Source organism: Enterobacter cloacae complex sp. 2015409 (assembly GCF_041365315.1).
Classification (GTDB): Bacteria; Pseudomonadota; Gammaproteobacteria; order Enterobacterales; family Enterobacteriaceae; genus Enterobacter; species Enterobacter pseudoroggenkampii.
The window spans coordinates 115,343-499,514 of record NZ_JBFTVM010000002.1 but is presented as its reverse complement, the minus strand read 5'-3'; the positions used below and the strand labels follow the sequence as shown (position 1 = coordinate 499,514).

Sequence of the window (384,172 nt, the reverse complement as noted above, 5' to 3'; positions counted from 1 at the left end):
TACCGCTCGACTTGCATGTGTTAGGCCTGCCGCCAGCGTTCAATCTGAGCCATGATCAAACTCTTCAATTTAAGTTTGATGCTCGTGAATTAAACTTCGTAATGAATTACGTATGTTCACTCAGAGACTTGGTATTCATTTATTGTCCGAAGACATTAAGAATCCATGTCACTTTGAGTGCCCACACAGATTGTCTGATAAATTGTTAAAGAGCAGTGCAACGCGGCTTTCGCTCACCGTTGCGAGGTGGCGTATATTACGCTTTCCTCTTTCAGAGTCAACCCGTTATTTCAGGATTTTTTCTCTTCAACCGACCGGGTTGTTTGTGAAGTGATTCACATCCGCCGTGTCGATGGAGGCGCATTATAGGGGGCCGCCGAGGAATGACAAGCGGAAAAATGCATTTTTATTTCAACCGCTCATCTTTTCGCCAAAAAGGCTATTTATGGTGCTTTTTAATCTCTTTTGGCAGATCGGCCAGACTATTAATCACCCAATCCGCTGCATTTTCTGCTTCTGGCGTTACTGGCTTACCGGTGCGGACTAATATTTTGGTCCCTACACCCGCTGCTGCTGCTGCCTGCATATCTTCCAGTTTATCGCCCACCATATAAGAAGCAGACATATCAATGTGCAGGAACTCCTGCGCAGAGATGAACATCCCCGGATGCGGCTTACGGCAGTCGCAGGTCTGGCGATACGCTTCTACCGTTCCCTGCGGGTGGTGCGGACAATAATAGATGCCGTCGAGATCCACGCCGCGGTCGGCCAGCGACCAGTCCATCCATTCCGTCAGCGTCTCGAACTGCGCTTCGGTGAATTTACCGCGTGCAATACCGGACTGGTTCGTTACAACTACCAGCGCATAGCCCATCTCTTTCAGCTGGCGCATGGCATCTATTACGCCCTCGATAAACTCGAACTCATCAATCTCATGGACATAACCGTGATCCACATTAATAGTGCCGTCACGATCGAGAAAAATTGCGGGTACTGATTTTGCCACCGGTTTGCTCCTGAAAAAGGCATGTTCGACTAGTATCTCATGAATCGCAGCGCAATAAAGTGCTCATCATACAGAGTTGGATTGATTTAGACGTCTGGATGCCTTAACATCCGTTTTGTTTACGGTCATCACCCGTATCTGGCAGAAGAAAATGCCACGGCTAACTTACATACGATAAAAATAATCTAATGATTAAACTTTCCAATATCACCAAAGTGTTCCAGCAGGGGAACCGAACCATTCAGGCGCTGAACAACGTCAGTCTGCATGTTCCTGCTGGTCAAATTTATGGCGTCATTGGCGCATCGGGTGCAGGTAAAAGCACGCTGATCCGTTGTGTTAACCTGCTTGAGCGCCCAACCCAGGGCAGCGTAGAAGTTGGCGGCCAGGAACTTACCGCCCTTTCAGAAAAAGAACTCACCAAAGCGCGTCGTCAGATTGGCATGATTTTCCAGCACTTTAACCTGCTGGCCTCCCGCACCGTGTTCGGCAATGTTGCCTTACCGCTTGAGCTGGATAACACGCCGAAAGAAGAAGTGAAGCGTCGCGTCACCGAGCTGCTCGACCTCGTGGGTCTGGGCGATAAACATGATAGCTACCCGGCAAATCTGTCCGGTGGGCAAAAACAGCGTGTGGCCATTGCCCGCGCGCTGGCAAGCAATCCTAAGGTACTGCTGTGTGATGAAGCCACCAGCGCACTGGATCCGGCCACCACGCGTTCGATTCTGGAACTGCTGAAAGACATTAACCGTCGCCTGGGCCTGACGATCCTCCTTATTACGCACGAGATGGACGTGGTGAAACGCATCTGCGACTGCGTGGCGGTCATCAGCAACGGTGAACTGATCGAGCAGGACACGGTAAGTGAAGTGTTCTCGCATCCGAAAACCCCGCTGGCACAGCAGTTCATCCAGTCCACCCTGCATCTCGATATTCCGGAAGACTATCTGGAGCGTTTGAAAACCGAATCCACCGCAGACAGCGTCCCGATGCTGCGCATGGAGTTCACCGGTCAGTCCGTTGACGCTCCCCTGCTTTCCGAAACCGCGCGTCGCTTTAACGTGAACAACAACATCATCAGCGCGCAGATGGATTACGCCGGTGGCGTGAAGTTCGGCATCATGCTGACAGAAATGCACGGCACACAAGAAGAAACCCAGGCCGCGATTGCCTGGCTGCAAGAACATCATGTAAAAGTAGAGGTACTGGGTTATGTCTGAGCCGATGATGTGGCTGCTGGTTCGCGGCGTTTGGGAAACGCTGGCAATGACCTTTGTCTCTGGCTTCTTTGGTTTTGTGATTGGCCTGCCGGTCGGCGTATTGCTGTACGTAACGCGTCCGGGTCAAATCATTGAGAACGCGAAACTGTACCGTACGCTCTCTGCGCTGGTGAACATCTTCCGTTCTATCCCCTTCATTATTCTGCTGGTGTGGATGATTCCGTTTACCCGCGTGATCGTCGGAACGTCTATCGGTCTGCAGGCAGCGATCGTTCCGCTGACCGTAGGGGCTGCGCCGTTTATCGCCCGTATGGTGGAAAACGCCCTGCTGGAAATTCCAACCGGTTTGATCGAAGCTTCCCGCGCGATGGGCGCAACACCGATGCAGATCGTGCGCAAAGTCCTGCTCCCGGAAGCACTGCCAGGCCTGGTGAATGCGGCAACCATCACGCTCATCACCCTGGTCGGTTATTCGGCAATGGGTGGTGCAGTTGGCGCGGGCGGTTTAGGTCAGATTGGTTACCAGTACGGCTATATTGGATATAACGCTACCGTGATGAATACCGTTCTGGTATTGCTGGTTGTTCTGGTTTACTTAATCCAGTTCTCTGGCGATCGCATCGTCCGGACCGTTACTCACAAATAACGTTACACACAACACAAACTCTACGAGTTAAGGATAAAACATGGCGTTTAAATTAAAGACCTTTGCAGCAGTAGGCGCGCTGATCGGCTCTCTGGCACTGGTGGGTTGCGGTCAGGACGAAAAGGATCCAAACCACATTAAAGTGGGTGTTATCGTGGGTGCAGAACAGCAGGTTGCGGAAGTTGCTCAGAAAGTGGCAAAAGAGAAGTATGGCCTGGACGTTGAGCTGGTGACCTTCAACGATTACGTTCTGCCGAACGAAGCGCTGAGCAAAGGCGATATCGACGCGAACGCCTTCCAGCATAAGCCATACCTGGACCAGCAGATCAAAGATCGTGGCTATAAACTGGTGGGTGTCGGTAACACCTTCGTTTATCCAATTGCCGGTTACTCTAAGAAAATTAAATCGCTGGACGAACTGCAGCCGGGCTCTCAGGTAGCCGTGCCTAACGACCCAACCAACCTTGGTCGTTCCCTGCTGCTGCTGCAGAAAGTGGGTCTGATCAAACTGAAAGACGGTGTTGGCCTGCTGCCAACCGTTCTGGATGTCACCGAGAACCCGAAAAATCTGAAAATTGTTGAACTGGAAGCGCCTCAGCTGCCACGTTCTCTGGACGATGCCCAAATTTCCCTGGCCGTTATCAACACCACTTACGCCAGCCAGATTGGCCTGACGCCAGCCAAAGACGGTATCTTCGTTGAAGATAAAGATTCCCCGTACGTTAACCTGATCGTGACTCGCGAAGACAATAAAGACGCGGAAAACGTGAAGAAATTCGTTCAGGCTTATCAGTCTGATGAAGTTTACCAGGAAGCCAACAAAGTGTTTAACGGTGGCGCTGTTAAAGGCTGGTAATCTCACCTCAGTGTAATATCATCAGGACGGGCTTATGCCCGTCTTGTCATTTGTGCAGTCAACTGATTCAATATCTGACGTTTTGATTATCCATTGAGGAAATATTATGCGTGCTTTACCGATCTGTCTTTTAGCACTCATGCTGAGCGGCTGTTCAATGCTAAGCAGATCTCCCGTTGAACCCGTTCAAAGCACGGCAACCCCGCCAAAAACAGAGCCTGCGAAACCAAAAGTGGTTCGCCCTGCGCCAGTTCGCATTATCACGAAAGCGGACGAACTCGTCGGTAAACCGTTCCGTGAACTGGGCGAAGTAAGCGGCGATTCCTGTCAGGCGTCCAATCAGGACTCACCACCGAATATTCCGACAGCGCGTAAACGCATGCAGATCAATGCCGCAAAAATGAAAGCTAACGCGGTCCTGCTGCACAGCTGCGAAGTCACCAGCGGCACTCCGGGTTGCTACCGTCAGGCGGTTTGCATCGGTTCTGCGTTGAACATCACGGCGAAATGAGTGCATTTCAGTTCGAGCAGATAGGCGTTATCCACTCTCCCTATAAAGAGAAGTTCGCCGTCCCCCGCCAGCCCGGTCTTGTCACCAGCGGACGCGGTGAGCTTCACCTGATTGCGCCTTACAATCAGGCCGATGCGGTACGCGGGCTCGAGGCTTTCAGCCATTTATGGGTGGTATTCGTGTTTCACCAGACGATGGAAGGCGGCTGGCGTCCTACCGTGCGCCCTCCTCGTCTTGGTGGAAATGCGAGAATGGGCGTGTTTGCAACGCGCTCGACCTTCCGCCCAAATCCGGTTGGCATGTCGCTGGTTGAACTGAAAGGCATACGCTGCCAGAAAGATCGGGTGATACTGGAGTTAGGTAGCCTGGATCTGGTCGACGGCACGCCGGTTATCGACATCAAACCCTATTTGCCCTTCGCCGAAGCCCTCCCGGACGCGCGTGCAAGTTATGCTCAGGACGCACCGCAGGCGGACATGCCTGTTTATTTTACGCCTGAGATAACCGCGCAGCTCGGTCAACTGGAGAAACGCTATCCTCGCTTACGGGATTTCATCACCGAAGTTCTGGCACAGGACCCGCGGCCGGCCTACCGTAAAGAAGAGGAAGCAGGAAAATCATACGCCGTCTGGCTGCTTGATTTTAACGTTCGCTGGCGCGTCACCGGGGCAGGTTTTGAAGTGTTTGCCCTTGAACCCAGGTAATTTTGTTCTCCTCTCTTTTGGCATCTTTGCCACACTGGTAAACTAAACCACTTTTTTTGTGTCAGGCTGGTGTTTCAGCCTGTTCCAATCGTCGAAATGGAACCGTAACAACATGCGTACTAGCCAATATCTGCTCTCCACTCTGAAGGAGACGCCTGCCGACGCCGAAGTGATCAGCCATCAGCTGATGCTGCGCGCCGGGATGATCCGCAAGCTGGCCTCCGGGTTATACACCTGGCTGCCGACCGGCGTGCGCGTCCTGAAAAAAGTCGAAAACATCGTGCGTGAAGAGATGAACAACGCCGGTGCTATCGAGGTGTCCATGCCTGTGGTTCAGCCCGCTGACCTGTGGCAGGAGAGTGGCCGTTGGGAACAATATGGCCCTGAACTGCTGCGCTTCGTCGATCGCGGCGAGCGTCCGTTCGTTCTCGGCCCAACGCATGAAGAAGTCATTACCGACCTGATTCGTAATGAGCTGAGCTCTTACAAACAGCTGCCGCTGAACTTCTTCCAGATCCAGACCAAGTTCCGTGACGAAGTTCGCCCACGTTTCGGCGTCATGCGCTCTCGCGAATTCCTGATGAAAGATGCCTACTCTTTCCATACCTCTCAGGAATCCCTGCAAGAGACGTACGACGCAATGTACGCGGCATACAGCAAAATCTTCTCCCGCATGGGTCTGGATTTCCGTGCTGTGCAGGCTGATACCGGCTCCATCGGCGGTAGCGCATCCCATGAGTTCCAGGTACTGGCGCAGAGCGGTGAAGACGATGTGATCTTCTCTGACTCTTCAGACTACGCGGCGAACATCGAATTTGCAGAGGCGCTGGCGCCAAAAGAACCACGTGCTGCTGCAACGCAAGAGATGACGCTGGTTGACACGCCAAACGCGAAAACCATCGCCGAGCTGGTTGAGCAGTTCAACCTGCCAGTTGAAAAAACCGTTAAGACCCTGCTGGTGAAATCCACCGAAGGGAGCGCTTACCCGCTGGTTGCCCTGCTGGTGCGTGGCGATCACGAGCTGAACGAAGTGAAAGCCGAGAAGCTGCCGCAGGTAGCCAGCCCGCTGACGTTCGCGACGGAAGCGGAAATCCGCGCCGTGGTGAATGCGGGTCCAGGTTCACTGGGTCCAGTCAATCTGCCGGTTCCGGTTGTTATTGACCGCACGGTAGCCGCGATGAGCGACTTCTCCGCCGGTGCGAACATCGACGGTAAACACTTCTTCGGCATCAACTGGGATCGCGATGTGGCGACGCCGGAAGTGGCTGACATCCGCAACGTGGTAGCAGGCGATCCAAGCCCGGACGGCCAGGGTACCCTGATGATCAAGCGCGGTATCGAAGTGGGTCACATCTTCCAGCTGGGCGATAAATACTCGCGCGCGCTGAACGCCGCCGTTCAGGGTGAAGATGGCCGTAACCAGATCCTGACCATGGGTTGCTACGGGATCGGGGTGACGCGCGTGGTAGCTGCCGCCATTGAGCAGAACTACGACGAGCGCGGCATCGTCTGGCCGGACAACATCGCGCCGTTCCAGGTTGCTATTCTGCCAATGAACATGCACAAGTCTTACCGCGTGCAGGAGCTGGCCGAGAAGCTGTATGCCGAGCTGCGCGCTCAGGGTATCGAAGTGCTGATGGATGACCGTAAAGAGCGTCCGGGCGTGATGTTTGCCGATATGGAACTGATCGGTATCCCACACACCGTCGTGATCGGCGACCGTAACCTCGACAGCGACGAGATTGAATACAAATACCGTCGCAGCGGCGAAAAACAGATGATCAAGACCGGCGACATTCTTGATTACCTGGTGAAAGCCATCAAAGGCTAAACAAAAAACCCCGCTCAGGCGGGGTTTTTTAATGGCGCTACGTCAGCTTACTTGCTGTTACAGTCTTTGCCCGCAATAAATTTCGCGTCTTTGTCCGCCACCAGCGTTTTCACCATCTCTCCGCTATCCGGGTTTGGCTCCAGCGTAAAGTGACCGTCCACCGTCAGCAATACCGGTTTGCTGTCATTGCCGCGCGCCACAGCGTAATCGCGTTCAAGCTGGGCATTGTTTGCCACGCTGACCTTCTTGCCGGTTGCGCAGTCGGTAAAGATCGCCGCATCCGCCATATAGAAGTACATCCCCCGCATTGCCATCGGCGTTGCAGGCAGGGCCGCTTTCACCGGCGCCAGCGTGTAGTTTAACTGGGATTGAATAGGGTTACCTTCGCGGTCGAGCATCTCCATGCTGTCACCTTTAGGACGGAACCAGGTTTTCTCACCGGTGGTATCGGTCAGGACCAGCTTCTCCGCCGTACGCGCCCATGTTCCATAAGTCGCAAAAGAAGAAGGCTCTTTCGCCCCCTGATAGCGCTGGTTCATTACCCAGGTGCCGTCTTTTTGCAGGAACAGGGACGTTTCAATGCCTTCACAGTCCGCGCAAGGCAATACGCCACGCCAGCTCTGCTGCATCGGTTTTAATTCTTCCGTTTGCGTGGGTTGTAAAACCTGCGTTTCGGAGCGGTTGTTACACCCGAAAAGCGCAAACAGCGTACTCACTGCCAGCGCTGACCATAATGCTTTTTTCACAATGAATTCCTTATGAAAAGTGTGTTCCCTTTCGTCACTCTGTCGGGCGACGAACTTTACCGCGTAGTGCTTTCACTGTGGATTTTTGGGCCTTCGAGGACAAACGACGCTCTTTCGATGCGCGGGTTGGCCGCGTTGCCCGGCGGCTTTTTTGTACTGCCGTTAACTCTTTGATGACCGCCACCAGCCTGGCTATCGCCGCTTCCCGGTTGAGCTCCTGGCTACGGTACTCCTGGGCTTTAATCACAATCACACCATCGCTGGTGATCAGGTGGTGGCTGGCGGCAAGCAGACTTTCTTTATAATACTCTGGCAGGCTTGAGGCCCGAATGTCAAAACGCAAATGGATAGCCGTCGACGCCTTGTTCACGTGCTGCCCACCGGCCCCCTGTGCACGGATAGCGGTGATCTCCAGCTCGTTGTCCGGAATGCTGACGTTTCGGGACAAGACGATCATGAGGCCGGTTGCCACGCCGTCAAATGAATTTCCAGATTATTCTGAGAATCAGAAAGCCAGATTGCACCGTCCTGAATCGTAGCCTGCAATACCATGGTCCGGCTGGCAAACTCGCTCAGCTGAGCCAGCTGCTCATCATCCAGATACCAGACCGTAAGATTTTTAAACTGTCCGCACTTGCTCTTGTTTTGCTGCCACCAGATCTCCGCAGCGCGCTGATTATACGCGAATAAGGCCACTTCAGCGGACTGGGTGCAGGCCTTCTTAATTCTGCGCTCGTCCGGCAGTCCGAGTTCGATCCACAAATCGATACCCAGATGATCGTTGCGCAGCCAGGCTTCAGGCTCGTCTTCTGCGCTTAAGCCACGGGTAAACTGCAGACGCTCGTCGGCATACTTTATCCACGCCAGCAGGCGCAGCATCATGCGCTCCTGGGTTTCGGAGGGGTGGCGTGCCAGCGTCAGCGAGGCGTCCAGGAACTGGTTGCGATCCAGATCGGCCACATTGACCACTGCTTTATAAATTGTCGCTTTCAGCGCCATGAGAGAACTCCATTCGAATCAGGCGCCCATTGTAGCGAAAACCGCGGCAAAAGGCTGTTATGGGGTGTTAAATACACCGCTATCAAGGCGCTGATATTGCTTAAATGAGTATGGTATAGTCACCTTGCTAAACCGAGTTTATCTTCGTAGGCTTAATGATATCTCACAGTAAGTCAGTGCGCTGGCGGGAGGGGATGTGAATAATTATTGTGAGTTAATTCGCAAACGGTATGCGGAAATCGCCAGCGGAGATCTGGGGTATGTCCCGGATGCGTTGGGCTGTGTATTGAAAGTGCTTAATGAAGTGGCCTCTGATGAGAGCCTTTCAGAGTCGGTCAGGGAAAAAGCAGCGTATGCTGCGGCGAATTTACTGGTGAGCGATTATGTCGATGAATGATACTTATCAACCCATCAATTGTGATGACTATGACAACCTCGAACTCGCCTGCCAGCATCATTTATTACTGACGCTGGAGCTAAAAGATGGCGAAGTGTTGAAAGCGAAAGCCAACGATCTGGTTTCACGTAAGAACGTGGAATACCTGATAGTGGAAGATGCCGGTGCGACGCGTGAGCTGCGTCTGGATAAAATAGCCAGCTTCAGCCACCCGCAAATCGGCACCGTCGTGGTGAGCGAATCCTGATGACATTAACGGGCAGCCAGGCTGCCCGTTACGCTTTCTGCCACTCAAACCTGGCACCCTCTTCTGACCACCCCTCTTCCGTGATGAAAACTCCTGCCGCAGCGATAAGCGTTTCACCGTAGAACAGCAGTGGCGTGGTGTCGCGCAGCCACGGCGGCACGTTACACTCCTGCCATATTTTCTTCAGCTTCCGCCCCCCGTTGCGCCCGACGATATGCAGCATTCCGCCAGCCTTAAAGCGCACGGTGACCGGTTCACCGGGCTTCGGCAACCTCACATGACCAGACGGCAGGAGAGAGACGTGTCCTGCCTCACAGGGCAATACCAGCGGTGCGTCAGGTGAAAGCCAGTCGAGCACCACATCGGTCAGTGAGGGCGTGGATTTTATCCACCAGAGTTCCCCTTTATAGCGTCTTACGTCAAAACCGTTCAGTTGGACGCACGGGGAAGCATCATCCCGCGCCAGCGCGACTTCGTCCCAGATGCGGCTCAGCATCGCCCGCGACGGCATCGCAGCGTGATGACAGGCCAGCCAGCGTCGTATCAGTGCGGCGCGACGCACCGGGCTCATCGCTGTCAGCGGTGCAATGGCCAGCGCTCCGGCCTCAGAAATCAGTTCAGCTAGCTCGTCGCTCAACAGCTCGTCCAGCAGCGATTCCTGTTCGGCGCACAGCATGGCGCTTCTTGCCGTCGCGTCGGCGAAATGCGGCCAGCGCTCGCTTAAAAGCGGGAGGACGCGCAGACGCAGAAAGTTACGGTCATAGCCGTCATCCTGGTTGCTCTCATCGTCAATCCAGCTCAGCTGATGTTCTCGCGCCCAGGCCTCAAGCGAGGCGCGCGTCTCGCCAAGCAGCGGACGCAGTAACGTTGTGCCGGCAAATGCAGAACGCGCCGGCATGGCTGACAGCCCCGCCGGTCCGCTGCCCCGCTTAAGCGCCAGCAGAAAGGTTTCACACTGATCGTCCAGATGCTGGGCCGTGACCAGCGCTTCTCCAGGACGTAACGCCCCGGCAAACGCGGAATATCGGGCTTTACGCGCCTGCGCCTCGATGCCAAGCCCTTCCTCCGCAAGCGTGACGCGCTCGACGATGAGCGGGATCGCCCAGGCCGCACATAAGGCTTCGCAGTGCGCCACCCACTCCTCTGCGTGAGGACTTAATCCGTGGTGAATATGCATCGCCCGAAGCTGGACGTCAGGCTCCCGGTCGCGCCAGCGTTTAAGACGATGGAGCAGAACGGTGGAATCCAGGCCACCGCTAAACCCCACCAGCAGCTGGCGGTACGGTGAAACGGCGTGTGCGATAGCGGGTAAGGTCATAGGGAATTACACATAAAAAATGCCCGAACTGAGCGGGCATTATCACACAGGACGAAGATTACTGCTGATAAAGCTCCAGCGGCAGGCCGTCCGGGTCGTTGAAAAAGGTAAAGCGCTTGTCGGTGAACGGATCGACGCGGATCGCTTCACACGTCACGCCGTGCGCTTCCAGATGTTTGACTGCGCAATCCAGATCATCGACGCTGAAGGCAAGGTGGCGCAGGCCGCATGCTTCCGGACGGGACGGACGCGCAGGCGGAAAAGGAAAAGAGAACAGCTCAATCACATACTGCCCGTTTAACGCCAGATCGCCCTTCCAGGAGTCGCGCTCTTCACGGTAGGCCTCGCTCATGAGCGTAAAGCCCAGGATGTCGCAGTAGAAGGCCTTACTTTTCGCGTAATCGGTCGCAATAATCGCAATATGATGAACAGCTTTTAAACCCAGCATAGCTTCTCCTTTTTATGATGCCTGAACGTTACAACCGAAAACCCGCACCTTGCAAGCGGTCACCCTTATTTTAGGACTCGCACCCAGTAAACGCCGTTCTCATCGCGCTTCGCACCGTGAATATCCGTCTCAAAACCGGGATAGTGACGCCCTACCGAACAGAGCATCAGCAGGAAATCGAGCACGGCCCGACTCTCCTCGGTAATCATCTCTCCTGGCATCAGGAGCGGAACGCCCGGCGGGTAAGGCAGGATCATGTTGGCCGATACGCGCCCGACCAGATTTTCCAGTTCGACGGTTTCGACCTCCCCTTTCACCTGGCGCTGCCAAGCCTTGTGCGGGGTTAATTTCATCTCCGGTAACACATCGAACGCCTGAAGCATCAGACGCGGCAGATCGTGCTGACGGATCAACCTATGGATCCCCTGGGCCAGATCCTGAATACGCATATTGCGATAGAAGTCAGGATCCTCCGCGTAGAGATCCGGCAGCATGTTCTTCACCCGCAGGTTAAGATCGTAGGCGCGCTTAAACTCCATCAGACCGCGCAACAACCCCATCGCCCGCGTTTTATCAATACCAATACTGAACAGGAACAGCAGGTTATAGGGGCCGGTTTTTTCCACCACCACACCCCGTTCATCAAGGAATTTCGCGACCAGCGCGGCCGGAATACCTTCTTCACTCATCTTGCCCTGCTCATCCATGCCCGGCGTCAGGATCGTCACTTTTACCGGGTCGAGGAACATATGGTCGCTATCTGCATCCCGGAAGCCATGCCAGTCTTCGCCGGGCGAGACGGGCCAGCATTCCGCCTCATCAATCTCTTCAGGCTGCCAGATATCAAAGAACCAGCCGTCGGCTTCATCTTTCAGCCGCTGAACCTCTTTGCGGAAATGCAGCGCGCGCTCCACCGAACGGTTGATGAGACGTTTGCCCGGGTTGCCGCGCAGCATCGCCGCGGCCGTTTCAATGGAGGCCACCAGCGGATAGCTCGGTGAGGTGGTAGTGTGCATCATAAAGGCTTCGTTGAACGTGTCTTCGTCGTACTCACCTTTAATGTGGATAAGCGAAGCCTGGGAAAATGCTGCCAGCATTTTGTGCGTCGACTGCGTTTCAAAGAATACTTTACCCGGCACGCGTTCACCGCTCATGCCGCTTTTACCTGCGTATATCGGGTGGAAGTTGGTATACGGTACCCATGCGGAATCAAAGTGGATCGACGGCACGTCCAGCGCCTTTTTGATCCAGTCTGTATTGTATAGCAGACCGTCATAGGTCGAGTTGGTGATCACCGCATGGACGGGCCAGCCTGCGCCTGGCACTGACGCGACCTTGCTTTCAATGGCTTCATGCGTGAACTCCCGGCGCGGAATGCCGCCAAGGATACCGAGCGCGTTACGCGTGGGTGACAGCCAGAGCGGTACGACGTCGCTCATCATCAGCAGGTGCGCCAGCGATTTATGGCAGTTACGGTCAATCAGCAGGGTGCTGCCCGCCGGCGCGGCGTACATACCGACGATTTTGTTCGAAGTCGAGGTGCCGTTGGTCACCATATAGCTCTGCTCTGCGCCAAAGGTGCGGGCGATATACTCTTCGGCTTCCAGATGCGGGCCGGAGTGATCCAGCAGAGAGCCTAATTCGGTGACTGAAATCGACACGTCCGCTTTCAGCGTGTTGCCACCAAAGAAATCATAGAACAGGCAGCCCACCGGGCTTTTTTGATAAGCCGTACCCGCCATATGACCCGGCGTACAGAAGGTATATTTCCCCTCCTTTACGTAGGTGAAAAGCGCCCGGGTAAACGGTGGCGTAATGTTATCGAGATATTCATTCGTGTATTGTTGAATGCGGGTCGCAATATCGTCCGCCACGCCGAGGGAATATTCAAAGAACCACAGCGCCATACGCATATCATTGGCGCTGACGTCCATGGTGGAGTGGGTATTAATAAACGCATACAGCGGGAGGTATTCGTTCAGCTTGTTGATGTCGCTGCACAGTTCGAGATCATATTCATCCCAGTCGAAGATCACGCCGCAGATACGCGGGTTATGCTCGATGAACTTCAGCAGGTCGGCGCTGTTGTGCGGCCAGATTAGCTGATACCCGCGTGACTGCAGGGCTTGCTCCAGCTCCTTAATCGGCTCATCTTTATAAAAGACGCCGTGCGGCCCCATAACGGCAATGATATTCATGGGCTTCCTCCTTAAAAAACATTAGCTAAGCATAGTCCGGCTAAACCGCAGGTATAAAAAAAGCCGCAACATTGTGCGGCTTTTAGGATAATTGTGAAGCTTACGCGTAGCCGTAAGTCATCAGACGCTGGTAACGGCGGTTGAGCAGATCTTCTTTGCTCAGCACGTCAAGGTCTGCCAGATCGGCCAGCAGCTGCGCTTTCAGGGACGCGGCCATCACTTCCGGCTTACGATGTGCACCACCCAGCGGTTCCGGGATGATGGAATCGATCAGCTTAAGCTCTTTCAGACGTGGCGCAATGATGCCCATTGCTTCTGCAGCCAGCGGCGCTTTGTCGGCGCTTTTCCACAGAATGGACGCGCAGCCTTCCGGGGAGATAACGGAATAGGTGCTGTACTGCAGCATATTCACTTTATCGCCCACGCCAATCGCCAGCGCACCGCCGGAACCACCCTCGCCGATAACGGTACAGATGACCGGCACCTTCAGACGAGACATCTCGCGCAGGTTGCGCGCGATGGCTTCAGACTGACCGCGCTCTTCCGCGCCCACGCCAGGGTATGCACCCGGGGTATCGATGAAGGTGATGATTGGCATGTTGAAACGCTCAGCCATCTCCATCAGACGCAGGGCTTTGCGGTAGCCTTCTGGTGCTGGCATACCAAAGTTACGACGGATTTTCTCTTTGGTTTCACGACCTTTCTGATGACCAATGATCATCACCGGGCGTCCGTCCAGACGCGCGATACCGCCAACGATAGCTTTATCGTCAGCGTATGCGCGATCGCCTGCCAGTTCGTCAAATTCGTCAAACGCCAGGCGGACATAATCCAGGGTGTACGGACGCTGTGGATGGCGAGCCAGCTGGGCCACCTGCCATGCGCCGAGATCGGCAAAGATTTTGCGCGTCAGCTCTACGCTTTTCTCGCGCAGACGATGCACTTCTTCGTCGATGTTAATATCCAGTTTTTCATCCTGACGGCTTACCGCTGTCAGAGAATCGATTTTCGCTTCCAGCTCAGCAATCGGCTGTTCGAAATCAAGGAAATTCAGACTCATAGTATTCCTGTATTAGTCAAACTCCAGTTCCACCTGCTCCGAACCAATGAGGCCACGGAGATCGTTCAGTAAACGATCGCTCGGAGAGACACGCCACGTTGCACCAAAGCGCAACCGCGCACGTGCATCCGCCCTCTGATAGTAGAGATGTACTGGAATTGTCCCCGAGCGGTGGGGTTCCAGAGACTGACGGAGTCGGTTTAAAAGCTGGTCATCAATTTGCCTGTCCGTCAGCGAGATAGCAAGCCCGCGAGCATATTTTTCCCGGGCTTCGTCAATGTCCATCACTTCGCGGGCGGTCATTTTAAGCCCCCCACTGAAGTCATCAAAGCTGACCTGTCCGCTGACGATAAGTATGCGGTCTTTTTCCAGCAATTGCTGGTATTTATCCAGCGCGTCGGTGAACAACATCACCTCCAGACGCCCGGAACGGTCATCCAACGTACAGATGCCGATACGATTGCCGCGCTTGGTGACCATAACCCTTGCAGCAATCACGAGCCCCGCAGCCGTGGTGATTTTACCACGTTCTGTCGGATGCATGTCTTTAAGCCTGTGGCCGCCGACATAGCGCTCAATTTCTTTGATGTACTGGTTGATCGGGTGCCCCGTCAGGTACAAGCCTAACGTCTCACGCTCCCCATCCAGTACCACCTGTTCAGGCCACGGCTGGCAGTTGGAGTAAGATTGCTCGATCTGCTCCGGCTCTTCCGCCAGCACCCCGAACATATCCGCCTGACCAATGGCTTCCGCTTTTGCATGCTGATCCGCCGCTTTCAGCGCATCGCCGAGGGAATTCATCAGCGCGGCGCGGTGCGGCCCCAGCCGGTCAAACGCGCCGGACATGATCAGTTTTTCCAGCACGCGACGGTTCAGTTTTTTGGTATCGGTGCGGGCGCAAAGATCGAACAGCTCGCGGAAATACCCGCCGTTGTTACGCGCTTCGATGATCGCCTCGATCGGACCTTCACCCACGCCTTTGATTGCGCCGATCCCGTAAACGATCTCTCCGTCGTCGTTGACGTGGAAGTGGTAGAGCCCTGAGTTAATGTCCGGCGGCAGGATCTTAAGCCCCATGCGCCAGCACTCGTCCACCAGGCCCACCACCTTCTCGGTGTTATCCATATCGGCCGTCATTACCGCCGCCATAAATTCAGCAGGATAGTGCGCTTTCAGCCACAGCGTTTGGTACGACACCAAAGCATAGGCGGCGGAGTGGGATTTGTTAAATCCGTACCCGGCGAATTTCTCAACCAGGTCAAAGATCTTAATCGCCAGTTCACCATCAACGCCGTTTTTTCTCGCGCCTTCTTCGAAAGTGCCTCGCTGCTTGGCCATCTCTTCCGGCTTTTTCTTACCCATCGCACGACGCAGCATGTCCGCGCCGCCGAGGGTATAGCCGGAAAGCACCTGGGCGATCTGCATAACCTGTTCCTGGTACAGGATGATGCCGTAGGTGGGCTCCAGCACCGGCTTCAGGCTTTCATGCTGCCACTGAACGTCCGGGTAGGAAATCTCTTCGCGCCCGTGCTTACGGTCGATAAAGTTATCTACCATCCCTGACTGCAGCGGGCCCGGACGGAACAGGGCAACCAGTGCGATCATATCTTCGAAGCAGTCGGGCTGCAGGCGCTTAATCAGATCTTTCATGCCGCGCGATTCCAGCTGGAAGACGGCGGTGGTCTCCGAGCGCTGCAGCATGTCGAAACTTTTCTTGTCATCCAGCGGGATGGCCGCGATATCCAACGGCGGCTCGCCGTTCTTCTCGCGGCGGGCGTTGATCATCTCCAGCGCCCAGTTAATGATGGTCAACGTACGCAGACCAAGGAAGTCGAACTTCACCAGCCCGGCGTATTCTACGTCGTTCTTATCGAACTGGGTAACCGGGTGCTGACCCGCTTCGTCGCAGTAGAGCGGCGCAAAGTCGGTAATTTTGGTCGGGGCGATAACTACGCCCCCCGCATGCTTACCGGCGTTACGCGTGACGCCTTCCAGCTTGCGCGCCATGTCGATCAGCGCTTTGACTTCTTCGTCCGCTTCGTAGATTTCCGGCAGCTGTGGTTCAGCCTCAAAGGCTTTTGCCAGCGTCATGCCCGGATCGGGCGGTACCAGTTTAGAGATGCGATCGACAAACCCGTACGGGTGGCCCAGCACGCGGCCGACGTCACGGATAACCGCTTTCGCCGCCATCGTACCGAACGTAATAATCTGCGATACCGCATCACGGCCGTACATATCGGCGACGTGCTCGATCACCTGGTCACGTTTCTCCATGCAGAAGTCGACGTCAAAGTCGGGCATGGAAACACGTTCCGGGTTAAGGAAACGTTCGAACAGCAGGTCGAATTCCAGCGGATCGAGGTCGGTAATTTTAAGCGCATAGGCCACAAGCGACCCAGCACCGGAGCCTCGGCCCGGTCCGACCGGTACGCCGTTATCCTTCGACCACTGGATAAACTCCATGACGATCAGGAAGTAGCCCGGGAAGCCCATCTGGTTGATCACCTGGAGTTCAATGTCCAGGCGTTCATCGTACGGCGGCCGCTTCTCTTTGCGAACGGCCTCATCCGGGAACAGAAACTCCAGACGCTCTTCCAGACCTTCTTTTGATTTTGCGACCAGGAAATCTTCCGTGGTCATGTCTCCTGTCGGGAACTGCGGCAGGAAGTACTCGCCAAGTCGGACGGTAACGTTACAGCGCTTGGCAATCTCTACGCTGTTTTCCAGCGCTTCCGGGATATCGGAGAAGAGCTCACACATCTCCTCTTCGCTGCGCATGTACTGCTGCGATGAGTAGTTGCGCGGTCGTTTAGGATCGTCCAGCGTGAAGCCATCGTGGATCGCCACGCGAATTTCGTGCGCGTCAAAATCCCCCGGCTCAAGGAACCGCACATCGTTGGTAGCCACCACAGGCAACCCACGCTCTTCTGCAAGTGCCACAGCGGCATGAAGATAGTTCTCTTCGTCCTGACGGCCGGTGCGGATCAGCTCCAGATAATAACGATCCGGGAAATACTCTTCATAGAACGAGAGGCATTGATCCACCAGCGCGCTATTGCCGCGCAGCAGGCATTTGCCGACATCGCCCATACGGCCGCCGGAGATCAGCAGCAGCCCTTCGTTCAGCTCAGCCAGCCAGTCACGGTCGATCCACGGCCCCAGCGCACCGTATCCACGCTGGTAGGCTTTTGAGATAAGCAGAGTGAGGTTTTGATAGCCCGTGTTGTTCATCGCCAGCACGGAGATTTGCGTCATTTCATCGCCGATGAGATCGCTCTGCACATGAAAATCTGCGCCAACGATAGGCTTCATCCCCGCGCCATGCGCCGTTCCGTAGAACTTCACCAGGCCACACAGGTTGGTAAAATCGGTTATCGCCAGCGCGGGCATGCCAAGGGAGGCCGCCTTTTTTACCAGCGGCCCGGTCTTCGCCAGCCCATCGATCATGGAGTAGTCGCTATGCACCCGCAGGTGTACGAAACGTGGTTCAGCCATCTTCAGATTCCGCGTTACTTAATTGCTTGCGTATTGATTCAGGACACCCGTCCCAGCGCGCGTTTCACCGGGCCAAAGCTGCGCCGGTGATGTTCGGTTGCGCCATGTTCAGCCAGCCTTTCGAGATGGAAAGGTGTGGGATACCCCTTATGCTGGGCGAAACCATACTGAGGGTAAGTGAGGTCCAGCGCGGCCATTTCAGCGTCGCGCGTCACTTTGGCAATAATAGAAGCTGCGCTGATTTCTGCGACCCGGCTATCGCCTTTGACAACCGCCATTGCAGGCATGGGTAGTGCCGGACAGCGGTTGCCGTCAATCAGGACATATTCCGGAGAAATGTTAAGACCCGCTACCGCACGCTGCATCGCCAGCATCGTGGCATGCAAAATATTCAGTTCGTCTATTTCATGCGGTTCAGCGCGCCCCAGGCTCCAGGCCAGCGCCTTCTCCTGAATCTCACTAAACAGCGCCAGCCGGCGCTTTTCAGACAATTTTTTTGAGTCGTTCAGCCCGATAATCGGGCGAGCCGGATCGAGGATCACCGCGGCGGTCACCACGGCCCCCACTAACGGACCACGACCCACTTCGTCCACGCCCGCCACAAGGTGAGTGTGAGGATAAACAAATTCCATCATTTTGCTAGCTCCAGCACCGCATCAGCCGCTTGCTCATCAGCACTACAGCGGATCAGTTGATGCAGTTCGCGGAAGGTATCGTGCATCTGGTGGCTGGTCTTGCCGTTTGCCAGCAGCGGCAGCAGTGCATCGGCAAGCGCCTGCGGCTGGCACTCATCCTGCAATAACTCTTTCACCAGTTCGCGCCCGGCAAGCAGGTTTGGCAGGGAGACATAATCCGTTTTCACCAGACGTTTTGCCAGCCAGAAGGTGAACGGCTTCATGCGGTAACCGACCACCATCGGGCATTTCGCCAGCATACATTCCAGCGCCGCCGTGCCGGAGGCCAACAGCGCGGCATCGCTCGCATACATCGCTTCTCGCCCTTTCCCGTCCAGAAGACGGACGTGGAGATCCGGGGCGACTTCCGCTTTGATGCGCTCAAACTGCTCGCGGCGTTTGGCATTCACCAGCGGAACAACCACTTCAAGGTCGGGATAGCTCTGGCGAAGAATTTGCGCTGTTTTGAGGAAATCGGCGCTCAGCATCTCCACTTCTGCACCACGGCTGCCTGGCAGCAGTGCCAGACAATGCACATCATGGGGGATGCCCAGCACGTCGCGCGCCGCGTTTTTATCCGGATCCAATGGCATCGCATCCGCCATGGTATGACCGATAAAACGGCACGGAACATTAAATCTGTCGTAAAACGCTTTTTCGAAAGGCAGAAAAGCCAGCACCAGGTTGGTGGACCGTCCAATTTTGAAAACGCGTTTCTGTCGCCACGCCCAGACGGACGGACTGACGTAGTGAATGGTTTTTATGCCCTGCTTTTTCAGATTCCCTTCGAGGGTAATGTTGAAATCAGGTGCATCGATACCGACAAACACATCGGGTTTGAGTTCGGTAAAACGGCGGGTGAGATCGGCACGAATGTGCAGCAAACGGCGGAGCCGTCCCAGCACCTCAACGATGCCCATCACGGCCAGCTCTTCCATTTCATACCAGGCTTCACAGCCTTCGGCCTGCATCAGCGGGCCAGCAACGCCGACAAAGCGAGCGTTGGGTACACGCGCCTTAAGCGCGCGGATGAGACCTGCACCAAGAATATCGCCGGAGGTTTCTCCGGCGACCAGGGCTATCGTAAGCGGACGACTGTCGACCATTAACGAATCAGACCCCTTGTTGAACGGTCAAAGAATTCCATGAACGCGTTCACTTCCGGGTGCTTATTCGCCAGCTCGGCAATTTCCGGCTTCGCCTCTTCCAGCGTTTTACCGCTACGGTACAGCAGTTTGTACGCGTTGCGAATGGCAGTAATCGCTTCGCGGCTAAAACCACGACGCTTGAGGCCTTCGATGTTCACGCCAAACGGCGTGGCATGGTTGCCCTGCGCAATCACATACGGTGGGACGTCCTGCGCCACACCGGAGCAGCCGCCAACCATCACGTGTGCACCAATGATGCAGAACTGATGGACTGCGGTCATGCCGCCAATAATTGCGAAGTCATCAACCGATACGTGTCCTGCCAGCGTTGCGTTGTTGGCAAGAATACAGCGGTCACCCACGGTACAGTCGTGCGCGATATGCGCATTAACCATAAACAGGTTATCGCTGCCCACCTTCGTCAACCCACCACCCTGTACTGTTCCACGATGAATGGTGACGCTTTCGCGAATACGGTTACGATCGCCAATTTCCAGACGGGTCGACTCACCAGCATATTTCAGATCCTGGTTAACTTCGCCGATGGAGGCGAACTGATAGATCTCGTTATTGCAGCCAATGGTCGTATGACCATTCACGACAACGTGAGATTTCAGTACTGTACCCTCACCAATTTCGACATGGGGTCCAACAATACAAAACGGGCCAATGTGGACGTTAGCACCAATGATGGCACCGGTTTCCACAATCGCGGTAGGATGAATAAAGGCGGATTTATCAATCACGTATCAGGACTCCCGGCTACGAGCACACATCATCGTCGCTTCGCAAACAACTTTGCCGTCAACCAGTGCTACGCCTTTGAAGCGAGTCAGGCCACGACGCGTTTTTTCAAAAGTGACTTCCATGATCATCTGATCACCAGGCACGACAGGGCGCTTAAAGCGCGCTTCATCAATACCCGCGAAGTAATACAGCTCACCTGGCTCCAGTTTACCGACGCTTTTAAACGCCAGAATACCGGTAGCCTGAGCCATCGCTTCCAGAATCAACACACCCGGGAAGATAGGCTTACCAGGGAAGTGCCCCTGGAAGAACGGCTCGTTCACGGAAACATTTTTCACTGCGCGCAGAAAACGACCTTCTTCAAAATCCAGCACGCGGTCTACCAGCAGAAACGGGTAGCGGTGCGGCAGAAGTTCTAAAATCTCTTCAATATGCAGAGTATGAGTGTCAGTAGTCAAAATACTCTTCCTGTCAAAATGTACTGATAACAATAATAACACGGCCTGCCGGTTTATTAGAAAGCCGACAGGCCGGGAAAAATAGCGTTAAACGGATGACGCTTAGTCTTGTTGATCGATCTTACGCTCAAGAGACTTGAGGCGCTTGCTCATATCATCAATGTTCATCACCAGAGCTGCTGTTTTACGCCATACCTTGTTGGGCTGTAGCGGAATGCCAGAGGAATAAACGCCAGGTTCAGTGATAGGACGCATTACCATGCCCATTCCCGTCACGGTCACCTTGTCGCAGATTTCCATATGGCCATTAATCACGCTCGCACCGCCAATCATGCAATAACGGCCAATTTTCAGGCTGCCCGCCATGATGACGCCACCCGCAACCGCGGTATTGTCGCCAATCACAACGTTATGCGCAATCTGGCACTGGTTATCGATGATAACACCATTGCCAATGATCGTGTCGTCAAGCGCGCCACGGTCAATGGTGGTACAGGCGCCGATCTCCACGCGATCGCCAATAATAACGCGACCAAGCTGTGGGATCTTCACCCAGTTACCGCGATCGTTAGCGTAACCAAAGCCATCAGAACCAATCACGGTGCTGGACTGGACGAGGCAGTTTTCGCCAATTTCAACGTCATGATAAACGGACACATTGGCCCACAAACGGGTCCCTGCGCCGATTTTCGTATTTTTCCCAACGAAGCAGCCTGGGCCAATGACGACGTTATCGCCCAGCACAACGCCGGATTCGATAACCGCATTCGCCCCAACGGCGACGTTGTTACCCAGCCTGGCCGTCGCATCAATCGCTGCGCTGGCAGCAATGTTCTGGGCCGGTTGCGGCGTGGTATCAAGAATTTGAGCCATGCGTGCATACGTCAGGTAGGGGTTTTTCACTACCAGCGCGCTTACAGTGGCAAATGGAAGATCGTCCTGCGTCAGTACAACAGCTGACGCCTGGCATTGAGCCAGTTGCTCACGGTACTTAGGGCTTACCATGAAGGTAATCGTGCCAGCTTTAGCAGATTGCATGGACGCAACAGCGGTGATGACGATATCGCCATCACCGTGTAATTCTGCATCCAACTGCTGAGCTAAATCAGCCAGTCGAATTGAAGGCATTACTTATTTAACCTGTTTCAGAACATCAGCAGTGATGTCTTTAACATCTTTGCTGTTGAAAGCGACGGCGTTCGCATCAACAACCAGATCGATGCTCTGATCGGCAGCCACTGCTTTAACAGCGGTCTGAATGCGAGTCACCAGCTTGCCGCGTTCTTCGTTAGAACGACGCTGACGATCCTGCTCGAAAGCCTGCGCTTTCTGAGAGAACGCCTGGCGCTGAGCCATTACGTCTTTTTCCAGCTTGCTGCGGTCGCTTGCCTTCATGGTAGAACCATCACGCTGCAGACGCTGCATTTTGGACTGAAGATCGTTTTCCATACCCTGCAGTTCGCTTGCACGGCCTTTGAATTCGTTTTCCAGAGTCGCAGAAACACCTGTTTTCTGTGCAACCTGCTGGAACAAATTACCCATGTTGACGATTGCAATTTTGTCTGCTGCCTGAGCAGAAGTTGCCATCGCTAAACCGAGACCTGCAGCTAATAACCACTTTTTCACAATTAACTCCTTACCATCCCATTGGCACCAGAAGGTACCGTTCTTTGCGTGGCAAGGCGACCGTGTTACCGATCGCCAGTTGTCAGCGCTACACTGCCAACGCATTCCTTTGCAGCGGATTATTACCAGGTTTTACCAATGTTAAACTGGAATTGCTCCGACTTATCTCCATCATATTTCTTAAACGGCTGGGCGTAAGAGAAGACCAACGGTCCCAGCGGTGACATCCATTGTAATGCGATACCGGCAGACATGCGAATATTGCTCGGATCGCTGTAGTCAGGAATGCCTTCTGCGCGCATCTGGGCAGTATTCTGCCAGTTGGTATCCCATACGGTACCGGCATCCCAGAAGAAGGACGTACGGACCGAGTTCGCATATTTATCGCTGATAAACGGCGTTGGCGTGATGAACTCCAGGCTGGCAACGGCCATGGCGTTACCGCCCACCGCATCATTAGAGCTACAGACTTCCGAAGAGGAAGACTTATCACAGTTATCTTTGTCGTTCCCGCCGTAGTAAACCGCTTTCGGACCAATGTTGTTGGACTGGAAGCCACGAACGGTACTGGAACCACCGGCATAGAAGTTTTCATAGAACGGCAGTTCTTTGCCGCCTAAACCGTCGCCGTAGCCCCAGCGGGTACGACCCAGAACCACCCACTTATGATCGTCATCGATCGGGAAGTAGGACGCGGTATCCAGCGTGACCTTATAGAACTCGTTATCGGAGCCCGGCACGGTCACTTTACCGTTCAGGTTGACGCGAGAACCTTCCGTTGGGAAGTAACCACGGTCAAGACGGTTGTAGGTCCAGCCGTAGTTAAAGGTGAAGTCATCCGCAGCGAAGCCATTGTCATGACCAGTTTTGCTGGTTGACTGACCAATGGAGTCCAGGTAACGCCACATCGCCACCTGCGGTTGCATATTGGACAGGTCGTTATGCACGTAACCTAAGCCCGCACGCAGGGTGTTGTATTCGTTAACCGGGAAGCCAAGCGTACCGTCCACACCGTAACTCTTGTTGGTGTAAGAAGACAGATCCGCATCGTCTGCTTTAAAGTCGTTATAGAAGATACGACCGCCCAGGCTCACACCGTCAACGGTGAAGTATGGGTTCGTTACAGAGAACTCAGAGTAGGTCTGGTAGTCGTTTTTGGTGCCGTTAATCCCGACAGAGTAACCCGTACCCAGCCAGTTATCCTGCTGCACGCCGACCTGGAAGCTGACGCCGCTCTCGGTACCGTAGCCCACACCGAAGTTGAAGCTACCGGTGTTGCGCTCTTTCACTTTATAAACGACATCAACCTGATCCGGGCTGCCCGGTACGCGCTGGGTATCGGTATCCACCGTTTCAAAATAGCCCAGACGGTTCAGACGCTCTTTACCCTGATCAACGAGGTCGCTACCCAACCATGCGCCTTCCATCTGACGCATTTCGCGACGCAGAACGGAATCTTTGGAGGTGTCGTTACCGACGAAGCGGATCTTACGCACGTAGAAACGGTTGCCCGCGTCAACATTCACGTGCAGCTTAACGGTTTTATCCGCGTCATTGATTTCAGGCTGAGTCTGTACGCGCGGATAGGCATAACCATAGCGGCCGAGCAGCTTCTTAATGCTGTCTTCCATTTTGGTTACCTTGGAACCGCTATACAGGTCGCCTGGCTGAATTTTGGTCAGCGATTCGATTTCAGCAGAATGCCCGGCCAGGTTACCACTCACCTCAACACCCGAAAGCTTGTACTGCTCGCCTTCAGTGATGTTGACCGTGATGTAGATCCCTTTCTTGTCCGGCGTCAGGCTTACCTGAGTCGAGTCGATGTTGAAACGCGCATAGCCACGATCGAGATAGTAGCTGCGCAGAGTTTCAAGGTCGCCCGCCAGTTTCTGTTTCTGGTATTTGCGATCGCCTACCACGTTCCACCATGGCACTTCATCGCGCAGCTGGAAGGTGGAGATCAGTTCGTCGGTGCTGAACGCGTGGTTGCCGACAATGTTGATCTGCTGGATCTTCGCAGAAACACCTTCCTGGAAGACCAGCTTCAGGTCAACACGGTTGCGCGGCAGCGGAGTGACAACCGCTTTCACGCTGGCACTGTATTTACCGACGCTGTAGTAGAAGTCTTCCAGACCTTTTTCAATATCTGAAAGGGTTGTGCGGTCCAGGGATTCCCCCACACGAACACCGGATGCTTCAAGGTTTTGCTTGAGCATGTCATCTTTCACCGACTTGTTACCGGAGAAAGTGATACTGGCGATCGTTGGACGTTCTTTTACCTGTACCAGCAGCGTATCACCATCGCGCAGGACGCGGACATCCTCAAAGTTGCCGGTGGCAAACAGAGCACGGATGGTGTTACTGATATCATCATCATTAACCGTATCGCCGGGGCGTACAGGCATACTGAGGAGGGCCGCACCAACGGCGACACGCTGGAGGCCTTCGAAATGAATGTCTTTCACTACGAACCCGTCAGCACCGTATACGGTGGCGCTGCTAAACAGCAGCGACGCTATGAGCAACTTTTTCATCGCCATCGTTATTATGCGTTCTTCCTAACACTCTCTTACAACCGAGAGAAATCATTGAAAAGTGCAAGCCCCATTAACAGCACCAGCAAAATCGAGCCAATGCGATAACTAAAGTCTTGAACTCGCTCGGATACCGGTGCGCCTTTTAGCTTTTCAATCGCTAAAAACAGCAGATGACCCCCGTCTAAAACGGGAAGCGGGAACAGGTTGATTATCCCAAGGTTCACGCTAATGAGCGCGAGGAACATGAGATAGTAAATCACCCCGAACTCCGCTGACATCCCAGCCCCCTGAGCAATTGAAATTGGCCCACTGAGGTTGTTCAGTTTCACATCACCGGTTATCAATTTCCCCAACATGTTGACCGTCAGCTTCATCAGTTGCCATGTTTTATCCGTGGCTTCAAGGATGGCGCTGAACGGCCCATACTGGCGTATTGTCTTGTACTCATCTGGCAGCGGGATCACTTTTGGCACAACGCCTGCAAACCCTTCTGCCTTTTTGCCGACCGACTTCGTGTCCGGGATCAGCGTCAGCGAAAGCGGACTGCCTTGCCTTTCAACTTCCAGCGCGAGAGACGTTCCCGGATTATCGCGCACCAGAGTAACAAAGGTCATCCACTCTGTTAATGGTTGACCATCGACTTTAACGATCCTGTCGCCCGCTTGCAAACCCGCTTTGCTCGCCGCCGAATTTGCCTGTACTTCGGCTAATACCGGCTCGATCTGCGCACCGCGTGGACGAATACCCAGCGCAGCGACGGGATCTTCTTTGTCTGGCTCGAAACGCCAGTGACGTAAATCGAGCACTTTGTCCTGACGCGCATCGGAACCAAACGGCGATACGCTGATGGTGGTCTGCGGATCGCCAATTTTGGCAACCAGCTGCAGTCGCACGGCATCCCAATCAGGGGTTTCGATGCCATCAATCGCTTTAAGTTCCATCCCGGATGTAATTTGCGCACTCGCCGCGATGGAGTTGGGAGCAATTTCCCCCACCACCGGACGCACGCCCGGGACGCCGATGATAAACACCAGCCAGTAAGCGAAAATCGCAAAGATGAAGTTGGCTACCGGTCCGGCAGCAATGATGGCGGCGCGTTGTCCAACGGTTTTATTGTTGAAAGCGCTGTGTCGCAGCTCAGGTGCGACAGGCTCGACGCGTTCGTCGAGCATTTTGACGTAGCCGCCCAGCGGGATAAGGGCGATGACAAATTCCGTGCCGTGGCGGTCGGTGCGCGTCCAGAGTGATTTGCCAAAACCGATGGAAAACCGCTCTACGCGCACGCCACAGCGGCGAGCAACCCAGAAATGGCCAAATTCATGCACGGTAATCAGTACACCCAGTGCAACAATGAACGCCGCCAGATTCCAGAGAATGCTCAGCATAAAACCTTCCGTTAAATCGTCCCGAATACCAGTAAAAGCAAACATGCAAACACTGGAACAGCCGCTGTCAGGCTATCAATGCGATCCAGTATACCGCCATGCCCTGGAATCAGGTGTCCGCTGTCCTTAATCCCTGCTTCACGCTTAAACATACTTTCGGTTAAATCACCGAGCACGGAGGCAAGCGCAGCAAAAATCGAGCACACCAGCAGTATTGACGGTGCCACTTCAAGATTCGCCCAGACGCCGTAGCCCCAGGAGATGATCGCTGCCGTAAACAGGCCGCCGATGAATCCTTGCCAGGTTTTACCCGGGGAGACCTTCGGTGCCAGCTTATGTTTGCCAAACAGTTTACCAAACATATAGGCCCCGGAGTCAGCCCCCCAGACCAGAATCATCACATAAAGCAGCCAGATCGCACCGCTGTAGTGGTTTTCGTCGTAGTGCCAGGCGCGCAGCGCAACCATACCCCAGAAAAAAGGAATAATGGTGAGCAAACCAAAAATCAGTCGTAGCACTTTTGAATTACGCCATAATGCCGCGGAACCTGGATAAAAAAGGACCAGCAACAGCGCGGCAACCCACCAGACCAACGATATCCACAAGGAGCCGGCAACCAGGGGCTGATGAATATCATGGTGATATTCAGGCAACGTAAACAGCATTATGGCCAGGATAAAGCCACAAAGTACCGCGAGCCATACCCGCTGAGTGCGCGAGGTAAAGCCGCTAAACTGTCCCCATTCCCACGCGGCGAGCATGCACACCACCAGCGTGACAATAGCGAATCCCACCGGGGGCAGTAAAAACAGCGCCGCAATGACAATGGGTATTAATACAAAAGCGGAAATCAGGCGATACTTCAGCAAAAGCTACCCCCATCAGGCTTTGTCGCCACCAGGCTCGGTGCCGCCGAAACGACGCTCTCGATTGGCAAAGGCATGCAGCGCACCTTCAAAGTCTTGTTCATCAAAATCGGGCCAAAGAACATCCGTAAAGTAAAGTTCGGCATAGGCAATTTGCCATATCAAAAAGTTACTTATGCGATGTTCCCCCCCTGTCCTAATTACCAAATCCACAGGCGCCTGTTCATTCATGCAGATTTGCTTGCTCAGCGCCTCTTCATCAATTTGGTCGGGTCTCAACAGCCCTTCCTGAACCTGTTCGGCCAGATGCCGAACGCCCTGGATAATATCCCAGCGTCCGCCGTAATTCGCCGCAATATTCAGCGTCAGACCGGTATTATTTTCCGTCAGCGCTTCTGCTTTACGAATCCGTTCCTGCAAACGTGAGTTAAAACGACTGGTATCGCCAATGATACGCAGGCGGACGTTGTGGCGGTGCAGGCTTTTTACTTCGCTGTCTAGCGCCCACACAAACAATTCCATCAACGCAGTCACTTCCTGCAGAGGTCGATTCCAGTTTTCACTGCTAAAAGCATAGAGCGTTAACGCATCAATGCCGTTGTTGGCGGCAAAAGAAACGGCGCGACGAACGGATTTCGCCCCCGCTTTATGCCCAAAGGCTCGTATCTTCCCTTGTCTTTTCGCCCAGCGGCCATTGCCATCCATAATGATTGCTACATGACGGCAGCCATGAGCTGGCAAATTTTCGCTTATTGGTTGATTCGCAGACAACATAACGCGTTTTTTGTCCCTGAAAAGGATTTAACGGTACTCAGGAATACTGAAGCCTATACATAAAAAAGCCGTGTCAAACCACGGCTCACCTGACCACATTAAGTCAAATACCTGCGATCAGGTGGCGCAGACTATATCACTGAAGCCCAACGCTAACAAATAGCACGACGACTAGTGGTTGCTTTATCACCAGCTTGCGAGACGTGTCACCTGTTGACGCGCAATATTACGCGCAGCTGCATCCACCGCCAGCACCTCTTCCACGCTTTGTGGTTCGCGCAAATCCATCATCTCCAGTACCGATAAATTTAACGACGCGATATCGGTAAAACGAATTTGCTGATTCAGAAATGCCTCAACGGTAATTTCATTGGCTGCATTAAGTGCCGTCGTCGCCGCCTGCCCCTGGTCAAAGGCAGTCATCGCAAGCTTCAGACAAGGATAGCGGTCATAGTCCGGTTCACTGAACGTCAGGGAACTTAGCTTGCAGAAATCAAGCGGCTTCACGCCGGATTTCACTCGATTTGGCCACGCCATGGAATGGGCAATCGGCGTACGCATGTCCGGCTCGCCCAGCTGTGCCAGCACGCTGCCATCCTGATAACGCACCATCGAGTGAATCACCGATTGCGGGTGAATCAGTACTTCCATCTGTTTCGCTGACGCATTAAACAGCCAGCGCGCTTCAATGTATTCCAGACCTTTGTTCATCATGGTGGCAGAGTCAACGGAGATTTTACGCCCCATCGACCAGTTCGGATGACGGCACGCCTGATCCGGCGTCATGGCGCGCAGTTCAGACAGTGGCGTTTCACGGAACGGGCCACCAGACCCGGTAAGCAGGATAGACACCACGCCATTCTGCTCCAGGTCAGCGTACCCCAGGTTCTGTTGAAAAGGTTGCGGTAAACTCTGAAAAATCGCGTTGTGCTCGCTGTCGACCGGCAAAAGACGCGCGCCGCGCTGCTTCACCGCATCCATAAACAGGCGTCCACAGGTGACCAGCGACTCTTTATTGGCCAGCAGAACGTCCTTGCCGGCATCAATCGCGGCAAGCGTAGGCAATAACCCTGCCGCCCCGACGATGGCCGCCATCACCTGATCCACCTCATCCAGCGCCGCCATCTCGCAGGCCGCCTGTTGGCCACTCAGCACCTCGGTTCGACAGCCCTGTTCAAGCAGCTGTGCTTTCAGCAGACGTGCGCTCTCTTCGTCATCCATCACCGCATAGCGGGGCGCAAACTCCAGGCACTGCTCGACCATTCGCTGCACATTCTTACCGGCCACCAGCGCTGTCACGGTGTAGAGTTCAGGATTATGGCGAACGACGTCGAGAGTGCTGCAACCGATAGAGCCGGTTGAGCCAAGGAGTGTTAAATGCTTCATGAGATGCCCGAAAAAAGTTAGACCAGATAAAAGCAAAACGCCGCCAGCAAGACCCGAAGTCCCTCTGAACGGCGTTTATCAGTGTACGACAGAAATCAGAACTGCATCAGTTCCGCTTCTTTATCTGCCAGCGCCGCATCAATTTTCTTGATGGCAGCGTCGGTCATTTTCTGAATGTCGTCCTGAGAACGACGATCGTCATCTTCACTGATCTCTTTTTCTTTCAGCAGCGCTTTTACTTTATCGTTCGCATCGCGACGGACGTTACGCACGGATACACGACCCTGCTCAGCTTCGCCACGAACCACTTTGATCAGATCTTTACGACGCTCTTCCGTCAGTGGAGGCAGTGGAACGCGGATGTCAGAACCCGCAGAGCTTGGGTTCAGTCCGAGGTCAGAGGCCATGATCGCTTTCTCAACGGCCGGGCTCATAGAACGATCGAACACGTTGATTTTCAGCGTACGGGTATCTTCTACCGTTACGCTCGCCAGCTGACGCAGAGGGGTTGGCGTACCGTAGTATTCTACGATGATGCCATCCAGCAGGCTTGGGGAAGCACGGCCAGTACGGATTTTGCTGATTTGGGTTTTGAACGCTTCTACGCATTTTTCCATGCGTACTTCAGCATCTTTTCTGATGTCGTTAATCACGTTACGAATCCTTGAAAACTTGTCTCAGGCAGACTATCCGCCAGCACAGCGCTACAGGTGTGCTAAGTATAGTCGCGTTTAATTCATGACAACGCCAAAGGCGCGCCCGGGTAAGATACCACTACAAAATAAAGCGGAATCTTACCTGTATTTATCGTCAACGGAAATTATTCCGTGATCAAAGTGCCTTCTTTTTCGCCCATGACCACGCGACGCAGTGCGCCAGGCTTGTTCATGTTGAAGACACGGATCGGCAGTTTGTGGTCGCGAGCCAGCGTGAAGGCGGCAAGATCCATCACTTTCAGCTCTTTATCCAGCACTTCGCTGTAGCTCAGCTGATCGTACATGGTGGCAGAAGGATCTTTTGCCGGGTCGGCAGTAAACACGCCGTCTACTTTGGTCGCTTTCAGTACCACATCGGCTTCGATCTCGATACCGCGCAGGCAGGCAGCGGAATCGGTTGTAAAGAACGGGTTACCCGTACCGGCGGAGAGGATCACCACGCGGTTATTGCGCAGCAGGCTGATAGCTTCTGCCCAGCTGTAATTATCGCAAACGCCATTCAGCGGAATCGCGGACATCAGGCGGGCATTCACATAGGCGCGATGGAGCGCATCACGCATTGCCAGGCCATTCATCACGGTTGCCAGCATACCCATGTGGTCGCCCACTACGCGGTTCATCCCCGCTTTCGCCAGACCAGCACCACGGAAAAGGTTGCCACCGCCAATGACCACGCCAACCTGGATACCCAGTTCGACCAGTTCTTTGATTTCCTGTGCCATGCGATCAAGGATGCTTGCGTCAATACCGAAGCCTTCCGATCCCTGCAGCGCTTCGCCACTCAGCTTAAGCAGAATGCGTTTGTACACGGGTTTTGCATTGGTAGCCATGTTTCTTTCCTGAGACTGTCAACGATTAAGATGGGGGTTAATTCTGGCGACATGATATGCCGCAAATCAGCACAGCGATACTGGAGCCTGTCTGATTTCCTGTGACGGGTGACAAAAAGAAGCCGCCCTCAGGCGGCTCCTTTTCAATCATTAAGACTGCTTGGACATTGCAGCAACTTCTGCTGCGAAGTCAGTCTCAACTTTCTCGATGCCTTCGCCCACTTCGAAGCGGATGAAGCCAGTTACGTCAGCGTTGTGCTCTTTCAGCAGCTGCGCAACAGACTTGCTTGGATCCATAACGAATGGCTGGCCAGTCAGAGAAACTTCGCCGGTGAATTTCTTCATGCGGCCTTCAACCATTTTCTCTGCGATTTCTTTTGGCTTACCAGACTGCATCGCGATGTCCAGCTGAACCTGGTACTCTTTTTCTACCACTTCAGCAGACACGTCTTCTGGCTTAACGAATTCTGGTTTGCTTGCAGCGATGTGCATAGCCAGCTGTTTAACCAGCTCTTCGTCAGCGCCTTTAGCCGCAACCAGAACACCGATACGTGCACCGTGCTGGTAAGAGCCCAGAACGTCGCCTTCCAGAGAAGCAACGCGACGGATGTTGATGTTCTCACCGATTTTAGCAACCAGCGCAACACGTTCTTCTTCGAACTGTGCTTTCAGAACTTCAACGTCAGTGATTTTGCCAGCAACAGCTGCGTCCAGAACTTTGTTAGCAAATGCCTGGAAACCACCATCTTTAGCAACGAAGTCAGTCTGGCAGTTAACTTCCAGAATGATGCCGTAGGTGCCGTCGATTTTAGTGATGATCACGCCGTCAGCAGCAACGTTGCCTGCTTTTTTAGCTGCTTTGATCGCACCGGATTTACGCATGTTTTCGATTGCCAGCTCGATGTCGCCGTTCGCTTCAGTCAGCGCTTTTTTGCAATCCATCATGCCTGCGCCAGTACGCTCGCGCAGCTCTTTTACCAGGGATGCGGTAATTTCAGCCATTCTTAAATCCTCGGGAGATGTGAACTGCCCGGCCGGGGGCCAAACAGTGTAAATTGAAAAAAGGGGCCGGTAATGGGCCCCTATTCATACACGGTACTAATAAGGGGTAAAACCTTATTATTCAGCTTCTACGAAGCTTTCTTCCGCCTGAGAAGCCAGATCCTGGGAACGGCCTTCACGAACGGTAGCAGCTACAGCGCTCAGGTACAGGCTAACAGCACGGATTGCGTCGTCGTTACCCGGGATAACGAAGTCAACACCGTCCGGATCGGAGTTGGTATCAACGATAGCGAATACCGGGATACCCAGGTTGTTAGCTTCTTTGATTGCGATGTGCTCGTGGTCTGCATCGATTACGAACAGCGCGTCTGGCAGGCCGCCCATATCTTTGATACCGCCCAGGCTGTTTTCCAGCTTGTCCAGTTCACGAGTGCGCATCAGCGCTTCTTTCTTAGTCAGCTTGTCGAAAGTACCGTCCTGAGACTGGGTTTCCAGATCTTTCAGGCGTTTGATGGACTGACGAACAGTTTTCCAGTTGGTCAGCATGCCGCCCAACCAGCGATGGTTCACGAAGAACTGGTCGCAGCTGTTAGCAGCATCTTTCACAGCTTCGCTTGCAGCGCGCTTAGTACCAACGAACAGAATCTTACCTTTACGGGAAGAGATCTTGTTCAGCTCAGCCAGGGCTTCGTTGAACATTGGTACAGTTTTCTCAAGGTTGATGATGTGAACTTTGTTACGCGCGCCGAAGATGAAAGGCTTCATTTTCGGGTTCCAGTAACGGGTCTGGTGACCAAAGTGAACACCAGCCTTGAGCATGTCGCGCATGGAAACAGTTGCCATGTTTAAAACCTCTATATTGAAAGTTGGGGTTATGCCTCCACGTATCCCATATTACCGACCCCAAAGGGCACCCCGGAATATGTGCCGATACGTGTGTGTTGTTACACAAAGTGAGATTTGTCGCTTCCGTCCAGCCTGTGTATCTGAGATGGATCGGAAGTCCGGCGCGCTTTATACCACAAAACACGACCAGAAACCAACAGTTGTTGGCGGAGTGTGCTGTTAATGATTCTCAATTTGGCACAGGGTGTGCCTGACTGATACCATTGACGACACTTAGACTAGTATTGTCGAAAAATCGACACCGATGGACAGATTACATGGCTATCTCTATTAAGACACCTGAAGAAATTGAAAAGATGCGCGTCGCCGGTCGTCTGGCCGCGGAAGTGCTGGAAATGATCGAGCCGTTCGTGAAGCCGGGCGTCAGCACCGGTGAACTGGACCGTATCTGTAACGACTATATCGTGAACGAGCAGCACGCGGTTTCCGCCTGCCTCGGCTACCACGGTTTCCCGAAATCCGTCTGCATCTCTATTAATGAAGTGGTATGTCACGGCATTCCTGACGATGAAAAACTGCTGAAAGATGGCGACATCGTCAACATTGACGTGACCGTCATTAAAGACGAGTACCACGGTGACACCTCAAAAATGTTCATCGTTGGCAAGCCGACTATTCTTGGCGAGCGTCTGTGCAAAGTGACGCAAGAGAGCCTCTACCTGGCGCTGAAAATGGTTAAACCGGGTATTCGCCTGCGTACCATCGGTGCGGCAATCCAGAAGTTTGTGGAAGCAGAAGGTTTCTCCGTGGTGCGCGAGTACTGCGGTCACGGCATTGGTCGCGTCTTCCATGAAGAACCGCAGGTTCTGCACTATGATGCAGATGACGGCGGCGTGGTGCTGCAAAAAGGCATGACCTTTACCATTGAGCCGATGGTCAACGCGGGTGACTACCGCATCCGTACCATGAAAGACGGCTGGACGGTGAAAACCAAAGACAGAAGCTTGTCTGCGCAGTACGAGCATACTATTGTGGTAACAGACAACGGCTGCGAAATTATGACGTTGCGCAAGGATGACACCATCCCGGCGATACTGACGCACGACGAATGATAAAAAAGCCGGCAAATGCCGGCTTTTTTAATGGCTATAGCTTTTTCTTATGGGTGGCGCACGATGAGTAATCTTTTACCCGAACAGTATGCTAACACAGCACTTCCCACCCTTCCCGACCAGCCCGATAACCCGGGCGTCTGGCCGTCGCACGAGCTGACCTGCGCGCATATTAAAGCCCATATGGATGTTTTCCATCGCTGGCTGGGCAGCGCGTTCGACGCAGGCGTGTCGGCCGAGCAGCTCATTGAAGCGCGCACCGAATTTATCGACCAGCTTCTGCAGCGCCTGTGGATCGATTACGGGTTTGGGCAAATCAGTGATGTTGCTCTGGTTGCCGTCGGGGGCTATGGCCGCGGTGAGCTGCATCCGCTTTCCGATATCGATCTCCTGATCTTAAGCCGCAAAAAGCTGCCGGACGAACAGGCGCAAAAAATTGGCGAACTGCTGACGCTCCTCTGGGACGTGAAGCTGGAAGTCGGCCACAGCGTGCGCACCCTGGAAGAGTGTCTGCTGGAAGGGTTATCGGACTTGACCGTCGCCACCAACCTGATTGAAACCCGCCTGCTGATTGGCGACGTCGCGCTGTTTCTGGAGCTGCAAAAGCACATCTTCAGCGACGGCTTCTGGCCGTCAGAAAAGTTCTTCGCCGCGAAGGTCGAGGAGCAAAACCAGCGCCACCAGCGCTACCACGGCACCAGCTATAATCTTGAGCCCGATATTAAAAGCAGCCCCGGCGGCCTGCGCGACATCCATACCCTGCAGTGGGTCGCTCGCCGCCATTTTGGCGCCACCTCGATGGACGAGATGGTCGGCTTCGGCTTCTTAACCGAGGCAGAGCGTAACGAGCTGAACGAGTGCCTGCACCTGCTGTGGCGCATTCGATTTGCCCTGCATCTGGAAGTCACCCGCTACGATAACCGTCTGCTGTTTGACCGCCAGCTCAGCGTGGCTCAGCGCCTGAATTATCAGGGCGAAGGCAACGAGCCGGTTGAGCACATGATGAAGGATTTCTTCCGCGTCACCCGCCGGGTGACCGAGCTGAACCAGATGCTGTTGCAGCTGTTCGACGAGGCCATTCTGGCCCTGACGGCGGATGAGAAACCGCGCCCGATTGATGACGAATTCCAGCTGCGCGGCACGCTTATCGATCTGCGCGACGAAACGCTGTTCATCCGCGAGCCGGAAGCGATTCTGCGGATGTTCTATACCATGGTGCGCAACAGCACCATCACCGGGATCTACTCCACCACCCTGCGCCATCTGCGCCATGCGCGCCGTCATCTGACGGAGCCGCTGTGCTATATCCCGGAAGCGCGCTCGCTGTTCCTGAGCATGCTCCGCCATCCGGGTGCCGTCAGCCGTGGGCTGCTGCCGATGCACCGCCACAGCGTGCTGTGGGCCTATATGCCGCAGTGGTCGCACATTGTCGGACAGATGCAGTTCGATCTGTTCCACGCCTACACGGTGGATGAACACACGATCCGCGTGATGCTCAAGCTGGAAAGCTTTGCAAAAGAAGAGACGCGCTCCCGCCATCCGCTGTGCGTGGAGCTATGGCCGCGCCTGACCCACCCGGAACTGATCCTGATTGCTGCCCTGTTCCACGATATCGCCAAAGGTCGCGGCGGCGATCATTCGGTGCTGGGTGCACAGGACGTACTGAAATTTGCCGAGCTGCACGGCCTGAACTCACGTGAAACACAGCTGGTGGCCTGGCTGGTACGCCATCATCTTCTGATGTCGGTTACTGCGCAGCGTCGTGACATTCAGGATCCTGAGGTGATCAAGCAGTTCGCGGAAGCGGTTCAGACGGAAAACCGTCTGCGCTATCTGGTCTGCCTGACGGTGGCCGATATCTGCGCCACCAACGAAACGCTGTGGAACAGCTGGAAGCAGAGCCTGCTGCGCGAGCTGTACTTCGCTACCGAAAAACAGCTGCGTCGCGGGATGCAAAACACCCCGGACATGCGCGAGCGCGTGCGTCATCACCAGCTGCAGGCGCTGGCGCTGCTGCGGATGGATAACATTGATGAAGAGGCGCTACACCAGATATGGGCCCGCTGCCGTGCCAACTATTTTGTCCGCCACAGCCCAAACCAGCTTGCGTGGCACGCGCGGCACCTGCTGAAGCACGACCTGTCCCAGCCAATGATTCTGCTGAGCCCTCAGGCCACCCGCGGCGGAACGGAGATTTTCATCTGGAGCCCGGACCGACCTTATCTGTTTGCTGCGGTCTGCGCCGAGCTGGACAGGCGAAACCTGAGCGTTCACGACGCGCAGATTTTCACCACCCGCGACGGCATGGCAATGGACACCTTTATCGTGCTGGAGCCGGACGGCAGCCCGCTGTCGTCGGACAGGCATGAAGGGATACGTTTTGGTCTGGAACAGGCGATTACCCAGCGCAGCTGGCAGCCCCCGCAGCCGCGTCGCCAGCCGGCGAAATTGCGCCACTTTACCGTCGATACCGAGGTCAACTTCCTGCCGACCCACACCGACCGTAAATCGTTCCTGGAGCTGATCGCGCTCGACCAGCCGGGGCTGCTCGCCCGCGTCGGCCAGGTTTTTGCCGATCTGGGAATTTCGCTCCATGGAGCCCGAATTACAACGATTGGCGAGCGAGTAGAAGATTTATTTATAATCGCGACAGCGGACCGGCGTGCCCTTAATAATGACCTGCAGCTTGAAGTGCAACAACGGTTGACAGCAGCCCTCAATCCAAACGATAAAGGGTGATATGTTTTTTAGTGAAATGGAAAGAGTAAACAATGCAGCAGTTACAGAACGTTATTGAGTCCGCTTTTGAGCGTCGCGCCGAGATTACCCCGGCAAATGTGGATACCGTGACCCGTGAAGCGGTAAACCAGGTGATTTCCCTGCTGGATTCCGGCGCGCTGCGCGTGGCAGAAAAAATCGACGGTCAGTGGGTCACTCATCAATGGCTGAAGAAAGCCGTGCTGCTCTCTTTCCGTATCAACGATAACCAGGTTATCGACGGAGCTGAAAGCCGCTACTTCGATAAAGTCCCTATGAAATTCGCTGACTACGACGAAGCGCGTTTCCAGAAAGAAGGCTTCCGCGTGGTGCCACCTGCGGCAGTGCGTCAGGGCGCCTTCATCGCACGCAACACCGTCCTGATGCCATCCTACGTGAACATCGGTGCCTACGTTGATGAAGGCACCATGGTTGACACCTGGGCGACCGTTGGCTCATGCGCGCAGATCGGTAAAAACGTTCACCTGTCCGGCGGCGTGGGCATCGGTGGTGTTCTGGAGCCACTGCAGGCTAACCCGACCATCATCGAAGACAACTGCTTCATCGGCGCGCGCTCTGAAGTGGTTGAAGGCGTGATCGTTGAAGAAGGCTCCGTGATCTCCATGGGCGTTTACATCGGTCAGAGCACCCGTATTTACGACCGTGAAACCGGCGAAGTTCACTACGGTCGCGTTCCGGCGGGCTCCGTGGTGGTTTCCGGCAACCTGCCGTCAAAAGATGGTAAATACAGCCTGTACTGTGCGGTTATCGTGAAGAAAGTGGATGCGAAAACGCGCGGTAAAGTGGGCATCAACGAGTTGCTGCGCACCATCGATTAATCGGGTATAACAAAAAGCGGGGGCAACCCCGCTTTTTTTGTATCTGAGAGTGGCGAAAATAGATTTTTTCGTTAATTATTCAAAGGTTATGTTGAGATCAAGGGTACCGCTATGTACGATAATCTGAAAAGTCTGGGCATTACCAATCCTGATGAAATTGATCGTTACAGCCTCCGTCAGGAAGCCAATAACGATATTCTGAAAATCTATTTTCACAAGGACAAAGGTGAGTTTTTCGCCAAAAGCGTGAAGTTTAAATATCCACGCCAGCGTAAGACCGTTGTTGCTGACGGTGTAGGACAGGGATACAAAGAAGTACAGGAAATCAGCCCTAACCTGCGCTATGTGATCGATGAACTCGATCAGATCTGCCAGCGCGACCGCACCGAAGTCGATCTCAAGCGTAAGATCCTTGACGATCTGCGTCACCTTGAAAGCGTTGTTACCAATAAGATCAGCGAGATTGAAGCGGATCTTGAGAAGTTAACCCGCAACAAATAAGTTGAGTGCGGCCTGATGCCCTCACCCCGACCCTCTCCCACAGGGAGAGGGTGAAACCCTTATCGCTGTTCATCCAGCTGCAGCGCCACATACAGCAGCAGCCTGTCGTCGAAATTCCCCAGATCCAGCCCCGTCAGCTCTGAAATTCGGTTCAACCGATACTCCAGGGTATTGCGGTGAATAAACAGCGCTTTTGACGTCGCCAGCGGCTGCACGTTATGACCGAACCACGCCTGCAGCGTCCGGCGCAGCAGACCGTTATTGTCCATGGCTTTCAGACGCGCTAATGGTCGCGCCAGCTCATTGGCCTGCCAGCCCCCGCGCAGGCTGTCGAGCAGCACCGGCAGCATCAGGTCCTGATAGAAATAACTGCGGCTCTCCGGCATCCGCTGCTTGCCCACCATCATGGTGGTGCGCGCGGTACGCCAGGAGCGGGCGATGCTGCCCGGCCCGGTAAAGTAGTTGCCCAGCGCAACGCGAAAACGCAGCTGACCATTCTCCTTCATCCGGGAGATCAGCAGCTCCACGCGACGACGATGATCTTCCGCATCCCAGCGGCCGAACGCATTGAGCGCCGGTTTGAGTACCACCATTTCCGTCAGAGAAACGATCGCCACCAGGTTATCGCGCTCCGGCGTGGCCAGCGCATTTTGCAGCTGCTGCAGCTCGGCCATCGCGCTGTCTACGCCCAGCTGGCCGCTATCGACCTCAATCACCGCCACCACGCGCGGCTGGTTCAGATCGATCCCCAGACGCTGCGCCCATTCGCTGAGCGCGGGCGTGTGCTCTTCCGCCTGAATAAGGTTCATCACCAGCTCTTCACGCAGGCGGCTGTCCTGGGCAAGCAGGTGCATCAGGCGCGACTGCTCCAGCATCATCTCTGCCGTCATACAGACCAGCTCACCGTATTTTCGCAGTGACTCGGGCTCGCCGGTCAGGCCGATGACCCCTACAATCTCTCCTTCAAGACGCAGCGGTAAATTGATGCCCTGACGGACGCCGTGCAGGTGTTTCGCTACCGCATCGTCGATATCCACGACCCGCCCCTGGGAAAGCACCAGCAGCGCGCCTTCGTGCAATTCCCCAATACGCTCGCGATCGCCGCTGCCAATAATGCGCCCGCGGGCATCCATCACGTTGATATTGGTATCAATGATGCGCATGGTGCGCGCCACGATATCCTGCGCCATTTTGGTATCAAGATGCCAGCCAGCCATAGAACCCTCCCGTGAGCAGAGCTCAAGCATAGGGAAGTTCAGCGGCGGCTGCATTGTGCGAATGCACAAAGAGAGAGGGAGATGTATGGAGTTGTGGCAAGAATCACAGAAACGAAAAAGCCCCTGCGAACAGGGGCTTCAGAGGATTACTGCATCAGCAGATAAAGCGAAGTATCACCACGCTGGATATTCAGCGCCAGCACGGAAGGCTTGCTGTCGAGGATCTTGCGCAGTTCAGCGATGTTTTTCACCGGCTGCTGGTTAGCGCCCATGATCACATCGCCTTTTTTCAGGCCGATACGGGCTGCCGGTGAATTCGCTTTCACGTTGTTCACCACCACGCCTTTGTCTGCGCCTTTATTGCTCATCTCGGCACCTTCAATGCCGCTGAAGATAGTGCTGGAATCTACCTGATTCTGGCTGCTCTGCTGCAGCTCCAGGCTCACGTTAACCGGCTTACCGTCGCGCAGCAGGCCGAGGGTCACTTTGCTGCCAATCGGCATTGAGCCCACTTCGGCACGCAGGGCGGCAAAGCTGCTGATCGGCTTACCGTTCAGGGAGGTGATCACATCCCCCGCTTTAATGCCCGCTTTCGCCGCGGAGGAGTTCGGCATCACCTGGCTGACAAATGCCCCGCGCTGGGCGTCAACTTTCATCGCCTTAGCCAGTTCGGAGTTCAGCTCGGTCCCGAGGATACCCAGCTCGCCGCGTTTCACCTGGCCATACTGCACCATCTGCGCGGTCAGGTTTTTCACCATGTTGCTTGGGATAGCAAAGCCGATCCCGATGTTGCCGCCGTCCGGTGCCAGAATCGCGGTGTTGATACCGATCAGCTCACCGTTCAGGTTCACCAGCGCACCGCCGGAGTTACCGCGGTTGATCGCCGCATCCGTCTGGATGAAGTTTTCGTAGTTTTCCGCGTTCAGGCCGCTACGACCCAGCGCAGAGACGATACCGGAGGTCACGGTTTCCCCCAGACCGAACGGGTTACCGATCGCCACGGTATAGTCGCCCACGCGCAGCGCGTCAGAGTCGGCAATTTTAATCGCCGTCAGGTTTTTCGGATCCTGGATCTGGATCAGCGCGATGTCGGAGCGCGGGTCTTTACCCACCACTTTCGCGTCGAACTTACGGCCATCGCTCAGCTGAACCTTAATGCTGTTCGCGTTATCGACAACGTGGTTGTTAGTGACGACATAGCCTTTCGCTGCATCAATGATTACCCCCGAGCCAAGCGCCATGAATTTCTGCTGCTGGGCGCCGCCCTGGCTGTCATCCCCTGCGCCACCGCCCTGGCAGAACGGAGAGCTCTGGAATGGCGAACCGTCCTGGCAGAACGGCGAGTTGTCGCCAAAGAACTGCTGGAAGTTACGCGGCATGCGCGGCGTATTGACGGTCGTACTGCCCTCAACGTTAATACTCACCACCGATGGCATCACTTTTTCGAGCATCGGTGCCAGGCTTGGCATCTGCTGCGCGGTTGCTGCCGACGACGCGGTCTCGGCTGCAGTAGCAGTCAGAGGAGACAGCGCTAAACCTAAACTCAGAGCCAGTGCACTCATTGCTAATGTGGTTTTTTTCATGTTTCTCAATCTCGATTTACAGGTAACGCAAAATTGCTGTGTAACTCAGATTCGTTTTATACCGCTTAGTTCCGGCGATAAGTTTATGGAAAAGGTAAAAATTTATTGGCCGTCTTTACAAAACTCCGGGGTTATTCCACCGCCATCAGCTTGCGGTATTCATCCCAGGCATACAAATCCGTCATGCCGCTGATATAGTCCTGGATAAGACGGCAGCGATAATAATATTCCATCACCTGCCATTGGGAAGAGTGGCGATCCAGCTTGCCTATTGCTTCGACATACGCCAGACGATGCCGGGTAGAAAGTTTCTGATAAAGACGCGATTCGATAGGTATTCTGCGCACGCGCTCGTGTTCCACCAGCTCGCTGAACTCGTCGACCGACAGCTGGAGCAACGGGGAATAAATTTCCAGTAACCCACTGATTACCCGATAACCCTGCAGCTCTAACTGCTCGACATCCGGATGGCTAAATACATGCCGCATCGCCACATGTTTATAAAGCTCAAGGAGTTGACTGAAACTGCTGTCATCTTCCAGCAGCGCGTGGTTGAATTCCCCGCTGAAGATGAGCGGTAAATTATCAATAAAGCGCGACGCCGCATACGGCACCAGTTTATTTAATGTATTGACCCGCAAATACATAAAGAACTGGTCTTCTGTACTACGGCTTAATGTATTTGAGCGCGATTTTTCCCAGGCATTTTCGACAACCTGCGCAAACAGCGAGCCTTTTTCATGAGTACCCCAGGCCGCATAAAGATGCTGATAAAGCTCCTCAACGCTGAAGATTCTTTTCTCAACGGCATCTTCCAGATCGGCCACGCAATAGGAAATATCATCGGCGGCTTCCATAATCCAGGTCAATGGAAAGCGGCCGTTTGGCGTCAATGAAAGTTCTTTACGTAGCCGTTCAATATAGGCCTCTTCGGAAAGATAATAGCCCGGTTTTTTCATTAAATAACTGTGGGACGCGGGCGTCTCCCCCATCCACCACGCGGGGCGCGTATATTTCAGAATGCAGCCGACCTGTGCCCAGGTCAGGTTCATACGCATCAGGGAGTGGACCAGCCGGATCCCCTGCGCGTTGCCCTCAAAGTGACACAAATCCTGGCGCACTTTGCGTCGCAGATCGTTCAGCCTCTCTTCGCCTTCACGCAGGCGTAAATCGCGTACGATGCAGCGGTCGTCGCTCAGCGGCTGGCTTACCGCATCCGAAGGGTAAAGCCGCTGCTTAAACCAGTCATTGATCGCCGCCTCACCAAAGTGGCCGAAAGGCGGGTTGCCGATGTCATGCATCAGGCAGGCCATCTCAACGATGCTCTCAAAAGGCCCCGTCAGCTCGTCCAGACCATAGGTTTCCAGTAAGCGCTGCTCTTTGAGACGGCTTAAAATCTCTTTGGCAATGTAGCGCCCGACCTGCTGCACCTCCATGGAGTGGGTTAAGCGCGTGCGCACCGCGGCGTTACGCTCAAGCGGAAAGACCTGGGTCTTTTGCTGCAGACGGCGGATAGCGGGCGAGTTAATGATCCGCCCGCGATCGCTTTCGAAGATACGCAGGATCTCATGTTCGCTCTTGTCGCCCTGCGGCGAACGGAAACGTCGGTGCCAGTTAATTTTGGTGCGAAAATCGATTGGTGCCATGTGCTCCCCCGCGTGAGAATGCGTTTCCCCTTAACCGCATGATAGACTATGCATCTTAACAAGGCACATCGCGAGTAAATCTATGAAAATCGGCATTATTGGTGCAATGGAAGAAGAAGTTACGCTGCTGCGTGACAAAATTGAGAACCGTCAGACCCTCTCTCTTGGTGGTTGTGAGATCTACACCGGCCAGCTGAACGGTGTTGACGTGGCTCTGCTGAAATCAGGCATCGGTAAAGTGGCAGCTGCGCTGGGTGCAACCCTGCTGCTTGAGCGCTGCAAGCCGGACGTGATCGTGAATACCGGCTCTGCGGGCGGCCTGGCGCCGACGCTGAAGGTGGGTGATATCGTTGTCTCCGACGAAGCGCGTTACCACGATGCCGACGTCACCGCGTTCGGTTACGAGTACGGTCAGCTCCCGGGCTGCCCTGCTGCTTTTAAAGCTGACGACAAACTGATTGCGGCGGCGGAGACCTGCATCGCAGAACTCAACCTCAACGCGGTACGCGGTCTGATTGTCAGCGGTGATGCGTTCATCAACGGCTCCGTTGGGCTGGCGAAAATCCGTCATAACTTTCCTCAGGCGGTTGCCGTTGAGATGGAAGCGACCGCGATTGCGCACGTTTGCCATAACTTCAGCGTACCGTTCGTGGTGGTTCGCGCCATCTCTGACGTGGCAGACCAGCAGTCCCACATCAGCTTCGACGAGTTCCTGACCGTTGCGGCAAAACAGTCCACCGTGATGGTGGAACGCCTGGTGCAGAATCTGGCACGTGGCTAAACATACCGTCAGGGCGCTGGCCGCCCTGCTTCTTCTCGCACCGCTGTGGCTCTATGCTGTACCGCGCGTGATTACACTCTCTCCCGCAAATACGGAACTGGCGTTTGCCGCCGGGATCACGCCCGTTGGCGTGAGTAGCTATTCGGATTATCCGCCGCAGGCCGCGGGAATTGAACAAGTCGCCACCTGGCAAGGGATGAACCTTGAGCGCATCGTGGCGCTTAAACCGGATCTCGTGCTGGCCTGGCGCGGCGGTAACGCCGAGCGGCAGGTCAACCAGCTCACCTCGCTTGGCATAAAAGTGATGTGGATTGATGCCGTCAGCATTGAGCAAGTCGCTCAGGCGCTACGCGCCCTGGCACCTTATAGCCCTACGCCCAAAAAAGCCGAGGTGGCGGCGAAACAGATGCTGAGCGACTATGCCGCGCTGAAATCCCGATACGATACCCCTGTTAAAAAGCGCATCTTCCTGCAGTTTGGCAGCCAGCCGCTGTTCACCACCGGAAAAGGGTCGATTCAGAACCAGGTGCTGGAAGTCTGTGGCGGTGAAAACATCTTTGCAGCCAGCCGGGTGCCGTGGCCCCAGGTTAGCCGTGAACAGGTCCTGGCGCGCCAGCCGCAGGCTATCGTCGTGGTCGGAAATGCGAGCGAAATTCCCAAAATTGAACAATTCTGGCAACGGCAGCTAAAAATACCGGTAATTCCCCTTAACAGCGACTGGTTTGAACGCGCCAGCCCGCGTATTATCCTCGCCGCAAAACAGCTCTGTGCCGCGCTGGCAGAGAGTCACTAACATAAGACCCTTTTCGAGGATTTAACGATGCTCGTTTATTGGCTGGATATTCTTGGCACAGCCGTTTTTGCTATCTCCGGCGTCCTGCTCGCCGGAAAACTACGCATGGATCCGTTTGGCGTGCTGGTGCTTGGGGTCGTGACCGCCGTCGGCGGCGGGACTATCCGCGATATGGCGCTGGCAAATGGCCCGGTGTTTTGGGTGAAAGATCCTACCGATCTGGTGGTCGCGATGGTCACCTGTCTGTTAACCATTATGCTGGTTCGCCAGCCCCGCAGATTACCCAAATGGATATTGCCGGTACTGGATGCCGTCGGTCTGGCCGTGTTTGTCGGTATTGGCGTCAATAAGGCGTTTAATGCGGGTACCGGTCCAATGGTGGCAATCTGTATGGGCGTATTAACCGGCGTGGGCGGTGGGATCATTCGCGACATTCTGGCGCGTGAAGTACCGATGATCCTGCGTACTGAAATTTACGCGACGGCCTGTATCGCGGGGGGCATTGTCCACGCGACCGCGTACTACACATTTGCACTTCCGCTGGAAAACGCCGCGATGCTGGGGATGGTCGTGACGCTGGTGATACGTTTAGCGGCGATACGCTGGCACCTGAAGCTGCCGACGTTTGCGCTGGATGACCGGTAAAAGCAAAACGGTAACCTGACGGTTACCGTTTTTAGTCTTTTCTCCCTCTCCCTGTGGGAGAGGGCCGGGGTGAGGGCAACAGCCCGCCCCCTCTTAAATACTGAACGAAGAACCACACCCGCAGGTGCTTGTTGCGTTCGGGTTGGTCACCACAAAGCGCGAACCTTCCAGACCTTCGGTGTAATCCACCGAACCGCCCACCAGATATTGCAGGCTCATCGGGTCAACCACCAGCGCAACGCCCTGTTTCTCGATAGTCATATCGCCATCGTTAACCTGATCGTCAAAGGTAAAACCATACTGGAAGCCGCTGCAGCCGCCACCGGTAATATAGACGCGCAGTTTCAGATCCGGATTGTCTTCGTCTGCAATCAGGGTTTTCACTTTGTTGGCTGCTGCTTCGGTAAATTCCAGCGGCAACGCTACATCATCACTCATCATATGCTCCCATGAATACTGCTACTGCGATTGGGTAAAATTCACCCAATTCTTTGTGTCATTATCTAATACCCTGGTAATTCATTCAAGTATTCTGCGCTGCGGCCCGTTCCGCCTCTTGTTTTGCCAGAGTACGCGCAAGGATGGTGGAGTATAGCGGCTTTCCACCCAGGAACTGGGCTAATAGTGTCGCGCCGAGACAGGTAATGATCATTGGCAAAATGAGCTGGTAATTGTCCGTCATCTCCAGCACCAGCACGATCCCGGTCAACGGCGCACGCAGGGATGCGGCCAGCAGCGCTCCCATTCCGGCGATGGCAAAGGTCCCGGCGTCAAGATGATAGGCGGGAAAACCCACTTCAGCCGCCATTCCAAACGCGGTGCCCAGCAAGGTCCCCAGCGCCAGCATCGGGGCAAATATCCCGCCGGGCGCGCCGGAGGAAAAACAGAGTACCGTCGTGATGACGCGGGAGATAAACATAAACAGCAGCAGACCCACGCTGAAATTCCCCGCCGCCGCAATGGGGATCAGCCCGAACCCGCCGCCAGCGGCATTCGGCTCGATAAACCCGAGCACGCCGCAGATTCCACCCAGCAGGCCGCCCATCAGCACCCATTTCGTGGTGTTCCCGCCGTGAATGCGCTGGAACATATCCTGAGCGCGCAGGATAAAGGTGTTAAACAGCGGCCCCACCACGCCAAAAATCATGCCGAGGATCAGGTAAAGCCACAGGGTGTTGACCGGCGCGTTGGTCAGTTTACCCACCTCAATGACCGCCCCTTCGCCGTTAAAGAGGCGAAAGACGATGCTCGACATAATGACGCCGGTAAACACCGCTTTAATGGAGATCAGGTTGTAGCGAAACTGCGCGCGCATCTCTTCTATAATGAACAAAATGCCCGCCAGCGGCGCGTTAAACGCCGCCGACAGTCCCGCCGCCGCACCGGTAGCCAGCAGCGTATGGCGCGCTTCGGCGCTTCGCATCCGAAACAGATCGCCCACCATGCGGCCGACGTTCCCCCCCAGCTGTACCGTGGGCCCTTCCCGGCCAAGTACCATGCCTGCGCCCAGCGTACCCATGCCGCCGATGAATTTAACCGGAATCACCCGCCACCAGCGCACCGGACGCAGCTCCTCCAGCGCACCTTCAATTTCCGGGATGCCCGACCCACCCGCCTCCGGCGCGAATTTACGCACCAGAAAATACCCCACCATGGCAAACAGCGCAGACAGCCCGAATGCCCAAACCCAGACCAGCCATTCGCTATCGGCGAAACCGGCCACGGTGCCCACTCGCCAGTTGAGTACGGCATTAACCGCTTTTTCAAACGCCACGCCAATCAACCCCGCGACAGTCCCCACCACGGCAGCGGCCAGCAGGATCGCCAGCGGCGTTTTATCGCGATTGAGCAGCCGCCTAATACTGACCCGGTGCCGGGCGCGCGTAAACTGTTGTTCTTCAAAAGACGGAGAATCTGATTTCATGTCCTGTTCTTATTCGTCATACAAAAAGCCGCGAGGATTTTACCAGAGACTGCCCCACCGTCTCCTGAAAATTACTTAACAAATCTTAAAGCATTACCCGGCTAAAAATTTCATAACCTTCCCCGAATCACTTAGAATAGTGGGCTTAATCATTTTATACGAACCAGGAACGACGCCATGAGCAAGTCTGAAAACCTCTACAGTGCAGCCCGCGAACTTATTCCGGGTGGCGTGAACTCACCTGTGCGCGCCTTCACCGGCGTGGGCGGTACGCCGCTGTTTATCGAACGTGCTGACGGCGCGTATCTGTATGATGTCGATGGCAAAGCCTATATCGATTATGTCGGCTCCTGGGGCCCGATGGTGCTGGGGCACAACCACCCGGCTATTCGTAATGCGGTGATTGAAGCTGCCCAGCGCGGCCTGAGCTTCGGCGCGCCAACCGAAATGGAAGTGAAAATGGCGGAGCTGGTGACCGAACTGGTGCCGACCATGGACATGGTGCGTATGGTGAACTCCGGTACCGAAGCCACTATGAGCGCCATCCGCCTGGCGCGCGGTTTTACCGGTCGCGATAAAATCATCAAGTTTGAAGGCTGCTACCACGGCCATGCGGACTGCCTGCTGGTGAAAGCCGGTTCCGGCGCGCTGACGCTCGGCCAGCCGAACTCGCCGGGCGTACCAGCAGATTTCGCGAAGCACACCCTCACCTGCACCTACAACGATCTGGACACCGTTCGCGCGGCGTTCGAGCAGTATCCGCAGGAGATCGCCTGCATCATCGTTGAGCCGGTTGCAGGCAACATGAACTGCATCCCACCGCAGCCTGAGTTCCTGCCGGGCCTGCGCGCCCTGTGCGACGAGTTCGGCGCGCTGCTCATCATCGATGAAGTGATGACCGGCTTCCGCGTAGCGCTGGCGGGTGCCCAGTCTTACTACGGCGTTGAGCCGGACCTCACCTGCCTCGGTAAAATCATCGGCGGCGGCATGCCGGTCGGCGCATTCGGTGGTCGTAAGGACGTGATGGAAGCCCTGGCGCCAACCGGCCCGGTTTACCAGGCGGGCACGCTCTCCGGTAACCCCATAGCCATGGCCGCGGGCTTTGCCTGCCTGACCGAAGTGGCCCAGCCAGGCATTCACGAAACCCTGACCGCCCTGACGACGCAGCTGGCAAACGGACTGCTTGAAGCGGCAGAGGAAGCCGGTATTCCGCTGGTGGTTAACCACGTGGGCGGCATGTTCGGGATCTTCTTCACCGATGCGAAAACCGTGACCTGCTATCAGGACGTGGTGAAGTGCGACGTTGAGCGCTTCAAGCGCTTCTTCCACCTGATGCTGGAAGAAGGCGTGTACCTGGCACCGTCAGCGTTCGAAGCGGGCTTTATGTCCGTGGCGCACAGCGAAGAAGATATCAATAACACCATCGACGCGGCGCGTAAGGTGTTTGCGAAGCTCTAAGGTCATTGCCGGGTGGCGCTAACGCTTACCCGGCCTACGATGTTCTCCCTCTCCCTGTGGGAGAGGGCTGGGGTGAGGGCATCAGGCCGCACCTGACTACCGACTCTGCTTTCTCAACAGATAAATAAAGTACGGCGCACCGATAAAGGTCGACAGCAGACCCGCCGGGATCTGGTACGGGAACAGCACCATTCTTCCGCACCAGTCCGCGAACACCAGCATCACCCCACCCGTCAGGGCCGACATGACGATATGCGGCATCGTCCTGCGGAAGCCCATCATTCTGGCAATGTGCGGCGCCATTAACCCCACAAAACTCAGCGGTCCAATCGTCAGGGTTGCCGTCGCCGTCAGGCACGCCGCCAGCAGCAGCAGCGCGACACGCGCTGGGGTCAGCGCCATTCCCACCGCACGCGCGGTTTCGCCGCCGAGCGGCAGAATGGTCATCCAGCGGCGGCACAGCGGCACCATCGCCAGCAGCACGAGCATCACCATCCCGGACCAGACCACCTGGCTGCCGGTGGCGTTGTAGGTCGAGCCGGAAATCCAGGTCAGTATCTTCGCCATACGCGGATCGCCGCTTGCCTGCAGCATCATCAGCAGCATCGTAAACGCGGTGCTGAGCGCCATCCCGGCCAGCAGCATGCGGTGCGGCGAAAAGCCGCCGCGACCGGCGGCTATCAGGATAATCATCAGCGTGGCTGCCGCGCCGATACTGCCGGCAGGCATCAGCCAGCCAAACGCATTGCCCGGCACGAAGAAGAGCATCAGCACCACGCCAAAGGCGGCGCCAGAGCTGATCCCAAGCACTTCCGGGCTCGCCATCGGGTTGCCGGTCAGACGCTGAATGATGCACCCCGCCACCGCCAGCATCACCCCGGCGATCAGCGCAGCGACGATACGCGGCCAGCGCCACTGCAGCAGTTCATTGAGCAAATCACCCGTTGCCCAGTGCCAGCCCGCGGCATCGCGTCCAAATGAGAGCGCCGCGAACGAGGCGATAATCAGCACCGCCAGACCGGCAAGGCTAAACCACAGCACCGACCGACGTTCAGCGTAGACTTTATCGCCCGCGTCCATCGCCGGTGCACTCATGCTGCGCAGCCGCGGGAGCAGCCACAGCAGCAGCGGCGCCCCGATAAGCGCGGTCACAGAGCCGGTGGAGACTTCCCGCCAGACCTGCGCCAGCCAGAGAATAAGCTGATCGGAAAGCCAGAGGATCAGCGCCCCAATCAGCGGCGCCAGCATCAGACGCGTCAATAAACGACGCGCCCCAAGCATTTTCGCCAGCAGCGGCGCAAACAGGCCGATAAACCCGATGATGCCGACCGCGTTCACCAGCAGGGCGCTCAATACAATTGCCAGCGTCAACGCCGCCAGGCGAACCAGCGACAGCGCCAGCCCCAGGTTGCGCGCCACGCCGTCATCCAGTCCCATCAGCGTAAGAGGACGCAGCAGCAGCAGCGTCAGCACAACACCGCCAGCCAGCTGCGGCCACAGGCGCTGCACCACGCTCCAGTCGGTCTGGGTCAGCGTGCCGGTGCTCCACAGGAACATGCTTTGCAGCTGATCGTGGTGGAACAGTACCAGCAGTTGGTTGATCGCCCCACAGTAGAGGCTCACCACCAGCCCGGCCAGGATAAGCGTTACCGGCGAAAGGCGCTTGCCCCAGGCCACGCCAAAAACCAGCGCACCCACTACGCACGCCCCCGCGAGTGCCGCAAACTGCGAGGTTAACGCACCCGGCAGCGCCCACAGCGTGGTAATGGTGATCCCAAGCTGTGCGCCGGTCGCGACGCCGAGCGTGGTTGGCTCTGCCAGCGGGTTACGCAAAACCTGCTGGAACAGCACGCCCACCAGCCCTAAACCGGCGCCGACTAACAGGGAGATCGCCAGACGCGGCAGCAGGCTGTAGTGGAACAGCATCTGCTGAATATTATCGATATCCGGCGAGGCCAGAGCGGCCCCCCACTGCGCGCGGGGTAACGCCGTCGAGAGGTTGAACCCGGTTAATACCAGCGCAACCAGAAAAAGCAGGGATAGCAGCAGCGCCGGGAAGCGGGCGATACGCGTACTCATGCTTTCCCTCCCAGCGCGTTATCCAGCACGCGGGCAAAATGCATGGCCGACAGCGTCGCGCCGTAGAACCAGACCGCCGGGGCGCGCTGGAAGCGCTGCTCACGCACAAACGGCATCGCCTGCCAGAGCGGCGTCGCCATCAGGGTCTGCATGGCGCGCTCGTTGCCGTGAACGAAGCACAGCACATCCACGTCGCGAAACGCCGCCAGACGATCGATACCCACGGCGGTACTGCCCCAGAACGTCATCTCCCCTTCCCAGGCATTACGAATGCCGAAGCTGTCGAGCACTTCCTGGAAGAGGCAGTTTTTACCGAAAACCAGCATATGGCGGGCATCCAGCAGCGTCACCATCAGCAGCGGACGATCGCCCCGGTGAGCAAATCGGGGCTTCAGGGAGTCGATCAGGGCATCAAATTCGTCGAGATGTTTTTTGGCCTCGACCTCGCGGTTGAGGAAACGCGCCATCTCGTTAATCGAATTTTTCGCCATGGCCAGCGGTTTTTTACCGTCACTGAAGGCGAATCCACGACCGGGCGCGATGCGCGCCATGGTCTCCTCTGACGGACCGTAGCCCGCTGACCAGAACATGAACGAGGGTTTCATCTGGGTGAGCAGCTCGAGGTTTGGCTCCGTCCGCAGGCCGATGTCGATCACCGAGTCCGGCAGCTTCGGCTCGTTCACCCAGAGGTTATAGTTAGGAATGTCCGCCACGCCGTAGGGCGTGACGCCGAGCGCCATCATCAGCTCGACCGGCAGCCACTCCAGAGCGACAATGCGGTGCGGATCGACGGCGGCAGCACGCGCCGTATTCATTTTTAACAGCAGCGGTGAGAGCGCCATCGCCGTCAGCAGGCGACGGCGGCTAATGCGTGTGTTATCGAGCATCAGTAGACAAAGCTCACCGGTGCAGCCCCGGCCGGGTGAGGCAGAATACCCATCGGAATACCGTAAATATGTTCCAGCGTTTCGCTGCGCATCAGCTCTGCGGATGTACCCTGGGCAATCATCTCGCCCCCGCGCAGCGCGACGAGGTAGTCACAATAACGCGCGGCCATGTTGATATCGTGCAGAACCGCAATGACCGTCAGACCGCGCTGCTGGCTCAAGCGATGCACCAGCGCCAGGACGTCGACCTGATGCGCAATATCCAGCGCAGAGGTCGGTTCATCCAGCAGCAGGCAGCGGCTGTCCTGCGCCACCAGCATCGCAATCCACGCGCGCTGACGTTCGCCTCCGGACAGGCTATCCACCAGACGGTGCGCCAGCGGTTTTAGCCCGACCAGCGCAATCGCCTCTTCCACCTTCTCTCTGTCGGCCACGCCAAATCGTCCAAGCGCCCCGTGCCACGGATAACGCCCAATCGCCACCAGCTCACGCACCGTCATTCCTTCCGCCTGCGGCAGCTGCTGCGGCAGATAGGCCACTTTGCGCGCAAAGGCTTTACTGCTCCAGATCTCCAGCGGTTGGTCATCCAGCAGAATATCGCCTTCTGAAGGCGGCTGATGGCGCCCCAGCATCTTGAGCAGCGTGGACTTACCGGAACCGTTGTGACCAATCAGGCCAGTGACTTTACCGGCGGGGAACGTCAGAGAGAGCGGATGCAGCAAGGTGCGCCCGGGTACGCGAAAGGAGAGATGGTTGAGCGTAAAGGTGGTGTCGGGTTGCGTTTGATTATCCTGCATATCAGCCAACTTAAATAAAAAGGGCACGGCGAACCGTGCCCAGACAGAGATTAGAAGCGGAAGGTCGCGGTAGCAACAACCTGACGTTCAGCACCCCAGAAGCAGCCGTAGGTGTTGAAGCAGCTGGCAACGTACTCACGATCGAACAGGTTGTTCACGTGCAGCGCCACGTTCGAGCCTGCCATGCCAACGCGTGCCAGATCGTATCTGACCAGCGCATCGACAACGGTGTAGCTGCCCACCTTGAAGGAGTTCGCCGGATCGCCATAGCTGGAGCCCGTGTAACGCACGCCGGTACCCAGCGTCAGGCCAGACAGTGGGCCATCAAACATCGTGTAATCACCCCAAACGGATGCCATGTGTTTTGGCACCTGAGCTGGCGTGTTGCCTTTGTAGTTCGTATCGGTGGTGTATTCCGCATCGGTATAGGTATAGGAGCCGACGACGTTCACGCTTGCAGAGAGGGCCGCTTTCGCTTCCAGCTCTACGCCACGCGCGCGGATTTCACCGCCTTCAACGGAGAAGAAGGAGCCCGCCGGGTCCGCCATCAGGTTGTTGGTTTTGGTCAGCTGGTATACCGCACCGGTAACAACGATCGGACGATCGTTCGGTACGTATTTCACGCCCGCTTCGTACTGTTTGCCTTTGGAAGGCGAGAACAGTTTACCCTGGGCATCGGTCTGCGAAGCCGGTTCAAACGATTCGCTGTAGCTAAAGTACGGGGTGATACCGTTATCAAACAGGTAGTTAACGCCGCCGCGCCAGGTGAACTGGGTGTCATCACGTTTGGAAGTGGTGTTCGTCACGCGGTTGTAGGATTCCTGATCGGCCCAGTCATAACGGCCGCCCAGGGTTACCAGGACCTTATCCCACTGCGCCTGATCCTGAACGTAGAGTCCCGTCTGTTTCTGACGGTTAAGGATCTGATACGGGCCGGAGTTTGCCGGGTCTTTTGCACCAAAATCAAAATCGCTGTTCACCGGATGGTAGAGATCCAGCAGCGGAACAGAGTCGTCATAGCCAAACCAGGAGTTGATGTCGTTACGCATACGCATAAAGTCAACGCCGGTCAGCAGGATGTGGTCCACCTCACCCGTAGCGAATTTGCTCTGCAGCTGAGTATCAACGGTAAAGTTCTGCAGTTTTTCATTATCGACAACGTATTTACGCGCCAGATAATGGCCTTTATCCGATGGCGCTAGTGCCGCGCACTGCTTGTTGCCGCTGTTCGCCGGGTCGGTACAGACACCATAGCCGTATACGCTGTTTTGCGAGGTTTTGTTCTCAGCAAAGCGCAGGTTCTGGCGCACGGTAAAGGTATCGTTGAATGCGTGGTCGAAGCTGTATCCCACCATTTTCTGGTTACGGGAGTAGGTGTTGTTCTTCGCGCCTTCGTTGAAGTTCGTCGGAAGACGATCGCCATTTGGCAGCGGATCAACCGTTCCCTCTTTTGGCAGCCAGCCGTAGTAGCCTGTCTCAGGCTCGTTCTGGAAGTATGAGAGGAACGTGAAGGTGGTTTTATCATCCGGACGCCAGGAGAAAGAAGGCGCGATGGCATAACGCTGCTCACCTTTGCCTTCCTGCTGCGAGTTGTTCGAACGTGCAACGCCCGTTAAGCGGTAAGAGTAAACGCCGTCATCGTCGATCGCATCGCTGAAGTCAAAGCCGGTCTGGAACAGGCTATCAGTGCCCATTTTGAACTGAACTTCTTTCAGCGGCTCGGTGGTTGGGCGCTTGCTGACCATGTTCAGCAAGCCGCCAGGGCTGCTTTTTCCGTAAAGAACGGAAACCGGGCCGCGCATGATCTCGGCGCGCTCCAGCATATAAGGGTCAATCACCGCGTCGTTATAGAAGTTGCCTTGCATCTTCATACCGTCGAGGTAGTTATTTTGGGTCTGACCGTCGGCCGCGAAACCGCGAATGACCAGGTAGTCATAGGTGTTAGACGCGCCACGCGTACCCACCGCAACACCCGGCGTGTAGCTCAGGGCTTCTTTCACCGAGCGTGGCTGGTGCAGCGCCATCTCTTCAGCGGTCACCACGGAAATAGACTGTGGAACCTTTTGAATCGGAGTATCCGTTTTGGTCCCGGTCGCCGATTGCCGTGCAGCGATGGTCGCCGCCGGTCCCCAGGCACTTTCCTGTGCCGCAGGTGCTGCTGTTACCGTGATAGTTTCTTCTTTTTTCGGGGTTTCGGCCGCATGAGCATACGCGGACACGCCGGCAACCGCTGTGGCGACGACGACCGCGAGTTTACGCAGCGACGTGTTCATTGGCTGAGCAGTATTGGAAAGCGCCATGATGTTTCTCTGATGGAAAAGTGAATGATAACGTAAACGAGAATTATTATTATGAGCGCCAGAATAATATGCGAAACGCGGGTTGCATAGCAAGCAGTAAGCAGCCCTACAAGATTTAAGGGTTTAAGAATTAACCAGATGAAAAGAGTGGGTTAATAAGGATAGCGAAATGATCGCTAAAGCCCGCCAAAACGGGCAGAGAGGGTTAACGGTAAAATACCTCGAACGTGGCGACGGAATCGACTTTGCCCGCTTTAACCTCCCCCGTTTTGACGTAGCGCGCCTTGAGAGGGATTTCAACTGGGATCTTGTCCTGCGTACTGGTTATCGCCGTGTAGTTCTGATCAAACTGCAGCACCGTATTATTCTTATCAAGAATTTGGATGCCGACACCCGCGGCGGCGGAATCTCCGGCAGCGATGCCGAGGATATTGCCGTTCTTCACGCCCGTTGAGCCTGCGCTGGTGAACTGATAATCGATCTTTGTCCCCGCAGAACAGTCGGTGATTTCAATCTTAAAGCTGCTGTCGGTAAGTATCTCTGAGTATTGCCCGTCAAAATCCTGAACGTTAACCGTTTTAAGAGGCACATAAATGTTACGGTCGACCAGGTTACAGGTGTTGGTCGTAATGCGAACGCTGGTGGGCGAAAACCGCATTTCACCGATCACCGCGTTCCCCAGGATATCCATTGAGGTTAATCGTGAGGTATCGAGATATCCTTCCTGAATATCGCCCGTTACCACCAGCTGCGCAGTGGCGCGAAAGGTAGATACTCCATGCGAATAGCCATGTGTTGAGCCGATATAGTGCATTGGCCTGACAAGATCCTCGTCATTATAGTTTGGTAACTGCTCATTCGAGGAAGCGGCCCGAATTCCAATCCCCGGGACATTAGTTTGATAAACGCCAGGCATAACATCTTCACGCGCATCGCTTTCCGTCAAGGAGAGATAGCCTCGCCGTATTTGCGCTTCACCGCTGCAGTCTATGGCCACTTCTTTACCTTCAACGCTGTCATCGTAAATGATTGTGCCTTTCGGGGTATCAGGAGCAACAATAATCACCGGCGGAAGTTGAAACGTCACCACAGCATCCACGCCAGAGCTGCCGTTAAAAGTACAGTCTGCTCGAGCTGAATGGAAAAAGGCGGTCGCCAGCAACATCAGCACGGGTAAGAAAAACGTTTTCATGGAACAGTGTAGATTCATGAAATTCCTCTTTTAATGACAGTTGACCGTGGCTTTCACGATCCCTGCTGAGCCCTGGGAGGGAAGATCCAGCTCCCCATGACACTGATGAACATGTTCTTCCCCCCACTGCACGCTAAACGTTGTTTTGCCGGACAGCCCCGTGAGGTAAACCTCACCGTCATCCCCGACGATGGCGGTGGTACTCTCCAGCGCTACCACAGCCCCAAACGGAACGGGCTTACCTGCGTAGAGCAAGGTCACCAGCGCGCGTCGTCCAACGCGAGCATCGAAGGTCGCGTGCAGAGCCGCCCCTTTCGTCGGCACGAGATCGAGCGTTGCCGCATCGATATCAATATCTTCCCGATCCTGGGTATTTACGGTGATGACATTGTGCCGATAGGCCGTCATAGAGGGCACTATGGCGTTACCAAAACGGTCTGTAGAGATGCCGCGCCCGTTTTGCACTTTGACGTTATCGCCATCCTTAATGTGCACAATGGCAAAAGCGTCGCGTACGGGTTGCCCCAGCGTCACGCCATGCTCGTGGGCAACGATCGACCCCTGCGCGCTGTAGTTCCACTGTCGATTATCACCGCTGTAGCTGTAGCCCATCCCGACCTCACCGGAAGCGCCACGGTAACGCCCGGACAGGCTGCCGCCGTAGCCGGTATTCTGATTGGCATAGCTCTGCTGGAGGTTGTAGCTCAGCTTATTGTCCTCCAGCGCGGTGCCGCCGAGCCCGACCTGATGCGAAACAAACCCACCGCTGGCGGTGTTAGCGCTGTAGGTTGCCCAGGAGTCAGGCAGCCACTTTGAGAACGGAATGTTGACCGTCAACGCCATCTGCCGGTCGGTATTGGCGTCCGGCGTGCGGGTCAGGTTGTAGCTTACCGACCAGGTGATATCGCGCCAGCTGGAGCTCAGCCCCGCGCTGACGCTGCGCTCATGGCCGTCCATATCCCAGTAATCCTGCTGATAGCCGTTGAGATAAGCCGAGCCCCAGTCTGAAATACGCTGGGAAAGGTTTAGCTGCATGCGGCTACGGCGGTTGTTGGTTCTGCGATAGGTATAAATGCCGTCATCGATCTCGCCGTCACGCCGATCGATAGCTTCCTGAAAGGTATAAAACCCCGAGGTAGAGTAGCGGTAGCTGGCAAGCGTGACGGTCGTATCCGTGTCAGGGATATCTTTGGAGTACTGGGCCCGCCACGATAAACCGCTAGCATCGTCAAGCTCGTCATCAAACGCGGTACGCGCGGCGGTGAAGTCGACAGATGCGGAGCCGAAGTGCCCCAGGTCGGCACCAAGCCCCAGCAGCAGCGCATGATACAGTGACGCCCCCAGCGCGCCGGTATAGGCCGTGACGCCGTAAGGCAGACCATAGATAGCCGTACCTTGCGCAAAGATGGGTTCATCTTCACCTTCATTACCGCGATAGCGCCCTGCTGCCAGCGAGTACTTAAAACCGCCTTCTCGCTGTAACACCGGCACCGACGCGCTGGCCTGAATGAAGCTATGCTCGCTGCCATCCGCCTCTTCGACGGTCACTTCCAGATCGGCTCCGGAAGTCACCTGGCTCAAGTCGCGGATCTCAAAAGGCCCTGGCGAGACGTTTGTCTGATAGATGGTATAGCCGTTTTGCTTGATGGTGACTTTCGCGTCGCTATTCGCAATACCTCGCACAACGGGCGCAAAGCCTTGCTGGCTGACGGGCAGCATAGCGGTGTCCGTTTCCAGCTTCACGCCGGTCATCTGGACGCTGTCAAAAAGCTCGCCATTGGTATACGTCTGCCCCATCTCAAGCTGGCTTTTCAACGCTTTGATGTCACGCTGTAAAGTGCTGGCGATAGCCTCCCAGCCGGAAGCATCGCTCCAGGTGCTGTTATTACGCAGTCGCCACGCGCCAAGATTCATCCCCGACTCCAGACCCAGCCAGGTTGAAGAGGCTTTGCCCGAGCTATAGTGTTGCTGAGAGCCGCTGAGCTGATAGCTTGTCCAGGCGGCAGGCGCGCCGTCATCCCAGAATTTCGGGTTAATCGCTCCGGCGGCGGCGCGATCGCGATAGATCTGCGGAATGACCAGCTTCAGGGTCTGGTTATCCTGATCGTAATCGTAGCGTGCATTTTCAATGAAATGAGAGATGTCCCGAACGTAAGCCTCGTCGTCCAGACCCTTTAAGTCAGGGATCGTGTCAACTTTCACGCCGTATTCGCGCAGGTCCGCTTTGGTCAGCTCCGGCAGCAGATGCTGTTTGTCGTCAGAAAGCACATAGGTGAGCGTACGTGTATCCAGCACGTCCCGATCCCACATAATCGTCGTGGGGTAGCTCCCCGCAAGTAAGCCATTATCATTGATGAATTTTTTGAGCGTGGAGGTATTTTCGAGAGGGGTATCCAGTTCAAGGATCCGCAGGTTGAATTCGTCATCCGCACTTGCAGGCTGGATCGCGGCGAGCAGCGCCAGCGCGATCCCGGACAGTACCTGTTTGTGAAGTAAAGATGACGACATAACTTACCAACATGATCGATTTAAAGAGCCTGCTTGCGTAGAGGAGTCTGGGCGCCGAAATCATTAATAGCCGTCCAGGTCACCGCGCCATTTGCCGCTTTTGGTAGCGCGAAACTCTGCTTGCTAAACGGTGCAACCATCATTGAAATGGCACCCGGCGTGGTTTTGGTCTCTTTCACCGGTACACTTTTCCCGCCAACGGCCAGTTCGCCAAAAGAGACGTAAAAAGGGGTAGGGTTGTTTGCAATTAGCGTCTCACCCTGACGATGGAACGTGATTTTTTCATAGGCTCCCAGGGCATCGGTTTCCTTCAGTTGAGCAGGACGCCAGAAAAGCTTCAGGCGCGTTTTCATCGCGAACTGCAGCGTGTTTTTCTCTTTCAGATCGGGCGAGAGTGCAGAGACGGATTTCACATTCGCCAGAAAAAGTGATTCGCGGTCTGCCGGCAGGCTGTTTTTATCGCCGGTAAAAATAACGTGTAATAGCGTCTGACGATTTTCCTGCAACTTATAGACAGGCGGCGTAATAATAAAGGGAGCCTTTGCATCATTGGGATAACTGACCCAGCTTTGCACCAGATAACGCGTATGAGGATCTTTATTTTTAAGTGCGATTTGTACTTCAGATTTATTCGATGGATAAATAATTCGCGTACCACCGAGAACAACGCTTGCCTGCACTGAAAAGCAAGAGATAATTAAACAACCACATAACAATTTAAATAACGTCTTCATACAGCGTTCCAGGAGGCAGCCGTTCAGGCTGCCAATAATTGCTTAGCGATAGACAACCTCAAATGTGGCTGAGGAGGAGTAATGACCCGCGGTTGGCGCGGCATCACCGACCTGAATCACTTTCGCGGTGTAGTTAAAGACAGAAGCCGCTGCGCCGGTCGGATCGTTAGCCACGTCGGTGCCCGCATCCGGTACTGAACCGTCGAAGACCACATCGCCTTTGGAGCCGTTGTCGTTGCTGACAATGATGCCAACGTTAGTGGCGTTGCCTGCGCCGGAGAGATCGTTCTTCAAACGCTTGTACGCGGCGTCTGTCGTTGTGCCGCTGAACTTGAGGTTCAGTTTGGCGACCAGCGGGTCACATTTTTTTACTTCAATCTTAAAAGCTTTAGACGTCCCGACCTGACCGTCGATGCCAAAATCTGAAGGATAAGTATCTGCGAATGTGACGGTGGATTCATTGGTCCCCGTACCATCAACATTGATCTCGCAGGTATCCGCCACAATTTTTCCGGCGAAATTTACCGTACCTGAATCATTCGCTGCAAAGACCGGCAGCGACAAAGCCGCCATAATGCTTCCGGCCAATAAAGAAGAAATAATTATCTTATTCATAACAACATCCTTATATATGTTTATAATGGAATCCATTCCTGGGAAAAATACTTTTCGCCAGAATGCCATTTAAAATTGGACGTCACTTAGCCCCGAAAAACCATTAATAAGAACATCCCATGAGGAAAGTGAAACTCACGAACTTAATTACATCAGATTAATCTTTACCGTGTCCAGCAGGATGGCGAATAAAATAGTTTAAAGTGATACCAACGCACTGATTAAAAAAAGAAAAATCACGCATTAATAATTCTTAATTAGACATTTACTAAAATTAAAATAAGAATAAATGTTAAGACAAAAAAAGCCGCTTATCACTAAGCGGCTTTTTTATTCAGGAAACTAATCAGTTTCCGCCAAACATGTCCTTAATCCAGCCGGCTACGCCATCGCTGTCTTTCTTCTCATTCTGCTGCTGCGGCTGTTGCTGCTGCGGCTGCTGTGGCTGAGAAGACTGATCGAACGGGTTGCCCGTCGGCTGTTCAGGCTGGCTCTGCTGGCACAGGGAATCCGGGTTGGTTGTCCAGACCGGCAGGGTACGCATTCCGCCACCGCAGACAAAGTTACCGGAGCTGTCCACGCCCATATCCACGATATCTTCCGGTGCAACGAGGTTCAGCGGCACCGGTGACTGATTGGCCAGATAGCGCTGGTAAATCGACATCGCCCCGCTCGCCCCGTACAGTTTGGTCGGCTGGTTGTTGTCGCGGCCTACCCAGGTGATCACCACTTCGCGGCCATCAATACCGGCAAACCAGGTATCAACGTTGTTGTTGGTGGTCCCGGTTTTACCCGCCAGATGCAGACCCGGATACTTCGCCCCCAGCTGACGCCCGGTACCACGCTGCACCACCTGCTGCATGGTCCACAGCGTCATGTAGGCGGCCTGAGCAGGAACGGCACGCTCTGCCTGCGGGAAGCTCTGATACAGCACGGAGCCATCTTCGGCAATCACCGAACGCAGGGCAGACAGCGGTGCGCGGTTACCCCCGCTGGCAATGGTCTGGAAAGCCTGGGCGACTTCGATCGGCGTCAGGTTAAGCGCGCCGAGGATCATTGCCGGCACCGGGTGCAGCTGATCTTTCGATACGCCCAGTTTTTGCCAGGTGTCGACAATCGCTGGCAGTCCCAGCGACATGCCCAGGTTAACGGTTGGTACGTTCATGGAACGCGTTAACGCATCCACCAGCATCACCTGACCGCTGAACTGTTTATCATCGTTCTGCGGTGACCACACCTGGCCGTTAGGCTGGCGCAGGGAGATAGGCGCATCCGCAATCCAGGTATTCAGACGATACTGGTTTGGCTGACTCAGGGCAGTGAGATAGGTCGCCGGTTTTGCCAGAGAACCGATCGAGCGACGCGCCTGCATGGCACGGTTGTAGCCTGCAAACTGCGGCTCGGCACCGCCCACCATCGCACGCACTTCGCCGGAGTTGCGATCAACCACTACCATCGCGGTTTCAAGATCGGAGAGCTTACGCTGTTTCTTCAGCGCCGGAATGCCTTCCACCGCCGCTTTTTCTGCCGCATCCTGCGCCACGGAGTCAAAGGTGGTGAAGATCTTCACGCCGGAGAGATCTTTGACCTTATCGCCAAGCTTGCTTTGCAGCTCCTGACGCACCAGCTGCATAAACGCAGGCTGAGGCGAAATCACACCGCCGCGCGGCTGAACGCCAAGCGGACGTGCGCTCAGCATGTCGTACAGCTCCTGATCAATCACCTGCTGTTGTTGCAGCAGACGCAGCACCAGGTTACGACGCTCCAGCGCCAGTTTCGGGTTACGCCACGGGTTATAGATGGACGCCCCTTTCACCATGCCCACCAGCAGCGCCTGCTGATCCAGGCTCAGCTCCTCCACCGGACGACCAAAGTAGTACAGGCTCGCCAGCGGGAAGCCGCGGATTTCGTTATCGCCGCTCTGACCGAGGTACACCTCGTTCATGTACAGCTCAAGGATGCGATCCTTGCTGTAGCGCGCATCCATCAGCACGGCCATGTAGGCTTCGTTCGCTTTACGCCAGTAAGAGCGTTCGCTGGAGAGGAACAGGTTCTTCACCAGCTGCTGGGTCAGCGTACTCGCGCCCTGTACGGTACGGCCGGCAGTCAGGTTAGCCAACACCGCACGACCAATCGAGTAGAGGCTGATGCCATCATGCTCGTAGAAGTGGCGGTCTTCAGTCGCCAGCAGGGTATCGACCAGCAGATCCGGGAAGCCGTTACGCGCCACGAACAGGCGCTGCTCGCCGTTTGCTGACGAAAGCATGGTGATCAGACGCGGATCGAGACGGAAGAAACCGAACTGACGGTTGTTATCCATGTTCTCGATGGTATCCAGACGATCGCCGTCAAAGGTCAGACGCGCGCGCACCTGCCCCTCTTTGCTGTCCGGGAAATCAAACGGACGACGGATCATCTCAATGCTGTTGGACTGCACGGTAAATTCGCCAGGCCGCGTCATTTTTGACACCTGACGATACTGGGTGGCTTCGAGCAGTTTAACCATCTCGTTCTTCGTGATGGACATATCTGGCTCAAGGTTCACCATACGGCCATATACTGCCGCAGGTAACTGCCAGACTTTACCGTCGATACGGCTGCGGATCTTCTGATCCAGATACACGCCGTAAATCGCCATCAGCACGACAAAAACAATGAACAGCTTCAGCAGCAGCCAGAACAAGCCGCGCTTGCCCCGAGGCTTACGCCCTTTGCCTTTTCCATTACGCGGCATCGGTTCTTCATCCTCATAATCGTCTTCATAGTCATCGTCATAGTCCTCATCTCTGAGGCGACGACGGCTTACCTTTTCTTTCGCCGGACGCGTTGGTTTTCCCTTACGTCCTATTGGCTCGCGGTCATTCCCCGCCATGCTTTTTCTCCGCAACTTTCAGGCGCAAAGGCCAGATTTTCTTTTCTTTCACAGGCCTGTGAAAGAAGAAATCTCTCAAAATTAGTTCTCCCTCTCCCTGTGGGAGAGAGCCGGGGTGAGGGCATCAGGCCGCACAACCCTTTCAGGAATATTTCTTCGTCCGCCTCGTCGGCGCCGTATTCGCCGGATCGTCCGGCCAGACATGTTTGGGGTATCGCCCCTTCATCTCTTTTTGCACTTCACGGTAGCTTCCCGCCCAGAACGCCCCCAAATCTCGGGTGATTTGTAATGGACGATGCGCAGGCGACAGCAGCTCAAGCACTAACGGCACACGCCCTTCCGCAATAGACGGCGTGGTGGCCTCACCAAACATCTCCTGCATCCGAACCGCCAGCGCCGGCGGATTATCCTCATGATAACGGATGGCAATCCGGCTTCCGGTCGGCACAGTGTAATGCCCTGGCAGTTCACTATCCAGACGTTGACGCAATGACCAGTCCAGTAAATTCTGTAACGCAGTCTTAACATCAAGCGCTTTAAGGGCGCGCAGAGAGTGCACGCCGCTCATCTGCGGCAGTAGCCAGCGTTCAAGCGTAGCCAGCAGCGTCTCGTCATCCACCGCTGGCCAGCCATGTTCCGGTAGCCACTTTGCGGCGCAGAGCAGGCGAATGCGGTACTGTTCAGCCTCCGGCGTCCAGTTCAGCACGCTCAGCCCTTTTTCCCGAATGCCGTTCAGCATAGCCTGATGAAGCTCGTCTTCCGACGGCTTCGCCAGCGGCTTCGTCCCGAGGGTCAGTTTACCAATCTGGCTACGCCGAAACGCCTTCAGCGTGCCCTGGGCATCATCCCACTCGACGATGTCCGATTGCTGAAGCAGATGCGGACAGGTACGGGTCAGGGCGTCAATATCTATGGCAATCGCCTGCAGGATACGCGCATCCGGGGAGTGACTCCCCTGCAGCAGGAGCGGCGCAATCAGCCACTCGTGACGTGTCAGGGCATCATCGCTGTCCAGCATCGCTCCCATGCCGTTTGCCAGCTGGTAGCGACCGTCCAGCCCGCGCCGACGCGCAATCCTGTCCGGGAAAGCCTGCGCCAGCAGCCGGGGAATACTCTCACTGTCTGGTACGCCGCCGCGGCTGTTAAGCCGTTTACCGAGCTGCTGCGCCCGCTGCTGCCAGTTCCCCTGACTGCGCGAAAACGCCTGTCCCAGATCGCTGCTGCCACCGCGAGGAGGCTCCTCAAGAATAGCCGCCAGTTTTGCCGCCGTGGCAATTTCATCGTCCCCCAGCGCGGCCACCAGCATTGCGGCCAGACGCGGATCGTTGCCCAGCGCCGCCATTTTCTGGCCGCGCGCCGTCAGACGCTCGCCTTCCAGCGCGCCAAGCTGGGTCAGCAGATTGCGCGCAGCGGCGAGATTCACGGCAGGCGGAGAATCAAGCCAGGTAAGCTGTCCAGGATCCGGGCAGCCCCACTGAAGCAGATCCATCACCAGGCCCGACAAATCACTTTGTAAAATTTCCGGCGTGCTTTGTTGTGCAGCGCGTTCAGCCTGTTCCGCGCTGGTCAAATGCAGGCAGATACCCGGCTCAAGACGCCCCGCGCGGCCCGCGCGCTGCACCATCGACGCCTGGCTAATGCGCTGCGTCAGAAGTTTAGTCAGCCCGGTGCGCGGGTCAAAGCTTGCCACCCTCTCCTGGGCGCTATCCACCACCAGGCGAATCCCTTCAATGGTCAAACTGGTTTCAGCAATGTTGGTTGCCAGCACCACCTTGCGCTGCCCCACCGGGGCCGGAAGGATGGCTTTACGCTGATCCTGGAGCGACAGCGCGCCGTAGAGCGGACAAAGCAGCACATCACCGCCTACGCGGGTAGAAAGCTGCTCCTGCACGCGCTGGATTTCACCGACACCCGGCAAAAACAGCAGCAGGGAACCGGGCTCCTGGCGCAGCAGCTCAGCGGTGGCAATGGCGACCGCCTCGTCAAAACGCTGGTGGGAGGGAAGCGGTTGATAGCGGCGTTCTACCGGAAACGCCCGCCCTTCAGAGCTGATGACCGGTGCATCGGGTAGCGCCTGCCGTAGCCGCTCGTTATCCAGCGTGGCCGACATAATCAGCAGCCGGAGATCGTCACGCAGTCCCTGCTGAACGTCCAGCAACAGCGCGAGGGCCAGATCCGCCTGCAGGCTACGCTCGTGGAATTCATCCAGGATCACCAGCCCGACGCCGGTGAGCTCCGGATCGTTTTGCAGCATGCGGGTGAGAATACCCTCGGTGACCACTTCGAGGCGCGTGCTCGGCCCCACGCAGGTCTCGGCGCGCATCCGGTAACCTACCGTTTCGCCCGGTTTTTCATTCAGCAGTTCCGCCAGACGCTGCGCCACGTTGCGCGCGGCCAGCCTGCGCGGCTCCAGCAGGATAATTTTCCCGCTGATGTTCCCGTCTTTCAGAATCTGCAGCGGCAGCCAGGTGGACTTCCCCGCACCCGTCGGGGCATTCAGCAAAACCTGCGGGGCATGATGTAAGGCAGCGAGAAGGTCAGGAAGAACGACGGCGACCGGCAATGAGGACACTAACAGCTCCAGAGGGTTAACATTAGTCGGCGTACATTGTAGCATCGGCGCATATCATTACCGAGTCCTCCGTATGCCTGAGTCGAAACGGCTGTTTTTTGCCATTGAATTGCCCAACGCGATACAGCGTCAAATTGTTCGCTGGCGCGCCGATCGCTTCCCGCCGGAAGCCGGCCGCCCTGTCGCGGCGGCTAACCTGCACCTGACGCTGGCCTTTTTGGGCGACGTCAGTGCCGAAAAGCAGCGGGCGTTAGCCGCAATGGCCGGGCGTATTGCCCAGCCGGAATTTACGCTGCACCTCGACGACGCGGGTCAGTGGCTGCGTTCGCGCGTGGTCTGGCTGGGCACGCGCCAGCCACCGCGCGGATTATTGCAGCTGGCGAACATGCTGCGCGCGCAGGCGGCGCGCAGCGGCTGTTATCAGAGCCCACAGCCGTTTCATCCACATATCACGCTGCTGCGCGATGCCGGTCAGGCCGTTGCTATCCCGCCGCCGGGTTTTCACTGGGCCTTTCCGGTCAACGGATTCGCGCTTTACGAATCCGTCTTTGCTCAGGGACGCACCCGCTATACGCCGCTACAGCGCTGGACGCTGGGCAACACCGAAAGGAATTCTGATGAAGTTTAGTCCCCCCCTGCAGCACGCTACGCTTATCCAACGCTACAAACGCTTCCTCGCCGACGTGATCACCCCCGAAGGGGTACAGCTCACCCTGCACTGCCCCAATACCGGAGCCATGACGGGCTGTGCGACGCCGGGTGACAGGGTCTGGTATTCCACATCAGAAAATACTAAACGCAAATATGCCCATACCTGGGAAATGACCGAAACCCAAAATGGGGCATTTATTTGCGTTAACACCCTGCGCGCAAATCAACTGGTTAAGGAAGCGCTGACCCATGGCACCATTCCTGAACTGGTCGGTTATGGCACGCATAAAAGTGAAGTGAAATATGGCGATGAAAGCAGCAGAATTGACTTCATGTTACAGGCGGAAGACAGGCCGGAGTGCTATATTGAAGTGAAATCAGTGACGTTAGCGGAGCAGGAAAATGGCTACTTCCCGGATGCGGTAACGCTACGTGGCCAGAAGCATCTGCGAGAGCTAATGAGTGTTGCGGCGGCGGGCAAACGCGCCGTATTGCTGTTTGCGGTGTTGCATTCAGCCATTGAGCGTTTCTCCCCTGCCCGCCATATTGATCCTAAATACGCGCAATTGTTGAATGAGGCACAAAAGCAGGGGGTAGAGGTTTTCGCTTATAAAGCGGAACTTTCTGCCGATAATATGACTCTGAGATCCTCTCTTCCCATTGTCTTATAAGGGATTAGACGATTGACGATTAAGTGTTCTGGCCGCGTGCGCAAATACGCTTTTCCTCACAGGCTTGTCAAGTGTTACGTTTAGATAATTGCCATCCGGAAAAGCATCTGCTATTTATAGCGACCTGATTTTTCCCCCAACACGGGGATCGATAGTGCGTGTTAAGGAGAAGCAACATGCAAGAAGGGCAAAACCGTAAAACATCGTCCCTGAGTATTCTCGCCATCGCTGGGGTGGAGCCGTATCAAGAGAAGCCGGGCGAAGAGTATATGAACGAAGCCCAGCTGTCGCACTTCAAGCGTATTCTTGAAGCATGGCGTAATCAACTCAGGGATGAAGTCGATCGCACCGTTACTCATATGCAGGATGAAGCTGCTAACTTCCCGGATCCGGTAGACCGTGCCGCTCAGGAAGAAGAGTTCAGCCTCGAACTGCGTAACCGTGACCGCGAACGCAAACTGATCAAAAAGATCGAGAAAACGCTGAAAAAAGTCGAAGACGAAGATTTTGGCTACTGCGAATCCTGCGGTGTTGAAATCGGTATTCGTCGCCTGGAAGCGCGTCCAACCGCCGATCTGTGCATCGACTGTAAAACGCTGGCCGAAATCCGCGAAAAACAGATGGCCGGTTAATACCAGCGCTGTTTACACACTCTAAAGGCGGGAGTCTCTCCCGCCTTGTTACTGTTGATATGTCTGAATCACACTATATTGGGCGCTTCGCGCCATCTCCTTCCGGTGAATTACACTTCGGCTCATTAATTGCCGCGCTCGGCAGCTACCTGCAGGCTCACGCCCGCCAGGGAAAATGGCTCGTCCGCATTGAAGATATTGACCCTCCGCGTGAAGTTCCCGGTGCTGCAGAGACGATTCTGCGTCAGCTGGAACATTACGGTCTTCACTGGGATGATGAGGTTCTGTGGCAGTCAAAACGTCACGAGGCGTATCGGGAACGTCTGGCCTGGCTTCGCGCACAGGGGCTTTCCTATAACTGCACCTGCACCCGCGCGCGTATCCAGAGCGCAGGCGGCGTCTATGACGGCCACTGCCGCACGCTTAATCTCCCTCCGGAAAATGCCGCCGTGCGTATCAATCAGCGCTCCCCGGTGACGCGCTTTACCGATTTACTCTCCGGTGAGATTCATGCCGATGAACGTCTGGCGCGTGAGGATTTTATTATTCACCGTCGCGATGGCCTGTTCGCCTATAACCTGGCCGTGGTGGTGGACGATCATTTCCAGGGCGTGACGGAAATTGTGCGCGGGGCGGATCTGGTCGAGCCGACCGTGCGACAAATCTCGCTGTATCACCAGTTTGGCTGGACGGCGCCGGACTACATTCATCTGCCGCTGGCGGTCAATGCGCAGGGCTTTAAATTGTCAAAGCAGAACCACGCCCCGGCCCTGCCAGACGGCGATCCGCGTCCTGTTTTGATCGACGCGCTGCGATTTCTCAACCAGAATGTAACCAACGAATGGCAGGATCTGCGTATTGACGAACTGCTGAAAATGGCCGTTGCCAACTGGACGCTCGCGGCAGTGCCAAAAATCCAGCATTCTCAAATGCGTTGCGCTGAGCTATGATTAGCCGCTTTTTTCATAACAAAACACACTACGAGGTGTACCATTTTTACCCGAGTCGCTAATTTTTGCCGTAAAGTGCTAAGCCGCGAAGAGAGCATGGCGAACGATGCTATTGCACAGCCACACATGTCGGTTATTCCGCGTGAGCAGCACACTATTTCCCGCAAAGATATCAGTGAAAATGCCCTCAAGGTGCTCTATCGACTGAATAAAGCGGGCTACGAGGCCTATCTCGTGGGCGGTGGAGTGCGTGATTTACTGCTGGGCAAAAAACCAAAAGATTTCGACGTGACGACCAGCGCCACGCCTGAGCAGGTGCGCAAATTATTCCGTAACTGTCGTCTCGTTGGCCGCCGTTTCCGTCTGGCTCACGTGATGTTTGGGCCGGAAATTATCGAAGTGGCGACCTTCCGCGGCCACCACGAAGCGGGCGCGTCCGATCGCACTACGTCACAGCGCGGCCAGAACGGTATGCTGCTGCGCGACAATATCTTCGGATCCATCGAAGAAGATGCCCAGCGTCGCGACTTCACCATCAATAGCCTTTATTACAGCGTGGCGGATTTCACCGTGCGCGATTACGTCGGCGGCATGCAGGACCTGAAAGAAGGTCTGATCCGTCTGATCGGCACGCCGGAAACGCGCTACCGTGAAGATCCCGTGCGTATGCTGCGCGCCGTGCGTTTCGCCGCCAAGCTTGATATGCGCATCAGCCCGGAAACGGCAGAGCCGATCCCGCGTCTGGCAACGCTGATTAACGACGTGCCGCCTGCTCGCCTGTTTGAAGAGGCGCTGAAGCTGCTGCAGGCCGGCCACGGCTTTGAAACCTATAATCTGCTGCGCGAATACAACCTGTTCCAGCCGCTGTTCCCGACCATTACCCGCTACTTCACCGAAAACGGTGACAGCCCAATGGAGCGGATGATTGCGCAGGTGCTGAAGAATACCGATACCCGCATTCGCAACGACATGCGCGTGAACCCGGCGTTCCTGTTTGCCGCGATGTTCTGGTATCCGCTGCTGGAAACGGCACAGCGTATTACCCAGGAGAGCGGGCTCGCCTATTACGATGCGTTCGCGCTGGCTGCCAACGACGTGCTGGACGAAGGCTGCCGCACGCTCGCCATTCCGAAACGTATTACCACCCTGGTGCGCGACATCTGGCAGCTTCAGCTGCGCATGTCCCGTCGTCAGGGCAAACGCGCCTGGAAGCTGATGGAGCATCCTAAATTCCGCGCCGCTTTCGATCTGCTGTCGCTGCGTGCAGAAATTGAACGCAATCAGGAGCTGCAGCGTCTGGCGCAGTGGTGGGCTGAATTCCAGGTCTCCGCCCCGCCGGAGCAGAAAGATATGCTTACCGGGCTGGATGAAGAGCCGGAACCGCGTCGCCGTCATCGTCGTCCGCGCAAACGCGCGCCGCGTCGTGAAGGGACAGCATGACCCTCGCGTATATCGCCATCGGCAGCAATTTAGCCTCTCCGCTGGAGCAGGTGAATGCTGCCGTACAGGCGCTGGGCGAGATTCCGCAAAGCAAGATCGTGGCGGTCTCCTCGTTCTACCGCACGCCGCCGCTGGGGCCGCAGGATCAGCCCGATTACCTCAACGCCGCCGTGGTACTGGAAACTGCCCTTGATGCCGAAACACTGCTGGACAATACCCAGCGCATCGAACTGCAGCAGGGCCGCGTACGCAAAGCCGAACGCTGGGGACCGCGCACGCTGGACCTCGACATTATGCTGTTTGGTCACGAGACGATTAACACTGAACGTCTCACCGTTCCGCATTACGATATGAAAAATCGCGGGTTTATGCTCTGGCCGCTGTTTGAAGTCGCCCCCAATCTCATCTTCCCGGATGGCACCTCACTTAAGTCCATTCTGGACAACCTCAACACGGAAAAACCCGCTCGCTGGTGATCGGGTTCCCCTGTCAGTTAGACTCAAAATAATTGTGGCTAATCGTTTACCTAAAATCATTGTTCCCTCGAATGTTACTGTTAGAATGCGCAAAGATTCGCTTTTGGGCTATCAGGAAACAGTATGAAACCAACCACCATCTCCTTACTGCAGAAATGCAAACAGGAAAAAAAACGCTTCGCCACCATCACCGCGTATGACTACAGCTTCGCCAAACTGTTTGCCGAAGAGGGGATCAACGTCATGCTGGTCGGAGATTCGTTAGGGATGACGGTACAAGGACATGATTCCACCCTGCCGGTGACGGTTGAGGATATCGCTTACCATACCCGCGCCGTGCGCCGTGGCGCCCCAGCCTGCCTGCTGCTTTCCGATCTGCCGTTTATGGCCTATGCCACGCCGGAACAGGCATTCGAAAACGCGGCGGCAGTGATGCGCGCCGGTGCCAATATGGTCAAAATTGAAGGCGGCGCCTGGCTGGTTGATACGGTGAAGATGCTCACCGAGCGCGCCGTGCCGGTCTGCGGCCATTTAGGCCTGACGCCGCAATCCGTGAATATCTTCGGCGGCTATAAGGTGCAGGGCCGCGGCGATGCAGCCCAGACGCTGCTGGATGATGCCCTGGCGCTGGAAGCCGCAGGCGCCCAGCTGCTGGTGCTGGAGTGCGTGCCGGTTGAGCTGGCGAAACGCATCACCGACGCGCTGTCCATTCCGGTGATTGGTATTGGTGCAGGCAACGTCACCGATGGTCAGATTCTGGTGATGCACGACGCCTTCGGTATCACCGGCGGACACATCCCGAAATTTGCTAAAAATTTCCTCGCCGAAGCGGGCGACATGCGCGCTGCGGTCAGGCAGTATATTGCCGACGTTGAATCCGGTGTTTACCCGGGTGAAGAACACAGTTTCCATTAAGGAGTCTCGTTGTGCTAATCATTGAAACCCTGCCGCTGCTGCGCCAGCATATCCGCCGCGCGCGTCAGGAAGGTAAACGTATCGCACTGGTCCCAACCATGGGCAATCTGCATGACGGCCACATGAAGCTCGTCGACGAAGCCCGCGCGCGGGCAGATATCGTGGTGGTCAGTATCTTCGTGAACCCCATGCAGTTTGACCGCGCCGACGATCTGGCGCGCTATCCGCGCACCCTGCAGGAAGATTGCGAGAAGCTCAAAAAACGCCATGCGGATATCGTCTTCTCACCTGCACCGGCGGATGTTTACCCGCAGGGTACTGAAGAGGCAACCTACGTTGACGTCCCGGGGATTTCCACCATGCTCGAAGGTGCCAGCCGCCCGGGCCATTTCCGTGGCGTTTCCACCATCGTCAGCAAGCTGTTCAACCTGGTACAGCCGGACGTTGCCTGCTTTGGCGAGAAAGACTTCCAGCAGCTGGCGCTGATCCGCAAAATGGTCGCGGATATGGGTTACGATATTGAGATTGTCGGCGTACCGATTGTACGTGCCAAAGACGGTCTGGCGCTCAGTTCGCGAAATGGCTACCTGACCGCTGAACAGCGTAAAATCGCGCCGGGCTTAAGCAAGGTCATGAACACCATGGCGGAGCAGGTTCTGGCAAAAGAGTTGACCGTCGAAGAGATCGTCGCCCTCGCCGAACAGGCGCTGAACGATAAAGGTCTTCGCGCTGACGACGTACAAATTCGTGATGCTGATACGCTGCTGGAATTTACGGAAACCAGCAAACGTGCGGTGATCCTGGTAGCGGCATGGCTTGGCCAGGCTCGTCTGATTGATAATAAAGTGGTTGAGCTGGCGTAGTTCTCGCCCTTGATAATTAAAGGTAAACGTAATGATTCGCAAAATGCTGCAAGGTAAGCTTCACCGTGTGAAAGTCACCCAGGCCGACCTGCACTATGAAGGCTCCTGCGCCATTGACCAGGATTTCCTCGATGCTGCGGGCATCCTTGAAAACGAAGCGATCGATATCTGGAACGTGAATAACGGTAAACGCTTCTCTACCTACGCGATTGCCGCCGAGCGCGGTTCTAAAATCATCTCCGTTAACGGCGCAGCCGCGCACTGTGCAGACGTGGGCGACATTGTGATTATCGCCAGCTTCGTGATGATGTCTGACGAAGAAGCCCGGCGCTGGCAGCCTAAAGTGGCCTACTTCGAAGGCGACAATGAAATGAAGCGCACCGCAAAGGCGATTCCGGTTCAGGTTGCCTGACCTATTCACAGGACTGTTATATTCAGGACAGTCCTGCTCTTTATTTCGCTGTTATCGCGTTTATAATGAAACAGATACATCACCCCCAGCAATAATAAGACTAAATAAACATGAAGAAATATAAGATTTATTATATACAAACATTCATTTTTGTTAGTATTCCTACTATTACGTTCTAATTTTTCTGCTTTTTGGTCATTCCTTTCCACAATATTCATCACCCCTCATCACTCACCTCCTTGATTTTCAATAAAAAACAGCTCAATTTAATTAACCTAAATTCACTCTAAAGTTCTTTTAAATACCAACCCTCAGAAAACAATATTATATTCATTTCGCTTTATGGGAGAAAACCATAATTATCTTGAATAACTTTATTTAATAAATGGATATTGTAAATATGTTTAAGAAAACTGTGTTGGCTGCATCTGTAGCTGTTATGGCAATGGGTTCTGTTTCCGCAATGGCTGCCGATGTTGGCCTGATCACTTTTGACGGTGCTGTTTCTGATACCACTTGCGTTATCACTACGAATAACGGTGTTGATGCAAACAACGTGACCATAACTCTGCCTGTTGTTAAAAAAGCTGACCTCGAAAAAACCACTGTTGATGCTGGCATCGGTTCCAAAGAGTTCGAACTGCATATGAGCCAGTGCCCGGATACACTAACCTCTGCATCCGCAATCTTTACCTCTCAGCAGTTCGCTGATCTGTCTAACGGCACCCTGAAAGCAGACCCAACTGTTGCGGGTCATGCTGACAACGTTGGTCTGGCTCTGTTTAACAACACCAGCGCAAACACCGATCGTATCATGATTGGCCAGCCTGCGAACAATACCCAGGTTGCGACGCTGACTGCTGGCGAAGGCACTCTGGCTTACCGTGTTGCATACGTTCCAGGCGCTGCATGGGTTAAAGGTACTAACGACATCACGTCTGGTAAGGTGAGCAGCAACGCAACCTTCACCATGAGCTACGAATAAGAGTTTATCTCTGATATATGCGCTCACGGATGAGGTGGGCGCATTTTTATTTTAAAGGATTAAAATTATGCGCCCGATTAAAACCTGTCTTACCGCACTGATGTTAAGTGCTGTTTTTTCAGTTTCACATTCAGCATTTGCCGATATTGTTATCTCTGGCACGCGAGTCATTTACCCTGAATCGGCCAAAGATGTGACCGTAAATATGGAAAACCGTGGTAATAAACCACTATTAGTTCAGTCCTGGCTTGATGATGGTCGCGATACTACTAACCCACAAGAGTTAAAGCTGCCGTTTATCGTCACTCCTCCTGTTTCACGTGTTGATCCCGCAAAGGGGCAGACCGTCCGTATTACATGGCTAGGACAGGCAATGGCAAAAGACAGAGAGACCATGTACTGGTTTAACGTACTGGAAGTGCCGCCCAAAGCGAAAGAGGCGGATAGTCAGAACATGCTGCAGTTGGCTTTCCGTACGCGTATCAAGATGTTTTTCCGCCCAGATGGTCTGAAAGGCGACCCGACAACGGCAGCTGCCCAGTTGCAATGGTCTCAGCAGTCTAATGCTTTAATCGCGCGCAATGATTCACCATTCTATGTATCTATTGCCAAAATTGAAACGACCGTGGGCGGTAAGAAAATTGAATTAGAACCTCACGTTGTTGCGCCATTTGCCAGCCAGTCTTATGACCTGAAAACCGCGGTTTCGGCAAAGATTAGTAAAATCACCTTTACGTCAATCAATGATTTTGGCGGTGCAGATAAGCGCGACGCAATCGTCAATTGAATAAAAATAATTATTTGTTCTTTATTATTAGCAGCTAACGGATTAGTAATAGCAATGTTATTTCGCCGCTCATTTCTTTGTATTGCCATATGCACAGCGTTCCAGTCAGCATCTTTTGCCGCTGACAAAACGCCTGCGCCATCTTCTGGTAGTGAAGAGGTCGAATTCAACGATCAGTTCCTGTTTAATACAGGAGCCAATATTGACGTTAGCCGCTTTTCTCGCGGGAATCCCGTTATTCCAGGAACATTTAAAACACAACTCGTTTTGAACGGGCAAAAAAAAATACTCACTGACTTCACGTTTAAAGAAAACGGAACCCCGCGAGCAACGCCTTGTTTTATACCTAAGTTATTGATGCAGATCGGTATTAAAGCCGACGCGCTCAAAAATGTGTTAGGTGATCAGGATTTCGAAGAGGGTAAAGAAGTCTGTATCAATATTAGTGAGGCCTTAACAGGGGCTTCCTGGGACTTCAATGCCGCGACGCAGGAATTAAGCCTGGTCGTACCGCAGGTTTTTGTTGAACGTCGCCCGAATGGTTATGTTGACCCGTCTCTGTGGGAAGATGGTATTACCGCCGGAATGCTCTCTTACGATCTCAACGCGTGGCATTCAGACAGCACCGACGGTGCACGTGATACCGCGTACGCCGGCCTCAAATATGGCCTCAACATGGGCCCGTGGCGTTTGCGCTCACGCGGTACGCTCAACTGGAGCCATGATGATGGTTCGGATTACTCCAGCCAGGATATTTACCTGCAACGTGATATTACGCCGTTACGCGCCCAGTTATTGTTAGGTGACTCTTTTACTCGCGGCGATACCTTTAACTCCTTCAGCCTGCGTGGCGTGAGAATGTATAACGACGATCGCATGCTGCCAGGGGGGATCTCCACCTACGCCCCGACCATCCGTGGCGTCGCAAAAAGTAACGCCAAAGTGACCGTGACACAAAGCGGGAACAAGATATTCGAATCAACCGTTCCACCGGGAGCATTTGAACTCAACGATCTCAGCACAACCGGTTACGGGAGTGATTTGGTTGTTACCATCGAAGAATCGGACGGAAGTACTCGCACATTTTCCGTGCCCTACTCTTCCGTAAGTCAAATGCTTCGCCCGGGCTATAGCCGCTGGGATATCGGCGTCGGCGAACTTAACGATGACAGTCTTCGCGATAAGCCGCGTCTGGGTTATGCCACAGGCTATTACGGGATAAACAACACCTTTACCGGCTACACTGGCTTCCAGTATATGGACACGGGTTACGTATCTGGATTGATCGGGATCGCCATGAACACCCCGATCGGAGCCTTTGCACTGGATGTCACCCATTCTGATGCCAATATCGACGGTCTCGATAACCTGAGCGGCCAGAGTTATCGCGTCTCCTGGAGCAAACTGCTTACCGATACCAACACCTCGTTTAACGTGGCGGCCTATCGCTTCTCAACGCAGAACTATCTGACGCTGAATGACGCGGCATCACTGGCGGATGACGTGAAATATCGCGATAAATCACGTAACCCCGACCATACGAACGAAGACGTGTACAACAGCTTCCAGCGTATGAAAAACCAGGTGCAGGTCAACATCAGCCAACCTTTGTCATCCGGCAAGGAGAACTACGGCTCGTTATATATCACCGGCAGCTGGCAGGATTACTGGACTGATTCCAGCTCAACTTCTCAGTATTCGATGGGTTACAACAGCTCATTCTGGCTGGGTAGTTATAGCGTCTCATTACAGCGCAGCTACGATGCATATGGCGCAAAAGATGACAGCGTCTACGTGAACCTCAGTATCCCTCTGGAAAACCTGTTTGGTCACGGCAAACATCCAGGCGGTTTCTCCAGCGTGAACATGAGCGTGAACTCAGATTTCAAAGACAGTTCGGCGTTTAACACCAGCGCAAATGGCAACTCCGACGATTACCGTTTCAGCTACAGCGTCAATACCAGTACCAGCCATGCCGACAGCGGCGATCTTAACCAAATAGGCGGCTATGGCAGTTACAGCAGCCCATATGGTCCCTTGAGCTTATCTGCCTCTGCCTCTGATGACAGCAGCCAGCAGTACTCTCTGAGCTACAGCGGAGGAATGCTGGTGCACTCAGGCGGCATTACATTGGCTCCAGGCAGCATTGGCGACACCGATACACTGGCGCTGGTAAGCGCGCCTGGGGCGAAAGGGGCCCAGCTGACGGTAGGGGACGGCGTTATTGGAAGTTCAGGTTACGCAATCATGCCTTATCTGTCGGCTTACCGTGAGAACACCGTCGGGATTGATATTTCCAGACTGGAATCAGACGTGGAAGTCAAAAACACCAGCACAGTTGCCGTGCCGCGCAGCGGCGCCATTGTTCGCGTGGATTTCGAAACCGACCAGGGACGCTCAATGCTGCTGGACCTGCATCGTTCTGACAACGGTTTTATTCCGCTGGGGGCGGATGTCCAGAACGATAAAGGCCAGTCCGTCGGTTCCGTTGGCCAGGCAGGCCAAGCATATGTGCGTGGTATCGACGATCGCGGCACGTTACGTGTTGTCTGGGGAAGCGAGGCAAACAGCACCTGTACTGTGACCTATAACACCACCTCATCTACCCGGAAAGTGGGTCTGACAACCATGCTGGATAACCAGTCCTGTCAGATGTAATCGTTTTATAACATGGAGTTATTTTTAATGAAGAAAACAAGCCTTTGCGCAGTAGTTCTGCTGGCCTTAAGCGCGCAAGCCATGGCTGGCAGCACCAGTCTGGACGTGACCTTCACCGCCACGCTGCGTGAAACGACCTGCGATATGGCCATTGAAGGCGGAACGGGTGATGGTCAAAAAAACACCATTCCGATTGGTGCCGCAGGTAAAACGTCGCTGGCTGATATTAGCAGCGGAGCAGATACAGCGAGCACCACATTCAAGCTGAAAATCATTGAATGTCCATCCAGCCTTGCAGGATTGAAAACCACCATTGCGGGCAGCCAGTCCGCCAATATGGTTACAGCGATTGCAAACACAGCGTCTGTAACACCTGCTGCCAACATGGGGGTTTCTATTGCTCGCGTCTCTGCACCAACAGCACCGTTTACCATCAACTCAACAGTAGATGCAGAACGTCTGGTATGGACAGGAGGAGAGATCAGCGGCCAGGAAGTTCCCCTGATAGCGCGTCTGGTTGAAACAAAAGCAGGCGAGGCAACAACCGGCAGCTTCAGTGCAATTGCCACATTTAACTTTGAATATCAATAAGCGGAAGGAAACGCGACAATGAACAAAAAATCTTCCACTCTGATTGCGCTGGCCGTTTCCACCGGTCTGTTTAGCGTTGCAGCAAGTGCAATCACCGGCACCACAAACGTGCAGGCGACGTTTACCTCTACCATTGAAGCCGGTACCTGTTCGGCACAAATCCAGAATGCTGGCGGTCAGCCGATCAGCACCCTGGCCTTTGGCGATGTCTTCAAGTCAGACCTTGTTGCCCAGACCCGCAGCGAGCCGTTTAAAATTGCCTTCAGCGGTTGCGCTGGTGTGAAATCGGCAACCATAACCGCGACGCCAGGTACAGGGGGAGGATGTTCCGGCGGAAATGCGGATGGCGATTCTTTCGCTGCCGGTCACTCCACTGGCTTTGAAGTCTGGAAAGGTAATGTAGATAACGGCACGTTGATGATCTGTGATAACGCTAGAAGGATGCCTCAGACGGTTACAATCAGCAGTTCAACGACGAATGTTGATATGACGGCTCGAATCGTCCTGGCCAAGGGCAAAACTATCAGCCAGGTAACGCCAGGTGAAGCCAGCGCACCCGTTACTTTTCTCGTGACCTATCAGTAATTAAGTACAGGGGCAGTACCGCGATGACCAAAATAACGAACAATCATGTCCTGGGAAGTCTCCTGGTGATAGCAGGACTCATGAGCGTAAGCTGGTCTGCCCCATGTCTGTCTGAAGAGACAGGCATGGACATTACGCTCAGTGCCAATATCATTGAAACCACCTGTCAGGTGTCGATTCCCGAGGATGGACAAGTCCATCTGCCAACGGTGGGCAAAAGCTGGTTTTACAACACAGATGGAAGTTCACGTCTGCAGCCAACAGATGCGGATTCCGGCACGGCATTCACGGTAAAAATTGACAGCTGTCTGGGTGCCGGAACCAGTGTGAATACCCTTAACTTCAGCTTTCAACCTCAGAGCAAGCAGTTTCCTGCCGGCAGCCGGCAGGTATTCATCAACGAAACCAGCCCTGCCGAAGGCGGCGCTGGCAACACCGGTATTGTTATCTTTTCAAAAGAGCTCAATACCAACGTGCTGAATTCTGATGGCAGTTCCAGCGTCGCGCTAACTGCCAAATCAGAGTGGGCAACAGAATATGATTTCTATGCCCGTTTGCAAAATACCGGTCCGGTAACCGCAGGGACAGTGGCCAGCCGAGTCGTCGTGAATGCGACATATAATTAAATGGAACAGGCAAAGTTATCTATATGAAATTAAATGGATTTTCAGCAAAAGCAATCCTGATAAAAATCGCTGTTATAGCCTTGCTGTTGGTACAGGGCTATGCGAGGGCCGAATGTCACTTTGGCGCGCGTGGCGAGGGAGGCTCATCCACTATCGTGAATACAATAGCCGGTTCACCAGTCTACTTTAGTCCTGTACCCCAGGGACAATTCCCCAGTGGTGGGTATGAAATAGGCGGCCCTTACAATGCCAGCCTCACCCCTGCACTATGGTCTGACTGTGACAGTGGTAATGATGGCGATCAGATGTCTAACATCGTCTATGATGCCATTGGTGGTGTAGACGGTGATATGTGGCCAACCAATGTTACGGGTATTTACTACGCGGTCAGGATCTACTCTGATAATAACCCGGGTTCCTATTTTCAGGCCACAATGAATGGCCAATGGCAAGATTTGCCCGTGCACGCTGGCGCGGCAAGTCACGACTGGAAAGCACAAATTAAGCTGATTCAAACCAGCGAGTATCTCGGTAACCCTACGGGCATAACCATGATTACACCTAAGGAAGCGAAAAGAATCGGCGGCATGTCAATTGGTGGCCATACAGACTCGGATAACCAACCCTGGTGGTTTGATGTCACTCCCGCAACGTTCAGTATCCCTATTGCCGCGTCAACGTGCCAAACGGCCGTCGTTAACAACGGTACAAATAATGTCGATTTCGGTGAAATCATGTTTTCAACAATGAGAGACGGGTACTACCCATCTCAGACTTTTAATTTACAGCTCAGGGGCTGTAATAATGTAGTCGCAATAAATTATCGGGTTTCATCTTCCAAAGTCACAGGTACTACCCCTGGACAGATCTTGATAAATACATTGTCAGGTCCAGATGTCGCTGCCGGGATTGGCGTATCTATTGCTCAGAAATTTTCTGCAAACCCAAGCGGTCATGGCGAACCCTTTATCAATGACCCAAACTATATTTACGTGCCGTTACCCGAAGTCGGCTCTAGTGCCAGTAACGATCTTCCTTTCCAGGCATCGTTAAGAAAAGACGGAGCAGAGCTTAGACCTGGTAACTTTGTTGCCCTCGCTACCTTTACGATTAATTATCTGTAAACTACCCCTGCGGCTGATTGCTGATCAGCCGCGACATCGTCTCCAGCGAATCCGTTCTTAAGATATACAGTCGCTTCAGTAAGAACGGATTATCCCCCGGTTTGACCTTCCCGCGTACCGTCGTCACCGCCAGATGAAACCCGGCGTCATTCGCGGCTTTAATCGCCTTATCGTCGTAGCCGCCGAACGGATACGAGAGGTAAAGCACGTGCGGGTTAAACTGCGCCAGATCCCGTCGCGAGCGCTTAAAATCAAATAAAATATTGTGGTAGCTGCGGCTCAGTAGAATGGGCTGATGGTTGTCGTCAACGCGGTGCAGGAAGTGCGTGTGGGACTGATAGTCGAAAACGTCATGCATCTGCTCCAGTTCCGACACGCTCATAAACTGCAGGGATTTCGGCGCCCATTTTTGCGGATGGCGCTTGATGCGCGAGGAGATAATAAACTCCGTCGCCTTAAAGCCATACGCTTTGAGGATCGGGTAAGCATAGCGGTTAACGGACTTCAGGCCGTCGTCGAAGGTAATCACCACCGATTTCGCCGGCAGGTTCATTTTGTTACGCACATACCCTTCCAGCTGGTACATCGTCAGTGTGGTGTAGCCCTGGTCGCGCAGCCAGGTCATCTGGTTGCTGAAGGCCCGCACGCTGGTGGTCGTGGAGGTATGGCGGAAACGGGTGTTCTCCTCGTCGCGCAAAATATGGTGATAGGTAATGACCGGAATACCATTATCTTCCTGCGCGTCCAGGCTGCTGATCCATGCCAGGCGGTTGCCGATGCGGATCTGGAACCAGGTCTGATTCAGTCGGTCTTTAAGCTTGTTCAGGATCGGATAGCGCAGATTGCTGCTCAGAGTGCCGAAGGGTGCGCTACCGTTGTTCGGGGCGTTATAAACGGGCGTGTCTTTCCACGTTATCAGGTTTTGATTGCTCAGCGGTTTATTTAGATCTCCCAGCCCATCCTCGACGCGCTGTTTACCCTGCACCGGCTCCAGGTGTCCCTTGTCGATAAATCCCGTGCCAAATCCGAAGCGGAATTCATAGTAGTCCGCCGCCGCAGGTACCACCGCAAGGATCTGCCCTGCCCGCACATTGCCGACGTTAATGACGCTGTTGCCGACCTGCGCCCAAATCGCCGCATCTTCGGTGGTTTGCATATATTGGGCAGGCAGTCTTTGCTGACTTAATAAACTGGCAGAACAAGTGCCGGACACGAACATCAACAACAGAAAAACAATACGCGTGAACATGAGGGTCTTATTCGAAGCGGAAATACTTATGCCATTGTAGCAAAAGCGACATCAATACCAACGTTTAATTCTTATACAGATCATGGAGCAGGACGAAAGGAGGATTTTTTTGCTGCTGATGCCACAAGCTGCTGACATCCGGTGTACCCTGCGCGACGATAGCGTTCCGGAACCCGGCGCTGGTTAACGTTTCACGCTGCGGATACATCGCTTCAAGTAATGGAAGGCTGATGCCCGAGATCACCTCACAGCAATCATGCTTATGGCTCAGCAAAGCGGCTGCGCGGTAAGGCGCCGCGCCCGATTTATCGGTCAAAAAAATGACGCCATCACCGGTGTCCGTTTCATGCAGGGCATCGCACATCATGCGGCTCAGCATATTGGTGCTCAACCCGCGCCAGTAATTTACCGCCCGGCATTGCGCCAGCGGGCCAAATCTGGCTTCAAGCTTGTCCAGCATGTCCTGCGCCCGTTCATCGTGGCAGGTGATAACCCATCCCAGCATAACTCTCTCCTTAGCAGGCAAGTAGTTTAGCGGAGTGAAGGTTAGCTTTCGGTGATAACTGTCAAAGAAAGTGCCCGGCAAACAGAATGTCGCCGGGCAAAAGATTAGCTACGCAGACCGCGTCCGCGCTGGATCAGATACCAGCACAGCAGGTAGAAGGCGATGATGAACACCACCAGCACCGCCACCGTGGTAAACAGCGGCACGTCAGTGATACCGAGGAAGCCAAAGCGGAAGCCGCTGATCATGTAGACAATCGGGTTCAGGTGCGACAGCGCCTGCCAGAACGGTGGCAGCAGCGTCAGGGAGTAGAACACCCCGCCAAGATAGGTCAGCGGCGTCAGCACGAAGGTCGGGATCAGGCTGATGTCGTCAAACGTTTTGGCGAACACGGCGTTCAGCAGACCGGCCAGCGAGAACAGGATCGCCGTCAGGAGCAGCGTCAGCGCGACGAACAGCCAGGAGTGCACCTGGAACGGCACGAAGAACAGCGAAATCGCCGTGACCAGGATCCCCACGCACAGCCCGCGCGCCACGCCGCCGCCGACATAGCCGGCGATAATGACGTGCGTCGGTACCGGCGCCACCAGCAGCTCTTCAATATTGCGCTGGAACTTGGCGCTGAAGAATGACGACGCCACGTTGGCATAGGCGTTGGTGATCACCGCCATCATAATCAGGCCCGGCACGATAAACTGCATATAGGTAAAGCCGTGCATCTCACCAATCCGGGAACCAATCAGGTTACCGAAGATGATGAAATAGAGCGTCATCGTGATGACCGGCGGCACCAGGGTTTGCACCCAGATGCGCATGAAGCGGTTAATCTCTTTCGCCCAGATGCTTTTCAGCGCGACCCAGTAAAGATGCGTCATGCCTTGTCTCCTTGTTTATCCTGCACCAGAGAGACAAACAGCTCTTCCAGTCGGTTCGCTTTGTTACGCATACTTAAGACCTGAATACCCTGCGCGCTCAGCTGCGAGAACACGCTGTTGATGCCCTGCTCGCGCAGCACTTCCACTTCCAGCGTCGAGGTATCGACAAGACGATACTGATACCCTTCCAGCTTCGGCAGCGGACTTTTTGCCGCCAGATCGAGAATGAAGGTTTCTGATTTCAGCTTGGAGAGCAGGTTTTTCATCGAGGTGTTTTCCACCAGCTCGCCGTGCTGAATGATGCCGATGTTACGGCACAGCATTTCAGCCTCTTCAAGGTAGTGGGTGGTCAGAATAATGGTGGTTCCCTTGTCGTTGAGATCTTTCAGGAAGCCCCACATAGAACGACGCAGTTCAATATCGACACCCGCCGTCGGCTCATCAAGGATCAGCAGCTTTGGCTCGTGCATCAGCGCGCGGGCAATCATCAGGCGGCGCTTCATCCCGCCGGACAACATCCGCGCGCGTTCGTTACGCTTTTCCCACAGATCGAGCTGCTTAAGGTATTTTTCGCTCCGCTCCAGGGCCTCTTTACGCTCGACGCCGTAATAACCCGCCTGGTTAACGACGATCTGCTGCACCGTTTCAAACGGATTGAAGTTGAACTCCTGCGGCACCAGACCCAGCTGGCGCTTGGCGTTCACCACATCTTTTTGCAGGTCATAACCAAAGACGCTCACCCGGCCGGAGGTTTTATTGACCAGCGAACTGATGATCCCAATGGTGGTCGATTTCCCCGCCCCGTTCGGCCCCAGAAGCGCATAAAAATCACCGGCCTCTACTTTTAGATCTATTCCGCGCAGCGCCTGAACGCCGCCCGGATAGGTTTTTTTAAGCTGCTCAAGCTCCAGTGCAATTGCCATGAAATTAACTTACCTTCCGTTCTGACACACGTTGTGTGGTTTCATTAAAAGTCGGGTTACCCTATAGTAGCGCAACGCAATTACTCGGTTACAGGTCGCTAACCTCCATGAACAACATAGATACACTCATCAGCAACAATGCACTATGGTCAAAAATGCTGGTGGAGGAAGACCCCGGATTTTTTGGAAAACTCGCGCAGGCGCAAAACCCACGCTTTCTCTGGATTGGATGCTCCGACAGCCGCGTACCGGCGGAGCGCCTGACCGGCCTCGAGCCCGGCGAACTGTTTGTTCACCGCAACGTGGCTAACCTGGTGATTCACACCGATCTCAACTGTCTTTCTGTTGTTCAGTATGCCGTGGATGTTCTGCAAGTCGAGCACATCATCATTTGCGGCCACTACGGCTGCGGCGGCGTGCAGGCGGCGGTTGAAAACACGGAACTGGGGCTCATTGATAACTGGCTGCTGCACATCCGCGACATCTGGTTCAAACATAGCTCACTGCTGGGCGAAATGCCGCAGGAGCGTCGCATGGATACCCTGTGCGAACTCAACGTGATGGAGCAGGTGTATAACCTGGGCCACTCAACGATCATGCAATCGGCGTGGAAACGCGGGCAGAAGGTCTCGATCCACGGCTGGGCGTACGGCATTCACGACGGTCTGCTGCGCAATCTGGAAGTGACCGCCACCAACCGGGAAACGCTGGAGCAGCGTTACCGTTCGGGAATTGCCAACCTTCAGCTTAAGCATGTGAACCATAAATAAAGCCGGGGATTTTCTCCCTCTCCCTGTGGGAGAGGGCCGGGGTGAGGGCATCAGCCCGCAATTACTCGTCCAGCAATACCACTTTCCCAACATACGGCAGATGGCGATAGCGCTGCGCGTAGTCAATGCCGTAACCGACGACGAACTCGTCCGGGATAGAGAAACCGACAAACTCTACCGGCACCTGCACTTCACGGCGGTCAGGCTTATCCAGCAGGGTGCAAATCGCCAGCGATTTTGGCTCACGCAGGCTCAGGATCTCGCGCACTTTTGACAGCGTGTTGCCGGAGTCGATGATATCCTCAACGATCAACACATCTTTGCCACGAATATCTTCATCCAGATCTTTCAGGATTTTCACATCACGGGTGGTGGACATGCCGCTGCCGTAGCTGGAGGCGGTCATAAAATCGACCTCATGGGGCACATGCACTTCACGGCACAGGTCCGCCATGAACATGAAAGAGCCGCGCAACAGACCGACCAGCACCATTTCACTGCCGCTGTCCTTGTAATGTTCGGTGATTTGACGACCCAGTTCGGCGATACGCGCTTTGATCTCGGCTTCCGGGATCATCACTTCAACAGTATGTTTCATATTACTAACCAAATGATTTTGATGAAAATCTCTCAATACGGATGAGTTAATATCCAGCACTGATACGCAAGCCAGCTATTATATCAGCAAATGGATAACCCTGGCGTATGAGTTATAAAAAGCAAATATTGTGATTCCGATCACACTTGTTAATACCTATAATTAGTTGCTAGCAAATTATTAACAAAAACTGACGAGTACACTTTCTATGGCTGAAACAAACTCTAAACAGCCGCGTCTACTGGTGACATTAACAGCGGCGTTCGCAGCCTTCTGCGCGCTGTATCTGTTAATCGGTGGCGTCTGGCTGGTCGCGATCGGCGGCTCCTGGTACTACCCGATTGCGGGCCTGGTTATGCTTGGCGTAACCGTCCTGCTCTGGCGTAGAAAACAATCTGCACTGTGGCTGTATGCCGCACTCCTTCTTGCCACCATGATCTGGGGCGTCTGGGAAGTTGGCTTTGACTTCTGGGCGCTGACGCCGCGCAGCGACATCCTGGTCTTCTTCGGTATCTGGCTGATCCTGCCGTTCGTGTGGCGTCGCCTGATTGTGCCTTCCAGCGGTGCTGTGGCGGGCCTGGTTGTTGCCCTGCTGATTACCGGCGGCATCCTGACATGGGCCGGCTTTAACGACCCGCAGGAGATCAACGGTACGCTGAACGCAGAATCGACGCCTGCGGCGGCTATCTCGCAGGTGGCGGACGGCGACTGGCCTGCCTATGGTCGTAATCAGGAAGGTCAACGCTACTCTCCGCTGAAGCAGATCAACGCGGACAACGTTAAGAACCTGAAAGAAGCCTGGGTATTCCGTACCGGCGACCTGAAGATGCCGAACGATCCGGGCGAGCTGACCAACGAAGTGACGCCAATTAAAGTCGGCGATATGCTTTATCTGTGTACGGCGCACCAGCGTCTGTTCGCGCTCGACGCGGCCACGGGTAAAGAGAAATGGCACTTCGATCCGCAGCTGAACTCCAACCCGTCCTTCCAGCACGTCACCTGCCGCGGCGTCTCTTACCACGAAGCGCGTGCCGACAATGCGAGCCCGGAAGTGGTTGCCGACTGTCCGCGCCGCATCATGCTGCCGGTCAACGATGGCCGTCTGTTCGCCATCAATGCCGAAACGGGCAAGCTGTGCGAAACCTTTGCCAACAAAGGTATCCTGAATTTGCAGACCAACATGCCGGACACCACGCCGGGTCTGTATGAGCCAACCTCGCCGCCGATCATCACCGATAAAACCATCGTGATTGCCGGTTCGGTAACGGATAACTTCTCCACGCGTGAAACCTCCGGCGTTATCCGCGGTTTCGACGTGAATACCGGTAAACTGCTGTGGGCCTTTGACCCGGGCGCGAAAGATCCAAACGCGATCCCGTCGGACGAGCACACCTTTACCTTTAACTCGCCAAACTCCTGGGCCCCGGCTGCGTATGACGCGAAGCTGGACCTGGTCTACCTGCCGATGGGCGTTACTACGCCAGATATCTGGGGCGGTAACCGCACGCCGGAGCAGGAACGTTATGCCAGCGCTATCGTGGCGCTGAACGCGACCACCGGTAAGCTGGCCTGGAGCTATCAGACCGTACACCACGATCTGTGGGATATGGATATGCCGTCCCAGCCGACGCTGGCGGACATTACCGTTGACGGCAAAACCGTTCCGGTGATTTACGCCCCGGCCAAGACCGGCAACATCTTCGTTCTGGATCGCAGCAACGGCAAGCTGGTTGTGCCGGCACCGGAAAAACCGGTTCCGCAGGGCGCGGCGAAAGGCGATTACGTTAGCAAAACCCAGCCGTTCTCCGATCTGAGCTTCCGTCCGAAGAAAGACCTCAGCGGGGCAGACATGTGGGGTGCCACCATGTTTGACCAGCTGGTGTGCCGCGTGATGTTCCATCAGCTGCGCTATGAAGGCATCTTCACGCCGCCTTCTGAGCAGGGCACGCTGGTCTTCCCGGGTAACCTGGGGATGTTCGAGTGGGGCGGGATCTCCGTTGACCCGAACCGTCAGGTCGCGATTGCCAACCCAATGGCGCTGCCGTTCGTTTCCCGTCTGATCCCACGCGGTCCGGGCAACCCAATGGAGCAGCCGAAAGACGCGAAAGGCAGCGGTACCGAAGCCGGTATTCAGCCGCAGTATGGCGTACCGTTCGGCGTAACGCTGAACCCGTTCCTGTCGCCGTTTGGCCTGCCGTGTAAACAGCCTGCCTGGGGTTATATCTCCGGCCTGGATCTGAAAACCAATCAGATCGTGTGGAAAAAACGTATTGGTACCCCGCAGGACAGCATGCCGTTCCCGATGCCGGTTCCGGTGCCGTTTAATATGGGTATGCCGATGCTGGGTGGCCCAATTTCCACCGCCGGTAACGTGCTGTTCATCGCGGCAACCGCAGATAACTACCTGCGCGCGTACAACATGACCAACGGTGAAAAACTGTGGCAAGGCCGTCTGCCGGCTGGCGGACAGGCTACGCCGATGACCTATGAAGTAAATGGCAAGCAGTACGTTGTCATCTCTGCAGGTGGTCACGGTTCGTTTGGCACGAAGATGGGCGACTATATCGTCGCGTATGCGCTGCCTGATGAAAGTAAGTAACTGAAAAGCCGGGTGGCGGCTACGCCTTACCCGGCCTACGGAAAAATGCAAAACGGCAACTTCGGTTGCCGTTTTTGTGTTTGTTCCCTCTCCAGGTGGGAGAGGGTCAGGGTGAGGGCATCAGGCCGCACCTGCGACCATCCGGCTTTTTTATACGGTAAAGCCCAGCATCATCCCCGTATCTTCATGCTCCAGCAGATGGCAGTGCGCCATATAGGCAAACTCCTTCGGCGCGTCGTGGTCAAACTTCACCAGCACCTCGCTGACGCCGCCTTCCACTCTCACCGTATCTTTCCAGCCCGCGCGATGCGCATCCGGCGCTTTACCGTTTTCTGAGAGAATGCGGAACTGCGTACCGTGAATGTGGAACGGATGCAGCATCATGTCCCCTTCGCCCGAAATCACCCAGCGCTCAAACTGACCCTTTGTCGCAGCAAACATCGGCGTGTTCATGTCGAACGCTTTGCCGTTAATCATATTGGCGTTGTGGAAATCAAAGCCATGGTCGCCGTGATCCATGTTCCCCATGCCGCCCATTTTGCCGTGGTCCATATTCATATGACCCATCATCTGCCCGTGATGCATCCCCGCCATCGCCTTATCGCCATATTTCGCCATCAGCGCCTGCATGCCCATCATATCGAGCATCGGGTTCATGGAGAGCTGCAGCTTACGCTGCGTAAGCCCATCAAGCGACGGGAGTGCTGGCAGAGTGGTTAACGTATCAGGCAGCGTGCCGGAAGCGGTCACCAGTAACGGCTGAATACGCAGCACCGGATGCGGCTTGTCAAACGGTGCGACCGCCATCCCCATCTGGCTAACCGGCAGGGTCACAAGATCAAACGCCTTGCCGTCGCTGATATCCACCAGCACCTCGAAGCGCTCGCCCATCAGCATCGGCAGTTCGCTTACTTTTGCCGGCTCCGGCAGAAGTCCACCGTCGCTTGCCACTACGTACAGCGGACGCTTATCGCTGGTGGCGAAGTTGAGTGAACGCGCGTTACAGCCGTTCAGCAGACGCAGGCGCAGCCAGCCTTTCGGCGCGGCATGCTGAGGATAAATGGCGCCGTTGGTCAACAGCGTGTCGCCAAACCAGCCTACCGCCGCGCTCATCACGTCCAGCTGGTAGTCAATTTGCCCGTCCGCGGTGAATTTCTTGTCCTGCACAATCACCGGTACGTCGTCGATGCCCCACTGTTTCGGCAGGCGCAGCAGGCGACTCTCGTCGTCTTCAATCAGCACCAGTCCCGCCAGCCCCATCGCCACCTGATGGCCCGTTTTGCCATGCTGATGCGGATGGAACCAGCAGGTTGCCGCGCGCTGGTCGGGCGTAAAGGTGACGCTGCGCGTGCCGCCCGCTTTGATGACGCCCTGCGGCCCGCCGTCTACCTCACCCGGCACTTCCAGCCCGTGCCAGTGCAGCGTCGTCTCTTCGGCAAGCGTGTTGTGGATATCCACCGTCACCGCTTTCCCTTTGCGCAGCTGTAGCGCCGGGCCGAGCAGATTGCCGTTATAGCCCCAGGTCGTCGCGTTGTCCGCACCGAACAGCGTGTTGCCGGACTGAACAACAAGCTTGATACGGCTACGGGCATCCGCGGTCAGCAAGTCAGGGATGGGTAAGGCAGGCCTGTCAGCCGCGAAAACCACGCGGCTCCAGAGGGGTAATGCGCTGGCAGCACCCAGCGCAACGGAATATTTTAAAAAATCACGACGTTGCATGTTCATTTCCTTATTTCCAGCAGGCGATCTTTTGAGCATAAACCCTCCCCTTACCGGAAGGTCAAGTCAAGCGGCAATAATAAAGATCGTCGCACTGGCATCAAGTATGCTAACGTTAATTTTCCGTGAAGAAGTGGTAGAAGCAATGAAGACGTTTTTCAGGACAATTTTGTTCGGTAGCCTGATGGCAATGTGTGCGAACAGCTATGCGCTAAGTGAAAATGAAGCGGAAGATATGGCCGATTTAACGGCGGTTTTTGTATTCCTGAAAAATGATTGCGGCTACCAGAATTTACCCAACGGGCAAATTCGCCGCGCGCTGGTCTTTTTTGCCCAGCAGAACCAGTGGGATCTCAGCAACTACGACAGCTTCGACATGAAGGCGCTCGGCGAAGACAGCTACCGCGACTTAAGCGGTATTGGTATTCCCACTGCCAAAAAATGCAAAGCGCTGGCTCGCGACTCACTCAGCCTGCTCGCCTACGTCAAATAACCTTCCCGACGCCCCCTGTTGAACCCTGACCGTGCAACCGCGGTTAGAGTTAGCTATCATGTTTCGCTCATTTTTTGTGAGCGTAACGGATGTTTACACAGGAGGAGTTCGCTATGGCCGACCACACGTTGTGGCATGAAACCTTGCATGACCAGTTTGGTCAGTACTTTGCCGTTGATAACGTGCTCTATCATGAGAAAACCGATCACCAGGATCTGATCATCTTCGAGAATGCTGCCTTTGGCCGCGTGATGGCGCTGGACGGCGTCGTGCAAACCACCGAGCGAGATGAGTTTATCTATCATGAGATGATGACCCACGTCCCGCTGCTGGCGCACGGCCACGCGAAGCATGTCCTGATTATCGGCGGTGGCGACGGCGCAATGCTGCGTGAAGTTTCCCGCCATCACGCCATTGAAACCATCACCATGGTGGAAATCGATGCGGGCGTCGTCTCTTTCTGCCGCCAGTACCTGCCCAACCACAATGCCGGCAGCTACGACGATCCGCGCTTTAGCCTGGTGATTGACGACGGCGTTAACTTCGTTAACCAGACCTCACAGACCTTTGACGTGATCATCTCCGACTGCACCGACCCTATCGGCCCCGGCGCGTCACTGTTTACCTCCTCCTTCTACGAGGGCTGCAAGCGCTGCCTGAACCCGGGCGGGATCTTCGTCGCCCAAAATGGCGTCTGCTTCCTGCAGCAGGATGAAGCGCTGGATAGCCATCGTAAGCTCAGCACCTATTTCGATGATGTCAGCTTCTATCAGGCCGCTATTCCGACGTACTACGGCGGGATCATGACCTTTGCCTGGGCGACGGATAACGATGTATTACGTCATCTTTCCACCGAAATTATTCAGGCCCGCTTCCATCAGGCCGGTCTTCAGTGCCGATACTACAATCCGGCTATTCATACCGCAGCGTTTGCTCTGCCGCAGTACCTGCAAGACGCATTATCCACTAAGGGGGTGAGCTAATTGAAAAAGCTTAAACTGCATGGCTTTAACAACCTGACGAAAAGCCTGAGTTTTTGTATTTACGATATCTGCTATGCCAAAACAGCGGAAGAACGCGATGGTTACATCGCCTATATCGACGAACTCTACAACGCCAACCGTCTGACCGAGATCCTGTCAGAAACCTGTTCCATTATCGGCGCCAACATCCTGAACATCGCCCGACAGGATTATGAACCCCAGGGCGCCAGCGTGACCATCCTGGTCAGCGAAGAGCCGGTCGATCCTAAGCTTATCGACAAAACGGAACATCCGGGCCCGCTGCCGGAAGTGGTTGTTGCCCACCTGGATAAAAGCCATATCTGCGTCCATACCTACCCGGAGAGTCACCCGGAAGGTGGGCTGTGTACGTTCCGCGCCGATATTGAAGTGTCGACCTGCGGCGTGATTTCCCCGCTGAACGCGCTGAACTATCTCATCCATCAGCTGGAATCGGATATCGTCACGATTGATTACCGCGTGCGCGGTTTTACTCGTGATATCAACGGCATGAAGCACTTCATCGACCACGAAATCAACTCTATTCAGAACTTCATGTCCGAAGACATGAAATCGCTGTATGACATGATGGACGTGAACGTGTACCAGGAAAACATCTTCCATACCAAGATGTTACTTAAGGAATTCGACCTTAAGCACTATATGTTCCACACGAAGCCGGAAGATTTGAGCGAAGAAGAGCGTAAGGCGATTACCGACCTGCTCTGGAAAGAAATGCGCGAGATCTACTACGGCCGTAATATTCCGGCCGTGTAAGTGTTACCCGGAGCAGGGACGCTTCGGGAAGTTACCGCTGTTTCATAAACTCGCGGTAGGCATTCACCACCTGAAGGAAGTCTTCTACGCCGCACATCGACAGGCTCTCTTCGTCGTAGTAGCTCATCCCCTCTTCCATCTCGTCACCTGAAAACTCGAGCTGGTTGGCGCGCACCATGACCTCTTCACCGTCCATCCACAGCGTGTATTCATGACCGGCGCGCTGCCAGGAGCGTTCACTGCCTTTCACCGTATTTGCCGCCTGTTCAACCTCATCAAGAAGTGCGAGATTTTCTTTCACCTCTTCGTTAAACCAGTGTCCAACGGCTTCGTGGCCCATCGACATACGCACTTTCACCACTCCGGTGATGTCGCGCAGAAATTCGTAATCCATAGTGTTTTCCTCTGCAAAGCCATTAAGGTAATTATCGCAGCAGCGAGGAAGAAAAAAAGCGTGAGAGGTGGGAGGAATGAAAATAAAAAGGTGAGAGCAAGACCCTGCGGCCTGATGCCCTCACCCCGTCCCTCTCCCACGGGAGAGGGTGCAAACACTAAAAACCGTCTCGTGGAGACGGTTTTGCTGCTTATACCGCCGTCTGGAAGATAACCCCGTCGGCCTTCTCGGTGTACTGAGAGAGCTGGTCGAAGTTCAGGTAGCGATAGGTATCCACCGCGGTCTTATCCACCTGAGCCACAAAGGTCTGGTACTCTTCCGGCGTTGGCAGTTTGCCAATCAGCGCCGCAACCGCCGCCAGCTCCGCAGAGGCCAGGAAGACGTTCGCACCGGTACCTAAACGGTTCGGGAAGTTACGGGTCGAGGTGGAAACCACCGTCGCGCCGTCGGCGACGCGCGCCTGGTTGCCCATACACAGGGAACAGCCAGGAATTTCAATACGCGCCCCGCTCTTACCAAACACGCTGTAGTAGCCCTCTTCGGTCAGCTGAGCCGCGTCCATACGGGTTGGCGGCGCCACCCACAGACGGGTTGGCAGCTGGCCTTTGTGGGTATCCAGCAGCTTGCCAGCCGCACGGAAGTGGCCGATGTTGGTCATGCAGGATCCGATGAACACTTCGTCGATCTTCTCGCCCTGAACTTCGGACAGCGGACGCGCGTCGTCCGGATCGTTCGGTGCACACAGGATTGGCTCTTTGATATCCGCCAGATCGATGTCGATCACCGCCGCGTACTCTGCGTCAGCATCAGCTTCCAGCAGTTGCGGATCGGCCAGCCATTTCTCCATGCCCTGGATACGACGCTCCAGCGTACGACGGTCGCCGTAGCCTTCTGCGATCATCCACTTCAGCAGCACGATGTTAGAGTTCAGATACTCAATAATCGGCTCTTTGTTCAGCTTGATGGTACAGCCCGCAGCTGAACGCTCAGCGGAGGCATCGGTCAGCTCGAACGCCTGCTCAACCTTCAGATCCGGCAGACCTTCGATTTCCAGGATACGGCCAGAGAAGATGTTTTTCTTCCCTTTCTTCTCAACGGTCAGCAGACCCTGTTTAATCGCATACAGCGGGATCGCGTGAACCAGGTCGCGCAGGGTGATACCCGGCTGCATTTTACCTTTGAAGCGCACCAGCACCGATTCCGGCATATCCAGCGGCATCACGCCCGTCGCCGCAGCAAACGCCACCAGACCGGAGCCCGCCGGGAAGGAGATACCGATTGGGAAACGGGTATGGGAGTCACCGCCGGTACCCACGGTATCCGGCAGCAGCATGCGGTTCAGCCAGGAGTGAATTACGCCGTCGCCCGGACGCAGGGAAACACCGCCGCGGTTCATGATGAAGTCTGGCAGCGTGTGGTGCGTGGTTACGTCAACCGGCTTCGGATACGCCGCAGTGTGGCAGAAGGACTGCATCACCAGATCGGAAGAGAAGCCCAGGCACGCCAGGTCTTTCAGTTCGTCACGGGTCATTGGGCCAGTGGTGTCCTGAGAGCCTACGGAGGTCATCTTCGGCTCGCAGTATGCGCCAGGACGAACACCGGCGACGCCGCAGGCGCGACCGACCATTTTCTGCGCCAGAGAGTAACCGCGATTGCTTTCCACCACGTCTTTCGCGTGACGGAATACATCACTGTGCGGCAGACCCAGCGCTTCACGCGCTTTGGTGGTCAGGCCACGGCCGATGATCAGCGGAATACGGCCACCGGCACGCACTTCGTCGATCAGCACGTCGGTTTTCAGCTCAAAGCTCGCCAACAGCTCGTTGGTTTCGTGGTTACGCACTTCACCTTTGTACGGGTAAACGTCAATCACGTCGCCCATGTTCAGGTTGGAGACGTCCACTTCGATCGGCAGGGCGCCCGCATCTTCCATGGTGTTGAAGAAGATCGGTGCAATTTTACCGCCGAGGCACAGGCCGCCGCCGCGTTTGTTTGGCACATGAGGGATGTCGTCACCCATGAACCACAGCACGGAGTTGGTGGCGGACTTACGGGAAGAACCGGTACCTACAACGTCACCCACGTAGGCCAGCGGGAACCCTTTTTTCTGCAGGGCTTCGATCTGTTTGATCGGGCCAACGCTGCCAGGCTGATCCGGCTCAATGCCTTCACGGGCGTTTTTCAGCATCGCCAGGGCGTGCAGAGGGATATCCGGGCGAGACCACGCGTCCGGTGCCGGAGAGAGGTCATCGGTGTTGGTTTCACCGGTCACTTTGAAGACGGTAACGGTGATTTTTTCAGCCAGCGCAGGACGGTTCAGGAACCATTCGGCATCCGCCCAGGACTGCATCACCTGCTTCGCATAGACGTTGCCTGCTTTGGCTTTTTCTTCTACATCGTAGAAGTTATCGAACATCAGCAGCGTGGAAGAGAGCGCTTTAGCGGCAATCGGCGCCAGCTTGTCGTTATCCAGCGCGTCAATCAGCGGATGAATGTTGTAACCACCCTGCATGGTGCCGAGCAGTTCAATGGCTTTTTCAGGAGTAACCAGTGGGGAGGTGGCTTCGCCTTTGGCGATAGCAGCAAGGAATCCGGCTTTTACGTAGGCAGCTTCATCTACGCCAGGCGGTACGCGGTTGATCAGCAGATCTAACAGGAATTCTTCTTCGCCCTTAGGCGGGTTCTTCAGCAGCTCGACGAGCGCGGCCATTTGGGTTGCATCTAAAGGTTTGGGTACAATTCCCTCGGCGGCACGTTCTGCTACGTGCTTACGGTATTCTTCTAGCACGACGGTTCTCCTCGCTCTCATTGTCATATGCGGCGGGCGTTCTCTTCACGCTCCTGTGAGACAGCAGTTTGTAGGGTAAATGCCCGATACCGCGTCGGGCAGCATAGCAGGATTTCTGCACAGTGTTAATCCGTTTACAAAAAAGCAACATTAAAAAATTTGCTGAATCGTTAAGCATGGTGTAGCGGGGAGACAAGACGAATTTTGGGTACAAAAAAACCGCCTGATAGCGGTTTATTTGTTGCCTTGCGATGGTAGCACACCGTGTTGGCAGATTTGCGGCAACCCCAACGCAATGAATTTTGCATCACGCCCCGCTGGCTTGCAAGCCATTATGTCAATTTTGCGTAGCGCCTTCCTGTTTCGAATGAAAATTCGTTTCACTTCATTTTTCGCCTTCAGAATGACTACTGAGTCGATTACTCTTCCTCTCGGCCTGCTTCGCTGGTGTAGCAACCAGTCACCGGGCCCGGGAGCAGTTCCGTAACCTACGCGGCAATCCCAACTTGCCTGGTTCTGCCTTTCCCGGTGAAGAATGAACCCGCGTAGCCTTTACAGGAACGCACGCAATGGAGATGCGAATCACTGCGCTGATCGTTGTGACCGGTTTACTGCTAACCGCGCTGCACGGTGGCTGGAACATATCCGACATCACGGTGCTGTTTGTCGTCAACCTCGGCAACTAGCTGCTGGCCGCTCGTAAGAGCGGCCTTCTGAATTCCCTTCGGTTTTTCCCGCATCGCATATAATTGTGTAATAAATACTCACAATCTTTATCCGGACGTACCGGACGCTTCCCAATAAAAGTCAAAACAGTAAAAGACGGGTGAATAATACTCACGCCAACCGTAACGCCTCACGGCACAGCGCTTGTCTCGTTGGAGTCATTTTATGAAGTTGCCCTTTAAGCCACATCTGCTCGTCCTTCTGTGCAGTGCCGGGCTGCTTGCCGCCTCAGGCGTCATGTTTGTCAAAAGTCGTGCAACGGAACCCGTTGCGCCGGCCCCCGTCGCACAACAACCAGCGGCACCGGCGGTACCGGTAGCACCAACGCCCGCCCCTGTCGCCGCACCAACCTATACTGCCGCGCAAATCGATCAGTGGGTTGCCCCCATCGCGCTCTACCCGGATGCCCTGCTGTCGCAAATCCTGATGGCCTCGACTTACCCGGCCAACGTGATCCAGGCGGCGCAGTGGTCAAAAGACAACCCTAAAATGGAAGGGGACGCCGCGATTCAGGCCGTTGCCAGCCAGCCCTGGGATCCCAGCGTAAAATCGCTGGTCGCGTTTCCTCAGCTCATGTCCCTGATGGGTGAAAACCCGCCGTGGGTACAAAATCTGGGCGATGCGTTTCTCGCGCAGCCGAAGGACGTAATGGATTCCGTTCAACGCCTGCGCGCGCTGGCACAGAAGACCGGCGCTTTACAATCCACGCCTCAGCAGACGGTCACCACCGTGACAAAACCGGCACCAGCGAAAACCAGCACCACCGAGACAACGACAACCACAGCAGCAACGCCCGCGCCGGCCCCAACGGTAATCAAAATTGAATCTGCCGATCCGCAGGTTGTTTACGTCCCCACCTATAACCCCAATACGGTTTACGGGACCTGGCCAAACACCGCCTATCCGCCTACCTATCTCCCGCCTACACCCGGGGAGCAGTTTGGCAACAGCTTCGTCAACGGCTTAGGCTTCAGCCTGGGCGTCGCCACAACCTATGCCATCTTCAGCAACATCGACTGGGATGATGACGATGACTGGGATCATCACCATGACGACTGGGATAATCACGGCGGCTATAACCGCAACGGTGATAACAACATCAATATCAACGTTGAGAACTTCAATAAAATCAGCGGGCAGCGTCTGACGGACGCCAACCGTACCTGGCAGCATAACCCGGCCTATCGGGAAGGCGTGCCCTATCCGACTAACCAGCTCAACACCCGTTTCCACTCCACCAGCACGGCTACCGGGCTCAGTTCAACGCAGCAAAAACCGGTTAACCGGGACAGCCAGCGTCAGGCTGCCCTGAGCCAGATGGAGAAATCCACGGGCAAAACTTTCCCCCAAACGGCGCGCAACGGAACGAAAGATGTGCAGCGTCAGGCCTCAAGTGAACAGCTGAAGCAGATTTCCCAGCGCAATAACTACCGTGGTTACGACACCAAACCGCAGACAACGAAGCGAACCACCACGCAGCAGCGAGAAAATCGCCAGACCACCGCGCAGAGACAAGAGAAACGGGGTTCGCAGCCGGCGCAGCAACGCGCTCTCCAGCAGCGAAACAGCCAGCCCCGGGCCAATGCGCTGAGCGGCAACGACAGCCGCTCCGCGAACTGGCAGGCGCAGCAGCAGCGCGGTGCGCAAAGCAGACAGCTTGCGGCTCGCCAGCAGCAGCCACGTCAGGCGTCTGGTGGACGCGCTGAACGCCGTGAAATTCGACATCGCTAAGGGAACCGACATGAAAAGTAAACTACTCAGTGGCATGGTGTTGTTCATGCTTTCGGCTTCGGTGATGGCGCAGCAATCCTTTAGCACCCCCGATCAGGCAACCGATGCGCTGACCAAAGCCATTAGTGAGCATAATGAGAGCGCGATGAGCAATCTGCTTGGAGAGAACTGGCGCGATTTTCTGCCCCCTGAAGGCGTTGACCCGGATGCCGTCGATCGTTTCCTGCGCGACTGGAAAGTCCGTCATAACACGGTTGTCGAAGGGGATACGGCGCATCTGGTTGTCGGTGACAACAGCTGGCAGCTTCCTATCCCGGTGATCAAAACCTCTGCCGGTTGGCAATTCGATATCAAAGAAGGGGCCGAAGAGATCCTGACCCGCGAAATCGGGCGTAACGAACTTGCCGCCATTGAAGCCTTACATGCCTATGTTGATGCGCAGCAAAGCTACTTTGCGATGAACCAGAAATTCGCGCAGAAGATTGTCAGCTCGAAAGGGAAAAAAGACGGTTTGTACTGGCCCGCCTCTCCCGGCGAAGCGCCCAGTCCGCTCGGACCGGCATTTAGCCCAAAAGAGCCGGGTACCGGTTATCACGGCTATCGTTTCCGCATCCTGCCGGATGAGAAAGGATTTGCAATGATCGCCTGGCCGGTCAGTTACGGCCAGTCAGGAGTGATGAGTTTTATAATTAATCAGGATGACAAGGTGTACCAGAGTAATCTCGGCAGTGAGTCAGCCAAGAAAGCCCAAGCATTGACCCTGTACAGACCCGATACATCATGGCAACCTGTTGCGCCTTAATAGCATGATTGCACTTCGCTTGCAGTGGCGAGAGAGTGAGGAAAACGCCTCCACAGAGGCGTTTACAGAGCTGAAGAGGCTTATTTCGTCTATGCTTTCAGGCAATTTCAGGTGAATTATTTAACAAAGCTATAGGTAACATTCCCCTGCAAATCTGCTGGCATCTTTGTGATATCTGTTCTTGCTTCCTCGCCCCATTCAAAGAGACGATCATCGTTGCGCAGGGCGCAAAAACGATAGCCGCAAGCATAGATGGCACGAATGTCATAAAGCTCGTTTGCGACGGGCGTGGTGTCACCGCCCTCATATTCATCACCCCAGGCAACAACGCTACCATCACGACGAAGTGCTGCAAAAGCATTCCAGGTTCCACCAGTGAGGGCGACCACATTAGATATATCATTGGGCATTGATTTAGCAATATGTCCCCAGCAGTACACCTTCCCCTCAGAAGTTAAAAAAGCATAGCTCCCATTAACTGCGGCCTGAACATCAATAATATCTGTCAGGCTGGCGATCTCCGCTGGCAGTTCGGTCAGGTAATAGGTTTCCCCCCAAAAAACCACGCTGCCATTTTGTCTTAACGCAATAAAAGTCGCATCGGTACAGTGTACGGAAACAATGTCCGTCAGGCTGGCAATATTATCAGGAATAACAGCGCCATGCTTGTCACTCCCCCATGCAATTAGACTGCCCGAGGCCTGGAGTGCCACAAACGCACCTTGATTACTGTAAAGGGTGACAATGTCATCGACTTTCTTTAGATGTTCCGGCAACTCGCCTCCGTATGTCGCATTTCCCCAGGCAAGTACATGGCCATTTTGGGTTATTCCCGCAAAGGCATATTCCGTGGTCTGGATGGCAATGAAGTCTTTACGCTCGGCAATGTCTGCTGGAAAATCATTATGTGAAGTACCATCTGTCCACTGCACCACTTGGTTATTAGCCCGCAACGCCAGATAGGTATAATTACCCCGATCGGTAAAATATTGGACCACTTTAATATCTAAAATATCATTCAACGCCGCCACGTTATCCGGTAAAGGGTTATCATCATCGACGGACCAGGTAAATACCTGACCATTGGCATTAACCGAAGCAGACGTATCCCAGCCACCGTAAACGGCTCTGACGTTATGATTTCGATCGCTTGTTGGTGATGTACCACCATTTTTAGGCATTCCCCACGCTTCAACAGTACCGTCATTTTTAATGGCCGCTAATGCGGAACCCGAACCACCACAATTACTGATATTAATGACGTCACCCAGCCGATAAACATCGGAATTTGCCAGCAAGCGTACATCTGGACGCGTGTCAGTAAATACGGGGCCGGTAAAGCGAGAGGTGGTCTCATCTTCATACCACCAGTCAATGCTAACGGGTTGCAAGGTTTCTTTATCAAGCGCGATAAGTCTATGGGTCGCGCTTGCCCAGCCACTTCCTGATTGCGTTCTGGCACCCATTACTTTTAAATCACGAATCTCAGAAGTTAATTCATAACTATTCATAATAATACCTTTAGTTGAATAAAGTAATTATGAGAATAGTAATACACCATTTAATCCTTAAGTCAAACCAACCAATCCATTATCAATAGAACATGATCCCCAATAATATTAAATATAGATCTGGGGAATTTCAAATAACAAACACATTCATTTGCTGTATGAAATTTTATTTACAATCTAAAATAAATTAATATTTACAGCTTAATATCTGAAATCAAAACCCAAAAAAAACGCCTCCTTCGGAGGCGTTTCGCAATCATGAAGAAACTTATTTCTTCTTCGCTTTCGCGTTCGGCAGGTCGGTGATGCTACCTTCAAACACTTCTGCCGCCAGGCCCACGGACTCGTGCAGAGTCGGGTGAGCGTGGATGGTCAGCGCGATGTCTTCAGCGTCACAGCCCATTTCGATAGCCAGACCGATTTCACCCAGCAGCTCGCCGCCGTTGGTACCGACAATCGCACCACCGATTACGCGGTGAGTCTCTTTGTCGAAGATCAGTTTGGTCATACCGTCTGCGCAGTCGGACGCGATAGCACGGCCAGAAGCAGCCCACGGGAAGGTGGCGGTTTCGTAGCTGATGCCTTTCTCTTTCGCTTCTTTCTCGGTCAGACCCACCCATGCCACTTCTGGCTCGGTGTACGCGATAGATGGGATGACTTTCGGATCGAAGTAGTGCTTCATGCCGGCGATAACTTCAGCGGCAACGTGACCTTCGTGAACACCTTTGTGCGCCAGCATTGGCTGACCGACGATATCGCCGATAGCAAAGATGTGCGGCACGTTGGTGCGCAGCTGTTTGTCAACGCGGATGAAGCCACGGTCGTCCACTTCCACGCCAGCTTTGCCCGCGTCGAGGTTTTTACCGTTCGGCACACGGCCGATAGCCACCAGCACGGCGTCGTAACGCTGTGGTTCGGATGGGGCTTTTTTGCCTTCCATGGAAACGTAAATACCGTCTTCTTTCGCTTCAACGGCAGTCACTTTGGTTTCCAGCATCAGGTTAAATTTCTTGCTGATGCGTTTGGTGAAGACCTTAACGATGTCTTTGTCGGCAGCAGGGATAACCTGGTCGAACATTTCAACCACGTCGATCTCTGAACCCAGCGCATGGTACACGGTACCCATTTCCAGACCGATGATACCGCCGCCCATAACCAGCAGACGCTTAGGAACGGTTTTCAGCTCCAGCGCATCGGTGGAATCCCACACGCGTGGATCTTCATGCGGAATGAATGGCAGTTCGATTGGGCGAGAGCCTGCCGCGATGATCGCGTTGTCGAAGTTGATCACGGTTTTGCCGTTTTCGCCTTCCACTTCCAGGGTGTTCGCACCGGTGAATTTACCCAGACCGTTTACCACTTTCACTTTACGGCCTTTGGCCATACCCGCCAGACCGCCGGTCAGCTGAGTGATAACTTTCTCTTTCCAGGTACGAATTTTGTCGATATCGGTTTTCGGCTCGCCGAAGACGATACCGTGTTCAGCCAGCGCTTTGGCTTCTTCGATAACTTTCGCTACGTGCAGCAGCGCTTTAGAAGGGATACAGCCGACGTTCAGACAAACACCGCCGAGGGTGCTGTAACGCTCTACGATGACGGTTTCCAGACCTAAATCCGCGGCGCGGAATGCTGCGGAGTAACCTGCCGGGCCTGCCCCAAGTACTACGACCTGAGTTTTGATTTCTGTGCTCATCATGACCTCTTAATTTATACCCGTCGTCCACCGGGTCGTTCTATCCGCCCGCAGTTTACAAAATTGTTAACAATTTTGAAACAACAAACGGCTCACGAATTGTCGCTTTCGCCAATAACCTCACAAACCCCATGAGATTATCAGAAAAAAGCCGGCCGACTGGCCGGCTTTTCGATTACATCACCAGGCGGCGAATGTCGCTCAGCATGTTGTTGATGATGGTGATGAAACGCGCACCATCAGCACCGTCGATCACGCGGTGGTCGAAGGACAGAGAGATTGGCATCATCAGACGCGGTACGAACTCTTTGCCATTCCACACCGGCTCCATCGCGGACTTGGACACACCGAGGATAGCCACTTCCGGCGCGTTCACAATCGGCGCGAAGTGGGTAGTACCCAGGCCGCCGATGCTGGAGATAGTGAAGCAGCCGCCCTGCATTTCGCCGGCAGTCAGCTTACCATCACGCGCTTTCTTGGAGATCACGGTCAGTTCACGGGACAGCTCGGTAATGCTCTTCTTGTTCACGTCTTTGAAGACTGGAACAACCAGACCATTTGGCGTATCAACCGCAACACCGATGTTGATGTATTTCTTCAGCGTCAGCTTCTGACCGTCTTCGGACAGGGAGCTGTTGAAGCGTGGCATCTGTTCCAGAGCCGCAGCAACCGCTTTCATAATGAAGACCACTGGGGTGAATTTCACGTCCAGTTTGCGCTTCTCGGCTTCGGCGTTCTGCTGTTTACGGAACGCTTCCAGATCGGTGATATCGGTCTTATCGAAGTGCGTAACGTGCGGGATCATCACCCAGTTACGGCTCAGGTTAGCACCAGAGATTTTCTGGATACGGCCCAGCTCCACTTCTTCGATTTCGCCGAACTTGCTGAAGTCCACTTTCGGCCATGGCAGCATGCCCGGGATACCGCCGCCAGCGGCTGCAGCTGGTGCAGCTTCGGCGCGTTTCACCGCGTCTTTCACGTAGGTCTGAACGTCTTCGCGCAGGATACGACCCTTACGGCCGGTCCCTTTCACTTTCGCCAGGTTCACACCGAATTCGCGCGCCAGGCGACGAATCAGCGGGGTAGCGTGGACGTAAGCGTCGTTTTCAGCGAACTCAGATTTTTCTGCTTTAGCAGCAGGAGCAGCGGCTGGTTTAGCAGCCTGAGCCGGTGCAGCAGCCGGTGCTGGAGCAGCCGCGGCAGCCGGAGCTGCGGCAGGCGCAGCGCCTTCCACTTCGAAGACCATGATCAGAGAGCCGGTAGACACTTTGTCGCCGGTGCTGATTTTGATCTCTTTAACCGTACCCGCGAACGGCGCAGGGACTTCCATAGAAGCCTTGTCGCCTTCAACGGTGATCAGTGACTGTTCAGCGGCAACTTTGTCGCCCACTTTCACCATCACTTCGGTGACTTCAACTTCGTCACCGCCGATGTCCGGTACGTTAACGTCTTTCGCGCCGCCAGCAGCGGCTGGTGCTGCGGCTGGAGCCGGAGCAGCGGCCTGTGCAGGCGCGGCAGCGCCTTCTGCACCCGCCACTTCGAAGACCATAATCAGGGAGCCAGTAGACACTTTGTCACCGGTGTTGATCTTGATCTCTTTAACGGTACCGGCGAACGGCGCTGGCACTTCCATAGAGGCTTTGTCGCCTTCTACGGTGATCAGTGACTGCTCGGCCGCAACGGTGTCGCCCACTTTCACCAGGATTTCAGTGACTTCAACTTCGTCACCGCCGATGTCAGGCACGTTCACTTCTTTCGCGCTCGCGGCAGCGGCTGGAGCAGCGGCGGCCGGAGCGGCTTTCTTCTCTTCCTGCGCAGGTGCAGCAGCTGCTGCACCGTCGGCGGAATCGAAAATCATGATCAGTTTGCCAGTCTCGGTTTTATCGCCAACAGAGACTTTGATCTCTTTAACGATGCCAGCCTGAGGAGACGGGACTTCCATAGAGGCTTTGTCGCCTTCTACGGTGATCAGCGACTGTTCAGCTTCAACTTTGTCGCCAACTTTGACCAGGATCTCGGTGATTTCAACTTCATCAGCCCCGATGTCCGGTACATTGATTTCGATAGCCATTATTCTTTTACCTCTTACGCCAGACGCGGGTTAACTTTTTCTGCATCGATGTTGAATTTGGTGATTGCGTCTGCAACCACTTTCTTATCGATTTCGCCACGTTTAGCCAGTTCGCCCAGTGCTGCTACAACCACGTAAGAAGCATCAACTTCGAAGTGGTGACGCAGGTTTTCGCGGCTGTCAGAACGACCGAAGCCGTCAGTACCCAGAACGCGATAATCATCAGCTGGAACGTAAGTACGAACCTGCTCAGCGAACAGTTTCATATAGTCAGTAGACGCCACCGCTGGCGCGTCGTTCATCACCTGAGCGATGTACGGAACGCGTGGGGTTTCCATTGGGTGCAGCATGTTCCAGCGCTCACAATCCTGGCCATCACGCGCCAGCTCAGTGAAGGAGGTAACAGAGTACACATCGGAACCGACACCGTAGTCTTTCGCCAGGATCTGCGCTGCTTCACGTACGTGACGCAGGATAGAACCGGAGCCCAGCAACTGAACTTTACCTTTGCTACCTTCAATGGTTTCGAGTTTGTAGATACCTTTACGGATACCTTCCTCGGCACCTGCTGGCATTGCCGGCATGTGGTAGTTTTCGTTCAGGGTGGTGATGTAGTAGTAAATGTTCTCCTGCGCTTCACCGTACATGCGCTGCAGACCGTCATGCATGATGACTGCCACTTCGTACGCGTAAGACGGGTCGTAAGAGATACAGTTAGGGATAGTCAGAGACTGAATATGGCTGTGGCCATCTTCGTGCTGCAGACCTTCACCGTTCAGGGTCGTACGACCGGAAGTACCGCCTACCAGGAAGCCGCGAGCCTGCTGGTCGCCTGCCTGCCAGCACAGGTCACCGATACGCTGGAACCCGAACATGGAGTAGTAAATGTAGAACGGGATCATCGGCAGGTTGTTGGTGCTGTAAGAAGTCGCAGCAGCCAGCCAGGATGCGCCTGCGCCCAGTTCGTTGATACCTTCCTGCAGGATCTGACCTTTCTCGTCTTCTTTGTAGTAGGCAACCTGCTCACGGTCCTGCGGGGTGTACTGCTGGCCGTTCGGGCTGTAGATACCGATCTGACGGAACAGACCTTCCATACCGAAAGTACGCGCTTCGTCGGCGATGATTGGAACCAGACGATCTTTGATCGACTTGTTCTTCAGCATCACGTTCAGGGCACGAACGAAAGCGATAGTGGTAGAGATCTCTTTGTTCTGCTCTTCCAGCAGCTGAGAGAAGTCTTCCAGCGCTGGCAGTTCCAGCTTCTCGGTGAAGTTTGGCTGACGAGCTGGCAGGTAGCCTTTCAGCGCCTGACGACGTTCGTGCAGGTACTTGTGCTCTTCAGAACCTTCCGGGAAGGTGATGTAAGACAGGTTTTCTACCTGCTCATCGGTCACTGGAACGTTGAAACGGTCGCGGATATAACGCACGCCGTCCATGTTCATTTTCTTAACCTGGTGAGCGATGTTTTTACCTTCTGCGGTATCACCCATGCCGTAACCTTTGATGGTGTGGGCCAGGATTACAGTCGCTTTACCTTTGGTTTCACGCGCTTTTTTCAGTGCAGCGTAGACTTTCTTCGGATCGTGACCACCGCGGTTCAGGGCCCAGATCTGCTCATCAGTCCAGTCTGCAACCAGGGCTGCGGTTTCAGGGTATTTGCCGAAGAAGTGCTCACGAACGTAGGCACCGTCTTTGGATTTGAAGGTCTGGTAGTCACCGTCAACGGTTTCGTTCATCAGCTGGATCAGTTTACCGCTGGTGTCTTTACGCAGCAGCTCATCCCAACGACCGCCCCACATGACTTTGATCACGTTCCAGCCAGCACCTGCGAAGATGCCTTCCAGTTCGTTGATGATCTTGCCGTTGCCGGTTACCGGACCATCCAGACGCTGCAGGTTACAGTTGATGATGAAGCACAGGTTGTCCAGCTTCTCACGGGTTGCGATGGTGATCGCACCTTTAGATTCTGGCTCATCCATTTCGCCGTCGCCCAGGAAGGCGTAAACGGTCTGCTCAGAGGTGTCTTTCAGACCACGGTGCTCCAGATACTTCAGGAATTTAGCCTGGTAGATCGCACCGATTGGGCCCAGACCCATAGATACGGTCGGGAACTGCCAGAATTCAGGCATCAGTTTAGGGTGCGGGTAAGAAGACAGACCTTTACCGTGAACTTCCTGACGGAAGTTGTTCATCTGCTCTTCAGTCAGACGACCTTCCAGGAAGGCACGTGCATAGATGCCCGGAGAGATGTGGCCCTGGAAGTACACCAGGTCGCCGCCGTCTTTCTCGTTCGCTGCACGGAAGAAGTGGTTGAAGCACACTTCGTAAACGGTCGCAGAAGACTGGAAGGACGCCATGTGGCCACCCAGCTCCAGGTCTTTCTTGGAGGCGCGCAGAACGGTCATGATGGCGTTCCAGCGGATTGCAGAACGGATACGACGTTCCAGATCCAGATTGCCCGGGTATTCCGGTTCGTCTTCGACGGCAATCGTGTTTACGTAGTTGCTAGCCCCTGCACCTGAAGCAACCTTCACACCGCCTTTGCGGGCTTCAGAAAGCAGCTGATCAATCAGATACTGAGCGCGCTCAACACCTTCTTCACGGATGACCGATTCGATCGCCTGTAGCCAGTCGCGAGTTTCGATCGGATCCACGTCATTTTGGAGACGTTCTGACATGGGGGTATTCCTTATCTATCTAATACGTTGATTTGTCTGGAACCTGTCCCATTGTGCTCTTGAGCAAGAACACAATAAGACAGGTTCTGCGTTTAGTTGCCGCGCTCTAAAAGTACCTGGCGCTTAATCCTTTCGTTGCTGTATGCGGCGTAATGAACGTTCGCGTCGCGATTGTTCACGGCTGCGGTCCAGCAAGATTTCCTCAATGAAAGCCAGATGGCGGTGCGACGCTTCACGCGCCTGCTCCGGTTCCCCGGCCATTATCGCCTCGAATATTCGGGTGCGATGGTTGCTTACCAGTGGGAGCATCTCCCGACGGGCATACAACAATTCAAAATTCTGACGAACGTTCTGGGCCAGCATCGGCTCCATGCAGCGTAGCAGATGGAGGAGCACCACATTGTGTGCCGCTTCGGTGACGGCGATTTGATACTGGACGACGGCGCTGGACTCGGCGTCTAAATCGCCGGACTGCTGTGCCCGTTCAATGGCCTGATGCAGTTCGCGGATGCGCACGCGATCTTCATCAGTGCTGCGAAGGGCGGCGTAATAGGCCGCAATCCCTTCAAGCGCGTGACGGGTCTCAAGCAGGTCAAACTGGGATTCTGGGTGGTCAGAGAGAAGTTCTACCAGCGGATCGCTGAAGCTCTGCCACAGGCTGTTTTGCACAAAGGTTCCGCCGCCCTGGCGACGAAGCAGCAAGCCCTTTGCTTCGAGACGTTGAATCGCCTCACGCAGAGAGGGACGTGAAACGTCGAACTGTTTTGCCAGCTCGCGTTCTGGTGGAAGTTTCTCACCCGGGCGCAGAGTCCCTTCGAGGATTAAAAACTCCAGCTGCTGCTCAATCACATCAGATAGTTTTGGTTGGCGAATTTTGCTGTAGGCCATATTCCCTGTCTTACGCCTTTTTGCCCGGAGTCAATTGGTCTTACCAATTTCTATTTCGTATCGCTAAAGTAACAAAGTATTCACCTTCTGTCCATATTGGTTTTGATTGAAATCAGTAAACCCTGCACATTTTAACAACCTTACAGAAATAACGTTTCAGAAATGTAACTTTGCACAAATGAGTTGATTACTCCTAAAGAGGGAGTTTTAACCATAATGAAACGAGGGTTTTTGCAATCTGAAGCGATTCAACAAGGCAAAAAATGAAAATTCGCCCACTTACGGCGCATTTCTATTCTATAGGTTGGGTTAGGAACAACGAGCGGACCGATTTACAAATGCTTTCTTTTTATTCAAGTCGTCATCACCCCTTCATAAAGCAGGTGCATTCGCAGGCGCTTACCACTATTCTTGCGCTTACGGAAGTCATCTCCGCTTTTTTCGGTCTCGTTAACCGTAAAGAAATAAATACAGAATATGGATTTTCATAATTACACACGCACAGCGTGAACATAACAACCACACACGAGGTTTCAAATGGAAGCTCAACAGCACGGCGATCAGCTAAAGCGCGGGCTTAAAAACCGCCATATTCAGCTCATCGCACTGGGCGGTGCGATAGGTACCGGCCTGTTTCTGGGCAGCGCATCCGTTATCCAGTCTGCCGGTCCGGGTATTATTTTGGGTTACGCGATTGCGGGTTTCATTGCTTTTCTGATCATGCGCCAGCTGGGCGAAATGGTCGTTGAAGAGCCGGTCGCAGGCTCCTTCAGCCACTTTGCCTATAAATACTGGGGCAGCTTTGCCGGTTTCGCCTCGGGCTGGAACTACTGGGTGCTGTACGTTCTGGTTGCCATGGCTGAGCTTACCGCCGTCGGGAAATACATTCAGTTCTGGTATCCCGAAATCCCAACCTGGGCTTCTGCTGCGGCCTTCTTTGTCATTATTAACGCCATTAACCTGACCAACGTAAAAGTGTTCGGTGAGATGGAGTTCTGGTTCGCCATCATCAAAGTCATTGCCGTGGTGGCGATGATTATCTTTGGCGGCTGGCTGCTGTTCAGCGGCAACGGCGGACCGCAGGCCACCGTGCGCAACCTCTGGGAACAGGGTGGCTTCCTGCCTCACGGCATGACCGGTCTGGTGATGATGATGGCCATCATTATGTTCTCCTTCGGCGGTCTGGAGCTGGTAGGGATCACTGCCGCTGAAGCCGACAACCCGGAGCAGAGCATCCCGAAAGCCACAAATCAGGTTATCTACCGTATTCTGATCTTCTATGTGGGCTCGCTGGCCGTGCTGCTCTCTCTGCTGCCGTGGACGCGCGTGACCGCCGACACCAGCCCGTTTGTACTGATCTTCCACGAGCTGGGCGACACCTTTGTCGCCAACGCCCTGAACATCGTGGTGCTGACCGCAGCGCTCTCCGTATACAACAGCTGCGTATACTGCAATAGCCGTATGCTGTTCGGCCTTGCCCAACAGGGCAACGCGCCGAAGATGCTGCTTAACGTTGATAAACGCGGCGTACCGGTGAATACCATCATTGTTTCCGCCATCGTGACCGCCCTGTGCGTGCTGATTAACTACATGGCCCCCGAGTCGGCGTTTGGCCTGCTGATGGCGCTGGTGGTCTCTGCCCTGGTCATCAACTGGGCGATGATCAGCCTGGCACACATCAAGTTCCGCCGCGCGAAACAGCAGCAGGGCGTCACCACGCGCTTCCCTGCCCTGCTCTATCCGCTGGGTAACTGGATCTGCCTGCTGTTTATGGCGGCCGTGCTGGTGATCATGCTGATCACTCCGGGTATGGCGATTTCCGTCTACCTGATCCCGGTCTGGATTGCGATCCTGGGCGTGGGCTATCTCTTCAGTCAGAAAAGCCGTAATGCCATGAAGGCGCACTAAGCCTCCCTCCGCGGTACCTGCTTTTACGGGTACCGCGCGTTGTTACCTCCCTCACACTTTCGCGCCCACAGCGCATTTATCCATATCACCGCCCTGATACTGCAACGCATATATCCCTTCGCCAGCGAATAATTCTCTCCATACCGTAAACCGGAGAGCTGTCGATGGATAACAACACACTGTCAGTAAAAGAAAAGATCGGCTATGGGATGGGCGACGCCGGATGCAACATTATCTTTGGCGCCATCATGCTGTTTGTTAACTATTTTTATACGGATATTTTTGGCCTCGCGCCTGCGCTGGTCGGCGTGCTGCTGCTGTCCGTCCGCGTAATTGACGCCGTAACGGACCCGATCATGGGCGCGATTGCCGACCGTACCCGCAGTAAATATGGCCGGTTTCGTCCATGGCTGCTGTGGATCGCCTTCCCCTACGCGCTGTTCAGCATCCTGATGTTCACCACGCCGGAGTGGAGCTATAACAGCAAAGTTATCTATGCGTTTGTCACCTACTTCCTGCTCTCTTTGACCTATACGGCAATCAACATCCCCTACTGCTCCTTAGGAGGGGTAATCACCAACGATCCAAAAGAACGCGTGGCCTGCCAGTCGTATCGCTTCGTGCTGGTCGGCATCGCCACGCTGCTGCTCTCATTAACGCTGCTGCCGATGGCCGACTGGTTTGGCGGGGACAACAAAGCCAAAGGCTACCAGATGGCGATGACCGTGCTGGCGCTGATTGGCACCTGCATGTTCCTGTTCTGCTTCGCCACCGTGCGCGAGCGCGTGCGCCCGGCGGTACAGACCAACGACGAGTTGAAAAACGATTTGAAAGACGTGTGGAAGAACGACCAGTGGGTACGCATTCTGCTGCTGACGCTCTGCAACGTCTGCCCGGGCTTCATCCGTATGGCGGCCACCATGTATTACGTCACCTGGGTGATGGGCCAGAGCACCCACTTCGCTACGCTGTTTATCAGCCTGGGCGTGGTCGGCATGATGCTCGGCAGCGTGCTGGCAAAAGTGCTGACCGACCGCTGGTGTAAGCTGAAGGTCTTCTTCTGGACCAATATCGTGCTGGCGATTTTCTCCTGCGCCTTCTACTTCTTCGACCCGAAAGCCACCGTCACCATTGTGGTGCTCTATGTCCTGCTGAACATCCTGCACCAGATCCCGTCTCCGCTGCACTGGTCGCTGATGGCCGACGTGGACGACTACGGCGAGTGGAAGACCGGGAAGCGCATCACGGGCATCAGCTTCTCCGGCAACATCTTCTTCCTGAAATTAGGGCTGGCGATTGCCGGGGCGATGGTCGGCTTCCTGCTCTCCTGGTACGGCTATGACGCGGGCGAAAAAGCGCAGAGCGCGGACGCCATCAACGGGATCGTCCTGCTGTTTACCGTCATTCCCGGCATTGGATACTTAATCACCGCGGGCGTAGTACGGCTGCTGAAGGTTGACCGTGAAACGATGAAACGCATTCAGGAAGACCTGGAAAAACGTCGCACCAATTACCGTGAACTGAGCGACTATCAGGAACTAAAAGCCGCAGAGACAAAATAAGGAGAGCCAAATGCATCAGTGGCCAAACCCGTTTATCGAACAACGTGCCGACCCGTACATTTTACGCCATGAGGGGCAGTACTATTTTATCGCCTCCGTGCCGCAGTACGACAGGCTGGCGATACGCCGCGCAGCGTCGCTGGAAGGCTTATGTAATGCTGAAGAAGTGGTGGTCTGGCGCAAACCCGAGACCGGCCCGATGAGCCAGCTCATTTGGGCACCTGAACTGCACCACATTGACGGGAAGTGGTACATCTACTTTGCCGCGACGCACACCCAGGCGCTCGACGCGCTCGGGATGTTCCAGCACCGAATGTTCGCCATTGAATGTGCTGACGACGATCCGCTTACCGGCGCGTGGGTGGAAAAAGGGCAGATAAAAACGCCTTTCGACACCTTCGCCCTGGACGCCACCACCTTTGTGCATCAGGGAAAACGCTGGTATCTGTGGGCGCAAAAAGCGCCGGATATCACCGGGAACTCCAACCTTTACCTGTGCGAAATGGCGAACCCGTGGACGCTAAAAGGCGAGCCGGTGATGCTCAGCAAGCCGGAGTATGACTGGGAGTGTCGCGGATTTTGGGTTAACGAAGGCCCGGCGGTGCTGGTTCACGGCGATAAGCTGTTTATCAGCTATTCCGCCAGCGCCACCGACGAGAACTACTGTATGGGGCTACTGTGGATAGACCTGAATGCCGATCCGCAAAATCCGACAAACTGGCACAAATCCCCGCGTCCGGTGTTCGTTACCAGCTATGAAAACCGCCAGTTCGGCCCGGGACACAACAGCTTTACGCAAACGCAGGAAGGGGAAGACGTGCTGGTGTATCACGCGCGTAATTACACCGAAATTGAGGGCGATCCGCTGTACGATCCGAACCGGCATACCCGCCTGAAGCTCGTCCGCTGGAATGAAAACGGGATGCCTGATTTCGGCATCCCGCCCGCGGATACGCTGTAGTCTTTGCGGCGCGCTGGCTTACACCAGCGTGCCGTAAATCGTCAGCAGTGCCACGATCACCACCACCACAAACGACGTTTTCTTCGCCATGGAGACAGCGGCTTTCGGTGTTTCAATCTTGTCGGTATGCGGCTCACGCGCCAGCGAGAACTGCGCCAGACGCGTTAGCACCTGGTACTGCGACGTATGGCGGTCGGCCAGCGAAGCAAACCACGCGGGCAGCGCTTTCTCACCGTGTCCAATTAACGCATACACCACGCCCACCAGACGAACCGGGAGCCAGTCGAGCACGTGCAGGATGGCATCGATGCCGGACAGCAAACGTTCATGCGGCGTCAGATAGCGGGCAAGCCAGGTCTGCCAGGCGCGCAGGAACGCATACCCCATCAGCAGTACCGGCCCCCACGGGCCGCCCACCACGAACCAGAACAGCGGTGCCAGGTAGTAGCGGAAGTTAATCCACAGCAGCGCGTTCTGCAGTTCGCGCAGAAATTCGCGCTCGTCGCAGTCCGGCGGCACGCCGTGGATCATCGTCAGCTCGCTCGCCATGGCACCGCGCGCATGGGCATCGTCACGGGAGGCGGCTTTCAGGTAGGCGTGATAGTGCAAACGCACCTTGCCCGCACCAATGCACAGCACCCCAAGCAGGATCCACACCACCAGCAGCGGCACGTTGAAAAAGAGTCCGTGCAGCGAGCGCAGGAGCAGGAACGTAATCACCATCACGCCCGCCATCATCAGCAGGGTGCGCAGCATGGAAAAGTGCTTAATCCGGCGGAAAAACACTTCCAGCCGGTGATCCAGATGCCAGTGCTCGCCGAGCTTGAACAGGCGTTCAGCGATGATAACCAGCAGCATGGTAAACAACGTCATGGTATCTCCTTATTCTGACGACGCGGTGAGCATGGCGCGAAACCGGGGCCAGTCAAAGGCCGGGCCGGGATCGGTTTTTCTCTCCGGGGCAATATCACTGTGCCCCGTGATATTGTCGGCGATAGCCGGGTAGAGTCCGATAAGCGTGCGGGTCACGGCCGCTAGCTGTTGATACTGTGAATCGGTATAAGGCGTCGTATCCGTGCCTTCCAGTTCGATCCCGATAGAAAAATCGTTGCACCGTTCGCGCCCGTGATACATCGACACCCCGGCATGCCAGGTGCGCTTATCAAAGGGAACATACTGAACCACTTCACCATCGCGACGAATCAGGCAGTGAGCCGATACGCGCAGATGCGCAATTTCAGCAAAAAAGGGATGAGCAGCGGGATCAATCGTTCCCGTGAATAACGCATCGATCCACGGGCCGCCAAATTCACCCGGCGGGAGACTAATATTATGAACCACCAGCAGTGTGGGCTTTTCATCCTCCGGGCGGCAATCGTGGTGCGGCGAGGGCACATGCCGCGCATCCACCAGCCATCCGTTTTCTAACAACATGCTGGAACTCCTTCTGTATGGTGCAAAGACTCGGTTCAGAGTAGCATGTTTCAATATTATGATTCGTTACCAATTTGGAGTTTTATCATGCCGCCTCGCCGCTATAACCCCGACCACCGACGTGAAGCGCTTCTGGAACGTATTAATATGGATATTCCGGCAAGCGTCTCCCATGCTTTGAAAGAAGATCTGGGCGGTGACGTTAATGCTGATAAGGATATTACCGCACAATTATTGCCAAAAGAGACGCGCTCCCACGCGGTCATCATCACCCGTGAAGACGGTGTTTTTTGCGGCAAGCGTTGGGTTGAAGAGGTCTTTACTCAACTGGCAGGCGACGATGTGCAGGTGACCTGGCACGTGGAAGACGGCGATGCAGTCAAGGCCAACCAGCCGCTGTTCGAACTGGACGGTCCTTCCCGCGTCTTGCTGACCGGCGAACGTACCGCGCTCAATTTTGTACAAACGCTCTCAGGCGTGGCCAGCGAAGTGCGTCGCTACGTTGACCTGCTGGCCGGTACCCGCACTCAGCTGCTGGATACCCGCAAAACGCTGCCGGGCCTGCGCACCGCGCTGAAATATGCGGTGCTCTGCGGCGGGGGCGCAAACCATCGTCTGGGCCTGTCCGACGCCTTCCTGATTAAAGAGAACCACATTATTGCCTCTGGCTCCGTGCGTCAGGCGGTGGAGAAAGCCTTCTGGCTGCACCCGGATGTACCGGTTGAGGTGGAAGTCGAAAACCTGGACGAGCTGGAGCAGGCGATTAAGGCCGGGGCCGATATCATCATGCTCGATAACTTCGAAACAGAGCAGATGCGCGAGGCGGTAAAACTGACAAACGGCCGGGCTCAGCTTGAAGTATCCGGGAACGTCACTTTCGAAACGATCCGTGAATTCGCCGAAACCGGCGTGGATTACATCTCCGTCGGTGCGCTAACCAAACACGTTCGCGCTCTCGACCTCTCAATGCGTTTTAAATAACGCATTCTCCCCTCTCCACCCGGAGAGGGGAATTTCTGCCCCGCTCGCAGATCCGCTGTTCTTCCCTGCAATACTGAATAAATTCTCTGAAGCCCCCTTCCCGTTCCCTTTTTTGCCCCTCGTTTCTGTTCTTTCCCGCTGACAAAGTAGCGCCACTTTGCATAAGGAGCAGATATGGACAGACAACAAGGCTTCACACTCATTGAGCTGATGGTGGTCATTGGCATTATTGCGATTCTGAGCGCCATCGGCGTCCCCGCCTATCAGAATTACCTGCGCAAGGCGGCGCTGACCGATATGCTGCAAACCTTCGTTCCCTACCGCACCGCCATCGAGCTTTGCGCGCTGGATCACGGTGGTGTGGAAAGCTGCGATGCCGGCAGCAACGGCATCCCTTCCCCCACCACGACACGATACGTTTCGGGAATGAGCGTAGCGAAAGGGGTCGTGACCTTAACAGGACAGGAAAGTCTTAACGGGCTGACGGTAACCATGACGCCACGGTGGAGCGACGGCAACGGTATGACGGGCTGGACGCGTGACTGCAGCATCAGTGCTGACAGCGCCCTGAAGCAGGCCTGCGAAGACGTTTTCCGCTTCGACAATAACTGAGGAGCGGAAAATGAATACCGATCAACTCGTGGCGCTTTGCCTGCGCCATCACGCTCTGCTGCTCAACAGCGACAGTGACATGGTCAGCATCGCCGTTGTAGGCAACCCCGCGGCTGAACTGATGGAGGCGCTGCGTTTCGCCACCCAGAAACGAATTGATATTGAGTGCTGGAGCGCTGAGCGCATGGAAAAACAACGACAGCTAACGTCACAATCCCATCTGCCCGTTGTTTCGCAAACGCACTCAACGGTAGATATCCTCAACCACACGCTGCAGCAGGCAATCAACCAGCGCGCCTCCGACATTCATATCGAACCGATGGAGCACGCGTGCCAGATCCGTTTACGCATCGACGGGGTTCTTTGCCCCCAGCCTCCGCTTTCCGCCTCGCTGGCAAGCCAGTTCAGCGCGCGTTTAAAAGTGCTGGGTAACCTGGATATTGCAGAGCGTCGTTTGCCACAGGACGGTCAGTTTACGATTGAGCTGGCGAACGCGCCGGTCTCGTTTCGGATCGCGACGCTTCCCTGCAGCGGCGGCGAGAAAATTGTGCTGCGTCTCCTGCATCAGGTTCAGCAGGCCCTTGAGCCAAAAGCGCTTGGCATGAGTGCTGAACAACTGGCCTGTTTTAATGAGGCCCTCCACCAGCCGCAGGGGCTAATTCTGGTTACCGGCCCTACCGGCAGCGGCAAAACCGTGACGCTGTATAGCGCGCTGCAGGCGCGTAACACCCCTGACGTCAACATCTGTAGCGTGGAGGATCCCATTGAGATCCCCCTTGCGGGATTAAACCAGACGCAGATTAATCCCCGGGCGGGTTTAACATTCCAGAGCGTGCTGCGGGCGCTGCTACGCCAGGATCCAGACATCATTATGGTCGGCGAAATTCGTGACGGTGAAACGGCAGGGATTGCCATTAATGCTGCCCAGACCGGGCACCTGGTGCTATCAACGCTGCACACCAACTCGACGACGGAAGCCTTGACTCGCCTGGAGCAGATGGGCGTGGCGCGCTGGATGATATCTTCCGCGCTGTCGATGGTGATTGCCCAGCGGCTGGTCCGGCGTCTGTGCCCGCACTGTCGCCGGGAAGCCAGCGAGCATGCTGAATTACCGCGCGCCGTATGGTCCAGACCGCTTCCACGCTGGCAGCCCATCGGCTGTGAGCGTTGTTATCACGGTTTTTATGGCCGTGTGGCCATTTTTGAAGTACTCGCGATCGACAATGCCCTGCGGCAGGCCATTGCCAGCGGGGCGGGAACAGAAGTGATAGAGGCGAGCGCCCGGCAGGCGGGAATGATTTCTCTTTTTGAGCACGGCTGCATGGCCGTCGAACAGGGAATGACCACGATCGAAGAGCTGGTGCGCGTCCTGGGCATGCCGGATGGCTGCTAATCAGCTCTGGCGCTGGCGAGCGCTCACCCAGGAAGGAGAACCCCGAAGCGGGACTCTCTGGGCCACAGACCGCAATGCCGCCTTCACCCGGCTGATGCACAGCGGCCTCCATCCTCTGACGCTGACCCGATGCGCTCAGCGACACCGCTGGCGGCCACACCACTGCTACGAGATGTTTCGCCAGCTCGCAACGCTTCTGCAGGCCGGGCTGACATTGTCCCACAGCCTGCAGATGCTGGCAGAACAACATCCGTTAAAACCGTGGCAGGCGCTGCTGCAAAGCATTGCCGATGAGCTTAGTGAGGGAGCCCCCTTTTCTGAGTCGCTAAAAAAGTGGCCAGCCGTTTTTAGCCCACTGCATGTCTCGATGGTGAAAACCGGTGAGCTCACAGGGAAGCTGGAGGAGTGCTGTCGCCAGCTCGCGCAGCAGCAAAAAGCGCAGCAGCAGCTCAGTGCGAAAGTGAAAAAGGCGCTGCGCTACCCGGCGATCGTCCTGACCCTGGCCGTACTCGTGGTGCTGGCGATGGTCATCCTGGTCTTGCCCGAGTTTGCCGCGATCTACAAAACGTTTAACACTCCGCTTCCGCTGCTGACGCAAATGGTCATGGGGATGGCCGCATTTATGCGGTCATATGCCCTTGCGTTGTTCGCCGCGTTACTCGCGCCCTTAGCCACCGCCTGGACTCTGCGGCAGAATCCTCGCTGGCAGCGCATCCTGATGCTAACTCCCGTGTTGGGCGCACTGGCAAAAGGTCAAAAACTGGGACATATCTTTACCGTGCTGTCACTCACGCAACAGGCGGGCATCCCCTTTTTACAGGGCCTGGCGAGTGCAGAGGAAACTGTTGAGAGCCGGTACTGGCAGGGAATACTTCGCGGCGTGCGAGAGGACATTGAAAAAGGCCTCCCCGTCTGGTCATCCTTTCAGAAAGCGGCCATCTTTACCCCGCTGTGCATTCAGCTTTTACGAACCGGCGAAATGTCAGGTGCGCTGGACATCATGCTGGCAAACCTCGCCCGACATCACACGGAACAGACCTTTCAACGGGCAGATAGCCTGGCGGCACTTCTCGAGCCAGTGCTTCTGATTGTGACGGGGGTCATTATCGGTACGCTGGTGGTGGCAATGTACCTGCCGATTTTCCATCTGGGGGATGCGATGAGCGCGGGTTAGCGTAAAACAGTGCTGGCGCATGGGCATGCGCCAGCGAAAACCATTACAGGCTATTGAATACGCGGTTTTCCTGTTCCTGAACGCGAATAAACGTTGTACGTTTCGTCAGCTCTTTCAGGCGGGATGCCCCAACGTAGGTGCAAGCCGAGCGCAGGCCGCCGAGGATATCGCGCGCGGTGTATTCAACCGGGCCGCGCAGAGGCAGCTTCACGGTTTTGCCTTCTGCCGCACGGTATTTTGCCACGCCACCGACGTGACGGGTCATCGCGGATTCAGAGCTCATGCCGTAGAACAGCATAAATTTCTCGCCGTTCTCTTCAACCACGGTACCACCGCTCTCTTCGTGACCTGCCAGCATACCGCCGAGCATCACGAAGTCCGCACCGCCACCGAATGCCTTTGCAACATCACCCGGCATGGTGCAACCGCCGTCGCTGATGATCTGGCCGCCGAGCCCGTGCGCCGCGTCGGCACATTCAATGACGGCGGAGAGCTGCGGATAACCGACGCCGGTTTTGACGCGCGTGGTGCATACGGAGCCCGGGCCAATACCTACTTTCACGATATCTGCACCGGAGAGGATCAGCTCTTCACACATTTCACCGGTCACCACGTTGCCCGCGATGATGGTTTTCGTCGGCCAGGCCTCACGCGCCTTGCTGACGAACTGCACGAAGTGCTCGGAGTAACCATTCGCCACATCAATACAAACGAAGTTCAGCGCCGGATTAGCATTCAGGATCTGTTTAGTCTTCTCGAAATCCGCATCGGAGGTACCGGTAGAGACCATCACATGCTTCACCACGTCAGCAGACGCGGACGCAACGAACGCATTCCACTCTTCAGGGCTGTAATGTTTGTGCACGGCGGTGAGAATGTCGAACTGTGCCAGGGCGGTTGCCATCTCAAAGGTTCCCACAGTATCCATGTTGGCAGCGATGATCGGCACGCCAGACCAGGTCTGACCGGAATGCTTAAAGGTGAATTGACGTTCGAGTTCAACGTCTGAGCGACTTTTCAGTGTAGAGCGTTTAGGGCGGATAAGAACGTCTTTGAAACCTAACTTCAGATCTTCTTCGATACGCATGTGCGGATTCCTGGGGTTAGAGGCAAATATGTTAAAAGCACAACTCCAGTGACGTTATCATACGCACTAATACCTGCTCCGCAAGACTGCGAAATTCTCTTTTTTTACGCTACAATCCTATAAATTTACCTGGTAAAAAGCCGGTAAACGGGGCTAAACAGTGGCTGGCGCACGCAAGAATTTTAATCAACTGATTTTAAAAATGAATAATTCCCAGGATTTGATTTAATGGGGTATATCGTCGCATTAACCGGCGGCATCGGTAGTGGCAAAAGTACCGTTGCTGACGCTTTCTCTCGTTTGGGTATCACGATTATCGATGCCGATATCATTGCCCGCCAGGTGGTAGAGCCCAATACACCCGCGCTAAAGGCCATCGCAGAACATTTTGGTCAGGCCATCATCAATGCCGATGGCACACTGAATCGCCGTCAGCTTCGTGAATGCATTTTTTCCGATTCCGCGGAAAAAGCCTGGCTTAATAGCCTTCTCCACCCCATCATCCACCTGGAAACTCAGCGTCAGATCGCCGCGGCCCGCTCGCCCTATGTCTTATGGGTGGTTCCGCTACTGGTTGAAAATCAGCTGCAGAAGAAAGCCGATCGGGTGCTGGTGATTGATGTCTCTCCCGAAACGCAAATCCAGAGAACCATGACGCGCGACCATGTCTCGCGGGAGCATGCTGAACACATTCTTGCCGCTCAGGCTACGCGCGCTCAGCGCCTTGCCGTGGCGGATGATGTCATTGATAATAACGGCGCACCAGATGCCATTGCATCGGATGTTGCCCGTCTGCACGCGCAGTATCTGACGTTTGCCGCGCAGGCCGTTGCACAGGAAAAACCATAATGTCGACACACATCCTTTTTGAGCATCCGCTCAACGAAAAAATGCGCACCTGGCTGCGCATCGAATTTCTCATTCAGCAGCTTTCACAACATCTGCCGGTTAACGATCACGCTACGGCGCTGCACTTCTTCCGCAACGTAGGCGATCTGCTGGATGTGATTGAACGCGGCGATGTCCGCACAGAATTACTCAAAGAGCTGGAGCGCCAGCAGCGTAAATTACAGGCATGGGCTGAGGTTCCGGGGGTGGATGTAAGCCGTATCGATTCCCTTCGTCAGCAGCTTAAAACCAGCAGCAGCATCCTGATGGCCGCGCCGCGCGTCGGGCAGTTTTTGCGTGAAGACCGCCTGATTGGCCTGGTCCGCCAGCGTCTGAGCATCCCTGGCGGCTGCTGTAGCTTCGACCTACCGACGCTGCATATGTGGCTACATATGCCACAGGCGCAGCGTGACGCGCAGGTGAACAGCTGGCTGGCAAGCCTGGAGCCGATGCACCAGACGCTGTCGCTGATCCTCGATCTGATTCGTAACTCTGCACCGTTCCGCAAGCAAACCAGCCTGAATGGTTTCTTCCAGGATAACGGTGATGATGCCGATCTTCTGCGTCTCAATCTGTCTCTTGGCGAACAGCTTTACCCGCAGATTTCCGGGCATAAGAGCCGCTTTGCGATTCGCTTTATGCCGCTGGATAGTGAAAATGGCACCGTGCCGGAACGTCTCGATTTTGAACTGGCCTGTTGTTAAGGAGTGCCGATGTCTGATGTCACCACCGTAAGCTGCCCTACCTGTGGCAAAACCGTTGTCTGGGGCGAAGTGAGTCCGTTCCGCCCATTCTGCTGCAAACGCTGCCAGCTTATTGACCTGGGCGAATGGGCGGCGGAAGAGAAACGCATTCCGAGTAAAGGCGATCTCTCGGACAGCGACGACTGGAGTGAAACCCAGCAGTAATCTGTAAAGCCTGCTGGCGCGTCGCTCAGCAGGCCTACGGTTGTGCGACTAACCGCAGGATCACAGGTTCATTAGCTGGCGGGAATTTTTCGGCATCACTTGCCTGAAGCTCTACCCAGTTACCCGGCTGTCCCTCTTTTCCCCAGGGGTCACCTTCCCAGTTTTCCACCAGCCAGAACCACAGCGTGATGTGCCTGTCCGGAAACTGGTAATCAAGCTTATCAAACAGCGTTGCACCAAGCGGAGTGATCCCCACCTCTTCCTGAAGTTCCCGAACCAGCGCCTCTTCCGGCGTTTCACCTGACTCGATTTTACCGCCCGGAAACTCCCACTTGTTCGCCATATGGGCGTCGGCAGCGCGCTGGGTGATGAAGATTTGGTTTTGCGGGTTGCGAATAATCCCGACGGCAATTTGCAGTATTTTCATATTGTTACTTCCATAAAAAAGGCGCAGATGTCTGCGCCTTTTTGTTTTTTTATGAACTTAGCTCAGACGGCCGTGGCACGCCTTGTACTTTTTACCGGAACCACACGGGCACGGATCGTTACGACCCACTTTACGATCGCCGGTCTGCGCGGCGATCGCCGCTGCGGCTTCGCTGTCGTCGGTCTGATGACTCAGCTGTTGCATTTGTGCCAGACGCTCGGCTTCTTCACGACGCTGCTGCTCCATCGCTTCCACTTCTTCCGGCATACGCACCTGAACCTTGCTCAGGGTGCTGATCACTTCGTACTTCAGTGACTCCAGCATAGATGCAAACATGGAGAAGGATTCACGCTTGTATTCCTGCTTCGGATCTTTCTGCGCATAGCCACGCAGGTGGATACCCTGACGCAGGTAGTCCATCGCCGCCAGGTGTTCTTTCCACAGGGAATCCAGGGTCTGCAGCATCACGCCTTTTTCGAAGTGACGCATCATTTCAGCGCCAACAACCTCTTCCTTACGCTTGTAAACGTCCAGCGCGGTTTCAAAGATACGTTCACGCAGGGTCTCTTCGTGCAGCTCAGGCTCTTTGTCCAGCCACTCTTTGATTGGCAGTTCGAGGTCAAAGTCATTTTTAAGACGTTCCTGCAGGCCTTCGATATCCCACATCTCTTCCAGAGACTGCGGTGGAATATGCGCGTCGATGGTGGCTTTGAACACATCTTCACGAATGCTGTTGATGGTTTCGCTCACGTCGGACACGTCCAGCAGTTCGTTACGCTGGGTGTAGATCGCACGGCGCTGATCGTTAGCCACGTCATCATATTCCAGCAGCTGCTTACGAATATCGAAGTTACGGCTTTCCACTTTACGCTGTGCGTTAGCGATCGCTTTGGTGACCCACGGGTGCTCAATAGCTTCGCCAGGTTTCATCCCCAGCTTACGCATCATGCCGGATACACGGTCGGAGGCAAAAATACGCATCAGCGCATCTTCCATAGACAGGTAGAACCGGGATGAACCGGCATCACCCTGACGACCCGCACGACCACGCAGCTGGTTATCGATACGACGGGATTCATGACGCTCTGTACCGATGATGTGCAGACCGCCGGAAGCCAGAACGGCGTCATGACGAACCTGCCAGTCGGCTTTGATCTGGGCAATCTGTTCTGGCGTTGGGTTTTCCAGCTCCGCCACTTCAGCCTGCCAGCTACCGCCCAGCATAATGTCGGTACCACGACCCGCCATGTTGGTGGCGATGGTTACGGCAGCCGGATAACCCGCCTGCGCAACAATGTCCGCTTCTTTGGCGTGGAATTTGGCGTTAAGAACGTTGTGTTGGATACCCGCTTTCGTCAGCTCGTGCGAAACCACTTCGGATTTCTCGATGGAGATGGTCCCCACCAGAACCGGCTGGCCATTGGCAGTACGGTCGCGAATATCTTCGATGATCGCCTGAATTTTTTCCGCTTCGGTCATGTACACCAGGTCCGGCATATCCTTACGGATCATCGGACGGTTGGTTGGAACGACCACGGTATCCAGCTTGTAGATAGAGCTGAATTCAAACGCTTCGGTATCGGCAGTACCGGTCATCCCCGCCAGCTTCTCGTACAGACGGAAGTAGTTCTGGAAGGTGATAGACGCCAGCGTCTGGTTTTCATTCTGAATATCCACGCCTTCTTTGGCTTCCACAGCCTGGTGCAGACCGTCAGACCAGCGACGTCCCTGCATGGTACGGCCGGTGTGCTCATCGACGATGATCACTTCGCCGTCTTTTACGATGTAGTCGACGTCGCGGGTGAACAGCGCGTGGGCACGCAGCGCGGCGGTCACGTGGTGCATCAGCATAATGTTGCTCGGGGAGTACAGAGACTCGCCCTCTTCCATAATGCCTTCAGCGACCAACAGCTCTTCAATTTTCACCAGACCGCGTTCGGTCAGGTTCACCTGGCGCGCTTTTTCATCAACGGAGAAGTGGCCTTCACCCTGGAAGGTATCCGAGTCTTCTTTCTCCTGACGCAGCAGGTGTGGAATGATTTTGTCGACCTTACGGTACATCTCGGAGCTGTCTTCAGCCGGGCCGGAGATGATAAGCGGAGTACGCGCTTCATCGATCAGGATGGAGTCCACCTCATCCACCAGCGCATAGTGCAGTTTACGCTGTACGCGCTCTTCCGGGCTGAACGCCATGTTGTCACGCAGGTAGTCGAAGCCGTATTCGTTGTTGGTACCGTAGGTAATGTCCGCGTTATACGCTTCACGCTTGGCTGGCGCAGGCAGGCCGGACATGTTGATGCCGACGGTCATACCGAGGAATTCGAACAGTGGACGGTTGTTTTCGGCGTCACGCTGCGCCAGATAGTCGTTGACGGTTACCACGTGAACGCCTTTACCGGTCAGCGCGTTCAGGTAAGCCGGCAGCGTTGCGGTCAGGGTTTTACCTTCACCGGTACGCATTTCCGCGATGCAGCGCTCGTTAAGCACCATACCGCCCAGCAGCTGAACGTCGAAGTGACGCATGCCGAATACGCGCTTACTCGCTTCACGCACAACAGCAAACGCTTCCGGGATCAGGCTTTCTAAGGTTTCGCCTTTTTCCAGACGCGCACGGAATTCCGCCGTTTTCGCTTTCAGCTCATCATCAGAGAGCTTCTCCATCGCCGGTTCCATACCGTTGATGACGGCAACAGCTTTGCGCATACGGCGCAGGGTACGATCGTTGCGACTACCAAAAACTTTAGTTAACAATTTGATTAGCATAATAAATTCTCAAACGCCCCATCGTGGGCAGATAAATTAAGGTATTGAAAAAGTTAATTTAGCTGAGGCGTTGCGGCCCGGCACGAATGCCGTGAGTCTGGCTAATCCAGGTTGAAACAGAGAATGAGACAGGCGGAACGAGCGCGAGCTGCGTCGTCTGGCGAACCATAACCGGCGGCTGGCTGTCCTGCGTGAGCAGCGCGTTGAGCGTGTCCAGCAGCGCAAGATGCTGTGCCTGCACCGGAAGCGTCTCTTCCGCAACAGGCATGGCCTGTGGTGCCATAGCGAAGGAGAGATGACGGATAACCGTGCGGATAGCGTGCTGGTGCCAGTAATCAACGGAGAAATTCGGGCGGCGGCTGGCTTCAAGCCACGCGAGGTTTGTAAAGTTAACCCGCGTGTTGAGATCGTGTTTGGTGGTAGAGGTTTTCGCGGGCGTCGCCGCTTCGGCACTGTTGCTGAGCGCAGGCAAGCCGAAACTCGCCGCGACCATCCCTAATAAGAGATGCGGCCAGAAGTAACGTCTGCCAAATTGTCGCCAGCGCGTCAGTATTCCGCTCACCTGCTCCACCCAATAAGCCAGCCTTGCAGAGGCTGAGTTCAGTTATTCTTTTTAGCGCCCAGATAGTACCACTAAAGCTAATGTACATCAGCAGGAATGAGGTGCCGCCGCGGGGAAAAACGGTCAAGAATGCAGCTAACGCACACATTTTCTGCGTAAGACAAACGAGAGATAACGCCGGGGCAAACGAAGAAGGGTAAAAATAAAAATGACTGGTCTTCCTGGTCGGAGAGAGTACCAGGTTAACCAGTCGATTTTTTTACGAAACGGTTTGAACCGTTACGCCAGAACCATGCTTGGTGCTTTGAAAGCCAGCGGCAGTTCAGCTTCGTCTTCGAAGGTCACATATTCCCAGGCTTCCTGTTTTGCCAGGACGGCCTGCAACAGTTTGTTGTTCAGCGCATGACCGGATTTGAACGCGGTAAATGCACCAATGATGTTGTGACCACACATGAACAGGTCGCCGATAGCATCCAGCATTTTGTGACGAACGAATTCATCTTCGAAACGCAGGCCGTCTTCGTTCAGTACGCGATAATCGTCAACAACGATGGCACAATCGAAGCTGCCGCCCAGGCACAGGCCGCGGGACTGCAGATATTCGATATCACGCATGAAGCCAAATGTACGGGCTCGGCTGATCTGGCGCATAAACGCATCAGCAGAGAAGTTCATCGCATAGCGTTGGGTGCTGGAGTCAATCGCCGGATGGTTAAAGTCGATGGTAAAGTCCAACGAGAAACCATTGTACGGTTTGAATTCAGCCCACTTGTCGCCATCTTCGACGCGAACGGTCTCTTTGATGCGTACAAATTTCTTCGCGCAGTTCAGTTCTTCGATGCCGGCATCCAGCAACAGATAGACGAACGGTGCAGCACTGCCATCCATAATCGGGATTTCTGGCGCATCGACTTCAACAATAATGTTGTCGATACCCAGACCCGCCAGGGCGGCGTTCAGGTGCTCTACGGTAGAAATCCGCACGTCATGCTCGTTCACCAGACAAGTACAGAGCATAGTATCACGCACAGATTTGGCATCGGCCGGAAAATCTACCGGTGGATTCAAGTCGGTGCGACGATAGATGACCCCGGTATTGGCCGGCGCAGGGCGTAACGTCAGCGTGACTTTCTTGCCGGTATGTAAACCGACACCTGTCGCCTGAACGATACGTTTAAGTGTCCTTTGTTTGATCATCGTATAATCTCGCCAAATTAACTATCCAACCGAGAGTGTATATCACTAACGGTGGGCCAGTTTAGCACAAAGAGCGCAAATCCCCTAATTCCAGCCAATTCTTAGTCAGCTTGCTTACGCAGGAACGCCGGGATATCCAGATAATCTGGCTCTTTCGCCGTTTGCGGCGTTGGGTCGTTCACCACTTTCGCGGCCGGTTTCTGCTCCTGAGTCAGAGGAGACATACCGTGCTGCTGGTAACGATCCATTACCGGTTGCTGAGTCTGCTTGTTGGTCACTAAGGTGATCTCAGGACGTTTGTCCATACCGATACCGGTCGCAACAACGGTAACACGCAGCTCGTCGTTCATTTCAGGGTCAAGGGAAGTACCGATTACCACGGTAGCGTTGTCAGAGGCGAACGCACGGATAGTGTTACCCACGGTTTCGAACTCATCCAGACGCAGGTCAAAGCCAGCGGTAATGTTGACCAGCACGCCGCGCGCACCAGACAGATCGATATCTTCCAAGAGTGGAGAAGAGATAGCCATTTCAGCCGCTTCTTCTGCACGGTCTTCACCGCTCGCCACGCCAGAGCCCATCATCGCGTAGCCCATTTCGGACATCACGGTGCGAACGTCTGCAAAGTCAACGTTCATCAGGCCAGGACGGGTAATCAGTTCAGCGATACCCTGAACCGCACCTTTCAGCACATCGTTTGCTGCACCGAATGCGTCCAGCAGGGAGATACCGCGACCCAGAACTTTCAACAGCTTATCGTTCGGAATGGTGATCAGCGAGTCCACATGCTTGGACAGCTCGGTGATACCCTGCTCCGCGAACGCCATACGCTTCTTGCCTTCAAAGTTGAAAGGCTTGGTCACGACAGCAACGGTCAGGATACCTAAATCTTTTGCCACTTCAGCCACAACAGGTGCTGCGCCGGTACCGGTACCGCCACCCATACCTGCTGCGATGAAGACCATGTCCGCACCTTCCAGTGCAGCGCGCAGGGCTTCACGATCTTCTTCAGCTGCATTGCGACCCACTTCCGGGTTAGCCCCTGCTCCCAGCCCTTTGGTGATACCACCGCCGATCTGGATAGTCTGGCCTACAGCCGTTTTACGCAGTGCCTGTGCATCGGTGTTAACTGCGAAGAACTCAACACCCTCAATGCGTTCACGCACCATATGCTCTACGGCGTTACCGCCGCCGCCACCGACGCCGATGACTTTAATCACCGCGTCGTTGGTCAGTTCCATAGGTTCAAACATAATTTCTCTCTCCGTTGTGCCTGTCGCCCGAGACCGCTAATTCTCTCCGGTCTCTTAAAAAAATTAAAACTCTTTTCGCAACCAGTTGTTCAGTCGTTTGACCCACGACCCCACTGAGACGCGTTTTTCCACTTCTGCTTCACCACTGAGATGAGATTCCTTCCCGTAGTGGAGCAGGCCCACAGCCGTTGAATAATACGGCTCCTGAGCATAATCCGTTAAACCGGTGATATTCAGCGGCGCACCAATACGCACCTGCGTATGGAACACGCGCTGTGCACAGGCCGCAAGACCTTCAATTTGCGCTGCGCCGCCGGTTAATACAATCCCCGCCGCAAGATGATGTTTAACGCCCTGCTGACGAAGCTGTTCCTGTAACTGTAAAATCTCTTCGTTGACCAGGTTGAGCAGCTCGGTATAGCGCGGCTCAATCACCTCTGCCAACGTCTGGCGCTGCAGGCTGCGCGGTGGACGACCACCAACGCTCGGCACTTCAACGCTCTCATCTTTGCCAACAATAGACCCCAGCGCACAGCCGTGGCGCACTTTAATCGCTTCTGCATCGCTCGGCGGCGTACCAAAAGCGTAAGCAATATCGCTGGTCACGACGTTCCCTGCGTACGGGATCACTTTGGTGTGGCGCAACGCACCGCCGGTATATACGGCGATATCCATTGTACCACCACCAATATCGACCACACAGACACCCAGTTCACGTTCATCTTCGGTCAGCACGGAATAACTTGCCGCCAGACCCGCGAAAATAAGTTGGTCAACTTTCAGGCCACAACGTTCAACGGCTTTTACAATGTTCTTCGCCATATCGTTGTGACATGTGATCAGGTGCACTTTTGCCTGCATACGTACGCCAGAAAGACCGACCGGGTTCTTGATCCCTTCCTGGTAGTCAATCGCATATTCCTGCGGGATGACATGCAGCACGCGATGCTCATCGCGGACGCGCACGGACTTCGCCGTGTGCACGACGTTTTCAACGTCTTCCTGCGTCACTTCTTCCTCAGAAATCGGCACCATACCAATTTCGTTCTGGCAGCTAATGTGCTTACCAGAAAGGGCCAGATAGACAGAAGAAATCTGGCAATCTGCCATCAATTCAGCCTGATCGATGGCGCGCTGAACGCATTTCACCACCGATTCAAGATCGTTTACCCCACCTTTATCCATACCACGGGACGGGCAACTGCCTACGCCAATGATATTGACCATACCGTCGGGCAGAACTTCCCCTACTAAAGCGGCAACCTTCGCGGTGCCAATCTCCAGTCCAACTACCAGTTTTCTGTCCGTCGCCTTGATCATTGTTGTTCTGCCTGTACCTGTGCCTGATTCTGTTGCTGATTAGGTTCCTCGACCGGAGCCGGTACCCAACCGACTGCTGCGCCTGAGTCATAGCGCAAATCAACGTAGCTTATCCGTTTGCCGTCAGTCTGTGCCTGCTGCTGTAAAACCGGGTAAAGTTCGACAAAACGCGCCAGACGCTTCATTGTGTCTCCGCGTCCCAGGTTGAGCTTAATGCCGTTCGTTAACGTCAGTTGCCAGGAACGGCGCGCCGTCATGGCAGCATCTTTTAACGTAAACCTGTCCTTCGCCAGCACCTGACCCATTTCGCGAAAACCCTGTAACACTTCGTTTTCGCTGCCTTCAGGGCCATACAACATCGGTAAATTTTGCTTGTTGACACGATCGGTCGGGACGCTGAAGGAATTTCCGTCTACGTCAACCATGTGCTGATCATTCCAACGCGCAATGGGCACATATTCAACCAGATGAATCTTCAATTCATCAGGCCATTGCTTTCTTACGCTCGCCTGTTTTATCCATGGCAGACGTTCTATCTGGCTCTGGATAATATTGACGTCCTGCGTCATAAAGGTGCCAGGCGAGCCCAGCGCCAGTATTGACTGACGAATATCGTCGTTACGCGTGTAGTGGCGCTCGCCGGTGACCACCAGCTTAGAGAGCGGCAACCGCTGCGCATCTTCCATCCAGCCCAGGACCATCCAGCCGCTGATAAACACAGTGCACAACACCCCGAGCAGGAAAATGATGCCTGCAAGACGCGTTCCATTACTGCGGCGTGAAGAGGTGTATTCGTCCTCGTCATCGCGGTTGCGCGTGTTCAATGCAGCCTGAGACATATCAGCCCGCCTGGTCCAGAATGCGTACGACTAACTGCGAGAAACTCATCCCCGCCTGACGCGCAGCCATCGGCACAAGGCTGTGACTGGTCATTCCCGGAGAGGTATTGGCTTCCAGCAAATAAAATTGCCCATCACTGTCCTGCATCACGTCGATGCGTCCCCAGCCGCGGCATCCCAGAACATGCCAGGCTTTAAGCACCAGGGACTGTAAATCTGCTTCACGCTCGGCTTCAAGACCACAAGGGCAGAAATATTGCGTCTCATCAGAGAGATACTTCGCCTCATAATCATAGAAGACTCCAGCGGGTTGGATGCGGATTGACGGTAAAATTTCTTCGCCAAGCATCGCGACGGTAAATTCTGGCCCGCTGAGCCATTTTTCAATCAGAACTTCTTCATCATGTTGAAATGCCAGTGCTAAAGCGGACGAAAGATCTTCAGCTTTGTCGACTTTGGACATTCCCACACTGGAGCCTTCCCGGCTGGGCTTTACAATAACCGGTAAGCCCAGTTCAGCAATGCGTGTATTAACGCTATCCGGCAGGCCCAATTCAAATTCGCGACGCGTCAGTGCAACCCATGGCGCAACGGGTAACCCAGCGCCCTGCCACAGGAGTTTGCTGCGCAGTTTATCCATAGAGATAGCGGAGGCCATCACGCCGCTGCCGGTGTACGGCATGCCGATCAAATCCAGAAGCCCCTGCAGGGTGCCATCTTCACCGCCGCGACCATGCAAAGCGATAAAGACTTTATCGAAACCCATGGCTTTTAATTGCGTCACGTCGACCTCTTTTGGGTCGACCAGGTGCGCATTGACGCCCCCTTCACGCAGGCCCGCGAGCACAGCCGCGCCGGAATTCAGGGAAACCTCACGCTCGGCGGAGGTGCCGCCAGACAGGACAGCAATCTTATCAGCCATGATGCTCATCCTCCTGAGTTTGCGGCTTCAGTTTGATTTCAGCTAAGGTACGGGCGATTTTGCCGATATTTCCCGCGCCCTGAATCAGAATCAAATCGTTACCTGTCAGGACCGGAGCCAGAATTTCCGCCACCTGTGCAGGGTCAGAAACCAGAATAGGGTCAACTTTACCGCGTCCACGGATGGTGCGACATAAAGAACGACTGTCTGCGCCCGGAATCGGAGTTTCGCCCGCTGAATAAACATCCAGCATTAACAGTGTATCTACCTGTGAAAGGACGCTGGCGAAATCGTCGTACAGATCGCGCGTACGCGTGAAGCGGTGCGGCTGGAAGATCATCACCAGATTCTTGTCAGGCCAGCCTGCACGTGCGGCTTTGATGGTGGCGTCCACTTCGGTCGGATGGTGGCCGTAGTCGTCCACCAGCATCGCTGTGCCGACTTTACCGTTCACGGCGTCCAGCGGGAATTCACCGAGGAAGTCGAAGCGACGGCCGGTGCCCTGGAAGCTTTCCAGCGCGCGCAGAATCGCATCATCATCAATGCCTTCTTCCGTCGCGACGGCCACTGCCGCTGCGGCATTGAGGGCGTTATGACGACCTGGCGCATTCAGCATGACGTGCAGCAGTTCTTTGTCCTGACGCGCCAGCGTGAAATGCCCCTGCGCACCAATCTGTTTGTACTCTTCCACGCGAACGTCAGCGTCTTCGCTGAAGCCGTAAGTGGTGATTTGACGACCCACGCGCGGCAGCAGCTCGCGGATCACCGGATCGTCTACGCACATCACCGCGCGTCCATAGAACGGCAGGTTGTGCAGGAAGTTGATGAAGGTCTGCTTTAGGTTTTCGAAGTCGCCCTGGTAGGTATCCATATGGTCAGCTTCGATGTTGGTGACAATCGCCACCATTGGCTGCAGGTGCAGGAACGACGCGTCGCTCTCATCCGCTTCGGCAATCAGATAACGGCTGTGGCCCAGACGCGCATGTACGCCTGCGGCTTTGACCAGACCGCCGTTGACGAAGGTCGGATCGAGACCCGCTTCCGCATAAATACTGGAGACCATCGCCGTGGTCGTGGTTTTACCGTGGGTCCCGGCAATAGCGATGCCGTGACGGAAACGCATCAGTTCCGCCAGCATTTCTGCACGGCGGATCACCGGAATGCGCGCTTCATGCGCGGCAACGATTTCCGGATTGTCAGAGGAGATGGCGCTTGAGACCACCACCACGCTCGCATCGCGCACGTTTTCCGGACGATGGTTGAAATAGATAGTCGCCCCAAGCGACGCCAGCTGCTGCGTAACAGGGTTTGGCGCCAGGTCAGACCCGCTGATCTGATAGCCTTCGTTAGCTAACACTTCGGCAATACCGCCCATGCCAGCACCACCGATGCCAACAAAGTGAATGTGCCGGACGCGACGCATCTCGGGCACGATTGAACGCAGTTTTGCCAGTTGTTGTGTATTCATTCTCTAAACGCCATCGACTACTTAAAATTCGTGCAGCGCAACACGCGCTGCGAGGGTTAAGCCTGGGCTGCCAGGCTCACTTCTTTTGCCACCCGTTCCGTCGCATCAGGGATAGCGGCCGCGCGCGCGCGTTGCGCCATCTCCAGCAGTGCGTCTCTGTTCCAGCCCGCCAGGGTGGTGGCGACCGCGTCGGCGGTAAATTGTGGCTGTTCAAAAATTTTCGCCGCGCCAGCTTTCTCAAGCGGCAACGCATTCCAGTACTGCTGTCGGTCTTTGTGCTGGAACGGCACAAACAGGGCAGGCAGACCGGCGGCGGCGATCTCGCTCACCGTCAGGGCGCCTGAACGACAGACCACGACATCGGCCCAGGCATACGCTGCCGCCATGTCGTCGATAAACTCGGTGACTTTATGCTGCGGCTGACCTTCGTCTGCATAAGCCTGCTCAACGGTCTGCTGAGCACCTTTTCCGCTCTGGTGCCAGATCGTCACGGCATCCCCCAGCTTTGCGGCAACCTGCGGCATCGTCTGGTTTAAGATACGCGCGCCCTGAGAGCCGCCGACGACCAGTACACGCACCGGCCCTTCACGGCCCGTCAGGCGAGCGTCCGGCAGCGGCAGCGCCAGCACGTCCACACGCACCGGGTTACCTACCACCTCCGCTTTCGGGAACGCGCCGGGAAACGCCTGCATAACTTTGGTGGCGATTTTCGCCAGCCACTTGTTGGTCAGACCGGCAATACCGTTCTGCTCATGCAGCACGACGGGAATACCTAACGACCACGCCGCCAGCCCGCCAGGACCCGAGACATAGCCGCCCATGCCCAGCACCACATCCGGCTTAAAGCGCTTCATGATGGTGCGCGCCTGACGCCAGGCGTTAAAAATACGCACCGGTGCCAGCAGCATTGCCTTAAGGCCTTTGCCCCGAAGGCCGGAAATACGAATAAAGTCGATCTCGATACCGTGCTTCGGTACCAGATCGGCTTCCATGCGGTCTGCGGTTCCCAGCCAGCGTACCTGCCAGCCCTGATCCATTAAATGGTGCGCAACCGCCAGCCCCGGGAACACGTGTCCGCCGGTACCGCCTGCCATCACCATTAACCGCTTCGGTTGATTCATCGTGAACCTCGTGTAAACGCCTGGGCTTTTTCCAGACGCGTCTCATAATCTATACGCAACAAAAACATGATGGCCGTCGACATAATCAACAGACTGGAACCACCATAACTGATCAACGGCAACGTCAGACCTTTGGTCGGCAGCATACCCGCTGCGGCCCCGACGTTAACCAATGCCTGGAAGCTAAACCAGATACCAATTGAACAGGCTAAGAATCCTGAGAAGCGGTGATCGATCTCCAGCGCTTTCCGGCCGATGGACATGGCGCGGAAAGCGACGAAGAATACCATTAATAGCGCTAATACCACACCGATATAACCCAGTTCTTCCGCAATAATGGAGAAGATGAAGTCAGTGTGCGCTTCCGGTAAATACTCCAGTTTCTGTACCGAGTTACCCAGACCCTGTCCCCAGACTTCGCCGCGACCAAAGGCCATCAGCGACTGAGTCAGCTGATAACCGCTGCCGAACGGATCTTCCCACGGGTTCCAGAACGAGGTTACACGGCGAATACGGTAAGGCTCGGCGAGGATAAGCAGCACAACCGCCGAAATCCCCATTCCGATGATAGCGATGAACTGCCACAGCTTCGCGCCCGCCAGGAACAGCATCGCCAGAGTGGTAACGAACAGCACGACAACGGTACCGAGGTCAGGCTGCGCCAGCAGTAATACCGCCAGCACCAGAATCACGCCCATCGGTTTTAAGAAGCCGCGCAGGTTATTACGCACTTCATCTACCTTACGCACCAGGTAGTTAGCCAGGTAGCAGAACAGGGAGAGCTTGGTAAATTCCGCAGGCTGAATACGCAGCGGGCCAAAGGCGATCCAGCGCGATGCCCCATTAACAGAGCTCCCCACCACCAGTACGATCAGCAGCATAATAATCGAGGCGATCAGCATCGCCGTACTGTGCCGCTGCCAGAACTCCATTGGCAGACGCAAGGTCACCAGCGCCAGGCAAAACGCCAGGATGATGTACAGACCATCACGCTTGGCAAACAGGAAAGGATCGTTCGCCAGACGCTGCCCGACGGGCATTGAGGCTGACGTCACCATAATAAAGCCGACCGCTGCCAGCCCCATCGTGAGCCAGAACAGCGTGCGATCGTACATGACCAGGCTATCGTTATCTTTTTGACGAGAGCCCATCACCCAGCCTTTGAGTGCCGCAAACAACCACACCAGGATCCCAAATCCTGGCAGGCGCGGCATTTTCAGGCGAGGGAGAGATAAACGCATCAGCCTAACTCCTTCGCCAGGCGGGTAAAGACATCACCACGCTGTTCGAAATTCTTGAATTGATCGAGGCTGGCGCAGGCCGGAGAGAGCAGCACCATATCGCCTGGCTTCACGCGAGGAGCAATCAGCCGCATCGCCTGTTCCATGGTTTCGGTTTGCTCGGCGACCTCAGGGCGCAGTGCAGCCAGCTCGCTGCCGTCACGGCCGAAGCAGTACAGACGGACGTTATCACCGGAAAGATACGGTTTCAGGGAGGAGAAATCCGCTGATTTACCGTCGCCGCCCAGCAGCAAATGCAGCGTGCCGTCAACGTGCAGGCCGTTCAGCGCGGCCTCCGTGCTGCCCACGTTGGTGGCTTTAGAGTCGTTGATCCAGCGTACGCCGTTGTGCTCCAGCGCCAGCTGGAAACGGTGTGCCAGCCCAGAAAACGTGGTTAATGCTTTCAGGCTGGAGGAGCGTGGCAACCCTACTGCATCTGCCAGCGCCAGCGCCGCCAGGGCATTGGTATAGTTGTGCTGACCAGTGAGCTTCATCTCTTTCACGTTCAGCACTTTCTCACCCTTCACGCGCAGCCAGGTTTCGCCCAGCTGGCGGTTCAGGTGGTAATCCCCCATCGTAATACCGAAGCTGATGCAGCGATCGTCTGCGCCACGCACCGGCATGGTCAGCGCATCATCGGCATTCACTACGCAGACTTTGGCATTCTCATAAACGCGCAGCTTGGCGGCACGGTACTGCTGCAGACCAAATGGATATCTGTCCATGTGATCTTCAGTCACGTTGAGGATTGTCGCAGCCGCAGCGTGCAGGCTGGAGGTTGTTTCCAGCTGGAAGCTGGAAAGCTCGAGAACATACAGCTCACAGCCTTTGTCCAGCAGCATCAGAGCGGGTAAACCAATGTTACCGCCAACGCCGACGTTCATGCCCGCCGCTTTCGCCATTTCACCCACCAGGGTAGTGACGGTGCTTTTACCGTTAGAACCGGTAATGGCGATAACGGGCGCCTGCGCTTCGCGGCAGAACAGCTCAATATCGCCGATAATCTCAACGCCCGCATCCGCGGCAGCGCTCAGTGAAGGATGCGCCAGCGCCATTCCCGGGCTGGCGACAATCAGATCGGCTGCCAGCAGCCAGTCATCATTCAGACCACCAAGGTGGCGTTCAACCTGTTCAGGCAGTTTGTCCAGACCCGGCGGAGAGACACGCGTATCCATCACGCGCGGCGTCACGCCACGCGCGAGGAAAAAGTCCACGCAGGAGAGCCCCGTAAGGCCCAACCCGATGATAACGACTTTTTTGCCCTGGTAATCTGCCATGATTAACGTACCTTCAGCGTTGCCAGGCCAATCAGCACCAGCATCAGCGAAATAATCCAGAAGCGCACAATCACGCGCGGCTCCGGCCAGCCTTTCAGTTCATAGTGGTGGTGAATCGGCGCCATACGGAAGATGCGCTGACCGCGCAGCTTGAAGGAACCGACCTGCAAAATCACCGACAGGGTTTCAACCACAAACACACCGCCCATGATCACCAGCAGGAACTCCTGACGCAGCAGTACGGCGATAATGCCGAGCGCACCGCCCAAAGCCAGAGAACCGACGTCCCCCATAAAGACCTGCGCCGGATAGGTGTTGAACCACAGGAAGCCCAGCCCCGCGCCGACAATCGCCGTACAGACGATCACCAGCTCACCCGCGTGGCGCAGATAAGGGATGTGCAGGTAGTTCGCAAAGTTCATGTTACCGGTCGCCCATGCCACCAGCGCAAAACCGGCGGCCACAAAGACGGTTGGCATAATGGCCAGGCCATCCAGACCGTCGGTCAGGTTTACGGCGTTGCCGGTACCGACAATCACAAAGTAGGCCAGCAGGATGTAGAACAGCCCCAGCTGTGGCATCACGTCCTTAAAGAACGGCACGACCAGCTCGGTGGCTGGCGTATCTTTCCCGGCCAGATACAGCGCGAAGGCCACGCCCAGCGCAATCACCGACATCCAGAAATATTTCCAGCGGGCAATCAGGCCTTTGGTGTCTTTACGAACAACTTTGCGGTAATCATCAACAAAACCGATGATCCCGTAACCCACCAGTACCGTCAGAACGCACCAGACGTACGGGTTGGAGGGATAGGCCCACAGCAGCACGGAAACGACGATGGCGGTCAGGATCATGATCCCGCCCATGGTCGGCGTGCCGCGTTTGCTGAAGTGCGATTCCGGACCGTCGTTACGTACAACCTGACCGAAAGAGAGTTTTTGCAGACGGGCAATCATGCGCGGGCCCATCCACAACGAGATGAACAGCGCAGTCAGCAGGCTGACGATGGCGCGAAACGTCAGATATGAAAAGACGTTAAAGCCTGAATAATATTTGACCAAATGTTCGGCCAGCCAAACTAACATGTCCCGTTCTCCTGTAATGCGTGCACAACCTCTTCCATGGCGGCACTACGTGAACCTTTCACTAACACAGTCACAATTTGTTTTTCTGCAATCAACGCTTTAAGGCGCTCTATCAACGCGGCTTTGTCAGCAAAATGCTCGCCAACGCCGCTGGCATAGCTAATCGCCTGGCTCAGTTTTCCTGCGCTCAGCACACGGTTCAGCCCCGCCGCTTTCGCCGCTTCACCGACCTGGATATGACAGGCTTCGCTTTCGTCGCCCAGCTCTGCCATATCGCCAACTACCATGATGCGATAGCCCGGCATTTCAGCTAACACCTGCACCGCCGCCGTCATCGAGCCAACGTTCGCGTTGTAGGAGTCATCCAGCAGCAGCTTATTTTCCGAAAGCTGAATCGGGAACAGACGTCCCGGCACGGCTTTCAGGTTCGCCAGCCCGGTTTTAATCGCTTCATGCGACGCGCCCACCGCCGTCGACAACGCCGCCGCCGCAAGCGCATTGGCGATGTTATGGCGACCCGGCAGCGGCAGCAGCACATCGACGCCACCCGTTGGGGTGGTGAGGGTGAATTCTGTGCCGTGCGACGTGACATGGATATTGGTCGCGGTAAAATCACTGTTGACCGCATTCGGCGAGAAGCGCCAGGTTTTACGCGAACCAATAATGCTCTGCCAGTTCAGCCAGTCGTTGTTATCGGCGTTCAGGATGGCGATACCGTCATCCGGCAGGCCGGTGTAAATCTCACCTTTGGCTTTTGCTACGCCTTCCAGCGAGCCAAAGCCTTCCAGATGCGCAGCCGCGAGGTTATTCACCAGTGCGGCTTCCGGGCGAGTCAGGCTCACGGTCCAGGCGATTTCGCCCTGGTGGTTTGCCCCTAACTCGATCACCGCAAATTCATGTTCTTTGGTCAGGCGGAGTAATGTCATCGGCACGCCGATGTCATTATTGAGGTTGCCCGCGGTATAAAGCGTATTCCCACACTGGCTGAGGATCGCCGCCGTCATCTCTTTCACCGACGTCTTGCCTGATGATCCGGTCAAGGCGACAACGCGCGCAGGGACCTGCTGACGAACCCAGGCGGCCAGCTCACCGAACGCGAGACGCGTATCTTTCACCACAATTTGCGGCAGATCGATATCCAGCTTGCGGCTGACCAGCAGCGCACCGGCGCCGTTCTCTTTGGCCTGTTCAGCAAAATCATGCGCGTCAAAACGCTCGCCTTTCAGCGCCACAAACAGACAGCCTGCGGTGATTTTGCGGGTGTCCGTCGTGACGGCATCAATCGTCAGGTCTTGTCCGTGCAGGTCGCCCTGCAGAATGGCAGCGGCCTGGCTTAACGTGATGCTAATCATGCCACGACTCCCAGCAGACGTGCTGCCGTTACGCGGTCCGAGTAGTCCAGACGGCGATTGCCAACGATCTGATAATCTTCATGGCCTTTACCCGCCAGCAGGACAACATCATTCTCCCGCGCCTGCATGATGGTGTTAGTCACGGCTTCCGCACGGCCTTCCACCACGCGAGCGCGGCCCGCGTCCAGCATGCCCGCCAGAATGTCATTGATGATGGCGCGCGGCTCTTCCGTACGCGGGTTGTCATCGGTGACTACCGGAATATCTGCAAACTGCTCGGCAATAGCCCCCATCAGCGGGCGTTTGCCTTTGTCGCGATCGCCGCCGCAGCCAAACACGCACCAGAGCTTCCCTGTGCAGTGCAGGCGCGCCGCTTCCAGCGCTTTTTCCAGCGCGTCCGGCGTGTGGGCATAATCAACCACAACGGTCGGTTTGCCCGGCGCGCTGAACACTTCCATACGGCCGCAAACCGGCTGCAGCCGCGCTGAGGTTTTCAGCAGCTCAGCCATTGGATACCCCAGCGCGAGCAGCGTCGCCAGCGCCAGCAGCAGGTTGCTGACGTTAAACGCGCCCATCAGGCGGCTTTCAATTTCGCCTTCACCCCAGGAAGAGGCAAAGCGGATTGTCGCCCCACTGTCGTGGTAATTCACTTCAACCGCCTTCAGCCAGCGGCCGTGGCAGTTTGGATTGATATGGTCTTCCATCGACACTGCAACCGCATCCGGCAGCTTCGCCAGCCAGCGGCGGCCCACTTCGTCGTCGGCGTTGATGATGGCTTGTCCGTAATGGTGAGTAGAGAACAGCAGCCATTTCGCGGCTTCGTAATGCTCCATATCACCATGATAATCAAGATGATCGCGGCTCAGATTGGTAAACACGGAAGCGGCAAATTTCAGCGCCGCGACGCGGTGCTGTACCAGACCGTGCGAAGAGACCTCCATCGCAGCAAAGGTTGCCCCCTGCCCTGCCAGACCGGCAAGCACATGCTGTACGTCTACCGCGGAGCCGGTGGTGTTTTCCGTTGGGCTCACTTTGCCCAGCAGGCCATTACCCACGGTCCCCATCACCGCACCGGTTTCACCCAGCAGTTGGGCCCACTGCGCCATCAGCTGCGTGGTGGTGGTTTTACCGTTGGTACCCGTCACGCCAACCAGGCGCAGCTGGTCGGAAGGTTCGTGATAAAAACGCCCCGCCAGTGCGGAAAGACGTTCGTTTAACTGGCTGAGATAGATGACCGGTACGCCGTGCATTTCACGGATCTCACCGTCGGTTGCCTCATCTTTAGCCTCAGCAATAATGGCAGCCACACCTTGCGCAATCGCCTGCGGGATATAACGACGCCCGTCCGCCTGATGACCGACCACCGCCACAAAAAGATCGCCAGAAGCAGCCACGCGGCTGTCCAGTATCATCTCTCGCAGTGCTCGCTCCGGTGCATTTGGCACCCACGGAGCGAGAAGGTCGCGCAAATTACGATCTGCCACCTGTACCCTCGCCTTGATTAATTACAAATTCACTTTTTTCGCCCGTCGCCAGCGCATCCGGTTCAATGTTCATGGTACGTAACACGCCGCCCATGATAGCCCCGAACACAGGCGCGGAGACGGCGCCGCCGTAGTATTTACCCGCCTGTGGATCGTTAATAACGACCACCAGCGCAAAACGCGGATTGCTTGCAGGCGCAACGCCTGCGGTATAGGCAATGTATTTGTTGATATAGCGGCCATCCGGCCCCACTTTTTTCGCCGTACCGGTCTTGATAGCGATGCGATAACCTTTGATTGCCGCCTTCACGCCGCCGCCGCCGGGCAGCGCCACGCTTTCCATCATATGAACAACAGTACGGACGGTCGATTCCGGGAAGATACGCTCACCGGGAACCGGTGGATCAACTTTGGTAATCGACAGCGGACGATAAACGCCATAGCTGCCGATCGTTGCGTAGACTCGCGCTAACTGTAACGGGGTTACCATTAGCCCGTAGCCGAAAGAGAAGGTGGCCCTCTCTATGTCAGACCACCGTTGTTTTTGAGGATATAAGCCACTGCGTTCTCCGACCAACCCCAAATTGGTCGCCTTTCCAAGCCCAAAACGTGAGTAAGTCTCTACTAACGCTGAGGACGGCATCGCTAACGCCAGCTTTGAAACACCGACGTTACTCGACTTCTGTAACACCCCGGTCAGGGTCAATTCGCTGTAGCGCGCCACGTCTTTGATTTCGTGACCGTTAATTCGGTAAGGAATGGTATTCAGTACGGTATTTTCATTAACGATACCGCGCTGAAGTGCAGTCATGACGACCATCGGCTTAACGGTCGAACCCGGTTCGAACACGTCGGTGATGGTACGGTTACGCATAATATCCTTTTGCGTACCGGTAAGATTGTTAGGGTTGTAGGACGGGCTATTGGCCATCGCCAGCACTTCACCCGTGTTGACATCAACTAACACGGCACTGCCCGATTCCGCTTTGTTAAAAGCCACGGCGTTGTTCAGCTCGCGGTAAACCAGCGCCTGTAACCGCTCATCGATACTCAGCGCAAGGTTGTGTGCTGCCTGGCTGTCCGTTGAGGAAATATCCTCGATCACGCGACCATAGCGGTCTTTACGCACAATGCGCTCACCGGGCTGACCGGTCAGCCATTTATCAAAGCTTTTTTCAACGCCCTCAATCCCCTGGCTATCAACGTTAGTAAAGCCAATGAGGTGAGCAGTCACTTCGCCGGATGGATAGTACCGGCGGGATTCTTCGCGAAGATGGATCCCCGGCAGCTTCAATTTTTTGATGTAGTCCGCCATGTCAGGATTCACCTGACGCGCCAGATAGATAAAGCGCCCTCTCGGGTTGGTATTCACGCGTGAAGATAACTGGTCCAGCGGCATCTTCAGCGCATCCGCAAGGGCCTTCCACCGGTTATCAAGCGTGATGCCGCCAGCATCATGCAGTTCTTTCGGATCGGCCCAGATAGCCTTCACCGGCACGCTCACCGCCAGCGGACGACCCGAGCGGTCGGTGATCATCCCGCGGGATGTCGACACTTCCTGGACGCGCAGAGAGCGCATATCGCCCTGGCGTACCAGCATGTCAGGGGCGACGATTTGTAGCCAGGCCACGCGGCCCAGCAGGAAACCCAGCGCCAGTAAAATGCAGCCGCAAAGCAACGCAAAACGCCAACTGACAAAGTTGGCCTGTTCTTCCTGACGTTTTGGTTTTAGCGTTTTTGCCGCTGCTTTCATGCGTCGCGTTTTCCCTTATTTTTGTACTACGATATTTTCCTGCGAAGGATCAACATGCTGCAGCTGCAGCTTTTCCGTTGCGATCCGTTCAACCCGGCTATGATCGCCGAGCGCGTTTTCTTCAAGGATCAGATTTCGCCATTCAATATCCAGCGCATCGCGTTCCAGTACCATCTGCTCGCGTTGCGCAGTCAATAAACGTGTATGGTGGGCGGTGGTCACCACCGTAACTGCCGTGACAATGATGCAAATGAACAGACAGAGTGGCAGTTTCCCAAACCGCAAAAGATCGTCGCCGATCACGCCAGGCAAGGCATGGCGCTCGTTGCTTCCTAACGAATCCTTAACTTTGCTTAGGGTCTCTGTCACTCTGCCGATCATGCGTTCGTCCTCTCTGCAACACGCAGCACTGAACTACGGGCGCGTGGATTTTCTGCCACTTCTTCTTCGCCCGGCATCAACTTGCCTAATGCTCGCAACTGACGGCCACCCAGCTTCCTGAGTTGTTCTTCCGTCATCGGCAGCCCCGCTGGCACCTGCGGACCGCGGCTTTGTTCACGCATGAAGCGTTTCACAATACGGTCTTCCAGCGAATGGAAGCTGATGATGGATAACCGCCCACCCGGGGCCAGCACGTCGAGCGAGCTTTTTAGCGCCAGCTCTATTTCCTCCAGTTCACTGTTTACCCAGATGCGAACCGCCTGGAAGGTACGGGTCGCGGGATGTTTGTGCTTATCCTTCACCGGTGTCGCCGCCGCGATCACTTCGGCCAACTCTTTGGTGCGGGTCATTGGCTCAATGCGATTGCGCTCAACGATGGCGCGCGCAATACGTTTGCCAAAGCGCTCTTCGCCGAACGTTTTGATGACCCATGCAATATCGGCTTCGTCAGCGGTCTGTAGCCACTCAGCGGCAGATTGACCGCGCGTCGGGTCCATCCGCATGTCCAGCGGACCATCACGCATAAAGGAGAAACCACGTTCAGCATCATCAAGTTGGGGTGAAGAGACGCCAAGATCGAGAAGAATCCCGTCGATCTTGCCCGTCAGGCCGCGCTCAGCGACATAATCCGCGAGCGCAGAGAAAGGTCCATGCACGATGGAAAAGCGTGGGTCATTGATGGTCTGTGCAACGGCAATAGCCTGCGGATCGCGATCGATTGCCAGCAGACGTCCTTCCTCTCCAAGCTGGGAGAGAATCAAACGTGAGTGACCACCGCGACCAAAAGTGCCATCAATGTAGATGCCATCCGGACGAATATTCAGGCCGTTTACGGCCTCGTCCAGTAACACCGTTTTATGTTTATAATTTTCCATCATATTTATAGAGACAAGTCCTGCAGCCGTTCCGATAATGTTGCGGAATCAGACTGCTCAGCGTCGATATCTTCCTTGACCTGTTGATACCAGGTCGTTTCATCCCACAGTTCAAACTTGTTGAACTGCCCGACCAGCATCACTTCTTTGGTCAGACCGGCATGTTGCCGCAACACAGGGGCAATCAGTAATCGCCCAGCGTTATCCATCTGACATTCACTGGCATGCCCCAATAACAGCCGCTGTACGCGGCGTTCCTGCGGGTTCATACTCGACAGTCGCGACAGCTTTTGCTCAATAATTTCCCATTCAGGCAAGGGGTAAAGCAGCAGGCAGGGGGAGTTAATGTCAATGGTGCAAACCATTTGACCCGCAGCGTTCTCAATCAGCTGGTCGCGGTATCGGGTTGGTACCGATAAACGCCCTTTGCTGTCGAGATTGACTAACGTAGCTCCACGGAACATGCCAGTCTCACCCCTCCTCACCACTTTAACCCACAAATTCCCACCTAAAGGAGTTTACGGAGCGAGGGAAAAGCTTGTCAAGCCAGGACTCTCCATATAAGGACTCGGAAGCCCTCTATTTACAGAGATAAACAGTCCTGGTTAATAACTGCACAACTGGCGAGGCAAAATTAACGTTATGAATATTTGTAAGAAAAAAACCGAATATGCACACTAGCGTTAAAGCTCACTCAATATCATCGCAGATAAATATAAAGTGTCAGTTTGCGACGCGGGCAGCATTTTATGACAGATTCTCAGGGGATAACAGCGCCAGATTCACCCAGGCACCCGGTAAGCGCAGCGGTTGCCACGTAAGCTGGCAAAGGAGGAGGAAAAACGTCTGATTATTCATCGACCGAAAAGGGTTTGTAACAAAATAATACAAAGAAAGCCGTTTAAAATCGACCGGACGTTCTTAAAAAGACAATTTAAAAGCCAGAATGAATTAAGAAAAATAGGTGATTAGGATCCCTCAAGAATTATCCTAATTTCTCTCCGGGAATTATCTGCACGAATTATCGCAACAAAAGGGGGGCAGATTTCGCCGCCCCGGTCATTTTCATTTTTGGCGGCTTAAAATTCCGCGATGGTAGAGATTACGTTTGATACGCGTCAGGCCCGGTTTCGGCTTGCGCGGCTCATCCAGGCTTGCCAGCACAATCTCCAGCACGCGTTCAGCCACATCGCGGTGACGCTGTGCTACCGCCAGCACCGGGCACTGGAGGAAGTCAAGCAGCTCGTTATCCCCGAACGTGGCAATCGCCAGATCGGAGGGCAGTTTACCTTCCCGGCGTAAGGTCACGTCCATGACGCCCTGCAACAACGCAAACGATGTGGTGAACAACGCCTGAGGCATCGGATGCGTTTCCAGCCATTTCTCGAACAGCTGCGCGGCGGCTTCACGCTCGTAGCTGTTGGCATAGAGGTAGTGAACCTCGCGCGGATCGTCTTTCCAGGCAGTTCTGAATCCCTGCTCGCGCAGGAAGCTCACGGAAAGCTCGGGCAACGCGCCAAGATACAGCACCGTTTCAGCGGGGAACGTTCTCAACTCTGCGGCCAGCATTTCTGCATCATCCTGATCCGCACCCACGACGCTGGTGAAATGCTCGCGATCGAGCGCGCGATCCAGCGCCACAATTGGGAACGGGTCATTCGCCCAGCGCTGGTAGAACGGATGCTCTGGCGGCAAGGAGGTCGACACGATAATGGCATCCACCTGACGCTGGAGCAGATGCTCAATACAGCGCATCTCGTTATCAGGCTGGTCTTCTGAGCAGGCAATCAGCAACTGATAGCCGCGCTGACGCGCCTGACGTTCAAGATAATTGGCGATACGGGTATAGCTGGTGTTTTCCAGGTCAGGGATCACCAGACCAATAGAGCGGGTACGCCCGGCACGCAGACCGGCTGCGACAGCATTCGGATGGTAGTTATGCTCACGAACCACCGCCATAACTTTTTCAACGGTCTTGTCGCTAACACGGTACTGCTTTGCTTTACCGTTAATCACATAGCTGGCCGTTGTCCGTGACACGCCGGCTAGCCGGGCGATTTCATCCAGTTTCACAATTGCCCCTTAAAAAAAGAAAAGAGTCCATGGCCCTGTCAAGGTTATGGTTAAATCTTTTAACATCTAAACGCAGAAAAGCCTTCGCGGCAACCGCTTTTATCTGCGTTGTCGGCTGATTACGCAAAAAAAAGCCCGGCTTTGGTGACCGGGCAGAAAGAGGCGAACCTTTTTGACAACTAACGCATGATTTTCTCGCCGCGTGACAGACCGACTACACCCGATCTCGCGACCTCGACAATTTTTGCGACGTCCCGCACTGATGCCAGGAAAGCATCCAGCTTGTCGCTTGTCCCAACCAGCTGAACCGTATAAAGAGAAGGGGTCACGTCAATAATCTGTCCGCGGAAAATATCCGCATTGCGTTTAACTTCTTCACGCCCGTAGCCGCTGGCCTGGATTTTCACCAGCATGACCTCTCGTTCAACGTAGGCCCCCTGCCCCAGCTCGCTCACGCGCAGCACATCAACCAGCTTATGCAGCTGTTTCTCAATCTGCTCAAGCACTTTAGCATCGCCGACGGTTTGGATCGTCATGCGCGATAGCGTAGGGTCTTCCGTCGGAGCAACGGTCAGGCTTTCAATGTTATAGCCGCGCTGTGCAAAAAGACCAATGACGCGCGACAGTGCGCCAGACTCGTTTTCCAGTAAAACAGATAATATCCGGCGCATATCAGGTTCTCTCCGTTTTGCTTAACCACATTTCATCCATACCACCACCACGAATATGCATCGGATAAACGTGTTCGGTCCCATCAACAATCACATCCATAAAGACGAGGCGGTTGTTTTTAACGTGCTCAAGCGCTTGCGCGAGCTTCGCTTCCAGCTCAGCCGGATCGGTTACCCGCATGCCTACATGGCCGTAAGCTTCAGCAAGACGAACAAAGTCCGGCAGCGATTTCATGTATGACTGAGAATGACGGCCAGAGTAGATCATATCCTGCCACTGCTTCACCATACCGAGATACCCGTTATTCAGGTTCAGCACCAGTACCGGCAGTTCATATTGCAGCGCGGTAGACAGTTCCTGAATGTTCATCTGAATACTGCCATCTCCGGTCACGCAGACGACGGTTTCATTCGGCAACGCCAGCTTCACGCCCAGCGCGGCAGGCAGACCAAAGCCCATGGTTCCTAAACCACCGGAGTTGATCCAGTGTCGCGGTTTATCAAACGGGTAATACAGGGCGGCAAACATCTGGTGCTGCCCTACGTCTGAGGTTACGTACGCTTCACCTTTCGTCAGTCGCCACACCGCTTCGATGACCGACTGCGGCTTAATGTTTTCGCTTTGCGTGTCATATTTCAGGCACTGACGCGCGCGCCACTGTTCAATCTGCTGCCACCAGTCGCGGATCTCATCCAGCGGCTGGGTTGCACTCTCCTGGGTCAGCAGGTCCAGCATTTGCTCCAGAACCTGACGGGCATCACCGACGATCGGCACATCAGCCGCCACTGTTTTTGAAATTGACGTAGGATCGATATCAATGTGCAGCACGGTGGCGTTCGGGCAATACTTTGCCAGGTTGTTGGTGGTGCGATCGTCAAAGCGCACGCCGACGGCAAAGATGACATCGGAATGATGCATCGTCATGTTGGCTTCATAGGTACCGTGCATACCCAGCATCCCCAGCGCCTGACGATGGGTGGCAGGGAATGCCCCCAGCCCCATCAATGACGATGCAACTGGCAGGTTAAGTTTTTCAATCAGTTCACGAAGCTGGACTTCGCAGGCAGAGTTGATCGCCCCGCCACCAACATAGACCACCGGTTTTTTGGCTGCCAGCAGCGTTTGCAATGCCCGCTTGATCTGTCCTTTATGCCCCTGCGTTGTTGGGTTATAAGAGCGCATGCTGACCGATTCCGGCCAGACATAAGGCAGCTTGTTTGCCGGGTTCAGGATATCTTTAGGCAGATCGACCACCACCGGTCCTGGACGTCCGCTCGCCGCCAGCCAGAAGGCTTTTTTCAGTACGCCGGGAATGTCTTCTGTTTGCTTGACCAGGAAGCTGTGCTTCACAACGGGACGCGAAATCCCGACCATGTCGCACTCCTGAAAAGCATCGTAGCCAATCAGTGAGGTTGCCACCTGCCCGGAGAGGATCACCAGCGGGATAGAGTCCATATAGGCCGTCGCAATGCCGGTAATGGCGTTTGTCGCGCCGGGGCCGGACGTGACTAGCACCACGCCCACTTCACCCGTCGCACGCGCCAGGCCGTCAGCCATGTGCACCGCCGCCTGCTCGTGACGTACCAGAACATGGTCAATGCCCCCTACCGTATGCAGCGCATCATAAATATCGAGGACCGCACCGCCAGGGTAGCCGAACACTTGCTTTACGCCCTGATCGATCAGCGACCGAACGACCATTTCCGCGCCAGACAACATCTCCATGCTTTGCCTCCAGGCATTTTGTTATAGACGGACTGCCGAATTCATTTCCGCACCGTCTTACGATTGGGATAAACCAATCTTATATTTTGCAGAGTGTTCTTTACCTTAACCGCTCGTTATGAGGCAGGCAATTAGCAAACCCGGGTAGATAAACGGCGCGTAAAGCAGAAAAAGCAGGCGTTAACAGGAGATATGGTTAATTCCTCTGGGAATAGAGGATGGGGTGATAAATCATCGCTGAAAAGCGCGACAATGCAGGAAATCATCTATTTTTGCGTGCCGGAGAGCAGCCCGAAAAAAAGCACCACAGAATAAAATAGCAATTATCTAAAAGAACTCAGGATAAATCACATAAACCGATGCGATTTATCCTGATGCGCTTACCGGCGACAGATGCCAACCAGCAACTCTTCCATCCACTGATGCCCTTTATCCCGACCCGCCGCTTCATGCCAGGAAAGATAACAGGTACGGCTATTTAGCTTGAGCGGCAGAGGTAAAATTTGCAGGTTTAACGGGTCAGAAAACTCTTCTGCCAGCCAGCGCGGCGCAATCGCCACCAGTTGCGTCTGGGAGACCACGTTTAATACGCTAACCATGGCCATGCCCTGATACGCCACGCTCGCCTGTTTATCCGCAGTGTCATACCACGGCAGGCTAAAGGAAGCATATCTGTCGAGTGCAACAACGGCGTGCTGCTCGTTATAAACATCGCTTTCTAGCAGCGGAGAATTCAGGCGCGGATGTTTTTTACTGGCGACGAGAACCATTTCATCTTTAAACAGCGGCACACAGGAAAATTCTGGACGACGGAACTCTTCATACCCCAGAACGAATTCAATCTCCTGATAGCGTAACTGATGTTCCGTGTTTTGATTCAGGGATGATTTAAAAACAAGATTGATATTTGGTGCGATCTCTTCAACTTTATTATAAATAATCGACGTTAAATAATTATCTAATGGGCTACAGACGCAAAGATGGAATACGCGCTCGCTGCTTAAGGGTTCAAAGCCCGAGCCCGGCAGCTCGTTTTGTACCAACTGCAACGCCTGGCGGATGGAGCCGAACAGCTGGAATGCGCGCGCCGTAGGCTGGATCCCTCTTCCGTAACGAACAAACAATTCGTCGTTAAACATGACCTTAAGCCTGGCAACGGCATTACTCACAGCAGGTTGTGACATCCCCAAGGCCTGGGCCGCGCGGGTAATATTCTGTTCCTGCATGACAGCATCAAACACCGTCAGAAGATTAAGATCCACCGTGCGTAACTGCGGTTTAATCCCATCAGTAGCTTGAGGTTGTTTAATATTATTTTCTGACACTTCTGACTCCACTGTCACGCTACACTCCCTTTGCTCACGTACGGTAATCATCTCGAAAATATGATTTACCATGCAAATACGATCAGCAAAAGAGAATTATTTAAAATTCGGAATATATAAAGACTCTATAATAACGAAAATTAATGAGCGCAAATGATATGTTTGACTTTAGGATTTGAATGAAACCATAAACCAAACAAATATACAATTGCCATCAGGTTAATGATGACTTAAGTATTATTAAACTGTTATTGCTATCGCCCTACAGTTAGTTAACAACCTGTTATATCTGTTCGCTTTTCAGCATTATGGAACAGATTCACTGCATTTATAACTTAATGATATTAAAACCTTTTAATCACAACGCATTCTCTTCAGGACATTTCACTCATTTTTAAACAATTATATTTATTTGTTTCTGCAACTCTTTTCTTAAGTCCAAAATTAGACAATTAGTCGGGTCGCGAAAGCTAAAACCAGCACAATTAGCTAAAGTGAATACCCTGCTGATTCCGTCTGTCGGGCCCGTTTTCATCGTCAGGGGTTGACATGAACGGCCGTATCCAGTACCACTAAAAGCATATTGAATTTAACGGAGCACGATTCATGATTCGCACCATTCGTTTCACCGGTCTACTACTACTAAACGCATTCACTGTGCGCGGTAGACTGGCGGGCGAAATTCAGCGTTGAATCGTCACCAGTAAGACTAAAAACCCGCGCCACTGCGCGGGTTTTTTTATGCTCGTAGCAAGGCGCCCTAAGACTGACAAGGACCTAACCCATGAGCCAGCAAGTCATTATTTTCGATACTACTTTACGTGACGGTGAACAGGCATTACAGGCAAGCCTGAGTGTAAAAGAGAAACTGCAGATCGCGCTGGCTCTCGAACGTATGGGTGTCGACGTGATGGAGGTGGGTTTCCCGGTCTCGTCTCCGGGTGATTTCGAATCCGTCCAGACCATCGCCCGCACCATTAAAAACAGCCGCGTATGTGGTCTGGCGCGCTGTGTGGAAAAAGATATCGACGTTGCAGCCGAGTCACTGAAAGTGGCCGAAGCGTTCCGTATCCACACCTTTATTGCCACCTCGCCCATGCACATCGCCACCAAGCTGCGCAGCACGCTGGATGAGGTGATTGAGCGCGCGGTGTATATGGTGAAACGCGCACGCAACTACACCGATGACGTTGAATTCTCCTGCGAAGATGCGGGCCGTACGCCAATCGAAGACCTGGCGCGCGTCGTGGAAGCCGCCATCAACGCGGGTGCGAAAACCATCAACATCCCGGACACCGTCGGCTACACCATGCCGTTTGAGTTCTCCAACATCATTACCGGACTGTACGACCGCGTACCCAATATTGATAAGGCAATTATCTCCGTCCACACCCACGATGATTTGGGTCTGGCCGTGGGTAATGCCATCGCCGCCGTCCACGCCGGTGCGCGTCAGGTAGAAGGTGCGATGAACGGTATCGGCGAACGCGCGGGCAACTGTTCGCTGGAAGAAGTGATCATGGCGATCAAAGTGCGCAAAGACATCATGGACGTGCATACCCGCATCAATCACAACGAAATCTGGCGCACCAGCCAGACCGTCAGCCAGATTTGCAACATGCCCATTCCGGCTAACAAAGCGATTGTCGGCACTGGCGCCTTCGCGCACTCCTCCGGTATTCACCAGGATGGCGTCCTGAAGAACCGCGAAAACTACGAAATCATGACCCCGGAATCCATCGGCCTGAACCAGGTGCAGCTGAACCTGACCTCCCGTTCCGGTCGCGCGGCGGTTAAACACCGTATGGAAGAGATGGGCTATAAGGACAGCGATTACAACATGGATCAGCTGTACGACGCGTTCCTGAAACTGGCCGACAAAAAAGGTCAGGTGTTCGACTACGACCTGGAAGCGCTGGCCTTTATTAACAAGCAGCAGGAAGAGCCAGAGCACTTCCGTCTGGATTACTTCAACGTGCAGTCCGGCTCCAGCAACATCGCCACCGCCTCGGTCAAGCTGGCCTGCGGTGATGAAATTAAAGCAGAGGCCGCGAACGGTAACGGCCCGGTCGATGCCATCTACCAGGCGATTAACCGCGTCACCGAGTACGACGTGGAGCTGGTGAAGTATGACCTGACGGCCAAGGGCCACGGCAAAGATGCTCTGGGTCAGGTCGACATTGTTGTGACCCACAATGGCCGCCGCTTCCATGGCGTGGGCCTGGCGACCGATATCGTTGAATCCTCCGCGAAAGCGATGGTGCATGTTCTGAACAACATCTGGCGCGCCGCCGAAGTCGAAAAAGAGTTGCAACGCAAAGCTCAGAATAAAGAGAACAACAAGGAAACCGTGTAATGTCGAAGAATTACCATATTGCTGTGTTACCGGGCGACGGTATTGGTCCGGAAGTAATGGCACAGGCGCTGAAAGTACTGGAAGCCGTTCGTACGCGTTTTGCGATGAAAATCACCACCAGCCACTACGACGTGGGCGGTATTGCGATTGATAACCACGGTACGCCGCTGCCGAAAGCGACCGTGGAAGGCTGCGAAAATGCCGATGCCGTGCTGTTTGGTTCCGTCGGTGGCCCGAAATGGGAACACCTGCCGCCAGCAGAGCAGCCAGAACGCGGCGCGCTGCTGCCGCTGCGTAAACATTTCAAGCTGTTCAGCAACCTGCGCCCGGCGAAACTGTATCAGGGTCTGGAAGAGTTCTGCCCGCTGCGCGCGGATATCGCCGCCAACGGTTTCGACATTCTCTGCGTGCGTGAACTGACCGGCGGGATCTATTTCGGCCAGCCAAAAGGGCGCGAAGGCAGCGGTCAGCATGAAAAAGCGTTCGATACCGAGGTGTATCACCGTTTCGAAATCGAACGTATCGCCCACATCGCGTTCGAGTCGGCGCGCAAACGCCGCCATAAGGTGACCTCCATTGATAAAGCGAACGTGCTGCAGTCCTCCATTTTGTGGCGCGAGATTGTGAGTGAAGTCGCTAAGCAGTACCCGGACGTCGCGCTGTCGCACATGTACATCGACAACGCGACCATGCAGCTGATTAAGGATCCGTCCCAGTTTGACGTGCTGCTGTGCTCCAACCTGTTCGGCGATATTCTCTCTGACGAGTGCGCGATGATCACCGGCTCGATGGGCATGCTGCCATCCGCAAGCCTGAATGAAGAAGGCTTTGGCCTGTATGAGCCTGCGGGCGGCTCCGCGCCGGATATCGCAGGCAAAAACATTGCCAACCCGATTGCGCAGATCCTCTCCCTGGCCCTGCTGCTGCGCTATAGCCTGGATGCAGGCGATGCAGCAACCGCAATTGAGAACGCCATTAACCGGGCGTTAGAAGAAGGCGTCCGTACCGGCGATTTAGCACGCGGCACGGCGGCAGTCAGTACCGATGAAATGGGCGACATCATTGCCCGCTATGTCGCTGAAGGGGTGTAATCATGGCTAAGACGTTATATGAAAAGTTGTTTGATGCGCACGTTGTTTACGAGGCACCAAACGAAACCCCGCTGCTGTACATTGACCGTCATCTGGTACACGAAGTGACCTCTCCTCAGGCATTTGACGGCCTGCGCGCGCACAAGCGTCCGGTACGTCAGCCGGGTAAAACCTTCGCGACGATGGATCACAACGTTTCCACCCAGACCAAAGACATTAACGCCTCGGGTGAGATGGCGCGTATCCAGATGCAGGAGCTGATTAAGAACTGCAATGAATTTGGCGTTGAGCTGTACGACCTGAACCATCCGTATCAGGGCATCGTCCACGTGATGGGGCCTGAGCAAGGGATCACCCTGCCGGGCATGACCATCGTCTGCGGTGACTCCCATACCGCGACCCACGGCGCGTTTGGCGCTCTGGCATTCGGGATTGGCACGTCCGAAGTGGAACATGTGCTGGCAACGCAGACCCTGAAGCAGGGCCGCGCCAAAACCATGAAGATTGAAGTGAAGGGCAAAGCGGCACCTGGCATTACCGCGAAAGACATCGTCCTGGCCATCATCGGTAAAACCGGCAGCGCAGGCGGTACCGGCCACGTTGTTGAGTTCTGCGGTGAAGCCATCCAGGCACTGAGCATGGAAGGTCGCATGACCCTGTGCAACATGGCCATTGAGATGGGCGCAAAAGCCGGGCTGGTCGCGCCGGACGAAACCACCTTCAACTATGTGGAGGGCCGTCTGCACGCGCCGAAAGGTAAGGATTTTGACGACGCGGTAGCCTACTGGAAAACCCTGACAACCGACGATGGGGCAACGTTTGATACCGTTGTCACGCTGCAGGCAGAAGAGATTGCGCCTCAGGTGACCTGGGGCACCAACCCGGGTCAGGTGATTTCCGTCAACGACAGCATCCCTGACCCGGCCTCCTTCGCCGATCCGGTCGAGCGCGCCAGTGCGGAAAAAGCGCTGGCCTATATGGGGCTGAAGCCCGGCGTGCCGTTGACCGATGTCGCCATTGATAAAGTGTTTATCGGCTCCTGCACCAACTCCCGTATCGAAGATTTGCGTGCCGCCGCCGAAATTGCCAAAGGCCGTAAAGTGGCACCAGGCGTGCAGGCGCTGGTGGTTCCTGGCTCCGGTCCGGTGAAGGCCCAGGCAGAAGCCGAAGGTCTGGATAAGATCTTTATCGAAGCGGGCTTCGAGTGGCGTCTGCCTGGCTGCTCCATGTGTCTGGCGATGAACAATGACCGCCTGAATCCGGGTGAGCGCTGCGCCTCTACCAGTAACCGTAACTTTGAAGGCCGTCAGGGCCGCGGTGGACGCACCCATCTGGTCAGCCCGGCAATGGCCGCCGCTGCGGCAGTCACCGGCCATTTCGCCGATATTCGCAGCCTGAAATAAGGAGACAATCATGGCAGAGAAATTTACCCAACATACGGGCCGGGTTGTCCCGCTGGACGCCGCTAACGTCGATACTGACGCTATTATTCCAAAACAATTTCTGCAGAAGGTGACGCGTACCGGTTTTGGCGCGCACCTGTTTAACGACTGGCGTTTCCTCGACGATAAGGGCGAAGTGCCTAATCCGGAATTCGTGTTGAACTTCCCGGAATACAAAGGCGCCTCCATTTTGCTGGCGCGGGAAAACTTTGGCTGCGGCTCATCCCGTGAACACGCGCCGTGGGCGCTCACCGACTACGGCTTTAAGGTGGTCATTGCCCCAAGCTTCGCAGATATTTTTTACGGCAACAGCTTCAACAACCAGCTTCTGCCGGTGACGCTGAGCGATGAACAGGTCGACGAATTGTTCACGCTGGTTAAGGCGAATCCGGGCATTTCGTTTGAAGTGGATCTGGAAGCGGAAGTGGTGAAAGCCGGGGATAAGTCCTACAGCTTCAGCATTGATGCCTTCCGCCGTCACTGCATGCTGAACGGTCTGGACAGCATTGGTTTAACTCTCCAGCACGAAGCGGCGATTGCCACTTACGAACAAAAACAACCCGCATTTATGAAATAATCCTCCGGCCTGCGGTGTACTCTGCAGGCTGTGTTTTATCCCAATGCCCATCTTCCTTCTGTAAATACTTCGCAAACCCAGCCAATAATGACGTTATATTTAATGTCAATTTAATGTTCCCTGCGCAGAATAATCGCTCAATCAGCTGGCAGCGGAAATTATCATGGAAAAGAAAAATAGCAATAAGTCTCATCTCCGTTCTCATGAAATACAAAAATGCACAATAGTGAGTGTGATAACAAATAGTTTACTCACCGGCTTTCAGATAGTTGCAGGAATATTCTCCGGCTCGCAGGGATTAATTGCTGATGGGATTCATTCTCTTTCCGATTTATCCTCTGACTTTGTCGTTCTGATTGCAAATAAAAAGAGTCAGAAAGCCTCTGATATCGATCATCATTACGGTCATCTGCGTTTCGAAAACGGTGCAAAGCTCATTATTGGCGCTATTCTGCTGCTTGTGGGAGTCGGGATGCTCTGGTCCGCAGGGAATAAACTGCTTCACCCCGAGACGCATCAGCTGGTGAAAGGGGCCGCTCTGTGGGTGGCGATACTGGCGCTGGTGGTGAAGGAAAGCCTGTTCAGATACATGTATGCCACGGGAAAACGTATTCAGTCCTCGCTGCTGATAGCCAATGCCTGGCATGCCCGCTCTGACGCAGCCTCGTCAGTGGTTGTCGCCATCGGTATTGTCGGGAATTTAGTGGGTTTTCACGCGATGGACCTGATTGCGGCCCTGATTGTTGGGATATTTATCGCCCATATGGGTTACAAATTCTCTGCCGATGCCCTGCACGACCTGATGGACCGTTCGCTTGAACCCGAGCTGGAGCACGACATCAAAACGTGTCTTCTCTCAACCGAGGGTGTCACCGGACTCCATGATTTAAAAACCCGCAAGATGGGCGATTTAGCCCTTGTCGATGTCCATCTGGAAGTTAACGGCGAATTAAGCGTAAAAGAAGGGCATCAGATTGCTGTCAATGCCAGAAACAACGTGATGCAAAAATTCAATGTGCTGAACGTGATGACGCATATTGATCCTGCTCGCTAATCGGAACGCATAAATACAGTGTGACGCAACCCACCGTTAAGGTTTCGTTAATTAATTTGCGTCACACTGCATCGCATCAGCTCTCTCATTATTGAGGTAAAAAGCGATGAACCCAACGCTATGCAATACGCTTCCCCATAAAGAAACACCCTTTCTTCGCGTACTGCACATTCTTGTGGCCGTTCTGGTGCTGGTCCAGATCATCAATTCTAATTTCACCGAAAGTGAAGCCCTCCACGACTCCGGGCTGAACGGAATTGTCACCTGGATGCATATTATTTCCGGGTTTGGTTTAATTTTTTGTGGCATTGCCATGATGGCATGGATGTTAACCCAGCGCGGATTTAAATATTACTTCGCCTGGCTGGCGCTGGATTTTCGCGGAATCGTTGACGATATTCGCACCCTCACGCAGCGCCAGCTTCCTGACGCGCATGCCGGCGGTATGGCGGCAACGGTGCAAGGTTTGGGCGTGCTGGCGCTGCTGGGCGTTGCACTCTGCGGCGCGGCCTGGTTCGTGCTGAACGCCACGCTCGGACCCGTTTCTTCCGTCACAGAGTCCGCCTTAAATTTGCATAAATTTCTGACGATCTTTGTTGAGACATATTTCTGGGCACACGGTTTCATGGGCCTCGTTCATATGTACCTGACGCTACGCGCGCAGCGTAAGTATCAGTGTTCAGAATAAAACGGTTCGCAGAGCCCGGCGTTCCCGGGCTCCGTTTCATTCATCCGATCACACGTCTTTTACGCGGCAGGTCAGCAGAAGCGTCACGACAGAAAGCGCCGCAATCATCCAGTAGACAGACGCATGCCCATAGCTTTGCGCCAGCGCCCCCTGAATCACGCCTGCCAGAATCACCCCGGTTGAAATACTGTTGGTAAAAAGCGTGGTCGCCGAGCCGGCACGACCGGGCATGAGGTCCTGGAACCAGAGCATGCCGATCCCGGCGACAATGCCAATAAACACGGCGTTGAACAGCTGCAGCGCCAGCAGCGCTTCGCGCGAATGGAAAAGGATCAGCCCCGCGTAGAACAGCACCCCAGCCGCCACGGCGACGATCATCATCCGACGCTTTCCAAAGCGCTTAACGTAGTAACCCGCCAGAATCATCGCCGGGATCTCCAGCCCGGCCGCGGTTCCCATTAGGATCCCGGCGAGTTTGTCCGGTAAACCCAGATCGCTGCTGATCCACAGCGGCATATCGATAATGTACATCGTGTTGCAGGTCCACATCAGCGTGGAGGCAATAAACAGCATGCGGACGTTTTTGTCCTGCCAGCCGCTCACCTCGGTGACAGGTTTATCCGTTGCCTGTTCGACGCGCGCCACGGACGGCAGCGCGAAGGCAATCAACGCCAGGCTGATGACAAAAATCCCGGCGGCGATGGAGAACATGGTGGTAAAGCCGTAGTTCAACGCCAGCATGAAGGCCAGCGGCGGGCCAATGACCCACGCCAGCGAGAGCTGGGCACGCATCACCGAGCTGAACATCACCACTTCCCGCGCCGAGTTATCCGCATATTCACGGGCCAGCGCGAACAGCTGCGGCATGGCGGTGTTCGCCAGTGACGCCAGCAGCACGCCGCAGGTAATGAGCGTCAGATAATGACGGTTAAAGGCGAAGAGCAGCGCGTTGCCCACCGCCATGGTGCAGCAAAAGAGGATCAGCCTGCGGCGATCGCCCTGGCTGTCCGATCGTTTCGCCAGCGCGAGGCTGACCAGGATCCCGGCAATGGCGTTAACGGTATAAAACAGGCCGACCCAAAACGGCTGTGCCCCCACCTCGCGGCTGAGAAACAGGCTCAGCGTCGGCGCCTGCAGCGCCCCCGCCACGCCCATCATAAAGGCCACCAGCATAAAAGCGGCATACACGCCGTTCAGGCGTCGCCCCATCGTCATCAACCACAGCATGCGCAAGTCCTTGTGAAAGCGAATCAAAATCGGGTGAAAGAATAAACGAAAAAAGCCAGCAAAAACATTTTGCTGGCGGGTGATAAGCACCAATACTCAGTCACACATGATCGAGGCGAGTTAGCGGGAAGAGGTCGGTGTTGTAACGTCCCACTGCATCAATTCTTCTAACGTTTTCAGCCGTTGCTCTGCACACTGGCGGGCCAGCCAGGACGATCCTTTTGTCGCTGAAAAGTACTGCTGATAAAACTGACGTGCGGTAGACCTCTTCATAATTTACCTCCTCACTTCATCGAGGAGAATTATTGGCCTAATATAGGGATAAATAAATTGCTGGTTTTTTGTCAGGAGTTCCCCTTTTATGCCTTCCGGTCGTCTGCAACAACAGTTTATCCGCCTCTGGCAATGCTGCGAGGGGCAATCGCAGAAGACCACGCTCAACGAGCTGGCTGACCTGCTTAGCTGTTCCCGCCGTCATATGCGTACGTTGCTCAACACCATGCAGCAGCAGGGTTGGTTAAGCTGGGAAGCTGAGGCGGGACGCGGCAAACGTTCGCGGTTGACCTTTCTCTATACCGGGCTGGCGTTGCAGCAGCAGCGCGCGGAAGACCTGCTCGAGCAGGACCGCATCGATCAGCTGGTTCAGCTGGTGGGCGACAAAGCCGCCGTGCGCCAGATGCTGGTTTCCCATCTCGGACGCAGTTTTCGTCAGGGTCGGCACATCCTGCGGGTGCTCTACTATCGTCCAATGAAAAATCTGCTGCCCGGCACGGCGTTACGCCGCTCCGAAACCCATATGGCCCGGCAAATCTTCAGCGGTCTGACGCGGATAAATGAGGAAAACGGGGAACTGGAAGCGGATATCGCGCACCACTGGCAGCAACTTTCTCCGCTTCACTGGCGCTTCTTTTTACGCCCCGGCATTCACTTTCACCATGGTCGCGAACTGGAGATGCACGACGTCATCGCCTCTCTGGAACGCGTCCGAAGGCTGCCGCTCTACTCGCATATTTCGCGTATCCACTCCCCCACGGCCTGGACGCTGGATATCGAGCTGTCGCAGCAGGATAAGTGGCTTCCCTGGCTGCTGGGCTACGTGCCGTCGATGATTTTGCCCGGCGAGTGGGAATCGATGAACAATTTTGCCAGCCTGCCGATTGGCACCGGGCCCTACTCCGTGTCCCGCAATAACAGCAACCAGCTGAAAATCCGCGCGTTCGACGACTACTTTGGCTATCGGGCGCTGATCGACGAAGTCAACGTGTGGGTATTGCCGGATCTCAATGAAGACCTGAGCTGCGGACTGACGCTTGAAGGCCCCACCACGGGAGAAAAAGCCGTGGAGAGTCGCCTGGAGGAGGGATGCTACTATCTCCTCTTTGATCGCCGCACCCACCGCGGGGCAAACCAGGCCGTCCGCAAGTGGATCAGCCACGTGTTGTCCCCTGCCAATCTGATCTACCATGCGGAAGCGCAGTACCAGACATACTGGTTCCCGGCCTACGGCCTGCTTCCGCGCTGGCACCACGCCCGCCCGTCGCACTGCGACAAGCCCGCAGGGCTGGAGTCCATCACCTTGACCTACTACCGCGAGCACGTGGAGCATCGTTTTATCGCGAGGATCATGACCCGACTACTGGCAGCCGAAGGAGTAACGCTGGAGGTCAGGGAAGTTGACTATGACGAATGGCACCAGGGGGATATCACCAGTGATATCTGGCTTAACAGCGCCAACTTCACCCTGCCGCTCGATTTCTCGCTCTTCTCGCACCTGTATGAAGTCCCGCTGATCCAGCACTGCATCGACCGTGACTGGCAGCAGGATGCCGCCCAGTGGCGCGCGGGCGAGATGAATCTTGCCGTGTGGTGCCAGCAGCTACTGGCCGAACAGACCATCGTCCCGTTGATCCACCACTGGCTGATGATCCAGGGTCAGCGCAGTATGCGCGGCCTGCGGATGAATACCCTGGGCTGGTTTGATTTTAAATCCGCCTGGTTTGCGCCCCCGGAGCCATAACGCTTTCGTAATATTCACCAAATCATTACAATAGCGCCGTTCTCAACGGGGTGCTGCATCACAGATGTGCGCTGAGATAATACCCGTCGAACCTGATCCGGATAACGCCGGCGAAGGGATTTGAGGCTGTCGCTCAAAATCCTTTGCCACTCAACTTTGAGGTGCAAAGTGTTAAAAAAAGTTCTCCCCCTGCTGGCGCTTTTTGCGCTGCCTGCTTTTGCGAAGCCCGTCCTGACGGTCTACACCTATGACTCCTTCTCTGCCGACTGGGGCCCGGGCCCGGTGGTCAAAAAAGCCTTTGAAGCCGACTGCAACTGCGAGCTGAAGTTCGTGGCGCTGGAAGATGGCGTTTCGCTGCTCAACCGTCTGCGCATGGAAGGGAAAAACAGCAAGGCTGACGTGGTGCTCGGGCTGGATAACAACCTGCTGGAAGCCGCCTCGCAGACCAAACTGTTTGCCAAAAGCGGCGTCGCGTCGGATGCCGTTAACGTGCCTGGCGGCTGGAAGAACGACACCTTTGTGCCGTTCGATTACGGCTACTTTGCTTTTGTTTATGACAAAAATAAGCTGAAAAACCCGCCGAAGAGTCTGAAAGAACTGGTCGAAAGTGACCAGAAATGGCGCGTGATTTATGAAGATCCGCGGACCAGCACGCCGGGCCTCGGTCTGCTGCTGTGGATGCAAAAGGTCTACGGGGATAAAGCACCGGAAGCGTGGCAGAAGCTGGCCGCCAAAACCGTCACCGTGACCAAGGGCTGGAGCGAAGCCTATGGTCTGTTCCTGAAAGGTGAAAGCGACCTGGTGCTGAGCTACACCACCTCTCCGGCCTACCACATTATCGCCGAGAAGAAAGACAACTACGCTGCGGCGAATTTCACTGAAGGGCACTATCTGCAGGTGGAAGTGGCCGCGCGTACCGCCGCCAGCAAACAGCCGGAGCTGGCCGAGAAGTTCCTGAAGTTCATGGTTTCACCGGCGTTCCAGAATGCGATTCCCGCAGGCAACTGGATGTATCCGGTCACTAACGTTGCGCTGCCAGCAGGTTTTGAGCAGCTGACCAAACCAACAACCTCGCTGGAGTTTACGCCGCAGCAGGTCGCCGCGCAGCGTGCCGCATGGGTAAGTGAATGGCAACGCGCCGTCAGCCGTTGATTCCCGGCTGGCTACTTCCCGGGCTGCTCGCCGCCATAGTGATGGTGGTGGTCAGCCTGGGGGCTTTTCTTGCACTGTGGTTCAACGCGCCAGAGAGCGATCTGCTCGCCCTCTGGCACGACAGTTACCTCTGGCACGTAATCCGGTTCTCCTTCTGGCAGGCGTTTCTTTCTGCCCTGCTCTCGGTGATCCCGGCCATTTTTCTGGCGCGCGCCCTGTATCGGCGGCGTTTTCCCGGCAGGCAGGCCCTGCTGCGCCTGTGCGCCATGACGCTGATACTGCCCGTGCTGGTGGCGGTATTCGGCATTTTGAGCGTTTACGGTCGCCAGGGCTGGCTGGCATCGCTGTTCGGCCAGCTTGGTCTGGAATGGTCATTCTCGCCTTACGGACTGCAGGGCATCCTGCTGGCACACGTCTTTTTCAATATGCCGATGGCAACGCGCCTCTTCTTGCAGGCGCTGGAGAACATTCCCGGCGAGCAGCGCCAGGTTGCCGCCCAGCTCGGCATGCGCGGCGTGTCGTTCTTCCGCTTTGTCGAATGGCCGTGGCTGCGCCGCCAGATCCCGCCCGTGGCGGCATTAATCTTCATGCTCTGCTTTGCCAGCTTTGCCACCGTGCTGTCGCTCGGCGGCGGGCCGCAGGCCACCACCATTGAGCTGGCGATTTACCAGGCGCTGAGTTACGACTACGATCCCGGTCGCGCCGCGCTGCTGGCGATAGTCCAGATGACATGCTGCCTTGCCCTGGTCCTGTTGAGCCAGCGGCTGAGTAAAGCCATTCCTGCAGGCAGTCACCAAATAACCGGCTGGCGCGATCCGCAGGACAGCCTGCACAGCCGCGTCAGCGATTTTATCCTGATCGGGCTGGCACTCCTGCTTCTGTTGCCGCCGCTGCTGGCCGTTATCGTTGACGGACTGAACCTCAATCTCCTGTCTGTCCTGCAACAGCCCATCCTCTGGCAGGCCACCTGGACCTCGCTGCGTATCGCGCTGGCTGCCGGATTACTGTGCGTCATCCTGACCATGATGCTGCTGTGGAGCAGCCGTGAGCTTTACGCCCGCCAGGCGCAAAAAGCCGGACAAATGCTGGAGCTGACGGGCATGCTGATTCTGGCGATGCCGGGGATCGTGCTGGCGACGGGCTTCTTTTTGCTGTTCAACAGCACCATCGGCCTGCCGGAAAGCGCCGACGGCATCGTGATCTTTACCAACGCCTTAATGGCCATCCCTTATGCGCTCAAGGTGCTGGAAAACCCGATGCGCGACGTCAACAGCCGCTACAGTTTGCTGTGCCAGTCGCTGGGCATGCAGGGCTGGCAGCGGCTGAAGGTGGTCGAACTGCGCGCGCTAAAACGTCCGCTGGCACAGGCGCTGGCATTTGCCTGCGTGCTCTCTATTGGAGACTTTGGGGTCGTGGCGCTGTTCGGCAATGACGATTTCCGCACGCTGCCCTACTGGCTCTATCAGCAAATCGGCTCTTACCGCAGTCAGGACGGCGCGGTCACCGCGCTGTTACTGCTGCTGCTGTGCTTTGCCTTATTTACCGTTATCGAGAAACTTCCGGGGCGTGATGTTAAAACTGACTGATGTAACCTGGCTTTATCAGCATCTGCCGATGCGCTTCACGCTCTCCGTGCGCCAGGGAGAGATGATCGCCGTGCTTGGCCCAAGCGGCGCAGGAAAAAGCACGCTGCTTAATCTCGTTGCGGGTTTTCTGCAGCCGGCAAGCGGATCGATCGTCATAGATAACCGGGATCATACCCACACGCCGCCCGCAAAACGTCCTGTCTCAATGCTGTTTCAGGAAAACAACCTTTTTACCCACCTGACGGTGCGGCAAAACATCGCGCTGGGAATGCACCCGGGACTCAGGCTGAACGATGACCAGCGCCATAAGCTGGAGATCATTGCCGCACAGATGGGGATCACCGGGTTTATCGACAGGCTGCCGGGCGAGCTCTCCGGCGGCCAGCGTCAGCGCGTGGCGCTGGCACGTTGTCTGGTGCGCGAACAGCCGATACTGCTGCTGGATGAGCCGTTCTCGGCGCTCGATCCCGCGCTGCGTCAGGAGATGCTGGCCCTGGTGCAGGAAGTCTGTCAGCGCCAGCAACTGACGATGCTGATGGTTTCGCACAGTATTGAGGATGCCGCACGGATTGCGCCGCGATCGGTGGTCGTTGCTGAGGGGCGAATTGCGTGGGATGGGAAGACGGAAGAGCTGCTCAGTGGTCAAGCGGGGGCGTCTTCACTGTTGGGCATTCGCGCGGTCTGATGCCCTCTCCCACGGGGAGAGGGAAATAGTCCTTAACGACTGACTACTTTCAATAAAATCTCACCGTACACCGGCATCAGCGGGTGACGAATCAGCGCCACCAGCGCCACCGCCGCCACGCCCAGCGTTAGCGGGGCCAGCCAGAGCAGGCGAGTACGCGGGAGGTAGCGCGTCAGGCGATCGATATTTGCTTTCCCGCTGCGCCACAGCCGCCAGCAGAGCCATGCCGCCAGCCACAGTAGCACAGCCGTGCCCAGCAGCAGCCACTTAAACTCACCGCTTTGCATACCGTCAGGAATATCAATGGCAGCACCCGCGAGGATCCCCGGCAGGAAGTAGAACGGCGGCCAGAAGACGCAGCCGATAATGTTCGGCACCACGAATTTCGCGACGGGCAGATCCAGCATCCCCGCCACCATCGGCACCAGCGGACGCGTTGGCCCAACGAAGCGGCCGACGAGGATGGTAAACATGCTGTGCTGGTGCAGCGCATGCTCGGTCTTATCCAACAAGGCTTTGTTCTTTTTCATGAACGACCAGCGGTGCAGCGGCTTCTTAAAGCGCCAGCCCAGCCAGAAGGAGATCCAGTCGCCCAGCAGGCAGCCGATAATCCCGGCCAGCCACGCCTGCCAGAAATTGACCTCGCCGCTGCCGATCAGCGCGCCAAGCCCCGCCATCATCACGGTGCCGGGCAGGATCAGCCCAACCAGCGCCAGCGACTCCAGAAACGCCACCAGCGCCACGGCGATGAGTGAGTACATAACGGACTGGGTAATAAAATGTTCCAGCAATGCCTGCATAACTATTCCGGTCAGAAAACGAATCAGCGATTCTGCTTAGCGCCCCGCACCGCGTCAAGGCAACAATTGTCTGAATAGTTTACAGGTTGCTTCCCGCATTCACCTGTTTGTTTATCTTTTTTTACCGTTTATTCACATCCCGCGCGGAATTCACTCGGGCTGGCACCGGTACATTTTTTAAATACCCGGGAGAAATAGAGCTGATCCTCAAAGCCCACGTTGCGCCCCACGGTGGCGATGGGCATCCGGGTGGTGCTGAGCAGCAGCTTCGCCTGGCTGATCCGCTGGTCCTCGCGCCAGCTCAACACGCTGACGCCCAGCTGCTGGCGAAACAGATGCGACAGACGCGACGGCGAAAGGCAGACGTGCTGGGCAACGCTGGCGATATCAAACTGGCTGTCAGCAAGGTGGTCGCTGATGTACTGGCAGGCGTCGCGCACGCGGTTATCCAGCGGCGGGTTAAGCGACTCGTTAATTGCCTCCATCCGTCGCAGCAGCAGCTGTTCGAGCAGGTTAATCGCCAGCAGTTCAGCGTAACGACCACCGGCCTGTCCCGCCTCGATAATCTGCGCAAAAAGCTCGCGAAACTGCGCCAGATGAACCTCATCCGGGCGATAAAAACCGGTGTGCGCAAAAATAGCCGGCCAGGAAAGCCACTCCTGCCAGTAGGCGCGCGGACGGAAGTAGACCCACTGGTGATACCACTCTTTGGCATCCGGATGACGGCCATAGTGGTGGATCTCCCCCGGCGGGAACAGCAGGATATCGCCGGGGCGGCAGACAAACTGCTGGTCACCGTTCTTGATGCTCCCTTCCCCTCGCACGGTCAGGTTGAGGATATATCCTTTCATCCCAAGCGGTCGGTCGACGTAAAAGTCGAGATATCCCTCAGCCTCGATAGGGGTCAGTCCCGCCACAAGGTGCGCGTTAAACGAGTATCCCGGCAGCAGGGGATCGTTTTGCGTTTCGGCCATAGATTCAGTTCTCCCAAGGGTCCTGAAGGAAACCAATTGTCCATATCATTAAAAGCAGCTTAAAAATGGCCCGCGAAAAGATCCAAAAAGCATCACGCCGCTTTTACGTCCGCCATGTTTCAGCCTTTCCCCCTGATTTCTCCGCCTGAGCAGGTAGATAAGCAGTAACAAAAGTGTCTATAAGTGCGGCAGAAATGTCCACATTGAATATTTGCACGGCGTCACACTTTCCGTTGTAACAGCAATTTAGTCCATAAGATTAGCGGATCCTGCCTGACGACTTTTGTCCCCAGTCTCTAATGTTCTTCCATACCTCTTTTTTCGATGGAGCAACACCATGGCAATTGCGATTGGCCTCGATTTTGGCAGCGACTCGGTTCGCGCGCTGGCAGTGGACTGTACGTCCGGCCAGGAGATAGCAACCAGCGTTGAGTGGTACCCGCGCTGGCAAGAGGGGCGCTACTGCGATGCGCCAAACAACCAGTTCCGCCACCACCCGCGTGACTACATTGAGTCGATGGAAGCGGCGATCAAAACCGTCCTGGCTGAACTGTCGGACGCCCAGCGGGCTGAGATTGTCGGCATTGGCGTCGACAGCACCGGCTCCACGCCGGCCCCTGTGGATGCCGAAGGCCGCGTGCTGGCGCTGCGTCCTGAGTTTGCCGACAACCCGAACGCCATGTTCGTGCTGTGGAAAGACCATACCGCCGTGGAAGAGGCCGAAGCCATTACCCGCCTGTGCCATCAGCCGGGCAAAACGGACTACTCGCGCTACATCGGCGGAATTTATTCCAGCGAATGGTTCTGGGCCAAGATCCTCCACGTCACCCGTGCCGACGCAACCGTTGCGCAGGCTGCAGCGTCATGGGTTGAGCTATGCGACTGGGTGCCTGCCCTGCTCTCCGGCACCACGCGTCCACAGAATATCCGCCGCGGTCGCTGCAGCGCCGGGCATAAATCCCTGTGGCATGAAAGCTGGGGCGGCCTGCCTCCGGCCGCGTTCTTCGATGAGCTCGACCCGATCATCAACAAGAGCCTGACATACCCGCTGTTTACCGACACCTTTACCGCCGATATTCCCGTTGGCACCCTCTGTGAGGAGTGGGCGACGCGTCTCGGTCTGCCGCAGAACGTGGCGATCTCCGGCGGCGCGTTTGATTGCCATATGGGCGCCGTGGGCGCGGGCGCGCAGCCAAACACGCTGGTCAAAGTCATCGGGACCTCCACCTGCGACATCCTGACGGCGGATAAAGCCACCGTCGGCGACCGCGCGGTGAAAGGCATCTGTGGCCAGGTTGACGGCAGCGTGGTGCCGGACTTCATCGGTCTGGAGGCCGGTCAGTCCGCGTTTGGCGATATCTACGCCTGGTTTGGCCGCGTGCTGGGCTGGCCGCTGGATCGGCTGGCGGCGGCGCATCCTGAACTGAAAACCCAGATAGCAGAGAGCAAAAAGCAGCTTCTGCCGCAGCTCACCGAAGCCTGGGCCAAAAATCCGTCTCTCGAACACCTGCCGGTGGTGCTGGACTGGTTTAACGGCCGCCGCACGCCGTTTGCCAACCAGCGCCTGAAAGGGGTGATCGCGGATCTCAATCTGGCGACCGACGCGCCTGCGCTGTTCGGCGGACTGATTGCCGCAACGGCCTTCGGTGCCCGCGCCATTATGGAGTGCTTCACCGAGCAGGGCATCGACGTGAACAACGTGATGGCGCTGGGCGGCATCGCCCGTAAAAACCCGGTGATCATGCAGGCCTGCTGCGACGTGCTGAACCGTCCGCTGCAGATTGTGGCCTCCGATCAGTGCTGCGCGCTGGGCGCGGCGATTTTCGCCGCCGTGGCCGCAGGCGTTCATGCGGATATCCCGACCGCGCAGCAGCACATGGCGAGCGCCGTCGAAAACACACTCCAGCCGCGTACTCAACAGGCACAACGCTTTGAACAGCTTTATCAGCGCTACCAGCAATGGGCAAAAAGCGCCGAACTTCACTATCTCCCTGTCGCCGCCCCGGCCAAAAGCACCGCGGACACTACGGCAACCCTGACCCATTAAGGACACGATGATGACCATTTTTAATAATTATGAAGTGTGGTTTGTGATTGGCAGCCAGCATCTGTATGGACCGGAAGCACTGCAGCAGGTGACGAAACATGCGGAGCACGTCGTTAACGCGCTGAACGCGGAAGCCAAACTGCCGTGCAAACTGGTGCTGAAACCGCTGGGCACGACGCCGGATGAAATTACCCACATCTGCCGCGACGCCAACTACGACGATAAATGCGCCGGCCTGGTGGTGTGGCTGCACACCTTCTCACCCGCCAAAATGTGGATCAACGGCCTGTCTATCCTCAACAAACCGCTGCTGCAGTTCCATACCCAGTTCAACGCCTCCCTGCCGTGGGACAGCATCGACATGGACTTTATGAACCTGAACCAGACCGCGCACGGCGGCCGCGAGTTCGGCTTCATCGGCGCGCGTATGCGTCAGCAGCACGCGGTGGTCACCGGCCACTGGCAGGATGGCAAGGCGCAACAGCGTATCGGCTCCTGGATGCGTCAGGCGGTCTCTAAACAGGACACCCGCCACCTGAAAGTGGTACGTTTCGGGGACAACATGCGTGAAGTGGCGGTCACCGACGGCGACAAAGTGGCCGCGCAGATCAAGTTCGGCTTCTCCGTGAATACCTGGGCCGTGGGCGACCTGGTGCAGGTGGTGAATGAAATCAGCGACGGCGACGTGAGCGCGCTGGTGGACGAATACGAAAGCAGCTACCGCCTGACGCCTGCGGCACAAATTAACGGCGACAAGCGCCAGAACGTGCTGGACGCGGCGCGCATCGAGCTGGGCATGAAGCGCTTCCTGGAACAGGGCGGCTTCCACGCCTTTACCACCACCTTTGAAGATCTCCACGGCCTGAAACAGCTGCCGGGTCTGGCGGTACAACGTCTGATGCAGCAGGGCTACGGCTTTGCGGGCGAAGGCGACTGGAAAACTGCCGCTCTGCTTCGCATCATGAAGGTGATGTCGACCGGTCTGCAGGGCGGCACCTCCTTTATGGAGGACTACACCTACCACTTCGAAAACGGCAACGACCTGGTGCTCGGCTCGCACATGCTGGAAGTGTGTCCTTCCATCGCGGTAGAGGAAAAACCGATCCTCGACGTGCAGTACCTCGGCATCGGCGGTAAAGCCGATCCGGCGCGTCTGATCTTCAACACCCGCACGGGCCCGGCCATCAACGCCAGCCTGATCGACCTTGGCGATCGTTTCCGCCTGCTGGTGAACTGCGTCGATGCGGTTGAAACGCCACATTCTCTGCCGAAACTGCCGGTCGCCAACGCCCTGTGGAAAGCACAGCCTGACCTGCCAACCGCCTCAGAGGCCTGGATCCTGGCCGGTGGCGCGCACCACACGGTGTTCAGCCACGCGCTGGATCTGAACGACATGCGTCAGTTCGCCGAGCTGCACGACATCGAGCTTACCGTGATTGATAACGATACCCGCCTGCCCGCCTTCAAAGACGCGCTGCGCTGGAATGAAGTCTATTACGGTTCAAAACGCTAAGCCCTGAATGCCCGGTGGCACTGCGTTTACCGGACCTACGGTTTCGTAGGCCGGATAAGCGAAGCGCCATCCGGCAGGAGACAACTATGTTAGACGATCTCAAACGTCAGGTGCTCGAAGCCAACCTGGCGCTGCCGAAACATAATCTGGTGACCCTGACCTGGGGCAACGTCAGCGCCGTTGATCGGGAAAAAGGCGTGTTCGTGATTAAGCCTTCCGGCGTGGATTACACGGTGATGACCGCAGACGATATGGTGGTTGTCAGCCTCGAGACCGGCGAAGTGGTGGAAGGTAAGAAAAAACCGTCCTCCGATACGCCCACTCACCGCCTGCTCTATCGGTCATTCCCGACCATCGGCGGCATCGTGCATACCCATTCGCGCCATGCCACCATCTGGGCGCAGGCGGGCCAGTCCATCCCGGCGACCGGTACCACACACGCGGACTACTTTTACGGCACCATTCCCTGCACGCGTCTGATGACCGATGCAGAAATCAACGGCGAGTATGAGTGGGAAACCGGCAACGTGATTGTCGAAACCTTTGAAAAACAGGGGATCGACGCGGCGCAGATGCCCGGCGTGCTGGTGCACTCCCACGGCCCGTTTGCCTGGGGGAAAAACGCGGAGGACGCGGTGCATAACGCCATCGTGCTCGAAGAGATCGCCTATATGGGGATCTTCTGTCGCCAGCTGGCACCGCAGCTGCCGGATATGCAGCAAACCCTGCTGGATAAGCATTACCTGCGCAAGCACGGTGCGAAGGCCTACTACGGGCAGTAAGCTGTATATAAACCCAGCATTAAAATCTTAACCAGGCTATAATCAGGCCTGGTTTTGTTTTCTGGGATAACGGCGTGGCGCAGGCGCAAGAAGGTTTTTTACTGACCCGACACTGGCGGGATACCCCTCAGGGCACCGAGGTCGCGTTCTGGCTGGCGACGGACAACGGTCCGCTGCACGTTACGCTGCCCCCGCAGGAATCCGTGGCCTTTATTCCTGAAGCCCACGTCGAAAAAGTGAAACAGCTGCTGCGCGGCGAAAACGGCTGGCGCATTACCCCGCTTGAACTGAAGGATTTCCACCGCCAGCCGGTTTACGGCCTCTACTGTCGCGCCCATCGCCAGCTGATGCGCTATGAAAAACTGCTCCGCGAGGCGGGCGTGACGCTCTACGAAGCCGATATCCGCCCGCCGGAACGCTTTCTGATGGAGCGGTTCATTACCGCCCCCGTCTGGGTTGATGGCATCGAACAAAACGGCGGCGTCGTTAACGCGCGCCTGAAGCCGAATCCGCACTATCGCCCACCGCTGAAGTGGGTCTCCCTGGATATCGAAACCACCCGTCACGGCGAACTGTACTGCATTGGCCTGGAAGGCTGCGGCGATCGGGTTGTCTATATGCTCGGGCCGCCGAATGGCGATGCGTCCGCGCTGGATTTCCGGCTTGAGTACGTCAACAGCCGCCCGCAGCTGCTGGAGAAGCTTAACCAGTGGTTTGCCGACTACGATCCCGATGTTCTGATCGGCTGGAACGTGGTGCAGTTTGACCTGCGCGTGCTGCAAAAACACGCCGAGCGCTACCGCATCCCGCTGACGCTCGGGCGCGGCAACAGCGAGCTGGAATGGCGCGAACACGGTTTTAAGAACGGCGTTTTCTTCGCACAGGCGAACGGCCGCCTGATTATCGACGGCATCGAGGCGCTCAAATCCGCCTTCTGGAGCTTCTCTTCCTTCTCCCTTGAAGCAGTGGCGCAGGAGCTGCTTGGCGAAGGTAAATCCATCGATAACCCCTGGGACAGAATGGACGAGATCGACCGGCGCTTTAACGAAGACAAGCCCGCGCTCGCCACCTATAACCTGAAAGACTGCGAGCTGGTCACGCAGATATTCCACAAAACCGAGATTATGCCCTTCCTGCTGGAGCGCGCGACGGTGAACGGCCTCGCGGTCGACAGGCACGGTGGCTCGGTTGCCGCCTTTAGCCACCTCTATTTTCCCCGGATGCACCGGGCAGGTTATGTCGCCCCTAACCTCGGGGACGTGCCGCCGCAGGCCAGCCCCGGCGGCTACGTCATGGATTCCCGGCCAGGATTGTATGACTCCGTTCTGGTCCTGGACTACAAAAGTCTGTACCCGTCGATCATCCGTACCTTCCTGATCGATCCCGTCGGGCTGGTTGAGGGCATGGCCCAGCCGGATGATGAGCACAGCACCGAAGGCTTCCTCGGCGCACGCTTCTCGCGGGAAAAACACTGTCTGCCTGACATCGTGGGAAACATCTGGAACGGCCGCGACGAGGCCAAGCGCCACGGTAACAAGCCGCTATCACAGGCGCTGAAAATCATCATGAACGCCTTTTACGGCGTGCTGGGCACCAGCGCCTGCCGCTTCTTCGACCCGCGGCTGGCGTCGTCGATCACCATGCGCGGGCACGAGATCATGCGCCAGACCAAAGCGCTGATTGAATCCCGGGGCTATGACGTCATCTACGGCGACACCGACTCCACCTTTGTATGGCTTAAGGGCGCGCATTCGGAAGAAGACGCCGCGCAAATCGGTAAAGCGCTGGTCGCCTTCGTGAACGACTGGTGGCAGGAACATCTGCAGAAAGCGCGGTTAACCAGCGCGCTGGAGCTGGAATTTGAAACCCATTTCGCCCGCTTTTTAATGCCCACCATTCGCGGTACCGATCAGGGCAGCAAGAAGCGCTACGCCGGGCTGATTCAGGAAGGCGACGCGCAGCGGATGGTTTTTAAAGGGCTCGAGACAGTGCGTACCGACTGGACGCCGCTGGCGCAGCAGTTCCAGCAGACGCTCTATCTTCGGGTGTTCCGCAATGAGCCCTATCAGGACTATGTGCGCGAGACGATAGCCAGCCTGATGGCGGGCGAACTTGACGCGCAGCTGGTGTACCGCAAGCGCCTGCGCCGCCCGCTGGCGGAGTACCAGCGTAACGTTCCTCCGCACGTACGCGCCGCGCGTCTCGCGGATGAAGAAAACGTACGCCGCGGCCGCGCGCCGCAGTATCAAAACCGGGGGACCATCAAATACGTCTGGACCATTAGCGGCCCGGAACCCGTGGATTATCAGCGTTCTCCGCTGGATTACGAACACTATCTGACGCGTCAGCTTCAGCCGGTTGCCGACGGAATTTTGCCCTTCATCGACGATGATTTTGCTACACTAGTGACAGGGCAACTTGGCCTATTTTGACGCGTGACGAAATGGCTGCCATCCAGTACCATAGCGCCCTTTCCATTCCCGGACCCATTTTTCGATGACCGTCTTTTTTGACGGGGGTCGAACTATTGCCTGCAATTAAAGATTAGAGCCGAACAACTATGCCTTTTACACTTGGTCAACGCTGGATCAGCGATACAGAAAGCGAACTTGGATTAGGAACCGTCGTAGCAATCGATACGCGTATGGTTACCCTCCTCTTCCCAGCCACCGGTGAAAACCGTCTGTACGCTCGCAATGACTCCCCTGTAACCCGCGTGATGTTTAATCCGGGTGACACCGTGACCAGCCATGACGGCTGGCAGCTCAAGATTGAAGACGTAAAAGAAGAGAATGGACTGCTCGCCTACATTGGGACTCGTCTGGACACCGACGAGGCCAATGTCATCCTGCGCGAAGTGCTGCTCGACAGCAAGCTGGTGTTCAGCAAGCCGCAGGACCGCCTGTTTGCCGGGCAAATCGACCGTATGGATCGCTTCTCCCTGCGCTATCGCGCGCGTAAGTTCCAGAGTGAACAGTACCGCATGCCGTGGAGCGGCCTGCGCGGCCAGCGCACCAGCCTGATCCCCCACCAGCTGAACATCGCCCATGACGTGGGCCGTCGCCATGCGCCGCGCGTGCTGCTGGCAGATGAAGTGGGTCTGGGTAAAACCATCGAAGCGGGCATGATCCTGCATCAACAGCTGCTTTCCGGGGCTGCCGAACGCGTGCTGATTGTGGTGCCAGAAACCCTGCAGCACCAGTGGCTGGTCGAGATGCTGCGCCGCTTTAACCTGCGTTTCTCGCTGTTCGACGACGAACGCTACGCCGAAGCGCAGCACGATGCGGACAACCCGTTTGAAACCGAACAGCTGGTGATTTGCTCCCTGGACTTCGTGCGCCGCAGCAAGCAGCGTCTTGAGCATCTGTGCGATGCTGAATGGGACCTGATGGTGGTCGACGAAGCTCACCACCTGGTCTGGAGCGAAGATGCGCCGAGCCGCGAATATATGGCTATCGAGCAGCTTGCCGAACGCGTGCCAGGTGTCCTGCTGCTGACCGCAACGCCGGAGCAACTGGGGCTGGAAAGCCACTTTGCCCGTCTGCGCCTGCTCGATCCAAACCGTTTCCACGACTTTGCGCAGTTCGTGGAAGAACAGAATAACTACCGTCCGGTGGCGGATGCCGTCGCCATGCTGCTGGCGGGCAAGCGTCTTTCAAATGACGAACTCAACACCCTGAGCGATCTGATTGGCGAGCAGGATATCGAGCCGCTTCTGCAGGCCGCGAACAGCGAGAGCGACAATGCGGAATCCGCGCGTAAAGAGCTGATCGACATGCTGATGGACCGCCACGGCACCAGCCGCGTGCTGTTCCGAAATACCCGTAACGGCGTCAAAGGCTTCCCGAAACGCGAGCTGCACACCATCAAGCTTCCGCTGCCGACGCAGTATCAGACGGCGATTAAAGTCTCCGGCATTATGGGCGCGCGCAAAACCCAGGAAGAGCGCGCCCGCGACATGCTTTATCCGGAACAAATCTACCAGGAATTTGAAGGCGATACCGGCACCTGGTGGAACTTCGATCCGCGCGTGGAGTGGCTGATGGGCTACCTGACCGCACACCGCTCCCAGAAAGTGCTTGTGATCTGCGCCAAAGCGGCCACCGCGCTGCAGCTGGAGCAGGTCCTGCGCGAGCGCGAAGGTATTCGTGCCGCCGTGTTCCACGAAGGCATGTCCATCGTCGAGCGCGACCGCGCCGCGGCGTGGTTCGGGGAAGAGGACAGCGGCGCGCAGGTTCTGCTGTGCTCGGAAATCGGCTCTGAAGGCCGTAACTTCCAGTTCGCCAGCAACCTGGTGATGTTCGATCTGCCGTTTAACCCGGATCTGCTGGAGCAGCGTATCGGCCGTCTGGACCGTATTGGTCAGGCGCATGATATTCAGATCCACGTGCCGTATCTGGAAAAAACCGCGCAGTCCGTGCTGGTACGCTGGTTCCACGAAGGTCTGGACGCGTTTGAACATACCTGCCCGACGGGCCGCACCATTTACGATCAGGTGCATGGCGATCTGATCGGCTACCTGGCCGCGCCGGAAAACACCGACGGCTTTGACGATCTGATTAAGTCCTGCCGCGAGAAGCACGACGCGCTGAAAGCGCAGCTGGAACAGGGTCGCGATCGCCTGCTCGAGATCCATTCCAACGGCGGTGAAAAAGCGCAGGCGCTTGCTGAGAGTATTGAAGAGCAAGATGATGACACCAGTCTGATCAGCTTCTCCATGAACTTGTTCGACATTGTCGGCATCAACCAGGACGACCGTGGCGAGAACCTGATTGTCCTGACCCCGTCCGATCACATGCTGGTTCCGGATTTCCCGGGCCTGCCGGAAGATGGCTGTACCATCACCTTCGAGCGTGACGTGGCGCTGTCCCGCGAAGATGCCCAGTTTATCACCTGGGAACACCCGCTGATCCGTAACGGTCTGGACCTGATCCTCTCCGGCGATACCGGCAGCAGCACCATCTCCCTGTTGAAAAACAAGGCGCTGCCTGTCGGCACCCTGCTGGTAGAGCTGATCTACGTTGTGGAAGCGCAGGCGCCGAAACAGCTGCAGCTCACCCGCTTCCTGCCGCCAACGCCGGTCCGCCTGCTGCTGGACAAAAACGGCACGAACCTGGCCGGACAGGTCGAGTTCGAAAGCTTCAACCGACAGCTGAGCGCGGTGAACCGCCATACCGGCAGCAAGCTGGTTAACGCGGTCCAGCAGGACGTGCACGCTATTCTGCAACTGGGCGAAACCCAGATTGAGAAAGCGGCCAGAGCGCTGATTGACGCTGCGCGTAGTGAAGCCGATGAGAAACTGTCTGCGGAGCTGTCGCGTCTGGAAGCGTTAAAAGCCGTCAACCCGAACATTCGTGACGACGAGCTGGCGGCGATTGAAAGTAACCGTCAGCAGGTGCTGGAAAGCCTGAATCAGGCGAGCTGGCGTCTGGATGCCCTGCGTCTTATCGTTGTGACGCATCAGTAAACGGAGCGCAAGATGGTGATGGAGCCTTACAATCCGCCGCAGGATCCCTGGCTGGTCATTCTGTATCAGGATGAACACATTATGGTGGTCAACAAGCCCAGCGGCCTGTTGTCCGTGCCGGGGCGTCTGGATGAGCACAAAGACAGCGTGATGACGCGCATTCAGCGCGATTATCCGCAGGCGGAGTCTGTCCATCGCCTGGACATGGCCACCAGCGGCGTGATTGTGGTGGCGTTAAATAAGGCGGCGGAACGCGAGTTAAAACGTCAGTTCCGCGAGCGCGAGCCGAAAAAGCAGTATGTCGCCCGCGTCTGGGGCCACCCCGCGCAGGCGGAAGGGCTGGTGGATTTACCGCTGATCTGCGACTGGCCGAACCGGCCAAAGCAGAAGGTGTGCTACGAAACCGGCAAGGCCGCGCAGACCGAGTATGAAGTGCTGGAGTATGCGCCGGATAATACCGCGCGCGTCCTGCTTAAACCGATTACCGGACGTTCACACCAGCTTCGCGTGCATATGCTCGCTCTGGGTCATCCGATTCTGGGCGACCGCTTCTACGCGCCGCCTGAAGCGCTGGCCTTAGCGCCACGTCTGCAGCTGCACGCGCAGACGCTCACTATCACCCATCCGGCCTTCGGTAACGCGATGACGTTTAAAGCCCCGGTGGACTTCTAAAAAAAAGCCCGACACCGTCGGGCTTTTTCTTATTTGAAACCTTTCTTCTCTTTAATGAGCTCGTACGCCTTCTGGATTTCCTGCGCTTTTTGCTTCGCCATCTCCATCATTTCTGGCGGCAGGCCTTTCGCGACCAGTTTGTCCGGATGATGCTCGCTCATGAGCTTACGATAGGCACGTTTAATCGTGGTCTGATCGTCAGAGGGCTTTACGCCAAGCACGTTGCAGGCATCTTCCAGCGTCGGTCCACGCTGCGCCTGCTGCCAGGCACCGCCGGACGACTGCTGGTGATAGCCGCCGCCAAACTGCGCCCCGCCCTGCATCATGCGCAGGAACTGGTCGAACTGCATACGGGAGATGCCCAACTCTTCCGCAATGACGTACAGCACATCACGTTCATTAGGGTGAAGTGAACCGTCGGCGAAGGCCGCCTGGATTTGAATTTCCAGAAACATCCGAATTAAATCAAAACGTCCGAAGCAGATGCTGCGGAACTGACGCATTTTTTCGCGAAGCGGATAGTTATCCGATTTACCGATGCGAAACGCATTTTGCGCTTCCAGACGGGAATCGCCATGCAGGTTCATACGATCCATAAAAACGCTGGCAATCTGAATATCGGCTTCTGTGACACGCCCTTTGGATTTGGTTAAGTGCCCCATCACCTCAAAGGTGGTGGAGAAAAAGAGTGACTGACGCTCGCGCTGATTGGCAAACCAGGCCATTTTGCGGCTGCGCGCCTTATCAAACATATGGCCGATAATAAGTCCAAGCACAATCCCCCAGAACCCGGCACCCATGATGATGGCGAACGCAACGCCGATTATTTTACCCCAATACTGCATATACTCCCCGGATAGTCATATTCCTGGCCGACGCAACGTCATCATCACTGTGTTCAAGTCACGGTCAATTGAAGGACATCGCCTATAATTTGCTTTATCATACTCGTCATTCGATAGCGAGCCTAACACTCTGGCACGCAAACGGGCAGGATTAACGCTGGTACTGCGCAGATGAGTAAGATAGTCTCTGAGCGTTTGTAAGCCGTAGCCACTGATGACGGAACAATAAAATACAACGTATGAAAAAACGTATCCCCACCCTTCTGGCCACAATGATTGGCTCCGCCCTGTATAGTCAACAGGGGCTGGCGGCCGATCTCGCCTCGCAGTGTATGCTTGGCGTCCCAAGTTATAATCGCCCACTGGTGAGTGGCGATACAAATAGCTTGCCGGTAACCATTACTGCCGACAGTTCGAAAGGGACTTACCCTGACAATGCCACGTTTACGGGCAATGTGGATATTAACCAGGGTAATAGCCGCCTGCAGGCAGATGAAGTGCAATTGCACCAGAAGCAGCCGGAAGGTGCGGCCGAGCCGGTACGAACGGTGGATGCGCTGGGTAATGTGCACTATGACGACAATCAGGTCATCCTGAAAGGTCCGAAAGCCTGGTCAAATCTGAATACTAAAGATACTAACGTCTGGGAAGGTGATTACCAGATGGTGGGTCGCCAGGGGCGCGGTGACGCAGACCTGATGAAACAGCGCGGCGAAAACCGCTATACGATCCTGGAAAATGGTACATTCACGTCGTGTCTGCCGGGTTCAAATACCTGGAGCGTGGTCGGAAGCGAGGTTATCCATGACCGCGAAGAACAGGTCGCAGAGATCTGGAACGCCCGCTTCAAACTGGGTCCAGTGCCCATATTCTACAGCCCTTATCTGCAGCTTCCCGTGGGTGACAAACGTCGCTCCGGCTTCCTGATCCCAAATGCCAAATACAGCACCACGAACTACTTTGAGTTCTACCTGCCGTATTACTGGAACATCGCGCCAAACATGGATGCGACGATCACGCCGCACTATATCCACAAGCGCGGCAACATCATGTGGGAGAACGAGTTCCGCTATCTGACACACGCTGGTGCAGGTCTGATGGAGCTGGATTACCTGCCGTCGGATAAAGTCTTCCAGGATGAGCATCCGACCGAAGGTAATAAACACCGCTGGATGTATTTCTGGCAACATTCCGGTGTGATGGATCAGGTCTGGCGTTTCAACGTCAACTACACCAAGGTGAGTGACCCGAACTACTTCAACGATTTCTCGTCAAAATACGGTTCGAGTACTGACGGTTATGCCACGCAGATCTTCAGCGCAGGCTATGCGGTGCAGAACTTTGATGCGACAGTAACAAGCAAGCAGTTCCAGGTATTTGATAGCCAAACGGCGAGTACCTATGGCGCTGAGCCACAACTGGACGTTAACTGGTACCAGAACGACGTGGGTCCATTCGACACCCGTATTTATGGTCAGGCGGTGCATTTTGTAAACACAAATTCCAATATGCCGGAAGCCACCCGCGTTCACCTGGAGCCCGTAATCAACCTGCCATGGTCAAATGACTGGGCAAGTCTGAACACGGAAGCTAAGCTGATGGCGACCCACTATCAGCAGAAAAATATCGATGATTACAACGCGAATCCAAACAATACCGGTCACCTGGAAGAATCCGTAAACCGTACGCTTCCGCAGTTCAAAATGGACGGCAAGCTGATCTTCGAACGCAATATGGGTCTACTGGCGGATGGCTATACCCAGACGCTGGAGCCACGTATGCAGTATCTGTACGTGCCTTATCGCGATCAGAGCAATATTAATAACTACGACTCCTCATTACTGCAGTCTGACTATAGCGGCCTGTTCCGCGACCGTACCTACGGTGGCCTTGACCGCATCGCCTCGGCAAACCAGGTAACGACCGGGGTCACATCGCGCGTTTATGATGATGCTGCCGTTGAACGTTTTAACGTTTCTGTTGGTCAAATCTACTATTTCACCGAGTCTCGCACGGGCGATGACAATATTAAGTGGGAGAAAGATAACAAAACAGGTTCGCTGATTTGGGCTGGTGACACCTACTGGCGTATGACCGACCGTTGGGGTCTGCGCGGTGGCGTGCAATATGACACCCGTCTCGACAATATCGCCAACAGTACAGCGGCCATTGAGTATCGCCGGGATGAAGACCGTATGGTGCAGTTGACCTATCGTTATGCCAGCCCGGAATATATTCAGGCCACATTGCCAAACTACGGCAATGGAGAACAGTATAAAGACGGTATTTCGCAGGTCGGTGGTGCAGCAAGCTGGCCAATCGCCGATCGCTGGTCAGTCGTTGGCGCTTACTACTTTGACACCAACACTCATAAAGCAGCTGACCAGATGGTGGGTCTGCAATATAACTCCTGCTGTTACGCGCTGCGTGTCGGTTACGAACGTAAGCTTAACGGCTGGGATACTAACAACAATCAGAGCAAATACGATAACGTGATTGGCTTTAACTTCGAGCTACGCGGCCTGAGTTCCAACTACGGTCTGGGTACGCAGAAAATGCTGCGCTCGAATATTCTGCCATACCGTACTTCCTTGTAATGTGCTTGATTTGCAACGTAATCCGCTTTGCGGTTAATTGAAATGGAAAAAGTATGAAGAACTGGAAAACGCTGCTGCTCGGTGTCGCTATGGTTGCGAATACCAGCTTCGCGGCCCCCCAGGTTGTTGATAAAGTCGCTGCTGTGGTTAACAACGGCGTCGTGCTTGAAAGTGACGTTGACGGTCTGATGAAATCGGTGAAGCTCAATTCGGGCGAAGCCGGTCAACAGCTTCCGGATGACGCCACGCTGCGCCACCAGATCCTGGAGCGTCTGATCATGGATCAGATCGTTCTGCAGATGGGGCAGAAAATGGGTGTGAAGGTCACTGACGAGCAGCTCGATCAGGCGATCGCTAACATCGCGAAGCAGAACAATATGTCTTTAGATCAGATGCGCAGCCGTCTGGCCTATGACGGCATCAGCTACGCCACCTACCGTAATCAGATCCGTAAAGAGATGCTGATTTCAGAAGTACGTAACAACGAAGTGCGTCGCCGCGTCACTATCCTGCCTCAGGAAGTGGACGCGCTGGCAAAACAGGTGGGTAACCAGAACGATGCGAGCACAGAGCTGAATCTGAGCCACATTTTGATTCCACTGCCAGAGAACCCAACGTCCGATCAGGCTGCGGAAGCAGAAAGCCAGGCGCGTTCTATTGTTGAACAGGCGCGTAACGGCGGCGACTTTGGCAAGCTGGCCATCACCTACTCCGCTGACCAACAGGCGCTGAAAGGCGGCCAGATGGGCTGGGGACGTATTCAGGAGCTGCCATCCATCTTTGCCCAGGCGCTGAGCACGGCGAAGAAAGGGGATATCGTCGGTCCTATCCGTTCAGGCGTGGGCTTCCACATTCTGAAGGTGAACGATCTGCGCGGCCAGAGCCAAAATATCTCCGTCACCGAAGTTCACGCTCGCCACATTCTGCTGAAACCGTCACCGGTCATGACTGACGATCAGGCGCGTGCGAAGCTGGAACAGATCGCAGCAGACATTAAGAGCGGTAAAACCTCGTTTGCGAAGGCCGCAAAAGAGTTCTCTCAGGATCCTGGCTCTGCTAACCAGGGCGGCGATCTGGGCTGGGCGGCTGCGGATATTTACGATCCTGCCTTCCGTGACGCGTTGATGAAGCTGAACAAAGGCCAGATGAGCACGCCGGTCCACTCTTCGTTTGGCTGGCATTTGATCGAGCTGATGGACACCCGTAACGTTGATAAAACGGATGCGGCACAGAAAGACAGAGCCTACCGTATGCTGTTTAACCGTAAGTTCTCTGAAGAAGCAGCCACCTGGATGCAGGAACAACGCGCCAGTGCTTACGTGAAAGTGCTGAGCAACTAATGAAACAGCATCGTGTTGTTATCACGCCCGGCGAACCCGCCGGGATTGGGCCTGACCTCGTTGTCCAGCTCGCCCAGCTCAGCTGGCCGGTAGAACTGGTTGTCTGCGCCGATGCAACACTGTTACAAGACCGGGCAACACTGCTCGGTCTGCCTTTAACGCTCATCCCTTACGTTGAAGGCCAACAGCCTGCACCACAGCAAGCCGGTACGCTTACCCTTCTCTCTGTTCCCCTTCGAACGCCGGTCATTCCGGGTCAGCTCAGCACGGAAAACGGCCACTATGTCGTTGAAACCCTTGCGCGCGCCTGCGACGGTTGCCTGAAGGGCGAATTTGCCGCTCTGATTACCGGCCCCGTTCACAAAGGCGTGATCAACGAAGCGGGCATACCGTTTACCGGGCATACGGAGTTCTTCGAAGAGCGCTCGCACAGTCCGAAAGTGGTGATGATGCTAGCGACCGAGGAGATGCGTGTTGCTCTCGTGACAACCCATCTGCCCATTAAGGCCATTCCGGATGCCATCACCCCGGAGCTGCTGCGGGAGATCATCGGGATCCTGCATCATGACCTGCAAACCAAATTCGGCATCAAGCAGCCGCACGTTCTGGTTTGCGGCCTGAATCCACACGCCGGTGAAGGCGGGCACATGGGCACCGAAGAGATCGACACCATTATTCCGGTTCTCAACGAAATGCGGGCGAAGGGGATGAACCTCAGCGGGCCGCTGCCTGCAGATACCCTTTTCCAGCCAAAATACCTGGATAATGCCGACGCCGTGCTCGCGATGTACCACGATCAGGGCCTGCCCGTGCTAAAATACCAGGGCTTTGGCCGCGGGGTGAATATCACCCTCGGTTTACCCTTTATTCGAACGTCCGTTGACCACGGTACTGCGCTTGATCTGGCAGGCCAGGGGAAGGCGGATGTCGGCAGTTTTATTACGGCGCTTAATCTCGCCATCAAAATGATTGTTAATACTCAATGACTAATCGAGTCCATCAGGGCCACTTAGCCCGTAAACGTTTCGGGCAAAACTTCCTTAACGATCAGTTCGTGATCGAAAGCATTGTCTCGGCTATTAATCCACAAAAAGGCCAGGCGATGGTCGAAATCGGCCCGGGCCTTGCCGCACTGACCGAGCCGGTAGGCGAACGCCTCGACGAACTGACCGTCATCGAACTGGACCGCGATCTGGCCGCACGCCTGCAAACGCACCCGTTCCTCGGGCCGAAGCTGACCATCTATCAGCAGGATGCCATGACCATGAACTTTGGCGAACTGTCGGAAAAAATGGGCCAGCCGCTGCGCGTTTTCGGCAACCTGCCGTACAACATCTCCACGCCGCTCATGTTCCACCTCTTTAGCTATACTGATGCCATTGCCGACATGCACTTCATGTTGCAAAAAGAGGTTGTTAACCGTCTGGTTGCAGGCCCGAACAGTAAAGCGTATGGTCGTTTAAGCGTGATGGCACAATATTACTGCAACGTGATCCCGGTACTCGAAGTACCGCCGTCAGCGTTCACACCACCACCGAAAGTGGATTCAGCGGTTGTTCGCCTTGTGCCGCACAAGACGAAACCGTATCCGGTTAAAGATCTGCGCGTACTGAGCCGCATTACCACAGAAGCCTTTAACCAGCGCCGTAAAACGATCCGTAACAGCCTGAGCAATTCGTTTACCGTAGAGGTGTTAGCCGAGCTGGGGATCGACCCGGCAATGCGTGCGGAGAATATTTCCGTAGAGCAGTACTGCAAGCTGGCTAATTACATCAGCGATAATGCGCCGCCGAAGGAGAGTTAAGCCATGATTGATTCGCCCCGCGTATGTGTCCATGTACAAAGCGTCTATATTGAATCACAGTCCTCTCCGGACGAAGATCGTTTTGTTTTCGCTTATACCGTGACCATTCGCAATCTGGGGCGGATGCCCGTGCAGCTGCGCGGGCGCTACTGGCTAATCACTAACGGCAATGGCCGCGAAATTGAAGTTCAGGGCGAAGGTGTGGTCGGTGAACAGCCCCACATCGCCCCTGGCGAAGAGTACCAGTACACCAGCGGCGCGGTAATTGAAACGCCGATGGGTACCATGCAAGGCCATTATGAAATGGTCGACGTCGATGGCAATGGATTCCGCGTTGCCATCCCTGTGTTCCGTCTCGCCGTTACTACACTCATTCATTAATCTAATGTCTACATATCTGATTGGCGACGTTCACGGTTGCTACGATGAACTGATCGCATTGTTAAAACAGGTCGACTTTACGCCAGGACAGGACACGCTCTGGCTGACGGGCGATTTAGTCGCGCGTGGCCCCGGCTCCCTTGAAGTATTACGTTTCGTCAAATCGCTGGGCGACAGCGTGCGCATGGTGCTGGGTAATCACGATCTGCATCTGCTGGCGGTTTTCGCCGGGATCAGCCGCAACAAGCCTAAAGATCGCCTCACACCACTGCTGGATGCGCCGGACGCGGACGATCTGATTAACTGGCTGCGCCGTCAGCCCCTGCTGCAGATCGACGAAGAGAAAAAGCTGGTCATGGCGCATGCCGGGATCACGCCACAATGGGATCTTGAGACGGCGAAAACCTGCGCGCGTGACGTTGAGGCGGTGCTGGCGAGCGACTCGTATCCTTTCTTCCTTGATGCCATGTATGGCGATATGCCGAACCACTGGAGCGAGGATCTCAGCGGTCTGGCCCGCCTGCGCTTTATCACCAACGCGTTCACCCGCATGCGTTTCTGCTTCCCGAACGGGCAGCTGGATATGTATTCCAAAGAGACGCCGGAAAGCGCGCCCGCCCCGCTGAAACCGTGGTTTGCCATTCCGGGACCGGTGACCAGCGAGTACAGCGTGGTATTTGGTCACTGGGCAGCACTGGAAGGAAAAGGAACGCCGGAAGGGATTTACGGTCTGGATACCGGATGCTGCTGGGGTGGGGAGTTAACCTGCTTACGCTGGGAAGATAAAGCTTACTTTGTGCAGCCGTCCAACCGACAGCTGGACTTAGGAGAAAGTGAGGCCGTTGCCTCCTGACTAGTGCCCCCTTCCCCAAAAGGCCGCACCGAACAGTCCCCTCTCCCCTTTGGGGAGAGGGTTAGGGTGAGGGGTAGGAAAATTACTTAACGACGTTCCAGAATCTCGAAGCAGTAGCTGTGAGAGTTCTGTGCATCCGCGTCGTGGAATTCGCTGAATACCGATTCCCACTCGTCCGGATCGTAGTCCGGGAAATGGGTATCCCCTTCCACTTCTGCATCAATGTGGGTCAGATACAGCTTCTGCGCTTTTGGCAGGAACTGCTCGTACACACGCCCACCGCCAATCACCATAATCTCTTCGGCATTGCCGCATGCAGCAATCGCCTCGTCTACTGATTTTACCCATTCGACGCGATCGTCAGTGCCTGGCTGGCTGCTGATAACGATATTCTTACGGCCCGGCAATGGACGACCAATCGACTCCCAGGTCAGGCGGCCCATCACTACCGGCTTGTTTAACGTAGTACGTTTAAACCATGCGAGATCGGCAGGCAGGTTCCACGGCATGGCATTTTCCATACCGATAACGCGGTCCACCGCCAGCGCTGCAATCAGACTGATCATTGAAAATTTCCCGGATGCAAAAAATTGCCGCCACTATACGGAAAGCTTAATCTTTCGTCGACTGGCGGCAGGGTAAAGATAAAGAAATTTTTTAATATTGCTGGCAACTCCACTTCACGCGGAAGGTTTACTCTCGGGCTCGTCAGCCGGATCGCCGGTATGCTTGCCCTCTTCCGTGCCCTGCCAGCCATGGCGCTGGATCAGCGACAGGTGGTTACGGTCCTCGTTAATGATTTCCGTCAGCATCGCGCTGGTGCGTTTAAACACCGCCGCGCGCTCGGTGGCCGTACTGCCCGCCATCGCCGCCATCTCTTCAACCATCTCGGTATTAAAGCGACGGAACAGGTCCGCCCGTTCGCGCGCTTCGTACGCGCCAAGCCCCAGGTTTTCCAGCGCCATACGGCCAGACTTCAGCGCACCTTCGAACGTTTCACGCTCCGGTGCGTCTACGCCCGCCTGTCGCAGCCTGATGTAGTGATCCACATCGCGCGCGCGGGAGATAATGGTCAGTTCCGGGAAATGCTCTTTAACCAGTTCCACCATCTGCATGCTGGTCTCCGGATCGTCAATGGCGTTAATCAATACCTCGGCTTTTGCCGCCCCGGCGGATTCCAGCAGATCGACGCGGGTGGCATCCCCGTAAAACACCTTCATATCAAATTTACGCAGGGTATCGACATGGTCGGGATCGTGATCGAGGATGACCATCTTCACGCCGCTGGAGAGTAATAAACGCCCGACGATCTGCCCGTAGCGACCAAATCCGGCGATGATGACGCGCGGCTGCTCCTCATCAATCTCATCGGCTTCGCGCTCCTGCTCGCTGTCCGATTTTTCCAGACGCGTCAGCACCACCAGCAGCACAGGCGTCGCCGCCATCGACAGTGCGACCGCCAGCGTCAGCGCTTTCGCCCACTCGGGATCGAGCACGTTTGCCATCTGCGCGGCGCCAAAGACCACGAACGCAAATTCACTCCCCTGCCCCAGCAGCACGGCAAACCAGCGGCGCTGCCTGGTCGGCACGTTTAATGGACGCGCAATCAGCCACAGCATCACCATTTTAATGATCAGGAAGCCGACGAGCAGGATGACGATCCGCAGCGGGTGCGTCACCAGCGTGCCGAAGTCGACGGACATCCCCACACCAATGAAAAACAGCCCCAGCAGCAACCCTTTGAACGGCTCGATATCGCTTTCCAGCGCGTGACGGTATTCAGAACTCGCCAGCAGAACGCCTGCGAGGAACGCCCCCATCGCCATCGACAGCCCGGCCTCTTCCAGCAGCAGACCAAAGCCGAACACCAGGAACAGCGCCACGGCGCTGAACACTTCGCGCAGGCCCGAGCGGGCAACGAACCGCAGCAGCGGACGGGTGACGTAGCGACCAAGCAGCACCACCAGCGCCAGTGCGCCCGCCACCTTCAGTGCCGACAGCGCGAAAGCGCCCAGCGTGGTAGAGGAACCGCTGGCCGCCAGCAGCGGGATCATCGCCACCAGCGGGATAGCGGCAATATCCTGGAACAGCAGCACCGAGAACGCGCTACGTCCCATCTGGGATACCGTCAGATTTCGTTCGTTCATCGCCTGCATGGCAATGGCCGTTGAGGAGAGCGCCAGGGTCATGCCGATGAGCTCTGCCACTTTCCAGTCCATGCCCAGCAGGATGCAGAACCCGCCCAGCAGCAGGCCGCAGGCCACCATCTGCAGTGCCCCACCGCCAAATACCGATGCGCGAAGCTTCCACAACCGCTGCGGATCGAGCTCCAGGCCAATCACAAAGAGCATCAGCACAACGCCGATTTCAGCGAAATGGAGAATCGCCTCTGCATCCGTCACCAGTCGAAAACCCCACGGCCCAATGACGCAGCCCGCAATCAGGTAGCCGAGAACAGAGCCCAGCCCCAGGCGTACCGCCACGGGCACAATCAGCGCCGCTGCGCCAAGGTAAATCAGCGCCTGTATCAGCGTATGGCTATCCATGGTGCGCCTCCTGCCACTCAAGTAAGCGTTGTTTATAATGGCGAGCCTGCGCCTGCAGCGTTTCATCGTCGCAGACAAACGTGCAGTGCATCGCAAACGGCGGGAGCCAGTTCAGACCGCAATACAGCGCAGTCGCCTGCAGCGGCTGTGCCAGGACGTCAAAACCCGGGAAGGAACCGATATCAAAGTGGCTTTCCCCGCCGCCGGTGGTGACCGCCCACATCAGGCTTTTCCCTTTTAGCGCATTGCCGTTGTGGCCATACGCCCAGCCGTGGGAGAAGACTTTATCAATCCACAGTTTCAGGAGCGGGGGCGTGCTATACCACTGCATGGGATGCTGCCAGATAATCAGATCGGCACGGGAAAGCGCCTCCTGTTCGGCGGCGATATCGATATTAAAATCGGGATAGAGTTGATAGAGGGAACGTATCTCTACGTTATCAAGCGTCCTTACCTGCTCAAGCATCCGCTTATTCGCATGCGAGTGCTGCGGATAAGGATGGGCATAAATTATCAGAATCATTGATTAGCCTGTTGTTACTGCTTTCTTTTAACAAAAGAGTGTAGTCAGTAATTCAACAGGCTAATAGTGAATATTATTGACGGGCTTACGTCAGAATTCTGAATTAGTTATCCAGCTCGCCCATCGATTTCACCTGGTCACGGTTGATCTGCTCGGTTTGACCGGTTTCGGCGTTTTTGTACGACACCAGACCGGTATCGTCATCTACCTGCGGTTTTCCGTCGGTAACAATGGTTTTGCCATCGGTGGTTTTTACGGCCTGATTGGACGAACAGCCCGCAACGGTAAACATTGTCGTGGCAGCCAGAACGGAAGCGATCAGTAATTTATTTTGCATGGTGTTTTCCCCTGCTCTCAGTTGAATTTCGTTATCGACCTAATGATTTTAGGCTAACTGACTGAAAGCGGATGAAAAACCAGAAGGTTCTGAAGATGGGGAGAATGCCCGGCAGCCGAACGGCACCGGGCATTTTTACTTACTTGCTAATCTGCGCGTGCATTTCCTGCACTGAAATCACCTTCTCGGTAGCATCCGCGTTCAGCGCCATGGCCGTTGCGAAACCGCCGTTCAGGGTGGTGTCGTAGTGCACTTTGTACTGCAGCGCGCTGCGGCGAATCAGCTTGGAGTCTTCGATCGCCTGGCGGCCTGCGGTGGTGTTGATGATGTAGGTGTATTCGCCATTCTTGATACGATCCTGAATGTGCGGACGACCTTCATGCACCTTGTTCACCAGACGCGGGTTGATGCCGGCTTCGCCCAGCACAATCGCCGTACCGTGGGTTGCATCCAGCTCGAAGCCCTGTTTCAGCAGCTTGGCGGCCAGGTCAACCACGCGCTCTTTGTCGCCTTCACGAACGGAGAGCAGCGCACGGCCTGATTTTCTCATGGTGGAGCTACTGCCCAGCTGTGCCTTCGCGAACGCTTCAGCGAAGGTGCGGCCTACGCCCATCACTTCCCCGGTAGAGCGCATTTCTGGCCCTAACAGCGGGTCAACGCCCGGGAATTTGTTGAACGGCAGCACCACTTCTTTCACCGAGTAGTACGGTGGAATGATCTCTTTGGTCACGCCCTGCTGCGCCAGCGTCTGGCCCGCCATCACGCGCGCCGCCACTTTCGCCAGCGGTACGCCGGTGGCTTTGGAGACGAACGGTACGGTACGTGCCGCACGCGGGTTCACTTCAATCAGGTAGACTTCGTTGTCTTTCACCGCGAACTGGACGTTCATCAGACCGCGAACCTGCAGCTCGAAGGCCAGCTTCTGCACCTGCTGGCGCATCACGTCCTGGATTTCCTGGCTCAGGGTGTACGCGGGCAGAGAACAGGCTGAGTCACCGGAGTGTACGCCTGCCTGCTCGATGTGCTCCATGATGCCGCCAATCAGCACCATTTCGCCGTCGCAGATGGCGTCCACGTCCACTTCAACCGCGTCGTCGAGGAAGCGGTCGAGCAGCACTGGCGCATCGTTGGACACGCTCACCGCGGTCTGGAAGTAGCGGCGCAGGTCGGCTTCGTCATACACGATTTCCATCGCGCGGCCGCCCAGTACGTACGAAGGACGCACCACCAGCGGGTAGCCAATCTCTTTCGCCTTCTCAACGGCCATCTCAATGGCGGTGACGGTGGCGTTCGCCGGCTGTTTCAGCTTCAGACGGTCAACCGCCTGCTGGAAACGCTCGCGGTCTTCCGCACGGTCAATCGCATCCGGGCTGGTACCGATAACCGGCACGCCTGCTGCTTCCAGCGCGCGCGCCAGCTTCAGCGGGGTCTGGCCGCCGTACTGCACGATAACGCCTTTTGGCTTCTCGATGCGCACGATTTCCAGCACGTCTTCCAGGGTAACCGGCTCGAAGTAGAGGCGGTCAGAGGTGTCGTAGTCGGTCGATACGGTTTCCGGGTTACAGTTGACCATGATGGTCTCGTAACCGTCTTCACGCAGCGCCAGGGAGGCGTGCACACAGCAGTAGTCGAACTCAATGCCCTGGCCGATACGGTTTGGACCGCCGCCCAGCACCATAATCTTGTCGCGGTCGACGGACGGGTTCGCTTCGCACTCGTCTTCATAGGTGGAGTACATGTAGGCGGTGTCGGTCGAGAACTCCGCCGCACAGGTGTCCACACGCTTGTAGACCGGGTGCAGGTCATACTGGTCGCGCAGCTTGCGGATTTCCGCTTCACGCACGCCCGCCAGCTTAGCCAGACGCGCATCGGCGAAGCCTTTACGCTTCAGCACGCGCAGGAAGTCGGCGTCCAGGCCGGTGATGCCCAGCTCAGCCACCTGCTCTTCCAGACGCACCAGCTCTTCAATCTGCACCAGGAACCAGCGGTCGATGTTGGTCAGGTTGAACACGCCGTCGACGGACAGGCCCGCACGGAAGGCATCGGCGATGTACCAGATACGCTCTGCGCCCGCGTCTTTCAGCTCGCGACGGATTTTCGTCAGCGCTTCCGGGTCGTCCAGGCTCACTTTCGGGTCGAAGCCGGTCGCGCCCACTTCGAGACCGCGCAGCGCTTTCTGCAGGGATTCCTGCTGCGTGCGGCCAATCGCCATCACTTCACCGACAGATTTCATCTGGGTGGTCAGACGGTCGTTCGCGCCTGCAAATTTCTCGAAGTTGAAGCGTGGAATTTTGGTGACAACGTAGTCGATGGACGGCTCGAAGGACGCAGGCGTGCGGCCACCGGTGATGTCGTTCATCAGCTCGTCGAGGGTGTAGCCCACCGCCAGCTTCGCCGCCACTTTCGCAATCGGGAAGCCGGTCGCTTTAGAGGCCAGTGCGGAGGAACGGGACACGCGCGGGTTCATTTCGATAACAATCAGGCGACCGGTTTTCGGGTTAACGGAGAACTGCACGTTAGAACCGCCGGTTTCCACGCCGATTTCACGCAGTACCGCCATCGAGGCGTTACGCATGATTTGATACTCTTTGTCGGTCAGGGTCTGAGCTGGCGCAACGGTGATGGAGTCACCGGTGTGGATACCCATCGCATCGAAGTTTTCGATAGAGCAGACGATGATGCAGTTGTCGTTTTTATCACGCACCACTTCCATCTCGTACTCTTTCCAGCCAATCAGCGATTCATCAATCAGCAGCTCTTTGGTTGGGGAGAGATCCAGACCGCGTTCGCAAATCTCTTCGAACTCTTCGCGGTTGTAGGCGATGCCGCCGCCGGTGCCGCCCATGGTGAACGATGGACGGATGATGCACGGATAGCCCACGTCAGCCGCAACGGCCAGCGCTTCTTCCATGTTGTGTGCGATACCGGAGCGCGCGGTGTCGAGGCCGATTTTCTTCATCGCCACGTCGAAGCGGCGACGGTCTTCTGCTTTATCAATCGCGTCGGCGGTCGCACCAATCATGGTCACGCCGAACTCGGCCAGCACGCCCTGACGCTCCAGCTCCAGCGCACAGTTCAGCGCCGTCTGGCCGCCCATGGTTGGCAGCACTGCGTCCGGACGCTCTTTCTCGATGATTTTACGCACCACTTCCCAGTGAATCGGCTCGATGTAGGTTGCATCAGCCATTTCCGGGTCGGTCATGATGGTCGCCGGGTTAGAGTTCACCAGGATAACGCGGTAACCCTCTTCGCGCAGGGCTTTACACGCCTGCGCGCCGGAGTAGTCGAATTCACAGGCCTGGCCGATCACGATCGGGCCAGCGCCAAGGATCAGGATGCTTTTTATGTCTGTACGTTTTGGCATTGTCTTCTCGGCTCCTGATTATTTAGCGGTCTTACGGTATTGCTCGATAAGTTCGATGAAGTGATCGAACAGCGGCGCGGCGTCGTGTGGGCCCGGGCTGGCTTCCGGGTGGCCCTGGAAGCTGAACGCTGGCTTATCGGTACGGTGGATGCCCTGCAGGGTGCCATCGAACAGCGACTTGTGGGTCACGCGCAGGTTAGCCGGCATTGAGGCTTCATCGACGGCAAAGCCGTGGTTCTGCGCGGTGATCATCACCGTGTTGTTATCGATGTCTTTCACCGGGTGGTTACCACCGTGGTGGCCGAACTTCATCTTAACGGTGTTCGCACCGCTCGCCAGGGCCAGCAGCTGATGGCCGAGACAGATGCCGAATACCGGGATGTCGGTTTCCAGGAAGGACTTAATGGCGGCGATAGCGTAATCGCACGGCGCCGGGTCGCCAGGGCCGTTGGACAGGAAAATACCGTCCGGATTCATCTTCAGCACGTCTTCGGCAGACGTTTGTGCCGGCACCACCGTCAGGCGGCAGCCGCGGTCAACCAGCATGCGCAGGATGTTGCGCTTGGCGCCGAAATCGTAGGCCACCACGTGGAACGGCAGCTCGCTCTCTTTTTTCGCTTCCGGCAGGTCGCCTGAAAGCGTCCAGCTACCCTGAGTCCAGCTGTAGGCTTCAGCGGTAGTCACTTCTTTCGCCAGGTCCATGCCGTTCAGGCCCGGGAAGGCTTTCGCTTTTTCCAGCGCCAGCGTCGCATCGAGGTTATCACCCGCGATGATGCAGCCGTTCTGTGCACCTTTCTCGCGCAGCAGACGCGTTAACTTACGGGTATCGATATCGGCAATCGCCACGATGTTATGGCGCTTCAGGTAAGAAGAGAGGTCTTCGGTATTGCGGAAGTTGCTGGCAATCAGCGGCAGATCGCGGATGACCAGGCCTTGCGCATGTACCTGAGAAGATTCTTCGTCAGCAGCATTGGTGCCGACATTGCCGATATGAGGATAAGTAAGAGTAACGATTTGGCGAGAATAGGAAGGATCAGTGAGGATTTCTTGATAACCGGTCATTGAAGTATTGAAAACGACTTCCCCAACCGCCGAACCCGTTGCCCCTATGGCCCGACCGATAAACTGGGTTCCGTCTTCCAGAACCAATAGCGCTGACTTAATCAAAACACCCTCCAGAGAATATTCACTCACTTTATTTGCATATTAATTCATAACCATGTCATGGATCAATGCAAATGTGTTGCCAGCGGATTTTTGGCAAACGGCGGCATTCTGGGGATTTGGTGGGTAAAAGTCAACTTAAAACGGATATTTTGTTTAGTCTTTTGCAGGCCTGGCGAGAGGAATGAGGCTTAAGCGACAAAAAGATCAGGTAAATCACTGCGGAAAACGCTTGCGCGCCTGGTTTAATAAAAAATCAGCGGATGGAGCATCATAAAGTGGACCAAATGGTCAAAATTTACATTTCAGCAACGTTAATACGCAGCAATAGATAGGTTTTTATAGGCTTATAGCCTGATTAACATTGAAACAGTCAAAATAAAAGGGCAATAAAATATTGCCCTATGCAATCAAACAATTACGACTGCAATAACCACATCACGATGGGTAATAATGCTTACAAATTGTTGAGATCGAGCACATCTCGCATATCAAAAAGGCCATCTTTCTTATTTTTCAGCCACAAAGCGGAGCGTACGGCGCCGTTAGCAAATGTCATTCGGCTGGAGGCTTTATGCGTAATCTCGACACGTTCACCAATATCGGCGAACATCGCCGTGTGTTCGCCGACAATGTCACCCGCTCGCACGGTGGCGAAACCAATGGTGCCCGGTACGCGTTCGCCGGTGTGACCTTCGCGGGTATAGACCGCGCACTCTTTTAAATCTTTATCGAGTGCATGCGCAATCGCTTCGCCCATCGCCAGCGCCGTACCTGATGGCGCATCAACTTTGTAACGGTGGTGAGCTTCTACGATCTCAATATCGGTATAGTTGCCCATCACCTTCGCGGCCTTCTCCAGCAGCTTCAGCATGACGTTAACGCCCACGCTGAAGTTTGCGGCGAAGACAATCGCAATCTCTTTTGATGCATCCTGGATAGCCTGCTTGCCCGCGTCGTCAAAACCGGTGGTGCCGATCACCATCCCCTTGCCGTGCTGACGGCAAAACGCCAGATGCGTGAGCGTCCCTTCCGGGCGGGTAAAATCGATGAAGACATCGAAGTCCTCTTTTACCGCCTCCAGGCTGCTTTGCACGGTAACGCCCGTGTGGCCTGCGCCCGCCAGCTCACCGGCATCGGTCCCCAGAAGTGAAGAACCTTCACGCTCCAGGGCCGCGCCAAGCGCGACGCCATCCATCTGAAGAGCCGCCTGAATAAGCTGACGGCCCATACGTCCACCCGCGCCCGCAATGGCGACACGGATCTGTGCATCATGCATAGTTATTCTCTTACGTTAAAATGATGTAAACCGTTTTCAGATTAACCAGCCTTGAGAAGCACTGCCAACTGAAAACACCGATAATTAGAATTTAACGTGAAACCGACTTAAATATCAGTAAAAGACATGATTTTGTCGTCACGATAAAGTAACGGTTAAAAAAAAGGCCAGCACAGGAGGTGCTGGCCTTTCATCAGAAAAGGGACTATTCAACTTCGCGGGCATCAATGCGCAGTTCTTTCGGGACTTCGAAAACGATGTTCTCCTCACGTCCTTCCAGCGGCACCGCTTCGCCACCGCCCAGCTCCTGCAAACGGGAAATGACGTTCTGAACCAGAATATCTGGCGCAGACGCCCCGGCCGTCACGCCGACACAGGCCGCATGCTTAACCCACGCTTCCTGAATATCCGACGCGTCATCAATCAGGAACGCTGCCTTCCCCATGCGCTGCGCCAGTTCGGCCAGGCGATTGGAGTTAGACGAGTTTTTGGAGCCGACCACCAGCACCACATCCGCCTGTTCAGCCAGTGCGCGCACCGCTTCCTGACGGTTAGTGGTCGCATAGCAGATATCATCTTTACGCGGACCGACGATTTTCGGGAAGCGCTGACGCAGGGCGTCAATCACGTCTGAGGTATCGTCTACGGAGAGCGTCGTCTGGGTCATAAACGACAGACGGGCTTCATTTTTCACGTTCAGCGTCAGGACATCTTCAGGCGACTCAACCAGATACATCCCCCCTTCCGGGTTGCTGTACTGGCCCATGGTGCCTTCAACTTCCGGGTGACCGGCGTGGCCAATCAGAATCGACTCTTCACCACGACGGCTGGCGCGCGCCACTTCCATATGCACCTTGGTCACCAGTGGACAGGTGGCATCGAATACGGTCAGATCGCGGCTTTTCGCTTCGTTACGTACCGCCTGGGAGACGCCGTGCGCGGAGAAGATCAGGATCGCACCGTCCGGCACTTCGCTGATCTGCTCGATAAATATGGCGCCGCGCTCGCGCAGGCTGTCAACCACGTAGCGGTTATGCACCACTTCGTGACGTACATAAATCGGCGCGCCGTAAATCTCCAGCGCGTTTTCAACAATGCTGATAGCGCGGTCTACACCGGCGCAAAAGCCGCGCGGGTTAGCCAACAGGATCTGCATTTCAGGCCTCCAGTGCAGGATCGATTTCCAGCACTTCAACATCAAAATGAACGGTACGCCCGGCAAGCGGATGGTTGAAATCAACGGTAATCGAATCGCCGTTGATTTCGCGGATCACGCCAGGCATTTCGCTGCCGTCCATAGCGGTAAAGAGCATAATCGCCCCGATTTCCGGTTCGCCCGCGTCCATGAACTCACGGCGCGAGAAATACTGGATCAGATCGGGACTTGGCACGCCAAACGCGGCATCCGGCTCCAGCGAAAAGGCTTTTTTCTCACCCTCTTTCAGACCGAGAAGCTGCTGCTCAAGACCTTCAGACAGGGAAGTATCGCCAAGACGAAACAGGGCCGGTTTGCCGTTATTGCGGGTGGATTCGGCCGTGGAGCCGTCATCCAGCTTCAGCGTGAAGTGGACGAGAACCGCGCTGTTGCTCTGTACGGATTTAGACATGCAAATTGCTCGCTTGTTTTGCCCGGTGGCGCTGCGCTTGCCGGGCCTACATTAACCGTAGGCCGGGTAAGCGCAGCGCCACCCGGCTGGTTTTACGCCTGCTCTTTCGCGGCGGGTTTCGGCAAGAAGCCTTCCAGCACGATTAACGCTGCACCGATGCAAATAGCGCTATCGGCGAGGTTAAAGGTCGCGAAGTGCCAGTCGCCGACGTAGAAGTCGATCATATCGACCACAAAGCCGTGCCACAGGCGGTCAAACAGGTTGCCCAGCGCGCCGCCAATGATCAGCGCGTAGGCGATGTTATTCAGCTTTTGCGTCGCCTTCGAGCGGTACATCAGCACAGCCAGGATCACGCAGATACCGAGAGCGATACCCGCAAAGAACCAGCGCTGCCAGCCACCGCTATCGGCAAGGAAACTGAACGCTGCGCCGTAGTTACGTGCGTAGTGCAGGTTAAGTGACGGGAACAGCGGAACCGTCTCCCCCAGAGCAAAATTCTGGAGGATCAGGAACTTGCTGCCCAGATCGATAATCAGCACCACCACAACCAGCCACAGCCAGCGCAGTCCTGTTGAACAGAGAGTTTTACTCATCAGGCAAACTTACGTTTTTCGCCGTCACCGGCGACGTTGCTTACACAGCGTCCGCAGATGTCTGCGTGTTCCGCCACCTGGCCAACATCGGTGGTGTAATGCCAGCAACGCGGGCATTTCTCACCGTCGGCTTTGCTCAGCGCGACTTTCAGTCCTTTGAGCAGTTCGCTCTGCTGAGCATCAGCAGAAGCATCGGCATAATCCGCAACTTTCGCACCGGAGGTCAACAGGACAAATCGTAATTCATCGCCCAGCGCCGTCAGCTTCGCCGCCAGCTCTGGCTCCGCGTACAGGGTTACTGCCGCTTCCAGAGAGCCGCCGACTTTCTTATCAGCACGCGCCTGCTCGATAACCTTGTTCACTTCTCCACGCACTTTCAACAGCTCGTCCCAGAAGGCATCGTTCATCGCTTCGGTGCTGGAGAGATCGAACAGACCTTCGTACCACTCGCCGGTGAAGACATACTTCTCGCGGTCGCCCGGCAGATAACCCCAGATTTCATCCGCGGTGAAGGACATGATCGGCGCCATCCAGCGTACCAGCGCTTCTGCGATATGGAACAGCGCGGTCTGGCAGCTACGACGCGCCACGCTATCCGCTTTCGCGGTGTACTGGCGGTCTTTGATGATGTCGAGGTAGAACGAGCCCATCTCAATGGAGCAGAAGCGCATCAGACGCTGCACCACTTCGTGGAAGTCATAAGACTCATAGGCCTTCAGGATATCTTCCTGCGCCGCTTTCGCGCAGCCTACCGCCCAGCGGTCCAGCACGACCATCTCTTCCGGTTTCACCATGTCTTTTGCCGGATCGAACCCGTTCAGGTTCGCCAGCAGGAAGCGCGCGGTGTTACGGATACGACGATAGCTGTCGGCAGCACGTTTCAGGATCTCGTCAGATACCGCCATTTCGCCGGTGTAGTCGGTCGACGCCACCCACAGACGCAGAATGTCTGCGCCCAGCTTGTTCATCACGTCCTGCGGAGAAACGGTGTTACCGATAGATTTGGACATCTTACGGCCCTGACCATCCACGGTGAACCCGTGAGTCAGTACCTGACGGTAAGGCGCTTTACCCTTCATGGCGGTAGAGATCATCAGAGATGACATGAACCAGCCGCGGTGTTGGTCAGAGCCTTCCAGATACATGTCGGCAGCGTGACCGGCAAACTCCGGACGCACGTCAACCACGGAAGAGTGGGTAGATCCGGAGTCGAACCACACGTCCAGGGTATCCGGCACTTTCTCGTAATTGTCTGCGTCAGCGCCCAGGATGTCGCGGGCGTCGAGATCCCACCACGCCTGAATGCCGTCAACTTCGACACGTTTCGCCACTTCTTCCATCAGTTCCAGGGTGTTCGGGTGCAGCTCCTGCGTCTCTTTATGTACGAACAGAGACATCGGTACGCCCCAGGTACGCTGACGGGAGATACACCAGTCAGGACGGTTAGCCACCATGGATTCGATACGCGCCTGGCCCCAGTCAGGGATCCACTGCACGCCTTTAATCTCTTTCAGAGACTGCTCGCGCAGGCCCTTCTGATCCATGCTGACGAACCACTGCGGGGTCGCACGGAAGATGATCGGGGTCTTGTGACGCCAGCAGCACGGATAGCTGTGCTGCATTTTTTCAACGTGCAGCAGCGCGCCGCTGGTGCGCAGCATGTCGACGATGATGTCGTTCGCTTTGAAGACGTTGATGCCGTCCAGCGCCGGATAGGTGCCAGGCAGGTAAGATCCGTCCGGGCCCACCGGGTTAGCAATTTCCAGACCGTACTTCAGGCTGATGTTGTAGTCGTCAGGACCGTGGCCACCGGCGGTATGTACCGCACCGGTACCCGCTTCCAGCGTCACGTGGTCGCCGAGGATCGCCGGAACGTCGAAGTCCAGGAACGGATGTTTGAAGCGCATCAGCTCCAGCGCGTCACCTTTCACGGTGCCTAGCACGGTGTAGTCGATGATATGCGCACGCTTCAGCACGCTTTCAACCAGATCTTTCGCCAGGATAACCGCCTGACCTTCAACCTGAACCAGCGCGTATTCGAACTCACCGGACAGGGAGATCGCACGGTTCGCAGGCAGGGTCCACGGGGTGGTGGTCCAGATAACCAAAGAGATTGGGCCGTTAACGGACGACACGCCAAATTTGGCCTTCACCGCATCCTGATCGACGGCCTGGAAGGCCACGTCGATAGATGGAGAGGTTTTGTCGTAATACTCCACTTCCGCTTCTGCCAGCGCAGAGCGGCAGTCCACGCACCAGTGCACCGGCTTAGCGCCTTTGTGCAGGTGGCCGTTACCGATGATTTTACCCAGCGCACGGATGATGTTGGCTTCGGTTTTGAAGTCCATGGTCAGGTACGGGTGCGACCAGTCGCCCAGCACGCCCAGACGGATGAAGTCAGCGCGCTGACCGTCAACCTGCGTAGCGGCGTATTCGCGGCACTTCGCACGGAACTCGGCGGCGGTGAACTTCTCACCCGGCTTGCCAAACTCCTGCTCCACTTTCAGCTCGATTGGCAGACCGTGGCAGTCCCAGCCCGGAACGTAAGGCGAGTCATATCCCGCGAGGCCTTTGGACTTCACGATAATGTCTTTCAGAATCTTGTTAACCGAGTGACCAATATGAATGCTGCCATTCGCATATGGAGGGCCATCATGCAGAATGAAGGATTTTTTGCCTTTTTTGGCTGCACGAATGATGCCGTACAGGTCATCATCGGTCCAACGCGCCAGCATTCCCGGTTCGCGCTTGGCGAGATCGCCGCGCATCGGGAACCCTGTTTCCGGCAAATTCAGGGTTGATTTATAGTCACTCATCAGATTCTCGGTTCCGTATTTATCACGTAGGCAGTTAAGCCGGGTTCAAAGCCCAAAAAACTCGCGGGCCGTCAATTCATCTCGCGCAATTTGCGCTTTGAGTTCATCCAGCGAACCAAATCGCTGCTCGTTGCGTATTTTTTTACGCAGTATCACATCTATATGGCGACCATACAGGTCCATTACAACGTCCAGCAGGTGCACTTCCAGCTGTTGACGCACACCGGCGACGGTCGGACGCGTGCCAATATTGGCGACGCCGTAAAACGGCTTATCGCCCAGTCCTGCCACTTCCACCGCATACACCCCTTTAACCGGGGAAACCTGACGACGCAGCGGTATATTCGCCGTCGGGAAGCCTATCGTGCGGCCCAGCGCATCGCCATGGACCACGCGGCCAGAGATGGTGAACGGATGCCCCAGCAGGGTTTCCGCCGTCTCCAGCTCGTCATCGGCCAGTGCCCGGCGAACCGCCGTGCTGCTGACGCGCACGCCGCCCTCACAGAAGGTCATCGCGCTGGTGACGTCAAACCCGTACTCCAGACCAGCCTTCTGTAATAGCAAGAAATCGCCCTGACGACCAGCGCCAAAGCGGAAATCATCGCCCACGGCGAGAAACTGTACGCCAAGACGCTTAACCAGCAGGTCGCTGACAAAATTTTGTGCTGTCAGCGCGGCAAAGCGGCGATCGAAACGTACACACAATACGTAGTCCACACCGGACTCTGCCAGGTAGCGCAACTTCTCGCGCAGGCGAGTGAGACGGGCGGGAGATTTATCACCCGCGAACAGCTCCAGCGGCTGCGGTTCGAAAATCATCACCACAACGGGCAGGCCACGGGCCTCCCCTTCTTTACGCAATCCCTGCAACAGCGCCTGATGACCACGATGCACGCCGTCGAAATTACCAATGGTCAGCACGCACCCGTGTGGCGCGCTACTGAGATTATGTATGCCGCGTATCAGCTTCATGTCTGGCTCAAAACAGTGAAAATCGCCAAAGTATACCTTGTACAACGGTTAAGGTTAACCGGCGATTGTTCGTGCAAAACAGAAAGCCGTAATGATTTCATCAGGCTGACCTTTCGCAGCGAAAAAATCTGCTCGTGAACTGCGATTTTTATGCCGAAAGGCTGTATTCAGGGAAGACAAGCTGGTAGAATCCTGCGCCATCACTACGTAACGTAGCGTCGCTAATTAACGGCGCTTATTTGCACAAATCCATTGACAAAAGAAGGCAAAGAGGGCATATTCCTCGGCCTTTGAATTGTCCACATAGATCATATTTGGGAGTTGGACTTGGCTAATATCAAATCAGCTAAGAAACGTGCCGTTCAGTCTGAAAAGGCTCGTAAGCACAACGCAAGCCGTCGCTCTATGATGCGTACTTTCATCAAGAAAGTATACGCAGCAATCGAAGCAGGCGACAAAGCTGCAGCGCAGAACGCATTTAACGAAATGCAACCAATCGTGGATCGTCAGGCTGCTAAAGGTCTGATCCACAAAAACAAAGCAGCGCGTCATAAAGCAAACCTGACTGCGCAGATCAACAAACTGGCTTAATCGCTACTTGTTGTTGCTTGTTTAAAGAACCCGCTTAACGCGGGTTTTTTTATGTCTTCAGATTGCCGGTGGCGTAAACAGCGCTGAATAGTCGCGGTTACAGATTCGCTGTACCGCCGGGTGCTGAATCATTCTTTCGGCAAATATGGCGTGATACTCCTCCATCACGTTATCCACTCTGCCTATCTCCGTAATCTTATCGTCCGAATAGAGATCGTGCGCGTACAGCGTCGGCGCAACGAAGATCGCGTTATGCGCTTCGCCAAAGGCTTTCATCAGCGCCGCATCGTCGAACTCACCGAGTATCTCCACGTTCAGCCCCTGCGAGTTAAACCAGTTCAGCAGCTTGCGTCCGAGCATGGAACGTCTTCCCGGCACCAGCAGGCGACGCTCTTCCAGGCACGCGGGGAACGGTTTTTCCGGCGGCGGATTAATACACCAGAAACTGACGCCGCATTCGCCAATCTTCACCGAAAACAGCCCTTCCTGCTGGGTGGAGTCAATCGGGCAGTCCGAGATAATCATGTCCAGCTTGTGCTGGCTGAGCTGTTCCAGCAGCATCTCATGGGTGGATTCAAAGCAGCGCAGATGGATTTGCTCATCTTCCACCACCGCCGCATCCAGCACGCCGCTCACCAGCCGTTTGGACAGCGCATCCGCCACGCCCACGTCAAAGAGCAGGTTCGACTCTTTGCGGTAGTTGACGATATCCAGCATCTCCTGGCTCAGGGTGAACATTTTGTCCGCATAGCGGAAAACCAGTTCACCCAGTTCGCTGGGTTCAATCCCGCGCCCCTTACGCTTGAACAGCTTACCCTGCAGGCGCTCTTCCAGCGCCTTGATTTGCCCGGTGATGGTTTGCGGCGTCAGGTAGAGCGCCTCTGCCGCCCCCACCACCGAGCCCTGTTTATAGACGTGCCAGAAGTAGTACAGATGGTTGTAATTCAAATGAGACATCGCGTCTTCTCTCCCTGAGTGTGTATCGGGAGAAGGTCGCCTCCTCCCGGTGTTCCGTTATGCCTGGACGGCCTGTCCGGACAATTTTACCTTCAGCAAGGTATAACCGATTACCGCAGCCAGTAATGACCCGATGAGAATGCCGAGTTTTGCCCAGACGATAAGCTCAGGCGCATGCGTCCCAAACGCCAGCGTCGAGATAAAGATCGACATCGTAAACCCGATACCACACAGCACGCCGACGGCCATAATCTGCTTAAAGGTGGTGCCGTGCGGCAAAGACGCCAGCTTCAGCTTCGTCGCCAGCCAGCAGAAGAGGCTAATACCCAGCGGCTTGCCGATAAACAGCCCGGCAATGATGCCCAGCGGCAGCACGGACGTTAGCCCGTCCAGCGTCACGCCACCCAGCGACACACCGGCGTTGGCAAACGCAAACAGCGGCAGGATCATAAAGGCGACCCACGGGTGCAGCACATGCTCCAGCTGTTTGGCAGGCGACTTGCCGTCCTGCGGCTTCAGCGGTACGAAGAAGCCGACGATCACGCCCGCCAGCGTGGCGTGCACGCCTGATTTCAGCACCGCCGTCCACAGCACCATCCCCACGAGGATGTATATACCGATACGGTGAACATTGAAGATGTTCAGCAGCGCCAGCACCGCAATCGCCCCGGCGGCCACGCTCAGGGACAGGATCGACAGATCGCTGGTGTAGAACAGTGCGATAATCACAATGGCACCCAGGTCATCGATGATCGCCAGTGCCATCAGGAAGATTTTCAGGGCCACCGGCACGCGGCTTCCCAGCAACGCCAGCACCCCGAGCGCAAAGGCGATATCCGTCGCAGCCGGGATCGCCCAGCCGTGACGTGCAATCGGATCCTGCCAGGTGAACGCCAGGAAGAGCAGCGCCGGCACCACCATCCCGCCGAGCGCAGCAATCACCGGAAACGCCGCGCGCTGGCGGCTGGCAAGCGAGCCCAGTACCAGCTCACGCTTAACCTCAAGCCCGACGAGCAGGAAGAACACCGCCATCAGCGCATCGTTGATCCACAGCAGCATGTTCTTGTTAATTTCGAGCGCCCCGACCTTCAGCTCAACGGGCGTTTCCAGAAATGCATGGTAGAGTTCCTGCGTGATGCCAAGGTTAGCCAGCACCATCGCAGCCGCAGCGGCAATAATCAGGATCACGCCGCCGGACGCCTCACTGCTAAAAAAACGGTGTAGTAATTTCACTTTAATTCTCTCTGTTACAACAATACCTCGATAAAACCATAATACCAAGCCAAATAGCTCGGCAAAATCAGATTAATATTGAGTATAGATTCAGTTTTACCGAGCAATACCCGTAAATAGAAAAAGCCCGGAATCGCTTCCGGGCTTTTGCGGATGAAAATCTGAGAACAGATTAACGGGTCAAATCATCGAAGAATTTTTTGACGCCATCGAAGAAGCTTTTGGAACGCGGGCTGTTTTTCTCACCCGTCGGGCCACCAAAGCTCTCCTGCAGCTCTTTCAGCAGCTGTTTCTGCTTGTCGTTCAGGCCAACCGGCGTTTCAACGACGACGCGGCACAGCAGGTCGCCCTGCGCACCACCGCGAACGGACTTAACGCCTTTCCCGCGCATGCGGAACAGCTTACCGGTCTGGGTTTCGCCTGGCACTTTCAGGTTCACGCGACCATCCAGCGTCGGTACTTCGATTTCACCACCGAGTGCCGCCATCGCGAAGTTGATCGGCACTTCGCAGTACAGGTTATTACCTTCGCGCTCGAAGATGGCGTGCTGCTTCACCTGTACCTGAACGTACAGATCGCCTGCCGGTGCACCGTGTTCACCTGCTTCACCTTCACCCGCCAGACGAATGCGGTCGCCCGTATCGACGCCGGCCGGGATTTTAACGGAGAGGGTCTTGGTTTTCTCAACGCGACCATGACCGTGGCATTTGGTGCACGGATCTTTAATCAGCGTACCGCGACCGTGACAGTGCGGACAGGCCTGCTGTACCGCGAAGAAGCCCTGACGCATCTGCACCTGACCAGAGCCGTGACAGGTTGGACAGGTCTGAGGCTGTGTACCTGCTTTCGCGCCGCTGCCGTGGCAAACGTCACACTCTTCCAGCGTCGGAATACGGATCTCTTTGGTGACACCGCGGACGGCCTCTTCCAGCGTCAGCTCCATGTTGTAGCGCAGGTCCGCGCCGCGCGCCGCGCGCTGACGACCACGGCCACCGCCGAAGATGTCGCCAAACACATCGCCAAAGATATCGCTGAAGTCAGCGCCGCCGCCAAAGCCGCCGCCACCGAATCCACCGCCGCCCATGCCGCCCTGTTCAAAGGCTGCGTGACCGTACTGGTCATAGGCCGCACGTTTTTGTGCATCGGTCAGGACTTCGTAGGCTTCTTTGATCTCTTTAAATTTGGCTTCAGCCTCTTTATCACCCTGGTTACGGTCCGGGTGGAATTTCATGGCCAGGCGCTTATACGCCTTTTTGATTTCACGCTCTTCCGCAGTTTTCGGAACGCCTAAAATCTCGTAATAGTCTTGCTTTGCCATTGGTTTTTTTAAGCCCCTTAACATGCGAGCACGGGCGTGGAGAGTTCTCCTACGCCCGTGCCGATTAATTACCCTGCATCAGGGCGATTATTTTTTATCTTTAACTTCTTCGAACTCAGCGTCGACAACGTCGTCGTCTTTCGCGTTGTTCGCTGAAGCGTCAGCGCCCGCCTGCTGTTGAGCGTGCTGCTGCTGAGCGATTTCCATCAGCTTCTGAGAAGCCTGCGCCAGTTCCTGCATCTTCGCTTCGATGTCCGCTTTGTCTTCACCTTTCAGTGAGGATTCCAGCGCACTCAGTGCAGCTTCGATAGCAGTCTTGTCTTCCGCTGGCAGTTTATCGCCTGCTTCTTCAACCTGCTTACGGGTGCTGTGCAGCAGATGGTCACCCTGGTTACGGGTCTGAACCAGCTCTTCGAACTTACGGTCGGATTCCGCGTTAGCTTCGGCATCGCGAACCATTTTTTCGATTTCCGCTTCGTTCAGGCCAGAAGATGCCTTGATGGTGATCTTCTGCTCTTTACCGCTGTTTTTGTCTTTCGCAGACACGTGCAGGATACCGTCAGCATCGATGTCGAAGGTCACTTCGATCTGCGGCATGCCGCGCGGTGCCGGGTTAATACCGTCCAGGTTGAACTGACCCAGAGATTTGTTATCCGCCGCACGCTTACGCTCACCCTGAATCACATGGATGGTTACCGCAGACTGGTTGTCTTCAGCGGTAGAGAACACCTGGCTGTGTTTCGTCGGGATGGTGGTGTTTTTGTTGATGAGCGCAGTCATCACACCGCCCATGGTTTCGATACCCAGAGACAGCGGGGTAACGTCCAGCAGCAGTACGTCTTTAACTTCACCGGTCAGTACGCCACCCTGAACCGCAGCACCGATTGCAACTGCTTCGTCCGGGTTAACGTCTTTACGTGGCTCTTTACCAAAGAACTCAGCCACTTTCTTCTGAACCATTGGCATACGGGTCTGACCACCGACCAGGATAACGTCCTGGATATCGGATACGGACAGGCCAGCATCCTGCAGAGCAACTTTCAGCGGCTCGATAGAACGGTTCACCAGGTCTTCTACCAGGCTTTCCAGTTTCGCACGGGTCACTTTAATGTTCATGTGTTTAGGACCGGTCGCGTCTGCAGTGATGTACGGCAGGTTCACGTCGGTCTGCTGAGCGGAAGACAGCTCGATCTTCGCTTTCTCAGCGGCTTCTTTCAGGCGCTGCATAGCCAGCGGGTCGTTACGCAGGTCAATGCCCTGATCTTTCTTGAACTCGTCAACGAGGTAGTTGATCAGACGGGTATCGAAGTCTTCACCACCCAGGTGGGTATCACCGTTGGTTGCCAGAACTTCGAAGGTTTTTTCGCCGTCAACTTCGTCGATTTCGATAATAGAGATATCGAAGGTACCACCACCCAGGTCGTAAACCGCGATAGTACGGTTGCCGACTTCTTTATCCAGACCGTAAGCCAGAGCAGCCGCGGTTGGTTCGTTGATGATACGTTTTACTTCCAGACCTGCGATACGGCCAGCATCTTTGGTTGCCTGACGCTGAGCATCGTTGAAGTAGGCAGGTACGGTAATAACAGCTTCAGTTACCGGCTCACCCAGGTAATCTTCAGCGGTTTTCTTCATTTTCTTCAGCACTTCAGCAGAAATCTGCGGTGGTGCAGTTTTAGCGCCTTTCACATCAAGCCATGCATCGCCGTTATCTGCCGCGATGATTTTGTAAGGCATGATGGAAACGTCACGCTGAACTTCTTCGTCCTGGAAGCGGCGACCGATCAGGCGTTTAATCGCAAACAGGGTGTTTTGCGGGTTTGTCACTGCCTGACGTTTAGCCGGCTGACCAACCAGAGTTTCACCATCCTGGGTATAAGCAATGATAGAAGGCGTGGTGCGATCGCCCTCGGCGTTCTCCAGCACGCGTGCAGTAGTGCCATCCATAATCGCTACACAAGAGTTGGTAGTACCCAGGTCGATACCAATAATTTTACCCATCTAAACGTCTCCACTAAAAATTCAGTCAACATGTGGTTGTGTACCTGTAATAAGGGCAGAACGTGCTTTTTCAACTGCCCAGATTTGATTTTTTTCAGGTCCACACACTGCGGTTGACTACAAGATGGGGTCGCGACGGCATCCATCAAGGGGGAATGATAAAAAAAATTTTAATTTCACCCTGATGAGATCATAGACGCCATCGATTGCGCCCATTATGATGCCGCGCCCAGTCAGGGAGAACTGACGCGGGTTTAACCATTTCACCATATTAATGATGATTTTTTTGAGGACTTATGGGCAACACTAAGTTGGCTAATCCGGCTCCGCTGGGCCTGATGGGTTTTGGCATGACCACTATCCTGCTGAACCTGCACAATATCGGGATGTTCCCGATGGATGGCATCATCCTGGCGATGGGCATTTTTTACGGCGGTATCGCGCAAATCTTCGCGGGCCTGCTGGAATATAAGAAAGGCAATACCTTCGGCTTAACCGCCTTCACCTCTTATGGTTCTTTCTGGCTGACCCTGGTTGCCATTCTGCTGCTGCCTAAAATGGGCATGGCAGACGCGGCAAACGCCCACTTCCTGGGCGTTTACCTGGGCCTGTGGGGCGTCTTCACCCTGTTCATGTTCTTCGGTACCCTGAAAGGTAACCGCATGCTGCAGTTCGTCTTCCTGAGCCTGACCGTCCTGTTCGCCCTGCTGGCGATTGGTCACCTGGTGGATAACGAAGGCATCGTTCATGTTGCAGGCTGGATTGGTCTGGTTTGCGGCGCAAGCGCTATCTACCTGGCAATGGGTGAAGTGCTGAACGAGCAGTTTGACCGCACCGTTCTACCGATTGGTGAAAAACACTGATCCCTCTGTCGTGCCCGCCTCGCGGGCACGACATCCCCCCGCCTGACGAAGCCAAAATCCTAATACCAGCCCCATCAGCGAGAGTGCGAGTACATACCAGGCTGGCGCCATCGGCGACACGCCCATCAGCACGGTGACCGCAATCGGCGTCAGCCCGCCGAAAATGGCATACGACACGTTGTAGGAAAACGAAATCCCGGTGAAACGAACTTCCGGTGGGAAAGCTCGCACCATGACGTAAGGCACAGCCCCCACTACGCCCACGCACAGCCCTACCACGCCGTACAGCAGGAACAGCTGTTCAGGATGGCTGCCCGCAAGATGGTAAAACGCCCAGCTTGATGCGGCCAGTAGCAGGCTACCGATGATAAAGGTAACGCTGGCACCAAAACGATCCGCCGCCAGCCCGGCGGCCAGACAGCCAAAGCAGAGCATGATTGTCGCGATACTGTTCGCCTGTAGCGTCACGGCAGGGGCGAAGCCGTACTGCTTTTGCAGCCAGACCGGAGACATCAATATCACCACCACAATGCCCGCCGAGAGCAGCCAGGTCAGCAGCATCGATACCACTACCGCTTTTTTATGGCGTACCACAACCGACTTCACCGGCAGCTCCTGCGCCAGCGCTTTGCGCTGCTGCATCTCGAGGAAAATCGGCGTCTCCTGCAGCCAGCGGCGCAGGTACATCGCGACCAGACCAAACGCTCCGCCCAGCAGGAACGGAATACGCCAGCCCCAGTCGTGCACGGCCTGCTGCGTCATGCTGGTATTCACAATTGTTGCGACCACCGAGCCGAGCAGGATCCCGACCGTCAGCCCCGCCGTTAAGGTTCCGCAGGCGATACCAATGCGGCGCGCCGGCACATGCTCCGCGACAAACACCCACGCGCCCGGCACTTCACCGCCAATCGCCGCCCCCTGCAGGACGCGCATCAGCAACAGCAGCAACGGCGCGAGAATGCCCATCGAGGCATAGGTAGGCAGCAGACCAATGGCCAGCGTCGGCACGGCCATCAGCAGGATGCTAAGGGTAAACATCTTCTTGCGCCCGACCAGATCGCCAAAGTGGGCCATGATAATGCCGCCCAGCGGACGCGCCAGATACCCGGCAGCAAAAATGCCGAAGGTTTGCACCTGACGCAGCCATTCCGGGATATCCGCCGGGAAGAAGAGTTCTCCCACCACGGCGGCGAAGAAGACGAAGATGATAAAGTCGTAAAACTCCAGCGCGCCGCCTAAGGCCGCGAGCGTGAGGGTTTTGTAGTCCTGTCGATTCAGAGGTCGGGTGTTATGTGACATAGCGAACCATTATGCGTGTGTTGTGGATTTATTTTTACAGCATTCGTAAAGAAAAAATTACTATACCGTAAAAGCTTCACCACGCTATCGCCGCTTCAGCTAATGTCACATATTGGTTAATTTCAGGAGATTGTTTCGCGACGTGCGTTTTTCGGGCGAAAAGCTGCTACCACTTTCTCATCGGTTTCCACATAGGGACCGTCAAGCAGCTGTATACAATACGGTACACTTGCAAAGATGCCATGAACGAGGACGCTGCCATCTTCTGCTTTAAGCCCTTCCAGCGTCTCTTTAATCGACTTCGGCTGGCCCGGCAGGTTCAGGATCAACGCCTGCTTGCGGATCACCCCCACCTGGCGGGAAAGAATGGCCGTCGGAACAAAGTGTAGACTGATCTGGCGCATCTGTTCGCCGAAGCCAGGCATTTCACGATCGGCAATCGCCAGCGTCGCGTCCGGCGTCACGTCGCGGCGCGCGGGGCCGGTTCCGCCCGTCGTCAGAACAAGGTGGCAGCTCATCTCATCCACCAGTTCGCAAAGCGTCTGCTCGATGATCGGCTGTTCGTCAGGGATCAGGCGGGTCTGAATGTCAAAGGGGGTGGTCAGCGCGCTGCCCAACCACTCTTCCAGAGCGGGGATGCCTTTATCCTGGTAAACACCGCTGGAGGCGCGGTCAGAAATCGACACTAAGCCGATGCGTAAGGTATTCATATCCATTCCATTCAAAAAGTACTGATTAAAGGGAATGATACACGCAGAGAGGAAATTCAGACAGAGGCGGGGGTAAGACGCGTGACCGGAAGCCCGGTCACGCAGAATGATTACAGCAGGTCGCCGATCATTTTTTCCAGTTTGCCCTGGTCAACAGCAAACTTACGGATACCGTCCGCCAGTTTGTCTACCGCCATTGGATCCTGGTTGTGCTGCCACAGGAACTCGGATTCCGTGATGCGCTCTGGGCGCGCTTTCACTTCACCTGTGTAAGACAGTTTACGCTCCAGAGCACCTTCGCTTTCAGCCAGCTCTTTCAGCAGTGCAGGCGCGATGGTCAGGCGGTCACAGCCAGCCAGCTCGATGATTTCACCGACGTTACGGAAGCTTGCGCCCATAACCACAGTCTCATAGCCGTGCTGTTTGTAGTATTCGTAGATTTCAGTCACAGAAATCACGCCTGGATCTTCAGCCGGTGCGTACTCTTTCTTATCGGTGTTGGCTTTGTACCAGTCCAGAATACGGCCCACGAACGGAGAAATCAGGTATACGCCTGCTTCTGCACATGCACGCGCCTGCGCGAAGGAGAACAGCAGGGTCAGGTTACAGTTGATACCGTCTTTTTCCAGCTGCTCTGCCGCGCGAATACCCTGCCAGGTAGAAGCCAGTTTGATCAGGATACGGTCGTTGCTGATGCCCGCGTCGTTGTACATTTTGATCAGACGTTTCGCTTTGGCGATAGACGCTTCGGTGTCGTAGGAGAGACGTGCATCCACTTCGGTAGAGATACGGCCAGGAACCAGTTTCAGGATTTCCAGACCGATGTTCACTGCCAGTTTGTCGGTGGCATCCACAACCTGCTGCGCGCGGTCGTTGCTCTGCGCTTTCGCCCAGGTCACTGCGTCGTCAATCAGTTTGCGATACTCAGGGATCTGTGCGGCGTTAAGGATCAGAGAAGGGTTGGTTGTGGCATCCTGCGGCTGGTACAGCTTCATTGCCGCGATATCTCCGGTGTCAGCTACGACAGTGGTGAACTGACGAAGGGAGGTCAATTTATCCGTCATGATAGTGTTTCTCTTTTAACGTGCCCTGGATAATTCACGCTACCGACAGCATGCCTGCAGCGGAAAAATGACAGGTTTACTTGTTAGGGGGATGTAACCGGTCTGCCCTGATGATAACACGACGGAGGGGTAGCGCAACCGCAGACAGTGCGCTTAGGCAGAGTATGGTAAACTCGGAAGATTAACAGGCTGCTAAGCAACAGCATGCCCAATCAGTGGTAGCGCTTACATATTCACATTGGCATCAACAAGAGGGACGTTAATGCCTGATTTCTTTTTCTTTATTAACGAAGTCCTCTGGGGTTCGATAATGATTTACCTGCTTCTGGGAGCAGGTATTTGGTTTACGCTACGCAGTGGGTTTATCCAGTTTCGCTATATTCGCAAGTTTGGCAGAAGTCTGAAAAACAGCGTTACGCCCCAGCCGGGTGGATTAACGTCGTTCCAGGCGCTCTGTACCAGCCTGGCGGCACGTCTCGGCAGCGGCAATCTGGCGGGCGTTGCGCTGGCCATCAGCGCCGGTGGGCCAGGCGCGGTCTTCTGGATGTGGGTGACGGCGCTACTCGGAATGGCCACCTCCTTTGCCGAAAGTTCGCTTGCACAACTCTATAAAGAGAAAGATAAACACGGCCAGTTTCGCGGTGGTCCTGCCTGGTACATGGCGCGTGGCCTGGGGATGCGCTGGATGGGCGTCCTGTTCTCGGTTTTTTTACTGCTCGCGTACGGCCTCATTTTTAATACCGTCCAGGCAAATTCTGTCGCCAATGCCCTGAGCTACGCCTTCTCCTGCCCGGAGTGGGTCGCCGGTATTGCTTTAGCCCTCATCGTTCTGCTCACCATTTCTGCCGGTCTTAAGGGCATCGCCCGCCTGATGCAGTGGCTGGTGCCCATTATGGCGTTGCTCTGGGTTGCCGCGAGCCTGCTTGTTGCCGCACTGCATCTCGACCAGGTGCCGGGCGTGATTGCCACCATCGTCAAAAGCGCCTTTGGCTGGCGCGAAGTGGCCTCCGGGGCGCTGGGCTACACCTTCAGCCAGGCGCTGATGGCGGGCTTTCAGCGGGGCATGTTCTCCAATGAAGCCGGTATGGGGTCAACCCCCAACGCGGCCGCCGCCGCCTCTTCCTGGCCGCCGCACCCGGCCGCACAAGGCATTGTGCAGATGATTGGCGTCTTTACCGATACCATTATCATCTGTTCCGCCAGCGCCATGATTTTGCTGCTGGCAGGCCCCGTCCCACATTCCTCAGGAACCGCCGGGATACAGCTTCTCCAGCAGGCGCTGGTGAACCTGACCGGCGGCTGGGGTGCAGGGTTTGTCTCGCTCATTCTGATCTTGTTTGCCTTCAGCTCGATAGTGGTGAATTACCTCTACGCCGAAAATAACCTTATTTTCCTGAAGCTCGACTCCCGCGCTGCAATCGGAACCCTGCGTCTCGGGGTCGTCCTGATGGTGATAGCAGGCTCCCTGCTCAGTATGCCGCTGGTCTGGCAGCTGGCCGATATCATTATGGCGCTGATGGCGATCACTAACCTCACGGCAATCCTGCTGCTCTCGCCCGTGGTGACCCTGATTGCCAGAGACTATCTTCGTCAGCGCAAACTGGGTGTTCCGCCGGTATTTGATCCCGCCCGCTATCCCGATATTAAGGCGCAGCTTGCCCCCGGCACGTGGGATGATTTGCCGCGGCAATAACAGCTATCGATCAATTCGGGGCGATTTTTTGCTAAAGTCGCTCTAAATTTCCTGCAAGGACTGGATATGCTGATTCTGATTTCACCTGCAAAAACGCTCGACTACCAGAGCCCACTCGCCACCGAGCGCTATACCCAGCCTGAACTGCTGGACTACTCGCAACAGCTGATCCGCGAAGCGCGCAAGCTCTCTGCACCGCAGATCGCCTCACTGATGAGCATCAGCGACAAGCTGGCCGATCTGAACGCGACCCGCTTTCACGAGTGGCACCCGGATTTCACCCCGGCTAACGCTCGCCAGGCGATTCTGGCGTTTAAAGGCGATGTCTATACCGGCCTGCAGGCGGAAGATTTTAGCGAAGCCGATTTCGATTTTGCCCAGCAGCATCTGCGCATGCTGTCGGGTCTGTACGGCGTACTGCGCCCGCTGGATCTGATGCAGCCCTATCGTCTGGAGATGGGGATTCGTCTGGAGAATGCCAAAGGCAAAGACCTGTACCATTTCTGGGGCGATATCATCACCGATAAGCTGAACGCGGCACTGCGCGCTCAGGGCGATAACGTGGTGATTAACCTGGCATCCGATGAATACTACAAGTCGGTGAAGCCGAAAAAGCTGGAGGCAGAGATTATCAAACCGGTGTTCCTCGACGAGAAGAACGGTAAGTTCAAGGTGATCAGCTTCTACGCCAAGAAAGCGCGTGGCCTGATGAGCCGCTACATCATCCAGAACCGTCTGACGAAGCCGGAGCAGCTGACCGCCTTCAACAGCGAAGGCTATTTCTTTGACGAGACGTCGTCAGGGAAAGGCGAGCTGGTGTTTAAGCGCCACGAGCAGTAAAAACAAACCCCGCCAGCTGGCGGGGTTTTGCATTAATGGTGTTTCCAGTCAGGGCCGCGATCGTCGCGGTGGTCATCGTGGTGATGGTCGTCATGGCGATCGTCATGTTTACGATGCTCATCATGCGGACGCCAGTGGTTATCGCGCCAGTCATAATGCGCTTTCCACCAGTCGTGGTCGCGCCAGCGGCCGCCGTCCCAGTAGTGACCGTTATTATCCTGGTCGCCAATCTGCAGTTTGACCGCAGGCACAAGGGTGATTTCGGATGCCTGTACCGCCATGGGAGCGACCAGCATCAGTGAAAGCGCAATCAGCACAGGTTTCAGTGTAGACATCGGTGACTCCTTATTATCTTTGCCCAACGTGGGCCGATGTAAGGAGAGTACGCGAGGGGAACGGGGGATGTTATTCTCTGCAATCCTAAACGCTAAGTGACCGCATTTATTGGGAATTTCTGCTTTTTCCCTGCTATTTTTCTCCTTAATTTCTTCACAAAAAAGCCGGGTGGCGGCTTCGCCTTACCCGGCCTACTTTCTGAGCCGTTGTAGGTCGGGTAAGGCGTAGCCGCACCCGACAAAAATTATGCTCGGGTCATCATCAGCTTACGCAGCGCGGCAAAGTCTGCCGGCAGCTCATGTGACAGCAGCGGCAGGTCGGCACGCTCGGCCAGCTCTTTCGGCAGCGGCAGCGTTTCGCCCAGGATCGCTTCCACGCTCTCTTTAAACTTCGCCGGATGCGCGGTGCCCAGGAACAGGCCATATTCACCCGGGTTAAGCTGGTCGCGCAGCGCGCGGTAAGCAATCGCCGCATGCGGTTCAGAGGTATACCCCACCGCCTTCAGCTCGCGCATGGTCGCTTTGGTGGTTTCATCCGTCACCGCGGCGTAGCCCAGATCGCCCAGACGCCAGATCTTACGGCGGAACAGCTCTTCCACGCGTGGCCAGTTGTTCGGCTGGCTCACGTCCATGGCGTTAGAGAGCGTTGCCTGCGTGGCGTTCGGCGCCCACTTCCCGTCTTTCAGGAAGCGCGGCACGGTGTCGTTAGCGTTGGTGGCGGCGATAAAGCGTTTCACCGGCAGACCCAGGGATTTCGCCAGCAGGCCAGCCGTCAGGTCACCAAAGTTACCGCTCGGCACGGAGATCACCAGCTGGTTACGCGCTTCCTGCGGCAGCTGCGCCACCGCTTCGAAGTAGTAGCAGATCTGCGCCAGCAGACGGCTGATGTTGATAGAGTTGGCAGAGTTCAGACCCAGGGCCACCTTCAGCTCTTCGTCGTCGAAGGCCTGCTTGACCAGCGCCTGACAGGCATCGAAATCACCGTCAATTGCCACGGTTTCAATGTTGCCGCCGAGCGTACAGAACAGTTTTTCCTGCAGCGGGCTGATTTTGCCTTTCGGATAGAGGATCACCACGCGGACGTTTTTCAGGCCGTAGAACGCATGCGCCACCGCCGCACCGGTATCCCCGGAGGTCGCGGTCAGGATGGTCACCGGCTTGTCGCCGCTGATGTGGGTCAGCATCTGCGCCATAAAGCGGCCGCCGAAGTCTTTGAACGCCAGGGTCGGGCCGTGGAACAGCTCCAGGCAGCCAACGTCAGGCTCCACCTGCTTCACCGGTGCCGGGAAAGCGAACGCCGCACGCACGCGCTCTTCCAGCAGCTCCTGCGGGATTTCGTCGCCGATAAACGCCGAGAGAATTTTAGTGCTGCGGGTGACAAAGTCCTGCTTCAGCAGTTCGTCGATGTCGGTCAGGTGGAATTCCGGCAGGTCATGCGGGAAGAACAGCCCCTGGTTTTTGCCCAGCCCCTGAGTGACCGCCTGCGCGAAGCTGACCTGCTCGTTATGATCTTTAAGGTTATAGAGTTTCATTGATTATCCCAGTACTCGTGCGCCAGCCGTGTCCAGACGGCAAATATGAACAAAGCCTTCCTGATTTTGCAGGTAGTGTTTAGAGAGCCAGTCCGCCACGCGCTGCGCGGTATCAGGCTTGTCGCACAGGGCGAACAGCGTCGGCCCGGAGCCGGAGATGCCGCACGCCTGCGCGCCGATATCCATCGATGCCTGTCGCGCCTCGTTAAAGCCGGGCAGCAGCTTCGTGCGGTACGGCTCGGCAATGACGTCCTTCATCAGTTTGGCCGCCAGCTGCGGCTGACGGGTGTAGCAGGCGTGGATAAAGCCCGCCAGATGACGCCCGTGGGCAATACAGTCCTGACGACGATACTGCGCGGGCAGGATCGCACGCGCTTCCGCGGTTGAAACCTTGATACCCGGATAGGCCAGCACCCACAGCCACTCATCAAACCCTGGCACCTGCTGGCTGATGATGCCATTTTCTTCGATCATCAGCTGCATGCCGCCGAGGAAGCACGGCGCCACGTTGTCATAGTGAATGCTGCCGGAGATGCGCCCTTCCAGCTCGCCCATTAAGCCCAGCAGGCGGTTGTTGTTCAGCGGCTTGCCGCAGTGCTCGTTCATTGCTACCAGCGCGGCGACCACCGAGCAGGCGCTGGACCCCAGACCCGAGCCGATCGGCATACTTTTTTCCAGCGTCATGGCGACCGGCACGTTTTTGCCGATCTCCTGACAGAAGCGTTCCCAGCACTGATAGACGATATTTTCGCGCGGCTCAGACGGCAGTTTGCAGGCGTTGCGGCCCACGTTGTTCAGGCTGAAGCTCTCTGCCGCTTCCACCGTAACCGTATCGCCCAGCAGCGAACCATCCACCGGCGTCACCGCCGCACCCAGCACGTCAAATCCGACGCTCATATTCGCGCTGGAAGCCGGGGCATAAACTTTGACCATGTTAAACTCCTAACTTCCATGACAGGGTACGCAGCAGATCGGCAAACACACCCGCCGCCGTAACATCGTTCCCTGCGCCATAGCCGCGAAGCACCAGCGGCAGTGGCTGATAATAGTGGCTGTAAAACGCGAGGGCGTTTTCGCCGTTTTTGACTTTGTACAGCGGGTCGTTGCCATCCACTTCAGCAATCTTCACCCGGCACACGCCATCTTCTTCAATGTTGCCAACATAGCGCAATACCTTACCTTCATCACGGGCTTTTGCAACGCGTGCGGCAAACGCGTCGTCAAGCTGCGGCAAACTGGTCATAAAGGCAGCGACATCACCGCTGCTGTCAAATTCTGCCGGCAGGACAGGCTCAATCACGATATCCGAAAGCTCAAGCTCGCGGCCCGTTTCGCGGGCGAGGATCAGCAGCTTGCGCGCCACGTCCATACCGGAAAGGTCATCACGCGGATCCGGCTCGGTATAGCCCAGCTCGCGCGCGGCGCGGGTGGCTTCCGAGAGGCTCATCCCCTCATCCAGCTTGCCGAAGATAAACGACAGCGAGCCGGAGAGAATGCCGGAGAAACGCTGCAGTTCGTCGCCCGCGTTAAGCAGGTTCTGCAGGTTCTCAATAACCGGCAGGCCTGCCCCAACGTTGGTGTCGTACAGGAACTTGCGGCGCGACTTGCTCGCCGCCAGACGCAGCTGGTGGTAGTAATCCATCGACGAGGTGTTGGCCTTTTTATTCGGCGTCACCACGTGGAAACCTTCGCGCAGGAAGTCCGCGTACTGATCGGCTACCGCCTGGTTCGAGGTGCAGTCGACGATGACCGGGTTAAGCAGGTGATACTCTTTTACCAGACGGATCAGGCGGCCCAGGTTGAACGGCTCTTTCGCCTCCTTCATCTCGGCCTGCCAGTTTTCCAGGTTCAGGCCGTGGACGTTGGTCAGCAGCGCTTTGGAATTCGCGATCCCGCAGACGCGCAGGTCGATGTGTTTCTTCTTCAGCCATTCCTGCTGACGCTTAACCTGCTCCAGCAGCGCGCCGCCGACGCCGCCCACGCCAATCAGGAACAGCTCGATAACCTGATCGGTATTGAACAGCATCTGGTGAACCACGCGTACGCCGGTGGTCGCGTCATCGTTGTCCACGACAACAGAAATTGAACGCTCAGACGAGCCCTGGGCAATCGCCACGATATTGATATTGGCGCGCGCCAGTGCGGCAAAGAACTTGGCGGAGATACCGCGCAGGGTACGCATACCGTCGCCCACCACGGAGATGATCGCCAGACGCTCCTGAATCGCGAGCGGCTCCAGCAGCTCTTCTTTAAGCTCCAGATAGAACTCTTCCTCCAGCGCGCGGCGGGCGCGCAGGCAGTCAGCCTGCGGCACGCAGAAGCTGATGCTGTATTCGGAAGAGGACTGGGTGATCAGCACAACAGAGATACCGTTGCGGGACATGGCCGCAAACACGCGCGCCGCCATGCCGACCATCCCTTTCATCCCCGGACCGGAGACGCTGAACATCGCCATGTTGTTGAGGTTGGAGATGCCTTTCACCGGCAGACCGTCCTCATCGGTGCTCGCGCCAATCAGCGTACCCGGCGCCTGCGGGTTACCGGTATTTTTAATCAGGCAAGGGATCTGGAACTGGGCAATCGGGGAGATGGTACGCGGGTGAAGCACTTTGGCGCCGAAGTAGGAAAGCTCCATTGCTTCCTGGTACGACATCGACTTCAGCAGCCTGGCGTCCGGTACCTGGCGCGGGTCGCAGGTATAAACGCCGTCGACGTCAGTCCAGATCTCACAACAGTCCGCGCGTAAACAGGCGGCCAGCACGGCGGCGGAATAGTCGGAGCCGTTACGGCCCAGCACCACCAGCTCGCCCTTCTCATTACCGGCGGTAAAGCCTGCCATCAGGATCATGTGGTCAGCGGGAATTTTGCTGGCGGCGATACGGCGGGTTGATTCGGCAATATCAACGGTGGATTCGAGGTAGTGGCCCACCGCCAGCAGTTTTTCAACGGGATCGATCACGGTCACGCTATGGCCGCGCGCTTCCAGCACGCCGGCCATGATGGCGATAGAGAGTTTTTCGCCCCGGCAGATCAGCGCCGCGTTGATGCTGTCCGGACACTGGCCGAGAAGGCTGATGCCGTGCAGGACGTGTTTGATTTGCGCAAATTCCTGCTCAACGAAAGACTTCAGCTGAGCGTGCGGGAAGCCAGGCAGCGCCTCTGCCAGCCCTTGCAGCAGGTCAGCGAAGATACGCTCTGCGTCGCTGATGTTCGGGAGTGCATCCTGGCCACCGATGGTTTTTTCAATCATCGCCACCAGATGGTTCGTGATTTTTGCCGGGGCAGAGAGCACGGTCGCAACCTGCCCCTGCCTGGCGTTGCTTTCCAGGATATCGGCAACACGCAGAAAACGCTCTGCATTTGCCACTGATGTACCGCCGAACTTCAACACTCGCATGGTTCTACCTCGTTTCCTTTAGCCGAAAAAAAAGCCCGCACTGTCTAGGTGCGGGCTTTTTTTTGTTTTTCCTGTACGCGTCAGCCCGCATCGTTACCTGTGGTAATGATGATGGTTGTGGTAATGGTGGTGATGCTGATGCGTTTCATGGATGTTGTGTACTCTGTCATTATTATCTGTCTGTGCTGTATTCTTTTAGGGTTAAAGGATCGGGCACCTTAAGTCAACGAATTTTTAATTTGATCACAATTCGGGAGACTCTCACGTCCCGCTGCCGTCGGATTTATTTTCATCCGAATACCCCAAAAGCAACCCTTAGCATCAGATGATTACACCATAATAAAAATGTATGACAGCACTTTATTCGGCCAATTTTTTTTCAATATCGTGCAGCAAACGGTGCAGCATTGCCGTGTCGCGTTGCTCAAGACGGCCCAAACGCTGCTGTAACCAGTCGACCATTTTTTGATCGTCAGCCACACCCAGCTGCATGAGCAGGTTTTCCACGCGCGCGCGAAGTGCAGCCAGCTGGTTTTCATCGGTACCTGTAACAGGCGACTGCGGAATTTGTATTAAGGATGCTAATTGATAGCAATAGACCATCACCGCCTGGCCTAAATTGAGAGAAGGGTAATCTGCAACCATCGGCGCGCCTGTCAGCACATCCGCCAGTTCCAGTTCTTCATTGGTCAGCCCAGAATCTTCACGCCCAAACACCAGCGCCGCTTTCTCCAGCCACTGGCTTTTCTCGCTCAGCATCGGCACCAGCTCCGCTGGCGTGGCATAGTAGTGAAACTTCGCCCGGCTGCGCGCCGTGGTTGCGACGGTAAACGAAATATCATGCAGCGCGTCGGCAAGCGTAGCGTAAGTGGTTATATTATCGAGAATATCTCCCGATCCGTGCGCCACCCAACGGGCGGCTGGCTCCAGGTGCGCCGTGCTGTCCACGATACGCAAATCGGTAAAACCCATGGTCTTCATAGCACGCGCCGCTGCGCCTATATTTTCTGCTCTGGCTGGGGCAACCAGTACAATCGACAGATGCATTTATGCTCTCTTTTTAATCAGTTAGCCGGTAAAAATGTGATGCACTTCAACATATTACGCAGCGCGAATTTACAAAATTGCAACACAAATCACCGAAATAGCGTTTCATAACAAATTAAAAACGCTAAACTATTCTGTGTCTGAACAATCAGTTAGAATGTTAACAGAACACTATTATCCTTATGTTTTATAATGATAATAGCGGCATGAATACCCTATTCTGATTGGATTCGCTTCGTTTATAAATCAATGTCCGCAACTAGTTGGTTTATTGAAAAATTGTGACAAAGGCTAGCATTCGGCTACGATGATTTCATCAAACTGTTAACGTGCTACAATTGAACTTGATATATGTCAACGAAGCGTAGTTTTATTGGGTGTCTGGTGTCACTTAGCCTGTTATGTTGCTGTTAAAATGGTTAGGATGACAGCCGTTTTTGACACTGTCGGGTCCAAAGGGAAAGTACCCAAGACCAAGCTAATGATGTTGTTGACGTTGATGGAAAGTGCATCAAGAACGCAATTACGTACTTTAGTCACGTTAAGCCGATCATGTTAATTTGCGACATGCATCAGGCAGGTCAGGGACTTTTGTACTTCCTGTTTCGATTTAGTTGGCAATTTAGGTAGCAAACATGCAGACCCCGCACATTCTTATCGTTGAAGACGAGTTGGTAACACGCAACACGTTAAAGAGCATTTTCGAAGCAGAAGGCTACGATGTCTTTGAAGCGACCGATGGCGCAGAGATGCATCAGATCCTTTCTGAAAATGATATCAACCTGGTGATCATGGATATTAACCTGCCGGGCAAAAACGGTCTTCTTCTGGCGCGCGAACTGCGCGAGCAGGCGAACGTCGCGTTAATGTTCCTGACGGGCCGTGATAACGAAGTTGATAAAATTCTTGGCCTGGAAATCGGTGCGGATGACTACATCACCAAGCCGTTCAATCCTCGCGAGTTAACCATTCGTGCACGCAACCTGCTGTCCCGCACCATGAACCTGGGTACGGTCAGCGAAGAGCGTCGTAGCGTCGATAGCTACAAATTCAACGGCTGGGAACTTGATATCAATAGCCGTTCACTGATTAGCCCGAACGGTGAGCAGTATAAACTGCCGCGCAGTGAATTCCGCGCGATGCTGCACTTCTGCGAAAACCCGGGCAAAATTCAGTCCCGTGCAGAGCTGCTGAAGAAAATGACCGGCCGTGAGCTGAAACCGCACGACCGTACCGTAGACGTGACCATCCGTCGTATTCGTAAGCACTTCGAATCTACGCCAGATACGCCGGAAATCATCGCCACGATCCACGGCGAAGGGTACCGTTTCTGCGGTGACCTGCAGGAATAATCCCGCAGTTAACGCATTAAAAAACGGCGCATTTGCGCCGTTTTTTTATTTCCAGATCCGCATCGTGTCGTTATCAGGCTCTGCGGGTGGCTCAGGTCGCTTCGGCTGAGAGAGCGAGTACCAGTCGAAATGTCGGGTCAGGTACATCACGGCAAACAGCGCCAGCGCGAGAACCGCTGACCCCAACAGCAGCGCGCTGTCCTCCGAGCGCAGCAGGAACCACATCACGACATCCAGCCCGAGCAGTGCCAGCACAAACAGCCCGCTGCGTTTCCAGCTTTTCAGCACGGCCTGCAGGTACATTCCGTTCATCGCTGCGCCCACCAGACTTGCAACAACCCAGGCTGGCGTAAACCCGACGTGTTCAGACAGCGCCAGCAGCACCAGATAGAACAGGACCAGCGACAGCCCCACCAGCAGATACTGCATCGGGTGAAGGCGTAATCCGGTTAAGGTTTCGAAGACAAAGAAGGCCATAAACGTCAGCGCAATCAGCAAAATAGCGTACTTAATCGCACGGTCAGTCAGCTGATACTGATCGGCGGGCGTGGCTACCGTGACGCTAAAGGCCGGGAGCGCCTCCCACTCCGGCGACTCCTTGTCGTAGAACCAGCTCTCAAGGTTATTTGCAAACCAGCTGCTCTGCCAGTTCGCCTGGAAACCAGACTCGCCAATCTGATGCTTAACAGGGAGATAATCGCCCATAAAACCCGGATGCGGCCAGTTGCTGGTGAGCATCATTTCGCTATTACGCCCTACCGGTACCACCGCAAAACTGCCGGTTCCCGCCAGACTGAGGGACATCTCAAGCGCAAACGTTTTGGCTTCCAGCGCTTTGTCGGTCAGCGGGATGTGGATCCCCGCAAGCGCCCCGTAGACGCCTGAACCGGGTTCCACGCTTAGCGTCTCACCATTGATTTTAGAGATACTGACCGTGCCAATGCCCCGCGCGTCGCCAACGCCCGTCACGATAAACGGCTGCCCTGTCGCGATCGTTTCCCCTTTCAGCTGCTTCAGCTCGTCGGTATTAAACTGCGCTTTGATCTTCAGGTCAGTGTTCCAGATTTGCCCGTCGTAGATGCCAATACTTCGGGACTCCACGCGCTGGTTACCTTCCACAACCAGAGATTCCGGCAGAATGAAGTGCATATAGCTTTTCTTGTACTCGACCTTCTTCTCGTCCTCTATCTTGTAAAAAATCTCCGTCATCGGAATCGCAATCATCGGACCGACCAGCTTTTGCGGTCCGCTGGTACTCTGGCGAAGCGTATTTTCGACATCGTTGCGGTAGCTCTCCCGCTCTGATATCAGGTTACTGACCATAAAAAGCGGGACTAACAGCAGCAGAATGCACCCCAGCAGGGTGCTGACTTTCCAGAACAGGGGGGATTTCATCATTACGTCTCCTTTGTGATGAGGAGAGCGTAACCAGGCTGTGTGGGGTCAGTTTGAAGTTATGTGAAGGGACGGTGAAGTGTCAGCGTGGCCATCACACCGCCTTCATCACGATTACGCAATGTAATCTCTCCCTGATGCAGACGCGCCACTTCCTGTACAAACGCCAGACCGAGCCCGCTGCTCTTCAACCCGTTCTCGCGCGGCAGGGAATAAAAGCGCTCAAAAATACGCTCCAGCGCGTAATCCGGGATCCCGCTTCCGCTGTCGGTGACGAAAAGCTGTATCTGCCCGTGCTCCTCCCGGGCCGCCAGTTCAATGGCACCGCCCTGCGGCGTAAAATCGATAGCGTTATCCAGCAAATTGCCGAGCGCCTGTTCGAGCAGGTCGGGATCGCCTTCAACATGAAGCGAAGCGGGCTGGAGGGTCAGCGCAATCTCTTTTGCCGCCAGCACCGCCGAGCGCGCATCGGCAAGCCGCGTAAACAGCAGATCGACGCGGACGGTCTGAGGCGTAATCTCGACCCGATTTTCAAGCCGCGCCTGAGTGAGCAGTTTTTCAACCAGCGACTGCATACGCGCGTTTTGCACCAGAATATTATCGATAAACCGCGCGGCCACCTGCGGCGGTGGCTGCTCGGAGAGAATTTCTGCCGCGCCGCGTATGGCGGCGATGGGGCTTTTCAGCTCGTGGGTCAGCGCATGGACATAGCGTTCAATGTAGTTTTTCCCTTCAAGGCGAATGCGCATATTCTCCAGCGCCTGGGCCAGCTTGTGCAGTTCGCTGCTGCCAGGATTAGGCAGCGGGAGAGGCGTATCCGTGGTCACCGAGTCGGCATAGCGCGATAACGTACCGATAGATCGATTGATCCACCATGCCACGACGAGGCCAATCAGCAGGGCAATGCCGAGCAGCGCCCCGCCAGCCCACAGTATCCGTCGCTCGCTGCGGTGAATCACAGGAGCCATCGCGCTGTTCGGTTTCCCCACCGACAGCACGCCGATAATCTTGCCCTGATCCACAACCGGCGCGGCAACATACATCACCGTGCTCTCCGGATCGTCGGGATGGCTCTGGGTACTGCGCGCGCCGTATTCGCCGCGAAGCGTCAGCCAGACATCGTTCCAGCGCGAGTAATCTTGCCCCACGGCCAGACCGGCGGAATCAAACACGACTCGGCCCTGCGCATCGGTCATGTAGACGTGATACTCGTTACGCACTTTATGGATCCCGCCGATATTGGCGCGGAAAGGGCGCTGATGAAGCTGGGAAAAGGCCTGTGCCAGCTTGCCCTGCTGCGCATGACCCGAAAGCAAATCATCACGTCCGATTTCGGCCAACAGGGTCGCGGTATCGATTAACGTGCCCTCGGTTGCCCTACGCACCCCGGGCTTTACTTCCTGAACAAAGATCGACAGCACAAACCACGCGGCGATGGCCACGATCAGGAAGTATCCCAGCAATAGCCGCATCCCAATGCGCATCAGTAAAGGCCCAGACTGTAGCCCATACCGCGATGGGTGCTGATGGGTGACAGTTCTTCGTTCACCGCCCGCAGCTTGGCGCGCAGGGTTTTGATGTGGGTGTCCACGGTACGATCGAAGCTGTCGCCGTCTTCACCCCATACCTTGTCCATGAGCTGCTGACGCGAAAAGACCCGCCCGGGCGCCTGTAACAAGGTTTTGAGCAGCAAGAATTCGTAGCGGGTCAGGGGCAGTGCTTCCCCGCACCAGCTGATTCGCGCGGCAGGTTCGTTCAGTTCAAACTGCCCGATACGTAACGTTTCTGATGGTGCGGCGGATTTTTGCATGCGCCGTAAAATCGTCCGCACCCGAGCGCAGACTTCACGAGGGGAGAAAGGTTTCGCAACGTAGTCATCAGCGCCCATTTCCAGGCCAAGCAGCTTGTCTACCTCATCACTGCGCGCCGTCAGAAACAGCACGGGCAGTGAGGGATGCTGCGCCAGCAGCTGGCGACAAAGCTCAAATCCACTGATGTCCGGCAGCCCGACGTCCAGAATGGCAAGCGCCGGAACCTGCCGCCGCGCCTCCTCCAGCACGGGTAAGCCGCGTTCAAACGCCTTTACCGCGAATCCTTCCTGCTGAAGCATGTAGATCAGCGTATCGGCGATACTAGTTTCGTCTTCAACCAGCCAGACCACAGGTTGTTGCATGATTCATCCCTGAATTACTGCCAAGGCATAATTGGCACCGCGCTGATCGCGTTTTTCGGTGAGCCTTCCACCACTTTATCGGAATAGGCGAGGTAAGCCAGCGTGTTGCGTTTGGCATCATAAAAACGCACCACCTGCAGCTTTTTAAACACCAGCGAGGTCCGTTTCTGGAATACCACGTCGCCCTGCGCTTTGCCGTTTTTAATTTTATCGCTTAGCTCAACCGGCCCCACCTGCTGACACGAAATCGCCGCATCGGAGGTGTCTTCCGCCAGTCCCAGCCCGCCTTTGATACCGCCCGTTTTCGCGCGGCTGACGTAGCAGGTGACGTTTTTCACGTCCGGATCGTCAAACGCCTCCACCACGATTTTGTGGTCCGGGCCAAACATTTTGAACACGGTATCGACGGAGCCAATCTGCTCAGCCTGCGCCGCGCGCCCGACCATCAGCATCAACGCGGTGAAGATCAAAGTCTTGTATTTCATATTGTTACCATTCTTTAAAATTACATTGAGCAATTATTCAACACTTTAGATAAAAATGTAGCAAGATCACAGGATTAGAATATATCTGCCTGTAATGTGCTCTAAAAAGCATGAATGCGCAAAAAAAACACTGAATGCTAAAACATCAAAAAATGCTATTATCCGCTAACCTGTTATCAGGCACCTGCTGTTTTAAGGATGAGGATAGTATATGGATCAGGCTGGAATTATTCGCGACCTGCTCACCTGGCTGGAAGGTCATCTCGACCAGCCTTTGTCACTGGATAATGTGGCGGCTAAAGCAGGCTATTCCAAGTGGCATCTGCAAAGGATGTTCAAGGATGTCACCGGTCATGCTATCGGGGCCTATATTCGCGCGCGTCGTTTATCAAAATCTGCTGTGGCACTGCGCCTGACGGCGCGGCCGATTCTGGATATTGCCCTGCAATATCGCTTCGATTCGCAGCAGACCTTCACCCGCGCCTTTAAAAAACAGTTCTCGTTGACGCCAGCGCTTTATCGTCGCTCGCCTGACTGGAGCTCGTTTGGCATGCGTCCGCCGCTGCGTCTGGGCGAATTCGCGATGCCGAAATATGAAATTATTACCCTGCCGGAAACCCATCTGATCGGCACAACGCAGAGCTACTCCTGTTCACTGGAGCAGATTTCCGAGTTCCGTCATCAGATGCGCGTCCAGTTCTGGCGCGACTTCCTGAGCCACGCGCCGGCGATCCCGCCGATTCTGTATGGTCTCAACGAAACGCACCCGAGCCAGGAAAAAGACGACGAGCAGGAGGTGTTCTACACCACCGCGCTGACGCCGGATATGGCCAATGGCTACATTCAGGGTTCGAAGCCTGTCGTGCTGGAAGGCGGCGAATACGTGATGTTCGCCTATGAAGGGCTGGGAACGGGAGTTCAGGAGTTCATCCTGACCGTTTACGGAACCTGCATGCCGATGCTGAATCTGAATCGCCGTAAAGGTCAGGACATTGAGCGCTACTACCCGGCGCAGGATGCCAAACCGGAAGAAGGCCCAATCAATCTGCGTATGGAATTCTTGATTCCGATACGCCGTTAACGCTGCAGTTCGTCAAGCGCAGGGGCATCAAGATGCGAAATGTCCCCTGCCATCTCCACTACCCAACCTGACGCCAGCCACGCGCTTTCCTGATAATCAATCCGGGAAATGGAGCAGTTGCGCAGACGCAAACGGCGCTCGGCGTAAGCCGGTAACCCCAGAATGGTGCTCACCAGGCAACCCAACGCAATCCCGTGACTCACCAGCAGCGGACGGCTTCCTGCCGGGAGCTTCAGGCATTCCGCCAGTGCGGCATGCATACGTACGCTGAGCTCCTGCATGGATTCGCCCTCAGGAATACGGCCATCTTCGGTACCGTTCACCAGCGTGCGGCGCCAGCCCTCTTCCTTTTCCGTCAGCGTATCGATATGGCGTTTTTCCAGCACACCCATATCCAGCTCGCGCAGGCGCGGCTCAAGCATGACGTCACAGCCGCAGGCGTCCGCGATGATGCGCGCCGTCTGCTGTGTGCGACCTAAATCGCTGGTAATCACGTGGGTTATGCCCAGCGTTCTGGCGCGTTCCGCCACCTGCCACGCTTGCTGCACACCCTTCTCAGTGAGAGGACTGTCTGACTGGCCTTGAATACGTCGCTCGGCGTTCCACTGCGTTTCACCGTGGCGAACAAGGTATACCTGTAACATGCTTTTTTTCCGTTATACTGCGATGAGTTTTTTTTGAATCGAGCTTAATTATGCACCATGTTGTCTCTGCTACCACTAATCCTGCCAAAATTCAGGCAATTCTAAGGGCATTTGACGAGATCTTCGGCGCAGGATCCTGCCATATTGAGGCCATCGGCGTCGAGAGTGGCGTGCCTGAACAGCCGTTTGGCAGCGAGGAAACGCGCGCTGGCGCACGAAATCGCGTGGCAAACGCTAAGGCCGCGGCACCGAATGCAGACTTTTGGGTAGCGATTGAAGCCGGTATCGACGAAGGCGCAACTTTTAGCTGGGTGGTGATCGAAAGCCGTGAACAGCGCGGTGAAGCGCGTTCGGCCACCCTGCCGCTGCCGGAGATCATTCTGGAAAAAGTCCGTGCGGGTGAAGCGCTCGGGCCGGTGATGTCGCAGTACACCGGCATCGATGAGATTGGTCGTAAAGAAGGGGCGATTGGCGTCTTCACCGCAGGCGCGCTGACGCGTTCAGGCGTTTACCACCAGGCGGTGATCCTGGCGTTAAGCCCGTTCCATAACGCGATTTATCGCTGATCGCTTAATAAGACTGACTCGAGCCACTGGCGCAGCTCAACCGGCGCCGACTTCAGGCTGTTCGAGCCGCGGGTGATCGTTGCAATGCCCGCGCCGAGCTCATTCTTCAGCTCGCGCTGGCTCATCTCGCCGCGCAGCAGCTCTTCAATGATCCGCACGCGCGTGCCCAGCGCCTCACGCTCGTCCGGCGTGAGCATCAGCTGCATCAGGGGTAAATGCAGATCCTGTTCGTAAGACTGGCGAAGCAGCTCCACAAAACGAAGCCACTCCTGATGACGTTGTTCGGCCATTGCCGAGGAATACGGGGAATGCTGGGTCATGTTATGCTGCCTCTTGTACTCATTAGCGAGTACAGCATAACACAACCCACGCCGATCAGTAACGTCTCTGCCACTCGGCATCGCTCATCAGGGTATCTTTCTGCCCCATGAAGTAGCGATAGTAGGCGTCATAGGCCAGCACGTTCTTCACGTAGCCGCGCGTTTCTGAGAACGGGATGCTCTCGACAAACGCCACGGCGTCGATGCGCCCGGCGCTGTTGCCGAGCCAGGTGCGCACGCGTCCAGGCCCCGCGTTATACGCCGCCGACGAGAAGATGCGGTTATTGCCGAACTGCTGGTACACATACTGCAGGTAGCTGGTACCGATGTTGATGTTGGTATCCGGATCGAGAAGCTGTGACGGGCTGCTGTACCCAGGGATATTAAACATCTTCACCGTGTGCGTCGCCGTGCCCGGCATAATCTGCATCAGGCCGCTGGCACCCACCGGGGAACGGACTTTCGGGTTCCATGCGCTCTCCTGACGGGCAATCGCCATCGCGTAGCTTTGCGGGATATCTTTGCCGCTGGTATAGCGATCGAAGAGATCTTTGTACGCCAGCGGGAAACGCTCTTCCAGATGATCCCAGAGCTTGCCGGCGATCGTCGCCTGCACGCTGAGATCCCACCAGTGATTATCAAACGCATAGCGGGCAAGCTGGGCTTTTTCGTCGGTGGTGCGGCTGGTCACCAGATTCGCCCACTCGCTGCGCGCGGTGTTATCCATATTCCAGTACATCAGCTCGCGAACGCGCGCCATTTCTGGCCCCTGCGTCAGCGCCGGGTTCGCGTTAGCGGGCGCTTTATCAATGCGGAAGGTATACTCCTCGCCCAGGCGCTGCGCGGCCGCCATCGGGTAGAACCCGCGCTGCTGCATCAGCGTATGGAGGATATCTTTTGCTTCATCATCACGACCGCGCTCCAACAGCAGATCGGCCTGCCAGTAGCGCCATTCGTCTTTCTCTTTAGCCTCCATTGGCAACCGCGCTAGCCAGGTATTCAGCCCACGGCGATCGCCCGTGCCCAGCGCCATGCGCACGCGGCGTTCTACCAGCGACGTGGAGTTCGAACGCATAATGGCATCGTCACGCCAGCGCGCCTGTTCATCGGTCACATCGGTGCCCATCAGTCGCCACGCCACGATGTCGCGCAGCTCCTGGGTTTGCTCCTCATTAAGCTGCTGCGCCTGCACCAGCTGCGGGATCATCAGCCGCGCGTTTTCCACGTCGTCACGCGCCACGCTGGCAAAGGCCACCGCTGCCATCTGGCGGGTAAAATCGGTCGCGCCCGTAGTGCGGGCAAAGGTCAGCACGCTGTTCGGATCGTTCGCCAGCGAGATAACCGCGGTGGAGATCGTCTGGTAATCGGACGGCATCTGCCCCGCCAGCGTGGTCACCAGACGCGTGTTACCGGCTTTCATCGCCAGACGGATGCGCTCAAGGTAGGACAGCGGATCCTGCTTGCCGGAAGCGCGCCATGCGCCAAACAGGGAATCACAGGCGTTCGGCTGGTTTTTCCCGGTCAGCCAGAGCTCTTTCGCCCCGGCCCAGGCCTCTTCCTGCTGGCCGGTCGCCCATTTCGCGTAGTAGTAGTTACACTGGGCTTCGGTGGCGTTCGGCTTTTCAGGACTAAACGCCAGCAGTCCACGCCAGTCTTCGCGACGCGCCAGCTCATTCACAAAACGAGACTGGAGATTTCGGGCTGGCGGCAGGGTCGGGTTCGCCTGAATGAAGTTATTCACGGTGACGGTAGGCTGGTTCATCAGATCGTCAGTAATCTGGCGATACTCCAGATACGGATACAGCGGATAATCCTTTAGCGTCGGCATCAGCGCCTGCACGGTATCCATCTGCTTGTTGTCCCACGCCTGTTTAATCTGGGCGTAGCGGTTACGTTGTTCATCCAGTGAATCGGCATGCACCGCCTGGCTTACCGCCATTACGCATACGCTGGCAGCCAGCAGACGCCAGACCACCCGTTTGGCTTTTTCCACAAGCTCTTCCTCATTGTTTTTTCGTCAATTGCAGCGTCTTGCCACGTCAAAGTCTAATTAACTTATGCTAACCAGGCATCCTTCAACGCGCCACGTCATGGACACTTTTTTACCTTTCTTGCGCGTTTTAACACTCCCGACGTTCCTGGCTGGGATTAGGCCGTGAAAAAGGCTACACTTCGAGGCTGAAATTCCTTCTCATTACGATAAAAGAGGCGAAGTCCAACGTGGCTCAATTCGTTTATACCATGCATCGTGTCGGCAAAGTTGTCCCGCCGAAACGTCATATTCTTAAAAATATCTCGCTGAGCTTCTTCCCGGGCGCAAAAATCGGTGTTCTGGGTCTCAACGGTGCCGGTAAGTCCACCCTGCTGCGCATCATGGCCGGCATTGATACAGACATCGAAGGTGAAGCCCGTCCGCAGCCTGGCATCAAGATCGGCTACCTGCCGCAGGAACCTCAGCTGAATCCGGAACACACCGTGCGTGAGTCCGTTGAAGAAGCGGTTTCCGAAGTGGTTAACGCCCTGAAAGGTCTGGATGAAGTGTATGCCAAATACGCCGAGCCGGATGCAGACTTCGACAAGCTGGCCGCGCAGCAGGGCAAGTATGAAGAGATTATCCAGGCGCACGACGGTCACAACCTGAACGTGCAGCTGGAGCGCGCGGCTGATGCCCTGCGTCTGCCGGACTGGGATGCGAAAATCGCGAACCTCTCCGGTGGTGAACGCCGCCGCGTGGCGCTGTGCCGCCTGCTGCTGGAAAAACCAGACATGCTGCTGCTCGACGAACCGACCAACCACCTGGATGCGGAATCCGTGGCGTGGCTGGAGCGCTTCCTGCACGACTTCGAAGGCACCGTTGTGGCGATCACCCACGACCGTTACTTCCTCGATAACGTCGCCGGCTGGATCCTGGAGCTGGACCGCGGCGAAGGTATTCCGTGGGAAGGCAACTACTCCTCCTGGCTGGAGCAGAAAGATCAGCGTCTGGCGCAGGAAGCGTCTCAGGAAGCGGCCCGTCGTAAGTCTATCGAGAAAGAGCTGGAGTGGGTGCGTCAGGGCGCGAAAGGCCGTCAGTCTAAGGGCAAAGCCCGTCTGGCACGCTTCGAAGAGCTGAACAACACCGAATACCAGAAACGTAACGAAACCAACGAACTGTTTATTCCACCTGGAGCACGTCTGGGGGATAAAGTGGTTGAAGTCAGCAACCTGCGTAAGTCTTACGGCGACCGCCTGCTGATCGACGACCTGACCTTCTCCGTACCGAAAGGCGCTATCGTCGGCATCATCGGTCCGAACGGCGCGGGTAAATCAACCCTGTTCCGCATGATGTCCGGTCAGGAACAGCCTGATAGCGGCTCAATCACCCTGGGTGAAACCGTGAAGCTGGCCTCCGTTGACCAGTTCCGTGACGCGATGGATAACAGCAAAACCGTGTGGGAAGAAGTCTCCGGCGGTCTGGATATCATGCGTATCGGCAACACCGAGATGCCAAGCCGCGCCTACGTTGGTCGCTTTAACTTTAAAGGCACCGATCAGGGCAAACGCGTAGGCGAGCTGTCCGGCGGTGAGCGCGGTCGTCTGCACCTGGCGAAGCTGCTGCAGGTGGGCGGTAACGTTCTGCTGCTCGATGAACCAACCAACGACCTGGATATCGAAACCCTGCGCGCGCTGGAAAACGCCCTGCTGGAGTTCCCGGGCTGCGCGATGGTTATCTCGCACGACCGCTGGTTCCTGGACCGTATCGCGACCCACATCCTGGACTACCAGGACGAAGGTAAAGTGGAGTTCTTCGAAGGTAACTTCACCGAATACGAAGAGTACAAGAAACGCACGCTGGGCGCCGACGCGCTGGAGCCGAAGCGTATTAAGTACAAGCGTATTGCGAAATAAAAGCAAAACGGCAACTTCGGTTGCCGTTTTTTATGTTTGTACCCTCTCCCCGTGGGAGAGGGCCAGGGTGAGGGCATCAGGCCGCACAAAATCACCCACCCACGTAATACCGCTTCACCTCATCAAACTGCATTGCAAAGTCGATATAGCTCATCAGCGCGGGTGAGTTGAGCTTACGGCTCGGATAGGCCAGCCACAGGTCGTTTCCTTCAACGTTCCACTCCGGCAGTACCTGCACCAGCGCCCCTTTCTCGACCTTATCTTCCAGCAAAAAAGCCGGAAGGAGCGTAATCCCCGCACCGGCAATCGCACATTCGCGGGCGTATACCAGGTTATCGGTCATGTGCGCGTTATCCGGCAGGTAGCGGTAATCCTCGCTCTCGCTTCGCAGAAGCCACTCTGACCACGCCCGATGCGTAATGCTGCGGTGCTCCACAAGCTGACGGGGATGCGTCAGCGGCGCCCGGCGCGCCAGATAGTCCGGCGAAGCCAGCATGTAGCGCGGGCAGTGCCCGATCATGCGGCCAATCAGGGAGGAGTCCTGCGGCTTGCCGGTACGCAGCGCCACGTCAAACCCGGCCTCGACCAGGTCCACCACGTCATCAGAGATCGACACGTCCAGCGAAACCTCAGGATAGCGAAGCTGGAACTCGGCATTCATATGCGCCAGCAGCGTCGCCCCTATCCCCGCCGGGCAGGTGATGCGCAGCCGCCCGCTCGGGTTTTCGCGCAGGCGCTGAATGGCGTACTCCGCCCGCTCGCTGGCCGCCAGCATTTCGCGGCAGTGCACCAGATAGTGCTCGCCCGCAAACGTGAGGCTGATCCTGCGCGTGGTGCGGTTGAGCAGGCGGATACCCACCTGCTGCTCCAGCTGGCTAATACGCTGGCTGACGCTGGATTTCGGCAGTTCCGCCTTCTGCGCTGCCGCGGTAAAGCTGCCCATCTCCGCCACCAGCGCGAACAGCGCCATATCCTGCAGCTGCTTAAACATGATTGTTCATCCTGTACGAACGCTGAGTTCTTGATTGTCCATCTTATCATGCAGCTGGCCACTTAATAGACTAGCCTCAACAAAACGCATGCCATTGAGGAGCACACCATGTCAGTTAAAGCCATTGCCGTGAACCCGGAAAATCCGTCCACCTTCATTGAAATCACCCCACCGATGCCGCAGCCCGGCGAGCACGATCTGCTGGTGGAGGTGAAGGCCGTCTCCGTTAACCCGGTCGATACCAAAGTCCACGCGGGCATTGCCAGGAACGGGCTGAACACGCCGCGCATTCTCGGGTGGGATGCCAGCGGGATCGTCAAAGCCGTTGGGACGGGCGTGACCGGATTCAAGCCGGGAGATGAAGTGTGGTACGCGGGCGACATCACCCGTCCGGGCAGCAACACCACACACCAGCTGATCGATGCGCGCATTGTCGGGCACAAGCCTGCCAGCCTCGGCTGGGCGGCTGCCGCTGCGCTACCGTTGACCGCACTCACCGCGTGGGAAGGCCTGTTTGAACGGCTGAACATTCAGGATGCCGGTGCGGACAAGACCCTGCTGATCATCGGCGGTGCGGGCGGGGTGGGATCGCTGGCGATCCCATTCGCGAAGCACAACAGCAAGGTGAAAATCATCGCAACCGCGTCCCGCGAAGATTCCGCTCAGTGGTGCCGCGATCGCGGTGCAGATGTGGTGGTAAACTACCGCGATCTGAAAGGCGAACTGGCGAAACACGGGCTGACCTTTGTGGATTACATTTTCATCCTCAACGATACCGACGGGCACTGGGATGCGGTCAGCGAACTGATTGCGCCTCAGGGGCATATCTGTTCTATCGTCGAGAATGAACGTCCGCTGAACCAGGACAAGCTGAAGTCGAAATCCGCCGCGCTGCACTGGGAATTTATGTACACCCGCAGCATGTACCAGACCGCTGATATGGCGCGTCAGGGTGAGATCCTCAATGAGGTGGCGAAGCTGGTGGATAACGGCGTGGTGGAAAGCTCGCTAAGTGAAACGCTGCACGGGCTGAGCGTGGAAAGCATTACCGAGGCGCACCGTAAGGTGCTGGACGGGCATATGCGCGGGAAAGTGGTGGTTGAGTATTGAGTGGCCTGATGCCCTCACCCCGGCCCTCTCCCACAGGGAGAGGGAGGTTAACGCTTACCCCTGCTCTCCCATCATCTCCTTCACCAGCTCGACGCAGCGCAGGAAACGGGAGTCGTAGTCCGACTCTTCCACGTGCACAAACTCAACGTTGTTTTCGTTGAGCATCTCCACCAACATGGACTGGAACTCCCGCCGGTCCACGGAGCTGCCGAGGCTGCGCATGCCGTCAGCGACCCACGGGGTGTTGTTTTCCAGCAGGATCACCAGGTCAAAGCGGTATTCGTCAATCAGCGCCTGCACGAACGGGTGCTCGCGCCCTTCGTATTTTTTACAGAACGCCTGGGTGGTGACAAAATCGGTATCGATAAACGCTACCTTGTTGGCATATTTCACTGCGAAATCAATGTACTGGGCATGACCGAGCGCGATTTTGTCGTAGTCGGAATACTGCAGCGCCATCTCATCGCCGCCCAGATGGGAAAAGACATAGTCGCGCCCGTACTCCCACGCGCTGGTGGTATTGAAGATGTTCGCCAGCTTGTTGACCAGCGTTGATTTCCCGCTCGACTCGCCGCCCAGAATAGCTACCGTGCGCACAAAGAACGGCTTCACCTCGGTCGGGATGTAATCCCAGTAGCGGAACGGGTTTTCGCGGATCTGCGCTCCGCTGATGTTCATGAAGGTGCGCTTCGGATCGATCAGTACCGTCTCGATGCCCAAATGCTCGCGGAACTGCGGCGCATCGGACTCTTCAGAGGTGTAGATCCAGTTAGGCGCAATGCCCTTCTCTTCCATAAACGCTTTGATGCCGTTGCTCCACACGTCCCAGCCGTGCGGGTACGGCTCCATACCCTCTTCGTTAAAGGCATGAATACGAATGTTTTTCTGGTACTTGAAGGTCTGAAGCAGCCAGCGCAGGCGGTCCGGCACGGTCGGCTGCTGCGACATGGCGCTCTCTTCAAACAGCTGACGGTCGCGGGTTTCGTCATAGCCCATGATGATGTGCAGCTCGTCCACCTGACTACAGGCGCGCTGGATCAGATAGATATGCCCGGTATGCAGCGGGTAAAATTTGCCGAACACCACGCCGATGTTCTTTTGCATACGCGGGAATTCCAGCCCCAGAAAGCGGTGTAGCGCTTCGAGCTTCTGCGCGCTGGGGCTTTTGATTTTGGCGTTCAGCAGTTGGCTCAGGTAGCCTTTGGTCATGCCGCTGGCGTCTGCCACCTGCTGCAGCGTGCAGCCCTTCTGGCGGATAGCGGTCTTGATGTAGTCAAATGATGACATAAATTACGGTGCCTCCTGCAAAATCGAATACGTAATTATAAGTCGTCAAAGACATTTAACGCATCTGCGAGTTTCTTCACGCCAAAAACCTGCATCCCTTCCGGGATTTTTTTCGGCACGTTGGCGGCGGGAACGATCGCGCGACGGAAACCGTGTTTTGCCGCCTCGGAGATACGCTCCTGGCCGCTGGGCACCGGGCGGATTTCCCCGGCCAGCCCCACTTCACCAAACACCACCAGATCCTGCGGCAGCGGTCTGTCGCGCAGGCTGGAGACCATCGCCAGCAGCAGCGCCAGGTCTGCGCTGGTCTCAGTGACTTTGACGCCGCCGACCACGTTCACGAAGACGTCCTGATCCGCCATCTGCAGCCCGCCGTGACGGTGCAGCACCGCCAGCAGGATCGCCAGACGGTTCTGTTCCAGACCGACCGCCACGCGCCGCGGGTTGCCCATCATCGACACGTCCACCAGCGCCTGAATTTCGACAAGCAGCGGGCGCGTCCCTTCCCATAGCACCATCACCGAGCTGCCGGAGGTGATCTCATCGCCACGGCTCAGGAAGATGGCCGACGGGTTGCTGACTTCGCGCAGCCCCTGCTCGGTCATGGCAAACACGCCCAGTTCGTTCACCGCCCCAAAGCGGTTTTTATGGCTGCGCAGGGTACGGAAGCGGGAGTCCGCGTCGCCGTCGAGCATCACGGAGCAGTCGATACAGTGTTCAAGCACCTTCGGCCCGGCCAGCGAGCCGTCTTTGGTCACGTGGCCGACCATCACAATCGCCACGCCGCGCGTTTTGGCAAAGCGCGTCAGGTAGGCCGCGGTTTCACGCACCTGCGCGACGCTGCCCGGCGAGGACTGGATGTCCGCCATGTGCATCACCTGGATGGAGTCGATCACCATCAGCTTCGGCTGCTCTTCTTCGGCGATCATGCAGATCTGCTCGATGCTGGTTTCCGACAGCATGTTCAGATTACCGGTCGGCAGGCCCAGACGGTGCGCGCGCATCGCCACCTGCTGCAGGGACTCTTCCCCCGTGACGTACAGGGTTTTCATCTGTTCGGCGAGCTTGCAGAGCGTTTGCAGCAGCAGGGTTGACTTGCCCGCGCCCGGGTTACCGCCGATAAGAATCGCGCTGCCCGGCACTACGCCGCCGCCGAGCACGCGGTCAAACTCTTTAAACCCGGTGGAGAAGCGCGGCAGCTCTTCGAGGCTGATGTCCGAGAGCTTCTGGACTTTCGCTACGCCCGCATTGCCCGCGTAGCCGCTCAGGCGTTCATTGCGCGCCACGCTCGGCGAAGCCGCCACACCACGCACTTCGGTGATGGTGTTCCAGGCATGGCAGGCGCTGCATTGCCCCTGCCAGCGCGGATAATCCGCACCACATTCGTTACAGACAAATGCGCGTTTTGGAGCTTTCGCCACGGTTTACCTCGTTATTTCTGTGCGGCCTGCGAGCCGGGTGGCGCTTACGCTTACCCGGCCTACAAAGCAGGCCGTTATTTCTGATTAAGGCTGCCGGAGAGAATGCAGAACACCCCCATCAGGTCAGCGTGACGGATAGTCACTTCCGTCTTTTCATTCACTTTTGGCTTGGCATGGTAGGCAATGCCCAGGCCGGCCGCTTTGATCATCGGCAGGTCGTTAGCGCCATCCCCGATCGCGACGGTCTGGACAACCGGAATTTCATATTTTTCCGCCAGACGCGTCAGCGTATTGGCTTTGTACTGGGCATCCACAATATCGCCGATCACCTGGCCGGTCAGCTTGCCGTCCATGATCTCCAGCTCGTTGGCCACCACGGTGGTCAGATGCAATTTTTCCCGCAGATAATCCGCGAAGAAGGTGAAGCCACCGGAGGCGATCGCCACTTTCCAGCCCAGCGACTGCAGCTTCAGCACCAGCTGCGTCAGCCCTGGCATCAGCGGCAGCACGTCGCGCACCTGGCGCAGAATGTTGGCATCGGCCCCTTTCAGGGTCGCCACGCGCTGTCTCAGGCTGGCGGTGAAGTCCAGCTCGCCGCGCATCGCACGCTCGGTCACTTCCGCTACCAGCTCGCCGCTGCCCGCCAGCTTTGCAATTTCGTCGATACACTCGATCTGAATGGCGGTAGAGTCCATGTCCATCACCAGCAGGCCCGGCGTTTTCAGATGCGGAATTTTACCCAGCGGCGCGACGTCCAGCCCGGCGTCATGCGCCAGACGCGTTGCGCGCTGCGTCAGAGAGCCCGCCAGGCGAATAACCTGGTAGTCTTCCACGCACCAGGCGGCGACGATGACCATCGCCGCACCCAGCTTGCTTTGATACTGGGTCAGGCGTTGCTTATCCAGACCGCGTCCGTAGAGGAGCCAGCCGCTACGACCGGCGTGGTAATCCAGAGGCATCACCTCATCGCCACTTAAAGAGAGCGGCAATCCTGGCCATAAAGAGACATCCGTTGGCAGGTCACACCAGGTAATGTTCGGCATTAAAGCTCCTGTAGTTTCGTTCGCGCCAGAAGGTTGCAGAGGGAAAATAACGCATGAGGCTACCCTGTAACCATCACTTCTGGCAACATTAAGCCGTAAATTTTCAGCAGGTGGAATATGGCTCGCGCAAAACTGAAATTCCGGCTCCATCGCGCCGTGATTGTCCTCTCCTGTCTCGCACTGTTAGTGGTGCTGATGCAAGGGGCATCCTGGTTTAGCCAGAACCATCAACGGCAACGCAACCCTCAGTTTGAAGAGCTGGCCCGCACGCTGGCACGCCAGGTGACGCTCAACGTCGCGCCGTCCATGCGGACTGAAACGCCGGACGATAAGCGGATAGGCCAGGTTTTACGCCAGCTCACGGAGAACAGCCGCATTCTTGATGCCGGCGTCTATGATGAGCAAGGCAACCTGATTGCCCGCGCGGGCGAGCACGTCGACGTGCGCGACAGGCTGGCGCTGGACGGTAAAAAAGCCGGGGGTTATTTTAACCAGCAGATCGTCGAACCTATTCAGGGAAAGAATGGTCCGCTGGGCTATCTGCGCCTGACCCTGGATACCCACACCCTGCCCACTGAAGCCAAACAGGTCGATAATACCACCAATATTCTGCGCCTGATGCTGCTGCTTTCACTCGCCATCGGCGTTGTGCTGGCACGCACCCTGCTTCGGGGCAAGCGCTCGCGCTGGCAGCAATCCCCGTTCCTGCTGACCGCCAGCAAATCCGTCCCTGAAGACGAAGAGAGCGAGAAGAAAGAATAGTGATAAAGTAGGCGAACGATTCGGAAAAGGAACTTTGCCATGACGACGTTACGCCTGCTTATCTCTGACTCTTACGATCCCTGGTTTAATCTCGCGGTAGAAGAGTGCATCTTCCGCCAGATGCCCGCCACCCAGCGCGTACTGTTTCTCTGGCGTAACGCCGATACGGTGGTCATTGGTCGTGCGCAAAACCCATGGAAAGAGTGCAACACCCGGCGTATGGAAGAGGACAACGTCCGCCTGGCGCGCCGGAGCAGCGGCGGCGGTGCGGTGTTCCACGATCTGGGCAATACCTGCTTTACCTTTATGGCAGGAAAACCGGAGTACGACAAAACCATCTCTACTTCCATTGTCCTCAATGCGCTGAATTCACTCGGCGTGAAGGCTGAAGCTTCCGGACGTAACGATCTGGTGGTCAAAACCCCCGAGGGCGACCGGAAGGTCTCCGGCTCCGCCTACCGCGAAACGATGGATCGCGGGTTCCACCACGGCACCCTGTTGCTGAATGCCGATCTGAGCCGTCTGGCGAACTACCTGAATCCGGACAAGAAAAAGCTCCAGGCTAAGGGGATTACCTCCGTGCGCGGGCGCGTGGCGAATCTGGTGGAGCTGCTGCCGGGGATTACGCACGAGCAGATTTGCGATGCGATCCGTGACGCGTTCTTTGAACATTACGGCGAGCGCGTGAAAGCCGAAGTGATCTCTCCTGACAAAACCCCGGACCTGCCCAACTTTGCGGAAACCTTCGCCCGCCAGAGCAGCTGGGAGTGGAACTTCGGCCAGGCTCCTGCGTTTTCCCATCTGCTGGATGAGCGTTTTACCTGGGGCGGCGTGGAGCTGCATTTTGACGTGGAGAAAGGCCATATCACCCGCACGCAGGTGTTTACCGATAGCCTGAATCCGGCACCGTTAGAGGCGCTGGCGGCACGTTTGCAGGGCTGTTTATACCGGGCGGATATGCTGCAGCAGGAATGCGACGCGTTGATTGGGGATTTCCCGGAGCAGGAAAAAGAGTTAAGGGATTTGTCAGCATGGATTGCGCAGGCCGTACGTTAAGTGCGGTTTGGTGCCCTCACCCCGGCCCTCTCCCACAGGGAGAGGGAGGGAAGAGACAGAATTACTCTTTATCGCCCAGCAGAACGGATTCCAGCGCGATTTTGATCATGTCGTTGAAGGTCGTCTGACGCTCAGCGGCGGTGGTCTGCTCGTGGGTACGGATATGGTCAGACACGGTGCAGATGGTGAGCGCTTTCGCACCAAACTCCGCCGCAACGCCGTAGATGCCCGCCGCTTCCATTTCCACGCCCAGGATGCCGTATTTTTCCATCACGTCGAACATCTCACCGCCGTCCGGTGCATAGAACAGGTCAGCAGAGAAGAGGTTACCCACGCGCGCGTCAACGCCCAGCGCTTTTGCCGCGTCAACCGCGTCACGTACCATGCCGAAGTCTGCAATTGCCGCGAAATCATGGTCTTTGAAACGCATGCGGTTAACTTTGGAATCGGTGCAGGCGCCCATACCAATAACGATGTCGCGCAGCTTAACGTCCATACGCACCGCGCCGCAGGAGCCAACGCGGATGATTTTCTTCACGCCGAAGTCGGTGATCAGCTCTTTGGTGTAGATAGAGCAGGATGGGATACCCATACCGTGGCCCATGACAGAGATTTTGCGGCCTTTATAGGTACCGGTGAAGCCCAGCATGCCGCGAACGTTGTTCACTTCACGCACGTCTTCCAGGAAAGTTTCTGCAATGTGCTTCGCGCGCAGCGGGTCGCCCGGCATCAATACGACGTCAGCGAAATCACCCATTTCTGCATTAATGTGAGGAGTTGCCATCTTCAGTTCCTTTTACATTGTTTATTCTTTTCACCCTCTCCCTGTGGGAGAGGGCCGGGGTGAGGGCATCAGACCGCACCCTACATGATTCAGAACATGGCCTTGCCATATTCCATGTCAGACGTACCAAAGTATTTCGCGATAGTCTGGCCGATGTCCGCGAAGGTTTCACGGTGACCGAGCGAGCCCGGCTTCACTTTCGGGCCGTACACCAGCACCGGAATGTGCTCACGGGTGTGGTCGGTACCGGTCCAGGTTGGGTCACAGCCGTGGTCCGCGGTCAGGATCAGAATGTCATCTTCACCCACCAGCTCCATCAGCTCCGGCAGACGGCGGTCGAACAGCTCAAGACCCGCAGCATAACCCGCGACGTCGCGACGGTGACCCCAGGAGGAGTCGAAGTCCACGAAGTTGGTGAAGACAATGGTCTTGTCGCCCGCTTCTTTCATCTCTTTGATGGTGGCATCGAACAGCGCATCCAGACCGGTGGCTTTGACCTTTTTGGTGATGCCGCAGTTGGCGTAGATGTCCGCGATTTTACCCACGGACACCACGTGACCGTCTTTCTCATCGACCAGCTTCTGCAACACGGTTGGCGCTGGCGGCTCAACGGCCAGGTCGTGACGGTTACCGGTACGCTGGAAGTTACCCGCTTTGTCGCCGATAAACGGACGCGCGATCACGCGGCCAATGTTGTAGCCGCCTTCGGTCAGCTCTTCGCGGGCGATTTCGCACAGCTCGTAGAGTTTATCCAGGCCGAACGTCTCTTCGTGGCAGGCAATCTGGAACACGGAGTCAGCAGAGGTGTAGAAAATCGGCTTGCCGGTTTTCATATGCTCTTCGCCGAGCTGGTCCAGAATCACGGTACCGGAAGAGTGGCAGTTACCGAGGTAGCCCGGCAGGTTGGCACGCTTCACCAGCTTATCGAGCAGCTCCTGCGGGAAGCTGTTCTCGTGATCGGAGAAGTAGCCCCAGTCGAACAGCACCGGCACACCGGCGATTTCCCAGTGGCCAGACGGAGTGTCTTTACCGGAGGAGAGCTCGTGCGCCCAGCCGTAGGCGCCCACGACTTCCGCGTTGCCGTCCATACCGGCTGCGATTTTACCGGTAGAGCCTTCATGCGCTTTTACCAGACCAAGACGGGTCAGGTTGGGTAGAGTCAGAGGGCCTTTACGACCGTTGTCCGCTTCGCCTTTCGCACAGGCTTCCGCGATGTGACCCATGGTATCGGAACCCACGTCACCAAAACGTTCTGCATCTTCGGTTGCGCCGATGCCGAATGAGTCCAGCACCATAATAAATGCACGTTTCATAATTGTTCTCCGTACGTAGTGCTTCAAAAATTATCGATCAGATCAGTATACCGCTATTCGGTGATACGGCGATAGACAGTCGGTGTGCTTTCCGGTGCTTTATCGTCAAGCGTGATGGCCGCCTTCACCGCTTTCGCCGCTTCCTGCCAGCTGGCTTCGTCTTTGGCGTGGATCACCGCCAGCGGACGTTGGCCGTCAACGCTGTCGCCCAGACGGGCCATATCGGTAAAGCCGACGCTGTAATCAATGGTGTCTGACGCCTGACGACGGCCGCCGCCCATCGAGACCACCGCCATGCCGAGGGCACGGGTGTCCATCGCAGAAACAAACCCTTCGCTATCGGCATACACCGCTTTGCTGAGCGTCGCGGTTGGCAGGTATTTCGCGTAGTTTTCGACGAAGTCGGTCGGGCCTTTTTGCGCCGCGACCATGCGGCCGAAGATCTCCGCCGCTTTGCCGTTGTCCAGCACCGCCTGCAGCTTCGCGCGGGCGTCGGCGTCGTCTTTGGCGAGCTTGCCGGAGATTAACATCTCAACGCACAGCGCCATGGTGACGTCGAACAGGCGCGGGTTACGGTATTCGCCGGTGAGGAACTGTACCGCCTCACGCACTTCGACGGCGTTACCGGCGCTGGAAGCCAGCACCTGGTTCATATCGGTGAGCAGTGCGGTGGTGCGCACGCCCGCGCCGTTGGAGACGCCAACGATCGCTTCGGCCAGCGCCTCAGAGAGTTCATAGGTTGGCATAAACGCGCCGCTGCCTACCTTCACGTCCATCACCAGCGCGTCCAACCCTTCTGCCAGCTTCTTCGCCAGGATAGAGGCGGTGATCAGCGGGATGGAGTCAACGGTCGCGGTGATATCGCGGGTCGCGTAGAAACGCTTGTCTGCCGGAGCAAGAGAGCTGGTCTGGCCGATAATCGCCACACCAACGTCTTTAATAATGTCGCGGAAGCGGTTGTCATCCGGGAAGATATCGAAGCCCGGAATGGCTTCCAGTTTGTCGAGCGTACCGCCAGTGTGGCCCAGGCCGCGTCCGGAGATCATCGGGATGTAACCGCCACAGGCTGCCACCATTGGGCCGAGCATCAGAGACGTTACGTCGCCCACGCCGCCGGTGGAGTGTTTATCCACAATCGGGCCGTTAAGGTTGAGGCTTTTCCAGTCCAGAACGGTTCCTGAATCTCGCATCGCCATGGTCAGCGACACGCGCTCAGGCATCGACATATCGTGGAAGAAAATGGTCATCGCCAGAGCCGCAATCTGCCCTTCTGAGACGGTGTTATCACGAATGCCGTTAATGAAGAAGCGGATCTCTTCGTCGCTTAATGCATGACCATCACGTTTTTTACGAATAATTTCTTGTGCGAGAAACACGGTAACCTCCATGCGGAATCGGGGGAGTTGTGGCGGGTGGCGCTACGCTTACCCGCCCTACGATCCTGTAGGCCGGATAAGCGAAGCGTCATCCGGCGTTGTCTGGCAATCAGTAGCTGCTTGCGCTCTTACCGTCGCCGTGACCCAGCGCCTTCAGCAGGCTAGCCAGCAGGCTGGACGCACCGAAACGGTAGTGACGGGAATCGGCCCAGTCGGCGCCGAACAGTTCGTCAGCAATCGCCAGGAACTGCTGCGCGTCTTCGGCGGTACGCACGCCGCCCGCAGGTTTGAAACCAACGGTTTTGGACACGCCCATGTCGCGGATCACTTCCATCATGATGCGCGCGCTTTCCGGGGTGGCGTTAACCGGCACTTTACCGGTAGAGGTTTTAATGAAATCCGCACCGGCTTTGATGGAGATTTCAGATGCCTTACGAATCAGCGCCTCTTCTTTCAGCTCGCCGGTTTCGATGATCACTTTAAGCAGCACGTTTGCCGCCGCACACGCGTCTTTACAGGCCTTCACCAGGTCAAAACCGACCTGCTCGTTGCCGGCGATCAGCGCGCGGTACGGGAACACCACGTCAACTTCGTCTGCACCGTAAGCAATCGCCGCGCGGGTTTCTGCCAGCGCAATCTCGATATCGTCGTTGCCGTGCGGGAAGTTAGTCACGGTTGCAATGCGCACGTCCGGCGTGCCCTGCTCTTTCAGCGTCTTACGGGCAATCGGGATAAAGCGCGGGTAGATACAAACGGCTGCGGTGTTACCCACTGGCGTTTTCGCCTGATGGCACAGGGCGATGACTTTCTCATTGGTGTCGTCATCGTTCAGGGTAGTCAGGTCCATCAGTTTCAACGCGCGCAGGCTGCTTGCAGTTAAATCGGTCATAACAATCTCCAACGGCAGTGCCGTATAAATTTTACCTTGCGGGTCTGTGAGTATTCTAACATCCACCCGCATCCACACTTCGACATTCATCACAGTTAATGAAAACTGCGTACAAATTTGCATTACTGTAATGAGATATTCTTCAAACTTTAGTGCGCAAATTGCCGACTAAAGCAGCAATACCCCCTGTGGGATCAAAAGCGCCAACAGGCAGGCTTTCTACAATCCGTTCATCATCCGCAGAACATTCAAGGAAGCGAATATGCCCCACTCCAGCCCCGACGCCCTGCAGCAACGTTGCCAGCAGATTGTGACAAGCCCGGTGTTATCCGCGGAACAAAAACGTCATTTTCTGGCTCTGGAAGCGGAAAACAACCTGCCGTATCCGGCACTTCCTGAAGCTGCGCGCGCCGCGCTGGACGAGGGGTTTATCTGCGACATGTTCGAAGGCCATGCGCCTTACAAACCCCGTTACGTTCTGCCGGATTACGCAAAATTTCTGGCTAACGGTTCAGAATGGCTGGAGCTGGAAGGGGCAAAAGATCTCGACGATGCCCTCTCGCTGCTAACCATCCTTTATCACCATGTTCCGTCCGTCACATCGATGCCGGTCTATCTCGGCCAGCTTGATGCGCTGCTGCAACCATATGTTAGAATTCTAACACAAGAAGAAATCAATAGCCGAATAAAACGTTTCTGGCGCTATCTTGACCGTACGCTGCCGGATGCCTTTATGCATGCCAATATCGGGCCGGAAGATACGCCCATCACCCGTGCCATTCTGCGTGCCGATGCAGAGCTGAAGCAGGTCGCGCCGAACCTGACCTTTATTTATGATCCAGAGACCACCCCGGACGATTTGCTGCTTGAGGTAGCAAAAAACATATGTGAATGCAGTAAACCGCACATTTCTAATGGCCCGGTGAATGATAAAATTTTCACAAAAGGTCGTTATGGCGTGGTGAGCTGTTACAACTCCCTGCCTCTGGCTGGCGGCGGCAGCACCCTGGTGCGCCTTAACCTCAAAGCCATTGCTGAATGCAGCACGTCCATTGAAGACTTCTTCACCCGCACGCTCCCGCACTATTGCCAGCAGCAAATGGCCATCATCGATGCACGCTGTGGTTTCCTGTACGAGCAATCTGGCTTCTTTGAGAATAGCTTCCTGGTAAAAGAGGGGCTGATTGATGCCGATCGGTTTGTGCCGATGTTTGGCATGTACGGACTGGCGGAAGCGGTAAACGTGCTCTGTGAGAAAGCTGGCATCGCGGGACGTTACGGCAAAGATGAGCAGGCCAACGCGCTGGGCTATCGCATCAGCGAACAGCTTGCGGCGTTTGTCGAAAACACGCCGGTGAAGCACGGCTGGAAGCAGCGCGCGATGCTTCACGCGCAGTCGGGGATCAGCTCCGACTCCGGCACCACGCCGGGCGCGCGCCTGCCCTACGGCGACGAGCCAGATCCCATCAGCCACCTGCTGGCGGTAGCTCCCCATCACAAGCACTACTCTTCCGGGATAAGCGATATCCTGACGCTGGATGAGACGGTAAAACGCAACCCGCAGGCGGTGGTTCAGCTGTGCCTGGGCGCGTTCAGGGCGGGTATGCGCGAGTTTACCGCCAACGTGGCGGGTAACGATCTGGTGCGCGTCACCGGGTATATGGTGCGGCTATCGGATCTGGAGAAATACCGGGAAGCAGGGTCGAGAACGAACACCACGTGGCTGGGGGAAGAAGCCGCACGCAATACCCGCATTCTGAAACGTCAGTCGCGCGTGATTAGCCATGAACAGCAGATGCGCTTTAGTTAGTCAGGTCATTCCTTTTTCCTGCGTGGACGGGCCGGGCAGCCGCCTGGCACTGTTCCTGCAGGGCTGTAACCTGCGCTGTAAAACCTGCCACAACCCGTGGACGATTGGCCGCTGCAACGACTGCGGGGACTGTGTGCCCCACTGTCCGCACGATGCGCTGACCATTCAGGCCGGGCGCGTCTGGTGGCAGGAGAGCGACTGCCAGCAGTGCGACACCTGTCTGCACCTGTGTCAGCAGCAGGCAACGCCTATGGCGCACCGCTTCAGCGTGGAAGAGATCCTCGCCCAGGTCCGCAAATCCGCACCGTTTATCGAAGGGATCACCGTCAGCGGCGGTGAAGCCACAACGCAATTACCGTTTTTAGTGACGCTGTTCACCGCGATCAAAGCCGATCCCGCCCTGAATCATCTGACCTGCCTGGTCGACAGCAACGGTTTGTTAAGCGAAACCGGCTGGCAAAAGCTGCTGCCGGTACTGGATGGCGCGATGCTGGACCTGAAAGCATGGGGGAACGAACACCACCGCTTCCTGACCGGACGCGACAATCAGCAGATCAAGCAGAGTATCCGCTGGCTGGCAGAACGCCACCGTTTGACGGAGCTCCGCCTGCTGGTGATTCCGGGGCAGTGTGATTACCTGGAACATCTGAAGCCGCTGACGGCGTTTATCCACGGGCTGGGAAACGTGCCGGTACGCCTTAACGCGTTTCATGCGCATGGCGTGTACGGTGAGGCGGCGTCGTGGCGCAGCGCCACGCCGGAAGACGTTGAACCGCTTGCGCGGGCGCTGGAAAAACAGAGGATAACGGTGATCCGCCCGGCGCTTTATCTATAGCGTGATGCCAAATACCGAACGCGTATTTTCCAGCAGCGCATCGGCAATCACCTCTTCCGGCTCCTGTCGCAGTTCACACAGGGTGGTGAACACGCGCGCCGCCTGTTCCGGGCGATTCGGCTGTCCCTGAAAACCGTTCAGCGGCATATCCGGCGCATCGGTTTCCAGCAGAAGCGCCGACAGCGGCAGCTGTGCCATCACGTCACGGGTTTTACTGGCACGCGGATAGGTGATGGTGCCACCCACTCCAATTTTATAGCCCAGCTCAATAAAACGCTGCGCCTGCTGCAGGCTGCCGGAGAAACCGTGCACGACGCCCCTGCGCGGCAGATCGATGCGTTTCAGGTGCATCGCCAGCTTATCGTGCGTGCGTCTTGAATGGAGGATCACCGGCAGATCGTGACGCTTCGCCAGCCTGAGCTGCGCGTCGAGGATCGTCTGCTGGCGCTCAAACTGCGGGTTCTCGCGATAAAGATCGAGGCCGATCTCCCCGATGGCGACAAGCTTGTCGCCTGCGGTCTGCACTATCTCATCAAGTCTCTCTATGTGCTCATCACGATGCCGCTCAATCACGATCGGATGCAGGCCGAGCGCCGCATAGAGCGCGGGGTGCCGTGCAGAAAGATCCAGCACGCGGGAAAAGTACGCCGCTTCCACTGACGGCACAATGATGGCCTGAACGCCTGCGTCAGCGGCTTTCGCAATGCTTTGCGCTTCCTCCCCCGTAAACGGCGGGCAATCAAAGTGGCAGTGGGTATCGACAAAGCGGTGCGTCACGCCAGATCCTCGTTATCCAGTAAAGCGTCATTCGCCTGCGGAATATCCACCAGCGGCATCGTCAGGGCATCGTTAGCGACAATCGCAGGCGGCGTAATAATGCGTTTATGGCGATGAAGCGGCGGTTGCTCCGCCAGCATTTTCCCCACCGTTGCCAGGAAGTAGCGCCCGCACAGCCGTCCCGTTTTGTAATCCATGCGCAGCGCAGGGACGCGGCTGCCCAGGGCCATGCTCAGCAGCGGCTTAGGCGGATAGATTTCAAAAATACGCAGCTTACCCGGCGGTTTTTCAATGAAGCGCTGCATCGCGCCGTAGGTGGTTTCATGCTGCTTCGCGATGTTCACCAGCGGCTGCAGGCTGCTGTCGCCCAACCAGCGCTCCATCCGTTTAAACCACTGCGGCGTGTAATACATTTGCGACGGTACGGTACGGATCACCACAATGGTTTTCGCCCCGCGACGGGCGGCTTCCTGCACCGGTACCGCGTCACTGATCCCCCCGTCCAGATAGCTAATGCCGTCCAGCAGCGCACCGGTACGATAAAAACCGGGGATCGCGCTGGAGGCACGGATGATGTCCAGCCAGTTCTCTTTCTGAGGCGAAAAATAGCCCGGCGAATAGTCATCCCCCCGGCTGGCGCACATCCAGAATTCTTTGCCGCTATCAAACAGACGGGCCGCGGTGTCCATGGCCAGCGGCATCTGGCTGGAGGTCGACTCCAGCAGCCAGTCGAGATCGATCAGGTTACCGCCGCGCACAAAGCGCACCGGATTAAAAAACTCTTTCGCTGTGGTATAGCGCATGATGACCTTTCGCGCGTAGCCGGGCTGGTTGCAGACATAGGCAGAAAGGTTCTGCGCCCCGGCAGACGTGCCGAAGTAGAGGTCAAACGGGTTGAACTGCGCGCGCATAAATTCGTCCAGCACGCCGGCGGTGAAAATGCCGCGCTGTCCTCCACCTTCGCAGACCAGCGCGAGTTGACCTGCGCGAAACGGTTTTAACGTCAGCGGCGCAATATTGCCGAGCGTAACGGGAATTCGTTGCCCCACCTCTGCTTTCCTGTTTTGATTATTTTATAACACCACAGTAACGCACCCGACCTGTTACGCAAATAAGAAAAAGCCAGTCACTGCGACTGGCTTTTTTTTGTTGAAGGAATATTGCGTTTGCTACGGACGTCTACGACCCGTAAACAGGCTGACCAGGAACAGAATAATACCCACAACGAAGACAATTTTAGCTGCCCATGCCGCTGTACCTGCCAGTCCACCAAAGCCCAATGCGGCGGCAATTAACGCGATAACCAGAAATATAATGCCCCAACGAAACATAAGCTTCTCCTTTACCATAGTTAATGTCGGCCGCTAAACGTGAGCGCTCAGGTCACTCACCGGCGTTTTTCCAGAGTCGTTCTTATATCGCCCGCAGGTGTTAGCCAGGCGGGCGAATGGTCCAGATTTACTTCGTTTTCAGATCGTTTTTAACGCTTTTCACACCATCAATCGCTTTCGCAATGGACTCGGCACGTTCACTTTGCGCCTGCGAATCTACCGTACCGGAAAGCTGAACCACACCATCGGTGGTTTCTACTTTCACCTTACGGGACGGCACGATGTCATCTGCTAAAAGTTTAGCTTTGATTTCACTGGTGGTGGCGGCATCACCGGCGTAACCTTTCACCGACGCGTTTTTGCCGTCACGGACGTGCAGTTTATCGCTGACGGAGGCAACACCTTCGACGCCTTTCGCCACTTTCACCGCCTGTTCTGCCTGAGCCTGGCTTTCAACAAAGCCGCTCAGCGTGACCACTTTCTTGTCGGTCTTAACGGAAATATCGGTGCTCTTAATGGCTTCATCATCCACCAGTGCGGCTTTCACTTTTGCTGTGATTGAGCTGTCATCCATGAAGTTGCCGACTTTATTCATAGAGCTATCGATTTTTTGCCCTGCGCTATCGGCCGTGGATTGTGCTTTATCCATGGTGCTGCTTTCCGCGAGGGCGGAGCCGCTCACCAGAACGCTACCCAGGGTTACAGCCAGCAGAGTTTTAGAAATCTTCAGTCTTGTCATATTCATCGATCTATTCCTGTGTTGACCCGTTATTCGGGCTACGCACTTCCTTAGTAGTGATATATATTGCGAATAAACACACGGGCAAAATGGATAACCTAAAGTCATGCATTGAACAGTTAATTTATCCACGCCCGGTGTTAAACACTGAGTTAAATATAGATCACTCTCACAGAGCCGCTTTCAGAATTGGGTAAAAAACGCGCGAATAGCGTGAAATTGCGTTGAATTAAGAACATTCCGCAAGGGATTAATAAGACAGGAATTAAAGAAGAGCACGGCGGCAGCCGTGCTCTGAGAGGGGATTAGTGCTCGCGGGTTTTACGGAACTGAACGTCGGGATAACGTTCCTGCGTCAGGTTCAGGTTCACCATGGTTGGCGCGATATAGGTCAGGTTATCGCCACCATCCAGCGCCAGCTGAACTTCATTCTTACGCTTAAACTCTTCGAATTTCTTCACGTCAGAACACTCAACCCAGCGCGCGGTCGCGACGTTCACCGACTCGTAAATCGCTTCCACGTTGTATTCGCTCTTCAGACGCGCGACAACCACGTCAAACTGCAGCACGCCGACCGCGCCAACGATCAGATCGTTGTTCGCGATTGGGCGGAAGACCTGCACGGCGCCCTCCTCGGAGAGCTGCACCAGGCCTTTCAGCAGCTGTTTCTGCTTCAGCGGATCGCGCAGACGGATACGACGGAACAGCTCCGGCGCAAAGTTCGGAATGCCGGTGAACTTCATCATTTCGCCCTGGGTGAAGGTATCGCCGATCTGAATAGTGCCATGGTTGTGCAGACCGATGATGTCACCCGGATAGGCTTCTTCAACGTGCGAACGGTCACCCGCCATAAAGGTCAGGGCGTCGGAGATCACCACATCTTTCCCGGTACGCACCTGGCGCAGCTTCATGCCCTTTTCATACTTACCGGACACCACGCGCATAAAGGCCACGCGGTCGCGGTGTTTCGGGTCCATGTTGGCCTGAATTTTGAACACGAAGCCGGTGAATTTCTCTTCCTGCGCTTCCACTTCACGGGTATCGGTTTTACGCGGCATCGGACGCGGCGCCCACTCCACCAGACCGTCCAGCATGTGGTCAACGCCGAAGTTACCCAGTGCGGTACCGAAGAAGACCGGAGTGATTTCACCGCTCAGGAACAGCTCTTTGTCGAACTCGTGAGACGCGCCCTTCACCAGCTCCAGCTCGTCGCGCAGCTGCGCGGCCAGCTCTTCGCCAACCGCCGCGTCCAGATCCGGGTTGTCCAGACCTTTCACGATGCGCACTTCCTGAATGGTGTGGCCTTTACCGGTCTGATACAGGTAAGTTTCGTCTTTATAGAGGTGATAAACCCCTTTGAACAGCTTACCGCAGCCGATTGGCCAGGTGATTGGCGCACAGGCGATCTTCAGCTCGTTTTCCACTTCATCCATCACTTCCATCGGATCGCGGATGTCACGGTCGAGTTTGTTCATAAAGGTGAGGATCGGCGTATCGCGCAGACGGGTGACTTCCATCAGCTTACGGGTACGGTCTTCTACACCTTTCGCGGCGTCGATCACCATCAGACAGCAGTCCACCGCCGTCAGGGTACGGTAGGTATCTTCGGAGAAGTCTTCGTGACCCGGGGTGTCCAGCAGGTTCACCAGGCAGTCGTGATACGGGAACTGCATCACGGAGGTGGTAATCGAAATACCACGCTGCTTTTCCATCTCCATCCAGTCAGATTTTGCATGCTGGCTGGAGCCACGGCCTTTAACGGTACCCGCAGTCTGGATCGCCTGTCCGAACAGCAACACCTTCTCAGTGATGGTCGTTTTACCGGCATCCGGGTGCGAGATAATGGCAAAAGTGCGGCGCTTGGCCACCTCTTGCAGATAAGGAGACAACGTCATAATTAAATCTTCTTTTATAAGCGCGGCAGCACGCCACGCATCATGGAATACAAAATTGCGGCTATTTTACCCATCAACGGGGGGCAGGCAATCATTGTTTACACAGGAGTTGCTCCAGTTCGTTCAACGACGTCACGGTCCAGGTCGGCTCGATGCCTTCAGGCTTAACGCGGCCATGCGCGTTGAGCCAGACGGTCGACAAACCGGCCTTCATGCCGCCCAGAATATCTGACTCTGCCGTATCCCCCACCATCAGGACGCGATCGCGGTCGGGATTACCGGCCTGCGCCAGCGCATAATCGAAAATTCGCGGATCCGGTTTAGGTACACCCACCTCTTCCGAGATCACCAGCGCGTCGAAATGATCGCGCAGGCCGGTGCGCTCGAGGCGGATCTGCTGCAGGGCGGTAAAGCCGTTGGTGATGATCCCCAGTTTCACCTTGCCTTTCAACGCGTTCAGCAGGGAAACCGCGCCCGGCAGTGGCGCGCAGATATCCGCCATCGCGTTCAGAAACGCCTCGTTCAGCGTCCCCGGACTGACCTTTAAACGTTCCGCCCAGACGTCAAAGCGCTGGTGCTGAAGCTGTAACGCGGTGATGGCACCGTTCTGGTAATCCACCCACAGCGGTTTGTTGACCGCCTGATAGTCCTGAAAATCTTCAGCGGTGAAGGTTACGCTATAGTCGAGAAACATCCGCTGCAGGCCGCCGAACGAGTCGAACGTAAACAGCGTTTCGTCGGCATCAAAGAAAATCCAGTCCCATTTCATCGTTACAACCTTATTTTTTATTATCCAATCGGCAGAGCCATTATGATGGCGTCTTCACGTCCCTCTGCGGTGGGGTAGTAGTTACGGCGGATTGTCGCCTCGTTAAAGCCTAAGCTTTCATAGAGCGCGATGGCGGCGACATTCGACGCGCGCACCTCCAGCCACAGGGTGAAAACGTCACGGGTTTCGAGCTCACGGATGAGGTGCTCAAGCAGTTCTCTTCCCAGCCCACGGCGCTGAAACGCGGGATCAACCGCGATATTAAACAGCGTCGCCTCATCAAGAACAACCTGCGTGATCGCGAAAGCGGCCATGGTGCCGTCAACGTCCAGGCGGTAGTTCAGATACCGTTCGCCCTGATTGCTGGCGAAGGTTTTTTCGCTCCACGGAAACGCGTGGGCGCGTGTTTCAATCGCAAACGCTGTGGTCAGGTCAGGCGTCGTGAGGGAAGAAATCGTGTTCATATTCGCAGATTTGTTGCCATAGCGCGCTGCGCGCTTTTGGGTTGGCTTTCAGTTCGTCCAGCGCTGGCGAGCAGATCTGGCTCCCCTGGAGGGAGATCTCATTTGTCTCTCCGATACGCCAGCTGTTACAGCGGCTATCAGGAGGCAGCATCGCGACACGCTCTGGCGTCAGCGGTAAAACCTGGTCGGCCGTCAGCTTCAGGCTGCGAAGGACATCATCGATCAGGGGTTCATTCAGGGCAGGCAGTTCTTCCGCCACCATCACCAGGCGAACGTGCGCCGGGATGGAGATGGCGATTTCGCCCTGCAACGCCGTCGGGCGACGCAAAGCCCACTGGGTAATGCCCAGCTGCTGCAACTGCCAGTCTCGTCGGGATGTCATAGGGAAAACTCCTGTCTCTCAGGCGCGCAAATATAGCAAATGTGTCGAAAGTGCGCCATCTACCTACTATAATCCCCGCCTGAGTTTATTGAGGAACAATTCATGTCTGCATTTACCCCGGCAAGTGAAGTCTTGCTGCGTCACAGTGATGATTTCGAAGAAAGCCGTATTCTGTTTGCCGGAGATATGCAGGATGACCTGCCCGCGCGTTTCGACTGTGCTGAAAGCCGTGCCCACACCCAATATTACCACCACTGGCAGGTGCTGAGCCGTCAGATGGGCGAGCGCGCGCGCTTTAGCCTGGTGGCGGAGCAGAGCGATATCGCCGACTGCGATACGCTGATTTACTACTGGCCGAAGAATAAACCGGAAGCCCAGTTCCAGCTGATGAACCTGCTCTCCCTGCTTCCGGTCGGCTGCGATATTTTCGTGGTAGGAGAGAACCGCAGCGGCGTGCGTAGCGCTGAACAGATGCTGGAAGACTACGCGCCGCTGAATAAAGTCGACAGCGCTCGCCGCTGTGGTCTGTACCACGGACGACTGGAAAAACAGACAACGTTTGATGCGCAGGCTTACTGGGATGAATACCAGCTTGACGGCCTGACCATCAAAACCCTGCCGGGCGTGTTCAGCCGTGACGCGCTGGATACGGGCAGCAAGCTGCTGCTCTCCACTCTGACGCCGCACACCAAAGGCAAAGTGCTGGACGTAGGCTGCGGCGCGGGCGTGCTCTCTACCGTGCTCGCCAGCCATTCGCCAAAGGTGCGCTTAACCCTGTGTGACGTGAGCGCCCCGGCGGTTGAAGCCAGCCGCGCAACGCTTGCCGCAAACGGCATTGAAGGCGAGGTGATTGCCAGCAACGTCTTCTCTGACGTCACCGGTCGCTTCGACATGATCATCTCTAACCCGCCGTTCCACGACGGTATGGAAACCAGCCTTGAAGCGGCACAAACGCTGATCCGTGGCGCAACCCGTCACCTTAACAGCGGCGGCGAGCTGCGTATCGTTGCGAACGCCTTCCTGGCGTACCCGAAAGTGCTGGACGAAACCTTTGGCTTCCACGAAGTGATCGCCCAGACCGGCCGCTTTAAGGTCTATCGTACCGTGATGACGCGCCAGGCCAAAAAGTAATCTCACTCCTGCAGGCCGGATAAGCGCAATCACTATCCGGCAAGCAGGCGTCTCAGTTCCGGCCATTTTTGCAGCAATCAATAAAAGGTGCGCACTTTTCAGTTGACGTAAAGCTGAAAACATCTAGAATGCGCCTCCGTGGTTACGATACTTTTACAGTATCGATGGTATGCGAAGGTGGCGGAATTGGTAGACGCGCTAGCTTCAGGTGTTAGTGTCCTTACGGATGTGGGGGTTCGAGTCCCCCCCCTCGCACCATAAATCACGATGATATTGCTCGCACTGGGCGAAGGTGGCGGAATTGGTAGACGCGCTAGCTTCAGGTGTTAGTGTCCTTACGGATGTGGGGGTTCGAGTCCCCCCCCTCGCACCAACGAGGCGATATCAACATAGTAATGATGTAAATAGTAAGATGACTGTGCGAAGGTGGCGGAATTGGTAGACGCGCTAGCTTCAGGTGTTAGTGTCCTTAGGATGTGGGGGTTCGAGTCCCCCCCCTCGCACCAATTATCTTACAACCCCTCTGAATATCTTCTTTTCCCTGTTATTTCAAACTCATCAGTATCACCAGAATTCCACTGACCAGTGCTACGCAGGATGGCAGTAAAACAAAGTGACGTAGTTGCTTATGCCAGATCATGCCTGACGTGACTAACAGTCCTGACACAATGATGGCTTTCCAGGTATCGAGAGAGAGATCGGCAAACGTCAAACCGCCGAGAATGGCTCCCGGTAGCAATACCCCCCAACAACTTCCCAGCGCCCTGTTCAACATGATCTGCCCTCTCACAACGATAATGATAACCAATATCATATGACAGGAATTATCATTTGTCAGCTGAATGAATCAAAATCCATCGACCTTTACCTTTCCCGTAATGACAGGAATTGCCTAAGGTGATAAATTGCGCACCTGTTAACAACGTCTAAAGATTTTCTGATAATTACTCTTTGAGCTTTTTGCATATTTAATTGCGAAACGACATCTATTTATTTGTTTTAATTAAATTTTAATAAAAATACACGACTATGACATCACAATCCTGGCGGTCTTTGGTTCACAGAAAATATCAATTATCGTTACGTTTATTTTTATTTCTGAACGCAACATCGGCAGTGTTCTCGGTAACAAACCCGCTCAATTCTGTACGACTGTTTTCCGCCCCTCTGATTGCTATATTCTCCATCAGTACCGGCCTGTTCGTCTGGCACTGGAGAAAGCGCGCGCGGAAGATAAATATTCCTGTCGTTTCAGGGATCTTCGGTATTTTGTGGGCCTGGCAAATTGTCTCCAAATTCGCCTTAATTACCCACGATCATGCGACGTATTTGTTAATCGCCCTTTTAACGGTGCTTTTTATCGGCACGCTGGCGTTCGCCAGTAATATCAAAGCCTTTACGCTGCATTCACTGCCCACCTTTATTGTCTGCCTGTGGTTAAGCGATCACGATATATGGCTGCGAATGACCTATTCTTTCGCACTTCCTGTGGTGGCAATTGCTATTCATAACATTTTGCAAAGACGCAACGACCGTTTTGCTCAGGAGCTCCTTTCTCGCCTTCTGGAGGAACGGGAAACCCTTACCGATCTCAGCATGATGGACCCGCTTACCGGGCTCTATAATCGTCGCGGTCTGCAAAGCCGTCTGGAGAATTTGCCCACGGTAGAGAATGGTGAGCACTTTGTCCTGCTGATGGATATCGACCACTTCAAAGCCTATAACGACCATTACGGCCATATGATGGGCGACCAGGCGCTGAAGCGCGTCTCTGCGGCAATCCGCGATGCCGTGCGTTCTCGCGATATTGTGGCGCGTTTTGGTGGGGAAGAGTTTATGGTGCTGCTGACCAACATCTCACTCGAACATGCTCGTCAGACGGCCGAGCGGATCCGTCAGAAAGTTTACGATTTGAAAATTCCGCATCTGTTTAACGAAAGCGTCGCGACAAACGTCACCATCAGCATTGGTATTGCCATTTTCGAGGATGAAGACGTGGAAGGCGCGCTGGAAAAAGCGGACAAAGCCCTCTACGAAGCAAAGCATATGGGGCGCAACAACATTCTGTTGAGTGAAGAGATTCAGACGGCGTAAACATCACGGCGATGTCACCAGGACAAAAGTCTTGCCATTGGTATGAGCAATAGTTAGGATTGGCAATCATTATCATTTAGATTTCTATCTATACTATGGCCACGCATACCGCACACATCGTCGAACCCCTCCTCTGGCGAGCGCCCCTCACCAGCGGGAATGCTTCGCTTGCGGATGCCATACGGGATAAGATTGCGGAAACGCGCGCCCACCTGCTGGACTTTATCCGGCTTGATGAAGCCCCCCCGAACCACGCCATGACGCTCTCAGAGTGGTGCCAACCGGCAAAACTGCAATCGCTGCTGGCCACCTATTCCGACCATATCTATCGCAATCAGCCCACCCTTACGCGGGAAAATAAACCCCTGCTCTCACTCTGGGCACAGTGGTATATCGGGCTGATGGTGCCTCCCCTCATGCTGGCGCTGTTAACGCAGAAGAGCATGCTGGAACTCTCGCCGGATAATTTCCACGTCGAGTTTCACGAAACCGGGCGTGCAGCCTGCTTCTGGATTGATCTACATGAAGACCAGAATGCGGAACGCCTGACGGCTCAGGAGCGTATGGAACAGCTGGTCACTCAGGCCCTGATCCCGGTGGTGGAAGCGCTTGAAGCGACAGGAGAGATTAACGGGAAGCTTATCTGGAGCAATACGGGCTATTTAATCCACTGGTATTTAACGGAAATGAAGCCGCTTCTCGGTGATGAGAACGTTGACGCCCTGCGTCAGTCCTGTTTCTTTGCAAAACAGCTTTCCGATGGCCGTGACAACCCGTTGTTCCGAACCGTCGTGCTCCGTGATGGACTTCTGGTTCGTCGCACCTGCTGCCAGCGCTATCGCCTGCCGGACGTTAAGCAATGCGGGGATTGCACGCTGAAGTAGAGCAGTGAATTGCCCGGCCTGATGCCCTCGCCCTGACCCTCTCCCATAGGACTGAGGAATCCCCAGTAATTTTTTACCTGAAGCGATGAACGTTGCTTCAAAAAAATTAATAACTTACAGCGACGCCCTGGTCCGGCTGTAAATCGCCGAAGCGTTTCCGTAAGGCCGGGGCGAGGCGCAGGGATGCGCCGAGAGGGCGTGGCCTGCAGGGATGCAGGCTCATGCCCGACCCGATAGCCTGAAGGAATAAGCTGAGGGTACCGCGAAGCGGCGATTTACCGCCGGGAGCCCGGGTCGCCAGGGCGGCGGCGATTGAGCCGCCATGGCACGTTCACCGGTCATGTCCTTACAGAGTAGCAAGAAACATAAAGTGAACGGAATGACCACCACAGCCGTATGTTCCCCCTCACCCCAGCCCTCTCCCTCAAGGGAGAGGGGGTCGTCCGTGCAGGCATTATTTTATGGGGATTCCTCAGCCCACGGGGAGAGGGAACAAACACTAAAAACGGCAACCTGCGTTGCCGTTTTGCTTTTACCTAAGCCACCTGCTGATTGTCCTCTTCAGCATTACGCTGCGCTTCTTCCGCTTCCTGCTCCAGCAGCTGCTTCTCATACACTTTGAAGAACGGGAAGTAGATGATCGCCGATACGCAGGCCAGAACCACAACCAGAATCGCGGCGCGGAAGTCCCAGCCCAGAGCCCACGCTGCGCCTATCGGCGCCGGTGCCGTCCAGGGAACGACCGAGATGACGCGCCCAATCAAATCAAACGTCATCGCCGCCCACGCCAGCACGGCGTTAACCATCGGTGCCAGCAGGAACGGAATAAAGAACACCGGGTTCATCACGATTGGTGTACCGAAAATGACAGGTTCGTTGATGTTAAAGAAGCTGGGCACCACGCTCAAACGCCCGATAGAGCGTAAATGCGCTGAACGGCTACGCAGATAGCAAATCACCAGCCCCATCGTGGCTCCCGACCCGCCAATCACGATAAAGAACGTCCAGAACGCCTCCATGAAGATATGCGGCAGAGGCTGGCTGGCGGCCAGCGCGGTCTGGTTAGCGCCCAGGTTAGTCAGCCAGAACATCTGCAACATCCCGGAGACGATGGCGGCGCCGTGGATCCCGGCAAACCACAGCAGATGACCAATCAACACCGCCAGCAGGATCGCAGGCAGTGAATCCGCCGCGGAAACCAGCGGTTTAAAGACCGACATAATGGCCTGCGGGATCAGCATGCCAAACTGAGACTGAATGACCAGGCTCAGAGGATAGAGCGTTAACACCACCACCAGCACCGGGATCAGCAGATCAAAAGAGTTTTTGATCATCGGAGGAACCTGGTCTGGCAGGCGAATACCGATGTTATGCGCCTTGAGGAAACGCATCATCTCAACGCAGTAAATCGCCACCAGAATCGCGGTAAAAATCCCCGTTCCCCCCAGACTGTCGACAGGAAGCGTGCCTTTGGTTTTCGGTGCCGCGACCAGCAGAAACGCCATCAGCGACAGCATGGCGCACATGAACGGGTCTAACTGGTGCGATTTGACATAGTGTTTGCCAAGGTTATAGGCAATGGCCGCACAGATATAAATGGACATAATGCCCATCGTCATATCAAACGGCGTCAGGATTTGGCCTTCAAACTGCTTCGCCATATCCAGCCAGGCGCGGGCGAAACCCCACGTGGTATCAGGCGAAAAAGGTGGGTAAGCGAACACTAACAAAAATGAACCCACAATCATAAATGGCATCGCGGAGATAAACCCATCACGAATAGCCATGACATGACGCTGGGAAGAGATCCGCCCGGCAATCGGGCTCACGTAATTTTCAACGAAACGGAATATCAGGTTAAACGCAGCATGGTTGGCAGACATGGCAGATCTCCTGTCAGACGTTTATTACGGGCACTTTCGCGCCGCACGTTGTTCCATAAATCAGCTTCACAACCTTGCTGGCTTGTGTACCAGTGGTACTGCTCAGACGAAATGGTTTCATATTTGGCTCTTATTATTGGATACAGGGGACGTTACGTACTCAGTATTAATCGACGCATCACGCTCTGCAACCGGTTACTGTAACCGGTTTCTGTGAATGTGAAGAGGATCCAGAAATCAGCCGTTCGGGATATTTGTTACTTAAGAGATATTTACAGAGCATAAATTCTTATGACAGATTACGCAGGATATTTGTCAGGAGGAAACAATGAGTTTGCAGTCTGTACAGCAGTTTTTTGCCGACAACGCGCCGGATATAGACGTAATTGAACTTAGCCAGAGTACCGCTACCGTTGCGTTGGCTGCTGCCGCCCATCGTGTTGAACCGGGACAAATCGCCAAGACCTTGTCACTCAAGGTGAAAAATGAGGTGATTCTGGTGGTGGCGAAAGGCGATGCGCGCCTGGATAACAAAAAGCTGAAAGACACGTTTGGTGCGAAAGCGCGCATGCTCAGCAGTGATGAAGTGGTGACCATCACCGGTCATCCCGTTGGCGGCGTGTGCCCGTTCGGGCTGGAAAATCCGCTCGCGGTTTACTGCGATATCTCATTAAAGCAGTACGCCGAAGTCCTGCCCGCCGCAGGCGCAATTCATAGTGCCGTGCGTATTTCACCTGACAGAATGGCAGAGCTGACTTCCGCAAAGTGGGTTGACGTTTGCATCTGATTGATGCGCCAGAGCCTGTCTGGCGCGCAGCGGGCTGGCTATAAAAAGGTCGGCTTGCTGAGTGCCGAACTTCGCGGTTCTCTTGCCGGAAGGTGAGTAATAATATCCGCCGCATCGAGCAACCCGACGTGAGAGCTCACCCCCAGCTTCACCATCGCATTAAACTTATGCGCCCGAATGGTCTTAATATTGCGTTCAAGCTGTGCCGCAATTTGAGGAATAGAATAGCCGCAAGACATATAACGCAGTATTGCCCGTTCCGTTGGGCTTAACATTCTGTTTTGGCTCCGGTACCAGTGATTCATCATATTGTCATTGATGCGCAGCGTTTCACTCAACAACACCATAAGTTCCTGCTGCAGGTGCTCAAGCGTCAGCGATTTACTGACCACACCGTGAAGGCGTGACGGTGAAAGATGGCTAACTAACCGTGCTTCCGTCTCATCAGCGACCAGGATAATGCGCTGGATATGACCATGCGTAAACGCGAGTTCCCGCAGGTGCGCCAGGCAGTTACGGCGCTCCTCTCGTGCATCGGAAAGTGAATAGATCAGCGAGAAAAAATTGACGTGCTGAAGTGCTTTCTTGAAGCTGTCAAATTCGCTGAACAGATGCAGCTGATAGTGATTCAGGCCGGGCATCGCAAATAAATGCTGTAGCCCAACAGCACTCATCGTGCAATTTTCGACGATGGCGATATGTCGTGTTGAATCGGTTTTTTCCATTCCTCAAACTCTCCATAGGCTGACATCAAATTCAGCTCTCTCATTCCCTGCGTACTGTTGATCCAGGCGTACATATCGGCATTACTACGTAAAGATAGCCGCCGCATCGCACTGTTTTTCTGCGCACTGATGGTTTTATTGCTCTTCTTCAGCAATGTGGCGATTTGGTTAATCCCCCATCCTTTACCTAACAGACGCAGTACCTTGCGTTCGGAGTGCGTGAGTGCGATAACGTGTTCGTCTTCATCCTCCGTACTTTGAGGCTCCGGGGTTAATAACGTCTGGCTTATCCGCTCTGCCCGCTCGCTACCTGCCCGAATCGCGTTAACCACGCCTTCAATGGGCTCCATATCAGACAGCAACGTGCTTTCCGGGCGCATAAGCAACTCAACCGCAATAGGGTAAAGCGGCCGCGAGACTAAAAAGATCCAGTGAATGTCGCGGTATTGGTTCAATAAACCGTAATACTCTTCGAGGGTTCCCCGAGGATTTCTGTATTCACCTGAAATATCGGCAATAATGACATCTGCGCGGCGTAGCTGGAGCAGTGTTAACTCCTGCAATGAGCGACAATAGGTCAATTCAAAATTCGGGAAATGGCGTGCCATCACGCCCCCTAACCCGTTTTGCATCACGGGCATCCGGCTAATGACAACGCCATACTTACCATGCAATGACAACATAGACCCTCCGTGTCCATTCTTCATTTGATGAGTAACGTTAAAACGCACCAATGTATGAGTATTTTCGTCCCTGAGTGTAAAACTGATTAATACAAGCAGAAGATGAGATATGTTCTTAGTATAAGAAATGCCTAAAACAACGGTAATATCTCATAAAGCGCAAATAAATTTAATTGCGGAGCCATTAAAATAACGACAATATAAAATTAGAATAACTAAATACAAATATTCTATATTTTTATATTTATAATTCACCGCATTGATAAATTAATCCAACTCCCCTTTCGTGATACGGGCTGAAACTGTTTGCATAAACCTTGATCTGGCCCACAGCAAGAGGGACTGCACTTTGTGCTAAAAGTACTCACTACGGGCTAACCGGCAACCTATCCATCTTTTTCAGGACAATACATGCAGGCAGATCGGTCAACGCAGCGTGCTATCACGCGGCTATGTATAAAGTGCGGTCTTTTTCTGCTCCAGCACGGCGCGGAAAGCGCGCTGGTTGAGGAGCTTTCAACCCGGCTGGGGGTGGCGCTGGGTATGGATAGCGTTGAAAGCGCGATCTCATCTAACGCCATTGTGCTGACCACGATCAAAGACGGTCAGTGCCTGACCTCCACCCGCAAAAACCATGACCGCGGTATTAACATGCACGTCGTGACCGAAGTGCAGCACATCGTCATCCTTGCTGAACACAAGCTTCTCGATCTCCATGAAATTGAAAAACGGTTCAACCAGATCAAGCCATTACGTTATCCGCGCTGGCTCGTTGTGTTAATGGTAGGGCTCTCTTGTGCCTGCTTTTGTAAGCTCAATAAAGGCGGCTGGGACGGCGCGCTCGTCACCTTTTTTGCCAGCAGTATCGCCATGTATGTTCGCCAGCTGCTCACGCACCGGCAGCTGCACCCGCAAATTAACTTCTGCATTACCGCGTTTGTCGCCACCACGGTTTCCGGCCTGCTTCTGCGCCTGCCGCAGTTTGCCAACACCCCAACCGTTGCCATGGCCGCCAGCGTGCTTCTGCTGGTCCCGGGCTTTCCGCTGATCAACGCCGTCGCCGACATGTTTAAAGGGCACATCAATACCGGTCTGGCACGCTGGGCTATCGCCAGCCTGCTGACGCTGGCGACCTGCATCGGCGTGGTCATGGCCATGACTCTCTGGGGGTTACGCGGATGGGCGTGATAGATTTTCTGCTGGCGCTGGCACAGGACATGCTTCTGGCCGCCATCCCTGCCGTCGGCTTCGCGATGGTATTTAACGTACCGCAACGCGCGCTGCCGTGGTGCGCGCTGCTGGGTGCGATTGGCCATGGCTCGCGAATGGTGATGATGACGGCGGGTTTCAACATCGAATGGTCAACGTTCATCGCTTCCATGCTGGTCGGCAGTATCGGCATCCAGTGGTCGCGCTGGTATCTGGCGCATCCCAAAGTGTTCACCGTTGCCGCGGTGATCCCGATGTTCCCAGGCATATCTGCGTATACGGCGATGATTTCCGCAGTGAAAATCAGCCATTTCGGTTATACCGAGCCTCAGATGATCCTCCTCCTGAGCAACTTCCTTAAGGCGTCATCCATCGTCGGCGCGCTCTCTATCGGGCTGTCGATCCCCGGACTGTGGCTGTACCGCAAACGCCCACGCGTTTGATATTTGTATTATTTCGCTGCCGTGGAGATAATTCTTCTGGTCCGTTTGGTGAAAATAAGGAAAGGATGTGGCTAACCCTGGCAGCGAACACCCCGAGCACAGTGAAGAATCCAGCCTGAAAGAGAAAATCTTTCAGAGCGCCATCGCGCTTTTTGCCGAGTATGGATTGAACGGTGCACGGATGGAGCAGATCGCAGAGAAAGCGGGTACCACCAAACGCATGGTGGTTTACCATTTCAAGAATAAAGAGAACCTCTATCTCCTGGTTCTGGAACATGTTTACACCCAGATTCGCGCCAGTGAAAAAGCGCTAAGCCTGACGGGAATGCCCCCGGTCGAAGCGCTGGTCAATCTGGTTGAAGCCACCTTTGACTATCATGCCGACCACCCTGACTACATCCGGATTATCTGCATGGAAAACATGCAGCGCGGCCGCTTTATGCAGCAGTCGAGCTATCTCCGCCAGGTCAACCGCAGCGCGCTCGACCTGCTGGAGGAGATCCTGCGCCGGGGCAAAGAAAAACAGCTCTTCAGTGAGACGGTAGACGCCCGCGATCTTCATCGTCTGATAAGCAGCTTCAGCTTTCACTACGTTGCCAACAGCTACACCTTTACGCTGTTGTTTGAAGAAAGCGCAAACGAGCAGGCTCAGCGCCAGCACTACCGCAAAATGGCCGTTCAGGTGGCGCTCCGCTATACTTGCCCATAAAATTGCTTGCAATTAAATCGTGCACTATCTATATTCATTTCATGAACGCGAAAACGAACGACGCAACCGCTGCGCTCAAGCTGGATAACCAGCTCTGCTTTGCCCTCTATTCGGCAAACCTGGCGCTTAACAAGCTGTACCGGCAGCTGCTGGCACCGCTGAACCTGACCTACCCGCAATATCTGGTGATGCTGGTGCTGTGGGAGCAGGATGATATGACGGTGTCGGACATCGGTGAACGGCTGTTTCTGGACTCTGCAACTCTGACGCCGCTGTTGAAGCGTCTGGAAAGCGCCGGGCTCATCAACCGCCACCGTTCACGCAAAGATGAACGCCAGGTCGCCGTCACCCTGAGTGAAGCGGGACGTGAACTGCAGCAGCAGGCATTGGGTATCCCCCATGCGGTGGGTTGCGCAGCGCAGTGTGATACCGACACCCTGCTGGCGCTCAAACAGCAGCTCGAACTTTTGCGACAACAGCTACACCGCGCGTAAAGCTATACTTTACGCGTGATTATTACCCATATATATCGCACGCTATTTAATAGTGCACATTAAACAAGATGAGGAACCTGCCATGTCTTTAGAAAAAGTTGTTTATACCGCCAAAGCAAAAGCCACCGGAGGCCGTGACGGCCGAGCCACCTCCTCCGATGGCGTACTGGACGTAAAATTGGGCGTGCCAAAAGAGATGGGCGGCATGGGGGGAGAAGTGACGAACCCTGAGCAGCTGTTTGCTGCCGGCTACTCTGCCTGCTTCCTGGGCGCGATGAAGTTTGTGGCCGCACGCGACAAATTTACCCTACCTAAAGATGCTTTTATTGAAGGCGAAGTGGGTATTGGCCCCCTGCCAACCGGTTTTGGTATCGAAGCGAAACTGAACATCCACGTTGAAGGTATGGATCCTGCGGAAGCCAAAAAGCTGGTCGATGCGGCGCACATTGTTTGCCCGTACTCTAACGCGACCCGCGGCAACATTGACGTGACACTGAACATCATCGCGTAATCCCTTCTGTTCCCTCTCCCTGTGGGAGAGGGTCAGGGTGAGGGCATCAGCCCGCACTTTACCCCTCCTTTCCTTTCCCCTCTCTGTGCTACCATAAGTCCATATCACGCCCGTAGTAATCAGTAGAGTAAGCGTTATGTCCTCCAGACTTCTGACCACCAGCATTGCTGGCATTGATGCCTTTATGCGCGACCCACGCGGTGTGTTGACTCACGCCGAAGGCGGCACGGTTGCGGTTTTTGCCGACAACGCGCCGGCGTTTTACGCAATCACACCGGAACGTCTGGCACAGCTTCTGGAGATCGAAGCACAAGTGTCACGCCCGGCGAGCGATGTCACGCTGGATAGCCAGTTCTTTGATGAACCGGTTAACGTTCCCGTGACCGTTCCGATGGGCAAATTTGCCCTCTATGCGGGCTGGCAACCGGATGCGGATTTCCAGCGGCAGGCCGCGCTGTGGGGCATTGCGTTAACCCAACCCGCCACCGCGGAAGAGCTCGCCGCGTTTACCGCCTGGTGGCAGGCAGAAGGGAAAGTGTTCACCCACATTCAGTGGCAGCAAAAGCTCGCGCGTCATCTCCAGATTACCCGCGCCGGCAACAACGGCCAGCCAAAACGTGATATCAATGCGTTTTCAGAACCGGATAAACAGATCCCCAGCGGATTCCGAGGTGCGAAATGAAGAACGTCGGCGACCTGATGAAACGTCTGCAAAAAATGATGCCTGCCAACGTGAAGCCCGCTTTCACCACCGGTGAAGAGCTGCTGGCATGGCAAAAAGAGCAAGGTGAGATCCGCGCCGCCGCGCTCGCCCGCGAAAACCGGGCGATGAAAATGCAGCGCACCTTTAACCGTTCCGGTATCCGTCCCCTGCACCAGAACTGCTCGTTCGATAACTATAAAATTGAGACCACCGGGCAGATGAACGCGCTGGCCGCCGCACGGCAGTACGTGGATGAATTCGACGGCAATATCGCCAGCTTCATCTTTAGCGGCAAGCCGGGCACCGGAAAAAATCACCTTGCTGCCGCTATCTGCAACGAGCTGCTTCTGCGCGGTAAATCGGTTCTTATCATCACCGTGGCCGATATCATGTCTGCGATGAAAGACACCTTCAGCAACCGCGAAACCAGCGAAGAACAGCTGCTTAACGATCTGAGTAATGTCGACCTGCTGGTCATCGACGAGATTGGCGTTCAGACGGAATCGCGCTATGAAAAAGTGATCATCAACCAGATTGTCGATCGCCGCTCCTCGTCCAAGCGCCCCACCGGCATGCTGACGAACCACAATATTGACGAGATGACCCGCCTGCTGGGGGAACGCGTCATGGACCGCATGAAGCTGGGTAACAGCCTGTATGTCATCTTCGACTGGGAAAGTTACCGCAGCCGCGTCACCGGCAAAGAGTATTAAGACAGTTCCAGGAATCGCCGACAGGTCGCAGGTATATACTGGAACCCCTTCGGCCCAAAACGGACCTTTTTGAGAGAGCCATGATGAAAAAACAGATGATTGTCAGCACCCTTTTAGGCGCGCTGCTGGTGACCGGCGCAGCGCAAGCGGCGTCCTGGCAGGAGTCCCTGTCAAGCGCAGCAAACGAGCTGACCAAAGAGAGCAGCAGCACGCAGGGCGGACTCTCCGCCTCTTCCCTCACCAGCCTGCTGGGCAACAGCGGTCAGAGCCTGAGCGCGGGCACGATGAACAACGCGGCGGGGATTCTGGAATATTGCGCGAAGCAAAAACTGGCCTCCGTGACCGATGCGCAAAACGTGAAAAACCAGGTGCTGGGTAAACTGGGTCTGGATACCCAGGAGCAAAAAGCGGACACCAACTATATGGACGGCATTCAGGGCCTGCTTAACGCGCAGAACGGTCAGCAGCTTAACCTGAGCACCCTCGGCAACTCCTCTCTGGCCAAACAGGTGAAAACCAAAGCCTGCGATCTGGTGCTGAAACAAGGCGTTAATTTCATCTCCTGATCCACCCCATTTTCTGCCACAACACGCCGCGTTTAATGCGATAGTCTTGCAGCGCGGCGCTAAATGAGCGTTTTTCCCACCTGCCACCGTCTCAGCGTCCGTTTGTCAGGATGTGCACACCTTCATAAAAACGATTTTCTAAACCAAATCCTAACAACAGCACACTTTCGTGACACTAAAATTGCAGCTTAACGACATCGCAATTACATTGTATGACCCAAAAAATAAACAGTTAGCCAGCGAAGCATCTGGCGTCACGAGGATATGCTGTTGTCTGAATTCATGTCTCTTATCCTTTTTCTGGCTTCTGTCGGCGTTTACGCCTGCAAAGCCGGCCGTCACACCTGGTGGTTTATCGCCACGCTGGTTGTGCTCGGCATTTTTATTATTTTAAACATTACCTTATACGCCAGCGATTACTTTACCGGTGACGGCATTAACGATGCGGTGCTCTACACGCTGACAAACAGCCTGACGGGCGCGGGGGTCAGCAAGTACATTCTTCCGGGGCTCGGCCTTGTCGTCGCGCTGGTCACCATTTTTGGCGCGCTGGCCTGGGTGCTGCGTCGACGTCGCCATCATCCACACCATCATGGCTACAGCCTGCTGGCGTTATTCCTGGCGCTGGCCTCCGTCGACGCCAGCCCGGCGTTCCATCAGATCACCGAGCTGGTGAAATCCCAGTCGCGCGACGGCGATCCGGATTTCGTGGCTTACTACAAAGAGCCGTCGAAAACGATCGCCAACCCGAAGCTCAACCTGGTCTACATCTACGGTGAAAGCCTGGAACGCACGTACTTTGATAACGATGCGTTCCCTGACCTGACGCCGGACCTGGGTGCGCTGAAAAATGAAGGTCTTGATTTCAGCCACACCATGCAGCTGCCCGGTACGGATTACACGATTGCCGGGATGGTTGCCTCCCAGTGCGGTATCCCGCTGTTCGCGCCTTTTGAAGGTAACGCCTCAGCCTCCATGTCGACCTTCTTCCCGCAGAATATTTGCCTCGGCGATATCCTGAAAAACTCCGGTTACGAAAACTATTTTGTGCAGGGGGCAAACCTGCGCTTCGCCGGAAAAGATGTGTTCCTGAAATCCCACGGTTTTGATCACCTGTATGGCTCAGAAGAGTTAAAAACGACGGTTGCCGACCCAAACTACCGCAACGACTGGGGCTTCTATGACGATACGGTACTCGACGAAACCTGGAAGAAATTCGAGGAGCTGTCCCGCGCGGGCAAGCGTTTCTCTCTCTTTGCGCTGACGGTGGACACTCACCATCCTGACGGGTTCGTCTCGCGCAGCTGTAAACGCAAAAGCTATAACGTTGATGGCAAAAACAACAAGTCTTTCAGCGCCGTCACCTGCAGTCAGGAGCACATTGCCGCGCTGGTCGAGAAAATCAAAGCCTCACCCTGGTTTAAAAACACCGTCATCGTCGTTTCGTCTGACCATCTGGCGATGAAAAACAGTGCCTGGGATCAGCTCAACAAGCAGGATCGCAGCAATCTGTTCTTCGTCCTGCGCGGCGACCAGCCGCAGCAGGAGGAGATTGCCACCAAACGCAACTCCATGGATAACGGCGCCACCGTGCTGGACATCCTGGGCGGCGACAACTTTATTGGCCTGGGCCGCAGCACGCTGTCGGGGCAATCCCTGTCGGAAGTGTTCCTCAACATGAAGGAAAAAATCCTCGCCTGGAAGCCCGACATCATCCGCCTGTGGAACTTCCCGAAAGAGATGAAGGACTTCACCGTCGATCGGGATAAAAACACCATTGCCTTCTCGGGCAGCAACTTCCGCCTGCCGCTGCTGGTACGCGTGTCGGAGGGTCGCGTTGAGCCGCTGCCAGAAAGCGAGTATTCCGCGCCGCTGCGCTATCAGCTGGCCGATTTTGCGCCACGCGATAACTTCGTCTGGGTCGACCGGTGCTACAAAATGGGCCAGCTCTGGTCGCAGCCGCTGGCGCTCTCTACCGACTGGTGTGTTTCTCAGGGCCAGCTCGGCGGCGAGCAAACCGTGCAGCACGTGGATAAAGCCCAGTGGAAAGGCAAAACCGCGTTTAAAGATACGGTAATTGATACGGCGCGCTATCAGCACAACATCGACATGCTGAAAATCAGCGACAACGATATTCGCTACAAAGCGGACAGCTTTATCTTTAACGTGGCCGGCGCGCCGGAAGAAGTGAAGCAGTTTAGCGGCATCTCGCGGCCGGAGTCCTGGGGACGCTGGTCCAACGCGCAGCTGGGCAATGAGGTGAAAATTGAGTACACCCATCCCCTGCCGGAACAGTTCGACCTGGTGATCACCGCCAGAGCGTATGGCCCTAACGCTAACAAGCCCGTACCGGTGCGCGTGGGCGATCGGGAGCAGACGCTGACGCTCGGGAACGACGTGAGCACGCATACGCTGCATTTTGAGAATCCTTCGCGCAGCAATACCCTGGTGATCGTCCCGCCGGATCCGCAGTCCACCAATGAAGGGAATATTCTTGGCCATTCACCGCGCGAGCTCGGAATTGGCATGGTCGAAATTAAAATTGTGAGTCGAGCAGGCTAATGGTCGACCTTAACATCACCCTTCGACCCACACGTCCCGGCGACGTTGCCGCCCTGCCCGCCATTGAACGCGCGGCGGGCGAGCGCTTTCGTGAAGACCCGGAGCTCGCCTGGCTTGCCGACGGTGAAGTCATTTCTGCTGAGAAGCACCTTGAGTATGTCGAACGTGGGCTAAGCTGGCTGGCGCGGGTGAACGACCGCCCCGTGGGGTTTATCCTCACCGAAGCGCACTCTTCGTCGCTGTTTATCGTGGAGCTTTCGGTCGATCTGAACTGGCAGGGAAAAGGGATTGGCCGGCAGCTTATCGCCTGTGCGGCTGACCATGCCCGCACGCTGGGGCTGACGTCGCTGACGTTGACGACGTTCCGGGACGTACCGTGGAACGCGCCGTTCTATGCAAAGCTAGGGTTTAAAAAAATGACGACGCTGACGCCTGAACTGCGTCAGAAAAGGGAAGAAGAGACAGCGCACGGTTTCGCGTATGAAACGCGCTGCGCCATGCGCCTGCCTCTGTAATATCGCCCGGTGGCACTGCGCTTACCGGGCCTACAAAACCCTGAACCGTAGGCCGGGTAAGGCGCAGCCGTCACCCGGCACAACGCACAGAGTTAGAACGTTTCCCAGTTATCGCCTGAATCGACCGTCGCGGTTTTACGCGCCATCACCGGCGTGGAAACCGCTTTAGCCGCAGCGAATTCGCGCGCTTTCATCTGCTCCTGCTGAATGCGGAACACCGCCACGGCCTGAGTCAGGCGGCTCGCCTGCTCTTCCAGTGCGGCCGCAGCCGCGGCAGACTCTTCAACCAGCGAGGCGTTCTGCTGGGTCACGCGATCCATCTCAGCTACCGCCAGACCCACCTGGTCGATACCGCGGCTCTGCTCGTCAGACGCAGAGGCGATTTCACCCATGATGTCCGTTACGCGGGTCACCGCGTTCACGATCTCACCCATGGTTTCACCGGCGCTTTCTACCAGCGTTGAACCCACTTCCACGCGACCCACGGAGTCTTCAATCAGGCTCTTGATTTCACGAGCCGCCTGGGCACTGCGCTGGGCCAGGTTACGCACTTCACCGGCCACCACCGCAAAGCCACGGCCCTGCTCGCCCGCACGCGCCGCTTCTACCGCCGCGTTCAGTGCCAGGATGTTGGTCTGGAAAGCAATGCCGTCGATCACGCTGATAATGTCGGCAATTTTCTGCGAGCTGCCCGCGATATCGCGCATGGTCTGCACCACGTTATCCACCACTTTGCCGCCTTTCTGCGCGGTTTCGGAGGCGCTCAGGGCAAGATGGCTCGCCTGACGGGCGTTCTCGGCGTTCTGCTTAACGGTCGCCGTCAGCTGCTCCATGCTGGCAGCGGTCTCTTCCAGGGAAGCGGCCTGCTGTTCAGTACGGGAGGAGAGGTCGTTATTGCCCATCGCGATTTCACTCGCGCCGCTGTAGATCGCGTTCGCGCCGTTACGCACGTCGCCAACGGTACGCACCAGCTCACCCTGCATATGACGCAGCGAGTCGGCCAGTTCACCCATTTCGTTGGTGCCCTGAACCTCAATACGCTTCACCAGGTCGCCGCTGGCGATATGGCGAATGTTGTCGATCAGACGATTCAGCGGGGAGATCAGCGTCTGCTTGATGTTGAGCCAGACGGCCACGATCACCACCAGCACGGCAATCAGGACGCTAATCAGCACCCAGATAGCCTGGCTGAAGGAGCTGTTGCTGTCTTCGACCGCCATCTGGTACAGCTTGTCGTTCTGCTGCAGGTAGCTCACGTACTGCTTCTCAAAACCGTCCTGATAGCTCTGGGTCGGCTGGTCGAAGAAGGCGTTGATTTTGCCCGCGCCCAGCAGCTGGATCAGCTCCGCCAGCGCGCCGTGGTAAATATCATAGTTACGCTTGATCTCCATCGCTTCAGCGTCGTTTTGACGCGGATCGCGCGGCAGGGCTTCGTAGGCAGCCCAGCTTTTTTCCGCCTGTTTCAGAGACGTAGACGCGATTTGCATCAAATCGTTAACGGTCGCGCCGCTGCCGATATTGCTCTGATCCATCATGTAGCGGATACCCGCGCGGTTCAGGGTATTACGGGTTTGCAGCAACGCTACCCAGCTGGCGTTCAGCGTGGACTGTTGCTGGCGAATGGTTTGCAGGACGGTGAAATTCTCTTTGTCATTCTTCAGAGCATTAAAGAAAAGACCACCGGACGTGAGTTGTAAAAGGCCAAATATCGCTAAAACCAGCATTAAGCTGGTGACAATCTTGATACGGTTTAACATGTTTTCTCTTTCCTCAGGCAGATACAGAATTTTCGGCCTGGAAAGGGAAAACTTTACGAAAATCATCCTGGAATTTGGGGTTTTTACTCTTCTTCCCGCGCTGCGTTATGCCGGTTTCCGAGTTCAATAAACTCTTCCAGCAGCGCCGTCAGCTGTTTCATCTTCTCCGGCGTATATTCCGCCTCAATCTGCTGATACGCCTCTTCGACCTGCGCCTGAGCGTGTTCATACAGCGCATTCCCCTCTTTGGTCAGCGACACGTACAGCTTGCGCTGGTCGTTCACCGGCTTTAGGCGCAGCACCAGGCCGTCACGCTCCATGCGCGTCAGAATACCGGTCAGGCTCGGGCGCAGGATGCAGGTGCGAAACGCCAGATCGTGAAAATCCATCGACGGATGTTCAGCCAGCACGCGCACAATACGCCACTGCTGCTCGGTCAGATTATGGCGCTTCACGATCGGGCGGAAGTAGGACATCGCCGCTTCCCGCGCCTGCAGCAGCGCGATGGTTAATGAATCATGCATAGCCTCTTCCCTTCACATCATTAACAAGTAAACAATCACTAAAAGATGTTTTTATAAACAACACGTTTTCCCTCAAAAAGTCTAACAGAAACCCATCAATTTTATTAAGTCACTGATTTTAATACACATAAAACTCAATATGTAAATTTATTGTTATTCATATCACAAATTTTTCACTTCTGATTGCGAAATGAGCAGCAAAAGCATAAAACCAGATCATTAACATATTAATGAAATCCAAACAGGACATCCGGCCTGAGGAGTATGTGAATGAAAGGTACCGTTTTTGCCGTCGCCCTCAACCATCAAAGCCAGCGTGAAGCCTGGCGTGAGGCATTTGAAAAAGCCCCCTACAACACGCCGCCGAAAACAGCCGTGTGGTTTATCAAACCCCATAACACCGTGATTCGTGCGGGCGAACCCATTCCGTTCCCGCAGGGGGAAAAGGTGCTCAGCGGCGCGACGGTGGCGCTGGTGATCGGTAAAACCGCCAGCAAGGTACGCGTGGAGGACGCTGCGGAGCACATCGCGGGGTATGCGCTGGCCAACGAGGTGAGCCTGCCGGAAGAGAGCTTCTATCGCCCGGCCATCAAGGCCAAATGTCGTGACGGATTCTGCCCGCTCGGCGAACTTGTCGCCCTTGATAACGTAGATAACCTGACCATCATCACCGAGATCAACGGCCGCGAAGCGGACCACTGGAACACCGCCGATCTTCAGCGTAACGCTGCCGAACTGCTGAGCGCCCTGAGCGAGTTCGCCACCCTCAATCCCGGCGATGCGATCCTGCTCGGCACCCCTCACAGCCGCGTTGAGATCCGTCCGGGCGATCGCGTGCGTATTCTGGCGGAGGGCTTTCCGCCGCTGGAAAACCCGGTGGTGGATGAGCGCAATGTCACTATTGCGCACAGCACGCCGCCGCACGCCACGCTGTTTGCCCTCGGTCTGAACTATGCCGATCACGCCAGCGAGCTGGACTTCAAGCCGCCCACCGAGCCGCTGGTATTTATCAAAGCGCCGAACACCTTCAACGGCGACAACCAGACGTCGGTGCGTCCGAACAATATCGAATACATGCATTACGAAGCGGAGCTGGTGGTGGTCATCGGCAAAACCGCCCGTAAGGTGAGCGAAGCCGAGGCGATGGACTATGTTGCGGGCTATACGGTCTGCAACGACTACGCCATCCGCGACTACCTGGAAAACTACTACCGCCCGAACCTGCGGGTGAAAAGCCGCGACGGGCTGACCCCCATTTCCCCAAACATCGTGCCAAAAGCAGCCATTCCCGACCCGCACAACCTCGCCCTGCGCACCTTCGTTAACGGCGAGCTGCGTCAGGAAGGCACCACGGCGGATCTGATCTTCAGCATCCCGTACCTGATTGCGTACCTGAGCGACTTTATGACCCTGCAGCCGGGCGACATGATTGCCACCGGCACGCCGAAGGGGCTCTCCGACTTGGTGCCGGGCGATGAGGTGGTGGTGGAAGTGGAAGGCGTGGGACGCCTGGTGAACCGAATTGTGAATGAAGAGACGGCAAAATGAAAAAGATTAACCACTGGATCAACGGTAAAAACGTCGCGGGCAGCGACTACTTCCACACCACTAACCCGGCCTCCGGCGAGGTCCTGGCAGAAGTTGCCTCCGGCGGTGAAGCTGAAATTCACCAGGCCGTTGCCGCCGCCAAAGAGGCGTTCCCGAAGTGGGCCAACCTGCCGATGAAGGAGCGCGCGCGCCTGATGCGTCGTCTGGGTGACCTGATCGACCAGAACGTGCCGGAAATCGCAGCCATGGAAACCGCCGACACCGGCCTGCCGATCCACCAGACCAAAAACGTGCTGATCCCGCGCGCCTCGCACAACTTCGAATTTTTCGCCGAGGTATGCCAGCAGATGAACGGCAAGACCTACCCGGTTGACGACAAGATGCTCAACTACACCCTGGTTCAGCCGGTGGGCGTCTGCGCGCTGGTGTCGCCGTGGAACGTGCCGTTTATGACCGCCACCTGGAAGGTCGCGCCCTGTCTGGCCTTAGGTAATACCGCCGTGCTGAAGATGTCCGAACTCTCCCCGTTGACCGCCGATCGTCTGGGCGAACTGGCCCTCGAAGCGGGTATTCCGGCGGGCGTGCTGAACGTGGTGCAGGGCTACGGCGCGACGGCAGGCGACGCGCTGGTGCGTCATCACGACGTGCGCGCGGTCTCCTTCACCGGCGGCACCGCCACCGGGCGCAACATCATGAAAAACGCCGGGCTGAAGAAATACTCCATGGAGCTGGGCGGCAAATCCCCGGTACTGATTTTTGAGGATGCCGACATTGAGCGCGCGCTGGACGCCGCCCTGTTCACCATCTTCTCCATAAACGGCGAGCGCTGCACCGCGGGCTCGCGCATCTTTATCCAGCAGAGCATCTACCCGGAATTCGTGAAGCGCTTTGCCGAGCGAGCCAACCGCCTGCGCGTGGGCGACCCGACCGATCCGACCACCCAGATTGGCGCGCTCATCAGCCAACAGCACTGGGAGAAGGTCTCCGGCTATATCCGCCTCGGCATTGAGGAAGGCGCAACCCTGCTGGCGGGCGGCCCGGACAAACCGACCGACCTGCCTGCACACCTGAAAGGCGGCAACTTCCTGCGCCCGACCGTGCTGGCGGATGTTGATAACCGCATGCGCGTGGCGCAGGAGGAGATCTTCGGGCCGGTGGCCTGCCTGCTGCCGTTCAAGGACGAAGCGGAAGGGCTGCGCCTGGCCAACGACGTGGAGTACGGCCTGGCGTCGTACATCTGGACCCAGGACGTCAGCAAGGTGCTGCGCCTGGCGCGCAATATCGAAGCAGGCATGGTGTTCGTCAACACCCAGAACGTGCGCGACCTTCGCCAGCCGTTTGGCGGCGTGAAGGCCTCCGGCACCGGCCGCGAGGGCGGCGAGTACAGCTTCGAGGTGTTCGCGGAGATGAAGAACGTCTGCATCTCCATGGGCGACCATCCGATTCCAAAGTGGGGGATCTGAAAATGGGTAAATTAGCGTTAGCAGCGAAAATCACCCACGTGCCGTCAATGTATCTCTCCGAGCTGCCGGGCAAAAACCACGGCTGCCGACAGGGCGCCATCGACGGGCATAAGGAGATCAGCAAGCGCTGCCGCGAGCTGGGCGTGGACACCATCATCGTGTTCGATACCCACTGGCTGGTGAATAGCGCCTACCACATCAACTGTGCGGACCATTTCTCGGGCGTCTACACCAGCAACGAGCTGCCGCACTTTATCCGCGACATGACCTACGACTATGACGGCAACCCGGCACTCGGCCAGCTGATTGCCGACGAGGCAGTGAAGCTCGGCGTGCGTGCCAAAGCGCACAACATCCCGAGCCTCAAGCTGGAGTACGGCACGCTGGTGCCGATGCGCTACATGAACGCGGATAAGCACTTCAAAGTGATCTCCATCTCGGCGTTCTGCACGGTTCACGACTTCGCCGACAGCCGCAGGCTGGGCGAAGCCATCGTCAGCGCCATCGAAAAATACGACGGCACCGTGGCGGTGCTCGCCAGCGGCTCGCTATCGCACCGCTTTATCGACGACCAGCGCGCGGAAGAAGGGATGAACAGCTACACCCGCGAGTTCGACCGCCAGATGGACGAGCGCGTGGTGAAGCTGTGGCGCGAGGGTCAGTTTAAGGAGTTTTGCAGCATGCTGCCGGAGTACGCCGACTACTGCTACGGCGAGGGCAACATGCACGACACGGTGATGCTGCTGGGCATGCTCGGCTGGGACAAATACGACGGCAAGGTTGAATTTCTCACCGAACTGTTCGCCAGCTCCGGCACCGGCCAGGTCAACGCCGTTTTCCCGCTGCCCGCATAAGGAACCACCATGCCGCATTTTATTGCTGAATGTACCGACAACATCCGCCAGCAGGCCGACCTGCCGGGGCTGTTCGCCAAAGTGAACGAGGCGCTCGCCGCCACGGGCATCTTCCCGCTCGGCGGTATCCGCAGCCGCGCCCACTGGCTGGACACCTGGCAGATGGCCGACGGCAAGCATGATTACGCCTTTGTCCATATGACGCTGAAGATTGGCGCGGGGCGCAGCCTGGAGAGCCGGGAAGCCGTGGGGGAGATGCTGTTTGGGCTGATCAAAGCGCACTTTGCGGAATTGATGGCGAGCCGCTACCTGGCGCTGTCGTTTGAGCTCGACGAACTGCACCCGACGCTCAATTACAAACAAAACAACGTGCACGCGTTGTTTAAGTAAAACCGCACGGTCTGTCCCCTCTCCCACAGGGAGAGGGAGAAAAAACATAAAACAGGATATCGCCATGCTCGATAAACATACCCATACCCTGATCGCCCATCGTCTGCATCAGGCGGAACAGTCCCGGGAGCAGATCCGCGCGATCTCGCTGGACTATCCGGAGATTACGATTGAAGACGCCTACGCCGTCCAGCGCGAATGGGTGAGCCTGAAGATCGCCGAAGGCCGCGTGCTGAAGGGCCACAAGATCGGCCTCACCTCCAAAGCGATGCAGGCCAGCTCGCAAATCAGCGAGCCGGACTACGGTGCGCTGCTGGACGACATGTTCTTCCATGACGGCAGCGACATCCCCGTCGATCGCTTCATCGTCCCGCGCATTGAAGTGGAGCTGGCCTTCGTACTGGCAAAACCGCTGCGCGGCCCGAACTGCACGATCTTCGACGTCTACAACGCCACGGATTACGTCATCCCCGCGCTGGAGCTGATCGACGCCCGCTGCCACAACGTCGACCCGGAGACCCAGCGTCCGCGCAAGGTCTTCGACACCATCTCCGATAACGCCGCCAACGCTGGCGTGATCCTCGGCGGCCGTCCGATTAAGCCCGACGAGCTGGACCTGCGCTGGATCTCCGCCCTGCTCTACCGTAACGGCGTGATCGAAGAGACCGGCGTGGCCGCAGGCGTCCTGAACCACCCGGCCAACGGCGTGGCGTGGCTGGCCAACAAGCTTGCGCCGTACGACGTGCAGCTTGAGCCTGGCCAGATCGTTCTCGGCGGCTCGTTTACCCGCCCGGTGCCCGCCAGCAGAGGCGACACCTTCCACGTCGACTACGGCAACATGGGCTCCATCAGCTGCCGCTTTGTCTAGGAGAGCACGATGCAAAACGCATTTAAAGCGGCGCTGAAAGCAGGCCGTCCGCAAATTGGGTTATGGCTGGGGCTGACCAGCAGCTACAGCGCCGAACTGCTGGCCGGAGCAGGCTTCGACTGGCTGCTGATCGACGGCGAGCACGCGCCGAACAGCGTGCAGACCGTCTTAACCCAGCTGCAGGCTATCGCCCCTTATCCGAGCCAGCCGGTGGTCCGCCCGTCGTGGAACGACCCGGTGCAAATCAAACAGCTGCTGGACGTGGGTGCGCAAACCCTGCTGATGCCGATGGTGCAAAACGCCGACGAAGCGCGGCTGGCGGTACGTGCCACCCGCTACCCGCCTGCGGGCATTCGCGGCGTCGGCAGCGCCCTGGCGCGCGCATCGCGCTGGAACCGCATTCCGGACTACCTCCAGCAGGCCAACGACGCCATGTGCGTGCTGGTGCAGATCGAAACCCGCGAGGCCCTGAAAAACCTGCCGCAGATCCTGGACGTGGAAGGCGTTGACGGCGTGTTTATCGGCCCGGCGGATCTGAGCGCCGACATGGGCTTTGCCGGCAATCCGCAGCACCCGGAGGTGCAGGCCGCCATCGAGCAGGCGATCGCGCAGATACGCGCCGCCGGTAAAGCCCCCGGCATCCTGATGGCGAACGAGCAGCTGGCTAAACGCTACCTTGAACTCGGCGCGCGGTTTGTCGCCGTCGGCGTCGACACCACCCTGCTCGCCCGCGGCGCGGAAGCGCTGGCGGCACGTTTTATCGAACAACCGGTTACGTCAGTTAATAACAATAAATCCGTCTACTAAACGTAAGATCTGGAGCGCACCATGACGACCTCTACCCTGCAAACCCATGATAATAAAGCTGTTGAACATCGCGCCATTCACAAGCTGTTTCGGCGTCTGATCGTCTTTCTCTTTATCCTGTTTGTCTTCTCGTTTCTCGATCGCATTAACATCGGCTTTGCCGGGCTGACGATGGGTAAAGATCTGGGCCTCACGTCAACCATGTTTGGCCTGGCCGCGACGCTGTTTTACGTCACCTACGTGCTGTGCGGCATCCCGAGCAACATCATGCTGGCGAAGATCGGCGCACGCCGCTGGATCGCCGGGATCATGGTGGTGTGGGGTATTGCCTCCACCTGCACCATGTTCGCCACCAGCCCTGAAACGCTCTACGTCCTGCGCATGCTGGTGGGCATTGCCGAAGCCGGTTTCCTGCCGGGGATCCTGGTCTATCTCACCTGGTGGTTCCCGGCGTATCACCGCGCCCGCGCCAACGCGCTGTTTATGATTGCCATGCCGGTGACCATGATGCTCGGTTCGATCCTCTCCGGGTACATTCTGGCGATGGACGGGCTGTGGAACCTCAAGGGCTGGCAGTGGCTGTTCCTGCTGGAGGGGCTGCCGTCGGTGGTGCTCGGCGTGGTGACCTGGTTTTACCTCAACGACACGCCGGACCAGGCCACCTGGCTGGATGACGACGAAAAACAGGCGCTGAAAACGATGATCGCCCGCGAGCAGGAGCTGGCCGTAACGCAGCCTGCCTCGGCACGCTCTACCCTGCGCGAAGTGCTGACCCCGGCGGTGCTGCTCTACACGCTGGCCTACTTCTGCCTGACCAACACGCTGAGCGCGATCAACATCTGGACGCCGCAGATCCTGCAAAGCTTCAACACGGGAAGCAGCAACATCGTCATCGGCCTGCTGGCGGCGATCCCGCAGTTCTGCACCATCCTCGGGATGATCTGGTGGAGCCGCCGCTCCGACAGGCTGAAAGAGCGAAAAAAGCACACCATCCTGCCGTATCTGTTCGCGGCGGCGGGATGGATGCTGGCCTCCGCGACGGATCACAGCCTGATCCAGCTACTTGGCATCATCATGGCCTCAACCGGATCGTTTACCGCCATGGCGATATTCTGGACCACGCCGGATCGGGTTATTAGCCTGCAGTCCCGCGCGGTGGCGCTGGCGGTGATCAACGCCATCGGCAACGTCGGATCCGCCGTCAGCCCATTGCTGATTGGGATCCTGCGCGACGCGACCGGCAGCTTCAGCTCCGGACTGTGGTTCGTGGCCGGGCTGCTGGTGGTCGGCGCGCTGGTGCTGACGCGCATTCCGATGACGCAGCGGGATCAACAGAGGAACGGTCATGTGCCAGAGCCCTATCGCCAACATTGATATCAGCAAGGAGTACGATGAAAGTCTGGGCACCGACGATGTGCACTACCAGTCGTTCGCCCGCATGGCGGCCTTTTTTGGCCGCGACATGCAGGCGCATCGTCACGACCAGTACTTTCAGATGCACTTTCTCGATACCGGGCAGATTGAGCTCCAGCTCGACGATCACCGCTACTCGGTGCAGGCCCCGCTGTTCGTCCTCACGCCACCGTCGGTGCCGCACGCGTTTATCACCGAATCCGACAGCGACGGGCACGTGCTGACGGTGCGTGAGGATCTGATCTGGCCGCTGCTGGAGGTGCTTTACCCCGGCACGCGGGAGGCGTTCGGCCTGCCGGGGATCTGCCTTTCGCTTTCCGACAGGCCGGACGAGCTGGCGGCGCTGAAGCACTACTGGCAGCTGATTGCCCGGGAATCCACGGAGCAGCTGCCCGGGCGCGAGCACACCCTGGTCCTGCTAGCGCAGGCGGTGTTTACCCTGCTGCTGCGCAACGCGAAGCTCGACGACCACGCCTCAGGCGGCATGCGCGGCGAGCTGAAGCTGTTCCAGCGCTTTACCCAGCTGATCGACACCCACTACCACCAGCACTGGACGGTGCCGGAATACGCCAGCGAGCTGCACCTGACCGAATCCCGCCTGACCGATATCTGTCGCCGCTTCGCCAACCGCCCGCCAAAACGCCTGATCTTCGACCGCCAGCTGCGGGAGGCCAGGCGCTTGCTGCTCTTCTCCGACAGCACCGTCAGCGAGATTGCCTGGCAGCTGGGGTTCAAAGATCCGGCCTATTTCGCCCGATTTTTTAACCGCTTAGTGGGGTGCTCGCCGAGCGCGTATCGGGCGCAGAAAGTACCGGTTTCCTGAACGCATCACGGTTCGTAGGGCGGGTAAGCGCAGCGCCACCCGCCGAAAAGCCGCACAGATCACAAAACCACATCCCACCCGAAAAGTACCCGTCGTTGTCCCAATCGTCCCTTCACGTTACGTCCCTCTCAGGCTTCAATTAAACAACAAAAACAAAACATAAATTTAACAACTCTATTCCGATACGAGGTCCCCTATGAAGCCTGAAGAGTTCCGCGCTGATGCCAAACGCCCGTTAACCGGCGAAGAGTATTTAAAAAGCCTGCAGGACGGTCGTGAGATTTATATCTACGGCGAGCGCGTCAAAGACGTCACCACCCATCCGGCGTTTCGCAATGCGGCAGCCTCCATCGCACAGATGTACGACGCGCTGCACAAGCCGGACATGCAGGACAAGCTCTGCTGGGGCACCGACACCGGAAGCGGCGGCTATACCCACAAGTTCTTCCGCGTGGCGAAAAGCGCCGACGACCTGCGCCAGCAGCGCGACGCCATCGCCGAGTGGTCGCGCCTGAGCTACGGCTGGATGGGCCGCACGCCGGACTACAAAGCCGCGTTCGGCTGCGCGCTGGGCGCCAACCCGGCCTTCTACGGCCAGTTCGAGCAGAACGCCCGGAACTGGTACACCCGCATTCAGGAAACCGGCCTGTACTTTAACCACGCCATCGTTAACCCGCCGATCGACCGCCACAAGCCAGCGGACGAGGTAAAAGACGTCTACATCAAGCTGGAGAAGGAGACCGACGCCGGGATTATCGTCAGCGGTGCGAAAGTGGTGGCGACCAACTCGGCGCTGACCCACTACAACATGATCGGCTTCGGTTCCGCGCAGGTGATGGGCGAAAACCCGGACTTCGCGCTGATGTTCGTCGCGCCGATGGATGCCGAGGGCGTGAAGCTGATCTCCCGCGCCTCCTACGAGATGGTGGCAGGCGCAACCGGATCCCCGTACGACTATCCGCTCTCCAGCCGCTTCGACGAGAACGACGCCATCCTGGTGATGGATCACGTGCTGATCCCGTGGGAAAACGTGCTGATCTACCGCGATTTCGACCGCTGCCGTCGCTGGACGATGGAAGGCGGTTTCGCCCGCATGTACCCGCTGCAGGCCTGCGTGCGTCTGGCGGTGAAGCTCGACTTTATCACCGCCCTGCTGAAGAAATCCCTGGAGTGCACCGGTACCCTGGAGTTCCGCGGCGTGCAGGCGGATCTCGGCGAAGTGGTGGCCTGGCGCAATATGTTCTGGGCGCTGAGCGACTCCATGTGTTCAGAAGCCACCCCGTGGGTCAACGGCGCTTACCTGCCGGATCACGCCGCGCTGCAAACCTACCGCGTGATGGCGCCGATGGCCTACGCGAAGATCAAGAACATCATCGAGCGTAACGTGACGTCCGGTCTGATCTACCTGCCGTCCAGCGCCCGGGATCTGAACAACCCGCAGATCGACCAGTATCTGGCGAAATATGTGCGCGGCTCCAACGGCATGGATCACGTCGAACGCATCAAGATTTTGAAGCTGATGTGGGACGCCATCGGCAGCGAGTTTGGCGGTCGTCACGAGCTGTACGAAATTAACTACTCCGGCAGCCAGGATGAGATCCGCCTGCAGTGTCTGCGCCAGGCGCAAAGCTCCGGCAACATGGACAAGATGATGGCGATGGTCGACCGCTGCATGTCCGAATACGACCAGCACGGCTGGACCGTACCGCACCTGCACAACAACAGCGATATCAACATGCTCGACAAGCTGCTGAAATAGCGCAGCGGGAGGTTGCAATGCATTCAGATGAACAACGCCTGCGTTTTCGCGACGCAATGAGTAGCCTGTCGGCGGCGGTCAATGTGATCACCACCGAGGGTGAGGCCGGACGCTGCGGCATCACCGCTACCGCCGTCTGCTCGGTGACCGACACCCCGCCATCAGTGATGGTGTGCATCAACGCCAACAGCGCCATGAATCCGGTATTTCAGGGTAACGGCAGGCTGTGCGTTAACGTGCTGAACCACGAGCAGGAGATCATGGCTCGTCATTTCGCCGGGATGACCGGAATAACGATGGAGGAGCGCTTTGCCCTCTCCTGCTGGCAAAAAGGCCCGCTGGCGCAGCCGGTACTCAAGGGCGCGCTGGCCAGCCTTGAAGGCGAGATTAGCCAGGTGCAAACCATCGGCACGCATCTTGTCTACCTTGTTGAAATTAAAAACATCATCCTGAGTGACGCAGGACACGGCCTGATCTACTTCAGGCGCCGTTTCCACCCGGTTATGCTGGAGGCGGAAGCCGCCTTGTAATCCCCCTCGCGCTGGCCTTTTTTTTCCGGCCAGCGCCGCTTTCTACAAAAACTCCTAAGGTTTCCGCTAAATCACGCCGTTATATAACCATAAGAGAAATTTTCTGTGCCTGAATACTGACATTCTGTGTCAGTGCACCCGCATCATTCAGCGCATACCTAAATATACAGGATGACCTTATGGCTAAAACGACGCGGAGCCGCTCGGCTGAACGTCTGGTCGATATTCTGGTTGAGCTACATTTAAACGGTGTGGTAAACCGCAGTGCGCTAATGGAGAAATTCAAAATTACCGAGCGCACCGTCTACCGGGATTTAAATGCCCTCTCTCCCATTGTTGAACATACAGGTAACGGGCTATATCGACTGATCCATTCGGCACAATCGCCCGGCGGACAAGGCATACATCACACTCTTGCTAACTTCCTGAATGCTGATAGCTTTTTCCCTGAAAGAAATACGGAATTCTGGCAGAATCTTGAAACGCGCGTTGACGAAAACCATATTCTTATTCTTGCGAATGAAGCCGAACACACGGTACAACGTGATATTCGCCGTCATTTAACGAAAATCGAGAGATCGATTAAAAACCATAATGTTTGTCAGATTGTTTATAAGGGGAAAACCCGTCTGATTAATCCCTATAAACTCATTAACAAAAAAAATATATGGTATTTACAAGCCACCGAAAATAGCCGCCTGAAATCCTTCTCATTGAGTCAGATTAGCTGGTTTGATATTCAGAAAACGACCTTCACCCCGGAAGAAAATGTCCTTGCGCTGCTGGAAAAAAGCCTCGACCCCTGGGTCTCTGAAAATACTTTCGCGGTGAAAATATTCATCAAAGATAATATTTCACATTACTTCCTGCGTCGCGATCTTCTGCCGGAACAAGAGCTGCTGGCGGAGCAACAGGGCGGAGTCACGCTGCGCTGCCAGGCGGCCCACGAGAACCAGATCCTGCCGCTGCTGTTCTATTGGCTGCCTCATATTCAGATTCTGGAGCCGAACTGGCTGAAGGAAAAACTACTCGGAACGCTGGAGCACTATCTGGCGGTGGAGCGCAACCCGAATAATCAAGTGATCTCAATCACATAATTTCGCCCCCTGGCGGCGAGCCGAAACCGCTCGTCGCCCCCTTTGACCGCTCACCTGTCACTTTCAACCACTCATTCATTTACCGTCCTTTACACGCGCGAGGATCTGGCACGATCGCTCCAGCATTAATCAATACCTCCTCACAACGAACCCTGACCCTTTTTTCTTTACATAAAAAACCAGGTCTTACTATGGATACTAAAAAACTACTGAAGCACGTGCCCTGGGCCTTACTCGGGATCCTCGGCGCTTTTTGTCTGGCGGTTGTCGCATTACGCCGGGGCGAACACGTAAGCGCCCTGTGGATCGTGGTCGCGTCCGTTTCCGTCTATCTTGTTGCTTATCGCTACTACAGCTTGTACATCGCGCAGAAGGTCATGAAGCTCGACCCGACGCGCGCCACTCCGGCGGTCATTAACAATGACGGCCTGAACTACGTGCCAACCAACCGCTACGTGCTGTTTGGTCACCACTTTGCCGCTATCGCCGGTGCAGGCCCGCTGGTGGGCCCGGTGCTGGCCGCGCAGATGGGCTACCTGCCGGGTACCCTGTGGCTGCTCGCTGGCGTAGTGCTGGCGGGTGCGGTGCAGGACTTTATGGTGCTGTTTATCTCTTCTCGCCGTAACGGCGCCTCTCTGGGTGAGATGGTCAAAGAAGAGATGGGCCGCGTGCCGGGGACTATCGCCCTGTTCGGCTGCTTCCTGATTATGATCATCATCCTCGCGGTGCTGGCCCTGATCGTGGTGAAAGCGCTGGCCGAAAGCCCGTGGGGTGTCTTCACCGTCTGCTCAACCGTGCCGATTGCGCTGTTTATGGGTATCTACATGCGTTTCCTGAGACCGGGACGCGTGGGTGAAGTGTCGGTGATTGGTATCGTGCTGCTGGTGGCCTCCATCTACTTCGGCGGCGTGATTGCGCACGACCCGTACTGGGGTCCGGCGCTGACCTTCAAGGACACCACCATTACCTTCGCGCTGATTGGCTATGCGTTTATCTCCGCGCTGCTGCCGGTCTGGCTGATTCTGGCCCCGCGTGACTACCTGGCGACCTTCCTGAAAATCGGCGTTATCGTCGGTCTGGCGATCGGCATTCTGGTGATTAACCCGGATCTGAAAATGCCTGCGGTAACGCAGTACATCGACGGTACCGGCCCGCTGTGGAAAGGCGCCCTGTTCCCGTTCCTGTTCATCACCATTGCCTGCGGTGCGGTCTCCGGCTTCCACGCCCTGATCTCCTCCGGTACTACGCCTAAGCTGCTGGCGAACGAGAAAGACGCGCGTCTGATCGGCTACGGCGCGATGCTGATGGAGTCCTTCGTGGCGATCATGGCGCTGGTTGCAGCGTCCATCATCGAACCGGGTCTGTACTTCGCGATGAACACCCCGCCGGCGGGTCTCGGCATCACCATGCCAAACCTGCACGAGATGGGCGGTGACAACGCGGCGCTGATTATGGCGCAGCTGAAAGACGCCAGCGCACACGCGGCGGCGACCGTCAGCTCCTGGGGCTTCGTGATTTCGCCTGAGCAGATCATGCAGACCGCGAAGGACATCGGCGAACCGTCCGTGCTGAACCGCGCAGGTGGCGCTCCTACACTGGCTGTCGGTATCGCACACGTGTTCCACAAAGTGCTGCCGTGGGCGGACATGGGCTTCTGGTACCACTTCGGTATTCTGTTCGAAGCGCTGTTCATCCTGACCGCGCTGGACGCCGGTACCCGTGCGGGCCGCTTCATGCTGCAGGATTTGCTCGGTAACTTCGTGCCGTTCCTGAAGAAAACCGACTCTCTGGTAGCGGGCATTCTGGGTACGGCCGGCTGCGTCGGCCTGTGGGGCTACCTGCTGTATCAGGGCGTTGTCGACCCACTGGGCGGCGTGAAGAGCCTGTGGCCGCTGTTCGGTATCTCTAACCAGATGCTGGCTGCCGTGGCGCTGGTGCTCGGCACCGTGGTCCTCGTGAAGATGAAACGCACCAAATACATCTGGGTCACCGTGGTTCCTGCGCTGTGGCTGCTGCTCTGCACCACCTGGGCGCTTGGCCTGAAGCTGTTCAGCGCCAACCCGCAGCTGGAAGGCTTCTTCTTCATGGCTAACCAGTACAAAGAGAAGATTGCCGCAGGCGGCGCGGATCTGACCGCGCAGCAGATTGCCAACATGAACCATATCGTGGTGAACAACTACACCAACGCGGGTCTGAGCATTCTGTTCCTGGTGGTGGTGTACAGCATTATCTTCTACGGCATCAAAACCTGGTTGAAAGTGCGTAACGCTGAAGGCCGTACGGACAAAGAAACCCCGTACGTGCCGGTGCCGGAAGGCGGCGTGAAGACCTCTTCACACCATTAATCCAGCATGTAACTGTAGGCCCGGATCGCTGCGCGCCACCGGGCTTTTTCTTATCAGGACCCGTTATGTTTGGTAACTTAGGCGAAGCAAAAAAATACCTCGGTCAGGCGGCGAAAATGCTGATTGGCATTCCGGACTATGACAACTACGTTGAGCATATGAAGACCAACCATCCGGATAAGCCGTACATGACCTACACCGAATTCTTCCGCGAGCGTCAGGAAGCGCGCTACGGCGGAAGTGGAGAAGGCGGCGTCCGCTGCTGCTAAAGGAGAGACCATGACCCCGATTGCCGTTACCCTGCTGACCGGTTTCCTCGGCGCCGGTAAAACCACCCTGCTGCGCCACATTCTGAACGAGCAGCACGGCTTTAAAATCGCCGTCATCGAAAACGAATTTGGCGAAGTCTCCGTAGACGACCAGCTGATTGGCGATCGCGCCACGCAGATCAAAACCCTGACCAACGGCTGTATCTGCTGCACCCGCTCTAACGAGCTGGAAGACGCCCTGCTGGACCTGCTCGACAGCCGCGATCGCGGTGAAATCGACTTTGACCGCCTGGTGATCGAGTGCACCGGCATGGCCGACCCCGGCCCGATTATTCAGACCTTTTTCTCTCATGAGATCCTTTGCCAGCGCTATCTGCTGGACGGCGTCATTGCCCTGGTCGATGCGGTCCACGCCGATGAGCAGATGAATCAGTTCACCATCGCCCAGTCTCAGGTGGGCTACGCCGACCGCATCCTGCTGACCAAAACCGACGTGGCGGGCGAAAGCGTTAAGCTTCGCGAGCGCCTGACGCGCATCAACTCCCGCGCGCCAATTTACGCGGTGACGCACGGTGATATCGACCTGTCTCAGCTGTTCAACACCAACGGCTTTATGCTGGAGGAGAACGTCACCGCAAAACCGCGCTTCCACTTTATGGGAGACAAGCAAAACGACGTGGCGTCGATTGTGGTGGAACTGGACTACCCGGTGGACATCAGCGAGGTTTCGCGCGTGATGGAGAACCTGCTGCTGTCGTTTGCCGACAAGCTTCTGCGCTACAAAGGGATGCTGTGGATTGACGGCGAACCCAACCGCCTGCTGTTCCAGGGCGTTCAGCGCCTGTACAGCGCCGACTGGGACAGACCGTGGGGCGATGAAGTACCGCGCAGCGTGATGGTGTTTATTGGTATACAGCTGCCGGAAGAGGAGATTCGGGTGGCGTTTGCGGGTCTGAAGAAATAGCCGCCATGCATCCCCTCTCCTCTGTGGGGCTGAGGAATCCCCACAAAATATTGCCTGCACGGACGACCCCCTCTCCCTTGAGGGAGAGGGCGGAGGTAACATCCCTGTAAAGCCCGCCTTCTCGGCGCATCCCTGCGCCTCGCCCCGGCCTGCAGGAAACGCCTCAGCGATTTACAGCCGGACCAGGTCGTCGCTTTAAGCCCGTCATTTTTTGTAACTACTCTCGTCGCTTTCAGTAAAAAAAATTACTGGAGATTCCTCAGTCTGTGGGGAGAGGGTAAGTAGAAAACTTATTTCACCGCCTCCGGCAGCGTCACAATCCACAGCTCGCTGTCGGACTCCGGCTTCTTCAGCGGCTTCACGCTGAGCGTGGTTTCCACCGGCTTATCATCCAGCGTCAGCTTGCCTTCCGCGTTCACCCGATAATCCTTGAGCTTTTTGCCCTCGACCGGGTTTTGCATCGCGACCTTCACGCCAAAATCGTTATCGTTCGCCACCGCAAGCGTTTTGCTGTCGATAAGCGCCAGCCCTTCGGCCTTCTCCTGCTGCCAGCCCAGCGCGCGCAAATCGACCACCTGCGTTTTTGCTCCAAGGGTAATCCCGCGCTGCGCCAGGGTTTTCTCATCATCAAACTCCGGGTACTCGCCCGGCTTGTCAAAGGCGGAAAGATCGCTCGCCTTGCTGAGATCCACCTTGTAAATCAGGTTACGCATCCCGTCGTTTTTATCGCTTCCCTGCTCAATCAGCAGGATGTGCTGATTATCGAGCGCCACGATGTCGCCGATTTTGGCGTCGCTGTTTTTATCGTAGGCCGCGCTGTCGATGGGGTAACCGTACATCGCGGTTTTGCCGGTCGCCGGGTCGAAGCTCACCAGTCGGGTGAACAGCGCCTGCTTTTTGCTTTTACCGTCGATGTCCAGCGTGCTTTGCACGGCGGCGATAATCCGCCCGTCCGGCATTCGGGTCAGGCCTTCAAAGCCCCGGTTGGGCTGGCGCCATTTGATGATGTTTGGCAGACCGCCCGCGATGGATTTTTCGCCTTCCGCGGCCTGCGGCCCGTGGATCGCGAGGATCTTGCCTTTGCTGTCGACGTTAATCAGGAACGGGCCGTACTCGTCGCACAGCCAGTAGCCGCCTTTGCCGTCCGGCGTGATGCCTTCCGTATCCAGTCCGCGGTTATCACCTTTCAGGACCTTGAGGGTGTCGCTGAATGCCACTTCATTGGTGGAGCCAATCACGCCGCTTTGCAGCGGCAGACCGTTAATCTCGCCTTTATCGTCATGCAGCGGGCGGGCATCAACCGCCTCCGCTTTGCCATTCTGGACGCGGATGGTCATCAGCAGCGGCGCGAAATCTGGCGTGACAAATATTTTGGCTTCGTTTTTACCCATTTTGGGCGCATCGGCGTTGGGGCCGCGATCGGTCACGGTCGCAAACGTCAGGGCGTCGCCCTGCTTGCCCGTAAACAGCAGGCCAGAGCCAATCCCTACCGGGAGCCCGTTCGGGAACGCATCGGCAAACGCTCCGCTGTATTTCACATGCGAGCCGTCAGGGAAGCTGACGACATAGCGCTCAGCGGTAGGCTGTGCCGCCAGGCCAGAGAAAGAGAGCGCACAACCGATAAGCGCAGGAATAATTTTTCTTTTCATATTGTTAGCATCCAGTTAGTGAAGCCAACAACGTAAAGAATAAACGTGTCAGAAAAATGACATGGAAAGGCAACCGGCATGGGCGAGTGAACGTATATTCATTGCCCGGAAATGTAAGGTTGTGTTGTATTGTGTGACAACTGAAATACTTTTGGAAATTATTAGAAACTCAATTAATTCACCTCTAATCACTATCCCTTCTTCGTTCAGTTTATGTTTAGTCAAAAAATTAAACGGTTCCTAAACACCAAAACATCACCCGTTGACACCCCGGCAATCAAACAGCATTGCAACAACTTCAATAAAAAACTTAACAACATCAGCATAAAACAGCGACTTTCATCACATTTGCAGTCATAAACATCGCTTGTTAAGGTGCCCACAGATGAATTTAATGACGAGGCATAAAACATGAAAAAACTGAATATCCTTCTTCTTTCTGCTCTGACCGCCCTCTCGGGTTCCGCTCTGGCAATGGGCGGCAGCATTGAGCAGGGTAAAAACTTTACCAACCTCAATCTGGAAATGGGTAAATCCTCATCCGGCCTGTATGCCGAAAGCGACTGGCTTAAAAACACCGATGACGGTACCCAGACCGGCGGCGTGGGTGCAGGCTACAACCTGGAAGTGGGCCCGGTGATGTTGAACGCAGGTGCGAAAGCCATCTACATCGGCCCGAAAAAAGGCGATAACGGCGTGGCGTTCCCAATCGGTGGCGGCGTAAACGTAGCCCTGACCGACAGCATCCACGTGTACGGTGAAGGCTACGTGGCGCCAGAAGGGCTGAACAACAGCGTGAAAAACTACGTGGAAGCCAACGGCGGCGTAAGCTGGACGCCGATCGCGCCGGTGACCCTGAAAGTGGGCTACCGCCACGTGAGCGTTGATGGCAAAGACGGTCGTCCGAACCATACGCTGATTGACGGCGCATATGTTGGCGGTGGAGTCACCTTCTGATGAAACACCGCATGACCGCGCTTTGCGTTCTGAGCCTCACGCTGATGCTCACCGGCTGCGTCCAGTACAAATGGGTGAAACCGGGCGTCAGCGACGTGGAAATGAATAAAAAGCTCACGGAATGCGAAGCGCAGGCACTGATCGACCTTCCCCCGGATAACGTGGTGACCGGTTCGAGCTCGGAAAAAACGGACAAATCGAAAAAGAAAAAGGATATTTCCACGAGCTACACGGTTGAAGACGCGAATGAATATCGCCGGGATACGCTGGTTGACAGCTGCATGTTTAAAAGCGGCTGGGACAAGATCGAAGTGCAATAATCCCCTTAAAAAAACCTGCCGGCTGGCAGGTTTTTTTATGACCTCTTACTTACGCACCACCACCAGCTTCTGGTTCACAAACTCTTTGATCCCCAGATCCGACAGCTCGCGTCCGTAACCGGAGCGCTTCACGCCGCCGAACGGCAGCTCTGGCGCGGTATCGGTAAGCCAGTTGATGTACACCATCCCGGTCTCGATCCGGGACGCCATTTTCTTCGCGCGCTCGATATCCTGGCTGAATACCGCCCCGCCCAGGCCGTAGTGGGAGTCGTTCGCCAGCGCGACCGCCTCGTCGTCGTTTTTCACCACGTATATCTGCGCCACCGGGCCGAAGAACTCTTCGAAGTACGCCGGGTTGTCGCGCGAGATGTTCGTCAGGATCGTCGGCTCGAAGAAGCTCCCGTCGCGCTGCACCGGCTTGCCGCCATAGTGCAGCGTGGCGCCGTTTTTCACCGCCTCGTTAACCTGTTTGGTCAACGTTTCTAGCGCATCTTTCGACGACAGCGGCCCCAGCGTGGTGCTTTCGTCCAGCGGATCGCCAATCTTCACCTGCTTAAACGCCTCGGTGAATTTGCTCAGGAAGGCATCCGCAATCTTTTCATGCAGGATAAAGCGCTTCGCCGCGGTGCAGACCTGCCCGGCGTTGTTGAGGCGCGCATTCACACCAATCTTCACGGCTTTGTCCAGGTCCGCATCGTCCAGCACCACGAAGACGTCGTTACCGCCCAGCTCCAGCGTGGATTTCTTAATGTGCTTCGCCGCCTGTGCGGCCACCACGCTGCCGGCTTTTTCGGAGCCGGTCAGCGCCGCCCCCTGCACGCGATCGTCGGCAATGATGTTCGCCACCTGCTCGGACGAAATAAACAGGTTAGTCCATGCCCCTTCCGGCGCGCCCGCCTCGCGAACCAGGTGGGCAAAGGTCTCGGCGCAGTGCGGCACGATGCTGGCATGCTTGGCGATCACCGGGTTGCCCGCCGCCAGGTTTGGTGCCAGGACGCGCATCAGCTGGTAATACGGGAAGTTCCACGGCTCAACGGCCATCAGCACGCCGATGGGGTGATGCTCCACCCACGCTTCCCCAAGCTCAGAGTCGTACTTCACCGGGGCCAGGAACTGCTTCGCATTGTCGGCGTAATAGCGGGCGATCTGCGCGCACAGCTTCACCTCGCCGCGGCTCTGTTCGATGAGCTTACCCATCTCCTGGCTGGCGATTTTCGCCAGATCCTCGGTGCGCTCGTCGATCAGGTCGGCAAGCTTATGCAGCACCGGCAGGCGCTGGCTGATGTCGCCTTTCGCCCAGTCCGAATGGTAAAGCGCATCGGCCGCCTTCAGGGCCGCTTCAATATCCGCGTCGGTATGTGAGGGGTATTCTTTGATGAGCTGGTTAGTGGCAGGATTTACTGTCTGATAAGCCATGTCGAATCTCCTTGTTTTACCGCTTAGGGTATTAAGGGTAGTCAACATGACTGGCTGTGGACGTAAAGTTGGGTATATCCGGAAGGTTCTTAATGAAGCGCTGCCAGACGGTTCGCTGACGTGGTATAAAAAACGTCCAGAAGGAGTTCATATGACCGATACCCGACATATCCGGCAGACTTTTCACCGCGCCTCAGGCCTTGAGCTGCGCAGCACGTGGCAGAGCACGCAGGCGTATAAACGTCATTGTCACCCGCAGCTCTCCATCGGCGCGATTGTGGAAGGCCAGACCTGCTGCGTGTGTCATGACAGAGAATACATCCTTAACCCCGGGGACCTCATTGTGATCCCGGCCTATGCGCCGCACAGCTGCAACCCCGTCGCCGGGCAACCGCGCAGCTACCATATGCTCTATATCGACACCGATCTTCCTCTGGCGCTCCAGGTGATTCGCGACCGTACGCTCTTTAAGCGCTACCTTGAGATTGTTGAGACGATGTCGCCTGCCTCCGTGGATACGCTGCTTTCAGCCCTGCCCCGCCGCCTGGAAAACGCAGATGCGCTTCGCTCAACCAGTCAGCACGTGCGGCAGGCGTTTCTTGCCGACCTGGCCGCACCGCCTTCGCTTGACGAACTTGCCCAACGATTCTCGCTGCGCAAAGAGACGCTGATCCGCACCTTCCGGCAGGACACCGGCCTGACGCCGGGCAGCTTCCTCAACATCTCCCGCGTGGAGTTCGCCAAAGCGCGGCTACGTGCCGGGGACGACATCGCCGACGTGGGCTACCAGAGCGGCTTTGCCGACCAGAGCCATTTTCATAAGACCTTCGTCAGCTATACCGCCGCCACGCCGCGCCAGTACGCGACGGGCCGATCAATATCCGACAATAAATAGCGTTTGCATCACCGTAGTCTGACCTCAGATTGTTAACCGAGGTTGCTATGGAACTGTTCTTCCCTTCCGCTTTTCTCCCCCTGGCGCTGGCGCATTTTGTCGCCCTGTTAAGCCCGGGTCCGGACTTCTTCCTGCTGGTGGGCTACTCCGCGCGCTACCGACTGCGCGGCAGCGCCGGATTGTGCTTAGGCATCGCCGCGGGCAACGGGCTGTATATCTTACTGGTGATTATTGGCTGGAGCGCGCTGCGCCAGTTTGCCTGGCTGTTTACGCTGATAGAGCTTTGCGGCGCGCTGTACCTGCTGTGGATCGGCTCGCATCTGGTACGCAGCCAACCGCAGGCGCTGAGGCTGAATGAAACCCGTCAGCACTGCCCTTCGCTGCGCAAGCAGATCCTGCTGGGGCTCGGCTCGGCGCTGCTTAATCCGAAGAACGCGCTGTTCTATCTGGCGCTGATGACGGCGCTACTGGGACCGGACGTGACGCTGCTTCAGCAGGCAACGTGCGGCGTCTGGATGGTGATGATGGTGCTGGTGTGGGATCTGGCTCTGGTGTCGCTGATGGGGCTATCGTCGGTTCAACAGAAGCTCAGCCGTGCGCTGTGGTGGATTGAGCGCACGGCGGGGGTGGTGCTGATGGGGTTTGGCGGGTGGGTGCTGTGGCGGGTGATATGAAAGAATCTTATCAGCCGTTTTCTATGCCCCTAACCGATAATCCCAGTCATCCGAGTGAATAACGTTACCGTCACGGTAATGCCAGGTAATCTTTTTATAACGAAGCAAAACAAGCTCAAGATGACCCTGTTTTTCATGGTAAGTCTCTTTCACGTCATGCATTAATGAAAACACCGTGACGACCTTCACCGCTTCCAGCGTTATCGTGAAATAGATTTCTTCCTGACCGGCATCATTGATTCTGTACAGGTCGATAGTCGCTTTCCTGAACGTACCGCCCGTGCTGAGTGCTTTATAGAGAAAAACACTGGAGGCATCTATTTCTTTCTCAATAAGAAAGGGACGATGCTGGCGTTTGCTCAATGCTCTGCCATTATGCAGGTCAGAATTATAGCTTACGTTATGATAGAGCCCTAAAACCTCAATCTGGTTTTCACGGTCTTTAACTTTCACGCTGCCTTTTATGCTATTACCCGCATCGTCAGTTAATGGCATATATCCCGGAATGGCCATTTACATATCCTTATCGAATGGAACAGAGTGTTCAACAGTTGAGATCATAACGGCGAGACATCTTTGACCCTGCGGGGTTGTTATTTTAAACATTTCCCTGATTGAATCCACAAAGAGCTTATTACCCTCTGCTTCCGTTTCTGGATAACTGGCAAAAGCACAGATTTGTTGAATAGTGAGTAAGGGCTTATCGTCTTTTAAAATGGCTAAAACGCCTGCAGGATTATGAGGGATAGCTTCAGAAAGCGCTGCTTTTAAGTCTTCAGCCGTACTGGCGTCCACGCCCGGCTCAAGAGCACTCGCGACAGCTAACCATTTCTGATTTCCTTTGCTAATCTCTGGGATAACATGATTCCACCATTCCGACTCATCGCTATCATTAGCATATAATTGTGCAACAACATGCCTGGCGCCTTTGCCGTTTATCATCTGCAGGATCTGTTCAGGAGTGTGTTTTTTGGCAAATAAACCCATCGGTAAGCACAAGAAGAATAGCGCAATAATATACCTCATTATCGCACCACCAGTATTGTATCACCCGAATCATAAATCATATGACGCTTGTCCTGACCATTCATAATGATACAACCTGCTGATGCAGAGACTGGTGGCTGACCTTTTTTATCACCATGAATTTGAAAATGATCTCTACCAAAGGTATTGGTCCCCGCTATAGGCTCAAGAATAATGGCCTCAGCACTTTTATGATTATTCCACCCGGCAATAAAATAAATACCTCTGGGAATGGGGCCTCTGTTTCGTTGACTTTCACACTCTGGCTTATCTTTCGATTCACCCGCACCGCTGTAGCAGTTAGCGACAAACACACCATTATGGCTCAATACCCCCGTCGAAACTTTATACTCCCATGTCATCGATACCGTCTCCTTTCATAAATAGTCCTTTATCTTATGGCTAACAGGAGCGTTAAAATGACTACGACGGTCACAAAACATTACGACCGAAAATAAATAGGCACAAAAAATATAGAAAAATTAATAATAGAAAATTTAGATGTATATATTTTTTATATAGACGCCATTTGTTCACACTGAGAATGCGTCTCCCCCTTACACCAGTTTTGCACTTTTGGTTCACTTGCCTCTATCCTTAACCCATGGAAAAAATAGCTGAACTCAAACGCGCCAAGCTGCTGGCGCTGTCGCTGCTGCTGGTTGCCGCCGCGGCGTTTATCACCACCCTGTTCCTGCCGCAGACCTTCTGGGTGCGCGGCGTCAAGGCCATTGCCGAAGCGGCAATGGTCGGTGCGCTGGCTGACTGGTTTGCGGTGGTCGCGCTGTTCCGCCGGGTGCCGATTCCCTTTATCTCCCGCCATACGGCGATCATCCCGCGCAATAAAGACCGGATCGGCGACAATCTCGGCCAGTTTGTGCAGGAGAAGTTTCTCGATACCCAGTCGCTGGTGGCGTTGATCCGCCGCTATGAGCCCGCGCAGATGATTGGTGCCTGGTTCAGCAAGCCCGACAACGCCCAGCGCGTCGGGCTGCATCTGATGCAGGTGATGAGCGGTTTTCTCGAACTCACCGACGACGGGCGCATTCAGCGCCTGCTCAAACGCGCGGTGCATAAGGCCATCGACAAGGTCGATTTCACCGAAACCAGCGCCGTGATGCTGGAGAGCATGACCAAAAACAACCGCCATCAGGTGCTGCTGGACGCCATCATCAATCGCCTGATTACCCTGATTCAGCGGGAAAGCACGCGGGACTTTATCGCCGACCAGATCGTCCACTGGCTCAAGACCGAGCATCCGCGCAAGGCGATGGTGCTGCCCACCGAGTGGCTGGGCGATCAAAGCGCGGAGATGGTGTCAAACGCGGTGAACACGCTGCTGGACGATATCAGCCACGACCGCACGCACCAGATCCGCCAGGCGTTTGACCGCGCCACGCTGAAGCTTATCGACAACCTGAAAAACGATCCTGAGATGGCGGCAAAAGCCGACAACATCAAGCACTACCTGAAAAACGATGAGGCGTTTAACCGCTATCTGGGCGAGATGTGGGCCGATCTGCGCCAGTGGCTGAAGGCGGATATGCAGAGTGAGGACTCGCGCGTGAAGCAGCGCATCGCCAACGCCGGGCTGTGGTTTGGTGAAACGCTGACGAACGATGCGAACCTGCAGGCCTCGCTGAACGAGCATCTGGAGCAGGCCGCGCACCGCCTTGCGCCGGATTTCGCCGCGTTCCTGACCCGCCACATCAGCGACACGGTGAAAAGCTGGGATGCCAAAGACATGTCCCGCCAGATTGAGCTGAACATTGGCAAGGATCTGCAGTTTATCCGCGTCAACGGCACCCTGGTGGGCGGGACGATTGGCCTGATCCTGTTTTTACTCTCGCAAATCCCGACGCTTATCCATTGAGCGTCCTGAGGATCAGCGCCTTCATGCTGGAAATAGCGGCATTGGCGGAGGCGCTTCCCTGATGCAGCGCTATTCCCAACTCTCCTGTATCTGGCAGCAGGCGGCTGTCGACCCGTAACGTCTCGGGCAGGCCAATACGCGTGCGGAGCGTGATACCCAGCCCTGCGCTGACGCCCGCCCACAGTCCGCTCAGGCTATAGCTGGTAAAAGCGATACGCCAGGGAATACCTGCGGCATCCAGCGCTGCGATAGCCCGGCTTCGCAAGAGGCAGGGGGCGTCAAACATTACCAGCGGCAGCGGCTCACCTCGGTGCAGAAGTACCTCAATGTCCTCGCTGGACCGGCAAATCCACTTTAGCGGCTCGCTTCGCACATAGTCGCCTTCTCGTCCTTCCTGCCAGACCAGCGCCAGATCGAGTTCGTTTGCCGCCACGCCCCGCAGCAGCGGCGGGTTGCGATCGACGCGCGCGATCATGCGAAGCTCAGGGTGTTGTCTGTGAAAATCGCCGATAACCTGCGGCATCACGGACTCCCCAAAGTCCTCCTGCATACCCAGACGTACCTCACCCTGAAGCAACTCCCCCCTGATAGCCCGGAGCGCTTCATCATTTAATGCCAGCATACGTCGGGCGTAGCTCAGCAGAATTTCACCCTCCCGGGTCAGAGCCAGCGTACGCCCCTGCTTCACGGTGAGCGCCACGCCGCACTGCTGCTCCAGCTTTTTTAGCTGGGCGCTGACCGCAGAGGTGGACCGACACAGCCTGTCCGCCGCCTCGGCAAAGCTGGTGGATTGAATACCCTCCACAAAGCTGCGCAGCGCGTCCAGGTCTAATGCTGAAAAGCGTTTATCCATATCATCCTCATTTTCAGGACATTTGGTCCTGAACATTGTGATTTTATTTATGGTGGCAGCCTGCGAGAGTGATTTCCAGACGACAGGAGGAATAAAAATGAGCACAACACTGAATCGCGACACGCTTGCGCAGGTCTCCCCTAAGCTGGCGGAACTCAGCCAGCAGGTGCTGTTTGGCGATATCTGGCAGCGTCCGCAGCTGGCCCCGCGGGATCGCAGCCTGATCACGCTTGCCGCCCTGGCCGCCCTGGGGCGTACTGCGCAGCTTCCCTGGCATATCGACTTTGCCCGACAAAACGGCGTGACGGACGACGAGATTGCCGAAGCGTTTACCCATCTGGCGTTTTACGCAGGCTGGCCGGCAGCCGTCAGCGCCCTGACCTGCCTGGCAGAGGAGAAACAATAATGCCGTTTGTTCGCATCATGACGGGTGGCCGCTATAGCGAGAAGCAGAAAAAACAGATCTCGGACATTCTGCACCAGGCGCTAACGGAAACCTTCGCCGTTCCCGCGCAGGACCGGTTTCATTTTTTTGAATGCTTCACTGCCGGGGATCGATACGTTGATCGGCACTATCTCAGCCCGGGCAGAACGGAGGGGGCGATACTGTTCAATATCGTGGCCGGTAAGCCGAGGAGCGATGAACAAAAAGCGGCGCTCTACCGCCAGTTGGCTGCGCAACTGAATGAGAGGATGGGCATCAATGGTGGGGACGTGATGGTCGTTATCCAGTTTACTGCCGCTGAAGACTGGAGCTTCAGCGGCGGCATACGCTATCAGCCCTGAATGACGTAGCGCGTCGCCTCGAAGCGGTTCAGGATCAGGTGCACCAGAAAGACCATCGTCAGCGTCGCCACCAGCGAAAAGGTAACGGAGGTGATGCGGTACAGATCGCTGAACACCAGGTCCGTGTCCGGGTGCATGTTCTGCCCGAACATTATCCCGATGGTGGTGATGCTGGAGAAGCCCACGCCCGCCCCCACCTTCTCCATCACGTGGAGTCGCGCACCAAACGCCAGCCCAAGGCCGATCAGCGGCATCATCAATAGCATATGGCTGCTGTGATCGTAGAGGATCAGCTGCACCACCAGAATATAGAGGCAGCCCAGCACCACGCCGACCACGCGCCAGATGGAGCTCATCACCGAACCGCGATAGTGCATCGGGAACAGGATCAAAATCCCCGCCATCAGCGCCGAAAGCGAATCGCTTAAATCGCTGATCTGAAAAACGACGAATATCAGCGTCGCGACGGTGCCGGAGAGCAGCGACTCGTGGCGCACGCGGGCGTCGTCTTTCTCAATCAGCGGCGGCGGCTTGCGGGGCTCCACGTCCGGCAGGAGGTAATTCATCAGCGCGCTCAGGCACACCGCCATGACGCTGGCTTCGATGTTGGAAAACAGCAGCGTGTGCCAGTTGGTGGTGGGGTAGCTCATAAAGTTGAGCATCACGCTCTGGCACACCACGCCCATGGACCCGAACAAAAACAGCGGCCCTTTACTCATAAAGCGAAAGCGCATCACGTACAGGGCGAAGACCACCAGCGTCATGATCACCGGCCATTGCGCCAGATAGCCGATAATAATCACCATTTCAACGCAGTTTAGCGCGGCGCTGAAGATAAACTGCTTCGCCACGTGGCGGTTAAACACCGGCACCAGCGACAGCAGCATGATCGGGTAGACCACGAAAAATACGCCATAGCTGGTGTTGTAGAAGCTGGAGATGCTGAGCGCAATCATCCCGGCAAAGACGATGCGCAGGGTCTGGCGAAAGTCGTTTGCCGTATAGACGATGTTGCCGTGCGGGGTAAAGACCCGCGCCAGGGTGCTAATAGACATAGTGAAGCAGGCTCACCAGGTGGATCTGCATCCCGGAGAAGAAGCGCGCAAACGGCCCTTCGCTGTTGTAAAGCTGCACGGTCGCGCGGGCGCCGGTCGGCAGATGCTTCGGCAACGCCTCGTCCAGCGTCACGTGAATGCGCATGCGCTGAGCGTCGCGCACCCAGCGGTTAGAGGTTTCCGGCTCGGAAAGCTGGCCGTTAACGGCCTCCTGACCTGCCAGGATCCCCGCGTCGCTGCTGGTGACGTGGGCGCGGAAAACGTGCCCCGGGAAAGCGTCGAACACCACGGCGGCGTCGGTGCCCTGATGGGTGTGGCGCAGGCTCTTCTCGCGGAAATCGGCCACGATGTCGGTCTGGTTGTTCACCAGCGCCAGCGCGGCTGAGCCCGAGGAGGCGTAAAAGCCCGGGCTTAACTGCAGGTTACTGACCGTGCCGTCCGCCTGGGCGTAAACCTTCGTCCAGCCGAGATTGAGTTCCGCTTCATCCAGCGCGTTGCGGTATTTTTGCAGCGTCACGTTGCGGTGCTCGTCCCGCTCGCCGCGCTGGATGCGCAGGTTATGGATGTTGGCCTGAATTGAGCTGACGGACTGCTCGCTGCTCTGCCAGGTGGTGCGAACCTTATCCAGATCCGCCTGCGAGACGTTCTGCAGCGTGCTCAGCTTCTGATAGCGGTCGAAGGTCACTTTGTCGTTACGCGCGGTCAGCACGGCGGTTTTCAGGCTGGCCTGCGCGGCGGCGATCTGCGCGTCCAGCTGTTCGTTAGACAGGCGAGCCTGCTCAAGCGCGATTTGCGCAGCTTCCACCTTATTGCGAAACGGCGTGTCGTCGAGCTCAAACAGCAGATCGCCTCTCTTCACCTGGCTGTTGTTGTGAACATGTACCGCCGCCACGTAGCCGGAGACGCGCGGAGACACCGGCGTCACCACGCGCATCACGGTGGAGTCCGGCGTCAGCGGGATCCAGATATCCGCGACGATAAAGTAGACAAACATCAGCAGGAAAGAGGCAATACTCACCCTTACCCAGCGGGCAAACTTTTGTTCAGGGGTCATTATTTTTCGGTCTTGTTATCTTCTTCGCGGATTGTCCGCAAATTGCAGGCGATTTGATTCAACGTGGCGCTGAAAATGTCGAGATGTTCCGGCGCGATGTTTTGCGATACGCGCGCCTGATACGTCTCAATCACCTGAGTGAGCCTTTGTAACAGGGCTTTTCCCTCAGACGTCAGCGTCAGAAGCCGGATGCGCTTGTCATAAGGCGATACGGCGCGCAGCAGGTATCCCTGCTTTTCCAGCTGTGTCAGGGTGCGCATCAGCGGCGGCAGTTCAATGCCCTGCACCTCCGCCAGCTCACTCATGGAGACGTTATCCCCGAGCTGATGAAGCTGCATCATCACCGTCCAGCTCGACTGGGTTAACCCGGTATCGAGAATGGCCTCGTCGATGACGGCACGCCACTGGCGCACGATCATCGCCATCCGCATGCCCATCGGCCTGCGGCAGAACAGTTCTTCTTCACTCATGGGGAAACCTCTCGTCACACGCGGCCAAGATAATAGTTATCAGGGTAAGTATCAAGAAACGAGAGGCGAAAGCGCAGGAATTGTGAAAAGGGTGTTCTCCCTCTCCCTGTGGGAGAGGGTCGGGGTGAGGGCATCAGCCCGCAGCGGCGTTTAGCGGCTAAAATGCTTCCTGAAGGCGGCCTTCCCCGACGCCGTCACCACCACCTCCCGATACCCCGCCACCCGCTGGATCCAGCCTTTATTTTCCAGATGGTCGAGCAGCAACGCGCCGGCTTCTCCGCCCAGGTGAAACCGCCGCTCGCTCCAGTCCAGGCAGGCGCAGCAGGCCTTCCTACGCGGATGCGCGCTTAACGAAATGCCGAGCGTCAGGAACTGCTCCCGGCCATAGAGTGTCAACGCTGAACCGTCAGCCTCCAGCCAGCCTTCCGTCTGCATGAAATCATAGATCTGCACCGCCACCGCGCCTGCGAGATGGTCATAGCAGGTCCGGGCTTCACGCATGGCTTTCGGCGCGGTGGTTTCCGGCGGGGTAATGCGGCTCCACGAAAGCCCCATCATTTGCTCCACCAGCGCCGCCACGTCGTGCCCGGCAAGACGATAATAGCGATGCCGCCCTTGCGACAGGCAGGTAATCAGTTGCCCTTCAACCAGCCGGGAGAGATGCCCGCTGGCGGTCGACGGCGCAACGTCAGCCGCCGCGCTCAGTTCGGTGGCCGTCCACGCCCGTCCGTCCATCAGGGCACAGAGCATCTTCACGCGCGACGGATCGGCCATTGCTGCCGCCACCGCGGCAATCGCCTTTTCCAGCAACGCGCTGTTGTCAGGGGGTAAACTCGTCTTAAGCATGGGCCGCCCAGGGTTCGGTGATCTCAGCGGCCAGCTTATCATTATCCGTCAGCAGAATAAGGTGATTCGCATGGTCGCTGTACTGAGTCAGAATAGACACACCACGTGCCGCCAGCGCCGCTGCGATCTCACCCAGCTCGCCAGGGCGTTCCTGCTTAAGCTTTCTGATCACCGGCTTTCGCACCGCCTTCACGGTAAACCCGGCGTCGAGCAGCACGCGTCGCGCTTTTTCCCCGTCTTCCACCAGGAAATGGGCATGTGTACCAAATACGCCACCGCCCTCCAGCCCCACGCCGTTGCGGCCCAGCAGCTGCCCAAAGCGCGCCAGTTCACCCGGGATATCGCGAAAAATGACATGAACGTCATACATCGGCATGCCCTCCGGTTTCAGAGGTATATTCCCGCACGAGCTGCACCACCCGAATGCGGTAGTACGCAAAAATCGACTCCCGTCCTTCGGCCTGCGCCGCCTGATGAAAGACGTTCTGCTTCCAGCGGCGGACGGCCTCTTCATCCCGCCACCAGGAAAGGGAGAGGATTTTGCCGTCGGTGGTCAGGCTCTGGAACCGCTCGATATCAATAAAGCCGTCGATGTCGGCCAGCAGCGGCTTAAGTTCGGCGGCCAGCTGAAGATAGCGCGCCTGATGGGCAGGCGCGGCTTTGGCTTCGAAAAGGACTGCGATCATGGTTTTCTCTCCGTTGTGATGTTGGGGAGAGAATGCAGGATGGAAAAGCACGATGCTTCGGTAAATAGCGAAGTTTTATCCCACAATCGACCTCGGCTCCATAAACGCCCGAATTCCCCACTCGCCCATCTCGCGCCCCAAACCGGAGTGCTTAAACCCGCCGAACGGCGCTTTCGGTTCATGGGCCAGGGTGTTCACCAGCACGCGACCGGAAACAATCTGCTGCGCCACGCGTCGCGCGCGGTCCACATCGCCGCCCAGCACCATCGCGCTCAGGCCATAGTCGGTGTCGTTGGCAATGGCGATCGCCTCCGCCTCGTCACGATAGGGGAGCACGCACAGCACCGGGCCGAAGATCTCGTCGCGGGCAACGGTCATCCGGTTGTTCACGTCGGCAAACAGCGTCGGACGCACAAACCAGCCGTCCTGCGTGCCTTCCGGCCGCCCTTCACCGCCCGCCAGCAGGCGCGCCCCTTCTTCGAGGCCTTTACGGATATAGCCCTGCACCCGCAACCACTGCTTCTCGCTGACCATCGGGCCGACGTCTGTCGCACTGTTGCGCGGGTCTCCGGAGTTCACCGCCGCCACGGCCTGCGCCAGCCCGGTTTCGATCTCCGCCTTGAGCGAGTAAGGCACCAGAATGCGCGTCCCGGCCACGCACGCCTGCCCGCTGTTCATAAACCCGGCCTGAATCACCAGCGGGATCGCCTGCGCCAGATCCACATCATCCAGCAGGATCGTCGGCGATTTACCGCCCAACTCCAGGGTCACGCGCTTAAAGCTTTCCGCCGCGTTGCGCAGGATCGCCTTGCCGGTATTCGTGGAGCCGGTAAACGAGATTTTTGCCACGTCCGGATGGCGGCTAATGGTTTCACCTACCGTCTCGCCGCGTCCGGTGACGATATTAAATACCCCTTGCGGTAATTCAGCATCGTGCAGCGCTTCGGTGACAATCTGCGTTTGCAGGGCGCTCATTTCGCTCGGCTTGATCACCGCCGTGCAGCCCGCGGCGAGCGCGGCCGCCAGTTTGCCGCAGATAAACCCGGCATCGCTGTTCCACGGCGTAATCAGCCCGGCCACGCCAAGCGGCGTCATCTGCACCGTTGCGGCACCTGCGGGGGTGACAAACTCAAACGCCTCCAGCGCCTCGATGGCCTGAGCAATCACCTCTGCCGGATAGCTTGCCATCCATGCCGAGCGCGAGGCGGGCGCGCCGTACTCCTCGACAATGGCGTCCAGCAGCGCATCGTGACGGGCGGCCACGGCGGCGTGCATGCGCTTCAGCGCGGCGATGCGTTCCTGCTTTGTGGTCTGCGACCACGCCGGAAACGCCGCTTTCGCCGCCGCGATAGCGCGTTCAGCGTCAACCTCATCCGCCAGACGAACCTGGCCGATGACCTGCGCCGTCGCCGGATTGTACAAATCAAAACGTTCGGTCCCGTGCGGGGTAACAAACTCGCCGTTAATAAAAATCTGTTCGATGGTGTGCATATAAACCTCCTCAAGCTGTGTGAGACCAGTCTGTCACGGCTTCTCCGTTGCGATAATCCACGCTATGCTGCAAGGGTTGTTTCGATTTTCAGGATAATCTATGCATCGTTCAGGTCTGACAGAGCTGGAAGTGGTGATGGCGGTGGTGCGGCGCGGCAGCTTTCGCGGCGCGGCGCAGGAGCTGGGCATGTCCGCCACGGCGGTCAGCAACGCCATCGCCGGACTGGAGAGCCGCCTTGAGACGCGGCTTTTCAACCGCACCACCCGCAGCGTGGCGCTCACCGACGCCGGGCAGCGCTACGTGGCGCGTATCGGCCCGGCCCTGCAGGAGATCCGTCTCGCCGGGGAAGAGATCCACAGCGACACCGGAGAACCCGCCGGCACGCTGCGTCTGAACGTGCCAAACCATATCGGCACCCTGTTTCTGGACCAGCTGCTGATCGACTTTATGATCCGCTACCCGAAGATGCGCGTAGAGACCGTCAGCGAAGCGCGAATGATCGACATCGTCGCGGAAGGCTATGACGCAGGGATCCGCCTTGAGGAGTCTGTGCCGCAGGACATGATCGCCGTGCCGCTGACCGGGGAGATCCGCCAGCTGGTCACCGCCACGCCGGACTATTTTGCACGTCACGGCATTCCGCAAACGCCGGACGATCTGCTTTCACATCAGGGGATCGGCATGCGGATGGCCCACGGCGGGATCTACCGCTGGGAGCTGGCGCGTCGGGGGGAAACGTACGCCCTTGCCGTGCCGCCGCGCTTTGCGACGTCCGATCTTTTTGCTTCGATCCGCGCCGTGAAAGCGGGATTAGGGGTGGGATTTTTACCGGAACTGTATATCCGTGAAGAGCTTGAGCGTGGAGAACTGATGAGCGTCCTAAACGACTGGGCGCAGCCGTTTGCCGGGCTGCGCCTGTACTACCCCGGGCATCGCCACGTCCCGCCGGGGCTACGGGCGCTGGTGGCGATGGTCCGCGAGCGCGGGATTATTCCAGGTTAGCCTTATTCAGCCCGTAAGCCGCGTCCAGCGCGCCGGGTTCCATGCGGGAGGTGATCCCCAGACGGTTCCAGGCGTTGATCGCCACGATGGCGAAGTTCAGCTCTGAAATCTCCACGTCCGAGAAGTGCTCCGCCACGCTGCGGTAGAGCGCATCGCTGACACCGTGAACGCCAATCTGGGTCAGCGCTTCGGTGAAGGCCAGCGCCGCTTTCTCGCGGGCGCTGAACAGCGGGGACTCGCGCCAGGCCGCCAGATGGTACAGGCGCAGCTCGCGCTCGCCGGCGATTTTGGCCTCTTTCGAGTGCATATCCAGGCAGAAGGTGCAGCCGTTCAGTTGCGACACACGAATGTCGATCAGGTGCTTCAGCGCCGGGTCGATGGAGGTTTTTGCCACCTCCATGCTCAGGGCAGACAGCGCGTTGGCGAGGGCAGGTGTAACTTTATGGTGGTTAACGCGAGTGCTCATTGTCTTTCCTCTTTTTGTGCGGCATGTGTCATGCGATGGGGCAAATCTACGCCGTTCATGACATAGTAAAAAGATACAAAAAGCGTGAAATGAGGTAGGACATGAAGCCGGGCTATCACGAGATTTATTCCCGCTATCGCGACAACATCACGCGCGGCGTGCTGAAGCCGGGCGACAGGGTGCCTGCTATCCGCGTGCTGGCGGAAGAGCTGAAGGTGGCGCGTAAAACCGTCGAAACGGCGTACGCCATTCTGACGGGTGAAGGGTATCTGGTGAGCCAGGGCGCGCGCGGCACGCGGGTTAACCCGGACTTACTGCTGCCGGATAAGACTGCCCCTGCGGAGCAGCCCACCGGGGCGCTTCCGGCCTCGCTCATCAGCCAGCGCGAGCGGGCCGGGTTTCTGCGCCCCGGCATCCCTGCCCTCGACAGTTTTCCGTATAAAAAATGGCTGCTGCTGGGGGGCCAGGCGACGCGGGCTATGCGACAGGAGGAGATGCTCAACCCGCCCGTTCTGGGCTGGTATCCGCTGCGCCAGGCCATCGCCAGCTACCTCAACATCTCGCGCGGGCTCTCCTGCACCGCCGAGCAGGTGCTGATCACCAGCGGCTACAGCGGCAGCCTGCGGCTGATCCTCGATACCCTTGCCAGCCGCAGCGACAAGGTGGTGTTTGAAGATCCGGGCTATTTTATGGGCCAGCAGCTGCTCAAGCGGATCGTGCCGCGCCTGCACACGGTGCCGGTCGATCGCTGCGGCATCGACACGGACTACCTGCTGCGCCACCATCGCGACGCCCGATTTGCCATCGTCACCCCGTCGCACCAGAGCCCACTAGCGGTCACGCTCTCCCTGCCGCGTAAGCAGCAGCTGCTCGACTGGGCCAGCCAGAACGAGGCGTGGATTATCGAAGACGATTACGACGGGGAGTTTCACTACACCCGCAAGGTGCTGCCGTCGCTGAAAAGCCTCGACCATCACGACCGGGTGATTTTTATGGGCACCTTCAGCAAAACCATCATGCCGTCGCTGCGCATGGGCTACGTGGTGATGCCCGCCAGCACCGTCGGGGCCTTTACCGACTGCGCGGACATCACCACCAGCGGCCAGCCGGTGCTGACGCAAAAGATCCTCACCACGTTTCTCAACGAAGGGCATTTTTTCCGTCATCTGAAAAAGATGCGCGCGCTGTATCAGACCCGCCGCGACTGGATGATTGCCGCCCTGCAGGAGGTGTATGGCGATCTGTTTTTCACCGAGCAAAACGACGGCGGGATGCATATCGTGGCGTTCCTGACCAAAGGAAGCCGTGACCGGGAAGTGGCGCGCTGCTGGCAGGAACAGCAGCTGCAGGTCAATGCGCTTTCGGAGTGGTATCGCGGTTCCGGGAAGCGCTACGGGCTGGTGATGGGCTATAACAACGTGCGGTCGTACGAAGAGGCGGTAGAGCTGCTGGAAAGGCCGAAGCGGCAGACGTTTGCGCTGTTGCGCTGAACATCGCCGGGTGGCGGCTTCGCCTTACCCGGCCTACGGTTTAAATATCATTGCGGGACAACCCAACGTCCTTGAGCTGCTCGTCGCTCATCTGGCTCAATATGCGGCGGGTACGGTTGATGCGATACCAGTTGCAGATCGTTTTCCCGATCCAGACGAACACAATAAACGGACGTTTTGAACGATTCTCGTAGAATTCCATGATGCTCTCCTCACTGTGTCAGTGGGGTTATCATCCCGGAAATACACCCGTGCAATACAGATGCAAAAACACCTTTTGTTTAACATACAGATCCGCTAAAACAGTATCTGCATGGCAATTTTCGCAGCAATCTGTACTGGTTTTATAATCTGTATGGTAAAAACAAAGGATACAGCATGACACGCTACCAACATCTGGCCAATCTTCTGGCTGAACGCATTGAGCAAGGGCTGTATCGCAGCGGCGAACGTCTGCCGTCGGTGCGCACGCTGAGTCAGGAGCACGGCGTGAGCATCAGCACCATACAGCAGGCCTACCAGATCCTCGAAAACCTCCAGCTGATCACGCCCCAGCCGCGCTCCGGATATTTTGTCTCACCGCGCAAAGCCCAGCCGCCCGTCCCGGCGATGACGCGCCCGGTGCAGCGCCCCGTGGACGTTACCCAGTGGGATGAGGTGATGATGCTGCTGGACGCCCGCGCCGACAAAGAGATGATCTCCTTTGGCGGCGGTTCGCCGGACATTAACCAGCCGAGCCTGAAGCCCCTGTGGCGCGAGATGAGCCGCATCGCGCAGCATAATCCCGGCGAGATGCTGAGCTATGACGTGCTCGACGGGCGCCTGGAGCTGCGTGAGCAGATCGCCCGCCTGATGCTCGACGGCGGCTCCACCGTCTCGGCAAGCGACATTGTCATTACCAACGGCTGCCACGGCGCGCTGTCTATCGCCCTGCTCTCGGTGTGTAAACCGGGGGATATCGTGGCGGTGGAATCGCCGTCGTTTCACGGCACCATGCAGATGCTGCGCGGGTTTGACATCAAGGCGATTGAAATTCCTACCGATCCCGAGACCGGTATCAGCATCGAAGCGCTAGAGCTGGCAATGGAGCAGTGGCCAATCAAGGCGGTGATCCTGGTGCCCAACTGCAATAACCCACTCGGGTTTATCATGCCGGAGGCGCGGAAAAAGCAGGTGCTGGCCCTCGCCCAGCGGCACGATATCGTGATTGTCGAGGATGACATTTACGGCGAGCTGGCGGCGGAGTATCCGCGCCCGTGCACCATTCATTCGATGGATATCGACGGCCGCGTGATCCTCTGCAGCTCGTTTACCAAAACCGTGGCGCCGGGCCTGCGCGTCGGCTGGATTGTGCCGGGACGCTACTACGACCGGGTGATGCACATGAAATACGCCGCCGGCGGGTTTAACGTGCCGGGCACGCAGATGGCGGTGGCGGCGTTTATTCGCGACGGTCATTACCATCGCCACGTGCGCCGTATGCGCCAGATTTATCAGCAGAATATGGAAACCTACACCTGCTGGGTGCGGCAGTATTTCCCGGCAGAGATTTGCGTCACGCGCCCGCAGGGGAGCTTCCTGCTGTGGATTGAGCTGCCGGAGAAGGTCGACATGGTATGCGTCAGCAAGCAGCTATGTCGGCTGAAGATCCAGGCCGCGGCGGGGTCGCTGTTTTCCGCCTCCGGGAAGTACCGCAACTGCCTGCGGATCAACGTGGCGCTGCCGCCGACGGACAAAAATCGCGAGGCGCTGAAGAAGCTGGGTGAAGCGATTGTGATTGCGATGGAGGAGGGCTAGTGCGGCCTGATGCCCTCACCCCGACCCTCTCCCACAGGGAGAGGGAGAAAACCGTGCCGCACTACTCGTCGAAGTACCAGTATCCCTGGTTAATCAGCCCGGTGAGCTCCTCGACAAACGCCGGGTTTTTCAGCGCATCACCCAGCTCGGCCTGGCCCAACTCGGTGTAGCGGCACAGCGCATCCGCCGCCTTCGCGTCTACCGTCTCCAGCTGTTCGCTGTTTATGAAGAAGCTGCCGTTGATGTTCAGCACGCGCAGGCCGCTCAGGCGAGACAGCGTTTCGCCGCCCTGCAGCGCGTCCAGCACCTCTTCCGGCGCGTACGGCGGCTCGGCGGCGGCGATATCCAGCTCGTGGCGCGGCGTGGAGACAAAGCTGCCGAACCATTTTGTGAAATCATCCGGCTTGCTAATCATGTCGATCATCATCTGACGAATGCGATCGAGCTCGTACTGCTCCACGCGGCCCGGGTGTTCGCGGCAGGTCAGATCCGGATCGCTGTAGTGCTCGCCGCCCAGATCGTTTTCCAGCGCATAATCGGCGAAGCTGCTGATCAGATCGCGACCGTTCGGCCCGCGGAAGCCGACGGAGTAGTTGAGCGCCGTTTCATGGGTAAAACCGTCGTGCGGGAATCCAGGCGGAATGTAGAGGATATCGCCCGGGGCCAGGTCTTCGTCGATGATCGGCTCGAACGGATCCACATGCAGCAGCGCCGGATGTGGGCAGAACTGACGCATCGGCAGCTTGTCACCCACGCGCCAGCGGCGGCTGCCCATCCCCTGAATGATAAACACGTCGTACTGATCGATATGCGGACCCACGCCGCCGCCCGGAACGGAGAAGGAGATCATCAGATCGTCCAGACGCCAGTCCGGCAGAACGCGGAACGGACGCACCAGCTCCGCGGCGGGCATATGCCAGTGGTTCACCGCCTGCGCCAGCAGCGACCAGCCGGTTTCGCCCAGATCGTCAAAGTGCTCGAATGGGCCATTGCTGGCCTGCCATTTGCCGTTGAAATGGCTCACCAGACGGCTATCGACCTCCGGCTCCATCGCCAGCCCCGCCAGCTCGTCCGGGGTAATCGGGTCGACAAAGTTCGGGAAGGCATTTTTCAGCACGACGGGTTGTTTTTGCCAGTATTTCTCAAGAAATTCCGGCCAGTTCAGGTTCAGTTGATACGCCATGGGTAGCACCAGTAAGAGGGGAAACAGGCGCGATTATAGGCAAGAAGGCAGAGGGGGAACTTGTCATGGGTCAAACCCGCACGTGTAGGTCGGGTAAGGCGAAGCCGCCACCCGACACAAACACGCCGCGAAAACTTAATCCAGCTTCAGTTCGTCATAGTGGGTAATCAGTTTACCCACGATACCGTAGTCCAGCGCTTCCGCCGGCGACATCCAGAAGTTGCGGTCGGTGTCTTTTTTCACTTTTTCCAGCGGCTGGCCGGTGGCGTCGGCGATCAGCTTGTTCACGCGATCCAGCATGCGGATGATCTCGCGCGCTTCGATCTCAATATCCGTCGCCTGACCGCGCACGCCGCCCAGCGGCTGGTGGATCATAAAGCGGGTATTTGGCAGCGAGTAGCGGTGCTCTTTTTTCGCGGCCAGGAAGATGGTGATCCCGGCGCTCGCCACCCAGCCGGTGCCGATGACGTGGACTTCCGGGCGGATGAATTTGATGAAGTCGTGGATGGTGTCGCCCGCTTCCACGTGACCGCCCTGGCTGTTGATGTACAGCTTGATCGGATCGTTGCTGACGCTTTGCAGCAGGATCATCTGGGTGATCACTTTCTGCGCCAGCTCCTGGTTGATCTCACCGGAAATCACAATCGAACGAGACTCCAGCAGTTTTTGCTGCAGAGCGCCCGCGCCGTTTGACCCTTCCGCCTTTTCCTTGTCGCTTTCTTTCAGTGTGTAGTGCATTGTTATGTCCTCAGCATTTAGCGCTCAAAACCAGAGTGTAGCCTGTTTTACCGATCAAAGTCCTCACCGGCAAATCACGAGGGAGCTCATGCACATTGCCCATGTTGCAAGCGTTTCGTTCCTTCACCGCCCCCGCCCGGATCGCTATACTTCATATGATTATCATATTGTTAAATGATAATTATATTTAATGTGTTAAGATGAAAGTCAGCATAAACAGTCCCTTACGTCACTCCTGGGGGCTGTTTGCATCCTCGACATGTAAATCAGCACCGGGGCGGTGAATGGAACACATTGTGTATGTGGTTGATGACGATGACGCAGTCAGACAGTCCGTAATTGGGCTGCTGGAATCCGCAGACTTAAACGCCATCGGCTTTTCATCGGCAGAAGCGTTTCTTCAGCACCGCTTTGAAGAGCTCCCTTCGTGCGTGGTCCTCGATATGCAGATGCCCACCATCTCCGGTTTTGATGTAGCAGATGCCCTCAAGGACAGCGGGCGCGAGATCCCGATTATTTTTCTCACCGGCCACGGCACCATCCCGATGTCGGTGCGCGCCATTAAAGGCGGCGCTTACGAATTTCTCACCAAGCCTGTCGAATCCACCGCGCTTATCGACGCCATTGAGTCCGCGCTGCAGCTGGCGGAAAACAACGCCGAGCGCAATAAAGAGCACTACGCCCTGAAGCAGCGCCATCTCTCCCTCACGCCGCGCGAACACGAGGTGCTCACGCTGGCGATAAGCGGCATGCTGAACAAGCAAATTGCCGCCGAGCTGGGCGTCAGCGAGATCATGGTGAAAGTGCATCGCCGCCGCGTAATGGAGAAAATGCAGGTGCGCTCCGTGGCAGAGCTGGTCAGGGCCGTTGAGCGCCTGACCAAAAGCCAGCCCGCGGAGTAACCTTTACCCTTCCTGTACCGCCAGCGGCAGCGCAAAGGCAAACACCGTGCCGTACGGCTCCCGGCGGCGCGCGCTCAGCTTCCCGCAGTGGCGCTCAATGATGCTGGCGCTGATGGTCAGCCCCATCCCCATCCCCTGCGCTTTGGTGGAGTAGAACGAGTCAAAGATCTGCTCCAGCCGCTCGGGCTCAATGCCGCTCCCGGTATCGGCGATCTCAACGATCGCTTTCCCGTCCGCGTTGCTGGTGCTGAGGGTGATGGTGCAGGCCCGATCCTTCACCTCGGCCATCGCCTCAACGGCGTTCATCACCAGGTTAAGCAGCACCTGCTGGATCTGCACGCTATCGCCGGTGATAAAGCTGTCCTGCGCCTTCAACAGGTAATCAACGCTAATGTGTCGCTGCTCCAGCTCGCTGCGTGAGAGCGCGATGATATGGTGGATCAGATAGTGCAGATCGATGCGCGAGAAGGTGGGATCCTGCTTGCGGGTCAGGGACTGGATGCTGCGAATGATCTCCCCCGCCCGCGCGCCTTCCGCGGCGATCTCTTCCAGCCCTTCCCGCACTTTATCCAGCCGGGCCGGCTCCCGGCTGAGCCAGCGCAGGCTCGCTCCGGCGTTAGAGACGATCGACATCAGCGGCTGGTTGATCTCGTGGGCGATGGAGGAGGTCAGCTGCCCGACGGTGGTGGCGCGGGACACCCTCGCCAGATCCGCCTGCGCCACCCGCATGGCATCCTCCGCGGCGCGCTGGCTGGTGATATCGGTGATGATGCCGTAATACTCGTTCACCTCGCTGCCCACGCCCACCGGATCGCCAATCCCGAGGATATAGCGCGTTGAACCGTCGGTACGCTTGACCCGAAACTCCGCGCGCATGGAGAGCCCTTCGCGCACGCTCTGCGTGACGATGGCGCTGATGCGGGCGTAATCGTCTTCATGAACGAAGGTCAAAAACTCCGCCATGGAGATCATCTTTTGCTGCTCGGGCAGGCCGAGGATGCGGGCGTACTCCTCCGAGACAAACATCAGATCCTGCTCCAGCTCCCAGCGCCAACTGCCGGTGTGGCTGATCTGCTCGCCCAGCATCAGCGAGGTCTGGCTGGCGCGCAGCTCTTTTTCCACCCGACGGCGCTGGATGTTCTCCCCCAGCAGCTCGGCGTACAGCCGCGCCGTCTCCAGGGACACCGCAGCCTGCGCCCCCAGCAGGCTCACCACGCGAGAATGCTCGGCGGTGAAAACCTCCGGCATCAGGCGGTTTTCCAGGTAGAGCACGCCTACCAGCCGCGCCTGTTTGAACATCGGGACGCACATGACGGCCGCCCCCGAGGTCACCAGATAGGGATCCTGACTGAAGGGGTGAAACTCCTCCGGCTTACCGGTGCGAATCTCCTGCCCGGTACGGATCACCGCCGCCAGCACCGACAGGGGCATGTCGGTCGCCGTCGGCACGTCTTTCAGGATCCGCACCCGCACGCCTTCGGTGCTGGTCCAGGCGCTGGCCTCGATCTCCGGGATCAGGCTATCGCTCACGCGAAGCAGCAGGCCGCGCTGCGCCCCGGCGCGTTCGAGGAGGATCGTCATCAGGTTTTCGATTAAGCGCTCAAGATTGATCTCTTCCGACAGCGCGCGGGAGGCTTTGATGACGCTCTGCAGATCGCGGATGGTCTCGTTCTGGGCGAATGCCACCGTGTCATAGGCGCTCGCCTGCCCGGAGGCCAGCAGATGCGGGAAATCCTGCTCCAGCTGGCGCACCTTGGCCTGCGCGCCCGCCCGGCCCCAGGCGGCAATTGCGCCGCGGAAGTGTGCGTCCGAGGCGGTCGGGTAGCCGCAGGCCAGCGCAAAGCGACCCGCCAGCTCGTGGGCCAGGGCATTAATCGGATTAAATCCGCCCTCGCGGGAGAGCCGGACCGCCTTCTCATACTGCTCGAGCGCAATGCTGTTCATCCCGTCCAGCCGCACGATTTCGGCGTAGATCAGCGCCTCTTTATCCGCGAACGTGCCGGGATTAATGCGCGCCCAGAGAGCGATTTTGTCGTAGTGGGCGTGAATGCTACGACGGTGGTTCGCCGAGAAGGTCTCCGGCGTCAGCTGACGGGAAAGCGCCAGGGCGCTGTAAAGATGGTAATCCAGCAGATGGATGTGCCCCGGCGCAGACCACGCGTACCACCCCGCCATCTCGAGATCCGCCTGCGCGTCGGCATACTCGCCGCAGGTAAAGTGGGCCATGCCGCGGTAGAGCCAGTACCAGAACAGCATGGTGGAGGTCTGCTCCGGCGCCTGCTCCGGCGACGCGGGCAGCAGCGCCTCCGGCAGCACCTGCGACGCGGTCCAGGTGCCGATAACCGGCGTGCGCAGGAACTCAACGTAGCCGCGCTGGACCATCAAAATGGTCTCCACGTCCTGGAAGTGGGTTTTACGCACAAACGCCAGGCCGCGATCGATGCTGGTCAGCACCCCGTCCAGGTGATCGCCCCGGGAGAGGAAGTTAATCACCTGGTGGCAGGCCGCAAAGCAGGCCATCGTCATATCCCCGTGGGTCACCGCCGAGGTAAAGCAGGCCTTCGCGCACTCGATGGTAAACGATAAAGGCTGGGTCCAGACGCTGAGCTGGTCGAGCGGCAGCAGGGTTTTGGCTTCGAACGCGTCGTAGCCGTGGCGATTCACCAGTTCGCGGGCCAGGGTGCCGTACTGGAAGCCGAGGCGATACTCGGCGTAGCGGTGGCCCATCAGCACGCCAAACCAGGCCATCGCCGTGGTGGAGGCGCCGGTAATACCGTGGTCGAGCGTCAGGTGCATCATGCGGCAAAGCAGCAAAAAGTGCAGGCGCGGACAGATGAAGCTGGCGCAAATGCTGGCGCTGTAGAGCAGGTTCATCACCGCTTCGGTTTCCGGGTTCTCCATCCGCGAGAGCGGGGCAAACAGGCTTTGCGGCACGTCGCCCGCGCGGTTACAGAAGTGTTCCCAGGCCTTGTCGCAGTCGGCATCTTCCGGATAGCGGCCGATCTGAATACCGAATACCCCCAGCCAGCAGAGCGCCGCCTCCAGCGCCAGACGGCTATCCGACTGGCGAATGTACACTTCCACCAGCAGATTGGCCGCCAGCGCCTTTTCGGTCAGCCCGCCGGGGCAGCCGAGAATGGCGTCACACAGCTCGCGGGTGCGCTCCAGGTGCCCCAGCGCAAACTCGCAGCCCGCCTCTTCGATATCGAGCATAAAGTCCGACACCGTCCCGGCGTTGCCCAGCGCTCGGGCAGTCTGGATATAGCTCAGCGCCGAAAGGTAATCCCCCGAACGCTTCGCGCGTCGCGCGGCCAGCAGGCTCAGCTCGCGGAACATCTGGCGCTGCGGGGCGGGCTGGATGCTGTCCAGCGCGGCCGTGACGTGATGTACGGCACGGAACAGCAGCTCGTTCCCCGCCGCCTGCCGCGCAGCGTCGGCCAGCAGGCTGGCGGTGGTCAGATGAAGATGGCTTTTCTCATGCCGATCCAGCAGCGCAAAGGCGGCCTCCTGCACCCGGTCGTGGGTGAAGGAGTACGCTTTCTCCGTCAGCACGATCAGCTGCGCCATGACCGCCGGATGCAGCGCGTAGCGCATTTCCGCCATCGATATACCGACCACGCGGCAGATCATCTCCATTTCGCCCGTGCCGCCGAGGCAGGCAAGGCTGCCCAGCAGGTGACGCGTCTCGTCGGGAAGCTCTTCCAGCTTCTCCAGCACCAGGGTGACGACGTTTTCGGTGTAATGCCGGGCGCGGATCGCCTGCAGATCGTAGTGCCACTTGTCCTGATATTTGTTGTGCACCACCAGCCCGTCATCGACGATGCGGCGGAAAAATTCGTGTACAAAGAGCGGGTTGCCCCCGGTCTTTTCATGGATCAGCGTGGCGAGGTCGGTCGTCGCCGTGCTGCGGGTGCGAAATACCGTCCCCAGCCAGCGGGACACGGCTTTGACAGAGAGCGCCTGCGGGACAATTTCGCTCGCGTGCTGTGCCGCCTCCGGCAGGCTCGCCAGCTGCTGTTGCAGCGTGGGTTCGGACAGCGAACCGATATCGCGGTGAGCCACAACCACCAGCAGCGGGATCGCGCCGCAGTTCACCAGCAGGTAGTTGAGCGTATGCAGGCTGGCGGCGTCGCTCCACTGGAGATCGTCGAGCACCAGCACCAGCGGGCAGCCCTGCGAGGCAAAGGTTTTCACCAGCGCCAGCACCATATGGCTGAAGCGCGCCCGGGCATCAATGGAAAACGTATCCGCCGGGAAGCGCGGCTTGCGCTCAAGCAGCAGGCCCAGTTCGGGCACGAGGCTGACGGCCAGCGCCTCGTGTCCTTCCAGGGCGCGAGAAAGACGGATTTTCCACTTCGCCACCTCGTCTGCCGGCAGGCCCAGCAGGTGCAGGGTCAGGGGGCGGAATGCGGAGCTTAATACGCCGTAGGGCAATGACGGTGAAAACTGATCCACTTTGCCCACCGCCAGCAGAACCGTACGCTGCTGGAGCGTTTTTAACGCCGTCGCAATGATGGAGGATTTACCGATCCCCGACGGCCCGCCGATGGTCACCAGCTCCGGCACGCGGTTCTGCCCCACCCGCTCAAACGCGGCAATGACGTCATTCGCCTGCGGATGCGTCGCGAACAGCGAGTCCGCCAGAAGAATAGCCGGGGTGCGGTCCTGCTGGCCGGGGGTAAAGGCAACGATCTCGCCCTCGCCGGTCAACGTCGCCTGGCAGCGGCGGAGGTCGGCAATCAGCCCATCAACCGTCTGGTAGCGGTTATCCGGGTGCTTTTCCAGCAGCTTCAGGATGATGGTCGACAGCATTCCCGGCACGTCCGGGCGTATCGCATCCGGGGCCAGCGGCGCCGAGGCAATATGGTAATGCGCCCAGTTGGTCCGATCGTCCTCCCCCAGTTCAAACGGCAGGCGTCCGGTCAGGAGTTCATACAGCACCACGCCGAGGCTGTAGAGATCGCTGCGGCCATCGACGGGGCGCTGGGTGCGGGAGGTGTGCTCCGGGGACATATACGCCGGCGTGCCGCCTGAAACGGCAAGTCGGGTCTGCGCGAAGGCGCCGGAGAGGCTGCATGAAAGGCCAAAGCTGCCCAGACGGCAGGTGGCATCGTGATGAACAAAAATATTGCCGGGCTTGATATCGCCGTGGATCAGGTTTTGCAGATGCATCTGGCGCAGAGGAACGCAGATCTGGATCGCCAGCTCGATAAAGCGCGCGATCCCCGAGATCGCCCTGCCCGCGCGCCGCGCCAGCAGCTCAAACGAAAACGGGGCGTACACCAGCGCGAAGCGTCCCCGGTACTGGGTGGACGCGACGGCGCGAATGGCCCAGCTATCCTGCAGCGCGTCACGCAGCGCAAACTCGTTTTTCAGCAGCCGGGTGGCCCGCTCTTCCTCTTCGTCGCTGACCGCGGTGGCGATAATGAACGAGCCGCCGGAATGAGGATGTCGCGCGTGCATCCAGGCGATTCCGCCCTCCTGCGCCAGCACGGTAAAAATCACATCCTCTTTAAGGACAAAAACCCGCCCCTGGTGAAGATTTCCCTGGGCGGGCCAGAATGCAGGCTGCTCGTGTTCGTTCATCCGCGATCCTTATTGTCGGCGGGCCAGCTCCCGCTGAATATGATCCAGCAGAATATCGATGTTAATCGGCTTACGCAAAAAAGCAGCGGCGCCCAGACCGAGAGCATACCGCTGCATATTTTCATCAGCATGACCGGAGATAAAGAGCACGGGCGGAGGCGGCACGGCCAGCAGCCGCAGCTTGTCAAACAGCTCAAGGCCGCTCATGCCCCGGAGCTTGATATCGGTGATCACCAGCGCCGCGCCGGACAGGGCAAGCGGATGGCTCAGAAATACCTCTGCCGAATCAAACGTGTCGGTTGAATAGCCTTCCGACTCCAGGAGATTACTCAACCCGCTGCGGACGGAACGTTCGTCATCAATGATGGCAATGCGCCACGGCAGCGTCATGCTGTTTTTCCTCTAACCAGTCATTTAACGTCGCGAGGGTCCTTCGCGGGCGCAGGGGGCGCCGTGCCGCTGATTTTCGGTACGCATTCGTGACGAAACCAGGCGAGGGTAAGCGGTTCGCGACTCAGTAAACGTCGTCCCACCGGGATGAGCTGTTCGCCCACCAGCATGCCGAACAGGCCAAGCAGGGCGACAACCGGCGGCGCCGGGGAATGGACGTCGAGCAGAGCGTAAATTACCCCAGCAACCACGCCGCACACCAGCGAAATTATCCATGCTTTCATGATGACGCTCCCGTCTGCGATGCCGCCTGCGGAACGGTCACCTGAGGAGGTGGGACGCCGTCGCGGGATAAGAGATGGCGCGTCGCCTGTTCACCCGCCAGCATCCCCAGCAGACCAATCAGCGCCAGCGCGGGCGGCGCGGGGGAGCGCACCTTCAGCACGGCATACATCAGGCCAATCAACACGCCTGCCGCAAGGGATATCAGCCCAGTACTCATCGTGAACTCCAGAGAAAGAGGCAGCGGCGAGCCGGATGAGGGACCAGCCCGCCGACGGGACTTAGCGAGCCGGGACCGGCGCTAAGGTGCGGTGCTCGCTCTTCTGGCGAGACGGCGCTTTATGCACCATGGTGTAGGCGTAATCCACGCCCATGCCGTACGCGCCGGAATGCTCGCGCACGATGTCCATCACCGCGGTGTAGGTCTCTTTACGCGCCCAGTCGCGCTGCCACTCCAGCATCACCTGCTGCCAGGTCACCGGGATCACGCCCGCCTGGATCATGCGCTGCATCGCGTAGTCGTGGGCTTCTTTGGAGGTGCCGCCGGACGCGTCCGCCACCATATAAATTTCGTAGTCGCCTTCCAGCATGGCGCACAGGGCAAAGCTGTTATTGCACACTTCGGTCCACAGACCGGCAACCACGACCTTCTTCTTGCCGTTGGCCTTCAGCGCGTCGCGCACCTTCTGGTCGTCCCAGGAGTTCATGGAGGTACGCTCCAGAATGTCCTGACCCGGGAACACGTCCAGCAGCTCAGGATAGGTGTTACCGGAGAAGCTTTCGGTCTCTACGGTGGTGATGATGGTCGGGATGTTGAACACCTTAGCCGCTTTCGCCAGCGCCACGGTGTTGTTTTTCAGCACCTGGCGGTCAATCGACTGCACGCCAAACGCCATCTGTGGCTGATGATCGATAAAGATGATCTGACAGTTCGCAGGGGTTAACACTTCGAGCTTTGAAGAGGTCATAGCATTTTCCAGTGGTTAAGGGTAGAAATCGCCGCGAGCGCCGCGACGATAAAGTCACCCTCATCCTGCGGTTTTCCTTCTCCGCGCGTAATTATCTCTTCGTATAGTTAACCTTAGGTATAGTTATACTTTGGTATACCTATCCTATTGTATAACTGGATCTTTGCCGAAACCGGTTCCCATAATCCTGACCATTCCCCTCTCAGTCAGGAGCAGTTTATGGTTACCCCAGGTAAAGCCGATCTCATTCTGGTTAACGGCCAGTTTCACACCGTCGATCGCGAGAATCCTGTCGCGGAAGCCGTTGCCGTGCGCGACGGAAAATTTCTGGAAGTGGGTACCGTCGCCGAGGTGATGCAGCACCACGGCGAGGGCACCAAAGTAGTGGATTTGAAAGGCCACACCGCCATCCCCGGCCTGAACGACTCCCACCTGCACCTGATCCGCGGCGGGCTGAACTACAACCTCGAGCTGCGCTGGGAAGGCGTGCCGTCCCTGGCCGACGCCCTGCGGATGCTGAAAGAGCAGGCGCTGCGCACGCCGTCGCCGCAGTGGGTGCGCGTGGTCGGCGGCTGGACCGAGTTCCAGTTTGCCGAGCGCCGCATGCCAACCCTGGACGAAATTAACGACGCCGCGCCGGACACCCCGGTCTTCATCCTTCACCTGTACGACCGCGCCCTGCTCAACCGCGCCGCGCTGAAGGTGGTCGGCTACACCAAGGATACGCCAAACCCGCCGGGCGGGGAGATCCAGCGCGACGCCAACGGCAACCCGACCGGGATGCTGATCGCCCGTCCGAACGCCATGATCCTCTACGCCACGCTGGCCAAAGGGCCGAAGCTGCCGCTGGAGCAGCAGGTTAACTCCACCCGCCAGTTCATGCGCGAGCTCAACCGTCTGGGGCTGACCAGCGCCATCGACGCGGGCGGCGGCTTCCAGAACTACCCGGAAGATTACGAGGTGATTGCCGAGCTGCACGCGAAAAAGCAGATGACCATCCGCATCGCCTACAACCTCTTTACCCAGCGTCCGGGCCACGAGCTGGAAGACTTTGAAAAATGGACCGACATGCTCACGCCGGGCCAGGGCAGCGACTTCTTCCGCCACAACGGCGCGGGCGAGATGCTGGTCTTCTCCGCCGCCGATTTTGAAGATTTCCTCGAGCCGCGCCCGGATCTCGCGCCGGGCATGGAGGACGAGCTGGAGCGCGTGGTACGCCATCTGGTGGAGCACCGCTGGCCGTTCCGCCTGCACGCCACCTATAACGAATCCATCAGCCGCATGCTTGACGTCTTCGAGAAGGTGAACCGCGACATTCCGTTCAACGGCCTGCACTGGTTCTTCGACCATGCAGAAACCGTCACCCAGGCCAACATCGACCGCATCAAAGCGCTCGGCGGCGGCATTGCCGTCCAGCACCGCATGGCCTTCCAGGGCGAGTACTTTGCCGAGCGTTACGGCATCGAAGCCACCCGCCACACGCCTCCGGTGGCGAAAATGCTCGAGACCGGCGTGCCGGTGGGCTTAGGGACGGACGCCACCCGCGTGGCGAGCTACAACCCGTGGACCGCGCTCTACTGGCTGGTCTCCGGCCGCACCGTCGGCGGGATGCAGATGTACGACCACAGTGCCCGTCTGGATCGCGATACCGCCCTGATGCTCTGGACCCAGGGCAGCGCGTGGTTCTCCAGCGAGCAGAACCAGAAGGGGCAGATTAAAGTCGGCCAGCTCGCCGACCTGGCGGTGCTGAGCAAAGACTACTTCCGCGTGCCGGAAGAGGAGATCAAGGGCATCGAGTCCGTTCTCACGGTGGTCAACGGCGACATCGTCTACGCCGCGGGCAGCTTTGGCCCGCTCGCGCCGCCGGCCATCCCGGTTCTGCCCGAGTGGTCCCCAGTGGTCAAGGTGCCGGGCCACTACCGCAGCGCGCCGCCGCAGGCCGCACGCGTGGGTATGAGCGCCGTCCACCACTGCAGCGGGCCGTGCGGGGTTCACAGCCACCAGCATGACTTCGCCCGCACGTCAGCGATGCCGGTGTCCGACGATAACGCTTTCTGGGGGGCGCTGGGCTGCAGCTGCTTTGCATTCTGATGAAAAACACCACTATGCCGCCCCGGATCGACCTGGGGCTGTTCTTCCTGCGCCTGACCGGCAGCCTGCTGCTGCTCTACGTGCACGGCCTGCCGAAGGTGCTGCACTTCAGCGAAGAGCTGACGCGCATTGAAGATCCGTTCGGCTTCGGGCCTTACGCGAGCCTGATCCCGGCGATTGTCGCCGAGGTGATCTGCCCGCTGTTGATCATTGCGGGCGTCTACACCCGCCTGGCGTGCCTGCCGATTATCGCCGTGCTGCTGGTGGCGATGCTGGTGGTCCACCCGAACTGGTCGATTGCTGAAGGGCAGTTTGGCTGGCTGCTGCTGATTATCTTCACCACCATTGCCCTCACCGGGCCGGGCCAGTGGCGGCTGCAGCGTAAGGCAACGGAGAGGTTCGCATGACCCAGGTTAACGACGTTCGCGACGCACACGTCGAGACGACGCCCGCACCGACGGTTTCACCCTGGCAGCCGCTGAGCCAGCCGGTGTTCCGCATGCTGTGGATCGCCACGGTGGTCTCTAACGTCGGCTCATGGATGAGCGACGTCGGCATCAACTGGAGCATGCTGACCCTGAGCGCCGACCCGCTGGATATCGCGCTGGTGCAGGCGGCCAGCAGCCTGCCGATGTTCCTCTTCGCCCTGCCGTCCGGGGTGATGGCGGACATCGTTGACCGGCGTAAATACCTGCTCTTCTCCCAGCTGTGGGTGTTCATCGCCGCCGCCGGGCTGACGGCGCTCTCCTTCACCGGACACGTCACCCCGACCGTGCTGCTGGTGGCGACGTTTCTGCTGAGCGTGGGGGCGGCGATGAGCTCGCCGCCGTTCCAGGCCGTGGTGCCCGATCTGGTGAGCAAGCCGGAGCTGGGCGCCGCCGTGGCGCTGAACTCGCTGGGGGTGAACATCAGCCGGGCGATTGGCCCCGCGCTGGGTGGTTTCCTGCTGTCGCTCGCCGGGCCGTGGATGGTGTTTGCCCTGAACGCGCTGTCCGTGGTGGGCGTGGCGTGGGTACTGTGGCGCTGGCGTCCGGCCCCGTCCATTCAGCGTCTGCCGCCGGAGCACTTCTTCTCTGCGGTGCGCACCGGCATCCGCTACGTGCACGCCGCCCCGGTGCTGCGCAACGTGCTGGTGCGTACCGTGGCCTTCTTCGTTTTCGGCAGCGCGGGCTGGGCACTGCTGCCGCTGGTGGCGCGCCGCGAGCTGGGCCTGGGCCCGGCAGGCTACGGCGTGATGCTGGCGTGCATTGGCCTGGGGGCCATTGCCGGGGCCATCCTGCTGCCGCGCCTGCGCCAGCGGCTGAACGCCGACCGCCTGATGGTGGCCGCCAGCCTGACGTTTGCTCTCACCATGCTGGCGCTGGCGTTCGTACGCCACTTCTGGCTGCTCAACCTGTTTGAGTTTTTCACCGGCTTCGCGTGGATTGCGGTGCTGTCGACCCTCAACCTCGGCGCGCAGCGCAGCGCCGCCCGCTGGGTGAAGGCCCGGGCGCTGGCGGTCTACCTGACGGTGTTCTTCGGCTCGATGACCACGGGCAGCGCTATCTGGGGGCAGATCGCTTCCCGCTTCGGCACCCCGACCGCGCTGGTTGTCGCCACGCTGGGGATGGTGCTGGCAAGCGCCACCGTGTTCCGCTGGAAGCTGGAGAAAGACCCGGAATTGAACCTCGACCTGAGCGGCCAGCCGCTGGACGGCGTGGAGATCGACCTGCCGAACGAGCGCGGCCCGGTGCTGGTCTCGCACGAGTACATCATCGACCCGCACAACGCAAAAGCCTTCCTGGAGGCGGTACACGAGCTGCGCCGGGTGCGACGCCGCGCCGGGGCGATGAGCTGGGCGGTGTACGAGGATATTGAGCGCCCCGGCCTGTTTATCGAGACCTTCCTGATGGGCTCCTGGATTGAGCATCTGCGCCAGCAGGAGCGCCACACCATGAATGACCTCCTGCTGCAGAGCCGCGTTCTGGCTTTTCATCAGGGCACAACATCACCGGCCATTCGCTATCTGGTCGCGCCGGTATAACCATAACCATCACCTGCACAGGAACACACTATGGCAACGTTTAAGGCAAAAGACGGCACGCAGATTTACTACAAAGAAGGCGGCGCGGGCAAACCGGTTCTCTTCAGCCACGGCTGGCCGCTGGACGGCGACATGTGGGACAGCCAGCTGAACTACCTGGCCGAGCGCGGCTTCCGCGCAATCGCCTTTGACCGCCGCGGGTTTGGCCGCTCGGATCAGCCGTGGAACGGTTACGACTATGACACCTTTGCGTCCGACATCAACGACCTGATCACCACCCTGGACCTCCAGGACGTGACGCTGGTGGGCTTCTCCATGGGCGGCGGCGACGTGACCCGCTACATCAACAACTACGGCAGCACGCGCGTGGCCGGTCTGGCGCTGCTGGGCGCGGTCACGCCAATCTTTGGTAAATCCGACACCTTCCCGCAGGGTGTGGATCAGAGCGTGTTCGACGGCATTCGCGACGGACTGCGTAAAGATCGCGCCCAGTTCATCAGCGACTTCGCCACCCCGTTCTACGGCACCAACGCCGGGCAGACCGTTTCCGCCGGTGCCCTGACGCAGACGCTGAACATCGCCCTGCTGGCGTCCCTGAAGGGCACCATCGACTGCGTGACCGCCTTCGGCGAAACCGACTTCCGCCCGGATATGGCGAAAATCGACGTGCCGACGCTGGTGATCCACGGCAGCAACGACCAGATCGTGCCGTTTGAAAGCACCGGCAAGCTGGCGGCGGAGATGATCAAAAACGCCACGCTGAAGGTGTACGACAACGCGCCGCACGGCTTCGCGCTGACCCACCAGGACCAGCTTAACGAAGATCTGCTGGCGTTTGTGAAGTCGCTGTAATTTTCTGTAGGCCGGGTAAGGCGCAGCCGCCACCCGGCGCTTTCGCAGACGCGTTCCGCTCCGCCAGCAGCCGACAAATCTCCGCGTGCTTCTCCTCGGTAAAGGTAAAGCGCGACATAAAGCCCATGCGGATCAGCGACCCTATTGCCGGCAGCAGACAAATCCCGAAGAACAGCCCCGACAGCACACTCTCACTCTGAATTTGCGCCTGCGGCACGTAGCCGATCATCGTCAGGAACACCCCGATTAACCCGCCGCCCACCGCCACCGACATCTTGCCGGTAAAGGTCTGCCCCGAGAAGGTGATCGCCGCGCAGCGCTTGTGAGTGTGGTACTCCGCGTACTCGATGGTGTCGGCAATCATCGACGAGGTGAGGATGTTGGTCATCATCACGAACAACGTGCTCAGGCCGAGCAGAATAAACAGCATCGTCACCTGTTGATAGCCCACAAACCACATCACCACGCGCACCGCCACGTCCAGCCCGCAGAGGATCATAAACAGCTTCCGCTTCTGCATCCGGCGCGTCAGCATCGGGGCGACGAGGCACAGCACCGCCGCGACAATCCCCATCACGCCAATCGCCATCTGCAGGCTGCCGTCGCCCATGTTGTTGATAAAGAAGTAGATATAGAGCCCGCCCGCCACGTTGTGGAACACGCAGAAAAAGAACGACAGCAGGACGATAAACAGCGGCTTGTTCTGGCGCAGGTTGTGGAAGGTGTCGCGGATGGTCACCTTTTCCGGGCTCGGCGGCACGCGCTCTTTGATCTGCATAAAGCCGTTGAGCATCAGCGGCAGGCCCACCAGCATCATCACTAGCGCCGCCATAAAGTAGCCTTTGTCATTGCTGTACTGGGCGAAATAGGACGCCAGCTTCGGGAAGAAGATGTTGGCGCAGGCAATCCCGGCGTTCACCCCGAGCATCGCCGCCGTCACCGCGCGGGTGCGCTGCCCGGAGTCGTTGGTCATCACCGACGACATCGACCAGAACGGGATATCGGAGATGGCGTACAGCGTCCCCCACAGGATGTAGGTCACCCCGGCGTAGAGGATTTTGGTGGTCATGTCCGCTTCGATTTTATAGAACGACAGCAGCGTGACGCCGGTGATCAGCAGCGGGGCGATCAGCAAAAAGTGGCGAAACTTGCCGAACCGGCTGTTAATGGTGTCCATGATGCTGGCAAACAGCGGATCGTGAACCGCGTCCCACGCGCGGGCAATCAGGAAGATGGTGCTCGCCGCCAGCGCCGAGATCCCCAGCACGTCGGTGTAAAAATAGTTAATAAACGAACCCACTAAACCAAAGCTAAAACACTGACCTAAACCATAACCAAAATAAGACCACAGCTCGCGAGACGGGATTTTCATTGTCATTGCCATTGTTATATGCCTGCCTGGTTGCCCGGCGGTGGACCGCCGGGTCGATATTATTAGTCCTGCGCCTGCGGGGCGATCTTGCGCAGCTGCTGCATCAGGGCGATTTCACGGCGCGAGAACGGAATGCCGTTCTCCTCAAACACGTCGTGGAACCAGAGACGGCAGTAGTCCGTGGACTCTTTCATCACCACCGGCCACGGCAGCCACGTCTGGGTTTTGCCACGCACCAGCCCCCACTGGTATGGCGCGACCTTCGCCGCGTACATCAGCGGAAGCTGCTCTTCGATGGTGCTGCCCACGTGGCGCGCCAGCCATTCGGTACAGAACAGCGGGCGACCAAGCTGTTGCAGCTGCTGAATAATCGCCGTCATGCGGCCAGTGTGGGTGTAGGCGTGGAAGCTCACCACGTCCGAGAGCGCCAGCGCGGTCTGGTCCAGCGGATGCTGGAAGAACGTCTCGCCCTCCTCTTCCGGCGGCAGGCGCCACGCGCAGACGGTGAGCGGCTGGGTTGGATCTTCTTCACGCACCCACTGGAACGCCAGCTTCATCAGCGCGTGGGCGCAGGTCTCCAGCTTCGCGTCGTACTGCACCTCCTGCGTGCCGGTCGCGAAAATGCCGCGGTTGCCCGGCTCGTTGTACAGATCCCACAGCAGCACGCGCTTATCCTCGCGGAACTGGCGGACAACGTCGCGGATATAGCGCTCAATGTCTGCCCAGCAGTCCGGATCGCACACCTTGTCACGCCCCGGGCTCGCCGCCGCCTGGCTGTTGTGTTTGCCCGGCACCGGCGGCTTTTGCGGGCCGAGGTACGGCTCGTCGCCGGAGAAGCCGCAGTCGTCCATCAGGGTCAGCATGGTGCTGAACCCGTGGCCGTCAGCAATCGTCAAAAAGCGGTCGATGCGCGCCATCAGCCCGTCGCGGTCGTGCTCCCAGACGATAAACGGCAGGTTGATACGCAGAGTGTTGTAGCCCGCCTCCGCCGCCCAGCCAAGCTCGCGGTCAATCGTCCCGGCGTCGAAAGTCTCTGCCTGCCAGATATCGGTCCAGTTCACCGCCGTCGACGGCAGATAGTTAAACCCGCACAGCCAGCCTTTTTGCTCATACCACGCCTGTGCCTGCTCCCTGCTCCACTGCTCTTTCATTACGCGTCCTCTTACTGATAATATTTAGCTAATAAATATTAGTTGCAGGATAAATGCGCAAATCGCGGCGTTTAGAAAAGCGATGCCCCTCACAAAGTTCACGCTTCGATGAATGAGAAACGTGATCGACGGCGCTAAAGCGTGCGGTTAGGGTATGATGCGAAGTCGCGAAAGGGAGAGGACGGATGAAGCGAAAAACGAAAGTGACGATGAACGATATTGCGCGGGCGGCAGGGGTGTCGCAGGCGACCGTATCGCTGGTGCTTAACCAGTCCCGCAACATCAAGCTCAGCGACGACACCCGCCAGCGGGTGATTAGCATCGCCACTGAGCTCGGCTACGACCGCCTCCCCGCCGTTCACGCCCCGCGCAACCAGGAAGAGATCGCCCTGCTGGTGAGCTCCATGCAGAGCTTCGACCCGTTTATCGACGCCATCAGCCAGGCGCGGGAAGCCGCGTGGCGCAACGAGACCCTCCTCACCGTCTACGACTACGGCGACGACATCGAGCTGGCGCTGAACATCATCCGCCAGCTGGAGAAGCGCAACTGCATCGGGATTATTCTCGCCTCCCCGGTCACCACGCTGGTGGACATGACGGCATTCCAGGACTGCACCCGCATCCCGCTGGTGCTGCTTAACCAGCGCGACCCCGGCTCGCCGCTGTTGCCGTCGTTTATCCCGGACGACTACGCCAACGCTTTCCAGGTGACTAAACATCTCATCGCCTGCGGGGCCACGCGCATCGCCCACATCACCGGCGAGAGCTGGATGGAGGCCTCCCGCCAGCGTCTGGCAGGCTACCAGGCGGCGCTGCAGCAGGCCGGACTCGCGTGCGACGACAGCCTGCTGCGCCAGACCAACTGGCAGTTCAGCGAGTCCTTTACCGCGACGGCTTCCCTGCTGGAACTGGCCGAGCGCCCGGACGCCATCTTCTGCGCCAGCGACTGGCTGGCGATTGGCTGCTATCAGGCGCTGGCGGTGAACGGCGTGCGCATCCCGCAGGACATGCTGCTGGCGGGCTACGACGACCAGAAGATCTCCGAGCAGCTCACCCCGCCGCTGACCAGTATTCAACTGCCCTACAGCGAGCTGGGACGGCTGGCGGTGGAGTACCTGTGCAATCAGGAAGATGCCGCCACGCACGTGACGCTGGCGGGCAGGCTGAAGGTGCGCGCCTCAAGCCTCGTCTGAGGTAAACACCATGCCCGCGTAGGGCTTCTCGCGACACGCCGCCAGCCGCGCGGCGAGGCTGCCCACGTGCAGCTCCAGCTTGTGCCCGTCCGGGTCGAGAAAGTAGAACGACGCCCCCTCGCTTTTGTTCTGCTTCCAGACGGTGACGCCCGCCTGCTCCAGCCTGTGCGAGAAGGGTTCAAAATCCTCTTCCGCCACGGTAAACGCGTAGTGGGTGTAGTCGCTCTCCTGCGGCGGCACATACTGGCGCGCCTCGTCGTACGACAGGCAGACCCACAGATCGCCGCAGGTGAGGTAGGCCCCGGTATTCCAGCGGGCGTGCAGCGCTAGCCCCAGCAGCTCGTGCCAGAACGTGACGCTTTTTTGCAGGTCGCTGACCGCGAGGGTCAGGTGGTTGAGGGATTGCAGCATGACGTGCCCTTTTGTTTTTCGCGCCGGACGTGGTACGGTAAAGAGATGAACATAAACCACGCCGTGCTCACCGTAAACCGCTGGTGGCTGCCTTCTTAAAGGCGGCACGGAGTAGTTTTCCCCATTTTCAAATAGCCGCCGAAAGGCGGCTTTCACATTTCTAAGACCCCTTTCGGCAACTGCACATTAAGGAGTCTTTATGAACGCACCCACCATCCTCACCGGCGACCGCCCAACCGGCCCGCTGCACCTCGGCCACTTCGTCGGATCGCTGCGCCAGCGCGTGGCGCTCCAGCAGACGCACAGCCAGTTTGTGCTGATTGCTGACCTTCAGGGGTTGACCGACAACGGCAGCAACCCGCAAAAAATTCGCGACAACATCCCCGAAGTGCTGGCCGACTACCTCGCCGCCGGCATCGACCCGAACCTGACCACGATCTGCCTGCAATCCGCCCTGCCCGCCCTCGCCGAGCTGACGATGCTGTATATGAACATCGTTACCGTCGCCCGCGTGGAGCGTAACCCGACCGTGAAAAACGAGATTGCGCAGAAGGGCTTCGCCCGCTCGCTGCCGGTCGGGTTTATGGCCTACCCCATCAGCCAGGCGGCGGACATCACCGCGTTTAAGGCCGAGTGCGTGCCCGTCGGCGACGACCAGCTGCCGATGATTGAGCAGACCAACGAGATTGTGCACAAGATGAACAGCCTGCTGCCCGCTCCGGTGCTGCGCCACTGCAGGGCGATGCTGAGCGACACCAGCCGCCTGCCCGGCATCGACGGCAGCGCCAAGATGTCGAAATCGCTGGGCAACACGCTGCACCTTTCGGCCAGCGAAGAGACCATTCACCGCGCGGTCAGCGCGATGTACACCGACCCGAATCACCTGAAGGTGAGCGACCCGGGGCAGATTGAGGGGAACGTGGTGTTTACGTACCTCGACGCGTTTCACCCGGACAAGGAGAAAGTGGCGGCGATGAAGGCGCACTATCAGGCGGGCGGGCTGGGTGACCGGGTTTGTAAGAACGAGCTGGAGGCGTGCCTGCAGGAGCTGATTGCGCCGATGCGGGAGCGGAGGGCGATGTATATGCAGGACAAGGGGGAATTGATGGCGATGCTGAAGCGCGGGACGGAGCGGGCGCAGGGGGTGACGCAGGCGACGTTGAGGGAGGTGAAGATTGGGTTGGGGGTGCCGGTGTTTAGTTAAAGTCGATTTAGCGGTGGAATGCGTGGGAAGAGCACGAAGCCGCTTTGTAGCCGATTAAAATAATAGTTAAAGCGCAAGAGTCTCTTAAATGCATTATTAGTGAATGTCGTTTGTCATCCTACTAGGTGCACGATATTCATAGGCTCTTTATATTTTTAAACGTCGCGACAACTGTTATGAGTAAGTTTATTATTTCCATGCTGAATACATTACTTTGTGTTTTAGTGATCGCGCTATGCCTCATATGCGTGGGCGTCACTGATAACTGGAAAGAATGCACTATAGCTATAATCATTACTTTAGGATGCGCACATTTCATGGCCGTTTTACTGAATCGTGTATTGCCTCATAAGTTAAATATTTTCGATGGGATAGTGGAATTAATGGGAGGGCCGCTATTAGTTATAGGCACAATGGTGTGTATTGATGTATTCGAACCCTGGCCGTTAAAAATTATGGGGATGTTTGTATGGGTTGTTTTGATTTTCTTTGGACCATCAATAATAAGTCCCAGGCGTTAATTCGGTCTCTTCATAAATGTCTGCGCCATTTCTTCCCCCAAGGAATCCAACATAATGAATCCCACTCTTTCTCAGGTCATAGAAGTAGTACGTCAGTCCTCTGGACATCATCGCAAGCGCATTGATGAGAACACCCTAATCGAAGCCGACCTTGATATATGCGGCATGGATGGCGATGCCCTGATTGAAGACTGCGAGGCAGCGTTTGGCGTTACGCTTGTCACTGAAGAAGATGGCTATGAGAAAACTTTTTCCCTCGCTGAAAACGAGTTTCTTTTTAGCACCGAGGGCATAGATTACTTTGGTATCTGCCGTTTAATTCGCAGATTGCGAGGCATTCCCGAACCTGTGATACGCGATTTAACCGTTGGCGAACTCCATGCTGTATTGGTTAAGGCTGTGAAAGAGCAGATAAAGCACGAGTGATTTTTTCTTACTACGGGCATGGGATGACATGCCCGTTACCTATCACTTTGGTCAGTTCAATATCACCCGTAGCCGTATTGAAGTACAGATAGAAAAAATCTGCGTTTAACCCTTCGGGTTTCGACCAGACCTCCTTCACTTCCAGGCTACGCTTTTCCTTCACATACCCTAACGTTTTGAGATAAGCGCGCAACGACGCAGCACTGGTAGCGCCTTTAAAAATGATACTTTTTGAAGGTTCGTAACCATCGCCCGAATGCGCCTCAAAATAATAGTCGTCCGTTACTTTTGGGGCGTTCTTAATATCCTTGTCTGTCAGTATCCGGTAGTGGAAAAAATCGTTTTCCGTATAACCGGTCGTCTCATCAGAATCAGATGCCACAAGCCATACAAACAACCATCCGAGGATACATACAGTGGCAACCGTGAGCGCTGACCACTTCAGGGCGTTTAAAAGGATTGTCATAGAAAATGCCCATGAAATGTCTTATCCCTGCCTCAGATTGCATATCTTCCGAATGGCGAACATCAGTAGCGCGGTAACGACGACCATCATCCCACCCAACACCCACAGGAATGATGGGTCTGCTTCACCATCAGCAAAACCAAGACCGGTACGATTTAAAAAATCATTGCTTGCTTGAGACAAGTAATCGAGCAAGCCTCCCAGAGGAAACAGGACGATAAAGAAGGAAGCAATGAGGCATGCCAGACCAATCAGGATATTATTTTTTAACTTTGCATGAAGCATAATCAGCCCTTCCTGTCACATCAATACGTCCATATGCCATCAACCCTTTACCACCAGGAACACGAATCTTCTTACGTGCAAGCAAAGATTGTCTGACCAGTTGAAAATCAGGGATATTATAGAACGTTATGCATCCCCACGACTCTCCCTCACCATTCGGCCTCAATGGATGAAGTCGAAACGAGCCTCTGTCGACCCCATTCACAAATACGTTATCAGCCATGGTCGAAGCATTAAACAAGCCGAACCATTCAGAATGATCGGTCCCGTTCTTGAAGTCTTTTACAAACCGCTCAACCCGATTAGCAATACTGCCTTCCGGTGCATCAACGATCCAGTACGTACCCACAGGTAACGCAGCATTCCTGATAAAGGCGCACTCTGCAATATTGGTTACGGGTTCTATTCCTGAAAAAACGGGAAACGTCCCAACGCCATAAACGTGTAGTTTCAGCCTTCTTCCATCGGCTGAGACATCGTTGTAATCCATCCTACAAATCTGCATAGCAATCCTCCCTGTCGCTTTGCGGAGAATGTTACAACCGATTTATTGAGTGCACCAGCGGAGACAGATAATTCATTTAAAAAAGGAAAAATACGGGCATGCGTATTCAAGCCCGTATTAACTTATCCTTTTACAGGATTAATGAAGGGATATTTTAGATATTATTCTTACTCTGCCAGACCATTTCTGCGCTTCACCACAGGTATATCTCCCGTATCATTCAGCGCTCCCGGAAACGTTTTTAACCACTGGGCGACTTTCTGCTTATTTATATTCACCACGCTCATACCTTCCAGGCATCCCCATAATTCTCTTGTATGCTGTGGGGTAATCACAATGCAGTCTTTCATAGCGCGAATTTTAACCGGCATGCCGTTGATAAAGCCCGCGCGAGTTAACCAGTCTCCGCCCAGAAGAAGGTATTTCATGTCTATGCGTGCATAGAGTTCGCAGCAGGCTGCACAGTCTTGCGGCGTTTCCGCGCGTGGATGGACGGGTGCCGCATTGGTCTGGTTGCCGTGCAGACGGCGGGCGCTGTTTTTGCGTACCAGCTCGCGGTTTTCAATCATGCCAGTGAAAGCGTCTGATTCTGTTTTGCAAACAGTAAACTCTGGCTTAAAATTCGTCGCAGCCATTTTCAACTCCATCTTAGTTGTTTGTGGTTAGCGGTATGGGGGTGTTGCAGCACCTTCATATCGCGAATTCCTCGTTAAATATTCTTTGATACTTCCTTTTGCCGGTCGGCGTAATTTCTGATGCTCATTATACAGGGCTGAATATAAATACAGCGTTTTGGTGTGGGGAAATTTGGAATTTGCGAGGGGGATTCAGGAAATAATGTTATGTACGATAAGGTCATGTTTTTCTTGTTTGCGGGTTGATTGGTCTAGGTTTTGCGAGCATCATCGCAATTATTTACCTTCTACCGTAACGCGATGGCTTCCAGCAAAACTCTCGAACAGGCAATTGCCGACATCACCATCTGGCGCAAAGGCGAACAGCGTGCGCCGCATAAGCCTTTATTGCTTCTGTACGTGCTGGCGAACTATCAGCAGGGGCATGCGCGACTGTTTGATTATGGAACCGAGGTCCATGAGCAGCTGCTTAGCCTGCTAGAACGCTTTGGCCCACAGAGGAAGGCGCATTACCCAAATATGCCTTTCTGGCGGCTCAAAGGGGATGGATTTTGGGATCTGAAGAATACTGAGTTCTGTTCGACCACTGGCAGTAAGCAACCGCCTGTTAAAGAACTTGTGGAACATAACGTTGCAGGCGGGTTTGATGAAGAACACTTTGCGTTGCTGAGTAAGAACAAAAACCTGATAGGCTCGCTGGCGCAGCAGATCCTTGAAGCACATTTTCCTGAAAGTATCCAGGAAGAGATCGCGGATGAGATGGGTTTTGATATCCAGCAAATCCGTAAGGTTCGCGATCCGCTGTTCCGTCAGCAGGTGCTGCGTGCTTATAACTACGAGTGTGCTATTTGCGGATTTAACATGCGGCATGATAACGCCTCTGTTGGACTTGAAGCCGCGCATATCAAGTGGAAGCAGTTTGGCGGACCGTGTGAGATCCCCAACGGGCTGGCGCTGTGTGCAATTCATCATAAGGCGTTTGATAAAGGATCGATTGGGCTGGATGAGAGTATGCGGGTGCTGGTGTCTGAGGCGGTGAATGGGAATGGGATTGTTGGGCGGTTGTTCTGGGATTTTGCAGGAAAGCAAATTGCGCTGCCGGTGGTGAAAGGGAACTATCCAAAGGAGGGATATGTGGAGTGGCATCGTAGGGAGGTGTTTAGAGGATGAGTGCGAAGGCCGGACTCAAACTGCTACCCAATAAAATGAATTATAAAGAATTTATTATAATCACCATCTAATATGCCCCCTTTTGTGCCCCCATCCATAATTATGAACATTTCATCATCAACACATTGGTTTAAAAGAAGAAAATACATCAACATCATTTTCGGTTCGGATCCGTTGCTCGGATCCGAACCAGAACAGAAAAAACTTTTTTTTAGAAAAACTGTTCACACTGTTCACTAAGTATTTTTTGCCTTTAATTTCATTGTCATACGTCGTGAACGGTTGGTGAACAGTGAACACTTTACTGTGCACCTTGCTGCTATTGCTCCAAAACCTAACATCTCTAACCCATCATTACAGTCCGATACGGGCACATTATGAGCAGAGCAACGCAGATGTAGCCATAGGTCTAGAATCAGAATGGATTTCGGTTGGCTCATACCATTAGGATACCAATGCACATTGAAATTAATCGCCACAACTAATTATTAGAATTGCAATGATAATAAATTTTACCGATAACATTTTTTTCATTTTACAATAACGTATTCATCCGCTCCGACGGAATATTTATATGGAATCCCATGGGCGATTAACACATCACCTTCAGGTGGCTTAGTGTCGTTAAGAGCCAGAAAATGAATCAGGTAAGTACCTTTAGTATTCATGCCATATGCATAGGTAAGCTCATAATTTTCACCAGCACCAATATCTACGAATTGAAGAGGAACCCTGTGAAGATTACCAGCGTAGCGACTTGAAATAATATTTATCGGTTCTTGGAAAACTGGCTTTCCCGCAGAAAAATCTACAGGTATTAAAGCCAAAGAATTATCGTCGAGCGTAACTCTGCTTTCCTTGGTGCCAAGGTTTGATAAAGTTATCTTAACAGTCAATAAAACCAACCCATTAGCTCCTTTCTTAACAGCCGGTTCAACCTTTGCCTGAATATGTGGCGTTTGAGTCGTTTTCTGCTTTAACTCTTGAAGAGTATAATCTGTAACTTCCTTTTCTTTTTTTACATAAATTGTAGAGTACACTCCCCAAACCCCTACAGCAATCGCAGCCACTATAGTTACAATTTGAGAGAAAATTTGAACCCATAGTTGGAGAAAATGCATTTTACTCGAAACCTTATCCTTCATGAATGACTTCCTTTTCGTTCCAACAGTAAATAATAAAGAAAATTAAAAAGCATAACCACACACTCCTAGGCACAATAACTGACTTACTCTCTTTTCATGCATCCTCATGAGTCCTAAATTTGGACACGAAGTTTAATCACTGTCCGCAATTATTTGCCCCATTGACCAACATAAGCAGATACACCAAATCGGTGCTATTAAGGGCGAAGCGTTAAACCTAAGTCCCATGGAAAAACATCAATATATGAGGTGGTCGACACTGCTGCCCAGTTGATTATAACGTCTTGTGAGTTGCCAAGAACAGTTTCACTATCCCTATCCCATTCGAAATCACTGGGTAACAATTGACCAGGGGCATGAGGCGACAATGCTCCAAAGGCAACATAATTCCATGCACCTGGCGGTCCTTCTCTTCCTGAAAGTACCAGTTCTTGGTGCCGTAAGGAATCCCTGTACTCCAAAGTTAAGTGCTCCTCTTTCATAAGATCTTTTAGGGTTAATTTTCCCAGTGGAGGGCAGCAAAGGTGACAAGAAGGAAATTCGAAAGTTGTATCATTGTCAATCAATGCCACTGCGACGATTTTGATAGAATCATTTGAGTCGAATGTCAGAGAAACCAGTGAGTCTGAAAACCTGTATCCCCACCATTTATCACCTATTCGGTTAGGAACACCTAGTTGCTGCTCAACCCAGCGAGATGGAGCACCAAGTTCTATCCCTGTAAATATATTTTCAGGTGTTCTACGTAGTTCGATTCGAACATTAGGTCTTGCTAACTTTGACCTTAAAAAACGAACGCCGTGCTTACTCATTGCGAGCCAAATGAGAGCTATACCACCCACAAAACTTCCAACTGCATTAACCATAATATCCTTGATAGGTATATAAGCTAATAGCGTCTGTAATTGCACAATCCAAGCATCCTGCGCCATTGTCAACCTCATTGAATGCGGACGATTTAACCGTCCCTAATATTGTAAAATTACCTTCAACAGAATACCGCAAACACAGTACAGATTTATATATCTTTGAGCATAGTTTAGAGCCTGAAAAATATTTTTCAGACTTTAACTGCTCGCACTACTCACCTTTGTTTGTATCAAAATTTTCATTGTGATACAGGATAAATATACGGTGAACAGAGGAATGTGTACCCTTGCAGATGGCCAGAAAGGAAAAGACCGGCATCGCCGGTCTGAGGTTGATTATTTCGCTGTAGGCTCGTCGCATTTTGGCAACCAGTCGGCGTTGCTTTCCTCCCTGAGTGCCAGATTGGTCTGCATACCCTGATTCGTTCGCCGTTTGTCATAGTTCAGCCGTACTCTTTGAGCATGGCCACAGCCCTTTACCGAACATGGTCAGACTGAGCGTGTTTTTATAGCCGTGCGCCTCCATGTAAATCAGATAGGCGTGGTACAGGTAGAGGCGCGGCTGACGCGGGATAATATTGGCGTTCCCCATATACATCCCGTCAGGCTCCGGCAGCGCCTCCAGATAGCCACAAAAATCAAAGGTCGGGTCGGCATCGCGTTTAATACTGAGCGCCTCATCGGAGTTCTGCTGCGACTGGAGCAGAGTACGGGCGGCCATCGGGTCGCTGAACTTCTGCATGAGCTGCCGCACGATGACGGCCAGCTCACGGGCGATTTTGTCTTTGAGCTTCGGGTCGCGCTCTTCCGGGGCAATCTGTTCCGGGAAGTGCAGGATAACCCGACGGCGTGATACCCCGCCGCTGCGGTCGGTAAAGCGCATCGGGTTGTTATTCACGGCCAGTATCACCGCCGGAATATGCGTCGAATAAGCATCCTTGTATTTCGGGTCGACCGACACCGCATCACCGCCGGTGATGGCCTTAAGCCCGGCCCCATCACCACTCCATTTTTCCTGGTCAGGCAGACGTATCAGAGAGAAGCCAATCAGCGCTGCGCGTTCACGCGGGGATTCCAGCGTCTCGATGGTCGCTGACGTGGCGTTATCTTCTCCGGCGAGCATGGTCGCGATTTCTGCCAGGATGCTCTTCCCGCTGCCACCGGGGCCGGTCACCTCCAGGAAAAGCTGCCAGTCGTAGCGGTTGGCCAGCGCCAGAAATTCGGGGCATGGGTTTCCAGTGTTTCACCTTCCACCGGGGGCGTGAAATCCACGTCACACAGGGTACGCAGCCAGTGCGATTGCTGTGAGGGCTGAATATTCCGGTGCCGGTATCGAGCACGCCGTTGCGAAAACCAGTTAGCCGCCGCGCCGGTGAGCTCTGCTGCGGAATAATCAGTTTCAGGGTGTCGACGACCGAACCGATTTTCCCGGATGAGAACGGGGCGCGGAGAAGCTGAAACAGCCCGGCCACGTCGCGGGAAAAATCCGACGGCGGTATGATTTTCCAGATAGCCGTGAGGATGATTATTTAATTATTATCCTACTCATGACCTATCTAATCGGAAAGAAGAGAAAAATATTCATGTAACCCTTGAATATTTAACGTTAAACCGATCAAATTCTAGGGCGAAAGCATTGCCTGAGCTAAGTCAATGGGAGTATGCTTAATTTTCGATCATGGTACATATCCAGAGATAAGAAGCTAAGGAAAGAGCATGAATGTAGGGCATCTCAATTTTTTCAAGGTTAATAAGTGCGGTTTATACAAGGTAAATGATGACAATACCTATGGTTTAGAGCTAAGCGAAACATTTGACCTCATACAGGATTGGGTAGGAACTAAATCTCTTGCACTCACCATACCATGGGACCCAAAAGAAAAACCAAACAGATCAAAGTGTTATTGTAAAGACATCTACAAAGATGAAAGCACTGGTGATTTTTTAATCATGCTATGGAAATCTGATACTGATAGTACTGGTTCTTTATTAGGAGCGAGTGAAGACGGTGAAATCGGAAGTTCGTCAGTGGTTAAATATACAAATAGCTACAGAGGGAAAAAAGTCATCTGGGGTCGCCCATGCTTTTATTGGATTATACCTGAACTTGAAACTATAGTTTCGATTAAATTCGACCATTCTGTTTGTGACTCTGAGCTATTTCAAGATTATGTACACTCTTCTATTACTAATAGAGTTAAACATAGTAAAAGAGTTAAGAATAAAACCGAGAAAGGTTATATAAGATTATCTAATACTGATGACGAAGATTTATATAAATACATGTACAGATTTGATATGAAGCTCCGAAGCTTAGAAACCACTCATGCTGAGCTAGGTAAATTGATATCAAAAATAACACATATTGTTCGCAGAGAAACCATTATTATTAATCCAAATGACGCACGCGCTGATTGGTTAAAGACTTTTAGCACTCTCGTTCCATTTGTGTCCGGAAAGAAAAACACCAGAACAAGACAGATTGAAATAAAAGCAGAAGCGAAGCCATCCTTGAAAGAAGTCCAAGAAATAATTGAAAAACATTCTGCTGAGGATAGAGAAAAACGTCTTTGGGATAATGTGGGGTTTGCGACGGACAAGGGCATAACATGGGTGGATAAATATAGAATGCGTGATATTCTCAATGTCCCTTCTGAAGATTACTCGACATATACTGCTGCATATATTTATGAACATATATCACACAAAAGAAAAGAATTCATTTCCCCTATATTAAAAGAGCTAAAAGCATTAAAATCTCAATCAAGAATAAAGAAAGCATCTGGAGAGGATTGAATGTTAAAAGCTATAGTAGGCCTCGTCAAATACACATGGATATACATAGCAATATTCATTGTATCGCTATTGGTCATTTTACCATCCGATATTAACTATGTGTATAACGATTTTGCTAACTATTGCACTCTTCTCGTATCAGTTTCTGGAATGGTTTTTACTATTATGGGGATTTGGTTAGCGTTTCTTTATCCAAATGCTTTGCAGCGTATCGTTAACCCCAAAACTATAGAAACCGTTGATTTCACCGAACAACTGGAAGATACAAAAAGGTTAGAAGCAATAGTTGGAAGTGTTCTAAAATCATCTTTCGTTATGATTACTTTACTTGTTGTATATTTAGTTAAACTAGTATTTTTCAAGAGTCATCTTTATTTAGAGAGTCAAGAAGTAATAAAAAACACATCTTTAGCATTAATTATTGCCATTTCATACATGCAGATTGAGGCAGTGATTAGCGTAATACTAGCTAATGTTATGTTTATCAATGATTTACATAACAAACGAGAGCAAAGAGACATCGACGATCAAGTATGAGGAAAAAATGAAAAGGAACATACGCGTTATACCTAAAAACATTCATAGCAAGTTAAAAAGACTAGGCAATGCAGTTGTTGCTGGCACTTCCATCGCATTTACAGAAGACCAATTAAAAAATGGTATATTAGAGCACCTTGGAATATACTTTGATAATGGTGTTAATGCTTATGAAACGTCAGTCATACCCGATCCATTGCAAGGCAAATATTCATTTAAAAATATTTTCGGTGAAGAAATCGTAAGAAAAGACCTTCCAAAAGAAACTCATTATACTGAAATTGAGTCACCTAACTGGGGTGATAGTTCTAACGGTACGCATACTGTCAGATTACCTCACGAGAAATACCCCAGAGACATTATCCCACCAAGACTCATAGCAATTGAAATTAATCACAAACAGTCTTCGGACAGTCATTTCATATTTAACTTCAGAGTAAGTAGAATTTTAGAAAAAAAATCAACCAAGTTTGACGATGAATTATTATTCGACTTAAATCTTCTCCAAGAAAATATTGGAAAGTGTGGGATTGAGAATGCTGATAAGCCTATATCGACTTATGCTGACACACTCCTAGTATCATGGAACATATTCCCACCAGGTAGCAAAGAGGAAGTTTTAGCAAGAATCTTTAGAGGGAGAAATATCACTACAGATAAGAAAAGCGTTGCTGAAAATAGATATGACTTCTTTATGAGCCTTGACCCTAAAAAGATTGTCACTGGTAATAGTACGTTCAGTAATTATATTGGAGCTATGCTAGAGGACGATCTAGTTGTTTTTGAGAATATAGAATATGGTAATGCGATATACATCCTCTATGATAACTGGGATGAAATCAGCAAGCTATCTCGAATCGATTTGTTATCAGGAAGAGCAGGCAATAATTTCGATAGAATAATTCATAGTGGTAATTGGAAAGACGAGGTGCGAAAAAAAGTTGCTAATGGAAGATTATGATTATATTGTTTAACACAAAATAAACGCCTATTTAATTTATAGGCGTTTGTTTTGCTAATGTTTTTTGTTTATTTTAGCAAAATCATAAGGTGTAACTGTTTTACTTTCATTTGCTTTGAGGTAATCAGCCCACCATTGCACCATCAAGCGACGGTCTTCCAAATGCTCAGAGGTATGAATATACGCAGCACGTACATTATTTCTTTCTGAATGGCTCAACTGCCGTTCAATCTCATCATCACTCCATAATCCTGACTCACCCATAGCACCACGTGCCATCGTTCTGAATCCATGCCCGCAAACTTCAGTTTTCGTGTCATAGCCCATCGCACGCAATGCGCTGTTTACCGTGTTTTCACTCATAACCTTAGTTGCGTCATGATCCCCAGGAAACAGCAGCTCTTTATCACCACTAATTTGCTTGAGCTGATCTAATAAAACCATTGCCTGCCGACTGAGAGGAACGATATGTTCCTCTTTCATCTTCATCCCACGGTATGAGTAACGCACGCCTTTAATTTCTTCTCGCTTTGCCGGTATGCGCCAAAGAGATTTATCGAAGTCGAATTCATCCCAACGCGCGAAACGTAACTCACTGGAATGCACAAAAGTTAGTAAGGAAAGCTCGACAGCGATCCGTGTCATCACACGGCCACGATAAGCAGCAAGACGAGCAAGAAACTCAGGGAATCGGCTTGAGGGTAAAGCGGGGTAATGCCGCGCTTTGGTTGTCGATAGCGCACCGGCCATGTCACTGGCTGGATTAGAGTCAATGTAATCGTTTTGAGCTGGCGAATGTCGGACGAAACAATAGGAGGAAAAATATAAAGCTCAAGATAACGTAGAACGCGCGATCGGTGATCTTCACTCCAGCGCTTATTACTGGCATGCCATTCACGAGCGATAGTTTCGAAAGTATATGCCCCCGAATTCTCGGCCTGAGCTTCTTTCTGTTCGTTTTTTGGATCAATGCCCTGCGCTAACAGCTTTTTAGCTTCATCGCGCTTTGCTCTTGCCTGAGCCAGCGTCACAGTAGGCCACACCAAAAGCGAGGCGATCCTCTTTTTTGTCGGAGGGGCGTCTGTATTTCATGCGCCAGTATTTAGAACCTTTGTCCGAAACCTCGAGATACAAACCGTCGCCATCGGCCATTTTATAGGTTTTGCCTTTTGGCTTTGCGGTCTCGACCTGTCTAGCGTTGAGCTTCATTTGGGGCATATTTCTAATCGAAGTTAAGATGCCCCCAATGACATCCTGATTTCAACAGATAACCTCGGACGACTCAGGACGTAAAAATCGCTGTAACTATTGATTTTTAAGGATAATTGGAATTTCTCGGATGATCTAGGAAGTACTAATGGTGCCGAAGGCCGGACTCGAACCGGCACGTATTTCTACGGTTGATTTTGAATCAACTGCGTCTACCGATTTCGCCACTTCGGCACTGAAGGGGATGCGGAAACGTTGTGGATTATACCTGTCGCGCGCCGCCATGCAAGCGACGACGCGCTAAACCCGCGCTAAGTGTCCAAAAAACCAGCGCTACCGTCAGTCCAGCTCAGACACCGCCAGCCGAATCACCCTCGCCGCCTTCTGCTCCGGCAGCGCCAGCACCTTGGCCCACATCTCCTGCACCATATCGCAGGAGAGCTTCTCTTTGCCCGCCGCCTTCTCCGGCGTCTGCAGCAGCTGGATGTCCTCGCCGTACTTATCGGCAAGTTGCTTCATCACCGGTCGCACATCCTCGACAGCCGCCTCACGTTCGGCTTGGGTTACGGTGTGGCGGTTTTTGCCGTAGGCCGCGCGCATCATGTCGGCGTCGGCCTGCATGCGCCGCGCCATCAGGTCTTTATCCAGCATGCGCATCGGGTTAACACCGCCCTTCACCATCGGGTAGAGGAAGCGGAAGCAGGCGTCGTCGCTCACCTTCTGGATGGCGGCGGTCTGCTCCATGTTGATGGTCATGTAGTTCACCACGTTGGCGTCCGGGGCGTTCTGCAGGCGCGTCATCTGCAGATGCAGGATCTGCGGCTGGATGGTGTCGATAATCTGCTGCTCCGGCTCGCCCGCTTTTTGCAGGGCGGCCATCTGGTCGAGGATGCGCTGATGCAGCGCGGGCTCCTGCTCCTTAATCACCTGCCAGGCGGGCATCGCGTTGAGGGCGTTATCCATCTGCCGTTCCGGGGCGCGCTGTCTGTCGAAAAACACCCAGAACGCCACGGCGGCAGCCGCAATGACGACAATCACAATACGGGTCCACGTTTTATTCATCTCGCATCCTTATCCTTGAGTTATGCCGGTTTACACCGGCACGCCGCTGTGGAAGCGAAACTCGTTGTCCGGTGTCGAGATAAGTGTGGCTTCAATTTCGCCAAAAAGCTTTATACGTGGTGAGATATCTTCGTCGCTCACCTGCTGGGCCAGCGTCAGGTAGTCCTGATAGTGGCGCGCTTCCGAGCGCAGCAGCGAGAGATAGAACTTCTGCAGGTCGTCGTCGAGGAACGGAGCCAGCGCGGCGAAGCGTTCGCAGGAGCGGGCTTCGATGTAGGCACCACAGATGAGCTTGTCGATCAGCGTCAGCGGTTCGTGGGTGCGCACTTCTTTCAGCATCCCTTTGGCGTAGCGGCTGGCGGTGATTTTGACGTACGGAATGTCGCGGGCCAGCATCGCCTCTCGCACCTGCCAGAAGTGATGCAGCTCCTCTTTAATCAACAGCACCATGCTGTCGATGAGCGCCTGACCCCACGGGTCGTCGGTTTTGGGCATCACGCTTTTGCCAATCTGCTTGTGCAGGGCGATGAAGTCCGGCTCCGGGCCGTCGCGGAAGGTGAACAGTTCGTAGGGTTTGAGCCAGTCGAGCAGCGCGTCTGCACCGCTTTCGTCGGCTACGTATTTACGCACGAGTAACAGCGCGGTCTGGGCGGCCTTGAGCTCGCACACCATGTGGTCGGTGAGCAGCAGCGGCAGGTTCGCCGGGTCGCGGGCTTTATCAATCCATGCTTGCGGGGTCGGGCACTGGAGGAAGTTGAGTACGGGGGCGAGTATCTGCGGGTAATCCATGGTTCTGCCTTGAAAAAGCGGTGGCGCGCGCCACCGCCTGAATCACTTAGTGACGCACACCGTCGTCGTCTTCGTCGATGTAATCTTCGTCGTCACCTTCTTCGCCGTCTTCACCGTTCGGATCTTCGAAGTAGGTTCCCCAGCCGTCGTATTCCACGTCAAACTTCTCGGCCAGGTTCATCAGCTGTTCGACCTGCGCGTCGATCAGCTCCGCCTTCAGCGCGCCTTCGCTCAGGATGTCGCAGCAGATGACGGTGTCGCCCTCTTCCACTTCCAGCTCTTCCGGCTCGGTCACTTCGTAACCCAGCTTGAAGGCTTCCACGGCCATTTTTTCCAGCGCGTCGAAATCATCCGCAGAGAAATGGTGCTCGATGGTGTACAGCGCGTCCGGATCGCTACCGTCTTCCAGCAGCTCTTCAATAATCAGACGCGTCTCTTCGCGTTGCTCTTCCAGTAATTCCGGGTTTGCCATGGCTCAATCCTCTTTAAAGTGCGGCAGATACTTCTATTTTCACACACGGACGGGTTTGCCTCCACCTTTGTTGGAAAGATTTGTGAAACGGGGTTGCAAATGAATAATTACACATATAAAGTGAATTTTAATTCAATAAGTGGCGTTCGCCATGTGAGGATAAAATGTCTGATCTGTACAAGAAACACTTTCTGAAATTGCTCGACTTTACCCCTGCACAGTTCACTTCTCTGCTGACCCTTGCCGCACAGCTCAAAGCCGATAAGAAAAATGGCAAGGAAGTACAGAAACTTACCGGTAAAAACATCGCGCTCATCTTCGAAAAAGACTCGACCCGTACCCGTTGCTCTTTCGAAGTTGCCGCATTTGACCAGGGTGCGCGCGTTACCTATTTAGGGCCGAGCGGCAGCCAGATTGGGCATAAAGAATCAATTAAGGACACCGCGCGCGTGCTCGGGCGGATGTACGACGGCATTCAGTATCGCGGCCACGGCCAGGAAGTGGTCGAAACGCTGGCGCAGTATGCGGGCGTTCCGGTGTGGAACGGGCTGACCAACGAGTTTCATCCGACGCAGCTGCTGGCGGACCTGCTGACCATGCAGGAGCACCTGCCGGGCAAGGCGTTTAACGAGATGACGCTGGTCTACGCGGGCGATGCGCGCAACAACATGGGCAACTCGATGCTGGAAGCGGCGGCGTTGACCGGGCTGGATCTGCGCCTGGTGGCCCCGAAGGCCTGCTGGCCGGAAGAGAGCCTGGTGGCGGAGTGCAGCGCGCTGGCGGAGAAGCACGGTGGGAAAATTACCCTGACGGAAGACGTGGCGGCGGGCGTGAAGGGCGCGGACTTTATCTATACCGACGTGTGGGTGTCGATGGGCGAAGCCAAAGAGAAGTGGGCGGAGCGGATTGCGCTGCTGCGTGGGTATCAGGTGAACGCGCAGATGATGGCGCTGACCGGCAACCCGAACGTGAAGTTCCTGCACTGTCTGCCGGCGTTCCATGACGAGCAGACTACGCTCGGCAAGCAGATGGCGAAGGAGTTCGATCTGCACGGCGGGATGGAGGTGACGGACGAGGTGTTTGAGTCGGCGGCGAGTATCGTGTTCGACCAGGCAGAAAACCGGATGCATACGATTAAGGCGGTGATGGTGGCGACGCTTGGGGAATAATTGGGTCCTCTGCGGTCTGGTGCCCTCACCCCGGCCCTCTCCCACAGGGAGAGGGAGAAAACCCTAAAAACGACAACAGCGTTATCGTCTGACAGAAAAATACATTTTGCTGACGCTTTCTCAGCTAGACATTAACCATAATAAGAACTTATGTTTTTATTAAGCATTATTTATTGAGCAGATAATGGTTAATATCAGGTCATTATCAATTACAAAACACCGTATATTATCGGCGTAATATTTCCTTATTGCTGCATTTCGTTAATAAGGATTAATTATGTCATGGAATAAGCATGAAGCTGTGTCATACGCCCGTAGCCACGCACTAACCCATACTGGACACTATTGCGCTCGCGCAATCGCCGCCGCCATTCGAGCCGGAGGGCTTAAAATCGAAGGGGCAAACGCCAAGGATTTCTGGCGTTCTCTTGAAAAAGCAGGGTTCACAAAAGTCTATGGCACCCCCATAGAGGGGGATATCGCGGTGATTGATGCCTTGCCCGGCCCGAACCAGTACGGGCATATCTGTATTTACGATGGCGCTGGAACCTGGTATTCAGATTTTAAACAGAGAACACTGTACCCGGGGCCAACCTATCGCCAACTCCAGCCAGCCGTAACCTTATACAGGCATTATTAATATGAATAAGCTCATCTTAATTGTGTTATTCAGTACAGCCGCATTGGGGGCCGAAGATTTTCAGATACCGATGCAGCGCGCCCTTGAATTCAATCGCTGGTACATTAAACAAGTGAACAACGATCGTTATCCCATACAACAGGGAAATGAAATCGATAAGTTCGTTACGGTCAGCACCATGAAAAAATTACGTCATGCAGCCGATCCCCGTTATGCCGACGCTGAATTTTACGAGGCTGATTTTTTTATGAAATCGCAGTATATCGGCGAGGACTGGGCTGAGAATGTGGCTATTGATTCGTATGATTCAGACCCGGTCTGTGTAAACGTGAATATCACCTTTGGCAAAAAGACCCAGCACACAGTCATTGATTGCATGGTTAAAGAAGATGGGGTCTGGAAAATCCAGTCTGTCGCCGCTCGGGATAATAATTGATGCCCCCCACTAACAATAGTGTAGCCGCCTTTGTTGCCGCGTGGCGCTGCGCTTACCCGGCCTACAAAACCCGTAGGCCCGTGCAAGCGCAGCGCCGCCGGGCGAATCAGGCGACGATGCGGCCTGATGCCCTTTCTCCCACAACCCGCTCTACTCAATTGATTTTTCACCCTGAAAAAGGTACGTTTTCGCCTTAATTCCAGCGTGGACATACCAGCATTATGCCGATTATTCAGTCTGTTGAACGTGCGTTGCAGATCCTCGACCTGTTCAACGAGCAGGCCACCGAGCTTAAGATCACCGACATCAGCAAACTGATGGGGCTGAGCAAGAGTACCCTCCACTCGCTGCTGAAAACCCTGCAGCTTCACGGCTATATCGATCAGAACCCGGAGAACGGCAAATATCGCCTCGGCATGAAGCTGGTCGAGCGCGGCCATTTTGTCGTGGGCTCCATCGATATTCGTCAGAAGGCGAAAGGCTGGCTGACGGAGCTGTCCCAGCGGACCGGGCAGACCACCCATCTGGGGATCCTGGACGGGCGTGAAGGGGTCTATATCGAGAAGATTGAAGGCAAGCTGGCCGCCATCGCCTATTCGCGCATTGGCCGCCGCCTGCCGGTTCACGCCACCGCCATCGGCAAGGTGTTGATTGCCTGGCTGGGCGAGGCCGAGCTGAACGCTCTGCTTGAGGGCTATCAGTACACCACCTATACCCCTTCCACCCTCGCCTCTCGTGAAGCACTAATGAGCGCCCTGACGCAGACCCGCGCGCAGGGCTACGCCCTGGATAGCGAAGAGAACGAGCAGGGCGTGCGCTGCGTGGCGGTGCCGGTGTGGAACCATGAATCCCGCGTCATCGCCGCCCTGAGCCTGTCGACGCTGACCTCCCGCGTGGACGACGCCGAGCTGGCTAACTTCCGCGAGCAGCTTCAGCAGGCCGGGCTCCAGCTGTCACGCACGCTGGGCTACCCGGCCTGAGCCGTTAAACCGGCTCGTAGGTGAAGTAGTCGAAGTCCGCGTGGCAGCCGTCGCCGCTGATGTCCTCGCAGTGCAGCCCCACAAACGCGCCGGTAAAGAAGCCGCGCCCGCCAATGTAGTCGTCCGACAGCTTCCACGCCTCATACGTCACCGGCACGTCGTGCCACGTCTCGCCGTCGAACGAGTAGCTGTAGCGGTAAACCAGCGTATCCACGTCCACCCGCAGCCAGACGCTCTCCGCATGTTCCGGCACCGGAATCGGCTGCTCGTGCAGCGGCCACGACGGCACGTTGTGGTCGAGCTGGATCACCTTGATCGTTCTCCCCAGCCCCTCCTCATAGTCCACAAAGCAGTAGCTCCAGTTTTTGCTGTTGTAGTAGCAGGTCAGCCCCGCGCTCTGCTGGAAGTGGACCGGCGAGAACTGCATCCGCGTCTCCGCCCGGAAGACGAAGTGCTGCCAGCGGCGCGCCACGGTCGACTGGGTAAAGGTTGAGTTGAGCGAGTCGTTGCCGTAGAGCCGTAAGTAGCCCGGGCGCGCGGTGAGCGAGCCGAGGGTGTCGTCGAACGGAATGCGCAGGGTCTGTAACTCCGGGTCGAGCGAACTGGCGTCGAAATCGTCCCGCCAGCTGCCCTGAACGGCTGCAGGCTGCTCCGCCACCTGCGGGCCTTTCACGGTCAGCTGCGCATGCTTGCCGCCTTCCACGTACGGCCAGCCGTCACGCCACTCAATGCGGGCGATGCCGGTCTCGCGGCCCAGCGGGCAGTAGCCACGCCCGCCGGAGGCCAGCAGCGGCACGCCGGGCAGGCGCAACGGGCGGCTGGTGAGGTAGGCCATGAACCACTCTCCGGTGTGGGTCTGCAGCAGCGAGCCGTGGCCGCTCTTCTGCAGCGGGTTCTCCGGCAGGTGCCAGCTGGTCATCATCGTCACGTCCGGGTGCAGCTCGTACGGCCCGTCGATGTTTTTGGAACGCAGCACCACGACGGCGTGCTCGTAGCTGGTGCCGCCTTCGGCCACCATCAGGTAGTACCATCCCGCGTGGCGATAGAGGTGCGCCCCCTCGGTGTAGCAGAGCGGCGTGCCGGTAAACAGGGTTTTACGCTCGGGCGAGAGCGTCCCGGTCTGCGGATCAAACTCCTGCATCACGATGGTGTTGTGCGGGTTGCTGTGGTGGCGCGGCCCCCACGGGCGGTAGATATAGTATTTGCGGCCATCGTCGTCGTGGAACAGGGACGGGTCAAACCCGCCGTTGCCCATCGGGATCGGCTCGCTCCACGGCCCCTCAATGGACGGCGCGGTGACGAGGAAGTTGCGGCCGTTTTTCCACGGCGAGTCGACAATCTTCACGTCGGTATAGAGCAGCCAGAATTTGCCGTCGGCATAGCTCAGGCACGGCGCCCAGATGCCGCCGGAGTCCGGGTTGCCCTTCATGTCCAGCATCGACACGCGGTCCAGCGGGGTGCTGACCAGCGACCAGTTTTTCAGGTCGCGGGAGTGGTAGATGCGCACGCCGGGGAACCATTCGAAGGTCGAGGTGGCGATGTAGTAGTCCTCGCCCTGGCGGCACAGGGACGGGTCCGGGTTGAAGCCGGTGAGTATGGGGTTAGTGATTTGCATAGTGCCTCCGGTTAATGGGATGCGGCTGTCGCGGCGTCGGGAACGGCCTCGCCCTGCGCCGCGCGGTGCTTGATCAGCTGCTGGCTGATGGCCTCCACGCGGGCGTCGGTGAGCTTATAGAACGACAGCATGATGAACATGCCCGCGTAGAGCACCACCGGCACCACGCAGAACAGAATTTTGATGGTGGTGAGCACCTCCACCGGCTGCACGCTGCTGCTGGCGGAGTAGTTGACGTACGCCAGGATCCAGCCCACCACCGCCCCGCCAATCGCCAGGCCAATCTTCAGGCTGAACAGGTAGGTGGAGAACACCAGCCCGTCGAGGCGGCGACCGCTGCGGCTCTCCTCGTAATCCACCACGTCAGAGGCCATCAGCCACTGCAGCGGCGTGGTGGTGTTAAAGACGAACAGGAACAGGATGTTGAGGGCGAAAATCAGCGCAATGTGCTCCGCCGGGGTGACGAAAATCAGCAGGCTGATGAGCGAGTAGGCGACGATGATCCACTTGAAGGCGGTGACGCGGTCGAAGCGCCCCAGCAGTCGGGAGGAGCAGAGCGAGCCAAACATGGTGGCGAGGCTGCCGTAGAGTAAAAACTGGGTCGCCATCTCCGGGTGATCCATCACGTATTTGACGAAGTAGAGCGTCGCCCCGCCGCGCACCACGCTGGAACAGGTCGCCATCATCTTGAACGCGCACATGATGCGCCACTGGCCGTTGCCGAGCAGCAGCTTGAGATCTTTCGCCACCGACGAGCCCGGCTGCACCTCAAAGGTGTAGCGCTCTTTGGTGGTGAAGAAGCAGACGTAGAGCAGCACCACGCCGCTCAGGCCCAGCACGCACATGGCGCCGAAATAGCCCACCTGCTCGTTCCCTTTGCCGATGATGCTGACCAGCGGCAACGCGATGCCGCTGATGGCGAGCGACCCAGCGGCGGCAAGGAAGAAACGCCAGGACTGAAGGGCATGACGCTCTTTCGGGTCGGCGGTGATGACGCCGGGCATGGCGCAGTACGGCACGTTAACGAAGGTGTAGACCAGGGTAAGGAGAATGTAGGTCACGCAGGCGTAGATGATTTTGCCCTGCGCGGAAAAGTCCGGCGTGTAGAAGGTCAGCACGCAGACGATGCCAAACGGGATGGCGCCCCACAGCAGGAACGGGCGGAACTGGCCGTGCCGCGTGCGGGTGCGGTCGACCAGCAGCCCCATCAGCGGGTCGGTCACGGCGTCGAGCACGCGGGAGATTAAAAACAGCGTCCCCATAATGCCCGCCGACAGGCCGAAGACGTCGGTGTAGAAATAGGCCAGCAGGAACATGGTAGCCTGCCAGACGAAGCCGCAGGCGGTATCACCCAGCCCGTAGCCAATTTTGTCTTTCATGGTTAATTGCGTCATCAGAATTACACCCTTATGTAGTGTGCTGAATTACAACATCGTGTTAATGGAGTGTAATGAGCTGTTCAATTAACCAGCAATGGTCATATCTTATTTCTGAATTACGTTATTTTGCTTTTGTGACGCCAACGATATATTGCAACTTATTGTTTAAATTAATAAATAACAGACACAGAAAAACCGTCCACGGAATATTTCCCGCAGACGGTTTTCTCTAAGAAAATAATTAAATGCCGAGCGCTTTTTTACCGGCGTTAATTACCTCGATAATTTTATCGGTGTCATAAATACAGCCTTTCCAGGTGCCGCCGCTGACCGACTGCAGTGCTGCCCACAGGCGGGTATCGTCCGGCAAAAAGTCGTGGGCGCGCAGGTCCGGGTGCGTCTGCCGCATTGCCAGCTCGCGCGCCCCCTCCTCCGGCGTCAGCGGGATGTCCGCGGTGCCGATAAAATTCACGCTGCCCGTTAATGTCAGCCGGTCGACAGCTATCTCGATAATGTCGTTATCGCGCAGCTTGCCAATCGGCCCGCCCGCCAGCGCCTCCGGCGACACGTGGCCGAAGCAGGCGCCCGTCGACACGCCCGAGAAGCGCGCATCGGTGATTAACGACACCGTCTTTCCCCACGAGATATGCTTCAGCGCGGAGGTGAGCTGGTAGGTCTCTTCCATGCCGGTGCCGGACGGCCCGCCGCCGATCACCACCATGATATCGCCCTGTTTAATCTCTTCCCGCTTGATGGCCTTGATCGCCTGCGCTTCCGAGACAAACACCCTCGCCCGACCGGTGTGGCGGTAAACGCCATCTTCACCGACGACCGACGGGTCGATCGCCGTGGCCTTGATCACCGAGCCTTCCGGCGCGATGTTGCCCGTCGGGAAGCAAACCGTTGAGGTCAGCCCTTTCGCTTTTGCCTTCTCCGGCGGCAGGATCACGTCATCCGGATCCACGCCATCCTGCTCGCGCAGGCACTGGCGGAAGCGCGCACGGCGCTCGGACGCCTGCCACCAGTCGAGGTTCTCGCCCACCGTCTGGCCGGTCACGGTCATGGCGTCCAGATGCAGCAGGCCAAGATCGCGCAGGTGAAGCATCACCTCCGGCACGCCGCCCGCGAGGAAGGCGCGCACGGTCGGGTGATAGTCCGGGCCGTTGGGCAGCACGCTGACCAGGCGCGGCACCTTACGGTTGACGCGCGTCCAGTGCTCTACGTCCGGGATTGTGCAGCCCGCCGCGTGGGCGATGGCCGGAATGTGCAGCAGTAAATTGGTCGAGCCGCCGAAGGCCGCATGGATCACCATGGCGTTTTCGATGGCTTTATCGGTGAGGATATCGCGCGTGGTGATGCCGCGGTTATCCAGCTCGCTGACCGCGCGCGCCGACTGGCGGGCGATCTCCAGCCACACCGCCTGCCCGGACGGGGCCAGCGCGGAGTGCGGCAGCGCCAGACCCAGCGCTTCCGCGACCACCTGCGAGGTGCCCGCCGTGCCGAGGAACTGACATCCGCCGCCCGGCGAGGCGCAAGCGCGGCAGCCCAGCTCGGCGGCCTCCTGCAGGGAGAGTTCGTGGTTGGCAAAGCGCGCGCCGATAGTCTGCACCTTGCCCGCGTCTTCCCCCACGGTTGGTGGCAGCGTCGCCCCGCCCGGCACCAGAATGGTCGGCAGGTCGTGCATCGCGGCCAGCGCAATCATGGTGGCGGGCAGCCCTTTATCACAGGTGGCCACGCCAATCACCGCCCGACGCGTCGGCAGGGAACGAATCAGGCGGCGAAACACGATCGCCGCGTCGTTGCGGTACGGCAGGGAGTCGAACATGCCGTGCGTGCCCTGCGAGCGACCGTCGCACGGATCGCTGACGAAGGCCGCAAACGGGATCCCGCCGTTGAGGGTGATCTCCTTCGCCGCCGCCTGCATCTGCATGCCGATCTCCCAGTGGCCGGTGTGGTAGCCCAGCGCGACCGGGCGTCCGTCTCCGGCGCGGATGCCGCCCTGGGTGCCGATAATCAGCACCTCTTTGCCGGTCAGCTTGTTGGCGTCCCAGCCCATCCCGGCGTTCTGCGTCATGCCGAACAGGTTGCCGCTGGGGGATTCCATCAGCATCTGCGGGGTCAGCGGCAGCGCGCCCTGCGGCCCCGCCGCGTGGGTGATCACCGCATAAAACGCATCGTCCTGCGGGGTGAAAATCTTCTCGATGGTCATGGTTATCGTCCGGCTCAGCAGAGCTTGAGCTGTTGCAGCAGGGTTTTCAGCTGCGCCTTGCGCGGCGCGTCCAGTGGTGAAGCGGGCGGCAGCACGTGCGTGGAGATCGGGCGGCCGCAGAGCACAATCGCCTCTTTAATCACGTTCACAAACGGCGTATCCAGCTGATACATCTGCGGGATTTGCAGCAGGGTCTGATGATACTCAGCCGCTTTCGCCACGTCTTTATCCCGCCAGGCTTTCAGAAGATTCACCGACACCTGCGGAGCAAAGTTGCCGCTCGCCGAAATCGCCCCGTCGCCGCCGAGCAGCAGGGTATTAAACAGATGATCGTCGTAGCCACAGAGCACGGTGAAGTGCGGGTGAGCGGCTTTGACGGTGTGGATCATGCTGCGCAGGTGGGCGACGGAGTCGATGGTGTCTTTGATGCCGACGATGTTGCTGCGCGAGTCGGCCAGGGTTTTCACCAGCGCCGGGGTCAGATCCTGCCCGGTCAGCGCCGGGAAGTTATAGAGCATCACCGGCAGCGTGACGCTGTCGGCCACCTGCTCGAAATAGCGGATCAGGTTCGCTTCCGACACTTTCCAGTAGTAGGGGTTGATCACCACGATGCCGTCCGCCCCCGCCTGCTGCGCGTGCTGGCTCAGCGCAATGGTTTCCCGGGCGTTGGTGCCGCCGGTGCCGATCAGGACCGGTACGCGACGATCGACATGATCGATAGCAAATTGGGCAATGGTTTTACGCTCTTCGGCGCTAAGCTGGGAAAACTCGCCGCCGCTGCCCAGGAAGAACAGGCCGTCAACGCCTGCCGCGATCAGATCGTCGATCAGCGCGGCGGTGCCCTGCTTATCGAGCTGGCCATCGGCGGTAAAAATGGTGGAGACAGGGGGAATGATTCCCGTGAACAACGCGGACTGCGGCATGAGATCTCCTTGCTGAATCATTTTGTTCTACATTATAGAACAGCGTTCGTTAAATTAACGATCATACTATGACGCAGGAAAAGCGCAGGTAAATGAGAGATGCAGAGGGAGTGCGGGAAATTTAAGCTGGATCACATATTGTCCCCCTCACCCCGGCCCTCTCCCCATGTACAGTCCGGGGACATAGTGAACACTTGTTCGGGGACATGGTAGACACTTACAACTAAGGCATAAGAACCCGTTTATGGAGTCGCTTATGCCCTAGGATGCGAGAGATACCATGTCATTACGTACCGAGTTTGTTTTGTTCGCCTCGCAGGACGGGGCGAACATCCGTTCGCTCTGCCGCCACTACGGCATTTCCCCTGCCACCGGCTACAAGTGGCTTCAGCGCTGGGCTGTGGAAGGCGCCTCCGGGCTTCAGGACCGCCCCGCACTCCCCGTCATTCCCCGAACCGCTCATCTGACGACATCACTGACCTGCTGCGCATGGCGCATGAACGCCATGCACGCTGGGGAGCCCGCAAGATTAAACGCTGGCTGGAAGACCGGGGACACCGTATGCTCGCCTTCAGCACCGTCCATAATCTGATGGCCCGTCACGGTCTGCTGCCGGGCACATCACCGGGCATCCCGGCCACGGGGCGCTTTGAACATGATGCCCCGAACCGGCTCTGGCAGATGGATTTTAAGGGCCACTTTCCCTTCGGTGGCGGCCGCTGCCATCCGCTCACCCTGCTGGATGACCACTCCCGTTTTTCCCTGTGCCTGGCGCACTGTAACGATGAACGACGTGAGACCGTGCAACAGCAGCTGGTCAGCGTGTTTGAACGCTACGGCCTGCCGGACAGGATGACCATGGACAACGGCTCACCGTGGGGCGACACCACCGGCACCTGGACGGCGCTGGAACTGTGGCTGATGCGCCACGGTATCCGGGTGGGTCACTCCCGGCCGTATCATCCGCAGACGCAGGGCAAGCTGGAGCGTTTTCACCGCAGCCTGAAGGCGGAAGTGCTGCAGGGGAAGTGGTTCGCAGACAGGGGGGAACTGCAGCGTGCCTTTGACCACTGGCGGACGGTCTATAACCTTGAACGCCCGCACGAGGCGCTGGATATGGCGGTACCGGCCTCGCGGTATCAGCCGTCTGCACGCCAGTACAGCAGCAACACAGCGCCACCGGAATATTACGAAGGGGTGATGGTCAGGAAAGTGGATATCAGCGGTAAGCTGAGCGTCAGAGGTATCAGTCTGAGCGCGGGTAAGGCGTTCAGGGGAGAGCGGGTCGGACTGAAGGAGACGCAGGAGGATGGCTGTTACGAAGTGTGGTGGTACAGCACGAAAGTGGGGGTGATCGACCTGAAGAAACAGTCGATCACCATGGGTAAAGGATGTTAAAAAGTGTTCACCATGTCCCCGAACACCTGTCTACCATGTCCCCGGACTGTACACCCCAATGGGGCGAGGGGGAAAAGACGGCTCGGAGCAGTCCCCTCTCCCCTGTGGGGAGAGGGTTAGGGTGAGGGGTAAGGGTTACTCTACAAGCATCTTCACCACAACTTTCATGACCTTAGCAGGTGCCCCCACCGCGCACAGCGGCTTGTGCACCTCACCCGGCCAGAACACCACAAAATCCCCTTCGCTCAGCACCACGGTTTTCTCCTGCTCGCCTTCCGGCAGGAAGGCGATGTCTTTGTCCGCCAGCCAGTCGGTGTCCGGCGTGCCGGGCGGCAGGGTGCTGAAGGTCATCCCTTCCTGACCCTTCATCACAATCTGAATATCCAGATAGCGCGCGTGGTACTCGGCGCGACGCTCGGCGAACGGCTGGGTCATATCTTCAGAGACCAGATAAAACAGGCTGTTGCCGTTGATGTCGTGCTTGCCGAGCGGCGTCGCGTCGGTGACGTGGGCTTTAACATGCTCAATGGCCTGTCGCAGTTCGTCAGGCAGCCAGGAGTGCAGATGGTAGATGTTGCCGATAATCATCAGAATACCCTCGATATAAAACAACGTTTCATTTTTATCTTTTATACGAGAATCCTGGCTGCCATACCAGCGCTTTTTAGACGGGTTTTGCGCGAACGCATGTTTATCGGGAATGGTGTTAATTTGCTGTTAAGCCCTCGCAGGCATTTATGCAGCCATTATGCATATCTTCAGTTCTTCGTTATCACGGCCTTGCGCTAACTTACTGATCGTCATGCCTTAACAACAAAACTCGCTACAGCTTCACATTTTATCACTTTGATAATTTGCTATTAAATTCAATAAATATTTATTGATTTTCCTTAAGCCAAAAATAGTTAATTAGCAATATTGCATAGCCATTCCCCGCCACTTTTAAACACAATTAAAATCAATGGCTTAACAAAATATTTCAAAGCATGAAATTCTACAAAACACTAACAACTACAAATAATGACAACGGATATTGCTTAGCTATTCACCTCGCCAGAATAGCCAATTAATCATTATCTGATGCGAATCATGCAAATGAAAACAAACCGCTTAATATCAATTTTCGCGTGAGCAGCATCACAATACGGATTATTTAACTGCCTAGTATGAATTACGAAATCAATTGAGCTTAGCCGCCATGAAATTAAATGCATCACATGGCGCATGCCCTTTTTATTCTGAAAAACAGTTAAAGGAATAATTATGGAAAAGCATTACGTCGGTTCTGAAATTGGTCAATTGCGTAGCGTTATGCTGCACCGCCCAAATTTAAGTCTGAAACGTTTAACGCCATCGAACTGTCAGGAGCTCCTTTTCGATGACGTGCTCTCGGTTGAGCGTGCGGGTGAGGAGCATGACATCTTCGCAAACACGCTGCGCGAGCAGGGTGTGGAAGTCCTGCTGTTGACCGACCTTCTGACACAAACCCTTGATATTGCAGAGGCGAAAGCCTGGCTGCTGGAGACGCAAATCTCTGATTATCGCCTCGGCCCTACCTTTGCCGGCGACGTTCGCGGCTGGCTGGCGGATATGCCGCACCGCGAACTGGCGCGCAGGCTGAGCGGTGGATTAACCTACGGTGAAATTCCGGCGGCCATTAAAAATATGGTGGTGGATACCCACACGGCGAATGATTTTATTATGAAGCCGCTGCCAAACCATTTATTTACCCGCGATACCTCCTGCTGGATCTATAACGGCGTCTCTATTAACCCGATGGCCAAACCGGCGCGTCAGCGTGAAACCAATAACCTGCGGGCAATATATCGATGGCACCCGGCGTTCGCCGACGGCGATTTTATTAAGTATTTCGGCGACGAGAATATTAATTACGACCACGCCACCTTAGAAGGCGGTGACGTATTAGTGATTGGCCGCGGCGCGGTATTGATCGGCATGTCCGAACGCACGACGCCGCAGGGCGTGGAGTTCCTCGCCAACAGCCTGTTCAAACACCGCCAGGCCGAGCGCGTGATTGCCGTTGAGCTGCCAAAACACCGCTCCTGCATGCACCTCGACACCGTCATGACCCACATCGACGTGGATACCTTCTCCGTCTACCCGGAAGTGGTGCGCAAAGACGCCCAGTGCTGGACGCTCACCCCGGACGGACGCGGCGGCCTGCTGCGCACCCAGGAAACCGACCTGCTGCACGCCATCGAGAAAGCGCTCGGCATTAACCAGGTACGTCTGATCACCACCGGCGGCGACGCCTTTGAGGCCGAACGCGAGCAGTGGAACGACGCCAATAACGTCCTGACCATCCGCCCCGGCGTGGTGATCGGCTACGAGCGCAACGTCTGGACCAACGAGAAGTACGACAAAGCGGGTATCACCGTGCTGCCCATCCCGGGCGACGAACTCGGACGCGGCCGCGGCGGCGCGCGCTGCATGAGCTGCCCGCTGGAACGCGACGGAATTTAAAGGAGCCATCATGGAACGAAAACCCACTCTGGTTGTGGCCCTGGGCGGCAACGCGCTGCTCAAGCGCGGCGAGCCGCTGGAAGCGGAGATCCAGCGCCAGAACATCGAGCAGGCCGCCCGCACCATCGCCGGCTTAACGGAGCAGTGGCGCGTGGTGCTGGTACACGGCAACGGGCCGCAGGTCGGGCTGCTGGCGCTGCAGAACAGCGCCTACGACAAAGTCACGCCCTACCCGCTGGACGTTCTCGGCGCCGAAAGCCAGGGAATGATCGGCTACATGCTCCAGCAGGCGCTGAAAAACAGCCTGCCGCAGCGGGAGGTGAGCGTTCTGCTCACCCAGGTGGAAGTGGACGCCGCCGACCCGGCCTTCAGCAACCCGACCAAGTACATCGGCCCGGTCTACAGCGAAGCCCAGGCAAAAACGCTGGCGGCGGAGAAAGGCTGGGTGTTTAAGGCCGACGGCAGCTACGTCCGCCGCGTGGTGCCGTCGCCGCAGCCGAAGCGCATCGTCGAGAGCGACGCCATCACGGCGCTGATCCAGCGCGACCACCTGGTGATCTGCAACGGAGGCGGCGGCGTGCCGGTGGTGGAACACGCCAACGGCTATCGCGGGATCGAGGCGGTAATCGACAAAGACCTCTCCGCCGCCCTGCTGGCGCGCCAGATCGAAGCCGATGCCCTGCTGATCCTCACCGACGCCGACGCGGTGTACCTCGACTGGGGCAAGCCGACCCAGCGTCCGCTGGCGCAGGTGACGCCGGAGCTGCTCAAAGGCATGCAGTTCGACGCCGGATCGATGGGGCCGAAAGTGGCCGCCTGCCGCGAGTTTGTTGAAGCCTGCAACGGCATTGCCGGGATCGGCGCGCTGGCCGACGGCGCGGAGATCCTCGCGGGCGAGAAAGGCACGTTGATTCGTAACTGAACTCTCATTTTAAAAAGGATTTACCCATGACCATCAACCTGAAAAACCGCAACTTCCTGAAACTGCTGGACTACACCCCGGCGGAGATCCAGTACCTGATCGACCTCGCCATTGAGCTGAAGGCCGCTAAAAAAGCCGGGCGCGAGAAGCAAACCCTGGTCGGGAAAAACATCGCCCTGATCTTTGAAAAAACCTCCACCCGCACCCGCTGCGCCTTCGAAGTGGGCGCGTTCGATCAGGGCGCGCAGGTCACCTATCTCGGCCCAAGCGGATCGCAGATCGGCCATAAAGAGTCGATGAAAGACACCGCCCGCGTGCTGGGCCGCATGTACGACGGCATCGAATACCGCGGCTATGGTCAGGCCATCGTCGAAGAGCTCGGCGAGTACGCGGGCGTGCCGGTGTGGAACGGCCTGACCGACGAGTTTCACCCAACGCAAATCCTCGCAGATCTGATGACCATGCTGGAGCACGCGCCGGGCAAAACCCTGCCGGAGCTGAGCTTTGCCTATCTCGGCGACGCGCGCAACAACATGGGCAACTCCCTGATGGTGGGCGCGGCCAAGATGGGGATGGATATCCGCCTCGTCGCGCCGAAATCCTTCTGGCCGGAAGCCGGGCTGGTTGAGCAGTGCCGCGCCATCGCCAAAGAGACGGGCGCGCGCATCACCCTCACCGACGACGTGGAAGAAGGCGTGCGGGGGACCGATTTCCTCTACACCGACGTGTGGGTCTCCATGGGCGAGCCGAAGGAAGCCTGGGCCGAGCGCGTCAGCCTGATGAAGCCATATCAAATTAACGCCCAGGTGATGAAGGCCACCGGCAACCCGAACGTCAAATTCATGCACTGCCTGCCGGCGTTCCACAACGAACACACCAAAGTGGGCCGCGAGATCGAGATGGCGTACGGCCTGAAGGGGCTGGAGGTGACGGAAGAGGTCTTCGAATCGCCGAACTCGATCGTCTTCGACGAAGCAGAGAACCGCATGCACACCATTAAAGCGGTCATGGTGGCGACACTCGGCGACTAATCACCGCCCGGCGCGCCGCGGGGTGCGCCGGGTTTAAGGAGAACATCATGGGCAAGTTTAAGTTTCCCTCCGCTTACACCATTCTCTTTTTCCTGATTGCCGTTGTGGCGGCGCTGAGCTGGGTCGTTCCCGCCGGCCAGTACCAGATGGCGATGAACGACACCCTCGGTAAAGAAGTCCCGATTGCCGGAACCTACGCGCACGTGGCGGCGCATCCGCAGGGGCTGGTTTCCGTCCTGATGGCGCCCATCGCCGGGCTGTACGATCCGGTCTCCGGTCAGGCCGGGGCGATCGACGTGGCGCTGTTTATTCTGATCATCGGGGGATTTCTCGGGATCGTCACCAAAACCGGGGCGATTGACGCCGGGATCGAGCGCGTCACCACCCGGCTGCGCGGACGCGAGGAGTGGATGATCCCGATCCTGATGGCGCTGTTTGCCGCGGGCGGCACCATTTACGGCATGGCCGAAGAGTCGCTGCCGTTCTACACCCTGCTGGTGCCGGTGATGCTGGCAGCCCGGTTCGATCCGGTTGTCGCCGCCTCCACCGTGCTGCTCGGCGCGGGGATCGGCACGCTGGGTTCCACCATCAACCCGTTTGCCACGGTCATCGCCGCCAACGCCGCCGGGATCCCCTTCACTAACGGCATCGCCCTGCGCGTGGCGCTGCTGGTCATCGGCTGGATCATCTGCGTGGCGTGGGTCATGCGCTACGCCCGCAAGGTGCGCAAGGATCCCTCGCTGTCGATCGTTGCAGACAAGCAGGAAGAGAACCGCGCCCATTTCCTCGGCAACAAGGGCGAACAGTCGCTGGAGTTCACCCCGGTGCGCAAAATCATCCTGGTGATTTTCGCCCTCGCCTTCGCGGTGATGATTTACGGCGTGGCGGTGCTGGGCTGGTGGATGGCGGAGATTTCGGCGGTGTTTCTCGCCAGCGCGATTATCGTCGGCCTGATCGCCCGCATGAGCGAAGAGGAGCTGACCTCGACGTTTATCAACGGCGCGCGAGATTTGCTGGGCGTCGCGCTGATTATCGGCATCGCGCGCGGTATCGTAGTGATCATGGATAAGGGCATGATTACCCACACCATTTTGCACAGCGCCGAGGGGATGGTTACCGGGTTATCGACGGTGGCGTTCATCAACGTGATGTACTGGCTGGAAGTGGTGCTGTCGTTTCTTGTGCCTTCTTCGTCCGGCCTGGCCGTTCTGACGATGCCGATCATGGCGCCCCTTGCCGATTTCGCTAACGTCAACCGCGACCTGGTGGTCACGGCCTACCAGTCGGCGTCCGGCATCGTTAACCTGGTCACTCCCACCTCAGCCGTCGTGATGGGCGGGCTGGCTATCGCCCGCGTGCCCTACGTGCGCTATCTGAAATGGGTGGCGCCGCTGCTGGGGATATTAACGGTAGTGATCATGGTGGCGTTGAGCCTGGGTGCCTTGTTGTGATTTGCCGGATGGCGCTGCGCTTATCCGGCCTACGGATCGGTGCGGTGCCACCGGTTATTTCGGGAACTGATATGGGAACTATGATGGATTACGAAGAGTACTCTCCCAAAGAACAACTACAGCTGACGGTCTGCCAGCGCCTGATAGCAGAAAAGAGCTATCTCTCCCAGGAGGAGATCCGCCGGGATTTGCAGGAGCGTGGTTTTGAGACCATCAGCCAGTCCACCGTTTCACGTCTGCTTAAATTGCTCGGTGTCATAAAAATTCGAAATGCCAAAGGGCTAAAGATTTATTCGCTGAATCCCCAGCTGCGCCCTGCCCCCGACGCCGCGCGTACCGTGTCCGAAATGGTGGTCAGCGTCGAGCATAATAGCGAGTTTATCCTTGTGCATACCGTCGCCGGATATGGCCGCGCGGTGGCGCGTATTCTGGATTATCACCAGCTGCCGGAAATTTTAGGCGTGGTGGCTGGCAGCAGTATCGTCTGGGTCGCTCCCCGGGTCGTGAAGCGCACCGCGCTGGTGCATAAGCAAATTAATTATTTACTCAGAACGAATTAATATTCATAAAGAACCGTTTGCATTGAGTAAAGCGTGCATTAAATCGCTTGATCCGAAAAGCGAGCTGCGTATAATGCCCGACAATTTGCCGGGAGGAAGCATGGTCAAGCGTGTACGACATAACGTCTTACCGCGTCTGAAATCAGACGCTGGCCTGCCGTTTTTCTTCCCGTTGCTAAACCTATTCCCAGAGCCCCTCATTTGAGGGGCTTTTTTTTGCCCGGCGTCAGGAGATAAACATGAATCCGCTTTATCAAAAACACATCATTTCCATAAACGACCTCAGCCGCGAAGAGCTGGAACTGGTTCTGGAAACCGCGGCAAAACTGAAGGCCAATCCGCAACCGGAGCTGCTGAAGCACAAGGTGATTGCGAGCTGCTTCTTTGAAGCCTCGACCCGCACCCGCCTCTCCTTTGAGACCTCCATGCACCGCCTGGGGGCGAGCGTGGTGGGCTTCTCGGACAGCAGCAACACGTCGCTGGGTAAAAAAGGCGAGACCCTGGCGGATACCATTTCAGTCATCAGCACCTACGTCGACGCGATTGTGATGCGTCATCCGCAGGAGGGCGCGGCACGCCTGGCGACCGAGTTCTCCGGCGGCATTCCGGTACTGAACGCCGGTGACGGTGCCAACCAGCATCCGACGCAGACCCTGCTGGATCTGTTCACCATTCAGGAGACCCAGGGCAAGCTCGAGAACCTGAATATCGCCATGGTCGGCGACCTGAAATATGGCCGCACCGTCCACTCCCTGACGCAGGCGCTGGCGAAATTTAACGGCAACCGCTTCTACTTCATCGCGCCTGACGCGCTGGCGATGCCGCAGTACATCCTCGACATGCTGGACGAGAAAGGCATTCAGTGGAGCCTGCATGCCAGCATCGAAGAGGTGATGAGCCACGTGGATATTCTGTACATGACCCGCGTGCAGAAAGAGCGTCTGGATCCGTCCGAATACGCCAACGTGAAGGCACAGTTCGTGCTGCGCGCCAGCGACCTCGAGGGCGCGCGCGACAACATGAAGGTGCTGCATCCGCTGCCGCGCATCGATGAGATCACCACAGACGTGGATAAAACGCCGCACGCCTGGTACTTCCAGCAGGCCGGAAACGGCATCTTCGCCCGCCAGGCGTTACTGGCACTGGTTCTGAATCGCGAATTGGCACTGTAAGGGGAAACGACCATGACACACGATAACAAACTCCAGGTTGAAGCCATCAAGCGTGGCACCGTGATTGACCACATCCCTGCGCAGGTGGGCTTTAAGCTGCTGACGCTGTTCAAACTGACCGAAACCGACCAGCGCATCACCATCGGCCTGAACCTGCCGTCGGGTGAAATGGGCCGCAAGGACCTGATTAAAATCGAGAATACCTTCCTGACCGACGAGCAGGTTAACCAGTTGTCGCTGTACGCGCCGGACGCCACCGTCAACCGCATCGACGAGTATGAAGTGGTCGGTAAATCCCGCCCGAGCCTGCCGGATCGCATTGAAAGCGTGCTGGTCTGCCCGAACAGCAACTGCATCAGCCATGCCGAGCCGGTTTCCTCCAGCTTCGCAGTGAAAAAACGCGCCGATGACATCGCGCTCAAATGCAAATACTGCGAAAAAGAGTTTTCTCATTATGTGGTGCTGGCCAACTAATTGAGGTTGGTAATGAAATCCCGGCTGTTATAATGGCCGGGAACATTCTTAACGCTGTAATTCTGGAGAAAACATGAGCAAAGTACTCGCGACGGAAAATGCACCAGCCGCTATCGGCCCTTACGTTCAGGGCGTTGATCTGGGCAGCATGATCATCACTTCAGGTCAGATCCCCGTAAACCCAAAAACCGGTGAAGTGCCGACCGACGTGGCAGCACAGGCGCGTCAGTCGCTGGAAAACGTGCAGGCTATCGTTGAATCTGCGGGCCTGAAAGTGGGCGACATCGTCAAAACCACCGTTTTCGTGAAAGATCTGAACGACTTCGCGACCGTTAACGCCACCTATGAAGCGTTCTTCACCGAGCACAACGCCACCTTCCCGGCGCGCTCCTGCGTGGAAGTGGCGCGTCTGCCAAAAGACGTGAAAATTGAAATCGAAGCGATTGCCGTACGTCGCTAATTCGCTTTGTCGATGATAAGGCAGCCTGGGGCTGCCTTTTTTTATGGCCCGCTACTGATTCCGCGTGGCGCGAAGCAGCGTCTCCAGCGGATAGACCGCCGCAATCACCACTTCGTCCTGCACCTTCGCCGCGTTATCCAGCTCGCTCTGAATCGAGGCTATCTCTTTATCATCCAGAGTGCCCTGGCGCGCCACCAGATCCGTCAGCCGCAGGCCAATCGAGGCCAGCTTATCCACCTCCTGGATCACCGGCTTCATCGCCTTCAGCTGATAGCTGTTTTCGCTTAAGGCCAGCGCGTCGCTGGTGTTGCTCTGCCAGCGGTTAAAGACGTGGCGCAGGGCGTCGGCGCTTTCCGTGTCTTCCGCATCGCTCACCAGACGGTCCGCCCATTTGTGCATCTGGCGCACGGTGGCGCTTTCGGCGTTTAGCGCATCGGCGAAGCGGTTGAGGGGCTCGAACTGATGATAGTTTCCGGCCTGAAACTTCAGGTGCTGACGGGTGTAATACTGCGCTGGCTCTACCGCCTGCGCGAGGATCTGCAGCGGCAGGGTGTCGGCATTACCGGCGAGGCGCGTGAACTGCACCTGCTGCTGGGTATGCTGCTGCAGCCCGACCGACACCGTCGACCAGCTGTCCATCGCCTGCAGGCGGGTGTACATGTTTTCGACATCGTTGACGTCCTGCGCCGACCACAGCCGCTCCGCCACCGCAAACGTGCGCGGCCACAGGCGGATATCCAGCACCGGCGCCACCACGTTTTCCGCCCACAGCGCCGCTTCACCGCCGAGCAGGTTGGCCTGGTTCGCCACGTCCGGCACGACCGGCGGAACGCCTTTCGGCACGTCGTCCAGACGCGTGCCGCTGATTGGGTAGCGCGTATTCCCCACCAGGAAATAGCCGGAAAGCTTGTCGTTATCGACGGTGACGACCGGGCGCGTGTCGCCCATCCACGTATCGACGGTAAACGTCACCTGGCTGTCATCGCGCCATTCGATGTTCTGCACCGCGCGGCGGGATTTCCCGGCAAAATCAATAAACCCGCGCCAGCCCGCATCCCCTTTCACCAGCGTGAAGCTCCCCTCCACCGGCTTACCCTTCAGGCGCGGCATGGAGAAGGCCCAGCTCTGGGCGCTGTCGGTGTCCGCTATGACGTCCACGCCGTTTAAGCCCTGCGGGACAATCTCGTTGCGGTAGTGATAGGCGGTGGACTGGGGCTGGTCGAGATAAAAGCCGGTCGACAGAATGCCCTTGTAGCCGCTCTGCGCCACCTGCCCCAGCGCGTCCTGCCCTTGCCAGGACTGGATCAGAATGCTTTTCGGCAGGTCAGGATGGTAGATCTCATCCCAGCCGACCATCTGGCGGTGATGCTTCTCGAGGATCGTTTCCAGCTTGCGGTTGAAGTAAGCCTGCAGCGCGTGGCTGTCCGCCAGCCTGTTGTCGCGCATAAACTGCTGGATAGCCGGGTTCGCTTTCCACTGGCTGTCGTCCACCTCGTCGCCGCCGATGTGCAGATACGGATCGGGGAAGATCGCCGCCAGTTCGCTGACCATCGCGTCAGCAAAGGCGTAAGTCGCCTCTTTGGTGGGATCGAGAACCGGCTTCAGCACGCCCCAGTGGCGTTCCATGGCGTACGGCCCCGGCGCGCTCATCAGCTCCGGGTAGGCCACGGCAATCGCCGAGGCGTGGCCCGGCATGTCGATCTCCGGCACCACGCGGATACCGCGCTCGGCGGCGTAACGCACCACCTCGCGCATCTGTTCAGGCGTGTAGAACAGCCCGTCGCTGGCAAGCTGCGTCAGCTTAGGGTAGCGCTTCGAACTGAAGCGCCAGCCCTGGTCGTCGGTCAGGTGCCAGTGCAGCACGTTGAGCTTCGCCGCGGCCATGCCGTCGATCTGGCGTTTGATATCCGGCAGCGGGATAAAGTGGCGCGCCGAATCCAGCAGCAGCCCGCGCCACGGGAAGCGCGGCGAATCTTCAATGGTAACCCACGGCAGAGAGGTGTTTTCCGCCCCGTTCTGCATCAGCTGGAGCAGGGTTTCCATGGCGCGTAGCGCGCCGAAGCGGGTATTGGCGGAGATAGTCACGCCGTTAGCATCCACCGTGAGCTTATAGGTTTCATCGCTGTCCGGCAGCGGCTGCGGCCTCACCTTTTTAGCGATGGCAATGCGGATAGTCGGCTTGTCTGGCTTTTCAGCCTGAGGCTGCAGCGTCCAGCCGGTTTGCAGGGCGATGCGCTGGCGCAGGCGGTTGACGGCGTCACCGAGATCGTCACCGCTGACGCTAATGGATACGTTGTTGCTGAGCACCAGCGCGCCCTGGGTCGTCGGGCGTTCGACCTTCGCAGGCCAGGGCATTAAGGGGAGATCCCCTGCCGGGGCGGCAAAGGCAGAGGCGCCGAGCATCAGCCCGGCGGTTAAGAGACTGTACCGTAACATGAATGTTCCTTATCTGACGGGCCAAATAAAGGCAAAACATTCTGTTAACATGCGCTCAATTTGTCGTCAAGCGAATGCGCCGACGGAGATCACAGGTTGTTGAATTTGGGAGGAAAGCCAGTCCCCTCACCCCGGCCCTCTCCCCAAAGGGGCGAGGGGGAAAGGCGTCACCGAGCGGTCCCCTCTCCCTTTCAGGGAGAGGGTTAGGGTGAGGGTATGTTTTTACTGCCACCCATACCGACGCGCATAGAATCCTTTCACCATCTGCGTCAGCACCATATACCCCGCGAGGATCGCCACCAGCCACGGGAAGTAGCTTAGCGGCAGCGCCTGCAGCTGCAGGTAGCTCGCCAGCGGTGAGAACGGCAGCGCGATGCCGAGCGCCATCACAATCCCCGTCATCACAATCAGCGGCCACGCGGCACGGCTCTGGATGAACGGTATGCGGCGCGTGCGGATCATATGCACAATCAGCGTCTGCGACAGCAGCCCTACCACGAACCAGCCGGACTGGAACAGCGTCTGGTGTTCCGGGGTGTTGGCGTGGAACACAAACCACATCAGGCAGAAGGTCAGGATGTCGAAGATGGAGCTGATCGGGCCAAAGAACAGCATAAAGCGCCCGAGATCTGCCGGGTTCCAGTGCTGCGGCTTCTGGATCTGCTCGTCGTCCACGTTATCAAACGGGATAGCCACCTGAGACACGTCGTACATCAGGTTCTGGATCAGCAGGTGCAGCGGCAGCATCGGCAGGAACGGCAGAAACGCGCTTGCCACCAGCACGCTGAAGACGTTACCGAAGTTGGAGCTGGCGGTCATCTTGATGTACTTGAGCATATTGGCAAAGGTACGGCGACCTTCGATGACGCCCTCCTCCAGCACCATCAGGCTTTTTTCCAGCAGAATGATATCCGCCGCTTCGCGGGCAATATCGACCGCCCCGTCTACGGAGATACCGATATCCGCCGCACGCAGAGCGGGCGCATCGTTGATGCCGTCGCCCATAAAGCCCACCACGTGCCCTTCGCGCTTGAGCAGGGTGACGATGCGCTCTTTATGCATCGGCGTCAGGCGGGCAAACAGCGTGGTACGCTGGGCAAGCTTCGCCAGCTCGTCATCAGAGAGATGTTCAATATCGCTCCCCACTACCACGTCACCCGCGTCCAGCCCCACCTCGTGGCACACTTTCGCCGCCACCAGCTCGCTGTCTCCGGTGAGAATTTTGACGGTAATGCCGCTCGCCTTCAGCGCCTTCAGCGCCGGTGCGGTGGTCTCTTTCGGCGGATCGAGGAAGGCGATGTAACCCTCGAGGATCAGATCGGATTCGTCGATACGCTGATAGTCCCCTTCACGCGCCGGCAGGAACTTGCTCGCCACCGCCACCACGCGCAGCCCCTGACGGTTCAGGTTGTCGGTGACGCGCTTGATGCGGCGCAGCATGGTGTCGTCCAGCGGCACGATGTCGCCGTTATAGCGTACCTGCGTCGACACGTTCAGGATCTCCTGCAGCGCGCCTTTGCAGATCAGCTGATGCACATCCGTCTGCTCGCTCACCACCACCGACATGCGGCGGCGCTCGAAGTCGAACGGGATCTCATCCACCTTCTGCCAGCGGCCGGAGAGCGTGCGGGCGGACTCTTCATCCACCCCTTCCAGCACCGCGACGTCGAGCAGGTTTTTCAGCCCGGTCTGGTAATGGCTGTTCAGCCACGCGCTGTGCAGGACGCGCTCGCTGGTTTTGCCGGAGATATCGGTGTGGTTCTCCAGCACGATTTTGTCCTGCGTCAGGGTGCCGGTTTTATCGGTGCAGAGAATGTCCATCGCGCCAAAATTCTGAATGGCGTCGAGGTGTTTGACGATCACCTTCTGTTTAGAGAGCTTCACCGCCCCGCGCGCCAGCGTGGAGGTGACAATCATCGGCAGCATTTCCGGCGTTAAGCCGACGGCTACGGAGAGCGCAAACAGCGCCGCTTCCCACCAGTCGCCTTTGGTGTAGCCGTTGATCAGCAGCACGATCGGCGTCATCACCATCATAAAGCGGATCAGCAGCATGCTGACGCGGCCAATCCCCTTCTGGAAGGCGTTCGGCTCGCTCTCCTGCTCGCTGACGCGTCCGGCAAGCTGACCAAACCAGGTGTTGCCCCCGGTGGCGGTGACAATCGCCTGCGCGGTGCCGCTGACCACCGTGGTGCCCATAAAGCACAGGGTGTCGCACTCAAGCGGGTTCATCTGCTGCGGGTCGCGGCTGCGCGCCACCTTTTCAACGGGCAGGGATTCCCCGGTCAGGGAGGCCTGCGCGACGAAAAGATCGCGCGCCTGGATGATGCGTAAATCCGCCGGGATCATGTCCCCCGCCGCCAGCTTCACCAGATCCCCCGGCACCAGCTGGTCGATAGGCAATTCCACCCAGGCGTTTTCGCCGAGATCGTTGATCACGCGCGAGACGGTCGCGGTGTTGCTGACCATCGCCTTCAGGGCGTCCGCCGCTTTGGTGGAGCGGGCCTCCTGAATAAAGTTCAGCAGCGTGGAGATGCCCACCATCAGGGCAATCACCCCTGCGGCAAACAGATCTTCCGTCGCGTAGGAGATGAGGCCGAGCACGGTCAGCAGCAGGTTGAACGGGTTGCGGTAGCAGAGCCACAGATGCACCCACCACGGAGACGGCTTTTGTGCCGGAATGAGGTTATCGCCGTGCACGGCGCGGATTTTTTCCACTTCTAACGCGTTCAGCCCTTCCGGGTGTCCGCCAAAGGCGCGCCAGACTTCGTTTTCATCCATCGCCGCCGCGTTCAGGCAGCGTTCGGTCAGGGACGCGGGGATCGCCGCCCCCGCCATGTTTTTGGCATTGGGCAGCGGGTCGCGCTGAACCAGACGGTGTGGCAGGTGGCGGCTCAGCAGGGCCTGCAGCTGCCGGGTGATATTTTTAAACATAGTCATTCCTCCGCACCCGCGAATGCGGACGCAGCATTTCCTTCAGGCGTGGCAAGGCCGTACCTGAGAGGCACTCAATTTTTCAAGCAGGAACGTTTGGGACGTTGCTGCCTCACATCACCGGTGAGTCAGCAACAGGCTGGCTTACCGGAAAGAACGCATTCTCCCGTTCAGGAGAGGTGTGGGATCGGGATCCATGAAGCCTCCGGTAAGTAAAAAGTAGGGTGTCGCCGCGCAGTATAAGGATTTAAGCGTACCCTTTGTGACGATTCGGGCGGTATTATACCCCCCTGCAAATAAACCGAACGTAAACCAGACTTTGCCCATAGCGAAATCGCGCTATAGCATTAGGCTCAATTGACCATTTTGTCGTTGTTACAGGGAATACAGCATGCAGAACCGCCTTACGATTAAAGACATCGCGCGTTTAAGCGGCGTGGGGAAATCAACCGTCTCACGTGTGCTGAACAACGAAAGCGGCGTCAGCGAACGCACCCGCGAGCGCGTTGAGGCGGTCATGAATCAGCACGGCTTTTCCCCTTCCCGCTCCGCGCGCGCCATGCGCGGGCAGAGTGACAAAGTGGTCGCCATCATTGTCTCGCGTCTGGACTCTCTGTCTGAAAACCTTGCCGTGCAGACCATGCTGCCCGCCTTCTATGAGCAGGGATATGACCCGATCATGATGGAGAGCCAGTTCTCGCCACAGCTGGTGGAAGAACATCTGGGTATGCTCCAGCGGCGCAACATTGACGGCGTGGTGCTGTTCGGCTTTACCGGCATCAAAGACGAGATGCTAAAACCCTGGCAGCCGTCGCTGGTGCTGCTGGCGCGCGATGCCCACGGTTTTGCCTCCGTCTGCTATGACGACGAGGGCGCGATTATCACCCTGATGCAGCGCCTGTTTGACGAAGGCCATCGTCATATTAGCTTCCTCGGCGTACCGCACGCGGACGTCACCACCGGCAAGCGTCGCCATGAGGCCTATCTGGCCTTTTGTAAAAAGCACAACCTCTCCGCCGTGGCCTCCCTGCCGGGGCTGGGCATGAAGCAGGGCTACGAGCAGGTCGCCAGCGTCCTGACGCCGCAGACCACCGCGCTGGTATGCGCCACGGATACCCTGGCGCTGGGTGCCAGCAAATATCTGCAGGAGCAGCGCATCGATAACCTGCAGGTGGCGAGCGTCGGCAGCACGCCGCTGATGAAGTTCCTGCACCCGGAGATCATCACCGTCGATCCGGGCTACGCCGAGTCCGGCAGACAGGCCGCCGCGCAGCTGATCGAGCAGATAAACGGGCGCGCTGAGCCGCGTCAGATCGTTATTCCTGCCCACCTTTCTTAACCCCCGCTCAACGGTTTATTGTGATCTTCGCCCGATTTCGGGAACGTTCCCATTTTCGCCGTCACGCTGAAGGAGTAGGCTTGCGCTCAGGTCATTACACCCTCTCACCATCTGTCATGAGGTTTCATGATGAGTAAAGTCAAACAAGCAGATATCGATCGGCTGATCGTCCTGGTCGGCGGCCGCGAAAACATCGTTACCGTCAGCCATTGCATTACCCGCCTGCGCTTCGTGCTGAACGATCCGGCCAAAGCTAACCCGAAGGCCATTGAAGAACTCTCCATGGTTAAAGGCTGCTTCACCAACGCCGGTCAGTTCCAGGTCGTGATTGGTACCGAAGTGGGCGATTACTATCAGGCTCTGCTGGCAACGACCGGGCACTCCTCCGCCGATAAAGAGCAGGCGAAGAAGGCCGCGCGTCAGAATATGAAGTGGCACGAGCAGCTGATTTCCCACTTCGCGGAGATCTTCTTCCCGCTCCTGCCGGCGCTGATCAGCGGAGGCTTGATCTTAGGCTTCCGTAACGTCATCGGCGACGTGCCGATGAGCGACGGCAAAACCCTGGCGCAGATGTATCCGGCGCTGAAAACCGTGTACGACTTCCTGTGGCTGATTGGCGAGGCGATCTTCTTCTATCTGCCGGTCGGGATCTGCTGGTCCGCGGTGCGCAAGATGGGCGGTACGCCGATCCTCGGTATCGTACTGGGCGTCACGCTGGTCTCTCCGCAGTTAATGAACGCTTACTTACTTGGTCAGCAGGTGCCTGAGGTGTGGAACTTCGGCCTGTTTACTATCGCCAAAGTGGGCTATCAGGCGCAGGTTATTCCGGCCCTGTTGGCGGGGCTGGCGCTGGGCTTTATTGAAACCCGACTGAAGCGCATCGTGCCGGATTACCTCTATCTGGTGGTGGTGCCGGTCTGCTCGCTGATTCTGGCGGTCTTCCTGGCGCACGCCTTTATCGGTCCGTTTGGCCGCATGATTGGCGACGGCGTGGCCTTCGCGGTGCGCCACCTGATGACCGGCAGCTTCGCCCCGATTGGCGCCGCGCTGTTTGGCTTCCTGTACGCTCCGCTGGTGATCACCGGCGTGCACCAGACCACGCTGGCCATTGATATGCAGATGATCCAGAGCCTCGGCGGCACGCCGGTCTGGCCGATTATCGCCCTGTCTAACATTGCTCAGGCGTCCGCGGTGACCGGCATCATCATCGTCAGCCGCAAGCACAACGAACGCGAGATCTCCGTTCCGGCGGCCATCTCCGCCTACCTCGGCGTCACCGAACCGGCGATGTACGGTATCAACCTGAAATACCGCTTCCCGATGCTCTGCGCGATGATCGGTTCCGGTCTGGCGGGCCTGGTGTGCGGACTGAACGGCGTAATGGCAAACGGGATTGGCGTCGGCGGCCTGCCGGGCATCCTCTCCATCCAGCCCGCTTACTGGCAGGTATTCGCCCTGGCAATGGCCATCGCGATTATCGTCCCAATGGCGCTGACTACCGTGGTTTATCAGCGTAAGTTCCGTCAGGGCTCGCTGCAGATTGTTTAATCTCTCTCTTTCGGGGCGCAGTTGCGCCCCTTCGCATTTGCAGGAACACACTATGAATACCCTTCCTCACTGGTGGCAAAACGGCGTTATCTACCAGATTTACCCCAAGAGTTTCCAGGACACCACCGGCAGCGGCACCGGCGATTTACGCGGCGTGACGCAGCGTCTGGACTACCTGAAAACCCTCGGCATCGACGCCATCTGGCTGACGCCGTTTTATATCTCCCCGCAGGTGGATAACGGCTACGACGTGGCGAATTACACCGCCATCGACCCGGCGTACGGCACGCTGGATGATTTTGACGAGCTGGTCGCCGAGGCGCACCAGCGCGGCATTCGCATCGTGCTGGATATGGTGTTCAACCACACCTCAACCCAGCACCCCTGGTTCCGGGAATCGCTGAACAAAGCGAGCCCGTACCGCCAGTTCTACATCTGGCGCGACGGCACGCCTGAGCAGTTGCCCAACAACTGGCGCTCCAAGTTTGGCGGCAACGCCTGGCGCTGGCACGCGGAGAGCGAGCAGTATTACCTGCACCTGTTCGCGCCGGAGCAGGCGGACCTCAACTGGGAAAATCCGGCGGTGCGCGCCGAGCTGAAAAAGGTGTGCGCGTTCTGGGCCGACCGCGGCGTCGACGGCTTGCGCCTCGACGTGATTAACCTGATTTCAAAAGACCAGGATTTCCCGAATGACGAGGCGGGCGACGGTCGCCGCTTCTACACTGACGGGCCGCGCATCCATGAATATCTGCAGGAGATGAGCCGCGACGTCTTTACCCCGCGCAACCTGATGACGGTAGGCGAGATGTCCTCAACTTCGCTGGAGAACTGCCAGCAGTATGCTTCTCTCGATGGCCGCGAGCTGTCGATGACCTTTAACTTCCACCACCTGAAGGTGGACTATCCCGGCGGCGAAAAGTGGACGAAGGCGAAGCCGGACTTCGTGGCGCTGAAAACCCTCTTCCGCCACTGGCAGCAGGGGATGCATAACAAAGCCTGGAACGCGCTGTTCTGGTGTAACCACGACCAGCCGCGCATCGTGTCGCGCTTCGGTGACGAAGGAGAATACCGCGTTCACGCCGCAAAGATGCTCGGGATGGTGCTGCACGGCATGCAGGGCACGCCGTATATTTACCAGGGTGAAGAGCTGGGGATGACGAACCCGCACTTCAACCGCATCACCGATTACCGCGACGTGGAAAGCCTGAACATGTTCGCCGAACTGCGCGCCAACGGCCGCGATCCGGATGAATTACTGGCGATTCTGGCGAGTAAGTCCCGGGATAACGGGCGAACCCCAATGCAGTGGGACGCGTCGCACAATGCGGGCTTTAGCGAGGGCGAACCGTGGATTGGCGTCTGCGACAACTACGAAACCGTGAACGCCCGCGCGGCGCTGGACGATGCGGATTCCGTCTTCTATACCTATCAGTCGCTGATTAGCCTGCGCAAAACCCTGCCGGTGCTGACGTGGGGAGATTATGAAGATCTCCTGCCGGAACACCCTTCTCTGTGGTGCTACCGTCGCCAGTGGCAGGGACAGACCCTGATTGTTGCGGCAAACCTGAGCAATACGCCTCAGGAATGGCAGACAGACCTTCTCAGCGGTAAGTTGCAGGTGCTGATGAGTAACTACCCGACACCACCAACGACGTCGCTGCGTCCGTTTGAAGCCGTCTGGTGGTTGCAACAGTAACCGTCCTGCCGGGTGCAGCCCTGCACCCGGCTTACTTTACTGTTTTTGTTGAATAATTAATCAGATTTTTCTCGCTCGCCTTTACAAATGCTGTAGCGCCCGCCGTTTGTACTCTCGCCTTTTTACTTTGTTCTGAATCAAATAAATCGCAAACATGTTTGATGCAAATCACTATATGTAGCACTTAAAATGCACGCCGACCCAATATCTTGTATTTATCGTCTACTATTCCAACAACAAGACGGCGCTTACGCTGGCCGGAATTGTGGATAACACGAGCCGGGAACGCGGGAAGTCTTTGGCCTGGCGGGAAATGCGTCCGGTGAATACTTCTCCACCTCTGTGGATAACCTGTTTTCAAAAATGGAGTGATCATGACACCGCATGTGATGAAACGTGATGGCTGTAAAGTGCCGTTTAAATCAGAGCGCATCCAGGAAGCCATTCTGCGTGCAGCTAAAGCAGCGGGAGTCGATGACGCAGATTACTGCGCCACCGTCGCAGAAGTCGTTAGCAGCCAGATGAATGAACGCAGCCAGGTCGATATCAACGAAATCCAGACCGCGGTTGAGAACCAGCTGATGGCAGGACCTTACAAGCAGCTGGCGCGCGCCTACATTGAGTACCGCCACGATCGTGACGTTCAGCGCGAGAAACGCGGCCGTCTGAACCAGGAGATCCGTGGCCTGGTCGAGCAGACCAACTCTGCGCTGCTCAATGAAAACGCCAATAAAGACAGTAAAGTGATCCCGACCCAGCGCGATCTGCTGGCCGGTATCGTCGCCAAACACTATGCCCGTCAGCATCTGCTGCCGCGCGACGTGGTGTCTGCGCACGAGCGCGGCGAAATTCACTACCACGATCTCGACTACTCGCCATTCTTCCCGATGTTCAACTGCATGCTGATCGACCTGAAAGGCATGCTGACCCACGGTTTTAAAATGGGTAACGCCGAGATTGAACCGCCTAAGTCGATCTCCACGGCCACCGCCGTCACCGCGCAGATTATCGCCCAGGTCGCCAGCCATATTTACGGCGGGACCACCATTAACCGCATTGACGAAGTGCTGGCTCCGTTCGTCACGGCGAGCTTCAACAAGCATCGTAAAACGGCTGAAGAGTGGCAGATCCCGGACGCTGACGGCTACGCCCATTCCCGCACCGAGAAAGAGTGCTACGACGCCTTCCAGTCGCTGGAATATGAGGTGAACACGCTGCACACCGCCAACGGCCAGACGCCGTTTGTGACCTTCGGCTTTGGGCTGGGCACCAGCTGGGAATCGCGCCTGATCCAGCAGTCGATCCTGCGCAACCGTATTTCCGGCCTCGGTAAGAACCGCAAAACGGCGGTGTTCCCGAAACTGGTGTTCGCGATTCGCGACGGCCTGAACCACAAGTTTGGCGATCCAAACTACGATATCAAACAGCTGGCGCTGGAGTGCGCGAGCAAGCGCATGTACCCGGACATTCTGAACTACGATCAGGTCGTCAAAGTCACCGGTTCGTTTAAAACGCCAATGGGCTGCCGCAGCTTCCTCGGCGTGTACGAAGATGAAAACGGCGAGCAGATCCACGACGGGCGTAACAACCTGGGCGTCATCAGCCTGAACCTGCCGCGCATCGCGCTGGAGGCGAAAGGCAACGAAGACGCCTTCTGGGCGCTGCTGGACGAGCGCCTGCAGCTGGCGCGTAAGGCGCTGATGACCCGTATCGCCCGTCTGGAAGGAGTCAAAGCCCGCGTCGCGCCGATCCTCTATATGGAAGGAGCCTGCGGCGTGCGCCTGAAAGCGGACGATGACGTGTCGGAGATCTTCAAAAACGGCCGCGCGTCGATTTCGCTGGGCTATATCGGCATTCACGAAACCATCAACGCGCTGTTTGGCGACACGCACATGTACGACAGCTTGGCCCTGCGCGAAAAAGGCATCGCCATCGTTCAGCGCCTGCGCGACGCGGTAGACCAGTGGAAAGAGGAAACCGGCTACGGGTTCAGTCTGTACAGCACCCCAAGCGAGAACCTGTGCGACCGCTTCTGCCGTCTGGACACCGCCGAGTTCGGGATTGTGGAAGGCGTGACCGACAAAGGGTACTACACCAACAGCTTCCACCTCGACGTGGAGAAGAAGGTAAACCCGTACGACAAGATCGACTTCGAAGCGGGCTATCCGCCGATCGCCAGCGGCGGGTTCATCTGCTACGGCGAGTACCCGAACATTCAGCACAACCTGAAGGCGCTGGAAGACGTGTGGGATTACAGCTACCAGCACGTGCCGTATTACGGGACCAACACGCCTATCGACGAGTGCTACGAGTGTGGCTTTACCGGTGAGTTCGAGTGTACGAGTAAAGGCTTTACCTGCCCGAAATGCGGCAACCACGACGCGGCCCGCGTCTCCGTGACCCGTCGCGTGTGCGGCTACCTCGGCAGCCCGGACGCGCGTCCGTTTAACGCGGGCAAGCAGGAAGAGGTGAAGCGCCGCGTGAAGCATCTGGGGAATGGGCAGATCGGGTAAGTTCTGCGCAGGGTACTCCCCCTCACCCTACCCCTCTCCCTCAAGGGAGAGGGAACCGATCGAGCACATTGCTAATCCTGACTCCGGTTTTCTCCCTCTCCCTGTGGGAGAGGGCCGGGGTGAGGGCATCAGGTTAACGCTATGAACTATCACCAGTACTACCCCGTCGACATCGTCAACGGCCCCGGCACCCGCTGCACCCTGTTCGTCTCTGGCTGCGTCCACGAATGCCCCGGCTGCTACAACAAAAGCACCTGGCGCCTGAATTCCGGCAAGCCGTTCACCGCGGAGATGGAAGATAAAATCATCAGCGACCTGAACGACACGCGCGTTCACCGCCAGGGAATTTCGCTCTCCGGCGGCGATCCGCTGCATCCGCAAAACGTGCCGGATATTTTGAAGCTGGTGAAGCGCATTCGCCGCGAGTGCTCGGGAAAAGATATCTGGGTCTGGACAGGCTACAGGCTGGATGAGCTGAACGCGCAGCAAATGGAAGTCGTGGATCTGATTAACGTGCTGGTCGACGGCAAGTTCATGCAGGATTTAAAAGACCCGGCGCTTATCTGGCGCGGCAGCAGCAACCAGGTTGTGCATCATTTGCGTTGATCAAAGGCGGATGTTATCCATCCGCCCTTATCTCAAAAACGACTCAAACTCTCCATCGCCACCGCCTTAAATCCGGCAAAATCCTCGCAGCTACAGAGACGTGACATCGCCCGCTCGCGCAGGAAGGTGACGAAGATATCGTAAATCGCCATCGCCTCTTCGTACTCGCTTTTGCTGATGGCGAGCAGGAAGATGACGTGCGCGGTTTCGTCGCCCCACTGAACGCCGTGCGGGGCGAGCACGGTATAGACCACCGTTTTCTGCGCCAGCAGGCCGAGGGAGTGCGGGAGCGCAATACCGTCACCGAGCATGGTGCTGACGATGGCTTCACGCTCGACGACGGAATCCAGGAACTCCGCGCCAACAAAGCCTTCTGCCTCAAGCTGTTCACACAGCTCGCGGAACAGCGTCTGCTGATCGATCGGCTTGTCGATAATGCGGAAATGGGCCGCGTCGAAGTATTTATCCAGCATCCACGGACGGGTGCGGTCCACCAGCACCAGTTTGCCAATCTGCTCCAGCTGATAGTCGGTCGGGAACGGGGCGATCGTCACTACCGGTTTTGACTTTTCGCTGACGCGGGCGGTGGCGATCACAAAGTCTTCGCCAATCGTTTCCGCCAGCTCGTACTCGCGCAGGGTGAGCGTGCGCGTGACCTCAATCTGCGGGTATTTACGCTGCAGCACCGCCTCAATCATGCGGACCATGGCATTACCGGCGTCGCATACCAGCAGCACGCGCGGCTGACGCTGGTAGCCAATGTTGTAGTGACGCTCCAGCCCGACGCCAATATGCAGCACCAGGAAACCAATCTCGTTTTCGCTGATCACATACGGCGTGTATTTGCCCCAGCTCGACACCGCCGCGAGGGTCATGTCCCACGCCATCGGGTAGTGCTGCTTGATGTTATCCAGCAGCGGATTGGGGATCATGATTTGATACCGCACGCGGGTAATCATGGTTTTAATATGCGTCAGCAGATCCGCGTGCAGCTGCGCGTCGCTAAGCAGGTTGTAGTTATAGTGAGTGTTGATGTAGCGCAGGATGTAGTTGACCAGCGCTTCATCGTCATCGGCATTAATCGCGCTGGGCGCGATCTCCTGGATCTGCCGCGCCGCAATGTGCACGCACAGCCAGCTCTCCTCCGACGGCGAAAGCGTTTTGCCCGCCAGCTGCTGGATGGTCACCGCGATATCCTTCGCCGCCTCGCGCACGTTCTCTTCCACGTCTTCGGCATGGAATTCCGGCAGCGGGTAACCTTCGCTGATGCGACGTACCGACACCGCGCAGTACAGGCGCAGGAACAGCTCGCCTTCATCGGTCAGGCGAATGTGGTGACGCGTCAAGGCGTCGTGCAGCACCGGCACCATCTGCTCCGCCACGCCCGCATTGAGCGCCACGTCGGTCACCAGCGGGTTCAGGCTGTCCTGCTGTGCCAGTTCCCAGAGCAGATCGGTCAGGCACGCGCGGGTCGACATCTCGCTGCCAAACAGCTTCATGCCGTGGCGCGGACGGGTTTCCAGCGTCAGGTTGTAACGATGAAACCACTCGCGCACCTCCGCCATGTCGCTTTGCAGCGTGGCGCGGCTGACGAACCACTCGTCCGCCAGATCCTCCAGCTTAAGAGAAAACGCCGAGGTGAGAAAACGCACCACCAGATAATGCACGCGCTCCGGCCCGGTCCGTGGGATACGCAGCGCGCGCGGGTGGGATGCCTGAAGCTGCTGATAGCGCCCGGCATCCTCAATTTTGAGCTGGTAGCCGTTGCCACGGCTCAGGATGAACTGCGCGCCGTGGCTGGCCAGCAGCGCGTTCAGGGCGGTGATGTCCGCACGGACGGTTCGCGTGGAGACCGACAGCCGCTGCGCCAGCTCGTCCTGCGGCAGCGTCTCGTTTTGCAACAGATCGAAAAGTTGCGCTAAACGTTGGTTCGGAAATCGCACGGGTTTGTCCTCTTACGGCTTAAGGTGAAATGACCATCTGGGATGGGCTGCCGACCGGGGTATAGTCTGGCTCAAAGCTTAGCTTGCCGTCCTGACCGACGCGGAAACGGGTAATGTTGTCGCTCCGCTGGTTCATGACGTACAGCCAGCGCCCCTGTTTATCGAGCGTCAGGGTGCGGGGATAATCACCACGCGTCCACACATCGTCCTGATGCGTCAGCGTACCCTCCGCTGTTACGGTAAAGTGCCCGATGCTGTTATGCAAACGGTTAGCCACATACAGCTGTTTGCCATCAGCGCTTAATGCCAGCCCGGCAGCAAAGCTGGTGCCTTTGTAGCCTTCCGGCAGGGCTGAAAGCGTTTTGCCCTCTTTCAAGGTGCCGTTGGCGCTCACGGTATAATGGGTGAGCGTAGACGCCTCTTCGTTAATCAGCCACAGGGCATCGCCTTTTGGCGTAAAGACAAAGTGGCGCGGCCCGGCGCCTTTCGAGGAGGCGCTGATAAACGGTGGATCGTTCGGCGTCAGCTTCCCGGTTCGATCGTCAAAACGGTACTGGTAGAGGCGATCCAGCCCCAGATCGGTGGAAAATACGTATTTTCCGCTTGGATCGGCGGCGATCATATGCGCGTGGGGGCCATTATGATCGCTGATGGCAAAGCTGCCCTCCGCAGCGGCTTCGGGCTTCGCCGCGCCCGGTTCGCCCTTGTCCTGATGTGTGTCCGTGGCTTCACCCAGGCTGCCGTCTGCCTTGATCGGCAAAACGGCAATCGACCCGCTGACGTAGTTGGCCACCAGCAGATGGCGACCGTTCGGGGTCAGCGACAGGTAAACCGGCCCCGCGCCGCCGGAGGCCACCTGATTGAGCTCGCTCAGCTCACCGTTATCGCCGACGCGCAGCGCCTGCACCACGCCCTGCTCCACTTCGCTTGCCAGATACAGCGTTTTGCCGTCCTGTGAAAGGGTCAACTGCGCCGCATTCGGCAGTTTGCTCACCAGCGTTTTATTCGCCAGCGCGCCGGTTTGCGGGTCAACGGTAAAGCGGTACAGCCCTTCGCCGTTGGGGTTGTAGGTGCCCACCCAGGCGTATTGCGTCTGGGCGATCGCGGCAGTGGTCAGTAAAGAAAGTGAAGCGACAAGCAGGGTACGGGTGTGCATGGTGGCTCCTGTATATGTGTGAGTTCTACTTCACCAGCTTCTTCGTCATCGCCAGCAGGGTACGCACATCTTCCGGACGCGTATCGCCGCTGGCTTTGTCGATAATTGAGCTGTAGATATGCGGGATGATTTTGCTCACGCCCGCGTCGAGGGCGATCTGCAGGATCTCCTCATAGTTTTCCAGATCGATACCTCCGGTTGGCTCCAGCCAGAAGTCGTGACGGGCGCAGGCTTCCGCCACCGCCTTGTACTCGTCACGGCACTTGAGGCCACCCATCGGGAAGTATTTGATGGAGCTGCCGCCGAAATCTTTCAGCAGCGCAATCGCGGTTTCAACCGGCACGATGCCGTCCGGCGCCGCGCTGCTCAGCGGTCCGGTGGAGATTTTGACCATGCCGACGGTGCCAGTCGGAGAGACCAGACCGTTAACCACGGATTCATTCTGCCCCAGCAGCGCGCGGCTGGTAGCCACGCCGGTAAAGACCTGGTTAACATGCTGCGGCTGCACCTGGCGGGAGATTTCACTCACCATTGCCGACTGGTTCGGGTCGCCCGCGCCCAGGCCAACGGAGAGCGCGTTATCAATCAGGGCGGCGTATTCGCGCATATCGGCGACGGCACTCGCCACGTCCGGGTAATTTTTGGAGAGCACGCCCACCAGCACGTGACCTTCCGCCGCCTCGTAAATGGCGCTGGCGTTGGCTTTGGAGCCTGCCAGCACGTTCAGACAGACGCGGTCACGGTAAAAGTTGGGGGTCAGTTTCATGCTTTTTTCTCCTGTCCTAATACTTCGCTAATGCGGCGGTACACGATGTTCAGCTGCTCAGCATTCACGCTGCGCACGTCCGCCTCGATAATCCCTTCGTTGGCCTTGTAGCCACGGAAGTAAATGGCGTATTCGCCCTGCTTGAGCTTCGCCACCAGGTCACCCGTGCCGACGCCCGTTGCGGCTTCGTCGAACTTAATCTCGGTGCGGGCGATGTCGCGTCCGGCGCTGTCCCAGACCACGCGCGCGGTCACACCGTTCAGAGTGTTGAGCGCCTCGATAAACGGCGTCATTTTCGCCACCATTTCCGCACCGCTCTCTTTGGTCGCCGTCAGGTAGTGTTCGATGGCACAGGTCAGGCCAAGAATGCCCTCTTTGCCCACCTTCATGGCACGGCCAATGCCCGCCGTCTGGCGTTTTACCCACTCTACGTACTGGGTTTTGCCGATCACCAGCCCGCTGGTTGGCCCTTCGATCGCCTTCGCGCCGCTGTAGATCACCAGATCCGCGCCCGAGCGGTAGTACACGTGCAGATCTTCTTCCGCCGCGGCATCGACGATCAGCGGGAGATCGTGTTTACGTGCGACGACTGCCGCCTGCTCGACGCTGAGCATGCTTTTCTGCACGCAGTGGTGCGATTTGATATAGAGGATCGCCGCCGTGCGCGGGGTGATCGCCGCCGCCAGCTGATCGGCAGAGCATTCGTTGGCGTAGCCCGCCTCCACCAGCTTACCGCCACCCAGCGCCACCATGGTGCTCACCGGCGCGCCAAAGTTCACGTTGTGGCCTTTCGGCAGGACGATTTCGTTGTTCTCAATCGGGGTCACGTGCAGGTTTTCCAGCAGCCAGTCGCTGTCTTTCACCAGCACTGCCGCCACGGACTGGGCGATGCCCGCCGACGCGCAGGAGACGACCGTCGCCCCTTCCACATCCAGCAGCTTCGCGATGTATTCCCCGGTTTTGTTGACCAGATCCTTCATCTCGAAATAGTGATTCATGCCGTCCATCGCCGCCTGTACCACTTCCGGGCGCGGCGTGGAGACGCCCAGCGCCGTCATGCGGCCAGAGGTGTTGATAACCTGCTTTAAGCGGTACTTCTCATAAATCGAAGGCATTTTCCGTGCTCCCTTGTTCGGTCATGTAGCCCTTGCCCGCGCGGATCGCGGCAAGCGGCACCAGAATGTGTTCAGCCTGCAGGCTGTCGTTTTCGGCATCCGTCAGCACCGTCGGCTGACGTTTAATCGTGAACAGCGTCAGGTCGGCGTCGAGACCCGGCTGAATGCGGCCTTTGCGCGCCAGACGCAGGCCGTCGGCGGCGTTCGCGGTCACGCAGTCAATCACCTGCGGCAGCGACATGCCGATGGCGAGAAACTTCGACATCACGCTCGCCAGCGAGCCCACCGGGCCGTTGATGCGGTTGCGGCAGTAGATATCCGAGCTGATGGTGTGCGGCAGAATGCCCATCGCGATGGCGCGTTTCGCCACCTCAAAGCTGAAGCTCGCCGTACCGTGGCCGACGTCCAGACGCACGCCGCGCTTCAGGGCGGAGGTGATGGAGGCGCGCAGCTCGCCGGAGGACGTCAGAATGCGGTTGGGTTTGCCGTTATAGCAGTGGGTAATGATGTCGCCCGAGCTCAGCAGTTCGGCAATTTCGTCGAGGTTCGGCGGGTTGTTGCCGATGTGCACCATCAGCGGCAGGTCGCCGTTCTCTTTCTGAATGGCTTTGGCGCGCTCCAGCGGCGTAATGCCGTTTTCACCGACCACGCTGCTGCTCATGCGCGCCTTCAGGCCGACGATAAAATCAGGGTGGCGCTTCACCGCCTGCTTCACCGCGTCGGTGTCGATGTTGGCCATATTGGCCAGCTCGTTCTGGGCAATCAGCCCCACGCGGGAGATGTTCAGCAGGGCAAACACCTCGGTGGAGGCCCTGCGGGTGATGTCATAGAAATCGTCCACGTCGTCGGCACCGGTACTGCCCGCGTCCACCACGGTGGTGACGCCGGTGGCAATGCCCACGCTGTCGGGCTCGTCGTGGTAAATCGGGGAGTTCGGGTAGCAGTGAACGTGGGAGTCAATCCAGCCTGCGCTGACGAACACGTCGCCGTTCAGCTCAACCGTTTTATGCGCGGGGGCGTCAATGTCGCCCAGCGCCGCGATCTTCCCGTCCTGAATGGCGATATCGGTCAGGGTATCGTCGGCAAAGCGCGCACGGCGCAGGAGTAAATCAAACATGAGGATCTCCTGATAAGGCGGGCGCCGGAGCGCCCGCGGGTATTAAAGGGCGACCGGGAACAGCCAGCCCAACAGCATTGCACCCAGAATGGCGCCACCGGTGATCGGCTTCTGCCAGATGTAGAACACCAGCGCTCCCAGCAGGGAACCGACGCCGATAGGAATGGAGGCGGTCATGGCGCTCAGGATAATCAACGGCCCGAGGAAGCGGCCGGAGGCGTTGCCCGCGCCCATCATCACATCTGCGCCGTAGGTGGAGTTGCTCTGGTTGATGGTGAACTTACGCGCCAGGATGATGACGTAGCCAATTGCCAGACCAATCACCAGGCCGGTGATCAGCGAAGCAATGAAGTTGGTCACCGGGAACATGATGCCCGCGCCCAGCAGCAGCGCCGGTACCCCGAGGCCCACGCCGGTCTGGATCGCACCGCCGATGTCGAGAATACCGACCAGCGACCCTTCGATAATACGGGCGAACAGGAAGCTCGCGCCGAACGCCGCCACCGCACCGTAAACGCCGGTATCGATGCCCGCCTTCAGCATCGCCACGAAGGCCACTTCGTTAAACGCGCCGATGCCGTAGAGGTAGTACATGTGCGTCCCGGCGAAGACGCCGGAGGAGAGCAGGCCAACAAAGATCGGGAACGACCAGTCGGCATACCAAAAACCTTTATTCTGTTCCATTTAGAGGCTCCTGTTATTTACCGCTGAGCGAGTTGTGGATCATGTCGAGCCAGTTCGGCACGGTCAGATGGAAGGATTCGATCATCTTCATGTCGAAGCCGCGGAAGAAGCCGCTCAGCACGAAGAGCAGGACGATAGCCGCCATCATCACTTTGGTGACGTGGTTCCAGCCGCTCTCTTCCACGCCTTTACCGATCAGGATCCCCAGCACCAGGCCCGGTACGGCGTTGCCCATAATCAGCTGCGCCGCGCCGCCGAAAATAGTGGCCCAGAAGCCCGATTTTTTACCCGCGTCGATGGCTGCCAGCCAGAAGATCACCGGCATCACGGTGTTCACCAGCAGGTTAGCCGCAGGCACCAGCACCTTCACGGCGGTGACCTGGAGCGCTGCCGGAACGGAGGAGGCGGTCAGGTTCAGGAAGGTCACGACGATCATGCCGATTACGCCGCAGGCAATCGCCATTTTGCGCGGATCGTGCAGCGTTTCGCCGACGTTACGGTTTTTGATCATCAGTGCAGCAGCACCCCAGTTCGGGATGATGCGGTGGTCAACGTCCTGTGTGAAGGCACCTGCGGCCACGGAAGAGGCCCAGGCGTTAAAGAAGAAACCTAACCCAAAGGAGAAGTGGGACGCCGGATCCCCTTCACAGGAGTTCAGTTCCCCCAACGTACGAAACGCGCCCATACCCTGTGTGGTAGGCGCATGAAACATGCGTGCAGCCCCGGCTCCGACACCGACGCCAACCAGGCCGCCAATGATGAGCGATTTTATTAATATAATTAAGAACATCAGTCTGCCCTTTTATGAATAATCAGCGTTGCGTGACGAAATCCACCTGGTCAAGATTGATAGCGGTCACGTTGACGGTCACATCCAGCTCCACGCTGTAGGTGCGTCTTTCCCGGCGCAGAAAGAAGAACAGAAACGCTTCTTTACGCACCGCTTCTTGCGCCTGAACGACCTGCACATCCTGTGGCTCAATACGCAGTAAGATATGCGGTGAAGCTTTCATCACCGCGGCCTGAACGTGGTTGAGCGCGTCGGCAAAGGCGCGCGCTTTGGCGTCGCCTTTTCCCTTCACTCTCACCGTGGTTGTGAACTGTTCTTTCATGCTTATGCGCCGTATTTTTTCTGCCACGCCTGCACCAGACGCTCGCCCAGCTCTTCTTTATCCATAAAGCCGAAGCCCAGCACGTTGCAGCCTTCGTTGATGGCGGTCACGCCCTCTTCCACGGAACGCATGCCGTATTTGGCTTTGTAGCCATATTTGGTTTGGGCAGTGATGGCACCCGCGCCGCCGCTGCCGCAGAAGGAGATGCCGAAGGTGGCGTTTTCCGCCTTCATCATGTCACCCAGCTTCATGTCCGCCGCCATGCCCGGCACAACCACCGCGCGTCCACCCGCTTTTTCCACACCGGCAGCCACTTTCTGACCTTTGCCCAGGCGATCGCCAATCACGACTGTAATCTGTTCCATGTGTTGCTCCTTAAAGGTTGTCTTTCGCGACTTCAAAGTGAACGGAGAGCAGCCAGGCTTCTTCATCAGGAAGGTTGCCAAACTGCGCGACCACTTCACGGGCGAGCCGCATTGAATCCGGTGAAATTTCGTCAAACAGCTCTGCTTCAACCTCCGGCAGCGGCTCGCCGGTCACGGACCGGTGCGCCATGGCGCGCACGTGGGAGGTGAGCATCTGCTCCTGTACCGCATTGGGGATGATGTTGTGCCGGGCCAGCAGGGCATAAACCTGCTGCAGCATGGTGTTTGCGAGCTGTTCTGTTTGCTCCGCCTGTTCCCCAACGTCGTTCATTACCGCTCCGTTAATCACTGGTCTTACCCCGTTAATGGCTCTGGAATAAAACTAACGTTGGGGGGGAATTGTTTGTAGCGAGTTGTTTTCCACTTCGAAGTGGAAAGGCGAGCCGCGGCAGTGATCTGTGCCACATAAATGCGGTGAATCTGGATAAACCGATGCATTTACGTGATGAATATCACGCTATTGCGCGGCCAAAACGGGGCAAGCAAAGCGGAAAAGATTACGAGCGGGCTCGTAGAAATGTGACGTGGATAAGGTTTTCTTATGGGGATCCGCTAGAGTGGCAACGGGTGCTTGAGACTGACCGTCTCAGGCATGGGACGGAAAGTGGAAAGCCCCGCCTGATAGAAAATCAGGGCGGGGGCTCGAAACGACACGTCACACCGTGGAGTTCGCTACCTCGCCCGCTTTAAAGCAAGGAGGCATCCATGAAACGCCAAAACCCAGGCATTGGAGTTTTGATGATTATTGCTTTGACAATAATCATCTTAACGCTGGTGACGCGGAAAACACTGTGCGAGATCAGTTTTCGAAACGATTCTTTTGCAGTGACAGCGAGGATGGATTGTCGCTCCGGCCAGTAGGGAGCAAGGATGCGGGGGCGCGTCATGCGCCTCCGCATACGGACAAAGGACGTACAGCTCAGGCACCCAATTAACGATACTTTTGGTGGTACGTGTTGCGCGTGGTCGCAAACTGCTCGGCCGCCGCCTGGGCTTCCTTCACTTTGCCTTCGTTAGCCAGCTTCAGCGCGCCGTCGATCTGGCCGACCAGCACGTCAAAGCCGTGGCGATAGTCTTTCATCTCTGCACTGTCTGCGGCTTTGCTTTCCAGCTTAGGCGGGGTCGCTTTTTGGGCGTCCAGCGCCGCTTCACGCATTTTGGTCAGCGCGTCTTTCATTTCAGCCGCATTGTCCGTTTTCTGCACCACCTTCAGGTTTTGACCGAGGATGCCCATGTCGTCTTCAAGATCGGCAGCAAACGCAGAAGAGCCAAGAACCAGCGTTGAAGCCGCGACGATCGCTAACAGGTGTTTACGCATTGCTCACTTCCTTTTTTATTATTAAAACGCCTTTACGGGTATTACTGGCCGGCGATTTTCATTTCCGGCAGAAGTACAGAACCACACTGTATATTGCTACGTGTTTCAATATCGTTACCGACCGTAACGATATTGCGCCACATGTCCTTCAGGTTGCCGGCAATCGTAATCTCGCTTACCGGATACTGAATTTCGCCGTTTTCCACCCAGAAGCCCGCCGCGCCGCGCGAGTAGTCGCCGGTGATGCCGCTTACGCCCTGGCCCATCAGTTCCGTGACGACCAGGCCGGTGCCCATCTCTTTCAGCATCTGCTCAAAGCTCAGGCCCTGTCCGGCAATGCGCCAGTTGTGGATGCCGCCAGCGTGTCCGGTGCTTTTAAGCCCCAGCTTGCGCGCGGAGTAATTAGTCAGCAGCCACTGGGTCAGCACGCCGTCTTTGACGATGTCACGACGTTCGGTACGCACGCCTTCGCTGTCGAACGGCGTGGAGGCCAGCCCTTTCAGCAGGTGCGGATGCTCTTCGATGGTCAGCCATTCCGGCAGGATTTGCTTGCCCAGCGAATCGAGCAGGAAGGTCGATTTACGGTAAACCGAGCCGCCCGCGATAGCGCCCACCAGATGACCAAACAGACCGGTCGCCACTTCGTTGGCAAAAATAACCGGGGCCTTCATGGTGGAGAGTTTGCGCGGCGACAGGCGAGACAGCGTGCGTTCGGCACACTCTTTTCCCACCCACTCAGGAGACTGCAAGTCCCCCAGCGCGCGGCCAATGGTGTAGGCGTAGTCACGCTCCATGTCACCATTCTCTTCGGCGATGACGCAGCTGGAGAGCGAATGACGGGTGGAGCAGTAGCCCTGCAGCATGCCGTGGCTGTTGCCGAAGACTTTGATGCCGTAGTGGCTGTTGAAGCTGCCGCCTTCGGTATTGGTGATGCGTTTATCCGCCTGCAGGGAAGCCTGCTCGGCGCGCGCGGCCAGTTCGATCGCTTCGTCCGGGGTCACTTCCGCCGGGTGGAAAAGATCGAGATCCGGCGCATCAAACGCCAGCAGCTCTTTATCCGCCACGCCTGCGTAAGGATCCGGGGAGGTATAACGGGCGATATCCAGCGCCGCCTGCACCGTACGGGCAATGGCATCCGGACTGAGATCGGTGGATGACGCGCTGCCTTTGCGATTCTGGTGATACACCGTGATCCCCAGCGCGCCGTCGCTGTTGAATTCGACATTCTCCACTTCGCCATAGCGGGTACTCACGCTGATGCCGGTGGTTTTGCTGACCGCCACTTCGGCGCCATCTGATTTTTCTGAAGCAAGCATCAGCGCGGTGGAGACGGCTTCTTCAAGAATCTTACGCTGCGCTTCAACTTGTGAGGTTACTTTCATCGCAAATGCCATACTGTAAGAGAGAGTTATCTGAAGTCTAACAGAGAACCGTTTTTCAGTGCGCGTCTTAACTGGTAACATTAGCCTCTTTTTTTAAGGAGCCTGACATGACTAAGCAGCCCGAAGACTGGCTCGACGACGTTCCCGGTGATGACATCGAAGACGAAGATGATGAGATCATCTGGGTCAGTAAAAGTGAAATTAAACGTGACGCCGAAGAGTTAAAACAGCTTGGCGCGGAAATGGTAGAACTGGGTAAAAACGCGCTGGACAAGATCCCGCTCGACCAGGATCTGCGTGATGCCATTGAACTGGCACAGAAAATCAAAAAAGAAGGCCGTCGTCGCCAGCTTCAGCTTATCGGGAAAATGCTGCGTCAGCGCGACGTCGATCCGATCCGCCAGGCGCTGGACAAGCTGAAAAACCGCCACAACCAGCAGGTTGCGCTGTTCCACAAGCTGGAGCAGATCCGCGATCGCCTGATTGAACAGGGTGATGATGCCGTACCGGAAGTGCTGAACCTGTGGCCGGATGCCGACCGCCAGCAGCTGCGTTCCTTGATCCGCAACGCGAAGAAAGAGAAAGAAGGGAATAAACCGCCGAAGTCTGCGCGCCTGATTTTCCAGTATCTGCGCGAGCTGTCTGAGAACGAAGAGTAATCCCCCTCTCCCCAGAGAGGCGAGGGAGAAAAGAACGTAGGCCCGGTAAGCGCAAGCGCCACCGGGCTTTTTTTTACGCGTCGGCGGCCGCTTCCGCTTTCTTCGTAAGGCCGTCCAGCAGCTTCTGATGGATCCCACCAAAACCGCCGTTGCTCATCACCAGAATGTGGTCGCCAGGCTGAGCGGCTTTCACCACCATATCCGCGAGCGCATCCACATCCGCGCTCCAGTGCGCAGGCTGAATGCAGGCATCGGCGACTTCCGCCACCTGCCACGGAATATGCTGCGGCTGCAGCAGGAAGACTTCATCGGCACGTCCTAATGACGGCGCGAGATCGTCTTTGCAGATGCCCATCTTCATGGTGTTCGAGCGCGGTTCCAGCACCGCCAGAATGCGCGCGGTACCGCCGACCTTGCCACGCAGGGCAGCAAGCGTCGCCAGAATGGCCGTTGGATGGTGCGCGAAATCGTCATACACGGTAACGCCGTGGGCTTCACCGCGCAGCTCCAGACGGCGGCGGGCATTGATAAACGAGCCCAGCGCATTGGCTGCATCCGCAGGCAGCACGCCCACGTGACGCGCAGCTGCAATCGCCATCAGGCCGTTGTGCATGTTGTGCTCGCCCACCAGGCCCCACTTCACCTCACCCACTTTTTCACCGTCGAGCAGCACTTCCCACTCGGAGGCATCAGCGTTGAGTTTTTTCGCCTGCCAGTGGCCCTGCTCGCCCACCAGCTCCTGCTCGCTCCAGCAGCCCATCGCCAGGGTTTGCTTCAGGTTGATGTCGTTCTCCGGCAGGATGATGCGCCCCTGACCCGGAACAATGCGCACCAGGTGGTGGAACTGTTTCTGGATCGCTTTCAGATCGTCAAAAATATCCGCGTGATCGAACTCAAGGTTGTTGAGGATCAGCGTGCGCGGGCAGTAATGCACGAACTTAGAACGCTTGTCGAAGAACGCGCAGTCATACTCGTCGGCTTCGATCACAAAGAACGGGCTGTCGCCCAGACGCGCAGAGACGTCGAAATTACCCGGTACGCCGCCGATCACGAAGCCCGGCTTGTAGCCGCAGGCTTCGAGGATCCAGGTCGCCATTCCGGCGGTGGTGGTTTTGCCATGGGTACCAGCAACGGCAACCACCCAGCGGTCGCGCAGGACGAAGTCATGCAGCCACTGCGGGCCGGACATGAACGGAATATTGCGTTCCAGTACCGCCTCGACGCACGGATTGCCGCGGGTCATGGCGTTGCCAATGATCACCAGATCCGGCTCGGGATCCAGCTGGCTGGCATCGTAGCCCTGAATTAAAGCGATGCCCTGTTTCTCCAGAAGCGTGCTCATCGGCGGATACACATTGGCGTCCGAACCTGTCACTTCATGGCCCAGCGAGCGCGCCAGCATTGCCAGTCCGCCCATGAAAGTGCCACAAATCCCCAATATATGAATGCGCATACGTCACTATCCTTCTTCAATGTGGCGCACATTTTACTCACATGTTAGCGGGTGTGAAACGCATTTCAGGTAAATCCGTATGTTGCTGGCGCGATTCACCTCTGCGCTAATATTTGAATGTTTGTTAAGATTGTTGGGCTTTAGTCGTTTTAGTGAACATACAATCGCTCTACTCACAAAGATGCAGGGAAAGTGTTATGAAAACGTTAGGTGAATTTATTGTCGAAAAGCAGCACGAGTTCTCTCATGCTACCGGTGAACTCACTGCTTTGCTGTCGGCAATAAAGCTGGGCGCTAAGATCATCCACCGTGATATCAACAAGGCCGGTCTGGTCGATATCCTGGGTGCCAGCGGTGCCGAGAACGTTCAGGGCGAGGTTCAACAGAAGCTCGATCTGTTCGCAAATGAAAAATTGAAAGCTGCACTGCGCGCGCGCGACATCGTTGCGGGTATCGCCTCTGAAGAAGAAGATGAAATTGTTGTTTTCGAAGGGTGTGAACACGCTAAATACGTTGTTCTGATGGATCCGCTCGACGGCTCCTCAAACATCGACGTTAACGTTTCTGTCGGTACCATTTTCTCCATCTACCGCCGCGTCACGCCTGTTGGCACGCCGGTGACCGAAGAAGATTTCCTGCAGCCGGGCATTAATCAGGTTGCTGCCGGTTACGTCGTTTATGGCTCCTCCACCATGCTGGTGTATACGACCGGGTGCGGGGTTCACGCCTTCACGTACGATCCTTCCCTGGGCGTTTTCTGTCTGAGCCAGGAACGCATGCGCTTCCCGCAGAAGGGCAACACCTACTCCATCAACGAAGGCAACTACATCCGATTCCCGAACGGCGTGAAGAAGTACATTAAATTCTGCCAGGAAGAAGATAAAGCGACCCAGCGCCCGTACACGTCCCGCTATATTGGCTCTCTGGTCGCGGATTTCCACCGTAACCTGCTGAAAGGCGGTATCTACCTCTACCCAAGCACCGCCAGCCACCCGGACGGGAAACTGCGTCTGCTGTACGAATGCAACCCGATGGCGTTCCTTGCCGAACAGGCGGGCGGCAAGGCGAGCGACGGTAAAGAGCGTATTCTGGACATCGTGCCGGAAAGCCTTCACCAGCGCCGTTCATTCTTCGTCGGCAACAACCACATGGTTGAAGACGTTGAACGTTTTATCCGTGAGTACCCGGACGCGTAATCCCTCTCTTCAGGGGAGCCTGTCCGGCTCCCCTTGTCATTTATATATTTTACCGTATAAGTGTTTATAAAAAACATGCTTTAATATTCACCACTGCTCCTGCATTATTTCCATAACAGTTTGACAGATATTTCGTGGAGCAGAATTGCAATGAAAAATTATTCCCGTGCTAATACCGGCATTGATTTAAATCTTATCCCTGTATTTATTGAAATCGTCCGCTGCGGCAGCATGGCAAAGGCCTCTTTGCGTCTGGAGATGTCCCGTCCTGCGGTGAGTCTGGCATTAAAGCGCTTTAATCAACTCTTTGATGAGCCGTTATTTTTCCGTAAAGGTTTATACCTTGAACCGACTGAAAAAGCGTTAGCCTTAACCAGCTCGCTGGAAATATTAATGGGCGAAATTCACGATAATATCGGGGCGCTTAATTCCGGAAGGAATAAAACCCCGGCACAGAACGTACCGGGGCTGGGTAATATTATGCCGCGTTCTGAGTCGTCACTTTGAATGATGACATGGCTTCCATCAGCTGACGCGACTGCTCCTCAAGGGAGCGGGTCGCGGCGGAGGATTGCTGCACCAGCGCCGCATTCTGCTGCGCGGTTTCGTCCATCTGGTTCACCGCAATATTCACCTGCTCAATTCCCCGGCTCTGCTCCTGAGACGCGGTCGCAATCTCTCGCATCAGTTTGGTCATGCGCAGCACTTCGGTGGCGATCTCGTCCATCGTTTCGCCAGCCTGCTGGGCCAGCTCGCTCCCCTCGTTAACGTGGGTCTGCGAATCACTGATTAGCGTTCGGATCTCTTTCGCCGCATCGGCGCTGCGGCTGGCAAGATTTCGCACCTCGCCTGCGACGACGGCAAACCCGCGCCCCTGCTCGCCCGCGCGCGCCGCTTCCACGGAGGCGTTAAGCGCCAGGATATTGGTCTGGAAGGCAATGCCGTCGATCACGCTCAGGATGTCGGCGATGCGCGCCGAGCTGCCGGAGATATCGCGCATTTTTTCAATCACGTAGCAGACCATCTCGCTGCCGTGATCGGCCGTGTCAGACACCGATTTCGCCAGCTGGTGCGCCTGCTCGGCGTTATCGGCGTTGAGTTTCACCGTGGCGGTGATCTGTTCCATACTGGCTGCCGTCTGCTCCAGCGACGTGGCGGTGGATTCCGTACGCTCGGCAAGATCGCGGTTTCCCAGCGTCAGCTCGCGGCTACCGGTGTCAATTTGCGCGCTGGCATCACGTACCCGCAGAACCGAGTTCATCAGCGACTGGCGCATCTCCTCTATCACCGCGTTGAGGCGGTTAAACTCCTGGCTCGCGGGGGCATTCAGCGTATGGGTTAAATCCCCCGCCGCCACATTCTCCAGTTGAGCAATGGAGGCCGAGAGCGGCTTGAGCAGCATATGGCGCAGCACCAGCCAGGCGAGCACGATAATGCCCGCCGTCAGCAGCGCTGCGACGATAATCAGGATCAGGACGCGGGTTTTACTCGACTGCACGGCGCTCACTTCCGCCTGACCCCGCGCTTCGCTCCATTTCTGAAACGCCTGCATATCGTTATCAAACTGCTTCGCCACCGGAATCAACGTCTTCTCGAGCAGATCGTAATACCCGTCCGCGCTCTGGTCATTCAGCGTTTTCAGCATCGGATTGATCCCCTGCTGGCTATACGTCGCCAGGCTGGCCGCCACTTTATCGAGCAGCTGTTGTCCCT

The 384,172-nt window shown here is 56.2% G+C and carries 351 protein-coding genes, 4 tRNA genes, 1 rRNA gene, 5 pseudogenes, 1 riboswitch and 1 other annotated feature (1 of these 363 only partly in view); of the genes and pseudogenes, 162 read left to right on the top strand and 199 right to left on the bottom strand.

Annotated elements, in window-relative coordinates; genetic code table 11:
* Together ACDO57_RS15980 and gmhB are read right to left on the bottom strand one after the other, a co-directional pair.
* A 16S ribosomal RNA gene (locus ACDO57_RS15980) occupies positions 1–71 on the bottom strand; the annotation flags it as partial.
* A gap of 368 nt (positions 72–439) precedes the next feature.
* Positions 440–1,006: a D-glycero-beta-D-manno-heptose 1,7-bisphosphate 7-phosphatase gene (gene gmhB / locus ACDO57_RS15975; protein WP_090418968.1), complete on the bottom strand. Its 567-nt coding sequence runs from the start codon at positions 1,004–1,006 to the stop codon at positions 440–442.
* A gap of 188 nt (positions 1,007–1,194) precedes the next feature.
* Between gmhB and metN the strand changes: the two genes are divergently transcribed.
* From metN to proS, 6 genes are all read left to right on the top strand, one after another.
* Entirely contained in the window at positions 1,195–2,226 is a 1,032-nt protein-coding gene (metN, locus tag ACDO57_RS15970; protein WP_048990396.1) for a methionine ABC transporter ATP-binding protein MetN, read from the top strand.
* Positions 2,219–2,872: a methionine ABC transporter permease MetI gene (locus ACDO57_RS15965; RefSeq protein ID WP_014168730.1), complete on the top strand. Its 654-nt coding sequence runs from the start codon at positions 2,219–2,221 to the stop codon at positions 2,870–2,872. The genes metN and ACDO57_RS15965 overlap by 8 nt, the downstream gene beginning before the upstream one ends.
* A gap of 40 nt (positions 2,873–2,912) precedes the next feature.
* A complete protein-coding gene (metQ, locus tag ACDO57_RS15960) occupies positions 2,913–3,728 on the top strand; it encodes a methionine ABC transporter substrate-binding lipoprotein MetQ (RefSeq protein ID WP_050861684.1) in 816 nt (271 codons plus the stop codon).
* A gap of 106 nt (positions 3,729–3,834) precedes the next feature.
* Positions 3,835–4,239, top strand: a complete 405-nt coding sequence (rcsF, locus tag ACDO57_RS15955; RefSeq protein ID WP_048990394.1) for an Rcs stress response system protein RcsF — start codon at positions 3,835–3,837, stop codon at positions 4,237–4,239.
* On the top strand, positions 4,236–4,943 hold the full coding sequence (tsaA, locus tag ACDO57_RS15950) for a tRNA (N6-threonylcarbamoyladenosine(37)-N6)-methyltransferase TrmO (RefSeq protein ID WP_032649713.1): 708 nt from the start codon (positions 4,236–4,238) through the stop codon (positions 4,941–4,943). Before rcsF ends, tsaA begins: the two co-directional genes overlap by 4 nt.
* A 112-nt stretch (positions 4,944–5,055) precedes the next feature.
* Positions 5,056–6,774 (top strand): proline--tRNA ligase, encoded by a 1,719-nt coding sequence (gene proS, locus ACDO57_RS15945; RefSeq protein ID WP_048990392.1) that lies wholly within the window; start codon positions 5,056–5,058, stop codon positions 6,772–6,774.
* A gap of 47 nt (positions 6,775–6,821) precedes the next feature.
* Here the strand turns inward: proS and nlpE are convergent, their stop codons facing one another.
* Genes nlpE through ACDO57_RS15930 form a run of 3 tightly spaced genes read right to left on the bottom strand, consistent with a single transcriptional unit; the run spans position 6,822 to position 8,519 of the window.
* Positions 6,822–7,520 (bottom strand): envelope stress response activation lipoprotein NlpE, encoded by a 699-nt coding sequence (gene nlpE, locus ACDO57_RS15940; protein WP_032649717.1) that lies wholly within the window; start codon positions 7,518–7,520, stop codon positions 6,822–6,824.
* A gap of 34 nt (positions 7,521–7,554) precedes the next feature.
* Positions 7,555–7,977 carry an alternative ribosome rescue aminoacyl-tRNA hydrolase ArfB gene (gene arfB / locus ACDO57_RS15935; RefSeq protein ID WP_032649720.1) on the bottom strand — a complete coding sequence of 141 codons (423 nt, stop codon included), beginning with the start codon at positions 7,975–7,977 and terminating at the stop codon, positions 7,555–7,557.
* Complete coding sequence (locus ACDO57_RS15930) at positions 7,974–8,519, bottom strand: YaeQ family protein (protein WP_023310470.1); 546 nt, start codon at positions 8,517–8,519, stop codon at positions 7,974–7,976. Before ACDO57_RS15930 ends, arfB begins: the two co-directional genes overlap by 4 nt.
* 196 nt (positions 8,520–8,715) lie before the next feature.
* Between ACDO57_RS15930 and ACDO57_RS15925 the strand changes: the two genes are divergently transcribed.
* Both ACDO57_RS15925 and rof read left to right on the top strand, forming a co-directional pair.
* The gene (locus tag ACDO57_RS15925; protein ID WP_008501889.1) at positions 8,716–8,916 is read left to right on the top strand and encodes a YaeP family protein; all 201 of its coding nucleotides are present in this window, start codon (positions 8,716–8,718) and stop codon (positions 8,914–8,916) included.
* Complete coding sequence (gene rof, locus ACDO57_RS15920; protein ID WP_024907532.1) at positions 8,903–9,163, top strand: Rho-binding antiterminator; 261 nt, start codon at positions 8,903–8,905, stop codon at positions 9,161–9,163. Before ACDO57_RS15925 ends, rof begins: the two co-directional genes overlap by 14 nt.
* Before the next feature lie 28 nt (positions 9,164–9,191).
* Here rof and tilS read toward each other — a convergent pair whose 3' ends face one another.
* From tilS to rpsB, 20 genes are all read right to left on the bottom strand, one after another.
* On the bottom strand, positions 9,192–10,481 hold the full coding sequence (gene tilS / locus ACDO57_RS15915; RefSeq protein ID WP_370884254.1) for a tRNA lysidine(34) synthetase TilS: 1,290 nt from the start codon (positions 10,479–10,481) through the stop codon (positions 9,192–9,194).
* 58 nt (positions 10,482–10,539) lie between these two features.
* The gene (locus tag ACDO57_RS15910; protein WP_032649725.1) at positions 10,540–10,929 is read right to left on the bottom strand and encodes a VOC family protein; all 390 of its coding nucleotides are present in this window, start codon (positions 10,927–10,929) and stop codon (positions 10,540–10,542) included.
* 65 nt (positions 10,930–10,994) lie between these two features.
* Complete coding sequence (locus ACDO57_RS15905; protein WP_370884253.1) at positions 10,995–13,127, bottom strand: lysine decarboxylase LdcC; 2,133 nt, start codon at positions 13,125–13,127, stop codon at positions 10,995–10,997.
* Between the two features lie 100 nt (positions 13,128–13,227).
* Positions 13,228–14,187: an acetyl-CoA carboxylase carboxyl transferase subunit alpha gene (accA, locus tag ACDO57_RS15900; RefSeq protein WP_008501895.1), complete on the bottom strand. Its 960-nt coding sequence runs from the start codon at positions 14,185–14,187 to the stop codon at positions 13,228–13,230.
* A gap of 12 nt (positions 14,188–14,199) precedes the next feature.
* Positions 14,200–17,682, bottom strand: a complete 3,483-nt coding sequence (gene dnaE, locus ACDO57_RS15895) for a DNA polymerase III subunit alpha (protein ID WP_024907529.1) — start codon at positions 17,680–17,682, stop codon at positions 14,200–14,202.
* A 38-nt stretch (positions 17,683–17,720) separates the two neighbouring features.
* A complete protein-coding gene (gene rnhB, locus ACDO57_RS15890; RefSeq protein WP_370884252.1) occupies positions 17,721–18,317 on the bottom strand; it encodes a ribonuclease HII in 597 nt (198 codons plus the stop codon).
* Positions 18,314–19,462, bottom strand: coding sequence for a lipid-A-disaccharide synthase (gene lpxB / locus ACDO57_RS15885; protein WP_370884251.1), 1,149 nt, complete (start codon positions 19,460–19,462; stop codon positions 18,314–18,316). Before lpxB ends, rnhB begins: the two co-directional genes overlap by 4 nt.
* The gene (gene lpxA, locus ACDO57_RS15880) at positions 19,462–20,250 is read right to left on the bottom strand and encodes an acyl-ACP--UDP-N-acetylglucosamine O-acyltransferase (RefSeq protein ID WP_023310462.1); all 789 of its coding nucleotides are present in this window, start codon (positions 20,248–20,250) and stop codon (positions 19,462–19,464) included. The genes lpxB and lpxA overlap by 1 nt, the downstream gene beginning before the upstream one ends.
* 3 nt (positions 20,251–20,253) lie before the next feature.
* The gene (fabZ, locus tag ACDO57_RS15875; RefSeq protein WP_010426706.1) at positions 20,254–20,709 is read right to left on the bottom strand and encodes a 3-hydroxyacyl-ACP dehydratase FabZ; all 456 of its coding nucleotides are present in this window, start codon (positions 20,707–20,709) and stop codon (positions 20,254–20,256) included.
* Between the two features lie 102 nt (positions 20,710–20,811).
* Complete coding sequence (gene lpxD / locus ACDO57_RS15870; protein ID WP_032644136.1) at positions 20,812–21,837, bottom strand: UDP-3-O-(3-hydroxymyristoyl)glucosamine N-acyltransferase; 1,026 nt, start codon at positions 21,835–21,837, stop codon at positions 20,812–20,814.
* Positions 21,838–21,840: 3 nt separating this feature from the next.
* Positions 21,841–22,335 (bottom strand): molecular chaperone Skp, encoded by a 495-nt coding sequence (skp, locus tag ACDO57_RS15865; protein WP_008501902.1) that lies wholly within the window; start codon positions 22,333–22,335, stop codon positions 21,841–21,843.
* A gap of 122 nt (positions 22,336–22,457) precedes the next feature.
* Entirely contained in the window at positions 22,458–24,875 is a 2,418-nt protein-coding gene (bamA, locus tag ACDO57_RS15860; protein ID WP_024907525.1) for an outer membrane protein assembly factor BamA, read from the bottom strand.
* Between the two features lie 29 nt (positions 24,876–24,904).
* Positions 24,905–26,257 (bottom strand): sigma E protease regulator RseP, encoded by a 1,353-nt coding sequence (gene rseP, locus ACDO57_RS15855; RefSeq protein WP_370884250.1) that lies wholly within the window; start codon positions 26,255–26,257, stop codon positions 24,905–24,907.
* Positions 26,258–26,268: 11 nt separating this feature from the next.
* Positions 26,269–27,126, bottom strand: coding sequence for a phosphatidate cytidylyltransferase (cdsA, locus tag ACDO57_RS15850; protein WP_024907523.1), 858 nt, complete (start codon positions 27,124–27,126; stop codon positions 26,269–26,271).
* A 12-nt stretch (positions 27,127–27,138) separates the two neighbouring features.
* On the bottom strand, positions 27,139–27,897 hold the full coding sequence (ispU, locus tag ACDO57_RS15845; protein WP_024907522.1) for a (2E,6E)-farnesyl-diphosphate-specific ditrans,polycis-undecaprenyl-diphosphate synthase: 759 nt from the start codon (positions 27,895–27,897) through the stop codon (positions 27,139–27,141).
* Positions 27,898–28,083: 186 nt separating this feature from the next.
* Entirely contained in the window at positions 28,084–29,283 is a 1,200-nt protein-coding gene (ispC, locus tag ACDO57_RS15840; RefSeq protein WP_048990262.1) for a 1-deoxy-D-xylulose-5-phosphate reductoisomerase, read from the bottom strand.
* Between the two features lie 95 nt (positions 29,284–29,378).
* Complete coding sequence (gene frr / locus ACDO57_RS15835; protein WP_014882629.1) at positions 29,379–29,936, bottom strand: ribosome recycling factor; 558 nt, start codon at positions 29,934–29,936, stop codon at positions 29,379–29,381.
* 167 nt (positions 29,937–30,103) lie between these two features.
* Positions 30,104–30,829 (bottom strand): UMP kinase, encoded by a 726-nt coding sequence (pyrH, locus tag ACDO57_RS15830; RefSeq protein ID WP_008501910.1) that lies wholly within the window; start codon positions 30,827–30,829, stop codon positions 30,104–30,106.
* A 150-nt stretch (positions 30,830–30,979) separates the two neighbouring features.
* The gene (gene tsf / locus ACDO57_RS15825) at positions 30,980–31,831 is read right to left on the bottom strand and encodes a translation elongation factor Ts (protein WP_014830708.1); all 852 of its coding nucleotides are present in this window, start codon (positions 31,829–31,831) and stop codon (positions 30,980–30,982) included.
* 117 nt (positions 31,832–31,948) lie between these two features.
* Entirely contained in the window at positions 31,949–32,674 is a 726-nt protein-coding gene (gene rpsB, locus ACDO57_RS15820; RefSeq protein ID WP_003856207.1) for a 30S ribosomal protein S2, read from the bottom strand.
* Positions 32,675–32,994: 320 nt separating this feature from the next.
* Between rpsB and map the strand changes: the two genes are divergently transcribed.
* The 4 genes from map to ACDO57_RS15800 all read left to right on the top strand — a co-directional run bounded on the left by map (position 32,995) and on the right by ACDO57_RS15800 (position 37,886).
* Positions 32,995–33,789, top strand: coding sequence for a type I methionyl aminopeptidase (gene map / locus ACDO57_RS15815; RefSeq protein ID WP_023310454.1), 795 nt, complete (start codon positions 32,995–32,997; stop codon positions 33,787–33,789).
* A gap of 63 nt (positions 33,790–33,852) precedes the next feature.
* Positions 33,853–36,528 carry a bifunctional uridylyltransferase/uridylyl-removing protein GlnD gene (gene glnD, locus ACDO57_RS15810; protein WP_024907520.1) on the top strand — a complete coding sequence of 892 codons (2,676 nt, stop codon included), beginning with the start codon at positions 33,853–33,855 and terminating at the stop codon, positions 36,526–36,528.
* A gap of 32 nt (positions 36,529–36,560) precedes the next feature.
* On the top strand, positions 36,561–37,385 hold the full coding sequence (gene dapD / locus ACDO57_RS15805; RefSeq protein ID WP_008501915.1) for a 2,3,4,5-tetrahydropyridine-2,6-dicarboxylate N-succinyltransferase: 825 nt from the start codon (positions 36,561–36,563) through the stop codon (positions 37,383–37,385).
* Positions 37,386–37,496: 111 nt separating this feature from the next.
* Positions 37,497–37,886, top strand: a complete 390-nt coding sequence (locus tag ACDO57_RS15800) for a DUF3461 family protein (protein WP_008501916.1) — start codon at positions 37,497–37,499, stop codon at positions 37,884–37,886.
* A 59-nt stretch (positions 37,887–37,945) separates the two neighbouring features.
* On the opposite strand, the gene cdaR is transcribed toward ACDO57_RS15800, so the two are convergent.
* The 3 genes from cdaR to dgt all read right to left on the bottom strand — a co-directional run bounded on the left by cdaR (position 37,946) and on the right by dgt (position 42,332).
* Positions 37,946–39,103, bottom strand: coding sequence for a DNA-binding transcriptional regulator CdaR (cdaR, locus tag ACDO57_RS15795; protein ID WP_370884249.1), 1,158 nt, complete (start codon positions 39,101–39,103; stop codon positions 37,946–37,948).
* A 146-nt stretch (positions 39,104–39,249) separates the two neighbouring features.
* A complete protein-coding gene (gene degP, locus ACDO57_RS15790; RefSeq protein WP_090418991.1) occupies positions 39,250–40,686 on the bottom strand; it encodes a serine endoprotease DegP in 1,437 nt (478 codons plus the stop codon).
* 131 nt (positions 40,687–40,817) lie between these two features.
* Positions 40,818–42,332, bottom strand: coding sequence for a dGTPase (dgt, locus tag ACDO57_RS15785; RefSeq protein WP_157188630.1), 1,515 nt, complete (start codon positions 42,330–42,332; stop codon positions 40,818–40,820).
* Between the two features lie 82 nt (positions 42,333–42,414).
* Between dgt and mtnN the strand changes: the two genes are divergently transcribed.
* From mtnN to ACDO57_RS15770, 3 genes are read left to right on the top strand one after another with little or no spacing between them, the layout of a single operon-like run.
* Positions 42,415–43,113, top strand: a complete 699-nt coding sequence (mtnN, locus tag ACDO57_RS15780; RefSeq protein WP_024907516.1) for a 5'-methylthioadenosine/S-adenosylhomocysteine nucleosidase — start codon at positions 42,415–42,417, stop codon at positions 43,111–43,113.
* A complete protein-coding gene (gene btuF, locus ACDO57_RS15775; protein WP_370884248.1) occupies positions 43,106–43,906 on the top strand; it encodes a vitamin B12 ABC transporter substrate-binding protein BtuF in 801 nt (266 codons plus the stop codon). Before mtnN ends, btuF begins: the two co-directional genes overlap by 8 nt.
* Positions 43,907–43,933: 27 nt before the next feature.
* Positions 43,934–44,551, top strand: a complete 618-nt coding sequence (locus ACDO57_RS15770) for a TRIC cation channel family protein (protein ID WP_370884247.1) — start codon at positions 43,934–43,936, stop codon at positions 44,549–44,551.
* Between the two features lie 93 nt (positions 44,552–44,644).
* On the opposite strand, the gene erpA is transcribed toward ACDO57_RS15770, so the two are convergent.
* Both erpA and clcA read right to left on the bottom strand, forming a co-directional pair.
* Entirely contained in the window at positions 44,645–44,989 is a 345-nt protein-coding gene (erpA, locus tag ACDO57_RS15765) for an iron-sulfur cluster insertion protein ErpA (RefSeq protein WP_013095643.1), read from the bottom strand.
* 85 nt (positions 44,990–45,074) lie between these two features.
* Positions 45,075–46,475 (bottom strand): H(+)/Cl(-) exchange transporter ClcA, encoded by a 1,401-nt coding sequence (gene clcA / locus ACDO57_RS15760; RefSeq protein ID WP_370884246.1) that lies wholly within the window; start codon positions 46,473–46,475, stop codon positions 45,075–45,077.
* Positions 46,476–46,652: 177 nt separating this feature from the next.
* Here clcA and hemL point away from each other — a divergent pair, with 177 nt between their 5' ends.
* Positions 46,653–47,933 carry a glutamate-1-semialdehyde 2,1-aminomutase gene (gene hemL, locus ACDO57_RS15755; RefSeq protein ID WP_370884245.1) on the top strand — a complete coding sequence of 427 codons (1,281 nt, stop codon included), beginning with the start codon at positions 46,653–46,655 and terminating at the stop codon, positions 47,931–47,933.
* 96 nt (positions 47,934–48,029) lie between these two features.
* Here hemL and fhuB read toward each other — a convergent pair whose 3' ends face one another.
* The 10 genes from fhuB to hrpB all read right to left on the bottom strand — a co-directional run bounded on the left by fhuB (position 48,030) and on the right by hrpB (position 64,489).
* Positions 48,030–50,012 (bottom strand): Fe(3+)-hydroxamate ABC transporter permease FhuB, encoded by a 1,983-nt coding sequence (gene fhuB / locus ACDO57_RS15750; protein ID WP_370884244.1) that lies wholly within the window; start codon positions 50,010–50,012, stop codon positions 48,030–48,032.
* Positions 50,009–50,899 carry a Fe(3+)-hydroxamate ABC transporter substrate-binding protein FhuD gene (gene fhuD, locus ACDO57_RS15745; protein WP_370884243.1) on the bottom strand — a complete coding sequence of 297 codons (891 nt, stop codon included), beginning with the start codon at positions 50,897–50,899 and terminating at the stop codon, positions 50,009–50,011. Before fhuD ends, fhuB begins: the two co-directional genes overlap by 4 nt.
* Entirely contained in the window at positions 50,899–51,696 is a 798-nt protein-coding gene (gene fhuC, locus ACDO57_RS15740) for a Fe3+-hydroxamate ABC transporter ATP-binding protein FhuC (RefSeq protein ID WP_370884242.1), read from the bottom strand. The genes fhuD and fhuC overlap by 1 nt, the downstream gene beginning before the upstream one ends.
* A 50-nt stretch (positions 51,697–51,746) precedes the next feature.
* Positions 51,747–53,996 (bottom strand): ferrichrome porin FhuA, encoded by a 2,250-nt coding sequence (gene fhuA, locus ACDO57_RS15735; protein WP_370884241.1) that lies wholly within the window; start codon positions 53,994–53,996, stop codon positions 51,747–51,749.
* Positions 53,997–54,201: 205 nt separating this feature from the next.
* Positions 54,202–55,206, bottom strand: a complete 1,005-nt coding sequence (locus tag ACDO57_RS15730) for a fimbrial protein (RefSeq protein ID WP_370884240.1) — start codon at positions 55,204–55,206, stop codon at positions 54,202–54,204.
* 12 nt (positions 55,207–55,218) lie between these two features.
* On the bottom strand, positions 55,219–57,696 hold the full coding sequence (locus ACDO57_RS15725; protein ID WP_370884239.1) for a fimbria/pilus outer membrane usher protein: 2,478 nt from the start codon (positions 57,694–57,696) through the stop codon (positions 55,219–55,221).
* Between the two features lie 20 nt (positions 57,697–57,716).
* Positions 57,717–58,430: a molecular chaperone gene (locus ACDO57_RS15720; RefSeq protein WP_048990247.1), complete on the bottom strand. Its 714-nt coding sequence runs from the start codon at positions 58,428–58,430 to the stop codon at positions 57,717–57,719.
* Positions 58,431–58,472: 42 nt separating this feature from the next.
* Positions 58,473–59,045 carry a fimbrial protein gene (locus ACDO57_RS15715; RefSeq protein ID WP_175557801.1) on the bottom strand — a complete coding sequence of 191 codons (573 nt, stop codon included), beginning with the start codon at positions 59,043–59,045 and terminating at the stop codon, positions 58,473–58,475.
* Between the two features lie 346 nt (positions 59,046–59,391).
* Positions 59,392–61,917: a bifunctional glycosyl transferase/transpeptidase gene (mrcB, locus tag ACDO57_RS15710; protein WP_370884238.1), complete on the bottom strand. Its 2,526-nt coding sequence runs from the start codon at positions 61,915–61,917 to the stop codon at positions 59,392–59,394.
* Between the two features lie 142 nt (positions 61,918–62,059).
* The gene (hrpB, locus tag ACDO57_RS15705) at positions 62,060–64,489 is read right to left on the bottom strand and encodes an ATP-dependent helicase HrpB (RefSeq protein WP_370884237.1); all 2,430 of its coding nucleotides are present in this window, start codon (positions 64,487–64,489) and stop codon (positions 62,060–62,062) included.
* 73 nt (positions 64,490–64,562) lie between these two features.
* On the opposite strand from hrpB, the gene thpR reads away from it, so the two are divergent.
* From thpR to ACDO57_RS15625, 16 genes are all read left to right on the top strand, one after another.
* The gene (gene thpR, locus ACDO57_RS15700) at positions 64,563–65,117 is read left to right on the top strand and encodes an RNA 2',3'-cyclic phosphodiesterase (RefSeq protein ID WP_267215227.1); all 555 of its coding nucleotides are present in this window, start codon (positions 64,563–64,565) and stop codon (positions 65,115–65,117) included.
* Positions 65,107–65,811: a DNA/RNA nuclease SfsA gene (sfsA, locus tag ACDO57_RS15695; RefSeq protein WP_032649756.1), complete on the top strand. Its 705-nt coding sequence runs from the start codon at positions 65,107–65,109 to the stop codon at positions 65,809–65,811. The genes thpR and sfsA overlap by 11 nt, the downstream gene beginning before the upstream one ends.
* 176 nt (positions 65,812–65,987) lie before the next feature.
* On the top strand, positions 65,988–66,443 hold the full coding sequence (dksA, locus tag ACDO57_RS15690) for an RNA polymerase-binding protein DksA (RefSeq protein ID WP_001155232.1): 456 nt from the start codon (positions 65,988–65,990) through the stop codon (positions 66,441–66,443).
* A 59-nt stretch (positions 66,444–66,502) separates the two neighbouring features.
* A complete protein-coding gene (gluQRS, locus tag ACDO57_RS15685; RefSeq protein WP_370884236.1) occupies positions 66,503–67,393 on the top strand; it encodes a tRNA glutamyl-Q(34) synthetase GluQRS in 891 nt (296 codons plus the stop codon).
* Between the two features lie 42 nt (positions 67,394–67,435).
* Entirely contained in the window at positions 67,436–68,833 is a 1,398-nt protein-coding gene (gene pcnB, locus ACDO57_RS15680; protein ID WP_073961632.1) for a polynucleotide adenylyltransferase PcnB, read from the top strand.
* On the top strand, positions 68,830–69,309 hold the full coding sequence (gene folK / locus ACDO57_RS15675) for a 2-amino-4-hydroxy-6-hydroxymethyldihydropteridine diphosphokinase (protein ID WP_370884235.1): 480 nt from the start codon (positions 68,830–68,832) through the stop codon (positions 69,307–69,309). Before pcnB ends, folK begins: the two co-directional genes overlap by 4 nt.
* Before the next feature lie 123 nt (positions 69,310–69,432).
* Complete coding sequence (gene panB / locus ACDO57_RS15670; RefSeq protein ID WP_008501941.1) at positions 69,433–70,224, top strand: 3-methyl-2-oxobutanoate hydroxymethyltransferase; 792 nt, start codon at positions 69,433–69,435, stop codon at positions 70,222–70,224.
* An 11-nt stretch (positions 70,225–70,235) separates the two neighbouring features.
* Entirely contained in the window at positions 70,236–71,087 is an 852-nt protein-coding gene (gene panC, locus ACDO57_RS15665; RefSeq protein WP_024907496.1) for a pantoate--beta-alanine ligase, read from the top strand.
* Positions 71,088–71,118: 31 nt separating this feature from the next.
* Positions 71,119–71,499: an aspartate 1-decarboxylase gene (gene panD / locus ACDO57_RS15660; protein WP_003856284.1), complete on the top strand. Its 381-nt coding sequence runs from the start codon at positions 71,119–71,121 to the stop codon at positions 71,497–71,499.
* 400 nt (positions 71,500–71,899) lie between these two features.
* Positions 71,900–72,484 (top strand): fimbrial protein, encoded by a 585-nt coding sequence (locus ACDO57_RS15655; RefSeq protein WP_370884234.1) that lies wholly within the window; start codon positions 71,900–71,902, stop codon positions 72,482–72,484.
* Between the two features lie 100 nt (positions 72,485–72,584).
* On the top strand, positions 72,585–73,271 hold the full coding sequence (locus ACDO57_RS15650) for a fimbrial chaperone (RefSeq protein WP_370884260.1): 687 nt from the start codon (positions 72,585–72,587) through the stop codon (positions 73,269–73,271).
* Positions 73,272–73,325: 54 nt separating this feature from the next.
* Positions 73,326–75,929: an outer membrane usher protein gene (locus ACDO57_RS15645; protein WP_370884233.1), complete on the top strand. Its 2,604-nt coding sequence runs from the start codon at positions 73,326–73,328 to the stop codon at positions 75,927–75,929.
* 27 nt (positions 75,930–75,956) lie between these two features.
* The gene (locus ACDO57_RS15640) at positions 75,957–76,520 is read left to right on the top strand and encodes a fimbrial protein (RefSeq protein ID WP_231103404.1); all 564 of its coding nucleotides are present in this window, start codon (positions 75,957–75,959) and stop codon (positions 76,518–76,520) included.
* 18 nt (positions 76,521–76,538) lie between these two features.
* Positions 76,539–77,105, top strand: coding sequence for a fimbrial protein (locus ACDO57_RS15635; protein WP_048990222.1), 567 nt, complete (start codon positions 76,539–76,541; stop codon positions 77,103–77,105).
* 23 nt (positions 77,106–77,128) lie between these two features.
* Positions 77,129–77,731, top strand: a complete 603-nt coding sequence (locus tag ACDO57_RS15630; RefSeq protein ID WP_073961633.1) for a fimbrial-like protein — start codon at positions 77,129–77,131, stop codon at positions 77,729–77,731.
* 23 nt (positions 77,732–77,754) lie between these two features.
* Positions 77,755–78,855, top strand: a complete 1,101-nt coding sequence (locus ACDO57_RS15625) for a fimbrial protein (protein ID WP_048990218.1) — start codon at positions 77,755–77,757, stop codon at positions 78,853–78,855.
* A gap of 1 nt (position 78,856) precedes the next feature.
* On the opposite strand, the gene ACDO57_RS15620 is transcribed toward ACDO57_RS15625, so the two are convergent.
* The 4 genes from ACDO57_RS15620 to ACDO57_RS15605 all read right to left on the bottom strand — a co-directional run bounded on the left by ACDO57_RS15620 (position 78,857) and on the right by ACDO57_RS15605 (position 82,407).
* On the bottom strand, positions 78,857–80,104 hold the full coding sequence (locus ACDO57_RS15620; RefSeq protein ID WP_370884232.1) for a polysaccharide deacetylase family protein: 1,248 nt from the start codon (positions 80,102–80,104) through the stop codon (positions 78,857–78,859).
* A gap of 64 nt (positions 80,105–80,168) precedes the next feature.
* Positions 80,169–80,609, bottom strand: a complete 441-nt coding sequence (locus ACDO57_RS15615; protein WP_024907487.1) for a PTS sugar transporter subunit IIA — start codon at positions 80,607–80,609, stop codon at positions 80,169–80,171.
* Positions 80,610–80,713: 104 nt separating this feature from the next.
* Positions 80,714–81,484: an ABC transporter permease gene (locus tag ACDO57_RS15610; RefSeq protein WP_023334536.1), complete on the bottom strand. Its 771-nt coding sequence runs from the start codon at positions 81,482–81,484 to the stop codon at positions 80,714–80,716.
* Entirely contained in the window at positions 81,481–82,407 is a 927-nt protein-coding gene (locus tag ACDO57_RS15605) for an ABC transporter ATP-binding protein (RefSeq protein WP_008501946.1), read from the bottom strand. Before ACDO57_RS15605 ends, ACDO57_RS15610 begins: the two co-directional genes overlap by 4 nt.
* Positions 82,408–82,514: 107 nt before the next feature.
* Here ACDO57_RS15605 and can point away from each other — a divergent pair, with 107 nt between their 5' ends.
* Complete coding sequence (can, locus tag ACDO57_RS15600) at positions 82,515–83,177, top strand: carbonate dehydratase (protein ID WP_008501947.1); 663 nt, start codon at positions 82,515–82,517, stop codon at positions 83,175–83,177.
* 61 nt (positions 83,178–83,238) lie between these two features.
* Here can and hpt read toward each other — a convergent pair whose 3' ends face one another.
* A complete protein-coding gene (hpt, locus tag ACDO57_RS15595) occupies positions 83,239–83,775 on the bottom strand; it encodes a hypoxanthine phosphoribosyltransferase (protein ID WP_008501948.1) in 537 nt (178 codons plus the stop codon).
* A gap of 208 nt (positions 83,776–83,983) precedes the next feature.
* Between hpt and ACDO57_RS15590 the strand changes: the two genes are divergently transcribed.
* A complete protein-coding gene (locus ACDO57_RS15590) occupies positions 83,984–86,374 on the top strand; it encodes a glucose/quinate/shikimate family membrane-bound PQQ-dependent dehydrogenase (protein ID WP_090419026.1) in 2,391 nt (796 codons plus the stop codon).
* A 150-nt stretch (positions 86,375–86,524) separates the two neighbouring features.
* Here the strand turns inward: ACDO57_RS15590 and cueO are convergent, their stop codons facing one another.
* The gene (cueO, locus tag ACDO57_RS15585) at positions 86,525–88,093 is read right to left on the bottom strand and encodes a multicopper oxidase CueO (protein WP_370884231.1); all 1,569 of its coding nucleotides are present in this window, start codon (positions 88,091–88,093) and stop codon (positions 86,525–86,527) included.
* A gap of 145 nt (positions 88,094–88,238) precedes the next feature.
* On the opposite strand from cueO, the gene ACDO57_RS15580 reads away from it, so the two are divergent.
* From ACDO57_RS15580 to speD, 3 genes are all read left to right on the top strand, one after another.
* Positions 88,239–88,586, top strand: a complete 348-nt coding sequence (locus tag ACDO57_RS15580; protein WP_014882582.1) for a YacC family pilotin-like protein — start codon at positions 88,239–88,241, stop codon at positions 88,584–88,586.
* A gap of 113 nt (positions 88,587–88,699) precedes the next feature.
* The gene (speE, locus tag ACDO57_RS15575; RefSeq protein ID WP_248166015.1) at positions 88,700–89,569 is read left to right on the top strand and encodes a polyamine aminopropyltransferase; all 870 of its coding nucleotides are present in this window, start codon (positions 88,700–88,702) and stop codon (positions 89,567–89,569) included.
* Positions 89,570–90,364, top strand: a complete 795-nt coding sequence (speD, locus tag ACDO57_RS15570; protein WP_032649781.1) for an adenosylmethionine decarboxylase — start codon at positions 89,570–89,572, stop codon at positions 90,362–90,364.
* Between the two features lie 31 nt (positions 90,365–90,395).
* Here speD and yacL read toward each other — a convergent pair whose 3' ends face one another.
* Entirely contained in the window at positions 90,396–90,758 is a 363-nt protein-coding gene (gene yacL, locus ACDO57_RS15565; protein WP_032649783.1) for a protein YacL, read from the bottom strand.
* 190 nt (positions 90,759–90,948) lie between these two features.
* Positions 90,949–93,546 (bottom strand): bifunctional aconitate hydratase 2/2-methylisocitrate dehydratase, encoded by a 2,598-nt coding sequence (gene acnB / locus ACDO57_RS15560; RefSeq protein WP_090419034.1) that lies wholly within the window; start codon positions 93,544–93,546, stop codon positions 90,949–90,951.
* 891 nt (positions 93,547–94,437) lie between these two features.
* Here acnB and ACDO57_RS15555 point away from each other — a divergent pair.
* Both ACDO57_RS15555 and ACDO57_RS15550 read left to right on the top strand, forming a co-directional pair.
* The gene (locus tag ACDO57_RS15555) at positions 94,438–96,003 is read left to right on the top strand and encodes a DUF3300 domain-containing protein (RefSeq protein ID WP_370884230.1); all 1,566 of its coding nucleotides are present in this window, start codon (positions 94,438–94,440) and stop codon (positions 96,001–96,003) included.
* Between the two features lie 10 nt (positions 96,004–96,013).
* A complete protein-coding gene (locus ACDO57_RS15550) occupies positions 96,014–96,805 on the top strand; it encodes a DUF2950 family protein (RefSeq protein ID WP_148768621.1) in 792 nt (263 codons plus the stop codon).
* 116 nt (positions 96,806–96,921) lie between these two features.
* Here the strand turns inward: ACDO57_RS15550 and ACDO57_RS15545 are convergent, their stop codons facing one another.
* The 5 genes from ACDO57_RS15545 to pdhR all read right to left on the bottom strand — a co-directional run bounded on the left by ACDO57_RS15545 (position 96,922) and on the right by pdhR (position 105,646).
* Positions 96,922–98,316, bottom strand: coding sequence for an RCC1 domain-containing protein (locus tag ACDO57_RS15545; RefSeq protein ID WP_370884229.1), 1,395 nt, complete (start codon positions 98,314–98,316; stop codon positions 96,922–96,924).
* A gap of 268 nt (positions 98,317–98,584) precedes the next feature.
* Positions 98,585–100,009, bottom strand: coding sequence for a dihydrolipoyl dehydrogenase (lpdA, locus tag ACDO57_RS15540; RefSeq protein WP_003856313.1), 1,425 nt, complete (start codon positions 100,007–100,009; stop codon positions 98,585–98,587).
* A gap of 175 nt (positions 100,010–100,184) precedes the next feature.
* Positions 100,185–102,080, bottom strand: a complete 1,896-nt coding sequence (gene aceF / locus ACDO57_RS15535) for a pyruvate dehydrogenase complex dihydrolipoyllysine-residue acetyltransferase (RefSeq protein WP_032649787.1) — start codon at positions 102,078–102,080, stop codon at positions 100,185–100,187.
* A gap of 14 nt (positions 102,081–102,094) precedes the next feature.
* On the bottom strand, positions 102,095–104,758 hold the full coding sequence (gene aceE, locus ACDO57_RS15530) for a pyruvate dehydrogenase (acetyl-transferring), homodimeric type (RefSeq protein ID WP_024907478.1): 2,664 nt from the start codon (positions 104,756–104,758) through the stop codon (positions 102,095–102,097).
* Between the two features lie 123 nt (positions 104,759–104,881).
* The gene (gene pdhR, locus ACDO57_RS15525; protein WP_014882565.1) at positions 104,882–105,646 is read right to left on the bottom strand and encodes a pyruvate dehydrogenase complex transcriptional repressor PdhR; all 765 of its coding nucleotides are present in this window, start codon (positions 105,644–105,646) and stop codon (positions 104,882–104,884) included.
* A 537-nt stretch (positions 105,647–106,183) separates the two neighbouring features.
* Here pdhR and aroP point away from each other — a divergent pair.
* The 3 genes from aroP to ACDO57_RS15510 all read left to right on the top strand — a co-directional run bounded on the left by aroP (position 106,184) and on the right by ACDO57_RS15510 (position 110,077).
* Positions 106,184–107,554 carry an aromatic amino acid transporter AroP gene (gene aroP, locus ACDO57_RS15520; protein ID WP_024907477.1) on the top strand — a complete coding sequence of 457 codons (1,371 nt, stop codon included), beginning with the start codon at positions 106,184–106,186 and terminating at the stop codon, positions 107,552–107,554.
* Between the two features lie 164 nt (positions 107,555–107,718).
* Positions 107,719–109,116, top strand: coding sequence for a glycoside-pentoside-hexuronide (GPH):cation symporter (locus ACDO57_RS15515; protein ID WP_370884228.1), 1,398 nt, complete (start codon positions 107,719–107,721; stop codon positions 109,114–109,116).
* 10 nt (positions 109,117–109,126) lie between these two features.
* Positions 109,127–110,077 carry a family 43 glycosylhydrolase gene (locus tag ACDO57_RS15510; RefSeq protein ID WP_370884227.1) on the top strand — a complete coding sequence of 317 codons (951 nt, stop codon included), beginning with the start codon at positions 109,127–109,129 and terminating at the stop codon, positions 110,075–110,077.
* An 18-nt stretch (positions 110,078–110,095) separates the two neighbouring features.
* On the opposite strand, the gene ampE is transcribed toward ACDO57_RS15510, so the two are convergent.
* Both ampE and ampD read right to left on the bottom strand, forming a co-directional pair.
* Entirely contained in the window at positions 110,096–110,950 is an 855-nt protein-coding gene (gene ampE, locus ACDO57_RS15505) for a beta-lactamase regulator AmpE (RefSeq protein ID WP_048989638.1), read from the bottom strand.
* Between the two features lie 9 nt (positions 110,951–110,959).
* Positions 110,960–111,511, bottom strand: a complete 552-nt coding sequence (gene ampD, locus ACDO57_RS15500) for a 1,6-anhydro-N-acetylmuramyl-L-alanine amidase AmpD (RefSeq protein WP_370884226.1) — start codon at positions 111,509–111,511, stop codon at positions 110,960–110,962.
* Between the two features lie 87 nt (positions 111,512–111,598).
* On the opposite strand from ampD, the gene nadC reads away from it, so the two are divergent.
* The 4 genes from nadC (at position 111,599) to hofC (ending at position 115,671) form a co-directional block, all read left to right on the top strand.
* Positions 111,599–112,492 carry a carboxylating nicotinate-nucleotide diphosphorylase gene (nadC, locus tag ACDO57_RS15495; RefSeq protein ID WP_248166007.1) on the top strand — a complete coding sequence of 298 codons (894 nt, stop codon included), beginning with the start codon at positions 111,599–111,601 and terminating at the stop codon, positions 112,490–112,492.
* 174 nt (positions 112,493–112,666) lie between these two features.
* Positions 112,667–113,104 carry a prepilin peptidase-dependent pilin gene (ppdD, locus tag ACDO57_RS15490; protein ID WP_024907471.1) on the top strand — a complete coding sequence of 146 codons (438 nt, stop codon included), beginning with the start codon at positions 112,667–112,669 and terminating at the stop codon, positions 113,102–113,104.
* A gap of 10 nt (positions 113,105–113,114) precedes the next feature.
* Entirely contained in the window at positions 113,115–114,497 is a 1,383-nt protein-coding gene (gspE, locus tag ACDO57_RS15485; protein WP_061715963.1) for a type II secretion system protein GspE, read from the top strand.
* Positions 114,487–115,671, top strand: a complete 1,185-nt coding sequence (hofC, locus tag ACDO57_RS15480; RefSeq protein WP_157188601.1) for a protein transport protein HofC — start codon at positions 114,487–114,489, stop codon at positions 115,669–115,671. Before gspE ends, hofC begins: the two co-directional genes overlap by 11 nt.
* Positions 115,672–115,714: 43 nt before the next feature.
* Here the strand turns inward: hofC and ACDO57_RS15475 are convergent, their stop codons facing one another.
* On the bottom strand, positions 115,715–116,758 hold the full coding sequence (locus ACDO57_RS15475; RefSeq protein WP_023310407.1) for a GMP reductase: 1,044 nt from the start codon (positions 116,756–116,758) through the stop codon (positions 115,715–115,717).
* Positions 116,759–116,986: 228 nt separating this feature from the next.
* On the opposite strand from ACDO57_RS15475, the gene coaE reads away from it, so the two are divergent.
* From coaE to yacG, 3 genes are read left to right on the top strand one after another with little or no spacing between them, the layout of a single operon-like run.
* Positions 116,987–117,607 carry a dephospho-CoA kinase gene (gene coaE / locus ACDO57_RS15470; RefSeq protein ID WP_048989643.1) on the top strand — a complete coding sequence of 207 codons (621 nt, stop codon included), beginning with the start codon at positions 116,987–116,989 and terminating at the stop codon, positions 117,605–117,607.
* A complete protein-coding gene (gene zapD, locus ACDO57_RS15465; protein ID WP_024907466.1) occupies positions 117,607–118,350 on the top strand; it encodes a cell division protein ZapD in 744 nt (247 codons plus the stop codon). The genes coaE and zapD overlap by 1 nt, the downstream gene beginning before the upstream one ends.
* Positions 118,351–118,359: 9 nt before the next feature.
* The gene (yacG, locus tag ACDO57_RS15460) at positions 118,360–118,554 is read left to right on the top strand and encodes a DNA gyrase inhibitor YacG (protein WP_045401034.1); all 195 of its coding nucleotides are present in this window, start codon (positions 118,360–118,362) and stop codon (positions 118,552–118,554) included.
* A gap of 34 nt (positions 118,555–118,588) precedes the next feature.
* Here yacG and mutT read toward each other — a convergent pair whose 3' ends face one another.
* The 23 genes from mutT to leuO form a co-directional block, all read right to left on the bottom strand.
* Positions 118,589–118,981: an 8-oxo-dGTP diphosphatase MutT gene (gene mutT / locus ACDO57_RS15455; RefSeq protein ID WP_048989645.1), complete on the bottom strand. Its 393-nt coding sequence runs from the start codon at positions 118,979–118,981 to the stop codon at positions 118,589–118,591.
* A gap of 57 nt (positions 118,982–119,038) precedes the next feature.
* Positions 119,039–121,744 carry a preprotein translocase subunit SecA gene (secA, locus tag ACDO57_RS15450; protein WP_024907463.1) on the bottom strand — a complete coding sequence of 902 codons (2,706 nt, stop codon included), beginning with the start codon at positions 121,742–121,744 and terminating at the stop codon, positions 119,039–119,041.
* Positions 121,745–121,802: 58 nt separating this feature from the next.
* The gene (secM, locus tag ACDO57_RS15445; protein ID WP_073961640.1) at positions 121,803–122,306 is read right to left on the bottom strand and encodes a secA translation cis-regulator SecM; all 504 of its coding nucleotides are present in this window, start codon (positions 122,304–122,306) and stop codon (positions 121,803–121,805) included.
* A 279-nt stretch (positions 122,307–122,585) separates the two neighbouring features.
* Positions 122,586–123,503, bottom strand: a complete 918-nt coding sequence (gene lpxC / locus ACDO57_RS15440; protein ID WP_008501977.1) for a UDP-3-O-acyl-N-acetylglucosamine deacetylase — start codon at positions 123,501–123,503, stop codon at positions 122,586–122,588.
* Positions 123,504–123,604: 101 nt separating this feature from the next.
* A complete protein-coding gene (ftsZ, locus tag ACDO57_RS15435) occupies positions 123,605–124,756 on the bottom strand; it encodes a cell division protein FtsZ (RefSeq protein WP_008501978.1) in 1,152 nt (383 codons plus the stop codon).
* A 63-nt stretch (positions 124,757–124,819) separates the two neighbouring features.
* Positions 124,820–126,076, bottom strand: coding sequence for a cell division protein FtsA (ftsA, locus tag ACDO57_RS15430; RefSeq protein ID WP_023334508.1), 1,257 nt, complete (start codon positions 126,074–126,076; stop codon positions 124,820–124,822).
* Positions 126,073–126,915: a cell division protein FtsQ gene (ftsQ, locus tag ACDO57_RS15425; RefSeq protein ID WP_024907461.1), complete on the bottom strand. Its 843-nt coding sequence runs from the start codon at positions 126,913–126,915 to the stop codon at positions 126,073–126,075. The genes ftsA and ftsQ overlap by 4 nt, the downstream gene beginning before the upstream one ends.
* Position 126,916: 1 nt before the next feature.
* Positions 126,917–127,837, bottom strand: a complete 921-nt coding sequence (locus ACDO57_RS15420; RefSeq protein WP_032649808.1) for a D-alanine--D-alanine ligase — start codon at positions 127,835–127,837, stop codon at positions 126,917–126,919.
* Positions 127,830–129,305, bottom strand: coding sequence for a UDP-N-acetylmuramate--L-alanine ligase (murC, locus tag ACDO57_RS15415; RefSeq protein ID WP_148769773.1), 1,476 nt, complete (start codon positions 129,303–129,305; stop codon positions 127,830–127,832). Before murC ends, ACDO57_RS15420 begins: the two co-directional genes overlap by 8 nt.
* A gap of 56 nt (positions 129,306–129,361) precedes the next feature.
* Entirely contained in the window at positions 129,362–130,426 is a 1,065-nt protein-coding gene (gene murG, locus ACDO57_RS15410; RefSeq protein ID WP_370884225.1) for an undecaprenyldiphospho-muramoylpentapeptide beta-N-acetylglucosaminyltransferase, read from the bottom strand.
* A complete protein-coding gene (ftsW, locus tag ACDO57_RS15405) occupies positions 130,423–131,667 on the bottom strand; it encodes a cell division protein FtsW (RefSeq protein ID WP_048989648.1) in 1,245 nt (414 codons plus the stop codon). The genes murG and ftsW overlap by 4 nt, the downstream gene beginning before the upstream one ends.
* On the bottom strand, positions 131,667–132,983 hold the full coding sequence (murD, locus tag ACDO57_RS15400; RefSeq protein WP_024907457.1) for a UDP-N-acetylmuramoyl-L-alanine--D-glutamate ligase: 1,317 nt from the start codon (positions 132,981–132,983) through the stop codon (positions 131,667–131,669). Before murD ends, ftsW begins: the two co-directional genes overlap by 1 nt.
* 2 nt (positions 132,984–132,985) lie before the next feature.
* Positions 132,986–134,068 (bottom strand): phospho-N-acetylmuramoyl-pentapeptide-transferase, encoded by a 1,083-nt coding sequence (mraY, locus tag ACDO57_RS15395; RefSeq protein ID WP_008501985.1) that lies wholly within the window; start codon positions 134,066–134,068, stop codon positions 132,986–132,988.
* Positions 134,062–135,420 carry a UDP-N-acetylmuramoyl-tripeptide--D-alanyl-D-alanine ligase gene (gene murF / locus ACDO57_RS15390; RefSeq protein WP_370884224.1) on the bottom strand — a complete coding sequence of 453 codons (1,359 nt, stop codon included), beginning with the start codon at positions 135,418–135,420 and terminating at the stop codon, positions 134,062–134,064. The genes mraY and murF overlap by 7 nt, the downstream gene beginning before the upstream one ends.
* Positions 135,417–136,904: a UDP-N-acetylmuramoyl-L-alanyl-D-glutamate--2,6-diaminopimelate ligase gene (gene murE, locus ACDO57_RS15385; RefSeq protein WP_032649816.1), complete on the bottom strand. Its 1,488-nt coding sequence runs from the start codon at positions 136,902–136,904 to the stop codon at positions 135,417–135,419. The genes murF and murE overlap by 4 nt, the downstream gene beginning before the upstream one ends.
* Positions 136,891–138,657: a peptidoglycan glycosyltransferase FtsI gene (locus ACDO57_RS15380; protein ID WP_024907454.1), complete on the bottom strand. Its 1,767-nt coding sequence runs from the start codon at positions 138,655–138,657 to the stop codon at positions 136,891–136,893. Before ACDO57_RS15380 ends, murE begins: the two co-directional genes overlap by 14 nt.
* Positions 138,658–138,672: 15 nt before the next feature.
* Positions 138,673–139,038, bottom strand: coding sequence for a cell division protein FtsL (gene ftsL / locus ACDO57_RS15375; protein WP_008501989.1), 366 nt, complete (start codon positions 139,036–139,038; stop codon positions 138,673–138,675).
* Positions 139,035–139,976 carry a 16S rRNA (cytosine(1402)-N(4))-methyltransferase RsmH gene (gene rsmH / locus ACDO57_RS15370; RefSeq protein WP_021240527.1) on the bottom strand — a complete coding sequence of 314 codons (942 nt, stop codon included), beginning with the start codon at positions 139,974–139,976 and terminating at the stop codon, positions 139,035–139,037. Before rsmH ends, ftsL begins: the two co-directional genes overlap by 4 nt.
* 2 nt (positions 139,977–139,978) lie before the next feature.
* Entirely contained in the window at positions 139,979–140,437 is a 459-nt protein-coding gene (gene mraZ, locus ACDO57_RS15365; protein ID WP_021240528.1) for a division/cell wall cluster transcriptional repressor MraZ, read from the bottom strand.
* 601 nt (positions 140,438–141,038) lie between these two features.
* On the bottom strand, positions 141,039–142,046 hold the full coding sequence (gene cra / locus ACDO57_RS15360; RefSeq protein ID WP_008501993.1) for a catabolite repressor/activator: 1,008 nt from the start codon (positions 142,044–142,046) through the stop codon (positions 141,039–141,041).
* A 179-nt stretch (positions 142,047–142,225) separates the two neighbouring features.
* Positions 142,226–142,717: an acetolactate synthase small subunit gene (ilvN, locus tag ACDO57_RS15355; RefSeq protein ID WP_008501994.1), complete on the bottom strand. Its 492-nt coding sequence runs from the start codon at positions 142,715–142,717 to the stop codon at positions 142,226–142,228.
* 1 nt (position 142,718) lies between these two features.
* Complete coding sequence (gene ilvI / locus ACDO57_RS15350; RefSeq protein WP_370884223.1) at positions 142,719–144,443, bottom strand: acetolactate synthase 3 large subunit; 1,725 nt, start codon at positions 144,441–144,443, stop codon at positions 142,719–142,721.
* A 380-nt stretch (positions 144,444–144,823) separates the two neighbouring features.
* On the bottom strand, positions 144,824–145,768 hold the full coding sequence (gene leuO / locus ACDO57_RS15345; protein WP_050597746.1) for a transcriptional regulator LeuO: 945 nt from the start codon (positions 145,766–145,768) through the stop codon (positions 144,824–144,826).
* Positions 145,769–146,374: 606 nt separating this feature from the next.
* Between leuO and leuL the strand changes: the two genes are divergently transcribed.
* The 7 genes from leuL to ACDO57_RS15310 all read left to right on the top strand — a co-directional run bounded on the left by leuL (position 146,375) and on the right by ACDO57_RS15310 (position 152,976).
* Entirely contained in the window at positions 146,375–146,461 is an 87-nt protein-coding gene (gene leuL / locus ACDO57_RS15340) for a leu operon leader peptide (RefSeq protein ID WP_071787438.1), read from the top strand.
* Between the two features lie 91 nt (positions 146,462–146,552).
* Positions 146,553–148,124 carry a 2-isopropylmalate synthase gene (gene leuA, locus ACDO57_RS15335; RefSeq protein ID WP_090419062.1) on the top strand — a complete coding sequence of 524 codons (1,572 nt, stop codon included), beginning with the start codon at positions 146,553–146,555 and terminating at the stop codon, positions 148,122–148,124.
* Positions 148,124–149,215: a 3-isopropylmalate dehydrogenase gene (leuB, locus tag ACDO57_RS15330; RefSeq protein ID WP_024907450.1), complete on the top strand. Its 1,092-nt coding sequence runs from the start codon at positions 148,124–148,126 to the stop codon at positions 149,213–149,215. The genes leuA and leuB overlap by 1 nt, the downstream gene beginning before the upstream one ends.
* A 2-nt stretch (positions 149,216–149,217) precedes the next feature.
* A complete protein-coding gene (gene leuC / locus ACDO57_RS15325; protein ID WP_370884222.1) occupies positions 149,218–150,618 on the top strand; it encodes a 3-isopropylmalate dehydratase large subunit in 1,401 nt (466 codons plus the stop codon).
* Positions 150,619–150,628: 10 nt separating this feature from the next.
* The gene (gene leuD, locus ACDO57_RS15320; protein ID WP_370884221.1) at positions 150,629–151,234 is read left to right on the top strand and encodes a 3-isopropylmalate dehydratase small subunit; all 606 of its coding nucleotides are present in this window, start codon (positions 150,629–150,631) and stop codon (positions 151,232–151,234) included.
* 163 nt (positions 151,235–151,397) lie between these two features.
* A complete protein-coding gene (locus ACDO57_RS15315; protein WP_370884220.1) occupies positions 151,398–152,288 on the top strand; it encodes a cation diffusion facilitator family transporter in 891 nt (296 codons plus the stop codon).
* A gap of 106 nt (positions 152,289–152,394) precedes the next feature.
* Positions 152,395–152,976 carry a cytochrome b/b6 domain-containing protein gene (locus ACDO57_RS15310; RefSeq protein WP_370884219.1) on the top strand — a complete coding sequence of 194 codons (582 nt, stop codon included), beginning with the start codon at positions 152,395–152,397 and terminating at the stop codon, positions 152,974–152,976.
* A gap of 48 nt (positions 152,977–153,024) precedes the next feature.
* On the opposite strand, the gene ACDO57_RS15305 is transcribed toward ACDO57_RS15310, so the two are convergent.
* Together ACDO57_RS15305 and sgrT are read right to left on the bottom strand one after the other, a co-directional pair.
* Positions 153,025–154,203: a sugar efflux transporter gene (locus ACDO57_RS15305; RefSeq protein WP_024907446.1), complete on the bottom strand. Its 1,179-nt coding sequence runs from the start codon at positions 154,201–154,203 to the stop codon at positions 153,025–153,027.
* Positions 154,204–154,323: 120 nt separating this feature from the next.
* Positions 154,324–154,476 (bottom strand): glucose uptake inhibitor SgrT, encoded by a 153-nt coding sequence (sgrT, locus tag ACDO57_RS15300; protein ID WP_032644049.1) that lies wholly within the window; start codon positions 154,474–154,476, stop codon positions 154,324–154,326.
* An 88-nt stretch (positions 154,477–154,564) separates the two neighbouring features.
* Here sgrT and sgrR point away from each other — a divergent pair, with 88 nt between their 5' ends.
* The 4 genes from sgrR (at position 154,565) to thiQ (ending at position 159,643) form a co-directional block, all read left to right on the top strand.
* The gene (gene sgrR / locus ACDO57_RS15295) at positions 154,565–156,220 is read left to right on the top strand and encodes an HTH-type transcriptional regulator SgrR (protein ID WP_370884218.1); all 1,656 of its coding nucleotides are present in this window, start codon (positions 154,565–154,567) and stop codon (positions 156,218–156,220) included.
* 36 nt (positions 156,221–156,256) lie between these two features.
* Positions 156,257–156,357, top strand: a riboswitch (TPP riboswitch).
* A 31-nt stretch (positions 156,358–156,388) separates the two neighbouring features.
* Positions 156,389–157,372 (top strand): thiamine ABC transporter substrate binding subunit, encoded by a 984-nt coding sequence (gene thiB / locus ACDO57_RS15290; protein ID WP_370884217.1) that lies wholly within the window; start codon positions 156,389–156,391, stop codon positions 157,370–157,372.
* Entirely contained in the window at positions 157,348–158,958 is a 1,611-nt protein-coding gene (gene thiP, locus ACDO57_RS15285) for a thiamine/thiamine pyrophosphate ABC transporter permease ThiP (RefSeq protein WP_370884216.1), read from the top strand. Before thiB ends, thiP begins: the two co-directional genes overlap by 25 nt.
* Entirely contained in the window at positions 158,942–159,643 is a 702-nt protein-coding gene (gene thiQ / locus ACDO57_RS15280; RefSeq protein ID WP_024907442.1) for a thiamine ABC transporter ATP-binding protein ThiQ, read from the top strand. The genes thiP and thiQ overlap by 17 nt, the downstream gene beginning before the upstream one ends.
* Before the next feature lie 32 nt (positions 159,644–159,675).
* Here the strand turns inward: thiQ and ACDO57_RS15275 are convergent, their stop codons facing one another.
* A complete protein-coding gene (locus ACDO57_RS15275; protein WP_024907441.1) occupies positions 159,676–160,443 on the bottom strand; it encodes a DedA family protein in 768 nt (255 codons plus the stop codon).
* 128 nt (positions 160,444–160,571) lie between these two features.
* Entirely contained in the window at positions 160,572–161,417 is an 846-nt protein-coding gene (gene araC / locus ACDO57_RS15270) for an arabinose operon transcriptional regulator AraC (RefSeq protein WP_370884215.1), read from the bottom strand.
* Between the two features lie 337 nt (positions 161,418–161,754).
* Between araC and araB the strand changes: the two genes are divergently transcribed.
* The 6 genes from araB (at position 161,755) to rluA (ending at position 171,898) form a co-directional block, all read left to right on the top strand.
* A complete protein-coding gene (gene araB, locus ACDO57_RS15265) occupies positions 161,755–163,464 on the top strand; it encodes a ribulokinase (RefSeq protein WP_370884214.1) in 1,710 nt (569 codons plus the stop codon).
* A gap of 10 nt (positions 163,465–163,474) precedes the next feature.
* A complete protein-coding gene (araA, locus tag ACDO57_RS15260; RefSeq protein WP_032649842.1) occupies positions 163,475–164,977 on the top strand; it encodes an L-arabinose isomerase in 1,503 nt (500 codons plus the stop codon).
* Between the two features lie 86 nt (positions 164,978–165,063).
* On the top strand, positions 165,064–165,759 hold the full coding sequence (araD, locus tag ACDO57_RS15255; protein ID WP_290094457.1) for an L-ribulose-5-phosphate 4-epimerase: 696 nt from the start codon (positions 165,064–165,066) through the stop codon (positions 165,757–165,759).
* A gap of 74 nt (positions 165,760–165,833) precedes the next feature.
* The gene (polB, locus tag ACDO57_RS15250) at positions 165,834–168,191 is read left to right on the top strand and encodes a DNA polymerase II (RefSeq protein WP_290094456.1); all 2,358 of its coding nucleotides are present in this window, start codon (positions 165,834–165,836) and stop codon (positions 168,189–168,191) included.
* Positions 168,192–168,319: 128 nt separating this feature from the next.
* Positions 168,320–171,226 carry an RNA polymerase-associated protein RapA gene (gene rapA, locus ACDO57_RS15245; RefSeq protein WP_061715982.1) on the top strand — a complete coding sequence of 969 codons (2,907 nt, stop codon included), beginning with the start codon at positions 168,320–168,322 and terminating at the stop codon, positions 171,224–171,226.
* A gap of 12 nt (positions 171,227–171,238) precedes the next feature.
* Positions 171,239–171,898, top strand: a complete 660-nt coding sequence (rluA, locus tag ACDO57_RS15240) for a bifunctional tRNA pseudouridine(32) synthase/23S rRNA pseudouridine(746) synthase RluA (protein ID WP_008502014.1) — start codon at positions 171,239–171,241, stop codon at positions 171,896–171,898.
* Between the two features lie 29 nt (positions 171,899–171,927).
* Here rluA and djlA read toward each other — a convergent pair whose 3' ends face one another.
* Entirely contained in the window at positions 171,928–172,743 is an 816-nt protein-coding gene (gene djlA, locus ACDO57_RS15235) for a co-chaperone DjlA (RefSeq protein WP_008502016.1), read from the bottom strand.
* A 239-nt stretch (positions 172,744–172,982) separates the two neighbouring features.
* Between djlA and lptD the strand changes: the two genes are divergently transcribed.
* The 6 genes from lptD to apaH are packed head-to-tail and all read left to right on the top strand — an operon-like array spanning position 172,983 to position 179,718.
* On the top strand, positions 172,983–175,340 hold the full coding sequence (lptD, locus tag ACDO57_RS15230) for an LPS assembly protein LptD (RefSeq protein WP_024907434.1): 2,358 nt from the start codon (positions 172,983–172,985) through the stop codon (positions 175,338–175,340).
* Between the two features lie 53 nt (positions 175,341–175,393).
* Complete coding sequence (gene surA, locus ACDO57_RS15225) at positions 175,394–176,680, top strand: peptidylprolyl isomerase SurA (protein ID WP_267215259.1); 1,287 nt, start codon at positions 175,394–175,396, stop codon at positions 176,678–176,680.
* On the top strand, positions 176,680–177,666 hold the full coding sequence (gene pdxA, locus ACDO57_RS15220; RefSeq protein WP_148768868.1) for a 4-hydroxythreonine-4-phosphate dehydrogenase PdxA: 987 nt from the start codon (positions 176,680–176,682) through the stop codon (positions 177,664–177,666). The genes surA and pdxA overlap by 1 nt, the downstream gene beginning before the upstream one ends.
* Positions 177,663–178,484 (top strand): 16S rRNA (adenine(1518)-N(6)/adenine(1519)-N(6))-dimethyltransferase RsmA, encoded by an 822-nt coding sequence (rsmA, locus tag ACDO57_RS15215; RefSeq protein WP_023310362.1) that lies wholly within the window; start codon positions 177,663–177,665, stop codon positions 178,482–178,484. Before pdxA ends, rsmA begins: the two co-directional genes overlap by 4 nt.
* 3 nt (positions 178,485–178,487) lie before the next feature.
* Positions 178,488–178,865 carry a Co2+/Mg2+ efflux protein ApaG gene (gene apaG / locus ACDO57_RS15210; protein WP_370884213.1) on the top strand — a complete coding sequence of 126 codons (378 nt, stop codon included), beginning with the start codon at positions 178,488–178,490 and terminating at the stop codon, positions 178,863–178,865.
* A gap of 4 nt (positions 178,866–178,869) precedes the next feature.
* Positions 178,870–179,718, top strand: a complete 849-nt coding sequence (gene apaH / locus ACDO57_RS15205) for a bis(5'-nucleosyl)-tetraphosphatase (symmetrical) ApaH (protein ID WP_023310360.1) — start codon at positions 178,870–178,872, stop codon at positions 179,716–179,718.
* A gap of 86 nt (positions 179,719–179,804) precedes the next feature.
* Here the strand turns inward: apaH and folA are convergent, their stop codons facing one another.
* The 13 genes and pseudogenes from folA to ACDO57_RS15140 form a co-directional block, all read right to left on the bottom strand.
* The gene (folA, locus tag ACDO57_RS15200) at positions 179,805–180,284 is read right to left on the bottom strand and encodes a type 3 dihydrofolate reductase (protein WP_008502023.1); all 480 of its coding nucleotides are present in this window, start codon (positions 180,282–180,284) and stop codon (positions 179,805–179,807) included.
* Between the two features lie 114 nt (positions 180,285–180,398).
* Positions 180,399–182,264: a glutathione-regulated potassium-efflux system protein KefC gene (kefC, locus tag ACDO57_RS15195; RefSeq protein ID WP_061715984.1), complete on the bottom strand. Its 1,866-nt coding sequence runs from the start codon at positions 182,262–182,264 to the stop codon at positions 180,399–180,401.
* Positions 182,257–182,787 carry a glutathione-regulated potassium-efflux system oxidoreductase KefF gene (gene kefF / locus ACDO57_RS15190; RefSeq protein WP_024907429.1) on the bottom strand — a complete coding sequence of 177 codons (531 nt, stop codon included), beginning with the start codon at positions 182,785–182,787 and terminating at the stop codon, positions 182,257–182,259. The genes kefC and kefF overlap by 8 nt, the downstream gene beginning before the upstream one ends.
* A 103-nt stretch (positions 182,788–182,890) precedes the next feature.
* A complete protein-coding gene (locus tag ACDO57_RS15185; RefSeq protein WP_023310357.1) occupies positions 182,891–183,124 on the bottom strand; it encodes a YgdI/YgdR family lipoprotein in 234 nt (77 codons plus the stop codon).
* 139 nt (positions 183,125–183,263) lie between these two features.
* Entirely contained in the window at positions 183,264–186,488 is a 3,225-nt protein-coding gene (gene carB, locus ACDO57_RS15180; RefSeq protein WP_024907428.1) for a carbamoyl-phosphate synthase large subunit, read from the bottom strand.
* A gap of 18 nt (positions 186,489–186,506) precedes the next feature.
* Complete coding sequence (gene carA, locus ACDO57_RS15175) at positions 186,507–187,655, bottom strand: glutamine-hydrolyzing carbamoyl-phosphate synthase small subunit (protein ID WP_024907427.1); 1,149 nt, start codon at positions 187,653–187,655, stop codon at positions 186,507–186,509.
* A gap of 454 nt (positions 187,656–188,109) precedes the next feature.
* The gene (gene dapB / locus ACDO57_RS15170) at positions 188,110–188,931 is read right to left on the bottom strand and encodes a 4-hydroxy-tetrahydrodipicolinate reductase (protein ID WP_024907426.1); all 822 of its coding nucleotides are present in this window, start codon (positions 188,929–188,931) and stop codon (positions 188,110–188,112) included.
* 205 nt (positions 188,932–189,136) lie between these two features.
* The gene (gene ispH, locus ACDO57_RS15165; RefSeq protein ID WP_024907425.1) at positions 189,137–190,087 is read right to left on the bottom strand and encodes a 4-hydroxy-3-methylbut-2-enyl diphosphate reductase; all 951 of its coding nucleotides are present in this window, start codon (positions 190,085–190,087) and stop codon (positions 189,137–189,139) included.
* Between the two features lies 1 nt (position 190,088).
* Positions 190,089–190,538: an FKBP-type peptidyl-prolyl cis-trans isomerase gene (gene fkpB / locus ACDO57_RS15160; protein ID WP_003856450.1), complete on the bottom strand. Its 450-nt coding sequence runs from the start codon at positions 190,536–190,538 to the stop codon at positions 190,089–190,091.
* A 92-nt stretch (positions 190,539–190,630) separates the two neighbouring features.
* Entirely contained in the window at positions 190,631–191,131 is a 501-nt protein-coding gene (lspA, locus tag ACDO57_RS15155; RefSeq protein ID WP_008502034.1) for a signal peptidase II, read from the bottom strand.
* Positions 191,131–193,947 carry an isoleucine--tRNA ligase gene (gene ileS / locus ACDO57_RS15150; protein ID WP_370884212.1) on the bottom strand — a complete coding sequence of 939 codons (2,817 nt, stop codon included), beginning with the start codon at positions 193,945–193,947 and terminating at the stop codon, positions 191,131–191,133. Before ileS ends, lspA begins: the two co-directional genes overlap by 1 nt.
* Positions 193,948–193,992: 45 nt before the next feature.
* Positions 193,993–194,919: a bifunctional riboflavin kinase/FAD synthetase gene (gene ribF / locus ACDO57_RS15145; RefSeq protein ID WP_024907423.1), complete on the bottom strand. Its 927-nt coding sequence runs from the start codon at positions 194,917–194,919 to the stop codon at positions 193,993–193,995.
* A 7-nt stretch (positions 194,920–194,926) separates the two neighbouring features.
* Positions 194,927–195,145: pseudogene (locus tag ACDO57_RS15140) on the bottom strand (DUF2575 domain-containing protein).
* Positions 195,146–195,246: 101 nt separating this feature from the next.
* On the opposite strand from ACDO57_RS15140, the gene rpsT reads away from it, so the two are divergent.
* Entirely contained in the window at positions 195,247–195,510 is a 264-nt protein-coding gene (rpsT, locus tag ACDO57_RS15135) for a 30S ribosomal protein S20 (protein WP_003856458.1), read from the top strand.
* 57 nt (positions 195,511–195,567) lie between these two features.
* Here the strand turns inward: rpsT and nhaR are convergent, their stop codons facing one another.
* The 4 genes from nhaR to dnaK all read right to left on the bottom strand — a co-directional run bounded on the left by nhaR (position 195,568) and on the right by dnaK (position 201,019).
* A complete protein-coding gene (nhaR, locus tag ACDO57_RS15130; protein WP_003856462.1) occupies positions 195,568–196,467 on the bottom strand; it encodes a transcriptional activator NhaR in 900 nt (299 codons plus the stop codon).
* A 57-nt stretch (positions 196,468–196,524) separates the two neighbouring features.
* Positions 196,525–197,700: a Na+/H+ antiporter NhaA gene (nhaA, locus tag ACDO57_RS15125; RefSeq protein ID WP_370884211.1), complete on the bottom strand. Its 1,176-nt coding sequence runs from the start codon at positions 197,698–197,700 to the stop codon at positions 196,525–196,527.
* A gap of 172 nt (positions 197,701–197,872) precedes the next feature.
* Positions 197,873–199,018 (bottom strand): molecular chaperone DnaJ, encoded by a 1,146-nt coding sequence (dnaJ, locus tag ACDO57_RS15120; RefSeq protein WP_023310347.1) that lies wholly within the window; start codon positions 199,016–199,018, stop codon positions 197,873–197,875.
* A gap of 87 nt (positions 199,019–199,105) precedes the next feature.
* On the bottom strand, positions 199,106–201,019 hold the full coding sequence (gene dnaK, locus ACDO57_RS15115; RefSeq protein ID WP_024907421.1) for a molecular chaperone DnaK: 1,914 nt from the start codon (positions 201,017–201,019) through the stop codon (positions 199,106–199,108).
* Positions 201,020–201,315: 296 nt separating this feature from the next.
* On the opposite strand from dnaK, the gene satP reads away from it, so the two are divergent.
* Positions 201,316–201,882 carry an acetate uptake transporter gene (gene satP / locus ACDO57_RS15110; RefSeq protein WP_008502042.1) on the top strand — a complete coding sequence of 189 codons (567 nt, stop codon included), beginning with the start codon at positions 201,316–201,318 and terminating at the stop codon, positions 201,880–201,882.
* On the opposite strand, the gene ACDO57_RS15105 is transcribed toward satP, so the two are convergent.
* The 3 genes from ACDO57_RS15105 to tal form a co-directional block, all read right to left on the bottom strand.
* Positions 201,859–203,181 carry an MFS transporter gene (locus ACDO57_RS15105; RefSeq protein ID WP_048989673.1) on the bottom strand — a complete coding sequence of 441 codons (1,323 nt, stop codon included), beginning with the start codon at positions 203,179–203,181 and terminating at the stop codon, positions 201,859–201,861. The two genes, satP and ACDO57_RS15105, sit on opposite strands and share 24 nt — an antisense overlap.
* A 122-nt stretch (positions 203,182–203,303) precedes the next feature.
* Positions 203,304–203,891, bottom strand: coding sequence for a molybdopterin adenylyltransferase (gene mog, locus ACDO57_RS15100; protein ID WP_023310343.1), 588 nt, complete (start codon positions 203,889–203,891; stop codon positions 203,304–203,306).
* 110 nt (positions 203,892–204,001) lie between these two features.
* A complete protein-coding gene (tal, locus tag ACDO57_RS15095; RefSeq protein ID WP_370884210.1) occupies positions 204,002–204,955 on the bottom strand; it encodes a transaldolase in 954 nt (317 codons plus the stop codon).
* A 262-nt stretch (positions 204,956–205,217) separates the two neighbouring features.
* On the opposite strand from tal, the gene ACDO57_RS15090 reads away from it, so the two are divergent.
* Both ACDO57_RS15090 and yaaA read left to right on the top strand, forming a co-directional pair.
* Complete coding sequence (locus ACDO57_RS15090) at positions 205,218–206,648, top strand: alanine/glycine:cation symporter family protein (RefSeq protein ID WP_370884209.1); 1,431 nt, start codon at positions 205,218–205,220, stop codon at positions 206,646–206,648.
* A gap of 66 nt (positions 206,649–206,714) precedes the next feature.
* Positions 206,715–207,488 (top strand): peroxide stress protein YaaA, encoded by a 774-nt coding sequence (gene yaaA / locus ACDO57_RS15085; RefSeq protein ID WP_157188590.1) that lies wholly within the window; start codon positions 206,715–206,717, stop codon positions 207,486–207,488.
* 32 nt (positions 207,489–207,520) lie between these two features.
* Here yaaA and ACDO57_RS15080 read toward each other — a convergent pair whose 3' ends face one another.
* The 7 genes from ACDO57_RS15080 to yjjY form a co-directional block, all read right to left on the bottom strand.
* Complete coding sequence (locus tag ACDO57_RS15080) at positions 207,521–207,823, bottom strand: DUF2502 domain-containing protein (protein WP_045327616.1); 303 nt, start codon at positions 207,821–207,823, stop codon at positions 207,521–207,523.
* Positions 207,824–208,068: 245 nt separating this feature from the next.
* Complete coding sequence (gene thrC / locus ACDO57_RS15075) at positions 208,069–209,355, bottom strand: threonine synthase (RefSeq protein WP_024907414.1); 1,287 nt, start codon at positions 209,353–209,355, stop codon at positions 208,069–208,071.
* A gap of 3 nt (positions 209,356–209,358) precedes the next feature.
* Positions 209,359–210,288, bottom strand: coding sequence for a homoserine kinase (gene thrB / locus ACDO57_RS15070; RefSeq protein WP_370884208.1), 930 nt, complete (start codon positions 210,286–210,288; stop codon positions 209,359–209,361).
* Position 210,289: 1 nt separating this feature from the next.
* Positions 210,290–212,752, bottom strand: coding sequence for a bifunctional aspartate kinase/homoserine dehydrogenase I (thrA, locus tag ACDO57_RS15065; protein WP_370884207.1), 2,463 nt, complete (start codon positions 212,750–212,752; stop codon positions 210,290–210,292).
* Positions 212,753–212,776: 24 nt separating this feature from the next.
* Positions 212,777–212,894 (bottom strand) — a sequence feature (Thr leader region).
* Positions 212,833–212,901, bottom strand: a complete 69-nt coding sequence (thrL, locus tag ACDO57_RS15060) for a thr operon leader peptide (protein ID WP_015572623.1) — start codon at positions 212,899–212,901, stop codon at positions 212,833–212,835. Its footprint overlaps the feature before it by 62 nt.
* Before the next feature lie 211 nt (positions 212,902–213,112).
* Positions 213,113–213,799: a tRNA/rRNA methyltransferase gene (locus ACDO57_RS15055; protein ID WP_024907411.1), complete on the bottom strand. Its 687-nt coding sequence runs from the start codon at positions 213,797–213,799 to the stop codon at positions 213,113–213,115.
* Between the two features lie 399 nt (positions 213,800–214,198).
* Positions 214,199–214,339, bottom strand: coding sequence for a protein YjjY (gene yjjY / locus ACDO57_RS15050; RefSeq protein ID WP_085928893.1), 141 nt, complete (start codon positions 214,337–214,339; stop codon positions 214,199–214,201).
* A gap of 95 nt (positions 214,340–214,434) precedes the next feature.
* Between yjjY and arcA (ACDO57_RS15045) the strand changes: the two genes are divergently transcribed.
* Positions 214,435–215,151: a two-component system response regulator ArcA gene (gene arcA, locus ACDO57_RS15045; RefSeq protein WP_003856501.1), complete on the top strand. Its 717-nt coding sequence runs from the start codon at positions 214,435–214,437 to the stop codon at positions 215,149–215,151.
* Positions 215,152–215,196: 45 nt separating this feature from the next.
* Here the strand turns inward: arcA (ACDO57_RS15045) and creD are convergent, their stop codons facing one another.
* From creD to creA, 4 genes are read right to left on the bottom strand one after another with little or no spacing between them, the layout of a single operon-like run.
* Positions 215,197–216,549, bottom strand: a complete 1,353-nt coding sequence (gene creD / locus ACDO57_RS15040) for a cell envelope integrity protein CreD (RefSeq protein WP_370884206.1) — start codon at positions 216,547–216,549, stop codon at positions 215,197–215,199.
* A gap of 56 nt (positions 216,550–216,605) precedes the next feature.
* Positions 216,606–218,030, bottom strand: coding sequence for a two-component system sensor histidine kinase CreC (gene creC, locus ACDO57_RS15035; RefSeq protein ID WP_248165962.1), 1,425 nt, complete (start codon positions 218,028–218,030; stop codon positions 216,606–216,608).
* Positions 218,030–218,719 (bottom strand): two-component system response regulator CreB, encoded by a 690-nt coding sequence (gene creB, locus ACDO57_RS15030; protein ID WP_024907408.1) that lies wholly within the window; start codon positions 218,717–218,719, stop codon positions 218,030–218,032. Before creB ends, creC begins: the two co-directional genes overlap by 1 nt.
* Before the next feature lie 14 nt (positions 218,720–218,733).
* Positions 218,734–219,204 carry a protein CreA gene (gene creA / locus ACDO57_RS15025; protein ID WP_024907407.1) on the bottom strand — a complete coding sequence of 157 codons (471 nt, stop codon included), beginning with the start codon at positions 219,202–219,204 and terminating at the stop codon, positions 218,734–218,736.
* Between the two features lie 211 nt (positions 219,205–219,415).
* On the opposite strand from creA, the gene robA reads away from it, so the two are divergent.
* Positions 219,416–220,285, top strand: a complete 870-nt coding sequence (gene robA, locus ACDO57_RS15020; protein WP_024907406.1) for an MDR efflux pump AcrAB transcriptional activator RobA — start codon at positions 219,416–219,418, stop codon at positions 220,283–220,285.
* Here robA and gpmB read toward each other — a convergent pair.
* On the bottom strand, positions 220,282–220,929 hold the full coding sequence (gene gpmB / locus ACDO57_RS15015) for a 2,3-diphosphoglycerate-dependent phosphoglycerate mutase GpmB (protein ID WP_048989680.1): 648 nt from the start codon (positions 220,927–220,929) through the stop codon (positions 220,282–220,284). The two genes, robA and gpmB, sit on opposite strands and share 4 nt — an antisense overlap.
* Positions 220,930–220,979: 50 nt before the next feature.
* On the opposite strand from gpmB, the gene yjjX reads away from it, so the two are divergent.
* On the top strand, positions 220,980–221,495 hold the full coding sequence (yjjX, locus tag ACDO57_RS15010) for an inosine/xanthosine triphosphatase (protein WP_023334447.1): 516 nt from the start codon (positions 220,980–220,982) through the stop codon (positions 221,493–221,495).
* On the opposite strand, the gene trpR is transcribed toward yjjX, so the two are convergent.
* Positions 221,486–221,815, bottom strand: a complete 330-nt coding sequence (gene trpR, locus ACDO57_RS15005) for a trp operon repressor (protein ID WP_024907404.1) — start codon at positions 221,813–221,815, stop codon at positions 221,486–221,488. The genes yjjX and trpR overlap by 10 nt on opposite strands.
* Positions 221,816–221,870: 55 nt before the next feature.
* On the bottom strand, positions 221,871–223,808 hold the full coding sequence (sltY, locus tag ACDO57_RS15000; RefSeq protein WP_208763499.1) for a murein transglycosylase: 1,938 nt from the start codon (positions 223,806–223,808) through the stop codon (positions 221,871–221,873).
* Positions 223,809–224,035: 227 nt separating this feature from the next.
* On the opposite strand from sltY, the gene ettA reads away from it, so the two are divergent.
* Positions 224,036–225,703 (top strand): energy-dependent translational throttle protein EttA, encoded by a 1,668-nt coding sequence (ettA, locus tag ACDO57_RS14995; RefSeq protein ID WP_032649883.1) that lies wholly within the window; start codon positions 224,036–224,038, stop codon positions 225,701–225,703.
* Between the two features lie 91 nt (positions 225,704–225,794).
* Here ettA and ACDO57_RS14990 read toward each other — a convergent pair whose 3' ends face one another.
* Positions 225,795–226,694 (bottom strand): LysR family transcriptional regulator, encoded by a 900-nt coding sequence (locus ACDO57_RS14990; RefSeq protein WP_024907402.1) that lies wholly within the window; start codon positions 226,692–226,694, stop codon positions 225,795–225,797.
* Between the two features lie 108 nt (positions 226,695–226,802).
* Between ACDO57_RS14990 and ACDO57_RS14985 the strand changes: the two genes are divergently transcribed.
* Entirely contained in the window at positions 226,803–227,804 is a 1,002-nt protein-coding gene (locus tag ACDO57_RS14985) for a zinc-binding alcohol dehydrogenase family protein (RefSeq protein WP_370884205.1), read from the top strand.
* A 54-nt stretch (positions 227,805–227,858) separates the two neighbouring features.
* On the opposite strand, the gene nadR is transcribed toward ACDO57_RS14985, so the two are convergent.
* The 3 genes from nadR to serB form a co-directional block, all read right to left on the bottom strand.
* Positions 227,859–229,091: a multifunctional transcriptional regulator/nicotinamide-nucleotide adenylyltransferase/ribosylnicotinamide kinase NadR gene (gene nadR / locus ACDO57_RS14980; RefSeq protein ID WP_024907400.1), complete on the bottom strand. Its 1,233-nt coding sequence runs from the start codon at positions 229,089–229,091 to the stop codon at positions 227,859–227,861.
* 35 nt (positions 229,092–229,126) lie between these two features.
* The gene (gene radA, locus ACDO57_RS14975) at positions 229,127–230,512 is read right to left on the bottom strand and encodes a DNA repair protein RadA (protein WP_014068810.1); all 1,386 of its coding nucleotides are present in this window, start codon (positions 230,510–230,512) and stop codon (positions 229,127–229,129) included.
* A 74-nt stretch (positions 230,513–230,586) separates the two neighbouring features.
* Entirely contained in the window at positions 230,587–231,555 is a 969-nt protein-coding gene (gene serB, locus ACDO57_RS14970) for a phosphoserine phosphatase (RefSeq protein ID WP_025757501.1), read from the bottom strand.
* A gap of 117 nt (positions 231,556–231,672) precedes the next feature.
* Here serB and ACDO57_RS14965 point away from each other — a divergent pair, with 117 nt between their 5' ends.
* On the top strand, positions 231,673–232,317 hold the full coding sequence (locus ACDO57_RS14965) for a YtjB family periplasmic protein (RefSeq protein ID WP_061715993.1): 645 nt from the start codon (positions 231,673–231,675) through the stop codon (positions 232,315–232,317).
* A gap of 39 nt (positions 232,318–232,356) precedes the next feature.
* A complete protein-coding gene (lplA, locus tag ACDO57_RS14960) occupies positions 232,357–233,373 on the top strand; it encodes a lipoate--protein ligase LplA (protein WP_061715994.1) in 1,017 nt (338 codons plus the stop codon).
* Between the two features lie 61 nt (positions 233,374–233,434).
* Here the strand turns inward: lplA and deoD are convergent, their stop codons facing one another.
* The 4 genes from deoD to deoC form a co-directional block, all read right to left on the bottom strand.
* Positions 233,435–234,157, bottom strand: coding sequence for a purine-nucleoside phosphorylase (gene deoD, locus ACDO57_RS14955; RefSeq protein ID WP_032649888.1), 723 nt, complete (start codon positions 234,155–234,157; stop codon positions 233,435–233,437).
* Between the two features lie 89 nt (positions 234,158–234,246).
* On the bottom strand, positions 234,247–235,470 hold the full coding sequence (gene deoB / locus ACDO57_RS14950) for a phosphopentomutase (protein WP_024908262.1): 1,224 nt from the start codon (positions 235,468–235,470) through the stop codon (positions 234,247–234,249).
* A 53-nt stretch (positions 235,471–235,523) separates the two neighbouring features.
* On the bottom strand, positions 235,524–236,846 hold the full coding sequence (gene deoA, locus ACDO57_RS14945; RefSeq protein ID WP_061715995.1) for a thymidine phosphorylase: 1,323 nt from the start codon (positions 236,844–236,846) through the stop codon (positions 235,524–235,526).
* Positions 236,847–236,955: 109 nt separating this feature from the next.
* Complete coding sequence (deoC, locus tag ACDO57_RS14940) at positions 236,956–237,735, bottom strand: deoxyribose-phosphate aldolase (RefSeq protein ID WP_003856543.1); 780 nt, start codon at positions 237,733–237,735, stop codon at positions 236,956–236,958.
* Between the two features lie 262 nt (positions 237,736–237,997).
* On the opposite strand from deoC, the gene ACDO57_RS14935 reads away from it, so the two are divergent.
* Together ACDO57_RS14935 and ACDO57_RS14930 are read left to right on the top strand one after the other, a co-directional pair.
* Positions 237,998–239,545 carry a YjjI family glycine radical enzyme gene (locus ACDO57_RS14935; RefSeq protein WP_061715996.1) on the top strand — a complete coding sequence of 516 codons (1,548 nt, stop codon included), beginning with the start codon at positions 237,998–238,000 and terminating at the stop codon, positions 239,543–239,545.
* Positions 239,520–240,380, top strand: a complete 861-nt coding sequence (locus ACDO57_RS14930; protein WP_061715997.1) for a YjjW family glycine radical enzyme activase — start codon at positions 239,520–239,522, stop codon at positions 240,378–240,380. Before ACDO57_RS14935 ends, ACDO57_RS14930 begins: the two co-directional genes overlap by 26 nt.
* Here ACDO57_RS14930 and ACDO57_RS14925 read toward each other — a convergent pair.
* From ACDO57_RS14925 to ACDO57_RS14890, 8 genes are all read right to left on the bottom strand, one after another.
* Entirely contained in the window at positions 240,375–241,157 is a 783-nt protein-coding gene (locus ACDO57_RS14925) for a TatD family hydrolase (RefSeq protein ID WP_061715998.1), read from the bottom strand. The two genes, ACDO57_RS14930 and ACDO57_RS14925, sit on opposite strands and share 6 nt — an antisense overlap.
* Positions 241,154–242,206: a patatin family protein gene (locus ACDO57_RS14920; protein ID WP_024908268.1), complete on the bottom strand. Its 1,053-nt coding sequence runs from the start codon at positions 242,204–242,206 to the stop codon at positions 241,154–241,156. The genes ACDO57_RS14925 and ACDO57_RS14920 overlap by 4 nt, the downstream gene beginning before the upstream one ends.
* 120 nt (positions 242,207–242,326) lie before the next feature.
* Positions 242,327–242,488, bottom strand: a complete 162-nt coding sequence (locus ACDO57_RS14915) for a DUF1328 domain-containing protein (protein ID WP_003856556.1) — start codon at positions 242,486–242,488, stop codon at positions 242,327–242,329.
* A 127-nt stretch (positions 242,489–242,615) separates the two neighbouring features.
* Complete coding sequence (gene osmY / locus ACDO57_RS14910; protein WP_008502075.1) at positions 242,616–243,233, bottom strand: molecular chaperone OsmY; 618 nt, start codon at positions 243,231–243,233, stop codon at positions 242,616–242,618.
* Between the two features lie 299 nt (positions 243,234–243,532).
* On the bottom strand, positions 243,533–245,122 hold the full coding sequence (gene prfC / locus ACDO57_RS14905) for a peptide chain release factor 3 (RefSeq protein ID WP_024908269.1): 1,590 nt from the start codon (positions 245,120–245,122) through the stop codon (positions 243,533–243,535).
* A 91-nt stretch (positions 245,123–245,213) separates the two neighbouring features.
* Positions 245,214–245,891, bottom strand: coding sequence for a pyrimidine 5'-nucleotidase (gene yjjG, locus ACDO57_RS14900; RefSeq protein ID WP_008502077.1), 678 nt, complete (start codon positions 245,889–245,891; stop codon positions 245,214–245,216).
* 20 nt (positions 245,892–245,911) lie between these two features.
* The gene (gene rimI / locus ACDO57_RS14895) at positions 245,912–246,355 is read right to left on the bottom strand and encodes a ribosomal protein S18-alanine N-acetyltransferase (RefSeq protein WP_023334424.1); all 444 of its coding nucleotides are present in this window, start codon (positions 246,353–246,355) and stop codon (positions 245,912–245,914) included.
* On the bottom strand, positions 246,324–246,737 hold the full coding sequence (locus ACDO57_RS14890) for a DNA polymerase III subunit psi (protein WP_061715999.1): 414 nt from the start codon (positions 246,735–246,737) through the stop codon (positions 246,324–246,326). Before ACDO57_RS14890 ends, rimI begins: the two co-directional genes overlap by 32 nt.
* A gap of 102 nt (positions 246,738–246,839) precedes the next feature.
* On the opposite strand from ACDO57_RS14890, the gene rsmC reads away from it, so the two are divergent.
* From rsmC to ACDO57_RS14870, 4 genes are all read left to right on the top strand, one after another.
* Positions 246,840–247,868 carry a 16S rRNA (guanine(1207)-N(2))-methyltransferase RsmC gene (gene rsmC / locus ACDO57_RS14885; RefSeq protein WP_024908271.1) on the top strand — a complete coding sequence of 343 codons (1,029 nt, stop codon included), beginning with the start codon at positions 246,840–246,842 and terminating at the stop codon, positions 247,866–247,868.
* Positions 247,869–248,039: 171 nt separating this feature from the next.
* A tRNA-Leu gene (locus ACDO57_RS14880) sits at positions 248,040–248,126 on the top strand.
* A 28-nt stretch (positions 248,127–248,154) separates the two neighbouring features.
* Positions 248,155–248,241: transfer RNA gene (locus ACDO57_RS14875), tRNA-Leu, on the top strand.
* A gap of 47 nt (positions 248,242–248,288) precedes the next feature.
* Positions 248,289–248,374, top strand: a tRNA-Leu gene (locus tag ACDO57_RS14870).
* A 38-nt stretch (positions 248,375–248,412) separates the two neighbouring features.
* Here the strand turns inward: ACDO57_RS14870 and ACDO57_RS14865 are convergent.
* Positions 248,413–248,682, bottom strand: coding sequence for a DUF1435 domain-containing protein (locus ACDO57_RS14865; protein ID WP_032649899.1), 270 nt, complete (start codon positions 248,680–248,682; stop codon positions 248,413–248,415).
* 215 nt (positions 248,683–248,897) lie between these two features.
* Between ACDO57_RS14865 and ACDO57_RS14860 the strand changes: the two genes are divergently transcribed.
* Positions 248,898–249,962 carry a GGDEF domain-containing protein gene (locus ACDO57_RS14860; RefSeq protein WP_032649902.1) on the top strand — a complete coding sequence of 355 codons (1,065 nt, stop codon included), beginning with the start codon at positions 248,898–248,900 and terminating at the stop codon, positions 249,960–249,962.
* Between the two features lie 95 nt (positions 249,963–250,057).
* The gene (gene fhuF, locus ACDO57_RS14855; RefSeq protein WP_370884204.1) at positions 250,058–250,846 is read left to right on the top strand and encodes a siderophore-iron reductase FhuF; all 789 of its coding nucleotides are present in this window, start codon (positions 250,058–250,060) and stop codon (positions 250,844–250,846) included.
* 536 nt (positions 250,847–251,382) lie between these two features.
* Here fhuF and ACDO57_RS14850 read toward each other — a convergent pair.
* Positions 251,383–252,729 (bottom strand): PTS sugar transporter subunit IIC, encoded by a 1,347-nt coding sequence (locus ACDO57_RS14850; RefSeq protein ID WP_024908275.1) that lies wholly within the window; start codon positions 252,727–252,729, stop codon positions 251,383–251,385.
* A 328-nt stretch (positions 252,730–253,057) separates the two neighbouring features.
* Between ACDO57_RS14850 and ACDO57_RS14845 the strand changes: the two genes are divergently transcribed.
* Complete coding sequence (locus ACDO57_RS14845; RefSeq protein ID WP_008502085.1) at positions 253,058–253,516, top strand: YbaK/EbsC family protein; 459 nt, start codon at positions 253,058–253,060, stop codon at positions 253,514–253,516.
* 38 nt (positions 253,517–253,554) lie between these two features.
* Here the strand turns inward: ACDO57_RS14845 and bglJ are convergent, their stop codons facing one another.
* Positions 253,555–254,190 (bottom strand): DNA-binding transcriptional activator BglJ, encoded by a 636-nt coding sequence (gene bglJ / locus ACDO57_RS14840; protein WP_370884259.1) that lies wholly within the window; start codon positions 254,188–254,190, stop codon positions 253,555–253,557.
* Entirely contained in the window at positions 254,187–254,924 is a 738-nt protein-coding gene (locus ACDO57_RS14835; RefSeq protein WP_048991753.1) for a LuxR C-terminal-related transcriptional regulator, read from the bottom strand. Before ACDO57_RS14835 ends, bglJ begins: the two co-directional genes overlap by 4 nt.
* Before the next feature lie 411 nt (positions 254,925–255,335).
* Here ACDO57_RS14835 and ACDO57_RS14830 point away from each other — a divergent pair, with 411 nt between their 5' ends.
* The 10 genes from ACDO57_RS14830 to ACDO57_RS14785 all read left to right on the top strand — a co-directional run bounded on the left by ACDO57_RS14830 (position 255,336) and on the right by ACDO57_RS14785 (position 263,349).
* Positions 255,336–256,112 (top strand): threonine/serine exporter ThrE family protein, encoded by a 777-nt coding sequence (locus ACDO57_RS14830; protein ID WP_024908278.1) that lies wholly within the window; start codon positions 255,336–255,338, stop codon positions 256,110–256,112.
* Positions 256,103–256,576, top strand: coding sequence for a threonine/serine exporter (locus ACDO57_RS14825; RefSeq protein WP_024908279.1), 474 nt, complete (start codon positions 256,103–256,105; stop codon positions 256,574–256,576). The genes ACDO57_RS14830 and ACDO57_RS14825 overlap by 10 nt, the downstream gene beginning before the upstream one ends.
* A 67-nt stretch (positions 256,577–256,643) precedes the next feature.
* Positions 256,644–257,285, top strand: coding sequence for a TetR family transcriptional regulator (locus ACDO57_RS14820; RefSeq protein WP_061716003.1), 642 nt, complete (start codon positions 256,644–256,646; stop codon positions 257,283–257,285).
* Positions 257,286–257,326: 41 nt separating this feature from the next.
* Positions 257,327–257,779 (top strand): MarR family winged helix-turn-helix transcriptional regulator, encoded by a 453-nt coding sequence (locus ACDO57_RS14815; protein ID WP_023293337.1) that lies wholly within the window; start codon positions 257,327–257,329, stop codon positions 257,777–257,779.
* Positions 257,780–257,861: 82 nt separating this feature from the next.
* The gene (locus tag ACDO57_RS14810; RefSeq protein ID WP_023310299.1) at positions 257,862–258,290 is read left to right on the top strand and encodes an organic hydroperoxide resistance protein; all 429 of its coding nucleotides are present in this window, start codon (positions 257,862–257,864) and stop codon (positions 258,288–258,290) included.
* A gap of 136 nt (positions 258,291–258,426) precedes the next feature.
* Entirely contained in the window at positions 258,427–258,972 is a 546-nt protein-coding gene (gene dnaT, locus ACDO57_RS14805) for a primosomal protein DnaT (RefSeq protein ID WP_024908281.1), read from the top strand.
* On the top strand, positions 258,969–259,706 hold the full coding sequence (gene dnaC / locus ACDO57_RS14800; protein ID WP_032643964.1) for a DNA replication protein DnaC: 738 nt from the start codon (positions 258,969–258,971) through the stop codon (positions 259,704–259,706). The genes dnaT and dnaC overlap by 4 nt, the downstream gene beginning before the upstream one ends.
* Before the next feature lie 83 nt (positions 259,707–259,789).
* Positions 259,790–260,272, top strand: a complete 483-nt coding sequence (locus tag ACDO57_RS14795) for a DUF2501 domain-containing protein (protein ID WP_061716004.1) — start codon at positions 259,790–259,792, stop codon at positions 260,270–260,272.
* Positions 260,273–260,542: 270 nt separating this feature from the next.
* Entirely contained in the window at positions 260,543–262,834 is a 2,292-nt protein-coding gene (gene opgB / locus ACDO57_RS14790) for a phosphatidylglycerol--membrane-oligosaccharide glycerophosphotransferase (protein ID WP_061716109.1), read from the top strand.
* Positions 262,834–263,349 carry a GNAT family N-acetyltransferase gene (locus tag ACDO57_RS14785; protein ID WP_090419156.1) on the top strand — a complete coding sequence of 172 codons (516 nt, stop codon included), beginning with the start codon at positions 262,834–262,836 and terminating at the stop codon, positions 263,347–263,349. The genes opgB and ACDO57_RS14785 overlap by 1 nt, the downstream gene beginning before the upstream one ends.
* 92 nt (positions 263,350–263,441) lie before the next feature.
* Here ACDO57_RS14785 and tsr read toward each other — a convergent pair whose 3' ends face one another.
* Both tsr and hpaR read right to left on the bottom strand, forming a co-directional pair.
* A complete protein-coding gene (tsr, locus tag ACDO57_RS14780) occupies positions 263,442–265,106 on the bottom strand; it encodes a methyl-accepting chemotaxis protein (protein WP_370884203.1) in 1,665 nt (554 codons plus the stop codon).
* A gap of 83 nt (positions 265,107–265,189) precedes the next feature.
* Complete coding sequence (hpaR, locus tag ACDO57_RS14775; protein WP_023334396.1) at positions 265,190–265,630, bottom strand: homoprotocatechuate degradation operon regulator HpaR; 441 nt, start codon at positions 265,628–265,630, stop codon at positions 265,190–265,192.
* Between the two features lie 270 nt (positions 265,631–265,900).
* Between hpaR and hpaG the strand changes: the two genes are divergently transcribed.
* The 14 genes from hpaG (at position 265,901) to yjiA (ending at position 280,760) form a co-directional block, all read left to right on the top strand.
* Positions 265,901–267,178, top strand: coding sequence for a 4-hydroxyphenylacetate degradation bifunctional isomerase/decarboxylase (gene hpaG, locus ACDO57_RS14770; RefSeq protein WP_370884202.1), 1,278 nt, complete (start codon positions 265,901–265,903; stop codon positions 267,176–267,178).
* Complete coding sequence (gene hpaE / locus ACDO57_RS14765; RefSeq protein WP_063614415.1) at positions 267,175–268,641, top strand: 5-carboxymethyl-2-hydroxymuconate semialdehyde dehydrogenase; 1,467 nt, start codon at positions 267,175–267,177, stop codon at positions 268,639–268,641. Before hpaG ends, hpaE begins: the two co-directional genes overlap by 4 nt.
* Positions 268,642–268,643: 2 nt before the next feature.
* Positions 268,644–269,495, top strand: a complete 852-nt coding sequence (gene hpaD / locus ACDO57_RS14760) for a 3,4-dihydroxyphenylacetate 2,3-dioxygenase (protein WP_061716008.1) — start codon at positions 268,644–268,646, stop codon at positions 269,493–269,495.
* Between the two features lie 9 nt (positions 269,496–269,504).
* Positions 269,505–269,885 (top strand): 5-carboxymethyl-2-hydroxymuconate Delta-isomerase, encoded by a 381-nt coding sequence (locus tag ACDO57_RS14755; RefSeq protein WP_024908289.1) that lies wholly within the window; start codon positions 269,505–269,507, stop codon positions 269,883–269,885.
* A gap of 64 nt (positions 269,886–269,949) precedes the next feature.
* Positions 269,950–270,753 carry a 2-oxo-hept-4-ene-1,7-dioate hydratase gene (hpaH, locus tag ACDO57_RS14750; RefSeq protein ID WP_370884201.1) on the top strand — a complete coding sequence of 268 codons (804 nt, stop codon included), beginning with the start codon at positions 269,950–269,952 and terminating at the stop codon, positions 270,751–270,753.
* A gap of 9 nt (positions 270,754–270,762) precedes the next feature.
* Positions 270,763–271,560, top strand: a complete 798-nt coding sequence (gene hpaI, locus ACDO57_RS14745) for a 4-hydroxy-2-oxoheptanedioate aldolase (protein ID WP_370884200.1) — start codon at positions 270,763–270,765, stop codon at positions 271,558–271,560.
* A 21-nt stretch (positions 271,561–271,581) separates the two neighbouring features.
* The gene (gene hpaX, locus ACDO57_RS14740; RefSeq protein ID WP_370884199.1) at positions 271,582–272,934 is read left to right on the top strand and encodes a 4-hydroxyphenylacetate permease; all 1,353 of its coding nucleotides are present in this window, start codon (positions 271,582–271,584) and stop codon (positions 272,932–272,934) included.
* Positions 272,906–273,796: a 4-hydroxyphenylacetate catabolism regulatory protein HpaA gene (hpaA, locus tag ACDO57_RS14735; protein WP_024908293.1), complete on the top strand. Its 891-nt coding sequence runs from the start codon at positions 272,906–272,908 to the stop codon at positions 273,794–273,796. Before hpaX ends, hpaA begins: the two co-directional genes overlap by 29 nt.
* Positions 273,797–273,992: 196 nt before the next feature.
* On the top strand, positions 273,993–275,555 hold the full coding sequence (gene hpaB / locus ACDO57_RS14730; protein WP_290094442.1) for a 4-hydroxyphenylacetate 3-monooxygenase, oxygenase component: 1,563 nt from the start codon (positions 273,993–273,995) through the stop codon (positions 275,553–275,555).
* 17 nt (positions 275,556–275,572) lie between these two features.
* On the top strand, positions 275,573–276,085 hold the full coding sequence (locus ACDO57_RS14725; RefSeq protein WP_024908295.1) for a 4-hydroxyphenylacetate 3-monooxygenase reductase subunit: 513 nt from the start codon (positions 275,573–275,575) through the stop codon (positions 276,083–276,085).
* A 179-nt stretch (positions 276,086–276,264) separates the two neighbouring features.
* Positions 276,265–277,182 carry a helix-turn-helix transcriptional regulator gene (locus ACDO57_RS14720; RefSeq protein WP_370884198.1) on the top strand — a complete coding sequence of 306 codons (918 nt, stop codon included), beginning with the start codon at positions 276,265–276,267 and terminating at the stop codon, positions 277,180–277,182.
* A gap of 191 nt (positions 277,183–277,373) precedes the next feature.
* Entirely contained in the window at positions 277,374–279,527 is a 2,154-nt protein-coding gene (locus ACDO57_RS14715) for a carbon starvation CstA family protein (RefSeq protein WP_032649928.1), read from the top strand.
* A gap of 65 nt (positions 279,528–279,592) precedes the next feature.
* Positions 279,593–279,796 carry a YbdD/YjiX family protein gene (locus tag ACDO57_RS14710; protein WP_003856610.1) on the top strand — a complete coding sequence of 68 codons (204 nt, stop codon included), beginning with the start codon at positions 279,593–279,595 and terminating at the stop codon, positions 279,794–279,796.
* 10 nt (positions 279,797–279,806) lie between these two features.
* Positions 279,807–280,760: a GTPase gene (yjiA, locus tag ACDO57_RS14705; RefSeq protein ID WP_370884197.1), complete on the top strand. Its 954-nt coding sequence runs from the start codon at positions 279,807–279,809 to the stop codon at positions 280,758–280,760.
* A 290-nt stretch (positions 280,761–281,050) separates the two neighbouring features.
* Here the strand turns inward: yjiA and ACDO57_RS14700 are convergent, their stop codons facing one another.
* Positions 281,051–282,409, bottom strand: a complete 1,359-nt coding sequence (locus ACDO57_RS14700) for an esterase-like activity of phytase family protein (protein ID WP_370884196.1) — start codon at positions 282,407–282,409, stop codon at positions 281,051–281,053.
* A 411-nt stretch (positions 282,410–282,820) separates the two neighbouring features.
* Between ACDO57_RS14700 and ACDO57_RS14695 the strand changes: the two genes are divergently transcribed.
* Positions 282,821–283,366 carry a YfaZ family outer membrane protein gene (locus ACDO57_RS14695; protein ID WP_370884195.1) on the top strand — a complete coding sequence of 182 codons (546 nt, stop codon included), beginning with the start codon at positions 282,821–282,823 and terminating at the stop codon, positions 283,364–283,366.
* Positions 283,366–283,686, top strand: coding sequence for a hypothetical protein (locus ACDO57_RS14690; RefSeq protein ID WP_048992924.1), 321 nt, complete (start codon positions 283,366–283,368; stop codon positions 283,684–283,686). Before ACDO57_RS14695 ends, ACDO57_RS14690 begins: the two co-directional genes overlap by 1 nt.
* 45 nt (positions 283,687–283,731) lie before the next feature.
* On the opposite strand, the gene ACDO57_RS14685 is transcribed toward ACDO57_RS14690, so the two are convergent.
* Positions 283,732–285,102, bottom strand: coding sequence for an NAD-dependent succinate-semialdehyde dehydrogenase (locus tag ACDO57_RS14685; protein ID WP_061716014.1), 1,371 nt, complete (start codon positions 285,100–285,102; stop codon positions 283,732–283,734).
* Between the two features lie 151 nt (positions 285,103–285,253).
* Here ACDO57_RS14685 and ACDO57_RS14680 point away from each other — a divergent pair, with 151 nt between their 5' ends.
* Positions 285,254–285,997: an AraC family transcriptional regulator gene (locus ACDO57_RS14680; RefSeq protein WP_032649933.1), complete on the top strand. Its 744-nt coding sequence runs from the start codon at positions 285,254–285,256 to the stop codon at positions 285,995–285,997.
* Between the two features lie 47 nt (positions 285,998–286,044).
* Entirely contained in the window at positions 286,045–286,671 is a 627-nt protein-coding gene (locus ACDO57_RS14675; protein ID WP_370884194.1) for a LysE family translocator, read from the top strand.
* 21 nt (positions 286,672–286,692) lie between these two features.
* Here ACDO57_RS14675 and tssD read toward each other — a convergent pair whose 3' ends face one another.
* The 3 genes from tssD to ACDO57_RS14660 are packed head-to-tail and all read right to left on the bottom strand — an operon-like array spanning position 286,693 to position 288,059.
* Complete coding sequence (gene tssD, locus ACDO57_RS14670) at positions 286,693–287,184, bottom strand: type VI secretion system tube protein TssD (protein WP_090419183.1); 492 nt, start codon at positions 287,182–287,184, stop codon at positions 286,693–286,695.
* A complete protein-coding gene (locus ACDO57_RS14665) occupies positions 287,185–287,697 on the bottom strand; it encodes a hypothetical protein (protein WP_370884193.1) in 513 nt (170 codons plus the stop codon).
* Positions 287,697–288,059: a tlde1 domain-containing protein gene (locus ACDO57_RS14660; RefSeq protein ID WP_370884192.1), complete on the bottom strand. Its 363-nt coding sequence runs from the start codon at positions 288,057–288,059 to the stop codon at positions 287,697–287,699. The genes ACDO57_RS14665 and ACDO57_RS14660 overlap by 1 nt, the downstream gene beginning before the upstream one ends.
* 242 nt (positions 288,060–288,301) lie before the next feature.
* Between ACDO57_RS14660 and ACDO57_RS14655 the strand changes: the two genes are divergently transcribed.
* On the top strand, positions 288,302–289,570 hold the full coding sequence (locus ACDO57_RS14655; protein WP_090419192.1) for a DUF445 domain-containing protein: 1,269 nt from the start codon (positions 288,302–288,304) through the stop codon (positions 289,568–289,570).
* On the opposite strand, the gene ACDO57_RS14650 is transcribed toward ACDO57_RS14655, so the two are convergent.
* A complete protein-coding gene (locus ACDO57_RS14650) occupies positions 289,560–290,423 on the bottom strand; it encodes a LysR substrate-binding domain-containing protein (RefSeq protein ID WP_370884191.1) in 864 nt (287 codons plus the stop codon). The two genes, ACDO57_RS14655 and ACDO57_RS14650, sit on opposite strands and share 11 nt — an antisense overlap.
* 97 nt (positions 290,424–290,520) lie before the next feature.
* Here ACDO57_RS14650 and ACDO57_RS14645 point away from each other — a divergent pair, with 97 nt between their 5' ends.
* Positions 290,521–290,829 (top strand): carboxymuconolactone decarboxylase family protein, encoded by a 309-nt coding sequence (locus ACDO57_RS14645; RefSeq protein WP_024908308.1) that lies wholly within the window; start codon positions 290,521–290,523, stop codon positions 290,827–290,829.
* Positions 290,829–291,209 carry a tautomerase family protein gene (locus ACDO57_RS14640; protein WP_248272787.1) on the top strand — a complete coding sequence of 127 codons (381 nt, stop codon included), beginning with the start codon at positions 290,829–290,831 and terminating at the stop codon, positions 291,207–291,209. Before ACDO57_RS14645 ends, ACDO57_RS14640 begins: the two co-directional genes overlap by 1 nt.
* On the opposite strand, the gene ACDO57_RS14635 is transcribed toward ACDO57_RS14640, so the two are convergent.
* The 7 genes from ACDO57_RS14635 to ACDO57_RS14605 form a co-directional block, all read right to left on the bottom strand.
* Positions 291,200–292,264 (bottom strand): DUF2955 domain-containing protein, encoded by a 1,065-nt coding sequence (locus ACDO57_RS14635; RefSeq protein WP_090419202.1) that lies wholly within the window; start codon positions 292,262–292,264, stop codon positions 291,200–291,202. The two genes, ACDO57_RS14640 and ACDO57_RS14635, sit on opposite strands and share 10 nt — an antisense overlap.
* Positions 292,254–293,321, bottom strand: a complete 1,068-nt coding sequence (locus ACDO57_RS14630) for an HlyD family secretion protein (protein WP_370884258.1) — start codon at positions 293,319–293,321, stop codon at positions 292,254–292,256. The genes ACDO57_RS14635 and ACDO57_RS14630 overlap by 11 nt, the downstream gene beginning before the upstream one ends.
* Positions 293,318–293,788 (bottom strand): MarR family winged helix-turn-helix transcriptional regulator, encoded by a 471-nt coding sequence (locus tag ACDO57_RS14625; protein WP_090419208.1) that lies wholly within the window; start codon positions 293,786–293,788, stop codon positions 293,318–293,320. The genes ACDO57_RS14630 and ACDO57_RS14625 overlap by 4 nt, the downstream gene beginning before the upstream one ends.
* A gap of 150 nt (positions 293,789–293,938) precedes the next feature.
* The gene (locus ACDO57_RS14620; protein ID WP_370884190.1) at positions 293,939–294,634 is read right to left on the bottom strand and encodes an ArsR/SmtB family transcription factor; all 696 of its coding nucleotides are present in this window, start codon (positions 294,632–294,634) and stop codon (positions 293,939–293,941) included.
* Positions 294,627–295,004 carry a hypothetical protein gene (locus ACDO57_RS14615; RefSeq protein ID WP_061716024.1) on the bottom strand — a complete coding sequence of 126 codons (378 nt, stop codon included), beginning with the start codon at positions 295,002–295,004 and terminating at the stop codon, positions 294,627–294,629. The genes ACDO57_RS14620 and ACDO57_RS14615 overlap by 8 nt, the downstream gene beginning before the upstream one ends.
* Positions 294,997–295,320: an antibiotic biosynthesis monooxygenase gene (locus tag ACDO57_RS14610; RefSeq protein ID WP_090419214.1), complete on the bottom strand. Its 324-nt coding sequence runs from the start codon at positions 295,318–295,320 to the stop codon at positions 294,997–294,999. Before ACDO57_RS14610 ends, ACDO57_RS14615 begins: the two co-directional genes overlap by 8 nt.
* Before the next feature lie 75 nt (positions 295,321–295,395).
* Positions 295,396–296,811, bottom strand: a complete 1,416-nt coding sequence (locus ACDO57_RS14605; protein ID WP_370884189.1) for an aldehyde dehydrogenase family protein — start codon at positions 296,809–296,811, stop codon at positions 295,396–295,398.
* A 100-nt stretch (positions 296,812–296,911) separates the two neighbouring features.
* Between ACDO57_RS14605 and ACDO57_RS14600 the strand changes: the two genes are divergently transcribed.
* On the top strand, positions 296,912–297,814 hold the full coding sequence (locus ACDO57_RS14600) for a LysR family transcriptional regulator (protein WP_148768994.1): 903 nt from the start codon (positions 296,912–296,914) through the stop codon (positions 297,812–297,814).
* Here ACDO57_RS14600 and ACDO57_RS14595 read toward each other — a convergent pair.
* Positions 297,801–298,280 (bottom strand): carboxymuconolactone decarboxylase family protein, encoded by a 480-nt coding sequence (locus ACDO57_RS14595; RefSeq protein WP_024909883.1) that lies wholly within the window; start codon positions 298,278–298,280, stop codon positions 297,801–297,803. The genes ACDO57_RS14600 and ACDO57_RS14595 overlap by 14 nt on opposite strands.
* Before the next feature lie 101 nt (positions 298,281–298,381).
* On the opposite strand from ACDO57_RS14595, the gene ACDO57_RS14590 reads away from it, so the two are divergent.
* A complete protein-coding gene (locus tag ACDO57_RS14590; RefSeq protein ID WP_370884188.1) occupies positions 298,382–299,770 on the top strand; it encodes a PLP-dependent aminotransferase family protein in 1,389 nt (462 codons plus the stop codon).
* Positions 299,771–299,810: 40 nt separating this feature from the next.
* Here the strand turns inward: ACDO57_RS14590 and ACDO57_RS14585 are convergent, their stop codons facing one another.
* Entirely contained in the window at positions 299,811–299,972 is a 162-nt protein-coding gene (locus ACDO57_RS14585; RefSeq protein ID WP_032645487.1) for a DUF1127 domain-containing protein, read from the bottom strand.
* A gap of 176 nt (positions 299,973–300,148) precedes the next feature.
* Between ACDO57_RS14585 and ACDO57_RS14580 the strand changes: the two genes are divergently transcribed.
* Positions 300,149–301,567, top strand: coding sequence for a PLP-dependent aminotransferase family protein (locus tag ACDO57_RS14580; protein WP_370884187.1), 1,419 nt, complete (start codon positions 300,149–300,151; stop codon positions 301,565–301,567).
* 61 nt (positions 301,568–301,628) lie between these two features.
* Here ACDO57_RS14580 and ACDO57_RS14575 read toward each other — a convergent pair whose 3' ends face one another.
* Positions 301,629–302,750: a cupin domain-containing protein gene (locus ACDO57_RS14575; protein WP_023293370.1), complete on the bottom strand. Its 1,122-nt coding sequence runs from the start codon at positions 302,748–302,750 to the stop codon at positions 301,629–301,631.
* 135 nt (positions 302,751–302,885) lie between these two features.
* Entirely contained in the window at positions 302,886–303,488 is a 603-nt protein-coding gene (locus tag ACDO57_RS14570) for an ATP-dependent Clp protease proteolytic subunit (protein WP_024909504.1), read from the bottom strand.
* A 284-nt stretch (positions 303,489–303,772) separates the two neighbouring features.
* Here ACDO57_RS14570 and ACDO57_RS14565 point away from each other — a divergent pair, with 284 nt between their 5' ends.
* On the top strand, positions 303,773–304,390 hold the full coding sequence (locus tag ACDO57_RS14565; RefSeq protein WP_370884186.1) for a response regulator transcription factor: 618 nt from the start codon (positions 303,773–303,775) through the stop codon (positions 304,388–304,390).
* A 3-nt stretch (positions 304,391–304,393) separates the two neighbouring features.
* Here the strand turns inward: ACDO57_RS14565 and ACDO57_RS14560 are convergent, their stop codons facing one another.
* The 5 genes from ACDO57_RS14560 to ACDO57_RS14540 form a co-directional block, all read right to left on the bottom strand.
* Complete coding sequence (locus tag ACDO57_RS14560; protein ID WP_370884185.1) at positions 304,394–309,976, bottom strand: ATP-binding protein; 5,583 nt, start codon at positions 309,974–309,976, stop codon at positions 304,394–304,396.
* A 9-nt stretch (positions 309,977–309,985) separates the two neighbouring features.
* Positions 309,986–310,366, bottom strand: coding sequence for a response regulator transcription factor (locus tag ACDO57_RS14555; protein WP_008501346.1), 381 nt, complete (start codon positions 310,364–310,366; stop codon positions 309,986–309,988).
* A 20-nt stretch (positions 310,367–310,386) separates the two neighbouring features.
* Positions 310,387–310,650, bottom strand: coding sequence for a XapX domain-containing protein (locus ACDO57_RS14550; protein ID WP_024909507.1), 264 nt, complete (start codon positions 310,648–310,650; stop codon positions 310,387–310,389).
* Positions 310,647–310,868 (bottom strand): DUF1427 family protein, encoded by a 222-nt coding sequence (locus ACDO57_RS14545; RefSeq protein ID WP_063617489.1) that lies wholly within the window; start codon positions 310,866–310,868, stop codon positions 310,647–310,649. Before ACDO57_RS14545 ends, ACDO57_RS14550 begins: the two co-directional genes overlap by 4 nt.
* Before the next feature lie 61 nt (positions 310,869–310,929).
* Positions 310,930–311,616 (bottom strand): hydrolase, encoded by a 687-nt coding sequence (locus ACDO57_RS14540; RefSeq protein ID WP_008501349.1) that lies wholly within the window; start codon positions 311,614–311,616, stop codon positions 310,930–310,932.
* 219 nt (positions 311,617–311,835) lie between these two features.
* Here ACDO57_RS14540 and ACDO57_RS14535 point away from each other — a divergent pair, with 219 nt between their 5' ends.
* The 4 genes from ACDO57_RS14535 to ACDO57_RS14520 are packed head-to-tail and all read left to right on the top strand — an operon-like array spanning position 311,836 to position 316,582.
* Complete coding sequence (locus ACDO57_RS14535) at positions 311,836–313,707, top strand: amidohydrolase (RefSeq protein ID WP_370884184.1); 1,872 nt, start codon at positions 311,836–311,838, stop codon at positions 313,705–313,707.
* Positions 313,707–314,114, top strand: coding sequence for a DoxX family protein (locus tag ACDO57_RS14530; RefSeq protein WP_370884183.1), 408 nt, complete (start codon positions 313,707–313,709; stop codon positions 314,112–314,114). The genes ACDO57_RS14535 and ACDO57_RS14530 overlap by 1 nt, the downstream gene beginning before the upstream one ends.
* Complete coding sequence (locus ACDO57_RS14525; protein WP_370884182.1) at positions 314,111–315,730, top strand: MFS transporter; 1,620 nt, start codon at positions 314,111–314,113, stop codon at positions 315,728–315,730. The genes ACDO57_RS14530 and ACDO57_RS14525 overlap by 4 nt, the downstream gene beginning before the upstream one ends.
* Positions 315,731–315,760: 30 nt before the next feature.
* A complete protein-coding gene (locus tag ACDO57_RS14520) occupies positions 315,761–316,582 on the top strand; it encodes an alpha/beta fold hydrolase (protein WP_370884181.1) in 822 nt (273 codons plus the stop codon).
* Here ACDO57_RS14520 and ACDO57_RS14515 read toward each other — a convergent pair.
* Positions 316,545–317,966: an MFS transporter gene (locus tag ACDO57_RS14515; RefSeq protein ID WP_370884180.1), complete on the bottom strand. Its 1,422-nt coding sequence runs from the start codon at positions 317,964–317,966 to the stop codon at positions 316,545–316,547. The two genes, ACDO57_RS14520 and ACDO57_RS14515, sit on opposite strands and share 38 nt — an antisense overlap.
* A 50-nt stretch (positions 317,967–318,016) precedes the next feature.
* Positions 318,017–319,105: a cellulase family glycosylhydrolase gene (locus ACDO57_RS14510; protein ID WP_370884179.1), complete on the bottom strand. Its 1,089-nt coding sequence runs from the start codon at positions 319,103–319,105 to the stop codon at positions 318,017–318,019.
* 185 nt (positions 319,106–319,290) lie between these two features.
* On the opposite strand from ACDO57_RS14510, the gene ACDO57_RS14505 reads away from it, so the two are divergent.
* The gene (locus ACDO57_RS14505) at positions 319,291–320,298 is read left to right on the top strand and encodes a LacI family DNA-binding transcriptional regulator (RefSeq protein ID WP_370884178.1); all 1,008 of its coding nucleotides are present in this window, start codon (positions 319,291–319,293) and stop codon (positions 320,296–320,298) included.
* Here ACDO57_RS14505 and fosA read toward each other — a convergent pair.
* Positions 320,284–320,709, bottom strand: a complete 426-nt coding sequence (fosA, locus tag ACDO57_RS14500; protein ID WP_028015351.1) for a FosA/FosA2 family fosfomycin resistance glutathione transferase — start codon at positions 320,707–320,709, stop codon at positions 320,284–320,286. The genes ACDO57_RS14505 and fosA overlap by 15 nt on opposite strands.
* 199 nt (positions 320,710–320,908) lie before the next feature.
* Here fosA and trpS point away from each other — a divergent pair, with 199 nt between their 5' ends.
* Both trpS and ACDO57_RS14490 read left to right on the top strand, forming a co-directional pair.
* Positions 320,909–321,913: a tryptophan--tRNA ligase gene (trpS, locus tag ACDO57_RS14495; RefSeq protein WP_370884177.1), complete on the top strand. Its 1,005-nt coding sequence runs from the start codon at positions 320,909–320,911 to the stop codon at positions 321,911–321,913.
* 575 nt (positions 321,914–322,488) lie between these two features.
* Positions 322,489–322,860: a hypothetical protein gene (locus tag ACDO57_RS14490; RefSeq protein WP_370884176.1), complete on the top strand. Its 372-nt coding sequence runs from the start codon at positions 322,489–322,491 to the stop codon at positions 322,858–322,860.
* Between the two features lie 10 nt (positions 322,861–322,870).
* On the opposite strand, the gene ACDO57_RS14485 is transcribed toward ACDO57_RS14490, so the two are convergent.
* The 4 genes from ACDO57_RS14485 to ACDO57_RS14470 form a co-directional block, all read right to left on the bottom strand.
* On the bottom strand, positions 322,871–323,326 hold the full coding sequence (locus tag ACDO57_RS14485) for a hypothetical protein (protein ID WP_370884175.1): 456 nt from the start codon (positions 323,324–323,326) through the stop codon (positions 322,871–322,873).
* A 21-nt stretch (positions 323,327–323,347) separates the two neighbouring features.
* Positions 323,348–323,611, bottom strand: a complete 264-nt coding sequence (locus ACDO57_RS14480) for a hypothetical protein (RefSeq protein ID WP_046621075.1) — start codon at positions 323,609–323,611, stop codon at positions 323,348–323,350.
* Positions 323,586–324,116 carry a DUF2778 domain-containing protein gene (locus ACDO57_RS14475; RefSeq protein ID WP_023295850.1) on the bottom strand — a complete coding sequence of 177 codons (531 nt, stop codon included), beginning with the start codon at positions 324,114–324,116 and terminating at the stop codon, positions 323,586–323,588. Before ACDO57_RS14475 ends, ACDO57_RS14480 begins: the two co-directional genes overlap by 26 nt.
* Positions 324,117–324,283: 167 nt before the next feature.
* A complete protein-coding gene (locus ACDO57_RS14470) occupies positions 324,284–324,751 on the bottom strand; it encodes a SymE family type I addiction module toxin (RefSeq protein WP_370884257.1) in 468 nt (155 codons plus the stop codon).
* A 300-nt stretch (positions 324,752–325,051) separates the two neighbouring features.
* On the opposite strand from ACDO57_RS14470, the gene ACDO57_RS14465 reads away from it, so the two are divergent.
* On the top strand, positions 325,052–325,921 hold the full coding sequence (locus ACDO57_RS14465; RefSeq protein ID WP_370884174.1) for a phosphorothioated DNA-binding restriction endonuclease: 870 nt from the start codon (positions 325,052–325,054) through the stop codon (positions 325,919–325,921).
* Between the two features lie 530 nt (positions 325,922–326,451).
* Here the strand turns inward: ACDO57_RS14465 and ACDO57_RS14460 are convergent.
* The 3 genes and pseudogenes from ACDO57_RS14460 to ACDO57_RS14450 all read right to left on the bottom strand — a co-directional run.
* Positions 326,452–327,066 (bottom strand): hypothetical protein, encoded by a 615-nt coding sequence (locus ACDO57_RS14460; protein ID WP_370884173.1) that lies wholly within the window; start codon positions 327,064–327,066, stop codon positions 326,452–326,454.
* A gap of 197 nt (positions 327,067–327,263) precedes the next feature.
* Positions 327,264–327,998: a hypothetical protein gene (locus tag ACDO57_RS14455; RefSeq protein ID WP_370884172.1), complete on the bottom strand. Its 735-nt coding sequence runs from the start codon at positions 327,996–327,998 to the stop codon at positions 327,264–327,266.
* A 273-nt stretch (positions 327,999–328,271) separates the two neighbouring features.
* A pseudogene (locus ACDO57_RS14450) lies at positions 328,272–329,446 on the bottom strand (primase-like DNA-binding domain-containing protein); the annotation flags it as partial.
* 205 nt (positions 329,447–329,651) lie between these two features.
* On the opposite strand from ACDO57_RS14450, the gene ACDO57_RS14445 reads away from it, so the two are divergent.
* From ACDO57_RS14445 to ACDO57_RS14435, 3 genes are read left to right on the top strand one after another with little or no spacing between them, the layout of a single operon-like run.
* The gene (locus ACDO57_RS14445) at positions 329,652–330,731 is read left to right on the top strand and encodes a hypothetical protein (protein ID WP_370884171.1); all 1,080 of its coding nucleotides are present in this window, start codon (positions 329,652–329,654) and stop codon (positions 330,729–330,731) included.
* On the top strand, positions 330,732–331,268 hold the full coding sequence (locus ACDO57_RS14440; protein ID WP_370884170.1) for a hypothetical protein: 537 nt from the start codon (positions 330,732–330,734) through the stop codon (positions 331,266–331,268).
* Complete coding sequence (locus ACDO57_RS14435; RefSeq protein ID WP_370884169.1) at positions 331,219–332,229, top strand: hypothetical protein; 1,011 nt, start codon at positions 331,219–331,221, stop codon at positions 332,227–332,229. The genes ACDO57_RS14440 and ACDO57_RS14435 overlap by 50 nt, the downstream gene beginning before the upstream one ends.
* A gap of 54 nt (positions 332,230–332,283) precedes the next feature.
* On the opposite strand, the pseudogene ACDO57_RS14430 reads toward ACDO57_RS14435, so the two are convergent.
* The 5 genes and pseudogenes from ACDO57_RS14430 to rraB form a co-directional block, all read right to left on the bottom strand.
* Positions 332,284–333,438 (bottom strand): annotated as a pseudogene (locus ACDO57_RS14430) (tyrosine-type recombinase/integrase).
* A 149-nt stretch (positions 333,439–333,587) separates the two neighbouring features.
* A tRNA-Leu gene (locus ACDO57_RS14425) sits at positions 333,588–333,672 on the bottom strand.
* A 105-nt stretch (positions 333,673–333,777) separates the two neighbouring features.
* Positions 333,778–334,500: a topoisomerase II gene (locus tag ACDO57_RS14420; protein WP_370884168.1), complete on the bottom strand. Its 723-nt coding sequence runs from the start codon at positions 334,498–334,500 to the stop codon at positions 333,778–333,780.
* Between the two features lie 30 nt (positions 334,501–334,530).
* Positions 334,531–335,289 (bottom strand): tRNA isopentenyl-2-thiomethyl-A-37 hydroxylase MiaE, encoded by a 759-nt coding sequence (gene miaE, locus ACDO57_RS14415; protein WP_370884167.1) that lies wholly within the window; start codon positions 335,287–335,289, stop codon positions 334,531–334,533.
* 46 nt (positions 335,290–335,335) lie between these two features.
* Positions 335,336–335,761 carry a ribonuclease E inhibitor RraB gene (rraB, locus tag ACDO57_RS14410; protein WP_023324077.1) on the bottom strand — a complete coding sequence of 142 codons (426 nt, stop codon included), beginning with the start codon at positions 335,759–335,761 and terminating at the stop codon, positions 335,336–335,338.
* Positions 335,762–335,860: 99 nt separating this feature from the next.
* On the opposite strand from rraB, the gene ACDO57_RS14405 reads away from it, so the two are divergent.
* From ACDO57_RS14405 to xynR, 5 genes are all read left to right on the top strand, one after another.
* The gene (locus ACDO57_RS14405; RefSeq protein ID WP_213014347.1) at positions 335,861–335,956 is read left to right on the top strand and encodes a hypothetical protein; all 96 of its coding nucleotides are present in this window, start codon (positions 335,861–335,863) and stop codon (positions 335,954–335,956) included.
* Positions 335,926–336,930: an ornithine carbamoyltransferase gene (gene argF / locus ACDO57_RS14400; protein WP_370884166.1), complete on the top strand. Its 1,005-nt coding sequence runs from the start codon at positions 335,926–335,928 to the stop codon at positions 336,928–336,930. Before ACDO57_RS14405 ends, argF (ACDO57_RS14400) begins: the two co-directional genes overlap by 31 nt.
* 277 nt (positions 336,931–337,207) lie before the next feature.
* Entirely contained in the window at positions 337,208–337,570 is a 363-nt protein-coding gene (locus tag ACDO57_RS14395) for a CHAP domain-containing protein (RefSeq protein ID WP_318154834.1), read from the top strand.
* A 1-nt stretch (position 337,571) separates the two neighbouring features.
* Complete coding sequence (locus ACDO57_RS14390; RefSeq protein WP_148768520.1) at positions 337,572–338,006, top strand: DUF3828 domain-containing protein; 435 nt, start codon at positions 337,572–337,574, stop codon at positions 338,004–338,006.
* A gap of 221 nt (positions 338,007–338,227) precedes the next feature.
* Positions 338,228–338,986 carry an IclR family transcriptional regulator gene (xynR, locus tag ACDO57_RS14385; RefSeq protein ID WP_248222591.1) on the top strand — a complete coding sequence of 253 codons (759 nt, stop codon included), beginning with the start codon at positions 338,228–338,230 and terminating at the stop codon, positions 338,984–338,986.
* A gap of 4 nt (positions 338,987–338,990) precedes the next feature.
* Here xynR and ACDO57_RS14380 read toward each other — a convergent pair whose 3' ends face one another.
* The 4 genes from ACDO57_RS14380 to yagE form a co-directional block, all read right to left on the bottom strand.
* Positions 338,991–340,601, bottom strand: a complete 1,611-nt coding sequence (locus ACDO57_RS14380; protein ID WP_370884165.1) for a glycoside hydrolase family 43 protein — start codon at positions 340,599–340,601, stop codon at positions 338,991–338,993.
* Between the two features lie 11 nt (positions 340,602–340,612).
* Entirely contained in the window at positions 340,613–341,995 is a 1,383-nt protein-coding gene (locus ACDO57_RS14375) for an MFS transporter (RefSeq protein WP_370884164.1), read from the bottom strand.
* Positions 341,996–342,221: 226 nt separating this feature from the next.
* Complete coding sequence (yagF, locus tag ACDO57_RS14370; RefSeq protein WP_370884163.1) at positions 342,222–344,189, bottom strand: xylonate dehydratase YagF; 1,968 nt, start codon at positions 344,187–344,189, stop codon at positions 342,222–342,224.
* A 14-nt stretch (positions 344,190–344,203) separates the two neighbouring features.
* Entirely contained in the window at positions 344,204–345,112 is a 909-nt protein-coding gene (gene yagE / locus ACDO57_RS14365; RefSeq protein WP_248199508.1) for a dihydrodipicolinate synthase family protein, read from the bottom strand.
* A 280-nt stretch (positions 345,113–345,392) separates the two neighbouring features.
* On the opposite strand from yagE, the pseudogene ACDO57_RS14360 reads away from it, so the two are divergent.
* A pseudogene (locus tag ACDO57_RS14360) lies at positions 345,393–346,510 on the top strand (IS481 family transposase).
* A 135-nt stretch (positions 346,511–346,645) separates the two neighbouring features.
* Here ACDO57_RS14360 and ACDO57_RS14355 read toward each other — a convergent pair.
* Positions 346,646–347,098 carry a YhcH/YjgK/YiaL family protein gene (locus ACDO57_RS14355; RefSeq protein WP_370884162.1) on the bottom strand — a complete coding sequence of 151 codons (453 nt, stop codon included), beginning with the start codon at positions 347,096–347,098 and terminating at the stop codon, positions 346,646–346,648.
* Positions 347,099–347,773: 675 nt separating this feature from the next.
* Between ACDO57_RS14355 and arcA (ACDO57_RS14350) the strand changes: the two genes are divergently transcribed.
* From arcA (ACDO57_RS14350) to ACDO57_RS14330, 5 genes are all read left to right on the top strand, one after another.
* On the top strand, positions 347,774–348,994 hold the full coding sequence (gene arcA / locus ACDO57_RS14350) for an arginine deiminase (protein WP_008501384.1): 1,221 nt from the start codon (positions 347,774–347,776) through the stop codon (positions 348,992–348,994).
* Between the two features lie 10 nt (positions 348,995–349,004).
* A complete protein-coding gene (gene arcC / locus ACDO57_RS14345; protein ID WP_370884161.1) occupies positions 349,005–349,916 on the top strand; it encodes a carbamate kinase in 912 nt (303 codons plus the stop codon).
* Between the two features lie 26 nt (positions 349,917–349,942).
* On the top strand, positions 349,943–350,947 hold the full coding sequence (argF, locus tag ACDO57_RS14340; protein ID WP_032651476.1) for an ornithine carbamoyltransferase: 1,005 nt from the start codon (positions 349,943–349,945) through the stop codon (positions 350,945–350,947).
* A 47-nt stretch (positions 350,948–350,994) separates the two neighbouring features.
* Positions 350,995–352,398: a YfcC family protein gene (locus ACDO57_RS14335; protein WP_024907260.1), complete on the top strand. Its 1,404-nt coding sequence runs from the start codon at positions 350,995–350,997 to the stop codon at positions 352,396–352,398.
* An 80-nt stretch (positions 352,399–352,478) separates the two neighbouring features.
* Entirely contained in the window at positions 352,479–352,958 is a 480-nt protein-coding gene (locus ACDO57_RS14330; protein WP_024907261.1) for an arginine repressor, read from the top strand.
* A gap of 3 nt (positions 352,959–352,961) precedes the next feature.
* On the opposite strand, the pseudogene ACDO57_RS14325 reads toward ACDO57_RS14330, so the two are convergent.
* Positions 352,962–353,079 (bottom strand): annotated as a pseudogene (locus tag ACDO57_RS14325) (hypothetical protein).
* Between ACDO57_RS14325 and ACDO57_RS14320 the strand changes: the two are divergent.
* From ACDO57_RS14320 to ridA, 4 genes are all read left to right on the top strand, one after another.
* A complete protein-coding gene (locus ACDO57_RS14320) occupies positions 353,059–353,163 on the top strand; it encodes a pyrBI operon leader peptide (protein ID WP_022646880.1) in 105 nt (34 codons plus the stop codon). The pseudogene ACDO57_RS14325 and the gene ACDO57_RS14320 overlap by 21 nt on opposite strands.
* A 34-nt stretch (positions 353,164–353,197) precedes the next feature.
* A complete protein-coding gene (pyrB, locus tag ACDO57_RS14315; protein WP_024907262.1) occupies positions 353,198–354,130 on the top strand; it encodes an aspartate carbamoyltransferase in 933 nt (310 codons plus the stop codon).
* A gap of 12 nt (positions 354,131–354,142) precedes the next feature.
* Entirely contained in the window at positions 354,143–354,604 is a 462-nt protein-coding gene (pyrI, locus tag ACDO57_RS14310; RefSeq protein ID WP_023310197.1) for an aspartate carbamoyltransferase regulatory subunit, read from the top strand.
* 73 nt (positions 354,605–354,677) lie between these two features.
* Positions 354,678–355,064, top strand: a complete 387-nt coding sequence (gene ridA / locus ACDO57_RS14305) for a 2-iminobutanoate/2-iminopropanoate deaminase (protein ID WP_024907263.1) — start codon at positions 354,678–354,680, stop codon at positions 355,062–355,064.
* A 51-nt stretch (positions 355,065–355,115) separates the two neighbouring features.
* Here the strand turns inward: ridA and ACDO57_RS14300 are convergent, their stop codons facing one another.
* Positions 355,116–357,500, bottom strand: a complete 2,385-nt coding sequence (locus ACDO57_RS14300) for a beta-N-acetylhexosaminidase (RefSeq protein WP_370884160.1) — start codon at positions 357,498–357,500, stop codon at positions 355,116–355,118.
* 222 nt (positions 357,501–357,722) lie between these two features.
* Positions 357,723–360,431 carry a magnesium-translocating P-type ATPase gene (mgtA, locus tag ACDO57_RS14295; RefSeq protein ID WP_024907265.1) on the bottom strand — a complete coding sequence of 903 codons (2,709 nt, stop codon included), beginning with the start codon at positions 360,429–360,431 and terminating at the stop codon, positions 357,723–357,725.
* A 391-nt stretch (positions 360,432–360,822) separates the two neighbouring features.
* Here mgtA and treR point away from each other — a divergent pair, with 391 nt between their 5' ends.
* From treR to nrdG, 5 genes are all read left to right on the top strand, one after another.
* Positions 360,823–361,770 carry a trehalose operon repressor TreR gene (gene treR, locus ACDO57_RS14290; protein WP_032651468.1) on the top strand — a complete coding sequence of 316 codons (948 nt, stop codon included), beginning with the start codon at positions 360,823–360,825 and terminating at the stop codon, positions 361,768–361,770.
* A gap of 129 nt (positions 361,771–361,899) precedes the next feature.
* Complete coding sequence (treB, locus tag ACDO57_RS14285; protein WP_370884256.1) at positions 361,900–363,318, top strand: PTS trehalose transporter subunit IIBC; 1,419 nt, start codon at positions 361,900–361,902, stop codon at positions 363,316–363,318.
* Between the two features lie 52 nt (positions 363,319–363,370).
* Entirely contained in the window at positions 363,371–365,014 is a 1,644-nt protein-coding gene (gene treC / locus ACDO57_RS14280; RefSeq protein ID WP_370884159.1) for an alpha,alpha-phosphotrehalase, read from the top strand.
* Between the two features lie 374 nt (positions 365,015–365,388).
* The gene (nrdD, locus tag ACDO57_RS14275) at positions 365,389–367,527 is read left to right on the top strand and encodes an anaerobic ribonucleoside-triphosphate reductase (RefSeq protein ID WP_370884158.1); all 2,139 of its coding nucleotides are present in this window, start codon (positions 365,389–365,391) and stop codon (positions 367,525–367,527) included.
* A 141-nt stretch (positions 367,528–367,668) separates the two neighbouring features.
* Positions 367,669–368,133 (top strand): anaerobic ribonucleoside-triphosphate reductase-activating protein, encoded by a 465-nt coding sequence (nrdG, locus tag ACDO57_RS14270; RefSeq protein ID WP_370884157.1) that lies wholly within the window; start codon positions 367,669–367,671, stop codon positions 368,131–368,133.
* A gap of 32 nt (positions 368,134–368,165) precedes the next feature.
* Here the strand turns inward: nrdG and ACDO57_RS14265 are convergent, their stop codons facing one another.
* The 10 genes from ACDO57_RS14265 to ACDO57_RS14220 are packed head-to-tail and all read right to left on the bottom strand — an operon-like array spanning position 368,166 to position 376,740.
* Entirely contained in the window at positions 368,166–370,076 is a 1,911-nt protein-coding gene (locus ACDO57_RS14265; RefSeq protein WP_048992991.1) for a PRD domain-containing protein, read from the bottom strand.
* Between the two features lie 19 nt (positions 370,077–370,095).
* Positions 370,096–371,232, bottom strand: a complete 1,137-nt coding sequence (locus ACDO57_RS14260) for a lactonase family protein (RefSeq protein WP_248165848.1) — start codon at positions 371,230–371,232, stop codon at positions 370,096–370,098.
* A 25-nt stretch (positions 371,233–371,257) separates the two neighbouring features.
* Positions 371,258–371,998 carry a KDGP aldolase family protein gene (locus tag ACDO57_RS14255; RefSeq protein WP_024907273.1) on the bottom strand — a complete coding sequence of 247 codons (741 nt, stop codon included), beginning with the start codon at positions 371,996–371,998 and terminating at the stop codon, positions 371,258–371,260.
* On the bottom strand, positions 371,995–373,113 hold the full coding sequence (locus ACDO57_RS14250) for a DgaE family pyridoxal phosphate-dependent ammonia lyase (protein WP_370884156.1): 1,119 nt from the start codon (positions 373,111–373,113) through the stop codon (positions 371,995–371,997). Before ACDO57_RS14250 ends, ACDO57_RS14255 begins: the two co-directional genes overlap by 4 nt.
* On the bottom strand, positions 373,097–374,230 hold the full coding sequence (locus ACDO57_RS14245) for an amidohydrolase/deacetylase family metallohydrolase (RefSeq protein ID WP_370884155.1): 1,134 nt from the start codon (positions 374,228–374,230) through the stop codon (positions 373,097–373,099). Before ACDO57_RS14245 ends, ACDO57_RS14250 begins: the two co-directional genes overlap by 17 nt.
* A 42-nt stretch (positions 374,231–374,272) precedes the next feature.
* Positions 374,273–374,914 carry a DUF4310 family protein gene (locus ACDO57_RS14240; protein WP_024907276.1) on the bottom strand — a complete coding sequence of 214 codons (642 nt, stop codon included), beginning with the start codon at positions 374,912–374,914 and terminating at the stop codon, positions 374,273–374,275.
* A 13-nt stretch (positions 374,915–374,927) separates the two neighbouring features.
* Complete coding sequence (locus ACDO57_RS14235; protein WP_008501408.1) at positions 374,928–375,704, bottom strand: DUF4311 domain-containing protein; 777 nt, start codon at positions 375,702–375,704, stop codon at positions 374,928–374,930.
* Positions 375,705–375,726: 22 nt separating this feature from the next.
* Complete coding sequence (locus tag ACDO57_RS14230; RefSeq protein WP_006810338.1) at positions 375,727–376,026, bottom strand: DUF4312 family protein; 300 nt, start codon at positions 376,024–376,026, stop codon at positions 375,727–375,729.
* A 2-nt stretch (positions 376,027–376,028) separates the two neighbouring features.
* On the bottom strand, positions 376,029–376,391 hold the full coding sequence (locus ACDO57_RS14225; RefSeq protein ID WP_010427372.1) for an SFCGS family glycine-rich protein: 363 nt from the start codon (positions 376,389–376,391) through the stop codon (positions 376,029–376,031).
* Positions 376,392–376,401: 10 nt separating this feature from the next.
* Positions 376,402–376,740 (bottom strand): glycine dehydrogenase, encoded by a 339-nt coding sequence (locus ACDO57_RS14220; RefSeq protein ID WP_290094374.1) that lies wholly within the window; start codon positions 376,738–376,740, stop codon positions 376,402–376,404.
* 416 nt (positions 376,741–377,156) lie between these two features.
* On the opposite strand from ACDO57_RS14220, the gene ACDO57_RS14215 reads away from it, so the two are divergent.
* Positions 377,157–377,312 carry a Hok/Gef family protein gene (locus tag ACDO57_RS14215; RefSeq protein WP_032651446.1) on the top strand — a complete coding sequence of 52 codons (156 nt, stop codon included), beginning with the start codon at positions 377,157–377,159 and terminating at the stop codon, positions 377,310–377,312.
* Positions 377,313–377,382: 70 nt separating this feature from the next.
* On the opposite strand, the gene cybC is transcribed toward ACDO57_RS14215, so the two are convergent.
* Together cybC and pmbA are read right to left on the bottom strand one after the other, a co-directional pair.
* Positions 377,383–377,769: a cytochrome b562 gene (gene cybC, locus ACDO57_RS14210; protein ID WP_032651443.1), complete on the bottom strand. Its 387-nt coding sequence runs from the start codon at positions 377,767–377,769 to the stop codon at positions 377,383–377,385.
* 41 nt (positions 377,770–377,810) lie between these two features.
* Positions 377,811–379,163 (bottom strand): metalloprotease PmbA, encoded by a 1,353-nt coding sequence (gene pmbA / locus ACDO57_RS14205; protein WP_061716069.1) that lies wholly within the window; start codon positions 379,161–379,163, stop codon positions 377,811–377,813.
* A gap of 95 nt (positions 379,164–379,258) precedes the next feature.
* Here pmbA and yjgA point away from each other — a divergent pair, with 95 nt between their 5' ends.
* On the top strand, positions 379,259–379,810 hold the full coding sequence (gene yjgA / locus ACDO57_RS14200; RefSeq protein WP_008501414.1) for a ribosome biogenesis factor YjgA: 552 nt from the start codon (positions 379,259–379,261) through the stop codon (positions 379,808–379,810).
* A gap of 73 nt (positions 379,811–379,883) precedes the next feature.
* Here yjgA and mpl read toward each other — a convergent pair whose 3' ends face one another.
* Entirely contained in the window at positions 379,884–381,263 is a 1,380-nt protein-coding gene (gene mpl, locus ACDO57_RS14195) for a UDP-N-acetylmuramate:L-alanyl-gamma-D-glutamyl-meso-diaminopimelate ligase (protein WP_157188524.1), read from the bottom strand.
* Positions 381,264–381,460: 197 nt separating this feature from the next.
* Here mpl and fbp point away from each other — a divergent pair, with 197 nt between their 5' ends.
* On the top strand, positions 381,461–382,459 hold the full coding sequence (gene fbp / locus ACDO57_RS14190; RefSeq protein WP_024907283.1) for a class 1 fructose-bisphosphatase: 999 nt from the start codon (positions 381,461–381,463) through the stop codon (positions 382,457–382,459).
* Between the two features lie 150 nt (positions 382,460–382,609).
* Positions 382,610–382,966 carry a LysR family transcriptional regulator gene (locus tag ACDO57_RS14185; protein ID WP_024907284.1) on the top strand — a complete coding sequence of 119 codons (357 nt, stop codon included), beginning with the start codon at positions 382,610–382,612 and terminating at the stop codon, positions 382,964–382,966.
* Here ACDO57_RS14185 and ACDO57_RS14180 read toward each other — a convergent pair.
* A protein-coding gene (locus ACDO57_RS14180; protein WP_208763445.1) for a methyl-accepting chemotaxis protein crosses the window boundary here: on the bottom strand, positions 382,938–384,172 show its 3' portion. The gene runs 337 nt beyond the window's last position; the window shows 1,235 of its 1,572 coding nt (coding positions 338–1,572); its start codon lies beyond the right edge, outside the window; it ends in the stop codon at positions 382,938–382,940. The genes ACDO57_RS14185 and ACDO57_RS14180 overlap by 29 nt on opposite strands.

Bases quoted from the DNA above. Each gene is read 5' to 3' on its own strand.
- metN (WP_048990396.1), top strand. From the start codon at position 1,195: ATGATTAAACTTTCCAATATCACCAAAGTGTTCCAGCAGGGGAACCGA.
- ACDO57_RS15965 (WP_014168730.1), top strand. From the start codon at position 2,219: ATGTCTGAGCCGATGATGTGGCTGCTGGTTCGCGGCGTTTGGGAAACG.
- metQ (WP_050861684.1), top strand. From the start codon at position 2,913: ATGGCGTTTAAATTAAAGACCTTTGCAGCAGTAGGCGCGCTGATCGGC.
- rcsF (WP_048990394.1), top strand. From the start codon at position 3,835: ATGCGTGCTTTACCGATCTGTCTTTTAGCACTCATGCTGAGCGGCTGT.
- tsaA (WP_032649713.1), top strand. From the start codon at position 4,236: ATGAGTGCATTTCAGTTCGAGCAGATAGGCGTTATCCACTCTCCCTAT.
- proS (WP_048990392.1), top strand. From the start codon at position 5,056: ATGCGTACTAGCCAATATCTGCTCTCCACTCTGAAGGAGACGCCTGCC.
- arfB (WP_032649720.1), bottom strand. From the start codon at position 7,977: ATGATCGTCTTGTCCCGAAACGTCAGCATTCCGGACAACGAGCTGGAG.
- ACDO57_RS15930 (WP_023310470.1), bottom strand. From the start codon at position 8,519: ATGGCGCTGAAAGCGACAATTTATAAAGCAGTGGTCAATGTGGCCGAT.
- rof (WP_024907532.1), top strand. From the start codon at position 8,903: ATGTCGATGAATGATACTTATCAACCCATCAATTGTGATGACTATGAC.
- tilS (WP_370884254.1), bottom strand. From the start codon at position 10,481: ATGACCTTACCCGCTATCGCACACGCCGTTTCACCGTACCGCCAGCTG.
- ACDO57_RS15910 (WP_032649725.1), bottom strand. From the start codon at position 10,929: ATGCTGGGTTTAAAAGCTGTTCATCATATTGCGATTATTGCGACCGAT.
- ACDO57_RS15905 (WP_370884253.1), bottom strand. From the start codon at position 13,127: ATGAATATCATTGCCGTTATGGGGCCGCACGGCGTCTTTTATAAAGAT.
- accA (WP_008501895.1), bottom strand. From the start codon at position 14,187: ATGAGTCTGAATTTCCTTGATTTCGAACAGCCGATTGCTGAGCTGGAA.
- dnaE (WP_024907529.1), bottom strand. From the start codon at position 17,682: ATGGCTGAACCACGTTTCGTACACCTGCGGGTGCATAGCGACTACTCC.
- rnhB (WP_370884252.1), bottom strand. From the start codon at position 18,317: ATGATGGAATTTGTTTATCCTCACACTCACCTTGTGGCGGGCGTGGAC.
- lpxB (WP_370884251.1), bottom strand. From the start codon at position 19,462: ATGGTCGACAGTCGTCCGCTTACGATAGCCCTGGTCGCCGGAGAAACC.
- lpxD (WP_032644136.1), bottom strand. From the start codon at position 21,837: ATGCCTTCAATTCGACTGGCTGATTTAGCTCAGCAGTTGGATGCAGAA.
- bamA (WP_024907525.1), bottom strand. From the start codon at position 24,875: ATGGCGATGAAAAAGTTGCTCATAGCGTCGCTGCTGTTTAGCAGCGCC.
- rseP (WP_370884250.1), bottom strand. From the start codon at position 26,257: ATGCTGAGCATTCTCTGGAATCTGGCGGCGTTCATTGTTGCACTGGGT.
- ispU (WP_024907522.1), bottom strand. From the start codon at position 27,897: ATGTTGTCTGCGAATCAACCAATAAGCGAAAATTTGCCAGCTCATGGC.
- ispC (WP_048990262.1), bottom strand. From the start codon at position 29,283: ATGAAGCATTTAACACTCCTTGGCTCAACCGGCTCTATCGGTTGCAGC.
- pyrH (WP_008501910.1), bottom strand. From the start codon at position 30,829: ATGGCTACCAATGCAAAACCCGTGTACAAACGCATTCTGCTTAAGCTG.
- tsf (WP_014830708.1), bottom strand. From the start codon at position 31,831: ATGGCTGAAATTACCGCATCCCTGGTAAAAGAGCTGCGCGAGCGTACT.
- rpsB (WP_003856207.1), bottom strand. From the start codon at position 32,674: ATGGCAACTGTTTCCATGCGCGACATGCTCAAGGCTGGTGTTCACTTT.
- map (WP_023310454.1), top strand. From the start codon at position 32,995: ATGGCTATCTCTATTAAGACACCTGAAGAAATTGAAAAGATGCGCGTC.
- glnD (WP_024907520.1), top strand. From the start codon at position 33,853: ATGAGTAATCTTTTACCCGAACAGTATGCTAACACAGCACTTCCCACC.
- dapD (WP_008501915.1), top strand. From the start codon at position 36,561: ATGCAGCAGTTACAGAACGTTATTGAGTCCGCTTTTGAGCGTCGCGCC.
- ACDO57_RS15800 (WP_008501916.1), top strand. From the start codon at position 37,497: ATGTACGATAATCTGAAAAGTCTGGGCATTACCAATCCTGATGAAATT.
- cdaR (WP_370884249.1), bottom strand. From the start codon at position 39,103: ATGGCTGGCTGGCATCTTGATACCAAAATGGCGCAGGATATCGTGGCG.
- degP (WP_090418991.1), bottom strand. From the start codon at position 40,686: ATGAAAAAAACCACATTAGCAATGAGTGCACTGGCTCTGAGTTTAGGT.
- dgt (WP_157188630.1), bottom strand. From the start codon at position 42,332: ATGGCACCAATCGATTTTCGCACCAAAATTAACTGGCACCGACGTTTC.
- mtnN (WP_024907516.1), top strand. From the start codon at position 42,415: ATGAAAATCGGCATTATTGGTGCAATGGAAGAAGAAGTTACGCTGCTG.
- ACDO57_RS15770 (WP_370884247.1), top strand. From the start codon at position 43,934: ATGCTCGTTTATTGGCTGGATATTCTTGGCACAGCCGTTTTTGCTATC.
- erpA (WP_013095643.1), bottom strand. From the start codon at position 44,989: ATGAGTGATGATGTAGCGTTGCCGCTGGAATTTACCGAAGCAGCAGCC.
- clcA (WP_370884246.1), bottom strand. From the start codon at position 46,475: ATGAAATCAGATTCTCCGTCTTTTGAAGAACAACAGTTTACGCGCGCC.
- hemL (WP_370884245.1), top strand. From the start codon at position 46,653: ATGAGCAAGTCTGAAAACCTCTACAGTGCAGCCCGCGAACTTATTCCG.
- fhuB (WP_370884244.1), bottom strand. From the start codon at position 50,012: ATGAGTACGCGTATCGCCCGCTTCCCGGCGCTGCTGCTATCCCTGCTT.
- fhuD (WP_370884243.1), bottom strand. From the start codon at position 50,899: ATGCTCGATAACACACGCATTAGCCGCCGTCGCCTGCTGACGGCGATG.
- fhuC (WP_370884242.1), bottom strand. From the start codon at position 51,696: ATGCAGGATAATCAAACGCAACCCGACACCACCTTTACGCTCAACCAT.
- fhuA (WP_370884241.1), bottom strand. From the start codon at position 53,996: ATGGCGCTTTCCAATACTGCTCAGCCAATGAACACGTCGCTGCGTAAA.
- ACDO57_RS15730 (WP_370884240.1), bottom strand. From the start codon at position 55,206: ATGAATCTACACTGTTCCATGAAAACGTTTTTCTTACCCGTGCTGATG.
- ACDO57_RS15725 (WP_370884239.1), bottom strand. From the start codon at position 57,696: ATGTCGTCATCTTTACTTCACAAACAGGTACTGTCCGGGATCGCGCTG.
- ACDO57_RS15720 (WP_048990247.1), bottom strand. From the start codon at position 58,430: ATGAAGACGTTATTTAAATTGTTATGTGGTTGTTTAATTATCTCTTGC.
- ACDO57_RS15715 (WP_175557801.1), bottom strand. From the start codon at position 59,045: ATGAATAAGATAATTATTTCTTCTTTATTGGCCGGAAGCATTATGGCG.
- mrcB (WP_370884238.1), bottom strand. From the start codon at position 61,917: ATGGCGGGGAATGACCGCGAGCCAATAGGACGTAAGGGAAAACCAACG.
- thpR (WP_267215227.1), top strand. From the start codon at position 64,563: ATGCCTGAGTCGAAACGGCTGTTTTTTGCCATTGAATTGCCCAACGCG.
- sfsA (WP_032649756.1), top strand. From the start codon at position 65,107: ATGAAGTTTAGTCCCCCCCTGCAGCACGCTACGCTTATCCAACGCTAC.
- dksA (WP_001155232.1), top strand. From the start codon at position 65,988: ATGCAAGAAGGGCAAAACCGTAAAACATCGTCCCTGAGTATTCTCGCC.
- gluQRS (WP_370884236.1), top strand. From the start codon at position 66,503: ATGTCTGAATCACACTATATTGGGCGCTTCGCGCCATCTCCTTCCGGT.
- folK (WP_370884235.1), top strand. From the start codon at position 68,830: ATGACCCTCGCGTATATCGCCATCGGCAGCAATTTAGCCTCTCCGCTG.
- panB (WP_008501941.1), top strand. From the start codon at position 69,433: ATGAAACCAACCACCATCTCCTTACTGCAGAAATGCAAACAGGAAAAA.
- panD (WP_003856284.1), top strand. From the start codon at position 71,119: ATGATTCGCAAAATGCTGCAAGGTAAGCTTCACCGTGTGAAAGTCACC.
- ACDO57_RS15655 (WP_370884234.1), top strand. From the start codon at position 71,900: ATGTTTAAGAAAACTGTGTTGGCTGCATCTGTAGCTGTTATGGCAATG.
- ACDO57_RS15650 (WP_370884260.1), top strand. From the start codon at position 72,585: ATGTTAAGTGCTGTTTTTTCAGTTTCACATTCAGCATTTGCCGATATT.
- ACDO57_RS15645 (WP_370884233.1), top strand. From the start codon at position 73,326: ATGTTATTTCGCCGCTCATTTCTTTGTATTGCCATATGCACAGCGTTC.
- ACDO57_RS15640 (WP_231103404.1), top strand. From the start codon at position 75,957: ATGAAGAAAACAAGCCTTTGCGCAGTAGTTCTGCTGGCCTTAAGCGCG.
- ACDO57_RS15635 (WP_048990222.1), top strand. From the start codon at position 76,539: ATGAACAAAAAATCTTCCACTCTGATTGCGCTGGCCGTTTCCACCGGT.
- ACDO57_RS15630 (WP_073961633.1), top strand. From the start codon at position 77,129: ATGACCAAAATAACGAACAATCATGTCCTGGGAAGTCTCCTGGTGATA.
- ACDO57_RS15625 (WP_048990218.1), top strand. From the start codon at position 77,755: ATGAAATTAAATGGATTTTCAGCAAAAGCAATCCTGATAAAAATCGCT.
- ACDO57_RS15620 (WP_370884232.1), bottom strand. From the start codon at position 80,104: ATGTTCACGCGTATTGTTTTTCTGTTGTTGATGTTCGTGTCCGGCACT.
- ACDO57_RS15615 (WP_024907487.1), bottom strand. From the start codon at position 80,609: ATGCTGGGATGGGTTATCACCTGCCACGATGAACGGGCGCAGGACATG.
- ACDO57_RS15610 (WP_023334536.1), bottom strand. From the start codon at position 81,484: ATGACGCATCTTTACTGGGTCGCGCTGAAAAGCATCTGGGCGAAAGAG.
- ACDO57_RS15605 (WP_008501946.1), bottom strand. From the start codon at position 82,407: ATGGCAATTGCACTGGAGCTTGAGCAGCTTAAAAAAACCTATCCGGGC.
- can (WP_008501947.1), top strand. From the start codon at position 82,515: ATGAACAACATAGATACACTCATCAGCAACAATGCACTATGGTCAAAA.
- hpt (WP_008501948.1), bottom strand. From the start codon at position 83,775: ATGAAACATACTGTTGAAGTGATGATCCCGGAAGCCGAGATCAAAGCG.
- ACDO57_RS15590 (WP_090419026.1), top strand. From the start codon at position 83,984: ATGGCTGAAACAAACTCTAAACAGCCGCGTCTACTGGTGACATTAACA.
- cueO (WP_370884231.1), bottom strand. From the start codon at position 88,093: ATGCAACGTCGTGATTTTTTAAAATATTCCGTTGCGCTGGGTGCTGCC.
- ACDO57_RS15580 (WP_014882582.1), top strand. From the start codon at position 88,239: ATGAAGACGTTTTTCAGGACAATTTTGTTCGGTAGCCTGATGGCAATG.
- speE (WP_248166015.1), top strand. From the start codon at position 88,700: ATGGCCGACCACACGTTGTGGCATGAAACCTTGCATGACCAGTTTGGT.
- yacL (WP_032649783.1), bottom strand. From the start codon at position 90,758: ATGGATTACGAATTTCTGCGCGACATCACCGGAGTGGTGAAAGTGCGT.
- ACDO57_RS15555 (WP_370884230.1), top strand. From the start codon at position 94,438: ATGAAGTTGCCCTTTAAGCCACATCTGCTCGTCCTTCTGTGCAGTGCC.
- ACDO57_RS15550 (WP_148768621.1), top strand. From the start codon at position 96,014: ATGAAAAGTAAACTACTCAGTGGCATGGTGTTGTTCATGCTTTCGGCT.
- ACDO57_RS15545 (WP_370884229.1), bottom strand. From the start codon at position 98,316: ATGAATAGTTATGAATTAACTTCTGAGATTCGTGATTTAAAAGTAATG.
- lpdA (WP_003856313.1), bottom strand. From the start codon at position 100,009: ATGAGCACAGAAATCAAAACTCAGGTCGTAGTACTTGGGGCAGGCCCG.
- aceF (WP_032649787.1), bottom strand. From the start codon at position 102,080: ATGGCTATCGAAATCAATGTACCGGACATCGGGGCTGATGAAGTTGAA.
- aceE (WP_024907478.1), bottom strand. From the start codon at position 104,758: ATGTCAGAACGTCTCCAAAATGACGTGGATCCGATCGAAACTCGCGAC.
- pdhR (WP_014882565.1), bottom strand. From the start codon at position 105,646: ATGGCCTACAGCAAAATTCGCCAACCAAAACTATCTGATGTGATTGAG.
- aroP (WP_024907477.1), top strand. From the start codon at position 106,184: ATGGAAGCTCAACAGCACGGCGATCAGCTAAAGCGCGGGCTTAAAAAC.
- ACDO57_RS15515 (WP_370884228.1), top strand. From the start codon at position 107,719: ATGGATAACAACACACTGTCAGTAAAAGAAAAGATCGGCTATGGGATG.
- ACDO57_RS15510 (WP_370884227.1), top strand. From the start codon at position 109,127: ATGCATCAGTGGCCAAACCCGTTTATCGAACAACGTGCCGACCCGTAC.
- ampE (WP_048989638.1), bottom strand. From the start codon at position 110,950: ATGACGTTGTTTACCATGCTGCTGGTTATCATCGCTGAACGCCTGTTC.
- ampD (WP_370884226.1), bottom strand. From the start codon at position 111,511: ATGTTGTTAGAAAACGGATGGCTGGTGGATGCGCGGCATGTGCCCTCG.
- nadC (WP_248166007.1), top strand. From the start codon at position 111,599: ATGCCGCCTCGCCGCTATAACCCCGACCACCGACGTGAAGCGCTTCTG.
- ppdD (WP_024907471.1), top strand. From the start codon at position 112,667: ATGGACAGACAACAAGGCTTCACACTCATTGAGCTGATGGTGGTCATT.
- gspE (WP_061715963.1), top strand. From the start codon at position 113,115: ATGAATACCGATCAACTCGTGGCGCTTTGCCTGCGCCATCACGCTCTG.
- hofC (WP_157188601.1), top strand. From the start codon at position 114,487: ATGGCTGCTAATCAGCTCTGGCGCTGGCGAGCGCTCACCCAGGAAGGA.
- ACDO57_RS15475 (WP_023310407.1), bottom strand. From the start codon at position 116,758: ATGCGTATCGAAGAAGATCTGAAGTTAGGTTTCAAAGACGTTCTTATC.
- coaE (WP_048989643.1), top strand. From the start codon at position 116,987: ATGGGGTATATCGTCGCATTAACCGGCGGCATCGGTAGTGGCAAAAGT.
- zapD (WP_024907466.1), top strand. From the start codon at position 117,607: ATGTCGACACACATCCTTTTTGAGCATCCGCTCAACGAAAAAATGCGC.
- yacG (WP_045401034.1), top strand. From the start codon at position 118,360: ATGTCTGATGTCACCACCGTAAGCTGCCCTACCTGTGGCAAAACCGTT.
- mutT (WP_048989645.1), bottom strand. From the start codon at position 118,981: ATGAAAATACTGCAAATTGCCGTCGGGATTATTCGCAACCCGCAAAAC.
- secA (WP_024907463.1), bottom strand. From the start codon at position 121,744: ATGCTAATCAAATTGTTAACTAAAGTTTTTGGTAGTCGCAACGATCGT.
- lpxC (WP_008501977.1), bottom strand. From the start codon at position 123,503: ATGATCAAACAAAGGACACTTAAACGTATCGTTCAGGCGACAGGTGTC.
- ftsZ (WP_008501978.1), bottom strand. From the start codon at position 124,756: ATGTTTGAACCTATGGAACTGACCAACGACGCGGTGATTAAAGTCATC.
- ftsA (WP_023334508.1), bottom strand. From the start codon at position 126,076: ATGATCAAGGCGACGGACAGAAAACTGGTAGTTGGACTGGAGATTGGC.
- ftsQ (WP_024907461.1), bottom strand. From the start codon at position 126,915: ATGTCTCAGGCTGCATTGAACACGCGCAACCGCGATGACGAGGACGAA.
- ACDO57_RS15420 (WP_032649808.1), bottom strand. From the start codon at position 127,837: ATGGCTGATAAGATTGCTGTCCTGTCTGGCGGCACCTCCGCCGAGCGT.
- murC (WP_148769773.1), bottom strand. From the start codon at position 129,305: ATGAATACACAACAACTGGCAAAACTGCGTTCAATCGTGCCCGAGATG.
- murG (WP_370884225.1), bottom strand. From the start codon at position 130,426: ATGAATCAACCGAAGCGGTTAATGGTGATGGCAGGCGGTACCGGCGGA.
- ftsW (WP_048989648.1), bottom strand. From the start codon at position 131,667: ATGCGTTTATCTCTCCCTCGCCTGAAAATGCCGCGCCTGCCAGGATTT.
- murD (WP_024907457.1), bottom strand. From the start codon at position 132,983: ATGGCAGATTACCAGGGCAAAAAAGTCGTTATCATCGGGTTGGGCCTT.
- mraY (WP_008501985.1), bottom strand. From the start codon at position 134,068: ATGTTAGTTTGGCTGGCCGAACATTTGGTCAAATATTATTCAGGCTTT.
- murF (WP_370884224.1), bottom strand. From the start codon at position 135,420: ATGATTAGCATCACGTTAAGCCAGGCCGCTGCCATTCTGCAGGGCGAC.
- ACDO57_RS15380 (WP_024907454.1), bottom strand. From the start codon at position 138,657: ATGAAAGCAGCGGCAAAAACGCTAAAACCAAAACGTCAGGAAGAACAG.
- ftsL (WP_008501989.1), bottom strand. From the start codon at position 139,038: ATGATCGGCAGAGTGACAGAGACCCTAAGCAAAGTTAAGGATTCGTTA.
- rsmH (WP_021240527.1), bottom strand. From the start codon at position 139,976: ATGATGGAAAATTATAAACATAAAACGGTGTTACTGGACGAGGCCGTA.
- mraZ (WP_021240528.1), bottom strand. From the start codon at position 140,437: ATGTTCCGTGGAGCTACGTTAGTCAATCTCGACAGCAAAGGGCGTTTA.
- ilvN (WP_008501994.1), bottom strand. From the start codon at position 142,717: ATGCGCCGGATATTATCTGTTTTACTGGAAAACGAGTCTGGCGCACTG.
- ilvI (WP_370884223.1), bottom strand. From the start codon at position 144,443: ATGGAGATGTTGTCTGGCGCGGAAATGGTCGTTCGGTCGCTGATCGAT.
- leuL (WP_071787438.1), top strand. From the start codon at position 146,375: ATGATTCGCACCATTCGTTTCACCGGTCTACTACTACTAAACGCATTC.
- leuA (WP_090419062.1), top strand. From the start codon at position 146,553: ATGAGCCAGCAAGTCATTATTTTCGATACTACTTTACGTGACGGTGAA.
- leuB (WP_024907450.1), top strand. From the start codon at position 148,124: ATGTCGAAGAATTACCATATTGCTGTGTTACCGGGCGACGGTATTGGT.
- leuC (WP_370884222.1), top strand. From the start codon at position 149,218: ATGGCTAAGACGTTATATGAAAAGTTGTTTGATGCGCACGTTGTTTAC.
- leuD (WP_370884221.1), top strand. From the start codon at position 150,629: ATGGCAGAGAAATTTACCCAACATACGGGCCGGGTTGTCCCGCTGGAC.
- ACDO57_RS15315 (WP_370884220.1), top strand. From the start codon at position 151,398: ATGGAAAAGAAAAATAGCAATAAGTCTCATCTCCGTTCTCATGAAATA.
- ACDO57_RS15310 (WP_370884219.1), top strand. From the start codon at position 152,395: ATGAACCCAACGCTATGCAATACGCTTCCCCATAAAGAAACACCCTTT.
- ACDO57_RS15305 (WP_024907446.1), bottom strand. From the start codon at position 154,203: ATGCTGTGGTTGATGACGATGGGGCGACGCCTGAACGGCGTGTATGCC.
- sgrT (WP_032644049.1), bottom strand. From the start codon at position 154,476: ATGAAGAGGTCTACCGCACGTCAGTTTTATCAGCAGTACTTTTCAGCG.
- sgrR (WP_370884218.1), top strand. From the start codon at position 154,565: ATGCCTTCCGGTCGTCTGCAACAACAGTTTATCCGCCTCTGGCAATGC.
- thiP (WP_370884216.1), top strand. From the start codon at position 157,348: ATGGCAACGCGCCGTCAGCCGTTGATTCCCGGCTGGCTACTTCCCGGG.
- thiQ (WP_024907442.1), top strand. From the start codon at position 158,942: ATGTTAAAACTGACTGATGTAACCTGGCTTTATCAGCATCTGCCGATG.
- ACDO57_RS15275 (WP_024907441.1), bottom strand. From the start codon at position 160,443: ATGCAGGCATTGCTGGAACATTTTATTACCCAGTCCGTTATGTACTCA.
- araC (WP_370884215.1), bottom strand. From the start codon at position 161,417: ATGGCCGAAACGCAAAACGATCCCCTGCTGCCGGGATACTCGTTTAAC.
- araB (WP_370884214.1), top strand. From the start codon at position 161,755: ATGGCAATTGCGATTGGCCTCGATTTTGGCAGCGACTCGGTTCGCGCG.
- araA (WP_032649842.1), top strand. From the start codon at position 163,475: ATGACCATTTTTAATAATTATGAAGTGTGGTTTGTGATTGGCAGCCAG.
- araD (WP_290094457.1), top strand. From the start codon at position 165,064: ATGTTAGACGATCTCAAACGTCAGGTGCTCGAAGCCAACCTGGCGCTG.
- rapA (WP_061715982.1), top strand. From the start codon at position 168,320: ATGCCTTTTACACTTGGTCAACGCTGGATCAGCGATACAGAAAGCGAA.
- rluA (WP_008502014.1), top strand. From the start codon at position 171,239: ATGGTGATGGAGCCTTACAATCCGCCGCAGGATCCCTGGCTGGTCATT.
- djlA (WP_008502016.1), bottom strand. From the start codon at position 172,743: ATGCAGTATTGGGGTAAAATAATCGGCGTTGCGTTCGCCATCATCATG.
- lptD (WP_024907434.1), top strand. From the start codon at position 172,983: ATGAAAAAACGTATCCCCACCCTTCTGGCCACAATGATTGGCTCCGCC.
- surA (WP_267215259.1), top strand. From the start codon at position 175,394: ATGAAGAACTGGAAAACGCTGCTGCTCGGTGTCGCTATGGTTGCGAAT.
- pdxA (WP_148768868.1), top strand. From the start codon at position 176,680: ATGAAACAGCATCGTGTTGTTATCACGCCCGGCGAACCCGCCGGGATT.
- rsmA (WP_023310362.1), top strand. From the start codon at position 177,663: ATGACTAATCGAGTCCATCAGGGCCACTTAGCCCGTAAACGTTTCGGG.
- apaG (WP_370884213.1), top strand. From the start codon at position 178,488: ATGATTGATTCGCCCCGCGTATGTGTCCATGTACAAAGCGTCTATATT.
- apaH (WP_023310360.1), top strand. From the start codon at position 178,870: ATGTCTACATATCTGATTGGCGACGTTCACGGTTGCTACGATGAACTG.
- folA (WP_008502023.1), bottom strand. From the start codon at position 180,284: ATGATCAGTCTGATTGCAGCGCTGGCGGTGGACCGCGTTATCGGTATG.
- kefC (WP_061715984.1), bottom strand. From the start codon at position 182,264: ATGGATAGCCATACGCTGATACAGGCGCTGATTTACCTTGGCGCAGCG.
- kefF (WP_024907429.1), bottom strand. From the start codon at position 182,787: ATGATTCTGATAATTTATGCCCATCCTTATCCGCAGCACTCGCATGCG.
- ACDO57_RS15185 (WP_023310357.1), bottom strand. From the start codon at position 183,124: ATGCAAAATAAATTACTGATCGCTTCCGTTCTGGCTGCCACGACAATG.
- carB (WP_024907428.1), bottom strand. From the start codon at position 186,488: ATGCCAAAACGTACAGACATAAAAAGCATCCTGATCCTTGGCGCTGGC.
- dapB (WP_024907426.1), bottom strand. From the start codon at position 188,931: ATGCATGATGCACAGATCCGTGTCGCCATTGCGGGCGCGGGTGGACGT.
- ispH (WP_024907425.1), bottom strand. From the start codon at position 190,087: ATGCAGATCCTGTTGGCTAACCCGCGCGGCTTTTGCGCCGGTGTAGAC.
- fkpB (WP_003856450.1), bottom strand. From the start codon at position 190,538: ATGTCTAAATCCGTACAGAGCAACAGCGCGGTTCTCGTCCACTTCACG.
- lspA (WP_008502034.1), bottom strand. From the start codon at position 191,131: ATGAGTAAAACTCTCTGTTCAACAGGACTGCGCTGGCTGTGGCTGGTT.
- ileS (WP_370884212.1), bottom strand. From the start codon at position 193,947: ATGAGTGACTATAAATCAACCCTGAATTTGCCGGAAACAGGGTTCCCG.
- ribF (WP_024907423.1), bottom strand. From the start codon at position 194,919: ATGAAGCTGATACGCGGCATACATAATCTCAGTAGCGCGCCACACGGG.
- nhaR (WP_003856462.1), bottom strand. From the start codon at position 196,467: ATGTCTCATTTGAATTACAACCATCTGTACTACTTCTGGCACGTCTAT.
- dnaJ (WP_023310347.1), bottom strand. From the start codon at position 199,018: ATGGCAAAGCAAGACTATTACGAGATTTTAGGCGTTCCGAAAACTGCG.
- dnaK (WP_024907421.1), bottom strand. From the start codon at position 201,019: ATGGGTAAAATTATTGGTATCGACCTGGGTACTACCAACTCTTGTGTA.
- satP (WP_008502042.1), top strand. From the start codon at position 201,316: ATGGGCAACACTAAGTTGGCTAATCCGGCTCCGCTGGGCCTGATGGGT.
- ACDO57_RS15105 (WP_048989673.1), bottom strand. From the start codon at position 203,181: ATGTCACATAACACCCGACCTCTGAATCGACAGGACTACAAAACCCTC.
- mog (WP_023310343.1), bottom strand. From the start codon at position 203,891: ATGAATACCTTACGCATCGGCTTAGTGTCGATTTCTGACCGCGCCTCC.
- tal (WP_370884210.1), bottom strand. From the start codon at position 204,955: ATGACGGATAAATTGACCTCCCTTCGTCAGTTCACCACTGTCGTAGCT.
- ACDO57_RS15090 (WP_370884209.1), top strand. From the start codon at position 205,218: ATGCCTGATTTCTTTTTCTTTATTAACGAAGTCCTCTGGGGTTCGATA.
- yaaA (WP_157188590.1), top strand. From the start codon at position 206,715: ATGCTGATTCTGATTTCACCTGCAAAAACGCTCGACTACCAGAGCCCA.
- ACDO57_RS15080 (WP_045327616.1), bottom strand. From the start codon at position 207,823: ATGTCTACACTGAAACCTGTGCTGATTGCGCTTTCACTGATGCTGGTC.
- thrC (WP_024907414.1), bottom strand. From the start codon at position 209,355: ATGAAACTCTATAACCTTAAAGATCATAACGAGCAGGTCAGCTTCGCG.
- thrB (WP_370884208.1), bottom strand. From the start codon at position 210,288: ATGGTCAAAGTTTATGCCCCGGCTTCCAGCGCGAATATGAGCGTCGGA.
- thrA (WP_370884207.1), bottom strand. From the start codon at position 212,752: ATGCGAGTGTTGAAGTTCGGCGGTACATCAGTGGCAAATGCAGAGCGT.
- ACDO57_RS15055 (WP_024907411.1), bottom strand. From the start codon at position 213,799: ATGCATCTGTCGATTGTACTGGTTGCCCCAGCCAGAGCAGAAAATATA.
- arcA (WP_003856501.1), top strand. From the start codon at position 214,435: ATGCAGACCCCGCACATTCTTATCGTTGAAGACGAGTTGGTAACACGC.
- creD (WP_370884206.1), bottom strand. From the start codon at position 216,549: ATGATGAAATCCCCCCTGTTCTGGAAAGTCAGCACCCTGCTGGGGTGC.
- creC (WP_248165962.1), bottom strand. From the start codon at position 218,030: ATGCGCATTGGGATGCGGCTATTGCTGGGATACTTCCTGATCGTGGCC.
- creB (WP_024907408.1), bottom strand. From the start codon at position 218,719: ATGCAACAACCTGTGGTCTGGCTGGTTGAAGACGAAACTAGTATCGCC.
- creA (WP_024907407.1), bottom strand. From the start codon at position 219,204: ATGAAATACAAGACTTTGATCTTCACCGCGTTGATGCTGATGGTCGGG.
- robA (WP_024907406.1), top strand. From the start codon at position 219,416: ATGGATCAGGCTGGAATTATTCGCGACCTGCTCACCTGGCTGGAAGGT.
- gpmB (WP_048989680.1), bottom strand. From the start codon at position 220,929: ATGTTACAGGTATACCTTGTTCGCCACGGTGAAACGCAGTGGAACGCC.
- yjjX (WP_023334447.1), top strand. From the start codon at position 220,980: ATGCACCATGTTGTCTCTGCTACCACTAATCCTGCCAAAATTCAGGCA.
- trpR (WP_024907404.1), bottom strand. From the start codon at position 221,815: ATGACCCAGCATTCCCCGTATTCCTCGGCAATGGCCGAACAACGTCAT.
- ACDO57_RS14990 (WP_024907402.1), bottom strand. From the start codon at position 226,694: ATGTTTAAGCAGCTGCAGGATATGGCGCTGTTCGCGCTGGTGGCGGAG.
- ACDO57_RS14985 (WP_370884205.1), top strand. From the start codon at position 226,803: ATGTCAGTTAAAGCCATTGCCGTGAACCCGGAAAATCCGTCCACCTTC.
- nadR (WP_024907400.1), bottom strand. From the start codon at position 229,091: ATGTCATCATTTGACTACATCAAGACCGCTATCCGCCAGAAGGGCTGC.
- serB (WP_025757501.1), bottom strand. From the start codon at position 231,555: ATGCCGAACATTACCTGGTGTGACCTGCCAACGGATGTCTCTTTATGG.
- ACDO57_RS14965 (WP_061715993.1), top strand. From the start codon at position 231,673: ATGGCTCGCGCAAAACTGAAATTCCGGCTCCATCGCGCCGTGATTGTC.
- lplA (WP_061715994.1), top strand. From the start codon at position 232,357: ATGACGACGTTACGCCTGCTTATCTCTGACTCTTACGATCCCTGGTTT.
- deoD (WP_032649888.1), bottom strand. From the start codon at position 234,157: ATGGCAACTCCTCACATTAATGCAGAAATGGGTGATTTCGCTGACGTC.
- deoB (WP_024908262.1), bottom strand. From the start codon at position 235,470: ATGAAACGTGCATTTATTATGGTGCTGGACTCATTCGGCATCGGCGCA.
- deoC (WP_003856543.1), bottom strand. From the start codon at position 237,735: ATGACCGATTTAACTGCAAGCAGCCTGCGCGCGTTGAAACTGATGGAC.
- ACDO57_RS14935 (WP_061715996.1), top strand. From the start codon at position 237,998: ATGCCCCACTCCAGCCCCGACGCCCTGCAGCAACGTTGCCAGCAGATT.
- ACDO57_RS14930 (WP_061715997.1), top strand. From the start codon at position 239,520: ATGAACAGCAGATGCGCTTTAGTTAGTCAGGTCATTCCTTTTTCCTGC.
- ACDO57_RS14915 (WP_003856556.1), bottom strand. From the start codon at position 242,488: ATGTTTCGTTGGGGCATTATATTTCTGGTTATCGCGTTAATTGCCGCC.
- osmY (WP_008502075.1), bottom strand. From the start codon at position 243,233: ATGAATATGACAAGACTGAAGATTTCTAAAACTCTGCTGGCTGTAACC.
- prfC (WP_024908269.1), bottom strand. From the start codon at position 245,122: ATGACGTTGTCTCCTTATCTGCAAGAGGTGGCCAAGCGCCGCACTTTT.
- yjjG (WP_008502077.1), bottom strand. From the start codon at position 245,891: ATGAAATGGGACTGGATTTTCTTTGATGCCGACGAAACGCTGTTTACG.
- rimI (WP_023334424.1), bottom strand. From the start codon at position 246,355: ATGAACACGATTTCTTCCCTCACGACGCCTGACCTGACCACAGCGTTT.
- ACDO57_RS14890 (WP_061715999.1), bottom strand. From the start codon at position 246,737: ATGACATCCCGACGAGACTGGCAGTTGCAGCAGCTGGGCATTACCCAG.
- rsmC (WP_024908271.1), top strand. From the start codon at position 246,840: ATGTCTGCATTTACCCCGGCAAGTGAAGTCTTGCTGCGTCACAGTGAT.
- ACDO57_RS14865 (WP_032649899.1), bottom strand. From the start codon at position 248,682: ATGATATTGGTTATCATTATCGTTGTGAGAGGGCAGATCATGTTGAAC.
- ACDO57_RS14860 (WP_032649902.1), top strand. From the start codon at position 248,898: ATGACATCACAATCCTGGCGGTCTTTGGTTCACAGAAAATATCAATTA.
- fhuF (WP_370884204.1), top strand. From the start codon at position 250,058: ATGGCCACGCATACCGCACACATCGTCGAACCCCTCCTCTGGCGAGCG.
- ACDO57_RS14850 (WP_024908275.1), bottom strand. From the start codon at position 252,729: ATGTCTGCCAACCATGCTGCGTTTAACCTGATATTCCGTTTCGTTGAA.
- ACDO57_RS14845 (WP_008502085.1), top strand. From the start codon at position 253,058: ATGAGTTTGCAGTCTGTACAGCAGTTTTTTGCCGACAACGCGCCGGAT.
- bglJ (WP_370884259.1), bottom strand. From the start codon at position 254,190: ATGAGTGCTGTTGGGCTACAGCATTTATTTGCGATGCCCGGCCTGAAT.
- ACDO57_RS14835 (WP_048991753.1), bottom strand. From the start codon at position 254,924: ATGTTGTCATTGCATGGTAAGTATGGCGTTGTCATTAGCCGGATGCCC.
- ACDO57_RS14830 (WP_024908278.1), top strand. From the start codon at position 255,336: ATGCAGGCAGATCGGTCAACGCAGCGTGCTATCACGCGGCTATGTATA.
- ACDO57_RS14825 (WP_024908279.1), top strand. From the start codon at position 256,103: ATGGGCGTGATAGATTTTCTGCTGGCGCTGGCACAGGACATGCTTCTG.
- ACDO57_RS14815 (WP_023293337.1), top strand. From the start codon at position 257,327: ATGAACGCGAAAACGAACGACGCAACCGCTGCGCTCAAGCTGGATAAC.
- ACDO57_RS14810 (WP_023310299.1), top strand. From the start codon at position 257,862: ATGTCTTTAGAAAAAGTTGTTTATACCGCCAAAGCAAAAGCCACCGGA.
- dnaT (WP_024908281.1), top strand. From the start codon at position 258,427: ATGTCCTCCAGACTTCTGACCACCAGCATTGCTGGCATTGATGCCTTT.
- dnaC (WP_032643964.1), top strand. From the start codon at position 258,969: ATGAAGAACGTCGGCGACCTGATGAAACGTCTGCAAAAAATGATGCCT.
- ACDO57_RS14795 (WP_061716004.1), top strand. From the start codon at position 259,790: ATGAAAAAACAGATGATTGTCAGCACCCTTTTAGGCGCGCTGCTGGTG.
- ACDO57_RS14785 (WP_090419156.1), top strand. From the start codon at position 262,834: ATGGTCGACCTTAACATCACCCTTCGACCCACACGTCCCGGCGACGTT.
- tsr (WP_370884203.1), bottom strand. From the start codon at position 265,106: ATGTTAAACCGTATCAAGATTGTCACCAGCTTAATGCTGGTTTTAGCG.
- hpaR (WP_023334396.1), bottom strand. From the start codon at position 265,630: ATGCATGATTCATTAACCATCGCGCTGCTGCAGGCGCGGGAAGCGGCG.
- hpaG (WP_370884202.1), top strand. From the start codon at position 265,901: ATGAAAGGTACCGTTTTTGCCGTCGCCCTCAACCATCAAAGCCAGCGT.
- hpaE (WP_063614415.1), top strand. From the start codon at position 267,175: ATGAAAAAGATTAACCACTGGATCAACGGTAAAAACGTCGCGGGCAGC.
- hpaD (WP_061716008.1), top strand. From the start codon at position 268,644: ATGGGTAAATTAGCGTTAGCAGCGAAAATCACCCACGTGCCGTCAATG.
- ACDO57_RS14755 (WP_024908289.1), top strand. From the start codon at position 269,505: ATGCCGCATTTTATTGCTGAATGTACCGACAACATCCGCCAGCAGGCC.
- hpaH (WP_370884201.1), top strand. From the start codon at position 269,950: ATGCTCGATAAACATACCCATACCCTGATCGCCCATCGTCTGCATCAG.
- hpaI (WP_370884200.1), top strand. From the start codon at position 270,763: ATGCAAAACGCATTTAAAGCGGCGCTGAAAGCAGGCCGTCCGCAAATT.
- hpaX (WP_370884199.1), top strand. From the start codon at position 271,582: ATGACGACCTCTACCCTGCAAACCCATGATAATAAAGCTGTTGAACAT.
- hpaA (WP_024908293.1), top strand. From the start codon at position 272,906: ATGTGCCAGAGCCCTATCGCCAACATTGATATCAGCAAGGAGTACGAT.
- hpaB (WP_290094442.1), top strand. From the start codon at position 273,993: ATGAAGCCTGAAGAGTTCCGCGCTGATGCCAAACGCCCGTTAACCGGC.
- ACDO57_RS14725 (WP_024908295.1), top strand. From the start codon at position 275,573: ATGCATTCAGATGAACAACGCCTGCGTTTTCGCGACGCAATGAGTAGC.
- ACDO57_RS14720 (WP_370884198.1), top strand. From the start codon at position 276,265: ATGGCTAAAACGACGCGGAGCCGCTCGGCTGAACGTCTGGTCGATATT.
- ACDO57_RS14715 (WP_032649928.1), top strand. From the start codon at position 277,374: ATGGATACTAAAAAACTACTGAAGCACGTGCCCTGGGCCTTACTCGGG.
- ACDO57_RS14710 (WP_003856610.1), top strand. From the start codon at position 279,593: ATGTTTGGTAACTTAGGCGAAGCAAAAAAATACCTCGGTCAGGCGGCG.
- yjiA (WP_370884197.1), top strand. From the start codon at position 279,807: ATGACCCCGATTGCCGTTACCCTGCTGACCGGTTTCCTCGGCGCCGGT.
- ACDO57_RS14700 (WP_370884196.1), bottom strand. From the start codon at position 282,409: ATGAAAAGAAAAATTATTCCTGCGCTTATCGGTTGTGCGCTCTCTTTC.
- ACDO57_RS14695 (WP_370884195.1), top strand. From the start codon at position 282,821: ATGAAAAAACTGAATATCCTTCTTCTTTCTGCTCTGACCGCCCTCTCG.
- ACDO57_RS14690 (WP_048992924.1), top strand. From the start codon at position 283,366: ATGAAACACCGCATGACCGCGCTTTGCGTTCTGAGCCTCACGCTGATG.
- ACDO57_RS14685 (WP_061716014.1), bottom strand. From the start codon at position 285,102: ATGGCTTATCAGACAGTAAATCCTGCCACTAACCAGCTCATCAAAGAA.
- ACDO57_RS14680 (WP_032649933.1), top strand. From the start codon at position 285,254: ATGACCGATACCCGACATATCCGGCAGACTTTTCACCGCGCCTCAGGC.
- ACDO57_RS14675 (WP_370884194.1), top strand. From the start codon at position 286,045: ATGGAACTGTTCTTCCCTTCCGCTTTTCTCCCCCTGGCGCTGGCGCAT.
- tssD (WP_090419183.1), bottom strand. From the start codon at position 287,184: ATGGCCATTCCGGGATATATGCCATTAACTGACGATGCGGGTAATAGC.
- ACDO57_RS14665 (WP_370884193.1), bottom strand. From the start codon at position 287,697: ATGAGGTATATTATTGCGCTATTCTTCTTGTGCTTACCGATGGGTTTA.
- ACDO57_RS14660 (WP_370884192.1), bottom strand. From the start codon at position 288,059: ATGACATGGGAGTATAAAGTTTCGACGGGGGTATTGAGCCATAATGGT.
- ACDO57_RS14655 (WP_090419192.1), top strand. From the start codon at position 288,302: ATGGAAAAAATAGCTGAACTCAAACGCGCCAAGCTGCTGGCGCTGTCG.
- ACDO57_RS14650 (WP_370884191.1), bottom strand. From the start codon at position 290,423: ATGGATAAACGCTTTTCAGCATTAGACCTGGACGCGCTGCGCAGCTTT.
- ACDO57_RS14645 (WP_024908308.1), top strand. From the start codon at position 290,521: ATGAGCACAACACTGAATCGCGACACGCTTGCGCAGGTCTCCCCTAAG.
- ACDO57_RS14640 (WP_248272787.1), top strand. From the start codon at position 290,829: ATGCCGTTTGTTCGCATCATGACGGGTGGCCGCTATAGCGAGAAGCAG.
- ACDO57_RS14635 (WP_090419202.1), bottom strand. From the start codon at position 292,264: ATGTCTATTAGCACCCTGGCGCGGGTCTTTACCCCGCACGGCAACATC.
- ACDO57_RS14625 (WP_090419208.1), bottom strand. From the start codon at position 293,788: ATGAGTGAAGAAGAACTGTTCTGCCGCAGGCCGATGGGCATGCGGATG.
- ACDO57_RS14620 (WP_370884190.1), bottom strand. From the start codon at position 294,634: ATGCTTAAGACGAGTTTACCCCCTGACAACAGCGCGTTGCTGGAAAAG.
- ACDO57_RS14615 (WP_061716024.1), bottom strand. From the start codon at position 295,004: ATGTATGACGTTCATGTCATTTTTCGCGATATCCCGGGTGAACTGGCG.
- ACDO57_RS14610 (WP_090419214.1), bottom strand. From the start codon at position 295,320: ATGATCGCAGTCCTTTTCGAAGCCAAAGCCGCGCCTGCCCATCAGGCG.
- ACDO57_RS14605 (WP_370884189.1), bottom strand. From the start codon at position 296,811: ATGCACACCATCGAACAGATTTTTATTAACGGCGAGTTTGTTACCCCG.
- ACDO57_RS14600 (WP_148768994.1), top strand. From the start codon at position 296,912: ATGCATCGTTCAGGTCTGACAGAGCTGGAAGTGGTGATGGCGGTGGTG.
- ACDO57_RS14595 (WP_024909883.1), bottom strand. From the start codon at position 298,280: ATGAGCACTCGCGTTAACCACCATAAAGTTACACCTGCCCTCGCCAAC.
- ACDO57_RS14590 (WP_370884188.1), top strand. From the start codon at position 298,382: ATGAAGCCGGGCTATCACGAGATTTATTCCCGCTATCGCGACAACATC.
- ACDO57_RS14585 (WP_032645487.1), bottom strand. From the start codon at position 299,972: ATGGAATTCTACGAGAATCGTTCAAAACGTCCGTTTATTGTGTTCGTC.
- ACDO57_RS14580 (WP_370884187.1), top strand. From the start codon at position 300,149: ATGACACGCTACCAACATCTGGCCAATCTTCTGGCTGAACGCATTGAG.
- ACDO57_RS14575 (WP_023293370.1), bottom strand. From the start codon at position 302,750: ATGGCGTATCAACTGAACCTGAACTGGCCGGAATTTCTTGAGAAATAC.
- ACDO57_RS14570 (WP_024909504.1), bottom strand. From the start codon at position 303,488: ATGCACTACACACTGAAAGAAAGCGACAAGGAAAAGGCGGAAGGGTCA.
- ACDO57_RS14565 (WP_370884186.1), top strand. From the start codon at position 303,773: ATGGAACACATTGTGTATGTGGTTGATGACGATGACGCAGTCAGACAG.
- ACDO57_RS14560 (WP_370884185.1), bottom strand. From the start codon at position 309,976: ATGAACGAACACGAGCAGCCTGCATTCTGGCCCGCCCAGGGAAATCTT.
- ACDO57_RS14555 (WP_008501346.1), bottom strand. From the start codon at position 310,366: ATGACGCTGCCGTGGCGCATTGCCATCATTGATGACGAACGTTCCGTC.
- ACDO57_RS14550 (WP_024909507.1), bottom strand. From the start codon at position 310,650: ATGAAAGCATGGATAATTTCGCTGGTGTGCGGCGTGGTTGCTGGGGTA.
- ACDO57_RS14545 (WP_063617489.1), bottom strand. From the start codon at position 310,868: ATGAGTACTGGGCTGATATCCCTTGCGGCAGGCGTGTTGATTGGCCTG.
- ACDO57_RS14540 (WP_008501349.1), bottom strand. From the start codon at position 311,616: ATGACCTCTTCAAAGCTCGAAGTGTTAACCCCTGCGAACTGTCAGATC.
- ACDO57_RS14535 (WP_370884184.1), top strand. From the start codon at position 311,836: ATGGTTACCCCAGGTAAAGCCGATCTCATTCTGGTTAACGGCCAGTTT.
- ACDO57_RS14530 (WP_370884183.1), top strand. From the start codon at position 313,707: ATGAAAAACACCACTATGCCGCCCCGGATCGACCTGGGGCTGTTCTTC.
- ACDO57_RS14525 (WP_370884182.1), top strand. From the start codon at position 314,111: ATGACCCAGGTTAACGACGTTCGCGACGCACACGTCGAGACGACGCCC.
- ACDO57_RS14520 (WP_370884181.1), top strand. From the start codon at position 315,761: ATGGCAACGTTTAAGGCAAAAGACGGCACGCAGATTTACTACAAAGAA.
- ACDO57_RS14515 (WP_370884180.1), bottom strand. From the start codon at position 317,966: ATGGCAATGACAATGAAAATCCCGTCTCGCGAGCTGTGGTCTTATTTT.
- ACDO57_RS14510 (WP_370884179.1), bottom strand. From the start codon at position 319,105: ATGAAAGAGCAGTGGAGCAGGGAGCAGGCACAGGCGTGGTATGAGCAA.
- ACDO57_RS14505 (WP_370884178.1), top strand. From the start codon at position 319,291: ATGAAGCGAAAAACGAAAGTGACGATGAACGATATTGCGCGGGCGGCA.
- fosA (WP_028015351.1), bottom strand. From the start codon at position 320,709: ATGCTGCAATCCCTCAACCACCTGACCCTCGCGGTCAGCGACCTGCAA.
- trpS (WP_370884177.1), top strand. From the start codon at position 320,909: ATGAACGCACCCACCATCCTCACCGGCGACCGCCCAACCGGCCCGCTG.
- ACDO57_RS14490 (WP_370884176.1), top strand. From the start codon at position 322,489: ATGAATCCCACTCTTTCTCAGGTCATAGAAGTAGTACGTCAGTCCTCT.
- ACDO57_RS14485 (WP_370884175.1), bottom strand. From the start codon at position 323,326: ATGACAATCCTTTTAAACGCCCTGAAGTGGTCAGCGCTCACGGTTGCC.
- ACDO57_RS14480 (WP_046621075.1), bottom strand. From the start codon at position 323,611: ATGCTTCATGCAAAGTTAAAAAATAATATCCTGATTGGTCTGGCATGC.
- ACDO57_RS14475 (WP_023295850.1), bottom strand. From the start codon at position 324,116: ATGCAGATTTGTAGGATGGATTACAACGATGTCTCAGCCGATGGAAGA.
- ACDO57_RS14470 (WP_370884257.1), bottom strand. From the start codon at position 324,751: ATGGCTGCGACGAATTTTAAGCCAGAGTTTACTGTTTGCAAAACAGAA.
- ACDO57_RS14465 (WP_370884174.1), top strand. From the start codon at position 325,052: ATGGCTTCCAGCAAAACTCTCGAACAGGCAATTGCCGACATCACCATC.
- ACDO57_RS14460 (WP_370884173.1), bottom strand. From the start codon at position 327,066: ATGAAGGATAAGGTTTCGAGTAAAATGCATTTTCTCCAACTATGGGTT.
- ACDO57_RS14455 (WP_370884172.1), bottom strand. From the start codon at position 327,998: ATGGCGCAGGATGCTTGGATTGTGCAATTACAGACGCTATTAGCTTAT.
- ACDO57_RS14445 (WP_370884171.1), top strand. From the start codon at position 329,652: ATGAATGTAGGGCATCTCAATTTTTTCAAGGTTAATAAGTGCGGTTTA.
- ACDO57_RS14440 (WP_370884170.1), top strand. From the start codon at position 330,732: ATGTTAAAAGCTATAGTAGGCCTCGTCAAATACACATGGATATACATA.
- ACDO57_RS14435 (WP_370884169.1), top strand. From the start codon at position 331,219: ATGATTTACATAACAAACGAGAGCAAAGAGACATCGACGATCAAGTAT.
- ACDO57_RS14420 (WP_370884168.1), bottom strand. From the start codon at position 334,500: ATGAATAAAACGTGGACCCGTATTGTGATTGTCGTCATTGCGGCTGCC.
- miaE (WP_370884167.1), bottom strand. From the start codon at position 335,289: ATGGATTACCCGCAGATACTCGCCCCCGTACTCAACTTCCTCCAGTGC.
- rraB (WP_023324077.1), bottom strand. From the start codon at position 335,761: ATGGCAAACCCGGAATTACTGGAAGAGCAACGCGAAGAGACGCGTCTG.
- ACDO57_RS14405 (WP_213014347.1), top strand. From the start codon at position 335,861: ATGAATAATTACACATATAAAGTGAATTTTAATTCAATAAGTGGCGTT.
- argF (WP_370884166.1), top strand. From the start codon at position 335,926: ATGTCTGATCTGTACAAGAAACACTTTCTGAAATTGCTCGACTTTACC.
- ACDO57_RS14395 (WP_318154834.1), top strand. From the start codon at position 337,208: ATGTCATGGAATAAGCATGAAGCTGTGTCATACGCCCGTAGCCACGCA.
- ACDO57_RS14390 (WP_148768520.1), top strand. From the start codon at position 337,572: ATGAATAAGCTCATCTTAATTGTGTTATTCAGTACAGCCGCATTGGGG.
- xynR (WP_248222591.1), top strand. From the start codon at position 338,228: ATGCCGATTATTCAGTCTGTTGAACGTGCGTTGCAGATCCTCGACCTG.
- ACDO57_RS14380 (WP_370884165.1), bottom strand. From the start codon at position 340,601: ATGCAAATCACTAACCCCATACTCACCGGCTTCAACCCGGACCCGTCC.
- ACDO57_RS14375 (WP_370884164.1), bottom strand. From the start codon at position 341,995: ATGACGCAATTAACCATGAAAGACAAAATTGGCTACGGGCTGGGTGAT.
- yagF (WP_370884163.1), bottom strand. From the start codon at position 344,189: ATGACCATCGAGAAGATTTTCACCCCGCAGGACGATGCGTTTTATGCG.
- yagE (WP_248199508.1), bottom strand. From the start codon at position 345,112: ATGCCGCAGTCCGCGTTGTTCACGGGAATCATTCCCCCTGTCTCCACC.
- ACDO57_RS14355 (WP_370884162.1), bottom strand. From the start codon at position 347,098: ATGATTATCGGCAACATCTACCATCTGCACTCCTGGCTGCCTGACGAA.
- arcA (WP_008501384.1), top strand. From the start codon at position 347,774: ATGGAAAAGCATTACGTCGGTTCTGAAATTGGTCAATTGCGTAGCGTT.
- arcC (WP_370884161.1), top strand. From the start codon at position 349,005: ATGGAACGAAAACCCACTCTGGTTGTGGCCCTGGGCGGCAACGCGCTG.
- argF (WP_032651476.1), top strand. From the start codon at position 349,943: ATGACCATCAACCTGAAAAACCGCAACTTCCTGAAACTGCTGGACTAC.
- ACDO57_RS14335 (WP_024907260.1), top strand. From the start codon at position 350,995: ATGGGCAAGTTTAAGTTTCCCTCCGCTTACACCATTCTCTTTTTCCTG.
- ACDO57_RS14330 (WP_024907261.1), top strand. From the start codon at position 352,479: ATGATGGATTACGAAGAGTACTCTCCCAAAGAACAACTACAGCTGACG.
- ACDO57_RS14320 (WP_022646880.1), top strand. From the start codon at position 353,059: ATGGTCAAGCGTGTACGACATAACGTCTTACCGCGTCTGAAATCAGAC.
- pyrB (WP_024907262.1), top strand. From the start codon at position 353,198: ATGAATCCGCTTTATCAAAAACACATCATTTCCATAAACGACCTCAGC.
- pyrI (WP_023310197.1), top strand. From the start codon at position 354,143: ATGACACACGATAACAAACTCCAGGTTGAAGCCATCAAGCGTGGCACC.
- ridA (WP_024907263.1), top strand. From the start codon at position 354,678: ATGAGCAAAGTACTCGCGACGGAAAATGCACCAGCCGCTATCGGCCCT.
- ACDO57_RS14300 (WP_370884160.1), bottom strand. From the start codon at position 357,500: ATGTTACGGTACAGTCTCTTAACCGCCGGGCTGATGCTCGGCGCCTCT.
- mgtA (WP_024907265.1), bottom strand. From the start codon at position 360,431: ATGTTTAAAAATATCACCCGGCAGCTGCAGGCCCTGCTGAGCCGCCAC.
- treR (WP_032651468.1), top strand. From the start codon at position 360,823: ATGCAGAACCGCCTTACGATTAAAGACATCGCGCGTTTAAGCGGCGTG.
- treB (WP_370884256.1), top strand. From the start codon at position 361,900: ATGAGTAAAGTCAAACAAGCAGATATCGATCGGCTGATCGTCCTGGTC.
- treC (WP_370884159.1), top strand. From the start codon at position 363,371: ATGAATACCCTTCCTCACTGGTGGCAAAACGGCGTTATCTACCAGATT.
- nrdD (WP_370884158.1), top strand. From the start codon at position 365,389: ATGACACCGCATGTGATGAAACGTGATGGCTGTAAAGTGCCGTTTAAA.
- nrdG (WP_370884157.1), top strand. From the start codon at position 367,669: ATGAACTATCACCAGTACTACCCCGTCGACATCGTCAACGGCCCCGGC.
- ACDO57_RS14260 (WP_248165848.1), bottom strand. From the start codon at position 371,232: ATGCACACCCGTACCCTGCTTGTCGCTTCACTTTCTTTACTGACCACT.
- ACDO57_RS14255 (WP_024907273.1), bottom strand. From the start codon at position 371,998: ATGAAACTGACCCCCAACTTTTACCGTGACCGCGTCTGTCTGAACGTG.
- ACDO57_RS14250 (WP_370884156.1), bottom strand. From the start codon at position 373,113: ATGCCTTCGATTTATGAGAAGTACCGCTTAAAGCAGGTTATCAACACC.
- ACDO57_RS14245 (WP_370884155.1), bottom strand. From the start codon at position 374,230: ATGTTTGATTTACTCCTGCGCCGTGCGCGCTTTGCCGACGATACCCTG.
- ACDO57_RS14240 (WP_024907276.1), bottom strand. From the start codon at position 374,914: ATGGAACAGAATAAAGGTTTTTGGTATGCCGACTGGTCGTTCCCGATC.
- ACDO57_RS14235 (WP_008501408.1), bottom strand. From the start codon at position 375,704: ATGTTCTTAATTATATTAATAAAATCGCTCATCATTGGCGGCCTGGTT.
- ACDO57_RS14230 (WP_006810338.1), bottom strand. From the start codon at position 376,026: ATGAAAGAACAGTTCACAACCACGGTGAGAGTGAAGGGAAAAGGCGAC.
- ACDO57_RS14225 (WP_010427372.1), bottom strand. From the start codon at position 376,391: ATGGAACAGATTACAGTCGTGATTGGCGATCGCCTGGGCAAAGGTCAG.
- ACDO57_RS14215 (WP_032651446.1), top strand. From the start codon at position 377,157: ATGAAACGCCAAAACCCAGGCATTGGAGTTTTGATGATTATTGCTTTG.
- cybC (WP_032651443.1), bottom strand. From the start codon at position 377,769: ATGCGTAAACACCTGTTAGCGATCGTCGCGGCTTCAACGCTGGTTCTT.
- pmbA (WP_061716069.1), bottom strand. From the start codon at position 379,163: ATGGCATTTGCGATGAAAGTAACCTCACAAGTTGAAGCGCAGCGTAAG.
- yjgA (WP_008501414.1), top strand. From the start codon at position 379,259: ATGACTAAGCAGCCCGAAGACTGGCTCGACGACGTTCCCGGTGATGAC.
- mpl (WP_157188524.1), bottom strand. From the start codon at position 381,263: ATGCGCATTCATATATTGGGGATTTGTGGCACTTTCATGGGCGGACTG.
- fbp (WP_024907283.1), top strand. From the start codon at position 381,461: ATGAAAACGTTAGGTGAATTTATTGTCGAAAAGCAGCACGAGTTCTCT.
- ACDO57_RS14185 (WP_024907284.1), top strand. From the start codon at position 382,610: ATGAAAAATTATTCCCGTGCTAATACCGGCATTGATTTAAATCTTATC.